This window comes from Sediminicola luteus (assembly GCF_040566555.1).
Lineage (GTDB): Bacteria > Bacteroidota > Bacteroidia > Flavobacteriales > Flavobacteriaceae > Sediminicola.
In genome coordinates, this window is the sequence record NZ_JBEWYP010000001.1 from 57672 (window position 1) to 519044 (window position 461373).

Genomic DNA, 461373 nt, shown 5'->3' on the forward strand with positions numbered 1-461373 from the left:
TATCCAATACATTTTGCAGAGTATCACTTCTTGAAATACCCCGTGCCAAAGGGATGGTGCAATAGGTACATTTATAATCACAGCCGTCTTGCACCTTTAAAAATGCCCTGGTCCTATCGCCAATGGCATAACTCCCTACATAGAAATCCGCATCCTCTATTTCACAAGAATGTATTTCTCCAAAATCATTTTTAGAAAGGTCGTTGATATAATCTGTAATCTTGAATTTTTCGGTAGCCCCTAAGACCAGATCTACACCATCTACAGCAGCAAGCTGTTCTGGTTTCAATTGTGCATAGCAACCAATAGCTGCTACAAAGGCATCAGGATTTACCTTCTGGGCCTGTTTTACAATATTCTTGAACCGTTTGTCAGCATTTTCTGTTACCGAACATGTATTGATCACATACATATCGGCCATTTCAGAAAAGTCTACGCGCTGGAATCCCTCATCTTCAAAACCTCTGGCAATGGTTGATGTCTCTGAAAAGTTAAGTTTACAACCCAACGTATAAAATGCTACTTTCTTTTTCATGGTCCAATTCTTATAATCTCCCCAAAATTCATATTAAATTACCCTAACAAGAGGTTAGAACTTTTAGGCATGCAAATATACCAACAAATGTCTGTTTTGTAAAACAGCAATTCCTTAACTAGATGAGCGTATTAGTTTCTTAATCCTTACGCCATTTCTTTGTTTCCTCAAAAACATGATTTAAAATATTGGCCTCTATTTCATCGAATTCAACTCCCCTTCTTTCCATCATTATTCTGGCGGTCTCAAAAGCTTTTTTGGGCAGATAGGTCGTAAAACCAGAAGCACCGCCCCAACTGTAACTAGGGACAAAATTTCTCGGAAATCCTGATCCAAAAATATTTGCACTTACCCCGATCACAGTTCCGGTATTAAACATGGTATTGATACCGCACTTACTGTGGTCTCCCATCATTAAACCGCAAAATTGAAGTCCAGTTTTTGCAAATCCCTCTGTCTCATAACTCCACAAGCGTACGGGCTCATAATTATTTTTCAAATTGGAATTATTGGAGTCAGCCCCTATATTGCACCATTCTCCCAAAACAGCATTTCCGAGAAACCCGTCATGACCCTTATTGGAATAGGAAAAAAGAACAGAATTGTTCACCTCTCCTCCAATGCGACAATGCGGCCCGGCGGTAGTAGGACCATATATCTTGGCACCCATTTTAACAACTGCATGTTCTCCAAGGGCAAAACCACCCCTTATGATACAGCCTTCCATGACTTCAGCATCCTTCCCGATATAGATTGGTCCATCATTGGCATTAAGTATGCTGCACTCTACCTTGGCACCTTCTTCCAAGAATATGTTCTTTGGATTAAAAACAGTGTTCGTTTTGGAGATGGGAGCACTTTTTCTGCCTTCGGTCAATATTTTGAAATCGGCTTCCATAGCCTTTCCATTTTTGGAAAATATATCCCAGGTATTTTCTATTCTCAAAATGTCACCTTCATATTCAATTGCTTTGTATTTAGAAAAATCAGGATCTTCCTGTGTTTCCAGAGAATAAAAGGCGATTATTTCCTCCTTTTGGAAGATAGCCTCGTTAGGCTTTAGCTTTTTCACCAATTCCACCAAGGCATCATTGGGCAAAAAGGACGCGTTAATTAATATATTTTCTTCAAGTTCCACCATGGGATACTTTTCGGACAGGTACTCTTCGGTAATTGTTGTGGTGGTGAATCCCAAAAATTTTTCCCATTTTTCCCTTACGGTCAAAATCCCGATCCTAATTTCTGCTACTGGCCTTGTAAAGGTAAACGGCAACAAGGCATTTCGTACCGTACCGTCGAAAAGAATATAATTCATGGTTTATTTTTTTGTAAAAATAAAAAAAGTCACGCCTCGATGAACATCGGGGCGTGACTATATAAATTGTAATGCAAAAATTTACTCTTTGCTGAACTTCTTGTATTTGTTTTTAAACTTGTCAATTCGACCAGCAGTATCCACCAATTTTGCCTTTCCGGTATAAAATGGGTGCGATGTTCTTGAAATTTCCATTTTCACAACTGGATATTCAACACCATCAACTTCCAAAGTTTCTTTGGTCTCTGCTGTAGATTTAGTAAGAAACACATCTTCGTTAGACATATCCTTAAAAGCTACTAATCTATAATTCTCTGGGTGTATTCCTTTCTTCATGGTAAAAAAACTTAGATACTCTCAATTTTTAGAGCTGCAAATTTAAGGATTTTTCCGAAAACAACAATTTAAATCGAAAAAAAAATCAAAATAAAAAAACAATTAATATTTGTAACAAAAATAGATGATTTACTACTTATAGCAAACAACCATAAAACTTTATAAAAATGGAAAATAACAAACCGACCACAGGTAAATTTGCTTTGAATTACGGAGCCTTATTAGGAGGTATTAGTGTAGTCTTCATTTTAATGCTTTATTCCATGGATATGCATTACCAAGGTGGTGGCATGGTCATTGGGGTTACCGTTGTTCTCTCCCTGGCCGTGGTAATACTTGGTATGATACAGTTTAAAAAGGCAAACAATGGCTTTATGTCCTTCGGTCAAGGGCTAAAAGTTGGTGTCGGCATTAGCTTGGTCGCAGGAGTTATAGGGATCATTATGAATCAGATAATGCAAGGGGTCATAGATCCAGAAATGATGGATAAGGCCATTGAATTCCAAAAGGGCACCATGATGGAGGCCGGAATGACCAGTGATCAGATCGATGCCCAACTTAAAATGGGCGAATCATTCAGAACCCCCATGATGCAAATCATGTTCGGATTATTGTTCAGTATAGTATTTGGATTTATATATTCATTAATTCCCGCATTAATTCTAAAAAAGACAGAAACTAATCAGTAATTTGTACTTTTGAAATTATTCTCAGCGGTACCAAATGAATATAAGCATAGTAATTCCCTTACTTAACGAAGAAGAATCACTAAAAGAACTACATGATTGGATTGTGCAAGTGATGCAATCCAATCATTTTTTATATGAAATTCTCTTTATAGATGATGGAAGCACCGATACTTCCTGGAATATCATCTCGGAACTTTCCCAAAAAAACCCTAGTGTAAAAGGGATTCGTTTTTTAAAAAACTTTGGTAAATCGCAAGCCTTACACGCTGGTTTTAAAGCTGCAAAAGGTGATGTGATCATTACCATGGATGCCGATTTACAGGATAATCCAGAAGAAATCAGCGAATTATACAAACTCATCAAGGAGGAGAATTACGATCTGGTCTCGGGATGGAAAAAAAAGAGATATGATTCCATTCTCTCCAAAAACATGCCATCCAAGTTGTTTAATTGGGCAGCCAGAAGAACTTCTGGGGTAAAACTCCACGATTTCAATTGTGGCCTGAAGGCCTACAAGAAGGAGGTGGTAAAAAATATTGAGGTTTCCGGTGAAATGCACCGCTACATTCCAGTTTTGGCCAAAAGTGCTGGATTTTCCAAGATTGGGGAAAAAGTAGTGCAGCACCAAGCCAGAAAATACGGAAAAACAAAATTTGGCATGGAACGATTCATCAACGGATTTCTGGATTTAATCACCATATGGTTTGTATCAAAATTTGGAAAGCGCCCTATGCACCTTTTTGGAGCCCTCGGAGTGATGATGTTCATCATTGGCCTTGGTTTTGCAACCTACCTTGGGATTGACAAACTTTTTATTCACCCAACAGGGCGATTGATTACCGAACGCCCACAGTTTTTCATCGCTTTGACCGCTATGATCATAGGTACCCAGTTATTTTTAGCTGGTTTCCTGGGTGAAATAATGGTACGGACCCGAAAGAACGAAACCCGTTATACCATCTTAGAAGAATTGAACCTTACCAAAGATTAAAGCAATATTCTTTGTAATTTTAAATACACCTTAAAACAGTAATAAACACATGGACTCCATACTCAACACCGCAAAAAGTTGGTTAACCGATTTTTTTGATGCCGATACTAAAAAGGAAATAGAAAATCTTATACAGACAAATACTGAAGAACTAAAGGACAGGTTTTATAAGGACCTTGAATTTGGTACGGGGGGTATGCGGGGCGTTATGGGCGTTGGCACCAATAGGATCAATAAATATACCTTGGGGAAAAACACCCAAGGATTGAGCAACTATCTTAAAAAAACGTACCCAAATGAGGCTCTAAAAGTGGTGATCGCCTATGATTGCAGACACAATAGCGACACCTTGGCCAAAACGGTAGCAGATGTATTTGCAGCCAATGGCATCAAGGTATTTTTATTCTCTGAATTAAGGACCACCCCTGCCCTATCCTTCGCAGTAAAATATTTGAACTGCCATGCGGGCATAGTCTTAACAGCATCCCATAATCCACCGGAATACAATGGATATAAGGTGTATTGGACAGATGGAGGACAAATTGTACCCCCTCAGGATGGGGAAATTATCTCAGAGATCAATAATTTATCTTTCGAGGATATCAAATTCAAGGCAGATGAGAGCTTGATCCAATTGATAGACAAAGAGGTGGATGAGGCCTTTATTTCTGCATCTGTAAAAAATGGAAACTTTAATGCCAAGGGTAAGGACGATTTTAAAATTGTTTTCACTTCTTTACACGGTACTTCTATAACTGCCATCCCCGAAGTTTTAAAAAGGGCAGGTTACAAAAATGTGACCATTATTGAAGAGCAGGCGGTACCTGATGGAAACTTTCCAACAGTCAAATCTCCAAACCCTGAAGAACCTGAGGCCTTGAACATGGCGATAGAAAAGGCCGAAGAGATTGGTGCGGATATGGTAGTTGGTACCGATCCAGATAGTGACCGATTGGGAATCGCAGTGAGAAACCTTGAGGGCAAAATGGAATTGTTGAACGGGAACCAGACCATGGTGCTAATGACCAAATTTTTATTGGATCAGCGAAAGGCCCAAGGAATGGAAGGCAATGAATTTATAGCCTCCACCATTGTATCCACCCCAATGATGCCTGCCTTGGCAGACGCCTATGGTGTGGAGTGCAAGACCGCTCTAACGGGATTCAAGTGGATCGCTAAAATGATCAAGGATTTTCCAAATCAGCACTTTGTTGGTGGTGGGGAAGAAAGTTTTGGGTTTATGGTAGGCGATTTTGTTCGTGACAAGGACGCAGTTACCTCTACCCTCTTGGCTTGTGAAATAGGTGCTAATGCCAAAGCCAATGGCAGTTCTTTCTACAAGGATTTGATTGATTGCTACGTGGATTTTGGTTTTTATAAGGAGAAATTGGTTTCCATGACCAAAAAGGGAATCACTGGGGCACAGGAAATAAAACAGATGATGATAGATTACAAGAACAACCCTGTACAATCTATCGACGGATCCAAGGTTATTTTTGTGGATGATTATAATACATCAACCAAAAAAAATATGGTGACAGGTGAAACTACATCTATCGACATACCTAAATCCAATGTATTGATCTATACAACGGAAGACGGAACGATTATGGCCGCCAGACCCAGTGGCACGGAACCTAAAATAAAATTCTATTTCAGCATCAATGCAACCCTTGATAAGGCAAGTGATTTTAAAAAGGTAGATGCCCAATTGGACGAAAAGATCAACAGAATCTTAAAAGAACTGAACCTCAATTAATGGAGTATTTTAAAAAAATCCTTCGGTTTGCCAAACCTTATCAGAAATATGGCTACTTAAATATATTCTTTAATATTCTTTATGCACTTTTTAGTGCCCTGTCTTTTGCCGCCCTTATCCCAATGTTGGATGTGCTCTTTAAACAGGATAAAAAGGTTTTCGAAGAACCCACTTATACCGATTTGGGTCATTTAAAGGATTATTTACAGGAATATATCAATTTCAAGGTAACGGCGTATTCAGGGAATGATGAAATGAAAGGGCTGGTATTGGTCATTGGATTGGTATTGATCCTATTCCTAATGAAGAATTTCTTCAATTACCTGGCCATGTATTATATCACCTTTCTAAGGAATGGGGTCTTAAAGGATATCCGGAACAAAATGTACAAGAAAATTGTAGAGCTGCCTATTTCCTACTATTCCGAGAAGAGAAAAGGGGATGTAATAGCTAGGATTACCTCCGATGTGTTGGAAATTCAGCATTCCTTTCTATCCGTTTTAGAATTGATAGTTAGGGAACCGCTAACCATTATATTCACCATTATAATCATGTTTGGTATCAGTACCAAGCTAACCCTGTTCGTATTTATTTTTATTCCTTTAGCAGGTATGATTATTTCTAGAATAGGAAAATCATTAAAAAAGAAATCGGACCGTGTCCAGAAAGAGTCCGGGGAATTCCTATCCATTGTGGAGGAAACCTTAGGGGGGCTAAGGGTCATTAAGGCCTTTAATGCGGAATCCAAGTTCCAGAAAACCTTTAATGCGTCTACGTATCGCTTTTTTGATTTCTCCAATAAATTGCTCAATAGGCAAAACCTGGCCTCCCCAACAGGGGAATTCCTAGGGATTTTAGTGATAGGGGTTTTATTATGGTTCGGCGGGAAAATGGTATTGATCGACAAAACTTTAGATGCCTCCTCCTTTATAGCTTATATGGGATTGGCCTACAACATCCTTACTCCCGCAAAAGCGATCAGCAAAGCCTCTTACGGTGTTAAAAAGGGTGATGCTGCAGCAGAACGTGTATTGGAAATTTTGGAAACCGAAAACCCTATCGGGGAGATTGAGAATCCTATTCACAAAACCACTTTTGAGAGCGGAGTGTCCATTGAAAATGTATCCTTTAAATACGAGGATGAATATGTTCTTAAAAACTTTAATCTCACGGTCCCAAAGGGACACACTGTTGCTCTGGTAGGACAATCGGGAAGTGGAAAAAGTACTATAGCGAATCTGGTGACGCGCTTTTACGATGTGAACGAAGGCATTATTAAAATAGACGATACCGATATAAAACATCTCACCAAAAACTCCCTTCGCAATTTAATGGGGCTAGTAACCCAAGATTCCATTTTGTTCAATGATACTGTACGAAACAACATTGGCCTAGGAAAAGAAAACGCTACGGATGAGGAAATTATTGAAGCGGCAAAGATTGCAAATGCCCACGAATTTATATCACAGCTTCCTAATGGCTATGACACCAATATTGGTGATAGCGGAAACAAATTAAGCGGAGGTCAAAAGCAAAGATTGTCCATCGCAAGAGCTGTTCTTAAGAACCCTCCCTTAATGATATTGGATGAAGCAACTTCTGCCTTGGATACGGAAAGTGAAAGATTGGTACAGGACGCACTGGAAAAAATGATGAAGAACAGAACCTCCATAGTCATTGCCCATCGCTTGTCCACCATACAAAATGCAAATACGATCATAGTGTTGCAAAAAGGGGAGATAGTTGAACAGGGCTCTCATACACAGCTCCTAGAGTCTAATGGTGTCTATAAAAAATTAGTAACCATGCAGTCATTTGACTCCTAATTATAAGACCGCGATAAAGGGAGAATAGAGAGAATGTTTTAGGTGGCAATTAAACCATTGCAGAAATTTAGAGTCACATAGTTAAATGTAAACAACCACTTTTGATATCAGAAGCATCTTTAGTAGACCAGTTGAAGGACAAGGATACCCAATCCCATGCTTTTGAGGTATTGATCAATACCTACAAAGTGCGTCTCTATTGGCATATACGAAGAATTGTACTGAACCATGACGATACGGATGATGTACTTCAGAATACCTTTATAAAGGTCTTTAAAAATATTGACGGTTTTAAAGGGGACAGCAAACTTTTCTCCTGGATGTATAGAATTGCGACCAATGAGGCATTAAGCTTCTTAAAGGCCAAATCCAAAAAAATGGGGATTTCCAATGTGGAACTTCAGACTCAAATAGTGGATAATTTACAGGCAGATGTTTATTTTGAAGGGGAAGAGATACAGTTAAAACTTCAAAAGGCCATCGCAGAGCTTCCTGACAAACAGAAATTGGTGTTTAATATGAAGTATTTTGAAGAATTGAAATACGAAGAAATTTCAGAGATTTTAGACACTTCTGTAGGTGCCTTAAAAGCATCATATCATTTGGCATCTAAGAAAATAGAAGCTTTTTTAAAAAACGATTAAACCTTTTAATATATTGAAGGTCAAACCAAAAGAATGAAAGAGAAAGATAAACATAGTGGTTTTAAAACTCCTGAAGGATACTTCGAAGGGTTGAACGATTCTCTTTTGGATAAAATAAAGGGAGATAGTACGGTCATACCCAAAAATGAAGGTTTTGAGGTTCCGGAAGGGTATTTTGAAGGACTGAACCAAAACATTCTTTCCAAATTAAAAGAGGAAGAGTCTAAAGTAATTGCCCTTAATCCTTATAGAAAATATTATTTTACGGCGATAGCTGTGGCCGCATCTTTGCTTTTGGTAATTGGTTTACAATGGAAAAAGGAAGAAGCATATTCTTTTGATGATCTTGCTTCTTCGGATATAGAATCCTATTTTGAATTCAATGATTATGGAATGAGTTCTTATGAAATCGCGGAAATAATGTCGATTGATGATATACATATCCAGGATATGATGCAAAATGAAATAAAAGATGAAAACATTGCCGATTACCTGAATGACAATATTGACATTTTTGAAGATTTAAATTTAGAGAACGATGAATATTAATAAATATATTGCGACTTTAGGGTTATTACTTTTTATCACAGTTGTTTCCTTTGCACAGGACAGACCTGATAGGGAGAAAATAAAAGCTCTAAAAGTAGCCTTTATCACAGAACGATTGGACCTTAGCAGTAAGGAAGCACAATTGTTTTGGCCTATTTACAATGAGCACGAATCTAATATGGAGGACCTACGTGTCAAAGAATGGTCACAGGTACGCTATAAGATAAAACAGGCCAGCACCCTATCGGAACAAGAAGCCGACGATCTGTTGGGTTTATATACGGCCTTGGAAAAAGAGAAACAAGATTCTTACAAACGCTTGTTCTCCAAGCTTAAGAATGTACTCTCCAGTAAAAAAACATTATTGCTCATCCAGAGTGAAGACGATTTTAAGCGTAAATTAATGCAGATGTACCGCCAAAAACAACGGAAGAATTAATAAAAAACCTAGGTCTAGCCTAGGTTTTTTATTATCCTGTATTTTACTTAAACGTTAATTTTGCTATTCGTCCACTTCCTGCTGCGTAGGCTATAGAATCATTTAAAAAGCGTAGGGTATAAAATCGCTCATCGGACAGTTTTTCCCAGTTTGCCCCCATATCTCCGGAGTAAAAGATACCTTTAAAACCAACGGCGACCATATCCAAACCTGCACCGTTAGGAACAAATTGAACACAGCTCATATAACCAGGTTCTTTTCCGTCAGCCAACAATTGCCAAGTTTTCCCTCCATCTTTGGTAAGTGCTTTATTGGCGTTTTTATTTTCTGGCTTAGTATAATCCCCACCAATTGCAACCCCTAATTTTGAGTCAAAAAAAGCAATGGAATAGATTCCTTCGGTTTCCTTGTCTTTGAGCATAGGTGTGGTGAAAACTTCCCATTTTTTTCCCTTATCCGGGGAATAATAGATATTTCCTTTGGTTGTTGCCAGCCACGTGTTATCACCTATCATATCTATATTTGTATTACTGGCGGCAAAGGCCCCTTCTCCTTCACTTGCTTTCGGTAACGCACTACAAGGAATTTTTCTCCATGTTTTGCCTCCATCCCTAGTGATGATAATAGACATACATCCGTCCATACTATCACCCACGGCAAGACCTTCCTTATCGTTCCAAAACTTCATAGCATCATAAAATACCTTTTCGTCTTCCTCTTTGTACACCAATTCCATATCCCCCTGATCTCCGGTCTTGTAAAGCAAAGCCGGGTTGGAGACTGATAGCATAAAAAAGTCGGTCGCCGTATGTGCCACGGCCCTAAACTGTGGGAGAATACTATCATAGGTTTGAACCTTGGTCCTTACAATGCCCTTTTTTAAATCTACCGACCCGAACGTACCCTTATCAGCCGCAAAGGCTAAACTTCCATCCATGAGTTCAATGGCACGGATACTCAAGGAATCCTCATAAATAGTGTCTATCGTAACCGATTTAAATTGAAGGGATTTGGGCTTTTCATCACAGGAAACAAGAAACAAAAGTCCAATTATTACTGATAAATATTTCATAGGTATAAATTTCATCAAAAATAAACGGATTCCCTTCTAAAACAATACCTTTGCAACCTTAATTTTTTGGAATGCGATTACATAGAAATCTAGTATTTGGGGTTATTGATGCGTTGAACTTTATCTTTAACGAGAATGAGTATGCAGACAAGGTGGTGGAAAAAGTATTGAAGTACGATAAGAGATGGGGAGCTAGAGATAGGGCATTCATAGCTGAAACTACGTATGACATTGTACGTTGGAAGCGATTATACACGGAAATTGCCGAGGTAAAGGCACCATTCAACAGACCAGATTTATTCCGTATTTGGGCGGTTTGGGCCGTTTTAAGAGGAATAGAACTTCCTGATTGGAAACAGATAGAACCAACTCCGACACGAAGGATAAAAGGTAAGTTTGATGAGCTTTCGAAAATCAGAAAATTTAGGGAGTCTGTGCCGGACTGGTTGGATGAATTGGGTGAGGAAGCCTTGGGTGAAGAGTTGTGGACCAAAGAGTTACATGCCTTAAATCAGCAGGCCGATGTTGTTTTAAGGGCAAATACCCTGAAAACGACGCCTATAAAATTACACGATATTCTACTGGAGCTCAATGTAGATACAGAATTTATTAAAGGCTATCCAAGTGCATTAAAGCTAAAGGAGCGTAGCAATGTATTTACTACCGAAGCCTTTAAAGAAGGTTTATTTGAGGTACAGGATGCCTCTTCCCAATTAGTAGCCGAATTTTTGGATGTAAAACCAGGCCAAAGAGTCATTGATACCTGTGCAGGCGCCGGTGGTAAAACCCTGCATTTGGCAGCACTAATGGAAAACAAAGGTCAGCTTATTGCTCTTGACATTTACTCCCGTAAACTTTCAGAACTAAAAAGACGCGCCAAGCGTGCCGGAGCCCACAATGTGGAGACAAGGGAAATAGATTCTACCAAGGTCATCAAAAAACTGCACAATAGCGCAGATAGGGTGCTCATAGATGCACCATGCACTGGTTTGGGCGTATTGAGAAGGAATCCAGATGCCAAATGGAAAATGCAGCCCGATTTCTTGGAAAAAGTTATCGCAACGCAGAAACAAATCCTCAGTGATTACAGCAAAATGGTAAAACCAGGAGGTAAATTGGTATATGCTACCTGTTCTATCCTACCCCAGGAAAATAAAGAACAAGTAAAGACCTTTTTGGAATCTGAAGAAGGAAAAGATTTTATCTTAATAAGGGATAAGAATGTTTATGCCTCCGTTGAAGGTTATGATGGCTTCTACATGGCCTTATTACAAAGGAAGTAGATCTTATCTATTTTAATAATAAACAAAAAAGGTATAACCGCGGTTATACCTTTTTTGTTTTCATGTCTTCTCAAAACCCTTATCTACTCTTTTAAGGTGGGATAACTTACCCCAAGTTGCTCCAGATACGTATCGTATTTTTCTTCATCAAAATAAAATTGTTCCAATTGAGGTCTAAATTTTTCCATTTTATCCTGATTTAGATAGGTCGGCGGCAAATCGGCTTCCGTGATCATGGGTTGGTATTTGGTTTCTTTGCTCTGTTCATTATTGAAATAATCCCATGCCTTCGTCAATAGAGCGGGCTTAAGCAAAAAATCTAAAATGGTCATCGCCTCTGCTTGGGCCCCTGCCACAACTCCTTTATGTGCTATGGGTGTGGCCATCGCAATGGCATTGCTCCAATGGTGTCCTTGGAGACCTGGTATATTGGAAGGAAAGCGCAATGTAACGGTTGGTACCTTCCAGGAAACATCGCCAATATCATCAGAACCCCCACTTACAGGCTCTTTCACTGGTAGTCCCAAGGGATCCAAGACCGTATTTAAGCCTTCCAATTTATCTGAATTGACCTCCTTTTGCACGGCTTTGGCCAAAGTTTGATCGGCCTCCGACCAGGATGGCATGCCAATTTTTTGAATATTGGAATACATGCTCTCGGCAATCACCTTATTGTAATGTCTCGGCCATGCCGTTCCCAAGACCTTTGATGTCACTTTGGTACCCGTCATCAGGGCTGCTCCCTCCGCAATGTTATTGGCCTCCTTGTACATTTCCATGATACCCTCGTAGGTAATATCCCTAAAGTAATACCATATGGAAGCCTTGGAAGGCACTACATTTGGTTGATCCCCTGCATCTGTAAATATGGAGTGTGATCTTTTTAAGGGATGCAGGTGCTCCCTTTTATAATTCCAACCTATATTCATTAGCTCCGCGGCGTCCAAAGCACTGCGCCCCCTCCATGGAGATCCTGCCGAATGGGCGGCCTCCCCTTCAAAAGAGTATTCCACAGAAATAAGACCGGTTCCTTTTGTAGGACCCCAGGAAACTTCAAGATTATCTCCCACATGTGTAAAAATGCACATATCTATATTATCAAAAAGGCCATCCCTTACATACCAGGCCTTGGCTGCCACCAATTCTTCGGCAATACCAGGCCATATAACCAAAGTGCCTTTTATGTCCTCCCGTTCCATTAGCTGCTTTACCGCTAAAGCAGAGGTGATATTTAAGGGAATTCCTGAATTATGGCCTTCCCCATGCCCTGGGGCACCTTCAACTATAGGCTTATGATAGGCAACGCCTGGATACTGGGATGCTTTGGGAATACAGTCCACATCACTACCCAAGGCAATGACCGGTCCTTCCCCATTGCTCCATCTAGCAAACCAAGCGGTAGGAATCCCAGAAATGGAATTTTCAATCTCAAAACCATTTTCTTTTAGCAAGCCTGTCAAATATTTGGATGATTCTATTTCCTGAAAACCGAGTTCCGAAAAACTAAATACTTTATCGACCATGACCTGTGCCCGTTTATAATTGGCCTGAACAATTTGGGCGGCTTCGGCCTTTAATTTTTCCACCTGTTTTTCAGAATATTTCTTTTGGGAAAAACCGAAATTTACAACACCAATTAATAGGATTAGTAGCAATCCGCTCGTTGACTTTTTAATATTATATTTCATATACAGTGCTTAAGTTGATTCTAAATTTAAATAATTTATGTGCAACATTAGCCTTTTGATTAATCTCAATTTATTTAGTACATCTTCTTTTTCAATTAGAAATATTTCTAACCTTTTAACAGAATACACCCATCTCAGATCACTCTGTTCCATTAATTAACAATTAGTGCTTATAAGTGTTCACTTTTCTGGCCGGCATTTACACATAAAAAATGTAAATTTGTGCCTTGTTAAACAAACAATTTTCGAATTCCATGATTCACTTTTTCGGGGACATAAACACCAAAGTTTTTGCAGTACAAAGCAATACTGCGCTTTCACAAGAAGACATCTTTAAATTGACCTGGTTGTTTGGCAACCAACCTCAAATAAACACGGCGTCTCTTGACGCCTTTTTTGTTGGCCCAAGAGCAGCTATGATAACGCCGTGGAGTACAAATGCAACGGAAATAACCCAGAACATGGGAGTTTCTGGTATCATTAGGATTGAAGAATTTAAGGCCTCCGATAAAGAATCCTTGGATTTTGACCCTATGCTACTACAAAAGTACAACGCATTGACCCAGGATATTTTTTCGGTAAAAATTGAGCCTGAAGCAGTTTTGGAAATCGATGATATCACGGCCTACAATGAAAAGGAAGGCTTGGCATTAAGTAGCGAGGAAGTAGATTATTTGGACCAAATGTCCAATAAAATTGGTCGAAAACTAACCGATTCAGAGGTTTTTGGATTCAGTCAGGTCAACTCAGAACATTGCAGACATAAAATTTTCAACGGGACATTTGTAATAGATGGGGTTGAAAAACCATCCTCCTTGTTCAAGCTCATAAAAAAAACATCTCAAGAACATCCAGGCGATATTATATCTGCATATAAGGACAATGTGGCCTTTGTAAAAGGTCCAACTGTTGTACAATTTGCCCCGAAAAGTGCAGATAAACCTGATTTTTACGGGGAGAGCAATTTTGATTCTGTGATCTCTTTAAAGGCAGAGACCCACAATTTCCCTACCACGGTAGAACCTTTTAACGGCGCCGCTACAGGTGCAGGAGGAGAGATCAGGGACCGTTTGGCAGGTGGAAAAGGATCTTTGCCATTGGCGGGAACTGCAGTATACATGACCTCCTATTCCCGTTTGGAAGAAAATAGACCATGGGAAAAAGCAATCAAAGAGCGGGACTGGTTATACCAAACCCCGATGGATATCCTGATCAAAGCTTCTAATGGAGCTTCTGATTTTGGCAATAAATTTGGACAACCCTTAATTGTAGGTTCTGTTCTTACGTTCGAACATGAAGAAGATGCAAGGACCTTAGGTTTTGATAAGGTTATTATGCAAGCTGGTGGTATTGGTTACGGAAAAATGGATCAAGCCCTAAAAGATACCCCCAAAATTGGGGATAAAATAGTTATTCTTGGTGGTGACAACTACCGAATTGGAATGGGTGGTGCAGCCGTATCCAGTGCCGATACAGGTGAATTTGGATCTACGATAGAGCTCAATGCCATTCAACGTTCCAATCCCGAAATGCAAAAACGTGCTGCCAATGCCATACGTGGTTTGGTTGAAAGTGAACATAATCCTATTGTATCTATTCATGATCATGGTGCGGGCGGACACCTTAATTGTCTTTCCGAATTAGTGGAAGATACAGGCGGGAATATTGATCTTGACAAATTGCCGGTAGGTGACCCTACCCTTTCCGCAAAGGAAATTATTGGTAATGAATCCCAAGAGCGTATGGGATTGGTGATAGGAAAAAAAGATGTGGACATGCTTCATCGCATTGCAGATAGGGAACGTTCTCCAATGTACGAAGTAGGTGACGTTACCGGCGATAAGCGATTTACCTTCCAATCAAAAACTACTGGTGAAAAGCCGATGGATCTAGATCTTTCCGATATGTTCGGAAGCTCTCCCAAGACCATTATGACCGATACCACCATCACACGAAAATATGCAGCCCCCGAGTATTCCCTGGAGCATTTCCATGAGTATTTGGGTCAGGTCCTACAACTGGAGGCCGTAGCCTGCAAAGACTGGCTAACCAATAAGGTTGACCGTTGTGTTGGAGGAAAAGTTGCCAAACAACAGTGCGCAGGTCCTTTACAATTGCCTTTAAACAACTGTGGAGTAATGGCCTTGGATTATAAAGGCAAGGAAGGAATTGCAACCTCAATTGGGCACTCCCCTATTTCTGGCCTGATCGATCCGGCGGCTGGTAGTAGAAATAGTATAGCTGAAGCACTTACCAATATTATTTGGGCACCGATAAAAGACGGATTACAATCTGTTTCATTATCGGCCAACTGGATGTGGCCCTGTAAAAATAAAGGGGAAGATGCAAGATTATATGAGGCGGTGGAAGCGATTTCAGATTTTGCCATTGCACTGGGCATCAATGTGCCCACTGGAAAAGATTCCCTTTCCATGAAGCAACGTTATAAAAATGCAGAGGTGATATCTCCTGGAACCGTAATAATTTCAGCGGCAGCACATTGTACCGATATTACCAAAGTGGTAGAACCCGTTTTACAAAGAAATGGCGGGGATATCTATTATATCAACTTATCACAGGACAACTTTAAATTGGGCGGCTCGTCCTTTGCACAAATACGTAATACTATTGGGGACGAAGCGCCAACCGTTAAAGATGCAGAAAACTTCAAAAATACTTTCAATACCATTCAAGGTTTAATCGGGGAAGGAAAAATTATTGCAGGTCACGATGTGGCATCAGGTGGACTCATCACTACCCTTTTGGAATTGTGTTTTGCGGATACCCAATTGGGAGCCAAGTTGGATTTGGGCAGCCTGAACGAATCAGACACCATCAAATTGTTGTTTGCTGAAAATGCAGGTATCGTTTTTCAAGGAAAAGATGCTTCCCTAGAAAAGGTATTGAACGATGCCGGAGTGGCTTTCCATAATATAGGTTCAGTTCTAGAAGAGTCAATCCTATCTATTAAAAACAATAGCGTTGAAATGGGATTAAATATCAATTCCCTTCGTGACACCTGGTTCAAAACCTCATATTTATTGGATAGGAAACAAACCGCCAATAACCTGGCTCAGGTTCGATATGAAAATTATAAAAACCAACCCTTACGTTATAACTTCCCATCTCATTTTGATGGAAGTCTAAAAAATATGGTTGGAATACAGGTTCCAGGTCAACCGAAACCGAAGGCAGCTATTTTAAGGGAAAAGGGTAGTAATTCTGAACGTGAAATGGCAAATGCAATGTATTTGGCAGGTTTTGACGTAAAGGATGTTCATATGACAGATCTTATTTCAGGACGTGAGACTTTAGAAGACATTCAATTTATTGGTGCCGTTGGAGGCTTCTCCAATTCAGATGTATTGGGAAGTGCCAAAGGATGGGCAGGCGCCTTTAAATACAATGAAAAAGCGAATTTGGCCCTTAAAAAATTCTTTGCAAGACCAGATACCTTATCCATAGGGATATGTAATGGTTGTCAACTGTTCATGGAACTGGATCTTATCAATCCAGATCATAAGGAGCATGGAAAGATGACCTATAACGATTCCAATAAACACGAAAGTGGTTTTACATCGGTTGAGATACAAAAGAACAAATCAGTAATGCTTTCTTCTTTGGAAGGCGCCAATCTTGGGGTTTGGATCTCACACGGGGAAGGAAAATTTAAATTACCCATGTCAAAAGAGAACTATGATATCGTAGCCAACTACGGTCATGAAGGCTATCCTGCCAACCCTAATGGATCAGATTACAATACCGCAATGCTTTGTGATAAAACTGGAAGACACTTGGTGACTATGCCTCACATAGAACGTTCTATCTTCCAATGGAACTGGGCACACTATCCTGCAGGAAGAAAAGACGAAGTATCTCCATGGTTAGAGGCTTTTGTCAATGCAAGAAAGTGGGTAGAGACACATAAGAAAAGTTAATCATATCGCTTTAAAAAAAAGAGGGTGTACTAAAAGGCCGATGTTGAAACATCGGTCTTTTTTAATTTATCGGATTATAGATGTGGTTTATTCTTAAGGAGATTAAAAAAAATACGCCATTGGAATAAAAATAATTCAGTATGTTAGTTTAGATATAAATACCTCTAATTTAAAGGCTTAGAAAGGTTAAAAAATATTATTTTCATATTTGGACTAGTTGGAATCTAAGAATTCATTAATATTATAACATGTTATATATGAATGTCATTTTAGAAAACCGTTCCCTTTTCTTAATTTGGCAATACGTTTAGATAAAAATATGCAAACAATCACTCGCCTTTTTGACTTTCCCTATTATCAATTAGAGAAATATAACCTAGAAAAGTCCTTAGTTACCAAATACGATGGAGAATGGATTGCCACCTCCACCAAGGAATATATCGATAAGGCTAATACTGTTAGTCGTGCACTCTTGAGACTGGGCGTGAAACCAAATGATAAGATCGCAGTTATTTCATTGAGCAATAGGACGGAATGGAATATCATGGATGTTGGTATTTTACAATTGGGTGCCCAAAATGTACCTATTTATCCTACAATTTCAGAAGAAGATTATAAATACGTATTAAACCATTCGGAAGCAAAATATTGTTTCGTGTCCTGTAATGAGGTATATGATAAGGTAAAATCCGTAAAAGCAGATACGCCGCATTTATTGGACGTTTTCTCATTTGACACCTTATCGGATTGTAAAAACTGGAACGAAATCTTGGAATTGGGTGCCGACACTTCCAACCAAGTGGAGGTAGACGCCTTGAAAGATGCGGTACAGCCGCATGACCTTGCCACATTGATCTATACCTCGGGAACAACAGGAAGGCCAAAAGGAGTCATGTTGTCCCATGACAACGTCGTGAGCAATGCAATAGAAAGTTCAAAACGATTTCCGATTCTGGATGGAAAAGCCAAGGCTTTAAGTTTTCTTCCCGTTTGCCATATTTATGAAAGAATGATCATGTACCTCTACCAATATAGGGGAGTAAGTATATATTTCGCAGAGTCAATTGAAAAGATCAGCGACAACCTCAAAGAGACCGAGCCTCATGTTATGACAGCGGTTCCCAGGTTATTGGAAAAGGTTTACGATAAAATAATTGCCAAGGGTACAGAGCTTGGTGGTATCAAAAAGAAACTATTTTTCTGGGCTGTGGATGTAGGATTGAAATATGAACCTTATGGACAAAATGGCTGGTTCTATGAACAAAAATTAGCATTGGCCCGCAAACTTATTTTTAGTAAGTGGAAGGCTGGACTTGGGGGCAATTTAGATCTTATCGCTTCAGGTAGTGCAGCTTTACAACCGAGATTGGCCAGAATTTTCAATGCCGCAGAAATGGGAGTAATGGAAGGGTATGGCCTTACGGAAACGTCTCCGGTGGTTTCTGTGAACGATATGCGCAATGGCGGTTTTAAGATTGGCACCGTAGGGAAATTGATAGAACGTACGGAAGTGAAAATTGCCAAGGATGGGGAAATCTGTGTAAAAGGTCCACAGATAATGCTTGGCTATTATAAAGACACAGAGAAAACAAAGGAAGTACTCATAGATGGTTATTTCCATACGGGAGACATTGGAGAATTGGATTCGGAAGGCTTTCTGAAAATTACGGACCGTAAGAAAGAAATGTTCAAAACTTCCGGCGGAAAATATGTAGCGCCCCAACTTTTGGAAAACAGGTTTAAACAGTCGCGCTTCATTGAACAAATTATGGTGGTGGGCGAAGGAGAAAAAATGCCGGCCGCCCTAATTCAACCCGATTTTGAATTTGTTAGAAATTGGGCAAAGATTCATGACATAACAGTTGGTGACAATAAAGATTTAGTGACCAATGAAAAGGTTATAGAACGTTTCCAAGAAGAGGTAGACCTGGCAAACGAAAATTTTGCCAAATGGGAAAAAGTGAAGCAGTTCCGTCTAACTCCCGAAGCTTGGACCATTGAGGGAGGCCATGTAACCCCGACGTTGAAATTAAAGCGTAAAATAATTAAAGAAAAGTATTTGGATCTTTACCATGAAATCTATGGAAATCCAGATGCCCGATAAATAAAATTATATCTTTAAATACCCCTATAGCTTTAGGGGTATTTTTTTACCCTTCATTTATATATTTTAATAAAATTTATTATGCATGCATAATAAATTTTATTATATTTGGTAATCTATCAAAAATTAAATGAAGGACATTACTGTAGATTATGCACTAAGGGCAACATGGCAGGCAGTCACTAAAATGTATAATGAAGAAGCCAAAAACTATGATACTACCATGGCTATAGGTTTCACGTTGCTTAGCATTGACCCAAAAACAGGTACTCCTTCAACTGCTTTAGGACCAAAAATGGGAATGGAGGCAACTTCACTTTCAAGGATAATTAAAAGCATTGAGTCCAAAGGATTGATAGAGCGAAAGCCCAATCCTGATGATGGTAGGGGCGTTCTAATACATTTAACCCCACTAGGCTTAGAAAAAAGAAAATTATCCAAAGAAGTGGTCATGCGCTTCAATGAGGTGGTCAAGCTCAACATCCCAAACGAAAAACTTCAGCATTTTTTTGAGGTAACGGATACCATCAACAAATTGATTGCAGAAAAAAAAGTCTATATAAAAAATTCAACAACCAAATAATTCTATTTATTGATGAACAAGCATATTAAAAAGGTAGCGGTAATTGGTTCTGGTATTATGGGAAGTGGCATCGCATGCCATTTTGCAAATATCGGCGTAGAAGTATTGTTACTTGATATTGTACCAAGAGAATTAACCGATAGGGAAAAAGCCAAGGGACTGAGCTTAGAGGATAAAGTGGTTCGCAACAGACTAGTGAACGATTCTCTAACCGCCTCGTTAAAGTCCAAGCCCTCCCCTATTTATCACCAAGATTTTGCAAGACGCATCCAAACGGGTAACCTTGAGGACGATATTGCCAAGGTGGGCAAGGTAGATTGGATCATTGAAGTTGTGGTAGAACGATTGGATATCAAAAAGAAGGTATTTGAGAATTTGGAGAAGTATAGAAAACCGGGAACTTTGATAACCTCCAATACCTCTGGGATACCGATCAAGTTTATGAGTGAGGGAAGAAGCGACGACTTCCAGAAACATTTCTGTGGTACCCACTTTTTTAATCCTGCGAGATATTTGAAGTTGTTTGAGATAATTCCCGGACCAAATACTTCTCCCGAGGTATTGGATTTCCTAAATGGTTACGGTGAAAAGTTCTTAGGCAAGACTTCTGTGGTTGCAAAAGATACCCCCGCTTTTATAGGAAATAGAATTGGAATATTCAGTATACAGAGTTTGTTCCATATGGTAAAGGAAATGGACCTTACTGTTGAAGAAGTAGATAAATTGACAGGCCCCGTTATTGGTCGCCCTAAATCGGCAACTTTCCGTACGGTAGATGTTGTAGGCTTGGATACTTTGGTACATGTTGCCAATGGGATTCATGATAACTGTAAGAAAGATGAGCGTTTGGAACTTTTTAAACTACCGGACTTCATTGACACCATGATGAAAAACAATTGGCTGGGAAGTAAGACTGGCCAAGGTTTTTATAATAAAATTAGAAATGCAGATGGATCCAGTGAGATTAAGACACTAGATCTAAATACAATGGAATACAGGGCCAATAAAAGGGCAAGTTTTGCCACTTTGGAATTGACCAAGACCATTGATAGAGTAGCTGACAGATTTAAAGTGTTGGTCAGCGGTAAGGACAAAGCAGGTGAGTTTTACAGAAAAAGTTTTGCCGCCCTCTTTGCCTACGTATCACATAGAATTCCAGAAATCACCGATGAGCTTTATAAAATTGATGATGCCATGAAAGCTGGTTTTGGATGGGAACACGGTCCATTCCAGATTTGGGACGCCGTTGGATTGGAAAAAGGATTGGAGATGATCAAGGCAGAAGGTTTGGAGCCTGCTGCATGGGTCCATGATATGAAAACTGCCGGCATTACTTCTTTTTATGCCGTAAAAGAGGGATCAACCTACTATTATGATATCCCTAAAAAAGCAGTGGAAAAAATTCCTGGTCAGGATGCCTTCATCATATTGGACAACATCCGTAAGACCAAGGAAGTATTTAAAAATAGTGGAGTAGTTATTGAAGATTTGGGAGACGGCATTTTAAATGTAGAATTTCAATCTAAAATGAATACCATTGGTGGCGATGTTTTGGCCGGACTAAATAAAGGAATTGATCTTGCGGAAAAAGATTTTCAAGGATTGGTGGTCGGTAATCAAGCCGCTAATTTTTCAGTGGGCGCTAATATCGGAATGATATTCATGATGGCCGTAGAGCAAGAATATGATGAACTGAACATGGCCATAAAAATGTTTCAGGACACCATGATGCGCATGCGGTATTCATCTATCCCGACCATTGCCGCTCCCCATGGCATGGCCTTGGGAGGAGGTTGTGAACTTTCGTTACATGCCGATAAGGTAGTGGCTGCAGCTGAAACCTATATGGGCTTGGTAGAATTTGGTGTAGGTGTGATCCCTGGAGGAGGTGGATCCAAGGAAATGGCCCTGAGGGCTTCTGATACTTTCAAAAAAAATGACGTGGAATTAAACGTGCTACAAGAATATTTCTTGACGATTGGTATGGCAAAAGTTTCAACTTCCGCTTACGAGGCCTTTGATATGGGTATTCTTCAAAAGGGGAAAGATGTAATTGTAGTAAATAAAGATCGGCAGATAGCCATTGCTAAGTCCCATGCCAAATTAATGGCTGAAACAGGGTATACACAACCTCCGAAACGCACCGATGTAAAAGTACTGGGCAAACAAGCTTTAGGAATGTTTTTGGTAGGAACCGACGCAATGCAAGTTGGAAAATATATTTCCGAACACGACAAGAAAATTGCCAACAAACTGGCCTATGTAATGGCAGGTGGTGATTTATCAGAGGCAACCCTGGTGAGCGAGCAATATCTATTGGATTTGGAACGGGAAGCATTTTTATCACTCTGCACGGAGCGTAAAACCTTGGAACGGATCCAACATATGTTAAAAACTGGAAAACCACTTAGAAACTAGATAAACTAGAATTGAGATATCAGTATTAAGTAGTCAGACAAATGCATAAAATAGAAGATTTAAAAATTTGGAGAAAGTCGATTTTATTGACTAAATCCGTGTATGGTCTTTTAGCTGAATTGTCTTCTGATGAAAAATATGGTTTAATATCCCAAGTAAAACGTAGCTCCATTTCTATACCTTCCAATATAGCAGAAGGGGCTGGTAGAAATTCGAATAAAGAATTTAAACACTTTTTAAGTATTGCTAATGGTTCTAGTTATGAACTTCAAACACAGCTAATATTATTAATAGAACTAAATCTAATTCATAAAGAAAAAATTCAACCAGTAATTGATTCTTGTATTGAAATTCAAAAAATGAATTATTCATTTCAACAAAAATTATAAATCTCAATACAAAATTCTAAATACTCAATACTATACTAAAAATGAAAACAGCTTATATAGTTAAAGCCTACAGAACTGCAGTCGGGAAAGCACCTAAAGGAGTATTCCGATTCAAAAGACCTGATGAATTGGCTGCGGAAACCATCGAACATATGATGAAGGAGGTTCCGCAATTGGATAAAAAACGAATTGATGATGTAATGGTCGGCAATGCCATGCCCGAAGCCGAACAAGGATTGAATGTAGCTCGATTGATTTCCCTAATGGGATTGAACATCGATGATGTACCTGGGGTTACCGTAAATAGGTATTGCGCATCCGGAATAGAAACTATCGGCATCGCCACTGCGAAAATCCAATCTGGAATGGCTGAATGTATTATAGCAGGTGGTGCGGAAAGTATGAGTTACATTCCCATGGGAGGATATAAGCCGACTCCCGATTATGCTGTGGCCAAAGAAGGACACGAGGATTACTACTGGGGAATGGGACTAACAGCTGAAGCTGTTGCGGAACAATTTAAGGTATCCCGTGAGGATCAGGATGAATTCGCGTACAATTCCCACATGAAAGCCTTAAAAGCCCAAGCAGAAGACCGTTTTAAAGAACAAATAGTACCTATTACGGTGGAGCATACATTTGTAAATGAAAGCGGGAAAAAAGAAACCAAGAATTATACTGTGACTAAGGATGAGGGTCCAAGGGCCGATACATCTTTAGCAGTTTTGAACAAGTTAAGACCTGTATTTGCCGCCAACGGATCGGTGACCGCTGGTAACTCTTCACAAATGAGCGATGGTGCGGCCTTCGTACTTGTAATGAGCGAGGATATGGTGAAGGAACTCAATTTGGAACCTATCGCAAGACTTGTTAATTACGCCGCTGCAGGTGTGGAGCCTAGAATTATGGGGATAGGACCTGTTAAGGCTATTCCAAAAGCATTGAAACAAGCAGGTTTGAAACAAGAGGATGTTGAATTGATAGAGTTGAACGAAGCTTTTGCTTCCCAGTCGTTAGCTGTTATCAGGGAGCTGAAACTCAATCCCGATATTGTGAATGTCAACGGTGGGGCTATAGCTCTAGGACATCCATTGGGATGTACAGGTGCCAAATTATCGGTGCAGTTATTTGATGAAATGCGCAAGCGAAACATGAAAGGAAAATACGGCATGGTGACCATGTGTGTTGGAACCGGACAAGGCGCTGCAGGGATTTTTGAATTTTTAAATTAGACACAAGACCACTGAGCCAAGAATCAAGACATTATGAACGGGCATAATTGCAAAAAATTGAAGATTTGGCAAGAAGGCATGTGTATTGTTTCGGAGACTTATAAAGTAGTTAAGTCTTTTCCTGATTTTGAAAAATTCAATTTGGATTCACAACTGATTAGGTGTTCTGTTTCTATTCCTTCCAATATAGCAGAAGGAACAAGCAAATTAACAGACAAACACTTAAACAAATATTTAGAGGACAGTTTGGGTTCCTCCTTTGAATGGGAAACTCAAATAATAGTCGCTTATAATGAAGAATATATTACTGAAGAAAAATTCAGATTTTTAGAAGATAAAATACAACAACTACAAAAAATGATATCAGGATTTCAAGGTGGACTACGTAATAAGTCTTGAATCTTATCTCTTGATTCTTAAATTTTAGAACTTATGAGTACAGAAGCCATTAAAAAAGACATATTGCGAGGTGGACAATTCCTTGTAAAAGAGACCAAATGCGAGGATATTTTTACCCTTGAGGATTTGTCCGAAGAGCAGAAAATGATGCGTGATAGTACCAAAGAATTCGTTGATAGGGAGCTTTGGGCACACTGGGAGCGTTTTGAAAAGAAAGATTACGCCTATACCGAGGAATGCATGCGAAAAGCAGGTGAGCTTGGTCTCTTGAGCGTTGCTGTTCCTGAATCCTATGGCGGAATGGGGATGGGATTTGTTTCCACTATGCTGGTGTGTGATTACATCTCAGGAGCTACAGGTTCATTCAGTACAGCCTTTGGAGCCCATACAGGGATTGGGACCATGCCAATTACACTTTATGGAACAGAGGAACAAAAACAGAAATACGTACCTAAATTGGCGTCTGGAGAATGGTTTGGGGCCTATTGCCTAACAGAGCCGGGAGCAGGTTCTGATGCCAATTCGGGAAAGACCAAAGCAGTCTTATCGGAAGATGGAAAGCACTATAACATCACTGGACAGAAAATGTGGATCTCCAATGCGGGGTTCTGTAACCTGTTCATTGTCTTTGCCCGCATAGAGAATGACAAGAACATTACCGGTTTTATTGTTGAAAATGACCCGAGTAACGGAATTTCCATGGGTGAGGAAGAAAAGAAATTGGGAATACACTCCTCTTCTACCCGCCAGGTATTTTTCAATGATACCAAGGTGCCCGTTGAAAATATGCTTTCGACAAGAGGAAATGGATTTAAAATTGCCATGAACGCTTTAAATGTTGGGCGTATCAAATTGGCCGCTGCCTGTCTAGAAGCTCAAAGAAGAGTAATTGGTGAGGCAACTAAATATGCCAATGAACGTATCCAATTTAAAACCCCAATCATTAATTTTGGGGCCATCAAAGCAAAAATAGCCAATATGGCTACCAATTGCTATGCAGATGAGTCAGCTTGTTACCGTGCAGCAAAAAATATAGAAGATCGTATTGCCATGCGTGAAGCTGATGGCAACTCACACCAAGAAGCTGAGTTAAAAGGGGTTGAAGAATACGCCATTGAATGTTCTATTCTTAAAGTTGCCGTTTCAGAAGACGTTCAGAGCACCTCGGATGAAGGGATCCAAATTTTTGGTGGAATGGGATTCTCTGCAGACACTCCAATGGAATCTGCTTGGAGGGATGCCCGTATTTCCAGGATATATGAAGGCACCAATGAGATCAACCGCATGTTGGTCGTTGGAATGCTTGTTAAAAAAGCCATGAAAGGCCATGTTGACCTTTTAGGACCTGCTACCAAAGTAGGTGAAGAATTAATGGGAATACCATCATTTGAAACCCCTGATTTCTCAGAGCTTTTTGCTGAGGAAAAGGATGTACTTGCAAGATTGAAAAAGGTCTTCTTGATGGTTGCAGGGGCTGCCGTTCAAAAATATGGACCAGATTTGGAGAACCATCAACAACTGATGTTGTCTGCCTCAGATATACTTATTGAAATCTATATGGCAGAATCGACAATTTTAAGAACTGAGAAGAACGCCAAACGTTTTGGGGAAGATGCCCAAGCCACTCAAATAGCAATGTCCAAGTTGTATTTGTATACAGCCGTTGATACTATTATCCAAAAAGGTAAAGAAGCTATTGTTTCTTTTGCAGAAGGTGATGAACAACGCATGATGTTAATGGGCTTAAAACGTTTTACCAAATATACGAACCTACCCAACGTAGTGGCACTTCGCACCCAGATCGCTGATCAGGTTGCAGCTGCCAACGGGTATACTTTTGACTAATTCAAATTGATGCCTTGACCAAATGGTCAAGTAAAAACCGCTCCCTATTAGGAGCGGTTTTTTTTATAAAAAAAGGGTTGTTTTCCTATATGGAACGACCTAATTTTATAAAATGAAGAAGGACCTTTTACGCAAAGCATATGACCCGGAGGAATTCAGGTCAATGGCACACCAATTAGTAGACCAATTGGCCGATCATTTGGGGAACACCATCCATGAAAAATCAGAGAAGACCATATCCTGGAACACGCCAAAGGACGAGCATGAGTTTTGGTCGGACTATCTGAAAAATGGCGATTCAAAGGACTTATTTCCAGAGGTCCTGAATCATACGATACATATTCACCAGCCCAAATATATGGGACACCAAGTTGCTCCACCCCTTCCCATAACCTCTCTATCCGCAATGGTTGCTTCGGTATTGAACAATGGAATGGCCGTATATGAAATGGGAATGGCACCAACCGCAATGGAGCGGATAATTACCGATTTCATCTGTAAAAAAATAGGATACGATTTCAATTCAAACGGATTCTTGACCTCAGGAGGAACCCTAGCCAACCTCACGGCCCTACTATCGGCCCGTAAAGCCAAGCTCTCCCATAATGTTTGGAATGAGGGACATAGTGAACGACTGGGCATAATGGTGAGCGAAGAGGCTCATTACTGCGTGGATAGAGCAGCCAGAATAATGGGCTTGGGAGAAGATGGCATCATAAAGATTCCGGCTAACAAAGATTTTGCTTTAGACACCAAACTTTTGGAAACCTATTACCAAAAAGCACAAAATGCCGGTATCAAAATATTCGCCATTGTAGGTAGTGCCCCTTCCACCTCAACAGGGATTTTTGATGATCTCGAAGCTATAGCCCATTTCAGTAAAAAGAATGACCTTTGGTTTCATGTGGATGGTGCCCATGGGGGAGCAACCATATTCTCCAAAACTTATAGCTATATGGTCAAAGGCATAGAAATGGCAGATTCCGTGGTGATCGATGGGCACAAAATGATGATGATGCCGGCTTTGACCACTGCCCTTCTTTTCAAAGATGGGACCAATTCACATACCACATTTAGCCAAAAAGCCGATTACCTATTGGAACAATCTGTTGAGGAAGATTGGTACAATTTGGCAAAGCGTACTTTTGAATGCACCAAGACCATGATGAGCCTACATTGGTTTACACTATTAAAAACCTATGGAGAGGCCATTTTTGATGATAATGTTACCACTTTGTACAACTTGGGACATCAGTTTGCTGAAATCATCAAAAAGGATAAAAGTTTTGAAATAGCGGTGGAACCCATGAGCAATATTGTTTGTTTTAGATATATAGATAAATCATTGGATGATCAATCTTTGAATCGTATCAATGAGAAAGTACGTCACGCCCTCCTGCAAGAGGGTGAATTTTATATTGTTCAGACCAAATTAAGGGGTATTCATTATTTAAGAACAACGCTGATGAATCCATTCACAACCCCAATACATTTAAAAGAACTTTTAGATAAGATTAGAACATTGGTAGATTCTGTAATATCACATCCAAAAGACGCATAAAAAACCCCCTTGGCAAGGGGGTTTAAATTCAGTTTCTTCAAAAATCATATTCTCTAAAATTCTAGGGAAGTCAAAAGCTTTATTCCTTGTGCACAAAGGATTCTTTAATCTTGGCTTCACTGTCTTTTTTGGAAAAATTAATTGCACATTCTATCAATGCCAAATGGGAATACGCCTGTGGGAAATTCCCCAATAATCGTTTTGTTTTAAAATCGATATCCTCACTAAATAGTCCCAAATGGTTACTATAGGACAACAATTTTTCAAAATGTTTAATTGCTTTTTCTTCCTCCCCTATCTTAAACAAACTATTAATAAACCAAAAAGTACAGATAGTAAATGAAGAAGATGGCAGTCCAAAATCGTCCTCATTCTTATAACGGTACATTAATCCTTCATGGCTCAATTCTTTCTCTATAGCTTTTACGGTACTCACGAATTTTGGATCCTTTGCCTGAATAAAACCGTAGGATTCCATCAGGAGAACTGAAGCATCAAGATCTGGAGAACCATAGGACTGTGTAAATGATTGCTTTTCCTCGTTCCAAGCGTTGTCATAAATATCTTGTCTGATCTCTTGTTCCAAGACCTTCCATTTTTTTATCTTATGCTTCTTACCAAATATTTCGGCGACTTTAATCGCCCTATCCAATGCAACCCAACATAATATTTTTGAAAATGTGAAATGTCGGTCTTCGGTTCGGAATTCCCAAATTCCCTTGTCAGGTTCCTGCCAATGATTGTTAACGATCCAAACGATACCTTTGGTAATGGTCCAGAGCTCTTCCCCATTTTCTATATCGGTATCAAACTTTACCAATTGTTCATAGATCACATCCATCAAAATTCCATAAATATCATTTTGACGTTGCTTGTAAGCAGCATTTCCAACACGTACCGGCTTAGATCCCTTATAACCCGCTAAATGGTCCAACGTCTCCTCGGTCAGTTTTTTCTCCTTATTGATCCCATACATGATCTGTAACTTTTCATCCTTGTCAGGAATGAGATCGATTATGAACTGAAGATATCTTTTGGCCACATTCTTATGTCCTAGCTCGGAAACCACCTTGATGACCATAGAGGCATCCCTTATCCAGCAAAATCGGTAATCCCAGTTGCGGACCTCTCCAATGGTTTCTGGCAAAGACGTGGTAGCAGCAGCCAATACGGCTCCAGTCTTGTCATAACTTAATAATTTTAAGGTAAGGGCACTACGGATAATCTGATCATTGAATCTTTTATACGTAGGCGTGCGTTCCACCCAGTTTAACCAATACACTTTTGTGCGTTGTAAAAGCAGGTATATTTTTTTAGTGTCCGGTAAAAATATCTTCTCATTGTATCCCAACAGGAAATAACCAGATTCCTTAAGTTCTATTTCTTCCCCCTTAACCACCTTTTCTTTGTCAAAGGAGGTGTACAGAAAAACAGTGTCAAACTTTACGGTATGGGTAAGACTTGCAATAAAATTGGGCTTAATATATGTAGATGTTTCCCCTTGGGCATATTCCAACTTGGGATTATATAGCACTTTAAATTTGGGGCTTCCCGATATATACTTGATATACCTTACAATCTCAGGAGGGGTATGACATCCGCCATCTTCACTGTAATAACGAGGCATAAAATCGTGAACTTCAAAAATATTTTTGCCATCGGAAAATGTGGTGACCAGAATACATGTGTTTTCTTCATATTGTTGGTGAATGCTATACGATTCATCGACCAATATCTCAAAACTCCCCCCTATTTTATCATCCAATAATTTGGCAAATACCGATGACGAATCAAATTCCGGCAAACAACACCAATCCAATGAACCATTCTTGGAAATAAGGGCAGCGCTCCTACAATTTCCTATTATTCCGTAGTCTAAATTATCCATATCTTAAATTAGCAGTATTTACAACCCTTAAAGTTGCTTATACTATTCGTTTTCCCGAAATTTAGTAAAAAATAGAGCTATCTAATCTAAAATCACACGTTTTATGGGCAAAACTATCATAATCTCAAATAGACTACCTGTACAATTACAAATTGACAATGATAGCATCACTGCGATACCAAGTGTAGGTGGGTTGGCTACAGGAATGAAGTCCGTACATTCTGGAAGTGATAGCCTTTGGATAGGTTGGAGTGGATTGACCCAGGAGGAGATTTCCGAAGAATTAGAGCCTAAGATAGATAAGGCCCTAAAGGAGAATGGCTGCTCTAAAGTAAGTCTGACCAGTGAAGAAATCGATGGTTTCTACTATGGCTTTAGCAACCGTACCATATGGCCCTTGTTTCATTATTTTTTGGAATATTCAGAATTTGAAACGGATAGCTGGAATACCTATAAAGCTGTAAACCAAAAATTTGCCGACGCTATTTTAGAAAAGGCAGAGGACGATGACGTCATTTGGGTGCATGACTACCAATTAATGTTGGTTCCGGAAATGGTAAAGGAAAAACGCCCCAATACCTCTATAGGCTTCTTTTTACATATTCCCTTTCCCTCTTATGAAATATTCAGGACTTTGCCTTGGAGGAAAGAAGTTTTAAGGGGATTGCTGGGATCGGATCTTATAGGATTCCACACCTATGATTATGAGCGTCATTTTTTAAGTTCCGTTAGAAGACTCTTAGGATTAGAGGTAAGTTTTAATGAAATAAATCTCGAGGATAGGGTCATCAAAGTAGACTCCTTCCCTATGGGAATAGATTATAAAAAATTTAGTGATGCGGCTAGCAAGCACGAGAAAAATACTGCCGATACACAATCAGAGTTACAACGACGCCTCAACGTTCATAAAGAGTCGACCCCAGATGCCAAATTGATACTATCCATAGATAGGTTGGATTATTCCAAGGGTATCGCCAAACGATTAAATGCTTTTGAATATTTTCTGAAAAAGCATCCTGAATACCAAGAGAAGGTAAGGCTTATTATCCTGGCCGTTCCTTCCAGATCCAATGTGCCACAATATCAATTATTAAAGAAAGAAATTGACGAATTGGTAGGCAGGATCAATGGGGAGTTTGCTACTGTTAGCTGGACACCCATTTGGTACTTTTATAGGTCCATGCCCTTTGAAAATTTAATAGACCTGTATACCTCCAGTGACATTGCCCTATTGACTCCCATCCGGGACGGGATGAATTTGGTAGCCAAAGAGTATATTGCCACCAGAACAGATAAGACAGGAGTACTGATTTTAAGTGAGATGGCCGGTTCTGCAAATGAAATGAACGAATCCTTGCTCATTAATCCCAACAATTTTGATCAAATATCAGATGCCCTGATCCAGGCAATTAACATGCCCAAAGAAGAGCAAATAGCGAGAAACAGCATTTTACAAAAGCGTCTGGAACGCTATAATGTAGAAAAATGGGCCAACGATTTTATGAAGTCCCTCTTGGAGCAAAGAGAAACCACCCAAAAGTTCATTTCCAAATTACTTACTAAAAAAACATTGGACTCGGTTATAGATCAATATCATTCATCTAAAAGAAGATTATTGTTCTTCGATTACGATGGCACCCTCTCAGGATTTCATGTAGATCCACAAAAGGCCGGACCAGATGAAGACTTATACGCTTTACTGGACAAAATAAATGCCCAGGATAACACAGATGTGTATTTGATAAGTGGTCGTGATACAGACACCTTCAAACGATGGTTCCTGCACAAAAAATACAATATGATTGCGGAACACGGGGTATGGCTATCCAAAGAAGGAGAAGATTTTACGCTATTGGAACAGATTAAAAACGATTGGATGTCCAAGATACGGCCTGTTCTGGAATCCTTTGTTGATAGGACACCAGGATCCTTTATCGAAGAAAAAACATACTCTTTGGCCTGGCATTACAGAAATACTGATCCTGACTTCGGAAAGAAAAGGGCCACCGAATTGACTACTGTTCTTACCAGTCTCATAGCTAATGACGACTTAACAGTGCTAGCCGGAAACAAGGTGCTGGAAATAAAAAATAGTGGTGTGAACAAAGGACGTGCCGCTATAAAAATGGTAACGGGCAATGAGTACGACTTTATCTTTGCCATTGGCGACGATTGGACGGATGAGTATATGTTTGAGGAATTACCGGATGATGCCGTTACCGTTAAAGTGGGGATGCAAAAGACACAAGCCAAATATTACGTGGAAAACACCAAAAAGGTTAGGGATCTTTTGAGTAGATTTATAAAATAGTTTTCTACAATCCACATATCATGAAAAAATTGCTGGCTATTGCGCTCTGTTATTTGCCCTTGGCGCTAAACTCCCAAACCAATCCAGAGGTATATCTTCTAGATATCGTAAAGGATGGTGATAGTCTTTTGTTCTTAAATCCAAGAAATATTTCCAATAACGAGGGGTATGACAACCAACCTAGCTTTTTTGATGACAAACACCTGCTGTATTCCTCAACCAGAAATGAACAAACGGATATAAAGAAATATATAATTAGTAGTGGCGAAGCTTCATGGCTATCGGACACCCCAAACGGAAGCGAGTACTCTCCCCTTCGAATTCCGGGCACCAATGATATATCGGCCATTCGATTGGATAATGACGGCACCCAATTATTATATCGTTATTCAACTACGCAAGAAACTCCAGAAGTACTTTTAAAAGATATGAAAGTGGGCTATCATCTATGGTTCAATAGGGATATTTTAATTACAACAGTCCTCACAGAGGGCAGAATGGACCTTGTAGTCACCAATTTTAAAGATAATAGCAGTTATACCGTTCAAAAGAACGTAGGCAGATCCCTTCATAAAATTCCAAATTCAAATTTAATAAGCTATATAAGTAAGGATGATGTTTTAGGGACCATTAAATCCCTAGATCCAATTTCTGGAGCAACCAAAGAAATTACCCGACTCTTTTTAATGAAGGACGATGTATGTTGGCTGGCAGATGGCACCTTGCTCACCGGATATGGAAATATGCTTTATAGTTACCATCCAAAGAAGGAAGATGATTGGAAGTTGACGCATACATTTGAAGACAATTCAATCAATCTGATATCTAGATTGGCTGTAAATTCCAATGCGACACGGCTGGCCATGGTAGCCGATATTTCCCCAGAAGTAGTGGTACAAAAACAGATAGTGGCCTTTAACACAAGGGATTTAGATGCCTTTTTGGATACCTTTTCCGATGATGCCAAAGTATATGGCTATGGTGGTCTACTTCTCTATCAAGGGAAGCAAAAGATCAAACAGGAATTTGCCACCTATTTTGATTCGGCCCCAGATATAAATTATAGTATCGAAAAGAAAATAGTAATGGACAATAAAGTGCACCATGAAGCCTTGATCACTGCCAATAATAAGACTCTTGTAACAACTTACTATTATACTGTTGCCAATGGAAAAATTTCGAGTCTGACTTTTTTCGTAGCGCCTTAAAATTGAACATAAAAGCCCATATTCTACCGGTTATAATCTTCTCCCAGTTTGCCTGCACCTCCCTGTGGTTCGCAGGGAATGCCATAGTTGGGGATTTGGCAAAATACCATGGCCTGAAGCCTGGTTTGACAGGGCTGATGCTATCCTCAGTTCAATTAGGTTTTATTTTGGGCACCTTGTTGTTTGCAGCCTTGATGCTCGTAGATCGGTTTTCTCCTTCCAAGCTCTTTTTGGGATGCGCTTTTCTGGCCGCTTTGTGCAATGCCGCACTCCTTTTGGAGCACCTTTCCGAATTGACCATGCTAACAGCGAGATTTTCCACAGGTTTCTTTTTGGCCGGTATATATCCTGTCGGAATGAAAATAGCCTCCGATTATTACGAACAAGGATTGGGAAAGGCCTTGGGATACCTTGTTGGGGCCTTGGTTTTGGGTTCATCCTTTCCCCACGCGATTAGGGGCATGTCCCTTGGCACCGAATATACCCTGGTAATCACCATTACTTCTGCTTTGGCAATTTGTGGTGGACTTAGTATGTATTTACTTGTGCCCAATGGTCCTTTTAGAAAACCCAGCACAGTGTTGCAACTAAAAGCGGGTATTACGCTGTTTAAAATACCTGCCTTTAAAAATGCAGCCTATGGTTATTTTGGACATATGTGGGAACTCTATGCCTTTTGGGCGTTCCTACCATTTGCAATTGGCACCTATAATTCCCTGAGCAATTCAACTATTCCCATTTCAATCTGGACCTTTATAATTATCGCATTGGGATGTGCTTCCTGCATCATAGGGGGATATATGTCTCTCAAAAAAGGCAGTAAAAAGGTAGCGGTTGTTTCACTGGCCATTTCTGGAATACTATGCTGTATTTCTCCCTTGCTCTTTCAATTGCCCCAGCAAATCTTTTTAATACTACTATCCTTTTGGGGCATGGCAGTAGTATCGGACTCCCCACAATTTTCAACCTTGGTTGCCGCATCTGCTCCGGCCCAATTAAAAGGCACTGCACTTACCCTAGTAAATTGTATTGGGTTTACCATTAGTATTGTGAGTATTCAATTACTATCCTTTTTAGTAAATGGTATAGATCCAGTTTATATATTCAGTATTTTGGCCATTGGCCCTGTTTTTGGGCTTATTAGTCTGTATAAAAAATCCTCTTAACAAATTGTTAAGATTTTATAATGTTCTAGAACCGTAAATTACAGGCATAAAAAAATATATGATGAGAAAACTACTCTCCCTCGCTATTATCTTAAGTACAACCTTCACATTTGCACAAACAGACCAACGTGTCTATGACATTATCAATGCCGTTTCTGCTGAGCGTATTCAGAAAGATGTAACGACCCTGGTAAATTTTGGTACCAGACACACCTTAAGCGATACCATTTCTAAAACTAAGGGAATTGGTGCCGCCAGAAGATGGATAAAAAGTGAGTTTGAAAAGATCTCAACTACTTGCGGAGATTGCCTGGAAGTTACCTATCACAGAGATTTGGTAAAAAAAGGTGAAAATGCAAGGATTGTGAAAGACGTGGAAGTGGTCAACGTGGTCGCGATCCAACGAGGAACCAAATATCCAGACCGATATATCATTATGAGCGGGGATATTGATTCTAGAGTAAGTGATCCAACCAATTTCACCTCTGAGTCGCCCGGTGCAAATGATAATGCCAGTGGTATGGCGGGTACTATTGAGGCCGCCCGTGTTTTATCAAAATATAAATTCGAGAGCAGTATTATCTATTTAGGACTTTCAGGAGAAGAACAAGGTCTTTTTGGTGGACAAGGCTTGGTGAAAAGTGCCAAAGAAAAAGGATGGGACATCATAGGCATCTTCAATAATGACATGATCGGAAATATCAAAGGGGTAGATGGCATTATCAGTAATACCGATTTTAGGATCTTTTCTGAGCCCGTTCCTCCTACAGAAACTGAAAGAGAACGAAATATGCGACGGTTTTATGGGGGTGAGGTCGATGGGATTTCAAGGCAATTGGCACGTTACGTCCATAAAAATGTAAAAACATATATGCCGGAAATGAACCCGATGATGATTTACCGATTGGACAGATTTGGACGAGGAGGACATCATAGACCTTTTAACGATGCCGGCTATGCAGGGATACGTATTATGGAAGCCCACGAAAACTATACACAGCAACATCAAGATATACGTGTGGAGGATGGTATTGCATATGGTGATGTCCTAGAACATGTGAACTTTGATTATGCCCGAAAATTAACAGCTGTTAATGCTATTAATATGGCATCATTGGCTTGGGCACCACCAGCTCCGAAAGAAGTAAAAATTGGAGGGATTGTAGAACCATCCTCCAAATTTGAATGGAGCAAGGTAGAGGGAGCCGTGGGATATAAAATTTATTGGAGGGACACTACCTCTCCTACTTGGGACCATAGCAGGTATGTTGGCGATGTTACCGAGTTTACATTAAATGGTATTGTGATAGATAATTATTTCTTTGGCATTTCTGCAGTTGGAAAAGACGGTTTTGAAAGCGTCGTGGTATTTCCAAATGCTATTATGAGGAACTAAATTTCTATAGGGTCTATTGTTGTACTGCCCCTTGGCAGGTTCAATTATAGGCCCATTTAAGTTCAACTTAAGATGCACCCCTTTTTAAAATCCTCTATACTATGAAAAAATTAACCTGTTTAGTTCTAGTTTCTTTTATATTTTTAGGTTACGTCCAAGCCCAGGAACCTTTTACAGAACAGGATACCTTAAGAGGGAGTATTACCCCTGAACGTGCCTGGTGGGATCTCAGCTTTTATCATTTGGATATTAAGGTAGACCCAGACAAAAAATATATCTCAGGTTCCAATACCATACGCTACACAGTTTTGGAAGAAAAACAAGTGCTTCAGGTAGATCTGCAACCACCCTTGAAAATTGAAAAAATCACCCAAGATGGGCAAGAACTGACGTTCACTTCCAATATAAATGCACATTTTGTTGCCTTGCAGAAACCACAAAAAAAAGGAACGGTCAATGAGATCAAGGTGAGTTATTCTGGTCACCCCAAAGAAGCGATAAATGCCCCTTGGGACGGAGGGTTTTCTTGGAAAAAGGACATGAATGGAAATCATTTTGTGGCTACCTCCTGTCAGGGTCTTGGAGCCAGTGTTTGGTGGCCAAATAAAGACCATATGTATGACGAGGTAGATAGTATGGCCATAAGTGTTGAAGTGCCCAAAAATTTAATGGAAGTCTCCAATGGCAGGTTGCTAAAGGTGGAAGAGCATAAAAACACAAAAACCTACCACTGGTATGTAACCAGCCCCATCAATAATTATGGCGTGAATGTAAACATTGGCGATTATGTGCATTTTGGTGAAACCTATGCTGGTGAAAAAGGCCCCTTGACCATGGACTACTATGTGCTTCGTGATAATTTGGAAAAGGCTAAAAAACAATTTACGGATGCCCCAAAAATGATGAAGGCATTTGAACATTGGTTTGGCCCCTACCCTTTTTATGAAGATGGTTTTAAACTAGTGGAGGTACCTTATTTAGGGATGGAACACCAAAGTTCAGTAACATACGGGAATGGTTATGAAAATGGATATTTAGGTCGGGATCTTTCCGGTACAGGGTGGGGTCTAAAATTTGATTTTATCATTATCCACGAATCGGGACACGAATGGTTCGCCAATAATATTACCAACAGGGATACTGCCGATATGTGGATTCATGAAAGTTTTACCGCATACTCAGAAAATCTATTTTTAGACTATTATTATGGCAAAGAAGCCTCTTCTGCATACGTAATAGGTACCCGAAATAATATTGAGAACAAAAAACCCATTATCGGGCCGTATAATGTCAACAAAACTGGAGGGGATATCTATTATAAAGGAGCCAATGTGTTACATACCTTAAGACAGCTTTTGGAAGACGACAATAAATGGAGGGAAATCTTAAGGGGACTCAATAGCCAATTCTATCATCAGACCGTGACCTCACAGCAGGTTGAAGATTATTTGAGCCAACATACGGGAATTGATCTTACGGCATATTTTAACCAATACCTGCGTACCACCAAAATACCGATGTTGGAATACAAACTGGAAGCCAAGGAACTAAGCTTTCGCTATACCAATATCGTTGAGGATTTTGATATGCCCGTGCTCATGCATCTGGATGAAGAAAAATTGTGGATTTTCCCTACCGGAGAATGGAAGACGATCCCACTTCAGAATAGTGTAATAAAAATAAAGCCCGACGACAACCTTTACATTTATTCCTCTAAAATTTAATCAATTTCCAAAAAATTATTTGGCAGTAAAGTAGTTCAGCACAAGATCATTAACTTTGATATTCATTGGGTGATTTTGTTATCGAATATACCCATAACAAAGACCCAAAACCTTTTCCTTAAGGTTCTAGATAATTGAGTAATGTTAAACGTATCGGATATCCAATATCCATTAAGATTCCGATATTCAAAATTGATTTCCCCCATATGAAATTGCATACAAATCTAATGCCCCTGCTTCTATTTGTTGTCCTACTTGGTTCCTGTAAAACAGAAGAAAAGAAACAAGGAAACGAACAAGATTTTGCCCTTACTTCCAAAACAATTAACTCCATAAATTTCAACTGTGCTGATCTGGGTGAAGATGAAATGGGAATTCCACGTTCAATACTTTATCTAACTGTAAATGGAAAAACAATTGATATTGCAAAAATCAATAATTGTCTCCCGATAGATAAAGAGCAGTACGCTAGTAATAATATAGATGAAAATGCTGTGGATGCCTCTTACGGGTATTGGGCGGGAAATGGGGCTTATTTTTACGTGATCCTAAAAGAAAACGAAGGATATATTTATAGGGCCAAAGTAGATGAAATGGACGACCAACCTATGTCCTATTCGCTTTTTGGCATTTATTCCAACGGAAAATTCTTTGAAAAAGATCGGGAAGAAAAAAAGGACAAGGAAGCTGAACTCCTTCTTCCAAATACCTTTCCGAAAATCAAAAAAAATGCTAGTTCAAAAGAAATTGAGGATATCATTCAGCCAAACGTCAACCAAATCAACAAAGCCCTTCCTTTTTTAAAGGTAATCTCCAAGGAAGTGCAATTTAAATTTGATGATTTCAAGTCGCCTATTACCATTTGGTATTCGGATGAAAAATTGCCGGTAAAAATGAAAATGGGCATCAGGGATGATGAAGGACTTTTTTCCAACGATTTTGAATATTATTTTATCAATGGAAAAATATGGTATTCGGACCAAATCCTTTCTAAATATGTTTTTGAGGATGAAGCACTACAACATTATATTAATTCGGTATGGACTAATATTCAAGTAAGCGAGAAACGATTTAAAGCCTGGGAAAAACGAATACTCCAGACGATTGCACAGATAGACAATGCCACCATCAATTCCAGAAAAGATGACGACAAAACCATAACAGGGAATTATGAACTGATACAGGGGCAATGGCAAAGTACCGATGATTCTAAAAGTCAAATTACCTTTATGGGGTCGATTAAAAAAGATTTCTATAATGGTGAGCCAATATCCCAAACTCCTTTTAGTATTTCCAATACCTGCAAAAATGAATCCAATATTAGTGCAGAAGTAGCTCCTGATGCTTTTATGACCTTACCCGAGGAAGATCAGTGTTTTTTCATTTTAACATTGGATGAAAATCTACTGCAATTAAATTACGTGGGTCGTGGTAATACGTTGACCTATAAGAGACTGCACTAAAAAAGATTTTTAACAAAATCCACATCAATAAATATATGGGCTTAAATTGCATTTTATATCCATAAAAATATTTTATTATCCTAGTAAATATATAGATTAACTAGTTATATATTTGGCGCGTTTAAAATTCATTTAGATGAATAGACTAGCTGCACTTCACCTGCTTTTACTTTTGGCAATATTACCATTAACTATAAGAGCCCAAAAAACTGTTGAGTACCAAGATCAACTTTGGACACGGTACTTTTTGAAAATTAAAATTGATCCGAAATGGCAAATATTGCAAGAAGTAGAGGAAAGGGTTTATTTGTCTACATGGAGACAGCATCAATTTGTTTCAAGAACCCAACTTGAGCGAAACTTGGGAAAAGGATATCATTTTGGGATCGGGTTCACCTATTCAGAACAAGCAACGCCCCAAGATCCAACAATCAAGGATTTTACCAATCAAACAGAACTAAGACCACAATTGGCCCTGGAGTATAATCAACATCTTTCCAAAAAATTCACAATAAACCATCGGTACTGGACTGAATTCAGATATTTTGAACGAAACAATGGCTCATTTGAATTTGCCAATAATCGCAGTAGATATAAGCTGGAGCTCAGAAACACCTCATTAAATCATATAACCCTGAAAGCCTATAATGAAATTCTTCTGAACATCGGAGGCAACATTATACATAATGTTTTCGACCAAAATAGGTATGGGACAAGTATCCAATATATGCCCCTTGAAAATTTAGGTATTGAAATTGGCTATCTAAACTCCTTTCAACAACGAAAATCCGGTGTAGATTTTTACAATAGAAATATTGTACGCTTAACAGTGTATCATACCATCAAATATAAACCTGCAAATATTCCTTAATATGTCCGAATTATTCAACTCACTGACTATCCCTTTTTTACTTGCTATGTTTCTTGCCATCACCATGGGAGGTAGTGGTACTGCTCCTTCTTTTTCGGCTGCCTATGGTGCCAATGTTCTAAAAAGGTCATTAATACCCGGATTGTTTGGTATTATGGTACTGGCAGGTGCTTTAATAGCCGGGAAGGAAGTTTCACTAACGTTGGGAAATGGCCTTTTAGAACAATCCTTTTTTACCCCATTAAATACGTCCGTCATCCTTCTTTCTATTGGGTTATCTGTCCTAATAGCAAGCTTACTAGGTGTTCCACAATCTACCAGCCAATCTACCGTCCTTTCCATTGCAGGAGCAGCTTCGGCCTTGGATGGCCTAAACACACAAAAATTATTTGTAGAAATTATCCCAACTTGGATCATTCTTCCGATAATTTCATTTTTTTTAATGTTCCTCCTTTCCAATTATGTCCTTCCTTTAATCAAAAACAAAATAATTACAGATGACTACTCACATCTCAACAAACATAAGGGTATTAAGGCATTATTGATTTTATCCTGTCTCTATGTGGCATTTTCAATTGGGGCAAACAATGTTGCTAATGCCGCAGCCCCAATAGCTTCCTTGACAGCGAATGAGATTGGACAAGAAAGTGTACAAAACTTTTTACCCTTAACCATTTTATCTGTTTTGGTTGTTGCCCCCTGTTTCGCTATCGGAAGTTCTCTTTTTGGACACCAGGTTACTAAAACAACAGGAAAAAAGATTGTGGAAGTCAGTCCGATTTACGCAACAATAATTGCTGTTATCGTGGCCAGTTTACTAGTATTTGCATCCGTAGTAAAAGGTATACCAACTTCATTGGTTCAATTGAACGGAGCTGCCTTTATAGCCTTAAGCGTCAGTAAAAATGGATTTAAAACAACCTTTAGCAATAAAATTGTAAAAAGGTTTTTTCTTGTTTGGGCCATAGCCCCCCTGTTTGCTTATTTACTTACCTGGTCCTTGATCACTTTATTACAGAAATAGGTTATCATTTTTACAAAAAACAATCTTTTTCATGCGTTTATACATTGAAAAATCAAAGCCCCTTTCCTTTCAAAGTTTGGCGCGATATAGAATAATTAAGTATTGAATTAAAAAAGAGTAAATTTATTCAAATCATCAAAAGGCTCCCAACAAGAAAATTAACGTAATCAGCACCTATAATGCCATACTTACAAAACATTTCTGAAAAGCTTTTATCCTCTTTGGAGGAAAATTGGACAATTTTCATAAAGCAAATACCCGGTATACTAATTGCCATTCTCATCGTAGCCTTAGGTATTTTGATCTCCAAAAAAATAGGCAATCTGTCTCGTAAAGTCATTTCCAAAAGGTCAGATGACCCAATCATGGTTAATTTCTTGACCAAAGGAATCAAGTTGTTATTGTATACTATATTTATCATGTATGCATTGGAAGTAGCAGGATTGCAAAGCATTGCCACTGGCATTCTCACCGCTGCAGGAGCCTCTGCAGTAATCATTGGTTTTGCCTTTAGGGATATAGGAGAAAACTTTATATCTGGAATTATTCTGTCATTCAACAGACCGTTTAACGTAAATGAAACCGTCAGCATAGGCGAAATTTTCGGAAAGGTAAAAAGCATTGAATTCCGATATACCAAGTTAAGGACCTTTGATGGCCGTGATGTATACATTCCAAATAGTGATGTAATAAAAAAACCAGTTTATAATTATACCGAAGATGGATTCTATAGGTTCGATTTCTTGGTAGGTATCGCCTATGAAAATAATATTGGGGAAGCAGAAAAATTGATCAAACAGATCGTTAAAAATACGAAGGGCACTTATGAAGATGACGCTCACCCTAATTTTATCGTAGCAAATGAATTGGCCGTTAGTACCGTAAACCTCAAAGTACATTTTTGGATCAACACTTTTGAATATGGCAAGGAAGCCTTGATGATTAAAGGAAAGGTAATTACCAACGTAAAAGAAGCACTACTCCAGGAAGGGTTTAGCTTACCTGCGAATATCCAAGAATTAAAGCTCTATGACACCCAAAGTTCTATTCCCGTTAGCGTATCCGAATCCACGAATGAGGGTAATGATCAGCCTTAAAAATTTATCCACTTCGGCAAAAGACTAAAGTAAATTAAATTATTGTTTACCTTAGTAATAAGATTTCTTGTTCCCCAAACTTTAACCCTATTTAGATCTCCTGGCCATTTATAAACAGTGGTCGAGGTTAGCTGTTATACTCAAGTGTTATTAAATCAATCCAATATGAAAGCGCACTACAACATAATTATTGCTGGTGCCGGTGGTATAGCCGAAGCTGCTGGACTTATTCTTGCAGAATGGAGTGCGGTGTCGCCAACCATTTATATTGGCAACCGTACCCTAGAAAAAGCCCAAAGAGTATCTGAATGGGTAAAGGAAGGCACTACAAAATCATGTAAGGTTGTTCCCTTTCTATTGGATGCGAATACTATTTCTGATGAAATGAAGGGGATATTTGAAAAAGGGGATGCCTTATTGGATTGTCTTCCGGGGAGTTTAGCCCCGAAAATGGCACAATTTGCAAATGATTTTGGCCTCTACTATGCCAATCTTACCGAATATGTGGCAGAAACCGATCAAATTATACATTTGGCTAAAAATGCAAACACAGGTTTTGTCTTACAGACTGGACTTGCTCCAGGGTATATTAATGTATTGGCCAACCATCTATTCCAAAAATTTTGTAGAGATTTTGATGTTGAGGCGGTGGATACCTTGGAATTTAAAGTTGGGGCTTTGACCATTAATGCTGTAGCCCCACACTATTATGGATTTACATGGAGTCCTATTGGAGTTGCCACAGAATATGTTAAAGATGCTATTGCAATCCGTGATTTTAATAAGGCGAACCTCCCATCCCTTTCGGAAAGGGAAGTAATCATTATAAACGGCTTGGCTTTTGAAGAAGACCTCACCTCTGGTGGTGCTGCAGATTTACCTGATGCATTAAAAGGCAAGGTAAGGTCCCTTGATTACAAAACCTTGCGACATCCTGGGCATTATGCTTGGATAGCGGAACAATTGTCCAAAATAGATCCTAAAATAAATCCTATCGAAAAGCTACAACAGAGAATGTTGGACTCCATTCCACATGTTGAAGATGACCAAATAGTGCTTTATGCAGCTGTGCAGGGCAACGATTCAGAGGGTACCTTGCGCAGACGGGAAATATCCAAGATTATTCACCCACAAAGAGTTGGTCACCATCAATTAAGGGCCATACAGACCACAACTGCAGTACCCTTGATACAATCCATCCAATGGGTATTGGAGAACAGGTCCAAAGGGATTACACTTCAAAGTAATATATCTCCCAAAGAATTTTTAAATGGAGCATATATAGTGCCTGTTTATGGCAACGTCTAAACTTATATTAGAGGTGTATAAGGCATAAGAACTGACTATTTTATCCACTTTTAATATCCTTAAAAATTATCATGCAAAAGACAAAATAAAAATTGTTTTCCGCTGAAAATCAAATAGCTATTAAAATTTGAAATTCTTATATTTATCAAATAGACCATACCACAAACCATGCTTTCCAATTTGAACACAAATCTTCGTAAAGACGTAGATTCCATTAATAAAATAACTGTTGTCCCTAATTTATTGGAGGTTATCTGCAAGAGCACCGGTATGGGTTTTGCAGCCATTGCAAGGGTCACAGAAACAAATTGGGTGACCTGTAGGGTTCAGGATGAGATTAATTTTGGCCTCAAACCCGGTGATGAGTTGGCAATTGAAACCACCTTTTGCAATCAGGTACGGCAGCATAAACAACCAGTTATCATTAATGAGGTAGCTACAGATGAACATTACAAAACCCATCCTATCCCCTTGCAATATGGTTTCCAGAGTTATATTTCTGTTCCTATCTACAGAAGGGATGGCAGTTTTTTTGGGACCCTATGCGCTATAGATACAAAGCCACTAATTGTTGATACCCCGGAAATTAGGGGGATGTTCAAGTTATATTCCGAACTAATATCTTTTCATTTAGATGCGGTTGAAGAATTGGATCGGGTTTCCGCCAATCTGATGGAGGAACGAAAGATTGCCGAACTTAGGGAAACATTTATTGCCATTCTAGGCCATGATCTAAGAAATCCAGTAAGTACAACTCGTATGTGTGCCGATATTTTATTGAAAATTTCCACAGATGAAACCGCTTTACGGCAAGCTGAAATAATAAAAGCCACTACGTATCGTATGCAAGGGCTCATTGACAATCTATTGGATTTTGCCATGGGGCATTTGGGAGATGGAATTCAATTAGAGCTTACGACTGACAATATCATGTTACAAACGGTTCTGGAACAGGTGGTTCAAGAAATGAAAACATTAGATTCCCATCATGAAATAAAAGAATCCATCCGTTTAAGCAGGCCTGTGAGCTGTGATGTCAATAGGGTTGCACAACTACTTTCCAATCTTCTGGGGAACGCCATAAAACATGGTGCTGAGGACCAACCAATTGAGTTGGATATTTATACGTCGGAAAAAGAATTTGTTCTTTCAGTAAGCAATGCGGGGGATAAGATTTCAGAAACAGCAATGGGCAATCTCTTTAAGCCCTTTTTCTCCGAAAATGCCAATCGGAACAAAAGAAGTTTAGGATTGGGATTGTACATATCCTCGGAAATTGCAAATGCACATGGGGGACAACTTAGTGCAAAATCCACTCAGAAAAAAACTACGTTTACTCTTAGCATTCCATTGTAGTCAATCTACTACGAACTAAACATTAAACAAAATAGCTGCTTTTTTGCAATTCTATATAAATGATGTGTCGAAAGTAGGAATAAATCGAACTTTTGAGCTTTATTTAAACACCTAATTTACAAATTGTTGTTTAACTTTTGTCAGATTATTCTTTCGTAAATAATTGCTGGACCCGCTAATTTTGATTGTAATTTTGTTTATATTTAATTATGGAAAAAGAACTTGAAAAAAGAAGAATTCTGGCGCTTAAAAGGTATGAAATCCTTGATACACCAATGGATGGCAGCTATGATGAGATCACTTCTTTGGCATCAAAGATTTTTGATGTTCCTATTGCGATTATCAGTTTGGTGGATACCGAAAGGATCTGGTTCAAATCCGCTTATGGTCTAGATGTTGAAGAAATCACCAGAGACCCCGGACTATGTAGTTCTGCTATCATATCCAACGAAGTTTATGTTGTTGAAAACGCGAGGGTTGATCCACGAACTATGGCGAACCCTTTGGTTGCTGGGGTAATGGGACTTCAATTTTATGCCGCAGCTCCCCTAACCACCTCAGACGGTTATAATTTGGGAACTATTTGTATCATTGATCAAAATCCGAGAACCTTAAATGGCAAGGAAGCCTCCATATTACTTCATTTATCCAGAATCGTCATGGATCATTTTGAAATTAGACTTCAAGCGAGAAAAATGTTAAAGGATCTTCAATCCAAAATTTAAAAATATGATAGGAAAGGATTTGGGCACTTATCCTTAACTCTTTCCAATTTCCATCACCTACCAGGTTATTTTCTTACATTACTTTTGCCTTTCAGCAAGGATATGCTATTTTTTTAAAACATAGCCAATCTTAAGATATTAAGCGTAACAAATGAATCAAAATTTTATAATTAGAGAGGCCAAGCCATCAGAATTTAATGAGATTGGAGACTTATTGGTCTTGGTCTATTCACAACTTAAGGGATTTCCATCTCCTGAAGAACAGCCGGCGTATTACGAACGACTGCAACAAATTGGGAAATTTACAGATTATCCGAATACAAAATTAATGGTGGCCATAACGCCGGAAGGTAGCATAGGTGGCGCTGTAGTCTATTTTGGGGACATGTCCTATTACGGGTCGGGAGGTACAGCGACCAAGGAAACCAATGCCTCTGGCTTTCGATTATTAGGGGTAGACCCTGCATTAAGAGGCCTTGGAATTGGCAAACGCCTTACAGAAACATGTATTCAGTTAGCGAGGACAGAAAAGCAACATCAATTGATCATTCATTCGACAAAGGCTATGCAGACTGCTTGGAAAATGTATGAGAACATGGGATTTGTTCGTTCCCTAGATCTAGATTTCAAGCAAGGCGAATTGGATGTTTTTGGTTTTCGTATGGCACTATAATATCTGTTGAATACTATCGGACTAGTCTCATTTTAATTTACAGATCCTTTTATTTTTTCTCAATCTTAAGTCAACCATAAAAAGGCCATGGCGCTCCAATTCCAAATGTCTGGATCATTTTATGTTGAGGGGTATCTTACCAAGCGCACCCCTTTTCAAGCGAACCACTTTTTGAAATTAAAATGGTCCTATTGCTCAGTGCACCTCATAAATAGACTAGGTTGAAACCTTAAATTTTAGGCATAAAAAAAGGGGGTGGAACAAGTCCCACCCCCTTTCAACATTAACTAAAATTAAATTTATTGCTTTAAGAATTTAAGTTCAAATATTTCACCGTTATCAGTAATCACCTTCATCACGAACAATCCACTGTTCAATCCGGCAACATCCATTTGTACGGTATTTGTTGGTATAACACTGTCCATAGACTTCACCACAACACCCATTAAATCAATAACTGTTACTGCCATGATATTGGCATCTGTATCAATATTAATAGTAGTTACAGCTGGGTTCGGGAATACAGTAAAGAATCCTAGGTTCCCTTTGCTACCTTTTACATAGTGATTACTGTTCTTGTGGTCACAAGAGTGTTTACCACCATGCTTAACGTCATCTGGACCACAGCTACAATCTTCCGGATCTTTTGGATCTTTAGGATCAGTCGGTTCTGTTGGATCTGTAGGATCTGTAGGCTCAACAGGAGTATAATTAAATTCCTGTACTATGCTCATGCTACCTGAACCTTTAAAAGTTGCAGTGTAGGCACGGAACCCATCAGCCACATTCACATCGGTAAGTGTGCCGTTGTACTGTATGTTGTTTGGGTCCTCAGTGGCATCATCCATGTTGTAAGAGGAAACCATCATTGGAACAAAATTAATGGAATCATCAAAAGCATTCAGTTCATCATCAGTGAAATACATGGTAACATCATAGGTTGCATTTTCATTGGCAGCAGTTATGCTGAACGCCTTTGAAGGTCTTGCCGTGTTGATGTTGGAGAAGATTCTAAAACTTGTTCCCTCATCGATTACGGACATCGTAACACACCCTAAATCTTCAGAAGCATTTTCGATTTTTGCGATCAACGCATTATCTGAAGCACTCATTAAGAAAATGGTATTACCCTTGTACACCTGTGTAGTTGCAGACTCACCTTTTTGAGTCTCAATACCCGCTGGGGTAGCAGTAACCTTCACGTTATCAATCGCAAAACTAAATGTAGTTCCTGCGTTGGTGTCATTATACCATCTCCAAGCTAGGAAGAAAGGTTTACCATCCAAGGCATTGATTACACCTGTGTAAGTTCCATTTTCGGTAACAGCTCCAAGTGGGCCTGATCCGGAATATTGTTCTACTGAAACATAATTTGCTCCATCCAAAGAGTACATAAATTCTCCGTAATCAAAGATGGCAGGTCCTAATGGTTCTTCCAATTCACCACCGGCTTCCCAATCAAAGGAAACTGTAACATCATTTGCAGCTCCAGCATTGATCATTGGAGACCTAAATATTGTATTGGATGTAGAATTGGTATCATAGATTGGAAGATCTGTAATACCATCACTGATATAAGCTCTACCTGCAGCACTTGCATCTCCATTCACTTTCCAAACATTGTTACCGTCAGATAAGGAAATAATAGACCATCCAGCTGGAACACCATCCACAGAAAAAGTTTCGGTAGCCATTAAATCAAAAGTGTCGTTTCCAGTCCTTGGAGCAAAATCATTATCAGAGATAGAATACTCTTGCTTATGGAATACACCGTTGAAATTGAAAGACAATACTATTGTTTCTACATTTTCCACAATGGCATCATCATACACAGTAATATTCAAGGACTTAATTTCTGAACCAGAGAAAGTCAAAGAATTTGTAGAAAGGCTAAAATCCTGTCCTAAGGTAGCAGTACTACCTGCAGTGCTCAAGTTAATGGTTGCAGAAGGATCAACATCTACACCTGTGAAAAACACTTGGAAAATATTGGCATCATCACAACCATTAATGGCATTGCTCTCGGAAAAAATCTGAACATTGCTTTCGTTAAAGGCAATGGTATTAGGATCTCCAGTGTTATAAGCATCCCCTATGTCCACACCATGCCACGCATTTGTGGTCTGTACTTCTTCATTGGATCCAGGTCCATACAAAATTTGGGCAGCCAAAATGGAAGCGGCACGCATTTCAATAAATTTGGCATTAGGTGAAAGCATTGTCTCCCCCATATAAGCGATTTTGGAAGCGGCATCGAAACCAATTCCCTGTACACTATATTGGTTTCCTGCATCAGTAATTTGATCATCTGCAGAAGGTTTGTTGAAACCAGGTGAAAAAGATTTCCCACTTCCAGTTACCAATAAGTAATACCATTTGTTCAACACACCGCTATTGGTATGAACTCCACACTGGTCATTGGCCAAGGTTGGCGTCCCACATTCAGGGTTTATCCAGTTTTGACCACCATATGAATCCGGGTCACCTGCAGATTTAGGGTTGTCCATCCATCTAAGAGCCCTAGATCCGGCCTCTCCTGGCTGTAAACCTCCATCACGCTCATCGATCTGTTCGCCAATACCCCATGGGTCATAGTTTAGGGTACCATCAATTTGTGCTAGCACATACGCCTCTACAGCTGCTCCCCAAATATCAGAAAAGCCTTCGTTCATGGCTCCAGACTCTCTCTGGTATACCAAATCAGCAGTAAACTCACATACTCCATGTCCAATTTCATGGGCACAAACGTCCATGGAGGTCAATGGAGCAAAAGATCCGTTTGGCTTTTGACCCCCTTGGTAACTTCCATCACCATAAGTCATGGCAGTACCGTTCCAAAAGGCATTGTCATAGGCATCACCGTAGTGTACATAATTTACCACCTTGGTACCTTTATCATCATAACTTGATCTGTTGTGTACATTTTTCCAATAATCCAATACTACCTCTGTTCCCCAGTGGGCGTCAAGGGCAACATCATCGTTATGGGCCTCGTTATGCCCTACGGTAGGAATACCATCCGATGGAACGACAGGGCCATAAGGCATGGAAAAATCATCTTTTCTATGCTCAGCGGACGTCCAGTTGTTATCTGCAGTTTCCGGATTTAATAAGTCTCCATCGCCATCGGCAATCGCTACTGCGAATTGAGAAATTGGTGCGCTAATAGGTAGTCCACCAAGGCCTTCATATGATCTTGTTTCGTTTTCAACACCAGAAGGGGTAGTACCTTTAAGAACCCAATTTCCATTGGAATCCATTGAAGTATCAAAAATCCTTGTCCCAGCATAGCGGGTATCTCCACTTGCGGCAGCATAAGGCATTGGTCCATAAACTGTTTTGGCCGCTGGTTTAATTTCCTTTTTGATATCTTCTTTGGTATGGCTGCCATCGGCATGCTTAATAATTGCATCCAATAACAAAACCTGACCAGAAGCTGCATCCACATAAATATCTGCACGTGACAATGGCTCAGCCGCGTAGATATTAAATTTGTATGCCAACGCAAGATCAACAACATCCGTTAAATAATTATCAACGAATACCAACTCTCCTTTTGGGTACACTTCATTATATGCTGCAGTAATCTCTGGGGAATTTCCTAAGCTCTGGATATAATCCCAAGCATAGGTGGTAGCTCCTACGTGATCCAATGCCTTTTGAAGGGCTGCACTTTCGGATAGAGAAGGTGTGGAAGTTATAGAAGCTGGTAAGCTGTAATACTCGGCGGTAAATCCAAAAACAATACCTTTTTTGGACATTGCCTTGAATACACCATGCTCTACTTTAATACCATTGGTAAACTGTTGGAACTTGTCTACTTGAATACCATTGGAAGATGTAGTTGCCGTAATTGTAAATGTGGTTTCCTGGCCCATGCCCAGCACGGAACGAAGAAAAGCAGGGGTGTCATTTAGAGAAAGTGTCTCTCCTGCACTTTTTAATTTAATTAAAGAAGGTGTCCCGCGGTTTGGCTCCATAGTGAACTGGGTCACTCTGGAATCCTGGGACAGATTGGCCGAAATATCCTGTGCGGATGTTTGGGCATTCAACATAAATAATCCCTGAAAGCAGAATGCTGCCCCTAGGATTATTTTTTTTGGTAATGGTTTAATCATGTGTAAGTGAATTAATTGGTTAATAAAATTTGTGGTTTTTTCGTACTTGTTTTGTAGGTGTCCTAATAATTATTTGTTAATTTTTTGAGTTTGGCAAATATATTTTTTTAATCAACTACAACGTTATAGTTGTTAATTTTTTCGATGAAATGTATTCTTGGATACATTTCATAACGATATTCTATTTAAATTAAAGTAGTATAGGATTTATTGAATGTTCGCTATACTTACGAGAAAGGAAGTTTGAGGGTTTTGAAATTTTTGATTTTTCTTTAAAATTTTCACTTTTAAAATAATTAATCATACTCCTCATAATTGTTATTTGTTGATGCGTGGAAAATCAACTAGGATTTTCAATCGGCCGCAAGTTATTTTTTCAATCCACTATATCGATAGACTTAACGTATTTTTCGATGAACTGCACAATTTTGTAAATTATTGACTACGAAATCGATATCGCTGATTGCTCATGGAGTTTATAATCTATTGCCTTTTTAAGGAAAAATTTTAAACCCGAGTATTAATTTGATGATAATACAACTTTCAATAATCTCAAAAAAAACAATGCAAATTGAGTATTAATTTATCATCTGAATAGGAAACAACTGTTCCACTAAAAACCCTACTATATATTTTTTAAAAAATCAAAAAAACCGTAAAACCTTCAATAAAGTTGTTCCAAATACTAAATATATTAACGCAATTCGTAAGTACTATTCCACAGTTCGGTCAGCTTTATAGTGCCATATAATATTAATTGATCAACTTAACGGTCTGATAAATCAATTCCATATGAAAATCTTAATAATTGGGGGAACAGGAAAAACTGGCCGGCACATCATTGACCAGGCATTGCAAAAGGGACATTTGGTAACAGTCTTAGTACGTAACCCTGCCAAATTAAAATTGGAACATCCCAACCTGAAGATATTGCAAGGAAATATACTTCAAAGCAAAGACGTTGCAGCTGCGGTGAAAGGACAAGAGGCGGTTTTATCTGCCCTGGGCCATAAGCGCTTTTTCATCCCCTCTTCCATCCTATCCAAAGGCACGGCAAATCTTATCAACACCATGGCAGAACAGAATGTAAAGCGTCTGGTCTGTATAACCTCCTTGGGCATCAATGATAGCAGGTTTAAACTTGGGCTCTACTATACCCTCTTTGTAATTCCCGTAATCCTCTTCTTTTATTTTTTGGATAAATCCAAGCAAGAAAAATTGATCATGGACAGTACATTGGATTGGACTATCGTAAGACCAGCACAATTGACCAATGGAAAAATGCGGGCAAAATATAGGCACGGTCCTAATGTGGGCAGTTATATCCTTACCAAAATGATCTCTAGGGCAGATGTTGCCCACTTTATGTTACATCAACTCACCGATAAACAAAATGTCCATAAGGCTGTTGGAATTCATTATTAAATATAACTTGTATGGAGGTCGAACAAAACTCAGACAATATAACAAGTGTAATTAACGAGCAAAAATTGCCTAAGAATGTTCGATTGGGTCAATGCTTCAGTTCATTTTACCTTATATTCGGTGATAGGATCGGGAAAAAGGTTCCTGTACCTAAATAACATCACCAAGGTTTTATGAAACGACTCTACTTTTTATGGGATGAATTGCAGTCCAGTTTTTGGTTTATCCCCATTCTCATAATTGCAATTTCTATTGGGGCGGCTATTGGTTTGCTTTATCTCGACAATATTTTTAATTACCAACCCTCGGGTATTGTCAGGTTCATTTTCCCCGGAAGTGTAGATTCTGCCCGTAGCGTACTTTCCATTATTTCGGGCGCTATGATAGGTGTTGCCGGTACGGTATTTTCTATTACACTGGTGGCGCTTACCTTGGCCTCCTCACAATTTGGCTCACGACTCTTGCGTAATTTTATGCATGAACGAATCAATCAAATTGTTTTGGGCACCTATATTGCTACCTATGTTTATTGTTTGCTCGTTTTAAATGCTGTAAAGGGAACGGACCAATTTTCTTTTATCCCCTCAATCTCTGTTTTAGTGGCCATTTTAGCCGCTATAGCCAATATCATTTTGCTCATCATTTTTATTCACCATATAGCCATAAGTATTCAGGCAAATAAAGTAATATCAGATATTTCAGAGGCCTTGTCCAAAAACCTCAAGCAATTATTTCCAGAGGAAATAGGACAAGAGCCAGCCGAAAATGAAATTAGTAACATTGAATTACTAAAAAAGACATTCCGCAATAAAACAATTATTACCTCCCCTAAGAGCGGGTATATTTTATATGCCGATAATGAGGGTATATTTAATTTGGCCCAAGAAAAGAAACTATTGGTCATTCTAAACTATCGCCCAGGAGATTATGTGGTAGAGCATATGGAAATCGGGGAGGTCTATTCCCAAGAAAAACTGGATGATGACGATTTGCTGGATTTTAAGGATATTTTTATCTTAGGTAAATCACGGACACCCCAACAAGATCCTGAATTTTCTATACATCAGATGGTGGAAATTGCGGGTAGGGCCCTATCCCCAGGCATTAATGACCCATATACGGCCATTACTTGTATAGATAACCTAACATCTACCATGTGTTATCTGACCAAAGTAAAGTTTCCTTCAAAATATCGTTATGACGAGGACATGGAATTAAGGGTTGTTGCCAGTAATCTTACCTTTAGAGGTATGTTAAATGTGGCTTTTAATCAAATCCGACAATTCGCGGGCGGCAGTCCTTCTGTAGTTATTCGCCTTATGGATGCTATGATCACCATAAATAAAATGGCAAAAACCCCAGAGCAAAAAATTGCCTTAAAAGAACATGCTGAAATGATCCTTAGGGTAGCAGAAAAATCCTTTCAGGAGAAGAATGATTTAAAAGACATGAAGGAACGCAGTATTATGATCCTAGGATAGTAAGTGTAGGACCATTATTGCGAACTAATATATCGTTGAACTATTTATTGAGTAATTTTATAGTAACGTACCAAAATTTCACCACTAACCACTTATTCCAAGTATCGATGAAAACAATAAAATTGAAAATAGTATTAATGAGCTATTTTATGCTAGCCCTCATAGGGATTGGTAGCATTAATGCCCAGACCATTGTACCGGAAAACGGAACAATAACCTACGATAAAAATTTAAGGCCTGTCATTTTGGTAAGTCTTGATCCCAAACCGGACGAACTTAAGGAAGCCTGGAGGGATTACCTAAATGATACCTATGATGTTAAATTGAAGGGAATTGGTTTTTTGCAGAACAAAGACTTGCTATCTGCGGAGGAGGTTGTCATCCAAAAGATTTCCCCAAACAAAATCAACTTTTACACCAATATCGAAGAAAACGATCTTGGATCTGAAATGAAGGTATTTGCCTCTTTGGGGAAAAATACGTTTATAAGCCAGGACAAAACGCAAATGGAGTATAACGCCTTACAGAGCATTGTTGAAAATTTCCTAAAAACATATCTTCCTGTTTATTACAAAGAAATGCTGGAGGACACTACTAAAAATTTCGAGAACCTCACAGAAGATGTGGCCGACCTAAATGAAGAAATAGTAGATGACAGTGAAAAAATAGAAAAACTAAAAAAAGAAATCGAGGATCTGAATGACAAAATAGAAAACGATCGGGAAACTCTCGAAATAACCAAAAAGACCCTTTCAACTACCGAAAAAAAGCTTGCACGTATTAGAGCCCAATCCTTGATCTATAATCAATAAACAGTACCTAGGAATTATTAATTATAAGTAGTTTCTTTTAAAAAAAACCTCCTCTTGAACCAGACTGGTCTAAGGAGGTTTTATTTTTCCTGTTTAACTTTCCTATATTTAAAGGATGTAAAACGCTAAAAATCCATCATTTTTAAATTTTTATGGTTAGAGGCAATCCTATTTAGAAAGATGATTTTCTAAAAGAAAAAGCTTCTTAAGTCCTATAAATAGGATAAATGACATATAGGTGACACCTAAATGTCGTAACAAAGACCATATGTTGGTCATAGTTTTGTATCAAACATAAAATCTAAATTATGGAAACTAAGTCCATTGGATCAAACTTGATCTACCAACGTAAATTGAAAGGCTATTCACAAGAAGAATTATCAGAAAAAACCCAAGTCACCATTCGTACCATTCAACGTATTGAAAAAGGCGATGTAAGTCCACACCTGCAAACTGTTAAACTCTTGGCAGATGCTTTGGAAATAGAGATCGATGATTTGTTAATACTCGACAATCCCAAGGAAGAGAACATCCAGAAAAAATGGCTCCTATTATTACATGGAACACCACTATTAGGCCTTTTGTTGCCCCTTGGCAATATTTTGTTTCCGTTGTTCTTGTGGATTCACAAGCGAGAAGACAACGACTTGTACAATTACCACGGTATAAAGGTTGTGAATTTTCAAATAAGTATTACCATATTATATGTCATCTCATTTATTACCCTTCTAACCATAGAAGGATATGGATTTATCTTCTTTATGGCTGTGCTTCCTTTGGGAATTGGGATTTCCCTGTTCAATATTTTCAAAGCTATTAATTCTCAGACATGTTATTACCCAATGGCATTTCCCTTTATAAAAAGGCAAAAAGAACGAAAAAATTCCAATGCCTTATTCTTTCTCTTTGGAATTTTAATGCTTTCTAACCCCGTTCTGGCCCAATCCACTGCAATTGAGCGATTGGATGGCTCCCAGATAACCCAAGATTCCTTGACCTCCAAAATAGAACAATTAGTAAATGACGCTAACGTCCATGGCATTGCGGTAACCGTGTTTGAGGACAAAAAAATTAGTTATAAAAATACCTTTGGCTACAAAAATTATCCTGAAAAACAGAAATTGACAGGGAATACGAATATGTATGGTGCTTCTTTAAGTAAAGCCGTTTTTGGAGTATTGGTTATGAAATTAGTGGAGAATGGTGTTCTGGATCTAGATACCCCATTGGAATCCTATTTACCAAAAAAAATATACGAATATCAACCTTTAACAAGATGGCATGATAACTTTTCTGAATTAAAGGATGACCCTTTGTACCCCAAGATCACCGCAAGAATGTGTCTGAACCACACCTCTGGATTTCCCAATTGGAGATGGTATGAAGCTGATAAGTTGTTAAAAGTGAAATTTGAACCCGGGACAAAATATATGTATTCCGGGGAAGGCATGGTCTATTTACAAGTTGTGATAGAAAAACTCACCGGTAAAAATTTGGAGCAATGGGCACATGAACTAATTTTTGAACCCCTGCACATGAACAACAGTAGCTATAAATGGCAGGACGACTATGCGAAGGATTTTGCTTTGGGACACAACACAAAAGGGAAACTGTACCCAAAGGACACGGATAATGAGCCAAGATCGGCCAGTACCTTAGAAACTACGCCTAATGATTACGGCCTTTTTATGGCAGCCGTATTGCAAGGGAAAATCTTAAGTGAATCCTCCTATAACGAATTGTTCAAACCCCAATTTAGGATTCGAAGCTTAACACAATTCCCTCCAGGTTCTGAGGTAGTATCAACTGCTAATGATAAGATTGAATTGAGTTATGGATTGGGATGGGGAATTTTTCAGACCCCATATGGAAAAGCTGCTTTTAAAGAAGGGCACGGAGACGGATTTCAACATTATACCATCCTGTTTCCTGAAGCAGAAAAGGGAATAATGATCATGAGCAATTCCGATAATGGAGAGAGTATTTTTAAAGAACTATTGGAAGTATCCCTAATGGATATATACAGCCCTTGGGAATGGGAGAATTACATCCCCTATAATCATAGTACTGATTTAAATCGTGATGAACAGTAAATATGAATCAATCTAATTTCCACCTTACTGATAGCCACCTTTTTAACTAACATAATCCTTAAGATTTATTGCTCGCCGGAGCATTAGTTTTGGTGAGATTTGGATTTTAAAAAGTAATTTTGGTCGTATCTTTACGACAGACCCTTTCCAAGGTGTCAACTAAACCAGCGTGTTTTCGTTTTTAGTTTCAATATATCGCCTTGGATCTTGATACGTAATGTCTAAACTACCCAAAGAATATCAATTTTTGGATCTGTCCGATTACGGTAGACCTGCAGCGATCATTATTGCCAAAGCCCTGCAAAATACATCCATTACCCCCATACACGTTACCATAGGTTTTATTATTTCCGGGATACTTGCTATTCTATGCATGTATCACCAGTATTTTATGGCCACTGGATTTTTTCTCATCCTTAAATCTATTTTGGATGCTGCGGATGGAGAACTTGCACGTATTAAAAACAAACCCTCCTATACGGGCCGTTATTTGGATTCTGTTTCCGATATCATCCTCAACTTCTTTATATTATTGACTATCTGGCACATAACCGAAGGAGGATTATTTTACACTTTTTTGGCTTTTGCCGGATTACAGTTACAGGGAACACTATACAATTATTACTATGTGATATTGAGAAACCAAAACAATGGGGATACCACAAGCCGTATTTTTGAGGATAAGGTTCCCAAAGCACTAAAGGGTGAGAAGCAGCACAATGTCAATGTCCTTTTTGCCATCTATAAATTTTGTTATGGGATTTTTGATAAGATCATCTATCGAATGGACAGGACTGCCCCAAAAGGCGATCACCTCCCTAAATGGCTTATGACCGCAGTCTCCACTTTTGGTTTAGGTTTTCAATTATTGATTATCAGTGTGATGTTGGCCTTTGGTCTTATACCATATATCATTCCCTTCTTTATTGGTTATTCCTTATTCATCCTTTTATTTATTGGCATACGCCGATTTATCAATCAATAGTACACTTTCGATCTATTACAGGTCTATATATTCTTTATTAGAGGTATTCAATCAATACTATTGCCTAAAAAGTGATAAAATTGAATGGCCTTCAATTAATTTGAATTATTTTTAGAAGCATGAAACTTCAAAAATATATTCTCCCGATCCTAGTATATGTCCTTCTTACCAGTTGCAAAAATAAGCAGATGGAAACCTATGACCTTGTCATACTAAATGGGCAAACTATTGATCTGGCAACAGGAAAAATAGCACTTCAGGATCTCTTTATCAGAGGGGGGAAATTTGTGAAAATTGAAACCTCGGGAAGTTCAGAGCCATATAAAGCGGACAAAACACTGGATGCTTTGGGTACTTACATATTGCCAGGTTTTTGGGATAACCATACCCACTTTAGGGGTGGCGACAGCCTTATTCATGAAAATAAAGATCTATTGCCATTATTTCTTGCCAATGGTATTACCACTGTGCGCGATGCTGGGGGTGATCTAACATCCAGTGTGATGCAATGGAAAAAGGAAATCGCTGCCGGCACCTTGGACGGTCCCACCATTTACACTTCTGGACCAAAAATAGACGGTCCAGATGGTACATGGGCAGGCTCTTTAGAAGTGGTAACAGATGAAGATATTTCTAAAGCACTGGATTCCTTGGAAACCTTACAGACCGATTTCGTAAAACTATACGATAGTCGTATTTCTGGTGATGCCTATCTCAAAACCCTAAAAGAAACAGATAAAAGAGGGCTAATTACCTCTGGACATATGCCATTTACCGTAACCCTTAAGGAAACAGTAGATGCAGGCATAGATGCGATTGAGCATCTCTATTACATCATGAAGGGCTGTTCGGCAGTGGAGGCCGAGGTCACTCAAATGCTGATAAATCAGGAAATAGGATTTTGGCAAGCCATGCCCCTACTAAAGGAAGGATATAAAACTAGCACCGCACAAGCCACCTTTGCCTTATTAAAAAATAAAAATGTTTTTGTGGTACCCACCCTTCATATCGGAGCAACACTGAGCTATTTGGATGAAGTAGATCACAAAAATGACCCGTATTTAAAATATATGGGGAAGGGTATTATAAAAACATATCAAGGCAGGATCAACGGAGCCTTAAATAGCTCTGAAAAAGCAAGAAAGGATAGAAAGGAGCTGGACCATTTTTTTGGCACTTTGACAAAGTCGTTAAACGATGCCGGTGTAAAACTATTGGCTGGTTCGGACAGCGGTGCCTTTAATTCCTATACCTATCCAGGGATCTCCTTGCACAAGGAATTGGAAGCTATGGTCCAAACTGGCATGACCCCGTTGGAAGCACTGAAGACTTCGGCATATCATGGAGCACAATACCTGAAAAAAGATCAATTGTCCGGTTCAATTGAAATAGGAAAGCAGGCCGATGTAGTGTTATTGGAGGCCAATCCGCTAGAAGACATTAGAAATACCCAAAAAATTAATTCAGTCATCCAAAATTCAAAGGTTTATAATAAAGACCAATTAAAAGCTATGCTGGAAGGATTAGCAAAGTAAAAACCTTTTATCCATAGACTTAACAGCAAATAAATTTCCGCACAAATAAACATCATACTAAAATGAAAATCGCCATTACCCTTATTGCCATTATGACCTCTTCTTTAACCTGTGCACAAACCCTGTTACGACCAGATAGAGTCTTTGATGGGAAAACAGTCCATGATAATTGGGTCGTTTTGGTGAAGGGTACAACCATTGCTTTCGCAGGCAAGGAAGGAGATCTAAAACCTTTGTCTTATACCACCGTAATAAATCTAACAGGAATGACCTTAATGCCAGGATTGATAGAAGGTCATTCCCACCTGTTGCTCCATCCTTATAACGAAACCTCATGGAACGATCAAGTATTGAAGGAATCTCCAGTGGAACGAGCCATTAGAGGAACGGTCCATGCCAAAAATTCACTCATGGCGGGGATCACCACCATGCGCGATTTGGGGGCTGAGGGTGCAGGTTATAGTGATGTTTATCTTAAAAAGACTATTGAGGAAGGGATCATAAATGGCCCTCGGCTCTTGGTAGCAGGTCCGGCCATAGTAGCTACTGGTGCATATGGTCCAAAAGGCTTTCACGATGGGGTGGACGTTCCTCTTGGGGCCGAAGAAGCTAGCGGCAAGGAGGAGGTCATAAGAACCGTTCGCAGGCAAATGGGGAATGGGGCCGATTTTATTAAAGTATATGCCGATTACCGTTGGGGCAAAGGGGAACCGTCCCAACCTACATTCTCATTGGAGGAAATAGAGGCAATGGTGGCCACCGCAACTAGTGCAGGGAGGTATGTCGTGGCACATGCCGGAACCCCAGAAGGGATGCGCAGAGCAATTTTAGGAGGCGTTGAAACCATTGAGCACGGCGATGGCGGTACGCTTGAAATCTTTAAATTGATGAAGGAAAAAGGAGTGGCCCTATGCCCTACCTTGGCAGCTGGTGATGCCATAGAACAATACAACGGCTGGGATAAGGCAACTGGAACGGAGCCGGACCGAATTACAGCAAAAAAAGAGTCCTTCAAGCTGGCCTTACAAGCTGGAGTGGATATCGTCTTTGGTGGTGATGTTGGGGTATTTACCCATGGTGAAAATACAAGGGAGCTGGAACTTATGGTAGCTTATGGAATGACTCCACTAGCATCTTTACAGGCAGCAACATCAGGCAACGCACGTATTTTCCATCAAAACAACCTAGGCGAAATCAAAAAGGGCTTGCTTGCTGATATCATTGCTATAGAGGGTAATCCATTGTTAGATATTTCTAAAATGAAGGATGTTAAATTTGTAATGAAAGATGGGATCATCTATAAAAACATAGAGGGGACTGAATAAAAAAAAGCAGTTATCTAATCAACTAGCCCACAAAGGGATACTAAAAATAGTTCATATTCAATCCTTCGATATCCCAGTTTGAATATGCCATCATCAACGAATTCCTTAACAGACCTTTAAGAATTCTGTAGTTAGATTTGGTTATCTTTAAAACGACTAATTAACCAAATTAAAGATGATTAAAAAATTACTTCCTTTAGTGATGTTATTCGCATCACTGTGCTTATCTGCACAACAATTCACAATGGACTTGGTCCAAGATTTAAGACCTAGAAACATCGGTCCGGCTGGAATGAGCGGGCGTGTTACGGCGATTGATGCGGTACACGAAAATCCTGATGTAATGTTCGTAGGAACTGCTTCTGGAGGCCTATGGAAATCTACCTCCGGTGGCATCAAGTGGGAACCTATTTTTAATAAAGAGGTAACTGCCTCCATTGGGGCGGTAGCCATCCAACAGTCCAACCCATCTGTTATCTGGGTAGGAACAGGGGAAGGAAACCCAAGGAATAGTTTAAATGGTGGCTATGGTGTGTACAAATCTTTGGACGGTGGTAAAAACTGGACCTCCATGGGATTGGAGAAAACAAGGCACATCCATAGAATAGTCATAGATCCAACAGATCCAAATACCGTTTATGTAGGGGCCATTGGGTCTCCTTGGGGAGAACATCCAGAAAGAGGGGTCTTCAAAACAACGGACGGAGGGGCTACCTGGGAGAAAATTCTTTTTGTCAATAATAAAACGGGGGTTGCCGATCTTGTAATGGATCCTACAAATCCCAATAAATTGATCGCTGCCATGTGGGAGCATAAAAGAGACCCATGGTTCTTTAAATCTGGTGGTGAGGGCAGTGGCCTTCATATGACCCATGATGGAGGAAAAACATGGAAAAAACTGACCGAAAAAGAAGGGTTGCCAAAAGGAGAACTGGGTAGAATTGGTGTTGCAATCGCCAGGAACAAACCCAATGTAGTCTACGCCTTGGTCGAAGCCAAAAAAAATGCCCTTTACAAATCCACGGATGGAGGGTTTAAATGGGAAAAAATTAATGACAAGGAAGATATAGGCAATAGGCCATTTTATTACTCCGAAATCTATGTAGATCCACAAAATGAAAACAGGGTGTATTCTGTATTTACTTACATCAATGTTTCAGAGGATGGCGGAAAGAATTTCAAGGAATTAATGCCTGCTTATGGTGTGGACAATGGGGTTCACCCAGATCACCATGCATGGTGGATACACCCAGAGAATGGTAATTTTATGATGGATGGAAATGATGGTGGAATGAATATTACCAAAGATGGAGGCCAATCATGGCGTTTTATTGGAAACCTTCCGGCAGCCCAATTTTATCATATTAGTACAGACAATGAGTTCCCTTACAATGTATATGGCGGGATGCAGGACAACGGGTCTTGGAGAGGACCAGCGTATGTTTGGAAAGACCAGGGGATCCGCAACAGTTATTGGCAGGAGATTGCTTTTGGTGATGGATTTGATGTGGTGCCAGACAAGGATGATTCCCAATTTGGTTATGCCATGAGTCAACAGGGATATGTTTCCCGCTATGATTGGAAGACTGGTAACAATTACATTGTAAGACCTACCCCACCGGATGCGGAAACAAAACTACGCTTCAACTGGAATTCTGGGATCGGGCAAGATCCTTTTGACAACAGTACCGTTTATTTCGGCAGCCAATTTGTACACAAAAGCACTGATAAAGGTCTGACTTGGACCGTTATTTCCCCGGATTTGACCACCAATGACCCTGAAAAACAAAAACAAAGCGAAAGTGGCGGATTGACCATGGATGCTACAGGGGCAGAAAACCATTGTACTATTTTGGTAATTGAACCATCTCCTGTGGAAAAGGACATGATGTGGATCGGTACAGATGACGGACGCGTTCACTACACTCAAAATGGCGGTGCCACTTGGACAGAGGTAACAACAAATATTAAAGGTCTTCCCAGTGGTAGTTGGATTCCGCAAATTAAGGCATCCAGCAGAAATAAGGGAGAAGCACTTTTAATCGCCAACGATTACCGAAGATTCAATTATACTCCTTATGCGTACAGAACCAAGAACTATGGAAAAACATGGGAACGCATTGTAGATCAATCGGATGTAGCAAGCTATACCCTATCCATTATTGAAGATTCTGAAAACCCTAATCTCATGTTCTTGGGAACGGATGACGGGTTATATGTTTCTATGGATGCAGGTGCAAAATGGCAGAAATGGACCGAAGGGTTCCCAACTGTATCTACCAAAGATTTGGTGATTCATCCAAGAGAGCAAGATTTGGTGATTGGTACTTTTGGAAGGGCCGCTTGGGTATTGGATGATATACGCCCATTACGAGCTATAACCTCTGATAAGACAATTTTATCCAAGGATATTTCGATCTTCTCACCTCCAACCGCCTATCAGGCAGCATACCAGCAGCCTACCGGTAGTAGGTTTGGGGCCGATGATACATATAATGGTGAGAATAGAAAAGAAGGAGCTATGATCACCTATTACTTGAAGGAAGGTAAAAAAGCTGATGCAAAAGAGGATAAAAAGGAGGATAATGATGGAGAGGATTCCAAGGAGGAAGAAAAAAAGGATGTAAAAACCAAAGACTCCATAGCCTTTAACTTTTACGATGGTGACCGCTTGATCAGAACCTTAAAATATAAAACCCCAGAAAAGGCCGGATTCCATAGAATCTATTGGAGAATGGATGAAAAAGGTCCGGACAGGGCTTCTAGAAAAGTAAGCAAAAGAAAAAGCGAGCCTAGTGGTGTTAGGGTAAAACCAGGTACCTATAAAATAGTAATCTCTTATGGTGAAGCTACGGACGAAACCATGATTGAAGTAAAATCCGATCCAAGGTTAACAGTATCCACAGCTTCCATTAACGAAGTATATGAAACTGCTAAAAAATTGGAAGATTATGCCCAGACTGCTGCAGATGCCGTGAAACAATTGGTGGAAAGCAAGGCCGTGGCTGAACAAACCCAAAAGGATTTAAAGGAGCTGGACAAAGAGAAGTACAAGGACCAGATCAAGGCGTCTGTGGACATAGTGAAGGAAATTGACACGGTTTTGGCCCTATATCTTGGAAAAGATGACAAGCGCCAAGGAATTACTAGGAATCCTGAAATTACGGTGATGCAACGCATTGGAGCGGCCAGTGGTTATGTAGAAAGCAGACAAACAGGGGTTACCGCCACGGAAATACAATTGGTGAAATATGCCGAAGAGGAGCTAGCAAAGGCCTTGGAAGCAACCAACACCTTTTTTGATGATAAATGGAAGAACTATAAGGTATCCATTGAGCAATTGGATAATTCTCCTTTTAAGGAAACCAAAAAATTCATGATGAACTAAAACAAAGAATATGAAAAAAATCATCACCCTTTTATCCATAGCCCTTATTTGGGGGTGTAAGGAGAAAAAAGAAAGTTCCACACCCAGTATTGCGGACAATCTTAAAACCTACACCATAGAACAGATGATGGATAACGAGTCCATCAATGGGGGTAGTTTTTCCCCTGACCAATCCAAATTATTGGTTTCCAGCAATCGTTCTGGAATATATAATATGTATACCGTTGCGGTTGAAGGGGGTGATTTAATGCCTGTTTCCACTTCGGACAGTTCCTCGGTTTTTGCCATATCCTATTTTCCAAATGATGAGCGCATGCTCTTCAATATGGATAACAATGGAGATGAGATAGACCACATCTATATAAGGAATACCGATGGCACCCATAAAGACCTTACCCCGGATACCGGGGCGAGGGCTTCATTCTATGGGTGGACAAAGGACAAAAAAGGCTTTTTGTATACGTCCAATAAACGAGACAAAAGGTTTACTGATCTATATGAAATGGATTTGGAGACCTTCACTCCTACTCTTTTGTACAAGAATGAAGGAGGCTATTATATTGGTCCAATTTCCGATGACAAGAACTTTGTGACGTTAATAAAACCAATCAACACCAACGATTCGGATTTGTTTCTTTACAATCGAAAAGACAAATCCATGGCCAAAATAAACCAGAACCAAAGTGCCAACAGCGGGGAAGATTTTTCCCCAGATGGTACCTCCCTATTTTATACTACAGATGATGGGGCTGAATTTGCCTATCTGATGAAATATAATATTTCGGACAAGACGCATGAAAAGGTCATGGAGCGTAATTGGGATATTGTAGGCAGTTATTTTACCGAAAATGGCAGGTATCAGGTGACTTATATCAACGAAGATGCAAAGAATGCTATTGAAGTTATGGAGGTGGCAACTGGCAAAAATATTCAATTGCCCACATTTGACGGCATGGATATTAACAATGTTCTTTTTTCAGATGATGAAAAATTGATGCGTTTCTATGCAGGAGGGTCACACACTCCCTCTAACCTATATGTTTATAATTTGGAGACCAAAAAACAGGTTCAACTTACCGATGTTCTGAATAAGGAAATTCAAGGTCAGGATCTGGTTAACGCAGAGGTTATCCGGTATACTTCTTTTGATGGTGTGGAAATCCCCGCCATCTATTACAAGCCACATCAAGCCACGGCAGATAATAAGGTGCCTGCCCTCGTGTGGGTACATGGGGGCCCGGGAGGCCAATCGAGACAAAACTTTAGTTCCTTTATCCAATACCTAGTGAACCATGGCTACGCTGTACTTGCGGTAAACAATAGGGGCAGTAGTGGTTACGGCAAGACCTTTTATCAAATGGACGATCTTAATCATGGAGATAAGGACTTAAAGGATTGTGTGGAAGGGAAAAATTGGCTTGCCAAACAACCTGAAATCGATGCCTCCAAGATTGGGATCATCGGGGGTTCCTACGGTGGCTATATGACGATGGCCGCATTGACCTATACCCCTGAGGAGTTTGCCGTTGGGGTAAACTTATTTGGTGTCACCAACTGGATAAGGACCTTGAGAAGCATTCCTTCTTGGTGGGAGGCCCAAAAAGAGGCCCTTTACAAAGAATTGGGTGACCCTAATAGCGCCGATTCGGTACGTTTACGACAGATATCCCCGCTATTCCATACTGATAAGGTTACCAAGCCTCTAATTGTACTGCAAGGGTCCAAAGATCCTCGTGTACTGCAGGTTGAGTCCGATGAGATTGTTGCTGGCGTAAAAAAGAACGGTGTGCCAGTGGAATATGTGTTATTTGAAGATGAGGGTCATGGGTTTGTGAAAAAAGAAAATCAGATCACCGCTTATGGAAAAGTATTGGAGTTCTTGGATGTTTATTTGAAAAAGGAAAAAACCAACCCTATTCAGGATGGTTCCAAAATAGAAATGAAATCAGACAATTAATAAATTAAATTCAACACAAAAAGCTTCCCCTTTTGAATTTCAGAACGGGAAGCTTAAATTTTAATAGTACTATGAAGAAAATCATTACAATTCTTGCCCTAATACTAACTATTGGTACCAACGCCCAGCAAACAGGAGAAGATAAATTTGGGGCATGGTATATGTATTTTGGAACCAATAAAATTTCCGACAAATTGAGTATCCATACGGAAGCCCAATTTAGATACTATGAGACTACCGGCAATTTTAATCAATTACTCCTGCGAACAGGACTCAACTATCATATAAATGAAAATGCCATAGCAACTTTTGGATATGGTTATATAGATACGGATCCCACTTTTGAAGAAACAGCAGCCCTACAGGATGATTTCACCTTCCTCGGAAATGAAATTTTGGAACATCGAATCTTTGAACAACTGATTCTAAAAAACAAGTTATGGGAGTTTCTTATTGAACATAGGTACCGTTTGGAGCAACGTTTTATAGACAATAAGTCGTTTAGAAACAATGAAAAAGACACCCAACACCGTGCCCGTTATCGCCTTCAGGCCACCTTACCCTTAACAGATACATTTTTTCTGAATTTTTATGATGAGATTTTCATCAATCTTCAAGACAATGCCTTTGGTCAAAACAGACTATATGCAGCACTTGGAATTCACATTACCGAAAACAGCAGTGTGCAATTGGGGTATCTGAAAAATCACTTTAACTCGGGAAATTTTGATAGGATACAGATAGGTGTGTTCTTTAATCCCGACCTAAGAAAAAAGAAAGAATAAATGAATCTTCAAAAAGTCACTTTTAAAAACAACGAAGGAGTTTCCTTGGTGGGTCGTATTGAATTACCTGCCGATCAACAACCCCATAATTTTGCGCTTTTCGCCCACTGCTTTTCCTGCAATAAAAATCTATTGGCAGTAAAGAATATCAGTAGAGCTTTAACAGAAAAGGGTTTTGGTGTACTTCGTTTCGACTTTACCGGATTGGGTGAAAGCGAAGGGGATTTTTCAAATACCAATCTTTCTGGTAATGTGGCTGATTTATTATCTGCGGCGACCTTTTTAAAAGAGAACTATAAGGCACCAACGCTCATCATTGGTCATTCTTTAGGAGGCGTAGCTGCATTACTAGCTTCAGAAAAGATTACGGGGATTAAAGCCATAGCCACCATTGGTACCCCTTCAGATTCAGCACATGTAAAAGGGCTTTTGAAAAATGATCTTGCAGAGATTCAAGAAACTGGAAAGGCAAAAGTCAATCTTGGGGGACGGAATTTTACCATTAAAAAACAATTTTTGGATGATCTAGAGAATCGATCCCTTCTTGATTTGGTACATGAATTAAGGGTACCCATCCTTTTCCTTCATTCACCTCTGGATAAGACTGTTGGGGTTGGACATGCTGAAACACTTTATAAAGCAGCTCACCATCCAAAAAGTTTTGTTTCTTTAGATAATGCAGACCACCTGTTAATGGACAAAAACGATTCGCAATATGCAGGGGAAGTCATTGCTGCATGGAGCAAAAGATATTTGGAAAATCCTGATGCCACCGTCTTACGAACAAAACATCAGGTTGTTGGAAGTTTAGATGCCAATGATGGGTTTACCACCCAGATGAAAGTTGGCTCCCATTATCTAGTGGCCGATGAACCTATAGCTGTTGGCGGAGAAGATTATGGTCCCTCGCCACATGAATTACTTGCAGCAGGATTGACAGCTTGTACAGTAATGACCATCCAGATGTACGCCAAGAGAAAAGGATGGAACGTTGAAAATGTGGAGGTGCATACTTCTTATGGAAAATCAGCAATTATAAGTGAATCCCAAGAAGAAGAATCAAATTCAACCATTGATACTTATAGAAGGGAAATTAAACTCACTGGGGAATTGGATAAAAAACAAAGGGAAAGAATCCTTGAAATAGCCAATAAATGTCCAGTACATAAGACTTTGACAAGTCCTACCCAAATTTTATCGAGTTTGATGGATTAACCCTAATCATCCAATAATTAGCTGATAAAAAAATGAGTGAATACAATTGGATATAAATTGGGAAAACTATAGCCCTTATGATTGAATGGACTTTAAATTATATGTAACTTTAATCGAAATTTTAAATTTAGGATTATGAAAAAAATAAAATTAATGTCTCTAATAGCCATTGTAGCTCTTACTTATAGTTGTAAAGAGGTTAAAAAAGAAGCCAAAGATGCTTCTGACGAGATGGAAGAGACGATGCAAGAAATAAATGAAGAGGTTACCGAAGAGGTAATTAAATTCAACATGGAACCTAAAAGTGATAGCAAGGTAACTGGAGATGTTACATTTACCCAAACTGATGGCATGGTGAAAATGGTAGCTAATCTTACTGGTCTTACAGCTGGAGAGCATGCCATCCACATCCATGAAAAGGCAGATTGTTCCTCGGCCGATGGAAAATCTACTGGAGGACACTGGAACCCAACATTTCAAGATCACGGAAAATGGGGAGCTGCCGAAGGATACCATAGAGGAGACATTGGCAATTTCACAGCAGATGAGGCCGGTAATGCCACTGTAGAATTTGAAACGGATGAGTGGTGCATAGGTTGTGAGGACATGACAAAGAATATTGTAGGTAAGGCAGTCATTGTACACCAAGGGGTGGACGATTTTGTATCTCAACCTTCAGGTGATGCCGGTGCCAGGGTAAGTTGTACAGGTATTATTCAATAAGTTCAAATAAGAAGCAATAAGGAAGAAAAAAGCTACTTAAATAAGTAGCTTTTTTTTTATCTTTCAATCCTAAAAAAACTAAATGGAATTAGAGGTATTAGTATCACATTTTCAGTCTAAGGACATGAAAGCTTTTGAAAAGCTTTATGCCATGTATTCTGAAAATATATGCGGAGTCATTAATACCATAGTAAAAAACACAGATCTTGCCGAAGAAATTTGTCAAGATGTATTTATGAAGGCTTGGAACAATGCAGAAAGCTATAATGCTTCCAAAGGCCGGTTTTTTACATGGATCATGAATATTGCCCGTAATGCTGCAATTGATGAATTAAGATCAAAATCATATAAGAACAGTAAACAAAACCTATCCTCTGATTTTTTCGTAGGTATACTTGAAAGCAAAGATGACCTTAATAGTCAAATGGATACAATTGGAATCCAGAACCTGTTGAAGAATTTAAAGGAAAAGTGTGTTCAAATAATTGAACTTCTATATTTTAAAGGATATACTCAGAAAGAGGCAGCAGAAGAATTGGAAATTCCCGTGGGGACGGTTAAAACAAGAAATAGAAATTGTATTTCACAGATTAGGGGCAATATAGCGATATAAAATGGACGTAAACAAATATATAACATCAGGAATTTTAGAACTCTACGTTGCTGGTACGCTCTCTGAGGAAGAAAACTTAGAAATAGCCCGGAATGCAGAGCAATATCCCGAAATAAAGGAAGAGATTTTGGCCATAGAAGCGGCCATCTTGGCCCTAAGCAAGGCCGCAGCACCTGTGCGCTCTGGCAATAAAGGGTTTAGTGATATTATGAGTAGGATAGCAGCATTAAGCGACACAAAAGTCATAACAATGACCGATAGCAAAACCAAATGGTTTACCTATGTTGGCTGGGCAGCTTCCATTCTTCTTGCAGTAGGGATGTTGTGGATGTACAATCAAAATACGCAATTAAAATCGGAGATCAATGTAGCTTCACAAACCAATGAGGTTTTGGAACAGCAGATTTTTGAGGCGAATACATCCTTAGAAAAATCAAAGGAACTACTCAACACTATACGGGATAAGAACATAGAGGTGATTGCCTTAGGCGGTCAAACAGTATCTCCAACCTCCTATGCCAAGGCCTATTGGAACAAGGCAGAACAAAAAGTTTTCATAGATGCCCAAGGACTACCTGAACCACCAGATGGAATGGTCTATCAGGTTTGGTCATTAAAATTAAGTCCGCTTACCCCAACTAGTATGGGTCTATTGGAAGACTTTAAGAACGATGATAATAAGGTTTTTGCCTTTGCCAACCCTAATGAATCAGAAGCATTTGGTATCACCTTGGAACCAGCTGGAGGTAGTGAATCCCCTAACTTGGAACAACTATATACACTAGGAGCGGTTTAAACAGAAATCACCTTAAATAAAAAAATCTTTTGAAGGTACTAAGGAGTAAATTCCTTAAAGTCTTCAAAAGATTTTTTTTTGCTCAGTATTCGTGGGGGAGCTTTCATTATAACAACTAAATAAGCGTTTACCACTGCAGATAATTTGTAATACTATTGGAGATCAATAGCAGACAAGAACCTTTTTCAGTAAACCTTACTAAGTTGTTTATTTGCCCGTTTTCAATATTCGTTGCAAAGATCTATATGCAAAGAATATTAAACCTCCAAAAAATACCATTAAAGCCAGCCAAATAAAAAATAGGATGTAAGCCATAATAATATAGATTTAGGTTTGCAAAAAAGAGTTGATTATAAAACTTATACTGAATATTCGTTTCTGTTAAATGTCAAAAGGAACGTAGGTCAATACACTTGAACGATAAAAATATGTATTTCAACCAATATTTCCTACAAAAATTGTTAATATCTTCTTAAGATTCTTACAAAAACAAGGTGCTAAGTTGATAAACTCAAATAAAAAAGCTTCCAATATTATTGGAAGCCTGAAGCCAAAGCAAAATTAAAGTAGGTCAATGCAATATTTAAACCTTTGAATTCCAGTTTACTACATATTTAGATTCGCGCTTAAGTATTCTTTGAAGACTTAATTGAGCAAAATATATACGTACTATAGTATGTAACATAAAATAGATCCAGAGCGAAAAAAGATAGTAGTCCATTAGGTAAAATATTTGGGTTATTGTTAATAAATTGGGCTTTAGCCCGATCTTCCAATTTGAAATACTTACGATTTACAATCATTAGGGGTTTTGTTTTTTATCCAATAAATTGACCGTTAATCAAAAAAAAACACCGCGGCATAAATGCCGCGGTGTCCACCTAAAAACCACTAAGCTACCACATCGCTTAGCGCCTTATCATTAAAATGTATAGCTCAAGCTCCCTTTTATAAAGAATGGGGTGCCTGGTGTAAAGTGTATCTCCTCTACGGAGGTGTTTTCGTTTTCCAACCTTGACTCGGTTGCAAATTGTGTTTCGTTCCATTCCGTATTAAATAGGTTTTCTATGGAAAGTCCCAAGGAAAGGTTCTTGCTCAAAAGATAATTGGCGTTGATATCGGTTACGGCATATCCCTTGGCAATGATGGAGTTATCTTCATTGGCAGGCCTATCATCCAAATATCGGAATCGAAGACCTCCGGATAGCCTTCCCAAATTAACAACGCTCAAACCACTAACCAGGGTAAAGTCGGGCGCCAAGGGGATATAGTCCATTCCTCTTGGGGCTTCTATACTTCTGGCGTGTGTATACGTTGCATCCGTATTGAGAAACAACCAATCCGTAAATTGGTATCTAAGCCCCACATCCAGTCCAAATCGTTCTGACTTACCACTGGGTTCAACAATCCCCGCGTCGCCTACATATACAAATTCCTGTTCCAAATAAAGGTACCAAGCCGCGGCGTTGACCAGTAGCTTATTGGTAGGTCTCCAAATAGTCCCCAAATCCGTACCATACGCTGCAGGTAAAATGTCATTACCTTCTTGTGCCACAACAACACGGGTATCGTTAGAATGAAAGCCTATACCCGATTTTAGAAAAAACTGAAGGTCGCTGGAATGAGTGTAGGCAATGTTCAATTTTGGTGAAACTTTGGTTTTGTTTACAGATTGGTTTTGGTATTCTTGTCGCAGTGCATCTACATAATTAAAGCTAAAGTCATCTACCCTTAATCCTGGTGCCACCATCCATTTTTTCCATTTGAATTCCAGATTGGCATATCCAAAAACATTGGTTTCCCTAACATCCCCAAGTTGAATATTTTCCAAGGTTGTTTTTCTGTTCAGAGTTCGTGATAGTTCATTATCCTGAATATCATCTGTCCTAAAACCAGCTCCCACTTTTAACTGCACGGGAATATCCATGAAGTCTAAGTTCTTATTCAGTTCTGTATAAAGTCCAAAAACATCCCTTTCCTCCTGTTGCTTGATCTGGTCTCCATTTATTGAATCTTCCAGGAAAAATGTAAAGTTTGAAAATAACAGAAATTTGTAATTGGAATAGAAGGCATTGGCTTTTATAAAGGTGTCTTCATCCACTACCTTTTTCAGGGAGACATTGAAATTGGTTCGTTCTGTAGAGCCGCCTTCCGTATCGTCTATAGCACCAAAACGGGAAATACTGCCATTATCTACCGCCCGTTGTGGTATTTGTCCCGAAGCATCCCAGGTGCTGGTAAAATGGGAGGCAGAAAGAGAGAATAGCCCATTATCACTTAATCTGGAGGTATATTTTCCAAAAATGTTGAGTCTCGAAAAATTTTGTGGTGATTCAAAAGGACCATCAAACTGGATCAATTCTGTGGCCACATAGGCCGCATTGGTGTCATCGTTCAACAAATTGAACATCCCCAAAGTTCTATTCCACCCATATTCTCCATATTCATATTGGACTGTGTTCTTTTTTAAGCGCTGTTTGGTGCCAAAATCCACATAAGCCGCAGTCCCAAAATTACCATGATCGGCGTAGTAGGGACCTTTTCCAAAATCTATATTGTCCAATGTTTCTGGAATAACAAAATGCAGGTCGGCATAGCCTTGTCCATGGGCATGTGAAACCATATTAACAGGCATTCCGTCAACGGCAATGGCTACATCCGTTCCATGGTCTATATCAAAACCCCTTAAAAATAACTGTTCCGCCTTGCCTCCTCCTGCATGTTGCCCTATTACCAATCCTGGAACTTTTTGCAATAGATCTTGGGAGGATTTTACAGGTGCCGTTTTTAAGTCGATTTCAGCAACAACATTGATGCCGTTTACGTTTGGTCTGATAATCACTTCTTCCAATTGATAGAGATCTTCCTTGAGGACCAACAACAAAGGCTTGTCCATATCTTTGGTCTCAAGTATATATTGTAGTTTTTCAAAACCCAATGCCCCTATTATTAAAGTATCTCCAACATAGGTATCTCTTAATTTAAAAGATCCCAGTTCATTTGTATGAGTATGTTTGTCCCTAATATGGTTAAAAATGTAAGCTCCTTCTATGGCATCTTTATTTTCATCCAGAAGCTTCCCAGAAGCTACTTGACCAAGCATCATTTGCCCAACAAAAAGCATTAAAATAAGAATGAATGGTTTCATTTTAGACTGTTCTTTATTACCCCCATAATTATTATGAGGACCATTTTATTAAAAATTAAAAATGATATTTACCTAGAGTTTGGAAATTTTATTGGCCATATCAGGTCCAAGCTCATATGCTGCACCCGCTAGCTCCTTTTTAAGCTCATTTACTTTAGACATCTTGCCATTGGCCTTATAGATTTCAGCCGTGTGGTATAGTATATTTGGTTCAAATGTTTTGCCATCGATATGTTTTTCAACCACCTCCATAGCTTTGTCCTTTTCGCCAATTTTTAAGTAACTATAAGCAAGAAGGTCGTAAGAATGTGGTGTTGGTCTGTTTTGCACTTCCTTTTCCGCTATCTTAAAAGCCTTTTCGTATTGACCCGTATTTTCAAGATATAAAGATGCATTATAGACATTGTACATATCACCATAGGCAGGATTTTGAACTGCCACGTAATATTTATCCAAATTTGAAAGAGACTTCAACTTATTGTTCTGATAAGCTGCGATCTCTGATTTCAACAAATAATAATCCGGTGCACTGTAATCTTTTGTTACAGAATCCAAGATTCGCAAGGCTTCCTTGGGATTGTTTTCATGGGAATATACGATCCAAGCAATACCTTTTTTAGCATAGGCACTATTAGGATCCAATTGTAAGGACTTTAAATAATAGTCATAGGAGTCCTTTATTTTTCCTGCATGTCCATAATAATCAGCAATATTGGTATAGGACCAGAGCATTAAACCAGTATTCTTGGAATCTTCGGCTTTCTGTTTCGCCATTTCCATAAAACGAATGGTGGTATCCAAATCCCCTTTATGATCGTTCCATTTTGCAGCACGGATCAAATACCCAAATTGAGACATATTCTTGATACTGTCCAAGTATTTTTCTGCTTTGGGATAGTTCCCTAATTCCATATGGATATCGAAAAGTAGACTCTGGGTATCCTCTATCCCACTGCCCCATAAACGGGCGGCTTCTGCCAATTGTAAGGCTTCCCTAAATCTATGCTGTGAAATATAATTTCTGGCAAGGTCCCTTTGGTATCCTGCTTTTCCAATGGCTGCAATCTCTACAGCTTTTACCAAAGCCTGTTCAGCCTTTTTTAAATAAGTAATGTCGCCCGTATTCTGAAAATAACGGTTGTATTCACCAGCTACAATACCAAAGCTGGTAAGTTGCATACTATCTGGTTTAATTTTTGAGTTCCATAGCTCATAATATTTGGATGTGGTCCTTGATGGGCTGGATACTAAAAATTTATCGTAGTCTTTTTGATTCGTTACTTGTGATTGTTCTGTGTTTTGACAAGAGAACAAGAATAACAGCGGTACGAATAGGAATAGATATTTCATGATCAATGTTTTTAGGTGTATTGAAATTGTAATATTTTAAAATAAGGGAGGATACGAATATCCTCCCCTACTCTCCTTTTCATAGATAATAATACTAGTTTGGAGATCCCAAGTATGGGAATGATGTAGAAAGAGTTGCTGTTAAGCTCACCCCATCAGAAGTTAAGCGTGGTAAATCTGCAGTACCATCACCATCTGTATCCTGGCCACTGAAACGATCTCCTGTTTCACCTCCAAAAAGAAGGATCAAAGAAATATCGATAACGTCATCGGTCAATGCACGACCAGTTAAAACTTCGGTACCGTTGAAATAAGATGTTGGTGTATTTGGAGCAATATCCAAAGCATCGCTAGCCAATACGGTAGTCAAGGTAGTAGCGTCCAATCCTAAGATATTAGGTTCGTAGTTTACATCTTCCCTTGGGGCACCCAATAAATCAGCATACACATCATAATATTGTTCCAACCTAGCTTCAAACCCTACCTGGAATTTTCCCATTTCTGAAGGTATTGTTACGTTAAATTCATCTTTAACGCTAGCTTCACCCATCATATCAAAACTAAGAACGGTATTGATACCGGGTCTTCCCATGTGATCTGCTTGGGAATAGGTTCCTGAAAAATCTGTTCCCATTGGGGTTGGATTTGGTTCCATTGTGGTCATGTCATCGTCATTGCTACAAGAAGCCAATGCTGCTAGAGCCAAAAGCGACAAGAAAGTAGTTTTTATATTATATAGTTTCATAATTGTAATTCTTTTTAAGTTAATGTTGTTATTGTTTTACGTTTGTAGTAACCCAGGTCTTATAAACTGAAGTTCCCAATGCGTTTGTTGCTGTTGTGTTACCAATTACACTGTTTGGAATTTCTACTACAATAGACATAGTGTTAGCTCCGGCAAATGTGTTCTCGGCTTCTGCAGATGTTTTAAACCCTCCTGGAGCCATTCCACCTATCACCGCGTTGAATTGGAAAAAGTCAAAGAAGAAAGCATCCTGTCTTGGTCCAGCAAACAATTTTACTCCGTTAGAAGTAGTTTCTGTAATGGCAGTAGCTCCTGAGATTTCAACATCGCCTAAAGGTGAGTCAACCAATACTTGACTGTCCAATCCTGTTTGACCAGGAGTAACAGGTCCAAAGAAATACATTCTACCATCTCTTGGAATGGCTTGGATCACTTTATCCTCTACCAAATCCCCATCGGTATCAATGTTTATCTCCACCAATACATTTTCATCAAATTCCCCATAAGGCAACTCAGGCAATACACTTGATTGAATATCTACGACAAAAACGGTGTTGTCTGAACCAACAGTAGGTTCAAATCCGTAAAAGTCTGCAATATCAGCAGTGGTACCTTTTGTTGAAGGTGCATCAATGTGGTCGGCAGACACCAAAATAATACTAGCTACAGCTAATACTGCCAGGCCTAAATAAATTTTTGTTTTTTTCATTACTCTTTGTTTTTAGATTTTGTTTCTGCCTTACCTACGCAACTAAGTTTGGGAGGGTTTGGTTTTATATGTTAATTATTTGTTAAGTAAATTTTAACCTTCATATATATTAAAGGACCAAAAATTATAAAGTCACATATTTTCCGTTAATTTGATCCTTTAAATAAATAGGTAATGAATCCCTCTTCATCAGGTTGGATAGATAAGTTTGGATCACTAGTAAAGGATAAGCCGGATCTTTACACAAATTTTGATGCACTCTACAGCGATTTAAAAACCTGTGGTTTCATATATGGAATTAACATATCGGTCCCTGAATTCATAGCAGCTGAACACAATCTTACAGAAGATGAGAATGCCAAAGTAAATCTCCTTACGGCTCTTTACTTTACCTATGCTTTTGAAAAAGAAAAGGTAGATTTTAAAGAATTTCTAGAATCCATTTTTAAGTTCTACCAACTCTTGGAAGTAAGTCAGATCTCCTTTCTGAACAAAATATTGACAGGAAAGAAAACCTCCTCCCAATTGGAAAAATTGATTGATTCCCGTGTTTATCTGGAGGATAATGTAATTAGTAAGACCTTTAATAGTATCATTACAAATTCTCTGCTTTTTATAGATACCCTTACATTTAAGAGATATTTACAAGGACATATCGATGTTAAAAAACACGCACAGGATTTAGAACATATTACCATAAATCTTACATATCACACCCTAAATTCCAAGGAGAAAAATAAGAACGATGAACGATTGGCACAATTATTTGCCTCGTCCCTTTCGTTTATTGACGGACAAAAAAATAATTTCGATGGGGCTTATAGGGATCAACTTAACAGTCAATTTTCAGTACAGGAAAATCAGTATTTTTTAGATGTTTCCTGCCTTACAGTTTGGGAAGATTTTTCACTTGAATACAAGGAATCCATCTTCATTTATGGCATCGGAAAAGACCTTGGATTTGACCATGGAAATATTGCAGAATCCTTGGAAGATGTCACCACTTTTTTCCAGTTAAATGCCAACAAAGTTCCTCATTTAAAAGACCACAATTTGGCCGTACAATTTTACGAAAGCATGTCTAAAATTGTAAATAAATTAATCCTTAGAAACAGTAAAAGGTTACTTAAAGAACTGTCAGAAAGCAAAGAATTGGTAGCCCTTTTATCCAAATCTACCATGCGGGATCTAACACCTGAGGAAAAGAAAAAAGTACAAAATCAGCTCATCGATATTTTTAAAAGCATTCCTTCCCTCGCCATTTTCATACTCCCTGGAGGGGCTGTTTTGTTGCCAATTTTTATTAAATTGATCCCCAAACTCCTACCGTCCGCTTTTGATGAAAACAGGATCGATTAGAGGGTCAAAAAGCTTAATTTTCTCTACTATAAGAAAATTCTATAGTGCTTTTTTAATGGATTTAACATGTTCTATTCCAGATTATTAAATACCCTTATTCCAACCAAAACTTAAAATCCTTTACCCTCTCCCTACTTACGATGATTTCTTGTTCAGAAAACCGATTTAACTTGATTTGCAGCCTAGAATTGGTGTAGGAAATTATATCTTTAATGTGTTTGATATTGACATAGAATTTTCTGCTTACCCTGAAAAATTGTTTGGGCTCCAGCTCTTCGTTAAGATTGTCCAAGGTGGTATCCAATAAATAATTTCTACCTTCAATAGTTGCCGCGTAGGTTCCTTTGTTCTCACTGTAAAAACATTCTATATCATCTGCATTTATAATTTTTAAATGCTGTCCGACATTCACTGTAAATCTCTTTTTATATTCCCGTTCCAATGGGTTCACCAACAACTTTTTTATATCCTCAAAATCGATGGCAATAGGCTGCTTATTAACACGTAGCGAACTGTACTTTTTTAGGGCACTTTCCAACTCTTCATCATCGATAGGTTTCAATAAATAATCTATGCTATTTAACTTAAAAGCTTGGAGGGCATATTCATCATAAGCGGTAGTAAAAATAATGGCACTATGCACCTCAACTTCCTCAAAAATTTCGAAGGAAAGTCCGTCTGAAAGTTGAATGTCCAAAAAAATCAAATCGGGGTGGGGATTGTTTTTGAACCATAAAATAGATTCCTCAACAGAATGCAACATCACGGTTACCTCAACATTTAAATCGGACAACAATCTTCCCAATCTTCTTGCCGCAGGTTTTTCATCTTCAATAATTATGGTATTCATTTAAAAAGGTATATGGTTGGTATAAATTGGTTCTAGAGATTAAAGGTACAATTTCAAATTCCTTGATTTTCCTTTTCCATGATTTTGTTAATTTGCCTTTCCTCCCACCTTTTTAAGAAGGGCAATTTCCATTGGAAAACAAAGAAGGCATGTGCTATTAAAAAGACACCCCAGATTAAAGGCGTCAACAAAACATTCCAATCAACCCAGTTTATGAATTCCTTATTTGTTAGTTCTTGAAAGATAGATGGCTTAGAGAAAAAGTATGCGACAACTAGCACGACATTTACGATTAAGAAGATCGATAGATGGGTGTAAAAGCTTTTTAGTTGTTCCAAACGCTTCTTTGCTTTTTGGAAACTTGTTGGGTATGTCTTGTCAGTTTTCATCTACAGGTATTTTTTGGATTCATTTTCTTCTTTCTCCATGTACTTTTTAATTTGACGTTCCTCCCAATCTTTACCGAAAAACGGATTAAAGGAAAATACTTTCATAGCATGAAAGGCAAGGCCAATTCCCCAAAAGATCCAAATAGCAAATGTCCCAAAGTCTAAAAATGCTTCTTCGAAGGTTTCCCCATTGTTCATATTCCTGATCACCTTGTTCACGGAAATAAAGCTATTAATGGCTATATAAACTGTTAAATGAATATAAAATTCCTTAAGTTCCTTAATCCGTTGAAGGGCTCTTTCCTTTTTAATTAAATCTTTATTTTCCATTTTTATGTTTTTTATCTTCTTCGATACTTTATTATTCCCATTTTCTTTGATTCTCCTCCTCCTTCATAAATTCCTCTATTTTACGCTGTTCCCAATTTTTTCCAAAGAGAAGATTGAACTGAAACACTTTCAAAGCTTGGAAAAACAGGCCTATGCCCCATCCAAAGGCTGCCCATAAAAACCAGGGATAACTCCATTCGTTAGTGTAGTAGTTAATGAAAGCCAAAAAGGAAATAAATACCGCATAAGAGATGAGATTAGAATAAAACTTCTTGATTTCCGCAACACGGTCCTTAGCTCTTAAGTACTTATTCTCTCTGTCTGATGATTCCATGATTATCGTTTTTTGTTTAATTAGGTTTCTTTATATAAAATTAATTCTTAAAGGCGATCTAAGTAAAATATCCTTACCCAACTGCATTTTTATTGGACTGAATTGTATTTCTCTCCCTTTGAATAATAACATAGGAATCTAAAAATTATCGTCCTCCATATATTCCCTCATTTTGCGCTCCTCCCAACTTTTTCCAAATATGGGATTATAGCCATAGGCCTCCATGCCATGGGCAATTACTCCAAAACCCCAACCCAAAGCAGGGAAAATAACCCATGGAAAACTGGTGGTCCTATAATTGATATATACCAAAATGGGTATTACGATACAGTAGGAAACCAGGTTTCCGTAGAAGGACTTAATTGCTTCTACGCGTTCTTTTGCTTTTTGATAACGTTTATCGTCTATATAATTTTCTTGTGTTTGCATAATTGAAATTTGTTTAACCAGCATCGGGAGTTGCACGCTAAATTCTGATGCTGTCTTATTGATAATTACTTTTTTATCGGTCAAAATCTGATATCGCTGTTGTATGTTGTGCAACCCTACCCCACTGCTTTTCTTTACAACTTGCTTTTCCTGTAGATTGTTGCTGACACATAACATCCCATTACGCTCAAATACCTTAATGTGTAATGGCCTTTTTGAGGTTACCACATTATGCTTCACCGCATTTTCCAGTAAAAGTTGTAAGGATAAGGGCACTATTTTGGCCTCTGGGTTATTGCTTTGATCGGGAATATGAAAAATAATACTGTCCTCAAATCTCATTTTCAACAATCTCACATACGTCCTGGCAAATTCCAATTCCTCATCTACCGTCACCAAATCCTTATTTTTCTGCTCAAGTACATACCTATATACTTTAGAAAGTGAAGTGGTAAATTTTTGGGCCTGAACCGGGTCTTCTTCAATCAGGCTGGTCAATACATTTAAACTGTTGAACAAAAAATGTGGGTCCAATTGGTTCTTAAGGGCATCGAACTTTGCAGAAGCCGTACCGGCAATAATCTTCTGCTCCTTTACTTTATTTTCTTGTCTGTATCTGTAATAGAAAAATGAATAGAAAATCAAGGTCAACACCAAGGCAATCAAAAAAGCAAGGTAGTAGAAAGTCAAATTTTCTGATGCCAAAAACACGGAGAGGGACATATTCCCAAACCCAACATTTATGACTATCCTCACCACTAATATGGCTAATACGGATATCACAATATTGCTGCAGAAACCAATGACCATATTTTTCAAAGTAAATAGACCTGAGCCATATTTTTTACTGAGATAAATCCATATATATGCATTGGCGAGATAGATGGTCACCGCATAAACAATGGTATCCAAATATCCCTCAAATAGCTTCTCATCAAAAAATACAGAAGTACCTTTTACATAATAGCTTACCAATATTACAATGAAGATGGCATTGCCAATTATGAATCCTTTTCCCAATTCCTTAAAAAATCTAAGCATGGTATTTATTTATAGTTTATTGAGCATATCCCAACCATTTTTAGGAAAATGGCTCTGAATTATTGCCCTGGTTAAAGTTAGCAAAAAGTTGAAAGGCACCATCTTGATCAATTTTCTTCAATTCTTAAGTCTTGGTTTGCTTTTTCCAAATTAAAATCAAGCTTAGAGATTCTCTTTTTATTGATAGAATTAATGCTGTTGATTGGCCCTATAGAATTAGGCCCTCCCAATGTTTGCTTGGATTGAGCCAAACTCCTATCATGTGTGCCGTCTTCTGCCCTTGCCATTATGCTTATTATAAAAGCGGCAAGAATAAATGCTAGTTTTTGCATACCTGTGTTCTTTAAAATTTTTAAATCAAATTTGTGACAAACCAAGCAGGATTAATAAAAAGAAGTGCCGAACTGTAATTATTCGGGGATGGAAAGTTGTTTTGGTAGAAGATTGATGAATAACTAGGGCATATTAAAAAATGAAACCCCATAGCCCTAGTGTATATCCAACATTCCAACATTGAATAGACCTAAATATTTTTTCCGCGATTTAATGCCAGTAAATGGAAAATAGGATATCCCAGTGTAAGTAAAGAGCGGCAGCCTGTATCCTAAACTCTAGGAGACCATGCCCTGACATTTGAAACAACAAGGAATTTAACAGCCATAAAATTGCAAAAAAAACCAACCGAGAATTTTCCGGTTGGTTTTTCACTTTATAAAAATTCTTAAATCTTGGCTTTCGCCTTTTTGTCAGGTCTTGGCAAATCCGCTTCAACGTATACGTCCTGCAGGAACGGTTCTTTTCTCAGTTACCTGTAGGAGGTACAGGGCTAGGAACAACGTTTTCAATGGGATTTATGGTCTCGAGGTATTTGAAAATGGACTTCAGGTCGTCATCGGTCAACATCCTGTATTGCTGCCAAGGCATTGGAGGCAACAATGTTCGGCTGTTCATTATTCCCTTATACTTGCCTTCCTTTATTGAGGTCAGGAATTGTTCTTCTGTCCAATTACCAATCCCAGTATTATCCGGGGTAAGATTTGCAGCAAATGAAGTCCCCCAGGGCCCAACCGCGGCGGTAAGCCCCATGTTAAACGCCAGATATCCCTTTACGTTGGATGGGTCTAGCGGTGGTAATTTTTCTGATGAAGGATGTCCGGACAAAAATAATTCCGGGTTAGGTTCTGGTCCGTTTTCGGTCATCATCTTAGGGGTATGACAATCCGTACAACCAATGGTATTGACAAGGTATTTGCCCCGTTCAACCGAAATGGAGGGTTCCTTCACCATAGCAATGTCCTTCCCTTCATTTAAAGGTTCTTCCTTGGATTTGATTTCATTACAGGCTCCCATTAAGAACAGGATGCCTAAAATTAAGACTACTCTTTTCATATGTCTGGATTTAGATTACAACTGCTTCTTCGCCTAGCATATAATCCCACATAAGCTTTAAGGGACTATAACATTTGCGTACTACAAATCCTTCCGGTTTTTTTAGATTAACCTTGGAATTGCCCAATCTCCTCAAGGAGATTAATATAGGAGAACGTCTTTAGGGGGATGGAATTTATGAGAACCAAGCTGGGTCCTAACGTAACACAGCTTTCGTCAACTGCTTGTGAAACAGCAAAAACCGTTTTGTTTCATTACATTAAATATAGAAAAAAACCGAATATGATTCTCGTAAATTTTCAACATTTAAAAAAACCTTTGATTGTCTATGTACATACATCACTTGGGGCGTAAATGTTAAAATATCAAGAGATGATAATTACTCATCTGAAAAGTCACATTGGAAGAAATACCTGTAGTTCCCTATGTCTCCGCTTTGTGCAGTACACCAAATAATGGGTTCATTTGGCTCATCGAACAAACAAGGCCTCAAAAATTTATAAAAAAACAAAGCGACTAGGAATTTCTTTTGGCAGGAAAAGAATGATTGTAAAGGTATCTGTTTGGGGGATGGTCACAAGAAGTTGGGTTCGGGATACATTTCACAGGTTTATACAACTAAAAAAGAGGATGTACCCCTACATCCTCTTTTTCAAAATAGTTTTCTTTTGAAGAAACTAAATTATAACCTACTTATGATACTGCTAAAGTATACCTTCTTACCTGTGTCCATGTGCTCAATCACATAAATAAGTAATACAATAAATAATCGATACTTTTATCCAAACACCTTATTCTCGATATAAAGCTGCAATAAATCGCAACAAAATATTCCCCCAACAGCTTTGCAGACTATATTTACCTTACTTAATAATTCTTATTGGAATTGTTAAAAACAAAAAAGAGGATGTACCCCTACATCCTCTTTTTTCAAAATAGAATTCTTTACTCGAAGAAACTAAATTTTTAACCTACTTATGATACTGCTAAAGTATATCTTCTTTCCTGTGTCCATGTGCTCATTCGCATAAATAAATGATACAATAAATAATCTATATCTAGTCTGCACATCTTATTCACCAGGTAAATCTGTTTTTAAATCAATTAGTAACCCAAGCTATTTTCATCTTCTTTATTATAAGAATTACCTTAATTTTGCACCATGGTGAAAACAATTCAGCTACGGGTCAGTATCGAAGAAGAAACAATGGAGGGCATTTTGAAAAAAAAAGCCGCCTATCATCTGCATGTCCATGAAAAAGAGATCAATGGTATTCAAATTATCAGAAAGTCCATTGATGCCCGGAAACCTCAGATTTATTTCAATTATAAAGTTGCTGTTTACGTCCAAGAACCTATGCCCACAAATTCTGGGTATACATTCGATTATAAAGATGTATCCAAGGCCAAGGAGATACATATAATCGGTTTTGGTCCTGCAGGGATGTATGCCGCTCTAAGATGCATAGAGCTCGGCTATAAGCCAATTGTTCTCGAACGCGGAAAAAAAGTAAGGGAAAGAAGGCGCGACTTAAGAGCCATTAACCAACAACATACGGTAGATGAGGATTCCAATTATTGTTTTGGGGAAGGCGGGGCCGGCACCTATTCCGATGGTAAGTTATATACCCGAAGCCTTAAGAGAGGCGATGTAAGAAGAATTTTTGAGAATCTGGTGTACCATGGTGCCACCGAGCAAATATTGATAGATGCCCACCCCCATATAGGCACCAATAAGTTGCCCCAAATTGTGGAAAATATAAGGGAGACCATTTTAGAATATGGCGGCGAGATTCATTTTGAAAGTCGGGTTGTGGATTTCATCATCAAAAACAACGTCCTCCAGGCCCTTGTTTTAAAAAACGGCACGGAGATGAAGGTAAATTCCGTGATTTTGGCCACAGGTCATTCTGCAAGGGACATATATTATTTATTGCACAAAAAGGATGTTATGCTTCAAGCGAAGTCCTTTGCCATGGGGGTAAGGGTAGAACATCCACAGCATATAATAGACAGCATCCAATATCATTGTGAGGGGGAACGTAATGAATTACTGCCTGCCGCAGCGTATAGTTTGGTACAGCAGGTGAAGGATAGAGGTGTATATTCGTTTTGTATGTGTCCAGGCGGATTTATTGTTCCGGCCGCCACTGCAGAAGGAGAAGTGGTCGTTAACGGCATGTCGCCGTCCAGAAGAAATAACCTATATGCCAATTCTGGCATAGTAGTAGAAATAAATGTTGAACAGGATATTCCGAAATACGATCACTTTGGGGCACTAAAAGGCTTGGAATATCAAAAAGATCTGGAAAAATTGGCCTATACTGCTGGTGGCAGGAGTCAGACCGCCCCTGCCCAGAGACTTACCGACTTTGTTGAAGGAAAGCTCTCCGTTGATTTAAATGACACCTCCTATCAACCAGGATTAAAATCGGCCCCATTACATTCCCTATTACCCAAACTTATTGGTAGTAGGCTAAGAACCGGATTTAAGGCATTTGGTGATAAGATGCACGGCTATTATACAGCCGAGGCCAATATAGTTGGTGTAGAATCTAGAACCTCTTCGCCTGTAAATATTCCAAGAAATGAAGAATTGGAACATCCACAGATCAAAGGCCTGTTTCCATGTGGTGAAGGTGGAGGTTACGCGGGAGGTATTGTTTCCGCTGCCATGGATGGAGAAAGGTGTGCCGAGGCAGCCGTAAAGGGAATTTAAAATCAGAATTAAAGAAAAGCTATTTATGGAAGAAGCCCAATCAACAAGAATAAATAAATATCTGAGTGAGGTAGGATACTGCTCAAGAAGGGCAGCCGATAAACTTATTGAGCAGGGAAGAGTAACCATAAATGGCGCTGTGCCCGAAATGGGCACCAAAATTGTTCCCGGTGACGAAGTGCGTGTGGATGGGGAACTAATAACTGAGCCTAAAGAAAAACAAGTCTATATAGCATTTAACAAGCCCATAGGCATTGTCTGTACTACCGATACAGGTGTTGAAAAGGATAATATTATCGATTTTATAGGATATCCTAAGCGTATCTTCCCAATAGGTCGTTTAGACAAGCCCAGCGAAGGTCTTATTTTACTGACCAGTGATGGGGATATTGTCAATAAAATCCTCAGGGCGAGGAACAACCACGAAAAAGAATATATTGTCACCGTGAACAAACCCGTTACCCGTGATTTTGTTCAAAAAATGAGCGCAGGGGTTCCAATATTGGATACGGTAACCAGAAAATGCCATGTTGAGGAAGTAGGCAGAAATGTTTTTAAAATTGTACTTACCCAAGGCCTAAACCGACAAATTAGAAGAATGTGCGAGCATTTGGGCTACAGAGTGGTTAAATTAAGGAGGGTTAGGATAATGAACATCAATTTGGATATGCCCGTTGGTAAATGGCGATACCTTACGGAGCAAGAACTGAACGGGATCAACAAATTAGTGGCCGCTTCTTCGAAAACACATCACGATTAATTTATTAAAACAAATACCAACACGGCATGTACATTCCTGCACATTATAAAAATGAAAACTTAGACGAAGTAAAGGAATTTGTCAAGGAAAACAGCTTTGGTATCTTGGTCAATCAGGTGAAAGGCAGACCTTGGGCAAGCCATATTCCATTGGAATTGGATGTGGATAAAGACGGGCAAGATGTCCTGGTAGGCCACATCTCAAAAGCCAATATGCAATTGGAAGATTTTAAGGAAGACCAAGAGGTGCTTTGTATTTTTAATGGCCCACATAGTTATGTATCGTCTTCATGGTACAAAGAGGAAGAAGTACCCACCTGGAACTACATTGCCGTTCATATGTATGGGAAACTAGTCCTAATGGAAGATGCTGATGTACTGGCATCCCTTCATAAATTGGTCGATAAATATGAGCAAGATTCAGCCAATCCCCTTTCTTTAGACAATTTGTCGCCAAGTGTCATGCAGCAAACCAGGGGTATCATAGGTTTTAAAATAGTGATCAGTGAAATCCAGGCCGCTTATAAATTATCCCAAGGCCGAAAAGATGATCACCCCAATATTATCCAAGAACTAAAAATCAAGGGTTGTCCAGGGTCTAGTGCAATTGCCTATCATATGAATAAAAAAAAATAAGGTAAAAGCATTCCTCCTTTTCTTATTCTTCGGAAAACTCCAAAGTAGCCATCCCCGAATAACGAGAATCATCAATATCCATGATCCACATTTCTTTACCGTACTTGCCATTCATTTTGGTAACGTATGCCTCCCTGGCAGCCTGGCTATCGTTAAAATGTGCCAGATACACATAATTCAATCCGTTTTCGGGATTTCTGAAATGGTTTACGTCTAGACCCTCTGCCCTTAATTCCTTAACAAAATTGTCCATATAAGCCTTATTGCCAAATACATTGGCCACAATATAGTGCCCTTGGTCTATCCCAGGAATTTTACCAAACTTACGGGTGATTATGTCTTGGGGGTCATTGTATTCCGGTCTCTCCCTTACCGTTGAATTATATTCCTCAATGGTATTTGATACTACTTTTATATCCTCCGTATTGGGGTCGGTAATCAAATGATCTACTAATTCTGTATAATTCGGTATTGCTTTATCGTTGTTCACGAAATAAACCTTTTTTGCAGTTTCCTCTAAATCTGGTCGGGTTCCCTTGGTTTCCCTTTTAACGATGCGCATCACCATTTCAAATCGACGTTCCAGATCCCTTTCCCTATTGGACTCCAGGGAATCCAATCGAAATTGAAGTTGTTGAAGGAGGGCATAGTTTTCGCCTTTATTCCCTTCAAAATTATCCATATGCTTAATCAAGGATTGTTTTTCATTATTTGCCGGAGTTTCCTCAACAGCAAATGATTGATAGCTGTCAGTATCCAAATTCACCATATCCTCCGTGAGTTTTGGTATAAATGAAAGGGCTACGGAAATTTCATGGGTCACCCCGAAATTTTCATAATTGTTGGACAAGCCTTTTTCAAAATTATAGCCCAAAGATAATCTGCGACTTAGATTAAACCCTGTCCCGGCAGAAACTCCGTAAAAACTATCATATCCTCCCTGCAACCACCCTACTTTGGGAAGATCCAAAATTATCCCACCTCCATATTCAATGCTTTCCTGTCCTCTGAATCTTATCCTTGCCAAGGGCAAAAGTCGCCCATCCTCAAAAACACCACCTTTATTGCTTAGCCCATGAGTATACTGAAGGTGTGTAGAAAAGGTCTTTTCATTGAAATTGGTCAACGATTTTCCAGTTTTTAGATTAAAATCGACCAAATTTTCCGCAAAAACACCGATATCAAATTTTCCCATAGCCAAATTCATCCCTGGCTGGAAAGCCAAAATGGAGCTTTCATTCAACCCATCCAAAAACGGGTCTTCCTCTCCGGTCACAATTTTACTTTGGTCCACATTACTGCGATAGTAGGGAATATTAACGCCAAAGGAGAAAACGCTATTTGCACTCAAACGAACCCCATATGCATAATTGGCCAATATGCCAATATTTGTTACCACCCCCTCTGTTTGATTGTAAAGGCTTAGCCCCAATCCGGTACGGTCATTAATCCGACCACTATAACTTAAAAAGTAATTTTGCGAATTATTTTCATAATAGGCAGACTGACTCCTATGAAAAAAGTTGATATAGGATTTATCCTCCCTAACAGTAGAAAAGGTAGGGTTGATTAAAAACCTATTGAACTTAAGCAGGTTTTGAAAAGGCACATCGTATTTGAGATAAGGATTTTCCTCCTGTGCATTTAAAGAAAATGACAATGGAAGTAATACTAAAAAAAGAAATACAACGGATAGCTGGTTACCCTTTAATGAAAGGGAGGAATTGTTTTTCGGGGTTTTCATGGCACAAGCATTTTATGCACATAAAATCAGTTCCTTTAATGTGGTTCAACATATCTTTTAGGTAAGGATATGAAGGTATAAATTCTATATTTCAGGAAGTAATCTTATGGCATAGGTTAATAGCATTTAGGATTTGGGATAGAGTGAAGATAAACATATTTCGTTAACCTGATGTATTTTTTCGATGAACTGCACGTTATCGAAAAAAATATAACTCTGAATGTTAGATGGTTATTAGGATTACTGGCTAGTCATTTGGCATAGGTAACCATAATTCCAAAACCCAAAAACCGTTACAAGTCTGCATAATAAATAATGGTCAGCCTTTCAGCATACGAAGATACGGGAGGAAAATAATACGTATCATAAAAAAAGGCCTTCGGTGTAAACCGAAGGCCTTTAAACAATTTATTCAAACACGTTAATTAACTGTTTTTTAATGATTTCATATCAATAACGAAGCGATATTTCACATCTGACTTCACCAGACGGTCAAAGGCTTCATTAATATTCTGCATGTCTATCATTTCTATATCTGAAACTACATTGTGCTCCCCACAGAAATCCAACATTTCTTGGGTTTCTTTGATACCCCCTATCAAGGAACCTGCAATACGTTTACGTCCCATGACCAAACTTCCACCATGTAAAGGATCCAGAGGCTCTATAGCTCCAACCAATACCATTGTGGCATCTCTTTTCAAAAGATTCACATAAGGGTTCATATCGTGTCCTACAGGAATGGTATTTAATAGGAAATCAAAAGAACCGGCATGCTTCTTCATCTGTTCTTCTTCTTTGGATATCAAAACTTCGTCCGCTCCCAATTTTTTGGCATCGCCACTTTTAGAGGGAGATGTTGTAATCATCACTACATGGGCTCCCATGGCATGTGCGAATTTGATTCCCATATGTCCAAGTCCTCCAAGTCCTATAACCCCTACTTTATCCCCTTTTTTTACATTCCAATGTTTTAAGGGAGAATAGGTGGTGATACCCGCGCACAATAATGGTGCTGCAGCCCTTGGATCTAAATTTTCAGGAACACTCAATACAAATTCTTTATCAACCACCACTTGCTCTGAATATCCTCCAAAGGTATGTCCGCCCAAGTGCTTGTCAGCTCCATTATAGGTAAAGGTGGCCCCATTTTCACAGAATTGCTCCATGTCATCTTTACAGGCGCTACATTTCTGGCAAGAATCTACCATACACCCTACACCTACCAATTGTCCTACTTTAAATTTTGTGACATTGGCCCCAATTTCTGTAATACGACCTATGATCTCATGCCCTGGCACAACCGGATAAACAGAATTCTTCCAATCGTTTCTCACTTGGTGCAAGTCACTGTGGCAAACCCCACAGAATTCAATATCTATTTTCACGTCATTTGCCGTTACATCCCTTCTGTCCAATTTAAATGGAACCATTTCCGAATCCGATGTCTTGGCTGCGTATGCTTTTACTTCTGTCATATAGCTTTTTTTTATTTAAAATAATTTACAAAAATTGAGTGGGAATATCTATAAAATTGCCCGTTTAACTTGACTTTAACGCCTTTTACGTTATCGCTAACGCATCGATATTTTTAAAAAGGTGATATCCCTTTCCTTGGTCGGAGGAAACAAAAAAGCTTACCAGTTGGTAAGCTTTAATTATTCTAACCGTATTTTCTAAATGGCTTCGTCTAACCATGCTTTCATCATCCATAATATTTTTTCCTGTTCGGTAATGAAATCACTCATCATGGAATTAGTTCCTTCATCATTTGCATCATCTGAAGCAGCTAATATTTTACGTTCTATGACCAATAGCTCCTTTAACGAATCTACCACCAATCTGATGGCTGCCTCATCTTCTGAAATGTTTTTACCAACCGGAACTTTGGAATTGGAGATGTAGTCCTCAAAGGTATGTAGTGGCACTCCACCCAAAGTCAAGATTCGCTCGGCAATCAAATCTACCTTTAAGTTGGCATCCGTGTACAACTCTTCAAACTTAACGTGAAGGTCAAAAAAGCGTTTCCCTTTAATATTCCAGTGGATACCTCTCAAGTTTTGATAATACCTCTGAAAGGTAGCCAACAAAAGGTTCAAATCTTTACTTAATATTATGGATTTATCGGCATCTAATCCTATACTGTTCATTTTCATAGTTATATCATTTAGACTTTAAAATTAAGAAATTAAAGCAGCTATATGGTATAGGTTTTATCGATAGTTTTTATAATTTTATCACTTAATTTTATTGTTATGACCATTACCCAATTGCAGTATGTTTTGGCGGTTGCCGAATATCAAAATTTTACCCTCGCAGCTGAAAAGAGTTTTGTAACCCAACCTACTTTGAGTATGCAGGTACAAAAATTAGAGGACGAATTGGACATATTGATTTTTGATCGAAGTAAAAAACCAATTTCCGTGACCGAGGTCGGTCAAAAGATAGTCTCCCAAGCTAAAAATATTGTCAACGAAGCCAACCGCATCAAGGATATCGTAGACCAAGAAAAAGGTTTTATAGGAGGGGAATTTACCTTGGGCATTATTCCAACCATTATGCCTACCCTTCTCCCCATGTTCCTTAAAACATTTATAAAAAAATACCCCAAGGTCAATTTGATTATAAAGGAACAAAACACAGATGGACTTATCCGGAATATTCAGGACGGTCATTTGGATGCAGCGATTGCGGCCACACCATTAGAGGTGGAGTTTATAAAGGAACGTCCTTTATATTACGAACCTTTTGTTGGTTATGTGCCGCCGAACAATAAATTGCACAAATTAGAGACGCTAAACCCAGAAGATTTGGATATAAACGAAGTGCTCTTGTTAAAGGACGGACATTGTTTCAGGGATGGAATCATTAATCTTTGTAAGTCAACCAAAAGTTTCGAGGATGACCATTTTCAACTTCAGAGCGGAAGTTTTGAAACCTTGGTGAATTTATCCAATGAAGGATTGGGAATGACGCTTTTGCCTTTTCTAAACACCTTGGAGCTGGATGAAAAGAAAAAACTAAATTTAAGATATTTCAACAGTCCCTCTCCTGCCAGGGAGGTGAGTTTGATATATCATAAAAGTGAATTGAAAATTCAGATCACAGAGGCTATTAGAGAAGTTATTGCCAGCGTGGTCAGGGGTGCCATTGCCTTTCAAGATGTAAAGATCATAAGTCCGATCACCAAAAAATAACAACTATTTAAATTTTCCTGAAGGCATCTAACTTATGGGATAAAAAGGAGGGTAGATTTCCCTTGTCCGAAAATTAAATCTTTCCTTTTTAAAGATTTGTTTAGGAAAAATTAGTTTTTGAACCTCCAAAAAATATAAAAGCCACTTGATCAAGTGGCTTTTATATTTATGGTTGTATGTAAATTAAACATTGCTTTAATTCTGGCTTGTCGGTTATGAATTGTCTTAACCAATGTTTTAATTCCTCTACCTCTACGGGTAGCAATCTGGAAATCGCTTTTTCCAACTCCTTACAAAACAGCATTGAGTCGAAACTAACTTTTTGAAGCACAGTTTTGGTATACTCCAGCATAGCTTTAGCCATATTTCAAGGTTTTTTATAATAGGTTATTACCGCTAATTTAACGAATTGAGAGGGAAAAAATTGTATTATCTTCGTTAAAAATAGAATAATTTCCAATTGGGATAGAAAATTATCAATTAACATAGCTCTTGTGGGCACTTGGTTTTTATGAACAAAACAACCGTAATCTTCTTGTTATCAGTTATTTTAATAGGGTGCTCCGCAACTAGAGAAAGGAAGCTAAACAAGAGCATAGACAATATAATCAATAGCGGCAATTTTGAGAATCAATTTACCGGTTGTATCATAATTAATCCGGCAACCCAGGACACACTTTTCCAGTATAATTCGGAAAAATACTTTCTACCGGCGAGTAATACCAAAATCTTTACCCTCTATACTGCCCTTCAATTATTACCGGAGCAGATTCCAAGTCTAAAATATATTTCCAAAAACGATACGCTTTACGTTCAAGGGACGGGTGATCCTTCTTCACTACATCCAATTTTAAAAGATAGTACGGTGGTTCATTTTTTAGCGAAGTCGAAGAATATCGCCCTTCATCTGACTAATTTTGTCGAGGAAGATTTTGGTCCCGGATGGTCGTGGGAGGATTACGACCAATATTATGCCCCGGCTAGAAGCCCTTTACCACTCTATGGCAACATAACTTCCATAAGTAAATTAGATACTCTTAGGGTGACTCCCTCCTCATTTAGAGATAGCATCGTTTTCTCGGTTTCTGGTAAAAAAAGAGAATTACACCAAAACATTTTTTATTTTGATCCAAGCCGTAAGGATACATTAGAGGTGCCTTTTATCATAAATAACAAGGTTACGAAGATGTTTTTGGAAAAGGCCTTAGATAGGGAGATTGGACTAATAGCTGAGATGCCAAGTGGTCCTAAGGATATTTTATATGGCATTCCTTCAGATTCCCTTTATAAAAGAATGATGCACGAAAGTGATAATTTTATAGCGGAACAACTTTTAATACTTTCATCCTCTTCCTTGTCAGATACCTTAAATGGCAAAATTGCGAGGGATCATATTCTCGCCAATCAATTATCTTCCCTTAGACAACCTCCCAGGTGGGTAGACGGATCTGGCCTTTCCCGCTACAATTTATTCACTCCGGAATCTATGGTAGTAGTGCTTCAAAAGATGTTTGCAGATCTTTCAAAGGACAGACTCTTTCGTCTTTTCCCTGCTGGAGGAGAAAATGGAACACTTTCAGACTGGTTTAAGGGAAACCCAGAACCCTATATATATGCCAAATCGGGCTCTATGGGCAATACATATTGTCTAAGCGGTTATTTACTGACCAATTCTGGAAAAACACTGATCTTTAGTTTTATGAACAATCACCATAGGCAGCCTTCAGCCAACCTAAAAAAGGAAATGACTACAATTTTTGAGATGATGAGGGATACGTATTGATCTTTTCTTGATCAATGAGATCCGGAAAATCAAGTTTAATTTTATTCAATTTGGGAGCAATGTAGGTCTCACAAAAAGGTTTTTCCGGATTGGAATAGTAGTAATTACGATACTGTACTTCCGAAGCCTTAAAATCTGTATAAAGCAAAACTTGTGTGATCAAAGGATCAACAAAATCCTTTTGTAAAGATTTCAAGATGTCCTTAACCCCCAAAATTTCCCGTTCGTCAAAAACATAAACGGCCGACCTGTATTTGGTCCTTAAGGAATGATCCGCTGTACTGTTGTGGGTATGAAGATGAACAGAAATAAGTTCTTGCAGTGAAAGCTGGTCCTCATTAAAGGAAACGATGACTGCTTCTGAATATGATGATTCTGGTTCCGTAGCGGCTATAAAGCCTTGCGCTACATGAGTCACTCCTTTGAGCGATTGGAATACTGCCTCTGTACACCAATGGCATCCTCCTCCAAATCCTATTTTATGAATGGACTGCATAAAGGAATAGTCGTAACAAACGGGTTAAAATAACTCGTGGACTTTTGCATATTGAAGTAGCATGATGGTTTTGGCATCCTTGATAGTGCCATTTTGTATCATTTCCAGGGCTTCTTCAAACGCATATTCGAGGATCTCTATATTCTCAGTTTCATGAGCAGCTCCTCCCCCTTCCCCTACCTTCATCTGATCATCGTACTGACCTATAAAGAAATGCAGAATCTCTGATACTGAACCCGGGGACATATAGGATTCAAATACCTTTTTCACTTCCCGAACGCGATATCCCGTTTCTTCCTCTACCTCTTTTTTGATACAATCCTCGGGATGGTCCCCATCCAGAAGTCCGGCACAGACTTCTATCATCATACCTGAAGGGTTCCCGTTCATATAGGTGGGCATTCTAAACTGCTTCGTCAACACTACCGTTCCCTTTTCCCGATTGTACAACAAAATGGCTGCCCCGTTGCCACGGTCATAGACTTCCCTGACCTGTTTTTCCCAAGTTCCATCTTCCTTATGGTATTCAAAAGTGATTTTATGAAGGCTGTACCAGTGGTCCGATAACAATTCCTTCTCTATGTTCTTAACCGTGCCGTTTTTCAATTTTTATGCTGTATTATGAATATTAGATCTAAATGCTCCTCTTTTTCTAGACAGTTACTGTTTTGTTCAAATAACGTCTAAAGGGCAACATTTCTTTATAGACCGCCACAATCTTTTCTTTAAAATTATCCTGTAAAATCTCCTTCTCTTTTATGGGATGCATCACTGCGAAGGTTTTGTTTTTGAGCAGATCCAAATGAGGATGATCCTTACTAAAGCCTTTGGGAGCCGTTTTTAATTTCTGATCCTCTACCAATCCCCCAAAAGTATCCTGAAAAGATTTTTTGTGAAGGATCTTTTTAAAATCTTCCCCGTCATAATCAATACCATCTCTGATACTTTGTAACGTTTTTGAATCTGGTCGCCAAAAACCTCCGGCCAACATAGATTCATGAATGCCTATCTGTATGTAAAAATCGGCAGTATTGGGCGCTTTGTCCAATCCCGCACCAAAATGATCTTTGTACACCGGTTTATTTGGATGGAACATAAGATTATTATTGATGCGGTTTATTCCTTTCTTGCCGGGCGTGGAATAATACTCCTTATCAATGGCCTCCAAGGTACTGTTCAGATCATCCAACCAAGAGATATAGCCATCTCTGACCTTATAGTAACGCTTTCTATTGGCATCCATCCATTCTTTGGAATTGTTCCTTTCTAAATCACGCAGAAAAGCAAACAGCTCTTTAAAATCCATAAAAAGTATTCTTGTTGTATGGAATTATTCTCATTGAATTATTTGTTATATGAAGCAGTGATTGGTCTGATCAAAATCTATTGTCACCATCCAAGATATCCCCTAGGCCTCCAAGGATACTACCTTCACCTCTATCTTTACCTCCACCCTTTGGTGCTGCCGCCCAAACTCTACTGGCCAACCTGCTAAAAGGCAAGGATTGGATAAATACGGTTCCAGGGCCTTTTAAAGAAGCATAGAACAAGCCTTCCCCACCAAAAACAGTGTTTTTGATCCCACCGATGAATTCAATATCGTAATCAATATCTTTTGAAAATCCTATGATGCATCCTGTATCTACTTTCAAAACTTCCCCTACCGCCAATACTTTTTTTGCTGTGGTACCTCCGGCGTGGACAAATGCCAGGCCGTCACCTTCCAATTTCTGCATAATAAAACCTTCGCCACCAAATAGGCCCCTTCCAAGTCGCTTGGAAAATTCAATTCCAATAGTTACTCCCTTCGCGGCGCATAAAAAAGCATCCTTCTGGCAAATAAAGCGACCTCCAAATTCCGTGAGATCAATCGGAATGATCTTGCCGGGATAAGGCGATGCAAAGCTTACCTTTTTCTTGCCATATCCACTATTTAGGAAGGCCGTCATAAACAAACTTTCCCCTGTCAATAATCTCTTTCCAGCAGAAAAAAGCTTCCCTAAGACGCCGTTATCCTGATTGGAACCATCTCCAAAAATGGTATCCATTTTAATATCGGTATCCATCATCATAAAGCTTCCGGCTTCTGCTACCACTGCTTCCTGTGGATCCAATTCTATTTCCACATATTGCATTTCTTCGCCAAAAATCTCGTAGTCTATTTCGTGATTTACGCTACTCATAAGATATACTATATAATTAATTTAACTTTCCCTATTAGTACTTTTACATTTGAAATTGTTACAGAAATTACCGATAATAATAATAATAATAAAGTAGGGTTTTAGACGTTGTAGTTGTTTAAGTAAAATATAAACCTAAATTTTAAATTATGAATTTATTCAATCCTAGCTTTCTACATTTAGGAAGATTTACAAAGCTTTTCACGATTGTTTTTGCAATGGTTGCATTTTCTAGCTGTAGTAAAGAAGATGATGATACTTTTTCACGTGTTACAGTTAATGGAACAGAAGTTCAATCAAGTCCTTCTGATTTTACCGTAGGTGATCGTTCCGATTTCAATGGTGATATTGATGCAAGTTTCACAGGAAATGGTGGTACGGCCAGTAGAATATTTAGCTGGAACAATAATCTCACTACTGCTGATTACAATGCAGATATTACCGCAACTTCCGACGGTAGTTTCCAAATGATTGTTAAAGATTCAGAGGGAACAGAAGTATTGAATCGATCAATTCAGGGTGGATCTGAACCAGATAGTTTTAGCGGGGTAACTTCGGCAGGAGTCTCTGGAATTTGGACAGTTACAATTACGGTAACAAACTTTACAGGTGATGGTAGCTTTTCCTTGAGTGAAGGAGATTAAGATATAATAAGATCTATAGAATCTATAAAGGCTAGTACTATTTAAGTACTAGCCTTTTTTTGTTGTAACATATGACACATGCACCATCATAGTCTATTTCTGTGCATTCATTTTCTAATACATTTCTATTAAAGGCTATAGGTTGTAAAAAAACTATAATGTTACATCCCATATGTAATTAAAGAATGGGGTCTTTTATTTTTTCAACCTAACCGACCATTCAAAATTAAAAGTGGAAACCAACACCCCATCTTCATTAACACCTTCCGATTTCATCCAAAAAGTCTGGCCTTCCCCTGTAGCTATAGTTTGGTCAAGGGCCTTCTTTATTAAGGCTCCGTCCTTGCAGGTAAAGGTGATCTTACCAGTTGCCTTTTTAGAAAAGTTAGCATTGTTATTGGCCACCAACATGGAAATTTTCCTTCCACTTTCCTCTATCTGATCACTGACCATTGCGCCTGTACTCAGTTCTGCAGCCATCCCTTGAACGGCCCAGAACATAGAATTGAACGGGTTCTGATTGAACCATTTATGGGTTACCGATGACACGGCCCTTTCTTTGTCTATATAACGTAATCTAACTCCACTCCACCAAGCGGCAGGGAGTTTAAAAAAAGTAAAAGTGTTGAACTTTTTAGGGGTAATGGCCATATGATTTTATTTTATTTAAAAATATATAAAATTGAAATCCTATGCTACAAAAACGCCCATAATGATTGGGATTGCAACTATAATAATGAAACCAATCCCTAAATCAAATTGTTAACAAAATGTTAAATTTTAGTACTATGTTTTGCATAATACCTTTTAAAAGATATATATTTGTATAAGAAACTAATAGGCCATGACAGACACTCTGACAAAACACGAAAGAAATTTATCTGCATTTATACATGCATCTGTTTTTTCCAGGTATTTTATCCCTTTCGGAAATATCATACTCCCATTGATTCTTTGGACCATCAACAAAAAGGATTACAAATTTGTGGACTTTAATGGAAAACAAGTTTTGAACTTTCAGATTAGCATTCTCCTTTATGCCCTGGTGCTTGGAGTGCTATCCGTCCCCTTCTTGTTTGGAGCATTTCCAAACATATTTGAAATAGACAATATGATTTTTAATTCATTTGATGGCTTTCATTGGAACCTGGACGGATCAAATTTCAATTTTGGAAATAGATTTTTTCCCTTCGGAATAGCTGCACTTGCGCAAGGCGCCCTAGTTGTCATCAATATCGTATATAGCATCTTGGGGACAATCCGAACCAATGAGGGTCAGACATTTAAATATCCAATCAGTATTAATTTTATAAAATAAAAGCATGTGAGTTTATTCATCAATCAAACAAAAAAAGGGCTGTGCTCCTTACAATGGGAACTCATCACTCCCCACAATTCAAAAACAGGTACAGCAAAAAAACGAACAGTCAATTAAATAGAACCATGAAGCTATGAATATAGAAAACACAAAAGCACAAATGCGCAAAGGGGTCTTGGAGTACTGCATATTATCCATCCTGAATGGAGAGGACAAATATGCTTCTGAAATCCTGGAGACCTTAAAAGATGCTAAGATGCTGGTGGTAGAGGGTACCATTTACCCTTTACTTACACGATTAAAGAATGCAGGATTGCTTAACTACCGTTGGGAAGAAAGCACCTCTGGACCCCCACGTAAATACTACACCTTGACAGAAACAGGTAAAATGTTCCTAAAAGAATTGGACACTACCTGGGACGAACTTAGAAAAGCAACAAATCTCGTAACCAACACAAAAAATAGCTAACAATGAACAAGACAGTCAACATAAATCTCGCAAATATTCTTTTTCACATAGATGAGGAAGCATACCAAAAAATGAGTCGTTACCTAGAAGCAATAAAGCGATCTTTTGCAAACACTTCCGGAAATGACGAAATTCTTAGAGATATAGAAGCTAGGATAGCCGAGTTGTTCCAGGAGAAAATGGAAAACGAGAGACAGGTAATTACTTTAAAAGAAGTGGACGAGGTCATCAATATTATGGGTCAGCCTGAAGATTATATGGTAGACGAGGATATTTTTGAAGATGCTCCCTCTGGCAGTGCCAGTAAGACCGCTAAAGTTAAAAAATTATATCGCGATACAGATTCCAAATTTATCGGTGGGGTATGTTCGGGGCTGGAGTATTATACCGGAATCGATGCCCTGTGGATCAGAATAATCTTTATCCTTTTTGCAGTTTTCACGGGATTTGGGTTTATAGCCTACATCTTGTTATGGATTTTAGTACCTGAAGCAACTACCACGTCACAAAAATTGGACATGAGGGGAGAGCCTGTGAATATTAGCAACATTGAGCGCAAGGTGAAAGAGGGTTTTGATGATGTTGCCTCCAAGGTAAAAAATGTGGATTATGAAAAAATGGGCGATAAGGTAAAAAGTAGCAGCAAATCTTTTGCCGATGCCCTAGGAGATATTATCATGTTTTTCTTTAAGATTATAGGTAAGTTCATAGGTGTTTTACTCATCCTTATTGGAGCTACCTCCTTGATCGGAATTTTCATAGGCATGTTTACCGTAGGTATTTTGGATATGTTCCACATTCCTGGATTGGATTTTTACGATATGGTAAATTCTACCGATACTCCGGTATGGCTTGTGTCTATCTTGGGCCTTTTTGCCTTCGGGATTCCGTTTTTCTTCCTTTTATATTTAGGGTTAAAAATATTGGTCACCAACTTAAAGTCCATTGGCAACATAGTTAAATTTTCACTTTTAGGGTTGTGGTTGTTATCGGTAATTGGTTTAACCGTACTTGGTATTCAACAAGCTTCATCCCATGCCTATACTGGAAGTACTACTACAAAGGAACAGTTATATTTTGAAACAGGGCTGGATACGCTGATGATCTCCATGAAGGCCTCAGATTTATATGACCAAGTAGAAAATGGTGGCTTCGGCGGAATGTCTGTCGCTTACAATGAAAAAGGTGATCGTCTTTTATATACTGAAGATATCCGATTCGATATTAAAAAATCGGAAGACTCCTTGGTACATATAAGAGTGAGAAAAGATGCTGACGGCAGCTCTTACGAAAATGCCAGGCAAAGGGCCGATAAGATAAATTATAGCTATACCATAAGCGGAAATAACTTGATGCTCGATAATTTCCTGACAACCTCTGTGGAAAACAAAGTAAGGGATCAAGAAGCTTATATCACCATATTCTTACCTGTGAACACCATTGTTTCCCTAAATAAATCTACGGAATATCATATGGGATGGAGTACGGAAAACGACAGGGATGTAAACCGTAGAGATATGCACAACTACAACTGGAAAATGAACAGTAATGGTGTAATGCAATGTTTGGATTGTCCGGAAAATATGGTGGGTGAAATGAACAGAAACAAAAATGGGCACATTATTATTAATGAGAATGGCGTGGATATAGACATTAAAGATGAAAATGACAATATCAAGGTCAAGATCAATGAACAGGGAGTACAAATAAAATCCGACGATAATTAACCAAAAACGGCTCATCACCCTAATACAACAGTTCAGTGATAATGAATGTTTAAAATCAATCAAAAAATAGACCTTTAATCAACTAAAAAACAACAATCATGACTACACTAGCAAGAATTACAATCGCACTTATTTTAGCACTCTTTGTCTCATCATGTGCCTTCGATATGAATTTTGGGGAAGGTAAAAAAGGCAATGGTATAGTTGCCGAGGACAATAGGAATGTTTCAGAAGAATTTACAGAGGTTTCTGCCTCGGAAGGTTTGGATGTATTTGTAACCCAATCCAATGTATTTAAAATAGTTGTGGAAGCCGATGAAAATATAATCGACCTAATCGGTACAGATATAAAAAATGGAAAGCTTACCATTCATGCCATCGAGAATATTGGGAGGGCAACAAAAAAAATACATGTTTCCTTACCTAGGATTACCGGTTTGTCTAGCTCCAGTGGTGCTGATTTAACAACGATCAATACCATTGAAGCTGAAAAAATATACTTGGATGCCAGTAGTGGAGCCGACTTGGAGGTTTCACTTATGGCCAATGAGGTTAATGCAGATGCCAGTAGTGGTGCCGACATCCAAATAGCTGGTAACGCAAATATGTTTTTTGCAGATGCAAGTAGTGGCGCAGATATCAAGGCCAAGAATCTTATGGCTAAAATCTGTAATGCCGATGCCAGTAGTGGTGCAGATATTTCATTGAATGTATCGGAATCATTAACAGCGGATGCCAGTAGTGGTGCAGATATTACATATACAGGTCAGGCTACCGTACAAAAAAGCAAATCCTCTTCTGGAAGTGTCCATAAATACTAAAAAAGTATCCAAATAGAACATGATCAGCCCACTGAAATTTCAGTGGGTTTTGATTTTTTTGTCCCCTGCTAATACATATCTTAGTGGAAACGATTTGCAGATGAATCTTAGCTTAAAAAAATATGTATTACCCCTAAAACACACCTTCAGTATTTCTAGGGAGTCACACAATTTTCAAGATACCTTGATTGCCTGTTTGTCCCACCAAGGAAAAACTGGTTATGGGGAGGCAACATCCAATCCATATTATAAGATTACCTTGGAGAGTATGGAACAGGAAATTGAGGCCATAAAAAAGGAAATTGAATCTTTTGATTTTACTACTCCTGAAAAATTCCATGCTTTTTTGACCACAAAAAAATTAAGCAATTTCGCCTTATGTGCCTTGGACCTAGCTGCCCATGACCTGTACGGTAAACTACTGGAAAAACCACTCTACAGCATTTGGGGAACCGATATCTCCTCCTACCCCATTACCAATTACACGATCGGGTTGGATACGTTGGAGAAAATGGTTGAAAAAATTAAAGAATTTCCATGGCCCATCTATAAGATAAAACTGGGAACGGATCATGACGTTGCAATTATACGGGAATTAAGAAAACATACCGATGCCATATTTCGGGTAGATGCCAATTGTGCATGGACGGCTGAAGAGACCATTCACAATGCCCCTCTACTTAAAGAATTGGGTGTGGAATTTTTGGAACAACCATTAAAGGCCGATGATTGGAACGGCATGGAATTGGTATCCCACCACAGTGTACTGCCTACCATTGCCGATGAAAGTTGTATTGTAGAATCCGATGTGGAAAAGTGTGGGTTACATTATAATGGTATCAATATAAAACTTACCAAATGTGGTGGCCTCACCCCTGCCCTGAGGATGATAAGTAAGGGCAAGGAGATGGGACTGAAGGTAATGGTGGGATGTATGACCGAATCTACTGTAGGTATCTCCGCAATTGCCCAACTCTTACCTCAATTGGATTATGTGGATATGGATGGGGCATTACTATTGAAAGAGGATATAGCAGATGGCATTAAAATATTGGAGCATGGAAAACTTATTTTCCCCACCTTGGGTGGAAGTGGTATAACCCTAAAAGCATGATCCATTACATCGATGAATTCCCAGGAAGAAAAATTAAGATAGGTGACCAGAACTACCTGTATTTTGGGGGAACCTCCTATTTAGGGCTTCAAACGGATAAAAAATTCCAACGTATTCTTATAGATAACATAAGAAAATACGGTACAAATTATGGGGCCTCCAGAATCTCCAACATCCGATTGTCCGTCTATGAGAAGGCAGAGAAGTATTTGGCTAAACTGGTTGGCAGTGAAGCGTGCAGCACGCTCTCTTCGGGCTATCTTGCCGGACAATTTGTTAGACAATATTTTAATTTAAACGCCTATAAAACGTTTTACGCTCCAAACTCCCACCCAGCTCTCCAACTATCCGAAAATGAAAACAACAGCACCTACGAAGATTTAAAAAGGGAGTTGGATGTTTATTTAAGACAAACAAGTGCCGTCACCCCTGTGGTCTTTTTGGATTCCATTGATTTTACGGGCAATAGCTACCCACATTTTAATGGCCTCAGAAAGCTGCCTTTGGATAAGATCATCGTAGTTGCCGATGATTCCCATGGGATTGGGGTTGTCGGTGATAATGGGGGTGGTGTTTTTAAAAAGCTATTGGCTTTAGAAGCAAAGGAAATAGTTGTTTGTTGTTCCCTGGGTAAAGGTTATGGGTTACAGGCGGGAGCAGTTTTTGGAACAAGAAAAAGAATCCAATCTATGACAGAAACCGCTTTCTATGGTGGAGCTAGTCCGGCAACCCCGGCTAATCTGGCAACAATATTGGATTCAGGGGAAATTTTGGCCAAAAAAAGAAAAATATTGAACAAGCGAATGCTGCAGTTTAGAAAACAACTTCCCGAAAACCATAATTTTAGTATCATGGACGGACACCCTGCCATTACCTTTGAGAATAAGAAATTCACGGACTATTTAGAGAAAAACAAGATTATAGTTACCAACTTTCCTTATCCCAATGAAGATTCTTCTACAATGAGCAGAATTGTGCTCAGTTCTTCCCACAAGAAAAAAGATCTCTCAAAATTAATACACTTGATCAAAAAGTATTACTCTGATCAAATATGATCTTAATCATTGTTATTTAGGCATTAAATATAAACTTTGAATTATTATGTATTTTATAAAATATATTGTAACTTTTTACTGAATATTTACTAACTATCACAAAATCTTACTGCGATGAAGAAAATTTTAGGAATTATATTTATAATGCTCATCATGGTTTCTGCCACAAAATACACCACTGAGGATAAAAGTAGTATGCATACTATAGAAGGTACTTGGGAACTCCAAAATTTTTATCAGTACGATGGGCAGAATGTAATAGATACCACACCCACTACCAAAGGGTATCGACAAGTGAAAATGTATTATAACGGTAAAATAATGTGGTCTAGAACCTCTCCTGCAGAAAAAAAGGGAAGATTTGGATATGGGACCTATAAAATAACCCCAGACAGACTTATTGAACAAATAGAATATGGCGATTGGGAAATGATGCAGGCATTGGATACCATTAGGCAGTTTACTTTTGAATTAATATTGGAGGATGAAACCTATAGTCAAATTCAAATTGATGAAATGGGAAATAGAGTTTTCTCAGAAAATTATAAGCGTATAGATTAACAATCTATACGTACTAAACAAAAAAAACAGCTGTATATACAGCTGTTTTTTTTATGGTTTATAATCAAATATGATTTGATTATACTACTTCCTTTACAGTTTCAATGGTAGCCAAATAACGCTCTGCGTCCAAGGCTGCCATACATCCTGTTCCCGCAGCAGTTACTGCCTGTCTGTATTCTTTATCCTGGACATCTCCACTGGCAAATACTCCTGGTATACTGGTTTTGGTGGATTTCCCTTTGGTAATAATATACCCGGTTTCGTCCATTTCCAATTTGCCCTTAAAGATGTCTGTGTTTGGTTTGTGTCCGATGGCTATAAACAAACCGGTGATGGCTATTTCTTCCTTCTCCCCTGTTTGATTGTTCACTATTCGTAATCCTTCCACAACCTGCTCTCCCAATACTTCGTCAACCTCGGTATTGTACCGTATTTCAATGTTGGATAAACTATTGACCCTATGTTGCATGGCTTTTGAGGCCCTCATTTCATCCCTACGGACCAGCATGGTTACCTTTTTACAGATATTTGCCAAATAAGAAGCTTCTTCCGCTGCCGTATCTCCAGCACCTACAATAGCTACTTCTTGTCCTTTATAAAAGAACCCATCGCAAACCGCACAGGCGGAAACTCCCCCACCTCTAAGTCTCTGTTCACTGGGAATATTTAAATATTTTGCAGTTGCCCCGGTAGAAATAATGATGGTCTCCGCTTCAACAACCTTGTTATCATCAACGGTAGCCCTATGTATTCCACCAACTTCATTACTGAATTCAACAGCTGTTACCATTCCAATTCGTACCTCGGTTCCAAAACGCTCTGCCTGTTGTTGCAACTGTACCATCATGGTTGGCCCATCTATCCCCTCGGGGTAGCCTGGAAAGTTATCTACCTCGGTGGTTGTGGTCAATTGTCCTCCAGGTTCCATTCCTGTATACACTACAGGCTTTAAATCTGCCCTTGCAGCATAGATGGCTGCAGTATATCCTGCTGGTCCTGAGCCTATAATCAATGTTTTTATTCTTTCTATTTTTTCTGACATAATCAAATCTTCAACATATTTTACATTACAAAAGTAGGTTTTTACTCAAAAAACTTACCGCCAAAGTTATCAAAAGTTATTATACCCTAAAAGATAAATGATATAAGCCTTCTAATCCCCACTAAAAAGTAGCAATTGAACTTAAAAAAATATGGATCCCAACCTGTTATGTTAAGGCATATGCTATTATTCTGAACATTTTACCACAATTGTCCATTTATACAGTGTTGTGCTATAGATAAATTTCAAATTAAAACAACTAATCCTTCATTTGTGATTTGAGAGCAATAGCCATTAATTCCTCGAATTGATTGAAAATTATTAGCTTTACAAATGCCAAATTCTAAAATTGGCATTAGATTTGAATATCAAATCATTACATATATCTTACTTCATGAAAAAAATTCTTTTCTGCACTATAATCTCAGTATTCATATGTACTCTAGCGGTTGCCCAAAAAGTTTCTGACAAGCAGATCACAGAGCAGGTAGCACTGTATAAAAATGATATCCGTGGTCCTTATAAGGATATCCGCTGGTTCTGTACCGATGGAAGTATCCGCCAACCAAAGGACCCTTGTCCTAAAGAAATTGGTCCGGGCGTACAACATGCCCGTTATAAGGATGCAGTCGTAAATCTCGGCAAGAGCAACCATATTTTCCTAGGGCAAATTTTGGCCTTCACGGACAAAAAGGAGTTTTGGGATGCAGAGCACAACCACTCCCGTCTAAAGCAATACCAACTGGAAAAATACCTAAGAAGTGTTGATGACGGATGGATTTTAAGAAAGGGACAGTTCTATAGGGGCTCCGTACAGGCCGAAGATGAAGAAGCATGGGGAATAGATTTTTACAAGTGGCTCCTGGCCAAGGATGAAGTAATTTCCCAAAACTTTTATTTGGTAAGGCAATCCTTAAAAGCTATCCCTCATAAGGGGGATGACAACCTGGCCCAGTTAATGAGGAGTCAGTCTAAAGTGATTTCAGATCTATATGAGCCTTTTATGGACCTAAGGGTCAAGATTCATGGGCAGCCTGAATTTGGGGATATCGAGAGGGTAATAGCTTTTCAAAACATAAATGCCTCTAAATTAACTCCAGATCTAAATACCAAAATCAAAGAATTGGTTTCCACAATGACCAAATTCTACCAACCTATAGATATAAAATCGCTTTGGGAAAAAGCCACGCTTTTAAAGAATACCCCTTTGGGTGAAATAATTAGTGATTATGTTTCCAAGAATTACAATTCCACTGACGTTTCTAAATTAGTACCGGCAACTGCAGAGGTAATCCTTCAAATTAGGGAAGGCATATTGGCCGAAAAGCGACCTTTGGCCCGTTTACAATTATTGGATATCTCCTTAAAACTAGAGGAATTGATATTTAAATCCTCTCCTAACTGGCAGCCAGCAGAACTACACGGCCTGTTGGAAAAAATATGCTATCTGGGGATGGCCACGGCCGGATCTGGATATATTGAACTTAATGAATGGGAGCAGATCAACAGTGGCATTCAGGCCTATCACAATCCTACAATGACTTTGGCCGAACTAAACTCCCTCCTGGAAACTGCGAGAAGGGAAGTGGAATGGAGTGCCTCCATGGTAAAGGCCAATTATGAAGACATAGTAAATGAATATACTGCCTTTGAGCCAAAGGCATATGGTTTTATAGACGACAGAATACGTGGGTCCATTGCCCTAAATTTGGGGGAGAGTGTTGGACAACTTGGCGACTTCATTGCGAAGGAATCATCCCTTTCCAACAAGGTCATGGATATTCCTAACCAAAGTGCAATGCGCGGACTAAATCCTGGGTATGCCTATGGCGAACTTGTGGTCATTGATGGTACCTCAGATGACATTGAAGTGTCTTCAGACAAAATCTACATCTTTCAACGCCCCCCTTCAGACTTAAAGCCTGTAGCAGGGATAGCAACTGTATCGGAAGGGAATATGGTTTCCCATGTGCAGCTATTGGCTCGAAACCTCGGAATCCCCAATGCCGCCTTATCAGACCAAAATTTACAGAGTCTTAAAAAATTCGATGGACAAAAAGTATTCTATGCCGTTTCCAATAAGGGAAATGTCATTTTAAAATTGGAACGTGAAATGACCGGAGAAGAGCGTTCCCTTTTTTCCAAAAAAGAACGTAGTGCAGAAAAAATTGCAGTCCCCATTGAACAAATTCGCTTGGATGAAACCAATATATTAAATCTAAGAAGTGTTGATGCATCAGACTCCGGCAAACTTTGTGGTCCCAAAGCGGCCAACTTAGGACAACTAAAGAAGATGTTCCCCGATAAGGTCGTTGAGGGCTTGGTCATTCCTTTTGGAATATTCAGGGTTCATATGGACCAAATAATGGACGGACAAACCGTTTCTTACTGGAAGTTCCTAAATAATATGTTCAAGGAGGCAGATAGGATGAGGTCAGAGAATATCCTGGAAGCAGAGGTTGAAAATTATCAATTGCGCCAACTCGAAACACTAAGGAACGCCATAAAAAAGATGGAACTGCAGCCTCAGTTCGTAGAACAGCTCGATAAAGATTTCCAATTTATTTTGGGCAAAAAAATGGGAGAAATACCTGTCTTTCTTAGAAGTGACACCAACATGGAAGATCTAAAGGATTTTTCCGGGGCTGGCCTCAACCTTACCCTATTCAATGTTGTTGACCGTGAAAAAATACTTCAGGGCATTAAAGATGTTTGGGCTTCCCCCTATACAGAACGCAGTTTTAAATGGAGGCAAAAATATTTATTAAACCCAGAAAACGTATTCCCATCCATATTGGTAATTCCAAGTGTGGATGTAGAATATTCTGGTGTGATGATCACCAAAGGAATAAGCTCTGGCAACGATAAGGATCTGACTATTGCCTTTAGCCGCGGTGCCGGTGGTGCTGTAGATGGACAGTCGGCAGAATCCTATCTGGTTAAAGCCTCTGGTGGGGAGGAGTTGCTTGCCCCGGCAAGGGAACCGTACCACAATACCCTTCCTATTACTGGAGGTACAGGAAAAAAACAGGTGACCTTTGAAAACACCATTCTCAACCGTCAAAATATTAAGGAGATAAGGGAATTGGCAAAAACCATTAGGGAAACCTTGCCCAAAGCCACTAATTCCGATTACAAAGGGGCGTATGATGTAGAAATGGGCTTTCAAAACAATAAATTATGGCTATTTCAAATAAGACCTTTTGTAGAGAACAAAAAAGCTTTGAGTTCTGGATACTTGGAGTCTATCACCCCTAAAATAGATACCACAAAAAAAATTGCACTTTCAAATAAGATTTAAAATGAAAAAATATATTAAATACGTTGTTTTAGTAGTCATCTGTTCCGCCTTTACCACTATGAACTACTACCCCATAGATGGGTATGCCCTTACGGGTATCAAGCGATTGAAAAGATTGGAACTTATTAAAAGTGGAGAGATAAAGGATGCTGCCACCTTACCTCCAGGGGCCTTAAAATCCTACTCTGAAATTGAGCTCAACCTACTATCACGAAGCAAGGACAGTGTTGGCGATTTGTTGGTGACCGATGCCGATTTCCAAAAGGAGATCAGTGGTCTCTTCAGAGGTCTGGACAAGAGTTATTCCCTTACCGTATTGGATATTTCGGATGCAGATAATATCAGGTATGCAGAGCGAAATGAAACCTCTGGTTATCAACCTGGTAGCGTAGGTAAAATAGCTGTCTTGAACGGGCTCTTTACCCAACTGGCCAATATCTATCCAGATTCCTGGGAAAGTAGAACTGCTCTTTTGAGGGATAAATCGGTTAAAGCTGGCGTTTGGGGACTAACAGATGAACATACCATCCCTATATACAATATTGAAACTAAAAAATTAGTAAAAAGACAGGTGATTGCCAGTGATGTATTTACCTTATATGAATGGGCAGACCATATGATGTCGGTCAGTAATAATGGCGCCGCTAGTATTTTATGGAGAGAGGTGTTGTTGATGGCTGCCTTTGGAAAAGATTATCCCGCATTGACCCAAGAAGAGGCAGATGCTTATTTTAAAAATACCCCAAGAAAGGAACTTACAGATCTGGGTAATGATGTGGTAAACCTTCCGCTACGAACTTTGGGCATTACTAGTGATGAATGGCGTTTGGGAAGCTTTTTCACTAAAGGGGCCAATACCTATGTTGGTGACAAGGGGGGAAGTATTGGGACTCCAATCGGGTTAATGAAATTTTTGGTTCAATTGGAACAAGGAAACGTGGTAGACAAAGCATCTAGTTTGGAAATGAAACGGTTGATGTATATGACAGATCGCAGGATACGCTATGCACAATCCCCCGTATTGAAGGAAGCCGCAGTCTACTTTAAATCGGGAAGTTTATATAAATGTGACCGGTCCAAGGGCGAGGCTTGCGGGAAATATATGGGGAACGTGAGTAACTTTATGAATTCCGTTGCCATAATAGAACATCCGGATAATTGTAGGTATATGGTAGTATTGATGACCAATGTGCTTCGTAAAAATTCAGCTACGGACCATATGATGCTAGCATCCAGTATAGATAAAATTGTGCGAAAAAAATAGCACTTAGACTTCAAGGCTGCCCAATATTTCGGCAGCCTTATTTCTTATCTTTTCATTCTTATCATTAAGGGCCATTTCTACTAAAGGGATAAACTTTTTGTCCTTTGTCTTTTCAATAAGATAAAGTACGGCCTGTTTTAATTTTACATCTCTTCTTTCCAAAAGTGCATGGTAGCATTCTGATTCACTATACACCTTAAGGTTCAGTTTTTTAATCTGTTCCTCGGAAATTGTCTCCATAAGTGTGGATTCTGCAACTGGAATCAGATCTTTTTTCAATTGCTTGTCCAAAATATTGTCCAAAAACTCAACGGCATGTACACGTTGCTCCTCTTTTCCATTTAAAATGGTATTTAAGATGGAATCTATATCACTAGGGGGGTATTTAATTCCCAAAAACCTAAAAATACGCTGTAGCTGTCTGTCCAAACGCTGCTCCAATAGATGGATCAGCCCATTTCTGGCCTCATTCTCCTCCAACGTCTCCGGACTTTGGTCTTTCTTCTTGTATTGGATTACTATTTGTGAATGAATAACGGATAAAGTGGTTTGATATAAATGGCATTCGTCCAATATTTTATCCACCACAAAACGGTCTTTGATCTGTAAATTGGGGTATTTCCATTTTAATCTTTTAAGCGCCTCTATGGCCTCAATTTTAATGGCATGCTCTGTATCTTCAGTAATTTTAATTAAGGTATTGATGGCCTTTTGGGAAGCGAATTTTTCAATGACAGGAACTATATAGATGGCATCCTCCAAATCTATATGTTCTTTTCGTATGGTGTTTACCATGATATCCATAATGGGCTCCCCAAAATCATAAAGGGCATCTGTGGCTACTTTTCTGGACTCTTTTTTTGAAAGATGTGGTACGATAAGCTCAATGAAATCTTTATCCAAGGTTTTTGAAGCACTGACAATAGCCGCATTTAGTAGTTCCGTGTCCGTGGCGTAAAGATGTTCCTTAATGATATAGTAATAACGTTCAACTTTGGCATTCCCAATCGCTTCCAGGATGGCAAACAATTTATTCCGCTTTTCCTTTTGGGAAGTTAATGTTTCATACTTTTCCAGGGCCAGTCCAATCCTATTGGCCAAGCTAAATCTATCCTGCAACTTCGGGTTGTTGCGCAACTCCATGGATAGCCCTATCAATGATGCATTTGCAATAGTGGCATCCTGACTGTTCAGGTATTTGTTAAAAAGTTCCAGAGTATCATTATCATAATTTTTCAAAAGATATCTGAAGGCCGCTGTGGTAACCTGTTGGTCTTTATCATGAACCATGGATTCCATCTGGAACGATAAATTTTGGGTTTTAAGGAAGTATAGGTTTTCAATGGCCAATGCTCTGACCGCAGCCGATTCATGTGTTAACAATCCCTGAATTGCAAAAAAGAACCTCTCATTTTTTACCTCCAAAGTTTTCTGTAACATATGAAGGATCTGACCTTCTTCCCCTGAATAAAAAACTCGGATTACAGTATCCACAATGGAAGTTACAGGAATCTCCTTTCTGTCGTGCTTTTCTTTTTTTGTGATGGACGTTTCCAATAATTTTTTAAACGAAACAATATATTCCCTTCTTAGATGGTATATAAAATAGAGCCAAATCGAGATAAGTACAATGATGATCAAACTGATATAGGTGGAGGAAATATTCAAACCGTTGATGAAGAATATTAGTATAAATCCTGCAAGTCCTGTGGCGATACTATCCACCACTACATCAGTAAACGTCTTGGTTTTCTTTTTGGTTTCAATGGGAATAGGGATGGACAATAGTTCTGTAGCAGCCTTGTTCACGGACTGTTTTAAACTACCATCTACCACTTTTATAAAAACGATTACCCATAGTTGTGGAATCAATAAGAGAATAGCAGAACCTATAAGGATTCCTGAAGGCAACCAAAGCAATGATTTTCCTACCCCAAAAGTTCCTACGATCCGTTGTGTCAAGAATAATTGTACCAAAAGAGAAATGACACTGAGGGTGGAAAACCAAAAGCCAAAAAAAGAGGTCAGTTCATCTTTGTCATCAATAAGGCGGGATGCATAATCACTATATTGATAATCTACCAATTTCGCCACAAGAACGCTAATACCGATAACGATGGCTATCAAAGTAAGCAACCTGTCTTGGCGAATCAGTTTAAAGGGAGATTCTCCCTTGGGATCTGATCGCTGGGAAACTTGAAATGCGTTTAGTTTAACCACCTCATTCTTCCAAATATACCTTGTAATAGGTAAACAGCACACCAATAGAACAGCCGCAAAGAACAATAAATTTTGGGAACTGATAAATGTGGTCAATAAGGAAGTAAGGTACCCTCCAAAGATTCCACCGGCGATGGCACCGGCACCAATAAAGCCAAAAACACGTTTTGCCTCTCTTACATTATACACCAGGTTCGCAAGAATCCAAAATTGGGAAGCGGTCAACAATCCGAAGATCGCAACCCATACATATGGGATATACAGTAAAAATCCCTTTCCAAGATTAAAATTAAAAGCGATCCCAAAAATTACCAAGGATATAACAGAACCTATCAGCGTTCTTTCGATGACAAAGTTCAATGCGTATTTCTCTAAGATTCTATCGTAGAAATAAGAACCTATTACTGCCATAATTGCGGTTAAGACATAACCTAAGGGCAATGCATCTGAGGTTAGTTCGGAAAGAAATAAAGAATTGATAGTTGGCTTTACGATGAGTAAAGTACTGATCAATAAAAAAATATTGAGTTGTAGTAAAAGTGTTTTATAAAGCTCTTCCTCCTTTATATCAAATACTTTTAACACATAACCCTTCAAGGTATTTAGAATCAACATGTAGCTTGGACTTCTATTACTTTTAACGGCAACGTTGTGGAATTTACCTCTGTAAAAATTACGGGTTACTCCCTTTACAATAAAACATAAAGGTAGCTAAAGAATGTACATTACCAAAGAGGTTGAAAAAACAAAATATGAATCTTTCGCGAAGCCCAATTACCCCACAAAAAAACCATTCCTATAAAGATTAGGGTAAAATTTAGTCTTAAGAACCAGTGATGGACTACAACAATGTATTTCGCAGTGCCCTTTCAACAGGTTTTACAAGATCTCTTATGATTTGCTCGCCACCGGCATCGTCTATCAGTGCAACAAGGATATATCGTCTATTAGGCTCATTCCCCCAAACCAAAATGGAGTCTGAATGATAGGTTCTCCAGGATCCCGATTTTCTGAATAAGCGAGCTGTTGGAGCTATTTGATCCAAGGTGTTTACAAACTTATGGTGCAATTCTGGATTTTCCATAATGTTCAGCATTTGTTTGGACCTTTTTTCATTGACCAACTGACCATTGGCCAAAAGGTAATAATAGCGACATACTTGGGTAACCGTAGCAGCATGACTCAAATTTTTAAGCGGCTCCCTATTGGTATCACCTCCACCACCGTAACGCTTTCCAACCCAAAGTCCGCCCCCGTGTTGTTTGTCGTAAAATTCATATTTAGGATCCGTCATAACGGCCTCTATCTTTTCATATCCAACCCGATCGATCATCCTAGTTGAAGCCTGATTATCAGATTTACTGATCATCAAACGCATGTCTTTTTTAACCTCAGCAGTTTCCCTTAACTCTCCTTTGTCAATAGCGTCCATGGCCGTTAATAAAATGGCGATTTTGGGAAGACTTGCAGCATACATCATATAGTTGCCATTGACCCTTGCAAATTTTGCGTTATTGGGGTCATTGAGATCTACAATGCCTACAGCCATTTTCTTTTGTTCAATCAATCTTTTCCATTGCGGATTAGCCATAAGTTGCTTTTCCAAATTACTTTGCAACCGTGAACTAAATAGTGATTGAAGGGGTTTAATAGTAGAATTATCCACTTGTAAGGGCAAATCGTTCTGTGCGTATACTCCTGTAACGCATAAGCAAACAATCCAAAGAAGTTTCAAGCTTGTTTTCATCAATAATTCTTTCTTATTAAAACGCTACAAATGTATTTAAATTACAATATGATATACTGTTAATTTTCAAGACCTGAAAAAATATTTAAACCCCAGCAAAATCTAGGGTTTTCAAATATTTTAGGGTTCAAATATGTTAAAAACGAAAACAATTTCCATTAAAAAAAGTCTAATTGAGACAAAAAAAAATCCAAAAAAAGACTCTTTTAGATAAAAAATTGATAGTCATAAGGTACAAAAAACCAGTAAGTTACAACGTTTCTTTTTGTTAATAATTAAATTTTGTACCCGGTATGACTTTGAAGTGAGTGCCCAGGTATGGTTCATCATAAAAAAAGATAGTAAACTGTGTACGTTGGAGATTATTTTTTCCTTCCCTACATGCGAACACAGACTCCCTTTCCTATGGATTTAACACCGTCTTTTACCCCTTTACACATTGGCTGCATCTTAATTGATAATCTCGGGCTGGTTGCCTTTGTATATACCCAATCCAACTACAAATGATTTAAAGCTGGATTGGGCATTTACTATTACAGTTCAGGAAGTGGCTAATAGCTTATTGTCGTCCCAAATCCAATTCCCATATCGCTATCATAATGTGTTGAAATACCTATATTTCTAGTAACAATATATTTCAATCCCGTCATATATTCTTTATCCGTATTTACCATGAAAGCCCATCTAATACGTGGAGAAATTGGAATATCTTCCCGCATTAACTGAAAACGCACATTACCATCCGTGAAAATCTCTCCTTGTAATTTTACAAGTAGTGGCAAGGTATATTCCGCTCCTAAACTCAAAACTGCCCTCTGGTCTTTTGTATTTGTTTGTCCGAACAGGTTTTTTTCCACTTCCCCGTGTTGTTTTCTATAGCGCCAATCGAACCCTACAAAAGGCATTAACCATTGGTTCTTTCCAAGATATCGTCCAATGTGCGTTTCTGCTTCGAAACCGTGTTCATCATGATAGCCCAATCGCCATTCTGTACCAAAACTCCATCTTGTATTTTGTAACATCAGCATACCATCATTTCCATTGGACGCAAAGTCATTTTCTGCCATAAAATGAAGCTTATTACTTTCTGCCTGGAGTTTTTTATAGGCCCATTCTTTGTTTGGCAAATAGGGATTTGGAGCTTGATTTTCATACGAAAACACCCTGTTCATCCCTGCCATCATATGATACAAAATGTGGCAATGAAAAAACCAATCTCCTTCTACATTCGCCAAGAACTCTATGGTATCCGTTTCCATTGGCATAATGTCGAGTACATTTTTTAATGGCGCATTTTCTCCTTGACCGTTCAATACCCTAAAATCATGACCATGAAGGTGCATGGGGTGGCGCATCATAGACCCATTATAAAGGGTTATCCTTACATTTTCACCTTTTTTGATTAAAATCTTATCGCTTTCCGAAAGGACCTTGTTGTCCATACTCCAAACATAGCGGTTCATATTTCCAGTTAGTTCAAATCTCAATTCACGTACCGGTGCATCCTTGGGTAAGGTTGTGGGGAAAGGAGCTTTTAACATGCCATAGTTTAAGGTGACAAGGTCTTGAGCTGTATTGGTTGCATGTTTGGAATGATCCATTTTTTCGTCCATCTGCATTTCATCCATTTTCATATCTGGATTCCCGCTTATTTCTGGATACATAACCGTGTTCATGTCCATTTTTTGCAATGACATATCCATTCCCATATCATCCATACTCCCATCCATATTCATCATATCGTTCATCATCTTCATTCCCTCAAAATATTTGAGTTTTGGCATTCTACTTTTAAGCTGAATAATACCATTACCTAAATAAATTGAAGCTGATTTTGTACGATCTTCAGGAGTGGCCAAAAACTCATAGGCCGTGTTTTCATTCGGAATTGCAACAACAACGTCGTAGGTTTCAGAAACCCCAATGATTAATCGATCTACCTCTACTGGTTCAACGTCGTTCCCATCATTGGCAACGACCGTCATTTTACCACCAGCATAGTTTAGCCAGAAATAAGAGGACGCACCCCCATTGGAAATACGTAAACGGACTTTTTCACCGGCTTTGAATTGGGAAAGCTTACTTTCATTTTGACCATTTATTAAGAATTTGTCATAATACACATCGCTAACATCCATCGCCAGCATTCTTTTCCATTCATTTCCTAATTTGGTTTTAAAATGACCTGCTTTAATTGCCTCCGAATAGCTTTGAACGGTTCCCTTCTTTATGGCCGACCAGTCATTTGCATTGTGAAGCATTCGGTGAACATTTTCGGGTTTAATATCTGTCCATTCACTTAAAATAATGGGTGCCTCCGGCAAATCGTCTATCCCCTTACGAAAAGTTGGATCGTCCTTTTTTTTCAATAATACAAGCGATCCATACATCCCGATCTGCTCTTGTAACCCACTATGGCTATGATACCAATGTGTTCCATTTTGAATAATTGGAAAACGATAGGTAAACGTTTCATTGGGTTCAATTGGCATCTGGGTGAGATAGGGAACACCGTCTTCCTTATTTGGCAAATAAAGCCCATGCCAATGCAAGGAGGTACTTTCATTTAATTTATTGTGCACTACAATTTCTGCAATGTCACCTTCGGTAAAGGTGAGTGTAGGCATAGGAATTAAACCGTTTACTGCAATCGCTCTTTTTTCCTTACCGGAATAATTGACGATGGTATCGGTAACAGTTAAATCATAACGAACAATATTTTGGGCAATTATGATATGTGTTGATAGCATTCCTAGAAATACCATCAGCAATTTGATTTTTTTGTTCATTTTCTTATTCCTCGATTGTTTCCACAGTTTTACCACAGCTCATCATTTGTGAACCGTAATACGGATTTTTGATGGTTTCCTCCTTGCTCAACCAATTGGCTCCCTTTCCATTATTTGCCATAGGACAAAATTGGTAGTATGTTGGAGATTCTTGTTTTGAAACCTTCATTATCTCATATATGTTTTTAGATAAGGAGTCAAAGTGACCTCTTTGTTTGCCAATGACTTTTGTATCCGCGATAGTTGCTGCATCTTCCTTCAAGTTTTTCAACACTTTCATCCAAACCATGTGGACGTCCATAGAAAGTTGATCCATTTTCACTTCATTAATGGTTTTTAAAAGCATCTTAGCGTTTGTAGAGGCCAATACCCCATCTGTTTTAACCAAGGCATCCTTGATAGCAAAATAACTATCGTAGACTCCTGATAGTGGGTTTGTTTCCTGAACTTCAATCATTTTATTGGAATGTTTCGAATGATCCATAAATGCCATATCCGATTTTGACTCATCTATGTTGGCGGATATTTGCTCGGCTCTGTCATATTGACAACAACTTGGCAAATTTAGGTAGGTATCCTCTGGGGCTAAAAAGCTTTCGTTATCATAACCAACCAAGGCTATCCGTTTAAGGATGTCATCCTTGGAAGTTTTTAGGCTATCGTATGTTAGCGTAGCTATTTTGGTGTCCTTGTCCCAATCAACCTTGGCTTCATTATCTATAGTACCGGCCTTTTCTATTGTGCTTTTGCACATGTTACAATTTCCGAGGATTTTTACGTTTTCGGATTTTTGATTTTTACTCTGGGCGTATGACGAGGTTATTGATAGTGCCATTAGCACCAAACTGATTATTTTTATCGATTTCATAGTTGCAAATTTTAAATTATGGAAAAATAAATAGTACAAGCAAATAGCTTGTGTGAAATAATTTCAAACATACCTATGAATCGGTCAACCATAGGGAGAAATAAGTCAATGTAGAGCGGTATCTACCCTCCTTAAAGATACTAAATTAAACAGCTTTTTTCTGACTATTTAATGGAGCAACCATTTATATTACATGCTTCACATTATCGTCATCGCATACAATTTAAGATTTAATGGATATGGTATTTCTGCCTAATTTATTTGGAGATCACTTGCTTCACTTCCCCACAGGTCATCATAGCCTCCCCATAATAAGGGTTACGGATTTCTTTTTCCCTACTCAACCAATCAGCCCCTTTGTTCTTATTGGCCATTGGACAGTTTTGAACAAATAATGTATTCGGAATCTCTTTTAAATTAGTGCTGATGGAAATCATGTTTTCCGATAGGTTGATAAAATGTTCCCTTTGGATTACAATATCACTAGTGTTGGATATTTTAGTGAACATTTCAACAATCTTATTTAAATGACCCTTTGTCATGTTATCTAGGTCCCCCACATTTATCTTTTTAAGGCTATTTATAGCTGCTTTGGATGATGTATTTGCATTCTCTGGATTGGAAGCAACCAGGGCATCCTTTACATCTATATAAAGATCTATAATGGACATAAAATCTTTTTGAACTCCTTTGGGTATCTCCATCTTCATACTTGTAGTTGTAGGTTCCCCTTGCGTACCTACACCTGTATGCCCTTCATGTCCGGTCATTGTCTTTCCTCCATCTTCATTCATCATGGATTTTTTTCCTTTGAGCTGTGCTGCAGCATCAACAGTAAAAGTTCCATTCGTCACTATTTCCATCCCATTTTCCAACCCTTCCAATACTTCATAACTCCCATTAACAATAGTACCCAGTGTTACTTCCCTCATTTCAAAAACCGGTTCTTCGCTATCTATTTTTACATAGACCACAGATCTTTCCCCTGTCCATAAAATAGCGCTCTCCGGAATTGTTATCCGATCTTCCATGCTACTGGCCGACAACATAATTGAACCTTGTACAAACATTCCTGGCTTAAGTATTCCGTCCTTATTCTGCAGGACTGCCCTCACCTCAACAGTGCGCTTATTGGAATTCAATATGGGATCTATAAACGAAATTTTTGATTTAAATTTTGTGTTTGGATAGGAGTTTGCAACTATGGTTATAGCTTGATCCTTTTTAAGACTACCTACTTGGTTCTCGTATGAATCGAAAACGGCCCAAACCGAACTTAAGTTTGCTATGGAGAACAAGGCAGCACCTTGTTTTATGTAATCTCCCTCTTCCACCATTATTTTTGAAACTGTCCCTGAGGCATTGGCATACACGGGAAAGTTCTCGGTAACCTTGCCACTGTTTTCTATTTGAGCTATCTGTTTTTCAGAGAGCTTCCATAGTTTTAATTTATTTCTGACCGCTTTGTACAAATCAGGTTGTGATTCCTTCAACCTAGCTGCTGTGAGCAGTTCTTGTTGTGCGGATACCAGTTCTGGGGAATAGATTGTTGCTAGTAGTTGTCCATTTTTTATTGCCTCCCCTTCATAATTTACATTGAGCTTCTCTATCCTACCTCCAAAGTAAGCAGCTTGAGTCCCGTTGATTTCTTCATTTTCCACTATTTTACCAGACAAGGTAAGAACGCCTTCCTTCATATTCCCATTACCAACAACTAATGTTTTAATATTGGCCAATGCCATGGCATTTTTGGTCATTTTAAATTGGTTCATCGCAAGTCCATCTGCCCCAGATTCAGCAGGAATGAGATCCATGCCGCAAATGGGGCAATCCCCCGGTTCTGATTGCATTATCTGTGGGTGCATAGAACAGGTCCACATTTTGCCACTCGCTATTTCTTCGCTATGGTCATGGTCTTTTGAGGTACCATCATTACCGGTACCCCCAAAAATAAGGTAACCGGCCAATACACCAATTATCACAGCAATACCTAGGTATAAAATATTCTTCTTCATAGCTTTAATTATTTATTCTTAGCTAATTTTATTTGCTTTCAAATTTTTCCATCATTGCCTTCGTCCATGGTTGAGCTTTGGGCCCTTACCAAACCAAGCGCACCAGAAAAAAAGTACTACACTACCTTGAAATAAAGGCTATACTTTTTTGCTATCGTTTATTGTGTTCCTACTTCCGATATATCGGTAGTATAAAAATTAACATTTTATCGCCTTTTTCCACTTACGCATGGTAGGAGAACTAACATACCACAAGGTAAAACCACTTAGTACGGTAATCAATCCCAATAAGGAGAAAGCCCTTAATATGAAATTGTTAAAATTGTCCCTCCCTTGATAATCCATGGTATGGGTCATCCACAAAAAATCGAACCAACGCCAATCCCTATGTCTAATTGTTTTAAATTTCCCGTCTGCCACAGACACATACGCCTTAATATTTTCCGGGGTATCATAGGAGATGACGTAGGCAGGTAAGGGGCTTTCTCTATATTCATGGTGCTTACCTGTCTCCGTGATTTTCTCAATTCCCAAAACTCTCATTCCAGGAATCATATTCTTCTTAGCCACTTTCAATGCCTCCTCCTCGGAAATTTCTTTTTTCACTTCCCCGGTCTGGGCATTTACCAGTTGGGTATGGTTTATTAAATAATAGGGCACATCCGCAATATCCAGTAATTCCAGCGACATAATTAATGAGGCATTGGGAATGGCTGTTGGACTTAATAAATTGGTGAACAATGTATGGTTCATTTCCTGATTATGAAATTGATCCCCATGAATCTCATCAATATCCGTCCAACTGAAATAGAGCCCACTGATGGTCCACATTAAAAATTGAATTCCCAGAAAGAGCCCTAAATAACGGTGGGTCTTTCTAATTTTTGCTGCTGTTTTTCTTTTGATCATTTTTTTGGTTATGGTTTAACTTTAAAAGGAAAACTAATTTTCAATTTTTCCCAAGAAAAGGAAATATTTCCTTCCGAACTGTTGGTTTTGGTTATTTGGTATTCTAAATGTTCTTTTACATTCTCCATTACTTCAGGAGTGACCTTTAAACGTAACACATCATCATTTTCATCATATTCATCCTTCCCATGTTGGTCCCAATTTGAATTGAATATAATGGTCCATTCATTTTTACCTGGAATAGTAAAAAATCCGTACTTACCTGCCTCTAATGATTGCCCTTCAATTTCAAGATCCTTGGTTGTTTCTATCCAAGTTGCCATATGGGCACCAGCTTGCCACACATGTCCGTAACCAACTAGCCCACCAAAAATAATGCGGTCCCTTACACCAGGTGACGAATAATCTATATGAACATGGGCATCTCCAATCATTGCTATAGCGGAGGTATGGGGGCTCAGAGTTTTCTTATTGGTGGTTTGCATAGGTTCACTCATGTTACCATGGTCGGAATGCATCTCGGTCGGATCTTTGGATTCTTTACTCTTGGTTTCTTTACACGAGAACACCGCAAAGGCTAATAAAATGTAATAAAAATACTTCATGGTTATATTTAATTAATATTAGTTGATCGTAAACGCAATGCATTGGCTATGACCGATACGGAACTAAAACTCATTGCCGCAGCGGCTATCATGGGCGACAACAATATTCCAAAAAATGGAAATAGAATTCCAGCCGCTATTGGTACACCAAGGGTGTTATAGATCAGTGCAAAAAATAAATTTTGTTTGATATTCTTCATCACCTTATCACTAAGGTTTCTTGCCTTTACTATTCCATTTAAATCTCCTTTCACCAAGGTAATTCCTGCACTTTCAATGGCCACATCCGTACCTGTGCCCATGGCAATGCCCACATCGCTTTTCGCCAATGCCGGAGCATCATTGATACCATCTCCTGCCATAGCGACCACTTTGCCAGTTTTTTGGAGTTTCTCCACTTCTTTCAATTTATCCTCCGGTAACATGGATGCTTTAAAATCTGCTAAATTCAATTCTGTAGCTACTGCTTGGGCAGTTTCGTGATTATCTCCTGTCAACATGATTACATCAATGCCTTTCTCCTGCAATTCTTTTATTGCCATGGCACTGGTTTGCTTGATTTTATCGCCAATTACAATAAAACCAACACCTTGTTTATCTATGGAAAGGTAGGAAACAGTTTTTCCCTGCCTTTGATAGGATTTAGCCTCCTCTCCCATGTTCTGGGGAATCATCGCGCCGGCATACTCCATCATTTTATCATTGCCCAAGGCCACCTTTTTACCATTGACGATTCCTTCAACACCTTTCCCTGTGATTGCGTTAAAGTCTCCTGATTTAAGGGATTCCACGCCTTGATCTTTACCATAATTAACGGTAGCCTCTGCCAAGGGGTGCTCACTATATTGATTTATGGAAATAATATATTGTAGTACTTCCTTATTGGAATATTTGTCACTTGAAGCACCGACCATTTCTACGGTAGGTTTGCCCTCCGTTAAGGTCCCTGTCTTATCCACGATCAGGACATTTACTTTTGCCAATCTCTCCAAGGCCTCGGCATTTTTTATCAAAACCCCATTCTGGGCTCCTTTCCCTACCCCTACCATTACGGACATGGGGGTAGCCAACCCTAAGGCACAGGGACATGCTATAATTAAGACTGCAATGGCATTTACCAGAGCATATACATAAGCCGGATCGGGTCCCCAAATGGCCCATACCACGAAAGTAATAAGGGAGATCAAAACAACGACTGGGACAAAATAGCCCGAAATTGTATCCGCCAGTTTTTGGATTGGGGCCCTGCTCCTACTGGCATCATTTACCATCTGAATGATCTGTGCCAATAAGGTGTCGGATCCAATTTTTTCTGCCTTCATCAAAAAAGATTGGTTCCCGTTGATCGTTCCACTGCTCAAGTTATCTCCTTCTTCTTTATCCACAGGAATGGGTTCGCCTGTGATCATGGACTCATCCACTGTGGTACGCCCTTCCGTAATAGAACCGTCTACTGGAATTTTATCCCCTGGTTTAACACGTAGAATATCACCCAAAGCAATGGCATCAATACTAATTTCCTCTTCCTTCCCATCCACGACCCGTATGGCCTTATTGGGAGCCAATTTCAACAATTCCTTTACGGCAGAATTAGTTTTACTATGGGCACGGGCCTCCAAAACCTGCCCCATTAAAACCAATGTTAAAATAACCGTTGCCGCTTCAAAATAGATATGAACGGTCCCTGCCTCCGTCTTGAATTGTTCCGGAAAAAAATCAGGAAAAATCAAACCAAACACGCTGAACAACCATGCCACCCCGGCACCTATGCCAATGAGGGTGAACATATTGAGGTTCCAGGTAAGTATGGAGCGGTAAGCTCTTTCAAAAAACATCCAAGTGGCATAAAATACGACTGGGATAGAGAGGGCTAACTGTATCCAATTCCAATATTTAAGCTCCAATACATCGTACAATGGATTATTGTGGACCATTTCGGACATGGCAATCAAAAATATGGGGAGGGTGAATACAACGGACACCCAAAACTTTTTTGACAATTTCTTAAAGTTCTTTTCTTCCGCGGATAAATCAGGTTTCATAGGTACAAGATCCATCCCACAAATAGGACATGAACCTGGGTCGTCTTTGACCACCTCTGGATGCATCGGACATGTATATTGTGTCACTGTTGCCACCATTCGTTGCTCTTCCACCAAATCCATTCCACAAACGGGACAATCACCAGGTTTGTCATAGGTTGTATCCCCCTCACAATGCATTGGACAATAATACGTGCCAGTGCCTTTTCCTTTAGGTGATATTACCTTTTCTTTAGAAATCACTTTCATTTCGCCCAAAGGATGAATCGTATAGTGCCCCCCGGCTTTTTCCAAGGCAGTTTTAAAAGAATCGATAGGAATATGCGAATCCATTTCTATAACGGCCTCCGCTTTCTCCAGATCTACCGAAGCACTGACCACGCCATCTACTTTTTGCAAAGTTAATTCAACATGAGTACGACACCCATTGCAGGTCATTCCATGAATTTGATACGTATGTTTCATTTTATGTTTGTCGTTAAATAAGTGTTCGTTTTACCAATTTGATCCTCTTATTACTAAAGATACTTTGATTTACAAATATTTCCCTGCTATTGGATGGTTTCCTTAACCGCCCCACAGGTCAACATCATATCACCATAATATGGATTTCTAATCTCTGAAACCTCTGAAAACCAACACCCTCCCGTATTATTAAAGGCCATTGGGCAAAACTGCTTATAGATGGTGCCTTGGGCCAATTGATCCTTAAATAGTTGTTCAACTTTGGAGGTTAAGGTGGCAAACAACTCCCTTTGTTTTCCAATATCTTTGGTTTTAACCATTTCTTGAGCAACCCCCTTCAATTCCATTTCATTTTCATCAAGGTTCTCTGTCAGCTTTTTTGCAGCAGTCTGTGTTCCCTCAACATCTGTTTTGGTCAAGGCAGTTTTTATAGCCATGTAGCCATGAAAAATTTTTCCGGTAGCATCATCGTTAAAGGAAACCATGGCTGTAGCATCTTCTTTGATTTCTGTCACTGCCGAGGCATCTGGTGCCATAGGTGCCTTTTTCTTTTCCTCTCCACATGCGGTCATCACCAAAAGGGTTAGTCCTGCCAAAATTGCATAATTACTCTGTTTCCTATTCTTAAACATATTGTACTTCATGATTTTAGTTTTACTATTATAATTGATTTACTTTTTTCTATTCGTTAATGCCCAAATAATTAATTAGGGCCGATTCCATATAATAATTTTTCACGGCCTCAATTTGATTCATTTGAAATTTTAGCTGTAACTCTTGGATATCCAAGACATCATTAAAATTTATGGTACCGGTTTCGTAATTTTTAATCAATATTTCCTCTGCATCTTTTGCCTGTCTATAATTTTTTTCCTGAATATTATATTTGATGCGGGCCGATTCCCTGGATGAAATTGCTTTGCTCAACAGGGTTTTTAATTTGTTTTTTTGATTCATTTTCTGGGCACTGATTTCCTCTTGCCGCAAACCGTTCTGTATGGTCCTTGACTTATACTTTGAGTTGAATACGGGAATGGAAACGGTTACCATGGGCATGATGATGTCTTTTCCATTATCACTGAAACTCATGTCATTTCGTTCCGCAACCGGGATATAATCCAACCCAAACCCAAGGTCAGGATTTGTCTCTTTACGGTTTAGTATTTCAGATTGGGTCACTGATTCATAGAGTCTATCATATTTCAGTATTTCAGGGTGCAGTTGTACATCCAATGTCAGCTCCTCCTGCTCCTGGATCACATATAAATTATCCACCAAAACAATTGGCAGCTCCTCTTCCCTATCCAATAGGTTGTTAAAAAGACTTTCTTCGGAAACATAGTCCAAAACCAGAACTTCCTTTTGGGCCTGCAATTCATTTTGTCTGATTTGCAAACGCAACACGTCCACAGCCGAAGCATTACCTACTTCCAAGGAGGTCAAAGCCAATTTTTCATAGTTTTTTAAAAGCTCTATATTTTCTTCCAGCACCTCTTGCTGTTTTTTGATCGCATATAATCTGTAATAGGATTGGGATACCGATAGCCTTAGTTTGCGTTTGATAATGACCATGTCCAAGTAATCCACTTCGGATAAGGCCGAGATATAATTTTCCCTTGCCGTAATGGAACCGAACCACGGCAACATTTGTCTTACAGAAAATCTAGCCTTCTGTGCCCCGGTCCTAGTCTCTGGTTCACTCACAAATAGTCCTGCACTTACTTCGGTATTCGGAAGGGTATTCACCTCATTTATCTTCTCTTTGGAGATATTATATCTAAGTTCAAATGCTTGCACTTCAGGATTATTGGCTTCCGCCTGATCCAAGAAACTTTCTAAGTTTTGCCCTTGTGAAAAATGGACAAAAAGCACCATAAAAAGAAGCAGTATTTTATGTACACAATTAAATTTCATCTGTCCTATATTATGGTTTTGTTTTGTAGCAATTTTGCTTGTTTTCCATTTGAAATTTCATGACGCCAGCTGTATAATACGGGAACAATGAAATAAGAGGTGATATCGATGATCATTCCCCCGAAAATAGGAATTGCCATGGGAATCATGATATCACTTCCCTTGCCCGTGGAAGTCAATACCGGTAAAAGAGCCAAGATGGTGGTCACAGTAGTCATTAAACACGGGCGAATGCGTTTTTGTGCTGCTTCCATGGTGGCAGATCTTATTTCCTTGATAGTAGAAGGCTTCTCCTTATCGAAGGTTTGGGTTAAATACGTCGCCATCACCACCCCGTCATCTGTAGCTATTCCGAAAAGGGCAATAAATCCTACCCAAACAGCTACACTAAGATTAATGACTTTCATATTGAACAGTTCCCGCAGGTTCTCTCCGAAAAAATTAAAGTTGAAAAACCAATCCTGGCCATATAACCATATCATGATAAATCCGCCAGCAAAAGCAACAGTGATTCCTGTAAAGACCATTAGAGAGGTCATGACCGATCGGAACTGGAAGTATAGAATTAGAAAAATAATCAGTAACGCCAAAGGCACTACTACAGACAACGTCTTTTCTGCCCTAAGCTGGTTTTCATAAGTGCCTGTAAACCTATAGCTGATACCTTTTGGCACTATTAGTTCTCCTGCGGCTATCTTTTGCTCAATAAAGGCTTGGGCATTCTCAACAACATTGACCTCAGCAAAGCCATCCAATTTATCGAAAAGCACATAGCCCACAAGAAAGGTATCCTCACTTTTAATGACTTGAGGTCCTTTTTCATAACGTATGGTTACCAATTCGCTCAAAGGAACCGAGGCCCCGTTCGCAACGGGAACGTAGATATTTTTGATGTCCTCGGGATTTTCACGTAATTCCCTAGGGTAACGCACCCGCACCCCATATCGTTCCCTGCCTTCCACAGTTTGTGTCAGGGTCATCCCTCCAACGGCGACTTCCAATACGCGTTGTACATCCTCGATCAAGATGCCATATCGTGCCAACTGTTCTCGGTTGATATCAATCAGCAAATAGGGTTTTCCCACGATTCTATCGGCAAAAACTGCTTCGTCTTTTACCCCTTCCGTCTCTTTTAGAATGGATTCCAATTGTAATCCAAAAGATTCGATCTGTTTTAAATCCTGTCCCTTTACTTTTATGCCCATAGGGGCACGCATCCCTGTTTGCAGCATCACCAAACGAGTTTCAATAGGCTGTAATTTGGGTGCGGATGTAACTCCAGGAAGTCTGGTTACCCTTACAATTTCATTCCATATATCATCAGGAGATTGAATTTCAGGTCGCCAATTTCTGTAGTATTCTCCGGACGAATCAGGAATTAGGTTTTCTGAAGTCACCTCATAAAATGCTACAGCACCCGAGGTGTTGGTGTTTTCATTTCTTTCCTTTTCCAAATTTGGATTAACCACATACCCTCCATTTTTGGTTAGGAATCGATCATCATTGTCAACTTTAAAGCGTTGCCGTTCCCTATTCTTGTTCAAGAGATATTCCGGTTTATACTGAATGATATTTTCATACATGGATAAGGGAGCTGGATCCAGGGCTGACTCGGTCCTTCCTGCTTTGCCCACAACTGTTTCCACCTCTGGAATACTGGCTACTGCCATATCCAATTGTTGTAATACGCGTTTATTTTCGGCAACTCCGGAATGGGGAAGTGATGTTGGCATTAAAAGGAACGTGCCTTCATTTAGGGCAGGCATAAATTCCTTTCCGGTATTTCTCATGACCCAGATCCCAAAAACCAAAACCGTGGCAGGAATCAATAAAAAGAGCAATCTGTTTTGCAAGGCCCATGCAAGGATTCTTGAATAATACTTTTGGAAAACATAAAATATGCCCAACAGACCAAAACATATTAAGCTTACAAAAAGCAGGTTCATGAATACACCTCTATCAAAACCAAGAGGTCGCCAATAAACGGACAAGAGCATGATAATTGCAATTACAGAGATAGAAATATTGACAAGATTGGCTTTTTTATCATTGAGATAACCCCTTAATTTTAAAATACCAACAATTCCAAAAGCTATCAATAGGGTACCTAACCAATACCCCATAATAATGGCGCTAAGGCCAACCAACATTAGAACTATATTGATGATATATCTAAAATTTATCTTATAGTTTCTCTTTCTAAACAGATACGCTGCAAAGGGAGGTATTAAAAACAAGGCAATGATAATGGAAGCCGTAAGTGCCATGGTTTTGGTAAACGCCAAGGGCCTAAAAAGTTTGCCTTCTGCCCCTATCATGGTGAATACCGGAAGGAAACTGATAATAGTTGTCAACACCGCTGTGAGGATAGCTCCTGAAACCTCAGCAGTTGCATTATATACGATGGCATCCATAGATAGTTTCCCCTCGTCTTCATCAATATGGCGAATAATATTTTCTGCCAGGATTACTCCCACATCTACCATGGTTCCTATCGCAATGGCTATCCCAGATAGCGCTACTATGTTGGCATCCACTCCAAAAAGTTTCATGGATATGAACACCATCAATACGGCAACGGGCAGCAAGCCAGAAATAAGTATGGAAGCCCGAAGATTAAAAACCATAACAATAATTACCAATATGGTGATCAATATTTCCAAGGTCAAGGCTTCGTTCAGGGTTCCCAAGGTCTCTTGGATCAATTCTGAACGGTCATAAAATGGAACAATGGTCAATTGGGAAGTACGCCCATCGCTCAATTGCTTTGAGGGCAGACCTGCACTAAGTTCTTTGATCTTATCCTTAACATTATTGATGACCTCCATGGGATTTGCCCCATATCTGGCCACTACCACCCCACCGGCAACTTCGGCCCCTTCTTTATCCAGTATGCCTCTACGAACGGCCGGACCTAAAGAAACATTGGCAATATCCTTGATTCTTATGGATGCATAATCCGTTGAACTGACCACAGCATTCTTGATGTCGTCCAAGGATTTTATATAGCCCAAGCCCCTTACCAAGTATTCTGCCTGGTTAATCTCCAAAGTTTGGGCCCCAATATCACGGTTGCTCTGTTTAACGGCTTTGACCACTTCCTGAAGACCAATGTTGTATTGCTTCATCAGTTCAGGTTTCACGTCAATTTGATATTCTTGCACATAACCACCAATAGAAGCTACTTCAGAAACCCCACTTGCCGATGAAAGGGCAAATTTTACATAGTAATCCTGAACGCTTCGCAATTCCTGAAGGTCCCATCCTCCGGTGACCGCCCCATTTTCATCCCTTCCCTCGAGGGTGTACCAAAAAATTTGTCCCAGTCCAGTGGCATCAGGTCCTAAAGATGGATTTACTCCTTCCGGAAGCAGGTTATTGGGGAGGGAATTTAATTTTTCAAGGATACGGCTACGGCTCCAATAGAACTCTATATCTTCCTCAAAGATGATATAGATGCTCGAAAATCCGAACATGGAAGAACTTCTTATGGTCTTTACCCCAGGTATCCCCAATAAAGAGGATGTTAAGGGATAGGTAATCTGATTCTCAATGTCCTGGGGGGACCGTCCTTCCCATTTTGTGAAAACAATTTGTTGGTTTTCACCAATATCTGGGATGGCATCCACGGCGATCGGATCATTGGGCCAAAAGCCTAAATTCCAATTAAAAGGAGCGTTCATTGTTCCCCATCCCACAAAAAGGATGAGCAGCATAACGGCTACTAGCTTATTATCGATAAAATATTTGATGCTTTTGTTTAGCATAGGAATTTGATATAAAAATTTAGAGTTCTGAATGCCAGAGGATGACATTGGACGATTGACCCAATAACAGCATCTGCCGTTGGGCTATTCTTCTAAATTATTAATCAAATAAGGAATTGTTGCTCAAGGATAATGACATCCTGGACCAATAAGGGAGGTGGGTATTCTTTAAATGGGACCACGTATTTATCCAGTCCTTCAAATAAATCAATATAGGATGACAGGAAGGAAGCGATAAAATATTGATGTTCAAAAGAAATCTTTTCAAATGATATTTTTAAATCATCCTGACCTAGTTGCACGATATTGACATCACTACAACAATCCATGTCCATGTTCATCTGCTCCCCCATGGCATCGGCCATCATGGCACTCATAACGCAAGTTTCTGCCTTTTTAAATACGCTGAAATCTACCAAATGTTTACCACAGAAATGCATGTCCACCGTAAAAGAAATAGTGGAGAACAGCACCAAAAATGCCATTGCAAATGCTACTATGTGACGAATTATATCTTTCATCAGATGTACAAAACTACGAAATTTTAACATTTATTGTCCTAGTTAACAAAAGATTAAATGCCTATATCCTCATAACTGTAAAAATATTCAGACCAGCTTTCTAATGTAGATAAAATAATCCAACCTCTTTTTCCATGGTATAGGTTTGGTGTCCAAGTACATAATTCTCCATTTATAAATATCACGAACATCTATCATTCCAATCCATTCACTTACCATACTATAGTTACCATTCATCTACACCAAACTTCCATTCACCTACACTTGGCTCCTATTTAAATCGTTATATTGGATATTGAGAAGTTAAAACATCACAAATATGAATATTCTTTTCATTGAAGATGACACTATTGAAACCATGAAACTGCACAGAACAGTTTCCAAGCTTCAATTTAAGCATCAGATCACGGAAGCCAAAAATGGAGAAGAGGCATTGCGAATCTTACGATCGGGAAGTAAATTACCAGATATTATTCTTTTGGACCTTAATATGCCCAGAATGAGCGGCTTGGAATTTTTGAAAATTCTAAAAGATGATGAATCCTTCAAATACTTGCCAACCATTATTCTTACAACATCTGAGAACAGGGCCGATCTGTTGGAGTGTTATCGGATCGGGATTGCCGGTTATGTTATCAAGCCCCTGAAATACGAAGATTATGAGCATCGTTTGAAGCAGGTATTTCAATATTGGGAAATCAATGAACTAGTAAAAGCCTAACAGAAATAGCTGTTTCACAACAATATTTTCTTTTAAGATGTCCAAATTCCTATCTTCCAAATTCAAATTTAATTCATGAAAGGAATAGTTTTTACAGAGTTCTTAGAAATGGTGGAATCCAATTTCGGTTTAGAGGTAGTGGATGACATCATTGAAAGTTCCGATTTACCATCCGAAGGAATATATACTTCTGTTGGAACATATGAATTTAATGAAATGGTTAGTTTGATCACCCAACTGAGCGAGAGAATTTCAGTACCCGCCGGCGATCTTATTTATACGTTTGGACTATTTCTTTTTGACAGCTTAGGTAGAGCACATCCTGAAGTTATCCAAAATTACAATTCTCCTATTGGTCTTTTATATTCCATTGAGGACCATATCCACGTTCATGTAAAAAAATTGTACCCCGACGCAGAACTTCCCACTTTTAAAATTTTAGAGAAGACAGATACCTCAATTTCCATGATCTATTCGTCCTCAAGGGGCCTTTATAGATTGGCACATGGGCTAATGGAAAAATGCTTTATCCATTTTAATAGCACGGCGGTCATTGTTTACGAACTGTTAAATAAAAATGGGACGGAGGTAAAATTTGATATCACCCAAAATGGATAGCAAGGAGGTCACTTTATTAAAAAAGGCATTGGACCGTCAGAAAAAGGCGCGGATCCAAGCCGAAAAAATATTAGAGGCCAAATCCAAAGAGCTTTATGATACCAGCCAACATTTAAAGGAAGCCAATAACACCCTGGAAAATCTTTTGAGTGAAAAATCTTCCGAATTGGATGGTGTCTTCATCAATATCATTGATCCATACGTGATGATGGATCTTGAGTTCAATGTTATCAACATGAACAGTTCTGCCAAGGAGTTCTTGGGTTACGACCCTGCTGCGGAACAAGTAAACCTAGGAGATTTAGTGCATCCAGATTTTGCCCAATATACTTATGAATCCTTCCAATCCCTTTTAAAGGTTGGGCATTTAAAAAATTACCGAGCCAAGATCATTGTAAAGGACGGAACAGAAAAGTTCGTTCAGATCAATAGCAGTCTAATTTATGACAAGCATCGTAAGCCAATTGCAGCCCAAGGAATTTTGAGGGATATTACCCAGGAAACGGAAATTAAGCAATTGCTGGCCCAACAAAAAAAACAACTCGATATTATTGTTGAGAACTCCCCTTTGGGTATTGTCCTTACGGTTCATGATAAAATTATTAAGGCAAATGCCACCTTTTCCAATCTCCTCGGTTATTCCGAAAAGGAGTTAAAGGAACTCACTGTGAAAGATATTTCCGCTCCAGAAGACATGGCATTATCCAATAAGTTGATTTCCAAAATGAGTAATGGCAAATTGGATAAATTTTCAATGGTCAAAAAATACTTCAAAAAGGACGGCTCCTTTATATTGGCAAAAACAACGGTGAGTGCAGTTAAAGATAAGGACGGGAAGATAGGTTACCAAGTTGCCCTAGTAGAGGATATCACAAGGGAAATGGAAGCCGAAGCACAGTTAAAGGCTTCAGAGGAACGATTGTCTACCCTCATCCTTAACCTACAGACTGGGGTTCTATTGGAAGATGAAAATAGAAAGATATCCCTGACCAACCAGATGTTTTGCGACCTGTTTCAAATTCCGGCTTCCCCAGAACAATTGAAAGGGCTGGATTGTTCCAAGGCAGCTGAGGAAAACGCCAAATATTTTAAAAATCAAAAAGACTTTATAACCCGAATCGACCAATTGTTGGAAGAGAAAAAGGTGGTCCTTTCCGATGTTCTGGAAATGAAGGATGGCCGAATTCTTGAACGTGATTATATCCCAATTTTCAGTAATGGAGAATATAAGGGCCACTTATGGACCTACCAGGATGTAACTATCCGAAGGAATTATAAAAAGAATTTAGAAATACAAAAGGAAAAGTACAGTAGCATCATCGCCAATATGAATCTTGGGATGATAGAAGTAGACAATAATGATGTCATCCAAATGGTCAATCAAAGTTTTTGCAATATGTGCGGCTTTGCGGAAAAAGAACTTTTGGGCCAAAAGGCAATTGATATACTCCGCGTTAAAGACTCCTCAATTATTGAGGAAAAGGGTCACAAGAGGCTTAAAGGCCAATCGGACTCCTATGAAATAGAGGTTACCCATAAAGACGGTTCCCCAAGATATTGGTTGATCAGCGGTGCCCCTAGGCATGACGATGTAAAAAACGTGGTGGGGTCCATTGGCATCCATTTGGATATTACCCACCAAAAACAATTACAGTTGCAAAAAGAGAAGCTTTTAAGGGAACTGGAAACCAGTAACCAAGGGCTTCAAGAATACGCCCATATTGTTTCCCATGATCTAAAATCGCCCTTACGCAGTATTAGCGCTTTGGCCACATGGATGAATGAGGATTACAAGGACGTTTTGGATGATAATGGCATCTATAACTTGCAAATGATGCAGGAAAAAATAGAGTCCATGGACAAACTTATCGACGGTATTTTAAAATACTCCAGTATAACGGGGGACCATCTTGAAAGTGAACCCACAGATTTAAATGTTGTGGTCAATGAAATAAGGGAGGTCATATTTATTCCAGAGCATGTACATGTGGTGATCATGAATACCTTGCCCACCATAAATGTTGATCGAACAAAAATACATCAGCTCTTCCAAAATTTAATAGGAAATTCGGTCGTCCATATCGAAGCCGAAGAAGGACTGGTAGAGATCAGTTCTAAAGAAACATCTTCACATTGGCAATTTAGTATTAAGGACAATGGCGTGGGCATCCCTAGGGAATACCATGAAAAAATATTCAAAATTTTCCAGTCCGTAGGTGAAGGTGAGCGTTCTACTGGGATAGGCCTTTCCATTGTTAAGAAGATTGTTGACCTTTATGAAGGAGAAATATGGTTGGAAAGCGAAGTAGGCAAGGGATCTACCTTTCACTTTACAATAAAAAGATAATATGGAGGAGCAACCTAATTTACTGTATATAAAAAAACTAGCAGGGGAAGATAAAGCCTTTGAGGAAAAGTTCATTGCAATAATTAAGGAAGAATTTCCGTTGGAACAAAAGGAGTACCTGAGTTTTGTTGAAAATAAACGATATAAGGAAACCTCGAAAATTGTACATAAACTGAAACATAAACTAAATATCCTAGGTCTGGAAAAATCCTATAGACTAGCGGTGCAGTACGAAGATGACCTGTATAATGCCAACACCAAGCTTGAAAAAGAATTTAAAATCATCTTGAAGAACATAGAAGATTTCATTAAAACTATCTAACCATGAATTGTATTATTGTAGATGATGAGGCAACTGCAAGACTAATAGTAAACCAGCTTTGCGCGTCTATTCCTGATTTGGATGTAATCGATGAATTTTCAAGTGCTATTGATGCCATTAAGTTTTTGAACCAGCAAACCGTGGATGTTATCTTTTTGGATATACATATGCCCGGCTTTACAGGTTTTGATTTTGTGCAAACCTTAAAAAATTCTCCTAAAATAGTGCTGACAACCTCGGATACCAACTTCGCCATAGCGGCCTATGAATATGAGGCCATAGTGGATTACCTTGTAAAACCTATCACCCAGGAACGTTTTGAAAAGTCGATCCAAAAAGTAAAAAATTCCTTAGCGCAGCAGCCCAGAATAGCTTCCAACAAACCAAATTCCCTTGTAGGGGACGAATTGTATATCAACATAGACAGGAGACTGATAAAGCTAAAATTTGATGAAATTTTATTGATCGAAGCAAAAGGCGACTATATTGATGTCAAGACCGAAAAGGAACTTCATCGCGTGCATAATACGTTAAAGAAAATTAAGGAGAAATTACCGGAAGAACTGTTCCTGCAGATCCATAGATCCTACATCATCAACTTCACTAAAATTATTGACATAGAAGACAATAGTGTTTTGATTGATAAAAATGTGGTCCCTATTAGTCGATCCAATAGACCGGAATTAATGCGAAGATTGAATCTATTATAATCTTTTAGGGATTCCTGTGTCAAGTAGCTTATCCACTCTCCTACTCCACAATCTTCTTAAAGAAAAGTGGCTTTTTGGTGATCAACCATTTTAGTTTTAGACCTATTTCCGTAAACTCAAAGCCCGCAGCCGTGGCTGAGGCAATATTGCTATATTTAGCATATACGTTGGTACTCAATCGTTTGGAAAACTGATGGTCCAGACTTGTCTCGGCCCTAAATATGGTGCTTTGGGTATTATCCTCCACTTTTTGAAATCCTGAAGCCGCACTGACCATATAGTTGGTCTTTTCAGCAATTTTGCCACGCAAATCTGCAAATACTTCCACGGCCTGATACTTTTCTGGGCTAAAATAAATGGTAGGCACTTGATCTTTAAAAGTGATATACTGATAGTTTAATCCCATTTTTAGTGCCGGTTTACGCAACACATTATAATACAAAGAGGTAAACAATAGGTTTCTGGTGTTATCATCCGTTTGCTGGGTATGCATCAATTGTGTGTACCAACCCAAATTGATATTGGTCCCAAGGTTATAGGTTAGCCCTAAATGGTTCATCACAATTTCCCTCTCAATTAAATCGGCATTAAAATTTTGCACCTCACGCTGGTAGCCCAGTTCTAAATTTTGAAGTTTAAAAGGTTGTAATAGTAGTTTTAGATCCAAAACAGGTTGCGTATACGCCTGTTCCATAAAACGGGAATTATTGAGGCCTAAAATTGTCTTTACATTAACCTTCGGAAACAGTTTATATTGAAATCCGGTCAAAAGCACATGGGAATTAGCCTTATTAAGTGTCAACGTATTCTCGGTACTGCGATATTGGTAAGAAACGGTGGTATTAAATTTTGTAGAAAATGGAAGTTGAACGTTGGTATTACTTGAAAAGGCAATGTTCTTGCCATTATCAAATGTATAGGCAAAGTGTTCTTCAATAGTAGGAGTATGTTGGATGTTCAGTTTTTCAATAAAACTCAGGGCATCTTTTTGGTCTTCATAAATGTCAAGAGTTTTATGGGCCGCTCTATACGCCGGCAATATTTTGTCACTTGCAAAAAGAGCATTTGCCTTCCCCAGATTCCCATCAAAGGAGGTGCTGTCATTTTCCAATATGGTATTATAATTGGCAAGGCTACTTTTAAAATCACCGGTATACATACCCAATGTTGATTTCAGGGCCAATATCCAATTGGGTTGTCCGTAGTGCTGCTCTAGACTATCTATCTCCTTTTTGGCCTTCTGGAATTTTCTGTTCCAGATCAATGCTTGTATGTTCCTTTCCAATGTGCGTTCGGTCAATATGGAATCTTGTAGGCTTATTACCTGTTCCATAGCCTTATAGCTTACTTGTAGGGCTTTCTTCTCATTTTCTCCGATGTGTTCTGCCAAAGCAATACCGTTTAAGGCAACAACCGAGTCTTTGGGGTTAGTTGCATAACGACCATAAATTGTTTTGGCCTCGTCCACCTCTTTGGAAATCAAATACAGATTGGCAAGATTTAGAAGGGCATCCTTATCTTCGGGAAAATCTAAAAATATATCTTCCAGGAATTCCCTGCCCTGATTATAATCCTGACGGTTAACAAAGACATTGGCATAGCCCAACTTTATATATTTTCTAGAAATTTTGGCACTTGCATTTTCGGGTTCCAAGGCAATGGCCTTATTGATCCATTTTAAGGCTGATTCAAATTCCTTTAAATTACTGAGTGTATTGGCATATCCCAAAATCGCACCAAAATTATTCGGATATTCAGCTACCAATTTTTGATAAAGCGGTTTAGCTGCTTGGTACTGCTTACCCCAAAGTAGGGATTCATTATAATTGATCTGTACTTCAAAATCTTTAGGGTACTCTTTTAAAAGTGACGCAAAAAGCGCCGTAGCCTTTTGGGGTTCACCACTTAGTCCAACGGCACGCCCGAAACAAATATTGGCCGTTTTATCGTGCGGATGATCCACTAAGTAAGATTTGAAAAAAGATTCCGCTTCTTCGAACCGTCCCATCTCTAAATGTTCAAACCCTTCTTTCATGGGCTCTTGGGACATGAGCGGTACACAAATGAAAAGTAGTAAGAATGAAAAAAATAGTTTGGTAAGTTTCATAGGTTAAGTCAAGGTTACTACCATATAAACAAAACGAATTCATTCCGCTTTTATTAGTATGATTTTGGTTTTATAAAGGTAAACCAGTATGTCCCAAACTGGAAGTGCGATACTGTCCATTCACCTACAGCAAAGTGCCATTGACCTATGTCGGTCTATTATAGAGAGTCAAACTGAGGATATTTGAACTATTAAACCGAATAAAAAAGATAACCATGACCGCCATTAGACTTGTACTTAAAAAAGTTTCCCCAGAACAATTATTTATGGGCAGTGTGCTTCTTGTCAACGGGGGCAACTACATTTACAATTTAATATTGGGACGTTTACTTGGGCCCGAATCATTTGCTGAGGCTGCCCTATTGGTAACCTTATTACTGATTCTTTCTTTTTTGGGCATGACATTTCAATTGGCGACCGCCAAATTTGCCGTTATATTCTCAGGTGAAGAGTGGTCGAACTTTCGAAACTTGATGTATAGACTCGCCATAATATTTGGATTGGTGACCGGGGTATTGATGATTTTCTTTTCTAAAGACCTACAGTCGTTCTTTAATACCGATAACGCTGCGATGTTCATCATTTTTGGCATTGGCATCCCCCTTTACTTTTTTATGAGCGTCAATAGGGGAACATTTCAGGGCAATCAGGATTTCCGTAAGTTGTCCCTCACCTACCAAACCGAAATGTGGAGCCGATTGTTGCTTACTCTGGGTCTTCTCCTGTTTGTGCCTTGGCAGCCAGCATTTATCGTGGCCCTAGGAATTGCACTTTCTTTCTTGTTTGGATTGATACCTTCAAATTTTAAAGTAATCTCATTCACCAAAATAACTGCATTACAACCAAAGAATGCAAAGAGGGTATCCAATTTTATTCTATTGACGGCTTGTTATGAGTTTACGCAGATCATTATCAATAATAGTGATGTACTCCTGGTAAAGCATTATTTCAATGAATTGGATGCAGGACTATATGCCTCTCTGGCACTTATTGGCCGAGTAGTATACTTCGTGGCCTGGATGTTCGTGATGTTGTTGTTACCAACCGTGGTTCAAAAACAAAAAGACGGGGAACCAACTGCGCCCATTCTATTTAAATATGTGGGTTATATAAGTCTCTTATCTGTATGTATTGTAATGGCCTGTTACCTATTTCCCGAATTGATCATATCGCTTATGTTCGGAGAGGCATATATCTCCATGGCCGGTTTGTTATGGCAGTATGCCTTTGCCACCTCCCTCTTTGCCATCTCCAATATTTTCGCATATTACTTTTTATCCTTGGATCATTATATCCCGGTAATATTGTCTGGTTTATTGGGACTTTCACAAATTATTTTAGTGGTGTTTTTTCACACCAGTCTGGAAATGGTAGTACAGGTACAGATTATTGCCATGGTGGCTTTATTGGTGGCACAACTACTATATTTTACACAGAATAAACTGATCTAATAATCCTACTTATGCTTAGGTCATGTATTGTTAAGCCTGGAACTATCCCCCGAGTTTCGGGCTTTTTAATGTCGTTATGAACCATACATCTTTTTGTCAATTTCCTTTATCGAAACCCCATTCCCATTCGTCTACAGTAACCTGCCAACCGTCATGAAAGACCCATTAAATCAAGGAGGTTGCCTGATATTTGTAGAAGAATTTAAACCAATAATTTATTTAAAACTTAACCTTATGAAATTAGCAATTGTAACAGCCTATCCCCCAAGTAAAGTCACGTTAACCGAATACGGATATCACCTTGTAAAACATTTTAGGCTTCAGGAAGACGTAACGGAGATTGTTTTGATTACAGACAGAACTGAAGAGGAGAAAGACCTTTATTTTGAAGAAGAAGGGTGTACCATCACCGTAAAGGAATGTTGGAGTTTTAACAGTTATAAAAATGTCTTCCACATCAATTCCGCCATTTCCGAAACAAAGCCAGATGCTGTATTGTTCAACCTGCAGTTTTTAAAATTTGGAGATAAAAAAGTACCAGCAGCATTGGGCCTATTATTACCAATGATCTGTAAACTTAAAGGCATCCCTACCATTTCCTTACTGCATAATATAATGGAGCAGGTAGATTTGGAAAATGCAGGGATAACCAAAAATAAGTGGTTGCAAAAGGCCTACAACTTCATTGGTACCACATTGACAAGATTTGTTCTGGCATCTGATATTGTTGCCGTGACCATAAGTAAATATGTTGGGATATTGGAAAACAAATACAGGTCTAGAAATATTGCGTTGATACCTCATGGCGCCTTTGAAACCCCACCGGAACCGGATTATTCCATCCCAAAAGGACCAAAGCAGGTTATGGCCTTTGGCAAGTTTGGCACCTACAAAAAGGTAGAGATCTTAATAGAAGCCGTGGAATTGATTCGAAAAAGAACGAAAGAAGATATAGAAATAGTGATAGCTGGCACAGATAGCCCTAATACCCCAGGGTATTTGGAAGGAATAAAAGAAAAGTACAAACATGTATCCCAATTGCGTTTTACCGGTTATGTAGCCGAGGAAGATGTCCCTACCATTTTTGGTGAAAGTAGCGTAGTTGTTTTCCCATATACCTCTACTACAGGAAGCTCAGGGGTATTGCACCAAGCTGGCAGTTATGGTAAGGCCGTGGCCCTACCAGACTTGGGGGACCTTAGTATTCTTGTAAAGGAAGAAGGATACAAAGGTGAGTTTTTTGATCCTGAAAGCGAAGCTTCCCTAGCGGATGGGATAGAACGTATTTTGACAGATGACAACCATAGGATCAACTTGTCCCAAACCAATTACCGTGCGGCCTGTTCCCTACCGATGTCGGCCATCACAAAAATGTATGTCGATTATTTTAAGGCGATACAGCAGACCAAATCCACAGGGATGCCATTGGAAATATCCAATGCATTACAACACAAAGCAGAAAGCGTATAAACGATTTTTATTCAGGTTAAGTGCAAAAGGGGGAAGGTCTGGTTAACCGTCCCCCCTTTTATTTTTTTAACTCTTGTGGTCTTAGTATATTTTTTTACTGTAATCAAGAGAAGTGAAAGATGGTTTTGCTTCCCCTTCTGAATCCAAGAAACCAAAATATTTTTGGCGTTCCCTTCGCCATGGCAAAGATCCTACCACAGTTGTGGGCACCTCTTCAAAATCATACATGGTCCAAAATAAAAAAGGTATATGTTCCTTATCTAAAATGGTCTGCATCTGCTTGTAATAATCAGCCTGATCTTTTTGATCCCCTTGATATCCGTTCCAAATGCCGTCATAGGAAGAATAACCGTATTCCTGCAATACCAAAACCTTGTCCGGAATGGAACTCTGCAGCTTATCAAATGTTGCTTTAAATTGGGATAGCTCTTTGTAATAATGAAAGGAAACAAAATCTACCTCTTCTGAGAGCTGAACTGCCACTTCGGGATTGGACCAGCCTATGGTCACCGGATGATTTTTATCCCATTGTTTAACAATAAGCACCAACTGTTCCAACCATGCCAATACTACTTCCTTTCCTCGAGATTCAAAATCCAAATCTGGCTCATTTTTGATATCCCAGGCCAATAAGGCTTCATGATCCTTTAAAGCCATTACAATTTGCTCTGCATGCCTATGGGTGAGTGTCCAATCTCGAATGTCATAATCACCATAAAAATCAAAAAGGGTCACGATCACTTTTAAGTCATGTGCGCTAGCTTTGTCCAATGTTCTTTTTAATTTGGCCAGTTTGTGTTCATCCACCTTGGCCTTACCAAAATCTTCATAGGGTACAAAAATCCGAACTGTATTAAGTCCCATCTTTTGCAGTATATCAAAATCCTTATCGACAATTTCTTCATTAAAATTGTCGCCAAACATGGCCCACGGACTATCCTTGGGATAATAATTGACCCCTTTGCTCTTGGATATTTCTGATATCTTTTCTTTTGTTGTAGCTTCTATCTCTGAAATATCATCTATTGGTTCTTGAATCTCAACCATATGCCTGATCCTCCAAAAACCATCTTCCAAAAGCATCATTACTTTAAAGGAGCTAGTATTCCTTTGCTGGTTTACCAAGGTTTGGTCCTTAAAGACCTGTTTGAAGGAAACCACATTTCTATCCGTAAAAACCACCAATTTACCGTCTGCACTATAAAACTCAAGGGTTGGGTGATGGTCCATGGTGGTGCCTTTTACGCTCGTCCCATTGGCTTTATTAAGGTCTATGATCCTGTAGATCTTCTGGCGGATGCTATCCGTATAATAATCAGCTATGCCTTGCTGTTCATTATTTAGAAAGGCTTGGTTTCGCACATGCCAAGCGCTCAAATAGTCCTTTTGGATTTTCTGTAAGGTCTGTTCCTCCATGGGCCGACCAAGACTATTGGTATGTATCCATTCCATTTTAGGCAAATAAACCTCCGCCATAGGCGATTCCAAATGAAGCATGTCGGCCCTATCCGCCCCTGTATTGAGATAGGAAAATACAGAACTGATCCCAAACAAGATCAAGGCGTTGATGGCCAAGAAGGATAAGATCAATCCTGCACGAACTATATTTTTGTTCCACTCCTTTTTCATTGAATTTCCAAGGTTTGGGATTGATTTATGCCTGCCGTTTCGACTTCTACTCTATACTTCCCTTTTAAAAAATAGTCGGGACTTAAAAAGAATTCCCCAAAACCATGTTTTGAGGTGGTATGTTTGGTTTCCAACAGCATGTTTTGGGCATTATAAATGGATATTTGGATATCTAGGCCGTCGGGGATTTGTTGACCCATAAAACTTTTTATAGGGCCAACTGTTATACTGCGCTTATCATTGTCATAAGACACTTGGTAATCTGTAACCGCCGATTCAAAATTGACAGCTATAGAACTGCTTTTTGCCGCACCGGTAATAAAAGCTGTTATGGTCCAAGTGTCTTTTTGTGAAGGGTGAAGTAGTTGGGCCTTGGCTACACCATCAATAGTGGTCCCCGTAGTTTGCAATAGCGCTCCTGTCCAATTCTTCACCATAAAGGTTACCAAGGTCCCATCGCTTACCTTGTTCCCATATTGGTCTGTAATATTGGACGTTGAAAAAGAAATGGTTTGGTTGCCATCCGCATAGGAATGATCCCTTTGATAATCAATAGAAAAATCTGTTGCATTGGCAGGATATACCATTGTGGTAAGTTCTTTTGAATAGTTATTTGCAACAGAAGCTGTAGCAAGGATTCTGCCAGACTTTTGGGGAGCTCCAATATTGGTCCAAGCCATTAAATTATTGATCTTGATATCCTCCTCCGCTATCCTACCCTCAAACTGCTGTTTAACAGTTACCGGAGTTCCGTCAACCAGTGGATTGTCAAAACGGTCCGTTGGTGCCACCACCAACATCGTAAAATCGGTATCCCCGGCAGTAATACTTCTGGGTCCTAAATAGGTTTCGATATTCCTGCTATCGACAGAACCCGGATGGATATGAAGCTTTCCAAACAGTTCAATTTTTTCGTTTCGTACTAGTTGCCATTTGCACAAGCCCGCCTTTTGGGTAAACTGGTAGGGGATGTGAAATTCTATTCCTCCTTCATTCAAAATAGGTTCAATAATGGACGTGCCCAAAGCATTTGTAATCATCAATAACGGGCCTTTGGTTTTAGCAGCTTCAAATTTTAGAACAATAACCTGCCCGGCAACAAAGCTTTCCTGGGCAGTCGTTAATGAAATTGGGCTATTATCAGAGGTATGCTCCATTTTTGCCTTAGTGCATCCCAAGATCATAAAAACCAAAAGTAATATGTATGTGATGTGCTTCAATTTATTTGGGATTTCCTATATAACTGTTTATTTCAAATTTTAAGAATTGGTACCCTTGCCCAGAGAACTTCTGCATTTGTTCTTTCCCATGGTCGTCTAGGCGATCAGGGAATAATTTTTTGGATATCTGCGAATTCGGCAATCCGTTCACAAAACAATTTTCCAAACTGCTGTTGATTACTTTCAGATTATTAAGATGTTCGGGCACATAATCAAAATATTGCTTTCGCTGTATTCGAACGCCATCCGTTAAAAATTGATGGTCTACCCACAAAAGTTCCTTTTCATTGTCATAATACGAAATCAGCAGTTGTGGAATGGTTACTTCCTGTACCCCGGAATTAAATAATACCCCCTTTATATGATTCTCCCCGAAATTCAATTGTTGCAGGGATACCTGTTTATACAGATCCGTATTGGCTACATTACCGGCGCATTGAAGATTAAATTTTGTTGGCTGCTCCTCTAAATCAATAGGTGTAAATTCATCCGGATTAAACGTTGGGGGGATGGTATCCTTTGTGGAAGACCATGCTATGCCTTCAAAGTTAATTTTAAAAGTAGTGGTCTCCTTGGGCATAAGCTTATGCTTCATATGGTATTTGGCATTATAGGTAGCAAGTTCTTTATCATCATCATTATACAAGGTTCCTTTGATGACGACATCCGCAGGTACATTATCTATGTTCTGTAATTCTCCGACAATACTATACCGCCCATTTAGTTTTACCAATTTAGCGGATAGAACTTCCAAAACGGGCTGTTGCAATACATCTTCATGGTGCGTCTGTTGGGTGGTTATCCTTCTTCTACCATGATTGTAAAAGGTAGTGCCATTAGAGGTAAACAATTGATCTGGCGGAAGGTCATTATCAATAGTCGATGGTTGCAGGTACCATTTGCCGTCTAGTTTATTAATCCGGTGTACATATTTTTTTTCAATCTTTTCCAATGGGGTTATCCATTGCGTGGTAACGCTCACCCTGGCACTAGCATCTGTTTCTTCCAAAACGGTTATGCCAATAGAGTCCAGTTTTGCATACGAGCTCAAAATGCCATCGGTCACGGACACTTCCAACATGTATTGGGAAAGGGAAACCTCGCTGTGGGGATCCAAATAAGAATAAGCACGCTCAAATTCCTTAAAATCCAGCGCATCGTAATAGGCATTTATGACATTGGATGGCGAGATTTGAGTTTTGTTCTTGATATAAAACTCATAGCCTCCATAGGACAAACAAAGGAGTACCAACCCCGCCCAAATATGATTGATCGTAATCAATTTGTCCTTAAATCCATTATAAGAAATAGCGTATTTCACATAGATAGGTTGGGATTGCGACTTGGATTTTAAAATCCTATACCACCCCCATTGGATATTGATAATAAATGCCAGTAATATGGTAAGGATAGGGATGATGCCCCACATGATCTTCAAATAAGTAGCTACATCTTCTTTTGAAATGGTCTTGGCTATGGGTGGGACGTTCAACTTTTCCCATACCATTATCCCGTTTTCCAATTGTTGTAATCGCTGCCAACCACAGAAATAAAGAATAGGATCGTAAAACTTATCATTGGAAAAAATATACTTTAGATTGTATTTCTCTGGTACAGTCAAAAACTGCTGTAAGGAACCAATCCCCTCTACCCCTCTAAATTTAGAATTTTCCAAGCGCTCTATGGCACGGGTCGTCAATTCTGGCAACCTTCTCGCAGAATGGTAATTGCCATCAACAGTCATGGCCTTGGTCTGGGCGGATAGCCATGCTATTTGATCACCAAATCCCAATGGCAAATATCGCCATTGATCGTGTTGGTCCTGATTCAAGAAATTTACAATGGGAAGCATCTTTATCTTATCCGGTTGGGAAGGTCTAAAATAGCCAAGGCTCATTGTAAAAATGACCATAAACAGAATACCACCTGCCAAAAACCCTCCGAGCAATCTGTGATACACTGCACCAAAACGTTCCTGTAATCTAATTTTTAAATCACCTTCTACCATTCTATAGACAAATTCCCCAAAAATGGGCAAGGCCATTATGGTAGCCCATAAGGTAAAACGGTCCAAGGTTAAAATATTAAAGGCGGTTTTGCCAAGTAGTTTTAGCGGAATGGGAGTTGTGCCTCCTGTCCCTAAAAGGGTGAGCAAGGAAATTGAAAGTCCGAAAAACAAATAGCGTTTGCTATAATACCGGTAAAAGATATACGGTAAAAGGAACAATAGAATCCCCCATGGTATCATAAAAAAAACCAATCCTGAAGAGGTGATCTCCAAAAAATTATCCCGGGAGCCATGAGGAATTGGTACTTGTGTGATTGGGTTCTTTTTGGAATTGATCCAATAGGGCAGAATACAAACAACTATCAACACCAAAGAAGAAAAACCGAATCCAACAATACGCCAAAAGAGCTTTTTAAAGGTTTTAAAAAACACCTTAAAAGTGATTGCCTTCATGGTGTGCACTTCGTCCTTTGCCGCATCCATGATCACCATACCTATTAGCGGGAAAACAAAAAACACCATGCCAAAGATGGGTGTAACATGGTGGGAAGTGACCGTTACCGCTATAAGTGAAAGGCTGGTGGCCAAATATTTTAATTTCCCTGTTTTTATCCAGGAATAAATCTCGGGCAACGCATGTAATAAAACGGATAGGCCAATGATGCTGGGCAATTGCCCAAATATATGCAGGGTTTCAACAAAGGTGGAAGAAAAGACGGCCAAAAGGGCTGTGTAACCAGCTACCTTCCTATTTCCTGTGATCAAAAGCCCAAAGCGATAGGCACCAGTAATAAAAAGCACAATCCCCAACAAGGCTACTGTAAACATCCCAAATTTGAGTCCGCCAATATAAGACAATAAGGCTATGGATTGATGGACCAAGGGCGGATAGGCCTGAACGGTAAACCCTGTATACCAGCGATAATCCCAAGGTTCAAACCAACTATTGGCATAATGGTCCGCAAAAAACAAATGGATCAACGCATCATAGGTAGATTCCAATGTAAAAAAGATACTAGAACCGTGAAATGCGATACCAATGAACAAGGCGACAATTAGTAAAATGTTGGTTCTATTCATTTGATTCAATCGTACTGAATTTATAACAGTATAAAGGTATATATATTGTGATATTCCCTGATTATCAGCCATCGTACGGGAGAATCCATTCATCTACACAAAAGCGCCATTGACCTTTTCTGCGTCAAAATGGACGTGAGTTGTCCTTAGATTTGTTTCAGAAATCATTCAAACCAAATGATTCTATTCAACCAAATAATAAAAACTTAATACTTAACCTATGAAAATTTTAGCCATTGATGATCAACAATTGATCTTGTTATCAGTAGAAAAAAGACTTACCGAAGAAGGATTCCAAGTAAAAACCGCTTCCAGTGGTCAACTAGGAATAGACCAATATGATACGTACCAACCAGATTTGGTGATCGTAGATATCAATATGCCCGATATGTCAGGGTTAGAAGTAGTAAAGCATATCCGTATCCACAAAAAATCTAAAACCCCCATTTTGGTCATGTCCGGCAATACCAATGAAACTATTATTGGAGACGGATTTGATATGGGTATAGATGATTATATGAAAAAACCGGTAAGCCTGGACGAAGTAGTGGCGAGGGTAACTAGAATTTTAGGCCCTACGGCAAAACCTGCGGTTGTCAAAAAAGAGAACAATACCCAAATGTTGCAAAAGTATTGCGTAGGGGTAGTTATCCCTTGCTACAATGAGGAAGATCGGTTATCCAGTACCGAATTTCAGGATTTTGCCCATAAAAATCTAGGATATCATTTATGCTTTGTAAATGATGGCAGTACAGATGGAACGTTGGAGGTTTTGGAAGAATTACGTAAAGGCAATGAGGATACCATCAGTATTTATAACTGTGAAAAAAATGGCGGTAAAGCAGAGGCTGTCCGTCAGGGAGTTTTGCACTTATCACAAGATTCCCAGTTTGACTATATTGGTTATTTAGATGCAGATCTTTCAACAGATTTCAGGGATTTTGATGAATTGGTACAAACCATTGAAAATTCCGAATTTAAAATTGTTAGTGGTTCACGCATCAGTAGAATGGGAGCCGATATTACCAAAGAATCTGCCCGTAAGATCATCAGTATGACCATTAACCTAATCATTCAGAAGATCTTGGGAATGCCGTTTAAAGATACCCAATGTGGTGCCAAAATTATGGACAGGGAAATAGTTTCCAATATGTTCAATAAAAAATTTATTACACGTTGGTTGTTTGATGTGGAGATCTTTATGCGCATGAGAAAGTTCTATGGCAAAGAAAAAGTGCAACAATTGATCTGCGAACAACCATTAAAACGATGGATACACGCCGATGGTTCCAAACTTTCCATGAAGGATTCCGTTAAGATTGTAGGACAGTTGGCCCAGATTGCGATGCATTACAACTAATTGAAAACTGAAAACAGAATTAGATCAACTAAAGGGTGATGCATTGCATCACTCTTTTGCTTTGAAGAGAATATGGAAATGGTGAATTTTGATAGTATCAAACAAATTGCAAAAGTAAAGTCACTGCAATACCTGATAATCGGAACAATACCGCTTTCTCTAAAATGGAGATATTGAGCAAATATATACAACATATCCAAAGGCAACCTATTTTGAAAATAATTTAGGCTCCAGCCATAAGTATCCCATTCCTACAACAAAAATTAAAAAGAACCAGAACTGATTTATGGGTTGTAAGAATTTGACTTTCTTTTGATTTTCAGAAGAGCCAGAGAAATGTCTTTGATTTTCTTTTCTAGTATTGAATGCGGTTAATGATTTCCAATTCAGGGTATCCATAACATAATAGTCATACGTGGATAAAGAATCATTTTTTACATGCAATTGGTTCCACCCAATTTTAGTTGGAAAAGTGGTAGCATACCATTTACTTGCAATATGTACATCCTGCTGAATTGGGATTTCAATTCCTTCCAAATCCAGAACAACAGGATTTTTAATAGACGTCCTAATTGCGGCATAAAAAGGTTGATTTTGATAAGCAAATCCCGAGTTATTCATCCATTCTGTTTGTACATATTCTCGTTTTGCTAAATTGCTTATGGTCTTAGTCCAAAGTTGCTCATATACTTCTTTATGACCCTTGAGAATTAACTGGTATGTATTTTGAAGTAAGGTGGTGCCTAGGCGACCACTTTCCATACGACGGTAAGCCGTTACGGTGTTGTTGTTATAATGATGTATTTTCTCTAAACCGTACCCCATTTTAAATTCATATGGATACTTGTCCATTACAACCTTCGGTGAAAATTCTACTTCCAATTTTATAGTTTTCGAAGGAAAAAACGAAAATCCGGATCTTTCTGGGCCTAACTTAAAAAAAATAGCCTCAGGCTGAATAAATAATCCAAGTCCACTATTTCTTATACTCTTGTGGATTGTAGAAAGATTATTTCTGGATAGCCCGACATAAGATTCGGAATCGATAATCAGCAAGTCATACTTCTCTAAATTATCTTCCGTGAAACTATAAAAAGGCAGCCTTTCCGTATTGAAATATTCAAATTTATACTTGTTTGTGGTAATTTGACTTCTAACAGTAACCTCATGGCCAATTTCAGCTAAATAATTTTTAAGGTATTTCGTCTCAAATGTGGGGAATTTGTTCAAAATTAAAATGTTCAATGAGCTGCGATCCTCTATATTTAAGGGCAATGGCTCACTAGAAATTATAGTTCCAAGTGAATCTTTTTCTACCAAAGTATACTTGAATTTTCCAACTACCTTAGGATTCATAGTTAGCTTAAAATTTTCTTGAACCAATCCACTTAATTCTACAGAATCAATACCAACGCCTCTTGGATTTGAAAGCACCAAACGATTACCTTTTTTCCCATTGGAATAACTCCCTTTTACGGCCAGTTCATCACCAACAATAACATCACTATTGTAGTTCAACTTTGTTATGCCCAAAGGTTTATACCCTTCAATAATCTGGGCAGGAACTTTGTCTAATTGCCAAAAATCAAAAGGTTGTAATCCTTCTCCCAAAATATACAAAGTACCTACTGAATCTAAAGTCCTCCCTAAAGGTTGATTTATTTTATAGGGAATTATCTTTATTTTTTTATGGGCTTTTTTGAGGCTATCTACCTGCTTTTGTTCATATCCCCTGGTCAATATCATTCCTAAATTTGAACTGGAATTATTCTCCGTAATAGGTCTTAAGGCAACCATAATTACCGATCCTACCACTAAAAACCCAATAAGAACATTAACATAGAAACGTAATTTAAGAACAGGTGACCATTCCTTCCATATAAATAAGCCCCATAGCAGAAAACCTCCAAATACAAGGGGCCAAAAATATTCTTCATTCAAAAAATTGATATGGTTAATCATGTAGTTCTAATTCTTTGAGAAGCAAGCTATTAATTTCACTTTCGGTTGCTTTTGTGCTTTTTGGTTTTGGTTTTAACTTAGGAACCGCTGCTAATAATCCCTGTTGCACTTCTTTTAATTGAAAACTGGATGTTACAGGTCGCTCTGATATCCATTTCAACTGCTGCAGCGTATTCAGGTGTTTTCCTGGTTCTTGGATAGCTAATGATGCAAGCTCATTACCTGCTTTTACAAGCAATTCCTTGTCATCCAATGTAGGAATAGAACCACTTGCAATTAATCGCTCAAGTCTTTCCACTGATTTTTTAATAAATGGAAACTCTTCAGGCTGCTCAATACGCTCCTCTTTACTATAGTTATTTACTTTGTCGATAGCACCAGATAATCGTTTATCTTCTTTTATTGGAGGGGGGTCAAAACCAATGCGATGAACATAAATTCGTGCACTGTTTTTTATATCCTGGATAAGTTTCAATGCCCTATATTGAAATGGCAATGATTTTTCAGGGGTGTACAATCGTAGAAAGAGCTCCGCATCCCACATCTCGGCCATGGCCTGACGCAGCATACTTTTTAAAGATGCTGTAAATAAGGTTGATTCCTCTGGATCATCATGATTATGAAGATAATTCTCTAAAGGGTCTGTTGATTTATTGTCACCTTCTTCTGAATGATCATGATCTACCAAATTATGCTCATTATTGCCATCGTGGTCATGGGTATACTCTTCCAGTAAATTGGATTCTGACTCTGTGTCTACTTCTCTAACTTCTTCTGTTGTTGGACCAATTGCAACATCCTCATCACCCATAAACTCTCCGTATTTTAATCTCAGGGCCTTTTGATCAAAACCGAGCTCGTTACTTGTGAAGTTGAATTTTTCTTTGGTAATCTTATTTTGATCTGCGATCAGTTTTTCTGTATCTATAATAAGCTGTCGCTGGCTTCTAAAATAATCAGGCATCAAATCAGCTCCCATTGTTCCGGCCACGGCAAACTGGCCCGATAAGGTATCCTTTATAACCGCAAAGAACGTTTCACTTCTACTGGTATTCGCCTTTGGCCTTTTGGTGTCACTAGCTACAATATAGAAGTATAACTCATCACCCGGCTCCATTCTCATCTGGTCCAGATCTATTTTTTTTGATAGTACTAGTTTTCTACTGCCTGATGTCAATTTATCGTCAAAGGTTAATCGCTCTTCCCTAAATTTTACTGATTCTCCCTCCCCTTTGGTTACTGTGGCAATGATATAACTATCTTCAACCCCATAATCATCTGTGAGTTCTGCCTTAAAATAGAGCATTTTACTTTGTGAAAAATCAAAAGAGGTGAACTGTTTCAATCCCTGAATTTTTATGAAAGGACTTTCATCCTTAAAAACCTCCATAGCATATAAATCAGAGATATAGGTTGCATCATCTGTATCTTTAAATTTAAAATTATAAAAGCCAGATTCAGTAAGAAGCATTTGTTTTGAATACCCCTTCTCTTGCTTGGCCATTGGGTATTCATTCTCAGAAATCTCCATATAGGCCCCTTGTATCACTGTATCAAATTGAACCTCCCAAACAAGTTTTGACCTCTCTAAAGCCTTGATGTTCATATTTGAAGTGACAGTTTTAGGAAGATTGGTATAGGATGGGTGAATGATGGTCAGTTTTTGAGTCGTTATCGTTGGTTGTGAAGGATTTGCACGTGTACTATCCAAAGGTTGGAACTTGACAAGCTCTTGGGTTTCATTGTTTATTGATGCGTTACCAAAGTAATCCATTATAGAAAACTGATACGATATAAGGGATAGGAAAGCAAAGAATAACAAGGTAACCATACCCTTCCTTATATCCACGGCTGGTTTAATTGTATGTATGTTCTCTTTTAAGATGTCACTTATTTTATACTGTTGAAGGATTGCCATATTTGAAAGTTCATCCTTGGGCAATAACAATAAACCTGTACTGTATTCTACCCCAACAAATTTTTGATCTATATAACTACTTACCTTTTCCAGCGTCAGGCGCCATGGCTTTCTAATAAGTACAAGGACACCCACAACTCCAAGAAAAACAAATAACCCAAGCATACCGTTTGATTTTAAGATATAAATCAATAATGCAGGGCCCAATGCAATTAGAAAAATTGAAAATAATTCCAACAATTGCCATCGTTTTCTAAAGCGTACCACTATATGTTTTCCCGAATCGATCATTGTCTTCTATATTTAGCAAGGATTCGTTCAACGACCATAAAAATGACTAGCAATAGCCAATTCCAAATAGTGATATCATAATTTTTAGAATATTTTTTATCCTTCTTTACCTCGAAAGACAAGGTTTGTAGCTCACTAGAATCCATTATTCTCAGATCATAGTCACTTGCTTTTTCCGTTACAACTTCATGTAAAGAAAGTAGCTCCAATAATTTTTCAGGTAGATGTTCAGTAATGATATTCTCGCTGTTGAGAGGTGCTGTCAAAAAGAATGTACTCTTTGAATCACCTTGTACAATTAACCGGTTTGCCAAAGAATCCGGTCGATAGAATATTGTATTTATAGAATTTTTTTTAAGCTTTTCCTTACTGAACCAAACCAAAGTGGCATAGGCCTCCAAATCCAAAGTATCAATTTCTTTGACACTGTTAATTTCGATAGGGCTATTCAGAAATTTACCTACTGCCCTGTAGGCCGACTTTAAATATTTTAATTCTGTAGTAAGGCTGTCATCAGCAACAATCAATACTTTCAATGGATTAGCAATTTTTAATGGAATCCAGTTTCCATTAACCAGGATACTATCTTTGGGATTGTTTACTCTAATTTCTTTATTGAGTTTAGAAATTCTTGTGGTATTGTATGTCATGCTTTTGCTATCACTAGCAATGGAAAGTAATTCAACACTATCCTTATGCATTGTAGCTTCAACCAGTGCCGTTGTATCTTCTGCAGTGTCCATGACCATCCAGTTGATACGTTGGTGGATCGTTGGTCTCATTCCGCGTATTCCCGAAACTAGACCTCTTGTAAATACAATAATACTATCTGTTGCTAAATTTTCCATTTCTTGGGCCATTTGCCAATACTTAGGAACATGGGTCTTTGCAGTTTGTATATTATAGTCCTCCACATTTGGAAAACCCTTTGCCATGACGCGTTGAGCATTTATAGGAACGCTATCGAGCAGCTGCTGCATACTTTTTAAATGGAGTAATTCAGGTTCTATAATGTAGGTAAGTGATTCTTTGTTATCCTTACTCTTAAAAATAGGCTCCCCAAGTATAAATACCAATAACGTAATCATCGCTATTCTAAGCAAAAGCAACCACCATTCGTTTGGACGGATACTGCTCGTGCGTTTAGGTTCCGATTCTTTTAGCAATTTAATGCTTCCTACCTTAATTGTCAGTACCTTTTTTCTATTCCATAAATGAATCACTATGGGAATAAAAATCCCCAGTAAAGCCCATAAATATGTAGGATTAAGAAAAGTCATTTTACATTAAAAAACTTCGTTGCTTTAAAAATAGTTGTAATGCTTCTCCCAAGGGTTCATCGAGTGTAAACAGTTGATATCCAATATTATTGGACAACAACATATCTTTAGTGGCACTCATCATCGTATTAAGTTCACTTAAATAAATGCTTTTTGCCTGTTTGGCTTCTACTTTTACTTTAGCGCCTGACTCCAAATCTTCAAAAACCACAAATCCTTTATAGTTGAATTGGAGTTCTTTTTTACCCATAATTTGCAAAACAACAACTTCGTTTCTCTTCGTCTTCAAACTTTTGATCATCCTAGTCAGTTCCGTATCATTTTCATACATATCTGTAATGAAAAACACCAATTCTTTTCGACTCCTATCATGAAATTGATCAAAATTGACTGTGCTTGATGGCCATATTCCATCACCTTTCAAATTGATAAGCTCATGTAAAAACCGCTTATATTGTTGTTTATGAACTTTCGGTTGAAGACTTATTAAGCGGTTTGTATTTAACGCATAAAGCCCAATGGCATCCCCTTGATCGTGAGCGAGGTGTGCCAATGATGCTACCATAACTTTTACATAATCTAATTTTGACAACCCATCCTCAGTATAGATCATTGATTTACTAGCATCAATTACAAACTTTACAGAAATATGCGTGTCGAGTTCAGATTGCTTTATATAATATCTCCCGGAACGCGCAAACATCTTCCAATCCAATAATCGCAAATCATCGCCAGATTCGTATCCTCTATATTGACTAAACTCATGTCCCACTCCTACCCTCCGACTTTTATTAAGACCAGAAAGATATCCATCAACAATAACCCTGGCAATCAAAGAAAGTCCAGAAATACTATTGATAATACTCGGTTTGAATAACTGTCTGTAATCTTTGTCCACTTAGCGTTTTACTTTAGAAGGGATATCTGTATTCATCAGTAAATGATCTGTCACCATGTCTGAGTTAATTCCCTCTGCTTCTGCTCTGAAATTAATAATTATTCGATGTCTTAATACGGGAAGTGCAACATGTTTTAAATCATCCAACGTTACAGACATGCGTCCAAATTGTAAAGCGCGGGCCTTCGCTGTAAGTATCATAGCCTGTCCTGCACGTGGTCCGGCACCCCAACTTACCCACTCCTGCACATATGCATTGGTTGTTGTTTCCGGTCTTGTAGATCGCACTATCGTGCTCACAAAATCAATAAGATCATCACTAATATATACTTCACGTACCAACTCCTGCAAGCGTAGAATTTCGGCCCCAGTAATCACCTTCTTAACGTTCTCCTTTTTTACTCCTGTGGTATTTTTCAATATACCTTTTTCTTCTGCAGCTGTAGGATATCCTATTTTAATGTAAAACAGAAAACGATCTTGCTGAGCTTCCGGTAAAGGAAATGTTCCCGACTGTTCAATAGGATTTTGGGTAGCCAACATAAAAAAAGGTCTGTCTAAAGCATAAGTCTTTCCTGAATAGGTGACTTCAAACTCTTGCATTGCTTCTAATAAGGCTGCTTGTGTCTTAGGTGGCGTTCTGTTAATTTCATCGGCAAGGATGATATTGGCAAAAATTGGCCCTTTATTAAATTGAAAGAATTTTTTTCCCGTTGTATGGTCTTCTTCCAAAATTTCGGTGCCTACAATATCAGAAGGCATTAGATCCGGAGTGAACTGAATGCGTTTAAATTTCAAATCAACAGCCTGGGACAAGGTTTTAATCATCAACGTTTTTGCAAGACCTGGAACCCCTTCCAACAAAGCATGCCCGCCCGCTAGAAAAGCAATAAGTAACTGCTCGATTGTTTCTTCCTGTCCTATAATGATTTTGCCAATTTCCTTTTTTACATCTGTAAGTTTGGCAGTCAATACTTCCAGCTCATTTTTTATTTCAATCAAATGTTTCTCCATCAATTATATCTTTTACGATGTAAGTGCATACATCACTATATTGACCCCAAAACGGGTATTATCTATTTTGTACCAACGTTTATTTCTAAAATCGTAATCCCACTCGCAACCATAGTCTTTATTGCTATAAAGAACCCCAATCCTCCCATTTATTTCTATGGCCTTTAAATATTCGTGAACCAAATCATCTCCCCATCCATTTAATTCCTGTGAAGTGGTTGGTGGTCCGTCTTCAAATTCAAAAAATATGGTATAAATCTCATGATTGTTTGGGATTTTTTTTAGGGCATCCTCCCCAAAAATATCATCCATTTGGCGTTCAAACGATTTTGCAAAAAGTCCATCGATATCATGGTTACAATCATCAACAAAAACAAACCCGCCATTAGTGATGTACTTTTTAAAATTCTCTTTTTCCTTCTTGGTGAATTGCACCAATTTATGACCAGAGAGGTAACAAAACGGACATTTGAAAATATCATCACTTGAAAGCGCAATAATATTTTCTTTGGTATCAACTGCAAGCGTAGTATACTCTACAAGCGAATTGAGCAGATTGGATGGCATACGTTGATCCACATCCCAATCCCCCGATTCATATTGTAACCTTGTAAAAAAAAAAGCATTTCCCACTAATCAATCCAATTTTAATTCCTCATTATATAAGACTATTGTGATAAGCATTGAAAGCAAAACGACATATAATATTTATTAAGTATTCAGGCATCATGACCCATGCAGAACATGGCGGTATTGACCCACAATAATATGCACTGATTTCAAATGGCAATAATATTACGAATGTCCTTATAATGTAGATTAATATAAAAATTGGTTGTTCTGATTTACTCAAAACAACCAATTATATTACTATTCTATGTGCTAAACTGCATCGGACAAGCTGGTAAATGTAAAATCTCTAATTTTCATATAGGGAATCAAATTACCTTCAACTCGAACCTGCTTACCCAGCGTTTCCAAATTATTGAGCATGATGATTGGGCTTTCATTAAATCTAAAGTTCTTTACCGGATATTTAATGGCACCATTCTCAATGTAAAAAGTACCGTCACGGGTTAATCCAGTGTAGAGCAGTGTTTGTGGATCAACTGATCTGATGTACCATAAGCGCGTAACCAAAATTCCCTTTTTAGTGCTTTTTATTAGATCTTCCAGTGAAGCATCACCTCCACCCATAATTAAATTACTAGGGTATGGAACTGGCTCAACTCCCTTTTTTTCTGCCCAAAAGCGGGTATAAGCAAGATTTTTTACAACCCCGTTCTTTATCCATTCCGTTTTCTTTAGAGGTTGTCCTTCTCCATTCCACGTTGCTACGGGAACTTCTGTATTTAATGGGTCAGACCAGAGATTTACCCGTTCGTCAACTATTTTATCCCCCATCTTCGTGCTCCCTTCTTTGGACATAAAACTACGTCCTTCATCGGCTTGCCGGGCATCAATTGCTCTTCCTAAGCCACTTAACAACCCCAAACCTGCAGAAGGTTCCAATATCACGGTATATTTCCCCGGCTCTATTGCTTTGGCTTCGCGTGACATAACCGATTTTGAGATGGCCACCTTAGAAGCCTCTGCGGCATCAAATTTAGTAACATCATTAAAATCTCTTGTGACCCATCCAGAGCCAGTACCATCATTGGTTCTCATGGTTACGGTAAACTCTAAATTGGTTGCCTTGTTGTATGCAAAAAGTCCTTTAGAATTGAGAATTGCCTCAAAACCTGCAGAATCATCTAAAAAGCCCGCAGCGGTAACATCACTTGCTACAGCAGGTTCTATACTGCTATTTGCCACATTTGCCCTATACTCCGGGGTTATGTTTGCAGTAGCTTCAACATAATTGATTGCCTTATCATAAACTTGTGGGCCTAATGGCTCCATAAACTCAGAATTTTCGGGAGATAGTTTGGCTAATTCTTCAGCTCTAGCCACCACTCTTTGTAAAGAGGCATCATCAAATTCATCTATTGTTGCAGTTCCTGATTTTTTACCAAAATTGGACTGAACAACTAAGGTCTGATTGGAGCGATGACCCGATGTGGAAACCGAATTTCTTGCATACCGAATATTACCACTTTCACTGCCTTGTAAGTTTATTACGCAAGCATCTGCCGTGGAAAAGCTCAATGCTTTTTCCATGATTTTTCTTGCTTCTTCTTCTGTATATATTGCCATTGTAATGAATATTAATAGTGAGACTAAGATTAAACGGTTCTACCTGTATTAATTACATTGATATTGTTGAACCTTGAGGTTGAACTACCATGGGAAACAGCGCTTACTTGGGAAGGCTGACCTTTACCGTCAAAAAATGAACCGAACATTCGGTAATCATCCTTATCACAGATTTTAACACAAGAATTCCAAAATTCTTGTGTATTGGATTGATAAGCCACATCATTCAACATTCCTACAATTTTTCCTTCTTTTATCTCATAAAATACCGTGCCTCCAAATTGAAAGTTGTATCGTTGCTGATCAATGGAATATGAACCTCTACCCGCTATATAAATTCCTTTTTCAACATCCTTGATCATCTCACTAACCGAGTAAGGATCTTTTCCTGCTTCCAATGAAATATTTGGCATTCTTTGGAATTGCACATCGTTCCAACTTTGCGCATAACAGCACCCATGGGATTCATTCTGATCGATCATTTTTACCTGATCACGAATTGCCTGATAATTCACTAAAACACCATTTCTAATAATATCCCATTGTTTACATTTAACCCCTTCATCATCATATCCTACAGCACCTAGGGATCCTACCTGTGTCTTATCTGCTACAATATTTACTATATCGCTGCCATATTTAAAATTACCGGATTTCCATTTATCAATGGTAGCAAAACTCGTACCTGCATAGTTAGCCTCATAGCCCAAAACGCGATCAAGTTCCGTAGGGTGTCCAACAGATTCGTGGATCGTAAGACCTAAATGGTTTGGTTCTAAGACTAGATCATATTTACCAGGTTCAACAGATTTTGCTGAAAGCATTTCCTTTGCTTGTTTGGCTGCTATAGTTGCGTCTTCTACCATATCATAACTATTACGGTAGAGGGTTAAACCGGCCGCACCAACTAATTTTTCTGAAGCCAGACCATCCATATATTCATATCCCATACCCATGGGACTACTCATAGCATCTCTGGTCTTGAATTTTCCTGCAGCTTGGTCTACCGCGGTAACTCCAAAAGTTGGCCAAATACGATGCACGTCTTGATCAATATAGGACCCCTCAGTGGAAGCAAAATATTTTTGTTCATTGACCATAAAGAGTCCTGAATTCACAAAGTTGGCACCATTATTCAGCGCAGCAGCATTTGCAGTAAGCAAAAGATCTACTTTTTCAGAAATAGGCACAGCTTTAAAGTCCTTTTTAATCGGTGTTTTCCATGAAACCTCACCATAAGAAGCCTCTGGTGCAAGAATTACCGGTTCCTTTTGAAATTTTGAATTAGCCTTTGCTATTGCAACAGCCTGTTGTGTGGCTTTTTTAATGCCCTCTTCAGAAACATCATTGGTTGATGCAAAACCCCATGTGCCATTCGCAATGACTCTTATGCCTATTCCGAACGACTCTGTGTTTACTACATTCTGCACCTTATCCTCGCGTGTAAAAACATATTGGTTAAGGTACCTTCCAATTCTAGCATCGGCATAAGTGGCTCCTAAAGACTTTGCCGTATTTAAGGCAACATCAGCCATTCTCTTTTTTACAATAATATCCATACCAGGCTCTAATAGCGCCTCAGCGTGAATATTATTACCCATCATTAAGTTAGGTATTAAAAGTGCTCCTGCCCCCAAGCTGGACAACTGCACAAAATTTCTTCTTTTCATGTTCTGTTGTTTTTGGTTATTTCAGGCCATGCCTGCAATATGTATAAACAGGTTTAGGTAAACATTAAATAATATATTTATACACAGACGCCTAGGGTACAAGATAAGTAAAAGGATTAATTTTTTAGAAGTGTGATTTACACCAATCAAAATATTATATAAACTTTAACAGTCTACATTTTGACTAAATAGGTGTTCAATGAATTCATCGAAGTATTTCAAATTAGCATTAAAGCTTATCAGAATTATTTAATGTAATCCAAGAAAAATCATGGTTACCCCTTCTCCTGAAATTTTATAATTCTTCCTTGGGACACTTAAAGTATTGCAGACGAGCAAGGAGGCTCAAAACTCTCAATGAAGGATTCCGTTAAGATTGTGGGCCATTGGGAGGAAATTGCCATGCATTACAACTAATTGAATACGGAATTAGAACAACTAAAGAGTGATGGACTGCATCACTCTTTAGCATTTAAGAAAATATGAAAATGGAGAATACTTAAACTATTAAACAAATAATAGGATCAGGGTCACCACAATACCTGCTAAAGAAAAAAGAACACCCTTTTTAAAAACTGTGGTTTTGGGCATAAACATCCAAAATGCCGAAATAACAAAGAACAATAAGGAGACTCCAAAAAAGATATTCAACCAATACACCGGACTATTGGTGGTGGCTTTGTGCAAGTGTTCCATTTTATCAAGGATCATTGGAAGTTCCTTTTTGGTATAGGTGGCCAAGCCTGTCTCTATATTATAGTTTCCTTTTTCAAAATAAAGGATATTTCCCTCTGTTTTTTGGGGCTTAAACCCTTTAATCTTTAGTTCAGAACCCACCTGCTCTACAGATAAATTTGGATTTAGCTCTTTCTCTACCACTACATCGTGTTTTAGAAAATCTGTATTGCGATAGATCATGATAATCCCACTAATGGCATACATCGCCATAATACCTGCTAGAAAAAATCCTAAATAACGATGGATGATTCGCATCCTTAACCCCGTTGTCATTCTCATTTTAAATCTTATTTAATATATCCCCTCCTTAATTTGGAAGATATTTTTATCATAGACTCCATATATACATAAAGGATTAATGGAGTCTTTATAGTTTTTTTTTGCAAATATAATAGTAAAGGCTCTTGTCCTCCTATATTTTGTTTACGATTGATGGTTTAGAATTTTTAACGCAACTATTTAAGATGAAGAAAAGGCAAATATTGTGGTACCAAACTTATATGAAATGTAAAATCTTTTGTGTCAAAACAAATTTCTTTTGTGCTACTCCCCATTTTTTTTGTGAGGTAATTTCATTAAAAATAAAATCTAAAAATTCTCAATATGAAAAATTTACAAGATCTTTTCGAACATCAGTTAAAAGACCTTTACAGTGCCGAATCCCAATTGATAAAAGCACTGCCCAAAATGGTCAAAAATGCCACTGACAAGAAACTAAAAAGCGCATTCGAAAGTCATCTAAAGGAGACAGAAGAACAAAAAACCACTTTAGAGGAAATTTGCAAGAAATTGGAGATTAAACCTGGAGGAGAAAAGTGCAAAGCCATGGCGGGACTTATTGAAGAGGCCGAAGGCTTTATTAAGGAAGCCGAAGGGGAAGAAGTAATGGATGCCGGACTTATCGCGGAAGCTCAACGGGTAGAACATTATGAAATTTCAGGATATGGTACGGCGGTTCGTTTTGCAAAGGAATTAGGACATAAGGAAATTGCAAAAATGCTTCAAAAAATCTTGGATCAAGAGTATAAAGCAGATGAGACCCTCGACGGTTTAGCCGAATCGAGATTGAATAAAAAAGCGATAGCTTAATTTCCATAAATTAATTGAGCATCATGGAAACATCAAAAAATGAAATCTACTCTGTAATTCGAGAAATTTTAAAAAAGAACAGGGATGCTGAAAAAGGGTTTGCCAAGGCTGCCGAAAATGCCAAGGATGCCCGATTACAGACCTTTTTCAGAAAAAAATCGGGGGAGCGCCAAGAGTTCAACGCTAGATTACTCTCAGAAATTCAAACGGCATATTCCGAATTTGATGCTACCGGGTCGTTTTCAGGAACAATTCACAGAACATGGATGGATGTGAAAACATTATTTTCAGCTGACGATGACGAGTCCATGTTGGAGGAGTCTATTAGAGGTGATAAGGCGGCAGTTGAAGAGTACGATGATGTTTTGGATTACAAGCACCTTCCTGCCGGTCTTCGGTTTCTATTGAACGAACAACGAGAAAAAATCCTAATGGATATTTCTAAAAATCAAAGATTGGAAGACTTGAGCGAAGCCCTATAGTCTTATGTAGAGGTTTTGGGAAAGAGTTGGTGTTCCCACTTTTAGAATGCCGTTCAGAATCTGAACGGCATTTCTTAAATTAAGCAGTCCAATAGGTCCCTCTCTATTATTACATCTTCTATTCCTAAACAGGATTTGGAGAATCCCAATGAACCCTCGGTGCAAATAGAAAAGTGAAGGCTGGCGCCCTGCCACTTTTTTTATATCCCCTCGTTAACCAAAACTTCGTTTTGAAACTCGCTAGCCATAACAGGATTTGGAGAATCCCAATGAACCCTCAGTGCAAATAGAAAAGTGAAGGCTGGCGCCCTACCACTTTTTTATATCCCCTCGTTAACCAAAACTTCGTTTTGAAACTCGTTGAAATAAAAAAAGTGATTTGCAAATGCAAATCACTTTTCTGCTTGGTCGGGATGACAGGATTTGAACCTGCGACCCCACGCCCCCCAGGCGTGTACGCTACCGGGCTGCGCTACATCCCGAAATAATCCTAATTATTAAAAAGGCAAACATCTTTTACCTCAATAAGCGTGCAAATATAAGACTAATTAATATAAAATAAAATGGTAAACAACATCATTGTGAAAACTGTTACTTTTATGATTATTGTTCTGTTTAAAAAACTAGAGTTAGGTTAAATGAGAGTAATACAAGCAAAAAACAACACCTTGTAACCACATAATCGCCTGATGACTGATGGTTTTTTTATAGAATATGATATAAATTGATTAAATTTAAATAGCTGACTGATTACGATACCCCAACGCAATAAAGTAATTATGAGATATTCAATCTATTATAAGATTTTGGTACTTTTTATCATTTTTTGGATTTCTCCAGTAAATGGGCAATTTTTCCAAACATCTTCTGCCCAAATTTCCTTTTTTTCCAAAACCCCTTTAGAAGATATTAAGGCTAAATCCCCCGAAGGTATATCTGTCATAAATAGTAGTACTGGAGAAATTTTATTTAAAATTGACATTAGATCATTTCAATTTAAAAAGTCATTAATGCAAGAACATTTCAACGAAAATTATATGGAAAGTGAAAAATACCCCACTGCTGAATTTAAGGGTATAAGTATGGTTCCTATAGATATAACTTCGATTGATAATCAGGAGGTTGTATTCAAAGGCGACTTCACAGTTCATGGAGTAACAAAAGAACGGGAGTTAAAGACAACCATTAAATTAATTGATGGCAACACTTTGGTATTAGAATCAGATTTTCAAGTCAAATGTGAGGATCATAATATTAAAATACCCAGAATACTATGGCAAAATATTGCTGAAATTATTGATGTCAATGTCAATGCAACTTATCAAATCGTTTCAAAATGAAAAATTTATATTTATTCATATTTATCATTGCTTTCAATTGCTCCAGTGCCCAGGATATTGATAGTGTAATGGACCAAATTTCAACTGAAAAGGACTACAAAATTCAGGCTACATTCAAAAGCCCTAAATTAGTCCTACTTGAAACAAATGAAACCCAGAAAGCCAAAAATCTCGCCTTTTGGGTGGGACATAGATTTGGTGATATCGGTGGAGATTTTGGTGGTTCACATACCTTATTTGGCCTTGATGTAGCTACCGATCTTTATTTGGGTTTCGATTATGGCATAACTGATGACCTTACAATTGGGATAGGCAGAAGTAAGTTCAATGAAACTTATAACACATTGGTTAAATATCGCTTGGTATCGCAGAAAGAAGAGACTTTTCCCATTTCGATTACATTATTTGAACAGAGCAGTTTTATTACTAGAGAACCATTTTTCAACAATGAATTCTCCAATGGGTCTGACCGGATTTCTCATTTTTTTCAGGCTATTTTTGCTAGGAAATTTAGTCCCTCTGTTTCATTTTTGGTAAGTCCAGGCTACTTAATTAGAACTGAAGATCAGATAGAGGATGTAGGAGACACTAAGAATCTATTTTCTATTGGGATTGGAGGAAGGGTAAAAGTATTTAAGCGAATTTCCCTAATAGCCGATTACACAATTGTAAATGGATTGAGTAGACCTGATGATTTGTCCACATCTTACTATAATCCATTAGGGATTGGTATAGAATTAGAAACAGGCGGACATGTTTTTAGCCTTAATTTTCAAAATTCCCAATATATCACTACAAACAACTTTATACCGAACACTACTAAAAGTTGGTCCGATGGGGGTGTTCGATTTGGTTTTGCAATATCAAGAAACTTTAATCTTGGACCTAAAGAAATAGATTAGTATTAATTCATTAAAATCAAATACCATGAGACGAGAAGAGTTTATAAATTCAATGGGAGCAGGAGTCCTACTGGTTTGTTCGGGTTCTTGTATGTTGGCCAGCTGTAGCTCGGGTGATGAGAGTCCAACTGTTGATCCGCCCGGAAATGGTGGTGGACCTACAATGGTAAGTATTGCCATTTCTAGCATAGCTAATATAGGTGACCAGACTAAAAAAAGTTCGATCTTATTTTTTAGAATTGGATCTGGAAATACACCTAGTGATTTTGTGGCCACAGAGGCTGTTTGTCCACATCAAGGTGGTTCCTTGGTCTGGGAACAAAACAATGGAATCATTGAATGCCAGCTACATTTTGCACAATACACCCCAAATGGTGCAATAGTTCAGGGGCCCCAAAATACTACAGGAAATACCAGAGAATTAAAGGTATATCCCATAACTATTAGTGGAGATACTTTAACTGCAACTTTAAGTTAAAGCTGCTTTGCCATCCTAAATCCCTTGTCCTTATGTGTATCATAATCGGACATAAATTCCTATGAATTATTTGGTGGCGCCTTACTAGATGCAGACCTAAATTGTATGCCCTTTAGTTAGGGTTTCCTTTCTCCATAACACTAGTACTGTACATCAACTAACAATATTCTGTTAAAAGAACTGTTATATAAATTATATGCGAATTTTTACAGCAACTGTAATCTTTAGCATTAGGATAACTGAATAAATTTCCTTTCCTATATTTTTTAAATATCTTTTTGGAATTATAGTTTTCCATGCGCTTATTAAAAATCCCCCAACCGAATTATAAATGATTCTTCAATCCAATACTCAAGAACCATTCATCAATTATGTCCAAAAAAACGCAACCTACTTTAAAAATGGAATAGGTAATAGAAGGTCAAAGAGTAATGTAACATCTTTTACTACCAAAAAAGGCATGACGGCTTCACTATTTTTTCTCTTGGTATTTTTAGTTTCTACAGCCCAAGAAAAGAAAGTAAAAGAACCTGTTACAGGTTTTATAGACTTCAACGTTTACTATGACACTAGGGAATACAGTGTTTTGACATATAATATTCTAGCGAATATTTCCAACAGACTCCAGTTCTTTTCCATGACCAATTATCAGAGTGCAAAATATTCCTTTGATTTGGAATCTACCTATTCGGAACATAATTTACGATGGTCACTTGGTAAGAACCTTCCACTTGACCTAACCACACAATATGCTTTACGAGATGGCCCAGATAATGATGATTTAAGATTTGGATTACGATGGAAAGTGAGCAACACATCCAAACTGGCTTCCATCTTTAAAAAAATGAACATGGGTTACGCCCTAAATACCATGATAGTTCAATTTCGAAGAAAAGAGAATACAAAATTTATGACGCAATTGGAACATGCGTATAGAATTGGTATTGCCCCTAAATTCTTCCACAACCGTCTTTATTTGGGAGGATTCGCTGATCAGAACATTCAGTACTTAGAAGGTGGAGGCATTGCATTTGACTGGGTATCCGAACACCAATTGGGATTTAGGGTGGTTGATCAACTGTATGTTGTTTTGGAATATCGCATTAATGACTATCTCTCTAGTGATAATTATGGTTTAGGTTATGGTTTAGAATATAAGGTTGTTTTTTAATTCAAATATGAAGCTCATGACGCTTTAATTAAGGAACTCATGATGGAAATTGGCTTCAAATAAGTAGTGAAAATCAATATTAGATTTAATTACCACTATTTAAATCTAAAATACTTAGAACCCATTATTAGAAGTATACCATTAATCCCATAACCCCATTATAAGAAATCAGCAAAGCAAAAAGTAGTGATGTGGCCAAACCTAAATTTATCAACAGGCTTGTTTTATGACCATTCATTATTTTCTTATTATTGATGAGCAAGAGTATTCCCACAATAACAATGGGAAGTACAAATACATTGAATACCTGTGAAAGTATTTGCATCTCTATAGGATTGGCGCCCATAATTGGTACAATCAAGGCAAACAAACAGGCAAAAGCCGTTATTATCTTGAATTGTTTTGAAGTGGTATCCAATTCTCCTGATTGATAATCCGCCAATAAGATGGGGGCAATCAACAAGCATGGAAATATGGATGATAGCCCTGCACTTAGCGTTCCAAAAAAGAAAAGCGTTAAAGCAAACTTACCTGCTACTGGCTCTAGGGTATTTACCATATCCAAAACTTTTGTGACTGGTTGTCCTTGATGAAACAAGGCCCCGCTAGCCACCGCCATTACCGCTCCGCTTATCACAAATACAAGACAAGCCGCAATAATAGCATCCTTTTTTTGCTGTTTCAGATTTTTAATGGTCCAGCCTTTCCCTTTTACAAAAAGTGGTCTGGACAAGAAGGTGGCTGCAGCCATTGTAGTACCTACAAACGCAGCTACCATCATATTACCTCCTTCGACTTCCGGAACAGAAGGCACCAAGCCTTGCACAACCTCAAGAGGTAAGGGATAGACCATAAAAAGTGATACTATAAAGGAAAGCCCCATTATGGTAACGAATATGACCAATATCTTTTCGAAGAACGTGTACTTACCTACTAAAAGCAGCGCATACATTATAGCGATCACCACGATTGCGACCACTAATACTGTTTCATATCTTAAGCCCTCTAATTGTGGAAAATAGATGAATAAAATTTCATAGATAATATTTGCTGAAATCCCCAATATGCCCATTAGGGAATTCCATTGACCGAATGAAATACCTATAATAATTAAGATGGCGATGATTTTACCGCCTTTTATGTGTCTTTTGAAGCTATACAAAGCGGTTTCGCCAGATATTAAAGCAAAATTTCCATAGGCATACATCAACAATCCTGAAAAAATACAACTGAGTAAAAGCACCCATAACAGTTGCATCCCATAGGTGCTTCCGGCTACAATCATCGAAGTAACGCTTCCTGTTCCAATGGTATATCCTATAGCAAATATTCCAGGGCCGAATCCTATGACTACAGCTAAAAATCTTTTTAAAATCGAAGTACTTGATTTTAATTCTTCCATTTGCTCAGTTTCTCAGTTTTGAGATTTTTGCCAAAGTCTCACGGACTATAGTTTCTAATCCTTTATAATCTTTGTTGGCCAAAATTTCTTTGCTGATAAGTTTTGAGCCCAGACCGACACAAGTTACCCCGGCTCCAAACCAAGCCTTCAGGTTTGCCTCCTCGGTGCTTACCCCACCTGTAGGCATCACACTCGTCCAAGGTTGCGGACCTTTTATACCTTTTACAAATTCGGGACCGTATATGTCCCCAGGAAATAACTTTACAATTTCACATCCCAGTTCTTCTGCCCGGTTGATTTCCGTAAGTGTTGCACATCCTGGAGACCATAAAACTTTTCTTCGGTTACAGACAATGGCAATATCTTCCCTCAATGAAGGGGTCACGATAAAGTTGGCACCCATTTGCATGTAAAGGGATGCTGCCGCGGCATCCGTTATAGAGCCTACTCCCATTATCATTCCTGGAAGTTCTTTTATGGCATATTTGTTTAGCTCGGAAAATACTTCAAAGGCGAAATCCCCTCTCGCCGTAAATTCCATAAGCCTGGCCCCACCATCATAACAAGCCTTCAATACCTTTTTTCCCAAATCAATATCTGGATGGTAGAACAACGGGACCATCCCTGTTGACTTCATTACACTTGCTACTTCTATTCTTGAATATTGTGCCATTTTACTTAATTATGTTTCTGTTAGAATTTTATTGAAATCATATTCCGACGGGTTTTTTACATATCTCAGGGCTTCATCATGATCACTTTCTTCCAAATAATATAGATTTTGAAAACATAGCTGTGCGAATTCTGAGTTAATTTCCACAAGACGAGGCGCTATCTTCCCATCTTTATCTTGAATATCCGATAAAAAAAGAGGCGTTATTTCCCCTCTGGAATTAGCGGTTACCATACATCCGCTTTTTCCCTCCTCAAATAATTTCTTGACCCCAAGCCCCAAGACAGTGCATAGGGTAAGGTCAAAGCCTATTGGTCTGCAACAACGAAGTTCATAACCTAGTTCAACGGGTCTGCTTTTTATATCAATATCCAGTTCTTTCAGTTTTTCCTGAACGAGCATATTAAAGATATGCGCCTTACTCACATTTCCCAATTCAGGATGTCCATGAGCATCATACGTAAAGCTTATCCCGCATTTATCCAATTCGGACTTTGGCATATTATGGAAGACCCCTTCACTGATTAATGCTACCCCGTAATGAATGTCCTTAATTTTTCTCTTGATCATGGAGGAAATGACCAAACGCACTACTTTATCAAAAGTAATATTGGTCCGATCAAACATTTCAGGTATGACCATCATAGGAAAGTGGCAACTTGCAGCTATCCCGAAGGCTAAGTGCCCTGCAGATCTACCCATGGCTGACATTACAAACCAATTTTGACTTGTCCTAGCATCTTCATACGCCGTATTTCCAATGCGAACACCTTCATCTTTGGCCGAATGAAAACCAAATGTAGGGTTTCTGTCAGGGAGTGGCAGATCATTATCAATGGTTTTGGGAACGTGAATATTTGAGATATCGATCCCTTCTTTCCTTAGATACCCCGTTATCCTATTAGCTGTAGAAGCGGTATCATCACCTCCAATACTGACTAGCAGTTTTACATTGTTTTCTTTGAACAGTTTGGTATTCAGCTTTTCATTTTTTGGTTTGAAACGGCTCATAATTAAGGTTGAGCCACCTCTACTGAATATGCGATCTGCATGAAAAAAATCAAATTCCTTGATTTTAGGATTTTCGTCGAATATTCCCTTGAACCCTTCGTGTAGTCCTAAAACCCTATAGTCATCTTTTAAAAATGCTTTGGCAACCGTACTGATAACTGAATTAATACCTGGAGCAGGACCACCGCCACAAAGAATAATTATGGATTTTTTTTTAGACATGTATGATTATTTATAAAGGACCAGCTAGGTGTGTTTAGCCACCTTACATATTAATATCTATCTACCTTGTTACTTTTCCCGAAGAATCACCCGCCACAAGCTTTTCTACTTCTTCCATCGTGGCCAAATTGTAATCCCCTGCAATTGTATGCTTTAAACAACAAGCCGCTACGGCAAAATTAAGTGCCTTCTCCTTATCAAAACCTTTTTGAAGAAGACCATATATGAGTCCGCCCATAAAGGCATCTCCACTCCCTACCCTATCAACCACAGGGGTCACTTCCCTAATGGCTGCGGTCACCAGTTCTTTGCCATCATAGAGCACGCCACCAATTTTTTGATGGGAGGCACTAACCGAATAACGTAATGTTGTGGCAACCGTTTGTAGGTCCGGACATTCTTTAAAAAGTATATCGTATAATTTAGGCAAAGTGTCTTTGTCCTGGTAATCGGGGTTCTGCTGTTGCTTTCCCAACATAAAAAAAGCGGTATCCAAGTCTCCCAATATAACATTGCTATATTTTAAAAGTTCTGGCATTACCTGATCTGGCTCTTTACCATAATTCCACAATTTAGATCGATAGTTGAGATCTGAGGAAATGGTCAGGCCCATTTCGTGGGCAACTTTAATAGCCTCCAAACAAACCTCTGCCGCACTTTCCGATACTGCTGGTGTTACCCCGCTCCAATGGAACCAAGTGGCTCCTTTAAACACCTTATGCCAGTCTATCATTCCAGTTTGGATAGTAGATAGAGAACTGTGGGCCCTATCATAAACTACCTTGCTTCCCCTTGTACCCGCACCGGTCTCTAAAAAATAAATACCCAATCTTTCTCCACCTAAAAGCACATGGTCAGCACTCACATTACATTTGCGCATTTCCATTAGGGCGCATTTACCAATATCGTTATCCGGTAACCTGGTAATGAATTCTGTTTCCACACCATAATTTGCCAAGGAGACAGATACATTGAATTCTCCTCCAGCATAGGTAGACCTATACATTCCCGCTTGTGAGAACCGTAAATGTCTCTCCGTGGACAATCTCAACAACATTTCCCCAAAGGTTACTACTTTATTCATTTGTATTTAATTACATTATTAACTAAAAGCTAAACCCCCGTTAATGTCAACATTATTTCCTGTCATGAAAGAAGATTCATCACCAGCAAGATACGCTACCAAATCAGCAACTTCTTCTGCTGTGCCCTCACGTCTTAAAGGTGTGGCATTTGCAACATTAGTTCTTACTTCATCCTTTGTGAAATCATCATGAAATTTAGTCGCAATCATTCCGGGATTTACTGCATTAACTCGAATGCCTTTAGGTCCAAGTTCTTTTGACATTGATCTAGTAAATGTACTTACAGCCCCTTTGGATGAAGCGTATAGTGAAGATCCGCCTCCTCCACCATCCCTTGCTGCTTGCGAAGAAAGATTGATGATAGATGCCCCTTTACCCATTAAAGGTTCAAATGCCTGCATTACAAAAACGGTGGATTTAAAGTTGACATCCATAACTAAGTTATAAAATGTCTCATCCAATTCTTGTAATGTTTTTCGTGCAAAAAGACCTCCAGCATTATTTACCAAAATATCTATTTTATCTCCAAATGCTTCAACTGCCTTTGCCTTTAAAGACTTAATATCAGCTAAATTTGATATATCCGCTTTTACGGCAATGGCTTCGCCCCCAAAAGATTTTATTTCCGCTACAGTTTCTTTTGCTCCAGCTTCAGAATTATGGTAGTTTACAACTACCCGTGCACCTTCTTTTGCAAGTTTAATGGATATTGCTTTTCCTATATCCCTTGAACCTCCTGTAACTACTGCTACTTTTCCTTTCAATTCATTCATAATAGTCTTTTTGGGTTTTATTATTAAATCCCTAACGCCTGACCACCACCAATTTGGATAGTTTCAGCAGTTATGAAGGATGCATCCTTACTTGCTAAGAAGGAAATAACTCCAGCAACATCTTCTGGTTGCCCTAATCTTCCTAACATAATATTATCTGCCCAAGAAGCAAAAACTTCTGGTTTTGTGGCTTTGATCTGAGCGTGAAATGGCGTATCTATTGTTCCTGGAGATACAGCGTTTACTCTTATCCCGTACTCAGCCAGATCCTTTGCCAATGCTCTTGTTATTGCATGAACACCTGCTTTGGATGTTCCGTAAATTCCTGCTCCAGGTCCCCCTGCTGTCCATCCTGCATTTGATGTATAATTAATTATTGAAGGGTGTTCTCCTTTTTTAAGGAAAGGGATAGCAGCTCTGCTAGCAAAAAATACTGAATCAAGATTTAATGCCATAACAAACCTGTAAAACTCGGTTGTCATTTCTTCAAACCTAGATCTGCCACCTAAGCCACCAGCGTTATTTACCAATACATCAATTTTACCGTACTTATTTCCGATTTCGGTAATATTTGAAGTTACAACCTCATCCTTTGTAACGTCAAATCCATAATATTCTGCGGTTATTCCTTCCGCAGCAAGTTCTTTTACCCTTTCGGCTCCGGCTTCATCGTCAATACCGTTTAATACTACGGTATAACCATCTTTACCCAATCTTTTTGCTACTTCGAAACCAATTCCTCCTGTTGCTCCTGTAACTACTGCGACTTTTCCTTTATTCTTGCTCATTTTATTATAATTTTACTTTTTACTTTTATTTACATTTTACTTTTAAGCGGTTCAATTTTGGGGCATAATATCCAAACACTTGCCATTGTTATTATAGCCAATGCTGCACCGATAACAAATGCAGGTGTATAATTACCTCCAGATGTAAGCCAAGGGACCAATGCGGTCAATCCAAAAGCTCCAAGCTTAGCTGCCATTCCCGAAAACCCTGAAAGTGTACCAACCGTTTTACCGCCAAACAAATCACTAGGCAACGTCTGAACATTTCCAATTGCGGTCTGGAAACCAAATAAAATAACTGCCATTAATATCACAGCTGTTTCAGGTCCTCCAGGATTCGCCATTGCCAGGAGTGAAGGCAACATGATTAAGCATCCCAGTGAGATTACGAACTTTCGTGTTTTGTTCACTGACCAACCCCCTTTAATCCGATTCTGAGCTAAAAGCCCTCCAAACCAAGCTCCAAGCATTGCCCCTACATAAGGTACCCAAGCATAAAATCCGATCGATTTAACATCCATTCCATAAACTTCATTTAGGTAAATTGGAATCCAAAAGACAAACAACCACCAAATAGGATCAAGTGCTGCTGATGCAATAATAACACCCCAACTTTCCTTATGCGATAGCATTTTGCTAGTACCTGGATTGTAACCTTCATCAAATTCACCATCCCCATCCGCATCTTGGTTCTGCTGTCCCGTTAGAATATATGTGCGTTCTTCATCTGTAATCCAGGGGTGTTTTTTAGGTGGGGATTTTACTAAAATCCACCATGGAATAAGCCATAGAAGCCCTATTGCACCCACCAATATGAAGATGTATTCCCAGTTGAAATAGACAGATAATATTCCGATGGCTGGGAAGGCAATTATTCCTCCAATGGCAGCGCCAGAATTAAAAAGGCCTTGTGCAAATGCCCGTTCCTTAGTTGGAAACCATTCTGCATTTCCCTTTGCTGCTCCCGGCCAGTTTCCAGCTTCTGAAATTCCCAACAAAGAGCGGAAAATACTTAGGCTTACCACACCCCTTGCAAAAGCGTGCAATGCTGTTGCAATTGACCAAAAACCAATAGATAATGTAAACCCTATCCTTGTTCCAAGCTTGTCGAATATTTTTCCAAAAATGGCTTGCCCGAAGGCATAGGAAAATATGAATATAGTAGAGATAATGGCATAGATTTCCTTTCGTTCATCAGGTGTCTTATCTGGATACAGATCTTTCGCTATGTCAGGCCATAGAACAGGAAGCGCTTGTCGGTCAATGTAATTGATTATGGTAGCCAGAGCAATCAAACCTATTACCCACCATCTTAGTCCTTTTATTTTCATATTCTTTTTGATTACTTAATAATAATTACTATATACCTGAATATCAATTTATTACATTTTAAAAACTTGTAATTTTTGACAAATAACTCCCTACCTAATAAAAACTGAGTTTTTAAAAGTGATATTAATTTGATAAAATAGGCTTAGCTAATTGTAACTCAATAAAAAAATGTCCGATCCAAAATTTTGTAAATACGAGCCTTATGTATTTGCTATATTCTTTGAATCATCTTGGGTATTATAACAGTATTGGTACAGAATTTTAAAATGCACTTTCATTTTTTCCTTGGCCAATTGCGGATTTTGATCCCGTATTGCCTCATATATTTCCTTGTGCTCCTGAATACCTAAAAATGACTGATTACTATCACACACATGATACTTTTCAAAATTTGTAATAATTCCAGGGGTTATGATCAACATAAAAGTATTCAAGGTACTATTACCACTGGCCCGCGCTATTGCCAGATGAAACAGCAGATCTTCCTCAACGGCATCTTCCCCGTTCATAACCTTTTTTGAATATGCTTCAAGTGCATTTTTAAGTTGCTCTAGATCCTCATCAGTTCTTCTCAATGCAGCCAATCTAACCGTCTTCAATTCCAATAAAATTCTCGTTTCAACCAATGATTTAAAATCAGGATCTTCCAGACTCAATATGTCCTCCAACATTCCATCCATGGCTACGGTGCCGATATTCGCGATGAAAGTCCCGCTTTGAGGCCTAGAAATTAATATCCCATAGAATTCCAATTTCTGAATTGCTTCCCTAAGGTTACTCCTACTAACACCAAATTTTTCGGCAAGCTTTCGCTCAGAAGGCAATTTATCACCTGGTTCAAGATTTTTATAGCTAATTAATTCTTTTATCTTGGCGATAATGTCATTCTGAATATCCTGGTTTTCCGGTTTTGTAAGATTTTCTAACTTCATAATTCAAATTAAGTATTTTAAAATTGGTTAACCAGATTGGTTTGTTAAAATTATAAAATATAACTCGACTAAAAAAGGATTCTATTGACTTAAAACAAAATAATTACAACATTTAAAAAGGATTTACTGACCTGACAACCAAGCCAGTAATCCAAAAAAATCAACTAACTCAAAATCCATTTTTTATATTTTAACTATTTCACCTATTTAATGTGTCACTTCTAATTCGTAATACTTCACTTTTGCATACGAACCTTCATCTATGCTTTGAAAATAATTGCCAGCTTTAAAGTAATTTTCAAAGACATTCCATCTTTCAAGGTCTACACCTTCATAGACCGCCGTCTCAGTATCATTTAAAATTATTGTCATTCTTCCTTTCTCGACCTTTACTTCAAGTGTAAATTTCTCAAAACCTACAGCTGTTGGGAAATTGTACCCTTGATCGTCGCCCCAAGCTTCTTCATGCAAAATATCTGTATCGCTTGCATTTTTATCTTTGAGCACTTTGGTTTTAACTCTTATTTTTCCTTTGTCCCAATAAATCTTTAAGACTGGTGGGGCATTATTATCTGTTGCACCTATCAATTCTTTTTGCTCATTGGTAAGTCGACCATGAATTTGCATTATGATTACCCTGTGATACTTTCCATCGGCATCTTTGGTAACTTCCTGCATGGCCAATTTACCCTTCATTATCCCACCTTGTTCAAAGGTCCAGTTTGTACTATTGCTCCCTGGCACCAGCTGTTCCCTTAACTCGCTTCTGGAATATTTTGTATTCGTTGTGGTAGCGTTTGGAAATGCATAAAATACTACCGAAGCATCTGTTGAGTCGTTATAAAAATATGGCTTCACCGTTTCATTGGTCGCATAATTCAAGATTTCCGGCGGTTCTACCTCCGTTGGTTTCCCTATGGGCAATGTTAATTTCCAGTGACTCAGATCTATTTTTGCCAATTGGTAATCAGTACTTTCTTTTTCTTCTACCTCTTCTTGTGGTTGGGCCACTTCTTCAATTTCCACAGTTTCAACAACTTCATCATTAGTTTGGCATCCGTACGTCATAGTAAAGGCCACAATTGTGATGAGCGATATTTTGAATATGGATGATACTTTGGTTAACATATACATGCTATTTATTAATGACTAACCTCTAATTCGTAAAACTTGACCCTTGCAAACGCGCCTTCATCCCTTGTTTGGAAATAATTTCCTGCCTTGAAATAATTCTCAAAAACACCCCATTTTCTCATATGGACATTTTCATAAACTTTGTATTCACTATTATTCAGGACAACCACCATTTTGCCATCTGACACCTTTACCTCCAATGTGAATTTTCCAAATCCCACTTCTTGTTCGAATTTAAAGCCTTCATCATCATCCCAGGCCTCTTTATAAAGAATCTCTGGTTCATTTAAACTGATGTTCTTTAAGGTTTTTGTTTTAACCCTAATTTTTCCCTTATCCCAATAAATTTTTAAAACAGGTGGTGCATTGTTATCTTTTTGACCAATCATATCTCGTTGTTCATTGGTTAACCTACCGTGAATTTGCATGATAATTACTTTGTGGTAATTGCCATCGGCATCCCTAGACACCTCTTCCATTGCCAGTTTCCCTTTCATGATACCACCTTGTGCAAACGTCCAGTTTGTGTTGTTGTCACCAGGAACCATTTGCTCCCTTAATTCGGACCGTGTATACTTTGTGTTCGCCGTTGTGGCTTCACTTGGAAATGAATAAAACACCAAAGCGCCACTAGTAGAATCATTATACATGTATGGCAGCAACCTTGCATCTTTTGCGTAATTCAAAATTTCAGGTGGTGCTATGGTTGTTGCACCTCCCTTTTCATTTACTTCAGGTGTTGTAACACTCCAATGACTTAAATCTATCTCGGGTAGCTTAAACTTCTTCCTTTTTTTCTTTTTGGATTTCCTCTCAATTTTGGAATTAGTATCTGAGACACTACTTGCCGTTATTTGACAAGTAGCGCTTGCAGATATTAATCCTATCAGTAGTGTTATTAAAAATTCTTTTCGGAACTTTTTCATTACTACTGTGAGTTAAAATTTCGGATATACTTTAACATTATCTATATATGCATCCACAGGTGTAACCCCCCAAAGCCAGATAGATATTAACCCAGAATCATTTGACGTAAAATCAACTTTAACTTGGGTGAACGTAGTTTTTCCTTTAACCTCTGTTCCAACATGAGTTACCAAAGCTCCTCCTGCAATAGATTGGTTATAAGCATCAACCCCATCGGTAAAATGACCATCAAGAATTTCTGCTACTAGTCTCCTACCTCCTACTGGTTCCACATCTGGAGCAGTTATGACATCATCCTTTATGGCATATTCAAACTCTAAAGTATATTCCCAATTAGGAGAAACTACTATGGCCTGGTATGCATGTCTTGTATCACTTGATGTAAACTCCGCTGCAGATCGCCTTTTATTCCATTTTGCTCCTCTTGTTTTAGCCCCGGTATCATTGCCCAAGATATCTAACCAAGAACCATCACTACTAGATTCAAAACCATTATTTGACCAGCCATTGGAAAAATCAATTTTCCAATTATTACTGCTGTCTTCCATATCACCATTTAATACTACAGGGGTAATAGGAACAAACATATCAACAACTACAACCTCTATTGTTTTTGAAGCAGATGCTCCATTTGCATCACTAACCGTAAGTGTTACCGGATAGGTCCCTTCCCCTGGAAAGGTATAGATTGGATCTTGTTCTGTTGATGTAGCTCCTCCGCCAAAATCCCATAAATAAATGGTTGATTCTGTAGAAAGATCATTGAATAGAATGGTAGAGAAATCATTTGCATCAGGTACATACGTAAAATCTGATGTAGGTAAAAAATTATCTACTTTAGAGTTTGAGTCGGGTAAATCGTCTCTAAAAAGACTATCATCACAACTGTGAATAAAACTTACTGCTACTAAGCTTAGGAACAATAGTATTGTTTTACGGAAAATATTTTTATTACTTTTCATATTTTAATTTTTTAAATATTAGTAACCAGGATTCTGTGTTAAAAGTCCATCGCTTATATTTATTTCTCTTGATGGAATGGGCAAGAGTAAAGCCCTAGAGCTATAGATATATCCCATTTCCGCTGCATGGGCACTCAATACGGCATCGGCAACACCGAATCTAAGAAGATCAAACCAGCGCTGATTCTCAAATGCCAATTCTACGCGTCTTTCAAGTAAAAGATCCTCTTTAGTTACACTTGTTATAGCATTAGGCGCAGTAGCCGGAAACGCTCTATCCCTTACCCTTTGAAAAGAAGCCAAAGCACGTGGGTCTACCGTTGCGGAACCTGAACCCAAAATAGCTTCAACGTGCAACAATAGCACATCTGCAAAACGAATTGCGATATAGTCGTTCCCAGCGTTACGGGAATTAGGACCATATGCAGGGCTGGCATTAACGTCAAATCCATCAGGCAAGAATTTAGCTACTTCATTGGAACTACCAATAGTGGTGTATGAAACGGCAGATCTAATTCCTCCGATTGAATTGAAATCAGCTATCAGGTTATCATTTACAATGTTCTGACCATCTTCCCTACCTGCACGTACGGCTGAAGTAAACTCAGATGAAAAACTTTGGCTTTCCTGGGCATTTCCAGATTCATATTGAATGGCGAAAATAATTTCATCATTCAGTTCAGAATAAAATACATCAGCATAATTACTCATTAAATCGTATTCCATACTGTTTATAATGGCCTCACACAATTGCTGTGCCCCAGTATAATTTGGACTTGCTTGAGTTAAATACACCTTTGCCAACAATGCCTGGGCAGCAGCTTTTGAGGCTCTTGATTTAGACGAGTTGTCCAAGGTGCTGACAGCTGCCTGTAAATCGGCAACAATTTGTTCATAAATCAGTGATTCAGATATTCTGGTAAAAAGGGGCGCCTTATCATCTGCTGGTCCTATTACCGTAGTAACCAAGGGCACATCACTGTACAACCTAACCAATTTAAAGTAAGCATAGGCCCTTAAAAATTTTGCCTCAGCAGTATATTTCGCCTGGTTGGCCTCGTCTGCAATATCAATAAAGTTCAAGATATTGTTAGCCCTAAAAATAACCTCGTACATAGACTGATAATAATCCTCAGATTCTACATTATTGGCATTTACTACATACCTATGAAAATCTGACTTAGAACCTTCAAGGGTAGCATTTCTTGTATTATCGGTGCGATGCTCGGTTAAAAGGTGCTCAAACTGCACCCCTCTGTTGGCCCTACCAATATTGGTTTCTGTATTTTCATTGACACCCTGTAGGGCATCATAAATTCCTATAATACCTGCCAAAACATCAGAGTCAGATTGGAAGAAGGAATCTACCGCAACTGCTGTGTCTGGGACTGGATTTAAAAACTCATCACTACAGGAAATAAATATAAATCCTGATATGGCGAAGACTAAATATTTTATATGTTTCATGTTCTATTTTTTTTTAATTAAAAAGCAACGTTTAGGCCTAATGTTATCGTTTTGAATATAGGTGTTCCTGCTCTTTGAGCTCCATAAGCTCTAGGATTGGCATCATCTACATGCTCTGGGTTGAAACCGTGATAATCATCAGCTGTTATATAAACTAGATTCTGTGCAGTAGCGTAAAGTCTTAAATTTGACATCCCTAATTTTTCGGTAACATCATAAGGCATGTTAAAGCCAATATTCACATTACGCAACGAAAAGTAGTCCGCACTTGCAATAACTTCGCTTGTTAACACCTTCTCTTGAATGAAGGATTCATTTGGCACAAGTCCGTCTGCAACAGCCTGGGCTTCCCCTCCACTTCGGGTTCTATTTCCAAACCAGTTATAGAAATACTGGTCACCAATATTATTTACCTGAGCCCCTAGACTTCCTTGTAACATAAAGGAAAGATCAAAATTCCCTATTCTAAATTCATTGGTAAAACTGTATACCAAATCTGGATAAGGATCACCCAAGATTGTTTTATCATCATCGGTAATGAGTCCATCACCATTTAAATCTTTCACTATGGTATCGTCAGACTGGCCGTTAATACGATTCCAAGGATTGTTGACATAGGCTGTTCTAAATTCAGTTTCATTAAAAGCTTCGGTATCGACCACATAACCCCAGAAAGATGATATTGGTTCGCCAATTCGGTTAATCCATTGTGAATTTCTACCATAAGTGTCTTCAATTAAAGCATTGTTGGAATTTCCAAAACTTAGCAATTCATTCTGATTGGCAGATGTTATCAAAGTTGAACTCCAAGAAAATTTCTCAGTGACAATATTTTTTGTCCTTAACTCCAACTCCCAACCCCTATTCTGAACTTCACCTAAATTTACGATCCCACCAGAGAATCCGGTAACATAAGAAACAGGGTTTTCCAATAGTAATTTATCACTGGTTCTTTGGTAATAATCCAAGGATCCTGATATTCTGTTGTTTAAAAATCCAAAATCAATTGCCGGGTTAAATTCTTCCGAAGCTTCCCATTGTAACAATGCATTTGCAATATTTAGTGGAGAAACACCAGGGGCAATTGAACCATCTGTAACAGCATTTGAATTTTGCAACAAAGCCAAGTAAGGCCATGCGTTAACAACATCATTCCCTACATTAAAGTTCTCAGCACCTGTAAGACCGTAACTAACTCTTAACTTAAGATTGTTTATGATTTCGCTTTCGCTTAAAAAGTTTTCTTTAGCTATGTTCCACCCAATAGATGCTGCAGGGAAATTACCCCATTTGGTATCTAATCCAAAAACTGAACTACCATCGCGTCTAAATGAAGCAGATACTAGATATTTGTCATCAAAAGCATAGTTAATACGACCAAAATATCCTAGTTTTTTCAGCTCTGTATTAAATTCTGAATATTCTGAAATAGCCGTAGCCCCTTGTAAATTTTTTAGTAGATCATTAGAATAACCGTTTCCAGTAACATCACTGTTTTCTCTTTTTCTTTGTTGTACGGTCATCCCCGCAAGGAGATCAATTTCATGAGCTCCAAAATCTTTGCTATAGGATAACGTATTATCGGAAACCAATCTGGTGCTAAATCTGTTTTGCAAATTATATTGTGCTCTACTATTACCGGCTGCGTGATGCAAGGTACCGTCCCATCTTGTTCTTTTACGTTGTTCCAAAGTTACCCCAAGCGATGTTTTTGCAGTTAGTCCGTCCAATATTTCATAACTCAAGTACGTAGAACCAAACAAATCCAATTCGTATTCATAATGCTCTCTTTCTATATACTGTGCATATGGGTTTGAATCTCCCGATGTACGAGGTCTTTCAGTATTTCCATCATTGTCCAAATCCAAATTGATTAGATGGTTTTCATAGAAGTAATCGCCAACACCAACATCTGGATAAGACCCTCTATTAATAAACTGTAGTGTTTCCTCCGTGTGATAAATAGGCAACCATGGTGATTGTCTTGTAGGGTTGTGAATAGAGGTAGGTAATTGTCTTTTCTTGGAATAAGAAGGTGTTGCACTTATACCGAATCTTATCTTTTCACCCAATTTTGTGTCAACCTTCAAATTTGCAGAATAAAATTTGTAATCATCCGTAATCACAACTCCTTCATCATGTAAGGATCTCAAGGATGCGCTAAATTTTGTGTTCTCAGAACCACCTCTTGCGGAAAGGGAATGGCTGGTAACATTTCCCCCATCAAAGAAGACATCCTGCCAATCTCTATCAATTCCTGTTGTAGCAACCAATAATTGTGCATACAAGGTTTCACCTCCAAGTGTCCCTGTGGCGGCTAACTCTTTAGCAGCCCAGTCCTTAACACTCTTTCTATAATCATCACTTCCATGTGCGGTTTTATACCCTGTATAAGTTTCATAACTAAAGACTGTTTTCCCTGACTTACCGCTCTTGGTAGTAATCAATATCACCCCATTGGATCCTTCACTACCATAAATAGCTGCAGATGCCGCATCTTTTAATACTTCAAAAGACTCAACATCATTCATGTTGATATTCCCAAGATAATCCGAGCTTACAACTATCCCGTCAACAACTACTGCAGGACCAGAGTCAGCTGTTATAGATCCTACACCTCTAATAGTAATGGTAGGAGCACCCCCAGCTTCTGCATTAGTTGATTGGATATTAACACCTGAGACCTGACCAATTAAAGCGTCGTCAACACGTGAAACCGCGATCTGGTCGAGATTTTCGTTGGTCACCTTCGAAATGGCCCCTGTTAAATGCGACTTCTTTGAAGTACCGTAACCAACTACAACTACTTCGTCCAGTTGACTGGCGTCTTCAGTCAAGGTAACGTTCAATTGCTTTTGATTTACTATGATCACCTGCTTGGAAACATAGCCGATATAAGAAAAATTAAGAACATCACCACTCTTTACAGTGATTTCAAAATTACCATCAAAATCTGTAGCTGTACCTTTTGTAGTATTTGCTATAATAACATTTACCCCAGGTATTGGTACATTGTTCACGTCAGAAACAACTCCAGTTAACTGGTAGCTGTCTTGCGCGTAGATTGTTATATTGAGCAATGTTATTGCTACAAGTAAAAGTTTAGTTTTAAATTTCATTTGTGATTTTGTTACGTTAATACTGATTAGCTAATTCTACTGGAAAAAATTTCGCGTGGTTTTGCTTTACACAATCACAATGATTCTATAAAAGAAGTTGTTTAAAATCCTTACTTTTGCAGTAACATTTCATTGTAAAGCAATAAATGTGATGGTATTACTTCCCTACGACAAGAAGTGATTCGAATAATTAAGGATAGGCCAAAAACCTATCCTTTTTTTGTTTTTGTTCTTTTGCTTCCATAAGTTGATGTTTATTTAATGATTTGATTTTCAACAGGTTTTTTATTGGTTCTCCAAATTGGTCAACCAATGTGGATAACCAAATATATGTTATTAGTTTGTTAAAAAAAAATCTATCCATAAAAATCATAAGACTATATTGAAGATTTGCTAATTTTTAGGCATTTCACTGTAATCTTTGATAATCTTTTAAGGATTACTGCATAAAGTCCTCCCTTATAGGGCTAAACACATCAATTAAGACACCATCTTCAATACAAATTGCACCATGCATTACATGTGGAGGGATGTAAAAAGAGTCCCCTCCTTTTAAGATTCTAGTTTCTTTCCCAATGGTCATTTCAAATTTTCCACTAACTACATAAGTAACTTGTGAGTGGTAATGTTCATGCATGGGGCCAATACCGCCTTTGGCGAATTTTACGTTTACAAGCATAATCTTGTCATCATAGCCCATAATTTGACGTTGTACGCCCTCACCTACGGTTTCCCAGGCTATCTCATCGCCTATTAAAAATTCTTTACTTGCTCCAAATGTTTTCATTTCAAATGATTTAAATTATTATTTATTAGATAGATAATATGGTCCGTTCCACTGGAATGTCTTAGCATTTATGGTTACCATATGTTTTGCCTCTTTTGAACTTTCTGAATTGGCAATGATCAGGGTTTTCACCATGTCATTTGTGAAGACTATTTCAATTGCCGTATACTTTTCATCGTTCTGTAAAACTTTTACACTTTTTATATTGCTATAGGCATTTACAGCAAATTCAGAAACCGGACTATAGGTGCCATGCGGTTCAATTATTGAAACAAAAATGGCATCCTTTACATTTTTTCTCCGGATGATAAACCCAGGATCTCTTCGCAAATTAAACTCAGGATCATTTGCACCTATTCTTGTGAACAACAACTCATCATCCTTATCACTCACAGCTGTCATGGTATAAAAAATATCGTTTGACAACCAATTCAATGATATATTATCCTGATTCACAACCCCTTTTCCTTCCAAATACAAATGTTGATAACCAAATTTAGTACCTAATGCCTCTAAGCTCTTGGGAGAATCATAACTGAAATTTGTTTTCATTAACTGCCCCAGATAATAAAAAGGTAGGTCGTATTGGTGCAAGGAATCTGAAGTTACCCGCATTACATCCAAAACAAAGGGAAAAGAATAATTTTCATCCTTAATTAGGGCCATTGTTCGGTGCAGTTCCGTGCCTTTATATGCATTTGATTCTTTAGCGCTTGCAATTTTAATTTCTGAACTTTCAGCATCAAAAAAAGATTTTACAGATGCATGTTGACTTCCAATTTCATATTTACCATTAAAATGGGAAGTTTCATCTTGTACAATTGTATTATGTGCAACAGTTTGTTTGGCCCAAGTGGTGTTTTCCTTTAAGTAATTGCCACCACCCTTTTGTTCAATATTTACAAAACGTGCCAATCCATAATCCTGCATTATTTCATTGCCATTGTTATAAATAGAATAGGAAAGTTTATCGTAATGTCCATGGCTTAAACCTTGGGCAGCATATTTGAACACAAGCTCCATTCCCTCGTTTCTTAAAATCCCTATCCCTCCTTGATCGCCTTCTGGTCCATCTCTTAATTCCAATGAGGTTTTTGTAAAGGGTATCGCCTCGTTATTTCTTATTCCCAAAGCAACAGCCAAGCCCGCGTCATCTACGGTAACTTTCCCTTGTTGCTCAGCGATACTCAACAATTCAGGATTTTGTCCCCCAAATAAATATGCGATATCCAAAGCGGTAACCAACTCTCTAGAATAATAAGACATGCCTTTTTGACCATCATTTATAGGGAAAAAATCCCCATCACTATCCGAAAGGTTTAACAACGTACTTACACTTTTGAGCAATACAGAATCTTTATATTCAAAAATTTTATATTCCGGCTTTACATTATGCAATGCCTGGGCAAAAATTAAAAATGGATACATGGCATACCTTTGATAATAAGGACCTTCTGTATAATAACCATCAGGGGAAAAAGGTTCATCTACATTGGCAAAGAAACCTACTTTTTGACCTTCTTTTTTAATGAACCCACCATCATTATCACGCATTTCTGCAGTTAGGTTATCTGTTTTTAAGCCATATAATGCTTTTTGAAGCAACTCATCGTTATCCATAACCAAACCAATCATACCAACAGCAACATTACCCCACGTGCTGTGATTGTGAACGCGGTTAAAAAATTGCGGATTTCCCTCTGAAATAAAATTTGCAAAGGGTACAAACAACTCCATTTCCAAGTATTTACGTTCCTTTTTTGACAAGAAATCATAAATACAATCATAAGCCTGACTTGCGTAAACCAACCAATTGGAATCGTTTAGACATTGCCAAAACAATTTACCTCTGGCATATGATCTTTCCTGGGGATGAACAGGTAATGTTGGATATAATTTTGCATAAGCCATGAACATGTCTTTCACATAAACGGCATATTTATCCTCATTTAAAATTTGAAATAATACCCCAGCTTTTTGAAGAATTAAAAAGTTTTTTTTGTGACGTTCATGAGTAAATCCTCCGGAAAAATCTTTTGGAATGGGCACATGAATACCCGAAGCTATTTCCGCATCTACCTCCTCTTTAATATCCGCTAATGATGAATCAAAAAGAGGAACTTTACCTAATTCTGCCCTTATTTTTGCAACTCCTTCTTTAGTAAGGTTAAGTTGGGGATGTTCTTGGCTATAGGCCGTGGATATTTGCAATATGAGTGCCATGCCTAAAACAAAGAACCTTGCCTGTAAATATTTTCTAAATTGTATCATTTTAATTTTTGCAATATTCTAAAATGGTTTACCTGTTTGGATAATTAATGTGGTAACTGGTTCTCAGATTTTGTCGCAGCATACCTGCTTTACATCTCGATCCACGATACTTCACCAATAGGTTTAGAATAACTTATCCTTTTAACCGGTGATTAAAACACCAGGAGCCATATAACGCCTTGTGCTTTCTTTTTTATAACAATCAACTATGTACGGTTCAATAGAGAACTACATATTGTAAACACCTCCATTAATATCCAGTGTTGCACCCGTAATAAAGCCATCGTATTCGGACGCCAGATACAAAACTGCTCGTGCTACATCAGAGGCATTACCAGCTCTTTGGATGGGAATGCCCGCAGTTGTTGCTGCGGCTGATTCTTTAGTTGTATGGGTGTTGTGAAAAGAAGTACCGAGAATAAGCCCTGGCGCGACCGCATTAACGCGAGTGCCTTGAGGTCCTAATTCTGACGATAGCGCACGTGTCAGTGTTAATATAGCACCTTTGCTGGTAGAGTAAGCCAATGACCCAGGGTGACCCCCTTTGCGCCCAGCTAGGGATGCCAAATTAACAATACTACTGTTGTCATTTTTTGCTAGGTAAGGAGCTGCCGCTCGCGTCACAAACATCATGGAAGTAAGGTTAATATCCATTACCTTATGCCAGAACCCAGCCTCCATTTCACTAAGCATTTTACGTGCAACAAGTGAACCGGCATTATTAATCAGTATGTCTAGTCCACCAAATGCCTCTATTGTTTTTTCAACCATTGCATTTGCATCGGCTTCGTTTGTTAAGTCACCAGATATAGCAACCGCCTTTTGTCCTTTTCTGGTTGCGTATTCCACTAATTGATTGGCCGTATCTGCACTGGAGAAATAGTGGATGGCTACATTGGCTCCGCTATCAATAAAGTGCCTGGTTATTGATTCCCCAATTCCCTGGGCACCAGCGGTTATAAGAACATTTTTGCCAACTATTTTATTATTGTTGTTGTCCATTTTTTCCCTTGATTATTTGATTTTATCATTTTTAGTGAAATAGCCTTCATTCGACACAGAGGCATCACTTACAGATATACTTGCTGTTTTAAACCACACTTCGGCGTAGTTTCCATCGGAATATTGTTTTTTAATATCACCTCCATGTGTTTCTGCACCAGAACACCAGTTTCTATTTACTTCGGGCGACTTTCCATTTGTTTGATTATACGCACCAAGCTTAAAAAAACAACCTTCACCTGAGTACGCATTCTTACGCTCTACTCCGTTTTGACCAATTGGCACAAATAATTTTTGAGTTTGCGCGGGAATATCAGCAGCGGTACTGTAATCGGATTCGATTAAGTTCTTTGTAAACGTTTTGGTTTCATGTCCCTTACTAGTAAATGTTAAGTTCATAATACCATCAACAACTTCTATTTCATAACTAAATTCCTCACCCAATGAAATACCATCCTTAGGTTCTTCTGGGTAAGTATTTGCATCAGTACCAACTACAGAAAAGTCATTACCCCAAACTGCTGTTGAATAATCCCATCTTTTTGAATTATCATCTCCTGCTGTATTAATTTCATAATGCCAAAAAACAGAACCTTTAGAATGACCTGGGAATTTCTTGTAGAATATTTTAAGCGGTTCGTTCTCATGTCCGTCAGCACTATGAATCTGACCTACCACTACAGCATGGGAAGCCGCAACTCGAGCATCACCAGTAGCGGATACATTCATTACTTTTAAGGTAGCTGTCAACTTATCATTCGCAGTTTTTGGATACCATTTTTTTACTTGCGCCAATTCAGTTCTTGTATTGTTGGAAGTTCCATGAGTGTTTCCCCCATTGGGTGTCTTAAAAACGACCCAATCGCTAATGCCATCATTTACAGTATAAAAGAAATTTTTGTTCTCAAAATTATTTGCATGCCCCACATTGGAACCATCGCCCAAAATTAATTTCCATTCATCAAAAAAAGGTATAACGTCACTTGGGTAAACGCTTTTTGCTACTTCTTTTTTACTTGTACCGAGTGTAGTAGAAGTATTTGATTCTTTAGATTTATTTTTGCAGCTACCTAGTACTATGAAAAGACAAAGTACTACTAACATTGCTCCTGATGTGATAATTTTTTTGTTCATTTTATATGGTTTGGTTGTAACTTCATTTTTCATTCAAAGCGCAAATTTTATGTGCTTTTTGATGCTTAAAAATATTACTTATTGGGTGCTGTTCCTTCTCCTACAGTTGCTTCTTTAAACCAAACTTCCGTATAGCTTCCATTGGCATATTGTTTGGCAATATCTCCGTTATAGGTTTCCGATCCAGTGCTCCATACTATATTTTCTTCTGGGGATTTGCCGTTTGTTTGATTATAAGCACCTTGTTTGAAATACTGTATTTCACCCGCATAGGCATTTTCTCGTTCAACCCCGTCACGACCTATAGCTGCGTATAATGTCCATATTTGTTGAGGAATATCCGATTTTTTGGAAAAATCCGATTTCAATAAATTCTTTGTGAATGTTTTAGTCTCATGGCCTTCACTTTTAAAAGTGAGATACATAATACCTTCATAAACATTTATTTCATAACTAAATTTTTCCCCTATTTCAATACCATCTTTTGGTTCCTCTGGGTAGGTTTTTGAATCCGATCCTACAACAGACATGTCATGACCCCAAACTGCTGTTGAATAATCCCATCTTTTTGAATTATCGCCTTCGGTATTGATTTCATAGTTCCAAAAAACTGATCCTTTTGTGTGTCCGGGAAATTTCTTATAAAATATCTTTATAGGTTCGTTCTCGTGCCCCTCATCACTGTGAATCTGCCCAACTACTACCGAGTAAGAAGCTGCAACTCTTGCATCACCTGAGGTTGAAACATGCATTACTTTTAATGTCCCAGTTAATTTACCACCAATTTCAGGTGTCCAATGTTTTTTTTGACCTAATTCCGTTCTTGTATTACTTGATGTTCTTGAGGTAATACCAGAATTAGGTGTTTTGTATACCACCCAATCCTGTTTCCCATCATTTGCAACATAGAAAAAATCTTTTTTTGCATAATTCATTAATGTATCTCTATGCGTACCATCTCCCAAAAGAATTTTCCATTCATCCATAAAGGGAATTACATCGCTTGGATAAATTGTAGCTTCTGAATCTTGATCATTAGTTTTCTTAGTAGTATCAAGACAACTATTTAGCACTACTATAAGAGTTAGTGATAAAAGAGATCGTACAAATGATTTAACAATTATGGCATCCATTTTTTTGCGTTATTAGTATTGTTTACTTCTTTTCAATTTAAAACATTGGATATAATGTTTTCTAGGTGGCCTTTTGATTGAGAATTTGGTTTAATACATTAATTTCAATTTCTGAACCAACTCAATTTTCCCGGAATTTTAAATGATATTCTCCCTTGGTTTCTACCCCATTTCACCCCATAAAATGGGGTTGGGAAGTAACAAAATTTTATAAACCATATTGGTTTGATAAATTGGTTTGCTAGATTGGTCAACCAATATATGTTAATTTATGCCCCTACCAAAATTTATAAGGGATTTTAACGTTTATAGGCTCCCTAAAATAATATTTCAATACGCTCAAAAACAACATTGTAAGCATAATGCAAGTCAAAATCAACACGCAAGTATTCCTTTATCACTATCCAAAATTCTTTAGCCAATCTTCCATTATATACCTGTTGTTGAAGTAGCAGAGCAAGAACTTTACAGAATCCTCAACTATTATTCAGTTAGCATGTCCACCAAAATAATAGTAAGGTGATTCTTTCCAGTTAACCGTTGAATTTTCCAATGCTTTTAATTATTGTTCAACGTAAAAATGAGTTCCTTCCCTGGATCAATTGTTGAGCTGCCATTTTCCTTAACCCCCGCAACTACAATCTTAAATGGTCTAGTATGTAGCGATTGAATGCTTAGTCTGTTCTTATCCAGACTAATAAAAACGTCAGTTTCCTCAGAAAACGAAATTTTAGTCTTGTTTACTTCCAATTCTTTTACTGAAAAGAAAACAGAGAGATTCTCCTTGGTTAATGAGATTGGCTGATTCCCATCAACTTTCCATTTAGAATTATTTACCTGCCAACCTTTTAAATTCGGATTTGGTTTTAGTTCATCAATTCTATCATCAAATTTTTCAAAAGGAAAAACAACCGTTATGAAGTTGAAATCAGCTTTATTATCTTTTGTTACTACTGCCCATTCTTTTCCTCTTTGTCCTTCAGTGGTGACCGAATCCACAGGGACAAGTTGGTAAATGTCACAACCCGAACCATCGTCAAAGGTGGAACGCAATAAATTAGGTGCGTTTTCCAAAGTGTAATGTCCTTGCCAAATTTGTTTGTACGCATGTGGCCTATTGGATATTAAACGGTCTTTTACGATCCAAAAATCATCTTTAAGATAGATAACCTGTCTCGTATAATCTACTCCAACATCCTCAAAACCATTATGGCTTCCCACAAAAAAATCCAAAAATTTGTTGCTTTCCCAACCTATGGTCTTGGGTTTCGGCAGAATTTTGAACTTTCCAAAACCACTGCCACCCTCATTGGAGGCATAGCCCTTTCCTTGTAATTCTGAATCCACCAAGGCCACATTTTTTACCAGTGAATTTTTGAAGAATTCATAATCTTTAAGGGAATACCGTACTTGGTAATTAGGTAGGATAACCTGCCCATTTGCCATAGCTTGGATGCCTAACATATCCCCGTGTTGGTGATCTGGTTTTTCTGCATCGAGCCCATTTGAAATAACCATTACTTTATCTTTGCCCGCCCAGCCTTCGCGCATAAAGTAATACCCTGTTGTTGGAAAAGCTATCGATTTAAATTCGGGTGTTTTTGCTTTGATGTTATCGAGTAATTCTAATTGGGTATCGCTCACATACCAATACATTTTTGATTCCACATAGTTATTTGAGAAATAACCCATTTCTGGATCTTCAAATAACAGGTAGCCCAAGGTCAAAGCCCCTGAAATATTATTTTTTTCGGCCCATGGAGAATTGGTATCATCAGAGAGGACCGGGGCGGATTTATCTGGATAGGCAATTTTAGTTAAGGTGGTAAACAAGGATTTCAACTTATTTACCCAAAATGCATTTATTTTTAGGCCGCTATTTTCTGCTAATTGATAGACGTAATAATAGTTATCTATATCACTCATGTGGTAATGGACACTTCGTTCGAACTGAAACCCATCATTATTTATTTCCTTTTCCAAATGGGCGTTCAATTGCATCATCGCACGATCATACCACTTGTCTGTCCCCTCAAAATCCCGAAACAAAATGGATAGCATGGCCAGGGCGGACATACCCCTTGTTTGGTGGTTGCCCGGAACAAAATCTGCATTCGTTTCATATAAATGCGCCCCGTGTTGCAATAAGGTGGCAATTGTTAAAAGCTGGTCTTTGTACGAATATGTTTTTTCTCCCAAAAACATATTGTGAATATGCAACCAGTTCAAAATACGATACCCCGATCTGAAAGCTTCATATACCCCATTTCCATCTTCTATTTGCTCATAATCTCCAGCTAATAGCGCACTGTTCAGGGATCTTAATTGGTTTTTGAAATAATCTATATACTTCCTGTCCTTATTTTCATAGTTGTAATAGAAGGCAATATCCACCATTTTGTGCTGTCTCGCCAAATGGCGCAATGCGTAGGCATTAACAGGTTCGCCATTCAAGTAATTAAACGGCAATTTCCATTTTGTAGAATCTGAAAACTTAGAAATATGGTCAAATGCCTTTTCTGTATGTCCTTTTTCAACCTCTGGGAAAATTGATTTATACCTTTCAAATCTTTCATCAAAATCTTTCCAATCGTAAAAATAGCGTTCAGAGAATTTTTCGCGAAAGTATGTTGCCAGTGTAGCTTTTGAAATAGTATTGACGCCACCAAAAGATTTTTGTACTTCCGGATTTAGATATTCTGCAAGTTCATTGGTTTCAATTATACGATTGGAGGGTATCTCTTGAGCTGATGCCTTTTGAAAAATCACCAAACAAACAATACATATAATGCATATTACATTATTCATTTATTTGATCTTTTTAATACATTAATTTTAATTTCAAATTCTGAACCACCTCAATTTTGCCGGAATTTTCAATGATATTATCTCCTGGTTCCTGCCCCTTCTCTCCCCATAAAATGGCGATGAGTTTTACAGGGTTGTTTTTAAAGGTGTTATTTGAAAACTCTACATTGACAATCCCTCTATTTTTTATTAGAATTTGGTCTTTTTCAGCTTTACCGCTATTTGTGAACACGTTGTTTTTGAGTGTTAGGTTACCCCCAATGGTAGATTCATCGTATCCACCTCGATAATAATCCAAAACAGTTTCCTTAATATTATCGAAAGTTGAATTGGTGATGGTGACAAACTCTGCATTATAATCTCCCCCATCATTGGTTTCTTTGTTAAGCATAAAACCACGGTCACAATTTTTAAAAGTAGAATTAGCTACAGAAACGGTATCCGCAAAAGACCCTTGGGAAACTTCCAATACCGATTGAAAATTTTTAATGCCCACATTCTCTATAAAGAGGTTATAGGCTTTGGACATGTTCTTATCCAAGGTTCTAAATGTATTTTGAGATTGGTTTCCAGTCAAGTCAATATCCTTTAGCCTAAGGTTGCCTTTCGGGTGTAATTCAAATGCTGTTTTTGGGGATGTAAATAAAATCTCTGCTTTCTCGTTCTTTTGAGCAGAAACAATAGTGATATTTTTAGTGATCGCTAAGCTCGACTTCACATTATAAACTCCTTTCGCAAGGGAAATAATATCCCCTGAATTGGCTTTTTCAATGGCATTCTTAAGGGTTTTGGCAGATGAAACATTGAAGGTTCTTGGCGTTGATATTTTCTTTTCGGATGAAAACCACTCGGTGCCATATTTGGTTTTATCCAATAAATTCAAATTTTCCTTAATTGGGTTTACAAAGGCCCCTATACTATTATTATCTGGGGTCCTTTCGTTACCGAATAAATCTTTACTAATAGTTCCAAAATCAAAACCAGCATATACGTCACTTTTATTCTCATCCAACACAAATAACTTATCAGACTTTTTTACTACAGTAAAATCTTCAGTGATAAGTCCTTCGGGCTTAACATCACTTTTGTATTCGTTATTTATAATGTTGTTTTTAAAAGTGACCCCATCTACTTCGTCATAATTAATGATTGGGTATTCGTCGGCAACTTTGTTGTAAATGACATTATTTGCCAGTACAACACGCTCCGGACGTGCCGAGCGTATTTCAGTGGCCGGCAAAACATCACTTTGACTAACATTAGAGCCTACACTAAACTGCCAAGGTGAATTACAATTTACATAAGTATTGTGTGCTACTACAACATCGGTCACTTGGTTGTATCTGTTTAGAGGGGATTTTGGAATACCGTTCATCACCGCCAGAGCACTTCTAAATTCCGTTCCTTTTATCTTATAGAAATAGTTATTGGTTATCCAATGCCCTGTATTTATGACGCGGATACCCCCTATAAATTTGGAATTATCATTACCAATAAAAATATTGCCGTCTATGGTAGCGTAGTTTCCGTGGCGTAACACCAAGGAGCCTTCACTTTCAAAAAACACATTATTTCTGAATTCGTTAAAATTTGATTTGCTGGAAATTATTTCTATTTCGCCATTGCATCGTTCGAATAAATTATTGGCAACCAGGGTATGGGATGGTGTCATTGAAGTTCCGCTACTGCCCAATTGTATGGTTTCCCCATGGGGTCCACCTTTACGAGGTCTAGGTCCAAAATGATTATTGACGATTTTATGGTAGTTGTATATATTCTCATTACCTTCCAAACGTACCATAATGGTTGGCCCAAAGTTAGATTTGCCTGCAAGGTAACTATGGCTCAATTCGTTGTTTCTTCCCCAAAATTCTATCCAATGGTCACTAACATCACGATCAAGCTGGGTAAATTCTTCAATAACACATTGGGTTACCTTACAATTATTAGCAATGGAATCGTTGTTGATCTTGTATTGAATAACATTCTCGGTTGGCGTATACCCATTTTTAAAATGCAAACCATCAACAATTAAATAACTGCCCCCCAATTTTAAATTGGAAACCCCTTCTATGGTTACTTTCCCTTTTTCCTCTGCAGTTAATGTTATCGGTCTTTCCTTGGTTCCATTACCATAAAATATTATTTCAACATCCTTCCAAATACCATTTGCAAGGATAATGTTATCACCAGCCTTACAATCTTTAATGGCCTCGTTTAACTCGCCCATGTCTTGGACTAGAATTCTATTGGTTTGGGCATGTAATGTTGATAATACCACAAGAATAAACGCGGTTGTAATACATAAGGCTCTTTTCATAAGATTTTGTGTTGTTTGTTATTATTACGCTTCCTTCCACAGCTGCTGTACTTTCTTTAAATCTCTTTTCATGGCATCGAATACAACTTTTTTATCTACCGAAATCTCTCGATTCCCTTTTTCCGCACCACCCAGATCATATTCGAGATGCAGGGAAACTGGGGGCTTTAATTGATAGTGTTTAAGCAACTTAAAATATTTAGTAAAGTCTACCATGCCCTCTCCAATGGGCACATTAATAGCCTCCCACTTACCATTTACCTTATCCCATTTAAAATCTTTAAGTACAATAACCTTAATCTTAGAGTGCAAAAGTTCCAATCCGTTTTCCCAAGAATAACCACCTTCAACCATTGCATGCCGAATATCATACTGCGTTCCAAAATATGCTGGATTTACAGTTTCCAAAATTTTCTGTATTTCCCAATAGGATGCGCCCACACTAACACCTGCGTGATTTTGGTAGCAACCAATTAGTCCTAGTTCTTCATTTAAATTGCCCAACTTTTTTACCTCATTCTGATAGATCAATAAGGAATCTGGCATCGATGAATTTTCATGATATTTAAACCAATTGGTTCGGTAATATTCAATTTGTTCTAGGGAAGCAGCTTTTAAAATATCCACATCCAGGACATTGTCTATACTTTCTATACTTGTGGTAATCATTTTACATTTGGTACCACTTGCCTTAATAGCCTCAATGGCTTTAGGAAGATCGGTTTTCACTAATTCGGGCAACACATGCCCATCGGGGCGCACAGTTAAATCTACCCCTGAAAAGCCCATTTCGGCAGCCATTTCTCCTGTTGTTTTATAATCTAAAAACTGGAGATGTTTCGAAAATATATTAATATCAAGGGTGCTATCAGGATAGAAACTTTTAAGATTATGTAGGGGAATTGTGCCAAAAGGTAAAAAACATGCTGCTTTAGCTGTCTTAGTTACAAAATCTCGTCTTGTGGCCATTTCGCTATAGATTGAAAATTATTTATTAAATTTGGTTTACCAAATTGGTTAACCAAAAATATAGATATTTTAGTAGTATTCAAATATTTTAACATAATAAATGCCAAATGAAAAAAATCCAAGTCCCTTTTTTACAGAAATTTGAAAGTATAAGTACAGCAACTATTGCCACATGCTTATTTAAAAGAGGCCTAAAAAACCAATTCATTCAAAACGTAATTCCATTAAGTAGCATCAAAAAAAACATGGTGGGAGAGGCTTATACGTTGAGGTATATTCCGGCCAGGGAAGATTTAAATACAATTGAGGTATTCAAAGATCCGAAACATTTACAAAGGGTCGCCGTTGAAGAATGTCCCAAAGGGTCTGTATTGGTAATTGATAGTAGAAAGGATGCAAGGGCTGCTTCTGCCGGCTCCATATTGGTAACCCGATTAATGATCAGAGGCGCAGCTGGTATAGTGACGGATGGAGGGTTCCGCGATTCAGCAGAAATAGCGGAGTTGGATTTTCCCTCATATCACAATCGGCCTTCAGCACCTACCAATCTTACGCTGCATCAGGCTATTGCCATTAATGAACCTATTGGATGTGGTGATGTTGCGGTCTTTCCTGGAGATATATTGGTAGGTGATAAAGATGGAGTAATGGTAATTCCTGCAAAAATTGCCGATGAGGTGGCCGATGAATGCTTGCAAATGACCTTGTTTGAAGAATTTGTTTTATTAAATGTCCAACAAGGGAAACCTATTATTGGACTATACCCACTAACAGATAAGAAGATCAAGGATGAATTTGAAATATGGAGAAGTAAACTTAGCAATAAATAATGAAGCATAAAACCCAATATTTAATCCTGAAATAACGATACACAACAGCAACTAACATTAATTTCACTATCTTTATTTTAGTGTTGGATTCGTATAAAATGAATGTAGAGATTCCAAAACTCCTCCAGTTACTTGTGCAGGTATTTACTAATTCCTGAAACATAATGACAGAAGGGCTTACCGGATATCATTTGTATTATATTGAAAAGGACAAAACATGTCAGCAATAATGCCGACATAAAAGTTATAAATACCCATAGTCTTCCCGAAAAAGTGGCTGGGCGGTTTTAAATAGATGTTGTATTAATATGAGTTCAACCCCTTCAAAATCCAATAAAAAATCTATTAAAGACCCGACCGCTGCTTCTTCGTTGGCACTGTTAAATGAAGAGATAAAAAATAGTGAAGCGAGGTATAGAGAATTATTGTTCGGTTTACCAATTGCGGTATATACATGCAATGCAGAAGGATATATCCAATTATACAATGATGCGGCAGCGGAACTTTGGGGGACCAAACCCTTGATAGGAAAGGACCTATGGTGCGGGTCTTGGAAAATATACAAGCAAGACGGCACTCCTTTGCCACTTGAAGAATGTCCTATGGCGTTGGCCTTAAAGGAAAAGCGGCCTCTTAGTTTTGAAATCCTCATTGAAAGGCCTGACGGAAGTAGGCGCCATATCATTCCAAATCCACAACCTACCTTCGATGCAAATGGGAATTTGTCGGGTGCTATCAACACCTTGATAGATATTACCCAACAGGTAGAGGCCCGTAAGAAAATTGAAGCAAGCGAGACCCAGTTCAGCACGCTCGCCAACAATATTCAAAATTTAGCCTGGATGGCAAATGCTGACGGCTGGGTCTTCTGGTATAACCAACGCTGGTACGAATATACAGATACTGCAAAAGAAGAAATGGAAGGCTTGGGCTGGCAATCCGTAATTGAACCAACCAAATTACAAAGGGTTCAAAAGGGATGGAAGGATGCACTAGATACTGGAAAACCCTTTGAAATGACCTTTCCTCTTAGAGGGGCCGATGGAAAATTCCGTTCTTTTATCACCCGTGTCCTTCCAATATATGATGGTGAGCAGAAAATAATTCGTTGGGTTGGAACACATACGGATATCCATGAACATTTAGAACATTCCTCCTTCTTGGAATCCAACCTAAAGGAGGTCTACGAAGAAATGCAGGCCGTTCTCCAGTTTGCACCGGATGCGGTAATCACCATTGACGAGAAAGGGGTTATCATTAGTTGGAACCCTGAAGCTGAGGAAATTTTTGGATGGAATAAAAAGGAGGCAGTAGGAAAACTATTGACAGAAACCATAATCCCCGAACGCTATGCCCAAAGGCATACAAAAGGAATGGATCATTTTTTAAAGACTGGTGAAGGGCCGGCCATAAACAAACCAGTAGAGATGTTCGCGGTGACAAAGAACGGGATTGAAATTCCGGTTGAATTGAAGATTTCTGCGGCAAAAATTAACAATAGCCATATTTTTATAGGATTCCTCCGCGATATATCACTTAGAAAGCAAGCCCAGGAAACAATCAACAAAAAAACCTCACAGCTTATTGAAGCTCAAGAACTTGCCCATATAGGTAGTTGGGAATGGGATGTGAAGACCAATACTATAGAATGGTCAGATGAACTATACCGGATTTATGAATTGGACCCGGAAGATTTTGAACCAAATTACGAATCCTTTCTCGGTTACGTTCATGTTGATGACAGAGAATTAATGAATGCCACTGTACAGCAAGCTTATAAAGACCATCAATCCTATACTTTAATTCATAGAATTACATGCCCTGATGGTACCATCAAGTCTCTTAAAGGCACTGGAAAGGTATTGACCAATAAACAAGGTGAAATAGTTCGTATGTCGGGAACGGGACAGGACATTACCGAACAGCAAAAACATGAGGCAGAATTAAGAGCCAGTGAGGAACGGTTCTACAAGATTTTTGACAGTAACCCAGTGCCCATGGCGTTGTCCGAAATCAAAACCAACAAGATAAAATATGTAAATTCCCTTTTCTGTAGCACATTTGGTTATACTAAGGAAGAAGTTATTGGTAAAACCACTGAGGAACTAGGGCTGATAGGACCTCAGGAATACAAAAGGATTATTGCCTACATTTTTGGATTTCTAGAAGAAAAGAGAAGCCTTGAGGAAATTCAGGCCCTGTCCGTTGATGAAACGGAGCAACTCCTGATGAGATTAAAGCAAACGGATGCGATGAAGGATTTTGAAGTGCAGTATACCCGTAAATCTGGTGAAGTCTTTCCTGCGATAATTTCCTTTGAAATAATCAGGCTCAACTCCGAACGCTATACGGTATTCTCTTACCAAGATATTTCGGAAAGGAAAAGGGCCGAAGAATTACTCAAAAACCAGAACAAACAACTGGAAAAAATGAACAAGGAGCTACAATCCTTTACTTACATTTCCAGCCATGACCTTCAGGAGCCCTTGCGTAAAATCCAAACCTTTGCTGGTCAGATCGTAGAGACCGAATTGGAAAACCTCTCAGAAAAAGGTAAAAATTATTTTTTAAGGATGCATAATGCAGCTGACCGAATGCAAACCCTCATCCAGGATTTACTGGCCCTATCGCACGCCAATACACATAAAGGCAAATTTGAACTTACAAACCTAAATGATATTATTGAATCTGTTAAGGCAGAATTCGCGGAAACCGACATCTTGAAAGGGGCAATAATTGATGTACAGGAGCTTGGACAGGTCCATTTAATCCCGTTTCAATTTCAACAATTATTTCTCAATCTCATTAGCAATTCCCTTAAATTTTCTAAATCAGGGCATCCGGCACGGATCAATATAACAAGCGAAAAAATTAAGGGCCACACCTTGAACCATGATGGGGTTAAGCCCAACCAAACCTATTTACATATTTCATTTAAAGATCAAGGCATTGGGTTTAAAGAAGAATTCTCTGAAAAGATTTTTGAAGTGTTTCAACGACTTCATGGCAGGGATCAATATCCGGGAACTGGCATCGGGCTGGCTATCGTTAAAAAAATTATTGAGAACCATAATGGATTCATTTCAGCAACCAGTGAATTGGATAAGGGCACTACCTTTGACATCTATATTCCGGCATCATAAATGCCATAATCAACAAATCACAGGCTAGCGCCTGTTTGTCTTTTTTGTTTATACCGGAGTCAAGAAACAAGCTTACTCCTTGCTATAGGATTACCTCTCCCGAAGTCTCGGGATCGGTGATCCTGTTATTGCATCCGACGACGAGCTGGAGGTGAGGAGAGGAATGCACCGGTGCTCAACAAAAACTTGAAACCTTCGGTTTCTATCTTTTTTGTTTTCCATACTTACAAAAGCAAGCTTTTGACGCCGGAAAACAAAAAAGCCAGACATTGCTGTCTGGCTTTTGTTGGTCGGGGTGGCAGGATTCGAACCTGCGGCCTCCTGCTCCCAAAGCAGGCGCGATAACCGGGCTACGCTACACCCCGAAAATTTTAGGATAGAAACTATCTTATTTTCGGATTGCAAATATAGGATAATACTTAGAATGACAAGTCAAAAAAGTCTTATAAAAATAAAATAGGTGTTAAATATATTTAACACCTATTTTATCAAGCTTTTAGCTTTAAAAATATATCTATCTGAAGAGCGTAAAATGCCCTACATATTGTTGTTTATCAGCATCATTGGCATTTACAACATACCAATAATCCCCTGTAGGTACCTCCTTGCCCTCATATTTACCGTCCCAGCCTTTAACCTGGTCCAATATTGCAACCACCCTACCGTAACGATCATATATCTTGACCTCCACATTTGGGAACAATTCCCGATTACCAGGAGCCCATACCTCATTCATATTATCCCCATCCGGAGTGAAGAAATTCGGCATTTCCAGTACACCTGTAAAATCGAATGGGATGGTAATGGTAACACTACAACCTTGTTCATCAACAACCCTTATGGTCACCGTGGCATCCATATTAAGAGTAAACACATTGTTATCCCCTGAGGAATGACCTTGAAAGAAATATTCATAGTTACCGAAACCTCCTGCTGCAGTTGCCGTAATTTCATTAGGGCCAGTTTTGATAGCTTCAAGTGTCAAAGGATCATAAGCATCTATCGTAAATGAAACCGAAGTAGAGCATCCGTTCTCGTGATACAAATACACTATATGATCTCCCGGAGGTAGATCTCCAAATGTATAATTGGTATCTGCCAAGGTAATATCATCAACATCCAAGGAAAAAAGCAATCTAGAAAGCACACTAGGATCCTGCATTTCTACAGTAACCGTGCTATTGGGGAATATTCCTTCACAACCATACTCGGGTAAAGCTTCAGCAGTAAGATCTACCCCTATTATAATAGGCATTACCACATTGGTTTCACAACCTCTGGCATCCCTTACAAAGGCTACATAAGTATCACCTCCAACAAGATTATCAAAGAATAACGCATCATTCCGTACAAAATCTGCTGGATCCGAAGAGTTTAAACTGGTTTCATAATATGTCTGCAAGGTTACAGGATCCACAAACGGGGTTCCCCCTGTAATGGTAAGCTGTGCCGAACCATCCATCGCATTGATACATGTTTCGGGAGTCTCAATGGACGACACGTTCAATACAGCTGGTTCCAGCACTGTCAAGGTTCTTTTTTCTGAACATCCCTTTTCGTCCAAGATCAATATTTCATATGTACCAGCATCCAAATCGTCAAAAACAAACTGGCCTGGTGTTGTTGGTTCGCTAAAGAATTCGTTGAAATTAGGGGATATTGCAAACTGTAATAGTCCAACTCCACCTGATTGTACATCTATTTCAATGGAACCATCGGACAATCCATTACAAGATACCGCATTGGGAACAGCTGTTAATTGAATAGGTTCTGGTCTCAATATAACCAAAGGTCCTTTTACATCCCCACAGGTTACACCACTGATTACACTCACATAATAATCATTGCCTTCAGGTAAGCTTTCAAATGTCCCATCATTTTGGGTAGGTCTAAATAAAGTTGCAGACGCATTTGGAGCAAACGGATCTCCAGGATCACCCACCCATAGTTGAAATTGATAATTTCCAACCCCACCAGCAGCAAATGATTCAATCCTTCCGTCCAATTCAGAAGCACAGGATATATCATCTGGCAAGTTCAAAACTAGATCTACATTTTCCGCATTTACCAAGGTTATCCCCTGGGAACGTACGCTATTACAAACGTTCAATCCTGAAACATCCTTCTTACGAATATCATATTGATAAAATCCAGGTCCAACTGTGATCAATACAGAAGTTCCGGCCATATCAATATAGGGGTCAGTTGGCAAGGCATTGAATGCCCTGTATTCGTACACATATCCAACTTCAGGATTTTCAACACTTAATCGTATTTGTCCCTGTCCCCCACAACCAGGTGCTTGAACCTGTACCAGTTTAGGATCAATTGGAGGTGGCGGGTTCACAAAATAGGGAACAGTTACCCCTACACATGCAAAACCGGAAGAAATCTCAATCGCGTACCATCCAGCACTTATGTAACCACCTGATAGCCCGCCAAATGTTGGAGCATCCTGCAAACCACCTGTTGATACAATATTTGTATTATCATTACTTCCTAAATACAATAATCTATACTTGTACCCCGCGCCAGGAACACCTCCAGATGCACCGGCCAGAGCAGTGAGAATAGTACCCGTGGTTGTATCGTAAGCTTCCAAAACGGCATTATTTCCTCCAGGACATATCAAAGCCTGAGGCTCCCTAATTCCAGCAACGATAGGAGCAATTGGGAATAATTGAATATCGATACTAGTTTCACAACCTTCAACATCCCTTACAGTTACCCTATAATTGCCACTTGATAAGTTTTCAAATTCATTGTTTGCACCAAAAGGTGCCACTGAAACAAATATTCCGCTACCAGCAGGGCTTTCAATGGCCAAACTAAAGTCATAAGGTGCAGTATCCCATCCGCCTTGAGCACTAGCCTGGATTTTACCTAGGTTATCATCACAACTTACATTACCCAATTCTAGAGCGGAAAGCACTAGGGGTCCATTAGGACTTCTTATCGTTGCCACATTACTATTTCCTGAACAATATGGTAGGTCATCTGATGTAACTACTACATAGAAATTTCCACCCGGGAGTCCAGTAATAGTTTCGGGATTGTTAGCTGTATGAAAGCTACCAGTAGCTAAAGATATTGATGCTGTTAAATCAAGGCTGCTATAGACATTATAGGTATAGTTCCCTATATAATCCGTTACTGTTATCGACATTTCGCCATCATCAACACCAAAACATTGGATAGGTTTGGCCTCACTTATAACAACAGTTGGCGCTTGAGGTTCCTCCACCGTATGCTTCGGTAATGGATAGGTACAACCCCCAATATTGTCGGTTATTTCAAAAAGATAGTCTCCTGCAGCTGGTAAATCTACCAATGCAAAACTATTGCCCACCACAACGACAGGGGCTACAGGAACAACCGAATTTGTTGTCACTGTAAAACTTGTGGTTCCCACTACATCTATTCTTACCTGCTCAGGATCTCTACAATCCAGATCCCTGATAACGCTAAGTGTAGGCACCACATCTGTAGGTGGATTGATCGTAGGCAAAACAAAGGTAGTCTGACAACCATTGCCGTCTATTGCGTAGATAGTAAAGTCCTGTGGAGCTCCATTATCAATGATTTCAAATAGATTACTGCTCTGGTAGTTTCCAAAACCTGTTAAACTGTATTGGTACCCTCCGGCAGCCGTTCCCGGATCAACAATGCTTACCGTAATGGTAGTGGAACTAAATCTATTGGCACCTACCTCACAGGAAAAATCGGGTGCCGATGCCGAAATGGAGAACGGTAATGGTTCCGTAATATCCACCAAGCCAGTTTGATCCATACAATTTCTTTCCGTTATCACTTCAACCTCATAACGTCTTGGGGCAAGGTTAGGGAAGGATCCAGAATTATTGGATGCCAATAATGCCCTTGTATCAAAATCGACCAAATTATAGGTGATGGGTGTATCCACATCCGAACCACTTGTCAATATTACATCAATACTACCATTGTTATCGCCTGCACAGCTCACATTAAGATCTAAAATTGCACTGATAACCGGTAATGTTGGATTATCCAAGAAAATATTGTCCACTAAGAAGAAACAGTTTCCTGTACCATCGCTGACGATGTTATCTACAACCAAAACCTTATAACTTCCTGGTCCTACCCCAGGAAAAACTCCGGCATTTCTGTCTCCAACTATTGGAGCTCCAATATTTGCTCCAGTTCCGTCCTGTAATTGGTAAGTAAAATCATCACTACCTCCATCGGTGACCACACTTATGGTTCCATCCAAATTGTTACATGTTGGCATGGTAGTAAAACCACCGGATGCCGATACAAATTCAAATACCTCAGCAATACCAGTACTGGTACACCCATTGGCATCTATGACATCTATTGTATAAAAACCTGGAGTACTTACGAAAAAAGTTGTGGTATTAGGAGTGCCAAATTGAGTGACACCTCCAAGGGTAAATCTTGGTGTATCAACCCCAGCGGGCATAGTTACATCAATCTGAAAGGAGGTTGCTGTATTATCACACTGGTTGATTACAGCAATGGTTGGTGCGGGTAATGGTGGATCCAATTGTACGATCTGTCCTATTCCAAAAGAGATACAACCACTACTATCCCTCACATAAATCTCATAATTCCCTGCAGGCCTTGAGGCTGTGGTCTGTGTTGTAAAATCATCCGAAAGATCAGCAGGAGTTGCTGTACCATCAAAATCTGGGGTATCTCCTTGTGGTATATAGGCATATTCATAAGGTCCCCCTGCACCGCCATACCCTTGAACAGTAAATTGTCCGTCCGCATTACAGTTCGCAGGATCGTCCTGTAAAATAAAAATGGACGGGAGGTTTTGGTTGATGGTAATTGCAGCAGCATCTGTACAATCATCTCCTAGATCAGTTGCTACAATCTGATAGTTTCCTGGCAGCGTTTCATAGGTATTGGAATATACTGCTCCTATAAATCCTGGGTCGGAGACAATTACCTGACTAGCACCTGTATCCGAATTCACCAATTCTATCCTAATACCGGGTCCGGTCAAACCTGTTACCGTATAGGAGATCTGTCCATTTCTATTGGCATCACAGAAACCAGCGGTGCTGGTGGCTGTTACGTCCAACAAATTGGGCCCTTCTATTGGATCAATAATATCCAAATAAGTACAACCGGTCCCTAAATCCGATACTTCTACCGTAAAAGAAACCCCATATTGCAATCCGTTAAAGGTATGTCTTCTTGGGGGTGAATTTGGACTTACAAAAGCATTAGCTGGTACTTCAACCAATCTAATTTCAAATGGTCCGGTGCCCCCAACAATATCCACAGTATTAGAAAATCCTGTAGCGCTACAGACCAATGGACTTTGAGCAACCGGTACAACATCCACGGTTGTCTGAATAACGGTTACATTGTCTATGTCATTACAGCCGTACCTATCTATGGTAATAACAGTATAATTTCCTGGAATAACATTGGCAAAAGTCTCAACAGTACTTGCCGTAGGTCCAATTCTATCCAATTCCACACCAAATTGATCTTGGAGGATATAAGTGAAATCGGCAACTCCGTCCGTTACCCCTGTAATTTGTATACTTCCTTCAACAACACCTGCACCACAGGTAGCGTCAACCGGTGCTACTGTTGCATCGGGCGGAGGAGTTCCATCTGTAGGAATGGTAACCGTTTTTCCAATGGTCTCACATCCTCTTGAATCTCTTACAATATAATTATAGGTTGCAGCAGCTGTTAAATTGGAATACGTAGTTTGTGAAGTAAAAGGCCCTCCATCAAAACTTATTACATAAGGCGGTACGCCAATAGTTGCATCTGGTGTTATGGTAGCAATTCCATTATTTGCTTGCCCACAACTTGCAGGTGTTGCTGTTGCTGTGGCTTCAATCGCCAAGGGTGGCTCTAAAACCAAAGGGTTGGATTCTGCAATACATCCCTCATTGTCCGTTATTCTGAATATATAGGTTCCACTGGCATTAGTGTTGTAAAAGAAAACATTGGTGACCAAAGGAGTTGAAGGACTCGTAGTTACGGTAACTCCATCATCATAAATAACTTCATAGGATTTAGGTCCAGCCCCCACAAGGTATCCATTTGTGGCTTCTACACGTATACTTCCATCTGCTCCTCCACAAGGAATATCTGTAGCAATGGTAGTGGTCACCCTCAATTGTGGGTTTATGGTTACGTTTAATTGACTGGAACAATTATTGGCATCAAAAACTTCTACCGAATAACTACCTGGTGTGAGTCCGGCAAAAGTGGTACTGGCCTGTAAAGCCCCCCCATTGATTCGATATTGGTATCCAGGGGTTCCTCCCGCGGCATTAACAACTACTGTTGCTCCAGTACTTGGGACATAACAATAATCTGTAGCTGCATCTAGACTTATGGTTGGTGATGACAGCGGGGTCAATGTAAAACTAAAAGTAGCAGAACAACCTTCTGCATCCGTAACGCTTAAATTATATGTTCCCGGGGTAGATAGATTCCCAAAGGTCCTATTGGTCCTTGGACCAACAATAGGCGCTCCTCCAGGATACACTAAAGTATATCTATAGTTGCCCCAACCTCCAGTTGCATTGGCCACTACCCTACCGATATTACTGTTCTGACAGTTCATGGCTGTTACTGTTCCCCCTAAAGCGATAGGGGTAGCAGGCTCTGTGATCGTAAATGAGGTAGAATCGGTACAACCCGTATCCACATCTGCTACATTAATAACGTATACACCAGCCCCTGAGGGTGGTAATACTACCTCACCTGCATTTTGTGGGGCACTTTCTGCTCCACCATTAATATTATAGGTATAATTATTTGAAAATCCATCTATCAGAAAGGTTCCTGTACCATCCGATCCTCCCGAACATACTCTGGTATCCCCTCCTGCCTTGACTCTAGCTCTAATGGAACTAATATTGGCCGGCGTATAACTGCTTGTATAGGTACATCCATTAATATCTGTAACCCTAAATTGGTAAGCCGTAGCAGTATTTAAACCAATAAAAGTATTGCTGCCGCCATTATCCACAATAGGTGCCGGACTTATAATTTCATACTTTGCAATAGCAAAACTGCTGGTTACCGTTAATTGTACATCTGCTGTCCCCGCTCCACAATTTACATTGCTCTGGGCAAAGGCAATCCCTGTTGGAGGGGCAACATCTGTAATTGTTATGGATGGTAATTGCACCCGACATCCACCGGAATCCCTAATTATAGGAATATAGGTGCCAGGGGCAAGATTATTATAAAGGGTTTGGGTTGTAAAGTTTGCTGGGGCATCTCCAGAAATACTAAAGACGTATCCACTACCAGAACCTCCAGAAAAAGGGCCTTGGAATTCTATAGATCCTCCAATGGTACCTCCTGTGCCATCACAGGTCCTATCTGCCAATTTAACGGCTGTACCATTAATAGCGCCCGTTGTGGTTACCGTTACTGTATTGGGTAATGTGAGAATACAATCAAAGCCACCTTGTTGGTAGCGTACTTGCATATTGTTATAGGTTCCTGCGGGCACCGATAATTGGGTATTGGTACTCCATGTACCGGCGGGGGTAGCTCTAAAAGAAAGATTATACCCTTTACCATCTATAACATTGAAATTTATTTTGGCCCCACCATTACTACAGGTGCCATTTACTCCGCTTGCCGTAACATCTGGCGGTGTAAGCACCTCTACATCGGCAGAAGCGGTAATGGTACACCCATTACTATCGGTGATAAAAAAATCATAGGAACCTGGAGAGGTTACCGTATATGTTGTGGATCCGGTATACGCTGGACTCACCGTAGCGCCACCGTTTACTGTAAATGTATAAGGAGCTGTTCCTCCTGAGGTTCTGACTGTGATATCAACACTGGCCACGCTGCACCCAAAACTATTGTTCACCTCCGTAGAGGCGCTCAAGGCAACAATACCACTACCTATAATAATAGGATTTCCATTGATATCAAAACTCTCAGTTGGCGGTGGAATACCATTTGCAGGATCCCCTTTACACTGTTGGGTCTCTACCCTAACACTATAAGTACCAAAACCAACGGCACTAAAAACATAGCTATTGGCAGCAATAAAAGATGTAAACTCTTGAGGCACCCCATTGGAATCCAATAAGGTGTATTTAAATGGCCCTGGAACATTATTGGCTACAACGGTTATACTTCCGGTATCGCCACTACACTGGGCATCAACAAAAGTGACGTCAATATCCATATCCCTTTGTTCAATTACAATGGGCTCATAAGGATACTCACATGTATTGGAGGTATTTTGAAGTCGAGCTTTAACTACATAAGTTCCTGGTAGTAAATTGTCAAATATGGGACCTTGATAAGGTCCAAAACCACTACCGCTATTAATGCTGTACTCATAAGCACTGGATAAGTTGGTAATTTGGATTCTTCCAGGAGCACCACATATAAAGTTACGTTTTACGTAGGTCTGGGTAATGGTACTCTTTTTAACCTTGAAATAATAATAAGGCCCTGATCCATTTACACGGACTCTAAAGCCCGCCCCTGTTGAGGAGTTGATGGTACTGGCATTAATATTAAAGTTGGAGCTGCTGCTTACTACACTCCAACAACTGGCCGTAGTATTGGCACATTCAGTGTTCACATCAAATACACAGCTACCACTAGGATTAAATCGTTCCCATTGGTAACTACTATAGGCAGCCTGTAAGGTCACTACCCGGTTATCAAAATCACCACAAAGGTTGTACCGTACCATGGTGCTACCGTCATTACTACAGGTAACCGTTTCATCACCATTGGTAATAATTGTCGAGAACATGGCAGTACTTGCAAATATTCCTTCGGCCCTATTGGACTCAGTAGATAAATTTGTGGATGTTGTTATTTTATCAGAATTGGCAATTGTTTCATCTTCCAAAGAAGCTGAATGGTCATGATCTAAATTATAGACTGGGAGAATATCGGTAATAAGATGATGGACTTTGTAATTTGCCAATGCTGAGGTACATACAACCGATAACGCGATCAGCAGTATGGCATACATAAGATGCCTTGGATTTCTTGGTAGCATAGGTTAAGTCTTTTTTAAGAATATATTCGATTTGGGATCTTGAATATTCTTTGGTGTAATTGTTTTTGCTTATAAAATCTATTTATCTTTAAACATTAATTCTATTCCTTCTATTATTAATCTTAACGTTAAGATATGAAAATTAGTATTGTATTTCTCTATTTATTCGTTGTAATGACAACCATTTCTTGCGGACAAGAACCTGAAAACAAGGCTAAAACCGCAGAGAATATAGCCTTTACCGTTGAAACGGTAGTTGATGGTATTTCTATTCCATGGGGCATGGTTATGCTCCCAGATGGTGCTTTTTTGATCACCGATAAATCTGGAGAACTCATCCATTTTAAGGATGGGAAGAAAACAAGTGTAGAAAATGTTCCTGAGGTTTATGTGCGGGGACAGGGTGGACTTTTAGATATAGAATTGCATCCAAATTATGAAGAAAATGGATGGATCTATATTTCCTATGCTTCATCGGAAGGTGAAGAAAAAGGTGGACATACTGCCGTAATGAGGGCAAAATTGAAAGATTTTAAATTGGTGGACAACCAGTTATTATACAAAGCCACTCCGAACACCACGGCCGGACAACATTTTGGATCCCGATTGGAATTTGATAATGATGGTTATTTATTCTTTTCCATTGGAGAACGTGGGGATAGGGATGTAAACCCACAGGATATTAAACGGGATGGCGGTAAAATCTATAGGATTAAGGATGATGGAAGCATCCCGGCAGATAATCCTTTTGTGAATGAAGCAGGAGCAAAAAAAGCCATTTACAGTTATGGACATAGAAATCCCCAAGGTTTGATAAAACACCCGCAAACAGGTGAAATGTGGGATCATGAACATGGACCTAGAGGTGGGGATGAAATCAATATCATTCAAAAGGGCAAAAATTATGGATGGCCAGTTATTACGTATGGCATCAATTATAGTGGCACCCCAATTACCGATAAAACCGAAATGGAAGGAATGGAACAACCCATCCATTACTGGGTACCCTCTATTGCCCCCAGTGGTATGGTGATGGTCACCTCAGATAAATACCCCAACTGGAAAGGCAATTTACTGGTGGGCTCCCTTGTATTCCAATACTTGGAAAGATTGGCCATGGAAGGGGAAAAAGTGGTCTATCGTGAAAAGCTTTTGGAAGATATAGGTAGGGTTAGAAGTGTCTACCAAGCCCCGGACGGATTTATTTATATAGGCGTTGAGGGCAAAGGAATACTGAAGCTCGTTCCTTCTGAATAGTTTTGACCTCGTGCTAAAGCCATAATCCATTTGATTACAGGTATTCAAATAGCACACTATTTTTACATCAATTAAAATTCATTAAAAAATGAAAGTTCTATTAGTTGTTTATATATCCATAGTGCTCCTATTGGCCAATACCCTATTTCAGGACAATAAGCTAAAAGAAAGTATGGAACGTGGGAGCGAGATCTATGCCGATTTTTGTGTTACCTGTCATTTGACAAAAGGAGAAGGGGTTCCCTATACATTTCCACTTTTGGCAAAATCGGATTATTTGATGAACAATAGGAAGGAAAGTATCCGAGGGATCAAATATGGACAAAGGGGTGAAATTGTGGTCAATGGAAAAACATATAACAACACCATGATGCCCATGGGGCTCACGGATGATGAGGTGGCCGATGTGATGAATTACATCACCAATTCCTGGGGCAATAAGAATGATAAAATGGTTACCGAAGAAGAGGTTGCCGCAATCGGAAAAAGGTAGTCCTATTTTTGATAAGCGTCTATAGCCTTTTTAACGGAGCCGTGCTGTTGCAATAATCGTTCTGCATCGTCATAAGGGATTTCCAAAGCTTCCACCAGATATCGGGTACCACGATCTACCAATTTCTTGTTGCTGAGTTGCATGTTCACCATTTTGTTGCCCTTTACCCTGCCAATTTTAATCATTAGGGCAGTAGAGAGCATATTGAGCACCAATTTCTGTGATGTGCCGCTTTTCATTCTCGTACTTCCGGTAACAAATTCAGGTCCCACATTAACAGCTATAGGTATTTCCACGGCAGTGGTCAATGGGGATCCGGGATTATTGGTGATGCAACCCGTAAGCAAGCCATTATTCATTGCAGCTGCCACTCCTCCCAATACATAAGGGGTTGTCCCAGAAGCGGCGATACCTATTACGGTGTCGTTCACTATAGGCTTATGAGCCTCCAAATCTTTCCAGGCTTGTTGGGTATCATCTTCTGCACCTTCCACGGCCTTTCTTATAGCACTATCTCCCCCTGCAATAATTCCTATCACCCTATCATGGGGCATCCCAAAAGTTGGTGGAATCTCAGAAGCATCCAATATCCCTAACCGGCCGCTGGTACCAGCACCAATGTAGAATAATCTACCTCCTTTTTCGAAGCGAAGGGCCATTGCATCCACAAGTTTTGTTATCTGGGGAATGGTCATCTCTACTGCAGCTGCCACCTTCTTATCCTCAGCATTCATGCTTTTCAAAATAGACGTTGTCTCCATCTGTTCCAGACTATCATAGTGTGAGGATTCCTCTGTAATTTTGTTGTAATTGGACATGGTTATAGTAAGTGGATATCGTGGTTTCTAAAAGAGTCTAATTGTTTGTTCTCTGGATTTAATTCCGTAATCATAATGTTTACTGAATTTATATCACAGGTTTTGTATCGATGCTGGGAGTTTAATTTCTCCGAGATGCACAAAAGTACCGATTTTTTTGAAGCGTCCATAACCGCTTTTTTCACCTGAACAATATCCCAATCGAACTCGGTCAGCCCAAAGGCAGCATCCACATAACCAGTACCTATAAAACCATAATCCACCTTAATTTGGGATAGATTGTACACCGTGCTCGCCCCTATCGCCATTTGGGCATCTTTGGATAATTGTCCGCCTACAAAAATAACTTCAATATTGGCTTTGTTCAATAACTCCAAAGCAACAGGCAAACTATGCGTAAAACAGGTAAGCTGCATTTTAGAAGGGATAGCCCTAGCCAATTCCAGACATGTGGTACCCCCATCTATAAATATTACACTCCCCTCCTTAATAAGTCGTACTGCCTTTTCGGCAATCACTGTCTTTTCGGTCAAGGCGTAAGTGTTGTCGTTTTTAGGAGTGTAGTTGGTAAAGCCCAAAGCTATGGCACCACCGTGAACCTTTTTGAGTTTCCCTTCCGCGTCCAATTCCTTCACGTCCCTTCGTACAGTATCAATAGAGACATTAAGATTTTCAGCAATGTCGGTCAGCAGCACCCTATTGTGCAAGACCACTTCGGTTAATATGGTTCTTTGGCGTTCTTCTTTTAACAAAATATCCTTTTTTTTATTTGAATTCAGCAAAGATATAGATTTATATTTTATGCTGTTTTATATTGTTATAAAAACAAATATACATCAATAACAGCACAATACTGCATTAATTACAGCATAAAAAAGCATAATTTAATTTATTTGCTTATATTTGCCGTGCTTATCACCATTTAAAAACACGTCCCATGACCAATAGACAGGAAGAAATCGAAGCCAGAAAATTCGAAAAGATAAATACCATTATCCACCAAAACTCGGAAGAGGCTTCTTTGTTTGTAGCCAAAGAAATTGCGCAACTCATCAAACAACGACAAAAAGTGGGTAAAAAGGTTGTTTTAGGCCTGGCCACAGGATCAACCCCCACAAAAATGTACGAGTATTTGGTACGCTTTCACAAGGAAGAGGGTTTGAGCTTCAACAACGTGGTTACCTTCAACCTGGATGAGTACTACCCTATGCAACCCGATAGTATCCATAGCTATGTGCGTTTTATGAATGAACATTTGTTTGACCATTTGGACATCAAAAAAGAAAATATCCATATCCCCGATGGCGCCCTTCCAAAAGAAGAAGTGCGGTCGTATTGTGAGCGCTATGAGCAAAAAATAAAAAGTTTTGGCGGACTGGACATCCAAATATTGGGTATAGGAAGAACGGGGCATATTGGTTTTAACGAACCAGGGTCTACTATTTCAAGTAAAACAAGAATGGTGCGTTTGGACAGGGTTACCAGATTGGATGCCGCCAGTGATTTCTTTGGACATGAAAATGTACCCACCAAAGCCCTTACTATGGGCGTAGGTAGCATCATGGATGCAAAACGCATCATCCTAATGGCCTGGGGCGAAGGGAAGTCGGACATCATCAGGCAAGCAGTGGAAGGTGAGATCAAGGAATCCGTTCCTGCTACCTTTTTACAGCGTCATGACAATTGCGATTTTATATTGGATGAGGCTTCCGCCTCCTCCTTGACAAGGATTAACACGCCGTGGTTGGTGGGGGAATGCGAATGGAACGACCTAAGGATAAAAAAAGCAACCATTTGGTTATCGCACACCTTGGGAAAGGCAATATTAAAATTGACCAACGAAGATTATAACGAACATGGCATGGGGAGTATGGTGGCAGAAAAAGGATCTGCCGAAGATATCAATCTAAAAGTCTTCAATCAATTACAAAGAACCATTACCGGATGGCCCGGGGGAAAACCCAACGCTGATGACCATAATAGGCCAGAACGCAATACCCCCTTTCCAAAAACCTCTTTAATATTCAGTCCACATCCAGATGATGATGTCATATCCATGGGTGGTACATTATTACGTTTGGTAGATCAGGGCCATGAAGTGCATGTGGCCTACCAAACATCAGGTAACATCGCCGTTTTTGATGATGAAGTGATCCGTTTTATGGATTTTGCCAGTGATATACAAAATGAAAATAAATCTTTAAAACAAAAATACAGGGAAGTAAGGGACTTCTTAAACCATAAGGGCGCTGGGGAGACAGATAGCTTGGAAGTACAGCATTTTAAAGGGCTCATCAGAAAAGGGGAAGCGCTTTCCGCTTGCCGATACTGCGGGGTAAAAGAAGAAAATGCCCATTTTCAGAACTTGCCATTTTATGAAACGGGTACGGTAAAGAAAAAGCCGTATTCGGAGGTAGATATCAACCTTACCAAAGACCTTTTAAAAAAGATAAGACCCCACCAAATTTTTGCCGCGGGAGATCTTTCTGACCCCCATGGGACTCACAGGGTATGCCTCCAAATTATTTATAAGGCCTTGGAGCAATTGAAAAACGAGGGAGCCGAATGGCTTAAAGATTGTTATGTCTGGTTGTATAGGGGCGCCTGGCAGGAATGGGATATTGCCGATATGGAAATGACGGTTCCCATTGGACCAAAAGACATGCGCAGGAAAAAGAACGCAATTTTTAAACATCAATCCCAAAAAGACAGTGCCATGTTCCCAGGAAGCGACGAAAGGGAATTTTGGCAGCGTGCAGAGCAACGTAACCAAGAGACCGCCAAGAAATACGATGCCCTGGGATTGGCAGAATATGAAGCTATGGAAAGCTTTGTAAGGTATCATTTTTAATAACACATCATATAAAAGAGAAGCCCGCATTTCAAGTGGGCTTTAGTCATTTAATTTCGGCCGCGCCATTCAAAATACAGCCCTTTAGGCCGTCAACAAAAATCTACATTGCGAGTGTATAACTCCATACTTTTATGTGGTAATTATTACCAAATAGTTCTTCATTTATACTATTTTTAGGGCAATTAGCATACTATGGTTCAAAAAGACAAATGGGCATGGGCATGGGTCCCCATACTTTACTTTACCCAAGGACTTCCCTATATTTTAGTTGTCAGTGTATCGGTGATCATGTACAAAAAACTGGGTATCAGCAATGCTGATATCGGTTTTTATACCAGCTGGCTATATCTTCCCTGGGTACTAAAACCATTATGGAGTCCGTTTGTAGATCTTAAAAGCACAAAACGAAATTGGTTCCTCAGCATGCAACTCCTCATTTCAGTTGCCTTACTTGGCGTAGCCTTGACGCTACCTACCAATATTTTCTTTATGACTTCCCTCGCTTGTTTCTGGATGGCGGCTTTTGCCTCTGCCACCAATGACATTGCCTCGGATGGGTATTATATGATAGGACTTACAGAAAAGAAACAGTCCTTTTTTGTAGGGATGCGGAGTACCTTTTATCGGTTGGCAATGGTCACCGGTCAGGGCCTTATTGTGATCTTGGCCGGATTTCTAGAAAATTATTATGGAGACAATACCAAGGCATGGTCCATTACCATGACCTGTACCGCTTTCTTAATGCTGTTACTTACCCTATCAAACTTTTTTGTTACCCCAAAGTTCGAAACGTCTTTGGCCATCCCACAAGATAAACCTGCCAGTTTTTTGGAGGTCTTTTCCTCATTTTTTAAAAAGCCACATCTGGGCATTGCCCTTGCTTTTATCTTGTGTTATCGCTTAGGGGAATCACAGTTGGTAAAAATGGCTTCCCCCTTTTTATTGGATGATGTAGCTGAGGGTGGTCTTGGTTACTCTACAGAAGCGGTAGGGACCATCTATGGAACAGTTGGTGTAATCATGCTATCTATTGGAGGGATTTTGGGTGGAATATTGATTTCTCGTGATGGGTTAAAAAAATGGATGCTGCCCATGGTGCTATCATTAAATGTACCAAATGCCCTTTATGCTGTTTTGGCACTGACAAATACTACAAATATTGTGGCCGTGGTAGCTACAGTAGTATTGGAGCAATTTGGTTATGGTTTTGGTTTTGCAGCCTTTTTAATTTTCCTGATCTATACCGCCGAAGGTACTTCCAAAACCTCACACTATGCCATTGCCACAGGTTTTATGGCCCTAGGAATGATGATCCCGGGAATGATAAGTGGCTATATCCAAGAATGGTTGGGGTATGGCGGCTTCTTTATCTGGGTGGTCATTGCCGCCCTCCCTTCCCTATTTCTGCTGAAATTCATAAAATATCCTGCCGATTACGGTAAAAAAACAGCCCCGACAAATGACTAGACTAATCCCATATCTGCAAGCCTCAGCCGAGCTTTCGCTAAAAGAGAAAGTCGGACAGTTGTTTATGCCGGCCGCCTTTATCAATGATAGCGAATCAGAAATACAGGCCTTGGAAAAGCTTATAAAAGAACACCACATTGGCAGCCTTTGCTTTTTTCACAGCAGGGCAAGTGCTGCCACCAATTTTGAGGGCATAAAAGAAGTAGTCTACAATGAGGATAGCTTGGAAACCCTAAAAAAATTGATAGCCCGTTACCAAAAAGCAGCTAAAACTCCCTTGCTAATCAGTATAGATGCAGAATGGGGCTTGGCGATGCGGGTGGAACAAGCGCCCCAATACCCCTATGCCATTACCCAAGGAGCCTTGCAAGAGCACACCGATCTTATTTTTAAAATAGGGAAGAACATTGCCCATGATTGCAAATACTGTGGTATCCATTGGAACTTGGCACCTGTGGTGGATATTAACAACAACCCGAACAATCCGGTTATAGGCTACAGATCCTATGGCGAGAACAAAGAACTAGTGTCAGAAAAGGCCATTGCCTTTACCCTTGGCACCAAAAGCGAAGGCGTACTTACTTGTGCGAAGCATTTTCCCGGACATGGGGATACGGCAATCGACTCCCATTTGGGACTACCGATTATAGAGAAGTCCAAAGAGGCCCTTTGTAAAAATGAACTTTTCCCTTTTCGTGAATTGATAGAAAACGGAGTAGATTCGGTCATGATCGGACATTTGTCCGTTCCTAGCTTGTCAAATGGAAAAAACACCCCCGCTACCCTCTCCAAAGAGATCATCAAGGGGGTCTTGCGCAAAAAATTAAAGTTTAATGGGGTTGTTGTTTCCGATGCCCTTAACATGCATAGTGTTTCTAAAATGTATCCCACAAAAGGGGAGCTGGAATGGATGGCTTTTGATGCGGGCAACGATGTCCTATGCTTTGCTGAAAATACAAAGGAGGGTATGGACCTCATCTTAAAAAACGCTTCAAAACAACAGATAGAGGAAAGCTTTGAACGTTTTTGGAATCTAAAACTAAAGGCTTTTACTGCTTTGAAAGAGTCTCCAGATGAAGTACGAAACCCTGTAAGCCTGAACCATAAGTTGGCCTATGAAAGTCTTAGCCTTGTTCATGGTGATCAAAGGTATATAAAGCCATTTAGAACAGGAGGTTTTGTAGGAGTCACTATCGGAAAAGAAGCCAATAATCCGTTCTTTGGCACCATTTCAAAATCGGTTGATTTTGCGGGTTTTTCTACTAAATCTTCCTCAAAAAAGGAAATTTTAGAGCAAATTGAGGGCAAAAACGTGCTTTTGACCCTCTTTCCACCACTAGTGAAGCCAAAAGATAATTTTGGAGTATCTCAACAAGATTTGGCACTTATTTCAGAAATACTTGCCAACCAAAATGTGGTTCTTTATCATTTTGGAAACCCCTACTTTTTAAACCTATTGCCATTTCAGAAAGGCAAGGCTGTGGTAGTTGCCTTCCAGGATTTTGAAACATTCCAGCAAAACGCCGCGAATCATTTTCTGGGCAAGGTAGATGCAAAAGGAAAGCTTCCCATAACCCTAAATTCTAAGGTATGCACATCTACAAAGTAATCGGACTCATGTCGGGCACCTCCTTGGACGGCTTGGATTTGGCATATTGCCATATCTGGAGGCAGCATGACCGTTGGGAGTTTAAGATTCTGGAATATAAGAGTATTTCATATGACAAGGAGACTTTTGATACACTAAAAAATTCTATTTATTTACCTGCCGACGAACTCCTCATTTTCCATAATACCTATGGCACCTGGCTGGGCGAACAAGCCAAGAAATTTATAGAAAAGCATCATTTGGAGGTCGACTTTATTTCCAGTCATGGGCATACCACCCACCACCAACCGGCAAAAGGGCTCACTTTTCAAATAGGCTCCGGACAGCATTTGGCCAATGCCAGTGGCCATAAAGTGGTCTGTGATTTTAGGACCAATGATGTGGCTTTGGGGGGACAAGGGGCACCTTTAGTTCCTATTGGGGACCGATTATTATTTAGTGAATATGATTTTTGTTTGAACTTGGGAGGTATTAGTAACATCTCCTTTGAGCGAAATGATATGCGCTTGGCCTATGATATAGGGCTAGCCAATATGATCCTGAACCATATCACTCAAAAAGTTAGGTTGACCTATGACAAAGACGGACAACTGGCCAGAAAAGGAACCCTGAACAAAGAAATGCTGCAACAATTGAACGCTTTGGAATTTTATAGGTTGCCCTTTCCAAAATCTATAGGTTTTGAATGGTTTGTGGAAAAGGTAGTCCCCATAGTGGATGGTACCGAGGACAGTATGGAAAACCTTTTGCACACCGCCGTCCACCATATTTGTAAGCAGGTAGCTTTACAGGTACAACAGCAGGCCACAAAAAAAGAAAGCACGCTTTTGGTCACCGGTGGTGGGGCATTGAACAGATTCCTCATTGAAATACTTCAAGAAAAATTAGGGTCCACCGCCAAAGTGGAAATCCCTTCCAAAACTTTAATCGAATTTAAGGAGGCCCTTGTTTTTGCCTTCATGGGTGTACTGCGACTGGAACAGGAAATAAATTGTTTGAGCTCTGTAACCGGAGCTAAGTGCGACTCCTCTAGTGGAGTTGTGTTTTTGCCAAATTAAACAAATTGTGAATTTTATTTAATTCAGAAAATTTCTAATCATCAAAAAGGCAAAAGCTTAATTGGGTGACTACTAGCATGAGCGTGACGCTCACGCCAGCGGTGGAAATCCAATAGTTTTGAGATACAAATATTTTTAAAAGCGTCAATATAACACTGTCATCTTTTTATCTTGAAGTTTAAAAAGACAACAAAATGGATAAAGAAGATTTATTAGGAAAGGAACTTAGTAACCTGTACGCCATTTACAAACAGGTAAATCATTTTTTTGATGGAAGTGATATCAGCTTTTTAAACGAAAGAAGGCAGCAAATCGTAATGAATTACGTGAAATTAAGTTGTAAAAATGAGGAAGCGGTTGCTGAAGTTTTACGGAAGGCACATATAAACCCTGGCAATACCATTGATTCGGTTGTCAATGAAATTACCGATAATCTTCATAAGATCACCTTACAAAAAAAAGAAAATAAAAAACTTGAAGGCCTAGGCTACATGATGTCCTTCAATCGATTGGTAAGTTATCATGAAGCTAATGTTAAAAACATTGAATTTATATTAAATGAACTCGGACAATTAAAGACATCCCGCTAGCGCGAGCGTCACGCTCGTGACCGCAACAGTCAGAAATAAAATAATTAAAAAAATAAGACAAGTAGAAAATACAAATTCCCCCCGCTGGCGCGAGCGTCACGCTCGTGCCCTGCAACAGTAAAAAACCAAATGATGAAGAAATAAGATGAGCAGATAATACAAATACCCCTACTTGCACAAATATCATCCTCACGCTAGCGCGAGCGCCACGCTCGTGCCCTCAACAGTAGAAAACCAAATGATGAAGATATGAGATGAGCAGAAAAAACACCTACCCACGCTAGCACACATATCATCCTTTTGCCCCCGCTAGCGCGAGCGTCACGCTCGTGCCCACGGCAGTAGAAAACCAAATGATGAAGAAATAAGATGAGCAGAAAATACAAATACCCCCCGCTGGCGCGAGCGTCACGCTCGTGCCCTCAACAGTCAAAAATAAAATAATTGAAAAAAGAGATGAGTAGAAAATACAAATTCCCCTACTTGCACTAATATAATCCTTTTGCGTAAATCATACATATTTAAAGAATACAGCTCCCTGAAATAGTAGTTATTCCCTACAGAACTATACTCCCAATCCTAGACCTACGAAAACGGTATAGGTCGATCCATCAAAAAGTCCGTAGTTTCATCCCAAATCCTTATTTTTGGACAAAATATGTAAGCATGCTCATTATTGGAATAGCCGGGGGAACTGGCTGTGGAAAAACAACCGTTGTAAATCAGATCGTTAACGAACTGCCCTTTGAAGAAGTGGGGGTGATTTCACAAGATTCATACTACAATGATATCTCCCACCTTACTTACGAGGAACGCACAAATATCAATTTTGACCATCCTAGGGCAATAGATTTTGATCTGCTCATTGAGCATTTACAGATTTTAAAGCAAGGAAATCCCATTGACCAACCCGTATATTCCTTTGTAAAGCACAACCGCACCAAGGATACCATACATACCTTTCCTAGAAAGGTAATGATCGTTGAGGGGATTTTAATTATGACCAATCCCAAAATCCGGGAGATGTTCGACATAAAAATCTATGTTCACGCAGATTCCGATGAGCGATTAATTCGTCGTCTTAAAAGGGACATTACAGAGCGCGGAAGGGATCTGGATGAGGTACTAAGCCGCTACCAGAACACCCTGAAGCCCATGCACAACCAGTTTATAGAACCTACCAAGGAGTTTGCGGATATCATCATCCCCAACAATAAATACAACACCGTGGCCGTGGATATCGTACGGACCATTATTAATGAAAAACTAGCATAGACAGCAATGGGCCTAAAAGAACTGAGAAAGAAAAAGTGGTTTGGCATAGCCACCAATATGTACGTATTGGTGCTGACCGTTTTTTTAATTTGGATGATCTTTTTTGATACCAATTCCCTCTTCATCCATTGGGAGCTGAAAAAAGAAATTAAAAAGCTGGAGAAGCAGAAGGAGTTCCTACAGGAAGAGATTGAAAACGACAAAAGGACGATTGAAAAACTATCCGACAAGAAGGAACTGGAAAAATTTGCCAGGGAAAAGTATTACCTCAAGAAAAAGAATGAGGAGATCTATTTAATAGAATACGAGGACAGCCTAAAAAATAAAGACGATGAGTAAACCCAAACTTTTTAACGAATTTCAAGAAGTTTCCTCCAAAGCCTGGAAGCAACAAATACAATTCGACTTAAAAGGAGCGGATTATAATGAGAATTTGATATGGGAATCTCCAGAAGGGATTAAAGTAAAGCCTTTTTACCATTCTGATGAAAATGGAGACCGCATCTATTTTTCCCAACCTTTGGGAACATCTTGGAAAATCACCCAACATATTTATGCCAAAAATGCAACAATGGCAAATGCCAAAGCGCTAGAGGCTTTGCGCAAGGGTGCAGAGAGTCTGCTTTTTACTGTTGCCTCTGAGGAAATTAAAATAGAACGACTTTTAAAGGATATCCCTCTAGAAGCTACGGTCATCCATTTCGAATTTCAGTTTTTATCGGTACAATATATACAGGGACTCTTTAATTTTATTGGCAATAAAACCCATCGCATCCATCTAAATATTGATCTTATCGGTCACTTGGCCAAAAGTGGTAATTGGTTCCATAACCTTAAAAAGGACCATGAGATCTTGGATGAAGTATTTAGCCTGAACCACGGCAATAATTTCAACAATATCCTTGCTGTAGATGCTAGTCTATACCAAAATGCCGGTGCCAACATGGTGCAGCAATTGGCCTATGCGCTTTCCCACGCCAATGAATATTTAAACCATTTCATCAAGGACGCCGCTTCCAATACTATTCAGGGAATCACTTTTAAAATGGCCGTGGGAACCAATTATTTCTTTGAAATAGCAAAGCTCAGGGCAATGCGCCTTTTGTGGAAAACCTTGGCCAATGAATACAATTTGGATCTGGAATGCCACATCCTGGCATTGCCGACCAAACGCAACAAGACCCTTTACGATTACAATGTAAATATGCTCAGGACCACTACAGAATGTATGTCGGCCATTCTAGGAGGTGCAGATACCCTTTGTAATTTACCTTATGATGCGCTATACCACAAGAGCAATGAATTTGGAGAACGTATAGCGAGAAACCAATTGCTAATCCTAAAGCACGAAAGCTATTTTGACAAGGTCAGTAATCCTGCTGATGGTGCCTATTATATAGAGAGCCTTACCACCCAATTGGCAGAAAAAGCCTTGGATCTTTTCAAATCCCTGGAAGCTGGTGGTGGTTTTTTAAAGCAACTGAAAGAACATACCATCCAGAAAAAAATTAAGGAGAGCGCCAAAAAAGAACAAGAACTGTTCAATGCCCATAAGGAGGTATTAGTAGGAACAAATAAGTATATCAATAAGGAAGATAGGATGAAGGATGATATGGAGATCTTCCCCTTTGTTAAGACCGATGCTAGAAAAACCTTATTGGAGCCCATTATTGAAAAACGATTGTCCGAAGCCTTGGAACAAAAAAGATTGAAAGATGAGTAGAAAAGACCTGCAACACCTAAAATTAAAAGTGGCTGAAGATACAGGTAACCAAACTCCAGCTTCCAAACCAAAGAGGAAAATCAATTCTGATACCCCGTTCTTTATCAAGGAGGATGTATCGGATTTGGAGCATCTCAATTTTGTAGCAGGGATAGCTCCCAACCTTCGTGGGCCCTACTCTACCATGTATGTGAGAAGACCGTGGACTATTAGGCAATATGCCGGATTTTCAACTGCCGAAGAAAGCAATGCCTTTTATAGACGCAATCTAGCCGCAGGACAAAAAGGGCTCTCAGTAGCCTTTGACTTACCCACCCACCGTGGGTACGACAGTGATCATGAGCGCGTAGTGGGAGACGTAGGTAAAGCTGGAGTTGCCATAGATTCAGTGGAAGACATGAAAATTCTCTTCGATTCCATTCCTTTGGATGAAATGTCGGTTTCCATGACCATGAACGGAGCTGTTTTACCAATCATGGCCTTTTATATTGTTGCTGCAGAAGAACAAGGGGTATCCCCAAAACAATTGGCAGGGACCATACAGAACGATATCCTAAAGGAATTTATGGTGCGGAACACCTATATCTATCCTCCGGCACCTTCCATGCAGATCATTTCCGATATTTTTGAATATACGAGCAGGCACATGCCTAAATTCAATAGTATCAGTATTTCTGGTTATCATATGCAGGAAGCTGGCGCTACCCCAGAAATTGAATTGGCATATACCTTGGCAGACGGACTGGAATATATTAGAACCGGACTTAAATCTGGCTTGGATATAGATAAGTTCGCACCCCGCCTATCCTTCTTTTGGGGCATTGGTATGGATCATTTTATGGAAATTGCCAAAATGAGGGCAGGTCGTATGCTCTGGGCAAAATTGGTTCAAAAGTTCGAACCCAAGAATCAAAAATCTCTGGCACTACGGACACATTCACAGACAAGTGGCTGGAGTCTTACTGCCCAAGATCCTTTTAATAATGTGGCCAGAACCACCATTGAAGCGGCAGCTGCAGCCTTTGGCGGCACACAAAGCTTACACACCAACGCCTTGGACGAGGCCATTGCACTACCCACCGATTTTTCGGCAAGGATAGCAAGGAATACACAACTTTTTTTACAGGACGAAACCAAGATCACCAAAACGGTAGATCCATGGGCTGGGAGTTATTATGTTGAATACCTCACTGATGAGATCGCACATAAAGCCTGGAAGCTTATTGAAGAGGTTGAAGAATTAGGAGGAATGACCAAAGCCATTGAGGCAGGTATCCCTAAAATGCGTATTGAACAGGCCGCAGCAAAAAAGCAGGCCCGGATTGATAGTAACCAAGATATTATTGTAGGTATCAATAAATATCAACTGGAGGAAGAAGATCCCCTTATGATTTTGGAGGTGGACAATGAGCAGGTTCGCAAACAGCAGTTGGAACGTTTGGCGCAGACTAAAAGAAACAGGAATTCAGCAGACGTAGAAGCGGCTTTAAAAAAATTGACAGAAGCAGCAAAAGAAAAACAAGCGGCCGAAGGAACCGCAACTACCGAGAATTTACTAGCTTTAGCAGTAGAAGCTGCGAGGGCAAGAGCTACCCTAGGGGAAATAAGCGATGCCATGGAAGTTGCTTTCGGACGGTACAAAGCAAAAATTCAATCATTTACAGGAGTGTATTCCAAAGAGATCAAAAACGACGAGAGCTTTAAAAAAGCCAGGGAGATGGCCGACCAATTTGCAGAGACCGAAGGTCGCAGACCGAGGATTATGATTGCAAAGATGGGTCAGGACGGGCATGACAGGGGAGCCAAAGTTGTGGCTACCGGGTATGCCGATCTGGGCTTCGATGTAGATATCGGCCCTTTGTTCCAAACCCCCCAGGAGGCTGCAAAACAGGCTATAGAAAACGATGTACACGTTGTGGGCGTATCTTCCTTGGCGGCAGGTCACAAAACGTTGGTACCACAGATTATAGAAGAACTCAAGAAATATGGTAGGGAAGATATCATGGTCATTGTGGGAGGCGTAGTGCCCAAACAGGACTATGACTTCCTCTTCAAGGCAGGAGCCGTGGCCATATTTGGCCCTGGCACCAAAATTAGTGAAACAGCCATTCAAATCTTGGACATTTTAATGGATTGATCTGTTGAATTCAACATTCTTAAACCATTAATTTGCCACAGATTACCATCTTTTTGTGGATTAATGGGCTGTTATTCACCATCTGTTAACAAATTACATTTTTTGGCGTTATAAATAATCGTATTTTTAGCCCCTAACTTACTATGATAATGGGCAAGATTATTGCTATAGCAAATCAAAAAGGTGGGGTTGGGAAAACCACCACATCAGTGAACCTAGCTGCCTCCTTAGGTGTACTGGAAAAAAAAGTATTATTAATTGATGCTGATCCACAAGCCAATGCCACATCCGGTTTGGGAATAGACGTGGACAGTGTGGAAATGGGTACGTACCAGTTATTGGAACATTCCAAGACAGCTTTGGAAACAATCATTTCAACATCCTCCCCTAATGTAGATCTTATTCCTTCACATATAGATCTTGTTGCCATTGAAATTGAACTGGTAGACAAGGACAAAAGGGAATACATGATGAAGCAGTCACTTGAAGGGTTGAAGGACAAATACGATTATATTTTGATCGATTGTGCGCCTTCTTTGGGCTTATTGACTCTTAATGCCTTAACTGCGGCAGACTCTGTCATAATTCCTATCCAATGTGAATATTTTGCCTTGGAAGGTTTGGGCAAATTACTGAACACCATTAAAAGTGTACAAAAAATACACAATCCAGATCTAGACATAGAAGGGTTGTTGCTCACCATGTTCGATTCCAGATTGCGACTTTCCAATCAGGTGGTGGAAGAGGTGAACAAGCATTTTTCTGATATGGTTTTTGACACCATCATCCAAAGAAATGTAAGATTAAGTGAAGCTCCAAGTTATGGGGAAAGCATCATTAAATACGATGCAGCAAGTAAGGGAGCGGCCAATTATTTAAATTTGGCCAATGAAGTAATGAAAAAAAACAAGGAGATAGTTTAATATGGCGAAAGCAGTAAAAAAACAAGCTTTAGGAAGAGGATTGTCAGCACTCCTTAAAGATCCAGAAAACGACATCAAATCAGTATCCGACAAAAATGCGGATAAAGTAGTAGGCAATATCGTAGAATTGGAATTATCGGCCATAGAAATGAATCCATTTCAGCCCCGATCCAACTTTAACGATGATGCACTACAGGAATTGGCAACTTCTATTCGGGAGCTGGGGGTTATCCAACCCATTACCGTTAGAAAGCTCGATTTCAATAAATATCAATTAGTTTCCGGAGAAAGAAGATTCAGGGCGTCCAAACTGATAGGTTTGGAAACCGTTCCTGCCTATATCCGTATTGCCAATGACCAAGAATCCTTGGAAATGGCCCTGGTGGAAAATATACAGCGACAGGATCTTGATCCCATCGAAATTGCTTTGTCCTACCAACGTTTGATAGACGAAATCCAGTTGACCCAGGAGAAATTAAGTGATAGGGTAGGAAAAAAACGTTCCACCATTACCAACTATTTAAGGCTTTTACGATTAGACCCCATTATCCAGACCGGCATCCGTGACGGTTTTGTGAGTATGGGACATGGTAGAACCCTTGTAAATGTTGATAAAAGAGAGGACCAGATTGCCCTATATGAGAAAATAGTTGGACAAAATCTTTCAGTTCGAGATACAGAAAAAGCCGTAAAGGCGTATCAAGAAGCATTGGAAAATCCTGATAAGCAAGTGAAAAAGGCGTCAAAAACCCCTGATTTCATTAAAAAGGATGCCCCGAGATTCAGCGACTACCTTTCCGTAAAAGTAGATGTGAAAGCTTCAGAAAAAGGCAATGGAAAAATCACCATCCCTTTTAGTTCCGAAGAAGAATTTCAGCGTATAAAAAAACTGATCACAGGTGAATAAATCACTTTGCTCCTTACTAGTTTTTTTTCTTTTTATTCTTTCTACCCCTGCACAGGAGAAACAAAAGGATACCACCGCTGTAGACTCTGTTAAAACAGATCTTACTAAAAAAGGCGTTGTGATTAAGGATGTTATTGTGGAGAAAAGGGAAGAAATCAACCCATTGGCTCCCAGCAAGGCCGCCTTTTTTTCCGCCATATTACCGGGGTTGGGCCAAATCTACAACAAACGCTATTGGAAGGTTCCCATTGTATATGCTGCAATTGGCACAGGAGTATATGCCTACGTTTATAATGATGATCTCTATGATCGCTTTAGAACTGCTTTTAAAAGAAGAAAGGCAGGGTTTATTGATGACGAATTTTATGACCCCAATAATAGTGGAGTGGTTCCTGGAAGTCCAGATCTTTCAGATACAGCGTTGCAAGATGGGCAAGAGCGCTACCAGAGAGATAGGGATCTGGCCTTGGTAGTCACCATTGGCCTTTACGCACTTAATATCATAGATGCCAATGTGGATGCGCATTTACGGCAATTTAACGTAGATGACAACCTTAGTATGGACTTTAAACCCTACTTGGAATACAATCCAATTAACGCCAATCCAAATTACGGAATGGCATTAACCATAAAATTTTAGCGCATGAAAATTGCATTGTTTGGATACGGTAAAATGGGAAAGATGATAGAACAGACCGCTATCAAAAGAAACCATACCATTGTAGCCAAAATAGACGTGGACACCAAAGAAATTGATTTTTCCAATATCGATGTGGCCATAGATTTCAGTCAGCCTGATGCGGCTTTCGAAAACATTAAAAAATGCATGGAGCACAATGTTCCTGTTATCTCGGGCACCACAGGATGGTTAAAAGATTACGACAAGGCGGTGTCCTTTTGTAATGAACATAAGGGGGCTTTTATCTATGCTTCCAATTATAGCTTGGGGGTCAACATCTTTTTTGAGCTGAACGAATATTTAGCCAAAATGATGAAGACGCTGGACCAATATAAGGTGTCCATGGAAGAAATACACCACACCCAAAAGCTGGACGCCCCAAGTGGTACAGCCATCACCTTGGCGGAAGGGATCATAAAAAACACCGATTATAAAGGATGGAAATTGGAAGAGGCAACAGATGGGCATATTCCTATACTTGCCAAACGAATCAATGATGTTCCTGGAACACATTCTGTCAATTATGAAAGTCCAGTAGATAGTATTGAGATTAAACATACGGCCCACAATAGGGAAGGTTTTGCGCTTGGAGCCGTTGTAGCTGCTGAATGGATAGTGGGCAAAACAGGGGTTTTCACCATGAAAGATGTGTTAAACCTTGGTTAAGAATCGTAACAAAATAACATCTTCGGGTACTTAGTTATAGAAACAATCAATTAGATATCCCAACAAACAACTTATAATACACCAATAACAATATCGTATGAACGGCACACAATGGATTCTTTTTATTTTGATCGTACAGGTCATCCATTTTTTAGGAACTTGGAAATTATATGTAAAAGCTGGGAGAAAAGCATGGGAGGCGGCAGTGCCGGTCTATAATACCATTGTCTTGATGCAAATTATCAACCGCCCAAAATGGTGGACTATCCTACTCTTTATTCCTATTATCAACTTACTTATGTTTCCTGTAGTTTGGGTGGAAACCATTCGAAGCTTTGGAAAAAATAGCCTGTTAGATACTTGGTTGGTCATTATAACCCTAGGATTTTATATCTACTATGTAAGCTATACCCAAGATGTCAAATATGTGGAAAACCGCAGCAGACATCCTAAAACAGCCTTAGGGGAATGGGTCAGTTCCATTGTATTTGCCATAGTTGCAGCTACGTTAGTGCATACCTATTTTATTCAACCGTATGTTATCCCCACAGGGTCTTTGGAAAAAACATTGATGATAGGCGATTTCCTTTTTGTGAGCAAATTTCATTATGGTGCCAGAACCCCTATGACCACTGTTGCGGCACCTATGGTTCATGATACATTGCCGATCCTAAAAACCAAATCCTATTTAAGTAAACCACAGCTTCCCTATTTTAGGCTTCCCGGTTTCCAAAAAGTAAAACGAAATGATATTGTGGTCTTTAGTTGGCCTGCAGATACCGTACGCCAGTTCTTTAAAAAGGAAAAAGGTGTTAAGAAACCTATAGACAAGAAATCGAACTACGTTAAAAGATGTGTGGGCATCCCTGGAGATAGCCTCTCAATTGTAAATGGAGACGTACATATCAATGGTGAAAAGCTGGTCCTATCGGACAGGGCCAAGCCCATGTTCCTTCATGTCGTGACGACCAAAGGACAAATAGGCAGCGCAGCAATTACTTTATTGGGCCGCAATAATTTTGGGGGCAATGTGATCAAAATTCCTAATGAGGTATTGACACAAGACAAGGTTGCAGAGGTAATAGATCAAAAGACTACGTTAGAGGAGTTTGAAAAAGATTCTTTATACACCTACTATACTGGGTATATATCTGATGGTAAAGTAGTATCATTTCTCAAAGCTAGCGCCGTGAACACCAAGGCCCTCTTTAATATGACGGAGGAAGAAGCCAAGAATGATATTGGAAAGGCAGACATCGTCAACATCGAAAAATTCAGCTTTACAAAGCCAGAAACTTCGATTTTTCCGCAAAGCGGACAATATCCAGGAACACAAGATAATTTTGGACCTATTTATCTTCCAGAGGCAGGTAAAACAATTCCTTTGAATGTAAAAGTTCTTCCTTTATACAAGAAAATAATTCAGGAATATGAAGGGAATACCCTATCCGTCTCCGGTAACCAAATTAGCATCAATGGGCAGGTAACTGACTCCTATACCTTCAAACAAGGATATTACTGGATGATGGGGGACAATCGTCATAGATCTGAAGACAGTAGGTTTTGGGGCTATGTGCCAGAAAACCACATTGTGGGCAAACCGGTCTTTATCTGGATGAGTATTGATGGGATCAATGACGGACTGAGCAATTGGAAAGTTAGATGGGATCGTGTTTTCACTACCGTAGGTGGAGACGGAGAACCCAGGTCTTATTTTAAATACTTTTTGATAGCCCTTGCCGGTTGGTTTGTGTTTGATTATTTTAGGAAAAAGAAGAAAAAGAAATAATCAGTTTTATAAACCCAACAAATGAAGCTTCTCCTACACCCAGGATACTTTTTGAATATTGCCAATTTTGTAGCAATAGCCAAAAATGATATCTGTTGGGAGACTTCTGGAAATTATCAGAAACAGACCTATAGGAACCGATGCTATATAGCCACTGATAATGGTAGGCATCTCATGAATATTCCCATTCAACATGCTGGGGGCAAAAAGGGTAGACAAAAGTATAGAGATGTAAAAGTAGACAACTTTTACCATTGGCAAAGACAACACTGGCGTACCTTGGAAACGGCGTATCGGACCTCTCCTTTTTTTGAGTTCTATGAAGATGATCTTGTGGGACTTTATAAAACCGAGCATACTTATCTACTTGATTTTAATTTAAAGTCTATTGAAGCAGTCTGCAATTGCCTTCAGATTCCAATGCCAGAAGAAAGAACTACCGATTTTGAAAAAGAGCCATTTGATTATGTAGATGCACGCCATTTGATCAATGCCAAAACCAATCCGCCCCTTGTTCAAAAACCATATGTTCAAGTATTCGATGACCGTAATCCATTTATTGACAACCTCAGTATTTTGGATCTTTTGTTCAATGAAGGCACTAATGCCCTATCTTATCTGAAAGAACACCAATTAGAATTCAAGGATGCTTAGATTCTTAGTGCATTACGGCATACACTTTTTGGTCCCTATAGCAATTGGACTCTACTTTTATAAAGACAAAAGGTTTTGGGCAGTGTTGATTCTATTGGCAGGGATCCTAATTGATCTGGACCACCTTGTAGCCAGCCCAATTTTTGATAGTACGCGCTGTAGTGTTGGATTCCACCCTCTACACTCGTATTGGGCCATAATGTTCTATATTGGATTTTTATTTTTCAAGAAAACTCGTGTCGTGGGCCTTGCCTTGTGTATTCACATTATTGCAGATACGGCGGACTGCCTTTTGATGTAGCTATAATTTGATGGACGCCATTACAGGGAAATGATCGGATAATTTAACGTCGTAATTCTTATGTGCCTTAACCTCAAGGTCTTTATCCACAAATATAAAATCAATTCTAACAGGATAGTATTCAAAATTATAGGTACGACCGTAACCCGTCCCTAATTTTTCAAAGGTATCCTTCATTTCACCTTTGATTATATGATAAACATTTGAAAATTGGTTGTTGTTAAAATCTCCACAGATAATTTTTTTGTACGCTATGTTCTCACTATGTTCAAATACAATTTCTGCCTGTTTTTGCTGATTCATAAAGGTTTTGCTTAATCGCCTATATAATCTAGAAGAAGGCTCTTTGGAAATGGCCTCAGCCTTTGGTATTACCTTTAAAGATTGTAAATGTAAATTATATACTCGTATTGTATCCTTATTATATTTGATATCCACATAAATAGCATTATTTGATGTATCGGGGAAACCTAAGGACCCTTTTGTAATTATAGGATATTTGGAGTAAATAGCTTGGATAGATTTATTTTTTTCTGAAGGAGAAGTTATGTAGTGATATGGATAGTGCTTCAACTGCCTATTTCTTATTCTACTAAACTCTTGAAAACATAGAATATCAGGATCTTCTTCCTTAACAAAATCTATAATCTGATCACCTAACGAAGTATCTTCAATCCAATTATATTTATTGAATCCTCTGACATTATAAGTCATAACACTTAAATCTTCTTCCAAAATATTTTCTTTAGAAAATTTAAAATTAAAAAAACTCCCCAACAGAAAATACCCTAAAACCAATACGGTCAATGATAATACCAATTGCTTCTTTTGTCCAAAAGTCCAATAAAGTAGAAAAATTATATTGATAAGCACCAGAATAGGAACGGTAAGACTAAGTATCGATAAGGCTGACAGCCTTTCAATAGAGATATGCGGCACTATACAAGAAAACAAAAGCAGCAATGCCGCTATTGAATTCAGAAAATATACGAATTTATTTAGTACAGATAATTTTTCCACGGTGAGCGTTATTCTTTACCTGCTTTGAATAGAAAGTCCTTCTCTGATTTTGACAAGCTTTCATAACCAGATTTACTTATTTTATCGAGTATGGCATCTATCTTTCGTTGCCTGCTTTCTTTATCATGGTCAACTGTGGCATTAACGGTGGACTTAGCTTTACGGTAAACCGTTTTTAATGGAGCTTTTTTCGACTTTTTAAAGAGGTTGGCAAAACTATCCACTAGTTTAGAAAATCCTTCACCTATATCCTTACCTTTCAACAATTGTCTGGCATATACATACCCTAGTAAAGCACCTCCCAAATGCGACAAATGTCCGCCTGCATTACCCCCTGTGGGAATCTGAATCAAATCCACCAAAACAAAGAAAACCCCAATATACCAGAGCTTAACGTTAAAAAAGATAATCCTCACCTCTTGGTTGGGAATATAGGTACACACAAATATCAAAACAGCAGTTACCCCTGCAGAGGCCCCTATCAAAGAAGTATTGATCCCCAAAAATGCAGGAAAAATATTATAGCTCAAAAGAAATAGGAGTCCGCCTAAAATAACCCCCAGGAAATAAACATTAATGAATCTTTTGGGACCGAAAAGGTTTAAAAAAATGCGGGATGCAAAATAAAGCATTATCATGTTCCAAAAGATGTGCCCCAGCCCAGCATGAAAGAAAGAATAGGTAATAATGGACCATGGCTGTACCAGAAAATCAAAAAAATCTTTGGGCAACTCAAACCATTGCATCAGGGTATTTGGAGACAATTGAAGTAAAAACGTCAGCAAGCCATTAAAAATAAATATCACCACATTAATGGCAATTAATTTTTCGGCGATGCTCAGTCTTGCAAATTGATATTTTAAATTACCTGTGTTCATAACTAATCCCAACGGTTTTTGTTAAACTGGTTCTTTTTCCAGTACCACATCATTAGAAAACCAATCAACGCACCACCAACGTGTGCGAAATGTGCTATTCCACTTCCAAAGATAGCATAACCGGTAATCCCTGAAAATAAATCCAGACCTATCAATACAGGGATAAAATATTTCGCCTTAATAGGAACAGGTAAAAATATTAAGAATAGCTCGCTATTGGGGAATGACATCCCAAACGCCACCAACACTCCATATATAGCACCAGAAGCCCCTACAGCAGGGGTATTGAAGGCACTTAAAAAATTATCAATCGTACTTTGGGGAGCTAGGTTATACCAATCTGGACTATATTTTCCACTTGAAATTATCTCAATGACTTGGCTCCTTGTAATACCAGAGTTTACCAGAACATCCATGCCCTCATTAAAGTAGTAATAGTTCACGGCCGTATGCAAAAGTGCCGATCCCAACCCAGCAGAAAAATAGAAAAAGAAGAATTTATTTCTACCCCACATCCGCTCCAGAGGCGTACCAAAAGCCCATAAGGCATACATATTGAATACAATATGCATTAACCCTCCGTGCATGAACATATGGGAGAGGATCTGCCACAGTTCAAAATTTGCATTTTGGGGAAACCAAAGTGAAAACAACCTGTACATTTCTTCGCCGTAAAAGGAGGTGGCCACAAAAAACAATACATTAATTATAAGTAAATGCTTTATAGCATCAGTTAGTCTTCCCATTTAAATAAATTTTTTATCAATATCGTTTTCCGTGATCGTAATATAAATTGTCTTGTTGAAAGGGCTTACCTTCGACTCCTTGCACGCGAACAAATCGTTCACCAAGGCCAGTTGCGAATTTTTATCCAGTACCTCCCCTGTCTTGACCGCCAGGGTTTTACAGAGGGTTTTGGAAAGGATATCTGTCTGTGAAAAATTATCACCGGTAACATCCTGCTGGTAGTCTGCAATCAATTGATCCAAGACCATACCTACCTCACTTTCCGCCACTAACAAAGGAACCCCGGTAATTTCCAGTACTTCCTTGTCTGCTTTTCCAAAACCAAAACCTATGTTAGCCAGACTTTCCTTTATCTCCTCTATTATAGCCATGTCTGAACTAGAGAAGGACAAGGTCAATGGGAATAATAATTGCTGGCTTACTGCCTCTTTTATGGTAATATTTTTTAAAAACTTCTCATAAAGTACACGTTGGTGTGCCCGGCTTTGATCTATTACAACCATTCCAGAAATAATGGTGGTCACAATGTACTTCCGCCTTAACTGAAAAGTGGTAGTGGTGGACTCCATTACTTCCTGACTACCATCAAAAATGGAACCCGTTATACTATCAGATTCAAAACTTACACTAGAGAAACTATCTTCCTTCCCAACTTTGGATTCCAATCCAACATACATACTTTCCCATCCTTTGGTACTCTCCTTTTGATGGGAATTCCTAAAACCTCTCTGCATTTCCTCTTTAAAGGGGTTAAATCCTGAATCCACAACCACTTTAGGGAGTTCTGCGGCCCTATTTTTAAAGGCATAAGGCGTTTCCAAATTAAGATCTTGTTCAAAATCCAGTGCAGGGGCAACATTGAACTGTCCCAGACTATGTTTTACGGCAGACCTCAATAAAGCATATAAAGTATGCTCATCATCAAATTTGATCTCGGTTTTAGTAGGATGGATATTAATATCTATAGAAGCTGGATCCACTTCTAAATACAAGAAATAACCTGGGTGGTTTTCTGATTTAATAAGTCCCTCAAACGCTGCCACCACTGCATGGTGGAGATAGGGACTTTTAATAAAGCGGTTATTGACGAAAAAGTATTGCTCTCCCCTACTCTTCTTGGCAAACTCAGGTTTCCCAATGTAGCCGGAAATTTTCACTACCTGTGTCTCTTCTTCCACAGGGACTAATTTTTCATTGGTCTTACTTCCAAAAATATTGACAATCCGTTGTCTATAATTGCTTTGGGGCAAATTGAACAATTCGCTCCCATTGTTGTAAAAATAGAAATGAATGGAGGGATGTGCCAGAGCTACCCTGTGAAACTCATCGGTGATGTGCCTAAGTTCCACACTATTGGATTTTAGGAAATTTCTTCGGGCGGGAATATTAAAAAAGAGGTTTTTTACCGCAATGGAAGTTCCTTTTGGGGTAACGATCACTTCTTGCGCCGCAATTTTACTCCCCTCTATTTTAATATGGGTGCCTACTTCTGTATTGGAAGGCTTGGTCTGCAGTTCTACATGGGCTATTGCCGCTATTGAAGCCAAAGCCTCCCCCCTGAAACCTTTAGTGCTCAGGTTGAATAAATCTTCTGCACATTGTATTTTGGAGGTAGCATGCCTTTCGAAACTGAGTCTGGCATCGGTATCGCTCATTCCAACACCATCATCTACCACTTGGATCAGGACTTTTCCTCCATCCTTAATAATAAGTTTTATGGATGTGGCCCCTGCGTCTATGGCATTTTCCATCAACTCTTTAACTACTGAAGCTGGTCTTTGTACCACTTCACCAGCAGCTATTTGGTTGGCAACATGATCTGGTAAAAGTTTAATGATATCGCCCATTAAAAGAATATGTCTATTTTACCATATTTTACTGCGGCATAGGCAAATATCAAAAGGAAGATGAGTATAACGAAAAAACGAAGCCTACGGTTCCTATCACTTCGAGCACTTTTGATTGTTTTCCAATCATCCCGGTAACTCTTTTTTCTGTAGCCGGCAAAATACTCCCCGTCTGGTTTTGCTTCTTTTGACTTCCTTAATTTTTCTATACGCTCCTTGCGCTCGTTATAATAACGTGGGGAATAATTATAGGATTTATTCCTACTTAATTTAAAAAGCGAAGGGAGTCTCATATTTATCTTTACTATCTTCAAAAGTACTGAAAATAGGGCAAAATGGCGGAATGTAGATGCTAAAAATTGTTAACAACCCAGAAATCTTGATACATAGCGGATTGCCATTTAAATGCGGTATATTCAGCTAATAAACCACGATGTTTTCCCAAAAGAAAGAAAACTAAATAACTAGAACCCTGATTTAGTTGCCCAGGGCAGCCATCTTAATAGCGGCAATAGCAGCTTCCGAGCCCTTATTTCCGTGAATCCCTCCACTGCGATCAATGGCCTGTTGCAGGTTATTGTCGGTCAACACACAAAAGATAACAGGTGTATCTGTAATTACATTTAGGTCCTTTATTCCTTGGGCCGTGGCACTGCACACAAAATCGAAATGCTTTGTCTCCCCTTGGATAACACTTCCAATAGCAATTACGGCATCCAGATTTTGGGTAGCAATCATTTTTTTGCTTCCAAAAACCAATTCATAACTACCAGGAACGTTCCAGCGAACAATATTTTCCTTTGAGGCACCACAATCCAACAAGGCTTCCATGGCCCCGTTGTATAAGCCTTCCGTAATTTCTGAATTCCATTCAGAAACAACAATCCCAAACCGAAAATTCTTCGCGCTTGGGATTGTAGCTTTATCGTATTCCGATAAATTCTTGTTAGCCGTGGCCATTATTTATTGTTTTTGTGACTTTCCGATAAAAACATCTATCGTTCTGGCTTCATCAGAAGAAGCATAATCATCCTTAATTCTTTGAAAATATTCCAGTGCCTTATCACTTTGGTTTAATTCCAAAGCTGTAATACCTGCCTTGTACAAGAATTTAGGCGCGGTAAAACTATTGTCACTGTGTGCTACAGCTTTCTCATAATAAGAAAGTGCATCTTCAGGTTGGTTCAATTGAACGAAAGCATCTCCAAGTCCTCCTTTTGCAAGAGCCCCCAAAATAGCATCATCAGAAGAGAAATCTTCCAAATGATTGATTGCTTCCTGATAGTTCTGCATGTTCAAATAAGCCATCCCTGCAGAATAATTTGCAACATTGGCGGCTTTTGTACCACTGTATTCCTTTATAATATCCAAAAATCCGTATTTTCCTTCTGCACCATTAAGTGAAAGGGTGAACAATGAATCGCGCTCTGTAGTGCTGTTCAATGCCTGATCAAAATATTGCTGCGGATAGTACATTTCATTATCTGCGCTCGCCTCCATTGGCTTAACCACAAATTGATTGTAGGCCAAATATCCTAAAACGGCAACTGCGATTACACCAATAATACCTAGAATGTAGTTTTGATTTCGTGAAACCCACTCTTCGGTTTTGGAAGCACTTTCGTCCAGAGTACTAAAAACTTCCGCGGTTGTACTGTTCTGTTCATCCAATTCAATCTCTTCAGCTTTGTTCTTTGGTTTGTAACCTCTCTTATTGTATGTTGCCATTTTTAAATTTATTGATCGCGCAAAAATAAAGTTTTTATTGAAATCCGAAAGGTTATTTATTCGTTATTTTTCGATAATTTGCACGATCCTTAGCTATTGAAAAATAAAACTGTTACCTCTCGGAATGTTTCTGAAAAAATTAGCCCTTATTAATTACAAGAATTTCAGCTCCCAAAACTTCGAATTTGATCATAAGATAAATTGTTTTGTAGGGCCTAATGGAATTGGCAAAACCAATATTTTGGATGCTATTTACCACCTATCTTTCAGTAAGAGCTACTTTAATCCGGTGGCTACCCAAAATATAAAACACGGGGAAGATTTTTTTGTCATTGATGGTGAATACGAAAAGGACGGCAGAGAGGAAAAAATCATCTGCAGCCTCAAAAAGGGCATGAAGAAGGTTGTGAAACGCAACGGAAAAGCCTACGAAAAACTTTCGGACCATATCGGATTTTTACCCTTGGTCATTATTTCCCCGGCAGATCGTGATCTTATTATTGAAGGTAGTGACACCCGAAGAAAGTTCATGGATGGGGTCATATCCCAATCGGATAAGTCATACCTATCCTCCCTTATGAATTACAATAAGGTCTTGGCACAGCGTAATTCACTTTTAAAATACTTTGCCGCCAACCATACTTTTGACCGCACTACCCTTGCTGTATACAATGAACAGTTGGACAGGTACGGTACTGAAATCCACAAAAAAAGGGTGTCCTTCCTAGAAGTGTTCATTCCTATTTTCAAGGAACAGTACGAAGTGATCTCTGGAGCCAAGGAAGAGGTTCATATTAATTATGATAGTAAATTATTGGAAGATGGTCTGCTTAATTTATTGGAAGGCAGCCTAGAAAAGGATAGGGCCTTGCAATATACATCTGTTGGCATTCACAAGGATGACCTCAACTTTGAAATTGAAGGATTTCCAATTAAAAAATTTGGTTCCCAGGGACAACAGAAATCTTTTCTGATCGCATTGAAATTGGCCCAGTTCAATTTTATAAAAACCCAGGCAAAAACAACCCCGATCTTACTTTTGGATGATATTTTTGACAAACTGGACGAAAATAGGGTGGCACATATTGTTTCCTTGGTAGATGATGATTATTTTGGCCAGATATTTATCAGTGATACCCACGCCGACCGCACAGAAGAAGTTGTAAAAACCATTCATAAGTCGTATAAAATTTTTAAATTATAGCATGAGAACAATCCTGTACGTCTTCGCGTTTATATGCCTACTCAGCTGCCAGCGGAGCATTTCCGAAAGTGATCTCACCAAACTAAACGGGTATTGGGAAATAAGCGAAGTGGAGTTTGCGGACGGCACCACAAAAGAATACACAGCCAACACTACTATTGATTTTATAGAAATTGCGGGTTTCAAAGGTTTTAGGAAAAAGGTGCAGCCCACCTTGGAGGGCACATACTATGCCAATGATGATACGGAATCGTTTTTGATCCTGCAAAAGGAAGACTCCTTTGAGTTTCATTATAAAAACAACTTAAGCGAATGGAACGAGATGTTGACTGCCCTTACGGATAATACCTTTTCGGTAGTCAACAAGGAAGGTATCACCTATCACTACAAGAGGTACGAACCCATCAATATTAACGAATAATGGCCAAAAGAAAGAATGACAATATACCCTTAAGTGAAGCATTGCAGGAATTCATCAAAGTGAATAAACTGCAGAACGGCATGGATAAGGTGAATGTTCGGGAAGCTTGGGCCAATCTTATGGGAAACGGGGTAAACAACTACACCACATCCATTGAATTAAGAAATGAAACGCTTTTTGTTTCTCTCTCTTCCTCCGTACTCAGGGAAGAATTAAGTCATGGAAAATCAAAAATAATCACCTTGATCAATGAGGAGCTGGGTAAGGAGTTGGTAAAAAAATTGGTCTTGCGATAATAAAAAAAACCTACAGAAAATTCCTGTAGGCCCTTTGTATATCTTTGTATTCTACTAGTAGATTTCTCTTCCTGCAAAATGAAAAGCACCTTCTATAGCTGCATTCTCATCGCTATCCGAACCATGTACTGCATTCTCTCCTATTGAGGTTGCAAACAATTTACGAATAGTACCTTCAGCTGCATCAGCAGGATTTGTAGCCCCGATAAGAGCCCTAAAATCTTCAACTGCATTTTCTTTTTCCAAGATAGCAGCTACAATTGGACCTCTGGTCATAAATTCTACCAATTCTCCAAAAAATGGACGCTCTCTATGAACACCATAAAATTCTTGTGCATCCCTTAAGCTCAATTGTGTGTATTTCATAGCCGCAATTTTAAATCCTGCAGACGTAATTTTCTCCAAAATTGCACCGATATGTCCATTCTCAACCGCATCGGGCTTAATCATGGTAAATGTTCTGTTTGTAATCATCTTCTTTTAAATTTTGCGCAAAAATACGCTTTATTCATTAACCCGCAAGCCTTAATAGCTTTGTTCTAGTTCCCCAAGTAATTCTCCGTCGTCCCCAACCATTTTGAAAATCACCGATTTTTGATTAAAGTCGAAATGTAATAGTCCAAAACTTTTCGTGTTAACCACTTCTCCCACTCTATATGGATTGGGTTCCCCCGAAAAACTTGAATAGACATGGGTAAGGCCACTACTGGTGAAATCTATCAAGGGATAAGCAAGTCCATCAACATTTGTCCTGGAAAATTCCGATATGTGTCTATCTCCACTTAAAATAACCACTCCATTTGCATTTGAGGAGGCGATCAAATTTTTTAAACGGTCTACTTCATGAGGAAAATTACCCCAGCATTCAAAACCATGCTCATTGGATAAAAACTGAATACTACTAACGATGATATTAAAATTTGCTTTGGAATTGTTCAATTCATTTTGTAGCCAGGCCCATTGGGCTGTCCCTAATACCGTTCCTTGTCCATAAACATTTGGTTTATTTCTCTTTTTTGTTTCCCTGTCCGGGGTCAGGGCAGTTCTAAAATATCTGGTATCCAAAACGATGATCTTAATATTCCCTTCAGGCAAAGTATAATCATGACTGGCATATACCCCTTCCTGTGATCTTCTGGGACTATCCATTGGTACATCCATAAAGTCCAGAAATTCCTGTTGACTCCATGTTTTTCCTTTGAACTCCACTCCCCCATCATTTAAACCATAGTCGTGATCATCCCAAGTACCGATAACTGGTATTTGGGTTTTTAATAAGGCATATCCTTCAACCCTATCTTGTTCCAAATACATTTCCCTTAATTTATTCCTATTATCCGTATCCGCATAGATAATATCTCCCCCCCAGATCCACACATCTGGATTAGAGGCAACTATATCATCCCATAAAGGATTGTTCAAACTACTCTTGTTACAGGAACCAAATGCAATGGTGAAGTCGGAAACCGTGGGCTTCGGCATCTTGGTTGTAACTGCTGATTTACAACCATTAAATAGAATAATAAAAATAAAATAATACACTATTTTTCCCATGCAGAATTGTTTTAAACCGATGCTCAAAAATAAGACTTTTAAGAATAAGGTCTATATGATAAAATTGTATCTTTGCGCCCATGAATTTGAAGGATATAGAAGCTACTGAGGCATTACTCTCATCGCCACAAAAAATTGTAATAGTACCACACAAAAACCCTGATGGAGATGCTATCGGCTCAACTATGGGCCTTTATCACTATCTAAAAAACAGAGGTCAGGATGCAACGGTGATTTCACCAAATGATTATCCCAAGTTTTTAAAATGGATTCCCGGTAATGAACACATCGTGAATTTTGAAAAAGATTCCAATCACGCCAAACAACTCATTGCAGAGGCCACTATAATTTTTACACTGGATTTCAACCACCTTGGAAGAATAGACCAAATGCAGCCCTATTTGCAAGAGGCCAAGGCAACATTTATCATGATCGACCATCATCAGGCTCCTGGTGACTATGCAGATATCATGTATTCCGATGTAAGCATGAGCTCTACCTGTGAAATGGTATATAATTTTATAGAATTCCTGGGCCATAGGGATCAGATCAATGCCGATATAGCCAATTGCCTTTACACGGGAATTATGACCGACACAGGTTCCTTTAAGTTTCTCTCCACCACAAGCAGAACCCATAGGGTCGCCGCCGATTTAATAGACAAAGGTGCCAACAACACCTTAATTCACAATAAGGTTTTTGACACCAATACCCCTAGTCGCCTACATCTTTTAGGATGTGCTCTTAAAAATATGGTCATCATGGAGGATTACCATACGGCCTTTATCACTTTGAGTCAAGAAGAGCTGGACAGCAATAATTATAAAAAAGGAGACACAGAAGGTTTTGTCAATTATGGACTAACCTTGGATGGTATTTGTTTTGCAGTGATTTTCATTGAAAACAAAGAGGATGGCATTATTAAGATTTCCTTTAGGTCCGAAGGTGATTTTTCTGTAAATGAATTTGCAAAAAAACACTTTCAAGGTGGTGGGCACACCAATGCCGCTGGCGGAAAAAGTGATATGCCATTAGAGGAGACAACAGCTTATTTTGTGTCCTTATTGGAAAACTATAAAGAACAATTGAACGCATGAAATATTTATTGACCCTTTTAGTCTTGAGCATATCTTTGGTATCCTGTCAGGAGGCAGAACCAAGAAGGCCTATAAAAGTAAGGACAGGTAGTTTTTTTAAAGAAACCATAAAGCGAAACAAAGAACTGCTGGCCCAAGAAGAAAAACAGATCAAGGAAATCATAGCAAGGGACACGGCTCACACCTACCTAAGCAGTTCACAGGGTTCATGGTATTATTATGAAATAAAAAATGATTCTGTGGCCTACACTCCAAAACCTGACGATCTGGTTACATTTACCTACAATTTGGTGAGTTTCTCCAATGATACCATTTACAAAAGTGAGGAAATGGGGACAATACAGTACAAGGTGGACAAGCAGAACCTTTTTCCAGGTTTAAGAAATAGTATAAAATTACTGAGGGAGGGAGAAAAGGCAACCTTTTTATTTCCTTCTTCCTTGGCCTATGGCTACCATGGGGATGATAAAAAAATAGGCACCAATATACCCGTTAAATCAACCATAACACTTTTAAAAATAGAAAAACTAAAAGACAGTATCCAAAATTAAATTTATTGAAAAAAATGAAAAAAGCATATTTATTATTCGTGGCCGCGGCCATAGCCCTTACAAGTTGTAAATCTAGCCAACATGCCGACTTAGGCGATGGCTTGTTCGCCAATATCCAAACCAATAAGGGCGATATCATTATTAAATTGGAAAGTGAAAACACTCCTGTTACCGTTGCAAATTTTGTTTCCTTGGCAGAAGGTACCAGTCCATTTGTCAGTGATAGTCTAAAAGGCAAAAAATACTATGATGGACTTGTTTTCCACAGAGTGATCAAGGACTTCATGATCCAAGGAGGCGATCCCACAGGTACAGGAAGAGGAAACCCAGGATATAAATTCAAGGATGAGTTCAATGACTCCCTAACCCATTCCAAGGCCGGTATTCTTTCTATGGCCAATTCTGGTCCAACCACAAATGGTAGTCAGTTTTTTATCACCCATAAAGAAACACCATTCTTAGATGGCAGACATACCGTTTTCGGCGAAGTTGTAGAAGGCATGGAGGTTGTTGATAGCATTGCCAATGTAAAAACTTCTATAGAACCTATGACAAAAGATAGGCCTATTGAAGATGTTGTCATGAATAAGGTAGAGATCATCCGTAATGGGAAAGATGCCAAAAAGTTTGATGCCGTTAAGATTATGACCGATTATTTTGCTGAAGAAGAGGCAAAAATAAAGGCCATGGAAAAAATGAAAGCTGACTTCTCAGCCGAAATTGAAAAACAAAAGGCAGAAGCTGAAACCTTGGCTTCAGGACTTAAGATCTATAGCATTCAAAAAGGGACGGGAGAGTCTCCAAGAGTAGGTCAGCAAGTAAATGTATTCTACGCAGGTTATTTAGAATCTGGCGAATTGTTCGACAGTAATGTTGAGGCTGTCGCCGTAAAATATGGCAAATTTGACGAGAGAAGAAAAGTAGGTGGCGGTTATGAAGCCATTCCTATGGATTATAGCCCAGAAGCACGGTTGATAGCTGGTTTTAGAGAAGGTCTATTATCTATGAAGGTAGGTGATAAAGTTCGCTTGTTCATTCCATCTCATTTGGGTTACGGTCCTTCTGGAGCAGGAAATGTAATTCCTCCAAATGCCGATCTAGTATTTGATTTGGAAATCACTGGGATAACGGAATAACAATCTTTTGTAAGCATAAAAAAAAGCTCGCAATTTGCGAGCTTTTTTGTTTTATAAGTTAACCTAAATGAATTGGTAACTCCTATGTTTTACCAACTTTGAGACTTTAATTCTATGGTAGCCTTAAGGATATCCATCTGAGATATCTGACCTACCAGGACACCATTCTCCACAATAGGAAAGCGTCGCCTTTTGGCTTGTAAAAATTTATTGGCCGCATCAAATATATCCATATTACCATCGATGGTCTCTACATTGGAAATCATATGCTGTCCAACAGTCCTGGTCTCACCCGGAAGATTGTGATACTTGCTTTCACTGATGTGTTTGATACAATCCCCCTCGGAAATCATTCCGACAAGTTCATAATTATCGTTCACGACCGGTCCACCAGATATCCTATACTTGATCAATTGGACAATTACTTCTTCCACCGACTGCTCCGGCTTGAAGGTAATCAGTTTTTTGGTCATATAATCACTAACCTTTAACGAGACCATATCCTTGGATTCCCGCTGTTTCATTGGCCCTTGAAAACTCTTGATTCCCATAATTAGTTCATTTTAAGACAATCTTTAAATTACTAAAAACAAGCGAGTTATCCAATAAATTTGAGTTAAATTATTAGTGGATCTAAAACCTATTTCTCCTTCCTTGGTATATCTTTAAGTATTTCCAACAAAAATTTCCAAAACTTCTGGACCGATGGAATACTTACTCTTTCATCCGGAGAATGGGCACCTTTGATAGTGGGACCAAAACTGATCATGTCCATATCGGGGTAATTTTTGCCCAGAATGCCACATTCCAATCCAGCATGGCAAGCAACCACATTAGCGCTATCCCCAAATACATTTTCATACTTTTTTTCCAACACCTTTAGAATATCCGAATCAGGATTGGGATTCCACCCTGGATAATCCCCACTGAGTGTCACCTCACAGCCAGCGAGTTCAAATGCACATTTCAAGGAATTTGCCAAATCCAATTTAGCAGAATTTACGGAAGACCTCGTTAGGCACATAATTTCCACAAGTCCATCTTTTACAATTACCCTGGCTATATTATTGGAGGTTTCCACCAAGTCTTCCATTGCAGCACTCATGGCATAAACACCATTTTTGGCAGCATAGATCGCTTTTATTAATTTTTGCTGAGCATCTGAATCCATCATTAATGTAGGAACTTCAACCTTCCCTACCCTGACTTCCAACTGCGGTTCTGTATACTTTAATTCATCTTTAATGGTTTCCACCAAGACCGATATCTCATTTTCAAATTGTGCCATATGCTTTTCCTCAACAACAACCACAGCAAAACTTTCTCTGGGAATGGCATTACGAAGGCTTCCGCCATTAATTTCAGAAACTCCGATATTAAAATCAACACAAGCCATATAAAGCAGCCTGTTCATGAGTTTATTGGCATTCCCAAATCCTCTATGGATATCCATCCCACTATGTCCACCTTGCAAACCTTTCACGGTAATGGAAAAAGCCATATGATTTTTGGGAACAGTTACCTCCTTATATTTTCTCGTTGCAGTAACATCTATACCACCAGCGCAGCCTATATCTATCTCATCATCCTCCTCGGTATCCAGATTCAGTAATATTTCACCTTGTAACACGCCACCTTTGAGTCCCATAGCGCCAGTCATACCAGTTTCTTCATCAATAGTAAACAAAGCCTCTATTGCCGGATGAACCACGGTATCACTTTCCAATAAGGCCATGATTGCAGCAACTCCCATACCATTATCCGCCCCAAGGGTTGTTCCTTTTGCCTTTACCCAATCCCCTTCAATCTTCATCTCTATTCCTTGTACATCAAAATCAAAAACAGTGTCCGAATTTTTTTGGTGCACCATGTCCAAATGCGATTGCAGGGTAACCATTTTTCTGTCCTCCATGCCACTTGTAGCTGGCTTACGGATGATGACATTACCAACCTCATCTTTAAACGTTTCCAATCCCAGGGATGTTCCAAAATCCATCATAAATTGAATAACTCGTTCCTCTTTTTTTGAGGGTCTTGGGACCGCATTCAAATCAGCGAATTTGTTCCAAACATTTGCGGGTTCCAATTGACGTACTTCTTTGCTCATATGATTCTATAAAGTTGAACCCAAAAATACACATTGAAAAACGACTACGCCACAGTTGTGACCATTTAACATTTAATTAGAGCATTGGTCTACAAATACTAATTCTGATTGGTTATTTTTGATTTGATGAACAACCGATTAAAAAATACTATTGCCCTATCCCTTATCCCACAAATTATTCTGGTTAAATGGATAGGACAATACCCCAGATTTATAGAATCTTACTATAGTTTAGGGGTATACCCATTTATATCCAAAATCTCAAGAACAGCTTTTGGGTGGATTCCTTTTTCCATCGGTGATATCATTTATGCGCTGTTGTTCCTGGCCATTATACGCTATTTAATTTTGAACAGGAACAAGATAAAACAACAACCCAAGTCCTTTATCCTAAATATTTTTGTGGTACTCTCAACGGCCTATTTCACGTTTCATCTTCTTTGGGGCCTAAATTATTATAGGACCCCTTTAAGCGAGACTCTGTCATTGGAAGAAACCAATAACAGCCAAGCTTTGGAAACATTTGTAGAAAAGTTGATTGACAAGACCAATGAAACACACATGCTCATTACAGCTGATAGCACACAATTGGTTAAGGTGCCCTATTCCAAAAAGCAAATATTAGAGAAGACGGTAAAAGGATATCAAGAATTAGAATCCCAATTTTCCATTTTTCATTACCAACGGCCGAGTCTCAAAAATTCCTTGTTTAGCAAAGGCCTTTCTTATATGGGTTATGGCGGATACCTCAATCCATTTACAAATGAGGCGCAAGTAAACGCATTACTTCCCAATTTTAGGTATCCTGTGGTCGCAGGACACGAAGTGGGACACCAGTTAGGCTATTCAGCTGAAAATGAAACCAATTTTATAGGATACCTAGTTACTTCTTCTAATAGCGATATCTATTTTAAGTATTCCGCTTATTCCTATGCTCTTGCTTATTGCCTTTCCGATATTAGGAAAAGAGACGAGCCTACATTTGAAAGGTTGTTCAAAACAATAAATGGTGGAGTGAAAAAAAACTACAATGAGATATCCGAATTCTGGTTGACCTATAAAAATCCGACTGAACCAGTTTTTAAATCCATTTTCGACACTTTTTTAAAGGCCAATAACCAGTCTAAAGGCATCGATAGCTACAACGCCGTGGTGACGCTTTTAATAAATTACCATGAAGAGCACCCTTTATAATGTTAAAAAAAAGTGAATACGCGTTAAAAGAGTCTTAAGAATTCTACCTTTAAAGAGACTAATTTAAAATACCCTTATAAAAATGAAAATGCGACTTCTAGTCTTGGCCATATTATGGTCGAGCACAACTTTGTTTGCACAAGATTATTTTCCTAAAAATGATGGCGTAAAAACAACGAACAACAACTACACGGCATTTACCAATGCAAAAATTTATGTAACCCCAACACAGATTATCGATGGTGGAACTTTACTTATCCAAAATGGCAAGGTAGTCCAAGCAGGTAAGACGGTAACCCTACCCAAAAGCACCATTGTTATTGATTTGAACGGGAAATCAATCTACCCATCATTTATCGATATCTATTCAGATTTTGGAGTAGAAAAACCAAAAAAAGCCTCCGGTGGAGGGAGAAGCGGAGAATATGACCCTTCCAGGGAAGGTTATTACTGGAACGACCATGTAATGCCCGAAAATAAGGCCATTTCCGTATTCAAGTACGATGATAAAAAGGCCAAAGAAATACGTGATGCCGGATTCGGCGTGGTTAACTCCCACATTCATGATGGTATTGCCCGTGGAACGGGAATCCTTGTAGCTTTAAACGGCGCTGGAAATGATGCGGAGAGGATCTTGGATGATGCCTCAGCCCAGTATTTCTCGTTTGATAAGAGTATAGCCAAAACCCAAGCCTATCCTTCTTCATTAATGGGATCCATGGCCTTATTGAGACAAATGTACAGTGACGCCGATTGGTATTCCAAAGGGAACTCCAAAACAAAGGATCTTTCTTTGGAAGCCTTGAACAATAACAAAGGATTGATATCCATTTTTGAAGCAAAGGACAAAGGCAATGCCCTAAGGGCCGATAAAATTGGGGATGCCAATAACCTACAGTACGTTATCCTAGGTGGAGGAAACGAATACGAGAGCATCAATGAAATAAAGGGCACCAATGCCAAATTTATTTTGCCCCTAAATTTCCCTGACGCCTATGATGTATCCAACCCATACCAAGCCTCTTATGTGACTTTGGAAGATATGAGATATTGGAACCAAGCCCCATCCAATCCAAAGGTGATGGCGGAAAATGGAGTTGCATTCTCTTTTACACTTTACGATTTAAAATCCCCATCAGCATTTAAAGATAAGTTGATGCAGGCCATTGAAAATGGGCTTTCCAAAACAAAGGCTTTGGAAGCACTGACCACAACGCCAGCAAGTATTTTGGGGAAATCCAACAAAATAGGATCCCTTACCCCTGGTAATTATGCCAATTTCCTAATTACATCTGGAGACGTTTTTGACAAGGGCACTACTCTTTACGAAAACTGGGTTCAGGGAACAAAAAATATTGTAAACAGTAAAGACCAAAAAGATATTCGAGGGGATTATGACCTAGCTATTGGTGGAACAACTTATAATGTTGCCATTTCTGGTGAAGTCAACAAACCAAAATCGGAAATCAAGCAGGACACCGTAAAATTGAAATCGAAGATCAGTTATGACGATAACTGGTTGGATCTTAGTTTCAACACGGATAAAGGTGAAAAGATTTACAGGATGACAGCCCTTGTAATTCCTTCTTCCGATAATATTAGTGGACGTCTTGTATTGCCAGATGGTAGCGAGTCTTCTTTCAACGCCGTAAGAACAAAAGCCTTTACCGAAAAAGAAGATGAGAAAAAAGACAAAGAAGCTCCAGTTGTAGTTCCAGTTACCTTTCCTAATGTAGGGCATGGATATGCTACAAGACCGGTACAAGAAACTATGTTGTTTAAAAATGCAACTGTATGGACCAGCGAGGATGCAGGAATCCTAGAAAATACGGATGTCCTAATAAAAAATGGTAAAATTTCCAAGATCGGAAAAGACCTAAGTTCCGGTGGAGCCAAGGTAATTGATGCCACAGGAAAGCACCTTACAGCTGGAGTTATTGATGAACACAGTCATATTGCAGCACTTGCCGTAAATGAAGGTGGACAAAATTCTTCTGCAGAGGTTAAGATGGAAGATGTTGTAGACCCGGAGGATGTTGGTATCTATAGGGATCTTGCAGGTGGGGTTACTTCCATACAAATACTACATGGTTCGGCCAACCCTATCGGAGGACGTTCTGCCATAATTAAACTTAAATGGGGTGAAACTGCAGATAAGATGATCTACAGCAATTCCCCTAAATTTATAAAGTTTGCTTTGGGAGAAAATGTGAAGCAATCCAACTGGGGTAGCTTCAACCGTTTTCCACAGACCAGAATGGGGGTAGAACAGTTATTTATGGACTATTTCCAAAGAGGCAAAGAATACGATGCCAAAAAGAAAAGCGGACAGCCTTACCGTTACGATGAGGAAATGGAGGTTATTGCTGAAATCCTGAACGGTGAGCGTTTTATTAGCTGTCACTCTTATGTACAAAGTGAAATAAATATGTTGATGAAGGTTGCCGATAAGTTCGGATTTAAGGTAAACACCTTCACCCATATCCTTGAAGGATATAAGGTTGCCGATAAAATGGCCGAACATGGAGTTGGAGCTTCTACCTTTAGCGATTGGTGGGCTTATAAATTTGAGGTCAATGATGCTATTCCTTACAATGCTGCCATAATGCACAGTCAAGGCGTAACAGTTGCCATCAACAGTGATGATGCCGAAATGTCCAGAAGATTGAACCAAGAGGCTGCAAAAACCGTGAAATACGGAGGCATGAGTGAACTGGAAGCCTGGAAAACCGTTACTATCAACCCTGCTAAATTATTGCATATCGATAACCGGGTGGGAAGTATCAAAGAAGGCAAGGATGCTGATGTTGTTTTATGGAACGACCATCCATTATCGATATACGCCAAAGCTGAAAAGACCTTAATTGATGGGGCTGTTTATTTTGATCTGGAAAAAGACAAGCAATTGAGACAATCCATAGACCAAGAGCGAAACACCCTGATCAACATGATGTTAAAGGAAAAAGATAATGGCAATGCTACACAAGCTCCCGTGAAAAAAGAAAACAGACTGCTTCACTGTGATAGCCTATAAGCCTCTTAACAATGTCTAAAACGTAAAGATAAAAGAAATGAAAATAAAAACATATATACCTTTAATTCTGCTGGCGCTTACAAGTTCTCTTGGATTTGCACAGCAGACCCCTGCTTCTGCACAAAAAGAAGCAATGACCATAACAGGTGCTACGGCCCATATAGGGGACGGCACGGTTATGGAGAACACCACTTTGGTTTTTGAAAACGGGAAAATTACTGCACTAGGCGGACCTGATACCCCGACCAAAGGTACCGTAATCAATGCCGAAGGAAAGCACATTTATCCTGGGTTCATCACGCCATGCTCCTCTCTAGGACTTGTAGAGGTAGATGCAGTTAGGGCAAGTGATGACCAAGACGAACTTGGTGATATGATCCCGCATGTACGCAGTCTGATCGCATATAACGCGGAATCAAAGGTCATAGAAAGCATGCGTCCCAATGGGGTTTTATTGGGACAGATATCTCCCAAGGGAGGTAGAATTTCGGGAACCTCTTCCGTAGTTCAGTTCGATGCATGGAACTGGGAGGACGCTGCAGTTAAAACAGACGACGGAATACACTTAAACTGGCCGAGCACATTTAGAAGAGGCCGTTGGTGGGAAGGTGAAGCCAGAGGTTTACAACCGAATAAAGATTACACTAAAGATGTTGGTGAAATTGAGGTTTTTGTTCAGAATTCCGCTGCGTACAACAAAGGGACCACCAATGAGAAAAATCCCGTTTTTGATGCTATGAAAGGTGTTTTCAGCGGATCTCAAAGAATGTTCGTTTACGCCAATGGGGAAAAGGAAATGATCGATGCTGTGACCAACCTTAAAAATTGGGGAATCAAAAATGTTGTTATCGTAGGTGGTTACAACGCCTTAAAGATTACCGACTTTCTAAAGGCACAGAATGTTCCAATTTTGGTGAATCTACCTCATGACCTTCCAAGCTTGGATGATGATGATTATGATCTTCCCTACAAATTGCCAAAACTATTAACAGATGCGGGCCTATTGGTGGGTATCCAAAATATTGATGCAGCCAATTTCCAAGCTCGGAATCTACCCTTCTATGCCGGACAAGTAGCCGGACAAGGATTGGATAAGGAAAAGGCCTTGGCCCTAATCTCCTCCAATACTGCTAAGATATTAGGGATAGATGACCAATATGGTACTTTGGCAATAGGTAAAAGTGCCACCCTCTTTATTTCTGAAGGCGATGCTTTGGACATGCGCACCAATAAATTGAGCCATGCGTTTATAGATGGACGCATGTTGTCATTGGAAACACACCAGACGGAATTATGGAAGCGATATATGGGAAAATACAACGGTAAATAATCCTGTATTTCTCAAACTAAAAATCCCTGTAGACAAGTTTTCTTGTTTACAGGGATTTTGCTTTTTATTGGATAAACACTACTCTTGGACCTTCCCTTCTACAAATTTGGCTTGTGGAGGCTTTTCAAAGAAAGCATCGGGTTTTGCCGTTTCACTCAAGACCACATTTTCAAACGGAACCGTATTTTGACTTTCCTTCATGGTCCTGCCCTCATAGGAATACCAGGACATAGATTTTGGCAAAACTACATCGGACACTTCCATCCAATCATCATATCGAATCCATTTAACATTATCTGACTTCTCTCCGCTTCTATAACTTACTGTATACCCAAGCCAAGCCATTTGGAATGTCTCTGGGTCGTAATGGATATAATATTCATCCTTATAGGACGTCCCGACCCCGGGATTGTAGGATATGCTAATCCCTGGATAGGTTTTACCCTGGAATGAGACATCTTCTGCAGTACCATAAACAATACCGTCATCGGCCAAAACAAATGGCATGGCATAAAAATAGAACATAAGGTTATGGTAGAAAACGGGATCTCCTTGGTAAGAATTAGTACTGTCCATTAACCAAACCTGTTCCCCGTCGAATCCCATTGAAAAATCGGGCGCTTCCACCTTATCCATTCTGGAATATAGGTTTGTGGTATGGGTTTCTGTTTTTCCAGGCTTTGGAATATCGTATACCAAGCTTTTCTTGTTTTTCCAATTTTTCAGTCCACCGTGGGCATCAAAAATTTTCACGAGACCTTGGGGATATTTGCTAAGGTCCATTTCCTCCACGTCAGTTGTCGCTTCAACTTCATTGACGGGTTGTTCTGTTTTTTTCGCTTCCTTACAGGATAATAAACCTATAAAGAGCAATACTAGTAATGAATATTTCATGTAGTCTTAAGTTAGAATTTTACAATTTGTCGTAAGCGGCGGTGATAGTTTACGGGATTAGATTATTTTTGTGCCAATGGCAGAAAACAAGTACATCAGTAGTTTACAAAACCCTTTGGTCAAGAAGGCATTAACACTTAAAGAAAAATCCCGTGAACGCAAAAAAACGGGATGTTTTGTATTGGAAGGAGTTAGGGAACTACAACTTGCAATAAAAGGCAACTATGAACTTGAAACCGTTTTCTTTTATGCGGATATTATCTCCAAAGAAGAGGTACTGGGCCTTTTAGGACAAGAAATAGGTCATGAAGTATTAATAGAAATTTCTAAAGACATCTATCAAAAATTAGCCTATCGGGAAACTACTGAAGGCGTTTTGGCGATTGCCAAATCCAAATCGCACTCCCTGGAAGCAATGGAATTCAGTACTAAGAACCCTTTGGTCTTGATCGCAGAGGCCCCTGAAAAACCAGGAAACATAGGTGCTATTCTGCGCACTGCAGATGCGGCCAATTTGGATGCGGTCATCATTGCCAACCCCAAGGGTGATCTGTACAATCCAAATATCATACGATCCAGTGTTGGCTGTGTCTTTACCAATCAAATAGGCGTAGGCTCTACTACTGAAGTCATTAAGTTTCTAAAGGATAAAGATATTGCCATTTATTGCGCAGCTCTTACCGCTTCAGAAAAATACACTTCTGTGAAATTTAATGAAGCATCGGCCATAGTGGTAGGAACAGAAGCAACTGGGCTATCGCCTGAATGGTTGGAAAATTCCACCAAAAACATCATTATTCCGATGGAAGGTGAAATAGACTCCATGAATGTTTCGGTCTCAGCCGCAATAGTTATATTTGAAGCGAAAAGACAAAGGGAGTCCCAATAGGAACACCCACCCCGCAGTTTCCTCAAAACCCGATTACATGGACAGTAGTGTTTTATTTTATATCATCATAGGCATATTAAGTGCCCAATTCATATTGGAGAGGATACTGGACTATCTGAATTCCAAAAGATACCAAGATCCGGTACCCACAGAATTGAACGATGTTTTTGACCCCTCGGAATACGAGAAATCCCAGCAATACAAAATCACCAATTATAAATTCGGTCTTATAACTTCTACATTTTCATTTTTACTCACTATTGGATTCCTAATATTTGGAGGATTTGAATGGATTGATTCAATGGCCAGGAGCTTTTCTGACAACCCCATTGTTATTGCATTGGTATTCTTTGGAATTATCATGATCGGGAGCGATCTTTTATCTACTCCCCTCTCTTATTACCAAACTTTTGTAATAGAGGAAAAATTCGGATTCAATAAAAGTTCAAGAAAATTGTTCTTTATGGACAAGTTAAAGGGTTGGCTAATGACCATTATCCTTGGTGGAGGAATTTTGGCCTTGGTCCTATGGTTTTTTCAATGGGCAGGTACCAATTTCTGGATCTATACTTGGGGAGTTATTGCCCTGTTTTCAATATTCATGAACATGTTCTATAGCAAATTGATAGTTCCCCTGTTTAACAAACAGACCCCCTTAGAAGATGGTTCCCTAAAGGAAAAATTGGAAACCTATGCCAAGAATGTAGGGTTTGAACTCAAAAATATTTTTGTTATCGACGGATCAAAAAGATCGACAAAAGCGAATGCCTATTTCTCCGGCTTTGGAAAAGAAAAAAGGGTGACCCTTTACGATACCTTGATCAACGATTTGGACGAAGACGAGATCGTAGCCGTATTGGCACATGAAGTAGGACACTATAAGAGAAAGCACATTATTTTTAATCTTGTTGCTTCCCTGTTGTTGACAGGAATTACGTTATTCATACTTTCTGTTTTTATCAACAACCCACAGGTATCCTTGGCTATTGGCGTTTCCCAACCGAGTTTCCATGCGGCATTGATAGGATTTGGGATATTGTACAGTCCTATTTCTGAAATTACGGGATTGATCATGAATTACCTATCTAGAAAGTTTGAGTATGAGGCAGATGATTATGCCAAGAACACCTTCGCTGCCATGCCATTGGTCTCCTCTTTAAAAAAACTATCCAAAAATAGTTTAAGCAACCTAACTCCACATCCGGCATATGTGTTTATGCACTATTCCCATCCTCCGCTGATCGCTAGAATCAGGAATTTAAAGGCATAATTTTTGTTGGTTGATAGTAAAGTTTGTCTTATTTTTAAAATATGATGACGGAAGCTGCTATAGAAAAAGAAAACAAGCAAATTGCCAAGCAATACAAAGAGTTATTGCGAATCAGCTATCAAAATTTATCTCTTGATGATAAAAAATTGATACGCTCGGCATTTGACGTGGCTGTTGACGCCCATAAGGAACAACGCAGAAAATCTGGGGAAGCCTATATATTTCATCCTATTGCCGTAGCAAAAATTGTAGCCTCCGAAATTGGTTTGGATGCCGTTTCCATCGCCTCGGCCCTGCTACATGATGTTGTGGAAGACACTGCATATACCCTGGCCGATATTGAACGCATGTTCGGGGAAACCGTTGCCCGTATTGTGGATGGGCTAACAAAGATCGCACACCTTAAAAAGGACATGAATATCTCCCAGCAAGCGGAGAACTTCAGAAAAATGTTGCTCACCCTGAATGATGATATAAGGGTGATTATCATTAAAATCGCGGACCGATACCACAATATGCTCACCATGGATTCCATGCCAGAGGATAAACAGGTGAAAATTGCTTCGGAGACTCTATATATTTATGCTCCCCTAGCCCACAGAATAGGCCTTTATAATATAAAAACAGAGCTTGAGGATCTAAGTCTTAAATATACGGAACCGGAAGTTTACAGTGATATCCTTGGTAAAATTGAGGAGACCAAAGAAGAGCAGGTTGCCTATATAGATGCATTTTCAGGGGTGATCAGCAACTCATTGGACAAGGAAGGTCTCAACTACCTTATCAAGGGACGAATGAAATCAATCTTTTCCATTCGTAGGAAAATGAAGATGCAGAATGTCCCATTTGACGAGATCTATGACAAATTCGCCATTAGGATCATCTATAAGTCCGATCGTCAAAATGAGAAATTCTTGGCGTGGAAAATCTATTCTATAGTCACAGATCATTTTACTCCTAATCCAGTGCGATTAAGGGACTGGATATCGTCCCCTAAATCTACCGGTTATGAGGCACTCCACATTACCGTAATGGGGCCAAAGGGAAAATGGGTAGAAGTTCAGATCCGTAGTGAAAGGATGCATGAGATCGCAGAAAAAGGGTATGCTGCACATTTTAAATACAAACATGGGGAACAAAAAGAACAGGGACTCGAAATGTGGCTCAATAGATTACAAGAAGCCCTTGAAAATGCAAATACCAACGCTGTTGATTTTGTAGAAGAGTTTAAACTAAACCTCTATTCTAAGGAAATTTTTGTTTTCACCCCAAAAGGAGAGTTAAAGTCGCTACCAAAAGGGGCAACCCCTCTAGATTTCGCTTTCAACATCCATACCGAGGTAGGTATGAAAACCCGTGGGGCCAAAGTGAACGGAAAATTGGTGCCACTAAACACAACCCTGCACAGTGGGGACCAAGTAGAGGTGATCACCTCAGAACAGGCAAAACCCAATCAGAGTTGGTTGGATTATGCCACAACGGCCCGTGCCAGATCTAAAATAAAATCTTCTCTAAAGGAGGAAAAGAAATCAATTGCCCTAGATGGTAAGGAGGTTCTGAGAAGAAAACTTAAATCCCAAAAAATATCCCTGAACGAGGACACCATTAATAAAATGGTCATCTTTTTCAAACTGAAAACGAGTTTGGATCTTTTTTACAGGGTGGGAATTGGTGCCATCGACAACCAAATGCTAAAAGATTTCGCGTCCTCTTATAGTAATGCCTTCATCAGTTTCTTTAAAAATAAGATCAGGAGGCACCATGTCCCTGAGGATATCAATAAAGACGAAATCACCTCCAAATATGATATTCTGGTATTTGGTAAGGAAGAGGAAAAATTGGCCTACAAGCTCTCCCAATGCTGTAACCCTATTCCGGGGGACGATGTTTTTGGCTTTGTCAGTGTCACAGAGGGCATCAAGGTGCACAAAAAAAACTGTCCCAATGCTATAGCCCTGCAGTCCAACTACGCCTACAGGATCATTAGCGCCAAATGGATCGATAGTAGTCAGGAGGAATTTACAGCTGAAATTCAGCTTACTGGGATAGATGACCTTGGATTGGTAAGTGATGTCACAGAAATTATTTCCGACAACATGCACGTAAACATGCGGAATCTAAATTTTAGCACAGATGGAGGCACATTTACGGGAAAAATCACCGTGGTCGTAAAAAATAATAGTATTCTCAAAAAATTAATTGAAAATTTAAAGCAGCTTAAGGGGATCGACAAAGTAAGCAGAATTTAAATTTTAGCTGTACCTTTGCAGTTGAATGCAGCAAACTCTTTATGGGCACGAATAAGAACCAAGAAATTGTAAAAAACGTTTTCACCACCTTTCTTGAAGAAAACAAACATAGAAAAACTCCAGAACGTTATGCTATACTTCAGGAAATCTATGAAAGTGAAGAACATTTTGATATAGAATCGCTCTATATCAATATGAAAAACAAGAATTACAGGGTGAGTAGGGCTACCCTTTACAATACCATAGAGCTTTTATTGGATTGTAAGTTGGTACGAAAGCACCAATTTGGCAAAAACCAGGCACAATACGAAAAATCATATTTTGATAGACAGCATGACCATGTTATCCTTACCGATACCGGCGAGGTTATTGAGTTTTGCGATCCGCGAATCCAATCTATCAAAAAAACAATAGAAGAAGTTTTCAATATTAAGATCAGTAATCATTCCTTGTACTTCTACGGTGTTAAAAACAAGGAAGAAATTTCAAACAACTAATCAATTTACAACTAATGGCAGTAGATTTACTACTAGGACTACAGTGGGGAGACGAGGGCAAAGGAAAAATCGTTGATGTACTTACAAAAGACTATGACATAATTGCACGTTTTCAGGGAGGCCCCAATGCGGGACACACCTTGGAGTTTGACGGCATAAAACACGTTTTACATACCATCCCCTCAGGTATTTTTCATAAGAATGCCATCAATATTGTCGGTAATGGTGTAGTCATAGACCCCGTTATCTTTAAAAAAGAACTTGAGAATCTAAAGAAATTTAATATTGATATCAAATCCAAGCTTTTCATTTCTAGAAAAGCCCATTTGATTCTACCTACCCACCGCCTATTGGACGCAGCTTCCGAAACAGCTAAAGGAAAGGCCAAGATTGGATCTACCCTTAAAGGGATAGGCCCTACCTATATGGACAAGACTGGCCGTAATGGGATGAGAGTTGGTGATCTTGAGTTTAGCGATTGGAAAGAAAAATATAGGGCCCTTGCCAACAAGCATGAGGACATGATTGGTTTTTACAATGTTGACATTCAGTACGACCTAAATGAATTGGAAAATGATTTTTGGAAAGCTGTTGAAGAATTGAAGGAGCTTACCTTTATTGATAGCGAGGAAACCATATTCCAAGCACAAAGGGATAATAAGAAGATATTGGCAGAAGGAGCACAAGGCTCTTTATTGGATATAGATTTTGGAACATATCCGTTTGTAACCTCATCCAATACTACTGCCGCAGGTGCTTGCACCGGGCTCGGTGTTGCCCCAAATAAAATAGGGAAGGTATTTGGTATTTTTAAAGCCTATACTACCAGAGTGGGTAGCGGTCCGTTCCCTACAGAACTATTCGATGAAGATGGAGCCACAATGGGTCGGGTCGGAAACGAATTTGGCGCTACAACTGGTAGGGCAAGAAGATGTGGATGGTTAGATTTGGTGGCCCTTAAGTATGCTGTTGAAATAAACGGGGTAACTGAGCTCATCATGATGAAGGCCGATGTTTTGAGTGGCTTTGAAACTTTAAAGGTTTGTACGGCATATAAATACCAAGGCAAGACCATTACCCATCTACCTTACAATATAGAACCAGAAAATGTGACTCCTATCTATACAGAAATGAAAGGATGGGCCAAAGATTTGACAAAGATGAGCAAGGCGGAAGAACTTCCTGCTACCTTAAATGATTATATTAATTTCTTGGAAAAGGAACTGGAAGTTCCCATTTCTATAGTTTCAGTAGGCCCTGATAGAACTCAGACCATAGTACGATAATAAAAAAAGCCACTTTATAGTGGCTTTTTTAAGTTTAGGGAATTATTAATTCTATCCTAATCTTTAATATTCTCGTGTAAAATATTCTATTTTTGACCAAAATTTAAAGCATTGCACAAACTATTAATAGTCATAGGTCTACTCTTTTTTGTATCCATGGGAAGGTCACAAAACCAAACTCCACAAAAAAAGCAGATCAATATCGTTTATGGGGCAAACTTCACCAAAGATGAAGCCAAATACCCTGGCGCTTCCATTTTCAGTAAGGACGACAGACAGGTGCAATTTGAACACCAAGGTGCAATTCTATTTTGTGACGTGGCCATATTCTATCAGAAGGAAAATAAACTTAAGGCCATAAATAACGTTCGATTACAGCAGGGGGATTCTATTACCATGACTAGCGGCAAAATAGATTATAACGGTAATTTAAAATTGGCCAAAGCCTATGAAAATGTAGTCCTGACCAATACAGATATGACCCTTAAAACCGACACACTTAGGTTTGACAGGGAAAAACAGGAGGCGTATTACCAAGATTTCGGAACAGTAGTGGATTCTGCCAATACCTTGACCAGTGAAGTGGGCAAATATTACATGGTGACCAAAAAATACCAATTTTTGAAAAGCGTGAACATCCAAAATTCGGAGTACACTATTGATTCAAAGCAGTTGGACTACTATACCACATCCAATAATGCCTATATGTACGGGCCTTCAACCATTACTGGCAAGACCTATAAAATATATTGTGAGCGCGGATATTACGACACTAAAATAGAAAGTGGCTATGGCATAAAGAACACCAGAATTGATTACAATAATAGGATTATCGAGGGTGATAGCGTGTTCTTTGACAAGAGAACAGAATTTGCCTCGGCTACCAACAATATTAAAATTACCGACACCATCAACAAAGGAATCTTAAGGGCCCATTATGCCGAAGTATATAAGGCCAAGGATTCCGTTTTTGCAACAAGACGGGCCGTGTCCATCAGTGAGGTAGAAAAGGATTCCCTATATATGCACGGCGACACCCTAATGATCACTGGAAAGCCGGACGAAAGAATCTTACGTGCTTTTAGGAACGCTAAATTTTACAAAACAGACCTTAGTGGCAAATCCGATTCCATTCATTTTTCCCAAAAAACCGGGATCACCCAATTGATCACCAGACCTGTGATATGGAATGGGGAAAACCAAATGACAGGGGATAGTATTCATCTATTATCGGACTTAAAAACCGAAAAACTCGATTCCTTAAAAGTACTCAATAATGCCTTTGTCATATCGCTGGATACAATTAGCAATGATGGCTATAATCAAGCGAAGGGCAAGGACCTCTTTGGGAAATTCGAGGATAATCAATTGAAGATCATCGACCTGGTTAAAAATACGGAGGTCATCTATTATATGTACAATGATGACCAGGAGCTTATCGGCATCAACAAAACTATTTGTAGTGCCATCAATATTGTGCTGGAAAATAATGAAATTTCAGACATCACTTTTATCACAAATCCCGATGGGGATGTACACCCAGAAAAAGATTTGCCTCCCAATAGTCGTAAATTAAAGGGCTTTACGTGGCGGGGAGAAGAACGGATACGGACCAAAGATGATATTTTTGACGAGGACGACAACAACATAAAACTGGTGAAAATCAATGGTATTGACAATCCCATGGATACGGATTCACCGCCAGAAACAGAAGAAATTCAAAAGGGTAAAAAGGCAATTGATATAACTAAAACGCCCGTTGTAACAGGGCATCCAGATAAGGAAGGAAAAATAGTCCAAAAGAAAGAGAAAGTAAAGGCACCGAAGAAGATTGAAGAAAAAGATACTCTCCCAGCTGCGGTGGACCAAAAGACGAAAGGGCTTTATGACGATATCGGTAGTGATGACGGAATATTCCCGGGGTATTATTTGGTAGCTAATGTTTTTGAGTATACAGAAAATTATGAGAGATTCATGCGAATGCTTTCCGAAAGAGGATTGGAACCAAAATGGTTTTTCCGTGAATTGAACCAATACAATTACGTGTATTTGGCGAGATACGACACTAAGAAGGAGGCCGATGAGGCACGTGAAACCAATTTTTTTGGCAAATATTCCGATGAGACTTGGATCTTAAGGGTTGTTGCTGAATAAGAAGGTTATGAGAGAGGATTTTTTCACATATCAGGCACAGACGACGCCCCATCCATTGGCATTGGAGATTTCTCATGCCAAAGGCAGTTATATCTATGATACCAAAGGCAATGCCCATTTAGACTTTGTAGCAGGTGTTTCTGCATGTAGTCTTGGCCATTGCCATCCCAGGGTAACCAATGCAATAAAAGATCAGGTTGAAAAATACATGCACGTGATGGTGTATGGGGAATATATCCAAAAACCAGCTGTGGAATATGCCAAATTATTGGCATCCCACCTCCCCTTTCCTTTGGAAACAACTTATTTGGTAAACTCTGGGACAGAAGCTATAGAAGGAGCTTTAAAATTGGCCAGAAGGGTAACTGGGAGATCACAGATTATTTCGGCACATCATGCCTATCATGGTAATACCATGGGAAGTTTAAGTGTAATGGGATACGAGCCTCGAAAGAGTGTCTTTAGGCCACTTATTCCAGATGTATCCTTTATTACTTTTAATAAAGAGGAGGATCTGTTGAAGATCACCAATAAAACAGCTGCCGTTATTTTGGAAACCATTCAGGGCGCTGCCGGTTTTCTGCAACCAGTGAACGGTTATTTAACCAAGGTAAGAGAGAGGTGCAATGAAACAGGTACCATGCTCATCTTGGACGAAATACAGCCTGGCTTCGGTCGCACTGGCAAACTCTTTGCCTTTGAACATTACGATTGTATTCCAGATATCCTTGTCATAGGGAAAGGAATGGCAGGCGGGCTTCCAGTCGGAGCCTTTGTGGCATCAAAAGAAATGATGGCTACGTTGCAGGACAAACCAAAACTTGGCCACATCACCACCTTTGGAGGGAATCCGGTAATCGCAGCTGCATGTTTGGCTACCTTAAGAGAAATTGCGGAAACCGAGCTGATATCAGATACCCTTCAAAAAGAGGCGATTTTCAGAAAATTATTGAAACACAAACATATAAAAGCTATTAATGGGAAAGGTTTAATGCTTGCCGTTATGCTTGAGAATGAAGAAATTACCAACCACGTGGTACTGACCTGTGCCAAAAAAGGATTGATTTTATTTTGGCTGCTTTTTGAGCCAAAAGCCCTTCGCATTTCCCCTCCTTTGACAATTTCAAAGGAAGAAATAGAGAAGGGGTGTAATCTAATCCTCAATGTTTTAGACGATTACATATAATAAATTGTTAACTAATTTGTTAATAATAAAGGCCCTATTTTCAAAAAACAGGGCATCAAAGCAGTAATTTTAGAAATATAGTTTAACCAAAAAGTTTCTATGGCGTTAGATTCTAACGAAAGACCAGGACAACCGATTGCTAAGTTTGAATCCATGTTGAAAACAGACGATGTCTATTTTTTTGACGCGGAGGATTTCGAGGATATCATTCACCACTACCTAAACAATGGTAAAGTGTCCCTAGGCAAGAAGGCCATAAAAATTGGCTTACAGCAACATCCCGACTCAATAGAACTAAAGCTATTGGATGTGGAGGTGATGGTTTTCGAAAATAATTTGGAAGTTGCCGAAAGAATGCTGGACGAGCTACAATTGCTGGACAGTAGCAATGAGGAAATCTACATTCAGAGAGCAAACATCTATTCGAAAAAAGACAACCATGAGGCTGCGGTAACCTTATTGCACAAAGCTCTGGAACTTGCCGATGATAGTTTTGATATCCATTCCCTTTTAGGAATGGAATACCTCTTTATGGACAACTTCCAATTGGCAAAGGAAAACTTTATGATGTGTGTCTCCTTTGATCAAGAGGACTACTCTTCCCTTTACAATGTTATCTATTGTTTTGAATTTATGGAAGACTACGACGGGGCCATATACTATCTAAATGATTATTTGGAAAGAAATCCCTATTGTGAGGTAGCTTGGCATCAATTGGGCAAACAATACACGGCAAAAAAGATGTTGAACGAAGCTTTGGCATCATTTGATTTTGCCATCATCTCTGACGACACATTTATTGGCGCCTATTTTGAAAAGGGCAGGGTATTGGAAAAATTAGGCCGTTATAACGAAGCCATTGAAAATTACGAAACTACTATATCCATTGAAGATCCTACGTCCCATGCCTATTTGAGGATCGGGAAATGCCATGAAAAACTGCATAATGACGATCTGGCGAAACACTTTTTTTACCATACTGTGCATGAAGATCCATTGTTGGATAAAGGATGGTTGGCCATTACAGATTTTTATTACCGGAAAAAGGATTACAAAAAAGCATTGTACTATATAAACAAGGCCATCAATATAGATGAGGAAAATTCACTTTATTGGAAGAAATGCGCTAAGATAAACAAGGCTCTTGAAAATTACGATGAGGCAGATTTCGCCTACAAACAAGCCGTTGATCTTGGGAATTTTGAATTGGAGACCTGGCTTTCTTGGACAGCAGTAGTCCTGCAATGCGACGATTCAGAATCTGCCTTTCAAATATTGCAACAAGGTCTGGAATTTTATCCAGAAGAAGCGAAACTATGGTATGCTGTTACAGGAGTGCACCTTATGCTCAAACAGACTGTAAAAGCGAAAAAATCCTTTTCAAAAGCCATCAAATTGGACGCGGACAAACTTTCTACTTTTGAAGTAGGTTTTCCACAATTCTATCAATTGGATTGGATACAAGATATTATATCCGAAATGAAAAGGGCTTCTTAATAAAAAAGTTACTTTTGCTTTTTTATTCCCTATGAAAAGTCGCAATTTTTTACAATATTTTATAATTACCCTTAAAGGAATGGCCATGGGCGCCGCAGATGTAGTTCCAGGCGTTTCTGGAGGCACCATAGCGTTCATTTCCGGAATCTATGAGGAATTGATCACCTCGATCAACAACATAAACCTATCCCTTTTCAAAACACTTAGAAAAGAAGGGTTAAAGGCCTTTTGGACCCAGCTTAATGGCAATTTTTTAGTTGCGCTTTTTCTCGGAATAGCAATAAGTGTCTTTTCTCTGGCAAAACTTATAAGCTGGCTGCTTATCAATGAACCCGTATTATTGTGGTCCTTCTTTTTTGGATTGGTGATTGCCAGTGTATTTTTCGTGGGCAAAGCCATAGAAAAATGGCATTTGGGCACCATAACCACCTTTATTATTGGCGCTATAGCTGCGTACTTTATTACTACACTTCCTCCTTCGGAACACACGGACAGCATCCCGTTTTTATTTTTTTCAGGGGCATTGGCCGTATGTGCGATGATATTGCCAGGAATATCAGGTGCATTTATCTTGGTGCTTTTAGGCTCTTATAAAACCATTTTGGACGCGGTTCATGAGCGGGATTTGACCATTGTTGCTACAGTGGGCTTTGGGGCTATTATAGGGCTGTTGAGTTTTGCCAAGATCCTGAAGTGGATGTTCAGCAATTATAAAAATATTACCCTCTCCTTGTTGACGGGTTTTATTTTAGGCTCCTTAAACAAAATATGGCCTTGGAAAGAGGTATTGGAAACCAAAACCTACGGGGACAAAGTGATTACAGTTAAGGAAGCGAACATTTCCCCTTTTTCCTTTGATGGCGATCCTCAACTATTATACGCCCTGGTACTGGGTATCTTTGGTTTTTCGGTTATTTTTATACTCGAAAAGTTAGCCTCTAAAAAAGAAAATTAGGAATTACATGCGCGCTGAAAGGACACTTATGGATAAGATTTTTCTGATCATAAAAGGTCTTTTTATGGGTGCTGCCAATAAAGTGCCCGGAGTTTCAGGAGGTATTGTGGCCTTTGTTGCCGGCTTCTATGAGGAATTCATCTATTCCTTACAGAAAATTAATCTCAAGGCCTTTAAGTTGATCGTCAATGGCCGATTTAAAAGCTTTTACAAATATGTGAACGGGCAATTTTTGTCCCTTCTTATATTTGGCATGTTGGTGAGCTATTTTAGCATTTCCCAAATTCTGGATTACTTTCTGGAAAAAAAGGAACTTTATGTATGGGCTGCCTTTTTTGGAATGATCATAGGTTCCATATACTACATATCCAAAGGCTTTGGCCATTGGAACAAAAAAACGATCATCTCCGGTATTTTAGGTCTTCTCATTGGTATTTCCATAAGCTTCCTAAATCCTGCAACCGAGAATGACAACCTCTTTTTTATTTTCTTTTGTGGTATTATAAGTGTTTCTGGGATGACCCTCCCTGGTTTGTCGGGCTCCTTTATTCTTATTCTTTTGGGGAATTATGTTTTGTTGTTGGTAGATTCTGTAAATGCCCTCTATTATACCTTTGCAGAAATTATGGAAGCAGATTTTAGCTTTATTAGCAACCCCAGAAGGATGAATACCTTAAAAATCTTAGCGGTATTTACACTAGGTTCAGCTACAGGCTTGGTCACCTTGTCGCACATACTCAGTTATGTTCTCAAACATTATAAAAATATCACCACCGCAGTCATTATAGGATTTATTACAGGTTCTCTAGGGGTGGTTTGGCCGTGGAAGAAAACAATATTAAAAACAGATGCTTTGGGCAATGTCCTCATAGATTCCAATGGAAATGAGATCATACTCAATTATGAGCGATTTATTCCAGATATGGGTAATATGGAGTCATGGTGGGCCATTTTTTATATGATCCTTGGCGCAGGCATTTTATTAGGATTGGAACGGTATGGAAGATACAGGAGTTACAAAAAATAGATTTGGGTTGGTAGGCAAAGACATAGCCTACTCCTTTTCAAAAGGGTATTTTACCCAAAAATTTTCAAGGCTGAACCTCGTCGATCATTCCTATGAAAATTTTGATTTACAACATATTGGAGAATTTAAAGATCTTATCAATAACCACAAAGACCTCAAAGGCCTCAATGTAACCATCCCCTATAAAGAAAGTGTTATACCATACCTTGACAAGGTAGACCACAAAGCTGCAAAAATAGGGGCGGTAAATACCATAAAATTCACAGAAGAAGGCCTCATAGGCTATAATACCGATGTTTTTGGTTTTCGAGACTCCATTGAGCCCCATATTAAAAAGCACCATAACAAAGCCCTAATTTTAGGCACAGGAGGAGCGTCTAAAGCAGTAGCCTTTGTACTTGAAGAATTGAATATTGCCCATACTTTTGTTTCAAGAAACCCAGGCCCAAATCAATTAAGCTATGATGATCTCACCCAATCAATTATAGAAGAAAACACAGTTCTGGTAAATTGCACCCCCTTGGGCACTTCTCCCAATATCACAGATAAACCCTCCCTTCCCTATCAATTTATAGATGAAAAGCATTTGCTTTTCGACCTTATTTACAACCCCGAAAAAACCGCCTTCTTAAAGGAAGGGGAAGCTCATGGCGCCACAATCCTCAATGGTCATAAAATGTTGGCGATACAGGCTGAAAAATCTTGGGAAATCTGGAATTCCAAATAGCAGTAGAGTATCATAGCCATCTAAATTTTTGGATATTTCTTTACAAGAAAGTACCTTAGTAAGGTGGTAGTACCTTATTGATTCCCTCCTTCCCTCTTAAATACAGGATTAACATCACCTTAAAAGAAGATTCATTAACTTTGTAACTAACGCGGTTGTCACTAGCTTACTATTGTACAATATCGCATAACAGATAAACATTCTAAAAATGTTGGAAGAAAAAGACGAGCAACTACAGGATAATGTAGGTGGGGATAAAAAGTCAGAAACTACTGAAGTCTCTTCGAGTTCAGAGAAAAGCACTGATGTAACAGAAAAAAAAGAAGAGACCACCCCAAAGGTTATTGCAGAAAAAAAAGAGCCCAAGGCCCCTCTTGCAGAGAAAAAGGATGATGTTCCTTCGGATAGCAAAGAAGAGACCTTGGAAAAGGTTCCTGCGACTGAAAAAGAGCCTGAGGCTCCAATCGCAGTGAAAGAGGAGGAAATTGCCAATACCACAAAAAAGGAGGCCGAAGCTTCTTCTCCAAAAAAAGAAGAGGATGCTCCTACCGATGTGAAAGATGAGGATTTACTGGAAGAGATAGACGAATCCAATGCCGAGGATGCCGAGGATGAAGACAATCGGGTTAGACATCAAATTCCAATTTTGGACTATCATTCCATGTCCATGGAAAATTTGGTCGGGGAGTTACAACGCTTGGTAAAGAACGAAAAAGTTCAGGCCATCAAAAAGCATGTAGATGGCATTAAGTATGAATTCGATTTAAAATTTCAGGATTTCATCGAACATAAAAAAGAAGAATTTGTCAGCAATGGCGGAAATGAAATTGACTTTAGATACAATTCCGTAACCAAGAGACAGTTCAATGAGGTATATACAGAATATCGTGAAAAGAGGGACCAGTATTATAAAAGCTTAGAGCACAACCTTAAGGACAATCTAAATAAAAGGCTGACCATAATAGAAGAGCTCAAGGGGCTGGTGAATGTTGAGGAAGATATAAATACCACTTACAAGAACTTCAAAGAATTACAAGAGAGATGGCGTACCGCCGGTCCAATTCCAAGAACCAACTACAATGATGTTTGGCGCACCTACCACCACCATATTGAAATATTTTACGATTTCCTTCATCTAAATAGGGAACTTCGTGATCTCGATTTTAAACACAATTTAGAAGAGAAGCTCCGATTGATTCAACGCGCCGAGGCTTTGGCCAATGAACCCGATCTAAGCATGGCTTTTCAAGAACTACAAACCTTGCACAAAATCTGGAAAGAGGATGTAGGACCGGTAGATAAGGAACACAGAGAACTAATTTGGGAGGCGTTCAGCAATGCCACCAAAGTACTCCACCAGCGTAGACAAGACCATTACAAAGAGATGGACAAGGTCTATGAGGAGAACCTCGTGAAAAAAAATGAGATTATTGAGTCCATAAAAGCTATTGCTTCCAATATGGCCAATAACCATAAGGCGCTGCAGCAGCAGATGAAAAAGGTGGAAGAATTAAGGGAGTCCTTTTTCAAAGCAGGGAAGGTACCTCAAAAGGTAAATGAGCAAACTTGGGCGGCATTTAAAGAAAGTGTCCGCGATTTCAATAGAAACAAAAATGCCTATTACAAGAACCTTAAAAAAGACCAACAGGAAAACCTCGATAAAAAAAGGGCCTTACTTGAACTTGCTGTATCCTTAAAAGATAGTGAAGATTATGACACTACTACGGCCGAAATGAAGCGGATCCAAAACGAATGGAAAAAAATAGGCCACGTCCCGAGAAAGTACTCTGACAAAATTTGGAACGAATTCAAAAATGCCTGTAACCATTACTTTGACCGTTTGCATTCCTTGAAAAATGTGGCACATAAAGAGGAAGAAGAAAATCTTGAACAAAAAAATGCCTGTTTGGACCGATTAAAAGCTTTTGAGCTTAGTGGGGATAAGCAAAAAGATTTGGCAAGCATCAAGGAATATATTGCGGAGTGGAAAACCTATGGCAGGGTTCCTTTCAACAAGAAAAACATCAATGTAAAATTCAATAAAATCTTGGATGCCCTTTTTAATAAATTGGACATAAACAAGCAGGAAGCCGAATTGATGAAATACGGAAATAAAATTCAGCAATTGGCCAATGCCGATAATGAACGTGCCATTTACAATGAACGTACATTCATTAGGAGAAAAATAGCTGAAAGCAAAAGCGAGATCAATCAATTGGAAAACAATTTACAATTCTTCTCCAATGCCTCAGAGGATAGTCCTGTGGTTAAGGATGTCATCAAGAACATCAACAATCACAAGGACGCGTTAAATACCTGGAAGGCAAAGCTCAAAAAGCTCAATATTCTAGAGAACAATCTTAATAAAGAGGCAGAAGAGGCCGAAATTGAAGAAGACGATACCGCTGAAAAGGAATAGTGACAAAATAAGTTGTATAAAGAAAAACGGGACCAATTGGTCCCGTTTTTTTATGCTTAAGAATTTCTATTTCCGCTAGATCTGCTTTTAAATCTATTGGGCTTCTTATTTCCTGTACCTTGTTTGGCTTTTGACCTTGGATTTCTTTGTCTTGGGCCTCTATCATCTTCTTCGTCCTTCTCTGGCTTGCCACTTGGCTCAAAACCTTCCAATACGGCACTGGGCAATTTCAATCCCAATAATTTCTCTATCCCTCGAACGTATTCCATTTCATCTTGGGATACCAAAGAAAGGGCTTCCCCGCTGGCTCCTGCCCTACCGGTTCTACCTATTCTATGAACATAATCTTCCGGGACATTGGGAAGCTCAAAATTGATCACATGTGGCAATAAAGGAATATCCAAACCACGTGCAGCAATATCAGTTGCTACCAATACCCTAACGCTACCTTTTTTAAACCCGTCAAGCGCCTTTGTTCTGGCACCTTGACTCTTATTTCCATGTATGGCGGCAGCGGTAATATCATTTTTGTTCAGCTTTTCACTCAACCTATTGGCACCGTGCTTGGTCCTTGTAAAGATTAGCACCTGCTGCCATTCACCCTCCCCGATCAACTTAATGACCAATTCTGGTTTTCTGCTTTTATCTACCCGATAAACTTGCTGGTCTACCTTTTCCGCAGTGGTATTCTCTGGAGTGGCCTCCACCAATACTGGATGGTGCAAGAATCCGCCTGCCAATTTTTTGATTTCCTTCGAAAAGGTAGCCGAGAACAATAGATTCTGTCTCTTGGCCGGCATTAGATTTAAAATTCTTTTAATATCCCTAAGGAAACCCATGTCCAGCATTCTATCGGCCTCATCCAAGACCAATATTTCAACACTGTTCAAGGATAGTGCCCCTTGGCCATGAAGATCCAATAATCTACCTGGAGTGGCCACCAATATATCAACACCGTTGCGCAATGTTGCGATTTGTGGTTTTGCATTGACACCTCCAAAAATAACAGCAGACCTAATATCTATAAACTCACTGTATTCCTTAATATTTTCATATACCTGTGCGGCCAATTCCCTTGTTGGCGTAAGCACTAGGGTCCGTACAGGCCTTTTCCGCAAGACTGGAGCCTGGGATAGTATTTGTAAAATAGGCAATGTAAAACCGGCTGTCTTACCCGTACCCGTTTGTGCGGAGGCTAAAACATCTTTTCTTTCTAATATTTGTGGTATTGCTTTTTCCTGAATAGGCGAAGGGGTATTGTATCCTTTTTTGTCGACAGCTTTCAACAGGGCGTCGGATAGGCCCAAAGATTTAAATGACATATAAATTGTTTAAGAAACGACCTTTGATTTATGGTCACCTCTATATGAAGCTGCAAAGGTACACCTAATTTTTTCGATTCAATTTTATTATGGCAAGAACCTTAATCCCAAAAGGAAGCGAAGTCTTGGACAGCAATGCTTTACCCTATTTGTTCCTGACGTAAACCAGTTTAAAGCGCGCATTAGGTTGATCCCTGTGATCTATCTCAAATTGATTTAACGATTTGAACAAAGGTGTCAATTTCTCAAATCCAAAATTCCTGGAATCAAAGTTAGGCTGCTTTTTAAGAATCAAGGATCCTACATCGCCCATAAAGGCCCACCCATCTTCATCTGCCGCATCGGAGACCGAATTGCGCAACAAACGCATAATATTGGGGGTTATCTTATCAACCTCTTGCTTCTTGGAGTCGGTCTGTCCGTCTTGTTTTTCATTGCCGGATTTAAGGATTTCCAGATAAATAAACTTGTCACAGGCCACAATGAATGGATCGGGAGTCTTCTTTTCCCCTATTCCATAAACTTTTAGACCGGCCTCCCTTAACCTTGTTGCCAACTTCGTGAAATCACTGTCTGATGAGACCAAACAGAAACCGTCTACCTTGTTGGAATATAAGATATCCATGGCATCAATAATCATAGCCGAATCCGTCGCATTTTTCCCTACGGTATAACCGTACTGTTGGATAGGATTAATGGCGTTCTCCAATAAAATATTTTTCCATTTGGATAAATGGGGCTTGGTCCAATCCCCGTATATCCTCTTTATAGTGGGAGTTCCATACTTGGTGATCTCCTCCATCATCTCCTTTACATATTTGGAAGGAATGTTATCGCCGTCAATCAAAACGGCCAGTTTTGTGTCTTTTATCATAGGGGTTTAAAGATACAATAATCTTATAGTATTTTTAACCCTATCCAATCAATTTGTATATTGAACTAAATCACAGGTCCCATTTATAATTTGTGAAGTTTTATAACGAAACCTTTTGTCTTTATTCCCTATTAAATGAAGGAACAAATAGAACAATTTTATAGTGCGTTCAACAATTTAGATGCTGAAAAAATGGTTTCACAATATCATGAAGATGTTATTTTTAAAGACCCGGCTTTTGGTGTTTTAAAGGGTGAGCGGGCAAAGAACATGTGGAGAATGCTATGTGCCTCCCAAAAAGGAAAGAAATTTACGGTACATGTAAACCACGTAAAAAGCTCGGCAGAAGTTACTACTGCGACGTGGGAAGCCTTTTATGTTTTTAGTAAAACAGGGAGAAAAATCCATAATATCGTACAGGCCGAATTTAGGTTTAAAGAAGGGAAAATCATTTCCCATAAAGATTCGTTTGACCTTTACAAATGGTCAAAACAGGCAATGGGCATAAAAGGATTTATTTTGGGGTGGACCCCTTTCTTTAAGAATAAGTTACAAATCCAAACCAACAAATTACTGTCAAATTTTGAAAGTAAACTATAATTGGGAATGCGCAGAATCAAAAAAAAAGCGAGCCTAGATGGCTCGCTTTTAAGAAGTTTTAATTGCGATTATTTTGCAACATTCACACTACGTGTTTCCCTAATAACGGTCACTTTAACCTGACCGGGATAGGTCATATCGGTTTGAATTTTTTGTGATATTTCAAAAGATAGCTCCGCTGCCTTCTCATCACTCACTTTTTCACTTTCCACGATCACTCGCAATTCTCTACCGGCTTGAATGGCATAGGCCTTTTGAACACCACCAAAACCAAAGGCGATATCTTCCAAATCCTTAAGACGTTGGATATACGAATCCAATACTTGTCTACGAGCACCTGGTCTTGCACCACTTATGGCATCACACACCTGAACAATTGGTGCGATCAAGGTTTTCATTTCTATTTCATCATGGTGGGCACCAATCGCATTGCAAACGTCTGGTTTCTCTCCGTATTTCTCTGCCCATTGCATTCCTAAGATGGCATGTGGAGTCTCTACCTCTGCTTCTGTGTTTGGAACTTTACCTATATCGTGCAATAGTCCTGCACGTTTGGCCAGTTTAGGATTAAGACCCAATTCAGCGGCCATAACACCACAGAGTTTGGCAACCTCCCTAGAGTGTTGTAATAAGTTTTGTCCATAGGAAGAACGGTATTTCATTCTACCAACAGCTTTGATAAGCTCAGGGTGCAGCCCATGGATTCCCAAATCGATTACGGTACGTTTTCCTATCTCTACGATTTCTTCTTCAATCTGTTTTTCCGTTTTCTTAACGATCTCTTCAATTCGTGCCGGGTGAATACGACCATCGGTCACCAATTTGTGAAGTGATAAACGCGCTACTTCCCTTCTTACAGAATCAAAACAAGAAAGAATTATAGCTTCCGGGGTATCATCAACAATAATTTCAACCCCTGTTGCCGCTTCTAGGGCTCGGATATTTCTTCCTTCGCGACCAATAATACGGCCTTTTACGTCGTCTGATTCCAAGTTGAATACAGAAACACAGTTTTCTACAGCTTCTTCGGTTCCAATACGTTGGATGGTATTGATAACAATTTTCTTAGCTTCTTGTTGAGCGGTTAACTTAGCCTCTTCCACCGTGGATTGTATAAATGCCATGGCATCAGATTTTGCATTTTCCTTCAAGGACTCCATCAATTGACTTTTGGCATCCTCGGCAGATAATCCTGAAATTACCTCTAACTGCTGTACTTGGCTTTTGTGAAGCTTCTCCAATTCGGATTGCTTTTTCTCCAAGAATTCGCTTTTATGGTCTACTTCCTTTAGCTTTACTTCAAGCTGATCGTTTAGTTTCTTACTCTTGGCAAGCTCGTTACTGATCTGTGATTCTTTATCCCTTGTACGTTTCTCAGCTTCATTAATCTTTTTATCCTTGCTTATAATGACCTTTTCGTGCTCTGCTTTAAGTTCCAGGAACTTTTCCTTAGCTTGATAAATCTTATCCTTTTTAGTGCTTTCTCCCTGCAATTCAGCTTCCTTGATAATGGATGCCGCTTCTTTTTTTGCACTGTCTATGGTTTTGGAAGCCTTTCCCTTTTCCATAATCTTGGCAATGGCAAAACCAATCGCAAGACCAACTATACCTACTATTATTATTGTAGTACTGTCCATAATTTAAAAATTATTAAAAAAAAAGCCCACATTGGAGGAAGTTTTGTACAAACCCCGATAAACAGGTTTAGGGCTAACAGACTGATCAAGGATCCTTATACTAGTAAGGCCTGCTTTTACAATCTAAACTCACCCTTTTCAAACAAAATAGTGTTGAGTTTGTCAAAAATAATTACCAATGTGGGCAGTAACATTATTTATTTTAAAGAACTTATTTCTGTTAGAGCTTGGTGGCAATCAGATGATCAAGGGCTTTTAAACGCTCCTCGACTTCTTTTGTATCTTCTGATTGATCTATTCCCTTCTGCTCAATTTTAGAAGCAAACTGCAAAGCACACATGGCCAAAACATCTTGTTTGTCCCTTACTGCATAACTCTGCTCAAATTTCTTAGCCAGTTGCTCAATATTTTTAGCAGCCTTGCGTAAACCTTCTTCTTGGCTAGGGTCTATGGTCAAAGGATATACCCTGTCCGCAATAGAAAGTTTTATTTTTAGCTTTTCTGACATTGTATTGTTGAACGTTACTCAGCAAGTTGGGCTATACAATGGTCCAACTCCCTAATTAACGTGTTTATTTTAAGCTTAGCTTCCGTTTTATTCGTATTACTGCCTAGCATAGAATTTGCAAGCTTAAGTGAATTGTACTTTTCCTCCCATTCCAAAGCGGAATTTTCAGTTAGCTCATGGCCCTTTTTCATAGCGTTCAACTCTTCCTCCAATTTTAAATTAGTCTGATCCAGAAGCTCTAACTTATGGAGCAGCATACTAATTTTATTTTCTAAAGAATCAACAATTTCCACTAGTTCACTCATATGCAAATTTCAATGCATTTTACACAAAGTTAACATACCTCAAACGACTTCGCAATACTTTTTACAATTATTCTTATCGGAATTCTTTATACTGGATACAATTGGTTCAAATTTATTGGTTTAACCATTTTAACAGCAATAGATTTTTACCATTTCAACCGTTTAATTACATTCGCATTTACTTATTACACATTATGAGAATTACTTTTTTGGGTCTGCTTTTATTCTTTTCGCTAACCATTTGTGCACAAGACAATTATCCTAAAGATGTCTTTAGGTCTCCCTTGGATATCCCCTTGATCCTATCAGGCAATTTTGGGGAGCTTAGGTCCAACCATTTTCACTCTGGAATTGACATCAAAACCCAACAACGTGAAGGACTGCCCATTTATGCCATATCAGAAGGAACCATTAGCAGAATAAAGGTATCTCTTTGGGGCTATGGCAAAGTAATTTATCTGGCACATCCTAATGGATACACCTCGGTCTATGGCCATCTTCAAAAATTTTCACCCGAAATTGAGGCCTACATCAAAAAAATACAATATGAAAAACAGTCGTTCGAGGTTGAAGTGTTCCCCGATTTTGGCGAACTAAAGGTAGCAAAAGGGGATCTTATCGCCTATAGTGGCAATACTGGTGGATCTGCCGGACCCCACTTACATTTTGAGATACGAAATAGCGCATCAGAAATGCCTACCAATCCCTTGCTTTATGGATTGGAAGTTAGGGACGCGACCAATCCCACTCTTCTTGAGCTATTTGCCTACCCACTTTCCAGCGATGCCCAGATCAATCAAAGCAATGATATGGCACAAATTAATTTCACCAAGCAAAGTGATGGCTCATTTTTAGCCGATAAGGTGATGGCCAGTGGGACTATTGGATTTGGGTTCAACGCCTATGATCGGCAAGATATGGCCGCCAATAAAAATGGGGTCTTCTCCGTTCAACAATTGGTAAACGGACAGGTTTATACCGATTTTAATTTTGAAAAATTCTCTTTCACCGAAACACGTTATATCAATACCTTGATAGATTACGACTATTTTGGGAAATATAGAAAATGGATCACCAAATGTTTTAAATCCCCTGGCAATAACCTCACCATCTACAACACCCTAAAAAATGATGGAAAAATAGTAGTTGACGAAGGAATGAGCTATCAGGTAGAAATACTTTTAAAAGATCTATCGAATAATATAACTAGGTTGGTAATCCCTGTTGAGGGCAAAAAACTGCCTTTAAAGGTGATAAAAGAAACCAATAAAACAGACACCTATATTATCGCTTCAAAGCCAAATAACTATGATCTAGGCGCAGCCAAAGTATATTTTCCTGCCAATACTTTTTACGAAGATTTTTATATGGATCTTAAAAAAGGAAACGACACTGTCACCATTCACAATGGACGTATGCCAGCCCATAGGAATTTTACAATAACTTTTGATGCGACCAAATATTCCGAGGAGGACCGAAGCAAAATGTTCATTGCCCGACTTGGGAATCGATTGAAACCAAGCTACACCTCCACATACAGAAGGGACAACACCTTTACCACAAGAACCAAAAATCTGGGCACCTATGCCTTGGTCAAAGACACCATTGCACCACAAATAAGAAGCAAAAACTTTAAGGACAAGCAATGGTTGACCAATTACAGATATTTGAGCTTAACGATTTCTGATGATCTTAGCGGCATTGACACCTATACTGCAACCCTCAATGGGGATTGGATATTGATGGAGTACGAAACAAAAAACAATACCCTAACCTATAACTTCGACGATAAAATTCTGGATCAAAAACAGTGTGAGCTCAAAGTAGTGGTTACTGATAATGTTGGAAATACCAGTACCTTTACAAGTACATTTTATAGAAACTAAAAAAATTGAAGTGTCCCAAAACAGTACTCTTAATACTGACGCTTTGCCTAGGGAAGTTATCCTTAGCGCAGACTGCCACCATCACGGGTGTTGTTTTGGACGAAAAAAACATCCCTCTGGCAGATGTGAACGTTAGTTCTGATTCCAAGGGCACTTATACTGACAAAGATGGTTTTTATATCCTTCAAGTCATTTCTGAACAAAAAACAAGCATCACCTTTTCGCATATCGGCCATGAGCCTGTCGTTTTAAGAAATTTAATCCTCTCTTCCAACGAAACCTTTGAATTCAACCCCGTTCTTAAAGAAGGAATGACCCAAGTAGACGGTGTAACCGTTACGGCATCTGGCGAAAAACGAGTAGAGGGCATAACCACTATTCCTCCTGGGGTAATTAGGCGTATTCCTGGAGCAAATGCAGGTGTTGAAAATGTACTTAAATTATTGCCCGGAGTAACTTCCAACAATGAATTGAGCACACAATATTCTGTACGAGGCGGCAATTATGATGAAAATTTAGTCTACGTCAATGGTATTGAGGTTTACCGCCCTTTTCTCATCAGATCGGGACAACAGGAGGGCTTGAGTTTTATCAACCCTGATATGGTACAAAACTTAGAGTTTTCACCAGGAGGCTTTCAAGCGGAATATGGAGATAAATTATCCTCTGTTCTTGATATCACCTATAAAAAGCCCACAGAATTCTCCATTCGAGCCGACGCCAGCTTACTTGGCCTTAGCAGTACAATAGAAACCATATCTGAAGAAAAAGACCTATCTACCATTACTGGGATCCGCTATAGGAACAATAGCTTATTGGTGAACAGTCAACAAACAAAATCCAATTTCAACCCCACTTTTGCAGATATACAGTCGTTCTTAAATTATAGAATCACCAAAAAAGTAACCCTTGGAATCTTAGGTTCCTTCTCCTTGAACGATTATCAAAATGAACCATTGACAAGACAGACAAATTTTGGAACACTGGATGATCCCAAAGCGTTATTGGTTTATTACCAGGGCAGGGAAAACAATAGGTTTCAAACAACACAAGGGGCTATCATGTCGAGCTACAAACTCAACGATCATTTGAATTTGAACCTTACGACCTCCCTCTACCATACCACAGAAGAAGAATACTCCGATGTCTTTGCCTCCTATGAATTAGGCACTGTAGATACCGACCTCAGCAGTGATAATGCTGGTGGCGCAATCGCAACGAGAGGAATTGGCTCTCAATTTAACAGGGCCAGAAATGATTTGGATGCTTTAATTTTTAATATCTCCCACAAGGGAACATATGCCAAGAATTCTAGACTGTTGGAATGGGGAGCCACATATTCCCATGAAGATATAAGAGATCAGTTGAGGGAATCTGAATTTTTAGACTCTTTGGGTTTCTTTGTAAGACCACCACGATCTGAATTTCAGAACAACCAACCTGAGGACCCTTTTGATGGCCCAATTATTCCTTTTGATGGGGTAAGTGCCAAAAATTTAATTAAAACCAACCGTTTTTCAGCCTTTACGCAGTACAGTAACAGACTGGAATGGCGTGGACACCATATTTATTATAACCTGGGAATTAGAGCTCAACACTGGACGGTCAGCGGAAAAAACGTCGATAAGTCGGCCCACACCATCGTCAGCCCCCGAGGACAATTTTCCATAAAGCCCGATTGGGATCTGGATATGCTTTTCACTCTTGCTGGCGGGCTCTATCAACAGCCTCCCATGTATAGAGAATTGCGCGACCAAGAAGGAATGGTCCACACCGATGTAAAGGCCCAAAAATCTGTACATACCGTACTGGGAAATGAATATAGCTTCATACTTTGGGATAGGCCTTTTACCTTAAAAAGCGAAGCCTATTATAAAAAACTGAACAGCGTTAACCCCTACACTCTTGAGGATGTGCGTATACGATACGCGGCAGCCAACAACGCAAAGGCTTATGCTTATGGCGCAGAGATACGGATGAACGGAGCCTTTGTGCCAGGTACGGAGTCATGGGTGAGTATGGGATACCTCAAAACCGAAGAAAACATAAACGATAGAGGTTATATCTCAAGGCCTACCGACCAACGCCTAAACTTTGGGGTTTTATTCCAGGACTATGTTCCCAACATCCCAAATTTAAAGATGTATTTAAATCTTGTGTACAACACAGGATTGCCAGGAGGATCTCCTAGCTATGCCGATCCCTACAACTTTCAGAATAGATTAAGAGATTATAGGAGGGCAGATTTGGGAATTTCCCATATTTTTGTGGACGCCAATACAACGTATCCGAAAAATCATTGGCTTCATGGGTTTAAGGAATTGAATATTGGGTTTGAAATTTTTAATCTTTTCAATAACCAAAACTCAATAACCAATACTTGGGTCAGGGATGTGGATAGCAAAAGGGAATATGCAGTCCCCAATTTTATGACCTCCCGTGTATTAAACCTAAAGATCGGGACTCGTTTTTAGAATAAAAGCAATGAAGAAGAATTTAATTTACCTTTTACTGTTTACCTCTGTGGCATTACATGCCCAAAAGAATATTTACGAAAGTGATAAGTTTGATGCGCTTAGCAGCGAACACGAGGTCTTGGCCATTATTCCCTTTCTGACCAATTTGGAACTCAAAGACCAAATCTCAAAAAATGAGCTTAAGGCTCTTGAAAAAAAGGAGGGCTATGCGGTTCAGGATGCATTGGAGATTTACTTCTCGCGTATAAAAAAGAAAAAGAAATTTTCTGTGGAATTTCAAAATATCAAAAACACCAACGCTATTTTGGCGAAGAATGATATTGATTATGACAATATTGATGTTTACACAATTAAAGAACTTTGCAAAATATTGGAGGTGGATGGTATCATCAGTGGTAACCTCGACATGAATATATTACTCTCAAAAGGGATCCCTGCCGGCTTCAGTTTCATTGATTACCTTATGGGTGATTCCAATTATGGAAGAATCGGCATGAAGATCAGTGATGGGCAAAGCGGAAAATTATTGTGGAAATACGAAAAGGAGATCAACAAGAAATCTGGAAAAAACACCAATGACCTTATCGATGGCATGATGAAATCCGCTACCCGTAAATTTCCTTATGAAAGGGAAAAGGCGAAAAATAGAAAAAGGGATTAATCGTTCGCGTAGGCCTTCAACACACTTATAACATAGTCCAACTCTTCTTTTGTATTGTATTTAGAAAAAGAGAAACGCAATGATGGCCTCTTTAGTTCATCTTTGGAAAGGATCTCTCCCAGCACGTGGGAACCTAGATCACTCCCAGATTGGCATGCACTTCCTTTAGAACAAGCAATACCCTTAAGATCCAAATGAAAGAGCAACATTAAGGCCTTTTCTTCACTATAGGGAAGACACACATTGACCAAAGTATAGGTACTCTTGTCCAAATCTCCAGACAGGCCATTAAATGTAATCTCGGGAAGTTCTTTCCCTAGCTTTTCAATAAAGTACTTTTTCAGATCAGTGACGTAGTTACGTTCCGCATCCATATTTTTATAGGCAACGATAAAAGCCTCTTCCAAACCAACTATATTGTGGAAAGATTCTGTTCCCGCTCTAAACCCCCGTTCTTGGGAGCCCCCGAAAATTAATGGTTTAAGCCCGGTATTTCTTTTTATATATGCAAAACCAATACCCTTGGGACCATGGAATTTATGAGCTGCAGCCGTTAAGAAATCAATTTGTGTATTTTTCACGTCCCATTCATAATGTCCCACGGACTGTACGGTATCTGAATGAAAAAGTGCATGGTTATCCGCACAAAGTTTTCCTATGGCATCAATATCTATTTTATTGCCAATTTCATTATTGACATGCATTAGACTGACCAACTTCTTGGAATCATCCTGTTGCAACAAAGATGTCAAGTGCAACATATCTGGATTTCCGGAGGGATCTAAATTCACAAAGTGAAGGGTTACCCCATATTCTTTGGCCAATTCTTCGGCTGTATGCAATACGGCATGGTGCTCTATTTTGGAGGTGATCAAAGTCTTTACACCCAAATCCCTAACCGCACCCCTCAGGATCATATTATCAGCCTCTGTACCCCCGGAGGTAAATATTATTTCCGAAGGATGTGCATTGAGTTCCTTAGCTATCGTTTTTCTGGCTTTTTCAATGGCTGTCTTTGCAGAACGCCCAAAACTATGGGTAGAAGATGGGTTCCCATAAAAATTGGCAAGTGCATCCTGCATTTTTACAATAACTTCTTCCCTCACCTGCGTGGTCGCAGCACTATCCAGATATACTCTTTGCATGAAACAAAATTTCAGATTATATAATGGCCAAAAATAAATGAAATAAAGTTAATTTCTCCTAAATAGAGGTAAAAGCTATAGGGAATTCCCTTTTTTTTGAATTAAATTTGACGCATGAAACAAGTTATTCTTTTTGCTTTTTTAGGTTTATTACTCTCCTGCGATGACGGGGATCTTCAAATAGAAACGTTGAATTTTGACGATAGCACTATAGCCTTTTGCGGAACCGCTACCACAGCGAGTCAGGTCTTCTTCAAGATTAATGGCGATGAAGCGTTAATATTGACCTTGGAAGCAGGGATTTTAAAAAATGAAGTTTCGGACGGCAGCCTCGAAAGTGCCATTCCCGGTAATTCAAAAATCACTTATAGAATTTTTTCCGGCACTGTGAGCAACACTTACTTTTGTAGTGATATCCCACCCACAAGTCCTACAGTTGTTGATGAAATTGAGGCTATAGATGGGAAGGTCCTCGTAAATACCATTCTCTTGGAGGACGGGATCACATACCAACACACCATTCAATTAAGCGAAATATCGCTAGTGAACGAGAATGGATCTAGGATCACGGATTTAAGCATCAATGATTTTGGAGTGGTAACAACCACCGAGTAATTTTACGCATTCTGATAAATATAAACCTCGGTTGCCCCTAGTCCATACTTCTGGTAATCCGCATCATAATATTTAACATTCTCATATCTTTTAAAGAGGTAGTACAGTTCTTCCTTAAGAATTCCTTCTCCCACTCCATGTATGAATACCACTTTTTGGATACGTTTGCCCATTGCGAATTCCAATTGTCTTTTGGCAGCATCCAATTGGATATTTAATATTTCATAATTGCTCATACCTCTATTGGAGGGTACTAATTGATGGATGTGAAGATCAACTTCCATCTTTGGGGCACTGCGTTCTTTAGGCTTAACGGTCTGTGTATTTCTCCTTTTTGGAGTTTCTTTTTCCTTTTTTATTCGTGCCACCTCAAAATTATGGACCGTGATGTCATCCGTATTGGCAACCAACATTAATTCTCCCGGTGAAAAACTGAGCATAAAACCTTCCTCTGTCTCAACGGAAATTAGATTTCCCTGGATACCCTTTACGATTCCAACAATAACATCATCTACGGTCTCTACCTTGTCCCCTACTTTAAACTTGCTCATGATTGGTCCTTTTCCTCATTTGTCTCTCCATCATTACCATTACTCCAGATCTGTGTGGATTTATAAATCCCGAACATCAACAAAACTATCCCGATGCTTAATGCGTATTCTTTTTGCATATATGATTCACCTGCTCCCATGATCAAGGCACCTGTAATGATGAGCAAAAAATAAATAATTCGTTTTGTTTTCATTCCCCAAAATTAATAGTAATTTTCACCAAAAGAATCTATTTTCATGAAAATACTCCCTTTTTTGATGTTATTTTCTTTGGATGATTTTATGCTTCCATGCTTAAACAAAAAGCTCCTAGGCATTGAATGTCCTGGATGTGGCCTACAAAGAGCCGTATCCTTGATATTCCAAGGACAATTTAGGGAAGCTTTTCTAATGTACCCCGCAATATATCCTCTGATACCACTACTGGGATTCTTATTGTTCAATAATTTTTATCCCGTAAAACACGCCAATAAAATAATTATAGCCTTAACCGCTTCAACTATATTACTTATAATTACCAACTTTATTTTTAAACTTTAAAACTAAACCTTTATTTATGGAACAACAGAAATTACCGAATGCCACAATGATTATTGTACTAAGTATCGCCTCCATTGTCCTATGTTGGTGCTATGGTATTCTTGGCCTCATATTGGCCGTAATAGCATTGATTTTGGCAAATAAATCTGCGAATCTTTATAAGACTAGCCCAGAATTATATACCGATTATAGCACTATAAAAACAGGAAAGATTCTGGCCATTATCGGATTGGTACTGAACATTCTCTTTATTTTGATGATTGTTTGGGTAATATCTATGGTAGGATGGGATGCGCTACAGGATGAAGAATTAATGCGAGAGCGAATGGAAGATATAATGAACCAATAAAAGCAATACTATGAATAGGGAACCGTTACCAGGAGCAAGCAACGCTATGGCCATGGGAATTATTTCCATAATAACACCATTTCTATGTTGTGGCCCTTTTGGTATTATATTTAGTATCATAGGCCTAATAAGTGCAGGTAAGGCTGAAAATTTATATTATGATAATCCAGAATTGTACTCGGGCTTTGAAAATGTAAAAACAGCCAAAATCCTTTCCTATATAGGCTTGGGTATATCCCTTGTCTGTTTATTGGCTCTGATTCTGTTTTTTGGTACTATAGTAGCCATAATTACAACAGGCAGTTTCGACCAGTATTAACCAATTGCACAACCATAAAAAAAATCCCCCTGAAGAGTCAGGGGATTTTTTTTATTCTTTAATTAGGGCCCTAATTGGCCACTTCGCTTATAAATTTTAATCGGTACAGCCGAAGCTCCTCGTCTTCATAATCCCCATCAAATTCTTTGATTGCTTCTTCAATATTGTCCGTTTCCGCATCCAGAAAGTAATCATGTATTTCTTCTTGTTGGTCGTCGTCTAAAATTTCATCTACCCAATAACTCAGATTGAGTTTGGTTCCACTAAAAACAATCTGCTCCATTTCCTTTATCAGTTCAGAAATGTTCAATCCTTTAGCGGCAGCAATGTCGTCTAGAGGTAATTTTTTATCTACGTTTTGGATAATATAGAGCTTAAGGCCCGAGTTAGCTCCCGTACTTTTAACTACAAGATCGTCCGGTCTTAGAATATCATTCTCCTCAACATAATTGGCAATGAATTTCACAAAAGGTTTCCCATATTTCTTGGCTTTGCCTTCGCCTACTCCATGAATATTGACCAGTTCTTCCACCGTAATAGGATACTTTAACGCCATATCCTGCAAAGAGGGGTCCTGGAATACCACAAATGGTGGCACCTCTAATTTTTTAGCTTCCTTTTTCCTAAGGTCCTTCAACAATTGCAATAAGTTTTCATCGGCCACCCCACCTGCGGTCTTTGCCGCACTTACAATGGCATCATCTGCTGCCTGGCTATAGATATGGTCCATCGTCATCATAAACGACGTAGGGTTCTTCAGAAAATTGGCCCCTTTTTCCGTAACATGCAGGATTCCGTATTGCTCAATTTCCTTCTTCATAAGCCCCGCGACCAAGGTCTGCCGTATGAGGGCCATCCAATATCCTTTATCTTTCTCTTCCCCTATACCAAAAAATGGCTTTTCATCAGTTTTATGAGAAGATATCAGGGCATTGACCTTTCCCGTCAAGGTTTTGACAATTTCCTTGGATTTGAACTTTTCATTCGTACCCTGCACTACCTGGATAAGCTTAACAACATCATCTTTGGCCTCCTGCTTTTCCTTGGGGTTTCTGGTATTATCATCCATTTCCGCTCCTTCGCCGTTCACCTCATCAAATTCCTCTCCGAAATAATGAAGGATAAACTTTCTACGCGACATGGAGGTTTCGGCATAACCCACTACTTCCTGTAGGAGGGCGTTCCCTATTTCTTGTTCCGCTACTGGTTTACCGGACATGAACTTTTCTAATTTCTCAATATCCTTGTAGGAATAAAACGCAAGACAATGACCTTCGCCACCATCCCTTCCTGCACGGCCAGTTTCCTGATAGTAACTTTCAATACTTTTAGGCATATCATGGTGGATCACAAACCTCACATCTGGTTTGTCTATTCCCATTCCAAATGCAATGGTAGCTACCACAACATCAACACCTTCCATCAAAAACATATCTTGGTACTTAGATCTTGTTTTTGCATCAAAGCCCGCATGATAAGGAACGGCACTGATGCCATTGACCTGTAATATCTGGGCCAGTTCTTCTACCTTTTTACGGCTCAAACAATATATAATTCCTGATTTACCTGAATTTTGTTTTACAAAACGGATGATATCCCCCTCTACGTTGGCTGTTTTTGGGCGTACCTCATAATATAAATTTGGTCTGTTGAAAGACGCCTTAAAAACCTTAGCCTCTGTAATTCCCAAATTTTTAATGATATCCTCCTGTACTTTTGGGGTGGCGGTAGCCGTTAAACCAATAATTGGTATATCGTCGCCCAACCTAGCAATAATGGCACGTAAATTTCGATATTCAGGTCTAAAGTCGTGTCCCCATTCCGAGATACAATGAGCCTCATCCACGGCCACAAAGGATACTTTTACAGATTGCAAGAAATCTACATATTCCTCCTTGGTGAGGGATTCCGGTGCAACATAAAGCAATTTTGTAATTCCACTGGTTATATCATCCTTAACCTGCCTAATTTCGGTTTTGGTCAAAGATGAATTTAATACGTGGGCAATGCCATTTTCAGAAGATATTCCACGAATGGCATCCACTTGGTTTTTCATCAGGGCTATTAGTGGAGAGACCACGATGGCCGTTCCTTCTTGCATAAGAGCAGGGAGCTGGTAGCAAAGGGATTTACCCCCACCAGTAGGCATAATTACAAAGGTGTTCTTTCCTTGTACTATATTTTTTATGACTTGTTCTTGAAGACCTTTGAACTTTGAAAATCCAAAGTATTTTTTTAATGAGGCATGTATATCCATTCCATTCAAACCCATACGGTTCCTTACATTTTTATTATCATCACCCTTTGATTTCAAAGGGCAAAACTTCATTTTTTAATATACGGATTTTTACCTTTGGCAAAACAATTCAGGCAAATTTATTTATTGATATTTTAAATATACTATAAAATTAAGTTTATGTAATTTTGCGATATTAAATATAATACATTCTTTTAGTAATTCAATCACATAATTCTATTATCACATTGAGCGATACCAAGGCTATATTAAATATAGCAAAAAAAACCATTGAGACAGAAGCGGAGGCCATTCACCATTTAGGCTCACTATTAACGGAGGAGTTTGCACAGACTGTTGACCTTATCTATCAATCGAAAGGTAGGGTGGTCATTTCCGGTATCGGAAAAAGTGCTCTTATAGCTTCCAAAATTGTCGCTACATTAAATTCCACCGGAACCCCTTCAATTTTTATGCATGCCGCAGATGCCATCCATGGTGACCTGGGCACCATACAAGATGATGATGTGGTGATCTGTATTTCTAAAAGTGGGAATACCCCTGAGATAAAAATGTTGGTCCCTTTGATTAAAAGTGGCAATAATAAATTGATCGGAATGACAGGTAACATGGATTCATTCTTGGCCACCCATGCCGATTTTCGATTGAACACCTTTGTGGAAAAAGAGGCCTGCCCAAATAATTTGGCTCCTACCACCAGTACCACTGCCCAATTGGTCATGGGGGATGCCCTCGCCATATGCTTATTGGAATTAAGAGGTTTCAGCAGTAAGGATTTTGCCAAATATCACCCTGGAGGTGCGTTGGGAAAGAGATTGTATCTAAGGGTATCGGACATTGCAAACAACAATATGAAACCAGCAGTAAATGTGGATTCAGATGTAAGGAAGGTCATTGTGGAAATTTCTGAAAAGATGCTAGGGGTAACTGCAGTACTGGAAAACGGCAAGGTAGTAGGTATCGTAACGGACGGGGATATTCGAAGAATGTTAAATAAGTTCGACAATATTACGGGGCTTACAGCCAAGGATATTATGACCGCAACACCAAAAACTATTGAAACCGATGTCCTGGCAATCAATGCCCTTGAGCTTATGCAAGAAAAAGGGATATCACAATTACTTGCAATGAGCGGTGAAAATTATATGGGAGTAGTACATTTGCACAACTTAATCAACGAAGGTATACTGTAATGGCGAATAGCAAAAATCACAATGAGATGTCTTTTCTTGATCATCTCGAGGAATTGCGATGGCATTTAATCCGATCCACTATCGCAGTGGTGCTTATAGGATTGGTTGCCTTTATCATGAAGGATTTCATTTTTGATACGGTAATATTCGGTCCCAAAAGACCAGATTTTCCCACCTATAAACTATTTTGCCATCTTTCAAAAATGCTTGGGTTCAGTGAGGCTTTTTGTGGAACAGAACCCTTGTTCAGAATTCAGAGTAGGGAAATGGCCGGACAGTTTTCTGCCCATATCTGGACCTCCATCTGGGCCGGATTTATTGTAGGGTTTCCATACATACTATATGAAATGTGGAAGTTTATTTCTCCAGGACTTTATACCAAAGAAAAAAACAATGCCAGGGGCTTTATCTTTATTGCCTCTGTGCTATTTTTCACTGGCGTATTGTTCGGGTATTATGTAGTAGCCCCGCTTTCCATAAACTTTTTGGGAGGATACCAAGTGAGTAAAGAGGTCTTTAATGACATAGATTTAGGATCTTATATCTCCACGGTGCGTGCGGCAGTTATTGCCTGCGGACTGGTCTTTGAACTTCCTATCATCATATTTTTTCTAACCAAGATAGGTCTGGTAACTCCAGAGGTATTGAAAAAATACCGCAAAATTTCCTTGGTAGTGGTTTTAATTGTTTCTGCGGTAATCACCCCTCCGGATGTAGCCAGTCAGATCATAGTGGCCATCCCTATTTTAGTATTATACCAAGTAAGTATTTATATATCCGGATACGTAATACGTCAAGAAGCTAAAAAAAATAAAAAGAATGCCAAATCAAGTTGAAGAATTTAATGCCTACCGTTCTAAGATGAACGAGAAGCTGATGGCCGATAACAATAAGATCATCAAAAGAATTTTTAATCTAGACACCAACGCCTATGCTCCAGGAGCATTGGATGTAAAAACAAAAGAGCTATTAGGACTAGTTGCCTCTGCCGTTCTAAGGTGCGATGATTGTGTAAAATACCACTTGGAAAGCTCTCATAAGGAAGGAGCAACCAAAGCAGAGGTAATGGAAACCTTGGGGATAGCCACCTTGGTTGGGGGTACCATAGTAGTTCCCCATTTAAGAAGGGCCTATGAATACTGGGAGGCATTGGAGACCCAGGAAGGTTAAAATAATTACAAATCTGTTCCATAAAGAATATTATGGGTTAGATTTGGAAAATAATACGAGTAAATGAAGTTAAGGGCAGAGAATATCATGAAGTCCTATAGAGGACGAAAAGTAGTAAAAGGAATTTCCCTAGAGGTAAACCAAGGGGAAATTGTTGGACTTCTGGGACCTAATGGGGCAGGAAAAACAACCTCCTTTTATATGATCGTTGGCCTTATCAAACCCAATGGAGGGAACATCTATTTGGACAATATGGAAATCACAAATTTTCCAATGTACAAAAGGGCCCAAAACGGTATTGGTTATCTGGCTCAAGAAGCTTCGGTATTCAGAAAACTCAGTATTGAAAAGAATATTTTAAGTGTATTACAGCTCACCAAATTGAGCAAAAAAGAGCAACTCATGAAAATGGAGTCGCTCATAGAAGAGTTCAGTTTGGGGCATATCCGTAAAAACCGTGGCGACCTTTTATCGGGGGGTGAACGCAGACGGACAGAAATTGCGAGAGCCTTGGCTACCGACCCCAAATTTATTCTCTTGGATGAACCTTTTGCGGGAGTAGACCCTGTAGCCGTAGAGGACATCCAGCGTATTGTTGCCCAATTGAAAAACAAAAACATCGGTATTTTGATCACGGATCACAACGTTCAAGAAACCTTGGCCATAACTGAGCGTTCTTATTTGATGTTCGAAGGTGGGATCTTAAAATCAGGTATCCCGGAAGATTTAGCGGCCGATGAAATGGTGCGCAAGGTGTATCTGGGTCAAAATTTTGAGCTGCGTAAGAAAAAATTGGACTTCTAGATTACCAATTCCCTAATAAGTTCTCGAAAAGCACATATCATCCAGCTAGGATATTAACCTATTTCGTAATCTTGATCCCATTCACAAGGGAACTGGCCACATAAAAAACGATGATAAAAGGAATTGCCAAAAACTTCATAGTGCCTATGGAAACAATGCAAACGGCAATAAATACATAACGCAGGGCATTATCCTTAAAACTCCAATTTTTAAACTTCAAGGCAAAGAGTTCTATATTTGAATTCAATAGATATGCACTGAGCAAAGTCATACCAATCAAAAACCATTGGTTCAATATAATCCCATTTAAGAATTCATTATTGTGGTACAAAAGGATCAAAGGCAATGAAAAGATCAAAAGTGCATTGGCAGGCGTCGGGAGCCCACTAAAAGAAGAAACCTGATTCTCATCTATATTGAATTTTGCCAGCCTGTAGGCCGAGGCCAAAGTAATAACAAAGCCCAAGAAAGGCAATACATTAAGTTCTGTTGAACTATGGGCCATGGAAGAGGAAGCCTCAGCACCAAATTCCAAATTCCATCCTCCCACAGAGGACATTTTCAATAATTGAAACATTACAATCCCTGGCACCAAGCCACTGGTGATCATATCTGCCAATGAGTCGAGCTGTAGTCCCAGTTCACTTTGCACTTTCAGTAACCTTGCAGCAAGTCCATCGAAGTAATCAAAAAATATCCCCAAGAACACAAATAAAGCGGCAATTTCCAAATCGTTCCTAACAGCGAATACAACGGCTATACAGCCACATAAAACGTTTAATAAGGTAATGAGGTTCGGAATATGTCTTTTCATGTCTATGTTTTTTTTTTACAGCAACTGGGATACCAAAAATGCTAGTGCTGCGTAAAATTAGTTTTTAATTAAAATAATCTGTTAAATATAGTTCGCCTTTTTTTTACAATCTACAAAAATGCATATGTGTAATCCTTTTATTTATTCGATATTTGTCGCCTATAAGAATATTTGTATCCTCCAACAGTTTTTGAAATGCAATTGAAAATCCGCTTTTTGTTAGTCCTTTTGGGCTTTTCTTTCATGACCTTTTCACAGGAGGTTGAGCTTTCCCCAAAAGCACAGATCAGTATCATAACCTGCGGCCCAGGGCAGGAATTATACAGCACCTTCGGCCATAGTGCTTTTAGGTTACAAGATCCTGTGCTAGGAATAGACGTAGTGTACAATTATGGTACATTTAATTTTAACACCCCTAATTTCTACATGAAATTTGCCCAGGGAAAGTTATTATACTCTCTGAGCAGACAAAAATTCGAAGACTTTCTTTGGACTTATGAGATGGAAAACCGTTGGGTTCAAGAACAACTCTTAAACCTTGATCCAATAGAAACAAAGGCACTTTTTGCATTTTTAGAGAATAATTTTAAACCTGAAAATAGGGATTATCAATATGATTTCTTTTACAACAATTGCTCTTCCAAGATAAGGGATGTATTGAACGCGGTCTATGGCGATAAAGTTACCTATTATGATGGCCATCTCATACAGAGATACACTTTTAGACAACTGATCCATCAAAGTTTGGTCACCAATTCATGGTCTGCCTTTGGAATTGATCTGGCGCTGGGATCTGTAATCGACAAAAAAGCCACTCCTATTGAGCATATGTTCCTGCCAATATATGTTATGGACCAAATGGCCAACACGAATTTAAACCAGGAGCCTATAGTGAAAAGGGAGAGGTCCATCATGGAATTTGAATCCCTAGACCCCTATACTTACTTTTTACTAACACCTTTTTTCTGGGTATTGGCCCTTATGGTATTTGTACTAGTGATTACCTATATCGATTTTAAAAACAATAGCCGTAGCCGTTGGTTAGATTTTTTCTTATCTTTTAGTACGGGGATCACAGGACTGTTGATCATTTTTTTATGGTTCTTTACAGACCACACGGCAACAGCAGGAAATTTAAATATTCTTTGGGCATTCCCCCTTAATATTGTAACCTGCTTTTACTTGGCTAAAACCAAGCCCCTACCCCACTGGATGCAAAAATATTTTGTATTGATCACGGTATTACTACTGATCACTCCTTTGGTTTGGCTAACAGGAATACAGATATTCTCACCACTGATCGCCCCACTATTGGTGCTATTGGCTGTACGTTACTTCTTTTTGCTCCACTGGTCAAAAAGAAACATTAAGAAATAAAAAGTAAATTCATGAACCTACTTACAGTAGAAAACATATCAAAGTCTTTTGGAGAACTTGTCCTTTTTAAGGATTTGTCATTTGGCATCAACAAGGATCAAAAGATTGCACTGATCGCCAAAAACGGAAGTGGAAAAACTTCCATTTTAAATATTCTCGCAGGATTTGACACCCCTGATACAGGGCAGGTAAATTATAGAAATGGGATTAGGGTTTCTTACCTTTCCCAGGAGCCAGACTTAAATCCAGAGCTTACCGTTGAAGAGACGATATTTGCTTCCGATAATGAAATTTTGAAGGTAATTGCTCAATATGAAAAAGCTTTGGAGAATCCGGAAGATGCTGAATTTTACCAAAAAGCATTTGAGGGCATGGAACGCAATAATGCGTGGGATTTTGAGACCCAATACAAGCAAATCCTTTCCAAACTTAGATTTGAGGATCTTCATATAAAGGTTGGTCTTCTTTCAGGGGGACAAAAAAAGCGTTTGGCTCTGGCCAATGCCCTGATCAATAAGCCAGATCTACTCATTTTGGATGAGCCTACCAACCATTTGGATCTAGAGATGATCGAGTGGCTTGAAGCTTATTTCGCGAAAGAAAACATCACCTTGTTCATGGTAACACATGATCGCTTTTTCTTGGAGAGAGTGTGTAATGAAATTATTGAACTGGACAACGGGCAGCTCTATTCTTATAAAGGCAACTATTCTTACTATTTGGAGAAAAAAGAAGCCAGGCTGGAACAAGAGGCAGTGGAACATCACAAATCCAAAATACTCTACAACCAAGAGTTAACTTGGATGAGGAGACAGCCTAAGGCAAGAACCACAAAATCCAAATCTAGAATTGACGATTTTCAGGCAATAAAAGAAAAGGCAGGACAACGCAGAAAAGAACACCAGGTAGAATTGGAACTCAACATGGAGCGTTTGGGCAGCAAGATTCTGGAACTTCATAAAATATCCAAAGCCTATCCCGGAAAACCAATTCTGGACAAATTTGAATATAATTTCTTGAAAGGCGAGCGCATCGGTATCATTGGTAAAAATGGTACTGGCAAATCTACCTTCCTAAATCTTCTAACCGGGGAGGATCAACCCGATGGCGGTAAGGTGGTTGTAGGTGATACCATAAAATTTGGTTATTACACCCAAAAAGGAATCGTAATAAAGGAAGGACAAAAGGTAATTGATGTCATTCGGGAATTTGGGGATTATATTCCATTAAAAAAAGGACGTCAAATTTCAGCCCAGCAGCTACTGGAACGTTTTCTTTTCGACAGAAAAAAACAATATGATTTTGTAGACAAGCTTAGTGGTGGGGAACGCAAAAGACTCTATCTCTGTACAGTCCTTATTCAGAATCCCAACTTTTTGATCCTGGATGAACCTACCAATGATTTGGATATAGTTACCCTGAACGTATTGGAAAGTTTTCTCCTCGATTTTCCTGGATGTCTAATCGTGGTATCCCACGACCGTTATTTTATGGATAAGATTGTGGACCACCTTTTTGTTTTTAGAGGTAATGCAGAAATAGAGGATTTTCCTGGTAATTACTCCGATTTTAGGGCATACGAAGACAGTGTTGTTGCAGATTATAGGGCTGAAAAAGAAAAAAAGACAGAAACTAAACCGGTAAAAAATTCTTGGAAGAACGAAGGGAAAACCGTCAAGTTGTCCTATAACGACCAAAAAGAATACAACAGTTTGGAAAAAACCATAAAACGTTTAGAAGAAAAGAAGGAACAACTACAAAATAAATTTGCGGACACCTCTTTGGAGGGCAGTGAGATAGACAAATTATCCTTGGAATTAAAAGAGGTTGAAGAAGCAATAGAGTCCAAAACGGAGCGATGGTTTGAACTTTCTGCTCTTATGGAAGGATAACATAAACCTCACATTTCATGTACTATAGGTTCATCTCCTATCTGAAATTTTTATGGCACTCCAAAAATGAACATGGGGTGCATTCCCCTTTCATTTTCAAGTACGTCACCCAGTGCCTGTATGCCAAGAAAAAGTATTCCAAAGACAAGGCACAGAACGTGGTATTAAAAAGCTTGGGGTATTTCCAATGCCAGAGTTTGACTATTGTCCCATCTAGTATAGACTTTGAATCAGAAGTGAAAAAGAATTTTCCAACTATTACTGTGGAACCTATTTCGGTAGATCTTATTTACATCTCTGACTTTACGGAAGATGTATTGCAGGCCTATATTCCAAACAATAAGAAAGTAAGGAACGATACCGTGGTTATATTAGGCAATATCTACAAGAATAGGAAGAGCGCCAATCTTTGGGAAAAACTTAAGGAGTCCGATAAAATTAAAGTTACCGTGGATATGTATCATTGTGCCGCGCTATTTTTTAGAAAGGAACAAGTAAAGGAACATTTTAAGATACGGATTTAATCCTTTAATTTTAGAGTGTTTAAATCAATGTCATGAATTACACCATATATATTATTTTGGCCGTTCTCGGGTTTATTTATGTCATTAATCTAATCTATACCCGTAGAAAGATCAACAAAAGAAAGTCCAAAAAATTCATGGACCGCTCCGATGAGGATCAAACAAAATAAGCAAAAGGCCATAGCACAAAACTTAAACATGAAAATTTACACCAAAACAGGAGATAAAGGCACCACGGCATTGTTCGGAGGAAAGAGAGTGCCCAAACACCATATTCGCATAGACAGTTATGGCACTATAGATGAACTAAACTCATGGTTGGGTTTGATCAGGGACCAAAACATAGATGAGCATTCCAAAAATACCTTGACCCTTATACAGAACAAGCTATTTACCGTTGGGGCTATCTTGGCCACGGATCCAGAAAAAGCTGTTCAGAAGAATGGAAAGGAAATATTGAACATTGCCAAGATCAACGAAAAAGATATAGAGTACTTAGAAAAAGAAATGGATTGCATGAACGAGGCCCTTCCCCCAATGACTAATTTTATTCTCCCGGGCGGTCATACCACGGTATCTTACTGCCACATTGCAAGGACGGTTTGCAGGAGGGCTGAACGTTTGGCCACCCATCTTTATGAACATGAGCCCTTTGACAGCAATGTTCTATCATACATCAATAGGCTTTCGGATTATCTGTTTGTACTTGCCCGTATGTTATCAAAAGATCTAGATGCTGAAGAAATAAAATGGATTCCTGAGAAAAAAGACTAATAAATTTGAATTTTATTCGTTAGTAAAGTATTGAATATAAATTATTGTTAATAAATTTGCAGAAATAAATCGAGAAAAACTTGACTATGTCATTTTAAAAATTATTTTTGCAAAAATTTAAATTATACTATTGCGATGTATTGGACATTAGAATTGGCTTCATATTTAAGTGATGCACCTTGGCCAGCCACCAAAGACGAGTTGATTGATTATGCTATTAGAACAGGTGCTCCTTTGGAAGTGGTTGAAAATCTTCAATCTATGGAAGAGGAAGGCGGAGAAATCTATGAATCTATTGAGGAAATTTGGCCAGACTATCCTACAGAAGAAGATTACCTCTGGAATGAGGACGAATATTAGATAAAAATTAACGGAATTACATCAAAAAAGTCTCATATGAGGCTTTTTTTTTACGTAATTTTGACCCTACTAATCTAGTTTCGGACCTATAGGTAAATTGAATTATTCAACCCCTAGAAGAAATAAAACACAGAAACTAACCGCAGTACCCATACTGAGGCTAACGTTTCGTTTAAAATATATTAAGTTATGAGTTTTTTAAACACTGTTCTAAGAGCATTTGTTGGCGATAAGGCCAAAAAAGATGTAAAGGAACTTCAACCCATGGTAGATCAGATCAGATCCTTTGAAAAAGCACTTGAAGGATTAAGCCATGACGAATTAAGACATAAGACCATTACCTTCAAAAACAAAATCAAAGAAGATTGCAAGGGCCTAAATGATCAAATAGAGGCCCTGTTAAGAGAGGTTAAGGCATCCACGGACATCGACAAAAATGAGGATATCTATGCGGAAATTGACAAGCTGAGAGAAGAGGTGTACAAAATCTCCGAAAACACCTTGAACGAAATTCTCCCAGAGGCCTTTGCCGTGGTGAAGGAAACAGCTAAACGTTTTACAAACAACACGACGATAAAGGTAACGGCGACGGAATTTGATCGCGAACTATCAGGAAAAAAAGATTATGTAACCTTAGAAGGTGACCATGCCATTTGGAAAAACTCATGGGATGCTGCCGGAAAGCAGGTTACATGGGATATGATACACTACGATGTACAATTAATTGGCGGGATAGCACTTCATCAAGGTAAAATTGCAGAAATGCATACAGGGGAAGGTAAAACGCTAGTGGCTACCTTACCCGTATACCTTAATGCCCTTACCGGTAAAGGGGTGCATCTGGTAACGGTGAACGACTATCTTGCAAAAAGGGATAGTGCTTGGATGGCACCAATATTTCAATTCCACGGCCTTACCATTGATTGTATAGATCAGCACCAACCTAATTCAGATGGTAGAAGGGCTGCATACAACTCCGATATAACCTACGGTACCAACAACGAATTTGGTTTTGATTACCTAAGGGACAACATGGCGCACACGCCTAGCGATCTAGTTCAAAGACCTCACAATTTTGCAATTGTGGATGAGGTCGATTCTGTTTTGGTTGATGATGCCCGTACCCCGTTGATCATTTCTGGACCTGTTCCTGAAGGGGATCGTCATGAGTTCAATGAATTAAAGCCAAAAGTTGCCGATATCGTACAGACCCAAAGGCAATATCTTACAGGTGTATTGGCCGAGGCTAAAAAATTGATATCTGAAGGAGACACCAAAGAAGGTGGTTTCTTGTTGTTACGCGTACAGAGAGGTTTACCTAAGAATAAGGCCCTGATTAAGTTTTTGAGTGAAGAAGGTGTTAAGCAACTACTTCAAAAAACAGAAAACTTCTACATGCAGGACAACAATAGGGAAATGCCCAAAGTAGATGAGGAGCTATTGTTTGTTATCGATGAAAAAAACAACCAGATAGAACTCACCGATAAAGGGGTTAGTTATATTTCTGGGGAACAGAACAGGGATTTCTTTGTGATGCCCGATATTGGTAATGAAATTGCCAAGATTGAAAATCAAAATCTTGATATTGAAAAAGAGGCCGAATTAAAGGAAGAACTTTTCAAGGATTTTGCAATAAAAAGTGAACGTATCCATACCCTTAACCAGCTATTAAAGGCATATACCCTATTTGAAAAAGATGTGGAGTATGTGGTTATGGAAAATAAGGTGATGATCGTTGATGAGCAAACTGGTCGTATCATGGATGGCCGTAGGTATTCGGATGGTCTGCACCAAGCCATTGAGGCCAAGGAAAATGTAAAAATCGAAGCGATGACACAGACATTCGCTACGGTGACCTTACAGAACTACTTTAGAATGTACCAGAAACTGGCAGGGATGACAGGTACCGCCATTACCGAAGCTGGAGAATTCTGGGAGATATACAAGTTAGATGTAATGGAGATCCCTACCAATAGACCTATTGCAAGGGATGACCGTCAAGATTTAATCTATAAGACTAAAAGGGAAAAGTACAATGCCATTATTGAGGAGGTTACCAAACTTTCGCAATCTGGAAGACCGGTATTGATAGGAACTACCTCTGTAGAAATTTCCGAATTGCTTTCCCGAATGTTGACCATCAGAAAAGTACCGCACAACGTATTGAACGCCAAACTTCACAAGAAGGAGGCCGATATTGTAGCCGAGGCCGGTAATGCTGGTATCGTTACCATAGCCACCAACATGGCAGGTAGAGGTACGGATATCAAATTGAGCAGCGAGGTAAAAAAGGCAGGTGGATTGGCCATTGTTGGAACAGAAAGGCATGATTCAAGACGTGTAGACCGTCAGTTAAGAGGTAGGTCTGGTCGTCAAGGAGATCCAGGAAGCTCCCAATTCTATGTTTCCCTGGAAGATAACCTAATGCGCCTTTTTGGCTCTGATAGAGTTGCCAAGATGATGGACAGAATGGGATTGGAAGAAGGTGAGGTCATTCAACATTCCATGATGACAAAATCCATTGAGCGTGCACAGAAGAAAGTAGAGGAAAATAACTTTGGAGTACGTAAACGCCTCTTGGAGTATGATGATGTTATGAATGCTCAACGTGAAGTGGTCTATAAAAGGAGAAGGCATGCTTTACAAGGAGAAAGATTACAAGTGGATATTGCCAATATGATCTATGATACCTGTGAGGTAATTGCGGAAACGAATAAAATGGCCAGCGATTATAAGAATTTTGAATTTGAACTGATCAAATATTTTTCCATCACCTCCCCTATTACGGAAGCGGAATTTTCAAAGATGACTGTTCAGGAAATTGCTGGAAAAATATATAAAACAGCATACGAGCATTATAAGTCCAAAATGGAGCGTAGCGCAACTACGGCATTTCAAGTAATCAAAAAGGTTTACGAGGATAATTCCAATAAATTTGAAAGAATTGTAGTTCCTTTCACCGATGGTATAAAATCATTAAATGTAGTGACCAATCTTAAAGAGGCCTACGAGAGTAATGGTAAGCAATTGGTGACAGATTTTGAAAAGAATATCTCCCTGGCTATTATTGATGACTCATGGAAGACTCATTTACGAAAAATGGACGAACTTAAGCAGTCAGTTCAATTGGCCGTACATGAGCAGAAGGATCCTTTGTTGATCTATAAATTTGAAGCCTTTGAATTATTTAAGGGAATGATCGAAAAGGTGAACAAAGAGGTGGTTTCCTTCCTTTTTAAAGGAGAACTTCCTTCTGAGAACACCAATCAGATCCAAGAGGCAAGATCGGTTAGAAAACCAAAAGAAAATTTACAGACCACGAAGGAAGAAATTCCAAATAGCGATGAGTTGGCTGCCCAAAATAGGGCTGCTGGCCAAAACCAGGGCGGAAGACCTCAGGTTACGGAAACCATTGTTAGGGAACAAGCTAAAATTGGTCGCAATGACAGGGTCACCATTAAAAATATTATGTCGGGAGAAAGCAAAGTCTTAAAGTACAAGCAAGCCGAACCCCTAATAGAAAAAGGTGAGTGGGTGATAACTGAGAAGTAATTTTATCAACTATTTTCTATTATGTCTTTTTTAATGTATTAAAAAGGATGTATTAGACCGAATTTAAGGAAACGGCAACCAAAAAAAGGTTGCCGTTTTTGATTTTATCCAAAAACATATTTAGCTTTACGTCATATCAGAGATGCATTCCTTGAAGCTATTACTAATTCTGAAACGTTTCTTTATTTAATCTGTTTAGGAATTAAAAAACCAAGCCATGAAAAAGCCAACCAAAGACTATAATCGATTAATGGATAAAATAAAGCTGACGCATAGGGTAAATTATCTATCCTCTGCATTAATGCTTATCTTTTACCCTATAGCATTGTTTTTATTGGATATAGGTCAGCCTATACCCTATATTTTTCTTGCCTTTGGTCTGTTGAATATTATAAATACTTTGATATTCAAATTGCACAATAACCTTATTTTAACCTACAATATAACGTCTGTACTTGCAACCATTGGTACTGTATTAATTACCCTTTACAGTGGGGGCATAAGCAGTCCGTTTATTTTCGTATTTGGGATTATTGTTTTCGCAGCCTATGCAACTACCAGGCAATACGGAAAGGTATACCTCTATCTCAATTTGCTAATTATAATATTGATATACGTATTGAGTTCCTCCGAGTATGCCATTACGGAAAATGTTGTTCCCTTGGCCAATAGAAGCTTGTTTGCCCTTTTTTGTGTCCTTTTTTCTGTATATATGATAGGGGGTGTATTTGGGAAATTCCTTTTAAAAGCTCATCATAGATTGTACAAGTCCAAGAGAGAAATAGAAGATCGAATTTCCGAAAAAGAAACACTGCTGCGAGAGGTACACCATCGCGTTAAAAACAACCTCCAAACGGTATCAAGTTTATTGAGCCTACAAAGCAGAAGTATTGAGGACAAGAAAATTAAGAGTCTTATTAAAAGTAGCCAGAATAGGGTTATTTCCATGGCAATGGTACATGAAATGCTTTATATGAGGGACGACTATTTATCCAAGATCGAGTATAAGAATTATGTACATGAATTGAGTCAGTACTTAGTGCGTTCGGTCAAAGGAAACAAAAACAATGTAAAGCTCAATATAGACATTGCGGATATCAAGTTAGGCATAGACACCGCAATTCCTTTGGGCCTACTGATCAATGAAGCCATTACCAACGCCCTCAAATATGGTATAAAGGACGACATGGAGGGAATTATCCATATTGAGTTAAAACAAGAGAATGAAAAAGAATTCGTTTTGAACATTGGTGATAACGGAGATGGCTTTTCGGATAGCATTACGCCCCAAACTTCAAAATCCTTAGGTCTTAAATTGATCCATAATTTAGCCCGACAATTGAAAGGTTCAATAACCAAAGATCTTTCCCTCAAAGGCACTAACTACATCATCAGATTCCAAGAAGTCACCCAAGAGTTCAATTCCGTGGCATAGCAACCAGGCTATTGGCATCACAAAAAATATGCTTGAAAAATAGCAATTGTTCTAGATACATCCGTACACATTAACAATAGCTTAATACTCATATCCATTCGTTACCATAGAGGGTTGGTTTAGGAATTTTATCGCTATATTTAAAACGACTAATTCAAAAACCATCTTACAAATGTCAAAAAAACTACTCGTTTTGGCACTGCTTTGTAGCACCACCATTTTTGCACAAGATTATTTCCTTAAAAAATTTGAACCATTCAAGAAAGACATCCCCTCCCCTGAAGAATTTTTGGAGTATGGCATCGGAGAACATCATACAAGACATGATCTCATTGTTGCCTATTTGGAGAAATTGGCAGAAGTATCGGATAGGGCTACCATCTATCAATATGGGAAAACCCATGAGGGAAGAAAATTGGTAATTCTTACCATCAGCACCCCAGAAAACCTATCTAATTTGGATGGGCTAAAACAACAACATCTGGCCTTTACCGATCCCGCTAAAAGTGTAACCAATTATGATGAAGTTCCGGTTTTCATCAATTTGGCATATAATGTTCACGGGAATGAACCTTCCAGTTCCGAAGCAGCCCTTTTATCGGCCTATACCTTCGTGGCCTCGGAAAATCCCGAGATTGTGAATTATATAAATAATGCGGTAATCTTCATAGATCCCACCATAAACCCAGATGGTCGTGACCGTCATACGCAATGGGCAAATTCCTATCAGGGCACCCCTTTGGTTCCCGATCCACAAGATGCAGAGCACAATGAAAATTGGCCCATGGGCAGAACCAACCACTATTGGTTTGATTTGAACAGGGATTGGTTATTGGCCATTAACCCCGAAAGTAGGGGCAAATTAAACTGGTACCACCAATGGTACCCGAATGTGGTCACTGATTTTCATGAAATGGGCTCTCAAAGCACCTATTTTTTTGAACCTATGAAGGCCAATGGTTCGTTGGACCCTATTATGCCCAAAGAAAACTATGAGGACCTCAACACCTTATTTGGTGATTACTTTGCCAAGGCACTGGACAATATTGGATCCCTATATTTTACCAAAGAAGTATTTGATGGCACCTATCCCGGATACGGTTCTTCCTATCCAGATTTACAAGGGGGCTTGGGTCTATTGTTTGAACAGGCAAGCTCTAGGGGTCACAAACAGACTACAGATTTTGGGGAGATTACCTTTCCTTTTACCATTAGGAATCAGTTTACATCTAGTATTACCACGGTTAAGGCGGCCGTAGAGAACAAAGCGATGATGAGGAAGTACCAACAAGACTTTTTCAAAAGTGCCTTGAGCAAGGCTTCAAAAAGCAAAATAAAGGGATATACCTTTGGTGACGACTTTGATCAAAATAGGGTCAAAGCCTTTATTGATAAGCTATTGCTGCACCGTATCGAGGTGTACAAGTCGAGCAATGGCTCCTATGTTGTTCCTACAAAACAACCGCAATATAGAATGGTTCAGACCATGTTCGAAACCTATGATAAATATAGGGATAGTGTTTATTACGATGCTTCCGCTTGGTCCTTGGCCAACTTCTACAACATGAAGTATAAGCCGGTCTCCAATGTATCCCTAGGAGAAAAGATAGATAACACAACTAATATTGTTTCTGTTCCCAATTTTGAAAAATCTGAGTACGCCTATATCTTGGATTGGGACGACTACAATACCCCGGCAGCACTGCATCAATTGCAAACGGCAGGTTTAGTGGTTTCTTCTTCCTCCAAACCGTTCAGTAGTCAGACAGTCACAGGTGAGAAAAGTTTTAATTATGGCGCCCTTGTCCTTCCTGTAAGCCTGCAGAAAAAATCATCCGAAGAAGTTAATCAAGCTTTGAAGAAGGTGCAAGATAAATTTCAGATTCCCATTTATGCCATCAATACCGGGTTGAACCTAAAAGGCAATGATCTTGGAAGTAGGAGCATCAGTGCTATTTCAAAACCGAAAATCGCCATGCTTATCGGGAATGGGGTAAGTTCCTATGAGGCAGGGGAAGTATGGCATCTCTTGGATACCAGAGTGGGAATGCCCATAACCAAAATTCCCATGAGGAATTTTTCTCGCTCCAATCTATCTGGCTACAACACCCTGGTCATGGTTTCTGGAAAATACGATCTGGACGACAAAGAGCAGAACAAAATAAAAGATTGGGTAAACAGTGGAAATACTTTGATCACGATTGGCACGGCTTCCAAATGGGCCATTGACAAAAAGTTGGTTGAAGAAAAATTAATCGAAGCGAAAAAAGATTCCACTAAGACCATTGTTCGTAAGCCTTATGTTAACGCCGAGGAAAACAATGGCAAAGAGAGCCTGGGTGGAGCTATTTTTAGGGTAGAGCTAGATGTGACCCATCCTTTAGGGTTTGGCTATCATGACGCCACCATTCCGGTCTACAAGAACAATACCGTTTGGCTGGCGCCAAGCAAAAACGAATATGCGACTGTAGCCAAGTATACCCAAGACCCCCACATAGACGGCTTTATTACCGATAAAAACTTAAATGAGTTCTTAAAACCTGCGGCCTCCCTTATTGTAAGTAAAGTTGGTAGCGGCAGGGTAGTTCTTTTTGCCGACAACCCCAACTTTAGGGGTTCGTGGTACGGAACCAACAGGTTGTTTATAAACGCCTTGTTTTTAGGGGATAAAATTAATGTACCAGAATAATCCAAATCTATCTATGAAAAATATAACGATCTATCTTACCTGTTTATTTATATGCTGTTCTTCTTTTGGTTTCGGTCAGGAAACAAAAGGACAAGGTCCATATTCACAACTAATAATCCGCGGGGTAACCCTTATCAACGGTAATGGTGCTCCCCCACAAGGGCCCATTGACATCGTTGTTGAAAATAATGTGATCACCCAAGTACAGGTGGTCGGCTACCCAGGTGTGCCTTTGGACAATTCCAAAAGACCACAATTGAAAGCAGGGGGGAAAGAACTCAATTGCGAAGGCATGTACTTGTTACCAGGATTTATAGATATGCATGGGCATATTGGCGGTACGGCACAAGGAGCAGATTACGACTATGTCTTTAAACTATGGATGGCACATGGCATCACAACAGTTAGGGAACCAAGTGGTAGAGGTGTGGATTGGACGATGGACCTGAAACGAAGAAGCGCTAAAAATGAAATAGTTGCCCCAAGGCTCTTTGCCTATACCGGTTTTGGTCAAGGCAGCAAAGAACCAATCAGTACTCCGGAAATGGCCAGGGAATGGGTACGGAACAATGCAAAAAAAGGTGCCGATGGCGTTAAGTTTTTTGGCGCCTCCCCAGAAATAATGGCAGCAGCCTTAGATGAGAACAAAAAATTAGGCCTAAAATCGGCCTGTCACCATGCCCAATTGGATGTAGCGCGTTGGAACGTCCTTAATTCAGCTAGGGCAGGACTAACCAGTATGGAACATTGGTATGGCTTGCCAGAAGCGTTGTTTGAGGACAGAACCGTACAAAATTATCCACTGGACTACAATTACCAAAATGAGCAGGATCGTTTTGAAGAAGCGGGAAAATTATGGCAACAAGCGGCCAAACCCTATTCAGATCACTGGAATAAGGTTATGAACGAGCTGATCAGCCTGGATTTCACATTAGATCCCACCTTCAACATCTACGAGGCCAGTAGAGACTTGCACAAGGCCAGAAGGGCCGAGTGGCATGACGATTACACCTTGCCATCGCTTTGGGAGTTCTACCAGCCTAGTAAAGTATCCCACGGCTCCTATTGGCATGATTGGGGTACCGAACAAGAAGTGGCATGGAAGGAAAATTATAGGCTATGGATGACGTTTGTCAATGAATATAAAAATAGAGGAGGTAGGGTAACAACTGGTTCAGATTCAGGTTTTATCTTCCAATTATATGGTTTTGCCTATATCCGTGAAATGGAATTGTTGAGGGAGGCTGGCTTCCATCCATTGGAAATTATACGTTCTGCCACCTTAAATGGTGCTGAAGCTTTGGGAATGTCAAATAAAATTGGATCTGTAGAAGTTGGCAAGTTGGCCGACTTTGTAGTGGTGGAAGAAAATCCGTTAAAGAATCTAAAGGTATTGTACGGTACAGGAGCTATTAGGCTGACCGAAGACAACAAGGTTGAACGCGTAGGCGGAGTAACCTTTACCATTAAAGATGGAATTGTCTATGACGCCAAACAATTATTGAGAGAGGTAAAGGAAATGGTCAGACTCGAAAAGGAAAAAAATAAATACACCATTCAACAACCAGGGGTAGAAAAGGATTAAGCCAATTTAGCATTGTTCTTTTTTGTAGTGAAAGTCAATGCTTTCAAAACCCTGGCGTTTTTGTTCTTGTACAAACGGGCAACATCATTCTGGGTAGTTGTAGAAACCTCGTTGAACGTTTCGTTGTTCGTGGTAGTTACAATACTTAAGGTAGCAGTTTCAACTTTAACGTTATCATTAGCATCTTGTGCCTGGGCAGCAACTCCGATAAAAAGAACAAAGATTAAAGTTAAGATGGCTTTCATAATGGTAACGTTTTGTTATATAAGTAGAACGCCAATTGTGTATTTGAACTCGATGTAATTCGTCTAAAGCCCCTTATTTTTCGGTATCTGACAAAGGATGGGATTAAGTGCAAAAAAAGGTCGATAAACGGCAAAGGCATAAAATATCGCATACCGATATTATGTGCAGTTTATCGATGTCAAGATCTCCTAGGTTTATACCCTCTAGAGTTCTGACATCGATTTATGGGAGGTTTATTACATGTGAATACTTTCCCTAAAGCATCTTTTCAGCCAGAAACTCCTTTCTAACGGGAAGAGAAGTCAACTTTGACAGGTAGAATTACCTTTTTGGGAAGTTCTCTTATTGAGTTATAAAATAAGATGTGATGGTATGCTGGAGGATATACTCAATTATGTGTAGGATGAATATCGATAGCCGATATAATAGTGTTCCTTTCTAACTTCCTTTTCTACGCTTACAGGATTAAGCCAATTTAGCGTTATTCTTTTTTGTAGTGAAAGTCAAAGCTTTCAATACCCTTGCGTTTTTGTTTTTGTACAAACGGGCAACATCATTTTGGGTAGTTGTAGAAACCTCGTTGAACATTTCGTTGTTCGTGGTAGTTACAATACTTAAGGTAGCCGTTTCAACTTTAATGTTGTCATTAGCATCTTGTGCCTGGGCAGCAACTCCGATAAAAAGAACAAAGATTAAAGTTAAGATGGCTTTCATAATGGTAACGTTTTGTTATATAAGTAGAACGCCAATTGTGTATTTGAACTCGATGTAATTCGTCTAAAGCCCCTTATTTTTCGGTATCTGACAAAGGATGGGATAAAGTGCAAAAAAAGGTCGACAAACGGCAATGGCACAAAATATCGGTTACCGATATTTTGTGCAGTTAATCGATACGGTATAACCGTACACTTTACTTCCTATAGCTTTTTGGGTGTTTTTACGAGGAACAGTTTCGATGAGTAGGACCTATCTAGTCATATCATCCTACTTATATCACCGAAGTCTATCCAAAAAGCAATAGCGGCCTTAATCAACTTTCATTGCCTAAGAGGTCCACCTTTGAATTCAGGAATCGATGTCTTTTACTTGCTTCTAACCTTTATTGTTCTTAAGCGCCTTTTTTGAAGTTTAGGTGCCAATACAGAATATATATAATACAATAAACCAGTACTCAGAATGATTTCAACCATGATTAGGCCAATTTAGCATTGTTTCTTTTGGTAGTAAAGGTCAAAGCCTTCAAAACTCTTGCATTTTTGAACTTGTACAAACGAGCAACCTCGTTGTTGTTCTCTGTAGATACTTCGTTATACTTAGTAGTTGTATTAGAAGTAACGATTGTAGTTTCAACATTCTCAACTTTAATGTCATTTGTTGTTTCTTGTGCTTGGGCAACAACTCCGATAAAAAGGATAAAGACGAATGTTAAAATAGCTTTCATGACTTGGGTTTTGTTTTGTAAAGGTACCCCCGCATGTAGGCTATGATCTTCTAAACTCGCTAAAACCCCTTATTTTTCGGCTATTGACAAAAGTTTGGTTGAAGTGCAAAAAAAATCCGATAAGTGAATTTGAAGTTAAAATCACTTATCGGAATAATAGGCAGTTAATCGGAATGACCCTAATTTACCTTCAATAAAAAATTAGGATTCGGACAATTGTTGGCGAAATATTCCAACTCTTTTGTAGTAGAAACCCCCGGGTAGTCCCCTTTGTAATCACCCATATCCTCAATAATCTGAAAATGGAGGTGTGGGGCATAGTTTACGTTGATATCGGGCGTCCCCAATGATGCTAGTATTTCCCCCTTGCTATATTCTTTACCCACAAACATTCCGCTTAAGGATTCAACGGACAAATGTCCATAGAGGGTATGGAATTTTATCCCCTCTAAAATATGCTCTAAAACAATGGTCGGACCATAATCGCCTGAAGTATCATTATTCCTAAAACTATGAACCCTCCCGGCTATAGGCACCCGTACCCCTGTTCCTGCCTTGGCCCAAAAGTCCATGCCTAAATGGACGTTCCGTTTATCTTCAGATGCTAAAAAATGTCCATTCCCATTGTATAAGTTTCTTTGTTCCAAATAACCACCATAGGCTACCTCTGCCCTATTCTCCCTAAAAATGGAATCTATGTGCCTTTGACAAACTTCTGCATTCGTAATATCAACCCCATCCAGAGAAGTGTTTTCCGTAGATAGGTCCAATGACGTATATTCCTCTAAAGCAAAGGTTTCCAATATGGGTATAAAGGCACTGCTGTAATTTTGAAGTGATCTTTCCAAGGGGGTTAATATGGACATATATAAAGGTGGCTTTGATTGAATTTTATTTCAATTCAGATATCAATACATTGATCTTACCGGTTAAATTATCAATGGCCCTGCTATATCGCATGTCCCATTCCTCTAGTCGGTCTGATGATTTTAGGGATATTTCATATTCTATCCCAGGCAGCATCCATGAAGCATAGCCACTGAAAGGATCAGTAGAAGCGTATAGGGACTTGTACCAATCCCCATAATACATCCCCTTAGAATCTATAAAGCTTTTTTCCAGGGCCAACATTTTTGAATTGATAGATTTGATCTCATTTTTAGACAGGCTACTGTTGTTCAACACAGTGGTCAAACTTGTTTCAAATCGGGCAGCAACCTCCTCCAATTTTACAAGGGAAGAATCCACAAGACCAAAACCCTCAAAGTTTTTGTCAAATGACTTTACACCGGCAGTTGCTTTTTCAAAATGTAACTTAAGGTCCGTTGCATATCTTTTTACATCGTATGGGATAATTTCCGCATTGGCCAGCCTCAAGGTCAATATTCCTACCAGTTGCTCTACCATAGGCCCCATTTTAAATGATGGGTCTACAAATTTTTCATAAAAACCAAAACTGTCATAATTGGTATGATACAATGTTGGTCCGGATGTACCGCCACTTAAGGAAGGTACTCCCACATGCATATAAAAACCTATATGATCCGAACCGCCACCGAGGTTTCCAATTTTAGGGGCGTCATTATCTCCTTTCCAAACTTCGTAAACCGTTTTATCTGTTTCTGGATAATTCACTTCTTTGGAAGCTTCCACCAATACCTTCTTTAAAGTAGGCGAGGCCGATGCCCCAAACTTCTTACCAGATACTCCCCCATCAAAATTGAGATAGGCCACCGCCTTGGCGTTTAGTTCATCTTTCATTTGTTCAACCCATTCCGCCGAACCGATTACCCCATGCTCTTCAGCATCCCAATGGGCAATCAATATGGAGCGCTTAGGCCCTTTTCCTTCTTTGGCTAGTTTTCCCAACGATTCACTAAGCCCCAATAACATTGCCGTTCCACTATTGGGATCGGTAGCACCGTACCCCCAAGCATCATAATGACATCCTAAAATTATCCATTCATCAGGATATTCAGTACCCTTTATGGTGCCCACTACATTATGAACCCTAACAAAATCCCTTTTTTGATCCACCATCAAACGCAATTTCAATTCATCGCCCCCGTCCAATCGATAGGTAAAAGGAAGTCCACCTTGCCACCCTTCCGGAACTACCTTCCCGGACATTAGTCCCAATATTTTTTGGGCAGACCCATAACCAATAGGCGTTACCGGTATGGTATGCATATTGGTATCCTTGGGATCCAGACGTTTAATTTTTTTCTTTCCATCTAAAGGAAGAGCTGGTTCATAGGGGGTCAATGGATCTCCTGTAAATTCCTCTGTGAGTACTGACCCACGTTGAATTGCACTTTCATTGGAATACACTCCTTCTGGGTACACCAATCCTTTTGTAAAACCACTATCTGCCGGATCAGTATAAATGATGAGTCCGGCCGCACCATTTTCCTCTGCAAATTTTGCTTTATAGCCCCTAAAGTTTTGTCCATATCTGGCCAAGACAATTTTACCCTTTACGTCAACGCCGAGTTCCTTCAATTTTTCAAAGTCTTCCTTGGTACCATAATTGGCATACACCACTTCTGCCGTTACATCCCCACTGCCCGAATAGGCATTCCACCCTTTCCATAGGTCGGCACTGGAAGAATAGGCATCACCTTCCAAAATAAACTCTTGTTGATTCAGGGGTTCCCGGATGGGTGTAACCAATTCTATCAAGGAGGTTCCAGGGTTTTTGGACATATAGATGTCATATGGATATAACTCTACTTTCATTCCTGCATTTTTCATGACATTGGCCATGTAATCCCTCACTTCCTCATTGGCCTTACTTCCGGCCACGTGTGGTTTTTGGGTCAATGTCTTTAGGTGGATCTTATACTGGTCAAAGTCTACAGTTTCCAAGAAATAATCTTCAACTTGTTTTTCCTTGGTCTGTGACTGGGCCAAAAAACCATCATTGGATTGTGCAGTTGCTAAATAACTGAATGAAAATAAGACAATGTGTACTAGTAATCTTCTCATATTTGGTGTTGTTTATACTATTAATTGGTCGTTCTATTGTAAAGACCGATAACCAGATTCTTTCCTTTCAAATATAAAGGGAAATCATGAAATCTTTCTAAAGTCTAGCTTGAAATATAGAAGTAAACAAAACTTTAAAACCATTTAACAGCATACTTCGTAAGTATTTGTAAATTCAGACTACTATTTAAAAAAAAAGAAACCATGAAGATGCTTAAAATTATTGTGGTCAGTGCCATTGCCTTGTTCAGCACTAGCTGCCAGTCAAAAAATAAAAATCAAAAACCACAGGTTGATAAGGTGGCCTATGGTGCCCAAGACCTTAAAGAATATGAAACGGCTTATTTTGCCAGTGGCTGTTTTTGGTGTGTGGAGGCCGTTTTTGAAAGTGTCAAGGGTGTTAAAGAGGTGATATCCGGCTATGCAGGTGGCACTGAGTTGAATCCCACTTACGAACAAGTCGCAATGGGACAGACTTCCCATGCTGAGGCCGTTGAAGTATATTACGACCCAAAAGTGGTTTCTTATGAAACCTTAGTAAAAGTATTCTTCGGATCCCAGGACCCAACTACCTTAAATAGACAAGGACCCGACAGAGGGGCACAATACAGATCTGTTGCTTTCTATAAAAATGAAGGGGAGAAAAAAATAATTGTGGACTATATAGCCAAATTAACAAAGGACAACGTCTACAATAACCCAATCGTAACAGAAGTAACCCCGTTTACTAAATTCTATGTTGCGGAAGATTACCATCAGGATTATGAAAGGAAACATCCTAACAATCCATATATACAAGGGGTTTCAGTACCTAGATTAAAAAGGTTCCAGAAAAAATTTCCAGGACTTTTAAAAACTGATGCGCATTGAAATAAGAATTTGACTACTTTACAGCGAAAATAGTATCTTCGATATATGAAAAAGCTGTTAGTAATATTTTTATCTTTCATGGTCTGGAGCTGTTCTTCCGACAAAAAAGTAGACCATCAAATCATAGAGGTTAAGAAAGCGAGCAAAAGCCCAAATATCGATGGGAAAGATATGGATGATTGCTGGAACAAGGCAGAGTGGCTTGCTATGGACCAAAATTGGTTGGGAAACGCTTATACCTACAAGGATTTTAGTGGCCGATACAAATTAAGTTGGGATGAAAGTGCTTTATATATCCTAGCGGAAATAACCGATGACGTCTTATATGACCAGTATGAAGATCCTTTAAAATTATGGTGGGATGATGACTGTGTTGAAGTTTTTATAGATGAAGACAACTCAGGTGGCCCACATCAGTTTAGCCATAATGCTTTCGCTTATCATATTGCTTTGGACGGGAATGTTGTTGATTTGGCCCCTGATGAATTACCAAGGTTGTACAATGACCATATAACTTCCGTAAGAACCACCAATGGGCAGACCAGCACCTGGGAAATTGCCGTTAAAATATACGATGACAGTTTTATCGATGGAGAAAAAAATAGTCCGAAAAATTTAGAGACAAACAAAAAGGTTGGTTTTGCCATTGCTTATTGCGATAATGATGGCAGCAAAGAACGCGAAAATTTTATCGGGTCTGTATTTGTACCAGGGGAGGACAAAAATCAAGGTTATAAAAATGCCAATATCTTTGGAACCTTAGTGTTATTGGAATAATCGGTCTGATGGATTTCTGATAATATCAACATGATCCTTCCAAGTCAAACCATCCCTGTTTTAATCTTGAAACCTAAAAGACATCCAGTTTATTGCTGAAATTAAACCAACTTTTGGGCATTGTCCCTTGAAATTTGGCAAAAACCTCTATTTTTATCGCTATTCTAATTTTCTTCCTTTGAAACAAATTACCATTAAAAACGAATATATATCCTTAACTGTTTTGGAATACGGGGCCATTATCCAAAAAATGATGGTGAAAGATAAACATGGTAAGGAACAGAATGTAGTTGTAGGACATGAAAAACCAGAAGCCTACTTAAATGATCAAAATGCCCTAGGTGCGTGCATCGGCAGATATGCAGGAAGGATTTCGCGAGGTGGGTTTCATTTGGATGGTGAGTTTTATCCTTTACCAAACAAAAATGGGGTGCATTTGCACGGCGGTAAATTAGGGTTTGGAAAGAAATATTGGACACTCAAAGAAGAGCACTCAGGGAACAATCCCTTTATTAAACTCTCTTATAAGAGTGAAGATTTAGAGGAAGGATATCCTGGTAACCTTGAAGCTTATGTCACCTATAAATTAATAGACAATTCCCTACATATTTTACATGAAGCTCAAACCGTCAAAACAACGGTCATCAACCTGACCAACCATTCCTATTTTAAATTGGATAATGAAAATTCTGTAGCCCATTATAATATGGAATTAAAATCCGAAGGCTTTTTGGAATTAGATGAGCAGTTGGTGCCAACAGGAAGAATCAAGAATGTTGTGGATACCCAGAATGATTTTTTGTCAAGTAAAAAAATAGGTCCTACTAGTTTGGACACCCCTTTCATTGTTGAACCCCATTGTGAGAATGCTGTCACTGTCTCTTCCGATGTTTCGGGAATTGTTATGAAGGTAACCACCAACCAACCAGCAGTGGTTATTTATACCCCTGGCGCTTTTCCTGCCATTTGTTTTGAGACCCAAAATTATCCTGATGCTCCAAACCACTCCAATTTTCCTTCTTCTATACTAGAGCCGGGAGAATTATATAGGAATGAATCAACTTTTGATTTTGGCACCTTATAAAACCAAAAAAGACCGTCAATCCTGATTGACGGTCCCTTCTATATTTTAGTTAAATCTATTCGTCCATTAAAAGATTCAAGTGTACTGTGATATTATCCCTTGTAGCCCTGCTATAAGGACAAATTTCATGAGCAGCATTTACCAGTTCCTCCCCTTTTTCTTGGTCCACTGTTGGCAAATAGCAATCTAAGGTAGCCTCCAATAAAAAACCATATTCGTCTTCTTGTAGGGCAATAGTTGCCGTCACATTAAAATCCCCTAAATCTTTTACCTTATGTTCTTTGGCAACAGCTTGTAAGGCACTGGCAAAACAAGTGGAATACGCCGCCGCAAATAACTGTTCCGGATTGCTGTATTTTCCCTCTGTTTTTGTTTTGCCTCCCGGCATTCTAACGTCAAAATCTATCAATCCATCCTCACTGGTCACATGACCGTTTCTACCACCTTCATTGGTTGCACTGCTCTCAAAAATAGTTTTCATATATATCATTTTTAGTACCCCTTAAAGTACCAATTGAAATTGAAACCACATAAAACTATCTCCTAAAATTATCCAAAATCCCTTGATCCTTCCTCCAATCCGCATATTTACAGATAATTTTTAATTCATCTCCATCCATAGAATCGGCGATCTTTTCCATGTGTTTGAATGGTTATTAGTAAATTAGTTCTATCAACCACAAAACCACCTAAAATGAAAGTATTAAAATGGATTCTAATTGTCGCAGTAGTAATAGGCGCATTATTTTACTTTGTTGGTCAGCCTTATTTAAAAGAACAGACCAAAAAGAATAGTCCGGAAAAAACAGCCACCTTCAAGGAAGATGGCATGGAAATGACGGTCAATTATAGCAGCCCTTTTAAAAAGGACCGAATAATTTTTGGAGATTTGGTCCCTTATAATGTAGTATGGAGAACTGGCGCCAATGAACCAACAACCTTTACTACTACCACCGATATTAAGATCATGGATAAAAACCTGCCCGCAGGGACCTATTCCCTTTGGACCAAACCAAGTAAGGATCAGTGGGAAATTATTTTTAATAAAGAGGTACCCGAATGGGGAGTCACTATTTTGAGTGGCGGAAAAGATACCACAAGAAAACCAGAGGAAGACATTGTAAATGTGGTAGTTCCCACAACGAATATGACAGAAGTCCTAGAAAGTTTTACAATTGATTTCGAAGGTAAAGATCCTATATTGCTTACCATGGCATGGGAAAAGACCAAAGTGAGTATTCCAATTAACAACTAGCATTGAGTACAGAAAAAAACACAAGTTCGGAGAGTATTTCTAAAATTAAATCTTTTAGAAAAAATATTCCGTCTGCCAAAGAGCTTACGGAAGGTATCTTAAATGGAAATAAAACCGCTTTGGGAAGGGCTATAACATTAGTTGAAAGCACCAATATCACCCATTTAAATAGGGCAAATGAGATTATTGAAAACTGCCTAACGCACACCAAAAACAGTATAAGAGTTGGAATCACTGGTGTTCCAGGGGTTGGAAAAAGCACCTTTATTGAAACTTTTGGCCTGCATTTGACGGCCTTGGGAAAAAAGGTCGCTGTTCTCGCGGTTGATCCCACCAGCTCTATTAGCAAAGGGAGTATTTTAGGGGACAAGACCCGTATGGAAGAACTGGTGAAAGATCCCAATGCCTTTATAAGACCTTCCCCATCAGGGAGTTCTTTAGGAGGTGTGGCACGCAAGACCAGAGAATCTATAATCCTATGTGAAGCCGCCGGCTATGACGTTATTCTAATAGAAACCGTAGGGGTAGGACAAAGTGAAACTGCTGTTCACGGTATGGTGGATTTCTTTTTGCTCCTAAAATTGGCCGGTGCTGGTGATGAACTCCAAGGAATCAAAAGGGGTATCATGGAAATGGCAGATGCCATCGTCATCAATAAGGCCGATGGAGATAACCTGAAAAGGGCGAAAATAGCGAAGACCGAATTTACAAGAGCCCTCCACCTATACCCTCCAAAGGAGAACGGATGGATTCCCAAGGTACTTACCTGCTCGGCACTGGAAAATAAGGGTATTCAAAAAATATGGGAACTTGTAGACACCTATCTGGAGGAGAATAAGAATAGAGGTGGGTTTCAACTGAAAAGAAGGGAACAAAACAAATATTGGCTGTTACAAACGGTTGAAGACCAGCTAAAGCAAAGTTTTTACCAAAACAAAGAGGTGAAAGTCCTTTTAGATCGTTTATTACTTGAAGTAATGGACAGCAAAATTTCTCCATTTAAGGCCGCTGAAAAGCTCTTGGCCCTGCATCAAAAAGAACTTAAATAAAAAGCCTAAATTTGCCCCTGAAATAACACCTGTCAATGAATATTATCACAGATTCTTTATTGTCCATCGTTGTTCCTTTATATAATGAGGAAGACAATGCTGCGCTACTTACAAAAAAAATCCACGAAAGCCTGGAAGGTTACAATTATCAAATTATCTATATCGATGATTTTTCTACCGACCACACTAGAAAAGTGGTCAAGGACCTGAAAGACGAAAAGGTGCATCTTATTGAATTAAAGAAGAATTACGGACAAAGCTTGGCTTTGGCTGCAGGTATAGATTATGCAAAAGGGGAATATATAATTACCATGGATGGGGATCTTCAGAACGATCCCAGTGATATCCCACAAATGCTGACCTATGCCGTAAGCGGGGAATATGATGTTGTAACAGGGATTCGCCAGAAAAGAAAAGATTCCCTGGTTAAAAAAATACCATCAAAAATTGCAAATTTTTTGGTGCGAAGGGTTACTAAATTGGACATTAAAGATAATGGTTGTGCTTTAAAGGTTTTTACAAAAGATATTGCAAAAGACTTGAACCTATATGGTGAAATGCATAGGTTTATTACCTTATTGGCACACTTGGAAGGTGCACAGATAAAACAAGTACCCGTAAAACACCATGCAAGGCATGCAGGAGTTTCCAAATACGGTTTGGAACGTGTTTTCAAAGTGGTGGCAGATATGATGTTGTTGCTGTTTATCCGAAAGTACTTCCAGAGGCCTATTCACCTCTTTGGTATTTTTGGTGTCCTATTGATCATTCTTGGATTTTTAATCAACATCTACCTCTTGGCCGTAAAATTGATGGGGGAAGATATTGGCACACGCCCTTTATTGATTTTTGGAATGATGTTCATCCTTGCGGGCATACAATTGTTTACTATTGGGATTGTCATGGAATTATTGATACGTACGTATTACGAATCACAAAGCAAGAGACCTTACCGAATTAAAAAAGTATTCGTAGGTGATAAAGCATCGTAAACACCTCATCACCGCATTAAAAATTAGTATTAGTGCGGTTTTGATCTACTTTATATTTTCGAAAATCAATATCGAAGAGGTCGTACAGACTATAAAACGTACCCAGCCTATATATTTAGTAATGGCGATACTGGCTTTTGTGGTTTCCAAGGTCATATCTTCCTTCAGACTAAACCTATATTTTCACGAACTAAAAATTTACCTCACTCATAAGAGCAATCTTAAACTTTATCTGTTGGGAATGTTCTATAACCTATTTCTCCCGGGAGGTATTGGTGGAGATGCCTACAAAGGATACTTGATCAAGAAAAAGTTTGACATAGTGACCAAAAAGGTGGTCTCCGTATTGGTCCTTGATCGATTGAGCGGGATGCTCCTTTTATTTATCTACGCCTGCCTCCTCGCCCTATTTTTAAATCAGGCAGATATACCGTTTCTTAAGGTCGTAGCTGTTGTAGGAATGATTCTTAGTGTTGTGGTCTTCTGGATTTTGAACAAGAAGTTTTTCCCTTATGTCCTACCTGTTTTTTGGTCGTCCTTTGGTTATTCTGCATTGGTACAATTGTTCCAATTGATCAGTGCTTTCTTAATATTGAAAGCACTACATCTAGAAGATAACACAGTGGCGTACCTATTTATATTCCTTATTTCGTCCATTGTTTCGGTATTACCGCTAACCATTGGCGGAATTGGAAGTAGGGAAGTAACTTTCTTCTATGGTGCAGCATGGTTGGCATTGGACCAAAATGCATCAATTGGCATCAGTATGGTTTTCTTTTTGATTACGGCACTGGTATCTCTATTGGGTATAGTGTACCATTTTAAAAAACCGGAACTGGATACCTTTGAAGTTTAATTGATATGCACCAAGTACATTTTGTCCACTATATTTTTGCGCTTGGCCGGATCCATAAATTTGGCCTGTAACCTGGTAATTCTGAATTGGTCCACTACGTACCTTTTATCCCATGTGAAGCCTTCCTCGTCTAGTTTAAGCAGCTCATCGTTGGTAACATAGATCCATACATCACTTTTCTCCCTAAGATCCTGTAAGGAAGCCATGGCCACGGGACGCTTATTATAGAAGTCCAATGCCCAAGTATACATCGGAGACACCTTGTAGATATCTTCCACCGGTATCTCTTGTTCTGCCACAATTTTGGCCATATTGGATCCTCCTTGATACTTTAATAAAGACGGATAAAAATGAAGGTTTAGTATAGCGTTTAGCAACAGTGATGTGTATATCCCTATAGTGAACACTCTAATGGCATAGTCCTCCTTCTTCAGACAAAAATAGACGATCACAGCCAACAGGATCCCCAATAAAACAAAGGAAAGTGTTGTTTGCAGTTTAAAGACAAAGAGGCACAAAAGAAGCACCGCAATAAATACAATAGCCAAAATAAAATACTGCAGTCCTAAAAATATCTTTTTCGTTTTCTGACTGCCGGTCTCATACATCTTGAAGAGATAAGAAGCCGTCAAGATAGAGAACAAAGGCATGGTAATATTTAGGTAATGGGGCAGTTTAAACTGTGCAAAACTTATGATAATGAAAATAAGTGTTATCCCTCCAACCGTTAAAAATTCTGTAGTGGGATCATACTTAAATTTTAATTGATACAATTTTTTCAGTCGTGTCCAATAGGCCGCTATCCCAAGTAATGTCCATGGTAAAAACACCCATAGAAACGTGTGGAAGAAAAAGAAGAAATCACTACTATTCTTCCCCACTCCCTCACCGCTCAAGCGTTCAAAACTTTGTTCCCAGAAAATAAAGAAAATACCACTTCGGTGGTCCTTCCCACGAATAACCTTTTCGGGATGTAGGTCGAACTGGTGATAGTAAGCATACAGCATGGGTGTAATGGTAATCGCAAAAATCACCAAGGCCACCAAGACGCGCCAATTAACCAAGGAAAGCCATTTTCTAGTGTAGGCCAAATGACATAAAATGGGAAAACCAATAACCAAAATAGCGATCTGGCCTTTGGTGGAAAATGCTATCCCTGCCCCAAATGCTCCTAATATTATTGACTGCAATTTGTGATGCTCTATAAAAGCCACCAAATGCCAAATGGCAAAAATGGTAAAACCTGTAAGTACCGCATCGGTACGCACATCCATGGTAGATAACATAATGGTCTGTGCGGTCATGAAGACCAAAGCCGCCAATTTTCCTGTAGCCCTATTGTATAACAATTTACCCAAACCATAGCAGCTATAGGCTCCCAATAAGGTAGATAGAATTCCTGGAATGCGATAGGCCCATTCATTAATACCAAATAGTTTGAAGGAAATTGCCGCAAGCCAATAGTGCATATGAGGCTTATCCAAATATTCTTCGGGACCTTTAAAAAGACTTAGAAAATCGTTCTCTTGGACCATGCGCATGGCCATGACGGCAAATTGGGCGGAGTCGTTTTCAAGAAGGGTAACGAACATTCCGGCCACATAGACCAAAATAACAAAAGTTAATAAAAACCAATACCTTGTTTTAGAAATCATAGAAGAATTTCTGAAGAGCAAATATATACAACTTTGTAAATAACCAGCTTAAAAATAAGCCTATTCCCATCCCTGTCAATATATCCAAAGGAAAATGGACTCCCACATATATTCTACTGTAAGCCACTACCGCAGCCCAAATAAATAAAAAGAGACCAATAAACTTATATTTTAAAGTCAATAACCTGGTGAAGAAAAAAGCCAACGCAAATGAGTTAGCCGCGTGGGCAGAGAAATAGCCATATTTACCTCCACAACTACTTTTTACCAAGCGCACCATCCCATTCAGTTCAGGATCATGGCAGGGCCGTAATCGCCCTACCCCGTATTTAAAAAAATTGGCCAATTGATCGGTTGCCGTAATGAGCAATGCCACCGTTACCACGATCAACAGGGTCTTTTTGAGTCCAAAGCTCTTATATGAAGCAATTAGTAAAAACAGGTAGAGCGGTATGGAACTTAATTTGTTGGTCATGAACAACCAAAAGCCATCCCAGGTTGTGCTCCCCATGGCATTGAGAAACAAGAAAAATTGCTTATCGAGTTGTACCAGTTGCTCCATCCCTATTAGTCCACGTATCTGGAAATTTCCCTGTCATAAAAAGCAGTAGCCTGCTCTATAAGGGTTTCTGCTTCAGCTTCAAGGTCTTTTTCGTCCTCTTTGGTAAAATCTTCCAACCACTCTACTTCATCATCTTCCAAATTGATGATAAATCTAGGGTACTCTGTATGAACAACAAATATTGCAGTAGGGTAATCGGTATTGTCACCCAGTAAAAATTTAGGAAAATCCATAGTCTTATTAATTTTATCTATTTAATTTCTATTAGTGTATTGACAAGTAACTTTTTTGTAAGATAATTGAACCGAATATACAACATTATTGCAGAGGCAGTTAAGCCAGCCAATAGTCCAATCCATATTCCCGTACTGCGCAATGGGGTATACAATCCCAAATAAAAACTAACAGGAAATCCGATCAGCCAATAAGCAATAAATGTCATGATTGTGGGAATCTTCACATCCTGGAGTCCTCGCAATGCTCCTAGAATTACAACCTGTAAACCGTCCGAAATCTGAAAAAATGCGGCAACCAATATTAACTCAGCGGCCATGATGATCACCTCGGTATTGTCTGCACTATTGGCAAGATCGTTGACATCCAAATAAATTGTTGGCAACCAATCTTTGAACAAAAGGAACAAGGTCGCAAAAACAATTTCCAATAAAAATGTCAAAAAGAATATGGAAATGGCTATCCGCCTTAGATCTTGAAAATTCTTCAACCCTTTTTGGTTGCCCACACGTATCATGGCCGCCACTCCAAGTCCCATCCCCACCATAAAGGTCATGCTGGACAAGTTCAACGCAATTTGATTTGCTGCTTGTGAATTTTTACCCAATACCCCGCTCAACCAGATAGCTCCCGTAAAAATGCCCACCTCAAAGAACATTTGTAGGGCCGAAGGAAACCCGAGGTCGATGATTTTTTTCATGACCTTTTTTTCCATGTTCCGGAAGTTGAACCCCGTAACATAATCATGGAATTTCTTTTTATTTTTTAGGAGGACCCATATATAAATGACCATCACAATCCTAGAAATCAATGTTCCCAGTGCCGCACCAACGATTCCCATTTTTGGGAATCCGAAGGAGCCAAAAATCAATAAATAGTTAAGAACAATATTCACGATATTGGCAATTACCGTTGCATACATTGGGTATTTGGTCTGGGAAAGCCCCTCTGAAAATTGTTTGAAGGCTTGAAAGATAATCAAGGGAACCAAAGAAAAGGCTACCAAGTCTAAGTAGGGCATCGCCAATTCAACAACCTCTGGCGGCTGCTTCATCATATACATCAGCGGCTTGGACAACATAATCAAGCCAAAAAGGGACAACCCCAATCCTGTGCAAAGCACCAATCCGTGCTTTAAGGCACTTTTCCCAACTTCTTTATTTCCTGCGCCGTCCGCTTCTGCTACCAGAGGAGTAATAGCTGTAGAGAATCCGATACCAAGAGACATCGCAATAAAAACAAAGCTATTTCCCAGAGAGACTGCGGCCAATTCTGCAGTACCTAACTGGCCTACCATTATATTATCTGCAAATGCCACGAAGGTATGACCCAGCATCCCCAAAATGACAGGGAAAGACAATTGTAAGTTATAACGGAATTCTTTAGTATACTGCTTGAACAAGGTTTCAATTTTGGAAGTGCAAATATAGAAGTTACCACGGTTTTAATGGTGCGTAATCTTGAATAAAATTGGGACAAATGAGTCCCAGATCTGTGATCCATAGTTTCAAAACAGATATGAACCTAGAATACAGTTTATCCCTAATATTTAAGAATCCCTTTTTTGTTGATTTTTCAGTATTTTAGAGATACCTAACGGCAAAAGCGATAACCTCCACTAAATGTCCATCGATAATTTTGAGATCACAGGCCTTACTGATGAACAAGTACTCCAATCAAGGGCTTCTTATGGACAGAACAAACTAGTTTTCGAAAAAGAAAATAGATTCCTCGATGCCTTAAGAAGTCTTGCCAAAGAACCCATGGTAATTTTACTCTTGGTGGCTTCGGTGATTTACTTTGCCAGCGGGGATTATGGGGATGGGATTTTCTTGGCCATTGCCATTGTCATGGTAGCTTCTATTTCCCTATATCAAGATTCCAGGAGTCGTGATGCTCTTCAAAAATTAAAAGATTTTACCCAGCCACATTCCAAGGTGTATAGAAATGGCGAGGTCATTGAAATTAAAAGTGAAGAACTAGTTGTTGGGGACAGTCTCATTGTAGATGAGGGCAGTACTATCCCAGCCGATGGCACCATTATTCATTCCAATGATTTTTCGGTAAATGAATCCATTCTTACTGGGGAATCCCTATCCGTCTATAAAGATGTAACAAATGATGACAGTTGCATTTACCTTGGCACAACAGTGGCCAGTGGCTTGGCAATAGCAACTATTACGGCAATTGGCAACAATACGGCCCTTGGTAAAATAGGAAAGAGTTTAGAGGATATTGAAAGTGAGAAGACCCCGCTTGAGTTACAAATAGGGAATTTTGTAAAAAAAATGGTTTTTTGGGGAGCCATGGTATTTTTAGTGGTTTGGGGTATCAACTACGCCCAATCCCTTGACCTTCTGGATAGTTTACTTAAAGCTCTCACCCTTGCAATGAGTATTTTACCCGAGGAGATTCCCGTGGCCTTTACCACATTTATGGCCTTGGGCGCTTGGCGGTTAATGAAGTTGGGGGTTGTGGTCAAACAAATGAAAACAGTAGAAACGCTCGGTAGTGCTACAGTGATCTGTACAGATAAAACAGGTACCATCACCCAGAATAAAATGAGTTTGGCCCGAGTCTATGTTTTAGGTGCCGAAAAAATTACCAATCCAGAACAAGAATTATCCACTGAGGAAAAAGAATTGCTAAGACTTGCAATGTGGGCTAGTGAACCCATCCCTTTTGATCCTATGGAACTGGCGTTGCATGAATCCTATGCCCAAAACTTTCCTCTTGACGAAAGGCCGGACTATAAGATGGTTCATGAGTACCCCTTGGGCGGTAAGCCCCCCATGATGACCCACCTCTTTGAAAATTCATCGGGAAATCGCATCATCGCGGCCAAAGGCGCGCCAGAAGCTTTTCTGGATATATCGAACCTTACCGAGGTAGAGAAAGATGTTATTTCCAATACTATTATTGATCTGGCAAGAAACGGCTACCGAATTTTAGGGGTAGGCGAGGCTGAATTTGACGGGGACAAGTATCCGAAAAAACAACAGCAATTTACCTTTTCCTTTAAAGGGCTCGTAGCCTTTTATGATCCACCAAAAGAAAATATAGCTTCAGTTTTTGAACATTTCCACGAAGCGGGAATTACCGTAAAAATTGTGACAGGTGATAATGCAGAGACGACTGAGGCCATTGCTAAACAGGTGAACTTTAGGGGATATAAAAAAAGCATCTCCGGAGATGACCTCATGAAATTACAGGACGATGAATTACAGGAGTGTGTAAAAGAAACCCAAATTTTCACACGTATGTTTCCAGACGCTAAAATGAGAATCATCAATGCATTAAAAGCCAACAATGAGGTTGTGGTAATGACGGGTGATGGTGTCAACGATGGCCCTGCCCTAAAGGCAGCACATATTGGAGTGGCCATGGGTAAAAAAGGAACTGAAATTGCTAAACAGGCTGCGTCCCTCATATTGGTCGATGATGACCTGGCCAAAATGGTAGATGCCATTGCCATGGGAAGAAAAATTTATACCAACCTTAAAAAGGCCATTCAATATGTCATATCCATTCATATCCCTATAATACTTACCGTATTTATTCCACTGGCCTTGGGCTGGTTATATCCCAACATCTTCACCCCTGTTCATGTGATTCTCTTAGAATTGATAATGGGTCCTACTTGTTCAATTATCTATGAAAATGAGCCCATGGAAAAAAATACCATGATCCAAAAACCCCGACCTTTTTCAAAAACATTCTTCAGTTGGAGGGAATTAATGACCAGTGTTATTCAGGGACTGGCTATTACGGCAGGGACCTTAACAGTTTACCAATTAGCCGTTTCCAATTATTTTACTGAAAATACAACTAGGGCAATGGTATTCACCACCTTGATAGCTGCAAATATTTTCCTGACCTTGGTAAACAGATCTTTCTACTTTTCCGCTCTTACCACTTTGAAATACAAGAATAATTTAGTGGGACTCATCATTGGCATTACCGTAGCACTTACGGGGGTCTTGCTATATATAGATCCCTTTACCGCATTTTTTCAATTTGAAAGCCTCACCAGCGACCAGTTATGGACCAGCATTGGGATTGGGTTTATATCCGTGATATGGTATGAACTTGTAAAAGCGATCAAAAGGAGCCGCTAGTGTCTTATACCTATATTTTAAATAGTATAGGTCATACGTAATAGCTGGACAGATGACCTCGACGTAAGTTTTGATCAAAGCTGTTTGGCCTCTTCCCAAAAGACATCCATTTCGGAAAGGGTCATATCTTTTAGGGCCTTACCTTGTTCTTTCGCCTTCTCTTCTAAATATTGAAATCTTTTAATGAATTTTTTATTGGTACGTTCCAAAGCGTTTTCGGGATTGATATTCAAGAATCTGGCATAATTCACCATAGAAAACAGCACATCACCAAATTCGGCCTCCATGGCGTCTGCATTCCCTGATTTCACCTCATCCTGGAATTCCCCCAACTCTTCTTGTACCTTTTCCCAAACCTGTTCCGGTTTTTCCCAATCAAAACCTACTCCGGCCACCTTGTCTTGAATTCGGTTAGATTTAACCAATGCCGGAAGACTACTGGGCACCCCCTCTAGAACACTTTTTTTACCTTCCTTTAATTTTATTTTTTCCCAATTCTGCTTTACCTCTTCCTCATTGGCAACTTTGACATCCCCATAAATATGTGGGTGTCTATTGATAAGCTTTTCACAGATGTCATTGGCTACATCAGCTATATCAAATGAGTTGGTCTCACTTCCAATCTTAGCGTAAAAAACGATGTGCAATAGCACATCTCCCAATTCCTTTTTTACTTCTTGCAGGTCATTGTCCAATATAGCATCACCCAATTCATAGGTTTCCTCAATGGTAAGATGCCTAAGGGTTTGCATCGTTTGCTTTTGGTCCCAAGGACATTTGGCCCGGAGTTCATCCATTATGGTCAATAAACGGTCAAAGGCTTGTAATTGGGAGGCTCTCGAATTCATAAAAAAAGTTTTTGTAAAAATACAAATCTACCCTAGAAGCCCATGTACGATTTAATTGTTATTTTAGAGGAAGTTGTTCTAACAATATGTAAAGGCACTCCCAATGAACAAGGCAGACAAGCTTTTGGCCATTAAATTATTCCATACCTTGATCTGGCTATTTTTTGTCTGCATAATATTTTATGTCTTATATACTGGGATTACCAATACCATAAATTCCTTCACTTGGATAGCCATTGGATTGGTGATTGGCGAGGGCATTGTATTGCTGATTTTTAAGATGTTCTGTCCCTTGACAATTATAGCAAGAAAATACTCCGATTCGGAGAAAGACAATTTCGATATTTTTCTTCCAAATTGGTTGGCCAAATACAACAAGATCATCTTTACAACACTATTTGTCATAGGCCTGGCAATTGTCCTCGTTCGAACGTTGTTATAGATAATGGGAATAAAAAAATCCCTCCAAGACTATAGCCTTAAGAGGGATTTTCCAACTAACTCAATCTTTATATACTTATTCGGCCTCAGCTACAGAAGCGGATTTTACTGCTTCTCCTATAAGCGTATCCCCTTCCAATATTTCGAATGTAGTAGCATTTGCAGTGGTATCATGTAAAACCCTTACCAAGGTCTGAGCCACATCTTGTCGGCTGATGTCACCTTCTTTATCCAGGCTTTTAGCCAAAGCTATCCTGCCAACCCCTTCAGCATTCTTTAGTGCTCCAGGACGTACAATAGTATAATTAAGGCCACTATGTCTCAAATGCTCATCGGCATTCTGCTTGGCACGTAAATAATCTTGTAATTTATCGGCCTTCTCTGGTTGGTCTGCCCCTATTGAGCTCAACATTACAAATTTTTTGACGTGTGCCATTTTAGCCACGTCTATAAGTCTTTTTGCCCCTTCCTGGTCTACTTCAACTACTTTTTTTCCTCCTGAACCAGCAGCAAATATAACCTTATCTATATCTTCCATGGTATGTACCAGATCTTCCTCTAAGTCGCCCAAGATGGTTTTTACACCCATATTCTCAAATTGCTCCAACTGCTCTTTCTTGCGGACCATGGCAATAGGCCTAAAATATTGTGATTCCTTTAAAAGGTTTACTATTATTTTTCCTGTGGTACCATTGGCACCAGCTATTAATACGTTTTCCATACTTTAAAGTTAAATGATAAGGTGTTAGAACCCAAATTAATAACCCTGTTTAACGCTCTATTAACCCATTAAGCCAAGCTTTAACAATAATTTATGTTCTTTCAGCTTATATAATACTTTGATGATGTTAATAAAGCGGGTAAAGTCATAAAGCTCCATAAAATTCTTATTTTAGTATAAAAGAAAATAACATGTTAGCACCTTTGGTTACCACTGAATGGTTGAAAAGTCGAATGAATGACCCCAAACTGATAATTTTGGATGCGAGCATGTCCGAAAACAAATCGGGCGATACTTCCGATTTGACAAATGTTCGAATTAAAAATGCCCGATTTTTTGATCTGAAAAATTCATTTTCGGATAAGGATAGTAATTTACCCAATATGTTGCCGGAGGAGGCTTCCTTCACCGTTGCCTGTCAAGCTTTGGGTATTAATGCTGATAGCCTAATTGTCGTTTATGACAATTTGGGTATTTATACCAGCCCTAGGGTTTGGTGGATGTTTAAAGCAATGGGACATGATAATATTACCGTTTTGGATGGCGGACTGCCTAAATGGGTAAAAGAAGGATTTCCAACTGAACCAATACAAGAAGTGACTTATCCAAAGGGAACTTTTAGCGCTAAATTCAGACCAAACAAGGTCAAGAATGCCGAAAATATATTACACAATCTAAAACAAAATGAAGCCATAGTCATCGATGCTCGATCCTCGGGGCGCTTTTGTGGAACAGAACCAGAACCACGAAAGGATCTCAAGGGTGGACATATACCAGGGTCTTTAAACCTTCCGTATACCGATGTCCTGAAAGATGGTCAATTTCTTCCCAAGGAAGATTTAAAACAAGTATTTGAGGACCTACAACTTGGGGACCGTCCATTAGTGTTTAGTTGTGGTTCTGGCCTTACGGCCTGTATTATTCTTTTGGCAAGTGAGTTGGTTCAAAAGAACCCCACGGCGGTCTATGATGGGTCCTGGACCGAATGGGGCCAATTAAATGACGCCCCAATCGCTACCTAAAATAAAACTATCTCCTATTAATTTATCAAACCTATACCCATGAAATACCTTTACCTGCTCTTAATAATGATGATCCCCACCCTTCTACTATCTCAAGAAATTGTGTATTTACCGGCAGAAAATTCATTGGAAATAGAATGGAAAGGGTCAGAAAAAACCTATTATTCCGAAATTTGGAAGACCCAAGTGGTAACCAATGTTTCCAAGCCTTCCATGGAAGTATTTAGACCTGATCCTTCAATAACAAATGGTACAGCTGTAATTATTGCACCTGGAGGAGGCCTTTATGCCCATAGTATCAATAGTGAAGGAAATGATGTTGCCCGATGGTTAAATAGTAAGGGCATAACCGCTTTTGTGCTTAAATATCGATTGGTTCCCACGGGGGAAGATGCAGTGGCCGATTTGAATACGGATGGGGAGCAGGTCACTGTTAAAGCTAGTAAGGTATTGCCGTTGTCGACTGAGGACGGACTCAACGCTATAGCCTACGTAAGACAGCATTCCAAAGAATTGGGCATAGATCCCAAGAAAATTGGATTTATGGGGTTTTCCGCAGGGGGAGCCGTTACCATGTCGGTCATTTACAGTGCTTCAAAAGAAAATAGACCAGATTTTCTAGTTCCGGTTTATCCATGGATGGATATTGTTCCTTCCCATGAAACACCTTCCAATGGTCCGCCAATGCTGATAGTTTGTGCTACTGATGATCCGTTGGGATTGGCACCGGCAAGTATAGCACTTTATACGTCCTGGGCAAAGAAGGGAATTGCTACGGAATTGCACATTTACGCAAAGGGTGGACATGGATTTGGAATGAAGACACAAGAACTACCGTCGGATAATTGGATTGATCGATTCTACGATTGGTCCATTGCCGAAGGTTTGACAGATCCAGTCGTAAAACACTGACAAACAACCAGGTAAATCCTTAGGCTGTTGTTACAATTGAACGAATTATTTGATACTTTTACTCGAAAATTATGCAGTAAACAAAAAATATTATTATTTTAAAAACGTTATAATAAGTACCCAACCAAACCATCTTCTGCTGTGAAATATTTATTTATCTCTATGCTCCTCTTCCTATTTTTTGGCCATGCCCAGAAAAGTGGGCCTTTTCACAAGGAAGTGCAATCCATTCAAAAAAAATATGACAGAATTTGGGATGACTCCAAAACAACAATTGTTTTTACAGGTAGTTCCAGCATACGCATGTGGAATAATATTCAAAATGCCTTTCCCGAATATCAGGTTGTAAATTCTGGCTTCGGGGGATCCATGTCTGCCGATCTATTACGCTACACCAATGAACTGATCCTTGAATACAAACCTAAAAAAGTATTTATATACGAAGGGGACAATGACATCGCGGCCCAGATAAGAACAGAGAAAATCCTTGAAAATACCATTGCAATTATAGACCGGATCAAAGCAAAAGATCCAAAAACAGAAATTGTACTTATTTCTGCCAAGCCCAGCATAGCTAGATGGGGCCACAGAAATAAATATAAAAGATTGAACCGTGGTTTAGAACGCTTGAGTAAAAGAGATGACACGATAAGTTATGCCAACGTTTGGGACCCTATGGTAGACAACAACATAGTAAGGCGAGACATCTTTTTAAGAGACGGACTACACATGAATTCCAAGGGGTATGACTTGTGGCTTTCGGTGATCAAGGAACATGTCAATTAATCAATTACCTTTACAATACCGAAGCCTATTCTATGATCAAATCACGCTTAATCAAATCCTTTCTATTATTTATTTTCATCATAGCCTTAGTTGCTTGTCAAGAAAAAAAAGTTAAAGAAAACATACAATTTCCCAGTACAGATCTTGCTGTGGAGAATATTATTCCCAAGCCCTTTAAAACCATAGCAACCAATAGTGCTTTTGGTCTAGACGAACGTACTGCAATCTTTACTTCTCAAAATTCAAACGGATTTCCGGAAGTTGGTCAATTCCTATCCGAAAAAATTAAGGAGAAAATAAATATTTCCATCCCGGTAAATGCGTCGATCTCCGAAACTGTGGAGCGTATTATATACATCAACCAATCTGATAGTTTGGACTTAACAACCAAAGAATCTTATCAACTGTACATCACCAAGGATTCTGTAATTATAAATTCAAAAACTGCCGAAGGTGCCTTTAGGGGAATACAGACCCTGAGACAGATCATACCTGAAACCAGCAATGATACCCTAACAGACCACAAAATGTGGTTAATCCCCACAGGAAAAATTTGGGACCATCCAAATTATGTTTACAGGGGAGCCATGCTAGATGTGGCCAGACATTTTTTTAGTGTAAAAGATGTGAAAAAATATTTGGACGTTTTAGCCTACTATAAAATAAATATCCTGCATCTACACCTGTCCGATGATCAAGGGTGGCGGATAGAGATTAAATCATTGCCAAAACTAACTGAGGTTGGTGGAAAAACAGAAGTCGGTGGCGGTGAAGGCGGCTTTTACACTCAAGATGATTATAAGGAACTTGTCAATTATGCAGCTCAACGGCATATTACAATAGTACCAGAAATAGATATGCCGGGCCATACCAATGCCGCCTCGGTCTCCTACCCTTTTTTAAACGGTAATGGCAAACAAGTAAAACCATATACGGGTACCCGAGTGGGCTTTAGCACCTTTGATGCTAGGAAAGATACTATTTACGCCTTTTTAGATGATGTCATCCGTGAGATCAGTGACATAACTCCGGGACCTTATTTTCACATTGGAGGGGATGAAAGCCATGTTACCAAGAAAAAAGATTATATCCTGTTTGTGGATAAGGTGGAAAAGATTGTCCAGAAATATGGTAAAAAAATGATCGGATGGGACGAGATCGTACAAGCCGATATAGACACTACCACCATCGCCCAGCATTGGAGCAACCAATCAAATGCACTTACTGCAGTAAGAAAAGGCAGTAAGGTTATATTATCCCCTGCCAAAAAAGCTTATTTGGATATGCAGTACGACACCCTTTCCAAATTTGGCCTGCATTGGGCCGCCTATATCCCTGTGGATACTGCCTATCAATGGAGCCCTGGAAAGTACTTAAAGGGAATACAATCGAAAGATATCCTTGGCATTGAGGCACCTTTATGGTCAGAAACCATCAGCAATATAGAAGAGTTGGAATATTTGGCCTTCCCCAGAATTATTGGGTATGCTGAATTGGGGTGGACCACAGAAGAAAATAGGGATTGGGAAGATTATAAAGTCCGCCTGGGTAATCAAACACCTTATCTAGAAATGATGGACGTAAAGTATTATCCATCCCCAAAAATTGATTGGAAAAAAAAGAGCGTTCCTATTCCAATGGGTAAAGATTGAACATACACTTATGGTCCATAAAAAAAGCCTTCTAAATTGAAGGCTTTTTATTTTTATAGAGAAACGAAGTATTACTCCTTTTCTTCCGTTTTTTCCTCTTCTTGCTTTGCCGCAAAATCGGTAATACCTTGCTCATGCAAAATATTATACCATTGCACAACTTTTTTAATATCGCTCATATACACCCGGTCCTCATCATAATTGGGCAATATTTCAAAGAAATACTCTTCCAATTTCAACTTGTCGTGCTTATGTCCAACAGAGGTCTTTCCTCCATCTTCCTTTTTTTGGATGTTTTGAAATACTTCCCTTAATGGCACTTCTTCCTCTAGGGTATAAATGGCTATTTCAGAAAGCACACTGACGTTATTTTTAAAACCAACCGTAATCTTCTTGCCATCCAATAAAGATTCAGCAACAAAGCCTGTACGGGTCTGTGTCAACAATTTATAAAGTCCTGGTTTTCCTCCTATGGATAAAATTTTATCTAAACTCATTTCCTACTTTTAAATTTGTGGGGGCAAATATTACACTTTTACTCTAATAAATAAATTACTTAACGTGCTTTTTTCAATTCTGGAAAACGCATTCTGTAATCTACATTGATTTTTCCTTTGGAAATATTGGCCAATCGGCCTTTTAACAAACGTTTTTTTAAGGATGATAATTTATCCGTGAATAAAATGCCTTCAATATGGTCATACTCATGTTGAATAACACGGGCCAAGAGTCCATCATACGTTTCCTCATGTGGCTCAAAGTTTTCATCCAGATAACTAATCGTCAAAGTATCCTGTCTGATCACATCTTCCCTAACATCGGGAATGCTGAGACATCCTTCATTGAATGCCCATTCCTTCCCAGTTTCTTCCAAGATTTTGGCATTAATAAAAACACGCTTAAAATCCTTTAATTGATTTTGCTCCTCTTCCGTTAATTCTTCATCATCCGCAAAAGGAGTTGCATCTACCATGAACATTCTTATAGGCAAACCTATTTGAGGCGCAGCCAACCCTACCCCATGGGCATGGTACATGGTTTCCCACATATTATCTATCAAGGAAGATAGATTAGGGTAATCTTTGTCAATTTCGGTCCCTACTTTTCTTAAAACGGGATCGCCATAAGCTACAATCGGTAAAATCATGTATAATTAATCTTTAAATCTTGTTCTGTATATATTTCCACTATTCAACCACGCTACCAAATCCAAATAAAGGAATGTAAGTTTAAAAAGCTTTTTCCCATTAGGCGCATTTGTATGGCTAGAATTCTTATTGTTATATAATTTAATATGTCGGTTTTCCTTCCCTTCCAAAAAATCATTACAACCAAAAGAAAGTTTATTTTTAAAGGGCAACTCGTAAAAATCCTTTAAATCTACCTCTGAAAGACCTCGCCAACTGCATATGGAAAAATAATAATTGTCCATATCCTTGTTTTCAAACATGCGTTCCTTTCTTCTGTTCCATTTATCCCTTGCCTCCGCTTCATCCGCATAGTGCTTAAAATGAATTTCAACATCATCCAAAACACCAATCGGATAGTTGGTGGTATAATCTGTGTATTTGGATTCTTCAATAAATCCAAGTTCAAGACTCATGTAGTGATCAAATCTTTTAAGAATTTTGATGTAACATGGCGTGTAAATGAACAATCCTACAAAGGGAGTGTTATAGGGCAATTTTAACCATTGGTAAATTTGGCCTCCCCAACAATTACGGCTTATGATCACAAAATCCTTATTCTTTAGCCTGGCAATATCCCTGGCACTGTAAAAGTTCTCAAAATACTGTTGAGCTTTTCTTTTGATCCATATTTCAAGGTCCACCAACATTAAAACGCGGTTTTTTCCAAGTAAGCCTGTAAAATAATAGTGGCACTTATTTCGTCTACCAATGCCTTGTTTCTACGTTGTTTTTTATTGAGCCCACTATCGATCATGGTTTGAAAAGCCATTTTTGAAGTGAACCTTTCATCATGGCGAACTATAGGAATTTCAGGAAAAGCTGCTGTCAATTTCAGAAGAAAAGGTTTAATAAGAACTTCAGACTCCGATGGGGTATTGTCCATTTGTTTTGGTTCCCCAACGACAAACTTTTCGACTTTTTCCTGTTGGACATAATTTTTGAGAAAGTCCAGCAGGTTCTTGGTTTCCACAGTTTCCAGACCGGAAGCAATAATCTGTAGCTCGTCTGTAACGGCTATGCCTGTTCTCACTTTTCCAAAATCCAATGCAACTATCCTTGCCACCGCAATATTTTTTGGCAAAAATAAGCATAAAATGTTATAACTATAAATTTGGAAGGTTTATTACCACCTAGCGTTTATATTTGTTGAAAAATTGATTAAAAATGACCGAATTAAGACAAATCATAGAAAAAGCTTGGGATGACCGAGAATTACTGAAAGACGACAAGACTCAAGCAGCCATACGAAAAATCATCGATTTGTTAGATAACGGACAACTCCGATGTGCCGAACCAACAGCTGATGGCTGGCAGATCAATGAATGGGTAAAAAAGGCCGTAGTTCTATATTTTCCAATCCAAAAAATGGAAACTTTGGAGGCCGGTATTTTTGAGTACCACGATAAAATGCCGCTAAAAAGAGGATATGCCGAAAAGGGTATCCGTGTGGTGCCAAATGCAGTGGCCCGCCATGGAGCCTATATATCGGCAGGAACCATTTTAATGCCAAGTTATGTGAATATTGGGGCCTATGTAGATGAAGGCACAATGGTTGATACTTGGGCCACGGTGGGCAGTTGTGCCCAAATTGGCAAGAATGTCCATTTAAGTGGTGGTGTAGGAATTGGAGGCGTTTTAGAGCCATTACAGGCCGCGCCAGTGATCATTGAGGATAACGCCTTTATTGGTTCACGTTGTATTGTAGTGGAAGGAGTACACGTGGGTACGGAAGCCGTACTTGGTGCGAATGTCGTGTTAACGGCCTCTACGAAGATTATAGATGTTACCGGAGACGCTCCTATAGAGCGCAAGGGGTTTGTTCCTGCCAGGTCTGTTGTCATTCCAGGGAGCTATACCAAAAAATTTCCTGCTGGGGAATATCAGGTGCCCTGCGCTTTGATTATCGGCCAAAGAAAAGAGAGCACTAATAAGAAAACTTCTTTGAACGATGCCCTAAGGGAATATAACGTAGCGGTGTAGAAAATTGTAGGAATTTTATATCTCTATATAATTTTTCCTTCTTTTTTTTGTTATACTTTTGTCAGCAATATTGAAGTGTTGTTACGTTATCAACTTTTATGAGAAGTCCCAAGGAAAAAATCACGGCATTAATTATAACTTACAATGAGATTGGATACATTGAAAAATGTGTCCAATCCATTGATTTTGCTGATGAAATTATCGTTGTAGATTCTTTCAGTACGGATGGTACCTACGAATATCTAAATAATCATCCCAAGATAAAGGTGATTCAAAATCCTTTTGAAAACTTTACCGCTCAAAAAGCATTTACCCTTAAACAGGCAACCAATGACTGGGTGTTGTTTTTAGATGCTGATGAAGTAGTGACCAAAAAGCTGCAAAAGGAAATAGTAGAGACGATCAATAGCGAGAGTGAGCATGTTGCATATTGGTTTTACAGGAAATTTATGTTTCAAAACAAGCCGTTGCATTTTAGCGGATGGCAAACAGATAAAAACTACAGGCTGTTCCGGAAAAGTAAAACCCAATTTTCAGACAAGAAAATTGTTCATGAAACTTTGGACGTTGAAGGTTCTTCTGGAATTTTGAAAGAACAACTCATCCATTATTGTTATAAAAATTACGAAGATTACAAAAGTAAAATGCTTAACTATGGTAGATTAAAGGCCAAGGAAGCTTTTTATAAGGAAAAGAAATTCAATTATTTTCTTCTGTTTCTAAAACCCACATGGAAATTCTTTAATCATTATATTTTACGCTTGGGCATCCTTGACGGTAAAAAGGGAGTTATCATCTGCTATCTAAATGCACTGGGAGATTATGAGCGCTATAAGGAATTAAAGCAGTTGGAAAAAAAAAATGAGCTAGCTTACTTCTTGATTATGCCATAAGAAGTCCAGTGACTTCCCTTCTTTTTAACCTCTTTTCGGATCGCAACATTTTTAGCAATGGACTCAGGTGTTTTATAGCCTCTTTTATGGTCTAGATGAACACATACTGCACTATATCTCAATTGCTTGGATCTTATACCTAGATTGAACAAACGCTCCCCAAGCTCACGGTCCTGCCCTCCATATTGCATTCGCTCATCAAAACCATTGACTTCCAGAATATCATTTTTCCAACCAGATGAATTATGACCGTTCCAACTCGCATTGGTGGGAGTAAGCTTGTTGAACAATTTTGAAATGAATCCTTTTGCTGTGAGTTTATTGTTCTTAAAAGTCTTGGCAATACCATTGGATTTCAACCACTGTATATTAAAACAGTTTTGTTTTTCGATGTCCTCTTTACTGATTATTTGAGAGATATTCATTGGCAGCATATAATACCCACCCGATATGAAAAAGCCCTTGGCCTTATTGATATAATGTACTTCCACAAAATCTTCACGTGGAATACAGTCACCATCGGTCATGATAATATATTCTGAATTGCAGGCTACCACCGCTTTATTCAGGATTCTGGATTTCTGAAATCCCTCGTCCTCCTGCCAGACATGGACAATGGGGTAAAAAACTTCCTTTCCCATTTGCTCAAGGAGCTCTTTGGTTTTGGGTCCAGACCCGTCATCCGCAATAACCACTTCAAAATCCTTAAACGTCTGACAATTAAAGCCCCACAACACTTTCCTGAGCCAATCCTCAGAATTATAGGTGCTAACAATTATAGAAATTTTGGGATTTGTCATGGTTTGTTCAAATATGGGGCAAAAATATAAAACTCTTATTGTATATCTTTGGATTTCTATCAATAATCATGATATCGCTATAACAAACCTATAGGATCAATCATATAAATAGGACGTATGAAGGTTAAAGAAATACCGGTTTCCATTTTCCACACCCTAAGGCTTTTATCCAAAAAAGTTGAAGATTTTGAATTATCGGATAGAAAAGAAATCCCAGTAATCGTTTCATTAACTTCCATACCTTCTCGGTTGCACACATTGCATATCGTTATAAGAAGCCTTTTAGATCAAGACGTGTTGCCAAAAAAAATACTGTTATGGCTGAATGATTCCCTAAAAAATGAAATTCCCCCACAACTATCCAAACTGTTGTCCGATCGATTTGAAATAAAATATTCTAGCCTCACTTGTTCCCATCGAAAACTGATTCATAGCATGGATCTTTTTGGTGATGAAATTATTGTGACCTGTGACGACGACCTTATTTATCGCAAAAATTGGCTCAAACTGTTGTATGAAGAGCATTTGAAATATCCAGACGATGTAATTGCCAATCAAACCAGATATATACGAGTAGATTCCGAAGGCGGGGCCCTTCCCTACAAACAATGGACCTACCCTGAAAAAGGAATCCTAAACCCAAAGGCCATCATTCCCATTGGGGCAGGTGGCGTATTGTACCCTCCAAAATCCTTGGCCAAGGAAACCACCAATAAACATTTATTTTTAAAATTAACCCCTAAGGCAGATGACCTATGGTTCAAGGCTATGTCTACAAAACATGGCACTACTTCAAGAGAGGCCAGCATAAAAGCTGACTACCCAATACCCATCATCGGCTCCCAAAAGGAATCTCTCAAAAAAACGAATATCGATAAGGATAAAAATAGAATCCAATGGATAGCCGTTTCAGAATATTTCAACATTACTTTAGATGATGACGTTGTGATCACAAATAGTAAAACATAGTATCTTTGGATTTTTAATTAGTACAATGACTGAAGAAATTAAAACCTGCCTAGATGTTCTCCAAAATGGAGGAATCATACTTTACCCTACTGATACCGTTTGGGGGATTGGTTGCGATGCCACCAATGCTGAAGCGGTCTCAAAAATATATGCCTTAAAAAAAAGAGCCAATACCAAAACGATGATATGCTTGGTAGCCAATGACTTTATGTTAGAACAGCACATCCAAAAAGTACCTGATGTTGCTTTTGACATTATAGATATGGCCACCAAACCCACCACCATTGTGTATGACCACCCCAAGGGAGTGGCAAAAAACTTAATAGCGGAAGATGACACCTTGGCGATACGTGTAGCATCTGACAAGTTTTGCCAATATCTTATCCAAAGGTTGAAAAAGCCGTTGGTCTCGACTTCTGCAAACATTGCAGGCGAACCTACCCCAACTAGTTTCAAAGAAATAAGCCCTGAGATTTTAAAAGGTGTTGACTATGTAGTAAATTTGGACCGCGATAAAGAGAAAAGCACTCCCTCATCCATAATAAAACTCGGTAATGATGGAACTGTTAAAGTGATCCGAGAATAAAATGACGCATCAGAACCACAATAAAGCATTACAAGACCCCATATTTAAAGTTATAGCCGAAGCCGCCAAAGAAATGGACATCAAATGTTATGTCATTGGTGGATATGTAAGGGACTACCTGCTTCAAAGGGGAATCCCCAAGGATATAGATATTGTTGCTGTAGGCAGCGGCATTGAGCTGGCAAAAAAAGTAGCCAGCAAATTATCCGGCAAACCTGAAATTTCCGTTTTCAAAAACTTTGGAACGGCAATGTTAAAAAACAAAGGGGTTGAACTGGAATTTGTGGGCGCCAGAAAGGAAAGCTACCATTTTGACAGCAGAAAACCTGTTGTAGAGGATGGAACCCTGGAAGACGATCAAAAAAGACGCGATTTTACTATCAATGCCCTGGCAATTTCCCTAAACAAGGATGATTATGGCACTTTATTGGATCCCTTTGATGGGATTTCGGATTTGGATAACAAACTGATCCGTACTCCCCTCGATCCCGATATCACCTATTCTGATGATCCTCTTCGGATGATGCGTGCCATACGATTTGCCTCACAGCTCAATTTTACCATCTTTCCCCAATCACTAGATGCGATAACAGAGAATAAGGATCGTATACAGATTATTTCAAAAGAACGTATTGTTGACGAACTCAACAAAATTCTATCAAGTCCCACCCCCTCTTTGGGTCTTGGCCTATTGCACAAAACAGGGCTGTTGGAATATATTTTGCCAGAGCTTACCGCACTACAGGGTATTGAAGAAATTGAGGGCCAGCGCCATAAGGATAACTTTTGGCATACCTTGGAAGTAGTGGACAATATCTCCAAACATACAGATAATGTTTGGTTGCGATGGGCAGCATTATTGCATGATATAGGCAAGGCTCCCACCAAGAAATTTGACAAAAAAATAGGGTGGACATTCCACGGCCATGAGTTTGTAGGGTCTAAAATGACCTACAAATTATTCAAAAGGTTGCGATTGCCTTTGAACGATAAAATGAAATACGTTCAAAAAATGGTCCTTATGAGTTCTAGGCCCATTGTACTGGCAGAAGACTTTGTGACCGATTCGGCTGTGCGTAGACTAATTTTTGATGCCGGTGATCATGTAGAGGATCTTATGACCCTCTGCGAGGCCGATATCACTACCAAAAATCCAAAAAAACAAAAGCAGTACAAGAACAACTTTAAAATTGTACGGCAAAAAATAGTGGAAGTAGAAGAACGGGACCACGTACGTAATTTTCAACCTCCGGTAAGTGGAGAGGAAATAATGGCAACTTTTGGCCTTAAACCCTCCAAGGAAATTGGCATCATTAAAGACGCTATCAAGGAAGCCATTTTAGAAGGAGAAATACCAAATGAATACGAGGCTGCGAAACAATACATGTTTCAAAAGGGCAAGAGCATGGGACTAACAAAAAGTTAGTTTGCCAACCCTGTTGTAATTTATTACAGGCTTCGTAAATAAAAATTATTGTTTAATTATAATAGATAAATATTAAACAATAAGAAAAACTATAGTAATTTTGTATATCCGTAATCGTTACTATGCATCAATCTTTTAGAAAAATAGCAATAACTTCACTGGTTTTGGTTTATTTGGTGATTATAGCCGGCACGGTTGTACGCATGACCGGTAGCGGCATGGGCTGCCCAGATTGGCCAAAGTGCTTTGGATATTATATCCCCCCGACAGATAGTATAGATCTACAATGGCAACCCAATAAAGTTTTCAAAAAAGGGCAGGTCATTATAGTGGATGAGACCTTAAAGGTGGCCAAGGAAGATTTTGAAACTTCCAATAGCTATTCCGAAAATAAATGGGAGACCTACACCAAACACGATTATGCCATTTTTAATCCTTTACATACTTGGATAGAATTTATAAATAGACTTTTTGGTGCCTTGGCCGGATTGGCCACCTTGGTATTGGCAGTAGTGTCCTTCACTTTCTGGAAAAAAAACAAATGGATTCCTATTTTATCATGGCTGGTGGTATTTGGGATGGGTTTTCAGGCATGGCTTGGCGCAACAGTCGTCTATTCCGTATTGTTGCCTGCTAAAATTACCGTACACATGGTAATGGCCTTGGTCATAGTGGCCTTCCTACTATATATCATTCATATTTCAGGAACAAAGATCAAGAACAATAAGGCCGATAGGTCACTGACCCTGCTATTGGCCCTGGCCTTGGGGGTTACCTTGATACAGATCATCATGGGCACCCAGGTAAGACAATTTGTGGACGAGCAAATAGATGCTTATGGGGAATCTGCTAAGGATTTATGGCTTCAGGACCCAACCCTCATATTTTATATCCACCGATCGTTTTCCATCCTCGTTGTCCTTCTCAATGCATTCATCTTTTATCGCATATTTAAGTTCAACCTCGGATATCCAAAAATGATTTGGGCCATGGCTCTTATCCTATTGGAAATTATTTCGGGCATTCTTATGGTGTACATCGATTTTCCTTTTGGAAGTCAGCCAATTCACCTCATGTTGGCTGCCCTTTTGTTCGGGGTACAATTCTATTTAGTTTTGGAAGCTACAAAAGCGGGCAAAACGTTCAAAACTTTGTAACTTTGCACCCTCTTAAAAACTTTTATAATGATTTATAAGATACGAGTAATTCTAGATGCGGAAGATGATGTCTTTAGGGATATTGAAATAGAAGGGAATAGAACACTTGAAGAATTTCACAATACGATTACCCAATCCTTTGGGTTTTTGGGCAATGAAATGGCCTCCTTTTACACCTGCGATGATGAGTGGAACCAAGAAGAAGAAATTGCGCTCTCAGACATGGGTGAGGGTGGAGCTGATTTGCGTTCCATGCAGGAAACACATATAGAAGACCTACTTACAAAAAACACTCCCAAACTTATTTATGTCTATGACTTTTTGAGCATGTGGACCTTTTTTGTGGAACTGGCCGATATTGTAGAAAAAGAAGACGGCAGGGCATATCCTAATATTTTGTTCAGTTTTGGCGAATTACCTGATTCGCCACCAGAAAAGAACTTTGAATCTGATCCGATGTTCGATTTTGATGACACCCTGGACAACTATGAAGATTTGGATTTTGATGAAAACTGGAACTAAGTTTCTGTCCTGTTCCTCAACATTTAATATATTCACTGAGTTAATCCAGACCTTTCCTTGACCAAAGGAATAAACTTCTATATAGACAACATATGATCAATCTATACGCTACCCAAATTGAAAGCATCTCCCTGCACCGTGTTGGAAATAAGAACAAGGGTGAGGGTGTTTTTCTATCCTCAGAACCTTTCGCCTTAAATGATGAAACTACAGGACTTTTAAAGGAATATTTCTTTAAACCTTTTAGGGAAAAAGAAGAAAACTATTTCAAGTTCAGTGATGAAGTTGACTTGGAATTCAATGAGATTTACAACATAGTATCTGAAGTCTTCAATGAACCAGGCAGTGCTCATGCAAATTCCAAAAAGATTGCAAATTATTTGTTCGAACAATCGAACCACCCGCATATAAAGAGCGGAGAAGTTTATATTGCCTACCTCACCGACCTTCTATTGGACAATAAAAAAGTCAATGCCATTGGTGTTTTCAAAAGTGAGCTAAAACACGATTTTCTTCAATTTCAAGAAAACGAGAACAATTTGGATATCTTGGTGCAACAAGGGATCAATATCAACAAGCTGGACAAAGGATGTCTTATTTTCAATACAGAAAAGGAAGACGGCTTTAAAATTCTTTCGGTGGATAGCAATAGGTATGATACCAAATATTGGCTTGAGAACTTTTTGGGGGTAGAGCCCTTGTCCGATGATAACTTTAAGACCAAGAACTATTTGAAGTTCTGTCAGAATTTTGCCAAGGATGTTGTATTACCTGCCGAGGACAAACAACAAGAAGTGCTCTTTATGAACAGGGCAGTGAACCATTTTGCAAAAAACGACGCTTTTGAGGAAACCAACTTTTTGAACGAAGTAATGGGCAATCCTGAACTTATTCCTGAGTTCAAGAACTACAAAGTGGAAAAGGGACCCAAATACAGCATAGAGGATGTTTCAAATTTTGATATTGCCAACAAGGCTGTTTCAGATGCCAGAAAGAAAATAAAGAACGTAATCAATCTAGATACCAACATCCAGATTAAATTGGATTTCATCAATCCGGAGTCGGCCGAAAAATTTGTTGAAAAAGGATGGGATGAGGAACGCCAGATGTATTACTATTTGGTCTATTTCAACAAAGAACAAAAAAGTTAGGAATTTGACCTAAACATATATTAGTAAAAAAGGGTGCATACATAGTATGCACCCTTTTTTTATGGAGTCGAACTCCATGTGATGTAAAATTATTACACTTGTATCTTGTTTTCCAAGATCTGTTTCATACTGACATCCTCATAATTCCTTTTGACAAACTCAAGGGCATTATTGAGTACCTGTCCCATGGTTCTGCACGATTTTAATTTAGGATCATAGGTGATTTCATAAATTTGTTCGCGTAACATCTTTACATTTTCCGGGTTGGAAATTTTATCACTCTTACAGATGGCCACCAACTTTTTAATTCTCTTCCCTGAGCTAAGTATCCTTTTTGCCACAATAGAACGCTCCTCTATTTTATATTGATCTATGGAGTGGTTCTGTAATTTCTTACGCACCATTTCTACCATCTCGAAATTCTCCTTAAAAAATTGTGGACGATAAACTTTCAGTTTTCCTTCAAAACACTGTTGATCAAAGTCAATTGCCCTTATTTTATACACCACATGATCGAAATCGTGGGTAGGCACTATCACATAGTTATAGGAACGCATATCCCCCAGTAACCGGATCATACACCTCTCATTGAATTTCACAAATTCCTTTGCCAATTGGGCCTTTTCGGTCTCTGTGCATTTTGGAAGCATTTCTTTAATAAAAACATCACCTGGAATCCCGGCTATATGCTCTTCTATCAACGTATCCTTATACACCAAAAAATTGAGGTTATAGGGAGAAAGCATATGCTCCAATTCAAGGCCGTAAACCCGGGAAGCATCAGTTTTCTTAATGTAGAAATAGGTGAAATTGTCATTGAGTATATTCCTGATTTTTATCCGAAACGGCTTGGAATTCCCAAACGTACAGTAGTCGACCGCATCAACATTTAGGTATTGCATGATATTATCGCTTCCATCTGAATGCAAAATGGAATACACTTTTTTTAAGCTTATATCTATTTCCTGGCGTTCGTATTCCGAATAATAGACCCTGATCCACATGGTATCTTCCTCGTTTTTATCATACACTACGACCGATCCATTAAAACGCAGAAGGTCATCGTAAAAAATAGGAATTTCAATTTTTCTGCTATAGTGATGTAAATACGCATCTAGCTTTGCATTTACTGGAAATGCTGGCTTCTTCTTTGACATTAATCGTTCCGACATACTAAACTTATAATTTTAGGGGATGTTTAATTGTAACAAAATAAGCATTTCTTCGTCAAGTTACTATAAACAATGCAAAAACAAATCCGATTTTGGAAACCATCCTCTCTGTAAGCCATTTGACTAAAAAATTTGGGCATCTCACCGCCGTAAACGACCTATCATTTACCATTGAAAAAGGAAATGTATACGGAATTCTAGGACCGAATGGAAGCGGTAAATCAACAACCTTGGGTATTGTATTGAATGTTGTCAATAAAACCAGTGGTACTTTTGATTGGTTCAATGGAAGTGTCTCCACACACGAAGCACTTAAAAAAGTTGGCGCCATCATAGAGCGCCCTAACTTCTATCCTTATATGACGGCAGTACAGAACCTAAAACTGGTCTGTAAAATAAAAAATGTAAGTACGGATAAGATAGAGGAAAAATTGGACATGGTAGGCCTCCTGGATAGGAAAAACAGTAAATTCCAGACCTATTCTTTAGGTATGAAACAACGGCTGGCCATCGCCTCTGCCTTGTTGAACGACCCAGAAATACTCATATTGGATGAGCCTACAAACGGATTGGATCCTCAAGGAATTCATCAAATACGACAGATCATCAAAGAAATTGCCTCCCAAGGAACCACTATCCTATTAGCCTCACACTTGTTGGATGAAGTAGAAAAGGTTTGCAGCCATGTTGTGATCCTAAGAAAGGGAGAAAAATTATATTCAGGGCCTGTAGATGGTATGCTGGGAAGTCACGGTTTTTTTGAATTGAAAACCAGTGACTTAAAGGCATTGGGCGATTATTTAAAATTAGACCCACGTTTTAGTGCCATCAAGGAGGAAAATGGGCTCATTACTGCATTTCTATCCGAAGATTTGGCTGCGGAGGAGCTCAATGCTCAACTCTATAATAAAGGCATCGTGCTATCCCACATGGTAAAGCGCAAGGAAAGCCTGGAGGAACAATTTTTGACCTTGACAAAAAACGCACCACAACTGGTCAACGCCAACTAAATAAGCATCCCAACCAACCTCTTGTTAATAGACCACTGACTTGATTATGAAAAGATTGTTAGAAATAGAATTTATAAAACTTTGGAACAATAGGGCGAGTAAGGCCCTGATCATATCTTATTTTATCCTGCTTACCTCAATAGCCTTGATAGCGGCAGTAAAATTTGATATTGGCCCTATTAAGTTTCATTTGGCAGAACAGGGCATTTTTAATTTTCCCTATATCTGGCACTTCAACACTTTCATCACTGCCATTTTTAAACTGTTCCTAGCTATAGTCATAGTATCTATGATGGCCAATGAATACAGCAACAAAACGATAAAACAGAATCTTATTGACGGCCTATCAAAAAAGGAATTTGTGCTGTCTAAATTCCTGACAGTGATTTCATTTTCTTTGGTATCCACCATTTTTGTTTTTGTAGTCTCCTTGATCTTGGGTCTGGTCTATTCTGATTATAATGAAATCTCCATTATCTTTTCAGAACTGGAATATTTATTCGCCTTTTTTATAAAGTTGGTAGGCTTCTTTTCTTTCTGTCTCTTTTTGGGCATCTTGGTGAAGCGCTCCGCATTTGCCTTGGGTTTTTTGATTCTTTGGGCCATTTTTGAAAATTTGGGAATCCGTTTTCTTGTGTGGGGCTTTATGGGCAAAGAGGCTTCTGAAAAAGTCTTGGATTTCCTTCCATTGGAATCCATGTCCAATTTATTAAAAGAGCCGTTTTCCAGATTAGGTGCGGTACAATCAGTGGCCAAGCAAATTGGCGAAGAATTCAACATGGATTATGTGGTACACTGGTATGAAATACTCATAGTACTGTTCTGGACCGGATGTTTTATTTACGGATCCTACGCCTTGTTGAAAAAGCGGGATTTATAATTCTTAATAATCAATCAAGATACAAACGATACGTTAAAATTAGTTCCCTGGAACTGCATTAACCATCCTTCTTTCGTAATTTTACAAGATGAAATTCAAAGTAGTATCGGAATTTAAACCTACCGGAGATCAGCCTAGGGCCATAAAGGAATTGGTTGAAGGCATTCATTCCAATGAACAGTATCAAACCCTTTTGGGTGTCACTGGATCTGGTAAAACCTTTACTGTCGCCAACGTTGTTGAATCTGTTCAAAAGCCCACTTTGGTATTGGCACATAACAAAACATTGGCTGCCCAACTGTATTCGGAATTCAAACAGTTCTTTCCAGAGAATGCCGTTGAGTACTTTGTTTCCTATTACGATTATTACCAACCAGAAGCATATATTCCTACCTCCGGTACTTATATTGAAAAGGATCTTTCCATTAATGAGGATATTGAAAAGCTCCGATTAAGTACAACCTCCTCCCTACTCTCTGGACGAAGAGATGTTTTGGTAGTGGCCTCGGTCTCTTGTTTGTACGGGATAGGAAACCCGGTGGAATTTCAGAAAAATGTGATCTCTATCCATAAGGACCAGGTCATTTCTAGGACAAAATTTTTACATCAACTTGTGCAGAGTTTATATTCCCGAACTACGGCCGATTTCAGAAACGGTAATTTTAGGGTAAAGGGCGATGTTGTGGATGTGTTCCCCAGTTATGCCGACCATGCTTTTAGAATCCATTTTTTTGGTGACGAGATTGAAGAAATAGAAGCGTTCGATCCATTTAAGAACAAAGTGGTGCAGATATATGAAAACCTTAATATATACCCTGCAAACATGTTTGTCACCTCTCCAGATATCCTGCAAAATGCTATTCATCAAATCCAAGATGACCTAGTTAAGCAGATTGAATATTTCCAAGAAATTGGAAAACCTTTAGAGGCCAAACGCTTGGAGGAACGAACCAATTTTGATTTGGAGATGATCAGGGAATTGGGGTATTGCTCCGGTATTGAAAACTACTCCCGATATTTGGATGGAAGACTACCCGGAACGCGACCTTTCTGTTTACTGGATTACTTTCCAGACGACTACCTAATGGTCATTGATGAAAGCCACGTTACCATTCCACAGGTTCACGCCATGTACGGTGGTGATAGATCAAGAAAGGTGAATTTGGTGGATTATGGGTTTAGATTACCTGCCGCCATGGACAACAGACCTTTAAAGTTTGAAGAGTTTGAAGCCTTACAGAACCAGACAATTTACGTTAGTGCCACCCCTGCAGATTACGAATTAAAATTGAGTCAAGGGGTATATGTAGAACAGGTCATTCGCCCTACGGGACTTTTGGATCCAATAATAGAAATACGTCCCAGCCAAAACCAAATCGATGATCTTGTTGAGGAGATACAACTGCGGGTAGAAAGAGATGAAAGGACCCTGGTCACCACCTTGACCAAACGTATGGCGGAAGAGCTTGCGAAATATTTGACACGGATCAGTGTAAGATGTCGCTATATTCATAGTGATGTGGACACCTTGGAACGCGTTGAAATCATGCAGGATCTACGAAAGGGTATATTTGATGTGCTTATTGGGGTCAACCTGCTTAGGGAAGGATTAGATTTGCCTGAGGTCTCTTTAGTGGCAATTTTGGATGCAGATAAGGAGGGGTTCCTTCGTAGTTCAAGGTCTTTGACCCAGACTGTGGGAAGGGCAGCTAGAAATCTTAACGGCCGAGCTATCATGTATGCCGATAAGATCACTGCCAGTATGCAAAAAACCATAGATGAAACCAATTATAGAAGAGAAAAACAAATAGCCTACAATACTGAAAACAATTTAGTGCCCGTGGCACTGAACAAAAGCTTGGACAATGCCCTGACAAAAAACTCAGTCTCTGCCTACCATTTTGAGAAGGAAGAAATGCGCGCCGCAGAACCGGACCTTAAGTATATTACTACGGAGCAGAAGGAACAGATTATCAGGGACAAAAGAAAGGCCATGGAAAAAGCGGCCAAGGAACTTGATTTTATGCAAGCAGCCAAATTAAGGGATGAAATTAAAATGCTTCAAGAACAGGAATAACTAAAAGGTCATGAAAAAAACAAGAAATCAATCAATCATACTCCTATTCTTGTTTTCTTTATTTGCGGACATTGGCCATTCCCAAACCCTTTCAAAAGAAGGAATCCTCAATTTATCACAGAAACATTTTCCAGAGGCCGTCCTGCAATTAAGATCCTTCTTGGAAATACCAAACGACGGCCATTTTCCAGAGCAGATTCAAGCCAATCTAACCAAATGCCAAGAATTGTTTACAGACTTGGAATTTACTTCCCAAGTGATCAATACTGAAGGAGCACCCTTGCTATTTGCGGAAAAAATCTATCATAAAAATGCAAAAACAGTACTTTTTTATTTGCAGATAGACGGACAACCAGTGGACACCACCAAATGGGACCAAAAAAGCCCTTTCCACCCAGTTTTAAAAGAACCTTTTGGGGAAGATCAATGGAAGGATATCAGTTTTGATCGCTTAAAAACCGAATACAATCCGGAATGGAGAATTTTTGCGCGCTCTTCTTCCGATTCCAAAGGTCCGGCCATGTCTTTGATCTCTGCCCTACAAATTTTGAAGAACAAGAAAAAAAAGCCGGCGTACAATATCAAGGTAATTATGGATTTCCAAGAAGAACTGGGATCTCCCCTTTTACCTAAAGCAGTAGAACAAAATCAAGACCTCCTAAAAGCGGATATGGTATTGATCATGGATGGCACAAGACATCTATCCAATTTACCCACCTTAACCTATGGTGCCAGGGGTATTGCAACCGCAACTTTAAAGGTGTTCGGACCAAAAGTAGCATTGCACAGTGGTCAATATGGCAATTTTGCACCAAATCCAGTCTTTAACACCGCTCGTTTACTGGGGAAACTAAAAGATGAGAATGGGCGGGTTACCTTACCTAGATTTTATGATGGGATCAGTTTATCGGAAGCTGAAAAGAAAATATTAAATAGTCTTCCGGAAAATCTAGACAGTATAAAGCGCGAATTGGGTATTGCAGCATATGATAATGTTGGAGCCACTTATCAAGAAGCACTTCAGTACCCTTCGTTAAATATTAGGGGATTGGAGGCGGCCTATGTAGGGCAGGAAGTACGCACGATAATTCCCAACGAGGTTATTGTAGAAATTGATATGCGGTTGGTACCAGAATCCGATGGAGATAAACTGATGAATTCCCTACGACAATTTATCATAGATGAAGGGTATCACCTTGTGGATGGCATTCCCTCCGAAGAGGAAAGAAGTAAACACTCTAAATTGGCTTCCTTTACCTATAAATTGGGATCTAAGGCGTTTAGAACTGATTTCGATACCAATGCTGGGCAAATGCTAAATAAGGCTTTGAATCGCATCTTTGGCGAGGAGATCGTAAATATGAGGACAACGGGAGGGTCACAGCCCATAGGTGCCTTTATTGAAACATTGGGGATTCCTGCAGTCTCCATAAGAATACCTAATCCCGATAATAACATACATGGCCCAAATGAAAATTTGCGTTTGGGAAACTATATGGAAGGCATACAGAGTTGTCTGGCCATTTTGGACGAACCCATACCCAACTAAAAAGGCACCATGAATCAACATGGTGCCTTTAGAAACAAATCAACTAAACCAACCTAAATTTATTTAAGAAATTTCGATCATTCTTTTTGGTTTTGGCAAGGCCTCTTCTTTTTTTGGAAGAACAAATTTTAAGATCCCATCTTCATAAGATGCATTGATATTTTCGGAATCGACGGTGTCTGGCAATGTAAAGGCCCTTTTAAAAGAGGAATACGAAAATTCCCTTCTCGTATACTGTTCTTCAGTGGTTTCCTCTTCATGTTTGATCTCTGAAGAAATAGTCAGGACATCGTGATCCATTTCTATATTAAAATCTTCTTTCTTTCTTCCCGGAACTGCCAATTCCAATTCAAAATTAGTTTCGCTTTCTCTAATGTTTACTGCAGGTACGGCACCGTTATAGGTGTCCAAACCTCCAAACCAATCAGGTTTAAAAATTTCATTCATCAAAGATGGAAATAGTGGGTGATTTCTTTTAATGGTACTCATGGTTCTTATAATTTTAATTAGACTTTTATAAACTTTTATAGTCTAAAAACAAAAGATGTACCAATAGTCAATACATGTCAATATGGCGCTAATAGGCAAATAAAAAGCGACATAATGTCGCTTTTCTTAATTGTAGTGGATCTTAAAAATATTAATGAGAATCTCTGGAGGTATAATTTTGTCAGGATATTTATGCATAATAGTAAGCACCTGTTCTATTGCGGATGGCGGCAAGCCCATTCCCAGGCCAATATTGTGTAGTAAAGCGACCTCCAAGGAGGTATCCGAGCTATCTATATTCATTAATAAAACCAATCTGTGAAACTGAAGTATTCTTTCGGCTTCCGACTTCAAGAACACCGGCATGGCCGTTTTATCAAACAAAGAATCGAAGGTATGCTTATCTACCCCCAACTGATTGGCCACATTCAACAAAAAATTATATTCCTCTGTTTTCACAGTATTGTCTACTCTTGCAAATGCTATCATCTCAGAGAGTATGCTCAGTTTTTCCTCTAAAGTACTCATACATTTCTTTTTTAGAACTAGTTTACTGTATGCCAACACCTTATATAACTTAAAAATTGGGGACTTTCGTATAAAGCAAAGTGAAAATAATAATGGATAAAGACGATAAAACATATTTGTAGTACCTTGCAGAAAAATTATAATTCATGACTAATAACGACATCTTTAAGAAACTAAGAGTAGCCTTAATGCTGCGTGATGATGAAATAGTTGATATCTTGAAGTTGGTAGATTTTCAAATATCCAAAAGTGAAATTGGCGCCCTTTTCAGAAAAGAAGATCACCCAAAATATGTGGAATGCGGAGATCAAATATTACGTAATTTTCTAAACGGCCTAGTAATACATTTGAGGGGTACGAAAGAAAATCCAAAAATCCCAAAAGAAGTACTTTACAGTGCTAAAAAAACGGAATCCCAGCCGGCAAAAACTGCTGCCAAGCCTGCCTATAAAACAAGACCGAAGAAAGAGAATATTCCTGATATCAGTTATGTAAAGTATAAAAACAAAAAAAAGTCCTGAAATACTTCAGGACTTTTTTTTTTGGCTAATTCTACTGACAAACCCTTACTTGCACGGCAAAAATTTCACCTTCCTCGTACCCAATCAGACTTACTTTCTGGTAGTTTAATCTACTCTTTACGAAAGCTTCTAAGCGTTCATCTTCTGTCGCAACGGACAACACTACAATTTCACCTTCCTTATTCAGGGTAAAACGCACCTGGGCCAGTAGATCGTACCCTTGGTGTATGAATGAATTTTCGGTTAACATCTCCCCTATTTGGAGCGTCAATTTTTTTTCGGGATCTACATTTGTACTGTATACCGAACTAGGTTGATTGGCAAAAACATTTCCGAATGACAATAGCATTGCAGCTATCAATAGTAAACTGATTTTTTTCATGACTTTTTGATTTATGATTGATGATGATTTAATAGAAAGACTATTCTAATTCCAAAATGTTACGCCTTTCACGTCATTTTCTTCATAAAAAACCAAAAGAGACTATCGATTTGGATGTGTTTCACCTATAGCCTAATCAAAAAGCAATGAAGCCAATTAGCCAAAATAATATTGCCCATTTTCCATAAAAAATGTCGATTCAAAAGGATGGGGAACAAAAAAAAGGGCCATGTTTTTCAACATGGCCCTTTACTATAATTTTTAAAAAGGAAATTTAAGCTAAAACAGCTTTTACCTTATCTGCAGCCTCTTGGAACTGAACTGCTGAATGAACAGCCAAGCCTGAGTTGTCTATGATTTCTTTGGCCAATTCTGCATTGGTCCCTTGTAATCGAACGATGATAGGCACCTTCATGGCATCTCCCATGTTTTTGTAAGCATCTACAACACCTTGTGCAACCCTGTCACATCTTACGATTCCTCCGAAGATATTGATCAGAATAGCCTTTACATTGTCGTCCTTTAGGATGATACGAAAAGCCTCTTCTACACGTTTGGCATCTGCAGTACCTCCTACGTCCAAGAAGTTGGCAGGTTCACCACCGGCCATTTTAATTAAATCCATGGTAGCCATCGCCAAGCCGGCACCGTTTACCATACATCCAACATTACCATCAAGGTCAACATAATTCAGGCCTACTTCCCTTGCTTCCACCTCAATTGCATTCTCTTCCCTTAGATCGCGCATCTCTGCATATTGCTTTCTTCTGTACAAGGCATTATCATCAATAGACACCTTGGCATCTACAGCCATGATCTTGTCGTCTGAAGTTTTAAGGACTGGGTTTATTTCAAACATATTTGAATCACTTTCCACATAAGCTTTGTACAAGGCAGTGACAAATTTTGTCATCTCTTTGAAAGCAGTTCCGGAAAGTCCCAGATTAAATGCTATTTTCCTAGCTTGAAATGGCATTAAACCAACAGCAGGATCAATTTCTTCCGTGTAAATTAAGTGAGGTGTATTTTCCGCTACCTCTTCAATATCCATTCCACCTTCGGTAGAATACATGATCATATTTCTTCCAGTACCTCTGTTCAAAAGAACGGAAACATAAAATTCAGATGTTTCACTTGCTCCAGGATAATACACATCCTCGGCAACCAATACCTGATGTACCTTTTTACCTTCTGCTGAAGTTTGAGGAGTAACAAGGTTCATCCCTATTATATTTCCTGCAATTTCTTCTACTTCCCTCAAGTTCTTGGCAAGTTTTACACCGCCACCTTTACCACGTCCACCAGCATGAACCTGTGCTTTGATCACATGCCATCCTGTTCCTGTTTCCTCGGTAAGTTGTTTAGCGGCCTCAACGGCTTCCGCTGCATTATGTGCCACGATTCCTCGTTGGATACGTACACCAAAACTTGCTAATATTTCTTTTCCTTGATATTCGTGAAGATTCATATGTAAATGGTATCTTTTTGTTCGGTAGCAAAAATAGGAAACCCTAGGTAATTACCCTAATGAAAAAGAAATATCGATACATTAAATTTTAAAATCCTTAAAATCCAAAGGATCAAAATTTTTAAAATGGCCGTTCATCTCTATGACATCCTTCATATGGTTGACCTGTTTCAGAACTTCGGTAGTGGCAATAAGGTGGGATCTTATATAAATTAATTGCTCACTTTGATGGACCATTTTTAACAAGTGATACTCTTGCCGAAGGGTTAGCCCAATCTTATGGATGAGCTTGTGAATGTGCAGCTCCCCTTTATAAATATGATCAAAGGGAATATCCATTAAGCGATATAAGGTTTTTGTGTATTCTATTACGGCTTCCGTTTGCGACTCCAAACCATCTTCTATATAATCTAAAAACGTAACAACTCCACCTGCATAGAGTTTATCGTCCATTTCATTATCGAATGTTACTACCTTAAAAACCCTTTTGGCATGACAAACAACATCCATTTCTCCATTGGGATAGGTATGTACAATTTCTACCAACTGCATTTCAGTTCCGTATGCCACCGTATTATCTATATAAACAGGAATGCCAAAGGTCAAAGCCTCTGCCATACAATCTTGGATCAATTGCTTGTACCGCTCTTCAAAAATGTGAAGGGCCACTCTTTCACCTGGAAAGAAGACGGACTGAAGTGGAAACATGGGGAGCTTCATGATCTTTTTTTATTAAAAATAAAGGATGTTAGCTTTGAAGACAAAGATTCAAGCATTTTTAAATTGTTGTATTTATAACAATTTGTTGCATTATTCAATAAGTTGTCATATTTCTTGTCAACATCCTTGAAGAAGATTAGCTTTGTACAAAATTTTATTAGGCTATGAAGCACTCCGATTTATTAGATATTGCAAAAACATTTGGAGATCCTGTATATGTGTATGATTCAGAAAAGATCATATCCCAGTTCAATAGATTAACAAACGCCTTTAAAGGTGTTAAGCATTTACAGCTTAACTATGCCGCAAAGGCATTGTCCAACATTTCCATTCTGAGGTTAATGAATAGTTTGGGCAGTGGCCTGGACACCGTTTCCATACAAGAAGTAAAACTTGGATTATTGGCGGGCTTTAAACCGGAGTCGATCATTTACACTCCCAATGGTGTTTCCTTGGAAGAAATAGAGGAAGTAGCAGCCTTGGGTGCGCGGATCAATATTGACAACCTATCTATCTTAGAACAGTTCGGAAGCAAACACCCTAATATTCCAGTCTGTATCAGAATCAATCCCCATGTAATGGCGGGAGGCAATTCCAACATATCTGTGGGACATATTGATTCCAAATTTGGGATCAGTATTCATCAAATCCCTCATTTGCTAAGAATTGTTGATCTCACCAAAATGAACATCAACGGAATACACATGCATACAGGAAGTGATATTTTGGATATTGATGTCTTTCTTTATGCTTCAGAGATACTTTTTGATACTGCCAAGAACTTTAAAAATCTCGATTTTATAGATTTCGGAAGTGGATTTAAAGTACCATACAAAGAAGGAGATATTGAAACCAATATTGAAGAACTGGGTCAAAAATTAACTGAAAAATTCAATGACTTCTGTAAAGAATACGGAAAGGAATTGACCTTGGCTTTTGAACCTGGTAAATTTTTAGTGAGTGAAGCCGGTTACTTCTTAGCTAAGGTAAATGTGGTAAAACAAACTACTTCTACGGTATTCGCTAGTATTGACTCAGGATTCAACCACTTGATTCGTCCCATGTTATATGGTGCAACACATACCATTTTGAACATTTCCAATCCAAATGGGCGGGAACGCTACTATTCTGTAGTGGGATACATCTGTGAAACGGACACCTTTGCCAGTAATCGTAGGATCAATGAAATATCCGAGGGGGATATCCTTTGCTTTAAAAATGCCGGAGCCTATTGTTATACAATGGCAAGCAACTACAATTCTAGATTTAGGCCGGCCGAAGTATTATGGCACAATGGAAAGGCTGTATTAATTAGGGAGCGCGAGAATTTTGAGGACCTGATCAGAAACCAAGTAGATGCCAAAGACATCTTCTCAACTAAGAAGGAAAAGGCAGCAGTAAAATAAACATTCGAAATTTACGTTAGTTTTGGTATAGTTATTGGACTAAAATCTAAAAATAAATCGAATGAACTTACATAAATTCTTTAATGCTAAATTCATGCTAGTCATAGCTATAGCATTGTTTTCCTTTTCTGTGACGGCACAGGAAGTGGAATGGATTTCATGGGAAACAGCGGTAAAGAAGTCTCAAACCGATAAAAAACCTAAGAAAATCTTTATCGATGTCTATACCGATTGGTGCGGATGGTGTAAAAAGATGGATAAGGACACCTTTCAGAATCCCAAGGTTGCGTCCTATATGGCCAAGAATTTTTATATGGTGAAAATGGACGGTGAAGGGAAAGAACCCATCGAATTTAAAGGTAAAACCTATAAGTTTGTACCACAGGGAAGAAATGGATACCATGAATTTGCAGCCGCTTTAATGCAGGGCAAATTAAGTTATCCCACCACCATCTTTTTGGACGAACAATTAAATATGTTATCGCCAGTTCCTGGATACCAAAAGCCAGAGCCATTTTTAAACATCGCCCAATATTTTGGAGATAATATTTATAAGGAAAAAGATTGGAAGACCTATACGGGTCAGAGCAAATAACAAATTGACAATAAAAAAGAAAGCCCAAGACAATGTCTTGGGCTTTCTTTTTTATAAAGGATCTTAAAATTATCTACTATAATTAGGGGATTCTTTGGTAATAGTCACATCATGGGGGTGACTTTCATTAATACCACTGGCGGTAATTTTCACGAACCTGCCATTTTCCTTCAATGCGGCTATATCTTTTGCTCCACAATACCCCATCCCTGCGCGCAAGCCTCCTACGAACTGATGGATACTCTCAAACAAATCACCTTTGTAAGGTACGCGGCCTACAATACCTTCTGGAACCAATTTTTTAATATCGTCCTCAACGTCTTGAAAATACCTATCCTTACTTCCTTGTTTCATGGCCTCTACTGAACCCATACCTCTGTAGGATTTGAATTTTCTTCCTTCGTATATGATTGTTTCACCAGGTGATTCTTTGGTTCCTGCCAATAATGATCCCAACATTACACAGTCAGCACCAGCGGCAATAGCCTTTGGAATATCTCCTGTATACCTAATTCCACCATCAGCAATTACTGGAACTCCACTACCCTTTATAGCAGCAGCAACCTCTAAAACTGCCGAAAACTGAGGGAATCCAACCCCTGCAACAACTCTTGTGGTACAAATGGAACCAGGTCCAATTCCTACCTTAACGGCATCGGCGCCTGCTTCTACCAAATATCTTGCAGCGTCTCCGGTTGCAATGTTACCTACTATAACATCCAAATCAGGAAATCGCTTTTTTACTTCTTGTAAAACACGAACAACACCTTGCGTATGTCCGTGTGCCGTATCAATAACAACAGCATCTACTCCTGCGTTCACCAAAGCTTCAGCCCTTTCTACGGCATCAGCAGTTACTCCAAGTGCAGCAGCAACCCTTAGTCGGCCATATTGATCTTTATTCGCAATGGGTTTTTGTGTGAGTTTGGTTATATCCCTAAAAGTAATCAACCCTACTAGTTTGTAATCGTCATTGACTACCGGTAATTTTTCAATCTTATGCTGTTGTAGGATATCCTCGGCCTGTGCCAAACTTGTTCCCTCAGCCACTGTAACCAAATTTTCAGAGGTCATTACCTCTGAGATGGGCCGGTCATTATTCTTCTCAAATCGAAGGTCCCTATTGGTCACAATTCCCAATAGTTTTCCCTCAGCATCAATAATAGGAATACCCCCAATACTATATTCTTTCATGCTAGCCTTAGCATCACGAACTACTGAATTTAAGGGCAGGGTTACAGGATCGATGATCATTCCACTTTCGGCACGCTTCACCTTTCTCACCTTCATGGCCTGCTTCTCAATACTCATATTCTTATGCAGAACACCTATACCACCTTCTTGAGCCATTGCGATAGCCATTTTGGATTCTGTAACAGTATCCATGGCAGCAGACACAATAGGCACATTTATGGTAATATTTCTAGTAAATTTTGTTTGAATGTTTACTTCCCTTGGAAGAACTTCGGAATATGCTGGGACGAGTAGTACGTCATCATAGGTTAAACCTTCACCAACAATTTTATCAAGATGAGCTTGCATAGCAATTAAATATTAATTGCGTGCAAATATACTACATTTATCAGTAACTATCGAGATGTTACTTTTTTAATTGTGAGGAAGATGAATGGAAGATCAATTGGTACAAGACTAATAATGAGGACACCGTAAAGGTGGCTGTCATCAATGTTCCAGAAAAAATGATGACATATTTCATCCAGAGTACGCCACTCCAAAGAAAATAAATACCTCCAAAGGTCAAAACGACCGATAATAAAGGCTCAACTGTCAGAAATAATTTTAGATTTTTGGAAAGATTGGCAAACCACAATATTCCTCCAAGTAGAAAAAAGATGAAGGACATGGAAAGAATGTGGGTATGCACAATAGTGAGCATTTCCCTATCACTCTTTTTAAATTTCATTATTTCGGCTTCTTCATCTGCCTCATTACCCAAGTAATTTTCCTCAATGCCTTGTGCAGAACTTGTACTGGTCTCGTTGACAAACAGAAGTCCAGTGTAAAAACCAATTGAAAGTACAACTACAAAAGCACCTATAAAGATTTTGAGCTCTCTTGGCAAGGTAGAGAGAAGTCCGTTATAGCGCATTATAGTACCTTGTTTGCTTTCAGCTTCCCAATAGTTTGAAGCAAGTCATCAACGGCATTTGTCATGGAGCGGACAGAAATAGTAGCTCCAGAAATTCCATCAATATTGGACTCATGACTTACCCTATCATTTCCTGATTTACCTAAAAATTGTTCTAACCATCTCCTACTTCCAATTTCACCACCGTATTCTTCGCGGTAAATCAATACTTTGGAATGTATAATTTCCAATTTGGGATTAAAGACGACCAAGTAATCAAATTTTGCAGTTTTACTTGACGCCTGATCTACAAAAGCATACCCCAATAAAGTATTACCCTGTTTTACTTTAAAGAAGTTTTCATTGGTGATCTTAGTAGGCAATTGTTCATTCAATGCCTTGGAAACAGATATAGGTTGCATAGAATACGTCGAAGTTTCAAAGACCTTCTCTATTTCCTTGTCCATTTTCTTTTGAATATATTTTGGAATTCCAAATCCCAAAAATACCAATGAAAATAATGCTAAGATAACCGTTATCTGTTTTCTATAATTCATGCCCCAAATATACTAATTTAGAATCATTTTTAATAATAATTGACATATTTAGGGCCATGAACTAGAAATTTTATTTTTATTGGATTAGAACCAAACTCCTATCCCAAAGTTTAACACGTTTGGTGTATCCCCATTGTCCACCTTGTTGGATTTAAACTGATAATCTCCTTTTAAAACTACTCCTGGAGCTAAGTGATAGGTAAGACCTGTTGTAACATCTGTTTTGTTATAGGCATCATTTCTCGCCAAACCTCCTGCAGTATCGGCATGGGTATCATATCTTTCATATCTTGCAAAGGCGAACAACTTTTGCTCATTTCTAGCTGGCAATAAGTTATAAGCTCCTTCTACATACCAGCCCTGAAGTGCACTACCCAAATCCCTACCGGTTAATGTGTTGTAATCTTCCGTATCAGAAAGGGAAGCGTAAACAAATTGTCCCCTTGCTGTAAATTTCTCATAGGCATATCTCGCATCGAAACCGACCATTGAAATTCCTATATTTGCACCTGTAACTTCCTCAACATCATCTGTAGCTTGTGTCTTTCCAAAATATCCTGAAAGTCCCAAACGAAGGCCTGGTATTCCGTAGTAATCCAATTTTGTGGAAAGGGTTGGACTATCTATGGTAGACTGTATACCTTTTTGTCTTCCGCCCCTAAGACCGTTAGATCCTTTTAATACGCCACTTATACCTCCTGAACCATCTGCTTCGGTAGATTTAAATCCGTTGAAAATATAGGCTTGGTACCCTAAGGAAAGGTCATTCACCCTTCCAAAAACACCTACCCCTAATTCTCTCCAAGTAGTAGGGACAATTACATTGTCCATGGCTGGACGCTCTGTTCCATTAAATGTAGTTGGTTCATGATATTCGTTGATGATTCCCATTGGCACTAACATTAATCCACCTCTAAGGTTAACATTATTTCCCAGGTTGTAATTCACAAAAGCCTGTTCAACGTAAACCTCTTCTACGTGCTCAAATTCAATTTCAGTCACAAACTGGGTTCTATCATTGAATCTATACCCTAAAAGCAATACCAGCCTTTGAACATCTAATTCTCCATTACCCCCCTCAGGCTGATTATAAAGCATTTCACCATAAGCTCCTACAGTAACCGCAGATGCATAATTTCCGGAAAGTAAACGCTGAGCTGCATTTAATTGCTTTTGGGGATCCAAGGTTATAGAATCATTGGCGGTCTGTGCGAAAACTCCTGAAGTCAAGAGTAAACCGAATAGTAAAGAAATTCTTTTCATTATAAATTGTTCTTATTTAGATTGGATAAACATAAAATTCGGATGCAAATATATGACGCACTTTAATATTCACAAACTTTATTTATATTAAATCTAAATAAAAATCACAACAAATTAATTATCAATGATATAGAGAGAAAAGTTCTGTTGCTTTATTGTAAGTAGCTTCAAATGTCATCCAATTTACGCCGGTATCCGACCTTTCTTTAGTGAAGTATGATAGCATCTTTTCGGTGGGCATATTTCCTGTAAGTTCATCTTTGGCCATGGGACACCCTCCAAAACCTTGAATGGCCCCATCAAATCTTCGGCACCCGGCCTTATAGGCAGCATCTACCTTTTCATGCCATCTGGAAGGTGTGGTATGCAAATGAGCACCAAATTCAATTTCAGGATATTTGGGTATTAGATTAGAAAATAGGTAATTGATCACTTCTGGAGTAGAGGATCCTACTGTATCTGAAAGGGACAATATCCTAACTCCCATATCCGCAAGTTTTTCAGTCCACTCCCCCACTATATCCACATCCCATGGGTCCCCATAAGGATTTCCAAAACCCATGGAAATATAGGTGACCACTTCCTTATTGGACGCCTTGGCCAAGCTCAGGATTTCTTTTAAGGTGGTAACGGACTCTGCTATGGTTTTATGGGTATTCCGCATTTGGAAGTTTTCGGAAATGGAAAAAGGATACCCCAAATAATCTATGGCATCGTGCTGACATGCATCCTCAGCCCCCCTCACATTGGCCACAATGGCCAGCAACTTACTTTGGGATCTGCTGAGATCCAGGCCTGCCAATACTTCTGCAGTATCCGCCATTTGGGGAATTGCCTTAGGGGATACGAAACTACCAAAATCGATAGTATCAAAACCACAGCGCAACAGCGCTTGTATATACTTTATTTTGCTCTCTGTAGGGATAAAAGCCTTTATTCCCTGCATGGCATCTCTGGGACATTCTATAATTTTGACCTTTTCGGACATGAATATATTTTATGACGATTTCAAAATTACTATTATTTATCCGAAAATAGGATATAAACCCCAATACCTACAAATACAAAAATCTGCAACCATTTTAAAAAATGGCCAACTCCTGAATGTTTGGTGATATAATCTGATATTGCTCCAGAAAGCAAAGCTATCAGTCCAAAAATGATAAATGAAACAACCATAAACAACAAGCCCAAAACATAAAATTGAATTACAGTACTCAGCTCGTTACTGAATAAAAATCCAGGAAAAAAAGCTAAGAAAAAGATAGTGACCTTAGGATTGAGAACATTCATAATGAATCCCTTTCTAAACAGCTGCCACAGACTCTTTTTTGCAATGTGCGTCTCCCCTAAATGAATATCAGGCGCACTTTTAAAAACCATAAATGCCAAATAAAACAAATAAAGAGCTCCCAATAATTTAATACTAAAAAATATGGTCTCACTTCCTTTTATAATTGCCGATACACCAAAGGCCAATAAGGTGGTATGTATCAAACAGCCTGAGATCAATCCGGCGACTGTAGCTAACCCAAACTTTTTTCCGTAGGTTATGCTTTGCATCAAAACATATATATTATCGGGACCGGGGGCTACTGCCAGAGCAGCTGTTGCCATTACAAAGGCGTATAAAATCTCGTAGTTCAATAGCTTAGTTTATAAATTCCAAAATACGAATTAAGAAATACAGTTAAGGTATTTTTTCTATCTTGAACAAAAAAAATGAAAGTTCTATTTGCTGTTCCCTTTGTAATAATATTACTAATGCTAGGCTTTACCGCCCCAACTAAAATGGCCCAACCTTTAAAAGCAAACAATATACAAACACAAGACAGTGTCTTAAGACATGTAGTGCTTTTTAAATTTAAGAAAGGCACCACCAAATCTGAAATAACAACAGTTGAGGAGGCTTTTAATGCGCTCCCGAGCAAAATAAAAGCAATACATTCCTATGAATGGGGTTTGAACAATAGCCCAGAAGAATTAAATAAAGGTTTTACACATTGCTATTTATTGACCTTTAAAACAGAAGAGGACCGGGGCATTTATCTTCCTCATCCAGACCATAAAGCATTTGGTGCAGTGCTTACTCCGTATCTTGAAGATGTGCTGGTAGTAGATTACTGGACGCATCAATAGGTCTTACGCCCTATAGTTGTGACCTTAAGATAGCCTTATTTATTTTCTTTGCCAGGCCTGGTCCTTCATAGACAAAACCAGTCCAGACTTGGACAAGATCTGCACCTGCAGCCAATTTTTCCAGGGCGTCTTCTCCGGAGTGTATGCCTCCTACCCCTATAATAGGAAAGGCCTTGTTGCTTTTCTCGGAAAGAAATCGGATAACTTCTGTGCTTCTATTAGTCAATGGCTTACCACTTAACCCACCCATTTCCTCAGAAAGCGTAAGGTGTGATTTTAAATTTTCCCTTCCTATGGTGGTATTGGTAGCGATAATGCCATCAATTTTGGTGTCGGCAACAATCTGTATAATATCCAACAATTGGCTATCCGTAAGATCTGGCGCTATTTTTAAAAGGATAGGTCTTTCCTTCACCGCCTTGTTTAATGCCAATTTAGTGTTCTCTTTCTTCAATTCTTTCAACAGGGCAGTCAATGGCTCTTTATCTTGTAATTCCCTTAACCCAGGGGTATTTGGAGAACTCACATTTACAACAAAATAGTCCACGTAATCAAAAAGGGCATCAAAACAAATTAAATAATCTTTTACAGCTTCCTTATTAGGGGTGACTTTGTTTTTTCCAATATTACCACCTATGAGTACCCTATGCTCTTTCTTTAATTGTTCCACAGCATCAAAGACACCGAGGTTATTAAATCCCATTCTATTGATAATCGCCTTGTCATCTGGCAGTCGAAACAGTCTTTTTTTAGGGTTGCCTTCTTGAGGTTTAGGAGTCAATGTCCCTATTTCCACAAAGCCAAAACCAAAATTTGCCAACTCATTATAGAGCACGGCATTTTTATCGAAGCCTGCCGCCAACCCTACCGGGTTTTTAAATTTCAATCCAAAAACTTCCCGTTCCAATCTTGGGTCTTCCAAAACATAAAGAGATCTGAACAATCCAGAAAAACCAATCTTGGAAAATAACTTGATCATAGTGAATGAAAAATGATGGACCATTTCAGGATCAAAAAGAAAAAATAAGGGTCTTAGAATAAGCTTGTACATGAATTCCTTTAAAATTTTAACAAAAATACAAACTCATAACTTGTGGAAAGAGGTATCACCACTAAATTATTAACATCTAGACAAAGTTATTCAGGGATAGGTTCAATTTTCAAAGGCGTCCTTACAGCCTCGTGGCATAACTCAACATATCTTTGGTATTGCTTCTGGTTAAATAAAGCTAGAAGCTTTTGATCATAAGATCTGGAAATATGAACTATTTTACTTTCCAGCACCTTAAATTTAACTGCCAGTTCGGTCAATTCCTCTGGGGTAGCTTGTGGATGTGTCTCCAAAAGATTTTTGATCTCCTGCTCTAATGGGGAGGTCTCCATGTCCAGTGAAGTTCTTAACTCATTCATTTTTGCAACCTGATCATCTTTCAATTGAAAAACTTGGATAATGGTCTCAGCGTCCCTTCCTCCAATTCCCAGGGTACATTCTTGGGCTATTCCAATACTGCACAGGAAAAATAATACTATCAATGCCTTTCCTTCTCTTAACCACATATCCTAAGTACTGCTTAACTGGTTTGAGATGCTAAGATATAAACAGAATTCCATAGTTATGTCTTGTTTCCAGCTAAATGATTCCCAAGTTGGCATAAAAAAGGGCCACTTCTAGCAGTGGCCCTTGGATTATTACTTATTGTTTATATTATTTTAGCGTAAAACTCACCCTGGCAAATAAGAAACGTCCACCAATTCCAAATTGCTGGGCCCTTCTAGACCAATCGAAACGACCAGAACTTCGGTTACCAAAAGATTCTTCTGCCCTATCTGGATAGATATCAAAAAGGTTGTTAGCCCCTAAGGTAAAGGTTAAGGCGTCCGTTGCCTTATAGCCAACAGACAAATCTGTCACTACTTTAGTGCCAAATACCTGTTGGTTAGCAACCGTTGTTGTCGCTTCGGTCACCTCTCCAAAATACACATTTCGTAAAAAGATGATGAATTTATCAGAAGTAAGGCTATTGGACAAGTTAATTTTGGTCCTAGGAACAGCTTCTTCTAAATACACTCTACTATCCTCGGGAAAATACGTACCTACCAAGCCAGCATTACGTAATACTTGTGAGGCATTGATATCCCCTACCTTTTTAGTTTTAGAAAAAGTACCAGCCAGATCAGATTTTAAACGCCAAGAGATACCTAAATCTGTCCGATGGGTAATCACCACATCCAAACCTTTGGATTCCGTATCTATGGCATTGGCAAAGAAAGAAGCTGCGGTAGCATTGGCTTGTCTCAAAAGATTATCCAATTCGCTACCAGTTCCTGGACCACTAAATTGACCAGTATAAACAACCCTATCATTGATTTTTACGAAATAACCATCTACAGTTACCGATAAATTGGCTTCTGGAATATTTGCCGTCATACCCAAACTAACACTACTCGACGTCTCCTCCTTCAACTGAGGGATCCCCAATAAGTCTGCAGCCCTACTATCATTGGCAAATGTTCCCACTTCTTGAGGGTTCCCTTGATTATCGAATATCGTAGAGGTGGAATTGAAATTAATCTGATGCAACGATGGAGCTCTAAAACCTGTATTTACTGCACCCCGAATGTTAAAATTGCCAGTCACTTTATATCTTGAGGCCAATTTAAAATTGATGGTCGATCCAAAATCACTGTAATTTTCAAATCTAGTAGCGAAACTTGCTAGAAAAGCTTCTGAAAAATCGGCCTCTACATCAAAATATCCAGCTACACTACTTCTTCCTCTGGACAATTCATTACTTGGAGAAAATCCAGGAAAGACTTGTGACCCCCCAGGTCTTCCAGCTCCAAAAAAATCTTGTGAGGCTGTTTGCGAAGCTAATTTAATCACTTGTCCATTAGCTGTATATTGGGCATAAGAAGGCTCTTCCCCTGCTACAATCTCATAATTCTCAACCCTATATTCAGCACCAAAAGCAATGTTCAGCCCAGACATCACATCATCAAAAAACTGAGTGATGTCTAAATTTGTCGTGTTCTGCGCAAAAGAAAATCCTCCTGCATCAAAAGTGGTAGGAGAGGCATTTTGCAACGAGGCATTAAAGGTATTACCAATGGTATACAAAAAGGCATTTTTTCCATAAGTATTACTAAAATCCACACTCCAATCCCCAACCAATCCTTTGATTCCTAGAGATAAAGATCTATCCTTAATATTGGAATTGATCTCAGGCAGAAATCCATTAATATAAGCTGGAGTATAGGTTCTACTCTGATTTGGCAATCTATAGAATCCCGCTGAATTTCCTATTCTGGAACTTATCCCCGCAAAAGAGTATACCTCAGTTCCACTATCATCCACGGGTAAGGAAAAGTTGACAAACAACCGCCCACCTCTTAAAGCAGACTGCCCAACTCTCATGTTATAATCACTTCGTTGTTGCCCTCTGGCAGCAAGCTCTGCCTCCGTGTTATCCGCAGACAACAAAGTTCTTAGTTCCTCTTTGGTAGAAGCCCCATTTCTATTGATTCCTGCTTGATCAGTATACTGTATAACATCGTTTACATCATCATCCAACAAATTTGCAATATTATACCCATCATTATTGGCTACTCTTTCCACCGTATTGTACAAATTAAAGATAGAGCCTTCCCATTCCTTCATTCTGCTATAATCTTCCCGCACATCAAAATCCCCAGAAAAAGTCATAAAACCACCATTGTCACCCAAAGGAAGACCATAACTACCGGCAATGTTTGTAGTTTCTCCATCAGAACCACCCGTTTGGTCATTGGCATTTTTGGAAAAATTGGCTCCCGTAGTTACTGTAGTGGTCAATTCATTGACTGATTTGTTCAACACAATATTGATCACCCCTGCTATGGCATCTGACCCGTACTGCGCAGCAGCACCATCACGCAATACTTCTATTCTTTGTATTGCGGCGGCAGGTATGGCATTTAGATCCGTACCCACACTACCTCTACCGAACGTACCATTAACATTAACCAAGGAGGAGGTATGACGCCTTTTTCCATTGATTAAAACCAAAACCTGATCCGGTCCCAAGCCCCTTAATGATGCGGGGTCAATATGATCTGTTCCATCGGAAATGGTCTGCGTATTGGAAGTAAAGGAAGGAGCCACATAATTCAATATCTGGTTCAGGTTAACTTGCGGAGCCACATTATTGAGTTCTTTCATATCTATAACATCCACTGGAACAGTACTCTCCGTCGCTGTCCTATTTGGATTACGAGATCCCACAATGATTACTTCAGAGAGCGCTACCCCTGAAAGTAATGTGACCTGCATTGGTGTGCTGGTAGCCACCATTTCTTTTTTCTCAAAGCCGATATAAGAGAATACTAGCATATCCCCAACCTCAGCATTTATGGAGAATTTTCCATCAAAATCGGTCGTTGTACCTGTTGTGGTACCTTTCTTGACAACTGATGCCCCTGCTAAAGGCGCACCCTCATCATCATAAACAGTCCCTGTAATTTGGGCACTAGCGATGCTAAGAACGCCCAAAAAAAGCACCATGAAAATCGAGTAATTTTTCTTCATAATAGTGTTGTTTGAGTTAATAATCAATGTATAAGGTAACACTTTTATACCAATGTACTGATAATGAGTAATCTAAAATTTTAATTTTGGGATGTTTGGAAGAATTCTTAAGTTCAACAAAATTGTATTTTTGAACAAAAAGAAACGATGCAGCATATCATAGACAGATTTATCAATTATGTTACCATAGACACCCAAAGTGATTCAAGTTCCAACACCACTCCAAGCACTTCCAAGCAATGGAATTTGGCCAATAAACTAGTAGAGGAGTTAAAAGAAATTGGGATGCAGGATGTAACCATTGATGAAAACGCCTATATCATGGCCACCCTACCAAGTAATACCGAAAAACAGGTCCCTACCATAGGATTTATTTCACATTTTGATACCTCCCCCGATTTTAGTGGCACCAACGTAAAACCACAGATCATTAAGAATTATGATGGGAAAGATATTGTCCTTAATGAAGAAAAGGGGATTATTTTATCGCCATCCTATTTCGATGATTTGCTTTTGTACAAGAACCAGACTCTTATTACCACGGATGGCACCACTCTCCTAGGGGCAGATGACAAGGCAGGGGTTACAGAAATTGTAACGGCCATGGAATACCTCATCAATCATCCTGAAATTAAACACGGAAAAATCAGGGTAGGATTTACTCCCGATGAGGAAATTGGTCGTGGAGCCCATAAATTTGATGTTGCTAAATTTGGTGCCGATTGGGCCTATACTATGGATGGTAGCCAAATTGGGGAATTGGAATATGAGAATTTCAATGCGGCAGAGGCCAAAATTACCATCCATGGAAAAAGTGTCCATCCAGGATATGCCAAAGGAAAAATGGTAAATGCCATCTTGATAGCCCATGAATTTCTCAATCACTTACCACAAGCCGAAGTACCACAAAAAACTGCTGGTAGGGAAGGATTTTTTCATGTTCACCATATTCAGGGAGAAATTGAGTTGGCCACCATTGAATTGATCATCAGGGATCACGACCTAACCCTTTTCGAAAAACGCAAGCACGACTTACAAGCTATAGCAAACAAATTAAATGATCTATACGGCAATTACCTATCCTTGGAAATCAAAGATCAGTATTTCAATATGAAGGAAAAGGTAGAGCCCGTTTTTCATATTGTGGAATTAGCAAAAGAGGCAATGCTTTCGGTTGGAATTACGCCTATAATAAAACCTATACGAGGCGGAACGGACGGTTCCCAATTAAGCTATATGGGTCTTCCTTGCCCGAATATCTTTGCGGGAGGACATAATTTCCATGGGAAATATGAATATGTCCCTGTTGAAAGTATGCAAAAAGCAGTAGAGGTCATCGTTAAGATATGCGAATTAAATTGTGCACAAACCAATTAAAAATGGACAAGTCAGAAAAAATAGAAGCCTTTTATAGCAAGGAACATCATTTTAAGGACGCCATAGTCCTTTTGCGCAGTTTGGCCAAACAGACCGAATTGGAGGAGACCCTCAAATGGGGAGCTCCGGTCTATACTATCGACAATAAAAATGTTTTGGGTATTATGGCATTCAAGGAACACTTTGGCCTTTGGTTCTTCAATGGAGTATTTCTGAAAGATCCTAAGGGTGTCTTGGAAAATGCCCAAGAGGGGAAAACCAAAGCCATGAGGCATTGGAAGTTTAGTAGTATAGAAGAGATTGATGAAAAAGCGGTAATTCAATATATGGAGGAAGCCATTGTCAATCAAAAGAAGGGCAAGGTGTTACAAAAAGAAAAAAGTAGCTCCTTAAAAATGCCGGACTTATTAAAGGAAGGCTTGGAAAGCAATCCGGAAGCAAATAAACAGTTTCAACTACTTACCCCATACAAACAGAAAGAATACTACGAATATATTTCCACGGCAAAGCAAGAAAAGACCAAACTTACGAGGTTGGAAAAGAGCATGGCACTCATCCTTCAGGGAATAGGGCTTAATGACGCTTACAGGAAATAGGATATAAAAAAACACCAAAGGAAATCCTTTGGTGTTTCTAATATATACTTTGAGAAATATTACTTCTTTTCCGGTTCAGGAGCGTTCAACTTTTTGCTCATCTCCATAGATATGGCAGAACGATCAAATTTGATCTTACCGGCCATGGTTTCCAAAATACAGGAAAAATCCTTGTCATTCAGTTCCATGATCTTTCCGTGCATACCACTTTTGGTAATAACTTTATCTCCTTTTTTTAATTGTTCCGCAAATTTCTTCTCGTCTTTTTGACGTTTCATTTGTGGGCGTATCATAAAAAAATAGGCCACTACAAAAATCAGTACAAGGGGAAGAAATGGATATTGTTCTAACATTTTTTAAATTATTTCTTTAATGGAATAGCAGCTCCTTGAGCTCCTTTTGGGTTAACAAAAGCCTGTATCCTTAGAATCTCAGTTCCTTTTGCGGTATTTGCTGTTACTGTAACAGTTTTGGTTACTTGATTTTGACCTGAACCATTGAATTTCACCAACATCTGTCCAGTTTCACCTGGTGCAATTGGTGTGTTTTTAGGAAATTCGGGTACTGTACAACCACAAGTACTTTTTGCATCTGTGATGATCAAAGGTGCGTCTCCTGTATTGGTAAAGAAAAAAATAGTCTCTTGGGGAGTATTTGCCTCAATAGAACCAAAATCGTGTTCAGTTTTATCAAAACTCATAACAGGTAGGCTCTTGGCCGCTGTATCTCTTTCTGCCGCAACTTCAACATTTTCGGCATTGATTTTCGTGGACGCTTTTTCTTTACAAGAAAATAAAGCCAGTGCAGAAACTAAGCTTAAGGTAATGACTGTTCTTTTCATTTTTACTTTTCTATAATTGTTATTTAATGTTCTCAAAATTAAGGAATATTCTTTTATAACAAACCTCTCCCTACTTTTTTAAGTTTTCCTTCGGCTTTGTATTCCTTCACAAGGTTATCCAATATGCCATTTATAAAGATACTACTCTTTGGTGTTGAGTATTCCTTGGCAATTTCCAAATACTCATTAATTGTAACTCTTTCTGGAATGGAAGGAAAATTCAACAATTCACAAATAGCCATTTTTAGAAGGATTGCATCTACATCAGCGATACGATCTTTATCCCAATTAGGTGTTTTTCCCTCTATCTCCTTTACTAAAACCTCATTGTTCAACAAGGTCTTCACCAATAATTTTTTAGCGAATTCTAGATCGTCCTCATCCTGCACCAATTGTGGCAAGAAATAGGTGTTGGTCTTATCGGCTGTCACCTTCTTTAATTGTTTAAGAATAAAGGTATTTACAATCGGAATATCATCTACCCATGTAAGTTTATCATCCTCAAAATGATCATAGATTTTCTCGTTGGGCGCAATTACATTCCTAAAAAGATCAATAACCAGTTCTTTGTCCGCTTGATAGGAACTAGATGGGATCGACATATACTTTTGGTAGGATTCGCTGGCAACTATTTCTCGATAGATTATTTTAACGTACTCTTCGTTCAAATACCAGTTGTTGAGTTTTCTACGTTCCAATTCTTCTTTTAAGGGACCGTTGTTCGCCAATTGAAGCATAAGTTCATTGTTTACGAACTTTTCCTTATTGGGATATTCATCCGAAGCATTGGCCATGTATTTTTTAGAGGATAATTTCACTTGCTCCTTTGCCATCTGCTGAACCTCTATTAGAAGGCCCAAAGACAACAGGTATAGTGAATACATGTTTTCAATACTCACTCTTAAAAACTTTTCCTGTTTTTCCAATGAATCACTGTGTGATTGTGTCAAGGCATAGATACCTTGCATCACTTTAACCCTGATATGCCTTCTTGTGAGCATTTTTAAAGAACTTTAGCTAAGATTAATTAAACTTTTACGGCGCAAAAATAGTATTATATTTCCATTCCCACCTAGATGAAACCGCATTATCTTATCAGTTTTATAACATTTGGTTTTGCACCAATCACTTATCTTTGCGAACTGTTACCAAAACATAGCCTATTACAGAGGCCAACTACATGAAAGAACTTAAATATATTAATAAGTATTTTAAAAAATACTGGGGCAAACTGGTTTTAGGAATCATCATTACCATCATTGCCCGAATTTTTTCATTGGTAATGCCCCCATATGTAAATAAGTCGATCAAGGCCATGGAGGACTACCTCACCGGGGACCATAGCAATTTGGAGTTAGTGAAAGGTGAATTGCTGCAATACATTCTTATCATTATAGGCGCTGCACTGCTTTCGGGCTTTTTTACCTTTTTAATGAGGCAGACCATTATCAATATTTCAAGGTATATTGAATACGATTTGAAAAATGAAGTATACGACCACTATCAATATTTAAATCTAAGCTTTTATAAGAAAAATAGAACGGGCGATTTGATGAACCGTATCAGTGAAGATGTTACTCAGGTTAGGATGTATGCCGGACCTGCCATTATGTATGGTATTCAGACCCTGACGCTATTCGCTTGTTTATTGCCCATAATGTTCATAAAAGCACCCACAATTGCCTTTTATACGTTATTACCCTTACCTATCTTATCTATCCTTATCTATAATATCAGTAAGATCATTCACAAAAAAAGCACCATAGTACAGCAATATTTATCCACCTTATCCACCTTTACCCAAGAGTCTTTCTCAGGGATTACGGTAATCAAAGCATATGGCTTGGAGCCTCAGATAAGTAAGGAATTAGTAGGCTTGGCCAATGAAGGAAAAGACAAAAGCATGGATCTGGCGAAAGTCAATGCCTGGTTTTTTCCACTAATGATTCTGCTTATTGGGATCAGTAATATATTCGTGATTTATATTGGGGGAAAACAATACATTAATGGGGAGATAGAATCTATGGGAATTATAGCAGAGTTCATCATATACGTGAACATGCTCACCTGGCCCGTGGCAGTTGTGGGATGGTTGACCTCCATAGTCCAGAGTGCCGCAGCTTCCCAGGAACGGATCAATGAATTCTTAAATGTACAACCGGACATAAGAAACGAAGTAACAGAGGAAACCCCCATCCAAGGAAAAATAACCTTCAATGATGTTACTTTCACCTATGATGATACCAATATCACAGCTTTAAAAAATATTTCCTTCACCATTAATAATGGGGAAACTGTAGCTATCATTGGAAAGACAGGATCTGGAAAATCTACCATTTTAGACCTTATCGCAAGATTAAGCGATGTTAGCTCTGGTGAAATATTGATAGATGATGTTCCCATTAAGAACTTAAACCTAAATAGCCTCCGTAAAGCCATAGGGGCAGTTCCACAGGACGCCTTTCTGTTTTCAGACACCATTAAGAACAATATTAAATTTGGCAAGGAAGACGCCACTGATGAGGAAATAATAGAAGTTGCAAAAAACTCGGTAGTACACAAAAACATTATGGGCTTCTCCAAAGCCTACGATACCATCCTTGGAGAAAGGGGCATCACGTTGAGTGGTGGACAAAAACAAAGGGTATCCATCGCCAGGGCGCTATTAAAAGATCCACAGATCTATTTGTTTGACGACTGCCTGTCCGCGGTGGACACGGAGACCGAAGAAGAAATTTTGAACAATTTAAAAAAAGCATCCCGTAACAGGACCACCCTAATAGTGAGCCATAGAGTATCTTCTGCAAAGAATGCCGATAAAATTATTGTTCTGGAAGATGGGAAGATATTACAGGAGGGCACACATGATATTCTGATAAGTAAAGACGGTTACTACAAAGAGCTATACCACAACCAGCTATCGGAGAAAGAAAACTAGAAAAATGTTGTTAGTGTTGCTTTTTTTTTTCATTTTTGATGGACTAACAAGTTATTGGGTAACTAGACACTACAAGAAATGAGCGAAAAAGATTTAATGGATCAAGAAGAGATATATTCCAAAGTTTTAAGAGCAGGCAGGAGAACTTATTTTTTCGATGTTAGAAGCACGAAGGCAGGTGATTATTATTTGACAATTACTGAGAGTAAGAAATTTACACATGACGATGGATCGTTCCATTATAAAAAGCACAAAATTTACTTGTATAAAGAAGATTTCACCGCTTTTAAGGAAATCTTGGAAGAAATGATGTCATACATAGTGGATGAAAAAGGCCTTGAGGTAATTTCTGAAAGACACCAAAAAGATTTCAAAAAAGAAGAACAGGATACAGATAACGTAGAAACCCCTTTGGATAATTTCACCGATGTGGATTTTGATGATATATAGTATCTTTTTTTCTTAAATAAAACTTAACGGTCCTTATTTCTAAGGACCGTTTTTTATTTTTAACAACTGACTAATTCAAAACCTGAAAATGAAAAAACTATTACTCCTTCTTTTCGTGGGTCTTATTCAATTTACTACGGCCCAAGAATCTCTAGACCTCAACTATTATTTACCCCAGAACATCTCATATGATCCAAGTATTCCAAAACCTGCAGATGTAATAGGCCATGAAGTTGGAGAATGGCATGTAACCCATGACAAGCTTATGTTCTATATGCAGACTTTGGCCAAGGCCAGTGACCGCATCACCATTGAAAATAGAGGGGAAACCTATGAGGGCAGACCAATATTATTACTTACGGTAACCTCCCCAAAAAATCACGCCAATTTAGAACAGATCAGAAAGGATCATATTGCGCTTACCGATAACAATGGCAACACTGCCGCATTGGACAATATGCCCATTGTGGTGTACCAAGGCTTCTCTATCCACGGGAATGAACCTAGTGGCGCCAATGCCGGACTTGCCTATGCCTATTATTTGGCAGCTGCACAAGGGCCAGCTATTGAAGAATTATTAGAACAAGAGATCATATTGATGGATCCTTCTTTTAATCCTGACGGGTTGCAACGTTTTGCCTATTGGGCGAATACCAATAAGAGCAAAAACTTGAATCCCGATGGGAACGAAAGGGAATACCACGAAGTTTGGCCTGGAGGGCGTACCAACCACTACTGGTTTGATATGAACAGGGATTGGTTGCCTGTACAACTGCCAGAGAGTCGCGCACGTATAGAATCATTTCATAAATGGATGCCGAATATCCTTACGGACCATCATGAAATGGGAACGAACTCTTCCTTTTTCTTTCAACCGGGGGAGCCTACACGGGTTCACCCATTGACACCAAAAATCAACCAAGAACTTACCGCAGAGATTGGATCATACCATGCAAAGGCCCTGGATAACATAGGATCATTATACTACTCGGAAGAGAATTACGACGATTACTATTACGGGAAAGGCTCTACCTACCCCGATGTTCAGGGAAGTATAGGCATATTATTTGAACAGGGAAGCTCTAGAGGACATATCCAAGAAAGTGAAAATGGTTTATTGACCTTTCCATTCACCATTCGCAATCAATTTACCACTGCCCTATCAACCATTGAGGCAGCCAAAAATATGCGAACTAAAATTCTTTCCTATCAAAGGGACTTTTATAAGGATACCAGAGCAAATGCTGCAAGAAGCAAAACCAAGGCGATTGTTTTTGGCGATAGTAAGGATGCCAATAAAACTTGGCATTTGGCAGAAATCCTAAACAGACAGAAAATAAAATTCCATGAGTTGTCCAGCGATGCGAGCATCAATGGAATTTCTTACAAAAAAGGAAACAGCTATGTTATTCCAATGGATCAAAAGAATAATAGACTGATACAAGCAATGTTTGAAAAACGTACGAGTTTTACGGACAGTCTGTTCTATGATATATCAGGATGGACCTTTCCCATGGCTTTTAATGTAGATTATTCTGAATTGGGATCTCTAAGCAATGCCGGTCCCGAAATCACCGATTTTAAACCTTTATCGGGTGGTACTGATGCAATGAGCAACTACGCCTATTTGTTCGAGTGGCACGAATACTATACCCCCAAAGCGCTAAATACCATCTTAAACAAAGGCATCAGGGCTAAAGTAGCCAAATCCCCTTTTACCTTGGAAGGGAAGCAATACGATTACGGAACCATTTTGGTGCCAGTTCAAAATCAAGAAATGGACGCGAAGGCTTTATATGCCTTTTTGGACCAAGTAGCCAAAGAAAGTAGAATCAAAATAACCGGAGTGGGCACAGGTCTAACCAAGGGTATTGATTTGGGAAGCAACGACTTTGATCCTATCAAGAAGCAAGAAGTGGCCATTTTGGTCGGTAATGGGACCTCGTCCTACGACGCGGGTGAAATATGGCATTTATTCGATCAGCGTTATGATATGAAAATCACCAAAATTGACACTGATTATTTCAATAGAGCTGATTTGAGTAGATATACTGCCATAATTGTTCCGAGTTCACGTGGGAGTTTGGATAAAAAAATCGCAGAAAAAATAAAAGGGTGGGTTAATAGCGGTGGTACCGTTATTGGCTATAAAAATAGTGTCGAGTGGTTCAACAAGAATGAACTTACCAAATTAACCTTTAAAAAAGATACATTGGTGGCCAAAAATATATCATTTGAACAAAGAGAAAAATTCTTTGGGGCCCAGCAAACTGGTGGCGCTATTTTCGAAACCAGATTGGATCGCTCCCACCCAATTAATTTTGGCTATAAAAATAACACCTTACCCATGTTCAGGGACACCAATATTTATATAGAACCTTCGAAGGACAGTTACAAAAATCCCATACAATACACGAACAACCCTTTGTTGAGTGGCTATGTATCCGAAGAAAACTTAAAGCTACTTAAAAATAGTGTACCCTTTCAGGTAGATAGAATGGGAAGAGGAAGAGTCATTGTGTTTACGGACAATACCAATTTTAGGGCATTTTGGTATGGAACCAATAAGTTACTGATGAATGCCATTTTCTTTGGCCAGAGCATGTAACTAAATACTTTTATAAGCTATAAAGCATCCACCAAAGTTATTTACACTTAGTGGATGCTTTTTTATTAAGATACTTTAAGTCCGTTAGGAACACCGCTTCCCGGCTGCAATAAGATTACATCTTCTCCTTCTACAGCTCCCAACACCAAGCATTCGCTCATAAAATTTGCAATCTGCTTTTTGGGAAAATTGATCACGGCAACAATTTGACGCCCCAAGAGATCACTCTTCTGATATCGTTTGGTTATCTGGGCCGACGTCTTTTTAACCCCTAGTTCCTTTCCAAAATCTATGTGTAATTGATAGGCCGGCTTTCTTGCCTCTGGAAAATCTAGTACTTCCAAAATAGTTCCTACCCTCATATCCACTTTTGTGAATTCGGGCCAGGTAAGCGTTTCGTTCATCCTTTTAATTTTAATTTTTGCATCATCTCATCAGAGATATTGCCAGAATAGGCCCCATAGGCGTCCAAAAGTAATCCTTTTTCGCCATGGGAAGTTTCAATAACGTATAGTATCATATTATCATCGGGGTTACTCTCTCCCTCAAAACGATAATATTTAACCACGTTCAAATCCGAGGCAGGATGAATTTTTTTCTTGTTCTTGTTCTCAATGCCCGCATTACACAGATTAAAATCTTCGGTATAACCTTCTTTTTGCAGGGCACTAATAGCTTCAGATAACGATGTGTATGACCTATCCATGACCTTCTATTTTTGAGATACTATAAATTACTACTTGTTTGGGTAAAAACCAACATTTTTTTAGAAGACTTTCTTCTTGAAAAAGAAATTATTAACGCTCTTGGATTGGATTAAAATTCAATTTCTTGTAACTTTAAACTTACAGTGACTTGAACCTATTTAAAAGATTACCATGTCCAATACACCTAGTAACATGCTGCCTTTGGGTACACTTGCCCCCTCCTTTTCTCTTTTGGATACCACATCCCAGGAAAAAATGGACCTTGCCGAATTAAAAGGTGAAAAAGGCACTTTGATTATGTTTATCTGTAATCATTGTCCTTTTGTGATCCATGTCATAAAAACAGTGAGCAAGTTAGCCGAAGAATACCAGAAAAAGGGTATTAAAACCATAGCCATATCCAGTAATGATATTATAAATTACCCGCAGGATGCACCGGGTCTTATGACAAAATTTGCGAAAAGATTCGATTTTTCCTTTCCCTATCTCTATGACGAAACGCAAGAGGTAGCAAAGGCCTACCAAGCGGCATGCACCCCCGATTTCTATTTGTTCGATGAAAATTTGGAACTGGTTTATAGGGGACAAATGGATGATTCACGTCCGGGCAATGGAATTCCGGTAACCGGAAAAGACCTTCAAAACGCTATGGATCAATTATTGGGAGGCGAGAAAATTTCATCCCTTCAAAAACCAAGTATGGGCTGCAACATCAAATGGAAATCCTAGTCCATAAGCTTAAACACACATTACCTCCAGCCCTCACGTTTAATTAGATTTTCTATATGTGCCAAATGGTGGCTGCCATGCCAAGCGTATTTTCCTATATTCTGGGCCACTGTTACGGGCATATTCCCATCCGGATGAATATATACCCTTTCTAGATCTGCCGGAGATAATCCCTTGAGCATATAAACCAACTTGCCATGTAGGGCCTTCATATAATCCAATGATAGACCAATAGGTCCTGTCTGGGCATCAAAAAGTGCGGACCAATCCTTTTCCTGATAGGCTTTAATTAAAGGTCTTTCTTCAGTCAATGCCCATTTAAAACGCGTATAACTATGGTGGTGGCTGTCCGCAATATGATGGATCAACTGTCGAAGAGTCCATCCTTCAGGACGATATGGTGTTTCCAATTGTTGATCCGATAGATCCTTTACCAAATTCTCTAAACGCATGGGCAAGTGTTCCAAGATGGATATCCATTCCTTAATATGTTCCTCAGTAATAATATCAGGCAATGCCATATGCCCTATTGGGTAACGCAATTGCTCCATGTCCAATTCTTCCATAATTTAAAAATAAAGAAACTTATTGTAAAAAGGAATCATAGAAATAACAAATGTTGGCTGTAAAATTTAATACTATTTTAACCCATATAATGATTGGAATACCGAGTAATCTACTAATTTTATAGGGTAATATTAACTTTAAAAATAAATCATATGGCAACTATACGATTAGGAGATATCGCACCAGATTTTACGGCGGACAGTTCGCAGGGAATGATAAATCTATACGACTATTTAGGTGATGGATGGGGAATTCTTTTCTCCCATCCGGCTGACTTCACCCCTGTTTGTACCACTGAATTAGGCACGGCCTCCAAGTTTAAGGAGGAATTTGATAAACGGAATGTGAAAATGTTGGCCCTAAGTGTTGATGGCACGGAGTCCCATGCCGAATGGATCAAGGACATCAATGAGGTCCAGAAAACCACTGTCAACTTCCCAATTATAGCCGATGAGGACAAAAAGGTTTCCAAGCTATATGATATGATCCATCCAAATGCGGACGACAATTTAACCGTAAGGTCGGTATATATAATTGCCCCGGATAAAACTGTAAAATTAATGATTACCTACCCTGCATCAACTGGAAGAAATTTCCATGAACTTTTACGTGTCATAGATTCCTTGCAGCTTACAGCCTACCATAAAGTAGCCACCCCGGCAAATTGGGAGCATGGTGATGATGTGGTGGTCAGCCCTTCAATAACAACGGCAGATGCTGTAAATATATTCCCAAAAGGCGTAGTGGAGGTCAAACCTTACTTAAGGATGACCCCTCAGCCTAATATTTAAAAGTACCAAGCCTTTTTTGTCTGGATATTTTCCAAGTTTAGATAGGCACAAAGCAAATATGCTACCTCCTAATTAGATTAGATTAGGAGGTTTTTTTATGATCTGCATGATCGTTTCGCAAATTCTTCAAATGCCTATTGTCAAAAAATCATAAATACCTGTTTACTATACAATTAGAATATAATATCATACAATTATCAGGTTTGATATTCAATAATGCACTAATTTTAGGGTAGGTAATTTTACCTTAATTCTGAAATCTATGAAAAGAAATAGCTTTATTTCGACCGTGATGATTTTGGCAGCCACTCCTCTCCTCTCCTACACACCAAATCGATCACATTTCCCAACCGATGGCAAGGGTTTTAAAATTAAAGCCGGTGAAGGTAGGATTCATGGGCACATCAAATTAAAAGGGGTCAACAGAAACATATTAGATCTTAAAGTATCTGGAAGTGATACTGATGGTGGATTTGCTGTTTTTGAGCAGACATCCATTTCCCAAGGAATGGGCACTCCTTTACACGTTCATCACTTCCAGAATGAGATGTTCTATGTACTAGAAGGGTCTTACAAGTTTAAGGTAGGTGAGGATGAATTTGAATTGAAAACATGCGATAGTATCTTCCTTCCAGAAAAAGTCCCCCATGCCTGGACCCAAACATCCAAGAAGGGTAAAATGACGGTCATTTTCCAACCTGCCGGCAAGATTGAAGATTTTTTTGTTACTGTGGCGGCACTTGACCATGAGCCCAGTAAATCAGAAATGGCCAAGATATTTTTAGACAATGAAATGGAAATTGTTGGCCCCACATTAAAAGTTGGCTGATTGAATAGTTATTCTTCAATGACAATAGAAGATGTAGGTGCTTTTTAGGGGAAAAAATAAATATATTTGCAGCAGGTAACAACATATGAGCTGCACTCTTCTTTCTTCCCCTTTACAAGGTTTTACGGACTTCAAATTTCGAAATGCTTTTAAACACTATTTTGGTGGTATTGATACCTTTTACGCCCCTTACATAAGACTAGATGGTAAACTGCTCATAAAATCTTCGTACCAGCGAGACTTGCAACCGGAGAACAATAACACCTTGGAGGTTATACCACAGGTAATGACCAATGATGTGGATGAATTCCTTTTTGTGGTGAAATACGTTGAGGGCTTGGGATACAAGGAATTAAATTGGAATTTAGGGTGTCCATATCCTATGGTTACCAAAAGGGGTATGGGATCTGGTTTGATCAGTGATGCCGAAAAAATAAACTCGATACTGGATAGGGTCCATTCAGAAACAGATATAATTGTATCCATGAAAATGCGGATGGGTTATGAAAACAGTGAGGAAATTCTTGAAGTACTTCCTATGCTGGATACGTATCCATTAAAAAACATTGCGATCCACGCCCGTATTGGAAAACAACTCTATAAAGGCGGGGTTGATCTCAATGCGTTTCAGCGATGTCTGGACCAAAGCAGTCATAAGATATATTACAATGGGGATATAACCTCGGTATCCGTTTTTAGGGAAATGCAGGAAAGGTTTCCAATGATAGACCATTGGATGATTGGAAGAGGACTTATCGCTGATCCTTTTTTGCCACAGATGATAAAGAACAATAGCACCGTCTATCCCAATAACAGACTGGATATTTTCAGCGAATTCCACGATACTATTTTTACCGCCTATGATTTGGCTTTGTCCGGGCCTACTCCAATCCGAATGAAAATGCTTGGCTTTTGGGAATATTTCAGTCAATCTTTTTCCAATCCCCAAAAGGTCTATAAAAAGATCAAAAAGGCAAAAGATGTTGCGGCCTACAAAGCTGCAGTTAAAGAAATCTTACATATGGAGCGCCAATTGAATAGGGGTTAGCTAACTATTATTATATTAGTTCATGGAAGAGAATAAAAAAGAACAAAAGGTTGGAAATGATCAGGTAAATAATCCGCTGCATGGAATAAAATTGGCCGACATTCTGGATCATTTGGTTGCGGAATACGGATGGTTCGATTTAGGTAAAAGAATCAATATCAAGTGCTTCAATAACGATCCCTCTATAAAATCGAGTCTAAAATTCTTAAGGAAGACCCCATGGGCAAGGGAAAAAGTAGAAAATCTATATCTCTATTCGAAAAAAAATAAATAGGTCAAGAATTACGGGATTAGGTGTTCCTCCTTGTAATTACAGAGGTTGGGGACCAAATTTTATATATTTTATTCCAATTTCAGCTCTAATATTCTACAAGATTTTAATATAAACACCTCAAAAACAAATGATTTAAAATATTTAATCATACATTTGTGCCATATTTAATTTTTTAATTTTTAGTAATGAATAAAGGAACAGTAAAATTTTTCAACGACTCTAAAGGATTTGGATTTATCGTTGAAGAAGGATCAAACAAAGAACACTTTGTACACATTTCAGGATTGATCGATGAGATTCGCGAAGGAGATGAAGTAGAATTCGAATTGGAACAAGGTAAAAAAGGATTGAACGCAGTAAATGTAAAAGTAATTTAATACTTACTCTTTAACTTTTTATTGAAAGACTCAGAAGCCTGTTAATGCAAATTAACGGGCTTTTTTATGCCCTCTCTTTTCACTTTCCCATTATAAAGACTAATAAATTAATGTTATTGTCCAATATCTAATGTTCAATAACTATAGACCTTACGGTAATGATTTCTTTCTAAATGATTAAATACCTGAAATAAAACCACTTGTAAGACACAGTATTTGTATAGAACAAAATAATAGTAAAAATTCTATATTTTGACACGCAACCTATTTATCTTTGCGCCATCTAAGAGGATAATAACCTCCCCCAAATAATAAACAACCATATATGAGCACATTCTTCGGTATCCTATTATTATTGCTTGCAATTAATGCCCTGCTATTAGTTATAAGCGTCAACAATGCCAAACCTAAAAAATAAAAAAGGTAGGGTTTTTCCTCTTTTGGGTGTTACTTTAACAACCGGCCTTTCCAAGACCACAAATATTTAAAGTAATGGCTACATTTTTTGGCATATTATGTATACTCTTGGCTATAAACATTTTACTGTTGATTATCAGTGTAAACCGCACTTCCAGTAAAATATAAAAGGGATACCAACGTATTGGCACCCCTTTTATAAACTTTCTATCCTAATAAATCAATTCCCTACAAAATCATCTTGGGAATTGAATAACCAGCCTTTATTTTACTTTCATCAATTCTACATCGAAAACCAAGGTGGCATCTCCAGGAATTACCCCTCCAGCTCCTGCACTACCGTAAGCCAAATTAGATGGTATAACAAAACGTGCTTTATCACCTACTTTTAACATGCTAATACCTTCATCCCAACCTGGGATTACTTGTCCGACACCTAATTTAAAATCAATAGGTTGATTTCTCTTGTAAGAGGAATCAAAAACAGTACCATCTACCAAAGCACCTTCATAATGAACGGACACCGTTTGACCTTTTTCGGCCTTGGTGCCATTTCCTTTTTGGATGATTTTGTATCTAAGTCCAGATGCAGTTTCATCAAAGCCAGCTGCAACCTTATCCAATTCTTCAGCTTGCTTTGCCTTTTCAGCTGCCAACCTCTTCTCTCTTGATCCTTCAAACGTGCGGAAAGCTTCGATAGCATTCCATTTCTCTGCCTCTTCCCCTACACGTACAATTTCCAAGGTTTTAATTTTATCTCCTTGTGAAATAGCGTCAACTATATCTTGTCCTTCTACTACATGACCGAATACAGTATGTTTATTATCTAACCATGGTGTTGCTATATGGGTAATAAAAAATTGTGTCCCATTGGTTGCAGGACCAGCATTAGCCATGGATAATACGCCAGGAGCATCGTGCTTAAGGTCTTTATGGAATTCGTCATCAAACTTATATCCACCATCACCTGTACCTGTGCCCAAAGGACAACCTCCTTGGATCATAAAATCTGGAATAACCCTGTGAAAAGAAATTCCATCATAATAAGGAGTACCCTGTGGTTTTACACTGTTCTCCATATTTCCTTCGGCCAAAGCCACAAAATTACCCACTGTCCCTGGGGTTTTGTCATGTGTCAATTTCACTAAAATCTCCCCTTTAGAAGTGTTGAATTTAGCATATATTCCGTCTTGCATTTTGCTCGTTTTTAATGAGGTGCAAAGGTACGGATTTATTTTTCTTCTTAAAATAAGTCTATATGGGTTTCAAAAGAACTAGAATAAAAAAACGGGGACGATTGTAGCATCATCCCCGTTTTTGGATATTAAATCTGATATTTATTTAGTTTGGGAGAATACCGTACTTATCAAATAGGTAGACAAGGCTTGCCATTGCTGCAGCACCTAGCTCCAGTTCTCTTTTATTCACATGCTCAAAAGTATCATTTTGTGCATGGTGATGATCAAAATAACGTTGAGAGTCAGGAACCAAGCCGGCCATAACAATCTGCTGATCCTTTAAGGGACCTATATCCGCACCACTATATCCCTTTTCGAAAACATGAACTAAATAAGGTTCAAATAAGGACTTCCATTTCAACACCCTTTCAAGATTGGCATCGGAACTATCAAAGGAAAATCCTCGAGGCGTAAAACCTCCAGAATCGCTTTCTAGGGCAAATATGTGCTTCTCATTTTTACTTTTGGCTACTTCGGCATATTTATTACCTCCCCTTAGTCCGTTTTCCTCATTCATAAACAAAACGGCCCTTATCGTACGTTGGGGCTTATAACCATTTACTTTCATCAATCTAAGTACTTCCATACTTTGTACTACCCCGGCCCCATCGTCATGGGATCCATCTCCAAGGTCCCAAGAATCCAGATGCCCCCCCACTACCATAATCTCATTGGGATAGGTGCTCCCTGTTATTTCCCCGATTACATTAAAGGACTCCACATCATTATATTGCTTACAGCTCTGTCTAAAAAAGAATTTGACCTTTGGATTCAATTTTATAGTGGTACTCAACAAATCAGCACCCTTGGTACTAATAGCGGCAGCCGGAATTCTTTTATCCACTGGTAAATCCCCATAACTCATAGATCCTGTATGCGGATAATCGTCTAAACGCAAATTCATTGATCTTACAATAACCCCTACAGCCCCTAATTTTCCTGCTTCCTCAGCTCCAGAATAACGCTGGTCCACACAACCGGAATAAGCCTCAAATGTCTTGATCAAGGTAGGGTCCATAGGACGATTAAAGAATACTATTTTACCGGCAACCTTTGACCTTCCCAATTCTTTGAGTTCCTCTATACCTTTTACTTCTATAATATCTGCCTTAATGCCCACCCCAGGAGTTGCCACAGATCCTCCAAGGGCACATATGGGAACATTATTGGTCATTCCGGGTTGGTTTTCAATATAGGCGAATTCCGGGGTGCCCCGTACCCATTTGGGAACCATAACTGGCTGAAGCCACACTTTATCCAACCCTAGTGAGTCCATTTGCTTTTTTGTGTATTCTACCGCCTGTTGCGCTTGTATGGATCCAGAAAGCCTACCACCAATCTGATTGGATAAATAATTGAGCCAGTCATAAGCCTTGCCTTCTGTTAATGTAGAACTATAAATTGCTCTTATCTGTTTTTCATCACTGGTTTGGGAAAACCCCATCGCCACCGCTAAAAACATTATTAGCCCTAGTATTCTCATGATTTTTCTTTTTCTAATTGCTTTTTATAAGCTTCTAAATTAGCCTTTATTTCATCATTGAGTTCGGGTTCCACTATATCTTTGTATTTTTTTAACTCTTCCAGTAAAATGGAGGCAACAATAACCCGGGCCCCCTCTTTATTATCTGCAGGAATAACATACCAAGGTGCCTTGGGGTTGGAAGTCTTATTAATGGCCTCTTGATAACATTCCTGATATTTGTCCCATAATTTTCGCTCTTTTAGATCCCCAGGAGAAAACTTCCAATTTTTTTGCTGTAGTTCCAATCTTCTTAAAAGACGTTGTCGTTGCTCTTCTTTGGAAAGGTGAAGGAAGAACTTAAATATGATGGTTCCATTTTCGGAGATATGCCTTTCAAAATTATTTATTTGCTCAAAGCGCTTTTCCCAAAACTGTTGATCTATATCGGACACATCGTGAATTCCGGGAATGTGCTCCCCCATTATATATTCGGGGTGTACTCTTGTCACTAGTACATTTTCATAATGTGTACGGTTGAAAACCCCAAATTTACCTTTTGCCGGTAATGCGATGTAGTGCCTCCACAGATAATCATGCTTTAGTTCCAATTCGGTTGGGACCTTAAAACTATGGACCACTACCCCTCTGGCGTTAAAATCCTTGAACACCTCACGGATGAGACTATCCTTCCCCGCAGTATCCGTTCCTTGTAGGCAGATTAGCACACTATATTTGCCATGGGCATAAAGGATATCTTGAAATTTGCCCAAATCCTCTCTAATCCCTTCCAACTCCTTCTTTAATTTTCTATCGGATGCCTTCAGATTTCCAGACGTATCCATATCAGATAAGGTAATAGGAGAAGTTACCTTATAGTGTTCCGTTTTAATTTTCTTCATGCCATGAATATAAATATATTTTATGCCTTCCATACCCTCTAGCTGAACAAATTTTAGCCTTTTTTCGACTAATAAATTCACAATTTGCTCCGAACATATAGTAAAACGGCACTTTATCGATTAAATAATAGGGAGTCCATAGACCTAACTACCTTTAATCTTGTAATGCACCCAAATCATTACTTCTAAAAACCTACATTATGAAAACACAATACTTTTTGCTTTGTGCATTGGCTTTGTGCATTTTATCTTCCTTTAACATCAACAAGGCCTGTGATTATGCCAGTTCCAATATTGGTTATATAAAGAGCCAGACCGAAATGGCCATAAAAGCCGAGAATATCAACAAATCAAGATACTATGCCTATAAAGCATTGAGTGCAATAGATAAATCTAAAAAACAGTTTGAAAATTGTGATTGTGAATATGCAACGAAAAGTATAGATGAGACTTCTGCAAACTTAAAAAATGCCACGCGGGCCTCAACTATGGCCAGCACAAGAATTCTGTTGGGAAAGGCTATTCAGAATGCAATAGGAAGCTTGGATGCCCTAAGTGAACATGAACTTCATAAGAGTAAATATGCTAGTGATGTATTGGCCATGAATACCAAGGAAACTGAGCAAGAAAAGATTACCATGCGTCTACCTGATCAATCAATTCTGCATGAAAAGATAGACAAATCCCTACTGAGCTACGAAAATTCACTTACCAAGGTTGTTAATTCCCTTGACTGTGATGAAGCCTATGACTATGCTATAAATGTTTTTCAAAATTGTGAAAAGCAATTATTGAGAACTGATATGACAGAGGCTAAAATGTACTATAATCTAAAAACAAAATCCATAACGGAGAAAGCCTTAAAGAAATTAGAGGCCTGCAAAAATAATTCAAAGTAATCCATTTAAACATAAAGAGGTCCTTTTCAAAAGGACCTCTTTATATTATTTGCTTCCAAAAAGTTTGACATCTTCTTCAGTTACTTCTTTTCCTCCAAGGATGATCAGGCGTTCAACAACGTTTCTCAATTCCCTAATATTTCCGGTCCAGTCATAGTTCTGTAACATTTCAATGGCCTTGTCTGAAAATGTTTTTGTTGCCGTTCCGTGCTCCTCGGAAATTTTATCAGCAAAATAGGAGATCAGCAGAGGAATATCTTCCCTACGATCGTTCAAATCTGGCACTTGTATCAAGATTACTGCAAGTCTATGGTAAAGGTCCTCCCTAAAGTTACCATCTTTTATTTCCTTTTTTAGGTCCTTATTAGTGGCAGCAATCACGCGCACATCTACCTTAATATCCTTATCGGATCCAACCCTTGAAATCTTATTTTCTTGAAGGGCCCTCAGAACCTTGGCCTGTGCCGACAGGCTCATATCTCCAATTTCATCTAAAAAAATAGTGCCATTATTGGCAGCCTCAAATTTCCCGGCCCTATCTTTTACCGCGGATGTAAAAGCACCTTTAACATGTCCAAAAAGTTCACTTTCAATCAGTTCCGATGGAATGGCTGCACAATTCACTTCTATAAATGGTGCACTATTACGCTGGCTTTTTTCATGGATCCAGTGGGCCACCAATTCTTTCCCAGTTCCATTGGAACCGGTTATTAATACTCTGGCATCTGTAGGAGCAACCTTTTCGATCATATCCTTGATGGTTTCCAAGGCTTGGCTCTCGCCGATCATTTGGTAGTTCTTACTTACCTTTTTCTTTAAAATTTTATTCTCTATGACCAATTCCTTCTTGTCCAATGCGTTTCTCACAGTGGTCAGCAATCTATTTAAATCCGGTGGTTTAGAGATATAATCAAAGGCTCCCATTCTCATGGTATTGACGGCTGTATCCAAATCGCCATGTCCGGAGATCATTATAAAGGGAATTTCTGGTCGTATCTTTCTAGCTGCCTCTAACACCTCAACCCCATCCATTTTGGGCATTTTGATATCACAGAGGACCAAATCAAAATCTTCCTTTTTAATACTTTCAAGTCCTTTTAGACCATCTTCTGCCTCCTCGACAATATAGGAATCGTTTTCCTCGCTCAAAATTTTCACAAGGACCCTTCTAATGGCCGATTCATCTTCAATTACCAATATTTTTGACATCTATTCTAACTTATTAACTACTAACGATTATTGTACTCTTTTGGTATTTTTCAATTTTCAAGTTTACCGACACATCATTTTATTAACCAGTACTGCCATGGCATACACAGTTAAGAAATTACACTTTTGGCCGATAGCCCTTGACAATTATGTATTCCTACTTTTACATTGTAAACCATGTTTCATGCCAATCTGAGTTTTATTCAGATTGAGTCCACCATATTACAAATATCAACTCGCGTGATACCTACTGAAATATATGGACATCCCTTTGTGGGAATGGAATGCTGATATTATGTTCCCTGAATTTATCGTTGATCTTATACCTTATTTCACTTTTTAATCTCGGGTCACTAAAACTATCGTTAATAAAGAAATTGATGGAAAACAGCAGGGCAGAATCTCCAAAATCTTCAAAGAGAACAAATGATTTAGGGCTTTTTAATACCCCTTTTTGAGAAGCAGCTACTTCCTCCAATAGTTTTGTGACCAATCTAACATCACTCCCATAGGCAACTCCAACTTTTACGCTTTCCCTAGTAGTCCTGTGATTTTGGGTATAATTATAAATACTGTCGGTTAAAAAAATGTGGTTGGGAATAACAATAACCTTATCGTCCCGGGTTATGGCCCTAGTTGTTCTTAGCCTAATTTCGAACACCTTACCAATCTTATCTTCAACCTCAATTATATCCCCTACATGCAAGGATTGGTCAAGTATAATTAAAACACCTGATATGATATCCTGAAACAAATATTGGAGGGCAAAACCTAGACCTATAAAAAGGGCAGCTGAGGCGGTCAACATTACTGTCAGGTTAACACCAGAGGCATGCAATACCGTTAAAACAACAAAGATGTACAGGATGTACTTAAAAAATCCGAAGATACTAACGAATTTATTTTTATCCTCCTCGGGCAATTTGGAGGTTACTACCTTATAAACCACCTTCAATAGCAAGGTAACAATGATAATAACGATGATTACTGTTAAGATAGTCCCCACATTAATATCTATGGTATCACTAGGTAGAACCTTAAGTGATAAAAAATCTTTGAATTCCGACCAAACCTCTTTGAACTTAATCATTTTAATATTTTAACCATTTAAAGAGTTCCCTATAACTAGGTTTTTTCCCGTACATTAAAATACCAACACGGTAGATCTTTGCAGCCAACCAAACAATGCCTATAAAGGTAACGATCAATAAGGCGATTGAAGTGATCAATTGCCAAATAGGGACGCCTCCCTCTCCCAGTCCTCCAGGTAACCTCATAAGCATTACAATTGGCGAGGTAAGCGGAAATAATGAAAACGCAACAGCAATGGGGCCATGCGGATTATTGAATACAGAAAAGAAGCCCACATAAATTCCAAGCATAAGTGGCAATATGATCGGAAAGATAAATTGTTGGGTATCGGTCTCATTGTCTACAGCAGCACCAATTGCGGCATAAATGGAACTATAGATCAAATAACCAAGAATAAAATAGACCAAAAAAAAGGAAATTAGCATAGCCCAGGGGATCTGAAATAATTCATTGGCATACAACTGCATCGTTTCATTGGCACTACTTGGAGAAATACCGCCAACAGCCTCAGAGCCCATGCCGCTGCCATTGCTTAGGGCGGCAGGTTCAATACCAAAAATTAGTATGACCACAGAGAGCAGTAGAATAGCTGATACGATCCAAATGGCAAATTGTGTAATACCGGCAAGGGAAGTGCCAATAATTTTTCCCAGCATCAATTGAAAAGGCTTTACTGAAGAAATAATGACTTCGATAATCCTGCTTGTTTTTTCCTCTATGACACTTCGCATGACGAAGCCACCGTAGATGATGATGAACATCATGATAAGATACCCAAATCCACCGCCAATAATAGCCTTAAGCTCATTTATGCCCTTTAAATTTTGTTCCCCACTAAAAGTGGTGGCATTAATTTCGTAACGCTTGTCCATAGCTTCAAAAGCTGCCACCGAAACCCCTAAATCCTGTATTCTTCCAAGTCTCAAGCGATCCTGAAAAGTATCTTCCAATATTTCAAGTACAGATGTGCTTGGGGAATCCTTGCTATAAAATACAGCATCTTGAGCTGCCGTTTCCAGATCACTGTTCTTGGGAATATGCAAGAGGCCGTAAAATCCTAAACTAGCCGTAGAATCCTTGGCGGCCTGAAGGTTTATATCTTTAAAATTAACGTAAGAGAGATTATCCGTGGAAAGAAAATCATTGGAAAAATAATCGCTCTCGTTCAGGATCGTAATAACACGCTCCTCATTGTCGTTCACCTTGGTCAAATATGCAATGAGCACTACCATACCCACCATAAGAATGGGACTTAAAAAGGTCATGATCACAAAGGATTTATTCCTAACCTTTGCCAAATACTCCCGCTTAATAATGAGTAACAGCTTATTCATGGGTATTTTTACTTTGGATGGTTTGAATAAAAATTTCGTTTGCCGATGGAATGGTCTCAACAAAATGATTGATATTTGCTTTGGAGGACAGATGCGCCAGAAGATCGCCCGTATGGTTATTTGGCAATTGAATGGTGAAATCCAATTGATTTTCTTCCCTTAGAAAAATAGGTGCAGATATGGCAAATTTCTGCTGCAGTTCGTTCAGTAGACTTTCCCCATCCAGCACTTCCAGCCCAACCTTAAAAACATTGTTCTTGTAGGCCTTTTTAATTTCGGATAATTTCCCATCCAGAATTTTTTCCGACTTATGGATAAGTGCGATATATTCACAGAGCTCTTCTACAGATTCCATACGATGTGTAGAGAAAATTATAGAAGTCCCGTTTTCCTTCAATTGAAGTATCTCATCCTTTATAAGATTGGCATTTATAGGATCAAAACCACTAAATGGCTCATCAAAGATCAATAGTTTGGGCTGGTGTAGTACAGTTACAATGAACTGAATCTTCTGTGCCATTCCCTTGGAGAGTTCCTGTACCTTTTTTCCCCACCAATCACCTATTTCCAATCTGTCGAACCAATATTTCAATCGTTCCTTTGCCTCCGTTTTTGAAAGGCCTTTCAATTGCGCCAAATACAATGCCTGTTCCCCAACCTTCATACTTTTATAGAGCCCTCTTTCTTCCGGCAAATAACCGATCAGGGAAATGTGGTGGGGCTGTAGCGGTTTCCCGTCAAAATATACCTTCCCGCTATCAGGATAGGTAATTTGGTTAATGATTCTGATCAAAGTTGTTTTTCCAGCACCATTTGGTCCAAGGAGGCCGTAAATACTATTCTTTGGAATTTCAAGGGAAACATTTGTAAGTGCCGCGTGATCCCCAAATTGTTTGGAGACACTGTCAGCTACTAAAATAGAGTTCATGTACGCAATTTTTCCAAAGATAATTAAATGCTTTAAAAGGAGATTTGACTTTAAGATGTTTTATTAAAAACAAAACCCACCCTTATCAGAAATAAGGATGGGAAAAAAATTGCTATGAAAAAGAAAATTAATATTGGTTTCCCAATATTAAATCAAATATACGTTTTTTATTTAAAATCAAAACTATAATACCCTAAGAGAACATATCCTTCACTTTTTCAAAAAATGACTTATCGGATTTCTCTGGATTGGGAACAAAATTCTCATGGTTTTGCATGCGTTCAAAAAACTCCCTTTGTTCCTTATTCGCTTCTTTTGGGGTCCAAACATTTACATGGACCAAAAGATCTCCGGCACCATATCCGTTAAGACTAGTGATTCCTTTACCTCTTAGTCTTAAGATTTTGCCCGATTGAATGCCCGGTTCCAATTTGATCCTCACCTTTCCAGTTACCGAATCTATTTCTTTTGAAGTTCCCAGAACAGCCTCAGAGAAGCTTACATAAAGGTCGTAGTGAAGATTATCCCCTTCTCTTTTCAAGGTATCGTGCTCTTCCGTTTCAATGGCCACCAATAAATCTCCTGGTACTCCATTCCCTGGTGCATCGTTACCCTTGCCTGAAACTTTTAACTGCATGCCTTCCTCAACACCTCCTGGTATCTTAATGGACACGGTTTCTTCTTTTTGGATCAACCCGTGTGCATCAGCTTCATTGGGTTTTTTATCTATGCTCTGCCCGCTACCACCACAAACGTTACACGTTGCTGCAGTTTGCATCCTACCTAAAATGGTGTTGGTAATTTTTGTTACCTGACCCCTACCCCCACATGTGGAGCACGTAGTATAGGTAACGCCCTCTGCTTGGACTTTTCTTCTTACTTTGACCGTTTTTTCAACGCCATTGGCTACTTCTTCCAGGGTTAGCTTAACCCTAATCCTCAGGTTGCTCCCTTTGACCCTGCGTTGTTGGCCACCGCCACCAAAACCGCTAAAGCCACCAAAGCCACCGCCGCCGCCAAATGCACTGCCAAAGATATCTCCGAACTGACTGAATATGTCATCCATATTCATACCACCTCCACCGCCGAAACCGCCGTTTTCAAATGCAGCGTGTCCGTATTGGTCGTATCTAGCTTTTTTATTTGGATCACTGAGGACCTCATAGGCCTCAGCTGCTTTTTTGAACATTTCTTCGGCCTTGGTATCACCAGGATTTTTATCAGGGTGATATTCAATAGCTTTTTTGCGATACCCTTTTTTTATTTCGGCAGCACTCGCATTTTTACCAATTCCTAAAATGTCATAATAATCTTCCTTCATACTTTTTATTTAGTTCCCAACAACAACTTTTGGATGACGAATAATTTTATCCCCTAGGGTAAAACCTTTTTCAATAACATCAATTATTTTACCTTTCAATTTTTTGTCAGGTGCTGGTATCTGTGTTATGGCATCATGCAGTTCAGCATCGAAATTATCACCTTGTTTCGTTTCGATGACTTGCAGTCCCTTTCCCTTTAATACTTCATTAAATTTATTGTTGATAAGCTCAACTCCTTTATACATCTCCTTATCATCGGATTTCGCCAATTCCTTCATCGCACGATCAAAATCATCAATTACCGGCAATAAAGAAACGATAACTTCCTGACCTGCAGTTTTAAACAATTCCATTCGTTCTTTGGAAGTACGTCTCTTGTAATTTTCAAATTCCGCAAATAGACGTAAAAACTTATCTTTTTCTTTGGCCAAATCCTCCTGCAATTGTTCCTCTGCCGTCAATTCTTCCTGGGCTTCCAAATTTTCTTCACCTACCTTCCCATCATTATCCTGCATTGCATCATTAATTGGTGCATCGGAAACCATTTCATCCATTTCTTCTGCTTTATTTTTCTTACTCATATGTATGTCTTTAAAATCGTGGTAAATTCAGATGGCAAAAGTACTGCCAATTCTTTAAAAATGTCAAAATGTCATTAAATTTTATAAAAAAACATCCACTTTAGGCGGATGTTGTTTATGTTTTGACATTGATATAATTTCTTTGTCCGTTTAGCTCAAAAATTCGGTTTGGGAAACAGGAGCATCTTGCTTAACCTTGCTTGCATCAGAATAAACACCTTCCAGTGCCTTACATATATTGGGATAATGAAAATTAAACCCCTCTTCTTCCATTTTCTTACTGCTTACACGTTGGCTGGCAAAAAGGATATAGGACATTTCCCCCAGAATCAGCTTCATTGGAAATTCGGGGATATTTGGCAGAATCAAAGGTTTTTTCAATTGCTTCGCAATTTCCCTGATCAATTTATTGTTGCAAACAGGATTTGGGGCAACCCCATTATAAACACCTTGTAATTTGTTATTGGCAACAAATAGGAACATTCTGGACAAATCATTGATGTGTATCCATGACTGCCATTGGTCGCCTGTCCCAAATGCAGCACCGACATAATTATTAATTGGCTTAGCCATTTCCGGAAGAGCACCGCCCTTGTCTGAAAGCACCATGCCTATTCTAATTTTAGCAACACTAAAATTGAACTTTTTGAACGTATCGGCCTCCTTTTCCCAAGCTTGGACCACACTGCCCAAAAAACTATCGTCCACAGCCTCTTCTTCCTCAGAATAATAATTGGAAAGGGAGTCGGGATATATTCCTATGGCAGAAGCAGATATAAATGACTCAATTTTACTCGAATCAACGTTTTCCACACCACTTCTCAATGTTTTCAGACTATTTATTCTGCTGTTTAGAATCGCCTGTTTATTGCTTTCCGTCCATCTTTTAGAAATTGAGACTCCGGCCAGATTAATGATAGAGGTAACTCCTTCAAAGCATTCAAGGTCAATTTCACCTTTGGAAGGGTTCCAATAGAATCCTTTGTAATTGGGATTGGAAACAATTTTACTTTTACTTGTGGAGAGGTAATTAACGTCAAAATTTTTCTTGTGGCACAACTCAACAATCGCTGATCCTACTAAACCTGTCGCACCTGTTATTAATATTTTCATGTTAATTTTTAAGTAAAGATATGGGTTTTAAGCAGGGAGGTCAAACCCTTTAATTAAGGTTTAACAGTATTGGCCAACAATAACTTAAGGAAATTATAATTTTATGTTATTATTTAACTTTTAACTTCATCCAAATCAATTTTCACAGCTCGGAGCATCTCCCTCTTCCCTGGGGGACCGGGTAAACGTTCCACTTTAAAACCAACTGCCTGCATGGCCCTTCGCACACTTCCTTTTGCGGCATAGGTCACCAGCACTCCATTTTCACTGAGGGCATTGAACATCTTTTGAAAAAGCGTCTCTGTCCATAGTTCGGGCTGTACCCTTGCGCCAAAAGCATCAAAATAAATAAGGTCATACCCCTCCTTATCAGTAATATCCATAAAATCTTTTTGTTGCTTATGGAGGGTAAAATTTTTGGTCAATCCTATGGTTTCCTCCCAGGGAGCATCATGCATTTTTTCGAAACCACTGGCCAACTCTTGGGCGTTGAGTTCACTAATATAATCTAACTGTTTTACCTCTTCCTTGGTCACGGGATAAGCTTCTACCCCTGTATACGCTATTTCCAAATTGTACCTGCCGGCTTCTTTCCATGTAATTAGGGCATTCAGACCTGTGCCAAACCCAATTTCAAGTATTGAAATCTTCCTATTTTCAAAAAGCGATAGACCATGCTTAATAAACACATGGTATGCTTCTTGGACAGCACCATGCTTGGAGTGGTATTGTTCATCCCATTCCTCTATTTGTATGGTCTTTGAACCATCTGAAGTGGTAATAATTTTTCGTTTCATCCTATTGTTTTATCAGAACACCATCTGCCTCGAAACTATACGTTTTTTTCGGTTCGGTGATCAATGCCAATTCATCTTCCGATTTACCAGTATCTTTTGCAAAATGCCTTTGATCCTCAACGGATTGTTGCTCTACAAAAGCCTTCCCATTGACTACGACTTCTTTGCCTACAATATCCTTGGGCATAAAAAAACCATAGCCCTTAAACCGCACCATAGCTTCTTGGCCATCTTCCAGTTTCAACTTCATCCAACATCCTTTGGCCTGACAAACTTCGGTAACGGTAGCCGTAAATTTTGAAGTGAGGGTGTCGGATACCTCTAAATTCTTGTAGCGATTCCACATTTCCGATTCGGCAATAGCTCCAATGGACTGAATTTCATCGCCGTAGGTGTTGTAATTTACAGTTTCTACCGCTTTTTCAGATGCTAACGGGGTAGATTTCTTATCCTTACATGAGACAATCACTAGCATTAAAACAAGCAAAATGTTAAAACTTTTCATATCTGATAATTTTTTGTTCCATAATACAAATCTGGTCTTTTTTAAACGAAAAAAGAAGGGCAACTAGTGATAATTCATTAATTTTATTGCCACAAATTTAAATTGAATGGATACGAGTGTAAAGAATGTTATCGTTGAAAAAGCGAAAACATCAAAAATTGACCAAGTAGATTTCAATAATCTATCATTTGGAAGTATAGTTACAGATCACATGATGGTATGCGACTATAAAGATGGCGCATGGGAAACCCCCAAGGTTGTTCCTTATCAGCCCATTACATTGGATCCTTCTTCCAAAATATTTCACTACGGACAATCTGTATTTGAGGGAATGAAGGCCTACAAGGATACAGACAACAACGTTTGGTTGTTCCGCCCTTTGGAAAACCAGAAACGCCTTAATATTTCATCTAAAAGATTGGCCATTCCGGAAATCCCTGAAGCATATTTTATGGAAGGCTTAAAGGCCTTGTTAAAAGTAGACCAGCAGTGGATCCCACAAACTGAAGGGAGCTCTCTGTATATCAGACCATTTGTATTCGCAACGGGGAAAGGGTTTCATGCCTCTCCTGCCAATGAATATAAATTTATTATTGCTTGCGCACCTTCTGGACCATACTTTTCTGGAAAGGTAAAGGTATTGATAGAAGAAAAATACTCCAGGTCTGCAAACGGCGGGGTAGGTTTTGCCAAAGCTGGAGGTAACTATGCTGGACAATTCTACCCGACACAATTAGCTGTTGCGAAAGGATACAACCAAGTAATCTGGACCGATGACAATAGCCACGAATATATTGAGGAAGCAGGTGCTATGAACATCTTCATCAGGATCAATGACACCTTGATTACTAGCCCTACCAGCGATAGGATATTGGATGGTATAACCAGAAAGAGCTTGATTGAACTCGCAAAAGATGAAGGCATTAATGTTGAAGTTCGAAAAATCACCGTAAAGGAAGTTGTTGAGGCATCTAAAAACGGTACGTTGATGGAAATGTTTGGCGCTGGAACAGCTGCCGTAATTTCACCGATCTCAGCTTTTGGTTTTCAAGAAAAGGATTACGAGCTTCCCGAGCTGGATAAAAGTTATGCTGCATTATTGAAGAAACGCATCACTGACATACAGTACAACAGAGCCGAAGACAAATTTGGCTGGAGGTATAAACTATAGTAAAGCGGATTACATAAAAAAGCACCTTTTCAGGTGCTTTTTTTTATTTCTTATCCAAAATTTCTTTGATGTTTGGCTTAAAATAATTGGGACCTTTCAAAACCTTCCCATCTTCCCGGTAGATAGGTTTACCATTTTCATCCAATTTACTCATATTGCTGCGTTGTATCTCTTCGAACACTTCCTCTATTTTATACTGCATGCCGTGTTCCAATATAGTGCCGCACAAGATATACAACATATCCCCTAGAGCATCCGCTACTTCCACCAAATCATTATTGTTGGCAGCCTCCAGATATTCCTTATTCTCCTCATCCATCAAATTATATCGAAGCAAATTTTTCCTTGCTCCCAAATCTGCCATGGTGGTATTGGACACCCCCAGACCAAATGAACTGTGGAATAGCTCTACTGCGCGAAGTTTACGTTTCATTTTTGTTGTATTTTAAGTTAGCTTTGCGTAAAAATAAAAAATATGTTCAGTAACGGACAATTAATTTTTGCCGGCTTTTTTGTGATTGTTTTTATTGGAGTTATGATATTTTCATATAAAAAAGACAAGCAACTGCACCTTAAAAACTACAAAGGGGTCAAGTGGATTGGCATAACCTTCATAACCTTCATAATTATTCTTTTTATTATTAAGTATTTGCTTAAAAATTAACAGTTTAACTGATTTAACCACAAAAACTCCCACCTTCACAACATAAAATCCAATTGCAACGTATAATATAAGAAAAGGCGTATTTTTGCGTTATACTGCTAAACAATTCGGACAAATGGTAACATTTTTTAACATTCTCATCACCTTGGTTGCAATAAATGCCATTCTTTTGATCTTTAGCGTAAACCGCACCAGCAAGAAGAATACAGTTACTGCAGATAAAAACTTACAAGGTTCGGCCACTAAGGTCTATCCAATTGATTTAAGTTCTTCCAATTACAAAAAAGCCATTTAGTTTTATACTTTTAGAGTATGAAACAAATGATTCTTGTTTTTTTGGGTGGAGGATTAGGCAGCATGTTGCGCTTTCTGATCTCCAAAACCTACAACCAACAATATATCAACTTCTATTTAGGCACTTTTTTAGCCAACAGCATTGGATGTCTCATTATAGGTATCTTACTGGGCCTTTCTGCCAAACATAATTATCTTTCACAAAACCAAACCTTATTATTAGCTACCGGATTTTGTGGTGGCTTCACTACCTTTTCTTCTTTTGCATTTGAAAACTATTCATTTCTCAAGGCTGGTGAACTTTTCAACTTTTCCCTTTACACCCTTTCAAGTATTATTATTGGCGTTATAGCCGTGGCTATAGGCCTCTGGATCTCCAAATTGATCTAACTACAAGACTACATATACCATTATAAGGATAAGCGAAATATATCATTTTGCCTTATTCTTTAAACAATTCGCATTTTCTTATCGAAAAAGGCACACTTATGTCAACTATTTTCGATTAGCACTGATAAAAAGCGATTGAACATCAAAATTATCAACTTTAAAAACAGATACCCATAATTTTATGGGGGTTAATTTATTATATACATAAAAATATTGCATCTATCCCCTATAATTAGGGGGTGTTAATTTTTTTAACATACATTTGATCCATAATTAATAAATCAATTATGAAAAAAGTAGAGGCAATTATTAGAAAGTCAAAATTTGACGAAGTTAAAAAGGCACTTCATCAAATTGAGGTGAACTTCTTCAGCTACTGGGATGTAACTGGAGTTGGAAATGAAAAGCAGGGTCATGTTTATCGCGGAATTTCCTACAGTACATCAGATATCCAAAGAAGATACCTGGTTATTGTGGTTTCCGATGATTTCTTGGACAGAACCGTTAGCACCATTTTAGAGACAGCCAGTACCGGAAATGTAGGCGATGGAAAAATATTTATTTCCGATGTCATCGATGCTTATCGCATTAGGACAAAAGAAAATGGACATTCAGGTATCAACTAACTCAAGTAAAACTTATTAAACATTACAAAAATGGAAGCAGGATTATTTACAGCCAATAATGTTTGGATGATGATTTGTACAGGACTTGTATTCTTCATGCACCTTGGATTCTCCCTTTTGGAGATTGGACTCACCAGACAAAAAAACACGATCAACATATTATTTAAGAATGTATTTATTATATGTGTAGGACTCCTATTATACTATATAGGTGGATTTAACCTTATGTACCCGGGTGATTTTAACGGGTATGTTGGATTTGCAGGATTCGGATTGGATCCAGGAGAAGCGGGAATGACCGTTGAATATGCCAGCGGAGGATATACATATTGGACAGATTTTCTATTTCAGGCCATGTTTGCCGCTACAGCAGCGACCATTGTTTCTGGAGCAGTAGCTGAACGAATCAAAATAGGTCCGTTTATGATTTTCACCCTTATATATGTCGGCCTAGTCTATCCAATTGTTGGGTCATGGCAATGGGGAGGTGGATTCCTATCTACCCTTGGAGGTGATGATGCAGGATTTCATGATTTCGCAGGATCTACTTTGGTACATTCTGTAGGTGGATGGGCAGCTATTATCGCTGTGTACCTTTTAGGGCCACGTATCGGTAAATTTGGAGAAGACGGAAAACCAAACGCTATTCCAGGACATAACATTCCTTTCGCAGCAGCGGGAGTATTGATTCTTTGGTTAGGATGGTTCGGATTTAACGGTGGTTCAGTACTTTCAGCCGATCCAGCAGGTACTTCACTGGTATTGGTTACCACAAGTTTAGCAGCCGCAGCAGGTGGCGTAGGAGCATTTATCTTTTCTACCATTCTTTACAAAAATTATGACCTTACCATGTTCTTAAATGGTATTCTAGGTGGATTGGTCGGAATTACTGCTGGTGCAGACTTAATGTCGCCATTGGAATCTATCATAATAGGTGGAATAGCAGGTGTAATTATTGTATTTGGAGTAGCGCTTATTGATAAAATTAAATTGGACGATCCAGTAGGAGCTATTGCAGTTCACTTGATCTGTGGTATCTGGGGCACCTTGGCCGTAGGTATTTTTGGAGCAAAGGCCGGTGGAGATCAATTCCTTTATCAATTAGCCGGAGTTGGCGCAGCAGCGGTATTTTGTTCAATATCAGCCTTCATCATCCTTTACACACTTAAGAAAACGATAGGGATACGGGTTTCCAAGGAAGAAGAAATCGAAGGATTGGATCTTCACGAACACGGAATGGATGCCTATCCAGATTTTAGATTGAACCAACATTAATCAGTATACAACAAATAAAAACGGAGCGTTTTGCAGAACGCTCCGTTACATAACCTTTTCACAATTAAACATCACGAACAATAATTCAACATTCCTTATAAATAAGGGCAATTAAACCATTGAAATATGAAAACGATTATCCATACAAATTACGTGAAAAAAATAGTTTTTTTAGCTATAGCTTTATTAACAACTGGACTTTTTGCCCAGGAAGAAGAAGCAGAAACAACACCAAAATTTTCATTGAGCGGATCTGTAGATGCCTACTACCGCGCTAACCTTAATGCCCCTAATGATGAGGATGCAATTGCACCGGGATCGTCATTCGCAAACCTACCGGGATTTGCCTTGGGTATGGCAAATGTAATTGCCAGTTATGAAGGGGAAGATGTTGGTTTTGTTGCCGATCTTGTCTTTGGACCTCGTGGTACCGATGCTATTTTTGCATCCCCAATGTATTCTGCCACAGGAAACATAGTTAACCAATTATATGTCTACTGGAATGTTAGTGACAATGTAAAATTGACCTTCGGTAACTTCAATACCTTTTTAGGGTACGAGGTTATTTCACCGGTAGCCAACTTTAACTACAGTACATCTTACCTATTCTCTTATGGTCCTTTCTCCCATACAGGTTTAAAGGCCGATTTTGATCTTGGTAACGAATGGTCTGCCATGGTTGCAGTATTGAACCCAACGGATCTAACTGAATTCAATCCGACCGGAAACTACGCTTTTGGGGCACAATTGGGCTATAGCGGTCAATATTTAAACTTTATTACCGATGACGGAGCGTATGAAATCGACTTCACAGGAGGTTTTGATGTATCCGATGAGTTTTTCTTGGGAATAAATGCAGCATATTTTGACAATGACGGAGTAGGTTTTGCCGGCGCAGCTTTATATCCACAGTACGCCACTTCCGATACATTCACCATTGGATTAAGAGGTGAATATTTCACTGAAACTGGCGACTTTGGAGCCATTGGAACAGGAGTTGAAGATTCCAGTGTATTCGCGGTTACCTTAACTGGAAGTGCTACTATCGGAAATTTAATAATTAAACCAGAATTGAGACTGGACAGTGCATCTGATGATGCTTTTATTGACAACGACCTTGCCCCAACAAAGAGTCTTTCCTCCTTTGTTTTGGCAGCCGTTTATTCTTTCTAAATTATAAGTAGCTAAGTTTATATTTTTCAAAAAAGTCCTAGCAGTAATTGCTAGGGCTTTTTTTTATTTATCACCGGGCGCAAATGCCTTTACCCCTGCCATAACCTTCAAAGACATGGAATTAACTGTAGGGACAATTGGACAGGAATATTTCTTATTGTAGACGCAATAAGGATTATAGGCCCTATTAAAATCTATGATCAAGCTATCTCCCTCAGGAATACTTAAGTCGATATAACGTCCCCCAGTATAGGTTTCTTCTCCGTTGGTCTCATCCAAAAAAGGAAGAAACAAATAGTCCTTATATTTCTCCTCCAACATCAGTTCCTGGTTCTGATAGACTTCCAATTGATACTGTTCGCCCTTTAATGAAAAATATGCCACTCCATAAGTAACTTCCTTAGATTTCCTATCCGTTGTTGTGGGCATCATAAAAGGTACTGCTTCAGGGGTCCGTACAAATTTTGCCACCACCCTGAAGGTTGTATCGGGTTGAAAAAAAGACAGTCCTTCAAAATCCATGCGATACCGGTCGGGCAAAGGGGAAGACTCAGGGTCTTTGAATTCTTGATTCATTTTTTTCTGAAATTCCAGAATTTCCATAAGGGCAGAAGACCCATTGACTGGGATATCAACCTTGGTTTCAGCATGATATTTCTTTTCTTTACATCCTAGGGCAAGCAAAAGCAGTATCAAATATAAATATCTCATTTCTATAGTTTCAAGTCGTTCGAATTGTAAAAATACAACATACCATATTTTTATCGAGGGTTGTTGTCCAATAGAATTAAATGGATTGTAAATCGCAATAATAGTATTCTGTCAAAATATTAAAGCTATTCAACCCTTTAAGTTTTTTAAAGAACAGCTATTTTAAAGAATTAGGGTTGATTGTCATTTAACTTGACTGTTTATTTATGCTGATTATACGATCATTTAGAATTTCACTTGAGCTACATGGATATATTTAAGGTCCGTTACAGCACAATTGTGAGCCGTGATAGCGACATTTTATTAATTTTACTTTTGAAAAAATACACCAACAAATACCAAAAAAATGGGTAGAACCTTTATAATTTTCACGGTTTTTATAAGCATCCTATTTGCTGGATGTGGTCAAAAAGAAGCAACAAAAAATATTCCTGAGGCTAAAAAACATGTGCCCAATATTGCACCCAACAGGTATAATGTGGCCTTTTTAATCATGGATGGCACCTTTAACACAGAGTTCACCGCTCCTTATGATATTTTTCAACACACCCAGTTTAGGGAAGGCATCAAAGCGATGAATGTATTTACGGTTGCCAATACCCTAAAACCAATTACCACTTTTGAAGGCCTGCGCATTTTGCCCGATTACGATTATACCACTGACGTTTTGCCACAAATTGACATATTGGTAGTTCCCAGTGCAGAACACCATTTGGACAGCGATCTACAGGATACTACCATGATCAATTTTATAAAAATGGTTGACCAAAAGGCCCAATTCATGACTTCCCATTGCGATGGTGCTTTTGTTTTGGCCAAAGCAGGGATATTGGACAATGTCACCTCCACCACTTTTCCGAGCGATATTGAAACTTACCGAAATAAATTCCCAAACCTAAAGGTACAGGATAGCGTTCTGTTTGTTCACGACGGAAAATATATCACCTCAGCAGGAGGAGCTAAAAGTTTTGAAGCTGCGCTCTATTTATGTGAACTATTATACGGCAAGGACATTGCACAATCCTTGGCCAAAGGACTTGTTATTGATTGGGATCTCGATAAATTACCACACCTTATTGTTCCTTAATCCCATAACGGGCATCATCGAGATATTTGGTTACCAGTTCATTAAATTCTGGCGTTATTCTTAGCAAGGCAGTATGCTCCAAATTATATAAGGTTTCTTTATCCGTAAATCCATTTTTAAGCAATTCCTCCATATAAAAAAGGGCGGTTCCATAATCCTCTATCTTAGAGCTTAGGGAGATTATTTCCAAATATGAGTCATATCCCTTTGGGTCGGTAATAGTTTTTAACATGAAGACGAAAAGCAAAGCATCCTCATCTACCACCTTTTCTTTTTTCAACATATTTTCGGTATCGTCAACCAAGGCATTCACATAACCATATAGTCGTTTTCCCATTTGGCGTTCTGCTACATTTTGGCTCTTTTCATATTTCTTAAGATCCTCCATCTGAAAGTTCCACCACCCCAAATTATTGAAATTATAGGTAAGTACGTCTTCTTCCAGATAATAGGCATAATCTTCTTTGATCAACGATTCCTTAAAAAATACATTGTTCTCGTTTCGTCTTTGGGTTCTAAATAGCTTGTCCTTTTTCAGGGTCTTCAATTTTTCCTTTAGCTCATCCACTTTTAAGTGAACCCGATAAACCGATTGTGTTTCCTGGATCAATTTTTCGGCTTCCAATAATTTTTTAGAGGCTATCAAACTATCAATTTCAGCGAGGTTAGCCTCATAACTCTGATTCAAAAATGTTTCGTTCAGGGGAATACTACCTTTTGCCATAGATGACAATGTGAATATTTGCATGGCCTTTTGTAACTGATGTTGCTCTTGCATTTTATTTCCATTATTCATCAAAAGCAGCTGATTTGGAAATTTTAAACCATTCAGCACTAACTCATCGGCCAACATAATAGGATAATTGTAATCCTCTTTGCTTACTATCCCGATATAATGAAACATGTTTTTTGTACTTAAAACCTCTACGTTGCCCAGAGATCCGCCAAAAGACACCACCCCATCAATATTTGGAACAAACACAGGTACAATACTGGCAAGTCTCCCGCCATTGGCAATGCCCCCGGTATAGATTCTTTTAGGGTGTATTGAAAACAGCTGGAATGTTTTATTGAACATCCTGTTCGATATCAAAATGTTTTGGGAAATTGGGAGTGAATCATGAATACTATTTGAAGCAGCTAAAATATATCCTTCCTTCTCTGCAGCATCTTGAAAGAACCGCACCAATTGCCTTCCCCTACCCAACTCATCAAAAAGAAAGATCACCGGCCAATTTTTTGATATTTCAAAGTTCTTAGGGAGATATAATGCGAAAGATTCCTGGATAGAATCATTGATGATTACCGAATCTGTGACTACCCCTTTTTTAAATGTCAATTCCTGAGCAGTTAAAAGTATGGTACTACCAAAAAACAAAAGGAAAATTATTTTTTTCATAAAACAGAATGCATCAAAAATCTAGCCAAATTAATCATTACATAAAGTTAATCAATTCCATATTGCCTATAGAATATAATAGGTAATTTTAATGGGGTCTAAACCAATATATAACTATAGTTTAGGCTAACTAATTGATTTTTCTCTTTTTTATAGGGGCATCAGAAACTACATCGGAAAGGATAATATGGGTCCTCGTCTCACCGTACTGGATCAATTTATCTATAAAATGTTCCAAATGAAATTGATCCTTTAACACCACCTCCATAATTATATTTTCATTTCCCGTTATCCTATAGCAGTTCAGAACCTCCTCAAAGGTGCCTACAGTATCCAGAAAAGGTTTCAATTTGCCCATAAAAGCACGGAGGGTGATTATGGCCCGGAGTTGATATCCCGTCTGCGTATGCGATACAACTGCCTTATAACCTTCCAATATGCCCATGTCCTCCATTTTCTTGACACGTTCCGCCACTGCAGGCGGGGTAAGCCCCACTTTACGACCAATATTGGCAAAGGATTCCCTCGCATTATCCTGAAGATATTTTAGGATTCCCCAATTTAAATCATCAATCTTTATATTCAAATCTTTTTGCTTTAAATAATTTATTTTCAATAGCTAAATTACAATATTGCTTTTAAATCCAAAGATATTATTACTGAATACTACGTAATTTTATAATATAATTATTGGTGAAACTAAAAAATGTCCTATAAAAATTTACGTACGGTGCCTGTATATCGAAAGGCTTTGGAACTCTGCACAATGAGCAGGGAGATAGCTGCGTATGTTTCATACAATAAAGATCTCTTGTTATTATATCAATCCAATAGCTTACGAGACATCATTGCCGATTCATTAATTACTGATTCTATACTTATTCCACAGAAAATTGCTCAGGCAGAATGCACGGAATCTTACGATGTACGCTTAAAGAGTGTAGCGCTAATTAATATAATGATACGGAACATCCTTTCCTATTGTAATGGACTGGAAAAAGACGGAGTAAAAGAAAAAGAATATATCAACTTACTGAGAAGGGAAATAAAACTTTTTAGAAGGCTATACAAAAAATGGAAGAAATCCCTTAAAGGGGATAATGGCGACGCCAATTGGGGTTTGAACGAATCCTTTGGATTTTAGATAACTTCCATTATAATTCCATCAAAAATAAAAGCCTCGATTTTCATCGAGGCTTTTTACTTTTACATATTTCTTCTATACTGCCCTCCGACTTCAAAGAGAGCGTTTGTAATTTGACCTAAAGAACATACTTTAGTGACATCCATCAATTTTTCAAAGATATTTTCATTATTCACAGCCCTATCCTGAAGTTCCGATAGCTCCTTTTCCACTATATCGGCGTTACGACTTTGAAGGTTTTGAAGCGTTGCAATCTGCGCTTGTTTTTCTTCCTCAGTAGCCCTGATAACCTCTGCAGGCAGTATGGTTGGAGACCCTTTGGAACTTAAAAAGGTATTTACCCCAATAATTGGAAATTCTCCTGTGTGCTTCAACGTCTCATAATAAAGGCTTTCTTCCTGAATCTTGGAGCGCTGGTACATAGTTTCCATAGCCCCCAATACTCCGCCTCTTTCTGTAATTCTGTCAAATTCCAACAATACAGCTTCCTCTACCAAATCTGTCAATTCTTCTATGATAAATGACCCCTGTAACGGATTCTCATTTTTTGCCAAGCCCAACTCCTTGTTAATGATCAATTGAATAGCCATAGCTCGCCTAACAGATTCCTCCGTAGGAGTTGTAATTGCCTCATCATACGCATTGGTATGCAAGGAATTACAGTTATCATATATAGCGTACAATGCCTGCAAAGTGGTACGTATATCGTTAAAATCTATTTCCTGGGCATGCAAGCTTCTACCTGAAGTCTGAATGTGGTATTTCAACATTTGGGCCCTTGGATCGGCACCGTATTTATGCTTTAACGCCTTGGCCCATATTTTACGGGCTACCCTACCGATTACTGCATATTCTGGATCTATTCCATTGGAAAAGAAGAACGATAGGTTGGGACCAAATTTATTGATATCCATTCCTCTGCTCAAGTAATACTCTACATAGGTAAACCCATTGGAAAGTGTAAATGCCAATTGTGTAATAGGGTTGGCACCGGCCTCGGCAATATGATATCCAGATATGGATACGGAATAAAAATTACGGATCTCGTTCTCAATAAAATATTCTTGAACATCTCCCATGAGTCGCAAGGCAAATTCAGTGGAAAATATACAGGTATTTTGTGCCTGGTCTTCCTTTAAAATATCGGCCTGAACAGTTCCCCTTACCTGGTTCATTGTGGTCTTTTTAATGGAGGCATACACTTCTTTTGGTAGAACTTGGTCACCCGTTACTCCTAAGAGCATCAGTCCTAACCCGTCATTCCCTTTAGGCAGTTCACCGTTGTACCTTGGCCTTTCCAAGCCCTTATCCTCGTAAATGGCATTGATTTTAGCCTCTACTTCCTTCTCTAGACCATTTTCCTTAATATACTTTTCACAATTCTGATCTATGGCGGCATTCATAAAAAACCCTAATAACATTGGTGCTGGACCGTTGATGGTCATACTCACCGATGTCATTATTCCACTAAGATCAAAACCAGAGTATAATTTTTTTGCGTCGTCCAAACAACATATGGACACGCCTGCATTTCCTATTTTACCATAGATATCCGGTCTATGATCCGGGTCATTACCATAAAGTGTCACGGAATCAAATGCCGTGGACAACCTTTTGGCAGGGGTGCCAAAACTCACATAATGAAAACGTCTATTGGTTCGCTCCGGACCCCCTTCGCCGGCAAACATTCTGGTCGGGTCCTCCCCTGTCCTTTTAAAGGGATAGAGTCCGGCTGTATACGGAAATTCCCCTGGTACATTTTCCTGTAAGGTCCACCTCAAAAGATCTCCCCATGCTTGATACTTGGGAAGAACTATTTTAGGGATGTCTACCTGCGATAAGGATTTTGAATGGGTTTCAATTTTAATTTCCTTATCCCTTACCTTAAATTTATAAATAGGATCTTTATACGTTTGCACTTTAGAATCCCAATTGATGATACTATCCCAATGGTAGGGGTCCAAGTCCATCTTTACCCTATCAAACTCCTTTAACAGCAACTCAATAAGCTGGCCGTTTTCAGGATCCTTGGTATCTAGCATTTCATCATCTATACCAATTTTTGTGAGACCAAGCGCTCCGTTAGAAAGGCCTTCCAACGTTTTATAGATCCCGTATAATTGTTGCGCTACCTTAGCTTGGGCATTCACCATTTCATCATAGGCACGATTGTTTTCTGCTATTTCAGAAAGGTACCTGGTTCTCGCGGGAGGGATTACGAAAATCTTTTCTGTGATCTCATGGGTAGCCATAAAAGTAGAATTTAGATCTGCACCTGCTTTTTCCACTAATTTTGCGGCTATGGCTCCATACAGCTTGTTCATGCCCGGATCATTGAACTGGGAAGCAATAGTTCCATATACAGGCAGATCCTCTTGTGGGATGTCCCAAAGATTATTATTGCGCATGTACTGTTTTTTAACATCCCTTAGGGCATCCAGCGATCCTCTTTTGTCAAATTTATTGATGGCAACAAGATCGGCGAAATCGAGCATGTCAATTTTCTCCAACTGTGTAGCCGCTCCAAATTCTGGGGTCATCACGTAAAGTGATACGTCACTGTGTTCTATAATTTCGGTATCGGACTGCCCTATTCCTGAAGTTTCCAAGATAATAAGGTCAAAACCTGCCGCTTTAAGCACCTGTACCGCCTCTTCTACATATTTGGACAAGGCCAAATTTGATTGTCTTGTTGCCAATGACCGCATGTAAACTCGATCGTCATTTATGGCATTCATTCGTATACGGTCTCCCAATAAAGCTCCGCCAGTTTTTCTTTTGGAAGGATCAACAGATATGATCCCTATGGTCTTTTCTGGGAAATCTATCAAAAACCTACGCACCAGTTCATCTACTAAGCTCGACTTTCCAGAACCACCGGTTCCAGTAATTCCCAAAACAGGAACTTCATTTTTTTTGTGATCTATCACTGAAAAATGAGACTTAAATTCCTCATTCCTGTTTTCTGCCAAGCTTATTAAGCGAGCCAAGGTATTCACATCCTTGTCCTCTAGGGCCTCTACCAATGTTTTTCCTTCTGGGATTGCCAAAGAAGGCACAGGAAAATCACTTTGCTCCACCAAATCATTGATCATGCCTTGAAGACCCATGGTCCGCCCATCATCGGGAGCATAGATTCTGGTAATCCCATAATCCATCAATTCCTTGATTTCTTCGGGAAGTATAACTCCTCCTCCGCCACCGAATATTTTAATATGAGTAGCTCCACGCTCTTGCAGCAGATCATACATATATTTAAAATACTCATTGTGACCCCCTTGGTACGAAGTCATGGCAATAGCATTCACATCTTCCTGGATTGCACAATCTACAACTTCGGTAACACTGCGATCATGTCCTAAATGGATAACCTCCACTCCTGTAGATTGAATTATTCTACGCATTATATTGATAGCGGCATCATGCCCATCAAACAGGGAGGCAGCAGTAACTATTCTTACTTTATTTTTTGGAGTGTAGGGTTTAATTTGTTCCATATGTAATTTAGAGACATTTTTAGAGGCGCAATTTACGAAAAGTGCAAAGTATATAAAGTATAAATCGGAATATTATAAAAATACCATTGACATTTAGTCCTCAATTCTGAATACCTTAATTTTACCCCTTAAAATCAGCCATTTTGAAAATCACCATCTTAATCAATTGTCCAGATCAGGCCGGCATTATTAGCTCTGTAACTGGATTTGTCCATGCAAAAGGCGGAAATATCATTTACATTGACCAACATGTGGACAAGCAGGCCGATGTTTTTTTTATGCGTTTGGAGAGTGAATTTGATGAGAGCACCATTTCTTTCGAAAATTTCAAGTCCCAATTTAATAAGGAAATTTCAGCACCTTTCAATATGGACTGCAAAATGCATCTCAGTGGTATTAAACCTAAAATGGCCTTATTTATATCTAAATACAACCATTGTTTGTACGATCTTTTGAGCAGGTTTAATTCTGGGGAATTGGATGTGGAAATTCCCTTTATCTTGAGCAATCACAAAGACCTTCAAAATATCTCCGAGCAGTTCCAAATCCCATTTTTTCATATTCCTGTGACAAAGGAGAACAAACTGGAAGCCGAAAACAAGCAATTGGCGCTCCTTAAGGAATATGAGATCGACTTTATTGTACTTGCCCGATACATGCAGATCATTGCACCAAGGACTATAGATCAATATCCCAATAAGATCATTAACATCCACCATTCTTTCCTCCCTGCCTTTGCAGGAGCGAAACCATATCATGCCGCCTTTGCCAGAGGAGTCAAAATAATTGGCGCTACCAGTCATTATGTAACCGAAGAATTAGATGCTGGCCCAATTATTGAACAGGATGTTGTTACCGTGACCCATGCGCATACTATTAAAGATTTTATTGCCAAGGGCCAGGATCTTGAAAAAATAGTATTGTCCAGGGCCGTTAAGCTGCACATTCAAAGGAAAACCATGGTATACAATAATAAGACCGTTATTTTCTCTTAATTTATTTACACAGTGGACAAAACAGTCCAAATGATTTTGCAGTGGTCTGATACTGCCCTTAATATTATAATTTAGAATAGATATGATGAAGAAGCTATTATTAAGTGTTATTGTTCTACAATTGGTTTCTTGTGCAGAACTACAACAAGTTGTTGACCAATTTCCACAGGGCACATACGGTATAGGCAACGAAGAAATTGCCATGGGTCTTAGGGAAGCCTTGGATAAGGGAATTGACAAACAAGTAACTAAACTCACCAAAGAAGATGGCTTTTATAAAAACGAATTGGTCAAGATACTACTCCCAGAAGAATTGCAAAAAGTGGATAGGACTTTAAGGGATTTCGGACTAGGCAATCTCGCCGATGAAGGCATTAAAGTACTGAACAGAGCTGCCGAAGATGCGGTAAGCGAAGCCACCCCTATATTTATAAATGCCGTCAAGGAAATTACCTTTGCCGATGCAAAAAACATTCTCTTAGGTAGTGATGATGCGGCCACGTTATATTTAAAAGGCACCACCCAAACAGCACTTTACGATAAATTTAATCCCATAATTAAAAATTCATTTCAACGTGTTGGTGCCGACCAAATTTGGAACAATTTAATTACCCGCTACAACAACCTGCCTCTAACCAATAATGTCAATCCTGATCTAACAGATTATGTTACGCAGGAGGCCTTATCCGGTGTCTATACAATGATTGCCCTTGAAGAAAAAGAAATACGCACCAATGTAAGTTCTAGGACAACGGCCATACTTCGAAAGGTTTTCGCCTTACAGGACTGATAATGAGATAATTTAATTCCATTTCCCGCAATAATTTAAAAAAAAATTCGTTACTTTAAAGTATAGCTAACATAACGTAATGGTAATACTTATGTCAGCTATAACATCAAGTAAAATGCAATCTTTGCATTGAATTATTTGAATTAGTAATTTTTGAGTTAGTTAGTTAAAAACCGGTGGGAGCACCGGTTTTTTGTTTTGTTCATATTCAAATATTATAACTCGAGGTGGATATACTAAAATTATAGAATCCCTAAGCTTATCGATTCTATCATTTTGGTGTGATTTTTTATATATAGCCATTTAAGAGGGATCTATAATTATTCAAAATTAATATAAATGTATTTATTACTTTTTAACTGTCTCATTAACACATAATCCTAAGTAATAAACCTATTTTTGCCTCCCTAAACAAAACAAACTGTAGTTGAAGATCCCTTTTTTCATACTAATACTTTTTACACTTCAATTCTCTTGGAGTCAAGACAAAACGATTCATTGTGATATCAATGAATTAAGCAGACTTACTGTTAAGGACATCTCAGTTTTAAGTGCGTTTGAATTATTTCATTTGGGGGTATGTGAGTATCGTTTCAATAATTTTAAAAGAGCCTCTTCTTATTTCCAGAGCGCAGAGGTAAAGGGGTTTGAGGACAACACCTTATTGAACAAATATTCCAAGTTGTGTAATGAAGGCCTTCTCGCTACAAAGCTTTTGGAAAATGCAGCACAAGCAAATACGGACGACCCATTTAATCCTAATCTAGCTTTAGCTGAGAACAGTCTTACGAAGGTGGAAACCTCTTCTTTAGAAAATTATAATAACTCCCTACAACACGACCTTCTCAATCATATATTCATATTTATTTCCATTATTGGATTTCTCTTGGCCTTGAGACTATTTCTTAAATTTCAAAAAGAACAAACCCATAATGTATTTTTAGGGATATTCATTTTTGGTATTTCCTTAATGCTTTTTGAATTGGCCCTCTATTGGTGGAAAGATTCCAATTATAATCCCAGAGTATCATTTTTCAGGATTCAATTTTTTCTTTGGATTCCTTCCATATATCTATATATGAGAAATAAGTTAACAGCTGCAATAGGTATCGACAAAAAAGAATTTGTAATTCACTATAGCGTTTTTATCATAGCACTGGTAGCCCTATTGATACTTGGCAATTACAATCCCACCACAGATTCTGCGTTTTCAGATTTTCTATCTAAATTTTTAAATAGCCTTTATTTCAAGTCAGTGCATAGTACAATTTATGTTATTCTTTTACTCTCCCTATTTACTAAAAACAAGGCAAAGCTTTCTCCGGTAAACAAAAATTGGCTTATTCTGTTACTCTCTTTTATTGGTATTATAATGGTCTTGATTTACACAAGAACACTTTTTGAGCAAATCCATAGTTTTGATTACCTATCAAAATACTTTGCGGCCATCATTCTATCCATTTTTATCTCTGTTGCAGGCCTGATGCTATTTATTCAACCAGAAATTATTACAAAAGCAGAAGATATAAGTCACCCTAAGGAGCCCAAATACAAAAATTCTGGTCTTACAGACGATATGCTATTTATTCTTAAGATTCAATTGGACGAATTACTGCAAAAGAAGAAACCGTATCTGGACAACAACATTACTTTAGAAAAACTATCTCAAGAATTAAATACTGATAGATATAGTCTTTCCCAAGTGATCAATCAAGAATATGGTAAAAACTTTTATGAGTTCATCAATGATTATAGGGTAGAAGAAACCATCAATATCATAAATAAAAGCAAAGAAATAAAATCCGTCAACGATCTAATCTACGAATCGGGATTTAATAACAGGGTATCGTTTTATAAGGCCTTTAAGAAACGAAAAAACATGACCCCTATGGAGTATGTCAAAACCGTACACGCATAAAAGTTAAAATAATCTACAAACACGAGGTTTATCTTAAAATTTTAACATTCGTCTTTAATTTTTACAATCATTTGTTTTACAAATAAATAGACTATTTGTAAACGTTAATCTGCATCGGGTTTAATTCATCTAGGTCGGGAACAATAAGATTAGCAGCACACTTCTGTTAATTTGCGCGAAGGTTAAAAGGCTAGCTATAATCATTGCTTCCATACCAGACGCTTTGCTTTCATTTTTTATTTGAATTAGCTACTTATAAGAAATAGGCTAGCTTTTTTAACCTTACTAAAAACCTTATTAATTAACTCAAATTTAATCTTTATGAAAATTAAGTATTTTCTATTTTTTAAGATTTTTCTACTGTCGCTCTTTGTGACCGCTCAGGAGAAAACTATTACGGGTACGGTTTCTGACCAGAATAATATTCCCTTGCCCGGTGCCAGTGTTTTGGTGAAAGGAACCGCAACTGGTACACAAACCGATTTTGATGGTAACTATGTTATTAAAGCAGAATCTGGAGATGTTTTGGTATTCTCCTATATTGGACAAAAATCTGATGAAAGAACTGTTGGAGCAACCAACGTAATCAACATTTCTCTTGCAGAAGATGCCCAAGCACTTGACGAAGTTGTAGTAACTGCACTTGGTATTAGCAGGGAGAAAAAATCTTTGGGATATGCCACCCAAGAAATTGGTGGAGATCAAGTAAATACTGCTAAAGATCAAAACTTTGTTAACTCTCTTTCTGGTAAGGTAGCCGGTGTGGATATCAAGAAAAGTTCAACTCTAGGTGGATCTACCAACGTAATTATCAGGGGTTACTCTTCTATTACAGGTAACAACCAAGCCTTATTCGTAGTTGATGGAGTGCCAATTAGCAACAGTACCTTTAATACAGGTTCACAAGCTAATGGTGGAGATGGTTACGATTATGGTAATGCTGCCAGTGATATTAACCCAGAAGACATTGAGACCATCAACGTTCTTAAAGGTTCTGCCGCAACAGCCTTATACGGATCAAGAGCTGCTAACGGTGCTATCATTATTACCACTAAAAAAGGAACTACCAAAAAAGGTTTGGGTGTTCCTATAAACTCAGGAGTTACTATTGGTAATTATGATGCTGATACTTTTGCCAAGTACCAAAATGAGTACGGTCAAGGATACGGACCATATTATGGTGCTGGTTATATCGATTCCCAAGATGTTAATGGTGATGGAATTGACGATTTAACTCCTCCAACTGGTGAGGATGGATCTTTTGGTCTACGTTTCGACCCTAACCTTATGGTTTACCAATGGGATTCTTACTTTCCCCAATTGGACACCTATTTACAGCAAAGTCCTTGGATTGCAGCTGAAAATGGTCCAGCTTCAATATTTAAAACAAGTGTAACCAACAGTCAGAATGTTGCAGTTAGCCATGGTGGTGAAGACGGTAGCATGAGATTGAGCTATACAAGATTGGATCAAACAGGTATAATGCCGAATAGTGAGATCAGACGTCATACAGTTGACTTATCCGGAGTAATGAATTTATCTGACAAGGTAACCGTTACAGGGAAAGCTACATATACCAAAAGTGCTGGTCTTGGTAGATACGGTACAGGTTATGATGCAGAAAACTTAATGACCAACTTCAGACAATGGTGGGCTGTAAATGCTGACTTGGAAGATCAAAGAAAAGCGTATTTCGCAACGCGTCAGAACATTTCTTGGAACCCAAGCGGACCAAACAGTACAGGACCAAAATACTGGGACAACCCATACTTTACCAGATATGAAAACTTCAACAGTGATGAGCGTAGCAGATTGTTCGGATTTGGAAGTGTTTCTTACAAAGCAACTGATTGGCTAGAAGTTTTTGGTAGAGCCACTGTTGATACCTATTCTGAACTTAGGGAAGAAAGAAATCAAGTTGGAGGTATTGATACTCCAGAATATTCTAGAAGAAATATTAATTTTTCTGAATACAACTATGACTTCTTATTGAACTTTAACAAAGCCATTACCGAAAACATTGGTGTATCTGGGGTTGTTGGTTCTAACTACAGACAAACTGTAAGTAATTCAGTTACCGCTGCAACGAATGGAGGTCTTAAATTACCTGGTATTTTTGCACTTTCAAATTCTATCAACCCTATTGTTTTTGGAGCTGGCTCCGAATATGATGCTGATGTAAGGGTAGTAGGTGTATTTGCCAATGCTAGTTTTGACTATGATAGCACAGTGTATTTGGAAGGATCTATAAGACAAGACACTTTCTCTACTCTTCCTGATGGTAACAACTCTTTTTACTATCCATCTATATCTACCAGTTTTATCTTTTCCAATTTGTTTGATAGTAATGTCATCTCTTTTGGTAAACTTAGAGCAGGTTATGCAGAGGTAGGTAACGGAGCGGATCCTTACAATTTAAGAAACACCTTTAACCCAATTGCCGGTTTTGGAGGAGCTAATCTATATTCCAATCCAGGTACTTCCAATAACCCTAACCTAAAGGAAGAAAGAACAGAAAGTAAGGAAGTTGGTCTTGAGATGAACTTCTGGAGAAAAAGATTAGGTTTTGAACTTTCGTTGTACGAGCAAGTAACAAGTGACGGTATCATTCCAGTTGAGATCACTCCTTCTTCTGGATACACCAATACTGTTGTTAACTCAGCCCAGGTTTCTAACAAAGGTCTTGAACTTCAATTATATGGTTCTGCTATTAAATCTTCTGATTTTGAATGGAGAACTACCTTGAACTTCTCTACTTACAAGAGTGAGGTATTGGATCTTTTCGAAGATTCTGAAAACATCTTGATCAACAGTTTCTTTGGTGTTTCTTTAAATGCTGCCAAGGGAGAAGCTTATGGTACTTTAAGAGGAACTGACTTCGTATACCTAGATGGTGAAAAAGTGATAGGAACAGACGGTAATTACCTGAAAACAGATTCTAACCAAGAAGTTCTTGGAGATATCAATCCAGATTGGAAAGCTGGTCTAAACAACTCTTTCACTTACAAGAATGTTAACCTTAGCTTCTTGATCGATATTCAAGAAGGTGGAAGTGTATTCACAGGTGACCTTTACTTTGGTATGGCTACAGGTCTATATCCTGAAACTGCAGGTGTAAACGATCTTGGAAACCCATTGAGAGATCCTGTAACGGGAGACAACACTTCTGGTGGTCTTATCCTTTCTGGTGTTCAAGCCGATGGAACTCCTAATACCGTAAGAGGTGATTTCACTACATACCAAAACCCATTGGGAAGATATGGAAATGCTCCAGATGCCCAGTTCGTTTACGATGCCTCTTATGTGAAATTAAGAGAAGTAACTTTAGGGTATTCTTTGCCAGCTAAAATCTTAAACAAGCTACCTTTCAACGCGGTTACCTTTACTGCTGTTGGTAGAAACTTATGGATCATCGACAAAGATTTACCATACGCAGATCCAGAGCAAAGTTTTGGTGCTGGTAACGTACAAGGTTTCCAAATTGGTGCTTACCCTTCTGTTAAGGAGTATGGATTCAATGTTAAATTAGACTTTTAAATTAGAAAAAATATGAGAAAATTAGTATTTATACTGCTTGCCGGTATTAGTATCTCAAGTTGTACTGAGGATATTACAGATTACAACAATGACCCTAAACTTCCAACGGTTGTACCTGCTGCTACTTTAGTTGCAAATGCAGAAAAAAACCTAGCGGATAGAATTACAACCATCAGTGGATCCAATGTATTCAGGTTGTGGGCACAAAGCTGGTCACAGGCCACCTATGTTGATGAATCCAACTACGATATCATCGGAAGGGATCCATCTTCTGCTTATTGGTCTGTTTATTACACCAATGTTATCAATGATTTGAAATCAGCAGTTGAAATTATTGAAGCTGATGAAATCATGGATGCGCAAACCAAAGCCAATCAACTGGCAATTATTGAGGTTATCAATGTGTACACGTATCAGCATTTGGTAGATTTAAATGGAGACGTTCCTTATTCTGAAGCTGTGGATATCACCAATTTATTCCCAGTGTACGATGATGCAGAAACAATTTACATGGATCTTTTGTCCAGAATTTCTGCAGCGCAATCGGCTTTAGCTGGTGGTGGAGAGTCTTTTGGTTCAAATGATATTTTCTACGGTGGAGATGTGGTAGCTTGGAGAAAGCTTGCCAACTCTGTGAAGTTGAGAATTGGGATGAGACTTGCAGATGTTAATCCTTCTGCTGCCGCTACTGCGGTTAGCGAAGCATTTAACGCGGGTGTATTCGAATCAAATGCAGACAACACTGTTATTGCTTACGAATCTGCTCCAACAGACAACAACAACCCACTGTACAATTTGTTCGAAACACGTAACCGTAGAGAGGATTACATTGCGAGCAAAACATCTGTGGATATGTTGACCATGTTGAATGATCCAAGAATTAATGATTACTTCGCAGACAACAAAACTCCTTATGTTGGAGGTCCTATCGGAGCTAACAATGCTTATGCAAACTATACCCATTTAAACTTTGATATTGTTGGAGACCCAACCTATCCTGGAACTGTAATGGAATATACTGAAGTTGCTTTCTTCTTGGCTGAAGCGGTAGAAAGAGGTTTTATTGCAGGAAGCGCACAGGCGTTTTACAATGCTGGTGTTGAAGCATCAATCCTATATTACGGTGGTACAGATGCAGAAGTTACCGCTTACTTGGCACAGCCTAGCGTTAATTACTTAACAGCTACTGGTGACTACAAGCGTAAAATAGGAACTCAAAAATGGATTGCCCTATTCAATAGAGGATTCGAAGCTTGGACTGAATACAGAAGATTGGATTGGCCAGTATTGGCTATTACTGACCAATCTCAATTACCAGTTCCAAAGAGAATGATCTATCCTGTAACCGAGGTTTCAGTAAATGGTGCCAACTACAAGGCCGCTGCTGCAGCTATTGGTGGTGATGATCTATACACTCCATTGTTCTGGGACGTTAACTAAGTATATTAAGTTAACTATCATAAAAAAAGGTCGACCAATTGGTCGACCTTTTTCTTTTTATACATTTTAAGTGAAAATTTTTTACAAGACCTTATTTACTTGATAAATATCCAATAACGGTATCGTTAAAAAATTTAGGTTGTTCAATATTTACTACATGGCCACAATTCTGAACCACAATAAGTTCTGAAGTTTTATGGCTATCCACAATTTTCCGGATGGTGGGCAAGAACAGATAATCTTCCTCCCCCATTACGTATAGCGTTGGAATGCCAATTTCCATACTCCTGAAAAATCGAAGTAACGGATTGATCTCGGCGGTGAGCTTGAACCATCGGATAAACTCCTTTTGATATAGTTTTTTTGCTTCCCTGACAAATAGGGACCTCGACTCCTTATGGTTCTTGTTGGGCATAATCACAAAAGCGAAGAACTTGTACAACCAAATATAGGGTACCACAGATTTTAGGACCACTCCAGTACGCATTAAGACTTGGGATCTGAAATTTAATTTCATGATGGCCCCTCCCATAATCATGCTCTCTACCCTATCTGGATAATTTTCCGCAAGATTCCGTATTAAAATGGTGCCCAATGAAATACCCACGAAATGAGAAGTCTTTATTTCCTCATATTCTATGACTTCTACTATATCCTTGGTTATGGAATCAAAAGTATATTTATCATTAAATGCATCCTTAAGATGAGGCTTAGAATCCCCATGACCCCTTAGGTCCAATAAAAGAACATTGAAATGATCTTTGAACTCCCTCACCTGTTTGTACCAAATAGAAGAACTGCCACCTGCGCCATGGACAAAGGTGACCCATTTATCGGATGTGGCATGTAGGTAAGTGGTATAGTTTAGCAAACGATTTTTTTTATAAAAGTAAATTAAAATCCTTTAACTATTGCTTCATACCTCATTTTAGGGTGATTATCTTAAGGTCATTGGGAATTATCCAAAGGGCTCATTTAAAACATGTAGAACCAATAAAAAAGAAACTATTGGACAACCTGCCTGATTTTTAGATATATAACAATTTCTTAACAGAAGACTTTCTCAATTAGCTCTTATCTTTGAAAGAAAAAATTACCGATGGAAAATCAATATTGCAAAGTAGGGTCCACCACCCCAATCACAAAGAGTAACGATGCTATCAGCTTTCTGGAATACCAGTATGCCCTCTTTATGGAAAAGGCCTCACAAATTAAACATTCAGATGCCAAACTGGGTGATTTTTTTGAGGGGAAAGCAGCAAAAATAAATAAGATGCTCAAAGGATTGTTGTAGGCTGTACTTGGATTACACTTTCTTCAACTCGGCAGCCATTTGCTCTTGTAGCTCTTCGGCCTTGACTCTTGCTACCTCAGCAAAATCAGTGCCCGTAGAAGCGTAGATAATACCCCGGGAAGAATTTACCAAAAGTCCCACATCCTTTGTCATTCCATATTTACAGACTTCACTTAAGCTTCCTCCCTGAGCACCAACCCCAGGAACCAATAAAAAGCTATCGGGAATTATCTTTCTAATATCCGTTAGGTAGGTCGCTTTGGTTGCACCAACAACATACATAAGGTTCTTGGCGTTTTTATACGTTTTGGATGTGGTCAGCACTTTCTTGTACAATTCCATCCCATCCACAATTTGGGTCTGAAAATCATAAGCCCCTTCATTAGAGGTCAATGCCAATAAAATGGTATGTTTATCCTCAAACGCCAAAAATGGCTCTACCGAATCCTTTCCCATATAGGGAGCAATAGTAACTGAATCGAATCCTAAATCTTCAAAAAAGGCCTTGGCGTACATGGAAGAAGTATTTCCTATATCCCCCCTCTTGGCGTCGGCAATGGTAAATTGTTCTGGATAATGCGTATTGAGATATTGTATGGTCTTCTCCAAAGATTTCCATCCCTTTAGCCCATGAGCCTCGTAAAATGCAGTATTGGGCTTGTAAGCCACACATAAATGGTTGGTAGCATCAATAATGGCCTTGTTAAAGGCGAAAATTGGATCTTCCTCTACTAACAAATGTTTGGGGATCTTGTTGATGTCAACATCCAATCCTATACAAAGGAATGATTGCTTTAGGCGTATTTGGTCTATTAACTGCTTATTGGTCATGGTACTGCTTAAACGTAATAAAAAAAGCCAACTGTTCCCAGTTGGCTAATTATGCTTTAAAATATTTCAGATGCTTCCTTTAGTTTCTCTGTGTTCTCCACCAAGCTTAATTCATCAATGATGCGCTGTATATCACCGTTCACAATGTTGGACAAATCATAAAGAGTAAGGCCAATTCTATGGTCGGTTACCCTTCCTTGAGAATAATTATAAGTCCTAATTTTTGCAGAACGGTCACCACTACTCACCTGGGAATTTCTTTTGGCGGCATCGGCCTCCTGTTTCTTGGCCAATTCCATATCATAAAGACGGGAACGTAAAACCCTAAAGGCTTTTTCCTTGTTCTTATGCTGGGATTTCTGATCTTGACACTGAGCCACCAAGCCTGTTGGAAGGTGGGTTAAACGTACGGCAGAATAGGTGGTGTTCACCGACTGCCCTCCTGGTCCAGAAGAACAGAAAAAATCGATTCGCACTTCCTTTGGGTCAATTTGTACATCAAATTCCTCCGCCTCTGGCAATACCATTACGGTTGCCGCACTGGTATGTACCCTACCTTGGGTTTCCGTTTGTGGTACCCGTTGTACACGGTGTACTCCAGCTTCGAATTTTAGGGTACCATATACATCTTCCCCGTTCACTTCGAACTGAATTTCCTTGTAACCTCCACTGGTACCTTCACTTAAATCGATGACATTGGTGCTCCATCCTCTGGATTCACAATATTTGGTATACATCCTAAAAAGGTCCCCCGCAAAAATACTGGCCTCGTCCCCACCTGTACCGGCACGGATTTCCATAACCACATTTTTGGCATCTTCAGGATCTTTTGGAATCAATAGAAATTTAATTTCATCCTCCAACTTCGGCAAGCCACTTTTAGCCTCTTCATATTGCATTTTGGCCATATCTACCATCTCGGGGTCACTGCCATCGGACAATATTTCTTCGGCTTCCTTCATATTATTGGTCAGAGTAATATACTCTTCCCTTTTCTCCATTAAAGCTTTAAGGTCCTTATACTCCTTGTTCAACTGCACATAACGCTTCTGGTCCGTGATAATATCGGGCTGAATGATAAGGTCTGAAACCTCATCGAAGCGCTGTTTAACGTAATTTAATTTATCTAACATATTCAATCTTCCCTTGGACTGCGAATTTACAATTTTTTTGGAGGTAATACCATTCAATTCTGTCTGACATAAAAATATGTTTCAACTTTTAAGTGAATTTTATAACATAATAAATACCAGATAGTTGCATTTATGAAACTTATCCCCAACTTGCTAATCTGCCACGAATGACGCCCTAAAAGTGACAATAAATGAACTCAATCCGTCACTTCTATGATATTGATATAGGCAAAGATCTGGGGTCTTGAGCTCATTAGAGAAAATTTATGCAGTTGTAAAAATGTCCTTATAACGGATCCCCGTCCTGTACTGATGGGCATCAAAAGTTGAAAGATCATAATCTGAGATATCTTAATTTACCGTAGTCACGGTGACCATCTTTTCAAACAAATAATTTGTGCTGGTTTGGGTATAAAAGCGGTATTTAGGATAAATAATTAAGGTACCAAGATTCTAAAACTACTTATTATTCTCGAAAATAATGCCATTGCTTTTGTGAATTTTATTATCACTATCCACGATTATGGTTTCAGTCCCCCTCAGTTGGGAAATCAAGGCCAACCCTGTTTCTACACCCATAATATACACGGCAGTGGCCAAAGCATCACTTAGTTCGGCTGTTTTTGTGAATATGGATACGCTATTGATCCCAGTGGCAGGATATCCTGTACGTGGATCAATGATATGAGTGTATTTTACGCCACCAAAAGTGACGAATTTTTCATAATTGCCTGAGGTTGCCACGGAAGATTCCACAATAGGCAACCATGAAAATATTTTATCCTTGCTCAACGGATTGGCGATACCTATCAACCATTTTTCCCCACTTAGTTTAGTACCCCAGGTGGTAAGATCCCCTGCTGCATTTATAATCCCCGCCCTCACCTGTTTGGATTGCAAGAGTTCCTTGGCCTTATCTGCCGCATACCCCTTTCCTATGGCACCAAAGCCAATTTTCATGCCTCTGTCCTTTAGGAGTACCGTACTCTCATCAGAATTCATAATTATTTTTCGGAAACCCACTTTGGCGACGGAATTCTTTATATCGGTTTCAGATGGGGGATACATCATGGAGCCATCAAATTTCCAAATCTGATCCATGGAGGCATAAGTAATATCAAAAGCACCTTCGGTAATCTCGGACACCTGTTTACAGCGTTCAATGAGCTTAAATAGCTCTTTACTTATTTTTACTGGCTTTATTCCGGCATTTCTGTTGATCTCCGAAGTCTCGGAATTTTCATCCCAGGAAGATATTATTTTTTCAATCCGTTGTATCTCGGCAGCGGCCTCTTCAATATTGATATATCCAATTTCCTCATTGGGTGCAACCACGGTGATCTCAAACCTGCTCCCCATCAACTTCATTACCTTTTGCACGGTAACGTATTGCGGCTCCTGACCATAAGAAATCACAGTAATAAGCAAAAGAAGAAAGGGGAGATTTTTTTTCACTTTCCAAAGGAGTTTAAAAGCGTTATATACGCCTTGGGACTAGTTTCTTGATAACCAGTTTGACCCATAATATTGCCTTGTTTTCCGAGTACTAAAACCAATGGAAAATATCCTTTTGGGTTATAATTATCTGCAAGAAATTTATTTTGGGTTGCTCTATCAATCTCAAGCTTATTTTCTTTCTTACGGGGAAAATCCGCTTTGTATAGTACATAGTTTTCCTTCGCATAGGACTTGAATTCATCGGACTGCCAAATTTCCCTATCTAATTTAATACAGGGGGCGCACCAGTCGGATCCGGAAAAAACCAAAATGATGGGCTTATTTTCCTTTTGTGCTATGGCCATTGCATCTATAAAGTCATCAGTCCATTCTTGAGCGCATACCGTTACAGGTAGATAAAGCAGCCAAATAAATAATAATTTTCTCATCAGGGTGGTATTTTGCGCTTATCTGCTTTTATTCAAATACGCGAAGGATATCTCCATTGAGTTCCGTCTTAAAAATTTTCAAGGGATTACTAGTGATACTGTTCAATGGCGTACCAGCCTGATCAAAACGGGCTCCATGAGTGGAGCAATTGAAAATGCCACCATTGTCATCTATAAAACGTACATTCTCAGTTCCTTGATGACTACAAACTTGACTTGCAGCAACAAAAGCGCCTTCAAGATTTCTTGCCACTACTACCAAATTTTTAAGTATAAAACCTCCATCATTCTTTAAATTGGCCGCTTCAGAGGAGTTTAGGTCAATTGTAAAATCAACACCCGCGGGAACAGGTTTGGAGTCTATAACCTCATCTTCCCCGCCAGATGAACACCCTTGTACACATGGGAATATTAGTGCAAAAGCGGCGCCAGCCCCTAAACTTTTTAAGAATTTTTTTCTTTCCATAGCATGTTACCTTATTATAAGACAACGATGAAAATGGTTGATTCGTATACCTTAATATTGGAAGATTCCGTATTCGCTTTTTATAGTAAGTTTTTTGGTTTCACTTTCCTCTACCCTTCCCACTATTTTGGCATCTACCCCAAAACTTTTGGATACGGCAATTATGTCTTGGGCAATGGCCTCATTGACATAAAATTCCAGACGGTGGCCACAGTTGAATACCTGGTACATTTCCTTCCAATCTGTCTTGGATTGTTCCTGAATTAATTTGAACAAGGGCGGTACCGGAAGAAGATTGTCTTTCACGATATGAAGTTCGTCTATGAAATGTAGGATTTTGGTCTGCGCCCCACCACTGCAGTGAACCATTCCATGAATTTCTTTGGAAGTATATTTTGTCAGTATTTTTTTTACGATGGGCGCATAGGTCCTTGTTGGAGACAAAACCAATTTCCCGGCGTCTAAAGGCGATTCTGGCACCTCATCCGTTAATTTTACGTTCCCTGAGTACACCAAGTCCGATGGTACGGCATGATCATAGCTTTCCGGATATTTATCAGCCAAATATTTAGAGAAAACATCATGTCTGGCCGAGGTAAGTCCGTTACTTCCCATTCCGCCGTTGTATTCATTTTCGTAAGTGGCCTGTCCAAAGGATTCCAAACCAACAATGACATCCCCTGGTTTGATATTAGCATTATCGATCACCTCACTGCGTTTCATTCTTGCGGTTACGGTGGAATCTACAATAATGGTCCTTACCAAATCCCCTACATCAGCAGTTTCCCCGCCCGTAGAATGGATGGTAATCCCATGTTCCCTCAGGTCGGCAATAAGGTCTTCTGTACCATTGATAATGGCGGACAGCACCTCTCCAGGAATTAAGTTTTTATTTCGTCCAATAGTGGACGAGAGCATGATATTGTCTGTGGCTCCAACACAGATTAGGTCATCCACATTCATGATCAGGGCATCCTGTGCAATACCTCTCCACACGGAGATATCTCCGGTTTCTTTCCAATACATATACGCCAAGGAGGATTTGGTCCCTGCCCCATCGGCATGCATTACCAAACAATAGTCCTCATCACTGGTCAGATAATCAGGGACTATTTTACAAAAGGCCTTAGGAAACAAGCCTTTGTCTATGTTTTTAATGGCATTGTGCACATCTTCTTTGGAAGCGGAAACCCCTCTTTGCTTATATCTTTCACTATTGGATGAACCCATGGATCTGTTGTTTGGCACAAAAATAGGGCAATCCATAAAAAAAGCCCACAAAAAAGTGGGCTTTTACATTATGGTTTCATTTAAAATGAAAATTCTATTGCCAGTCTGGCATATACGCATTGGTAAAGAGCTCATCATCATCTTGAGAAGAATCGAACCTTTTCTTAAAAACCGTTGGCACTGCTCCTGTATTATTCGCTGCACGAGTAAAGATCACAGCTCCTTCTGAAGGAGAGAATCTGGCATCATAATCATTTTGACCGTTAACAACATCTGTTTCTAACTGGGTGATTATAGTTGTGACCGTATTATAGATAAACAATCTGCTTGAAAATAGTCTGTAAATTGAATTCTGTGCCCCCGAAGTATCAAGGTTATAGAGAATCTCATTGCCATTGGCCGAAATATCAATACTGCCTGCCGCTCCCATTACATTTTCCAGAACAACTGTTTCTTCTGATGCCGTGGAAATACGGTACGTAAAAATACGCACGTTGTACCCACTCAGGTCATTGGTCTTAATAAGCAATAGATCCTGGTCTAGTTCAGCCACATCTACCTCTGAGATCAAAGATCCATCTGTGGTCTGGTAAATCATGGTATTTGAACCTCCGTTAGGGTTGATGCTGTACAACTTATTAAAGTTTGGATAGAGAAGTGATCCTCCACTATTGGCCCAGGTATAATCCAGATGTTTAAGGTTAAAACCAGCGATTGGAATGGTACTGGTCACCTGCTGAACATTACTTCCGTCCTCATCCATTGTTAAAATGTGGGTCTCTGCCCCTATTGTTCGTAAGAAAGCAATACGGCTCACGTCATTGTTCCTTCTTGGTCTGAAACTATTCTTGGACTCCTCTGTAAGTTGGTACAGATTATTGTCAGGCTCGCCTTCTGGTGTTAGGTCCTCGTTACCGGAGAAAATTACGTTATTGCCATTTATTTCTTTTACCAGTAAGAAAGGATTATTCGGGGATGTCAAAGTAGTGAACTGACGTACCGAGGAGGTCACTGGGTCTGCCTTGCCATCGCTAACCGATATTTCCCAGAAATAATTGGTCGCCAATTTCAAGTTATCAACTACCAAAGTCGTATCTGCTATCACTTCAAATACTTCTATTTCATTGGTCTTCCCATTACGAAGCTCCAAGGTATATGTAAGCTCATCTTTATCCGTTACGGAAGACTCCCAAATAAATTCAACCTCTAATCCCAAGCCGGTTGCCCTATCTTCAGGAAAAACTAATTTTGGCACCTTTGGTGCTTTATTTGAGGTACTCGATTTCTTTAATTCAAAGGCTACTACCGAGGTATTGCCTTCAGTGACCGTTATGGCCTCAAATCCAGTAGAATACGTCTCTTTTTCTGCCTGAACGGAATAATCGTCGATCAGGATATCATTTAATTCAAATTCTCCCTTTGCATTGGTCATGGTGGTTGTGGATCCGGGGTTGGTGGTAATCTTGACACTGTCCAGGGGCGAACCCGTTTCATCGTCGATGACGGTACCCGTTATGGTCCCTTTTCGTTCTACATCAAGCGTATCTTCTGTGCAACTATACAAAGCCACAATAAGAAATAAAAGTGCAGTTATATATTTAGTTTTCATCTGATTGTGCTGCTTTAGGGTTCTTTTTATTTTTTGATAAGTAAAAATTTAGTCCAAGGCCAAAATTGAAATAAAAATCATCTCTTTTGCCATTGACTCTATTGTCCAATTCATCGGAAAAGACCAAATTATGTTCTGCGAAAAGGTTGAGTCCAAAGTTTTTGGAAAGGGTCCATTGTAATCCCGCTCCATACTGTGCCTTATAAAAAATTCCTGATGTATTTAGGTTTTGGGTTGAACTTTCGCCGGCTTCCAGTAACATACCTCCACCTCCATAGAGATAGGGAGACAGATCGTCCTCGGGAAGCAGGTTGAACCGCATATTTAAATTGGCCTCAATAAATTGGTTATAGAATTGTTTGCCATTGTTAAGTTCCAAAAAGGAAACAGATGGGCCAATACTTAAAAATTTAGTCAAGGATTTTTGATATTCCAAACGCCCCATATAACCTGGATTCTTATTGCTATAATCACCAGCCATTAAACTTGTACCCCCAGAAATGCTTAAAATATCTCCTTCGGGCTTGTTCATAATTCGATTGTACAACTCTATGGATTCTACTTCTTCTTTTTCTTTGAAATAGGTGTTAACCAATTGCTGGTCTGCAGTCAAACCCTGCTTGGAAGACCAGTAACCCGCTTGTATGCCTTCAACAACTAGATCATATACCGCTTTTTCCACAGCATCCTTAACTGCCAACTGTACTGGTTCGTTTTGGGTAATTCCCGTCTCTGCCTCTAAAAGGCGTTGAAATTTTACAAACCTAAAATAATTGGCATCCAGCGCTTGCGAAAGAATGGTCTTGGAAACATAAACCGTTTTCAATATCTCCCCATTGCTCGTAGAAACTGCCCTTAAATAAACCGTGATACGGTCTTGACGGTATTTGGAGGAACCTCCCACCCCAAAATAACGGGCACCAATACCTCCTGTAATAATATTGGTATCATAGGAAACAATACCTCCCTCTAATAACAGCCCTGCATATAACAATGGAGGCAAGGGTGGCTCGTTGGGATTTAAATTCTTGATATATTCTTGTTTGGTATTCCTGATAATATTTCGCTCTGTAGAGAGATTGCTCAGGTTTTCCCTTTCGATAGGGGTAAAATAACCAGAGTCTTCCAAGGCTTTTATCAAAATGGTAGTGGCCCCTTGGGTAACAGCCGTACTAAAGGTACTCCCATTCTCAATGGCCTTGTACTGGCCGGTCTGGTCACTGAAATTATAGACCGCCACCTCTACAGGATCTGAGGAAGGAGGGAGACTTTTTAACAAGCTGGTCGACCTGCTCACTTCACCTACTCGTGCTGCTGTTCGGGTAAGAGGCTGGTTAAAAAAAGCGCCGCAACTGCACAAAAGGAGAGTGAGGGCAAAAATGCCCACTTTTTTGGTTGGTATCATAAGGTTGGTTTAGTTTGGAACAATTACCTGGGTTTGTTCCCCAGTTGAGGTATCTAGAATGTTGATCACCAAGCCTTCATCTGATTCAAAGACCTCTATATTTAAGTTTCCATACGTATAGGTGCCGGGCTCAGTAAAATTACCAATAGCATCTACTTGCTGCCTTAAAAGAGATCGGGAGATCTGGCTTAATATCTGGGAATTAATACTGTTTCCAAAACGATCGAGGCTACTTTCCTGTTCCCTAGGATTCACAGGTGCTTTTAGGCCATTCTGCGCTGTGGCCGAACTTAACATCCAACCGTAGTTAAAATTGTTACCCCCAAAGGCCGGGTTTAAAGGTTCATACGATAATTGTTGGGCCGATACCGTATAGGCACCACCACAGAATACTAGGATAATTAAAAATCTGAGACTCATATTTTTTTAATTTAATATCTGGTTAGCTGTTCTTTTTGTTGCTGCATTCTTTGTAACTGCATAATGGTCCTTTGCATGGCAACCCCTGCCATTTTCTTCAAAAAATCTTTTCGGGGCTGCGAAAAGAACTGCCAGACCAATTTATCATCTACCTTAACACTTACAAGGGTGGTCCTTCCCCTGCCAGGGACTTCATCTATTTCTATATTTACTGCTGATTTTATTCCTCGGTTAAAATAATCGGAATAGAAATAGCGGTAAAAATCGCGCCCTGCCTTGGTAATGGTATTTTCTACAACCAACCCTCCTAAAACAAAACCATCATTAGGTTTGGCTTGATCTTCTGAATTCACTGTTGCAGGTGGCGCTTTTAATTTATCAACCGGGGTCTGCCCCCCTAAGGGTAATTCCAACCGGTCTTGCCCTATAGGCTTATCTTTTTCATCATATATCACTAGCACTAGTACAATATTGTCCCGAACACCGTAATTTATTGTTATTGTGGAAAGTATGGTTTTTTGATTGGCATTTAAAAAAAATCGGTCAACCTGACTTGATTTTGCGGTGTTTCCCCCATTGTCCTTTTTAAAGACCATAAAATCATAGCGCAAATTTAGATCTGAAGGGGTACTATTTTCGGCCGTAGCCTTAAACGTATAGAATTCGCTATTTTGAACTACTTCAATCTCTGCCACTACCTCTTTATTGTAAAATTGTCCCATGAGTCCAAAACACAAAAACCCCATAAATAGGGTTAAATAAAATCGGCGATGTTTCCAGTTTGTTATGCTCACGTTGCGTATTTAGGTATTTAACACTTAAAAACTACGCACAATAATTGTAGGCGAAGCATCAGTTTGAATAAATTTCATGGATTTTGTCAAATTATTGGCTCCGAAACGTTCAAAATAGAGATCGTCCCCATTTTGTATTAGTTCTAAGTTTACTTCTAAATTAGGATTAATAACAAAGTCTTTGATCGTATTGAAATCCCCATTCTGCTGCAGGTCTGCATAGGCCGTCTCTGTCCAATATAACAAACCAGTACGGTTGTAATTCCCGTTCTGTTGGAGATTTATCTCGCTGCGGTCCGTTTTAGCAATAACGGCAACTTTATTATAATCCCCGATCTGTCTTAACAATACATTATTACCTTGTACCTCATCAATCCTGGGATTTGGTTGTGATATAATGTTAAGCAAGTTAAAAGATTCTGGGGCCAACCTAATCCACCTGATGCGATCACTTTTCTCAATATCATTTTCACCGTAAGTTTGTGCATTAATAAAATAACAAACCCCAAATAAAGAAAATAACAAAATTAAATTTTTGCGTTTTTTAGACATAAGTTTAAAAATTACAAATTAATCAAAATTAATATGAGAAAAAAGGGCAGGTTATCTGCCCTTTCAAATCCTCTAACATTTATTAAATTATGGGTTTGGAATACAATCTGCACACACATCAGCTAATGTCAAACCAGAAGCTGGAGTTCCTGGCGTTAATGGTGTAAATCCACATTCGATAGTTGAATAATCAGTCATAAAAACACCGTCAGCTGGTAATTGCTCTACAACAACTTGATTCCCGGTGGTCCCCCAGTCATCCATACCTTGACTAATAGTGTATCTCTGCCCACCAGTTTGAAGCAAAACCGCCACATTATAATCACCTCTTTGTTCGGTTAAACCGTAATTGCCTCCTTCTGATTGATTAGAGTATAAAACATTACCAGTTCCTCTTTGAGATGAATAAATGGCATTATCTGCACCAGACTGTAGCTGCTGTGCTTTATGATCATATCCTAACTGAGAAATGCCAGCTTCATTGGTGTCTCCATCTTGAAACTGACGAGCTTTACTACCCGTGCCATCCGCAACACCATATGCATTTTGTGTAATGTAGGCTTTGCTACCTTTTGATGCAGCAGTTTGTGTTTGTTCTGCATAATTACCATCCACAGATGAAGTGCCTGCACCAAATTGCTCAATATATGCATCGTTATCTTCTCCTTCTTGTTTTTGGTAAGCTGTAGCGAAAGTAGATTCTCCATCAAAAGTTCCGCCGGAATCTGTATCACTAAGTTTTGTGAAAATCCCAGTAGGATCAACATCAAAATCACCTCCCCCAGCAACACCAGCTCCTTGATTAGTAAAGGCTCTATTAAATTTTCCACTTTGATCTATTTCTGCAATATTATCACCGCCTAATTGCTTAACATAAGCCATATGTCCCGGATCTGTTTTGTCGGGAGCAGCATTTTGTAAAATATCCGCTTGATTATCGGTACCATCCTGGTCAGTCCAAGCAACATTATTATCATGAAATTGAATTGTCCTCGCGATGTTATCAGTTCCGTCCTGTTCTATAGCAGCTGAATTACCTTCGGCCCAACCAACTCCTTGTTGGATGGAAGCATCATTTCCAGAGCTCGTATCGTCCGTTTGTCCTTGATTGGTGACTGCATTGTTCATATCACCGTTCTGATCAGTTGAAGATAAGTTATTGTCTCCATCTTGTAAAACGTCTGCCATATTAGCGACTCCGCTCTCCGTTGTATTTACTCCGGATTGTCTAATCCATGCTAAATTAGCACCGATAGTCGTTGATTGATTATCCTGATCAGTAAACACTGTATTCTTTTGTCCGGCTTGTTGAACTAGAACTTTGTGATCATTTCCATTTTGAATTGACATACCGTCATTAGCAGTACCAGATGGAGTAGTTGGCAAACCACCCTGATGTGCTACAGGTGCTGTCCCTTGCGCAAAGGCAAAGCCTCCGATCATTAGCGCCGCAGCGCATAGAATTACTTTTTTCATAATTATAATGGTTTTAAAGGTTACTAGTTTGGCATCCTTTTCAAGATGTTTCGTACCCAAAAACCAAAAGGTTTATAGATACTTACCATTAAAACACAAATACAGAATAGCTCAAAAGATAGTTGGGGTATCTTTATTCAAAAACTAATAAAATGATATGCGTACTACGGGGGAAGTATTATAGTATTGGAAAATATATATTTGATTGTCAGGACTTTAAATTTGCACCTGCTCTTTTTATTTAACCTCTGTCGAATTTACACTACATCGTTGTAGTTAAAGTTATATTTCGATGTACCGTTAATTAACTCGACAAACTACCATCAAAAGTTAAATTCCTACAGAAAAAATACTATGAAGTAAATTTTCTGTCAGACAAAATTTATCAATGTGGGATTTTTTTGATATTAAAAATTATTAATTCACAATATATTAACGTTTTTAACAGTGTTTAGATAATTCTTTGCGTGAGAATTTTTACTGTTATCACATAAAAAGCCCGCAAAAAAGTGGGCTTTTAATATATAGAAATTTAAAGATGACCTATTTGATAAATAACAGCTCCCTGTATTTGGTCAAGGGCCAAAGCTGGTCATCTACCAAACGTTCCAATTTATCACAATGAATTCTTATCTCCTCAAAATAAGGGCGCACATTGTCACAGTAAGCAAATGCCTTTTTATTGACATCTGTCAATACATTGGCACTTTTTCTGGCCTCTGTCATGGCATCTGTCTTTTTCTTTAAAGCGCTGATATTCTCTGCTATGTTTTCTATAATGGACAACTGTCCTTCTGTAAACGTTTTGTGTGCCGCACCATAGATATCCTTTAGCCCCATTACATTTTTGATCAGCTTGTTCTGATAGGTAATGGCCGCAGGTATCAAATAGTTATATACAATTTCATTGTACATTCTGCCCTCTATCTGCAAATGCAATATGTAAGCCTCTAATTCCACCTCTTGTCTGGCTCTAACTTCCACCTCGCTCATCACATTCATGGACTTCAGCAATGCCAAACTTTCCTTGGATGTCAAAATTTGTAAAGCTTGGGGCGTGGATTTGTTATTACTCAGTTTTCTTCTTTTGGCCTCCTTTTCCCATTCCTCGCTATAGCCATCCCCCTCGAACCTTATTTTCTTGGAGGTTTTGATATATTCCCGTAGTACATTAAAAACAGCCTCGTCCTTTTTAAGGTTCTTTTTATCTATCAGGGCATCGACTTCTTTTTTAAAGGCAATCAATTGTTTGGCCACTATGGTATTGAGAATGGTCATTGGTTTGGCACAGTTGGACTTCGATCCTACACCACGCATCTCAAATTTGTTCCCCGTAAAGGCAAAAGGGGAGGTACGGTTTCTATCCGTGTTATCCAGTAAGATCTCCGGAATTTTCCCCACTACATTCAGCTTAAGCTCTGTTTTTTCCTCTGGGGATAATTTCCCTTGGGAAACCCCTTCCAACTCATCCAGAACATCACTTAATTGTTTTCCTATAAAGATTGAGAAAATGGCCGGTGGCGCTTCATTGGCCCCTAACCTATGATCATTACTGGCAGAAGCTATGGAAGATCTCAAGAGTTCCTCATACGTATCTACTGCCTTTATGGTATTTATAAAAAAGGTTAAAAACTGTAGGTTTTTCATGGGGGTGGAACCTGGACTTAAAAGATTCACCCCAGTATCCGTAGCCAAAGACCAGTTGTTATGTTTCCCTGATCCGTTGATTCCAGCAAAGGGTTTTTCATGGAAGAGCACCCTAAAGCTATGCTTGTCGGCTATCTTTTCCATGACGTCCATTAACAATAGGTTGTGGTCTACCGCCAAATTTGCCTCCTCAAATACCGGTGCCAATTCAAATTGATTCGGCGCCACCTCATTATGCCGGGTCTTTACTGGGATTCCCAACTTGGTACATTCCTTTTCCAAATCGCTCATAAAACTGAGCACCCTGCTAGGGATCACTCCAAAATAGTGATCATCCAACTGTTGGCCTTTGGCGGCAGAATTGCCCACCAAGGTCCTCCCTGTCAATAATATATCTGGGCGGGAATATGCCAATGCCTTATCTACCAAAAAGTATTCCTGCTCCCAACCTAAGGTCGCATTGACCTTGGAAACATTTTTATCAAAATACTTTGCAACGGCCGTGGCAGCTTCATCAACAGCACTCAATGCTCTTAATAAAGGTGCCTTGTTATCCAGGGCTTCCCCGGTATAGGACACAAATATTGTAGGAATACAAAGAGTAGAACCATAGATAAAAGCGGGCGATGTTGGATCCCACGCGGTATACCCTCTGGCCTCAAATGTATTACGGATACCTCCATGCGGAAAGCTGGAGGCATCAGGCTCTTGTTGTACCAATTGTCCGCCTCCAAATTTTTCAAGAGCCTTACCATCGGGCAAGAGATCGAAGAATGCATCGTGCTTTTCAGCCGTAGCTCCGGTCAAAGGCTGGAACCAATGGGTATAATGGGTAGCCCCCATGGTAATTGCCCAGGCTTTCATCCCTTCCGCCACTTGATCCGCAATCTTACGATCTATTTTGGATCCGGAATAGATGGCCCCTTTAACCCTGTCATAAGCTTCCCTGGTTAAAAACTGGAGCATTTTATCTTCATTGAAAACATTAATCCCGAAAAGTTCTGAACGTCTGCCATTCTCCTCAATGGCAATACGATTCCTATTATTACTTTCCTTTATGGACGAAAATCTAAGCTTGGACATATGATGATTTTATGTTTTGCGCAAAATTAAGGATTTAATAATTTATGGACTAAAAAATAAATTTAAATCAAAATACCCCATAGATCACAAGGGTAAATAAAATAATGTTGCTATTTAACACAATAACCCCCTTAAAATTTAGATAGGTACATGAAAATATATATTTTTGCCTGTCTTTAAGATTAAAATTAACTACCAAGATTATGAGCAAGTCAAAATTAGAGTACATTTGGTTAGACGGTTACGAACCAACAGCCAACCTGAGAAGCAAAACTAAAGTTGAAGATGATTTTAGTGGAAAATTGGAAGATTGTGCTATTTGGTCTTTCGATGGAAGTTCAACAAAACAAGCTGAAGGAGGATCTTCTGATTGTCTTTTAAAGCCTGTTGCCATATATCCAGACCCTGCTAGGAAGAATGGATACATAGTAATGACAGAAGTTTTAAATCCTGATGGAACCCCACACGTATCAAATTCTAGATCTACTATAGACGATGAAGATGGTGATTTCTGGTTTGGTTTTGAGCAGGAATATTTTATAATGGATAAAACAACCCAACTGCCTTTAGGATTCCCTGTTGGTGGTTATCCTGGTCCACAAGGGATGTACTACTGTTCTGTAGGCGGAAGAAACACCCATGGAAGAGCATTTGTTGAAGAGCACGCCGATCTATGTATTGCTGCCGGATTGAACTTCGAAGGGATCAACCAAGAGGTTGCCAGTGGACAGTGGGAATTCCAATTGTTTGCCAAAGGTGCCAAAAAAGCAGGAGATGAAATCTGGGTTGCCAGATACTTATTGGATCGTTTGACTGAAAAATATGGTTACTATATTGAATACCACCCAAAACCAGTCAAAGGGGATTGGAACGGTTCTGGAATGCACGCGAACTTCTCCAATACCACTTTAAGAACTTGTGGTTCAAAAGAAATATACGAGAAGATCTGTGAAGCCTTTAGACCAGTTACTGCTGAACACATTGCCGTTTACGGTGAGTTCAACGACCAACGTTTAACAGGGAAACATGAAACCGCATCTATACATGACTTTAGCTACGGTGTTTCTGACAGGGGAGCTTCTATTAGAATTCCTATCATTACTGTTCAAAAAGGATGGAAAGGATGGTTGGAAGACAGAAGACCAGCGTCTAACGGTGATCCATACAAGATTGCAGGTAGAATTGTAAAAACAGTGAAAACTGCCAAGATTTAAGCACAAAATAAATTAATTGTTGTTAACCAAAAACAGCCCTTGGAATTCCAAGGGCTGTTTTTTTTATGATATGGTATGGTAGATAAAGGCAAGATAAAATGCCAAGAGCACCAAACCATCCCGCCAACCTAAACGCAAACCCTTTGGAAAGAACACCAAGGGAAGAATCAAAAAGGATATGCCCAACATCCAAAAGATGTCACTACTTAAAAGCTCTTGATCCATAACTGTAATTGGAGTTACAATGGCTGTTATACCCAAAACAGCCAATAGGTTAAAAATATTAGAACCGATAAGATTACCTAGAGAAATCGCCTTTTCCTTTTTTATGACCGCAATAACTGAGGCAGCCAATTCCGGAATACTGGTGCCTACCGACACCACGGTAACCGCCACTACCCTATCACTCACCCCATAAAAAGAGGCCAATCCCACAGCACCATCAATCAACAACTCTGAACCACCCCAGAGCCCAACTCCTCCAAGCCCTAAAAACAAAACGGTTTTATAAAGGGGCAAAAGCACATCATCCTCTGGCATTTCATCCACAACAGCGGTTTTTTGGTATCTTAATAGATAAACTAAAAACAAGAACAATAACACCACCATGGCAATACCTTCGCTTTGCTGCAACTGTCCATCAAAATAAATAAAAGCAAAAAATATCAAGGAAGCCAACATCATTACCGGCCAATTTGTGGTGTAAAAGTTTTTACGGACATTTATAGGGCCCAGGATAACCGTTATCGCCAACACAAGTCCGAGATTCGCAATATTGGACCCTACCACATTACCGAGGGCCAGATCAGGAAATCCATCCAAGGCAGCATTGACACTAACAATTAATTCTGGAGCGGAGGTAGCAAAAGAAACCACGGTCATTCCCACTACAATCTTAGGAATACTGAGCCGCAAGGAAATTGCCACTGCTGCCTTTAACAACCAATTACCCCCCAAGATTAAAAATAGGAGTCCAGAGATTACGAATAATATATTCTGCATTCGTATTTTTTTATTTGTAAATATAGAAGAACAATCCCAATCAAAACAAAGCTCAGAAAGAACTTGACACTTTTGTTCTACTATTTTTTTAGTTAAATAACTATTAATTTAGTTGCTTAACTATTAATTTAGTTTTAGGTTTGATGTAAACAAAAGGGATCATGCAAAAGCTTACCAATAAGGAAGAGGAGATCATGAAAATACTTTGGCAGTTAAAAAAGGCCTTTGTAAAGGAAATCATGGCAGAAATAAAAGATGACCAACCCCATTACAATACCCTGTCCACCATAGTTCGAAATTTGGAGGACAAGAAGTATGTAGCACATGAGGCTTTTGGAAACACCCATAGATATTATCCATTGATTACCAAGGAGGACTATCGGAAAAAATATATAAATTCTACGTTGGCAGACTATTATGACAATTCCTATAAAAGTATGGTATCCCTTTTTGCCAAGGAGGACAAGATCTCCGTCGCAGAATTGAAAGAAATTATCAACTTGATCGAAAAGAACAAATAATATGGAACCTTTTATAATGTACCTGTTAAAATCATCGGGCATAGTACTTTTATTTCTCTTATGCTATGCTGTGATGCTTCAAAAAGAAACTTCCTTTAAATCGAATCGTATTTTTTTGCTGTCAGGCATTTTCTTGGCCATAGTACTACCCTTGGTGACTTTCACCAAAACCATATGGCTAAATGCACCCCAATATCTTCAAGAGACCAGGGGTACATTTCAAATAGCGACCCAGGAATACCAAGAACCTTTTAATTGGTCAGGGTTACTTTTACTTTTATATGGGATGGGCTGTGTAATTCTATTGGCCCGATTTATCATTCAGTTATTATCCTTAAAAAAGTTACTTCGGGAAAGTAACATCAAAATATCCGGGGTTTTTAAAATGGTGGAAACACCTAAGAATATAGCTCCTTTTTCATTTTTCAATTATATCGTGCTACACAGACCTGCCTATTCGGAAGAGGAGCTTTCCAGTATTCTTATCCATGAGAAGGCGCATGTGAGGGGTGCACATTCCCTTGATATCCTCTTTATGCATTTGGTATCTATATTTTTATGGTTCAATCCATTTATTTGGCTCTATAAATCCTACATGGAACAAAATTTAGAATTTATAGCAGACCACCAAACAGCTGAAATCAAGCAAAACAGAAAAAGCTATCAATATCTCTTATTAAAAACAAGTATGGGAAGTCATCAATTCTCTATTGTAAATCCATTTTTTAATTCATTAATCAAAAAACGAATCGTCATGTTAAACAAACAAAAATCAAGCAAAAAGCAAGTGTGGAAATACGCTGTGGTCATTCCAATGCTCATTGGATTTATTTTCCTTTTCAACGTAGAGACAGTTGCCCATTACAGAACAGAAAATAAAGAAGAGTTGGTGCAGCAGGAAGTGGTGTTCACCATCACTAAAGAACAATCCAATAAAGAATTGGATGAACTTAAGAAGGAAATTAAATCCAACCATGGAGGCACCCTAAAATACAATGGTCTCAAAAGAAATGATGCCGGAGAAATTTCTGCTATCACAGTCGAATTCCAGGATAAGGAAAAAGGGATGGTAAGGGCCAGATACAATGAAGAGAATGGCATAGAACCAATAATGTTTGGAACGAATACTACCGGCGGCATGTTTATTGTGTCTGGGGATCATGATATACCATTTGGTCCTAGTGGAATGCATGCTGCTTCCAAGAATATAAAAATTAGAAAGGAGATTGGTCGTATTAAAAGGGACATGGAGCATAGTGCCGCATATAATGACAAAGAAAAGCATGTTGTTGTTTTACAAGAAAATGGGGAGGAAACCATTATGGTCAATGGCAAAAAAGTGACCCGGGAAGAGTTTGAAGCGATGGAAAAAGAGGATCATGATAAGGAAATTATTATTAAAAAAATACAGAAAGGCGATGGAGAGGACAATATTTGGATTGAATCCTCTGGCAATGAGTCCCAAAAGATAATCATTAAAGAAGTGGACGGAAAAAAGACCATTGAAATCAATGGCAGAGAAATTACTCCTGAGCATTACGAAAAAATGAAAATAAACAAGGAGAAAGATCAAATGAGGATGCACATGGAGCATGCTAAACAAAAAGATAAAATGAAATCTGTATTCATAATGAAGGATGGCGAGGAGGAAATAAATGAGGAATACGAAGAAGAATTAATCCACTCTACCCTTATGAATTTGGCGGATAGCGAAGATTTTAAAATAATGATAGACGGCAAGGAATCTACAAAGGCCGAAATGCAAAAACTATCACCAGATGAAATTGCCACCTTTGACGTCTTAAAAGAAGAAAAAGATAACGGCAAGCAGGATGCTAAAAATACCACTGCTATTATAAAAATCCGGACCAAGAAGAAACAATAATAGTTGCTTGATTCTTTTTAATTCGCTCTTAACCAGAGCGAATTTTTTTTGCAAAAAAAGATGGAACCATATTTTTTTATAAATTAGTGGATCAAAATGCCCTAGGCACCATAAAAAAGAGCCAAACTCCCCCTTCAGCTCTTACAGATTCTAACATGTGAATTGTATTTAATTATAAACTATAACTTTTTATAAGGCTTAGACCTTAAATCTAAAACTGTATAGATTTATTTAGTTACATAATTATATGCAATTACATTAAATCGTATGTCAAGGCTTGGAAATATGAATTGGATAGTAGTATATTGAGATAATAATCGATTACACTAATCCTATTTACTAACCTTAAAACAATGAATTATGATCACTCTTGCTAAATTTTTAATTTTCGTGTTGATGTCACTGATCATGATATTAACTTAAAATCTATCATATAGGCCTATATATAAAAAAGGGAGCCGCTAGGCACCCTTTTCATTGTAAGATATCTACTATATTTGGAAAAAATAACGATGAAAAAATCCTTCTTTAAATTCCTGGCCAAAATAAACCAAGTGCTCCTTCCCTCCTATTCAAAAAAACAACTGGACCTTTCCAAAGCCACCAAAGCGCAAATGGCAATTATTGGTTGGCGTTATTATGTGACTATCCAAGCCTTGGATTAGTGCCTCAATAAATCCTCTTCTCAATGCTATCTATTCGAACCGTCCGTATTGCCTCTTCCGCATTAGCTTCCAATTGGGAAATTAGTAATTCAGCCGACTGTTCTCCGAGAAACTTACCGCGTTGTGAAATGGCCATCACGCCCTTTATATTTTCAAAAGAAGATTTCTCATTTGAAAACCCATATATAAGTAATTGGCCTGTTTCCAAACATTTACGCACTTCCAAATCATTGATAATGGTTTCCAATAAATACTGATTGGAGGCGATCAATACTTTTATGTTATTGGTTTTAATTTTCTCCACAACATCTTTTACAAAGGTTTCTTCCCCGTTGGATTTCAACAATTGTACATCCTTAAGTTGATGTTCTGTATTCAGGGCATCTAAAATTCCCTTTTTTCTTTTATCCAGATATATAGCATCAGAAAAAGAATCCACCACCAAAACATTATCGGATTTGGACAGTTTTATGTTCTTCATAGAATTATAAGCCTCCTTATAGAAGTCGATGCTTACCCTATGGGCATTCAATTCCTCTGGAACCTTATTGGTAAGTACCACTTCCATACCAGAGTTGATGACTTTTTTTATATGATCATATTTCTCTTGTACGATGGTCTCGTCTGTCAAGGAAATGATGATCCCGTCAATTCCTTTATCACTCAAGAAATTTAAATTCTCATCTTCGCGGATCACGCTATAATTAGAAGTACACAAGATGGCATTGTACCCATGTATATGGGCCACCTTCTCTATCCCAATGAACAACTTAGCAGAAAACCTGTCCAAAACACTGGGGATAATCACTCCAATAGTTTTAGTCCTTCCCTTTTTAAGGCTCAACCCTAACGAATTTGGCCTGTATTTGTATTCTAAAGCCACCTCCTTCACCCTTTTCTTGGTGATGTCACTTATCTCCGTGCTATTGTTCAAAGCTTTGGATACCGTTGAAGGGGACAGATTTAAAATCTTGGAGAGATCCTTTAGTGTTAGATTTTTCACGTGATATTTATTAATTGTAATCCTTAGTTTTAACAATATAACAATTTTGGACCTTACGTCACTTGTCGTTTTTAAGGATTTGTTACAAAAATAGACAGTTCACTGCATTTTCAATACAGAATCCTAAAAAAGTAAATCTTTAGAGCGAGGCAATTCCATGAAATAATCTTATTTTCATTTCTTTTTGCAATAGTTCTTTGCTGTAAATGCAAAAAGAAATATATTTGCACCCCGTTAGCGAGGAAATCGCTTAAAAAGGCCTCGTGGCGCAACTGAATAGCGCATCTGATTACGGCTCAGAAGGTTACAGGTTTGAATCCTGTCGAGGTCACGAATAAATAGCATAATAAGAAAAAACGCCAAGCTTGCTTGAGCGTTTTTTTGTTTGTGCTATTTTCAAAGCGGAGCTTTGCAGGATGTGCGCAAGCAAATCCTGATTCTGATTCCAGTTTGATTTTTAATTTTAATTGAGATTAGCCGTAGTTCGTAAGTTTGTCGCTTTTCAAAGCGGAGCTTTGCATGAAGGGCGCAGCCAATCCTGTCGAGGTCACGAATAAATCAACAAATTTTGAAAATGACGCAAGCTAAAAAACATAGCTTGCTTTTGTTTTTTAGTGCAGCGAGTTTTCATTTGTTGATTTTCAAAGCGGAGCTTTGTCAGGAAAACCGAAGGTAATCCTATTGTAAAAATATCTCTCCAACTCTTTTTTGTTCCTCTATCAACAGGGTGTCCATAGTATGATTTTCAAAGCGGAGCTTTGCAGCTTAGGTGCAAGCAGGTCCTTTAAAGATCATGTTCTTAGAGACCTTGCCAACCAATGCATCTATTTTTGTGGTAAACTGAGCTTAATTAGGAGATTGCATATCGCAGTATGAGCAGAAGTACCCCCAAATAGAAAACCAGGACTCCAACTATACCCAGAAATTTTCCAAAATAATCTTTTAATACAGGTTTTTTTGTGACTCCCAATTCATTTTTAGTGGTGTTCAACTTAATGTTTTCCAATATTTTATAGGCAATAACAGCTATTATTGCACCTAAAACCATTAGAATAATACCTTTGGATATCATATTAAAACCATTTTTGGGGATTGTGAATTTACTTCGGATCAGGTACAAATGTACCCAAGTAAATAACAATGGTCGTAATCATTATCTATATTTTAACATGGAATATCCCGATGAAAAATAGCACTGCTTCCCAAATGGTGGATCTAAAAAAAGGTATCAAAACCAAATAAACCCACTAAGAATATTTTATTAATGGGTTTATTGAAGTTAATGGTTGGTATAGTAAACTTAAAGATTAAATTTATTGAAGCTCATAAGGGGGATAGTTATATGTCCCTCTAATTTTTTCACCATACTGGTATGGAACAGTTTGTTTAAAAATCCCTTTTCCTCACGCTGCAAAAGCACTAATAAATCTGCCCCAAGCTGTTCCACCTGGTTTTTTAATTCGTTCTCAATGGTATCAGAAAAAATTAATTTAAAGTCGAATTTTTCACCTTTCACGTGCTGTTCTAACATCTCTTTAAACCATTCCATTTGATCCTTTCCTGCATATTCCTCTTCCGTGGAAATATGCACAATATATACTTTCGCATCCATGGCCTTTGCCATAGGCGCCAATTTTTTTATCGCTTCAATATCAGCCTCCATGAAATCTGTGGCGTATAGGATCTTCTTTATTGGCTTGCCTCCGGAATTAGGGACAATCATTAAAGGACAAGATAATTTTTCCACCAAACTTTTTCCAATATCTCCAACGAACAATCCCCGCTCCGTATGTTTATCCTTTCTTCCAATAATAACCAACCCTGCAGTTAGATTTTTAGAATTTTCCACAATCCCCTCCGTGATGGAGTCATTTGAGACCACTTCAAATTTTATGTTCTTGCCTTCCAATCCGCCTTTTAAATGTTTGGCACAATAGTTTGCCAAAATTTCTTTTTGCTCCTTCAAAACATGATACTCTATTTGCTCTGGGGGTCTGGAAACCATAACCCGGATCGGCTCCATCTCGTGGGTATTAAACACGATTAATTGTGTACCTAACTTTTCACTTAGCTCATAGGCATACCTCAATACGGGTGCAGAGTTCTCTGTACGGTCTGTAGCATAAAAAATAGCATTCATTCTTGTATGTTTTAGAAGTTTAAATCTATTGGCTTTCTAAGAATATTGAAATGACAATGGTCATACCCATCAAATAAAATTTACATAAACATGGCCAATAGGAATATTATCCTTGTGTAACCATTATTACATAGTGCTTCTGAATTTCCACTTATATTTGCACAAATTATTTTAGCTATGGAATTTATTTTACAACCTTGGCCTTGGTATGTTTCCGGGCCGTTAATAGCCCTGGTCATGTTATTGCTGATCTATTTTGGCAGAACGTTTGGCATGTCGTCCAACCTAAGGACATTATGCACCATTGGAGGGGCAGGAAAATATTCGGAATTCTTCAGGTTCGATTGGAAGGCCCAACGATGGAACCTCACAGTGGTACTTGGAGCCATTATTGGGGGTTTTGTTGCCACCCAATTCCTTTCAGACAATTCGGTCATCGCATTAAGTGCGGAAACCATAACCGATTTAGGGAAATTTGGCTTCACCAACATAGGGGAAAATCTACTGCCAGCTGAAATTTATGGTTGGGACAACGTGTTGAGCATAAAGGGATTGTCCATCTTGATCGTTGGAGGTTTTCTTGTAGGTTTCGGCACACGTTATGCGGGAGGATGCACCTCTGGTCATGCCATTACAGGGCTGAGCAATCTTCAATTGCCTTCCTTAATAGCAGTGATCGGATTTTTTATTGGTGGTCTAATCATGACCCATTTTATCTTACCTCTTATATTTTAAGTATGAAGTTTCTAAAGTTTTTATTAGTCGGTATATTTTTCGGTATTGTCTTGGTTAAATCCGAGGCTGTTTCATGGTATCGAATTTTTGAAATGTTCAAGTTTCAATCCTTTCACATGTATGGCATTATTGGATCTGCAGTGTTCTTAGGAGTAATCGGGGTTTGGCTTATTAAAAAATTCAAGGTCCACAGTACTGAAGGAAAAGAGATATTTCTACCTCCAAAAAACAAAAGTATTGCACGTTATATTTTAGGAGGAACCATATTTGGTTTAGGCTGGGGATTGGCGGGAGCCTGTCCAGGCCCCATGTACATTCTTTTGGGAACAGGTGTGTTTACTATGCTGATAGTTATCGGAGCAGCCCTATTGGGCACCTTTGCTTATGGTGTTTTAAGAGATAAATTACCTCATTAAACCTTTAAGGGTATGCGACAATAAGGTTACTTAATACGCACTCCCCTTTCTAATAAACACATCAATAAGGATCGTAATTATGATCCTTATTGATTACCCTTTGGTAAAGTAAATATTCTTAAGACTTATCGTTTTTCCGTCAAAATTATTCTCTCCTAGGAAATAGAGTAAAGCGGTAACATCGGATAGGTTTCCATTTTTATTCAAGCGTGAAATTGGAATGGAAAAGGTTTTCCAATTTTCACTTAGTGAATATTTACTCTTGGGACCAAAAGTTATTCCATTATTCACTTGATTGCCATCGGAATATATACCTGTTTGAAATCCAATTTGAAAAGTTGATTCGGTATCTCCTTTAATATCAAAGAAAAGTTGTCCCTTGTGATAATTGGATAGATTCTCCCCTTTTGATTGTATTTCCAGGGCACCACCCCACCAAGCTCCGGTTCCCGTTGTTATTGTCAGTTCACCCTCTGGTGACAGAAACATTTCACAGGTACCTTCCCATACATTCAATTTTAAAGGTGCACTGGGATAAGTAAAATTCATGTTTCTTTTTACCATTTTTGGATCTTTTAGAACCAAATAGTTAGTTTCGGTGACCAAGTCCCCAGCGTTCCGATTTTGATTGATATTGGATGTTTGCTGTAATCCTATTTCAGAAAGTGACTTTGGTGGTAATATCTGTGATATTAACAGGTCTTCATTCCCATCGTATGTCTTTGTAATGGATTGCCCATTTCTTGTTAACCCTTTAAAGGTTCCTTCGTCCACCATGTCCCACAACGCATATTTGGCCTGTCCTTGAAGATTGATCAACCCAAAATGATTTTCAGAGCCATTAGGATCCCCAGCATCTTTCCACTGTTCATCAAAAACTTCAAAATAAAAGCAGGTCATCCCCGCACTATCTGTCCATTCTCTCATTGCTTCATAATACAGTTTCCCTTTATACTCATCCGCAGCATGCGAGCCTGTGGGGCCGTATGAAGTACTTGCAATTGTAGACCAACCCGTTTCACCTATGTGGATAGGCTTATTCATTCCTAAACTTGTCATATAGTCAAGAGCTCCTTTGTATTGGGATTTGGCATAGTTTTTAGCGCGGATCATTGCCATTTCTATTTTTTCCAGATCCAAAAGATCTTCCTGCTCTTCGGGAACTGCCCAAAAGGAAGGATTGTAATGGGAATCATGAAACGGATATGTATGTAAGGAAACAAAATCTACCGCACCTATCAAAGCCGCTAAATCATCGGTCCTATAAGTTTCAGCGCCGCCGCCCCATGACTCATAATTGTCGGAGCTGGTAATCCACAAATCACTCGGTAGTTCGCCCTGCTTTTTTAATTCCTGAAGATATGTTACCCAATCCAAGATAACATTAGGGGTTACAAAATAGTTTACGGCCCATTTAACCATCGCCTCGTTTCCTACGGCAATCATCTTAACAATATCCGGATTTTCCTTGGCCATGGTAATGGCTGTCTCAATCTCAGCAGTATTGTTTTCGGAGTTCCCTTTGGTGTGGTCCGCATTAGACGTCCAAGCACCTTCACACTCAATCCACGTGCCCAACATGAGATACATTTCAAAATTTGGGTCATCATCCTTTAAATTGCGAATTGCTTTTATAAGGTTGGCAGTATGAGCATATTGCTGGGTGTTATATGTACGTAATAATTTCACCCCCATAGCGGCCAATATTTTCATATCCTCCTCTAGGTCTTTGACAGTAGGAACCTCATCCCGGGTTTTTCCTCTATACCCACCATAGGAAAATGCTGGGTACATGGGATTGCCTAAAATTTCCTGGGCAGAAATTTCCTTTGATTCAGGCTTGTAACTTTGGGCAAATAAAAGAACAATCATTAATGCGAAAAGAAGCATAAAGGACCGACTTTTATTTATTGACTTTAGTTCAATGTGTTTCATCACTTAAATGCCTTATGAATTATATAATACCCTAAACTTCATTACATTTTTAGTTAATGCAATGCCCCATAGCTACTCCATATCCCTATTACTTTTAAAGACCGTTAATTCCCACTTTGATCAATTTTATAGTATCCTGCCTTTCAAAAATTTGCTTACTTAATGATTCATCCAATTGGGAATCCTCAAACTTGGTCGAGGTTCCCTCTTTAAAAACGACTTCCATTCCTAGTTTCCCATTAAGTTGATAAACGACAGGGATCTGACAATAGGTAAATCCGAAGGAGTTTCCTGTTAGTGGAAGTTGTTTTTCATTTTTATCGATATCAAAATAATGTAAGGTGGCATCTTGCCTAAAAAACTCCTCCTTTTTCAACAGCTTTGGATTGAAGGACAATTTACCTGCTTGTACGCCTATCCCCAATTCCCCAAACCTGCTAAGAATATCCTCTTTCACTTGACCAGTCATACCCGGTTGTTGCGCTCCCTTACCTGCAGGAGTATGTGAATAAGGGTCTGTAGGAAAAGCACCGTATAATTGAGGGGATTTATGGACTCCGATCCCTTCACTTATCTCATAGTAGTGATCTTTCAACCTTTCCACTACATCGCTCTTTTCATTATTTTCTATTGCCTTTAGACAGCATTCCTGGGCTGCCAATAATAATTTGGAGACCATATGCCAGTAAATGGAGCCCAAACCTTCATAGCCAAAAAATGTACCTGATCTACCGGTAAAGGATTTATGATCGAAGATCTCTTCAAAGATGTCCATTAGTAACTTACTATCCTTCGCTACCAGCTCTTGGTATTGTTCTGGTAGTTTTTCCAAGGCCGCTTTTAAGCTATTGGCATTGTTAAAAGAGCCATTAAAATGATAGGATCCATTTATATCCTGCTCCACTATTTTGGCATTCCCATCCTTCATCAATTGAAGTGCCAATTCCGATTTCTTAATCCTATCGGCGGGGATCTTATTTTTAGCTATAAATCTGGAAAGATCCTTATTGGGATATAAAATATAACTGGATTGGTCCTTTCTATACAATTTACTGTTTATTAAGGCATCCAGGACTTGTAATGCTTCCTCGGAGGAAATACAATCAGAAGCCAGGACAGCTACCTGCCCCTCCAACATTTCAGTTAAATAGGATACAGAAATCTCCTTTTCATTTTCAACACTCATCAAATTATAGGAGTGGTACAGCTTGTCTTTTCGCTTATTGGCCTTTATAGTATGGTCCAAATAATTGATCATTACATCAATAAACTCAAGGAGTTCGGATTTACCAAGGGGTTTCTTTGTGCCAGAAAAACCATTTTGATAAATAGTGGTCCTGTATTTACCTCCTGCCTTTCCCAATCCATCTACAATTAACTTTCTATCCGTGTCCGAAATCTTTCCTTCCAACAATTGTTGGGATCCTATTAAGGTAGTGTTGATTTCTTTAAAGAATGTAGTAAGTTCCTCAGAAATGGCAACTTCGGTGAAGTTTGTTTTTTCGGTAAGTCCCTTAAAAAATTTCAGAAATCTTCTCAGATAGAAAAGGGTCACCATAGATACACCATTCCCAACTAATGCATTATTGGCATCATTCCATTCCGGTCTTTGTGTATTTAACCATATCCCTCCTTCTGGGATGAAATTGGAACATTTGGCCAAAGTGGTGGCCAATAGTTTTTCTATGAAATTAACCTTACAGATTGCCTTATTTTGATTGAGCAACAAGAGTCCGTCTGCACCTAACATCTTCTTCCTTTCGTGAAGTACATGATCTAGTTTATCATCAAAAACTATAGTGTCCTTTGGGTTTTTTAGGATGTCGGAATATCCTTTAATTTTATAGGGGACATTGGCATAAACAAAAACATCTTCGTTGAAATAGCCCGCCAATTTATTGGGATAGAAATCCTCTATAAACTCTAGGAATTTTAATAGATATACTATCTGGTGATCCCCCCAATAACCGATGAACGAAAAAGGATCCTCTGGTTCTATAACCTCCCAATCAAATCCGCCTTTTGTAACCCGGTAAGGATTATAGCCATCAAAGGTAGAGGCATTGAGGAATTTGAAGATCATACTTTCCATAAACTCTGGGTACGAATGTGCCAAGGCCTCCCAGTTTTGAAATATATCTCTCCAGTTTCCTTCGTAATCCAACACCTTGGAACCATCTTCATTTCTAGTGTTAATAGAAAACTTGTTCCATGGCCTACTCGGATCTCCATGTCTTCTGCTAAATTTCAAGGGCATGTACTCCATACATAATCGCTTAAAATCAGCATCATTATTTTTATTTGTCAGCGCCTTCAAATGGGACAAAGAGAACACCTCTGGAAGTTGATTCAAGATTTCTTTATGTCCTTTATAAACATCCTTATTGGCATTGGACAGGTAGGTTTTAAAATCTTGGGCTTCGATCTGATAATTATTATCAAAAATTCCACCTCTCATGATGTTGAACATCACATTAGCAAAATGACGTGTTGTTTTAAGCTCATCTGCAGAAGCTTGAAATCCGTCTGCCGCGGCTGTCAATTCTTTTAGATTTCTTGTGCCTAGGTCAATATCGGCTTGGATCTTTTGGAGCAGGTCCTTGTCGGTCAGCAAGAGATTGGAGATGTAGGCAACATCACTAGGGCCTTGATTTACGTTGGCCACAATATGCCAACTTTTATTCTTCTTTGCGTCCAATTTTAAATTGGCATGTATAAAATAAGCTGATTTTTCGGCCTTTACTTCCACTTCTTGTTCTATGGGTAGGCCTTTCCGAAATTTATCGGTCTGCAGTGATGATATCAGATAGGAACAGTCCTCCAACCCTAAGGACCAAGCGATGGTAGCCTTTAAAGCTTCACTGGGCTCTGATTTATCCACGATTATGGCACTAAGGGCATAGATCCCCAGTCCCATTTTTGCCTCAAGTTCATTTTTCTTATAGGCATCCACCAAATTGCTACGGTTATTTTGTAATGCTGTAGATATGCCATAGGGTAGTATATTCTGAATCCCGTCCAATAGGGTCAACTGCACTTCTTCTTCATTGTTATTGATAAGGGTACTTTTTCTTACAAAGCCAAATTCATTACTAGAATTCCAATGATATCTAAAGGTGAGTCCTAGATCCAAATTCACCTCTTCAAATACTATTTTATTCCCAAATTTATTTTTGAAGAGATTCCTACGGGTATTATAAACTCCTTTTTGATTTTCAGAAAATGGTTCCCATAATATGGTCTTATCACTTAAATGTACCTGCAACATGGTCTTACTACCTGTTACCTCCGCGGACTCGGTAATCTTATCATCTGTATAATATGGAAAAAGTGCCATATCGGAGTCCTTTCTTCCTGCAGTTATACCTCCATTACTGGACAAAAACATCCAATGGTTGGAATCACTAACAATGCTCATAAAGAATGGTCTCATGGCATCGTTATTGGAAATCTTATAATATGTCTCGTTTTCAATTTCTACATACTCACCACTAACCTTATGGTCAGCAAAATATGCTGGGTTCTTTCCTATATAAATTTGCTTTCCCTTCATGGAACCTATTTTAATTGATTTAAATTCATAACCTCAATTAAATACCTAAGTACCCAATTGAGGTTTTTAATTGTTATTTTCTTGTGTTATTTATTTGACATTGAATGGTATGTTTGCTGTGCCTTCGTGATTAAAACCATCATCAGCATAAACAAACAACCTATAATTACCAGGGGCTGGGGATTTAAACTTTAAGGTGCCATTTTTTTCCTCCATACCTTCTATAGTAACAGGTTCTGGTCGGGCCTCATGATCGCCTCCTTCTTTTACTTCTTCACTTTCTGGCAAAATCTCCCATCTATACGCAATGGGATCATTTTCAATATCCTTGATAATTACCTGTGCTATATATTCCTTACTCTTTTCTAGCGTTACGCTATTGTAAGCCGTTTTTCCATCCAATACAAAAGACGCTATCTGAGGCGTTCTATTTTCTGGCCATGTTCCATTCCAGATATAATGCATCACACCTACGGATTCCGTTTCCTTTCCATTTTCCAGGAAAACCCCGTACCAGGTAGGGGTACGTTCCTGTTTGTTTCCCCATAAAAATACGTAAGATCCTATACATTGTATTGTATCTGCAGCAATCCCACCTTTATAACGTTTAAGGTAATTTGCAGCTTTCAAAGTACTGTTTTCCTCGATCGGAGCTCCCCAATCTGTGGTTGGCACCTCCCAGTGACCAGTTGCTCCCCATTCTGTTACCATATAAGGCCCATTCCATCCATATTCCCTGATTAATTTGGGTACATCGGGCAAGTCCCCGTACATCTGGACAGATAAAATATCCAGATCCCCACAACGCTCCTTAATATAATTGATCTCCTTTTGGGCTATTCCTGCCAAGGTAGTGGTAGTTGGGTGGTTGGGATCCAATTCGTGAATCATTTTAGAAATGTCATTTACGGCATCCCAAACTTTAGGATTGGAATAATTTAAATTAAGCTCATTGCCTATGACCCAAATAAGCAAGGCCGGATGATCTTTGATCTCCAATACCTCCTTTTTAATACGTTCCTTTTGTTTCTGAACAGCATCTTCATCATCATAATCAAATCCATGTCGCTCGCGCTCCACTTCAATACCCATACTAACCATAAGGCCATATTCATGGGCTTCGTCCAAAACTTCAGTTGCAGATTTTTTGCCATTATCCGTTCGCCAGGTCCTAAAGGAATTGGCGTTGTGTTCAGCTAAGGCCGCCACGTTGCCAAATTCCAAACCTGCCCCTTTTATATAAAAAGGCTCTCCATTTACCAATAATTGGAATTTATCGTCAGATTTAGAGACCTCTACTTTTGCAGGTTCATCCCCTAATGTCGATTCAGATTCCGTTTTTTTCGGATCGTTCTTACAAGATATAAACAAGCAGATACCCAGTATATATAGTAATTGCTTCATTTTTTAGTCTATTTATTAATTAATAATTCTTCTACTTCCTCCAAGGTCCTTCCTTTGGTTTCAATCACATACTTGTACACGAAGAACACTGCACAGAGGGATAACAAGGCATAAATGGCAAATGTAACTGTTGGTCCCAAGTTAGATAGCTCCCACGGAAAAACCTGGGTAACAGAAAAGCTTATCAAAGAGTTGAAAAAGCCAACTACTGAAATCGCAATCCCCTTAATCTTACTAGGGAATATTTCGGAAATCAGGGTCCACATGACAGGTCCCAGGGATATGGCAAAAGAAGCCACATATAGCAAGATAGCAATTAATACAAGGGTGGCATTGATAGAGATGAAATTGGTAATCTCATTGCGCTTAAATTCCAAAAACAGTTCATCATCCAATTTGGCGCTAACTTCTGTAAACAAGGCTGCCTGTCCATCAAAAGATTGGCCTTTTAAATCTGATAAGGCTACCATGATTTCCTTATTCCCTACTTTACTTAACGTATCATCATTAAAATTATAGGTTGCATTATTAAAGGCAAAGGTTGCCATCAGTAAGGCAACAGTCATAAAAGTTGTCCCGATTAGTAATAAAGGTTTCCTACCCAGTTTATCTATCAACCAAATGGCCACAAAAGTGAATACCAGATTGGTTAGTCCAACAACAATCGCTTGCAAGAAGGACGAATCTGTAGAGCCTCCAGCCTGTTCAAATATTGTTGGGGCATAATAGAATACAGCATTGATCCCAGTGATTTGTTGAAAAAATGCAATCCCCAAGGCAATGATCATGATGGTTGCATACTTGTGCTTAAAAATATCGGACAATTTTCCTTTCTCCTCTTTTCTGTCCAATCCGCGTTGTATTTCCGCCAGGGTTGTTTCCGCATATTCCTCCCCACCGATTTTCATCAGGATTTTTCTAGCCAGTTTTATCTCATTTAATTTAAGAATCAGCCACCTTGGACTTTTAGGAACTGTAAAGAGAGCGAAAAAGTAAATTACAGCCGGAATGGCTTCTACCCCTAACATCCATCTCCATGACTCTCCTTCCATATTTACTAAGAAATAATTGGAAAAATAGGCTACGGAAATACCTATAACAATGTTCAGCTGGTTAAAAGACACCAAGCTTCCCCTTAATTTTGGAGGAGCAATTTCTGCAATATAGATAGGTGCTATTAAAATAGCTCCACCTATTCCAATACCGCCAATGATTCTGGCAATGATGAATTCAGTATATCCTGTTGCCAAGGCCGACCATGTTGCTGATATAGAAAACAATGCAGCCACAATGATCAACATATTCTTACGTCCAAACCGGTCACTTAATGGTCCTGCCAATAAGTTTCCTGCCATTGCCCCAAAGACCACACAACCAACAGAAAAGCCCAATTGCCATTCCGTCATTTCAAAATATATGGTAATTCCTTTAACAGCACCGGAGATAACGGCACTATCAAAACCCAATAAAAACCCACCCAATGCAACTATTAAGCTGATTAAGATGGTATAGGATTTATTCATTTTAACGGTAACTTGCTTTTCCATTTTGGTTATTGTTAGGTTGGTTTTAGTATTCTATCGCAAAATACATATAGCGTCTGATTAAAAAAAAGTTTAAAAACGATAAGGCCTTGGATGGAAGACCTTACCGTTAGTAAAAAAACAAAACAACTCAAATTCTTATTGATATACCCTTACATAATCTATTTCCATGGTATCCTCAGTAAAGTTCGGATTGATAGTTCCTCCTAAGGTTCCTCCCATGGCTATGTTTAAAAGTATAAACTGATCTTTGTTAAAAGGCCAAGTATCACTATTTTTTGATGCCGGATTATAGGTGTAAAATAGAGTGTCATCCACATAAAAATCCATTTTATCAGCTGTCCAGTCCACGGCATATACATGAAATTCGGTAGTCGTATCCGGAATTTCTATAATTCCCTTATTTACAGTATTTCCAAAACTTGAAGGAGTATGGATGGCACTTGAAACCTCTCCAACATTATTTCCTACATGTTCCATAATGTCTATTTCGCCACAAGATGGCCAACCAACCGTGGTAATATCGGATCCCAAGGTCCAAATTGCAGGCCAAGTTCCTCCTCCTCCTGGGAGTTTCGCACGTACTTCTATACGCCCATATGTAAACGTGAACTTAGAATTCAGTCGTGCCGATGTATAATTTTTAGTTGAATTATAGGCGGTATAGTTTTCCTTTTTAGCAACAATTTTTAAGGTGCCATTGGATACATAGGCATTATCTGTCCTGGAGGTATAATGCTGTTGTTCCCCATTGTACCAGCTTCCATTTTCAGGAGGCACTTCTTCAGAAAACCAGTTACTGGTCAACACAGCCCCATCTGAATCGAACTCATCTGCCCAAACCAGACCTGTTTCATCCGAAACATAAACAGTAATGGTCTTAAAGGCACTTATCATATTTCCGGTACTAGAATATGCAAAAACACTGACCACATGACTATTCTCACCTGTTGAAGTAAATTTATAGTCAAAAATTCCATTCGTACTTTCCTGTTCTGCTTCGTTTCCAATTTTAAAGCCGTAGCGTACCGCATTGGTAGCTGTTGCCGTGCATTGGATAAGACCTGAACCGTCACCATTGGGATTATTTGTATCGGATCCCACGATGGTAATGTCCAAGTTTAGATTAGTGGGCACTAACGCTTCCACAATTGGCTCAGTAGTTGAATCGCCACCAGTGCATGAAGCTAAAAGCAACAAGAATATGGTTCCCAATATCATAATTCCAATATTATTTCTGCCAAACATATATATCAGTTTCGATTACAAAATAAAATAGTCAGTATTAAAAGGGGCACCAAAGATGCCCCTTCTTCAAATGAAATTTTATATTATTCCGCTATAAGTATAAACCACCAGTCGAACTCATTGTTTCCATCGGTTGTCTTCAACCACATTTCGTTTTCTGATCGGCTGAAAAACTCATATTTATGGTCACCACCTACATAATAACCCATAAATGCTTTCCCTGTAAGACTTAAGGTTTCTAAACCTCCAGGGGCTGACAAGGACCATTGTGCAGTATTATCTGCCAATGGATAATTTTCAATATCTGCTCCATTGGGTGTCTCACTATGTGGTCCCAATTCATCGATCAATCCCACACGTCCGAATACTGTTTCACCTACTCCTGTATCATGGGTGAATGTCCCATTAACATTAAAAGTATAACGATCATCGTACATGCCTGTAGCGGCCTTATCATTTGCAGGCGCAGGGAAAAATTCGTTGGGTATTGAACCCCCAACTGGACCAAGTCCAAAATGACCGTCAACCTCTGCTTTTATCCTCCATGTTCTAGAACTGTTGGAGGTAAGCATTGTTAATAGATCTGCTGGCGGAGAATAGGTAACTAAAACATCTGCCTCTGCAAAAGAGCTTGATAAAATGCCCCCAGCACCAACGGCTACTACTGTAAAATTATAGGTTTTCAACCCGGTTTCTGAGAACTCAAAGGTAATCTTTCCATTAGGCGAGGTAGTAACAACACCATTATAGACAAATTGATAACTAATGGCATTATCGGCCGTTGCCGTAACTTCTACTTTTCCGCTACCATCTCCATTTGGATTATCCTGGTCCGCCCCAACAATATTAATGTTCACTTGTATATTGGTTGGAACCAGAAAGGTATCCAGAGTAGGTTCATCTTCTTGGCATGCCATAAGCGCAAAGAACACTAAAAGCAATGCACTGTATTTACTGATCATATCTTTCATTGTACCGTGTTTTATTGTTGGGTAATATCATCTATATAATAAATAGTCCCATCTCCAGGAGCTTGAGCTACATCATCAAAATCTAGAAATACTACAATCTTATCATAAGCGTTGGCAGCATTTATAGAAGAAAAATCATAAGTTAAAGTTACCCATTCATTTGCTGTGGAAACTGTTTGGTCCACAGAAAAACCACTTCCACCAACACCTTCTTTTTCTAATTGAAATCTAACATTTATGCCCGCTTTTGGAGAATAAACCTTCAAAGAAAAAGTTTTCTTGGTAGCCAACTCAATATCCTGCCCATAAATCTTGAAAGTACCTGAATACCAAGCAGAATTAGCAACCTTATTGAATGCATAGACATTTGCAGAAGTGTTTATACCTCCTGAAACCGGATTTGAAACAGTTGCTCCAGTAGCTCCTGCATCAAATGCACCATCCATGCTCTCAGCTCCCTCAAAATCGAGAGTAGGAATCTCAGCCCTAGAGCTTCCTCCACCACCGCCACCTGTAGAAGCGTTTAAGGTAATATTATCAAAATAGGTAACACTTGTTGATGTTCTGTTTTCAAAATCTGGGAAAACCACAAGTGCATCAATACCATTTGCTTCTGGTGAGCCTATTTTACTTGTAAAATCAAAGGTCAACTCTTCCCATTCACCAATTTTGGTATTATTCACCTTAATTTCATCAACTGTTCCTTCTCCCTTGGCCAATTTTACGCCCACAGGGCCTATTTTGTCCTTGAAAACCATCATCTTAACCACGCTATTAGAGGTGCTTAGAACAAAAGGTGTTTCCAATGAGGTTATAGTACCGGCATAAGGCGCATTGGTCGGAGTAGCTGTAAGCTTAGCAACCGTGTTGGAAGTATTTAAACCGGATGCATTTGGATTGGAAACAATTTCCAAAGGAGCAGTGTCTGCTTCAAATACAATCCATGTGGCAGCAGCCCCTGTTCCAGGTGTTTCAAAATCCACCGGAAAGCTAACTTTACCACTGGAAGAACCTCCACCAGAACCATTGGTTTGAATAATATCGTCAAAATAAAAGTCTTCGCCTTGTCCACCATTGTCAAAGTCGGGGAAAATGATGACCCTATCATAAGAATTGGAAGAACTGAAAGCCCCAAAGGTGGTCAAGTCAAATGTCAACTCTTCCCAAGCCATGGCCACTGTACTACTGGTTATTACTTCCACTACAGTAGTTGGATTCCCGTTCCCATCTGGGGGAGAAGTGGAATCTTCCATTTTAAATAAAATTTTAGTTCCTATACGAGGAGACCATACTTTCATTTTAATGGTAGTACCATTAGCAAAATCAACAGGACCTGCTAAATCCAAACTTGCGCCTGCCCATACTTGAGCACCCGATTGTTTTTGGATTTCAAGTACTTTATTGCTTGTGTTTATTCCTGACTTATCAGGGTTATTGATTACCGCAGCAGGTATTGGACCAAAATCTACAGAACCAAATCCGTTCCACGTATAATCCAATGACGCAGATTCCATATCAATAGGAATTTCTGGTTTTCCAGCAGCTGCTGCCGCTTCCTGTGCAATATCATCCCAATAGAATGTTCCAGCAGTAGTACCAGGACCATCAATAAACATAACCAAAGTGGCATATTGACCAGTAGGAACAAATGGTTCCCCTACACCTTGGGTGCCATCTATATAACTCTTAATTGCATTTGTGGCAAAATCAAAACTAAGATCTTCCCAACCGGTACCACCATGGGTTACCACTACTTCATTTTGACGTTCGCCATTCACACCACCTTCAAATTTCAATAATACCGGCACAGTAACATCGGACCATAATTTCATAGTAATGGTCTTGTTATCACCAGCAAAATCAACTGGAGTTCCTAAGTTAAAGGCTCCTCCTTCCCACTGACTTCCAGAATTAGTTATTGCTCCAACCATAGAAGCAACTGCATTAGCGCCGGACAGATCTGGATTGTCCACAACTTCAAAGCTTGTCCCATTAAATGTTCCGAATGCATAATTTACCGTGGCATCGTCAAAAGTAATCGGTAAAGAAACTGCATTTGAAGCACCAGAAATGGTAACCGTTTTTGTTAATTCAATGGTAGCTGCACCAGCACCTCTTGCAACAACTCGTACATCATAGTCACCTACCTCAGCATATACATGCACTGCAGATTCTGAATCCATAATTGTTGTAGGCTCTTCATTTTCCACATCACCAAAATATACATCATAAACAGTTGCATTGGTTGCCGTTGGGGTTACTGATACCTCAAACGGATCCGTATTGGAAATTTCCGCGGTAAAATCTAAATCTGTTGGAGCTGAAAAGGAAATCGTTACTATACGTACCAGTTCACTTTTTAATCCGGTCATACCTATAGCAACAACTCTAAGACTAAATTCGCCTTCCCCATATACATGGCTCACCATTTCACCTGGACTCGCCGTAGTTGGTGTTTCATTTTCTACATCTCCAAAATAGATTTCAAAGGTTGATGCACCTTCTGCAGTAGGTGTAATGGTCACTGTTCCTGTATCATCTTGTGATACATTAAATATGGCCTTTACATTGGTAGGCGCAGAAATATCTTCCAATGCATAGGAAACTTCCTCCTCCGTACAGGAATTAAATACATTGATGACTAAAAATAATACCAGTAATTTCTTAATATGTTTCATTTGTCCTTAGTTAAGTTTTATTAATATCCTTGGTTTTGTGTCCAACGGTTTCCTGCCAATTCTATCTCTATGGATGGAATTGGAAATAATTCATTTTTACCGGCACTAAAGCCAGGAATTGCTTGAGCTGCATTACCAGTTCTGACCAAATCGAAGAAGCGATGTCCTTCGCCCATCAACTCTACCCTGCGCTCATCATAAATGGCGTTGGTCAATGAAGCTCCAGTAGCCACAATTGGGTCCAGTTCCGCCCTATCCCTTACCCTATTTAAATAGGCTTGGGCTTTAGTATCATCAGCACCAGATTTTCTATTATTGGCTTCTGCAGCCATCAACAATACATCTGCAAAACGGATGGCTCTATAATTATTGGGATTCGTCAAGTTTGAATCCCCCGTATTCAAATCACCTTTTCTGGCGATATATTTTCTATTATAAAAACCTGTATGCTCAAAGCCTTCTACATAAGTGGCTCCAGTTTGATCGGCCCAGGCAACTATATCCAATACAGCCACATCCCGTCTAATATCACCAGCCTCAAAAGCATCATAAGCCTCTTGCGTAGGAACGTTGAAACTAAACCCTGAATCGAAATCTGGACCTGTATAGTTACGGATACCATTAAACCCTACGGCAACGTTACCTTCACTACATTGTAGACAACCAAAACCGGCACCTTCCACATCTGTATACTGAACTTCAAAAACAGATTCAATGTTGTTCTCCCCTTCCTGTTCAAAGATGGAGTTGTAGTCGGTCACCAAATCATAAGGACCGGTGGTGATTACTTCTTCCAGAACAGTTGCGGCTTCTGTAAACTTATCTTGGAATAAATACACCTTCCCCAATAAAGCTTGTGCCGCACCTTTTGTGGCCCTTCCGGTTTCCGCTTGGACTGAAGGTAAATTTGCAGCAGCAAAAATAAGATCCAGTTCTATTTGCGCATAAACCTCAGCTTTTGGTGTTCGTTCCACAATATCTTGGTCCCCAAACAACAAACGTTTGTCGACTGACAAAGGAACATCCCCGAACCATTTGACCAATTCAAAATAATAATAGGCTCTAAGGAATGTAGCCTCTGCTAGAACTTGTTCTTTCCCGGCAAAATCTGTCTTGTCTTTAAACTCTAGAATATAATTGGCACGGTTAACCCCGGCAAACATCCAACTCCAAATATCACGTAATTGGGCATTAACTGGATTATGGGTCATATTATCCACTTCCTGTATTCCAGGCACATCGGTAGCACTTTCTCCACCAGCTAAGGTATTATCCGAAGCTATTTCACCTAACATCACATTAAGATAAGTGGATTGCAAAAGATCGTAAGCCCCAATCAAGGCACTTTGGTAATCTTCCTCCGAGTTGAAAAAACTTTCTGAATCCTCATTAAAAGAGTCCACATCAACAAAAGAATCGCTACAAGAGATAGCTACAGCCCCTATCAGGAATGCGACGATTGAAGATTTCAATACTTTATATTTCATAATCATAGCTATTAAAATTTAAGATTTGCACCTAAAAGGTATGTTCTTGGAACTGGATAAAAACCACCGTCAATACCGGCTCCAATTGGAGCTCCTGAGGAAGCACTTGGATCATAACCCTTATATTCTGTAAGCGTAAAAACGTTATTGGCCGAGATGTAAAAACGAAGCTTGTTCAACCCCAATTTTTCTACTGTTCTAATCGGCAAAGTATAGCCCAATTGGACATTCTGTAACCTTACGAATGAGCCATCTTCAACAAAAAAGTCTGAAAACAATGCATTGGAAGTAGCTCCTGTGGTAACTCTAGGATACGTATTAGTACTGCCCTCACCTGTCCATCTGTTTAAAGTGTAGATAGATTTGTTGACCAAAGGCTGAACACGCTCATAGTTCCTTACTATTTCATTGCCAATAGTAGCAAAAGCGTAAGCACTAAAATCCCAGCTTTTATAATTAAATGAAAGATTAAGTCCCATGGTTGCATCCGGTATTGGATCTCCAATATCCGTACGGTCATCGGAATTTATAACACCATCACCATTAGTATCTACAAATCTAATATCACCGGGAGCAGCATTGTCTTGGGTCGCATGAGCGTCTATTTCTGCCTGGTTCTGAAAAATCCCATCGGTCTCCAATCCAAAGAAGTATCCAATTGGCTTCCCATTTGTCATACGGGAAGGTGGGTCTTGCCCAACACCAAAGCCTCCGCCAGGTATAAATCCTACGCCATTATTTACAGTAAGCACTTCATTTTGCAGAAAGGTTACATTGTAATTGATTCCCCAAGAAAAATCTTCGGAACGATCACTGCTATATCCAATGGCAAATTCGAATCCTTTGTTCTCAACAGAACCTGCATTCACAACTGGAGAAGCCGAACCTGGGGCTGATGCACCTAGAATTCCAGAAACTGGAGGTTGCAACAACAGGGCTTCAGTTCTTTTCCTGAAGTAATCAGCCGTAATATCAATATTGTCATTGAACAGTTTAAGATCTACCCCGATATCCAATGTCTTCTGTTCTTCCCATTGTATGGATGGGTTTGGCAACACCCCAACGGCATTACCAAAAACCAAATTATTCCCTAAGACATAAGCAGCTTCACCACTTAATATCCCTCTAAAAGCATTACCTGGAATACGATCATTACCTACAATACCGTAACTCCCTCTTAATTTCATAAAAGAGATAATCTTGCTATCATTTAAAAATTCCTCATCAGAAACGATCCAACCAACAGACCCGGATGGGAAATAACCAAATTTATTACGTGGTCCAAATCTTGTTGATCCGTCCCTTCTAATAATTCCCGATAGTAGGTATTTACCCTTATAATTATATTGTAATCTAGTAAAATAGGACAGCAACCGTTCTTTAAACCTGCCACTGAGCCCACTCAATATTAAATCGTTTCTGAGATCAACAGCATCCGTAATATCTGCTTGGGCAAAATCCACGGGATTTTCAAAAAACCCTTGTGTACTGCCAGAGAATATTCCTCTTGTATCGAACACAGACATCCCCAAAGTTGCCTTTATGTTGTGATCATCCCCTATATTCTTGTCATAGTTTAAGAAAGCATCAAAGGTATAGTCCTTAAAAATATCCTTGTTTACATTGAGAAAACTTCTGCCGTCATTATTAAATACCTTTCCAGAGCCAAAAAATGCTGTTGGGGAAAAGTTCCTTCCCTGCACTTCGGCATAGTTGAACTGCAAACTGGTTTCTACAGTGAAGTCAGTCAAAAAATTATAATTTAACCCAATTTTACCGCTCAATTTATCTACTACGGTAGAATTAAATGTATTTTCAATTTGAGCCAAGGGATTAATGACTTCGTTCCCTAACCCTTCCGCAAGGGTAAATGATCCACTGGCGTCCCTCACATCAAACGTAGGGGCGTTGTTCAATGAATTGAACAATACAGACCCCAAACCTCCTTCATTTAGTCCCTTTTTATTGGTACCCGTATAGATCATGTTGGTGGTCAACTTTAAGTTTTCCAACAAATCATGGTTAAAATTCACTCTGGTTGTATACCTCTTAAAATTAGCTTTATTTCCTCCTACAATACCATCTTGGGTCAATAGCGAAAAACCAACAGAATAGGTGGATTTCTCGGTACCCCCGCTCATGGTTAAGCTGTGGTTAAGGATTGGTGCCTTCTGAAAAACCTCATCTTGCCAATTAGTCCCCGTACCTAAACCGGCTACACTGGGAAAAGGAACAGCTTGGCCGCCTGCGGCAAACGCCTCATTGGCCAACAAGGCGTATTCCGTAGCATTTAATACTGGGATTTCCCTTGAGGTTTCCTGATACCCTCCGTAAACATCATAATTGAATTTTAAGGCTGTATTTTTTCTGCCTGTTTTGGTAGTTATTAAGATAACCCCATTTGCAGCACGTACACCATAGATACCAGCAGTGGCATCCTTTAATATGTTCATACTTTCAATATCACTTGGATTGATAACACTTAAATCCTCTATGACGTTACCATCAACAAGAATTAAAGGTCTGTTATCTCCGTTAGTGGAGATACCCCTGATTCGAATACTGGATGCACTACCTGGAGACCCAGATTCAGATGTTATCTGAACCCCAGCAACCTGTCCTTGCAGCGCCTGTTCAATTCGTTGGGGGTTTAATTCCTCTATAGTTTCAGAACCTACAACGGCCACCGCACCCGTGATTTCCTTTTTAGTGGAGGTACCGTACCCTACAACAACAACTTCATCTAGGGTATTGACATCCTCTACCATAGAAACTACTATAGGATTGGAGTTTTGAACTGTAATTTCCTTAGTTACAAAGCCAATGTAAGAAAACGACAATACGTCCCCTACCTTGATATTATTAAGGGTAAAATTACCATCAAAATCTGTTGTAGTTCCCCTACTTTGATTCTTTACCAGTACGTTAACACCGGGAAGGACATCATTGATGGTGGCATCCTTGACTGTACCACTAATTGTAAATTCCTGGCCAAAGGCATTGGACATGGAAATAAACATGGTAAGCATTAATAATGTGTATTTCATTTGTAGTGTATTTTGAATTCACAAATTATCACAATGAAATCCTCTATTCTAATAATTTACCACTACAAAAAATATACATAATGAAAAAGTATGGCTAAAAAATTAGCATATCCTCTGTTAAAGCTATGTTTTGTTAATAGTTAAGGAAAACAAAATAATCACAAAAACCTTAACAGAACATTGGCAAATGACGTTTTGTATAGGTGATGTTGTGGTAAAAGGAAAGAATGTTGTAGGTTGTTATAATCCTAGGATATACTCAGTTAAGCTATTTTCGTGAGGGAGGTCCATTTTCTTTCGTAAACGATACCTTTTTACCTCTACACTCCGGACAGAAATATTCAATAATGGAGCTATTTCCTTTGAGGATAGGTTTAACCTGAGATAGGCACAGAGACGCAAATCATTTGAGGTAAGATCTGGGTGCACTGTCTTAACCTTCTTTAGAAAATCCTTGTCGGCATTATTGAAAGCATCCTCAAAGAATTTCCAATCATCTTCGTTATTAATGTTGTGGTCTATAGTTTTTATTACGGCCTTAATTTTGGCATTGTTCTCACTCTCTTTTAATTGATCTTTTATCGCATTTAAGAACTCGTTCTTTTTAATGATGCTCATTGTAGAAACTGCAAGCTCCCTGTTTTTGCTTTCGATCTCCAATTTTAGTTTCTCATTCTTGATCTGAACAATTTTACGTTCGGCCTTTAATTTCTTCTGCTTATTCTTTTTCTCATTTTCCCTTATTAAAGCCTCCCGTTGTTTTCTATAGTAGGATTTGTACCTTTTATGTATAGCAACAGAAAGTAGTATTGCCAATACTATATAAATAAAAATTGCCAAATTTGAGACAAACCAAGGGGTGGCTATGACAAATGAATAGCTGGCTACATTTTTGGATGGTTCATTCCCTATTAAAGCCCTTACTTTAAACGTATACTTGCCATGCGGAAGATTCTTAAATGCAACCGTTGTGCCCTTAGACCATTGGCTCCAGTTATCATAGATTCCTTCCAGCAAATATTGATATTTAACCTCTTTATACTTATCGAACTGAGGCACACTAAACGCAAAATTTATATTGTTTTCTTTAAAGTTAAGTTCATTACCGTCCTTTAATAATAATTGATCTTTTGTAGTGGTCACCGATTCCTTGGAAATATTGTTAATGGCAACCTCATAGGAATTTGAAGTCACCTTATCCAGATTTAAAATAATATAACCATCGGAGGCTCCAATAAGGTATCTGTCATCATTTAAATGTGTCAGAAATTCAAAACCTGATACTCCCAGACTTCTTCTAAGTACAGTTGTAATAGGTATTTTTATTGCCTGAGGTTTGGCATTAAATTTCCCTGATGTTACGTAAATAAAATCACTATTGGAAAATCCCCAAAGCTTGTTTGTCTTTAGATCTGAAATAAGGGTTCCTAAAATCTCTTCCCCCTTAGAATAGAATTGATTGGACATTAAGGTGTCTTTTAGGAAGGTTTCCTTCTTATGGTCGAAAAAATACATTCCCCCATCCTTGTTGGAAGTATACCAAATTTTATCGTTATAAGTTGTAAGGCTTGAACCATAGCCAAGTGGCGGCTGATTTTTTTGATGTACAATCTTTGTGAAATCATCATCAATTGTCAGTGTAGAGATTCCCTTTACTTCATGATTGACCAATAATTGTTGATCATTTATGAATTCAAAGAAACGGGAAGAGATATCAAAACCTTCTATCCTATTTCTAAAAGACCATTGTCCGTTTCTATTTTCCAGAATACTTAGGCCAGAATAATTCCCTTGCAACAGGAGGTTAGGGTTGGACTTAATACTCTTTATGTCCCAAGTTCCGGGGTAGTCTGATATTTTTATGGCGGTATCGCCCTTAATAATAAAGGTGCCTGTATTATGACCACAAAACAAGTTGTCATCAATGATTTTGAGACGCCATACCTGTCCGTTTGTATTTTTGATAAGTTTAAAAGGCTCTTGACTGTTTTCCTGTTTATAAAACAACCCCTGATTGGTGCCTATATATAGTTTGCCTTGATAAACCTCCGCAGCATAAACATCACCGGTCCTCCCTTTGTAATCATTGAACACACTGAAGGGAGAATTTAAATTGATCATGCTGATACCATTATCGAGCCCCAGCCATACATTCTGCTCGGCATCTTCAAATACTGACAATACCGTATTATTGAACAGTCCATATTCCTTATTTATTACCCTTATAATATTTCCATTGCGATCTATGTGTAAAATGCCATTGGAAATTGTTCCCAATAAAATATTCCCATCCCTTAATTGTAAACTACTATAAATATTAAGCGATTTTAATTCTTCACTGGCCACGATATTCCATTTAGAAAGTTCTTGCCCTTCCAATTGATAAAAGTCTCCCTGTTCGGAAAGGAAAATTATTTTTTTATCCAAAGGAAAGGCTCCTACCAGTACATTTTGTTGGAATACTTTTGCATCAGAGACCAAAACAGCTTTCCCATTCTCTATTTTGAAAACACCTTCATTTATTTTTTGAAAATAAACCGTATTGCCGACCTTGAATATTTTGGCCCTTGTTGTTTTTGCCTCAACAATTATAAATGACTTATCCTTCGTATTATAAACATAGATCCTATCCAAGGATTGGAACAAGACCCAATCTCCAAAATCCAAAATATTCCAAAACTGTTCATCCTCTATCATGGATACTTTAAGTTGATCCCTTAAGGAGGTGTACTGAAGATTCCCGAACCCGTCTTTAGACCAATATCCAAAATCCATATAGGTTCCTGTATATATTAAAGAATCTATAACCTTAACAGAGCGTACAATGGTACCATTAGGAGATTCATATAATTTCCAATTTTCTCCGTTATACTCCAATAAACCAGCATTATTGGCAACATAGATGTATTTATTGGAGGCCTGGGAAACCATCCAATTCTGGTTGCCTCCTTGATAATCGGCAGGGGAAAAATTTTGTATAGGTGGTAACTCTTGTGAAAATAATGAAGATGAAAGTAAAAATAGAATTAGAAGAAAACGGGGTACTTTCAAATTTTTTGGTTTTAAATGATGTTGGTGTTAGGGCAAAAGAATCCTTAAAAGCAAATTCTTTTATTACAACGAAAGAATCAATGCTACTTTAAACTATCTCTGCATTAAGCCCAGCCAACAACAATTTGCTACAACGAGGTTTAAGATCACTATACTCTCCTGTCTTAACGGTACATTTTCCATTATAATGGACAATTAGAGAGCATTGTTCGGCCTGTTCAGAAGTATGATCACAAACATGAACCAATGTTTCGATGACATAATCAAAGGTATTGACGTCATCGTTAAAAAGAATAATTTCATTTTGTTTGACCGTGTCTTCCTCGAGAAGCAGTTGTTCCGAGAGTTTTTCTTTTGTACTCATGGAAAGCTATTTTTAACGAATATAATAATTTTTCGTTTTACATACATTGAATAATTGGTCATATGGCATAAAAAAAGTGCCCAAAAGGCACTTTTTAGCTATTGTAAGTAAGTTGTAATGGTTTTTTATATTAATACAGGTAGTTCAAGCCTATGATGTCGTTGGCATTGAATTCTCCATCTTCACTTGCACTAAAGCAGGCTAGCATTAAAGAAGTTGGGTCGTACCCTTCAGGAGTTCCTGGGATTGGGTTGGCTCCAACACCTGCGGTACCTTCATTGGTGTTTTGACCACAGCTCTGTCTTGTTTGCCAATCTGTATGTCTAAAACCAACAGAATGTCCAATTTCGTGCGTGATTACATGCTCATTAACATCTGTAGAATAGTTATCCAACCCGTAGATTTGAATATACTTGTTTGGATTTCCGTTACTAGGAAAACCTGCAGATCCTCCAGAACCTGATCCGCTTGGATTGTAATAAACAACCATATCCTTACTTTGGTAATTTGTACCAAAAGTAAGGGAAAGGGTAATAGTCAGACCCAAGTTATTATAATTGTCCACAGCATACTGTAATGCTGTACGCTCCTTGGAAGACAACGCTTGGCTACCGCCAGTATACCCAATAATGGATAAAGTCCTAGGGGTTACAAGATTATCTGTGTGATAATTTTTATCGGAGCTTCTATCAATTTTCTTCAAGCTTTCCAATTGGGCCTTGGAAAAAGTAATATCACCTTCTACCTGGATTCGTTTTTCTGTACTACCGTCAGGCAGCATAAAATCAATTGCTTTGACATCACCTACATTATAATGGTTTGTTTTTAATAAGCTTATGATGTCCTCTGTAACTTCCAAAGATAATTCTTGTGGTAATGTTTCCAGCGAATTCTCATTAATGTCCTGATTGTAATCATTGTCTTTTTGACAGGCAACGAAGGCCATCAAAAAAAGCGATAGAACGGTGATTGATTTGAAATGTTTCATAATAAATTTCGTAATTAAATTAATCTAAAGTTTGAGTTGTTAAGAATTTACTTACAATACTTAAAGAAATATATTACAAAATTTTATTAAAACAACATTTTTTTAACAGATTTATGGTAGTATTCGATATTTTACCGCCACCCAATTATTATTTTCTATATTGGATTCATATTCCAAATTGAATCGACTACACCTTTCGCTTATAGTCGACATGTCCTCGGTGTAAAAACCGCTTAAAAATAATACTCCATTTTTATTTAAACATTTCGCATAGGTCGGGATATCGTCCAAAAGAATATTCCTATTTATGTTGGCAATGATTATATCGTATTTTTTTCCTTCCAACAAAGTTGCGTCCCCCTCATACACCTTTATTTCTGGATGATGGTTACGTTCCACATTTTCCATGGCATTTAGATAGCACCAATTATCAATATCTATGGCCTCAACAGGAGCAGCTCCTTTCATAGCAGCTAGAATGGCCAGTACGCCAGTTCCACTTCCCATATCCAAAACCGACTTCCCAGTAAAATCATGATTGAGGATATGCTGCATCATCATATAGGTGGTCTCATGATGGCCTGTCCCAAAACTCATCTTGGGCTCTATAACTATGTCATAGGTAACTTCCGGTTTTTCGTGGAAAGGGGCCCTTACAACGCAAGCATCCCCCACTTGTATGGGATTAAAATTTTGCTCCCAAGTAGCATTCCAATTTTCTTGTTCAATTTCAACAACCTCGTAATCAATATCAAACTTTGGGTTGGAAAGGATTTGGATAGATGATAACATATCTTCGGACCAATCTTCCTTTTTAATATATGCCAAGGCCCCCACTTCGGTTTCCACAAAGCTTTCGAATCCCACTTCTCCCAATTGGGCTATTAATATGTCCGTTGCTGGCTGTAATGGATTTACAGTAAAGGTGTATTCGATATAATTGTTATTCTGCATTTTAAGTCTATGATTAAAGAGAGGGAATTCCTTTACAGAAATCCCCTCCTTTGTATTAAATTTATGTTTAGATCCTAAAGGCGATTAAATTGCTTTGATGATGGCAATAAAATCGTCTGCTACCAATGCAGCTCCACCTATAAGTCCACCATCTACGTCTGGTTTGGAAAATATCTCTACTGCATTCCCTGGCTTCACACTACCTCCATAAAGAATAGATACATTATTGGCTATTTTTGCATCGTAAGCCTCTGTTAGGGTTTTGCGTATAAAGGCATGCATTTCCTGCGCCTGCTCAGGAGAAGCAGTTTCTCCGGTTCCTATAGCCCACACTGGCTCATATGCCAATATTATCTTGGCCCATTCACCTGCGGGCAATCCAAATAATGCATTTTTTAATTGACTGGCCACCACCTTGAAATGATCTCCAGATTTACGGTCCTGTAACTCTTCCCCAAAGCAAAACATAATACGCATGCCCTTTGCCAAGCCTGCAACTACTTTTTTGCGTAAGATTTCATCGTTTTCCCCAAAATAGGCCCTTCTTTCAGAATGTCCTATAATTACAGTATCCACGCCTATATCTAATAGCATATCCGCAGATATTTCACCGGTAAATGCGCCACTCTCTTCAAAATGCATGTTTTGGGCGATAACCTCAATGGCAGATGATTCCAAATGTTCTACTGCGGAAGCTAAATTCACAAAAGTTGGAGCCACCATGACCTCGGCATTGGTATCGGGCAATTTTGCCGATAGTTCTGCAAGCAAAGCCTCCGTTTCTTTATGGTTTTTGTTCATCTTCCAATTTCCTGCAACTATTTTACTTCTCATCTTATCCTATTTTAACTATTCTTAATTGAAATTTAATTCCTCTATATCCTTATAATGCACTTTCTGTATTATGGTGCCTTTTTCTAAGACCAATACCGCTGGATTGGAACGTACAATGGTCTTCAGAGCCGTCTCATCCGTAAAATAAAAATCGAAACCTAATTGATATTCATCAATAATCATTTTGGTATATTGTTCGTTCGATGCGGACATCCCGATAACCTTATATCCTTTGTCTCTTGCTAGATCAGTCACTTTTTTTATGCCCAAAAAGGCATTTAAGTTACTCTTTGCCAAATCATATGCTATGACCATTACCAGCTTATCCTCGGACAGTAAGGATGATGCCCTATCTTCTCCATCTTTTTCTATGGTAAAATCATGAATAGGTGGCTCATACCCTTTTTGTATCTCGGTGGTTTCAACATCTATAAACTCCCCGTCTACTGTTGGATACCCTCCATTGGTCACTATTATTTTTTCTTCCCCGTTCACCTTAAATCTCCATGCATAATCATACACTGCTTTAGGAGCATCCTCTGGAACTGACATACCTTCCTCAATATTCACTCCTATCTTATATGGCCTAAAATCAATTGCAGGTAAATGGTTCAACACATAATTCGCGAACAATCCGCAAACCACTACGGTCATCAATGTCACGATTGCTTGCACTTTTTCCCCAAAAATGGACTTTATGTGCTTGGTGCCAAAAAATAGGATGACGATAAGCACTAATAAAATCACATCCTTGGTAAAGGATTCCCAAGGGGTAAGCTTTACTGCATCTCCAAAGCAACCACAATCTGTTACCTTATTAAAATAAGCAGAATAAAAGGTAAGGAACGTAAAAAATACAATCATGAGCAAAAGGCTCCAAACCGTAAATTTTACTTTAAATCCCACCAAGAGCATAACGCCCAATACAACTTCCAATATAACCACAAAGAGGGATATAGCCAATGCATAAGGCATCAAAAAAGGTAGATCTAGCACTCCTGGGCTGAAATATTCCTCCAACTTAAATGAAAAACCTACGGGGTCGTTCAATTTTATAAGTCCACTTATAATAAATAATATGCCAACGAAAATTCGACTAAACCCTACTAAGTATTTCATATAATTAAAAGAAGCTGATTTTATTCATTATTGGATTCCAATAGTATCATGGCAAAGATGGAGTAATTGATCATATCCTGATAATTAGCCCCTATACCCTCGCTCACCAATGTTTTACCTTTATTATCCTCTATTTGTTTTACCCGCAATAGTTTTTGGAGAATTAGATCCGTAAGGGAGCTAACCCTCATTTCGCGCCATGCTTCACCGTAGTCATGGTTTTTGTCTTCCATGAGGGATTTGGTGGCATCTATGTGTTTATTATATAAGGCAAGTGCCTCTTCGGCAGAGAGATCGGGTTGTTCCGCTATCCCCTTTTCAATTTGAATAAGGGCCATAATCGAATAATTGATGATCCCTATGAATTCAGATTTTTCATCTTCCTCGACCTTTCGTACCTCATTTTCCTGTAATCCTCGGATTCTTTGGGCTTTGATATAAATTTGATCGGTCAATGAAGGTAGTCGCAAAATACGCCAGGCACAGCCATAATCCTTCATCTTCTTTAAAAACAGATCTCGACAAATTTTTACGATCGCATCGTATTGTTCTGAGGTTTGCTGCATGTAGTATTTCTAATTTGTGTAAATTTCGCTTAAAATTTTTAATTGTTCAAAGTTCACGGATCAAACTTACCTTTTATACTTTAAGTACTTTTTATACTAACCCTATGACCATTAACTGCAAAGGAAACTTAATCGACCTAAATATCCCAAAAGTAATGGGAATATTAAACATTACCCCCGATTCTTTTTTTGATGGCGGCAAGTATAGGGATGATAAGGTAATACTGGAAAAGACCGGACATATGTTACAGGACGGGGCCACATTCATAGATGTAGGTGCCTATAGTTCCAGACCTGGGGCATCCCATGTGTCCGAAGAGGAAGAGCTAAAAAGGATTGTTCCAATAATAGAACTACTCCTGAAAGAATTTCCCCAGATACTATTATCCGTTGATACTTTCAGGGCAAAGGTAGCGCATAATTGTTTGGATAGGGGCGCAGCCATGATCAATGATATTTCTGCAGGCAAAATGGATGCCGATATGTTGACGCAAGTGGCAAATCACCAAGTCCCTTACATTATGATGCACATGAAGGGAACCCCTCAAACGATGCAACAGGAAACTTCCTATGATGATCTAATGAAAGATATTCTTTTCTATTTTTCTGAAAGGGTTGCCGCTGCCAAGACGCTCAAAATAAATGACATCATTATAGATCCAGGTTTTGGATTTTCAAAAACCGTGGAGCAAAATTATGAAGTCTTACAAAAAATGGACCTGTTTCAATTATTGGAACTCCCTATTTTGGCGGGATTGAGCAGAAAATCCATGATCTATAAAGTTTTAGGCACCAACGCAAAAGGAGCCTTGAACGGTACAACGGCATTGAACATGGTGGCATTGAACCGAGGAGCCAATATTCTAAGGGTCCACGATGTAAAAGAAGCCCTGGAATGCATCAATCTTGGGCAAGCCTTCCTTTAAATTTAATCGATTTTAAGTTCACCTATTTTTCCTATTTTTACAAAAAACAGCTGCATTGGATTTTTTGAATTTTCTAGATTTTAAGATTACGGATTTTTTGGACATCATACTTGTAGCAATACTTCTCTTCTACATTTATAAATTGGTCCGTGGTACTGTAGCAATCAATATTTTTATAGGCATAGTCATCGTTTGGGCCCTGTGGAAATTGACAGAATTGGTAGAAATGAGAATGATCAGCAGTATGGTTGGTGGTTTCATGAACATAGGCCTTATTGCTCTTATTATTGTTTTCCAACAGGAGGTACGAAAGTTCTTATTAATGGTAGGATCCACCAATTTTGCTTCAAAACGAAGTTTTCTACGGCAGTTTAAATTTCTGAAGCAAGAAGCTCTTACTACGGAAATTGATGTGGAGGCCATTGTGGGGGCCTGTGAAAAAATGAGTGCCACCAAAACAGGCGCACTTATCGTCATTGAACGGAACAACTCTTTGGATTTTATAAAGTCATCCGGTGATAAAATGAATATTGAGGTCACCCAGCCCATTATAGAAAGTATCTTTTACAAGAACAGTCCCTTACATGATGGGGCTGCCGTTATAGAAAACAACTTCATTGTCGCCACCAGGGTCATCTTACCTGTTTCTAATGAGCGTACCATCCCATTACGGTTTGGATTACGACACAGAGCTGCAGTTGGCATCACAGAAAAGACCGATGCCTTGGCCATTGTTGTAAGTGAGGAGACCGGAACCATATCCTACATAAAACATGGAGAATTCATCCTGTTCAAGGATCTTAATGAGTTGACCAACCTGATCAAGAACGATCTGATCTACTAAATTATGCCACTTCTTCGGCCAGGAATTGAGCTTCGTATAAACTTTTGTAATATCCGCCTTTTTCCAAGAGTTCCTTATGGGTGCCCGTCTCAATAATTTCACCTGCATCCATTACCAATATTTTATCGGCTTTTTTGATGGTGGCCAAACGGTGGGCTATTATAATTGAAGTCCTGCCTTCCGTAATTTTCTCTGTTGCCTTTTGAATCAGTTGTTCTGAATATGTATCTACGGAGGATGTGGCCTCATCCAGAACCAAAATACTTGGATTGCTCACGTATGCCCTAAGAAATGCAATCAACTGTCGTTGCCCACTGGATAACATGGATCCCCTTTCTTTTACATTATATTGATATCCTCCAGGTAAACTTGAAATAAATTCATGCACGCCAATTTCTTTTGCGGCCTGCTCAATGGTTTCTAAGGAAATTGATTTCTCCTTTAAGGAAATGTTATTGGCAATCGTATCCGCAAAAAGAAATACATCCTGTAGTACGACAGCAATTTTGGTCCTTAAAGAAGACAACCTGAACGTTTTAATATCTATACCATCAATGGCTATAATACCAGAATTTATCTCATAAAATCTATTCAGCAAATTGATGATGGTCGATTTACCAGCCCCTGTTGCTCCAACAATGGCAATGGTTTCCCCAGCTTTTACCTCAAAAGAAATACCGTGAAGCACTTCTTCGTCCTCCAAATAGCCAAAACGAACATCTTTGAAGGATATATTCCCCTGTATTTCTTTCATCTCCAGCTCTCCATTATCCTCGATGGAACTGTTGGTATCCAAAATTTTAAAGACCCTATTGGCTGCCACCATTCCCATTTGGAGGGTATTGAATTTATCCGCTATTTGACGTAATGGCCTGAACAACATCTGTGACAACAGTATAAAGGAGAAGATAGTACCATATTCCTCTTGACTTATCCCAGTAACATTTTGCACCCCTCCGTACCAAACGATCAGACCTATGGTTATAGAGGATACTATTTCTGCAATTGGAAAAAAGATAGAGTTGTACCAAACCGTTTTTAACCAAGCATTCTTGTGCTTCGCATTTATTGCACGAAATTTTTCCCGTTCCAATTTTTCCCTATTGAACAGTTGAACGATTTTCATTCCTGTAAGTCGCTCCTGCACAAAGGAATTAAGATTAGAAACTTGGGTCCGTACTTCTATAAATGCCACTTTCATGGCCTTTTGAAATAATCGGGTGGCATACAACAACAGGGGCAAGATGGCAAAAACTATCAGGGACAACCTCCAGTTCATGGCTAACATAACACCCGCAACCACAAACATTTTAAGTAGATCTGATACAATGACAAAAAAGCCTTGACTGAATATTTCTCCAATACGCTGCATATCTGCCACGGCCCTTGTTACCAAGACACCTATGGAGGATCCGTCAAAATATTTCATCCTAAAACCGATCATGTGTTTAAAAAGGGCTATTCTAATATCCCGAATAACCGATTCTCCAAGCCAGTTTGCATAGTAGTTAAATGACAGCTGACTTAATACCTCGCCCAACAACACTGCGGACATGATCAGTATTAAATTCAATAATTTTTCAGCGTCCTTATTTTTAATGGCCACATCTACAATATCGCCCACCAAAATGGGGGTCAATACAGCGAATACAGATAATAGGATCGCGGCAAAGGCTACTCCGTAAAAAGTGAGGCTATACGGTTTTGTATGCCTCATCAATCTCTTGAACAACCTCATATCAAAGGCTTTTCCTGATTCTTTATCCATATTATGACTTCAATTTTATATGTGAAGGATAGCTCACTTTTGTCAAGTACAACCCTTTTGCCGGCACAGAAACCCCAGCCTTGCTCCTATCCTTACTATTTATTATTTCTTCAACACCTGCCAAAGTGCATTTGCCAAGTCCAACTTCCAGTAATGTCCCTACGATTGCCCGGACCATATTTCTTAAGAATCGGTCCGCTGTAATCGTGAAAACCAAAACATCTCCCTGAATAGTCCATTCTGCCTTCTTAAGCTTACACAAAAAAGTCTTTACATCGGTATTTGATTTTGAAAAGCATTCAAAATCGGTATACTTCAACAATAGGGAAGCCGCTTCGTTCATCTTATCCAAATCCAACCCATATTTTATATAATGGGCCGTATCCATGTAAAATGGATTTTTCTCTTGAACAATCCAATATTCATACGTCCTCTCCTCCGCATCAAAGCGGGCATGGGCATCATCTTGAACCTCATAAATACCGCTGATGGCAATATCATCTGGCAAAAAGGAATTCATTCGGTAACAAAGATCTTCCTTATCAGCAATACCATCAACTTCAAAATGGGCATACATTTGCCTTGCATGTACCCCCGCATCCGTTCTTCCCGCACCCATTAATTCTACCGGCTGTCTTAAGAGCGTTGAAAAAGTTTCTTCCAAGACCTGTTGTACCGTCAATGCATTGGGCTGTTTTTGCCATCCATGGTAAGACTTCCCGAAGTATGAAAAGGCGACAAAATATCTCAAACGAATACTGTATTTTTGTGATGGCAAAGATACCTTAATCCTCCCAAACAGAAATCCAACACTACCATAATTTAGTATATTTTTAGTTTTATGACCCGAATTTTACTCCTTTCCGATACCCATAGCCATATGGACGAAGCCATTTTAAAATACGCCAAACAAGCGGATGAGATATGGCATGCCGGTGATATAGGACAGTTGGAAGTTACGGACACCTTAAAGAAAATAAAACCCCTCAGAGCCGTTTATGGGAATATTGATGATCACAAAGCAAAACTCGAATTCCCTTTGGACAATAGGTTTACATGCGAAGGGGTTGATGTATGGATCACCCACATTGGTGGTTATCCCAACAAATACAATCCAAGGATCAGGGAAGAGATCAAAGCAAATCCACCAAAATTATTTATCACTGGCCACTCCCATATTTTGAAAGTGATGTGGGACAAAAAATTAGGATTGCTACATATGAATCCGGGTGCCTGTGGCAAACATGGCTTTCATGCAGTACGCACTATGTTGCGATTTAACATTGACGGAAAGGACATTAAGGATCTGGAAATTGTGGAATTGGGAAAACGCGGCGTCTAATTAGAGACCTTTGATCATTAAAAAACCCGGGAACAACCCCGGGTTTAACGCACTAATAAAACTAAAATGTTAGGCTTAACGCAAACGATCAACAGATTTTATAAGATCCTCATCCTTTTTTATAGCCCTATTGGCCAATACTAAAAAAACGATAGAAAAGATAGGAATCAGCATCCCAATACCCTTCTCAGAAATGTTACTTTCTCCGGATAAGTTTAGCGATCGGTAAACGAATAATCCTAGTAAAAAAAGATTTAATATCATGTTCAACCTGTTTACCACAAATTGATTTTTTCTGTTCTTATAAAGCAAAATGCACACTAATGCCAATACTGCTGACACATAGAATACCAAAGATACTATAATTTCATTGGCAGCATAAATTTCATTGCCACTGCTGTCCGACCAAAGATTTATCCAAAAAGGAAGCACTCCTGTTAAAAGGATAACAACTATTAGATAAACGGTCTGTATTCTTTGAATCATTGTTTTTATTCCTGATCAGTGGCAAAAATAAGTGTCTTTTTGAGAATTATCCATGAA

391 protein-coding genes, 3 tRNA genes, 1 other RNA gene and 1 pseudogene (1 of these 396 cut by a window edge) are annotated in these 461373 nt (G+C 38.9%); 202 read left to right on the forward strand and 194 right to left on the reverse strand.

The features are described 5' to 3' along the window. From mtaB to ABXZ32_RS00295, 3 genes are all read right to left on the reverse strand, one after another. Positions 1–535, reverse strand: the beginning of a protein-coding gene (gene mtaB, locus ABXZ32_RS00285; RefSeq protein WP_354616694.1) for a tRNA (N(6)-L-threonylcarbamoyladenosine(37)-C(2))-methylthiotransferase MtaB. 794 nt of this gene lie to the left of the window's left edge; only the first 535 of its 1329 coding nucleotides appear in the window; the start codon lies at positions 533–535; its stop codon lies beyond the left edge, outside the window. A 139-nt stretch (positions 536–674) separates the two neighbouring features. Continuing rightward, positions 675–1850: a GlmU family protein gene (locus tag ABXZ32_RS00290; RefSeq protein WP_354616695.1), complete on the reverse strand. Its 1176-nt coding sequence runs from the start codon at positions 1848–1850 to the stop codon at positions 675–677. 81 nt (positions 1851–1931) lie between these two features. Beyond that, positions 1932–2186: a type B 50S ribosomal protein L31 gene (locus ABXZ32_RS00295; RefSeq protein WP_062054732.1), complete on the reverse strand. Its 255-nt coding sequence runs from the start codon at positions 2184–2186 to the stop codon at positions 1932–1934. Positions 2187–2353: 167 nt separating this feature from the next. On the opposite strand from ABXZ32_RS00295, the gene ABXZ32_RS00300 reads away from it, so the two are divergent. The 7 genes from ABXZ32_RS00300 (at position 2354) to ABXZ32_RS00330 (ending at position 9083) form a co-directional block, all read left to right on the forward strand. Next, entirely contained in the window at positions 2354–2875 is a 522-nt protein-coding gene (locus ABXZ32_RS00300) for a DUF4199 domain-containing protein (protein ID WP_354616696.1), read from the forward strand. A gap of 34 nt (positions 2876–2909) precedes the next feature. Continuing rightward, positions 2910–3866: a glycosyltransferase family 2 protein gene (locus ABXZ32_RS00305; protein ID WP_354616697.1), complete on the forward strand. Its 957-nt coding sequence runs from the start codon at positions 2910–2912 to the stop codon at positions 3864–3866. 49 nt (positions 3867–3915) lie between these two features. Beyond that, complete coding sequence (locus tag ABXZ32_RS00310; RefSeq protein ID WP_354616698.1) at positions 3916–5625, forward strand: phospho-sugar mutase; 1710 nt, start codon at positions 3916–3918, stop codon at positions 5623–5625. Further along, a complete protein-coding gene (locus ABXZ32_RS00315) occupies positions 5625–7451 on the forward strand; it encodes an ABC transporter ATP-binding protein (RefSeq protein ID WP_354616699.1) in 1827 nt (608 codons plus the stop codon). Before ABXZ32_RS00310 ends, ABXZ32_RS00315 begins: the two co-directional genes overlap by 1 nt. Positions 7452–7552: 101 nt before the next feature. After that, the gene (locus tag ABXZ32_RS00320) at positions 7553–8095 is read left to right on the forward strand and encodes an RNA polymerase sigma factor (RefSeq protein WP_354616700.1); all 543 of its coding nucleotides are present in this window, start codon (positions 7553–7555) and stop codon (positions 8093–8095) included. 33 nt (positions 8096–8128) lie between these two features. Continuing rightward, entirely contained in the window at positions 8129–8644 is a 516-nt protein-coding gene (locus tag ABXZ32_RS00325) for a hypothetical protein (RefSeq protein WP_354616701.1), read from the forward strand. Next, on the forward strand, positions 8634–9083 hold the full coding sequence (locus ABXZ32_RS00330; protein WP_354616702.1) for a hypothetical protein: 450 nt from the start codon (positions 8634–8636) through the stop codon (positions 9081–9083). Before ABXZ32_RS00325 ends, ABXZ32_RS00330 begins: the two co-directional genes overlap by 11 nt. Positions 9084–9126: 43 nt before the next feature. Here ABXZ32_RS00330 and ABXZ32_RS00335 read toward each other — a convergent pair whose 3' ends face one another. Further along, positions 9127–10155, reverse strand: a complete 1029-nt coding sequence (locus ABXZ32_RS00335) for a WD40/YVTN/BNR-like repeat-containing protein (RefSeq protein ID WP_354616703.1) — start codon at positions 10153–10155, stop codon at positions 9127–9129. A gap of 71 nt (positions 10156–10226) precedes the next feature. Between ABXZ32_RS00335 and ABXZ32_RS00340 the strand changes: the two genes are divergently transcribed. Continuing rightward, positions 10227–11438, forward strand: coding sequence for an RsmB/NOP family class I SAM-dependent RNA methyltransferase (locus ABXZ32_RS00340; protein ID WP_354616704.1), 1212 nt, complete (start codon positions 10227–10229; stop codon positions 11436–11438). Between the two features lie 83 nt (positions 11439–11521). Here the strand turns inward: ABXZ32_RS00340 and ABXZ32_RS00345 are convergent, their stop codons facing one another. Continuing rightward, positions 11522–13126 (reverse strand): amidohydrolase, encoded by a 1605-nt coding sequence (locus tag ABXZ32_RS00345; protein ID WP_354616705.1) that lies wholly within the window; start codon positions 13124–13126, stop codon positions 11522–11524. 254 nt (positions 13127–13380) lie between these two features. On the opposite strand from ABXZ32_RS00345, the gene purL reads away from it, so the two are divergent. The 9 genes from purL to ABXZ32_RS00390 all read left to right on the forward strand — a co-directional run bounded on the left by purL (position 13381) and on the right by ABXZ32_RS00390 (position 27595). After that, positions 13381–17064, forward strand: a complete 3684-nt coding sequence (purL, locus tag ABXZ32_RS00350; RefSeq protein WP_354616706.1) for a phosphoribosylformylglycinamidine synthase — start codon at positions 13381–13383, stop codon at positions 17062–17064. A 319-nt stretch (positions 17065–17383) separates the two neighbouring features. Continuing rightward, on the forward strand, positions 17384–19168 hold the full coding sequence (locus ABXZ32_RS00355) for an AMP-dependent synthetase/ligase (protein WP_354616707.1): 1785 nt from the start codon (positions 17384–17386) through the stop codon (positions 19166–19168). 130 nt (positions 19169–19298) lie between these two features. Continuing rightward, complete coding sequence (locus ABXZ32_RS00360; RefSeq protein WP_354616708.1) at positions 19299–19751, forward strand: MarR family winged helix-turn-helix transcriptional regulator; 453 nt, start codon at positions 19299–19301, stop codon at positions 19749–19751. Between the two features lie 12 nt (positions 19752–19763). Continuing rightward, positions 19764–22169 (forward strand): 3-hydroxyacyl-CoA dehydrogenase/enoyl-CoA hydratase family protein, encoded by a 2406-nt coding sequence (locus ABXZ32_RS00365; RefSeq protein WP_354616709.1) that lies wholly within the window; start codon positions 19764–19766, stop codon positions 22167–22169. Between the two features lie 41 nt (positions 22170–22210). Next, positions 22211–22558, forward strand: a complete 348-nt coding sequence (locus tag ABXZ32_RS00370) for a four helix bundle protein (RefSeq protein WP_354616710.1) — start codon at positions 22211–22213, stop codon at positions 22556–22558. 41 nt (positions 22559–22599) lie between these two features. Beyond that, on the forward strand, positions 22600–23790 hold the full coding sequence (locus tag ABXZ32_RS00375; RefSeq protein ID WP_354616711.1) for an acetyl-CoA C-acyltransferase: 1191 nt from the start codon (positions 22600–22602) through the stop codon (positions 23788–23790). Positions 23791–23823: 33 nt separating this feature from the next. Continuing rightward, the gene (locus tag ABXZ32_RS00380) at positions 23824–24189 is read left to right on the forward strand and encodes a four helix bundle protein (RefSeq protein ID WP_354616712.1); all 366 of its coding nucleotides are present in this window, start codon (positions 23824–23826) and stop codon (positions 24187–24189) included. Positions 24190–24222: 33 nt separating this feature from the next. Then, complete coding sequence (locus ABXZ32_RS00385; protein ID WP_354616713.1) at positions 24223–26034, forward strand: acyl-CoA dehydrogenase family protein; 1812 nt, start codon at positions 24223–24225, stop codon at positions 26032–26034. A gap of 112 nt (positions 26035–26146) precedes the next feature. After that, positions 26147–27595 (forward strand): pyridoxal phosphate-dependent decarboxylase family protein, encoded by a 1449-nt coding sequence (locus ABXZ32_RS00390; RefSeq protein WP_354616714.1) that lies wholly within the window; start codon positions 26147–26149, stop codon positions 27593–27595. A 79-nt stretch (positions 27596–27674) separates the two neighbouring features. On the opposite strand, the gene ABXZ32_RS00395 is transcribed toward ABXZ32_RS00390, so the two are convergent. Then, on the reverse strand, positions 27675–29483 hold the full coding sequence (locus ABXZ32_RS00395) for a glycoside hydrolase family 15 protein (RefSeq protein WP_354616715.1): 1809 nt from the start codon (positions 29481–29483) through the stop codon (positions 27675–27677). A gap of 103 nt (positions 29484–29586) precedes the next feature. Here ABXZ32_RS00395 and ABXZ32_RS00400 point away from each other — a divergent pair, with 103 nt between their 5' ends. From ABXZ32_RS00400 to ABXZ32_RS00460, 13 genes are all read left to right on the forward strand, one after another. Continuing rightward, positions 29587–31794, forward strand: a complete 2208-nt coding sequence (locus tag ABXZ32_RS00400) for a bifunctional alpha,alpha-trehalose-phosphate synthase (UDP-forming)/trehalose-phosphatase (RefSeq protein WP_354616716.1) — start codon at positions 29587–29589, stop codon at positions 31792–31794. A gap of 20 nt (positions 31795–31814) precedes the next feature. Beyond that, on the forward strand, positions 31815–33002 hold the full coding sequence (locus ABXZ32_RS00405; RefSeq protein ID WP_354616717.1) for a nuclear transport factor 2 family protein: 1188 nt from the start codon (positions 31815–31817) through the stop codon (positions 33000–33002). 2 nt (positions 33003–33004) lie between these two features. Beyond that, positions 33005–34168 carry an MFS transporter gene (locus ABXZ32_RS00410; RefSeq protein WP_354616718.1) on the forward strand — a complete coding sequence of 388 codons (1164 nt, stop codon included), beginning with the start codon at positions 33005–33007 and terminating at the stop codon, positions 34166–34168. A 61-nt stretch (positions 34169–34229) separates the two neighbouring features. Further along, positions 34230–35564 carry a M28 family metallopeptidase gene (locus tag ABXZ32_RS00415; protein WP_354617297.1) on the forward strand — a complete coding sequence of 445 codons (1335 nt, stop codon included), beginning with the start codon at positions 34230–34232 and terminating at the stop codon, positions 35562–35564. Positions 35565–35665: 101 nt separating this feature from the next. Beyond that, the gene (locus ABXZ32_RS00420; protein WP_354616719.1) at positions 35666–37288 is read left to right on the forward strand and encodes a M1 family metallopeptidase; all 1623 of its coding nucleotides are present in this window, start codon (positions 35666–35668) and stop codon (positions 37286–37288) included. Positions 37289–37494: 206 nt separating this feature from the next. Further along, entirely contained in the window at positions 37495–38751 is a 1257-nt protein-coding gene (locus ABXZ32_RS00425) for a hypothetical protein (protein ID WP_354616720.1), read from the forward strand. 136 nt (positions 38752–38887) lie between these two features. Then, positions 38888–39622, forward strand: a complete 735-nt coding sequence (locus ABXZ32_RS00430) for a DUF2490 domain-containing protein (protein WP_354616721.1) — start codon at positions 38888–38890, stop codon at positions 39620–39622. Between the two features lies 1 nt (position 39623). Beyond that, positions 39624–40646 carry an inorganic phosphate transporter gene (locus ABXZ32_RS00435; protein WP_354616722.1) on the forward strand — a complete coding sequence of 341 codons (1023 nt, stop codon included), beginning with the start codon at positions 39624–39626 and terminating at the stop codon, positions 40644–40646. Between the two features lie 179 nt (positions 40647–40825). Next, positions 40826–41743, forward strand: coding sequence for a mechanosensitive ion channel family protein (locus ABXZ32_RS00440; RefSeq protein WP_354616723.1), 918 nt, complete (start codon positions 40826–40828; stop codon positions 41741–41743). Between the two features lie 165 nt (positions 41744–41908). Beyond that, on the forward strand, positions 41909–43051 hold the full coding sequence (locus ABXZ32_RS00445; RefSeq protein WP_354616724.1) for a saccharopine dehydrogenase family protein: 1143 nt from the start codon (positions 41909–41911) through the stop codon (positions 43049–43051). A gap of 168 nt (positions 43052–43219) precedes the next feature. Continuing rightward, positions 43220–44407: a GAF domain-containing sensor histidine kinase gene (locus ABXZ32_RS00450; RefSeq protein ID WP_354616725.1), complete on the forward strand. Its 1188-nt coding sequence runs from the start codon at positions 43220–43222 to the stop codon at positions 44405–44407. Between the two features lie 209 nt (positions 44408–44616). Then, a complete protein-coding gene (locus ABXZ32_RS00455) occupies positions 44617–45132 on the forward strand; it encodes a GAF domain-containing protein (RefSeq protein ID WP_354616726.1) in 516 nt (171 codons plus the stop codon). 151 nt (positions 45133–45283) lie between these two features. Then, positions 45284–45805: a GNAT family N-acetyltransferase gene (locus ABXZ32_RS00460; protein WP_354616727.1), complete on the forward strand. Its 522-nt coding sequence runs from the start codon at positions 45284–45286 to the stop codon at positions 45803–45805. 299 nt (positions 45806–46104) lie between these two features. On the opposite strand, the gene ABXZ32_RS00465 is transcribed toward ABXZ32_RS00460, so the two are convergent. Beyond that, positions 46105–49923 (reverse strand): M4 family metallopeptidase, encoded by a 3819-nt coding sequence (locus ABXZ32_RS00465; protein ID WP_354616728.1) that lies wholly within the window; start codon positions 49921–49923, stop codon positions 46105–46107. A gap of 792 nt (positions 49924–50715) precedes the next feature. On the opposite strand from ABXZ32_RS00465, the gene ABXZ32_RS00470 reads away from it, so the two are divergent. From ABXZ32_RS00470 to ABXZ32_RS00535, 14 genes are all read left to right on the forward strand, one after another. Further along, complete coding sequence (locus ABXZ32_RS00470) at positions 50716–51348, forward strand: NAD(P)-dependent oxidoreductase (protein WP_354616729.1); 633 nt, start codon at positions 50716–50718, stop codon at positions 51346–51348. Positions 51349–51521: 173 nt separating this feature from the next. Beyond that, positions 51522–52829: a DUF2254 domain-containing protein gene (locus tag ABXZ32_RS00475; RefSeq protein WP_354616730.1), complete on the forward strand. Its 1308-nt coding sequence runs from the start codon at positions 51522–51524 to the stop codon at positions 52827–52829. A gap of 122 nt (positions 52830–52951) precedes the next feature. Further along, the gene (locus ABXZ32_RS00480) at positions 52952–53641 is read left to right on the forward strand and encodes a coiled-coil domain-containing protein (RefSeq protein ID WP_354616731.1); all 690 of its coding nucleotides are present in this window, start codon (positions 52952–52954) and stop codon (positions 53639–53641) included. 308 nt (positions 53642–53949) lie between these two features. Next, complete coding sequence (locus tag ABXZ32_RS00485; protein ID WP_354616732.1) at positions 53950–55734, forward strand: serine hydrolase; 1785 nt, start codon at positions 53950–53952, stop codon at positions 55732–55734. Between the two features lie 217 nt (positions 55735–55951). Then, positions 55952–56719 (forward strand): CDP-alcohol phosphatidyltransferase family protein, encoded by a 768-nt coding sequence (locus tag ABXZ32_RS00490; RefSeq protein WP_354616733.1) that lies wholly within the window; start codon positions 55952–55954, stop codon positions 56717–56719. A 188-nt stretch (positions 56720–56907) separates the two neighbouring features. Further along, entirely contained in the window at positions 56908–58254 is a 1347-nt protein-coding gene (locus ABXZ32_RS00495) for an amidohydrolase family protein (protein ID WP_354616734.1), read from the forward strand. A gap of 62 nt (positions 58255–58316) precedes the next feature. Then, complete coding sequence (locus ABXZ32_RS00500; RefSeq protein ID WP_354616735.1) at positions 58317–59579, forward strand: metal-dependent hydrolase family protein; 1263 nt, start codon at positions 58317–58319, stop codon at positions 59577–59579. Between the two features lie 178 nt (positions 59580–59757). After that, complete coding sequence (locus ABXZ32_RS00505; protein WP_354617298.1) at positions 59758–62967, forward strand: WD40/YVTN/BNR-like repeat-containing protein; 3210 nt, start codon at positions 59758–59760, stop codon at positions 62965–62967. 10 nt (positions 62968–62977) lie between these two features. Beyond that, positions 62978–64924, forward strand: a complete 1947-nt coding sequence (locus ABXZ32_RS00510) for a S9 family peptidase (RefSeq protein WP_354616736.1) — start codon at positions 62978–62980, stop codon at positions 64922–64924. A gap of 71 nt (positions 64925–64995) precedes the next feature. Continuing rightward, a complete protein-coding gene (locus ABXZ32_RS00515) occupies positions 64996–65709 on the forward strand; it encodes a DUF2490 domain-containing protein (protein WP_354616737.1) in 714 nt (237 codons plus the stop codon). After that, entirely contained in the window at positions 65710–66924 is a 1215-nt protein-coding gene (locus ABXZ32_RS00520; protein WP_354616738.1) for a bifunctional alpha/beta hydrolase/OsmC family protein, read from the forward strand. Positions 66925–67059: 135 nt separating this feature from the next. After that, the gene (locus ABXZ32_RS00525; protein WP_354616739.1) at positions 67060–67647 is read left to right on the forward strand and encodes a superoxide dismutase family protein; all 588 of its coding nucleotides are present in this window, start codon (positions 67060–67062) and stop codon (positions 67645–67647) included. Positions 67648–67729: 82 nt separating this feature from the next. After that, positions 67730–68260: an RNA polymerase sigma factor gene (locus tag ABXZ32_RS00530; RefSeq protein WP_354616740.1), complete on the forward strand. Its 531-nt coding sequence runs from the start codon at positions 67730–67732 to the stop codon at positions 68258–68260. A gap of 1 nt (position 68261) precedes the next feature. Continuing rightward, the gene (locus tag ABXZ32_RS00535; RefSeq protein ID WP_354616741.1) at positions 68262–69056 is read left to right on the forward strand and encodes an anti-sigma factor; all 795 of its coding nucleotides are present in this window, start codon (positions 68262–68264) and stop codon (positions 69054–69056) included. 922 nt (positions 69057–69978) lie between these two features. Here the strand turns inward: ABXZ32_RS00535 and ABXZ32_RS00540 are convergent. The 4 genes from ABXZ32_RS00540 to ABXZ32_RS00555 form a co-directional block, all read right to left on the reverse strand. Continuing rightward, entirely contained in the window at positions 69979–72204 is a 2226-nt protein-coding gene (locus ABXZ32_RS00540) for a TonB-dependent receptor (protein ID WP_354616742.1), read from the reverse strand. 72 nt (positions 72205–72276) lie between these two features. Continuing rightward, positions 72277–73554, reverse strand: coding sequence for a tetratricopeptide repeat protein (locus ABXZ32_RS00545; RefSeq protein ID WP_354616743.1), 1278 nt, complete (start codon positions 73552–73554; stop codon positions 72277–72279). A gap of 94 nt (positions 73555–73648) precedes the next feature. Then, complete coding sequence (locus ABXZ32_RS00550; RefSeq protein ID WP_354616744.1) at positions 73649–74299, reverse strand: DUF4331 family protein; 651 nt, start codon at positions 74297–74299, stop codon at positions 73649–73651. A gap of 28 nt (positions 74300–74327) precedes the next feature. Then, positions 74328–75008, reverse strand: a complete 681-nt coding sequence (locus ABXZ32_RS00555; protein ID WP_354616745.1) for a DUF4331 family protein — start codon at positions 75006–75008, stop codon at positions 74328–74330. Between the two features lie 174 nt (positions 75009–75182). Here ABXZ32_RS00555 and ABXZ32_RS00560 point away from each other — a divergent pair, with 174 nt between their 5' ends. After that, a complete protein-coding gene (locus ABXZ32_RS00560) occupies positions 75183–76367 on the forward strand; it encodes an LETM1-related biofilm-associated protein (RefSeq protein ID WP_354616746.1) in 1185 nt (394 codons plus the stop codon). A 94-nt stretch (positions 76368–76461) separates the two neighbouring features. Here the strand turns inward: ABXZ32_RS00560 and ABXZ32_RS00565 are convergent, their stop codons facing one another. From ABXZ32_RS00565 to ABXZ32_RS00595, 7 genes are all read right to left on the reverse strand, one after another. After that, positions 76462–77217 carry a LytR/AlgR family response regulator transcription factor gene (locus ABXZ32_RS00565; protein WP_354616747.1) on the reverse strand — a complete coding sequence of 252 codons (756 nt, stop codon included), beginning with the start codon at positions 77215–77217 and terminating at the stop codon, positions 76462–76464. Between the two features lie 53 nt (positions 77218–77270). After that, a complete protein-coding gene (locus tag ABXZ32_RS00570; RefSeq protein ID WP_354616748.1) occupies positions 77271–77606 on the reverse strand; it encodes a 2TM domain-containing protein in 336 nt (111 codons plus the stop codon). Further along, the gene (locus tag ABXZ32_RS00575; RefSeq protein WP_354616749.1) at positions 77607–77936 is read right to left on the reverse strand and encodes a 2TM domain-containing protein; all 330 of its coding nucleotides are present in this window, start codon (positions 77934–77936) and stop codon (positions 77607–77609) included. A gap of 31 nt (positions 77937–77967) precedes the next feature. Beyond that, positions 77968–78270 carry a 2TM domain-containing protein gene (locus tag ABXZ32_RS00580; protein ID WP_354616750.1) on the reverse strand — a complete coding sequence of 101 codons (303 nt, stop codon included), beginning with the start codon at positions 78268–78270 and terminating at the stop codon, positions 77968–77970. Positions 78271–78408: 138 nt separating this feature from the next. Next, on the reverse strand, positions 78409–79740 hold the full coding sequence (locus ABXZ32_RS00585) for a 2TM domain-containing protein (protein ID WP_354616751.1): 1332 nt from the start codon (positions 79738–79740) through the stop codon (positions 78409–78411). 107 nt (positions 79741–79847) lie between these two features. Then, complete coding sequence (locus ABXZ32_RS00590; RefSeq protein ID WP_354616752.1) at positions 79848–80072, reverse strand: hypothetical protein; 225 nt, start codon at positions 80070–80072, stop codon at positions 79848–79850. A 469-nt stretch (positions 80073–80541) separates the two neighbouring features. Beyond that, on the reverse strand, positions 80542–81129 hold the full coding sequence (locus ABXZ32_RS00595; protein ID WP_354616753.1) for a c-type cytochrome: 588 nt from the start codon (positions 81127–81129) through the stop codon (positions 80542–80544). A 1162-nt stretch (positions 81130–82291) separates the two neighbouring features. Between ABXZ32_RS00595 and ABXZ32_RS00600 the strand changes: the two genes are divergently transcribed. The 3 genes from ABXZ32_RS00600 to ABXZ32_RS00610 are packed head-to-tail and all read left to right on the forward strand — an operon-like array spanning position 82292 to position 85243. Further along, the gene (locus ABXZ32_RS00600) at positions 82292–83848 is read left to right on the forward strand and encodes an NAD(P)/FAD-dependent oxidoreductase (protein WP_354616754.1); all 1557 of its coding nucleotides are present in this window, start codon (positions 82292–82294) and stop codon (positions 83846–83848) included. A gap of 25 nt (positions 83849–83873) precedes the next feature. Further along, entirely contained in the window at positions 83874–84608 is a 735-nt protein-coding gene (gene rluF, locus ABXZ32_RS00605; RefSeq protein ID WP_062054840.1) for a 23S rRNA pseudouridine(2604) synthase RluF, read from the forward strand. 26 nt (positions 84609–84634) lie between these two features. Beyond that, positions 84635–85243 carry an FMN-binding negative transcriptional regulator gene (locus ABXZ32_RS00610; protein WP_354616755.1) on the forward strand — a complete coding sequence of 203 codons (609 nt, stop codon included), beginning with the start codon at positions 84635–84637 and terminating at the stop codon, positions 85241–85243. A gap of 22 nt (positions 85244–85265) precedes the next feature. Here ABXZ32_RS00610 and ABXZ32_RS00615 read toward each other — a convergent pair whose 3' ends face one another. From ABXZ32_RS00615 to ABXZ32_RS00625, 3 genes are all read right to left on the reverse strand, one after another. Beyond that, positions 85266–86987, reverse strand: a complete 1722-nt coding sequence (locus tag ABXZ32_RS00615; protein ID WP_354616756.1) for a PorP/SprF family type IX secretion system membrane protein — start codon at positions 86985–86987, stop codon at positions 85266–85268. Positions 86988–87412: 425 nt separating this feature from the next. Beyond that, on the reverse strand, positions 87413–88465 hold the full coding sequence (locus ABXZ32_RS00620) for an NAD(P)-dependent alcohol dehydrogenase (protein ID WP_354616757.1): 1053 nt from the start codon (positions 88463–88465) through the stop codon (positions 87413–87415). Positions 88466–88663: 198 nt separating this feature from the next. After that, a complete protein-coding gene (locus ABXZ32_RS00625; protein ID WP_354616758.1) occupies positions 88664–89143 on the reverse strand; it encodes a Dps family protein in 480 nt (159 codons plus the stop codon). Between the two features lie 99 nt (positions 89144–89242). Here ABXZ32_RS00625 and ABXZ32_RS00630 point away from each other — a divergent pair, with 99 nt between their 5' ends. Further along, complete coding sequence (locus ABXZ32_RS00630) at positions 89243–90184, forward strand: LysR substrate-binding domain-containing protein (RefSeq protein WP_354616759.1); 942 nt, start codon at positions 89243–89245, stop codon at positions 90182–90184. 166 nt (positions 90185–90350) lie between these two features. On the opposite strand, the gene ABXZ32_RS00635 is transcribed toward ABXZ32_RS00630, so the two are convergent. After that, on the reverse strand, positions 90351–90548 hold the full coding sequence (locus ABXZ32_RS00635; protein ID WP_354616760.1) for a hypothetical protein: 198 nt from the start codon (positions 90546–90548) through the stop codon (positions 90351–90353). 147 nt (positions 90549–90695) lie between these two features. Here ABXZ32_RS00635 and ABXZ32_RS00640 point away from each other — a divergent pair, with 147 nt between their 5' ends. After that, a complete protein-coding gene (locus ABXZ32_RS00640) occupies positions 90696–91967 on the forward strand; it encodes a D-alanyl-D-alanine carboxypeptidase (RefSeq protein WP_354616761.1) in 1272 nt (423 codons plus the stop codon). Here ABXZ32_RS00640 and ABXZ32_RS00645 read toward each other — a convergent pair. From ABXZ32_RS00645 to ABXZ32_RS00660, 4 genes are all read right to left on the reverse strand, one after another. Then, complete coding sequence (locus ABXZ32_RS00645) at positions 91933–92463, reverse strand: peptide-methionine (S)-S-oxide reductase (protein ID WP_354616762.1); 531 nt, start codon at positions 92461–92463, stop codon at positions 91933–91935. The two genes, ABXZ32_RS00640 and ABXZ32_RS00645, sit on opposite strands and share 35 nt — an antisense overlap. Positions 92464–92487: 24 nt before the next feature. After that, complete coding sequence (gene nudK / locus ABXZ32_RS00650) at positions 92488–93069, reverse strand: GDP-mannose pyrophosphatase NudK (protein ID WP_354616763.1); 582 nt, start codon at positions 93067–93069, stop codon at positions 92488–92490. A gap of 46 nt (positions 93070–93115) precedes the next feature. After that, a complete protein-coding gene (locus ABXZ32_RS00655; protein ID WP_354616764.1) occupies positions 93116–93769 on the reverse strand; it encodes a DUF2461 domain-containing protein in 654 nt (217 codons plus the stop codon). A gap of 70 nt (positions 93770–93839) precedes the next feature. Next, positions 93840–94646 (reverse strand): TIGR00266 family protein, encoded by an 807-nt coding sequence (locus tag ABXZ32_RS00660; protein ID WP_354616765.1) that lies wholly within the window; start codon positions 94644–94646, stop codon positions 93840–93842. A gap of 218 nt (positions 94647–94864) precedes the next feature. Here ABXZ32_RS00660 and ABXZ32_RS00665 point away from each other — a divergent pair, with 218 nt between their 5' ends. Continuing rightward, on the forward strand, positions 94865–95290 hold the full coding sequence (locus tag ABXZ32_RS00665) for a hypothetical protein (RefSeq protein ID WP_354616766.1): 426 nt from the start codon (positions 94865–94867) through the stop codon (positions 95288–95290). 195 nt (positions 95291–95485) lie between these two features. On the opposite strand, the gene ABXZ32_RS00670 is transcribed toward ABXZ32_RS00665, so the two are convergent. Next, positions 95486–95941, reverse strand: coding sequence for a DUF4442 domain-containing protein (locus tag ABXZ32_RS00670; RefSeq protein ID WP_354616767.1), 456 nt, complete (start codon positions 95939–95941; stop codon positions 95486–95488). 193 nt (positions 95942–96134) lie between these two features. Here ABXZ32_RS00670 and ABXZ32_RS00675 point away from each other — a divergent pair, with 193 nt between their 5' ends. The 7 genes from ABXZ32_RS00675 (at position 96135) to ABXZ32_RS00705 (ending at position 102355) form a co-directional block, all read left to right on the forward strand. After that, positions 96135–96608, forward strand: a complete 474-nt coding sequence (locus ABXZ32_RS00675) for a DUF4870 domain-containing protein (RefSeq protein ID WP_354616768.1) — start codon at positions 96135–96137, stop codon at positions 96606–96608. Positions 96609–96741: 133 nt separating this feature from the next. Then, positions 96742–97077: a PadR family transcriptional regulator gene (locus tag ABXZ32_RS00680; RefSeq protein ID WP_062054863.1), complete on the forward strand. Its 336-nt coding sequence runs from the start codon at positions 96742–96744 to the stop codon at positions 97075–97077. Positions 97078–97079: 2 nt separating this feature from the next. Beyond that, a complete protein-coding gene (locus ABXZ32_RS00685) occupies positions 97080–98804 on the forward strand; it encodes a PspC domain-containing protein (RefSeq protein WP_354616769.1) in 1725 nt (574 codons plus the stop codon). 98 nt (positions 98805–98902) lie between these two features. Beyond that, positions 98903–99625 (forward strand): head GIN domain-containing protein, encoded by a 723-nt coding sequence (locus tag ABXZ32_RS00690; RefSeq protein WP_354616770.1) that lies wholly within the window; start codon positions 98903–98905, stop codon positions 99623–99625. Between the two features lie 100 nt (positions 99626–99725). After that, a complete protein-coding gene (locus ABXZ32_RS00695; protein ID WP_354616771.1) occupies positions 99726–100739 on the forward strand; it encodes a dipeptide epimerase in 1014 nt (337 codons plus the stop codon). After that, on the forward strand, positions 100736–101794 hold the full coding sequence (locus ABXZ32_RS00700) for an aminotransferase class I/II-fold pyridoxal phosphate-dependent enzyme (RefSeq protein ID WP_354616772.1): 1059 nt from the start codon (positions 100736–100738) through the stop codon (positions 101792–101794). The genes ABXZ32_RS00695 and ABXZ32_RS00700 overlap by 4 nt, the downstream gene beginning before the upstream one ends. A 114-nt stretch (positions 101795–101908) precedes the next feature. Then, positions 101909–102355, forward strand: a complete 447-nt coding sequence (locus ABXZ32_RS00705) for a hypothetical protein (RefSeq protein WP_354616773.1) — start codon at positions 101909–101911, stop codon at positions 102353–102355. 79 nt (positions 102356–102434) lie between these two features. Here the strand turns inward: ABXZ32_RS00705 and trxB are convergent, their stop codons facing one another. After that, complete coding sequence (gene trxB / locus ABXZ32_RS00710; RefSeq protein ID WP_354616774.1) at positions 102435–103400, reverse strand: thioredoxin-disulfide reductase; 966 nt, start codon at positions 103398–103400, stop codon at positions 102435–102437. Between the two features lie 394 nt (positions 103401–103794). On the opposite strand from trxB, the gene ABXZ32_RS00715 reads away from it, so the two are divergent. Together ABXZ32_RS00715 and ABXZ32_RS00720 are read left to right on the forward strand one after the other, a co-directional pair. Continuing rightward, a complete protein-coding gene (locus ABXZ32_RS00715; protein ID WP_354616775.1) occupies positions 103795–106701 on the forward strand; it encodes a PEP/pyruvate-binding domain-containing protein in 2907 nt (968 codons plus the stop codon). A gap of 1 nt (position 106702) precedes the next feature. Further along, entirely contained in the window at positions 106703–107965 is a 1263-nt protein-coding gene (locus tag ABXZ32_RS00720; protein WP_354616776.1) for a serine hydrolase, read from the forward strand. Between the two features lie 3 nt (positions 107966–107968). On the opposite strand, the gene ABXZ32_RS00725 is transcribed toward ABXZ32_RS00720, so the two are convergent. From ABXZ32_RS00725 to ABXZ32_RS00780, 12 genes are all read right to left on the reverse strand, one after another. After that, a complete protein-coding gene (locus tag ABXZ32_RS00725) occupies positions 107969–110800 on the reverse strand; it encodes an Npt1/Npt2 family nucleotide transporter (protein WP_354616777.1) in 2832 nt (943 codons plus the stop codon). A gap of 226 nt (positions 110801–111026) precedes the next feature. Then, a complete protein-coding gene (locus tag ABXZ32_RS00730; protein ID WP_408016430.1) occupies positions 111027–111932 on the reverse strand; it encodes a serine hydrolase in 906 nt (301 codons plus the stop codon). A gap of 551 nt (positions 111933–112483) precedes the next feature. Next, the gene (locus ABXZ32_RS00735; protein WP_354617299.1) at positions 112484–114697 is read right to left on the reverse strand and encodes a multicopper oxidase domain-containing protein; all 2214 of its coding nucleotides are present in this window, start codon (positions 114695–114697) and stop codon (positions 112484–112486) included. A 28-nt stretch (positions 114698–114725) separates the two neighbouring features. Then, on the reverse strand, positions 114726–115589 hold the full coding sequence (locus ABXZ32_RS00740) for a DUF3347 domain-containing protein (protein WP_354616779.1): 864 nt from the start codon (positions 115587–115589) through the stop codon (positions 114726–114728). 257 nt (positions 115590–115846) lie between these two features. Then, positions 115847–117604: an efflux RND transporter periplasmic adaptor subunit gene (locus ABXZ32_RS00745; RefSeq protein ID WP_354616780.1), complete on the reverse strand. Its 1758-nt coding sequence runs from the start codon at positions 117602–117604 to the stop codon at positions 115847–115849. A 198-nt stretch (positions 117605–117802) separates the two neighbouring features. Beyond that, positions 117803–118513, reverse strand: coding sequence for a PepSY domain-containing protein (locus ABXZ32_RS00750; protein WP_354616781.1), 711 nt, complete (start codon positions 118511–118513; stop codon positions 117803–117805). An 8-nt stretch (positions 118514–118521) separates the two neighbouring features. Further along, the gene (locus ABXZ32_RS00755; protein WP_354616782.1) at positions 118522–119118 is read right to left on the reverse strand and encodes a DUF2911 domain-containing protein; all 597 of its coding nucleotides are present in this window, start codon (positions 119116–119118) and stop codon (positions 118522–118524) included. An 8-nt stretch (positions 119119–119126) separates the two neighbouring features. After that, on the reverse strand, positions 119127–121625 hold the full coding sequence (locus ABXZ32_RS00760; RefSeq protein WP_354616783.1) for a heavy metal translocating P-type ATPase: 2499 nt from the start codon (positions 121623–121625) through the stop codon (positions 119127–119129). Positions 121626–121711: 86 nt separating this feature from the next. Then, positions 121712–122269 (reverse strand): DUF3347 domain-containing protein, encoded by a 558-nt coding sequence (locus ABXZ32_RS00765; RefSeq protein ID WP_354616784.1) that lies wholly within the window; start codon positions 122267–122269, stop codon positions 121712–121714. A gap of 37 nt (positions 122270–122306) precedes the next feature. Next, positions 122307–123539, reverse strand: a complete 1233-nt coding sequence (locus ABXZ32_RS00770) for a TolC family protein (protein WP_354616785.1) — start codon at positions 123537–123539, stop codon at positions 122307–122309. A 5-nt stretch (positions 123540–123544) separates the two neighbouring features. After that, positions 123545–127306, reverse strand: coding sequence for an efflux RND transporter permease subunit (locus tag ABXZ32_RS00775; RefSeq protein ID WP_354616786.1), 3762 nt, complete (start codon positions 127304–127306; stop codon positions 123545–123547). A gap of 104 nt (positions 127307–127410) precedes the next feature. Beyond that, a complete protein-coding gene (locus tag ABXZ32_RS00780) occupies positions 127411–127827 on the reverse strand; it encodes an HYC_CC_PP family protein (protein ID WP_354616787.1) in 417 nt (138 codons plus the stop codon). Between the two features lie 319 nt (positions 127828–128146). Here ABXZ32_RS00780 and ABXZ32_RS00785 point away from each other — a divergent pair, with 319 nt between their 5' ends. The 5 genes from ABXZ32_RS00785 (at position 128147) to ABXZ32_RS00805 (ending at position 132545) form a co-directional block, all read left to right on the forward strand. Then, positions 128147–128548, forward strand: a complete 402-nt coding sequence (locus tag ABXZ32_RS00785) for a response regulator (RefSeq protein ID WP_354616788.1) — start codon at positions 128147–128149, stop codon at positions 128546–128548. Between the two features lie 75 nt (positions 128549–128623). Beyond that, positions 128624–129166: a heme NO-binding domain-containing protein gene (locus tag ABXZ32_RS00790; protein WP_354616789.1), complete on the forward strand. Its 543-nt coding sequence runs from the start codon at positions 128624–128626 to the stop codon at positions 129164–129166. Then, complete coding sequence (locus ABXZ32_RS00795) at positions 129159–131513, forward strand: PAS domain S-box protein (protein ID WP_354616790.1); 2355 nt, start codon at positions 129159–129161, stop codon at positions 131511–131513. Before ABXZ32_RS00790 ends, ABXZ32_RS00795 begins: the two co-directional genes overlap by 8 nt. A 1-nt stretch (position 131514) precedes the next feature. Continuing rightward, on the forward strand, positions 131515–131835 hold the full coding sequence (locus ABXZ32_RS00800; protein ID WP_354616791.1) for an Hpt domain-containing protein: 321 nt from the start codon (positions 131515–131517) through the stop codon (positions 131833–131835). 2 nt (positions 131836–131837) lie between these two features. Next, positions 131838–132545, forward strand: a complete 708-nt coding sequence (locus ABXZ32_RS00805; protein ID WP_354616792.1) for a LytR/AlgR family response regulator transcription factor — start codon at positions 131838–131840, stop codon at positions 132543–132545. Positions 132546–132585: 40 nt separating this feature from the next. On the opposite strand, the gene ABXZ32_RS00810 is transcribed toward ABXZ32_RS00805, so the two are convergent. After that, on the reverse strand, positions 132586–134652 hold the full coding sequence (locus tag ABXZ32_RS00810) for a tetratricopeptide repeat protein (RefSeq protein WP_354616793.1): 2067 nt from the start codon (positions 134650–134652) through the stop codon (positions 132586–132588). A gap of 215 nt (positions 134653–134867) precedes the next feature. Here ABXZ32_RS00810 and ABXZ32_RS00815 point away from each other — a divergent pair, with 215 nt between their 5' ends. Further along, entirely contained in the window at positions 134868–136103 is a 1236-nt protein-coding gene (locus tag ABXZ32_RS00815; protein WP_354616794.1) for an oligosaccharide flippase family protein, read from the forward strand. Positions 136104–136337: 234 nt separating this feature from the next. After that, a complete protein-coding gene (locus ABXZ32_RS00820; protein ID WP_354616795.1) occupies positions 136338–137573 on the forward strand; it encodes a glycosyltransferase in 1236 nt (411 codons plus the stop codon). A gap of 81 nt (positions 137574–137654) precedes the next feature. Here ABXZ32_RS00820 and ABXZ32_RS00825 read toward each other — a convergent pair whose 3' ends face one another. Genes ABXZ32_RS00825 through ABXZ32_RS00835 form a run of 3 tightly spaced genes read right to left on the reverse strand, consistent with a single transcriptional unit; the run spans position 137655 to position 143510 of the window. Further along, positions 137655–139202: a cellulase family glycosylhydrolase gene (locus tag ABXZ32_RS00825; RefSeq protein ID WP_354616796.1), complete on the reverse strand. Its 1548-nt coding sequence runs from the start codon at positions 139200–139202 to the stop codon at positions 137655–137657. Next, a complete protein-coding gene (locus ABXZ32_RS00830; RefSeq protein ID WP_354616797.1) occupies positions 139199–140422 on the reverse strand; it encodes a hypothetical protein in 1224 nt (407 codons plus the stop codon). Before ABXZ32_RS00830 ends, ABXZ32_RS00825 begins: the two co-directional genes overlap by 4 nt. Before the next feature lies 1 nt (position 140423). Further along, a complete protein-coding gene (locus ABXZ32_RS00835) occupies positions 140424–143510 on the reverse strand; it encodes a hypothetical protein (protein WP_354616798.1) in 3087 nt (1028 codons plus the stop codon). Between the two features lie 220 nt (positions 143511–143730). Between ABXZ32_RS00835 and ABXZ32_RS00840 the strand changes: the two genes are divergently transcribed. Then, positions 143731–144870: a response regulator gene (locus tag ABXZ32_RS00840; protein ID WP_354616799.1), complete on the forward strand. Its 1140-nt coding sequence runs from the start codon at positions 143731–143733 to the stop codon at positions 144868–144870. 207 nt (positions 144871–145077) lie between these two features. On the opposite strand, the gene ABXZ32_RS00845 is transcribed toward ABXZ32_RS00840, so the two are convergent. From ABXZ32_RS00845 to ABXZ32_RS00885, 9 genes are all read right to left on the reverse strand, one after another. Then, positions 145078–146832, reverse strand: coding sequence for a hypothetical protein (locus tag ABXZ32_RS00845; RefSeq protein ID WP_354616800.1), 1755 nt, complete (start codon positions 146830–146832; stop codon positions 145078–145080). Next, positions 146825–148915, reverse strand: a complete 2091-nt coding sequence (locus ABXZ32_RS00850) for a tryptophan-rich sensory protein (RefSeq protein ID WP_354616801.1) — start codon at positions 148913–148915, stop codon at positions 146825–146827. The genes ABXZ32_RS00845 and ABXZ32_RS00850 overlap by 8 nt, the downstream gene beginning before the upstream one ends. A 122-nt stretch (positions 148916–149037) precedes the next feature. After that, positions 149038–150321 (reverse strand): BatA domain-containing protein, encoded by a 1284-nt coding sequence (locus ABXZ32_RS00855; RefSeq protein WP_354616802.1) that lies wholly within the window; start codon positions 150319–150321, stop codon positions 149038–149040. 1 nt (position 150322) lies between these two features. Then, on the reverse strand, positions 150323–151219 hold the full coding sequence (locus tag ABXZ32_RS00860; RefSeq protein WP_354616803.1) for a DUF58 domain-containing protein: 897 nt from the start codon (positions 151217–151219) through the stop codon (positions 150323–150325). Further along, positions 151220–152233 (reverse strand): AAA family ATPase, encoded by a 1014-nt coding sequence (locus ABXZ32_RS00865; RefSeq protein ID WP_354616804.1) that lies wholly within the window; start codon positions 152231–152233, stop codon positions 151220–151222. A gap of 12 nt (positions 152234–152245) precedes the next feature. Further along, positions 152246–152866 carry a DUF4159 domain-containing protein gene (locus ABXZ32_RS00870; protein ID WP_354616805.1) on the reverse strand — a complete coding sequence of 207 codons (621 nt, stop codon included), beginning with the start codon at positions 152864–152866 and terminating at the stop codon, positions 152246–152248. A 249-nt stretch (positions 152867–153115) separates the two neighbouring features. Continuing rightward, on the reverse strand, positions 153116–154429 hold the full coding sequence (locus ABXZ32_RS00875) for a TldD/PmbA family protein (protein ID WP_354616806.1): 1314 nt from the start codon (positions 154427–154429) through the stop codon (positions 153116–153118). A 29-nt stretch (positions 154430–154458) separates the two neighbouring features. Continuing rightward, positions 154459–156099, reverse strand: coding sequence for a TldD/PmbA family protein (locus ABXZ32_RS00880; RefSeq protein WP_354616807.1), 1641 nt, complete (start codon positions 156097–156099; stop codon positions 154459–154461). A 507-nt stretch (positions 156100–156606) separates the two neighbouring features. Next, positions 156607–157116, reverse strand: coding sequence for a hypothetical protein (locus tag ABXZ32_RS00885; RefSeq protein WP_354616808.1), 510 nt, complete (start codon positions 157114–157116; stop codon positions 156607–156609). 324 nt (positions 157117–157440) lie between these two features. Here ABXZ32_RS00885 and ABXZ32_RS00890 point away from each other — a divergent pair, with 324 nt between their 5' ends. Together ABXZ32_RS00890 and ABXZ32_RS00895 are read left to right on the forward strand one after the other, a co-directional pair. Continuing rightward, on the forward strand, positions 157441–157926 hold the full coding sequence (locus ABXZ32_RS00890; protein WP_354616809.1) for a YciE/YciF ferroxidase family protein: 486 nt from the start codon (positions 157441–157443) through the stop codon (positions 157924–157926). Positions 157927–157949: 23 nt separating this feature from the next. Next, complete coding sequence (locus ABXZ32_RS00895) at positions 157950–158408, forward strand: ferritin-like domain-containing protein (RefSeq protein WP_354616810.1); 459 nt, start codon at positions 157950–157952, stop codon at positions 158406–158408. Between the two features lie 405 nt (positions 158409–158813). On the opposite strand, the gene ABXZ32_RS00900 is transcribed toward ABXZ32_RS00895, so the two are convergent. Continuing rightward, positions 158814–158890: transfer RNA gene (locus ABXZ32_RS00900), tRNA-Pro, on the reverse strand. 297 nt (positions 158891–159187) lie between these two features. Here ABXZ32_RS00900 and ABXZ32_RS00905 point away from each other — a divergent pair. The 4 genes from ABXZ32_RS00905 to ABXZ32_RS00920 all read left to right on the forward strand — a co-directional run bounded on the left by ABXZ32_RS00905 (position 159188) and on the right by ABXZ32_RS00920 (position 162299). Further along, positions 159188–159748 carry a YceI family protein gene (locus ABXZ32_RS00905; RefSeq protein WP_354616811.1) on the forward strand — a complete coding sequence of 187 codons (561 nt, stop codon included), beginning with the start codon at positions 159188–159190 and terminating at the stop codon, positions 159746–159748. Further along, positions 159745–160650, forward strand: a complete 906-nt coding sequence (locus ABXZ32_RS00910; protein WP_354616812.1) for a DUF5777 family beta-barrel protein — start codon at positions 159745–159747, stop codon at positions 160648–160650. Before ABXZ32_RS00905 ends, ABXZ32_RS00910 begins: the two co-directional genes overlap by 4 nt. A gap of 25 nt (positions 160651–160675) precedes the next feature. Then, positions 160676–161128, forward strand: coding sequence for a QcrA and Rieske domain-containing protein (locus ABXZ32_RS00915; protein ID WP_354616813.1), 453 nt, complete (start codon positions 160676–160678; stop codon positions 161126–161128). Between the two features lie 331 nt (positions 161129–161459). After that, positions 161460–162299, forward strand: coding sequence for a hypothetical protein (locus ABXZ32_RS00920; RefSeq protein WP_354616814.1), 840 nt, complete (start codon positions 161460–161462; stop codon positions 162297–162299). Positions 162300–162426: 127 nt separating this feature from the next. On the opposite strand, the gene ABXZ32_RS00925 is transcribed toward ABXZ32_RS00920, so the two are convergent. From ABXZ32_RS00925 to ABXZ32_RS01025, 21 genes are all read right to left on the reverse strand, one after another. Further along, positions 162427–163701: an NRAMP family divalent metal transporter gene (locus tag ABXZ32_RS00925; RefSeq protein ID WP_354616815.1), complete on the reverse strand. Its 1275-nt coding sequence runs from the start codon at positions 163699–163701 to the stop codon at positions 162427–162429. A 4-nt stretch (positions 163702–163705) separates the two neighbouring features. Then, entirely contained in the window at positions 163706–164374 is a 669-nt protein-coding gene (locus tag ABXZ32_RS00930) for a bifunctional 4-hydroxy-2-oxoglutarate aldolase/2-dehydro-3-deoxy-phosphogluconate aldolase (protein ID WP_354616816.1), read from the reverse strand. Positions 164375–164383: 9 nt separating this feature from the next. Further along, a complete protein-coding gene (locus ABXZ32_RS00935) occupies positions 164384–165607 on the reverse strand; it encodes a 6-phosphofructokinase (protein ID WP_354616817.1) in 1224 nt (407 codons plus the stop codon). 61 nt (positions 165608–165668) lie between these two features. Then, positions 165669–166691 carry a sugar kinase gene (locus ABXZ32_RS00940; protein ID WP_354616818.1) on the reverse strand — a complete coding sequence of 341 codons (1023 nt, stop codon included), beginning with the start codon at positions 166689–166691 and terminating at the stop codon, positions 165669–165671. Positions 166692–166709: 18 nt separating this feature from the next. After that, the gene (locus tag ABXZ32_RS00945) at positions 166710–167465 is read right to left on the reverse strand and encodes an SDR family NAD(P)-dependent oxidoreductase (RefSeq protein WP_354616819.1); all 756 of its coding nucleotides are present in this window, start codon (positions 167463–167465) and stop codon (positions 166710–166712) included. Between the two features lie 23 nt (positions 167466–167488). Further along, the gene (locus ABXZ32_RS00950; RefSeq protein ID WP_354616820.1) at positions 167489–168253 is read right to left on the reverse strand and encodes an SDR family NAD(P)-dependent oxidoreductase; all 765 of its coding nucleotides are present in this window, start codon (positions 168251–168253) and stop codon (positions 167489–167491) included. Between the two features lie 29 nt (positions 168254–168282). Continuing rightward, positions 168283–169584, reverse strand: a complete 1302-nt coding sequence (locus ABXZ32_RS00955; protein ID WP_354616821.1) for an MFS transporter — start codon at positions 169582–169584, stop codon at positions 168283–168285. A 201-nt stretch (positions 169585–169785) separates the two neighbouring features. Further along, on the reverse strand, positions 169786–170517 hold the full coding sequence (locus ABXZ32_RS00960) for a FadR/GntR family transcriptional regulator (RefSeq protein WP_354616822.1): 732 nt from the start codon (positions 170515–170517) through the stop codon (positions 169786–169788). Between the two features lie 207 nt (positions 170518–170724). After that, positions 170725–171645: a polysaccharide lyase family 7 protein gene (locus tag ABXZ32_RS00965; protein ID WP_354616823.1), complete on the reverse strand. Its 921-nt coding sequence runs from the start codon at positions 171643–171645 to the stop codon at positions 170725–170727. A gap of 14 nt (positions 171646–171659) precedes the next feature. Beyond that, positions 171660–172577, reverse strand: a complete 918-nt coding sequence (locus ABXZ32_RS00970) for a polysaccharide lyase family 7 protein (protein ID WP_354616824.1) — start codon at positions 172575–172577, stop codon at positions 171660–171662. Positions 172578–172589: 12 nt separating this feature from the next. Next, a complete protein-coding gene (locus ABXZ32_RS00975) occupies positions 172590–173540 on the reverse strand; it encodes a PKD domain-containing protein (protein ID WP_354616825.1) in 951 nt (316 codons plus the stop codon). 18 nt (positions 173541–173558) lie between these two features. Next, complete coding sequence (locus ABXZ32_RS00980; RefSeq protein ID WP_354616826.1) at positions 173559–175007, reverse strand: RagB/SusD family nutrient uptake outer membrane protein; 1449 nt, start codon at positions 175005–175007, stop codon at positions 173559–173561. Positions 175008–175024: 17 nt separating this feature from the next. After that, a complete protein-coding gene (locus ABXZ32_RS00985) occupies positions 175025–178126 on the reverse strand; it encodes a SusC/RagA family TonB-linked outer membrane protein (protein ID WP_354616827.1) in 3102 nt (1033 codons plus the stop codon). A gap of 439 nt (positions 178127–178565) precedes the next feature. Next, complete coding sequence (locus tag ABXZ32_RS00990; protein ID WP_354616828.1) at positions 178566–178913, reverse strand: cupin domain-containing protein; 348 nt, start codon at positions 178911–178913, stop codon at positions 178566–178568. A gap of 18 nt (positions 178914–178931) precedes the next feature. Further along, on the reverse strand, positions 178932–181184 hold the full coding sequence (locus tag ABXZ32_RS00995) for an alginate lyase family protein (protein ID WP_354616829.1): 2253 nt from the start codon (positions 181182–181184) through the stop codon (positions 178932–178934). A 228-nt stretch (positions 181185–181412) separates the two neighbouring features. Next, complete coding sequence (locus ABXZ32_RS01000; protein WP_354616830.1) at positions 181413–182186, reverse strand: SDR family NAD(P)-dependent oxidoreductase; 774 nt, start codon at positions 182184–182186, stop codon at positions 181413–181415. A 12-nt stretch (positions 182187–182198) separates the two neighbouring features. After that, positions 182199–183320 carry a polysaccharide lyase family 7 protein gene (locus ABXZ32_RS01005; RefSeq protein WP_354617300.1) on the reverse strand — a complete coding sequence of 374 codons (1122 nt, stop codon included), beginning with the start codon at positions 183318–183320 and terminating at the stop codon, positions 182199–182201. A gap of 74 nt (positions 183321–183394) precedes the next feature. After that, entirely contained in the window at positions 183395–184453 is a 1059-nt protein-coding gene (locus ABXZ32_RS01010) for a polysaccharide lyase family 7 protein (protein WP_354616831.1), read from the reverse strand. 558 nt (positions 184454–185011) lie between these two features. Next, complete coding sequence (locus ABXZ32_RS01015; RefSeq protein WP_354616832.1) at positions 185012–187261, reverse strand: heparinase II/III family protein; 2250 nt, start codon at positions 187259–187261, stop codon at positions 185012–185014. Positions 187262–187274: 13 nt separating this feature from the next. Further along, positions 187275–189581, reverse strand: coding sequence for a chondroitinase-B domain-containing protein (locus ABXZ32_RS01020; RefSeq protein ID WP_354616833.1), 2307 nt, complete (start codon positions 189579–189581; stop codon positions 187275–187277). A 24-nt stretch (positions 189582–189605) separates the two neighbouring features. Further along, positions 189606–190550, reverse strand: coding sequence for a sugar phosphate isomerase/epimerase family protein (locus ABXZ32_RS01025; protein ID WP_354616834.1), 945 nt, complete (start codon positions 190548–190550; stop codon positions 189606–189608). Positions 190551–190657: 107 nt separating this feature from the next. On the opposite strand from ABXZ32_RS01025, the gene ABXZ32_RS01030 reads away from it, so the two are divergent. Beyond that, positions 190658–191380 (forward strand): ribonuclease activity regulator RraA, encoded by a 723-nt coding sequence (locus ABXZ32_RS01030; RefSeq protein WP_354616835.1) that lies wholly within the window; start codon positions 190658–190660, stop codon positions 191378–191380. 308 nt (positions 191381–191688) lie between these two features. After that, positions 191689–194523, forward strand: a complete 2835-nt coding sequence (locus ABXZ32_RS01035; RefSeq protein WP_354616836.1) for a PAS domain S-box protein — start codon at positions 191689–191691, stop codon at positions 194521–194523. A gap of 287 nt (positions 194524–194810) precedes the next feature. On the opposite strand, the gene ABXZ32_RS01040 is transcribed toward ABXZ32_RS01035, so the two are convergent. Together ABXZ32_RS01040 and ABXZ32_RS01045 are read right to left on the reverse strand one after the other, a co-directional pair. Next, positions 194811–194888, reverse strand: a tRNA-Pro gene (locus ABXZ32_RS01040). 149 nt (positions 194889–195037) lie between these two features. Beyond that, complete coding sequence (locus ABXZ32_RS01045) at positions 195038–203557, reverse strand: T9SS type B sorting domain-containing protein (protein WP_354616837.1); 8520 nt, start codon at positions 203555–203557, stop codon at positions 195038–195040. 135 nt (positions 203558–203692) lie between these two features. Between ABXZ32_RS01045 and ABXZ32_RS01050 the strand changes: the two genes are divergently transcribed. Together ABXZ32_RS01050 and ABXZ32_RS01055 are read left to right on the forward strand one after the other, a co-directional pair. Beyond that, positions 203693–204814: a PQQ-dependent sugar dehydrogenase gene (locus tag ABXZ32_RS01050; protein WP_354616838.1), complete on the forward strand. Its 1122-nt coding sequence runs from the start codon at positions 203693–203695 to the stop codon at positions 204812–204814. Between the two features lie 88 nt (positions 204815–204902). Further along, positions 204903–205307, forward strand: a complete 405-nt coding sequence (locus ABXZ32_RS01055) for a c-type cytochrome (protein WP_354616839.1) — start codon at positions 204903–204905, stop codon at positions 205305–205307. 2 nt (positions 205308–205309) lie between these two features. On the opposite strand, the gene ABXZ32_RS01060 is transcribed toward ABXZ32_RS01055, so the two are convergent. Then, on the reverse strand, positions 205310–206125 hold the full coding sequence (locus ABXZ32_RS01060; protein ID WP_354616840.1) for an N-acetylmuramic acid 6-phosphate etherase: 816 nt from the start codon (positions 206123–206125) through the stop codon (positions 205310–205312). Positions 206126–206127: 2 nt separating this feature from the next. Beyond that, positions 206128–206877, reverse strand: coding sequence for a DeoR/GlpR family DNA-binding transcription regulator (locus tag ABXZ32_RS01065; protein WP_354616841.1), 750 nt, complete (start codon positions 206875–206877; stop codon positions 206128–206130). A 185-nt stretch (positions 206878–207062) separates the two neighbouring features. On the opposite strand from ABXZ32_RS01065, the gene nagB reads away from it, so the two are divergent. The 16 genes from nagB to ABXZ32_RS01145 all read left to right on the forward strand — a co-directional run bounded on the left by nagB (position 207063) and on the right by ABXZ32_RS01145 (position 224757). Continuing rightward, on the forward strand, positions 207063–208976 hold the full coding sequence (gene nagB, locus ABXZ32_RS01070) for a glucosamine-6-phosphate deaminase (RefSeq protein WP_354616842.1): 1914 nt from the start codon (positions 207063–207065) through the stop codon (positions 208974–208976). A gap of 195 nt (positions 208977–209171) precedes the next feature. After that, positions 209172–210446 carry an MFS transporter gene (locus tag ABXZ32_RS01075; protein ID WP_354616843.1) on the forward strand — a complete coding sequence of 425 codons (1275 nt, stop codon included), beginning with the start codon at positions 209172–209174 and terminating at the stop codon, positions 210444–210446. Continuing rightward, complete coding sequence (locus ABXZ32_RS01080) at positions 210439–212055, forward strand: glycoside hydrolase family 3 protein (RefSeq protein ID WP_354616844.1); 1617 nt, start codon at positions 210439–210441, stop codon at positions 212053–212055. Before ABXZ32_RS01075 ends, ABXZ32_RS01080 begins: the two co-directional genes overlap by 8 nt. Beyond that, positions 212037–213113 (forward strand): anhydro-N-acetylmuramic acid kinase, encoded by a 1077-nt coding sequence (locus ABXZ32_RS01085; protein WP_354616845.1) that lies wholly within the window; start codon positions 212037–212039, stop codon positions 213111–213113. The genes ABXZ32_RS01080 and ABXZ32_RS01085 overlap by 19 nt, the downstream gene beginning before the upstream one ends. 194 nt (positions 213114–213307) lie before the next feature. Further along, positions 213308–213703, forward strand: coding sequence for a hypothetical protein (locus tag ABXZ32_RS01090; RefSeq protein WP_354616846.1), 396 nt, complete (start codon positions 213308–213310; stop codon positions 213701–213703). Between the two features lie 666 nt (positions 213704–214369). Next, positions 214370–214978: a uridine kinase gene (udk, locus tag ABXZ32_RS01095; protein WP_062054968.1), complete on the forward strand. Its 609-nt coding sequence runs from the start codon at positions 214370–214372 to the stop codon at positions 214976–214978. A 6-nt stretch (positions 214979–214984) separates the two neighbouring features. Then, the gene (locus ABXZ32_RS01100) at positions 214985–215317 is read left to right on the forward strand and encodes an FtsB family cell division protein (protein ID WP_354616847.1); all 333 of its coding nucleotides are present in this window, start codon (positions 214985–214987) and stop codon (positions 215315–215317) included. Next, complete coding sequence (locus tag ABXZ32_RS01105; RefSeq protein ID WP_354616848.1) at positions 215310–216701, forward strand: methylmalonyl-CoA mutase subunit beta; 1392 nt, start codon at positions 215310–215312, stop codon at positions 216699–216701. Before ABXZ32_RS01100 ends, ABXZ32_RS01105 begins: the two co-directional genes overlap by 8 nt. Next, the gene (gene scpA / locus ABXZ32_RS01110) at positions 216694–218838 is read left to right on the forward strand and encodes a methylmalonyl-CoA mutase (protein ID WP_354616849.1); all 2145 of its coding nucleotides are present in this window, start codon (positions 216694–216696) and stop codon (positions 218836–218838) included. The genes ABXZ32_RS01105 and scpA overlap by 8 nt, the downstream gene beginning before the upstream one ends. A 149-nt stretch (positions 218839–218987) precedes the next feature. Next, on the forward strand, positions 218988–219761 hold the full coding sequence (locus ABXZ32_RS01115; protein WP_062054976.1) for a ParA family protein: 774 nt from the start codon (positions 218988–218990) through the stop codon (positions 219759–219761). A 1-nt stretch (position 219762) separates the two neighbouring features. Then, the gene (locus ABXZ32_RS01120; protein WP_354616850.1) at positions 219763–220668 is read left to right on the forward strand and encodes a ParB/RepB/Spo0J family partition protein; all 906 of its coding nucleotides are present in this window, start codon (positions 219763–219765) and stop codon (positions 220666–220668) included. Next, complete coding sequence (locus ABXZ32_RS01125; RefSeq protein WP_354616851.1) at positions 220661–221308, forward strand: DUF5683 domain-containing protein; 648 nt, start codon at positions 220661–220663, stop codon at positions 221306–221308. Before ABXZ32_RS01120 ends, ABXZ32_RS01125 begins: the two co-directional genes overlap by 8 nt. A 3-nt stretch (positions 221309–221311) precedes the next feature. Continuing rightward, a complete protein-coding gene (dapB, locus tag ABXZ32_RS01130; RefSeq protein ID WP_354616852.1) occupies positions 221312–222013 on the forward strand; it encodes a 4-hydroxy-tetrahydrodipicolinate reductase in 702 nt (233 codons plus the stop codon). 97 nt (positions 222014–222110) lie between these two features. Further along, entirely contained in the window at positions 222111–223802 is a 1692-nt protein-coding gene (gene lepB / locus ABXZ32_RS01135; protein ID WP_354616853.1) for a signal peptidase I, read from the forward strand. A 21-nt stretch (positions 223803–223823) separates the two neighbouring features. Then, entirely contained in the window at positions 223824–224456 is a 633-nt protein-coding gene (locus ABXZ32_RS01140; RefSeq protein ID WP_354616854.1) for a WbqC family protein, read from the forward strand. Beyond that, on the forward strand, positions 224449–224757 hold the full coding sequence (locus ABXZ32_RS01145; RefSeq protein ID WP_354616855.1) for a DUF6122 family protein: 309 nt from the start codon (positions 224449–224451) through the stop codon (positions 224755–224757). Before ABXZ32_RS01140 ends, ABXZ32_RS01145 begins: the two co-directional genes overlap by 8 nt. On the opposite strand, the gene ABXZ32_RS01150 is transcribed toward ABXZ32_RS01145, so the two are convergent. The 7 genes from ABXZ32_RS01150 to ABXZ32_RS01180 form a co-directional block, all read right to left on the reverse strand. Further along, positions 224758–225777, reverse strand: coding sequence for an endonuclease/exonuclease/phosphatase family protein (locus ABXZ32_RS01150; protein WP_354616856.1), 1020 nt, complete (start codon positions 225775–225777; stop codon positions 224758–224760). An 8-nt stretch (positions 225778–225785) separates the two neighbouring features. After that, complete coding sequence (locus ABXZ32_RS01155) at positions 225786–226655, reverse strand: rhomboid family intramembrane serine protease (protein WP_354616857.1); 870 nt, start codon at positions 226653–226655, stop codon at positions 225786–225788. A 2-nt stretch (positions 226656–226657) separates the two neighbouring features. Continuing rightward, a complete protein-coding gene (locus ABXZ32_RS01160) occupies positions 226658–227401 on the reverse strand; it encodes a rhomboid family intramembrane serine protease (protein WP_354616858.1) in 744 nt (247 codons plus the stop codon). Continuing rightward, entirely contained in the window at positions 227402–229249 is a 1848-nt protein-coding gene (mutL, locus tag ABXZ32_RS01165) for a DNA mismatch repair endonuclease MutL (protein WP_354616859.1), read from the reverse strand. It abuts the gene before it with no gap. Further along, the gene (locus tag ABXZ32_RS01170) at positions 229249–229542 is read right to left on the reverse strand and encodes a hypothetical protein (RefSeq protein WP_062054998.1); all 294 of its coding nucleotides are present in this window, start codon (positions 229540–229542) and stop codon (positions 229249–229251) included. Before ABXZ32_RS01170 ends, mutL begins: the two co-directional genes overlap by 1 nt. A gap of 184 nt (positions 229543–229726) precedes the next feature. Beyond that, positions 229727–230209, reverse strand: coding sequence for a 6,7-dimethyl-8-ribityllumazine synthase (ribH, locus tag ABXZ32_RS01175; protein ID WP_354616860.1), 483 nt, complete (start codon positions 230207–230209; stop codon positions 229727–229729). Positions 230210–230212: 3 nt separating this feature from the next. After that, complete coding sequence (locus ABXZ32_RS01180) at positions 230213–230977, reverse strand: tetratricopeptide repeat protein (RefSeq protein ID WP_354616861.1); 765 nt, start codon at positions 230975–230977, stop codon at positions 230213–230215. A gap of 124 nt (positions 230978–231101) precedes the next feature. Between ABXZ32_RS01180 and recF the strand changes: the two genes are divergently transcribed. The 3 genes from recF to ABXZ32_RS01195 are packed head-to-tail and all read left to right on the forward strand — an operon-like array spanning position 231102 to position 232898. After that, positions 231102–232181, forward strand: coding sequence for a DNA replication/repair protein RecF (gene recF, locus ABXZ32_RS01185; RefSeq protein WP_354616862.1), 1080 nt, complete (start codon positions 231102–231104; stop codon positions 232179–232181). Position 232182: 1 nt separating this feature from the next. Continuing rightward, positions 232183–232602: a hypothetical protein gene (locus ABXZ32_RS01190; protein ID WP_354616863.1), complete on the forward strand. Its 420-nt coding sequence runs from the start codon at positions 232183–232185 to the stop codon at positions 232600–232602. After that, positions 232602–232898, forward strand: coding sequence for a DUF721 domain-containing protein (locus tag ABXZ32_RS01195; protein WP_062055008.1), 297 nt, complete (start codon positions 232602–232604; stop codon positions 232896–232898). The genes ABXZ32_RS01190 and ABXZ32_RS01195 overlap by 1 nt, the downstream gene beginning before the upstream one ends. A gap of 54 nt (positions 232899–232952) precedes the next feature. Here the strand turns inward: ABXZ32_RS01195 and ABXZ32_RS01200 are convergent, their stop codons facing one another. Both ABXZ32_RS01200 and ABXZ32_RS01205 read right to left on the reverse strand, forming a co-directional pair. Beyond that, positions 232953–233372 carry a nucleoside-diphosphate kinase gene (locus ABXZ32_RS01200; protein ID WP_354616864.1) on the reverse strand — a complete coding sequence of 140 codons (420 nt, stop codon included), beginning with the start codon at positions 233370–233372 and terminating at the stop codon, positions 232953–232955. Positions 233373–233423: 51 nt separating this feature from the next. Further along, positions 233424–234452 (reverse strand): alkaline phosphatase D family protein, encoded by a 1029-nt coding sequence (locus ABXZ32_RS01205; RefSeq protein ID WP_354616865.1) that lies wholly within the window; start codon positions 234450–234452, stop codon positions 233424–233426. An 80-nt stretch (positions 234453–234532) separates the two neighbouring features. On the opposite strand from ABXZ32_RS01205, the gene ABXZ32_RS01210 reads away from it, so the two are divergent. Genes ABXZ32_RS01210 through ABXZ32_RS01220 form a run of 3 tightly spaced genes read left to right on the forward strand, consistent with a single transcriptional unit; the run spans position 234533 to position 237236 of the window. Beyond that, positions 234533–235549: a DHH family phosphoesterase gene (locus tag ABXZ32_RS01210; RefSeq protein WP_354616866.1), complete on the forward strand. Its 1017-nt coding sequence runs from the start codon at positions 234533–234535 to the stop codon at positions 235547–235549. Then, positions 235546–236100 (forward strand): gliding motility-associated peptidyl-prolyl isomerase GldI, encoded by a 555-nt coding sequence (gene gldI, locus ABXZ32_RS01215; RefSeq protein WP_354616867.1) that lies wholly within the window; start codon positions 235546–235548, stop codon positions 236098–236100. Before ABXZ32_RS01210 ends, gldI begins: the two co-directional genes overlap by 4 nt. Positions 236101–236114: 14 nt before the next feature. Next, complete coding sequence (locus tag ABXZ32_RS01220) at positions 236115–237236, forward strand: peptidylprolyl isomerase (protein ID WP_354616868.1); 1122 nt, start codon at positions 236115–236117, stop codon at positions 237234–237236. Positions 237237–237325: 89 nt separating this feature from the next. Here the strand turns inward: ABXZ32_RS01220 and ABXZ32_RS01225 are convergent, their stop codons facing one another. Together ABXZ32_RS01225 and ABXZ32_RS01230 are read right to left on the reverse strand one after the other, a co-directional pair. Then, on the reverse strand, positions 237326–237787 hold the full coding sequence (locus ABXZ32_RS01225) for a CBS domain-containing protein (protein ID WP_354616869.1): 462 nt from the start codon (positions 237785–237787) through the stop codon (positions 237326–237328). An 89-nt stretch (positions 237788–237876) separates the two neighbouring features. Then, complete coding sequence (locus tag ABXZ32_RS01230) at positions 237877–239343, reverse strand: aminoacyl-histidine dipeptidase (RefSeq protein ID WP_354616870.1); 1467 nt, start codon at positions 239341–239343, stop codon at positions 237877–237879. Positions 239344–239469: 126 nt separating this feature from the next. On the opposite strand from ABXZ32_RS01230, the gene ABXZ32_RS01235 reads away from it, so the two are divergent. From ABXZ32_RS01235 to ABXZ32_RS01245, 3 genes are all read left to right on the forward strand, one after another. Next, a complete protein-coding gene (locus tag ABXZ32_RS01235; protein WP_354616871.1) occupies positions 239470–240537 on the forward strand; it encodes a DUF3810 domain-containing protein in 1068 nt (355 codons plus the stop codon). Between the two features lie 82 nt (positions 240538–240619). Further along, positions 240620–243571, forward strand: coding sequence for an amidohydrolase family protein (locus tag ABXZ32_RS01240; protein WP_354616872.1), 2952 nt, complete (start codon positions 240620–240622; stop codon positions 243569–243571). 37 nt (positions 243572–243608) lie between these two features. Then, positions 243609–244901, forward strand: a complete 1293-nt coding sequence (locus ABXZ32_RS01245) for an amidohydrolase family protein (protein ID WP_354616873.1) — start codon at positions 243609–243611, stop codon at positions 244899–244901. Positions 244902–244979: 78 nt separating this feature from the next. Here ABXZ32_RS01245 and ABXZ32_RS01250 read toward each other — a convergent pair whose 3' ends face one another. After that, positions 244980–245795, reverse strand: a complete 816-nt coding sequence (locus ABXZ32_RS01250) for a DUF6503 family protein (protein WP_354616874.1) — start codon at positions 245793–245795, stop codon at positions 244980–244982. Between the two features lie 76 nt (positions 245796–245871). Between ABXZ32_RS01250 and ABXZ32_RS01255 the strand changes: the two genes are divergently transcribed. The 12 genes and pseudogenes from ABXZ32_RS01255 to ABXZ32_RS01310 all read left to right on the forward strand — a co-directional run bounded on the left by ABXZ32_RS01255 (position 245872) and on the right by ABXZ32_RS01310 (position 261951). Next, a complete protein-coding gene (locus tag ABXZ32_RS01255; protein ID WP_354616875.1) occupies positions 245872–246684 on the forward strand; it encodes a TrmH family RNA methyltransferase in 813 nt (270 codons plus the stop codon). Between the two features lie 37 nt (positions 246685–246721). Then, positions 246722–247954 (forward strand): M48 family metallopeptidase, encoded by a 1233-nt coding sequence (locus tag ABXZ32_RS01260; RefSeq protein ID WP_354617301.1) that lies wholly within the window; start codon positions 246722–246724, stop codon positions 247952–247954. A gap of 44 nt (positions 247955–247998) precedes the next feature. Then, a complete protein-coding gene (locus tag ABXZ32_RS01265; protein WP_354617302.1) occupies positions 247999–250203 on the forward strand; it encodes a RelA/SpoT family protein in 2205 nt (734 codons plus the stop codon). Between the two features lie 41 nt (positions 250204–250244). Further along, complete coding sequence (locus ABXZ32_RS01270) at positions 250245–250700, forward strand: Fur family transcriptional regulator (protein WP_062055033.1); 456 nt, start codon at positions 250245–250247, stop codon at positions 250698–250700. Between the two features lie 14 nt (positions 250701–250714). Further along, positions 250715–251986: an adenylosuccinate synthase gene (locus ABXZ32_RS01275; RefSeq protein ID WP_354616876.1), complete on the forward strand. Its 1272-nt coding sequence runs from the start codon at positions 250715–250717 to the stop codon at positions 251984–251986. Between the two features lie 156 nt (positions 251987–252142). Then, a pseudogene (locus ABXZ32_RS01280) lies at positions 252143–253690 on the forward strand (OstA-like protein); the annotation flags it as partial. 457 nt (positions 253691–254147) lie between these two features. Beyond that, positions 254148–255326 (forward strand): aspartate aminotransferase family protein, encoded by a 1179-nt coding sequence (locus ABXZ32_RS01285; protein ID WP_354616877.1) that lies wholly within the window; start codon positions 254148–254150, stop codon positions 255324–255326. A 99-nt stretch (positions 255327–255425) separates the two neighbouring features. Next, positions 255426–256823, forward strand: coding sequence for a hypothetical protein (locus tag ABXZ32_RS01290; RefSeq protein ID WP_354616878.1), 1398 nt, complete (start codon positions 255426–255428; stop codon positions 256821–256823). A gap of 31 nt (positions 256824–256854) precedes the next feature. Further along, the gene (locus ABXZ32_RS01295; protein ID WP_354616879.1) at positions 256855–257778 is read left to right on the forward strand and encodes a DUF368 domain-containing protein; all 924 of its coding nucleotides are present in this window, start codon (positions 256855–256857) and stop codon (positions 257776–257778) included. 7 nt (positions 257779–257785) lie between these two features. After that, entirely contained in the window at positions 257786–258805 is a 1020-nt protein-coding gene (locus ABXZ32_RS01300) for a DUF368 domain-containing protein (protein WP_354616880.1), read from the forward strand. Next, positions 258777–259532: a shikimate dehydrogenase family protein gene (locus ABXZ32_RS01305; protein WP_354616881.1), complete on the forward strand. Its 756-nt coding sequence runs from the start codon at positions 258777–258779 to the stop codon at positions 259530–259532. Before ABXZ32_RS01300 ends, ABXZ32_RS01305 begins: the two co-directional genes overlap by 29 nt. 208 nt (positions 259533–259740) lie before the next feature. Further along, a complete protein-coding gene (locus ABXZ32_RS01310; protein WP_354616882.1) occupies positions 259741–261951 on the forward strand; it encodes a DUF349 domain-containing protein in 2211 nt (736 codons plus the stop codon). A gap of 56 nt (positions 261952–262007) precedes the next feature. Here ABXZ32_RS01310 and ABXZ32_RS01315 read toward each other — a convergent pair whose 3' ends face one another. Both ABXZ32_RS01315 and ABXZ32_RS01320 read right to left on the reverse strand, forming a co-directional pair. Further along, complete coding sequence (locus ABXZ32_RS01315) at positions 262008–263273, reverse strand: DEAD/DEAH box helicase (RefSeq protein ID WP_354616883.1); 1266 nt, start codon at positions 263271–263273, stop codon at positions 262008–262010. 145 nt (positions 263274–263418) lie between these two features. Next, on the reverse strand, positions 263419–264147 hold the full coding sequence (locus ABXZ32_RS01320; RefSeq protein ID WP_354616884.1) for an NYN domain-containing protein: 729 nt from the start codon (positions 264145–264147) through the stop codon (positions 263419–263421). Positions 264148–264282: 135 nt separating this feature from the next. On the opposite strand from ABXZ32_RS01320, the gene ABXZ32_RS01325 reads away from it, so the two are divergent. Then, entirely contained in the window at positions 264283–264747 is a 465-nt protein-coding gene (locus ABXZ32_RS01325) for a nuclear transport factor 2 family protein (protein ID WP_354616885.1), read from the forward strand. A gap of 68 nt (positions 264748–264815) precedes the next feature. Here the strand turns inward: ABXZ32_RS01325 and rny are convergent, their stop codons facing one another. The 4 genes from rny to ABXZ32_RS01345 form a co-directional block, all read right to left on the reverse strand. After that, on the reverse strand, positions 264816–266384 hold the full coding sequence (rny, locus tag ABXZ32_RS01330; RefSeq protein WP_354616886.1) for a ribonuclease Y: 1569 nt from the start codon (positions 266382–266384) through the stop codon (positions 264816–264818). A gap of 49 nt (positions 266385–266433) precedes the next feature. Then, positions 266434–266543: non-coding RNA, 6S RNA (gene ssrS, locus ABXZ32_RS01335), on the reverse strand. A 61-nt stretch (positions 266544–266604) separates the two neighbouring features. Beyond that, complete coding sequence (locus ABXZ32_RS01340; protein ID WP_062055056.1) at positions 266605–266892, reverse strand: cell division protein ZapA; 288 nt, start codon at positions 266890–266892, stop codon at positions 266605–266607. A 14-nt stretch (positions 266893–266906) separates the two neighbouring features. After that, positions 266907–267197 (reverse strand): hypothetical protein, encoded by a 291-nt coding sequence (locus tag ABXZ32_RS01345; protein WP_354616887.1) that lies wholly within the window; start codon positions 267195–267197, stop codon positions 266907–266909. A gap of 194 nt (positions 267198–267391) precedes the next feature. On the opposite strand from ABXZ32_RS01345, the gene ABXZ32_RS01350 reads away from it, so the two are divergent. From ABXZ32_RS01350 to ABXZ32_RS01360, 3 genes are read left to right on the forward strand one after another with little or no spacing between them, the layout of a single operon-like run. Continuing rightward, complete coding sequence (locus tag ABXZ32_RS01350; protein WP_354616888.1) at positions 267392–269083, forward strand: M23 family metallopeptidase; 1692 nt, start codon at positions 267392–267394, stop codon at positions 269081–269083. A 5-nt stretch (positions 269084–269088) separates the two neighbouring features. Continuing rightward, entirely contained in the window at positions 269089–271557 is a 2469-nt protein-coding gene (locus ABXZ32_RS01355) for a TonB-dependent receptor (protein ID WP_354616889.1), read from the forward strand. Positions 271558–271567: 10 nt separating this feature from the next. Then, positions 271568–272221, forward strand: coding sequence for a hypothetical protein (locus ABXZ32_RS01360; protein ID WP_354616890.1), 654 nt, complete (start codon positions 271568–271570; stop codon positions 272219–272221). On the opposite strand, the gene ABXZ32_RS01365 is transcribed toward ABXZ32_RS01360, so the two are convergent. Continuing rightward, positions 272218–273366: a cysteine desulfurase family protein gene (locus ABXZ32_RS01365; RefSeq protein ID WP_354616891.1), complete on the reverse strand. Its 1149-nt coding sequence runs from the start codon at positions 273364–273366 to the stop codon at positions 272218–272220. The two genes, ABXZ32_RS01360 and ABXZ32_RS01365, sit on opposite strands and share 4 nt — an antisense overlap. A 114-nt stretch (positions 273367–273480) precedes the next feature. Between ABXZ32_RS01365 and ABXZ32_RS01370 the strand changes: the two genes are divergently transcribed. Further along, a complete protein-coding gene (locus ABXZ32_RS01370; protein WP_354616892.1) occupies positions 273481–273981 on the forward strand; it encodes a hypothetical protein in 501 nt (166 codons plus the stop codon). 2 nt (positions 273982–273983) lie between these two features. On the opposite strand, the gene ABXZ32_RS01375 is transcribed toward ABXZ32_RS01370, so the two are convergent. Beyond that, positions 273984–274532, reverse strand: a complete 549-nt coding sequence (locus ABXZ32_RS01375; RefSeq protein ID WP_354616893.1) for a Smr/MutS family protein — start codon at positions 274530–274532, stop codon at positions 273984–273986. Further along, positions 274529–274726, reverse strand: a complete 198-nt coding sequence (locus tag ABXZ32_RS01380) for a hypothetical protein (RefSeq protein ID WP_354616894.1) — start codon at positions 274724–274726, stop codon at positions 274529–274531. The genes ABXZ32_RS01375 and ABXZ32_RS01380 overlap by 4 nt, the downstream gene beginning before the upstream one ends. 88 nt (positions 274727–274814) lie before the next feature. Here ABXZ32_RS01380 and ABXZ32_RS01385 point away from each other — a divergent pair, with 88 nt between their 5' ends. The 3 genes from ABXZ32_RS01385 to ABXZ32_RS01395 are packed head-to-tail and all read left to right on the forward strand — an operon-like array spanning position 274815 to position 275740. Further along, a complete protein-coding gene (locus tag ABXZ32_RS01385) occupies positions 274815–275072 on the forward strand; it encodes a DUF2752 domain-containing protein (RefSeq protein ID WP_354617303.1) in 258 nt (85 codons plus the stop codon). A 16-nt stretch (positions 275073–275088) separates the two neighbouring features. Further along, positions 275089–275421 (forward strand): CCC motif membrane protein, encoded by a 333-nt coding sequence (locus ABXZ32_RS01390; protein ID WP_354616895.1) that lies wholly within the window; start codon positions 275089–275091, stop codon positions 275419–275421. Between the two features lie 10 nt (positions 275422–275431). Beyond that, positions 275432–275740: a CCC motif membrane protein gene (locus ABXZ32_RS01395; protein ID WP_354616896.1), complete on the forward strand. Its 309-nt coding sequence runs from the start codon at positions 275432–275434 to the stop codon at positions 275738–275740. Between the two features lie 70 nt (positions 275741–275810). Here ABXZ32_RS01395 and recQ read toward each other — a convergent pair whose 3' ends face one another. Then, positions 275811–278012: a DNA helicase RecQ gene (gene recQ, locus ABXZ32_RS01400; protein WP_354617304.1), complete on the reverse strand. Its 2202-nt coding sequence runs from the start codon at positions 278010–278012 to the stop codon at positions 275811–275813. A gap of 212 nt (positions 278013–278224) precedes the next feature. Between recQ and ABXZ32_RS01405 the strand changes: the two genes are divergently transcribed. From ABXZ32_RS01405 to lptB, 4 genes are all read left to right on the forward strand, one after another. Further along, on the forward strand, positions 278225–279190 hold the full coding sequence (locus ABXZ32_RS01405; RefSeq protein ID WP_354616897.1) for a KpsF/GutQ family sugar-phosphate isomerase: 966 nt from the start codon (positions 278225–278227) through the stop codon (positions 279188–279190). A 26-nt stretch (positions 279191–279216) separates the two neighbouring features. Then, positions 279217–280026, forward strand: a complete 810-nt coding sequence (tatC, locus tag ABXZ32_RS01410; RefSeq protein WP_408016473.1) for a twin-arginine translocase subunit TatC — start codon at positions 279217–279219, stop codon at positions 280024–280026. Then, a complete protein-coding gene (locus ABXZ32_RS01415; protein WP_354616899.1) occupies positions 280010–280360 on the forward strand; it encodes a carboxymuconolactone decarboxylase family protein in 351 nt (116 codons plus the stop codon). Before tatC ends, ABXZ32_RS01415 begins: the two co-directional genes overlap by 17 nt. A gap of 63 nt (positions 280361–280423) precedes the next feature. After that, positions 280424–281164 carry an LPS export ABC transporter ATP-binding protein gene (gene lptB / locus ABXZ32_RS01420; protein ID WP_062055084.1) on the forward strand — a complete coding sequence of 247 codons (741 nt, stop codon included), beginning with the start codon at positions 280424–280426 and terminating at the stop codon, positions 281162–281164. A 58-nt stretch (positions 281165–281222) separates the two neighbouring features. Here lptB and ABXZ32_RS01425 read toward each other — a convergent pair whose 3' ends face one another. Continuing rightward, the gene (locus ABXZ32_RS01425) at positions 281223–281978 is read right to left on the reverse strand and encodes a CDP-alcohol phosphatidyltransferase family protein (RefSeq protein ID WP_354616900.1); all 756 of its coding nucleotides are present in this window, start codon (positions 281976–281978) and stop codon (positions 281223–281225) included. 195 nt (positions 281979–282173) lie between these two features. On the opposite strand from ABXZ32_RS01425, the gene ABXZ32_RS01430 reads away from it, so the two are divergent. The 10 genes from ABXZ32_RS01430 (at position 282174) to ABXZ32_RS01475 (ending at position 296166) form a co-directional block, all read left to right on the forward strand. Then, positions 282174–283355: an Lnb N-terminal periplasmic domain-containing protein gene (locus ABXZ32_RS01430; RefSeq protein ID WP_354616901.1), complete on the forward strand. Its 1182-nt coding sequence runs from the start codon at positions 282174–282176 to the stop codon at positions 283353–283355. A gap of 11 nt (positions 283356–283366) precedes the next feature. Then, positions 283367–285247 carry an ABC-F family ATP-binding cassette domain-containing protein gene (locus tag ABXZ32_RS01435; protein ID WP_354616902.1) on the forward strand — a complete coding sequence of 627 codons (1881 nt, stop codon included), beginning with the start codon at positions 283367–283369 and terminating at the stop codon, positions 285245–285247. A gap of 17 nt (positions 285248–285264) precedes the next feature. Next, positions 285265–285771 (forward strand): hypothetical protein, encoded by a 507-nt coding sequence (locus ABXZ32_RS01440; protein WP_354616903.1) that lies wholly within the window; start codon positions 285265–285267, stop codon positions 285769–285771. A gap of 32 nt (positions 285772–285803) precedes the next feature. After that, the gene (locus ABXZ32_RS01445; RefSeq protein ID WP_354616904.1) at positions 285804–285941 is read left to right on the forward strand and encodes a hypothetical protein; all 138 of its coding nucleotides are present in this window, start codon (positions 285804–285806) and stop codon (positions 285939–285941) included. Positions 285942–285969: 28 nt separating this feature from the next. Next, a complete protein-coding gene (locus ABXZ32_RS01450) occupies positions 285970–286545 on the forward strand; it encodes a cob(I)yrinic acid a,c-diamide adenosyltransferase (RefSeq protein ID WP_354616905.1) in 576 nt (191 codons plus the stop codon). Between the two features lie 135 nt (positions 286546–286680). Further along, a complete protein-coding gene (locus tag ABXZ32_RS01455) occupies positions 286681–286905 on the forward strand; it encodes a DUF2795 domain-containing protein (protein WP_013551418.1) in 225 nt (74 codons plus the stop codon). Positions 286906–287094: 189 nt separating this feature from the next. Beyond that, the gene (gene secA, locus ABXZ32_RS01460; RefSeq protein ID WP_354616906.1) at positions 287095–290457 is read left to right on the forward strand and encodes a preprotein translocase subunit SecA; all 3363 of its coding nucleotides are present in this window, start codon (positions 287095–287097) and stop codon (positions 290455–290457) included. A 217-nt stretch (positions 290458–290674) separates the two neighbouring features. After that, positions 290675–291892, forward strand: a complete 1218-nt coding sequence (locus ABXZ32_RS01465; RefSeq protein WP_354616907.1) for a sensor histidine kinase — start codon at positions 290675–290677, stop codon at positions 291890–291892. Between the two features lie 172 nt (positions 291893–292064). Then, positions 292065–294581: a M14 metallopeptidase family protein gene (locus tag ABXZ32_RS01470; RefSeq protein WP_354616908.1), complete on the forward strand. Its 2517-nt coding sequence runs from the start codon at positions 292065–292067 to the stop codon at positions 294579–294581. Between the two features lie 13 nt (positions 294582–294594). Then, positions 294595–296166 carry an amidohydrolase family protein gene (locus ABXZ32_RS01475; protein ID WP_354616909.1) on the forward strand — a complete coding sequence of 524 codons (1572 nt, stop codon included), beginning with the start codon at positions 294595–294597 and terminating at the stop codon, positions 296164–296166. On the opposite strand, the gene ABXZ32_RS01480 is transcribed toward ABXZ32_RS01475, so the two are convergent. The 5 genes from ABXZ32_RS01480 to ABXZ32_RS01500 all read right to left on the reverse strand — a co-directional run bounded on the left by ABXZ32_RS01480 (position 296163) and on the right by ABXZ32_RS01500 (position 300841). Continuing rightward, positions 296163–296411, reverse strand: a complete 249-nt coding sequence (locus ABXZ32_RS01480; RefSeq protein ID WP_354616910.1) for a hypothetical protein — start codon at positions 296409–296411, stop codon at positions 296163–296165. The genes ABXZ32_RS01475 and ABXZ32_RS01480 overlap by 4 nt on opposite strands. 466 nt (positions 296412–296877) lie before the next feature. Next, positions 296878–297126: a hypothetical protein gene (locus ABXZ32_RS01485; RefSeq protein WP_354616911.1), complete on the reverse strand. Its 249-nt coding sequence runs from the start codon at positions 297124–297126 to the stop codon at positions 296878–296880. A gap of 478 nt (positions 297127–297604) precedes the next feature. Continuing rightward, complete coding sequence (locus ABXZ32_RS01490) at positions 297605–297853, reverse strand: hypothetical protein (protein WP_354616912.1); 249 nt, start codon at positions 297851–297853, stop codon at positions 297605–297607. Between the two features lie 179 nt (positions 297854–298032). Continuing rightward, positions 298033–298719: a peptidoglycan DD-metalloendopeptidase family protein gene (locus ABXZ32_RS01495; protein ID WP_354616913.1), complete on the reverse strand. Its 687-nt coding sequence runs from the start codon at positions 298717–298719 to the stop codon at positions 298033–298035. Between the two features lie 25 nt (positions 298720–298744). Then, complete coding sequence (locus ABXZ32_RS01500; RefSeq protein WP_354616914.1) at positions 298745–300841, reverse strand: M28 family peptidase; 2097 nt, start codon at positions 300839–300841, stop codon at positions 298745–298747. Positions 300842–301045: 204 nt separating this feature from the next. On the opposite strand from ABXZ32_RS01500, the gene msrA reads away from it, so the two are divergent. The 3 genes from msrA (at position 301046) to ABXZ32_RS01515 (ending at position 303572) form a co-directional block, all read left to right on the forward strand. Continuing rightward, positions 301046–301711: a peptide-methionine (S)-S-oxide reductase MsrA gene (gene msrA / locus ABXZ32_RS01505; RefSeq protein WP_354616915.1), complete on the forward strand. Its 666-nt coding sequence runs from the start codon at positions 301046–301048 to the stop codon at positions 301709–301711. 45 nt (positions 301712–301756) lie between these two features. Next, positions 301757–302488: a CBM9 family sugar-binding protein gene (locus ABXZ32_RS01510; protein WP_354616916.1), complete on the forward strand. Its 732-nt coding sequence runs from the start codon at positions 301757–301759 to the stop codon at positions 302486–302488. 178 nt (positions 302489–302666) lie between these two features. Then, entirely contained in the window at positions 302667–303572 is a 906-nt protein-coding gene (locus ABXZ32_RS01515) for an aldose epimerase family protein (protein ID WP_354616917.1), read from the forward strand. 55 nt (positions 303573–303627) lie between these two features. On the opposite strand, the gene ABXZ32_RS01520 is transcribed toward ABXZ32_RS01515, so the two are convergent. After that, entirely contained in the window at positions 303628–304053 is a 426-nt protein-coding gene (locus ABXZ32_RS01520; RefSeq protein WP_354616918.1) for an Ohr family peroxiredoxin, read from the reverse strand. Between the two features lie 213 nt (positions 304054–304266). Between ABXZ32_RS01520 and ABXZ32_RS01525 the strand changes: the two genes are divergently transcribed. The 4 genes from ABXZ32_RS01525 to ABXZ32_RS01540 are packed head-to-tail and all read left to right on the forward strand — an operon-like array spanning position 304267 to position 307724. Then, positions 304267–304827 (forward strand): DUF2911 domain-containing protein, encoded by a 561-nt coding sequence (locus tag ABXZ32_RS01525; RefSeq protein ID WP_354616919.1) that lies wholly within the window; start codon positions 304267–304269, stop codon positions 304825–304827. A 2-nt stretch (positions 304828–304829) separates the two neighbouring features. Continuing rightward, complete coding sequence (gene meaB, locus ABXZ32_RS01530) at positions 304830–305876, forward strand: methylmalonyl Co-A mutase-associated GTPase MeaB (protein ID WP_354616920.1); 1047 nt, start codon at positions 304830–304832, stop codon at positions 305874–305876. A 35-nt stretch (positions 305877–305911) separates the two neighbouring features. Continuing rightward, positions 305912–306868, forward strand: a complete 957-nt coding sequence (locus tag ABXZ32_RS01535) for a glycosyltransferase family 2 protein (RefSeq protein WP_354616921.1) — start codon at positions 305912–305914, stop codon at positions 306866–306868. Continuing rightward, complete coding sequence (locus ABXZ32_RS01540) at positions 306852–307724, forward strand: lysylphosphatidylglycerol synthase transmembrane domain-containing protein (RefSeq protein ID WP_354616922.1); 873 nt, start codon at positions 306852–306854, stop codon at positions 307722–307724. Before ABXZ32_RS01535 ends, ABXZ32_RS01540 begins: the two co-directional genes overlap by 17 nt. On the opposite strand, the gene ABXZ32_RS01545 is transcribed toward ABXZ32_RS01540, so the two are convergent. Genes ABXZ32_RS01545 through ABXZ32_RS01560 form a run of 4 tightly spaced genes read right to left on the reverse strand, consistent with a single transcriptional unit; the run spans position 307721 to position 311577 of the window. Then, positions 307721–309379 carry an ArnT family glycosyltransferase gene (locus tag ABXZ32_RS01545; protein ID WP_354616923.1) on the reverse strand — a complete coding sequence of 553 codons (1659 nt, stop codon included), beginning with the start codon at positions 309377–309379 and terminating at the stop codon, positions 307721–307723. The two genes, ABXZ32_RS01540 and ABXZ32_RS01545, sit on opposite strands and share 4 nt — an antisense overlap. Next, entirely contained in the window at positions 309369–309941 is a 573-nt protein-coding gene (locus tag ABXZ32_RS01550) for a phosphatase PAP2 family protein (protein WP_354616924.1), read from the reverse strand. Before ABXZ32_RS01550 ends, ABXZ32_RS01545 begins: the two co-directional genes overlap by 11 nt. Positions 309942–309946: 5 nt before the next feature. Next, a complete protein-coding gene (locus tag ABXZ32_RS01555) occupies positions 309947–310174 on the reverse strand; it encodes a hypothetical protein (protein WP_062055136.1) in 228 nt (75 codons plus the stop codon). Positions 310175–310191: 17 nt separating this feature from the next. Continuing rightward, positions 310192–311577, reverse strand: coding sequence for an MATE family efflux transporter (locus ABXZ32_RS01560; protein WP_354616925.1), 1386 nt, complete (start codon positions 311575–311577; stop codon positions 310192–310194). Positions 311578–311797: 220 nt separating this feature from the next. Between ABXZ32_RS01560 and ABXZ32_RS01565 the strand changes: the two genes are divergently transcribed. After that, positions 311798–314293: a cation-translocating P-type ATPase gene (locus ABXZ32_RS01565; RefSeq protein WP_354616926.1), complete on the forward strand. Its 2496-nt coding sequence runs from the start codon at positions 311798–311800 to the stop codon at positions 314291–314293. 74 nt (positions 314294–314367) lie between these two features. Here ABXZ32_RS01565 and mazG read toward each other — a convergent pair whose 3' ends face one another. Continuing rightward, positions 314368–315141 (reverse strand): nucleoside triphosphate pyrophosphohydrolase, encoded by a 774-nt coding sequence (gene mazG / locus ABXZ32_RS01570; RefSeq protein ID WP_354616927.1) that lies wholly within the window; start codon positions 315139–315141, stop codon positions 314368–314370. A 103-nt stretch (positions 315142–315244) separates the two neighbouring features. Between mazG and ABXZ32_RS01575 the strand changes: the two genes are divergently transcribed. Next, on the forward strand, positions 315245–315583 hold the full coding sequence (locus ABXZ32_RS01575) for a hypothetical protein (RefSeq protein WP_354616928.1): 339 nt from the start codon (positions 315245–315247) through the stop codon (positions 315581–315583). Positions 315584–315658: 75 nt separating this feature from the next. Here ABXZ32_RS01575 and ABXZ32_RS01580 read toward each other — a convergent pair whose 3' ends face one another. After that, a complete protein-coding gene (locus ABXZ32_RS01580; protein ID WP_354616929.1) occupies positions 315659–316303 on the reverse strand; it encodes an SDR family oxidoreductase in 645 nt (214 codons plus the stop codon). Positions 316304–316494: 191 nt separating this feature from the next. Here ABXZ32_RS01580 and ABXZ32_RS01585 point away from each other — a divergent pair, with 191 nt between their 5' ends. From ABXZ32_RS01585 to ABXZ32_RS01600, 4 genes are all read left to right on the forward strand, one after another. Then, positions 316495–317325, forward strand: a complete 831-nt coding sequence (locus ABXZ32_RS01585) for a sulfurtransferase (protein ID WP_354616930.1) — start codon at positions 316495–316497, stop codon at positions 317323–317325. 39 nt (positions 317326–317364) lie between these two features. Beyond that, positions 317365–318237, forward strand: a complete 873-nt coding sequence (locus tag ABXZ32_RS01590) for an alpha/beta hydrolase (protein WP_354616931.1) — start codon at positions 317365–317367, stop codon at positions 318235–318237. 141 nt (positions 318238–318378) lie between these two features. Beyond that, the gene (locus tag ABXZ32_RS01595; protein WP_354616932.1) at positions 318379–319023 is read left to right on the forward strand and encodes a GDSL-type esterase/lipase family protein; all 645 of its coding nucleotides are present in this window, start codon (positions 318379–318381) and stop codon (positions 319021–319023) included. 32 nt (positions 319024–319055) lie between these two features. Then, positions 319056–320675 carry a family 20 glycosylhydrolase gene (locus ABXZ32_RS01600; RefSeq protein WP_354616933.1) on the forward strand — a complete coding sequence of 540 codons (1620 nt, stop codon included), beginning with the start codon at positions 319056–319058 and terminating at the stop codon, positions 320673–320675. A 71-nt stretch (positions 320676–320746) separates the two neighbouring features. Here the strand turns inward: ABXZ32_RS01600 and ABXZ32_RS01605 are convergent, their stop codons facing one another. From ABXZ32_RS01605 to ruvX, 4 genes are read right to left on the reverse strand one after another with little or no spacing between them, the layout of a single operon-like run. After that, on the reverse strand, positions 320747–321172 hold the full coding sequence (locus ABXZ32_RS01605; protein ID WP_354616934.1) for a DUF5606 family protein: 426 nt from the start codon (positions 321170–321172) through the stop codon (positions 320747–320749). 59 nt (positions 321173–321231) lie between these two features. Then, positions 321232–321822, reverse strand: coding sequence for a peptide deformylase (gene def, locus ABXZ32_RS01610; protein ID WP_354616935.1), 591 nt, complete (start codon positions 321820–321822; stop codon positions 321232–321234). Between the two features lie 6 nt (positions 321823–321828). Then, positions 321829–322512 (reverse strand): DUF1919 domain-containing protein, encoded by a 684-nt coding sequence (locus ABXZ32_RS01615; protein WP_354616936.1) that lies wholly within the window; start codon positions 322510–322512, stop codon positions 321829–321831. Beyond that, complete coding sequence (ruvX, locus tag ABXZ32_RS01620) at positions 322512–322928, reverse strand: Holliday junction resolvase RuvX (RefSeq protein ID WP_354616937.1); 417 nt, start codon at positions 322926–322928, stop codon at positions 322512–322514. Before ruvX ends, ABXZ32_RS01615 begins: the two co-directional genes overlap by 1 nt. Before the next feature lie 101 nt (positions 322929–323029). On the opposite strand from ruvX, the gene ABXZ32_RS01625 reads away from it, so the two are divergent. After that, positions 323030–323845, forward strand: a complete 816-nt coding sequence (locus ABXZ32_RS01625; RefSeq protein ID WP_354616938.1) for a 2,3,4,5-tetrahydropyridine-2,6-dicarboxylate N-succinyltransferase — start codon at positions 323030–323032, stop codon at positions 323843–323845. Positions 323846–323943: 98 nt separating this feature from the next. Further along, positions 323944–324738: a glycosyltransferase family 2 protein gene (locus ABXZ32_RS01630; protein ID WP_354616939.1), complete on the forward strand. Its 795-nt coding sequence runs from the start codon at positions 323944–323946 to the stop codon at positions 324736–324738. Here the strand turns inward: ABXZ32_RS01630 and ABXZ32_RS01635 are convergent. After that, positions 324717–325538 carry a glycosyltransferase family 2 protein gene (locus tag ABXZ32_RS01635; RefSeq protein ID WP_354616940.1) on the reverse strand — a complete coding sequence of 274 codons (822 nt, stop codon included), beginning with the start codon at positions 325536–325538 and terminating at the stop codon, positions 324717–324719. The two genes, ABXZ32_RS01630 and ABXZ32_RS01635, sit on opposite strands and share 22 nt — an antisense overlap. Positions 325539–325655: 117 nt before the next feature. Here ABXZ32_RS01635 and ABXZ32_RS01640 point away from each other — a divergent pair, with 117 nt between their 5' ends. From ABXZ32_RS01640 to ABXZ32_RS01665, 6 genes are all read left to right on the forward strand, one after another. Continuing rightward, on the forward strand, positions 325656–326507 hold the full coding sequence (locus ABXZ32_RS01640) for a glycosyltransferase (RefSeq protein WP_354616941.1): 852 nt from the start codon (positions 325656–325658) through the stop codon (positions 326505–326507). 25 nt (positions 326508–326532) lie between these two features. After that, a complete protein-coding gene (locus ABXZ32_RS01645) occupies positions 326533–327093 on the forward strand; it encodes an L-threonylcarbamoyladenylate synthase (protein ID WP_354616942.1) in 561 nt (186 codons plus the stop codon). A gap of 1 nt (position 327094) precedes the next feature. Then, on the forward strand, positions 327095–328519 hold the full coding sequence (locus ABXZ32_RS01650) for a CCA tRNA nucleotidyltransferase (RefSeq protein WP_354616943.1): 1425 nt from the start codon (positions 327095–327097) through the stop codon (positions 328517–328519). A 122-nt stretch (positions 328520–328641) separates the two neighbouring features. After that, complete coding sequence (locus ABXZ32_RS01655; protein WP_354616944.1) at positions 328642–329676, forward strand: COX15/CtaA family protein; 1035 nt, start codon at positions 328642–328644, stop codon at positions 329674–329676. A 27-nt stretch (positions 329677–329703) separates the two neighbouring features. Next, positions 329704–330198, forward strand: coding sequence for an IS1096 element passenger TnpR family protein (locus ABXZ32_RS01660; RefSeq protein WP_354616945.1), 495 nt, complete (start codon positions 329704–329706; stop codon positions 330196–330198). 92 nt (positions 330199–330290) lie between these two features. Further along, on the forward strand, positions 330291–331349 hold the full coding sequence (locus ABXZ32_RS01665; protein WP_354616946.1) for a nucleoid-associated protein: 1059 nt from the start codon (positions 330291–330293) through the stop codon (positions 331347–331349). A gap of 92 nt (positions 331350–331441) precedes the next feature. Here the strand turns inward: ABXZ32_RS01665 and ABXZ32_RS01670 are convergent, their stop codons facing one another. Then, a complete protein-coding gene (locus ABXZ32_RS01670) occupies positions 331442–332521 on the reverse strand; it encodes a hypothetical protein (RefSeq protein WP_354616947.1) in 1080 nt (359 codons plus the stop codon). A gap of 92 nt (positions 332522–332613) precedes the next feature. Between ABXZ32_RS01670 and ABXZ32_RS01675 the strand changes: the two genes are divergently transcribed. The 4 genes from ABXZ32_RS01675 (at position 332614) to ABXZ32_RS01690 (ending at position 338037) form a co-directional block, all read left to right on the forward strand. Continuing rightward, the gene (locus ABXZ32_RS01675) at positions 332614–333531 is read left to right on the forward strand and encodes an ABC transporter ATP-binding protein (protein WP_354616948.1); all 918 of its coding nucleotides are present in this window, start codon (positions 332614–332616) and stop codon (positions 333529–333531) included. A gap of 46 nt (positions 333532–333577) precedes the next feature. Then, positions 333578–334411, forward strand: a complete 834-nt coding sequence (locus tag ABXZ32_RS01680; RefSeq protein WP_354616949.1) for an ABC transporter permease — start codon at positions 333578–333580, stop codon at positions 334409–334411. A gap of 88 nt (positions 334412–334499) precedes the next feature. Beyond that, positions 334500–336488 carry an excinuclease ABC subunit UvrB gene (gene uvrB / locus ABXZ32_RS01685; RefSeq protein WP_354616950.1) on the forward strand — a complete coding sequence of 663 codons (1989 nt, stop codon included), beginning with the start codon at positions 334500–334502 and terminating at the stop codon, positions 336486–336488. 10 nt (positions 336489–336498) lie between these two features. Next, positions 336499–338037, forward strand: a complete 1539-nt coding sequence (locus ABXZ32_RS01690; protein ID WP_354616951.1) for a M20/M25/M40 family metallo-hydrolase — start codon at positions 336499–336501, stop codon at positions 338035–338037. A gap of 63 nt (positions 338038–338100) precedes the next feature. On the opposite strand, the gene ABXZ32_RS01695 is transcribed toward ABXZ32_RS01690, so the two are convergent. Together ABXZ32_RS01695 and ABXZ32_RS01700 are read right to left on the reverse strand one after the other, a co-directional pair. Next, on the reverse strand, positions 338101–338526 hold the full coding sequence (locus tag ABXZ32_RS01695) for an Hsp20/alpha crystallin family protein (RefSeq protein ID WP_354616952.1): 426 nt from the start codon (positions 338524–338526) through the stop codon (positions 338101–338103). A 126-nt stretch (positions 338527–338652) separates the two neighbouring features. Beyond that, positions 338653–339054 (reverse strand): TerB family tellurite resistance protein, encoded by a 402-nt coding sequence (locus ABXZ32_RS01700; RefSeq protein ID WP_354616953.1) that lies wholly within the window; start codon positions 339052–339054, stop codon positions 338653–338655. Positions 339055–339200: 146 nt separating this feature from the next. Here ABXZ32_RS01700 and ABXZ32_RS01705 point away from each other — a divergent pair, with 146 nt between their 5' ends. Beyond that, entirely contained in the window at positions 339201–339575 is a 375-nt protein-coding gene (locus ABXZ32_RS01705; RefSeq protein ID WP_354616954.1) for a DUF1456 family protein, read from the forward strand. Positions 339576–339606: 31 nt separating this feature from the next. On the opposite strand, the gene ABXZ32_RS01710 is transcribed toward ABXZ32_RS01705, so the two are convergent. The 3 genes from ABXZ32_RS01710 to ABXZ32_RS01720 all read right to left on the reverse strand — a co-directional run bounded on the left by ABXZ32_RS01710 (position 339607) and on the right by ABXZ32_RS01720 (position 342145). Beyond that, the gene (locus ABXZ32_RS01710; RefSeq protein ID WP_354616955.1) at positions 339607–339957 is read right to left on the reverse strand and encodes a hypothetical protein; all 351 of its coding nucleotides are present in this window, start codon (positions 339955–339957) and stop codon (positions 339607–339609) included. A 274-nt stretch (positions 339958–340231) separates the two neighbouring features. Further along, positions 340232–341425, reverse strand: a complete 1194-nt coding sequence (gene sucC, locus ABXZ32_RS01715; RefSeq protein WP_354616956.1) for an ADP-forming succinate--CoA ligase subunit beta — start codon at positions 341423–341425, stop codon at positions 340232–340234. An 81-nt stretch (positions 341426–341506) separates the two neighbouring features. Then, positions 341507–342145, reverse strand: a complete 639-nt coding sequence (locus tag ABXZ32_RS01720; RefSeq protein WP_354616957.1) for an LON peptidase substrate-binding domain-containing protein — start codon at positions 342143–342145, stop codon at positions 341507–341509. A gap of 164 nt (positions 342146–342309) precedes the next feature. Here ABXZ32_RS01720 and lysA point away from each other — a divergent pair, with 164 nt between their 5' ends. Together lysA and ABXZ32_RS01730 are read left to right on the forward strand one after the other, a co-directional pair. After that, positions 342310–343551 carry a diaminopimelate decarboxylase gene (gene lysA / locus ABXZ32_RS01725; RefSeq protein ID WP_354616958.1) on the forward strand — a complete coding sequence of 414 codons (1242 nt, stop codon included), beginning with the start codon at positions 342310–342312 and terminating at the stop codon, positions 343549–343551. A 94-nt stretch (positions 343552–343645) separates the two neighbouring features. Continuing rightward, a complete protein-coding gene (locus tag ABXZ32_RS01730) occupies positions 343646–344146 on the forward strand; it encodes a thioredoxin family protein (protein WP_408016611.1) in 501 nt (166 codons plus the stop codon). A 69-nt stretch (positions 344147–344215) separates the two neighbouring features. Here ABXZ32_RS01730 and guaB read toward each other — a convergent pair whose 3' ends face one another. The 6 genes from guaB to ABXZ32_RS01760 all read right to left on the reverse strand — a co-directional run bounded on the left by guaB (position 344216) and on the right by ABXZ32_RS01760 (position 349702). Continuing rightward, positions 344216–345688: an IMP dehydrogenase gene (gene guaB, locus ABXZ32_RS01735; RefSeq protein ID WP_354616960.1), complete on the reverse strand. Its 1473-nt coding sequence runs from the start codon at positions 345686–345688 to the stop codon at positions 344216–344218. Between the two features lie 58 nt (positions 345689–345746). Next, positions 345747–346256 carry a hypothetical protein gene (locus ABXZ32_RS01740; protein WP_354616961.1) on the reverse strand — a complete coding sequence of 170 codons (510 nt, stop codon included), beginning with the start codon at positions 346254–346256 and terminating at the stop codon, positions 345747–345749. Continuing rightward, positions 346256–346792: an FMN-binding protein gene (locus ABXZ32_RS01745; RefSeq protein ID WP_354616962.1), complete on the reverse strand. Its 537-nt coding sequence runs from the start codon at positions 346790–346792 to the stop codon at positions 346256–346258. Before ABXZ32_RS01745 ends, ABXZ32_RS01740 begins: the two co-directional genes overlap by 1 nt. Before the next feature lie 84 nt (positions 346793–346876). After that, positions 346877–348055, reverse strand: coding sequence for a hypothetical protein (locus ABXZ32_RS01750; RefSeq protein WP_354616963.1), 1179 nt, complete (start codon positions 348053–348055; stop codon positions 346877–346879). Positions 348056–348176: 121 nt separating this feature from the next. Beyond that, positions 348177–349043: a hydroxymethylglutaryl-CoA lyase gene (locus tag ABXZ32_RS01755; protein ID WP_354616964.1), complete on the reverse strand. Its 867-nt coding sequence runs from the start codon at positions 349041–349043 to the stop codon at positions 348177–348179. Between the two features lie 32 nt (positions 349044–349075). Further along, complete coding sequence (locus ABXZ32_RS01760) at positions 349076–349702, reverse strand: LysE family translocator (RefSeq protein ID WP_354616965.1); 627 nt, start codon at positions 349700–349702, stop codon at positions 349076–349078. A gap of 75 nt (positions 349703–349777) precedes the next feature. Here ABXZ32_RS01760 and ABXZ32_RS01765 point away from each other — a divergent pair, with 75 nt between their 5' ends. After that, the gene (locus tag ABXZ32_RS01765; protein ID WP_354616966.1) at positions 349778–350194 is read left to right on the forward strand and encodes a Dabb family protein; all 417 of its coding nucleotides are present in this window, start codon (positions 349778–349780) and stop codon (positions 350192–350194) included. Positions 350195–350204: 10 nt separating this feature from the next. Here ABXZ32_RS01765 and ABXZ32_RS01770 read toward each other — a convergent pair whose 3' ends face one another. The 3 genes from ABXZ32_RS01770 to ABXZ32_RS01780 form a co-directional block, all read right to left on the reverse strand. Beyond that, complete coding sequence (locus ABXZ32_RS01770) at positions 350205–351245, reverse strand: quinone-dependent dihydroorotate dehydrogenase (protein WP_354616967.1); 1041 nt, start codon at positions 351243–351245, stop codon at positions 350205–350207. Between the two features lie 86 nt (positions 351246–351331). Further along, the gene (locus ABXZ32_RS01775; protein WP_354616968.1) at positions 351332–351751 is read right to left on the reverse strand and encodes a hypothetical protein; all 420 of its coding nucleotides are present in this window, start codon (positions 351749–351751) and stop codon (positions 351332–351334) included. Positions 351752–351899: 148 nt separating this feature from the next. Further along, complete coding sequence (locus ABXZ32_RS01780) at positions 351900–354758, reverse strand: TonB-dependent receptor (protein ID WP_354616969.1); 2859 nt, start codon at positions 354756–354758, stop codon at positions 351900–351902. A 147-nt stretch (positions 354759–354905) separates the two neighbouring features. Between ABXZ32_RS01780 and pepT the strand changes: the two genes are divergently transcribed. Together pepT and ABXZ32_RS01790 are read left to right on the forward strand one after the other, a co-directional pair. After that, positions 354906–356135, forward strand: coding sequence for a peptidase T (gene pepT / locus ABXZ32_RS01785; RefSeq protein ID WP_354616970.1), 1230 nt, complete (start codon positions 354906–354908; stop codon positions 356133–356135). Positions 356136–356137: 2 nt separating this feature from the next. Next, complete coding sequence (locus ABXZ32_RS01790) at positions 356138–356731, forward strand: YdeI/OmpD-associated family protein (RefSeq protein ID WP_354616971.1); 594 nt, start codon at positions 356138–356140, stop codon at positions 356729–356731. Positions 356732–356790: 59 nt separating this feature from the next. Here the strand turns inward: ABXZ32_RS01790 and yajC are convergent, their stop codons facing one another. The 3 genes from yajC to nusB are packed head-to-tail and all read right to left on the reverse strand — an operon-like array spanning position 356791 to position 358573. Next, on the reverse strand, positions 356791–357084 hold the full coding sequence (gene yajC, locus ABXZ32_RS01795; protein WP_354616972.1) for a preprotein translocase subunit YajC: 294 nt from the start codon (positions 357082–357084) through the stop codon (positions 356791–356793). Between the two features lie 8 nt (positions 357085–357092). Then, positions 357093–357572 carry a DUF1573 domain-containing protein gene (locus ABXZ32_RS01800; protein ID WP_354616973.1) on the reverse strand — a complete coding sequence of 160 codons (480 nt, stop codon included), beginning with the start codon at positions 357570–357572 and terminating at the stop codon, positions 357093–357095. A gap of 53 nt (positions 357573–357625) precedes the next feature. Then, positions 357626–358573 (reverse strand): transcription antitermination factor NusB, encoded by a 948-nt coding sequence (gene nusB, locus ABXZ32_RS01805; RefSeq protein ID WP_354616974.1) that lies wholly within the window; start codon positions 358571–358573, stop codon positions 357626–357628. A 179-nt stretch (positions 358574–358752) separates the two neighbouring features. Between nusB and ABXZ32_RS01810 the strand changes: the two genes are divergently transcribed. The 3 genes from ABXZ32_RS01810 to ABXZ32_RS01820 all read left to right on the forward strand — a co-directional run bounded on the left by ABXZ32_RS01810 (position 358753) and on the right by ABXZ32_RS01820 (position 363568). After that, entirely contained in the window at positions 358753–360510 is a 1758-nt protein-coding gene (locus tag ABXZ32_RS01810; protein ID WP_354616975.1) for an ABC transporter ATP-binding protein, read from the forward strand. Positions 360511–360588: 78 nt separating this feature from the next. Next, positions 360589–360960 carry a PUR family DNA/RNA-binding protein gene (locus tag ABXZ32_RS01815; RefSeq protein ID WP_354616976.1) on the forward strand — a complete coding sequence of 124 codons (372 nt, stop codon included), beginning with the start codon at positions 360589–360591 and terminating at the stop codon, positions 360958–360960. Between the two features lie 88 nt (positions 360961–361048). Continuing rightward, positions 361049–363568, forward strand: a complete 2520-nt coding sequence (locus ABXZ32_RS01820) for a M14 family metallopeptidase (protein ID WP_354616977.1) — start codon at positions 361049–361051, stop codon at positions 363566–363568. Between the two features lie 65 nt (positions 363569–363633). Here the strand turns inward: ABXZ32_RS01820 and ABXZ32_RS01825 are convergent, their stop codons facing one another. Continuing rightward, positions 363634–363972, reverse strand: a complete 339-nt coding sequence (locus ABXZ32_RS01825) for a tRNA-binding protein (RefSeq protein ID WP_354616978.1) — start codon at positions 363970–363972, stop codon at positions 363634–363636. Then, a complete protein-coding gene (locus tag ABXZ32_RS01830; RefSeq protein WP_354616979.1) occupies positions 363969–364274 on the reverse strand; it encodes a phosphoribosylpyrophosphate synthetase in 306 nt (101 codons plus the stop codon). Before ABXZ32_RS01830 ends, ABXZ32_RS01825 begins: the two co-directional genes overlap by 4 nt. A gap of 172 nt (positions 364275–364446) precedes the next feature. Between ABXZ32_RS01830 and ABXZ32_RS01835 the strand changes: the two genes are divergently transcribed. After that, positions 364447–365004 carry a thioredoxin family protein gene (locus tag ABXZ32_RS01835; RefSeq protein WP_354616980.1) on the forward strand — a complete coding sequence of 186 codons (558 nt, stop codon included), beginning with the start codon at positions 364447–364449 and terminating at the stop codon, positions 365002–365004. A 20-nt stretch (positions 365005–365024) separates the two neighbouring features. On the opposite strand, the gene ABXZ32_RS01840 is transcribed toward ABXZ32_RS01835, so the two are convergent. Further along, positions 365025–365570, reverse strand: a complete 546-nt coding sequence (locus ABXZ32_RS01840; protein WP_354616981.1) for a YfiT family bacillithiol transferase — start codon at positions 365568–365570, stop codon at positions 365025–365027. Positions 365571–365723: 153 nt separating this feature from the next. On the opposite strand from ABXZ32_RS01840, the gene ABXZ32_RS01845 reads away from it, so the two are divergent. The 5 genes from ABXZ32_RS01845 (at position 365724) to ABXZ32_RS01865 (ending at position 368890) form a co-directional block, all read left to right on the forward strand. After that, entirely contained in the window at positions 365724–366362 is a 639-nt protein-coding gene (locus ABXZ32_RS01845) for a peroxiredoxin (protein ID WP_354616982.1), read from the forward strand. Between the two features lie 262 nt (positions 366363–366624). Beyond that, complete coding sequence (locus tag ABXZ32_RS01850; RefSeq protein ID WP_354616983.1) at positions 366625–367191, forward strand: cupin domain-containing protein; 567 nt, start codon at positions 366625–366627, stop codon at positions 367189–367191. An 85-nt stretch (positions 367192–367276) separates the two neighbouring features. Beyond that, positions 367277–368239 carry a tRNA-dihydrouridine synthase family protein gene (locus ABXZ32_RS01855; protein WP_354616984.1) on the forward strand — a complete coding sequence of 321 codons (963 nt, stop codon included), beginning with the start codon at positions 367277–367279 and terminating at the stop codon, positions 368237–368239. A 22-nt stretch (positions 368240–368261) separates the two neighbouring features. Further along, complete coding sequence (locus tag ABXZ32_RS01860; protein WP_354616985.1) at positions 368262–368513, forward strand: VF530 family protein; 252 nt, start codon at positions 368262–368264, stop codon at positions 368511–368513. A 185-nt stretch (positions 368514–368698) separates the two neighbouring features. After that, complete coding sequence (locus ABXZ32_RS01865; protein ID WP_062055258.1) at positions 368699–368890, forward strand: cold-shock protein; 192 nt, start codon at positions 368699–368701, stop codon at positions 368888–368890. 680 nt (positions 368891–369570) lie between these two features. Here ABXZ32_RS01865 and ABXZ32_RS01870 read toward each other — a convergent pair. The 3 genes from ABXZ32_RS01870 to ABXZ32_RS01880 form a co-directional block, all read right to left on the reverse strand. Beyond that, the gene (locus tag ABXZ32_RS01870; RefSeq protein WP_354616986.1) at positions 369571–370503 is read right to left on the reverse strand and encodes a peptidylprolyl isomerase; all 933 of its coding nucleotides are present in this window, start codon (positions 370501–370503) and stop codon (positions 369571–369573) included. A 145-nt stretch (positions 370504–370648) separates the two neighbouring features. Continuing rightward, entirely contained in the window at positions 370649–372028 is a 1380-nt protein-coding gene (locus tag ABXZ32_RS01875) for a M20/M25/M40 family metallo-hydrolase (RefSeq protein ID WP_354616987.1), read from the reverse strand. Beyond that, entirely contained in the window at positions 372025–372909 is an 885-nt protein-coding gene (locus ABXZ32_RS01880; protein WP_354616988.1) for a PPK2 family polyphosphate kinase, read from the reverse strand. The genes ABXZ32_RS01875 and ABXZ32_RS01880 overlap by 4 nt, the downstream gene beginning before the upstream one ends. A 200-nt stretch (positions 372910–373109) precedes the next feature. Here ABXZ32_RS01880 and ABXZ32_RS01885 point away from each other — a divergent pair, with 200 nt between their 5' ends. Next, positions 373110–373808 carry a hypothetical protein gene (locus tag ABXZ32_RS01885; protein ID WP_354616989.1) on the forward strand — a complete coding sequence of 233 codons (699 nt, stop codon included), beginning with the start codon at positions 373110–373112 and terminating at the stop codon, positions 373806–373808. A 45-nt stretch (positions 373809–373853) separates the two neighbouring features. Here the strand turns inward: ABXZ32_RS01885 and ABXZ32_RS01890 are convergent, their stop codons facing one another. The 9 genes from ABXZ32_RS01890 to ABXZ32_RS01930 all read right to left on the reverse strand — a co-directional run bounded on the left by ABXZ32_RS01890 (position 373854) and on the right by ABXZ32_RS01930 (position 382689). Next, on the reverse strand, positions 373854–375017 hold the full coding sequence (locus tag ABXZ32_RS01890) for a sigma-54-dependent transcriptional regulator (RefSeq protein ID WP_354616990.1): 1164 nt from the start codon (positions 375015–375017) through the stop codon (positions 373854–373856). 247 nt (positions 375018–375264) lie between these two features. Beyond that, the gene (locus ABXZ32_RS01895; RefSeq protein ID WP_354616991.1) at positions 375265–376107 is read right to left on the reverse strand and encodes a mechanosensitive ion channel family protein; all 843 of its coding nucleotides are present in this window, start codon (positions 376105–376107) and stop codon (positions 375265–375267) included. Position 376108: 1 nt separating this feature from the next. Continuing rightward, positions 376109–377443, reverse strand: coding sequence for an ABC transporter permease (locus tag ABXZ32_RS01900; RefSeq protein ID WP_354616992.1), 1335 nt, complete (start codon positions 377441–377443; stop codon positions 376109–376111). Then, a complete protein-coding gene (locus ABXZ32_RS01905) occupies positions 377436–378371 on the reverse strand; it encodes an ABC transporter ATP-binding protein (RefSeq protein WP_354616993.1) in 936 nt (311 codons plus the stop codon). The genes ABXZ32_RS01900 and ABXZ32_RS01905 overlap by 8 nt, the downstream gene beginning before the upstream one ends. 193 nt (positions 378372–378564) lie before the next feature. Continuing rightward, positions 378565–379692 (reverse strand): molecular chaperone DnaJ, encoded by a 1128-nt coding sequence (dnaJ, locus tag ABXZ32_RS01910; protein ID WP_354616994.1) that lies wholly within the window; start codon positions 379690–379692, stop codon positions 378565–378567. Between the two features lie 9 nt (positions 379693–379701). Beyond that, positions 379702–380208, reverse strand: a complete 507-nt coding sequence (locus ABXZ32_RS01915) for a nucleotide exchange factor GrpE (protein ID WP_408016613.1) — start codon at positions 380206–380208, stop codon at positions 379702–379704. A gap of 216 nt (positions 380209–380424) precedes the next feature. Continuing rightward, the gene (locus tag ABXZ32_RS01920) at positions 380425–381387 is read right to left on the reverse strand and encodes a TIGR01777 family oxidoreductase (protein WP_354616996.1); all 963 of its coding nucleotides are present in this window, start codon (positions 381385–381387) and stop codon (positions 380425–380427) included. 113 nt (positions 381388–381500) lie between these two features. Continuing rightward, positions 381501–382184, reverse strand: a complete 684-nt coding sequence (gene mnmD / locus ABXZ32_RS01925; protein WP_354616997.1) for a tRNA (5-methylaminomethyl-2-thiouridine)(34)-methyltransferase MnmD — start codon at positions 382182–382184, stop codon at positions 381501–381503. A gap of 1 nt (position 382185) precedes the next feature. Continuing rightward, positions 382186–382689, reverse strand: coding sequence for a DUF4920 domain-containing protein (locus ABXZ32_RS01930; protein ID WP_354616998.1), 504 nt, complete (start codon positions 382687–382689; stop codon positions 382186–382188). Positions 382690–382795: 106 nt separating this feature from the next. Here ABXZ32_RS01930 and ABXZ32_RS01935 point away from each other — a divergent pair, with 106 nt between their 5' ends. Further along, complete coding sequence (locus ABXZ32_RS01935; protein WP_354616999.1) at positions 382796–383860, forward strand: branched-chain amino acid aminotransferase; 1065 nt, start codon at positions 382796–382798, stop codon at positions 383858–383860. 43 nt (positions 383861–383903) lie between these two features. Here the strand turns inward: ABXZ32_RS01935 and ABXZ32_RS01940 are convergent, their stop codons facing one another. Further along, complete coding sequence (locus ABXZ32_RS01940; RefSeq protein WP_354617000.1) at positions 383904–384293, reverse strand: nucleoside triphosphate pyrophosphohydrolase family protein; 390 nt, start codon at positions 384291–384293, stop codon at positions 383904–383906. A gap of 346 nt (positions 384294–384639) precedes the next feature. On the opposite strand from ABXZ32_RS01940, the gene ABXZ32_RS01945 reads away from it, so the two are divergent. From ABXZ32_RS01945 to ABXZ32_RS01965, 5 genes are all read left to right on the forward strand, one after another. After that, positions 384640–384819 (forward strand): hypothetical protein, encoded by a 180-nt coding sequence (locus tag ABXZ32_RS01945; RefSeq protein ID WP_354617001.1) that lies wholly within the window; start codon positions 384640–384642, stop codon positions 384817–384819. A 17-nt stretch (positions 384820–384836) separates the two neighbouring features. Then, positions 384837–385208 (forward strand): fluoride efflux transporter CrcB, encoded by a 372-nt coding sequence (gene crcB / locus ABXZ32_RS01950; RefSeq protein ID WP_354617002.1) that lies wholly within the window; start codon positions 384837–384839, stop codon positions 385206–385208. 287 nt (positions 385209–385495) lie between these two features. Then, positions 385496–385834 carry a P-II family nitrogen regulator gene (locus tag ABXZ32_RS01955; protein ID WP_062055294.1) on the forward strand — a complete coding sequence of 113 codons (339 nt, stop codon included), beginning with the start codon at positions 385496–385498 and terminating at the stop codon, positions 385832–385834. A 30-nt stretch (positions 385835–385864) separates the two neighbouring features. Continuing rightward, positions 385865–387109, forward strand: a complete 1245-nt coding sequence (locus tag ABXZ32_RS01960; RefSeq protein ID WP_354617003.1) for an ammonium transporter — start codon at positions 385865–385867, stop codon at positions 387107–387109. 126 nt (positions 387110–387235) lie between these two features. Further along, positions 387236–388282, forward strand: a complete 1047-nt coding sequence (locus tag ABXZ32_RS01965) for a porin (RefSeq protein WP_354617004.1) — start codon at positions 387236–387238, stop codon at positions 388280–388282. A gap of 63 nt (positions 388283–388345) precedes the next feature. Here the strand turns inward: ABXZ32_RS01965 and ABXZ32_RS01970 are convergent, their stop codons facing one another. Beyond that, positions 388346–388993 (reverse strand): DUF1684 domain-containing protein, encoded by a 648-nt coding sequence (locus ABXZ32_RS01970; RefSeq protein ID WP_354617005.1) that lies wholly within the window; start codon positions 388991–388993, stop codon positions 388346–388348. A 346-nt stretch (positions 388994–389339) separates the two neighbouring features. Here ABXZ32_RS01970 and ABXZ32_RS01975 point away from each other — a divergent pair, with 346 nt between their 5' ends. Further along, entirely contained in the window at positions 389340–390080 is a 741-nt protein-coding gene (locus ABXZ32_RS01975) for a DJ-1/PfpI family protein (protein WP_354617006.1), read from the forward strand. Here ABXZ32_RS01975 and ABXZ32_RS01980 read toward each other — a convergent pair. Continuing rightward, complete coding sequence (locus ABXZ32_RS01980; RefSeq protein WP_354617007.1) at positions 390067–391479, reverse strand: alpha/beta hydrolase; 1413 nt, start codon at positions 391477–391479, stop codon at positions 390067–390069. The two genes, ABXZ32_RS01975 and ABXZ32_RS01980, sit on opposite strands and share 14 nt — an antisense overlap. Positions 391480–391609: 130 nt before the next feature. Beyond that, positions 391610–392065 (reverse strand): Lrp/AsnC family transcriptional regulator, encoded by a 456-nt coding sequence (locus tag ABXZ32_RS01985; protein WP_354617008.1) that lies wholly within the window; start codon positions 392063–392065, stop codon positions 391610–391612. Positions 392066–392185: 120 nt separating this feature from the next. Here ABXZ32_RS01985 and ABXZ32_RS01990 point away from each other — a divergent pair, with 120 nt between their 5' ends. Continuing rightward, positions 392186–392623, forward strand: coding sequence for a hypothetical protein (locus ABXZ32_RS01990; protein ID WP_062055303.1), 438 nt, complete (start codon positions 392186–392188; stop codon positions 392621–392623). 62 nt (positions 392624–392685) lie between these two features. On the opposite strand, the gene ABXZ32_RS01995 is transcribed toward ABXZ32_RS01990, so the two are convergent. Beyond that, on the reverse strand, positions 392686–396120 hold the full coding sequence (locus ABXZ32_RS01995; protein WP_354617009.1) for a methylmalonyl-CoA mutase family protein: 3435 nt from the start codon (positions 396118–396120) through the stop codon (positions 392686–392688). A 143-nt stretch (positions 396121–396263) separates the two neighbouring features. Between ABXZ32_RS01995 and purU the strand changes: the two genes are divergently transcribed. The 5 genes from purU to ABXZ32_RS02020 all read left to right on the forward strand — a co-directional run bounded on the left by purU (position 396264) and on the right by ABXZ32_RS02020 (position 404800). After that, positions 396264–397115, forward strand: coding sequence for a formyltetrahydrofolate deformylase (gene purU, locus ABXZ32_RS02000; RefSeq protein WP_354617010.1), 852 nt, complete (start codon positions 396264–396266; stop codon positions 397113–397115). Positions 397116–397200: 85 nt separating this feature from the next. Continuing rightward, positions 397201–397905, forward strand: a complete 705-nt coding sequence (locus ABXZ32_RS02005; protein ID WP_354617305.1) for a DUF4197 domain-containing protein — start codon at positions 397201–397203, stop codon at positions 397903–397905. Between the two features lie 427 nt (positions 397906–398332). Continuing rightward, the gene (locus ABXZ32_RS02010; RefSeq protein ID WP_354617011.1) at positions 398333–399823 is read left to right on the forward strand and encodes a helix-turn-helix domain-containing protein; all 1491 of its coding nucleotides are present in this window, start codon (positions 398333–398335) and stop codon (positions 399821–399823) included. Between the two features lie 321 nt (positions 399824–400144). Beyond that, positions 400145–403360, forward strand: a complete 3216-nt coding sequence (locus ABXZ32_RS02015; RefSeq protein WP_354617012.1) for a SusC/RagA family TonB-linked outer membrane protein — start codon at positions 400145–400147, stop codon at positions 403358–403360. Between the two features lie 12 nt (positions 403361–403372). Continuing rightward, the gene (locus ABXZ32_RS02020; protein WP_354617013.1) at positions 403373–404800 is read left to right on the forward strand and encodes a SusD/RagB family nutrient-binding outer membrane lipoprotein; all 1428 of its coding nucleotides are present in this window, start codon (positions 403373–403375) and stop codon (positions 404798–404800) included. A gap of 91 nt (positions 404801–404891) precedes the next feature. Here the strand turns inward: ABXZ32_RS02020 and ABXZ32_RS02025 are convergent, their stop codons facing one another. Further along, a complete protein-coding gene (locus ABXZ32_RS02025) occupies positions 404892–405671 on the reverse strand; it encodes an alpha/beta fold hydrolase (RefSeq protein ID WP_354617014.1) in 780 nt (259 codons plus the stop codon). A gap of 228 nt (positions 405672–405899) precedes the next feature. Here ABXZ32_RS02025 and ABXZ32_RS02030 point away from each other — a divergent pair, with 228 nt between their 5' ends. Beyond that, a complete protein-coding gene (locus ABXZ32_RS02030; protein ID WP_354617015.1) occupies positions 405900–406094 on the forward strand; it encodes a hypothetical protein in 195 nt (64 codons plus the stop codon). Positions 406095–406106: 12 nt separating this feature from the next. On the opposite strand, the gene pyrF is transcribed toward ABXZ32_RS02030, so the two are convergent. From pyrF to ABXZ32_RS02095, 13 genes are all read right to left on the reverse strand, one after another. After that, complete coding sequence (gene pyrF, locus ABXZ32_RS02035) at positions 406107–406925, reverse strand: orotidine-5'-phosphate decarboxylase (protein WP_354617016.1); 819 nt, start codon at positions 406923–406925, stop codon at positions 406107–406109. A gap of 56 nt (positions 406926–406981) precedes the next feature. Then, positions 406982–408058, reverse strand: coding sequence for a peptide chain release factor 1 (gene prfA, locus ABXZ32_RS02040; RefSeq protein WP_354617017.1), 1077 nt, complete (start codon positions 408056–408058; stop codon positions 406982–406984). A 459-nt stretch (positions 408059–408517) separates the two neighbouring features. After that, the gene (locus tag ABXZ32_RS02045) at positions 408518–409513 is read right to left on the reverse strand and encodes an FAD:protein FMN transferase (protein WP_354617018.1); all 996 of its coding nucleotides are present in this window, start codon (positions 409511–409513) and stop codon (positions 408518–408520) included. After that, positions 409510–409944, reverse strand: coding sequence for a thioredoxin family protein (locus ABXZ32_RS02050; protein ID WP_354617019.1), 435 nt, complete (start codon positions 409942–409944; stop codon positions 409510–409512). The genes ABXZ32_RS02045 and ABXZ32_RS02050 overlap by 4 nt, the downstream gene beginning before the upstream one ends. 28 nt (positions 409945–409972) lie before the next feature. After that, a complete protein-coding gene (locus ABXZ32_RS02055) occupies positions 409973–410410 on the reverse strand; it encodes a QcrA and Rieske domain-containing protein (protein WP_354617020.1) in 438 nt (145 codons plus the stop codon). Positions 410411–410461: 51 nt separating this feature from the next. Beyond that, positions 410462–411640, reverse strand: a complete 1179-nt coding sequence (locus ABXZ32_RS02060) for an AIR synthase related protein (protein ID WP_354617021.1) — start codon at positions 411638–411640, stop codon at positions 410462–410464. A gap of 94 nt (positions 411641–411734) precedes the next feature. After that, a complete protein-coding gene (locus ABXZ32_RS02065; RefSeq protein WP_354617022.1) occupies positions 411735–413249 on the reverse strand; it encodes a carboxypeptidase-like regulatory domain-containing protein in 1515 nt (504 codons plus the stop codon). Next, a complete protein-coding gene (locus ABXZ32_RS02070) occupies positions 413239–414654 on the reverse strand; it encodes a CsgG/HfaB family protein (protein ID WP_354617023.1) in 1416 nt (471 codons plus the stop codon). The genes ABXZ32_RS02065 and ABXZ32_RS02070 overlap by 11 nt, the downstream gene beginning before the upstream one ends. A 9-nt stretch (positions 414655–414663) precedes the next feature. Further along, entirely contained in the window at positions 414664–415074 is a 411-nt protein-coding gene (locus ABXZ32_RS02075) for a curli production assembly/transport component CsgF (RefSeq protein ID WP_354617024.1), read from the reverse strand. 11 nt (positions 415075–415085) lie between these two features. Next, on the reverse strand, positions 415086–415820 hold the full coding sequence (locus ABXZ32_RS02080) for a CsgE family curli-type amyloid fiber assembly protein (RefSeq protein WP_354617025.1): 735 nt from the start codon (positions 415818–415820) through the stop codon (positions 415086–415088). Positions 415821–415892: 72 nt separating this feature from the next. Then, the gene (locus ABXZ32_RS02085; RefSeq protein ID WP_354617026.1) at positions 415893–416393 is read right to left on the reverse strand and encodes a hypothetical protein; all 501 of its coding nucleotides are present in this window, start codon (positions 416391–416393) and stop codon (positions 415893–415895) included. Between the two features lie 114 nt (positions 416394–416507). Next, a complete protein-coding gene (locus ABXZ32_RS02090) occupies positions 416508–417956 on the reverse strand; it encodes a hypothetical protein (RefSeq protein ID WP_354617027.1) in 1449 nt (482 codons plus the stop codon). A gap of 483 nt (positions 417957–418439) precedes the next feature. After that, positions 418440–420626 carry a glutamine synthetase III family protein gene (locus ABXZ32_RS02095; protein ID WP_354617028.1) on the reverse strand — a complete coding sequence of 729 codons (2187 nt, stop codon included), beginning with the start codon at positions 420624–420626 and terminating at the stop codon, positions 418440–418442. A 203-nt stretch (positions 420627–420829) separates the two neighbouring features. Here ABXZ32_RS02095 and ABXZ32_RS02100 point away from each other — a divergent pair, with 203 nt between their 5' ends. After that, positions 420830–421840 carry a glutamine synthetase beta-grasp domain-containing protein gene (locus tag ABXZ32_RS02100; protein WP_354617029.1) on the forward strand — a complete coding sequence of 337 codons (1011 nt, stop codon included), beginning with the start codon at positions 420830–420832 and terminating at the stop codon, positions 421838–421840. Positions 421841–421903: 63 nt separating this feature from the next. Here ABXZ32_RS02100 and ABXZ32_RS02105 read toward each other — a convergent pair whose 3' ends face one another. After that, positions 421904–422842, reverse strand: a complete 939-nt coding sequence (locus tag ABXZ32_RS02105; protein ID WP_354617030.1) for a calcium/sodium antiporter — start codon at positions 422840–422842, stop codon at positions 421904–421906. 161 nt (positions 422843–423003) lie between these two features. Here ABXZ32_RS02105 and ABXZ32_RS02110 point away from each other — a divergent pair, with 161 nt between their 5' ends. The 3 genes from ABXZ32_RS02110 (at position 423004) to ABXZ32_RS02120 (ending at position 425913) form a co-directional block, all read left to right on the forward strand. Then, positions 423004–423363 (forward strand): BlaI/MecI/CopY family transcriptional regulator, encoded by a 360-nt coding sequence (locus tag ABXZ32_RS02110; RefSeq protein WP_354617031.1) that lies wholly within the window; start codon positions 423004–423006, stop codon positions 423361–423363. Between the two features lies 1 nt (position 423364). Then, positions 423365–425248, forward strand: a complete 1884-nt coding sequence (locus tag ABXZ32_RS02115) for a M56 family metallopeptidase (protein WP_354617032.1) — start codon at positions 423365–423367, stop codon at positions 425246–425248. A 512-nt stretch (positions 425249–425760) separates the two neighbouring features. Beyond that, positions 425761–425913 carry an SsrA-binding protein gene (locus ABXZ32_RS02120; protein ID WP_354617033.1) on the forward strand — a complete coding sequence of 51 codons (153 nt, stop codon included), beginning with the start codon at positions 425761–425763 and terminating at the stop codon, positions 425911–425913. Positions 425914–425917: 4 nt separating this feature from the next. Here the strand turns inward: ABXZ32_RS02120 and ABXZ32_RS02125 are convergent, their stop codons facing one another. Next, complete coding sequence (locus ABXZ32_RS02125) at positions 425918–426916, reverse strand: LacI family DNA-binding transcriptional regulator (protein ID WP_354617034.1); 999 nt, start codon at positions 426914–426916, stop codon at positions 425918–425920. A 257-nt stretch (positions 426917–427173) separates the two neighbouring features. On the opposite strand from ABXZ32_RS02125, the gene ABXZ32_RS02130 reads away from it, so the two are divergent. Continuing rightward, positions 427174–427247 (forward strand) — tRNA-Arg (locus tag ABXZ32_RS02130). 519 nt (positions 427248–427766) lie between these two features. On the opposite strand, the gene ABXZ32_RS02135 is transcribed toward ABXZ32_RS02130, so the two are convergent. Beyond that, entirely contained in the window at positions 427767–427988 is a 222-nt protein-coding gene (locus ABXZ32_RS02135) for a hypothetical protein (RefSeq protein ID WP_354617035.1), read from the reverse strand. A 228-nt stretch (positions 427989–428216) separates the two neighbouring features. Continuing rightward, positions 428217–429056, reverse strand: a complete 840-nt coding sequence (locus tag ABXZ32_RS02140; RefSeq protein WP_354617036.1) for a universal stress protein — start codon at positions 429054–429056, stop codon at positions 428217–428219. Between the two features lie 177 nt (positions 429057–429233). Here ABXZ32_RS02140 and ABXZ32_RS02145 point away from each other — a divergent pair, with 177 nt between their 5' ends. Together ABXZ32_RS02145 and ABXZ32_RS02150 are read left to right on the forward strand one after the other, a co-directional pair. After that, complete coding sequence (locus ABXZ32_RS02145; protein WP_354617037.1) at positions 429234–429791, forward strand: YeeE/YedE family protein; 558 nt, start codon at positions 429234–429236, stop codon at positions 429789–429791. A 2-nt stretch (positions 429792–429793) separates the two neighbouring features. Beyond that, positions 429794–430207 carry a DUF6691 family protein gene (locus tag ABXZ32_RS02150; RefSeq protein ID WP_354617038.1) on the forward strand — a complete coding sequence of 138 codons (414 nt, stop codon included), beginning with the start codon at positions 429794–429796 and terminating at the stop codon, positions 430205–430207. A gap of 93 nt (positions 430208–430300) precedes the next feature. Here the strand turns inward: ABXZ32_RS02150 and ABXZ32_RS02155 are convergent, their stop codons facing one another. From ABXZ32_RS02155 to ABXZ32_RS02230, 16 genes are all read right to left on the reverse strand, one after another. Next, complete coding sequence (locus ABXZ32_RS02155) at positions 430301–432097, reverse strand: glycoside hydrolase family 17 protein (protein WP_354617039.1); 1797 nt, start codon at positions 432095–432097, stop codon at positions 430301–430303. A 139-nt stretch (positions 432098–432236) separates the two neighbouring features. After that, a complete protein-coding gene (locus ABXZ32_RS02160; protein WP_354617040.1) occupies positions 432237–435695 on the reverse strand; it encodes a hypothetical protein in 3459 nt (1152 codons plus the stop codon). Positions 435696–435785: 90 nt separating this feature from the next. Next, complete coding sequence (locus ABXZ32_RS02165) at positions 435786–437099, reverse strand: glycoside hydrolase family 2 TIM barrel-domain containing protein (protein WP_354617041.1); 1314 nt, start codon at positions 437097–437099, stop codon at positions 435786–435788. Between the two features lie 8 nt (positions 437100–437107). After that, the gene (locus ABXZ32_RS02170) at positions 437108–438646 is read right to left on the reverse strand and encodes a sugar porter family MFS transporter (protein WP_354617042.1); all 1539 of its coding nucleotides are present in this window, start codon (positions 438644–438646) and stop codon (positions 437108–437110) included. 135 nt (positions 438647–438781) lie between these two features. Continuing rightward, positions 438782–439891: a glycoside hydrolase family 16 protein gene (locus tag ABXZ32_RS02175; protein ID WP_354617043.1), complete on the reverse strand. Its 1110-nt coding sequence runs from the start codon at positions 439889–439891 to the stop codon at positions 438782–438784. An 83-nt stretch (positions 439892–439974) separates the two neighbouring features. Then, a complete protein-coding gene (locus ABXZ32_RS02180) occupies positions 439975–440862 on the reverse strand; it encodes a glucan endo-1,3-beta-D-glucosidase (protein WP_354617044.1) in 888 nt (295 codons plus the stop codon). Between the two features lie 11 nt (positions 440863–440873). Beyond that, a complete protein-coding gene (locus tag ABXZ32_RS02185) occupies positions 440874–443540 on the reverse strand; it encodes a hypothetical protein (protein WP_354617045.1) in 2667 nt (888 codons plus the stop codon). 20 nt (positions 443541–443560) lie between these two features. Further along, on the reverse strand, positions 443561–445027 hold the full coding sequence (locus ABXZ32_RS02190; protein ID WP_354617046.1) for a RagB/SusD family nutrient uptake outer membrane protein: 1467 nt from the start codon (positions 445025–445027) through the stop codon (positions 443561–443563). A gap of 11 nt (positions 445028–445038) precedes the next feature. After that, positions 445039–448074, reverse strand: a complete 3036-nt coding sequence (locus ABXZ32_RS02195) for a SusC/RagA family TonB-linked outer membrane protein (protein WP_354617047.1) — start codon at positions 448072–448074, stop codon at positions 445039–445041. A gap of 240 nt (positions 448075–448314) precedes the next feature. Continuing rightward, positions 448315–451125 (reverse strand): helix-turn-helix and ligand-binding sensor domain-containing protein, encoded by a 2811-nt coding sequence (locus ABXZ32_RS02200; protein WP_354617048.1) that lies wholly within the window; start codon positions 451123–451125, stop codon positions 448315–448317. A gap of 88 nt (positions 451126–451213) precedes the next feature. Beyond that, positions 451214–451489, reverse strand: coding sequence for an ATP-dependent Clp protease adaptor ClpS (locus ABXZ32_RS02205; RefSeq protein WP_354617049.1), 276 nt, complete (start codon positions 451487–451489; stop codon positions 451214–451216). 130 nt (positions 451490–451619) lie between these two features. Next, positions 451620–452477 carry a M57 family metalloprotease gene (locus ABXZ32_RS02210; RefSeq protein ID WP_354617050.1) on the reverse strand — a complete coding sequence of 286 codons (858 nt, stop codon included), beginning with the start codon at positions 452475–452477 and terminating at the stop codon, positions 451620–451622. A 111-nt stretch (positions 452478–452588) separates the two neighbouring features. Further along, entirely contained in the window at positions 452589–453431 is an 843-nt protein-coding gene (prmA, locus tag ABXZ32_RS02215; RefSeq protein WP_354617051.1) for a 50S ribosomal protein L11 methyltransferase, read from the reverse strand. An 84-nt stretch (positions 453432–453515) separates the two neighbouring features. Then, positions 453516–454265: a triose-phosphate isomerase gene (gene tpiA, locus ABXZ32_RS02220; protein ID WP_354617052.1), complete on the reverse strand. Its 750-nt coding sequence runs from the start codon at positions 454263–454265 to the stop codon at positions 453516–453518. A gap of 21 nt (positions 454266–454286) precedes the next feature. After that, positions 454287–455384 carry a BT_3928 family protein gene (locus tag ABXZ32_RS02225; protein WP_354617053.1) on the reverse strand — a complete coding sequence of 366 codons (1098 nt, stop codon included), beginning with the start codon at positions 455382–455384 and terminating at the stop codon, positions 454287–454289. Positions 455385–455404: 20 nt separating this feature from the next. Further along, positions 455405–455950 (reverse strand): DUF1599 domain-containing protein, encoded by a 546-nt coding sequence (locus ABXZ32_RS02230; protein ID WP_354617054.1) that lies wholly within the window; start codon positions 455948–455950, stop codon positions 455405–455407. Positions 455951–456054: 104 nt separating this feature from the next. On the opposite strand from ABXZ32_RS02230, the gene folP reads away from it, so the two are divergent. Next, the gene (gene folP, locus ABXZ32_RS02235) at positions 456055–456876 is read left to right on the forward strand and encodes a dihydropteroate synthase (RefSeq protein WP_354617055.1); all 822 of its coding nucleotides are present in this window, start codon (positions 456055–456057) and stop codon (positions 456874–456876) included. Between the two features lie 55 nt (positions 456877–456931). Further along, a complete protein-coding gene (locus tag ABXZ32_RS02240; RefSeq protein ID WP_354617056.1) occupies positions 456932–457720 on the forward strand; it encodes a diadenylate cyclase in 789 nt (262 codons plus the stop codon). Between the two features lies 1 nt (position 457721). Here ABXZ32_RS02240 and ABXZ32_RS02245 read toward each other — a convergent pair whose 3' ends face one another. Together ABXZ32_RS02245 and truA are read right to left on the reverse strand one after the other, a co-directional pair. Further along, positions 457722–459488, reverse strand: a complete 1767-nt coding sequence (locus ABXZ32_RS02245) for an ABC transporter ATP-binding protein (protein WP_354617057.1) — start codon at positions 459486–459488, stop codon at positions 457722–457724. A 1-nt stretch (position 459489) separates the two neighbouring features. Next, entirely contained in the window at positions 459490–460239 is a 750-nt protein-coding gene (gene truA / locus ABXZ32_RS02250; RefSeq protein ID WP_354617058.1) for a tRNA pseudouridine(38-40) synthase TruA, read from the reverse strand. Positions 460240–460329: 90 nt separating this feature from the next. Between truA and ABXZ32_RS02255 the strand changes: the two genes are divergently transcribed. Further along, positions 460330–460830, forward strand: coding sequence for a metallophosphoesterase family protein (locus tag ABXZ32_RS02255; RefSeq protein WP_354617059.1), 501 nt, complete (start codon positions 460330–460332; stop codon positions 460828–460830). 75 nt (positions 460831–460905) lie between these two features. On the opposite strand, the gene ABXZ32_RS02260 is transcribed toward ABXZ32_RS02255, so the two are convergent. Continuing rightward, positions 460906–461316, reverse strand: coding sequence for a DUF4293 domain-containing protein (locus tag ABXZ32_RS02260; RefSeq protein ID WP_354617060.1), 411 nt, complete (start codon positions 461314–461316; stop codon positions 460906–460908). Positions 461317–461373 lie beyond the last annotated feature (57 nt).

Coding starts and splice junctions, on each gene's coding strand:
- ABXZ32_RS00290 (WP_354616695.1), bottom strand. CDS start 1,850: ATGAATTATATTCTTTTCGACGGTACGGTACGAAATGCCTTGTTGCCG.
- ABXZ32_RS00295 (WP_062054732.1), bottom strand. CDS start 2,186: ATGAAGAAAGGAATACACCCAGAGAATTATAGATTAGTAGCTTTTAAG.
- ABXZ32_RS00300 (WP_354616696.1), top strand. CDS start 2,354: ATGGAAAATAACAAACCGACCACAGGTAAATTTGCTTTGAATTACGGA.
- ABXZ32_RS00305 (WP_354616697.1), top strand. CDS start 2,910: ATGAATATAAGCATAGTAATTCCCTTACTTAACGAAGAAGAATCACTA.
- ABXZ32_RS00310 (WP_354616698.1), top strand. CDS start 3,916: ATGGACTCCATACTCAACACCGCAAAAAGTTGGTTAACCGATTTTTTT.
- ABXZ32_RS00315 (WP_354616699.1), top strand. CDS start 5,625: ATGGAGTATTTTAAAAAAATCCTTCGGTTTGCCAAACCTTATCAGAAA.
- ABXZ32_RS00325 (WP_354616701.1), top strand. CDS start 8,129: ATGAAAGAGAAAGATAAACATAGTGGTTTTAAAACTCCTGAAGGATAC.
- ABXZ32_RS00330 (WP_354616702.1), top strand. CDS start 8,634: ATGAATATTAATAAATATATTGCGACTTTAGGGTTATTACTTTTTATC.
- ABXZ32_RS00335 (WP_354616703.1), bottom strand. CDS start 10,155: ATGAAATATTTATCAGTAATAATTGGACTTTTGTTTCTTGTTTCCTGT.
- ABXZ32_RS00340 (WP_354616704.1), top strand. CDS start 10,227: ATGCGATTACATAGAAATCTAGTATTTGGGGTTATTGATGCGTTGAAC.
- ABXZ32_RS00345 (WP_354616705.1), bottom strand. CDS start 13,126: ATGAAATATAATATTAAAAAGTCAACGAGCGGATTGCTACTAATCCTA.
- purL (WP_354616706.1), top strand. CDS start 13,381: ATGATTCACTTTTTCGGGGACATAAACACCAAAGTTTTTGCAGTACAA.
- ABXZ32_RS00355 (WP_354616707.1), top strand. CDS start 17,384: ATGCAAACAATCACTCGCCTTTTTGACTTTCCCTATTATCAATTAGAG.
- ABXZ32_RS00360 (WP_354616708.1), top strand. CDS start 19,299: ATGAAGGACATTACTGTAGATTATGCACTAAGGGCAACATGGCAGGCA.
- ABXZ32_RS00365 (WP_354616709.1), top strand. CDS start 19,764: ATGAACAAGCATATTAAAAAGGTAGCGGTAATTGGTTCTGGTATTATG.
- ABXZ32_RS00370 (WP_354616710.1), top strand. CDS start 22,211: ATGCATAAAATAGAAGATTTAAAAATTTGGAGAAAGTCGATTTTATTG.
- ABXZ32_RS00375 (WP_354616711.1), top strand. CDS start 22,600: ATGAAAACAGCTTATATAGTTAAAGCCTACAGAACTGCAGTCGGGAAA.
- ABXZ32_RS00380 (WP_354616712.1), top strand. CDS start 23,824: ATGAACGGGCATAATTGCAAAAAATTGAAGATTTGGCAAGAAGGCATG.
- ABXZ32_RS00385 (WP_354616713.1), top strand. CDS start 24,223: ATGAGTACAGAAGCCATTAAAAAAGACATATTGCGAGGTGGACAATTC.
- ABXZ32_RS00390 (WP_354616714.1), top strand. CDS start 26,147: ATGAAGAAGGACCTTTTACGCAAAGCATATGACCCGGAGGAATTCAGG.
- ABXZ32_RS00395 (WP_354616715.1), bottom strand. CDS start 29,483: ATGGATAATTTAGACTACGGAATAATAGGAAATTGTAGGAGCGCTGCC.
- ABXZ32_RS00400 (WP_354616716.1), top strand. CDS start 29,587: ATGGGCAAAACTATCATAATCTCAAATAGACTACCTGTACAATTACAA.
- ABXZ32_RS00405 (WP_354616717.1), top strand. CDS start 31,815: ATGAAAAAATTGCTGGCTATTGCGCTCTGTTATTTGCCCTTGGCGCTA.
- ABXZ32_RS00415 (WP_354617297.1), top strand. CDS start 34,230: ATGAGAAAACTACTCTCCCTCGCTATTATCTTAAGTACAACCTTCACA.
- ABXZ32_RS00420 (WP_354616719.1), top strand. CDS start 35,666: ATGAAAAAATTAACCTGTTTAGTTCTAGTTTCTTTTATATTTTTAGGT.
- ABXZ32_RS00425 (WP_354616720.1), top strand. CDS start 37,495: ATGAAATTGCATACAAATCTAATGCCCCTGCTTCTATTTGTTGTCCTA.
- ABXZ32_RS00430 (WP_354616721.1), top strand. CDS start 38,888: ATGAATAGACTAGCTGCACTTCACCTGCTTTTACTTTTGGCAATATTA.
- ABXZ32_RS00435 (WP_354616722.1), top strand. CDS start 39,624: ATGTCCGAATTATTCAACTCACTGACTATCCCTTTTTTACTTGCTATG.
- ABXZ32_RS00440 (WP_354616723.1), top strand. CDS start 40,826: ATGCCATACTTACAAAACATTTCTGAAAAGCTTTTATCCTCTTTGGAG.
- ABXZ32_RS00445 (WP_354616724.1), top strand. CDS start 41,909: ATGAAAGCGCACTACAACATAATTATTGCTGGTGCCGGTGGTATAGCC.
- ABXZ32_RS00450 (WP_354616725.1), top strand. CDS start 43,220: ATGCTTTCCAATTTGAACACAAATCTTCGTAAAGACGTAGATTCCATT.
- ABXZ32_RS00455 (WP_354616726.1), top strand. CDS start 44,617: ATGGAAAAAGAACTTGAAAAAAGAAGAATTCTGGCGCTTAAAAGGTAT.
- ABXZ32_RS00460 (WP_354616727.1), top strand. CDS start 45,284: ATGAATCAAAATTTTATAATTAGAGAGGCCAAGCCATCAGAATTTAAT.
- ABXZ32_RS00465 (WP_354616728.1), bottom strand. CDS start 49,923: ATGATTAAACCATTACCAAAAAAAATAATCCTAGGGGCAGCATTCTGC.
- ABXZ32_RS00470 (WP_354616729.1), top strand. CDS start 50,716: ATGAAAATCTTAATAATTGGGGGAACAGGAAAAACTGGCCGGCACATC.
- ABXZ32_RS00475 (WP_354616730.1), top strand. CDS start 51,522: ATGAAACGACTCTACTTTTTATGGGATGAATTGCAGTCCAGTTTTTGG.
- ABXZ32_RS00485 (WP_354616732.1), top strand. CDS start 53,950: ATGGAAACTAAGTCCATTGGATCAAACTTGATCTACCAACGTAAATTG.
- ABXZ32_RS00490 (WP_354616733.1), top strand. CDS start 55,952: ATGTCTAAACTACCCAAAGAATATCAATTTTTGGATCTGTCCGATTAC.
- ABXZ32_RS00495 (WP_354616734.1), top strand. CDS start 56,908: ATGGAAACCTATGACCTTGTCATACTAAATGGGCAAACTATTGATCTG.
- ABXZ32_RS00500 (WP_354616735.1), top strand. CDS start 58,317: ATGAAAATCGCCATTACCCTTATTGCCATTATGACCTCTTCTTTAACC.
- ABXZ32_RS00510 (WP_354616736.1), top strand. CDS start 62,978: ATGAAAAAAATCATCACCCTTTTATCCATAGCCCTTATTTGGGGGTGT.
- ABXZ32_RS00515 (WP_354616737.1), top strand. CDS start 64,996: ATGAAGAAAATCATTACAATTCTTGCCCTAATACTAACTATTGGTACC.
- ABXZ32_RS00520 (WP_354616738.1), top strand. CDS start 65,710: ATGAATCTTCAAAAAGTCACTTTTAAAAACAACGAAGGAGTTTCCTTG.
- ABXZ32_RS00525 (WP_354616739.1), top strand. CDS start 67,060: ATGAAAAAAATAAAATTAATGTCTCTAATAGCCATTGTAGCTCTTACT.
- ABXZ32_RS00530 (WP_354616740.1), top strand. CDS start 67,730: ATGGAATTAGAGGTATTAGTATCACATTTTCAGTCTAAGGACATGAAA.
- ABXZ32_RS00535 (WP_354616741.1), top strand. CDS start 68,262: ATGGACGTAAACAAATATATAACATCAGGAATTTTAGAACTCTACGTT.
- ABXZ32_RS00540 (WP_354616742.1), bottom strand. CDS start 72,204: ATGAAACCATTCATTCTTATTTTAATGCTTTTTGTTGGGCAAATGATG.
- ABXZ32_RS00545 (WP_354616743.1), bottom strand. CDS start 73,554: ATGAAATATCTATTCCTATTCGTACCGCTGTTATTCTTGTTCTCTTGT.
- ABXZ32_RS00550 (WP_354616744.1), bottom strand. CDS start 74,299: ATGAAACTATATAATATAAAAACTACTTTCTTGTCGCTTTTGGCTCTA.
- ABXZ32_RS00555 (WP_354616745.1), bottom strand. CDS start 75,008: ATGAAAAAAACAAAAATTTATTTAGGCCTGGCAGTATTAGCTGTAGCT.
- ABXZ32_RS00560 (WP_354616746.1), top strand. CDS start 75,183: ATGAATCCCTCTTCATCAGGTTGGATAGATAAGTTTGGATCACTAGTA.
- ABXZ32_RS00565 (WP_354616747.1), bottom strand. CDS start 77,217: ATGAATACCATAATTATTGAAGATGAAAAACCTGCGGCAAGAAGATTG.
- ABXZ32_RS00570 (WP_354616748.1), bottom strand. CDS start 77,606: ATGAAAACTGACAAGACATACCCAACAAGTTTCCAAAAAGCAAAGAAG.
- ABXZ32_RS00575 (WP_354616749.1), bottom strand. CDS start 77,936: ATGGAAAATAAAGATTTAATTAAAAAGGAAAGAGCCCTTCAACGGATT.
- ABXZ32_RS00580 (WP_354616750.1), bottom strand. CDS start 78,270: ATGGAATCATCAGACAGAGAGAATAAGTACTTAAGAGCTAAGGACCGT.
- ABXZ32_RS00585 (WP_354616751.1), bottom strand. CDS start 79,740: ATGCTTAGATTTTTTAAGGAATTGGGAAAAGGATTCATAATTGGCAAT.
- ABXZ32_RS00590 (WP_354616752.1), bottom strand. CDS start 80,072: ATGCAAAAACTAGCATTTATTCTTGCCGCTTTTATAATAAGCATAATG.
- ABXZ32_RS00595 (WP_354616753.1), bottom strand. CDS start 81,129: ATGAAAAGAGTAGTCTTAATTTTAGGCATCCTGTTCTTAATGGGAGCC.
- ABXZ32_RS00600 (WP_354616754.1), top strand. CDS start 82,292: ATGGTGAAAACAATTCAGCTACGGGTCAGTATCGAAGAAGAAACAATG.
- rluF (WP_062054840.1), top strand. CDS start 83,874: ATGGAAGAAGCCCAATCAACAAGAATAAATAAATATCTGAGTGAGGTA.
- ABXZ32_RS00610 (WP_354616755.1), top strand. CDS start 84,635: ATGTACATTCCTGCACATTATAAAAATGAAAACTTAGACGAAGTAAAG.
- ABXZ32_RS00615 (WP_354616756.1), bottom strand. CDS start 86,987: ATGAAAACCCCGAAAAACAATTCCTCCCTTTCATTAAAGGGTAACCAG.
- ABXZ32_RS00620 (WP_354616757.1), bottom strand. CDS start 88,465: ATGACAGAAGTAAAAGCATACGCAGCCAAGACATCGGATTCGGAAATG.
- ABXZ32_RS00625 (WP_354616758.1), bottom strand. CDS start 89,143: ATGAAAATGAACAGTATAGGATTAGATGCCGATAAATCCATAATATTA.
- ABXZ32_RS00630 (WP_354616759.1), top strand. CDS start 89,243: ATGACCATTACCCAATTGCAGTATGTTTTGGCGGTTGCCGAATATCAA.
- ABXZ32_RS00635 (WP_354616760.1), bottom strand. CDS start 90,548: ATGGCTAAAGCTATGCTGGAGTATACCAAAACTGTGCTTCAAAAAGTT.
- ABXZ32_RS00640 (WP_354616761.1), top strand. CDS start 90,696: ATGAACAAAACAACCGTAATCTTCTTGTTATCAGTTATTTTAATAGGG.
- ABXZ32_RS00645 (WP_354616762.1), bottom strand. CDS start 92,463: ATGCAGTCCATTCATAAAATAGGATTTGGAGGAGGATGCCATTGGTGT.
- ABXZ32_RS00655 (WP_354616764.1), bottom strand. CDS start 93,769: ATGGATTTTAAAGAGCTGTTTGCTTTTCTGCGTGATTTAGAAAGGAAC.
- ABXZ32_RS00660 (WP_354616765.1), bottom strand. CDS start 94,646: ATGAGTAGCGTAAATCACGAAATAGACTACGAGATTTTTGGCGAAGAA.
- ABXZ32_RS00665 (WP_354616766.1), top strand. CDS start 94,865: ATGGTTGCATTTTCTAGCTGTAGTAAAGAAGATGATGATACTTTTTCA.
- ABXZ32_RS00670 (WP_354616767.1), bottom strand. CDS start 95,941: ATGGCCATTACCCCTAAAAAGTTCAACACTTTTACTTTTTTTAAACTC.
- ABXZ32_RS00675 (WP_354616768.1), top strand. CDS start 96,135: ATGACAGACACTCTGACAAAACACGAAAGAAATTTATCTGCATTTATA.
- ABXZ32_RS00680 (WP_062054863.1), top strand. CDS start 96,742: ATGAATATAGAAAACACAAAAGCACAAATGCGCAAAGGGGTCTTGGAG.
- ABXZ32_RS00685 (WP_354616769.1), top strand. CDS start 97,080: ATGAACAAGACAGTCAACATAAATCTCGCAAATATTCTTTTTCACATA.
- ABXZ32_RS00690 (WP_354616770.1), top strand. CDS start 98,903: ATGACTACACTAGCAAGAATTACAATCGCACTTATTTTAGCACTCTTT.
- ABXZ32_RS00695 (WP_354616771.1), top strand. CDS start 99,726: ATGAATCTTAGCTTAAAAAAATATGTATTACCCCTAAAACACACCTTC.
- ABXZ32_RS00700 (WP_354616772.1), top strand. CDS start 100,736: ATGATCCATTACATCGATGAATTCCCAGGAAGAAAAATTAAGATAGGT.
- ABXZ32_RS00705 (WP_354616773.1), top strand. CDS start 101,909: ATGAAGAAAATTTTAGGAATTATATTTATAATGCTCATCATGGTTTCT.
- trxB (WP_354616774.1), bottom strand. CDS start 103,400: ATGTCAGAAAAAATAGAAAGAATAAAAACATTGATTATAGGCTCAGGA.
- ABXZ32_RS00715 (WP_354616775.1), top strand. CDS start 103,795: ATGAAAAAAATTCTTTTCTGCACTATAATCTCAGTATTCATATGTACT.
- ABXZ32_RS00720 (WP_354616776.1), top strand. CDS start 106,703: ATGAAAAAATATATTAAATACGTTGTTTTAGTAGTCATCTGTTCCGCC.
- ABXZ32_RS00725 (WP_354616777.1), bottom strand. CDS start 110,800: ATGTTGATTCTAAATACCTTGAAGGGTTATGTGTTAAAAGTATTTGAT.
- ABXZ32_RS00730 (WP_408016430.1), bottom strand. CDS start 111,932: ATGAAAACAAGCTTGAAACTTCTTTGGATTGTTTGCTTATGCGTTACA.
- ABXZ32_RS00735 (WP_354617299.1), bottom strand. CDS start 114,697: ATGGTATTTCTAGGAATGCTATCAACACATATCATAATTGCCCAAAAT.
- ABXZ32_RS00740 (WP_354616779.1), bottom strand. CDS start 115,589: ATGAAATCGATAAAAATAATCAGTTTGGTGCTAATGGCACTATCAATA.
- ABXZ32_RS00745 (WP_354616780.1), bottom strand. CDS start 117,604: ATGAAGAAGAATATTTTATACCTAGGTATTGCTGTGATAATTGGTGTA.
- ABXZ32_RS00750 (WP_354616781.1), bottom strand. CDS start 118,513: ATGATCAAAAGAAAAACAGCAGCAAAAATTAGAAAGACCCACCGTTAT.
- ABXZ32_RS00755 (WP_354616782.1), bottom strand. CDS start 119,118: ATGAAGTATTTTTATTACATTTTATTAGCCTTTGCGGTGTTCTCGTGT.
- ABXZ32_RS00760 (WP_354616783.1), bottom strand. CDS start 121,625: ATGAAACATACGTATCAAATTCATGGAATGACCTGCAATGGGTGTCGT.
- ABXZ32_RS00765 (WP_354616784.1), bottom strand. CDS start 122,269: ATGAAGTACAATATGTTTAAGAATAGGAAACAGAGTAATTATGCAATT.
- ABXZ32_RS00770 (WP_354616785.1), bottom strand. CDS start 123,539: ATGAAATTTAATTGTGTACATAAAATACTGCTTCTTTTTATGGTGCTT.
- ABXZ32_RS00775 (WP_354616786.1), bottom strand. CDS start 127,306: ATGCTAAACAAAAGCATCAAATATTTTATCGATAATAAGCTAGTAGCC.
- ABXZ32_RS00780 (WP_354616787.1), bottom strand. CDS start 127,827: ATGAAAGATATAATTCGTCACATAGTAGCATTTGCAATGGCATTTTTG.
- ABXZ32_RS00785 (WP_354616788.1), top strand. CDS start 128,147: ATGAATATTCTTTTCATTGAAGATGACACTATTGAAACCATGAAACTG.
- ABXZ32_RS00790 (WP_354616789.1), top strand. CDS start 128,624: ATGAAAGGAATAGTTTTTACAGAGTTCTTAGAAATGGTGGAATCCAAT.
- ABXZ32_RS00795 (WP_354616790.1), top strand. CDS start 129,159: ATGGATAGCAAGGAGGTCACTTTATTAAAAAAGGCATTGGACCGTCAG.
- ABXZ32_RS00800 (WP_354616791.1), top strand. CDS start 131,515: ATGGAGGAGCAACCTAATTTACTGTATATAAAAAAACTAGCAGGGGAA.
- ABXZ32_RS00805 (WP_354616792.1), top strand. CDS start 131,838: ATGAATTGTATTATTGTAGATGATGAGGCAACTGCAAGACTAATAGTA.
- ABXZ32_RS00810 (WP_354616793.1), bottom strand. CDS start 134,652: ATGAAACTTACCAAACTATTTTTTTCATTCTTACTACTTTTCATTTGT.
- ABXZ32_RS00815 (WP_354616794.1), top strand. CDS start 134,868: ATGACCGCCATTAGACTTGTACTTAAAAAAGTTTCCCCAGAACAATTA.
- ABXZ32_RS00820 (WP_354616795.1), top strand. CDS start 136,338: ATGAAATTAGCAATTGTAACAGCCTATCCCCCAAGTAAAGTCACGTTA.
- ABXZ32_RS00825 (WP_354616796.1), bottom strand. CDS start 139,202: ATGAAAAAGGAGTGGAACAAAAATATAGTTCGTGCAGGATTGATCTTA.
- ABXZ32_RS00835 (WP_354616798.1), bottom strand. CDS start 143,510: ATGAATAGAACCAACATTTTACTAATTGTCGCCTTGTTCATTGGTATC.
- ABXZ32_RS00840 (WP_354616799.1), top strand. CDS start 143,731: ATGAAAATTTTAGCCATTGATGATCAACAATTGATCTTGTTATCAGTA.
- ABXZ32_RS00845 (WP_354616800.1), bottom strand. CDS start 146,832: ATGATTAACCATATCAATTTTTTGAATGAAGAATATTTTTGGCCCCTT.
- ABXZ32_RS00850 (WP_354616801.1), bottom strand. CDS start 148,915: ATGCTTGGGTTATTTGTTTTTCTTGGAGTTGTGGGTGTCCTTGTACTT.
- ABXZ32_RS00855 (WP_354616802.1), bottom strand. CDS start 150,321: ATGACTTTTCTTAATCCTACATATTTATGGGCTTTACTGGGGATTTTT.
- ABXZ32_RS00865 (WP_354616804.1), bottom strand. CDS start 152,233: ATGGAGAAACATTTGATTGAAATAAAAAATGAGCTGGAAGTATTGACT.
- ABXZ32_RS00875 (WP_354616806.1), bottom strand. CDS start 154,429: ATGGCAATATATACAGAAGAAGAAGCAAGAAAAATCATGGAAAAAGCA.
- ABXZ32_RS00880 (WP_354616807.1), bottom strand. CDS start 156,099: ATGAAAAGAAGAAATTTTGTGCAGTTGTCCAGCTTGGGGGCAGGAGCA.
- ABXZ32_RS00885 (WP_354616808.1), bottom strand. CDS start 157,116: ATGAGAATGACAACGGGGTTAAGGATGCGAATCATCCATCGTTATTTA.
- ABXZ32_RS00890 (WP_354616809.1), top strand. CDS start 157,441: ATGAAAAATTTACAAGATCTTTTCGAACATCAGTTAAAAGACCTTTAC.
- ABXZ32_RS00895 (WP_354616810.1), top strand. CDS start 157,950: ATGGAAACATCAAAAAATGAAATCTACTCTGTAATTCGAGAAATTTTA.
- ABXZ32_RS00905 (WP_354616811.1), top strand. CDS start 159,188: ATGAGATATTCAATCTATTATAAGATTTTGGTACTTTTTATCATTTTT.
- ABXZ32_RS00910 (WP_354616812.1), top strand. CDS start 159,745: ATGAAAAATTTATATTTATTCATATTTATCATTGCTTTCAATTGCTCC.
- ABXZ32_RS00915 (WP_354616813.1), top strand. CDS start 160,676: ATGAGACGAGAAGAGTTTATAAATTCAATGGGAGCAGGAGTCCTACTG.
- ABXZ32_RS00920 (WP_354616814.1), top strand. CDS start 161,460: ATGATTCTTCAATCCAATACTCAAGAACCATTCATCAATTATGTCCAA.
- ABXZ32_RS00925 (WP_354616815.1), bottom strand. CDS start 163,701: ATGGAAGAATTAAAATCAAGTACTTCGATTTTAAAAAGATTTTTAGCT.
- ABXZ32_RS00930 (WP_354616816.1), bottom strand. CDS start 164,374: ATGGCACAATATTCAAGAATAGAAGTAGCAAGTGTAATGAAGTCAACA.
- ABXZ32_RS00935 (WP_354616817.1), bottom strand. CDS start 165,607: ATGTCTAAAAAAAAATCCATAATTATTCTTTGTGGCGGTGGTCCTGCT.
- ABXZ32_RS00940 (WP_354616818.1), bottom strand. CDS start 166,691: ATGAATAAAGTAGTAACCTTTGGGGAAATGTTGTTGAGATTGTCCACG.
- ABXZ32_RS00945 (WP_354616819.1), bottom strand. CDS start 167,465: ATGAATGAATTGAAAGGAAAAGTAGCAGTAGTTACAGGAGGTTCAAGG.
- ABXZ32_RS00950 (WP_354616820.1), bottom strand. CDS start 168,253: ATGAGCAAGAATAAAGGAAAAGTCGCAGTAGTTACAGGAGCAACAGGA.
- ABXZ32_RS00955 (WP_354616821.1), bottom strand. CDS start 169,584: ATGAAAATAAAAGGACTAAGATGGTGGGTAATAGGTTTGATTGCTCTG.
- ABXZ32_RS00960 (WP_354616822.1), bottom strand. CDS start 170,517: ATGAAGTTAGAAAATCTTACAAAACCGGAAAACCAGGATATTCAGAAT.
- ABXZ32_RS00965 (WP_354616823.1), bottom strand. CDS start 171,645: ATGTTAACCAAAGTATCATCCATATTCAAAATATCGCTCATCACAATT.
- ABXZ32_RS00970 (WP_354616824.1), bottom strand. CDS start 172,577: ATGAAAAAGTTCCGAAAAGAATTTTTAATAACACTACTGATAGGATTA.
- ABXZ32_RS00975 (WP_354616825.1), bottom strand. CDS start 173,540: ATGAAAAGTAATAAAAATATTTTCCGTAAAACAATACTATTGTTCCTA.
- ABXZ32_RS00980 (WP_354616826.1), bottom strand. CDS start 175,007: ATGAAACATATAAAATATTTAGTCTTCGCCATATCAGGATTTATATTT.
- ABXZ32_RS00985 (WP_354616827.1), bottom strand. CDS start 178,126: ATGAAATTTAAAACTAAACTTTTACTTGTAGCAATAACATTGCTCAAT.
- ABXZ32_RS00990 (WP_354616828.1), bottom strand. CDS start 178,913: ATGAAAACATTTGGAGCAAGTAAAGAATTTTTAATAGGCGATGAGATA.
- ABXZ32_RS00995 (WP_354616829.1), bottom strand. CDS start 181,184: ATGATACAATTTAGAAAATATTTACAGGCAAGGTTCTTTGTTTTAGGC.
- ABXZ32_RS01000 (WP_354616830.1), bottom strand. CDS start 182,186: ATGGACAACAACAATAATAAAATAGTTGGCAAAAATGTTCTTATAACC.
- ABXZ32_RS01005 (WP_354617300.1), bottom strand. CDS start 183,320: ATGAACAAAAAAATTATCACATCAGGAGCAATGTTAGTAGTACTTTGT.
- ABXZ32_RS01010 (WP_354616831.1), bottom strand. CDS start 184,453: ATGGATGCCATAATTGTTAAATCATTTGTACGATCTCTTTTATCACTA.
- ABXZ32_RS01015 (WP_354616832.1), bottom strand. CDS start 187,261: ATGAATAATGTAATATGCATTATATGTATTGTTTGTTTGGTGATTTTT.
- ABXZ32_RS01020 (WP_354616833.1), bottom strand. CDS start 189,581: ATGAAAAGAGCCTTATGTATTACAACCGCGTTTATTCTTGTGGTATTA.
- ABXZ32_RS01025 (WP_354616834.1), bottom strand. CDS start 190,550: ATGGCCACAAGACGAGATTTTGTAACTAAGACAGCTAAAGCAGCATGT.
- ABXZ32_RS01030 (WP_354616835.1), top strand. CDS start 190,658: ATGAAAAAAATCCAAGTCCCTTTTTTACAGAAATTTGAAAGTATAAGT.
- ABXZ32_RS01035 (WP_354616836.1), top strand. CDS start 191,689: ATGAGTTCAACCCCTTCAAAATCCAATAAAAAATCTATTAAAGACCCG.
- ABXZ32_RS01045 (WP_354616837.1), bottom strand. CDS start 203,557: ATGCTACCAAGAAATCCAAGGCATCTTATGTATGCCATACTGCTGATC.
- ABXZ32_RS01050 (WP_354616838.1), top strand. CDS start 203,693: ATGAAAATTAGTATTGTATTTCTCTATTTATTCGTTGTAATGACAACC.
- ABXZ32_RS01055 (WP_354616839.1), top strand. CDS start 204,903: ATGAAAGTTCTATTAGTTGTTTATATATCCATAGTGCTCCTATTGGCC.
- ABXZ32_RS01060 (WP_354616840.1), bottom strand. CDS start 206,125: ATGTCCAATTACAACAAAATTACAGAGGAATCCTCACACTATGATAGT.
- nagB (WP_354616842.1), top strand. CDS start 207,063: ATGACCAATAGACAGGAAGAAATCGAAGCCAGAAAATTCGAAAAGATA.
- ABXZ32_RS01075 (WP_354616843.1), top strand. CDS start 209,172: ATGGTTCAAAAAGACAAATGGGCATGGGCATGGGTCCCCATACTTTAC.
- ABXZ32_RS01080 (WP_354616844.1), top strand. CDS start 210,439: ATGACTAGACTAATCCCATATCTGCAAGCCTCAGCCGAGCTTTCGCTA.
- ABXZ32_RS01085 (WP_354616845.1), top strand. CDS start 212,037: ATGCACATCTACAAAGTAATCGGACTCATGTCGGGCACCTCCTTGGAC.
- ABXZ32_RS01090 (WP_354616846.1), top strand. CDS start 213,308: ATGGATAAAGAAGATTTATTAGGAAAGGAACTTAGTAACCTGTACGCC.
- udk (WP_062054968.1), top strand. CDS start 214,370: ATGCTCATTATTGGAATAGCCGGGGGAACTGGCTGTGGAAAAACAACC.
- ABXZ32_RS01100 (WP_354616847.1), top strand. CDS start 214,985: ATGGGCCTAAAAGAACTGAGAAAGAAAAAGTGGTTTGGCATAGCCACC.
- ABXZ32_RS01105 (WP_354616848.1), top strand. CDS start 215,310: ATGAGTAAACCCAAACTTTTTAACGAATTTCAAGAAGTTTCCTCCAAA.
- scpA (WP_354616849.1), top strand. CDS start 216,694: ATGAGTAGAAAAGACCTGCAACACCTAAAATTAAAAGTGGCTGAAGAT.
- ABXZ32_RS01115 (WP_062054976.1), top strand. CDS start 218,988: ATGGGCAAGATTATTGCTATAGCAAATCAAAAAGGTGGGGTTGGGAAA.
- ABXZ32_RS01120 (WP_354616850.1), top strand. CDS start 219,763: ATGGCGAAAGCAGTAAAAAAACAAGCTTTAGGAAGAGGATTGTCAGCA.
- dapB (WP_354616852.1), top strand. CDS start 221,312: ATGAAAATTGCATTGTTTGGATACGGTAAAATGGGAAAGATGATAGAA.
- lepB (WP_354616853.1), top strand. CDS start 222,111: ATGAACGGCACACAATGGATTCTTTTTATTTTGATCGTACAGGTCATC.
- ABXZ32_RS01140 (WP_354616854.1), top strand. CDS start 223,824: ATGAAGCTTCTCCTACACCCAGGATACTTTTTGAATATTGCCAATTTT.
- ABXZ32_RS01145 (WP_354616855.1), top strand. CDS start 224,449: ATGCTTAGATTCTTAGTGCATTACGGCATACACTTTTTGGTCCCTATA.
- ABXZ32_RS01155 (WP_354616857.1), bottom strand. CDS start 226,655: ATGAACACAGGTAATTTAAAATATCAATTTGCAAGACTGAGCATCGCC.
- ABXZ32_RS01160 (WP_354616858.1), bottom strand. CDS start 227,401: ATGGGAAGACTAACTGATGCTATAAAGCATTTACTTATAATTAATGTA.
- mutL (WP_354616859.1), bottom strand. CDS start 229,249: ATGGGCGATATCATTAAACTTTTACCAGATCATGTTGCCAACCAAATA.
- ABXZ32_RS01170 (WP_062054998.1), bottom strand. CDS start 229,542: ATGAGACTCCCTTCGCTTTTTAAATTAAGTAGGAATAAATCCTATAAT.
- ribH (WP_354616860.1), bottom strand. CDS start 230,209: ATGGCCACGGCTAACAAGAATTTATCGGAATACGATAAAGCTACAATC.
- ABXZ32_RS01180 (WP_354616861.1), bottom strand. CDS start 230,977: ATGGCAACATACAATAAGAGAGGTTACAAACCAAAGAACAAAGCTGAA.
- recF (WP_354616862.1), top strand. CDS start 231,102: ATGTTTCTGAAAAAATTAGCCCTTATTAATTACAAGAATTTCAGCTCC.
- ABXZ32_RS01190 (WP_354616863.1), top strand. CDS start 232,183: ATGAGAACAATCCTGTACGTCTTCGCGTTTATATGCCTACTCAGCTGC.
- ABXZ32_RS01195 (WP_062055008.1), top strand. CDS start 232,602: ATGGCCAAAAGAAAGAATGACAATATACCCTTAAGTGAAGCATTGCAG.
- ABXZ32_RS01200 (WP_354616864.1), bottom strand. CDS start 233,372: ATGATTACAAACAGAACATTTACCATGATTAAGCCCGATGCGGTTGAG.
- ABXZ32_RS01205 (WP_354616865.1), bottom strand. CDS start 234,452: ATGGGAAAAATAGTGTATTATTTTATTTTTATTATTCTATTTAATGGT.
- ABXZ32_RS01210 (WP_354616866.1), top strand. CDS start 234,533: ATGAATTTGAAGGATATAGAAGCTACTGAGGCATTACTCTCATCGCCA.
- gldI (WP_354616867.1), top strand. CDS start 235,546: ATGAAATATTTATTGACCCTTTTAGTCTTGAGCATATCTTTGGTATCC.
- ABXZ32_RS01220 (WP_354616868.1), top strand. CDS start 236,115: ATGAAAAAAGCATATTTATTATTCGTGGCCGCGGCCATAGCCCTTACA.
- ABXZ32_RS01225 (WP_354616869.1), bottom strand. CDS start 237,787: ATGGGAATCAAGAGTTTTCAAGGGCCAATGAAACAGCGGGAATCCAAG.
- ABXZ32_RS01230 (WP_354616870.1), bottom strand. CDS start 239,343: ATGAGCAAAGAAGTACGTCAATTGGAACCCGCAAATGTTTGGAACAAA.
- ABXZ32_RS01235 (WP_354616871.1), top strand. CDS start 239,470: ATGAACAACCGATTAAAAAATACTATTGCCCTATCCCTTATCCCACAA.
- ABXZ32_RS01240 (WP_354616872.1), top strand. CDS start 240,620: ATGAAAATGCGACTTCTAGTCTTGGCCATATTATGGTCGAGCACAACT.
- ABXZ32_RS01245 (WP_354616873.1), top strand. CDS start 243,609: ATGAAAATAAAAACATATATACCTTTAATTCTGCTGGCGCTTACAAGT.
- ABXZ32_RS01250 (WP_354616874.1), bottom strand. CDS start 245,795: ATGAAATATTCATTACTAGTATTGCTCTTTATAGGTTTATTATCCTGT.
- ABXZ32_RS01255 (WP_354616875.1), top strand. CDS start 245,872: ATGGCAGAAAACAAGTACATCAGTAGTTTACAAAACCCTTTGGTCAAG.
- ABXZ32_RS01260 (WP_354617301.1), top strand. CDS start 246,722: ATGGACAGTAGTGTTTTATTTTATATCATCATAGGCATATTAAGTGCC.
- ABXZ32_RS01265 (WP_354617302.1), top strand. CDS start 247,999: ATGACGGAAGCTGCTATAGAAAAAGAAAACAAGCAAATTGCCAAGCAA.
- ABXZ32_RS01270 (WP_062055033.1), top strand. CDS start 250,245: ATGGGCACGAATAAGAACCAAGAAATTGTAAAAAACGTTTTCACCACC.
- ABXZ32_RS01275 (WP_354616876.1), top strand. CDS start 250,715: ATGGCAGTAGATTTACTACTAGGACTACAGTGGGGAGACGAGGGCAAA.
- ABXZ32_RS01285 (WP_354616877.1), top strand. CDS start 254,148: ATGAGAGAGGATTTTTTCACATATCAGGCACAGACGACGCCCCATCCA.
- ABXZ32_RS01290 (WP_354616878.1), top strand. CDS start 255,426: ATGGCGTTAGATTCTAACGAAAGACCAGGACAACCGATTGCTAAGTTT.
- ABXZ32_RS01295 (WP_354616879.1), top strand. CDS start 256,855: ATGAAAAGTCGCAATTTTTTACAATATTTTATAATTACCCTTAAAGGA.
- ABXZ32_RS01300 (WP_354616880.1), top strand. CDS start 257,786: ATGCGCGCTGAAAGGACACTTATGGATAAGATTTTTCTGATCATAAAA.
- ABXZ32_RS01305 (WP_354616881.1), top strand. CDS start 258,777: ATGGAAGATACAGGAGTTACAAAAAATAGATTTGGGTTGGTAGGCAAA.
- ABXZ32_RS01310 (WP_354616882.1), top strand. CDS start 259,741: ATGTTGGAAGAAAAAGACGAGCAACTACAGGATAATGTAGGTGGGGAT.
- ABXZ32_RS01315 (WP_354616883.1), bottom strand. CDS start 263,273: ATGTCATTTAAATCTTTGGGCCTATCCGACGCCCTGTTGAAAGCTGTC.
- ABXZ32_RS01320 (WP_354616884.1), bottom strand. CDS start 264,147: ATGATAAAAGACACAAAACTGGCCGTTTTGATTGACGGCGATAACATT.
- ABXZ32_RS01325 (WP_354616885.1), top strand. CDS start 264,283: ATGAAGGAACAAATAGAACAATTTTATAGTGCGTTCAACAATTTAGAT.
- rny (WP_354616886.1), bottom strand. CDS start 266,384: ATGGACAGTACTACAATAATAATAGTAGGTATAGTTGGTCTTGCGATT.
- ABXZ32_RS01340 (WP_062055056.1), bottom strand. CDS start 266,892: ATGTCAGAAAAGCTAAAAATAAAACTTTCTATTGCGGACAGGGTATAT.
- ABXZ32_RS01345 (WP_354616887.1), bottom strand. CDS start 267,197: ATGAGTGAACTAGTGGAAATTGTTGATTCTTTAGAAAATAAAATTAGT.
- ABXZ32_RS01350 (WP_354616888.1), top strand. CDS start 267,392: ATGAGAATTACTTTTTTGGGTCTGCTTTTATTCTTTTCGCTAACCATT.
- ABXZ32_RS01360 (WP_354616890.1), top strand. CDS start 271,568: ATGAAGAAGAATTTAATTTACCTTTTACTGTTTACCTCTGTGGCATTA.
- ABXZ32_RS01365 (WP_354616891.1), bottom strand. CDS start 273,366: ATGCAAAGAGTATATCTGGATAGTGCTGCGACCACGCAGGTGAGGGAA.
- ABXZ32_RS01370 (WP_354616892.1), top strand. CDS start 273,481: ATGAAACAAGTTATTCTTTTTGCTTTTTTAGGTTTATTACTCTCCTGC.
- ABXZ32_RS01375 (WP_354616893.1), bottom strand. CDS start 274,532: ATGAGCAAGTTTAAAGTAGGGGACAAGGTAGAGACCGTAGATGATGTT.
- ABXZ32_RS01380 (WP_354616894.1), bottom strand. CDS start 274,726: ATGAAAACAAAACGAATTATTTATTTTTTGCTCATCATTACAGGTGCC.
- ABXZ32_RS01385 (WP_354617303.1), top strand. CDS start 274,815: ATGCTTCCATGCTTAAACAAAAAGCTCCTAGGCATTGAATGTCCTGGA.
- ABXZ32_RS01390 (WP_354616895.1), top strand. CDS start 275,089: ATGGAACAACAGAAATTACCGAATGCCACAATGATTATTGTACTAAGT.
- ABXZ32_RS01395 (WP_354616896.1), top strand. CDS start 275,432: ATGAATAGGGAACCGTTACCAGGAGCAAGCAACGCTATGGCCATGGGA.
- recQ (WP_354617304.1), bottom strand. CDS start 278,012: ATGGGTTTGAATGGAATGGATATACATGCCTCATTAAAAAAATACTTT.
- tatC (WP_408016473.1), top strand. CDS start 279,217: ATGTCTTTTCTTGATCATCTCGAGGAATTGCGATGGCATTTAATCCGA.
- ABXZ32_RS01415 (WP_354616899.1), top strand. CDS start 280,010: ATGCCAAATCAAGTTGAAGAATTTAATGCCTACCGTTCTAAGATGAAC.
- lptB (WP_062055084.1), top strand. CDS start 280,424: ATGAAGTTAAGGGCAGAGAATATCATGAAGTCCTATAGAGGACGAAAA.
- ABXZ32_RS01425 (WP_354616900.1), bottom strand. CDS start 281,978: ATGAAAAGACATATTCCGAACCTCATTACCTTATTAAACGTTTTATGT.
- ABXZ32_RS01430 (WP_354616901.1), top strand. CDS start 282,174: ATGCAATTGAAAATCCGCTTTTTGTTAGTCCTTTTGGGCTTTTCTTTC.
- ABXZ32_RS01435 (WP_354616902.1), top strand. CDS start 283,367: ATGAACCTACTTACAGTAGAAAACATATCAAAGTCTTTTGGAGAACTT.
- ABXZ32_RS01440 (WP_354616903.1), top strand. CDS start 285,265: ATGTACTATAGGTTCATCTCCTATCTGAAATTTTTATGGCACTCCAAA.
- ABXZ32_RS01445 (WP_354616904.1), top strand. CDS start 285,804: ATGAATTACACCATATATATTATTTTGGCCGTTCTCGGGTTTATTTAT.
- ABXZ32_RS01450 (WP_354616905.1), top strand. CDS start 285,970: ATGAAAATTTACACCAAAACAGGAGATAAAGGCACCACGGCATTGTTC.
- ABXZ32_RS01455 (WP_013551418.1), top strand. CDS start 286,681: ATGTATTGGACATTAGAATTGGCTTCATATTTAAGTGATGCACCTTGG.
- secA (WP_354616906.1), top strand. CDS start 287,095: ATGAGTTTTTTAAACACTGTTCTAAGAGCATTTGTTGGCGATAAGGCC.
- ABXZ32_RS01465 (WP_354616907.1), top strand. CDS start 290,675: ATGAAAAAGCCAACCAAAGACTATAATCGATTAATGGATAAAATAAAG.
- ABXZ32_RS01470 (WP_354616908.1), top strand. CDS start 292,065: ATGTCAAAAAAACTACTCGTTTTGGCACTGCTTTGTAGCACCACCATT.
- ABXZ32_RS01475 (WP_354616909.1), top strand. CDS start 294,595: ATGAAAAATATAACGATCTATCTTACCTGTTTATTTATATGCTGTTCT.
- ABXZ32_RS01480 (WP_354616910.1), bottom strand. CDS start 296,411: ATGAAAGCCATCTTAACTTTAATCTTTGTTCTTTTTATCGGAGTTGCT.
- ABXZ32_RS01485 (WP_354616911.1), bottom strand. CDS start 297,126: ATGAAAGCCATCTTAACTTTAATCTTTGTTCTTTTTATCGGAGTTGCT.
- ABXZ32_RS01490 (WP_354616912.1), bottom strand. CDS start 297,853: ATGAAAGCTATTTTAACATTCGTCTTTATCCTTTTTATCGGAGTTGTT.
- ABXZ32_RS01495 (WP_354616913.1), bottom strand. CDS start 298,719: ATGTCCATATTAACCCCCTTGGAAAGATCACTTCAAAATTACAGCAGT.
- ABXZ32_RS01500 (WP_354616914.1), bottom strand. CDS start 300,841: ATGAGAAGATTACTAGTACACATTGTCTTATTTTCATTCAGTTATTTA.
- msrA (WP_354616915.1), top strand. CDS start 301,046: ATGAAGATGCTTAAAATTATTGTGGTCAGTGCCATTGCCTTGTTCAGC.
- ABXZ32_RS01510 (WP_354616916.1), top strand. CDS start 301,757: ATGAAAAAGCTGTTAGTAATATTTTTATCTTTCATGGTCTGGAGCTGT.
- ABXZ32_RS01520 (WP_354616918.1), bottom strand. CDS start 304,053: ATGAAAACTATTTTTGAGAGCAGTGCAACCAATGAAGGTGGTAGAAAC.
- ABXZ32_RS01525 (WP_354616919.1), top strand. CDS start 304,267: ATGAAAGTATTAAAATGGATTCTAATTGTCGCAGTAGTAATAGGCGCA.
- ABXZ32_RS01535 (WP_354616921.1), top strand. CDS start 305,912: ATGAATATTATCACAGATTCTTTATTGTCCATCGTTGTTCCTTTATAT.
- ABXZ32_RS01545 (WP_354616923.1), bottom strand. CDS start 309,379: ATGATTTCTAAAACAAGGTATTGGTTTTTATTAACTTTTGTTATTTTG.
- ABXZ32_RS01550 (WP_354616924.1), bottom strand. CDS start 309,941: ATGGAGCAACTGGTACAACTCGATAAGCAATTTTTCTTGTTTCTCAAT.
- ABXZ32_RS01555 (WP_062055136.1), bottom strand. CDS start 310,174: ATGGATTTTCCTAAATTTTTACTGGGTGACAATACCGATTACCCTACT.
- ABXZ32_RS01565 (WP_354616926.1), top strand. CDS start 311,798: ATGTCCATCGATAATTTTGAGATCACAGGCCTTACTGATGAACAAGTA.
- mazG (WP_354616927.1), bottom strand. CDS start 315,141: ATGAATTCGAGAGCCTCCCAATTACAAGCCTTTGACCGTTTATTGACC.
- ABXZ32_RS01575 (WP_354616928.1), top strand. CDS start 315,245: ATGAACAAGGCAGACAAGCTTTTGGCCATTAAATTATTCCATACCTTG.
- ABXZ32_RS01580 (WP_354616929.1), bottom strand. CDS start 316,303: ATGGAAAACGTATTAATAGCTGGTGCCAATGGTACCACAGGAAAAATA.
- ABXZ32_RS01585 (WP_354616930.1), top strand. CDS start 316,495: ATGTTAGCACCTTTGGTTACCACTGAATGGTTGAAAAGTCGAATGAAT.
- ABXZ32_RS01590 (WP_354616931.1), top strand. CDS start 317,365: ATGAAATACCTTTACCTGCTCTTAATAATGATGATCCCCACCCTTCTA.
- ABXZ32_RS01600 (WP_354616933.1), top strand. CDS start 319,056: ATGATCAAATCACGCTTAATCAAATCCTTTCTATTATTTATTTTCATC.
- ABXZ32_RS01605 (WP_354616934.1), bottom strand. CDS start 321,172: ATGAGTTTAGATAAAATTTTATCCATAGGAGGAAAACCAGGACTTTAT.
- def (WP_354616935.1), bottom strand. CDS start 321,822: ATGATTTTACCGATTGTAGCTTATGGCGATCCCGTTTTAAGAAAAGTA.
- ABXZ32_RS01615 (WP_354616936.1), bottom strand. CDS start 322,512: ATGTTGGTGGACCTTGAAATATGGATCAAAAGAAAAGCTCAACAGTAT.
- ABXZ32_RS01625 (WP_354616938.1), top strand. CDS start 323,030: ATGACCGAATTAAGACAAATCATAGAAAAAGCTTGGGATGACCGAGAA.
- ABXZ32_RS01630 (WP_354616939.1), top strand. CDS start 323,944: ATGAGAAGTCCCAAGGAAAAAATCACGGCATTAATTATAACTTACAAT.
- ABXZ32_RS01635 (WP_354616940.1), bottom strand. CDS start 325,538: ATGACAAATCCCAAAATTTCTATAATTGTTAGCACCTATAATTCTGAG.
- ABXZ32_RS01640 (WP_354616941.1), top strand. CDS start 325,656: ATGAAGGTTAAAGAAATACCGGTTTCCATTTTCCACACCCTAAGGCTT.
- ABXZ32_RS01645 (WP_354616942.1), top strand. CDS start 326,533: ATGACTGAAGAAATTAAAACCTGCCTAGATGTTCTCCAAAATGGAGGA.
- ABXZ32_RS01650 (WP_354616943.1), top strand. CDS start 327,095: ATGACGCATCAGAACCACAATAAAGCATTACAAGACCCCATATTTAAA.
- ABXZ32_RS01655 (WP_354616944.1), top strand. CDS start 328,642: ATGCATCAATCTTTTAGAAAAATAGCAATAACTTCACTGGTTTTGGTT.
- ABXZ32_RS01660 (WP_354616945.1), top strand. CDS start 329,704: ATGATTTATAAGATACGAGTAATTCTAGATGCGGAAGATGATGTCTTT.
- ABXZ32_RS01665 (WP_354616946.1), top strand. CDS start 330,291: ATGATCAATCTATACGCTACCCAAATTGAAAGCATCTCCCTGCACCGT.
- ABXZ32_RS01670 (WP_354616947.1), bottom strand. CDS start 332,521: ATGTCGGAACGATTAATGTCAAAGAAGAAGCCAGCATTTCCAGTAAAT.
- ABXZ32_RS01680 (WP_354616949.1), top strand. CDS start 333,578: ATGAAAAGATTGTTAGAAATAGAATTTATAAAACTTTGGAACAATAGG.
- uvrB (WP_354616950.1), top strand. CDS start 334,500: ATGAAATTCAAAGTAGTATCGGAATTTAAACCTACCGGAGATCAGCCT.
- ABXZ32_RS01690 (WP_354616951.1), top strand. CDS start 336,499: ATGAAAAAAACAAGAAATCAATCAATCATACTCCTATTCTTGTTTTCT.
- ABXZ32_RS01695 (WP_354616952.1), bottom strand. CDS start 338,526: ATGAGTACCATTAAAAGAAATCACCCACTATTTCCATCTTTGATGAAT.
- ABXZ32_RS01700 (WP_354616953.1), bottom strand. CDS start 339,054: ATGAGTACTTTAGAGGAAAAACTGAGCATACTCTCTGAGATGATAGCA.
- ABXZ32_RS01705 (WP_354616954.1), top strand. CDS start 339,201: ATGACTAATAACGACATCTTTAAGAAACTAAGAGTAGCCTTAATGCTG.
- ABXZ32_RS01710 (WP_354616955.1), bottom strand. CDS start 339,957: ATGAAAAAAATCAGTTTACTATTGATAGCTGCAATGCTATTGTCATTC.
- sucC (WP_354616956.1), bottom strand. CDS start 341,425: ATGAATCTTCACGAATATCAAGGAAAAGAAATATTAGCAAGTTTTGGT.
- ABXZ32_RS01720 (WP_354616957.1), bottom strand. CDS start 342,145: ATGAAGCTCCCCATGTTTCCACTTCAGTCCGTCTTCTTTCCAGGTGAA.
- lysA (WP_354616958.1), top strand. CDS start 342,310: ATGAAGCACTCCGATTTATTAGATATTGCAAAAACATTTGGAGATCCT.
- ABXZ32_RS01730 (WP_408016611.1), top strand. CDS start 343,646: ATGCTAGTCATAGCTATAGCATTGTTTTCCTTTTCTGTGACGGCACAG.
- guaB (WP_354616960.1), bottom strand. CDS start 345,688: ATGCAAGCTCATCTTGATAAAATTGTTGGTGAAGGTTTAACCTATGAT.
- ABXZ32_RS01740 (WP_354616961.1), bottom strand. CDS start 346,256: ATGCGCTATAACGGACTTCTCTCTACCTTGCCAAGAGAGCTCAAAATC.
- ABXZ32_RS01745 (WP_354616962.1), bottom strand. CDS start 346,792: ATGAATTATAGAAAACAGATAACGGTTATCTTAGCATTATTTTCATTG.
- ABXZ32_RS01750 (WP_354616963.1), bottom strand. CDS start 348,055: ATGAAAAGAATTTCTTTACTATTCGGTTTACTCTTGACTTCAGGAGTT.
- ABXZ32_RS01755 (WP_354616964.1), bottom strand. CDS start 349,043: ATGTCCGAAAAGGTCAAAATTATAGAATGTCCCAGAGATGCCATGCAG.
- ABXZ32_RS01765 (WP_354616966.1), top strand. CDS start 349,778: ATGAAAGTTCTATTTGCTGTTCCCTTTGTAATAATATTACTAATGCTA.
- ABXZ32_RS01770 (WP_354616967.1), bottom strand. CDS start 351,245: ATGTACAAGCTTATTCTAAGACCCTTATTTTTTCTTTTTGATCCTGAA.
- ABXZ32_RS01775 (WP_354616968.1), bottom strand. CDS start 351,751: ATGTGGTTAAGAGAAGGAAAGGCATTGATAGTATTATTTTTCCTGTGC.
- ABXZ32_RS01780 (WP_354616969.1), bottom strand. CDS start 354,758: ATGAAGAAAAATTACTCGATTTTCATGGTGCTTTTTTTGGGCGTTCTT.
- pepT (WP_354616970.1), top strand. CDS start 354,906: ATGCAGCATATCATAGACAGATTTATCAATTATGTTACCATAGACACC.
- ABXZ32_RS01790 (WP_354616971.1), top strand. CDS start 356,138: ATGGACAAGTCAGAAAAAATAGAAGCCTTTTATAGCAAGGAACATCAT.
- yajC (WP_354616972.1), bottom strand. CDS start 357,084: ATGTTAGAACAATATCCATTTCTTCCCCTTGTACTGATTTTTGTAGTG.
- ABXZ32_RS01800 (WP_354616973.1), bottom strand. CDS start 357,572: ATGAAAAGAACAGTCATTACCTTAAGCTTAGTTTCTGCACTGGCTTTA.
- nusB (WP_354616974.1), bottom strand. CDS start 358,573: ATGCTCACAAGAAGGCATATCAGGGTTAAAGTGATGCAAGGTATCTAT.
- ABXZ32_RS01810 (WP_354616975.1), top strand. CDS start 358,753: ATGAAAGAACTTAAATATATTAATAAGTATTTTAAAAAATACTGGGGC.
- ABXZ32_RS01815 (WP_354616976.1), top strand. CDS start 360,589: ATGAGCGAAAAAGATTTAATGGATCAAGAAGAGATATATTCCAAAGTT.
- ABXZ32_RS01820 (WP_354616977.1), top strand. CDS start 361,049: ATGAAAAAACTATTACTCCTTCTTTTCGTGGGTCTTATTCAATTTACT.
- ABXZ32_RS01825 (WP_354616978.1), bottom strand. CDS start 363,972: ATGAACGAAACGCTTACCTGGCCCGAATTCACAAAAGTGGATATGAGG.
- ABXZ32_RS01830 (WP_354616979.1), bottom strand. CDS start 364,274: ATGGATAGGTCATACACATCGTTATCTGAAGCTATTAGTGCCCTGCAA.
- ABXZ32_RS01835 (WP_354616980.1), top strand. CDS start 364,447: ATGTCCAATACACCTAGTAACATGCTGCCTTTGGGTACACTTGCCCCC.
- ABXZ32_RS01840 (WP_354616981.1), bottom strand. CDS start 365,570: ATGGAAGAATTGGACATGGAGCAATTGCGTTACCCAATAGGGCATATG.
- ABXZ32_RS01845 (WP_354616982.1), top strand. CDS start 365,724: ATGGCAACTATACGATTAGGAGATATCGCACCAGATTTTACGGCGGAC.
- ABXZ32_RS01850 (WP_354616983.1), top strand. CDS start 366,625: ATGAAAAGAAATAGCTTTATTTCGACCGTGATGATTTTGGCAGCCACT.
- ABXZ32_RS01855 (WP_354616984.1), top strand. CDS start 367,277: ATGAGCTGCACTCTTCTTTCTTCCCCTTTACAAGGTTTTACGGACTTC.
- ABXZ32_RS01860 (WP_354616985.1), top strand. CDS start 368,262: ATGGAAGAGAATAAAAAAGAACAAAAGGTTGGAAATGATCAGGTAAAT.
- ABXZ32_RS01865 (WP_062055258.1), top strand. CDS start 368,699: ATGAATAAAGGAACAGTAAAATTTTTCAACGACTCTAAAGGATTTGGA.
- ABXZ32_RS01870 (WP_354616986.1), bottom strand. CDS start 370,503: ATGCAAGACGGAATATATGCTAAATTCAACACTTCTAAAGGGGAGATT.
- ABXZ32_RS01875 (WP_354616987.1), bottom strand. CDS start 372,028: ATGAGAATACTAGGGCTAATAATGTTTTTAGCGGTGGCGATGGGGTTT.
- ABXZ32_RS01880 (WP_354616988.1), bottom strand. CDS start 372,909: ATGAAGAAAATTAAAACGGAACACTATAAGGTAACTTCTCCTATTACC.
- ABXZ32_RS01885 (WP_354616989.1), top strand. CDS start 373,110: ATGAAAACACAATACTTTTTGCTTTGTGCATTGGCTTTGTGCATTTTA.
- ABXZ32_RS01890 (WP_354616990.1), bottom strand. CDS start 375,017: ATGTCAAAAATATTGGTAATTGAAGATGAATCGGCCATTAGAAGGGTC.
- ABXZ32_RS01895 (WP_354616991.1), bottom strand. CDS start 376,107: ATGATTAAGTTCAAAGAGGTTTGGTCGGAATTCAAAGATTTTTTATCA.
- ABXZ32_RS01900 (WP_354616992.1), bottom strand. CDS start 377,443: ATGAATAAGCTGTTACTCATTATTAAGCGGGAGTATTTGGCAAAGGTT.
- ABXZ32_RS01905 (WP_354616993.1), bottom strand. CDS start 378,371: ATGAACTCTATTTTAGTAGCTGACAGTGTCTCCAAACAATTTGGGGAT.
- dnaJ (WP_354616994.1), bottom strand. CDS start 379,692: ATGAAGGAAGATTATTATGACATTTTAGGAATTGGTAAAAATGCGAGT.
- ABXZ32_RS01915 (WP_408016613.1), bottom strand. CDS start 380,208: ATGCAGGATAATGATGGGAAGGTAGGTGAAGAAAATTTGGAAGCCCAG.
- ABXZ32_RS01920 (WP_354616996.1), bottom strand. CDS start 381,387: ATGAAAATATTAATAACAGGTGCGACAGGTTTAGTAGGATCAGCGATT.
- mnmD (WP_354616997.1), bottom strand. CDS start 382,184: ATGAAACGAAAAATTATTACCACTTCAGATGGTTCAAAGACCATACAA.
- ABXZ32_RS01930 (WP_354616998.1), bottom strand. CDS start 382,689: ATGAAAAGTTTTAACATTTTGCTTGTTTTAATGCTAGTGATTGTCTCA.
- ABXZ32_RS01935 (WP_354616999.1), top strand. CDS start 382,796: ATGGATACGAGTGTAAAGAATGTTATCGTTGAAAAAGCGAAAACATCA.
- ABXZ32_RS01940 (WP_354617000.1), bottom strand. CDS start 384,293: ATGAAACGTAAACTTCGCGCAGTAGAGCTATTCCACAGTTCATTTGGT.
- ABXZ32_RS01945 (WP_354617001.1), top strand. CDS start 384,640: ATGGTAACATTTTTTAACATTCTCATCACCTTGGTTGCAATAAATGCC.
- crcB (WP_354617002.1), top strand. CDS start 384,837: ATGAAACAAATGATTCTTGTTTTTTTGGGTGGAGGATTAGGCAGCATG.
- ABXZ32_RS01955 (WP_062055294.1), top strand. CDS start 385,496: ATGAAAAAAGTAGAGGCAATTATTAGAAAGTCAAAATTTGACGAAGTT.
- ABXZ32_RS01960 (WP_354617003.1), top strand. CDS start 385,865: ATGGAAGCAGGATTATTTACAGCCAATAATGTTTGGATGATGATTTGT.
- ABXZ32_RS01965 (WP_354617004.1), top strand. CDS start 387,236: ATGAAAACGATTATCCATACAAATTACGTGAAAAAAATAGTTTTTTTA.
- ABXZ32_RS01970 (WP_354617005.1), bottom strand. CDS start 388,993: ATGAGATATTTATATTTGATACTGCTTTTGCTTGCCCTAGGATGTAAA.
- ABXZ32_RS01975 (WP_354617006.1), top strand. CDS start 389,340: ATGGGTAGAACCTTTATAATTTTCACGGTTTTTATAAGCATCCTATTT.
- ABXZ32_RS01980 (WP_354617007.1), bottom strand. CDS start 391,479: ATGAAAAAAATAATTTTCCTTTTGTTTTTTGGTAGTACCATACTTTTA.
- ABXZ32_RS01990 (WP_062055303.1), top strand. CDS start 392,186: ATGTCCTATAAAAATTTACGTACGGTGCCTGTATATCGAAAGGCTTTG.
- ABXZ32_RS01995 (WP_354617009.1), bottom strand. CDS start 396,120: ATGGAACAAATTAAACCCTACACTCCAAAAAATAAAGTAAGAATAGTT.
- ABXZ32_RS02005 (WP_354617305.1), top strand. CDS start 397,201: ATGAAGAAGCTATTATTAAGTGTTATTGTTCTACAATTGGTTTCTTGT.
- ABXZ32_RS02015 (WP_354617012.1), top strand. CDS start 400,145: ATGAAAATTAAGTATTTTCTATTTTTTAAGATTTTTCTACTGTCGCTC.
- ABXZ32_RS02020 (WP_354617013.1), top strand. CDS start 403,373: ATGAGAAAATTAGTATTTATACTGCTTGCCGGTATTAGTATCTCAAGT.
- ABXZ32_RS02030 (WP_354617015.1), top strand. CDS start 405,900: ATGGAAAATCAATATTGCAAAGTAGGGTCCACCACCCCAATCACAAAG.
- pyrF (WP_354617016.1), bottom strand. CDS start 406,925: ATGACCAATAAGCAGTTAATAGACCAAATACGCCTAAAGCAATCATTC.
- prfA (WP_354617017.1), bottom strand. CDS start 408,058: ATGTTAGATAAATTAAATTACGTTAAACAGCGCTTCGATGAGGTTTCA.
- ABXZ32_RS02050 (WP_354617019.1), bottom strand. CDS start 409,944: ATGAGAAAATTATTATTTATTTGGCTGCTTTATCTACCTGTAACGGTA.
- ABXZ32_RS02055 (WP_354617020.1), bottom strand. CDS start 410,410: ATGGAAAGAAAAAAATTCTTAAAAAGTTTAGGGGCTGGCGCCGCTTTT.
- ABXZ32_RS02060 (WP_354617021.1), bottom strand. CDS start 411,640: ATGGGTTCATCCAATAGTGAAAGATATAAGCAAAGAGGGGTTTCCGCT.
- ABXZ32_RS02065 (WP_354617022.1), bottom strand. CDS start 413,249: ATGAAAACTAAATATATAACTGCACTTTTATTTCTTATTGTGGCTTTG.
- ABXZ32_RS02070 (WP_354617023.1), bottom strand. CDS start 414,654: ATGATACCAACCAAAAAAGTGGGCATTTTTGCCCTCACTCTCCTTTTG.
- ABXZ32_RS02075 (WP_354617024.1), bottom strand. CDS start 415,074: ATGAGTCTCAGATTTTTAATTATCCTAGTATTCTGTGGTGGTGCCTAT.
- ABXZ32_RS02080 (WP_354617025.1), bottom strand. CDS start 415,820: ATGGGGTTTTTGTGTTTTGGACTCATGGGACAATTTTACAATAAAGAG.
- ABXZ32_RS02095 (WP_354617028.1), bottom strand. CDS start 420,626: ATGTCCAAGCTTAGATTTTCGTCCATAAAGGAAAGTAATAATAGGAAT.
- ABXZ32_RS02100 (WP_354617029.1), top strand. CDS start 420,830: ATGAGCAAGTCAAAATTAGAGTACATTTGGTTAGACGGTTACGAACCA.
- ABXZ32_RS02105 (WP_354617030.1), bottom strand. CDS start 422,842: ATGCAGAATATATTATTCGTAATCTCTGGACTCCTATTTTTAATCTTG.
- ABXZ32_RS02110 (WP_354617031.1), top strand. CDS start 423,004: ATGCAAAAGCTTACCAATAAGGAAGAGGAGATCATGAAAATACTTTGG.
- ABXZ32_RS02115 (WP_354617032.1), top strand. CDS start 423,365: ATGGAACCTTTTATAATGTACCTGTTAAAATCATCGGGCATAGTACTT.
- ABXZ32_RS02120 (WP_354617033.1), top strand. CDS start 425,761: ATGAAAAAATCCTTCTTTAAATTCCTGGCCAAAATAAACCAAGTGCTC.
- ABXZ32_RS02135 (WP_354617035.1), bottom strand. CDS start 427,988: ATGATATCCAAAGGTATTATTCTAATGGTTTTAGGTGCAATAATAGCT.
- ABXZ32_RS02140 (WP_354617036.1), bottom strand. CDS start 429,056: ATGAATGCTATTTTTTATGCTACAGACCGTACAGAGAACTCTGCACCC.
- ABXZ32_RS02145 (WP_354617037.1), top strand. CDS start 429,234: ATGGAATTTATTTTACAACCTTGGCCTTGGTATGTTTCCGGGCCGTTA.
- ABXZ32_RS02150 (WP_354617038.1), top strand. CDS start 429,794: ATGAAGTTTCTAAAGTTTTTATTAGTCGGTATATTTTTCGGTATTGTC.
- ABXZ32_RS02155 (WP_354617039.1), bottom strand. CDS start 432,097: ATGCTTCTTTTCGCATTAATGATTGTTCTTTTATTTGCCCAAAGTTAC.
- ABXZ32_RS02160 (WP_354617040.1), bottom strand. CDS start 435,695: ATGAAGGGAAAGCAAATTTATATAGGAAAGAACCCAGCATATTTTGCT.
- ABXZ32_RS02165 (WP_354617041.1), bottom strand. CDS start 437,099: ATGAAGCAATTACTATATATACTGGGTATCTGCTTGTTTATATCTTGT.
- ABXZ32_RS02170 (WP_354617042.1), bottom strand. CDS start 438,646: ATGGAAAAGCAAGTTACCGTTAAAATGAATAAATCCTATACCATCTTA.
- ABXZ32_RS02175 (WP_354617043.1), bottom strand. CDS start 439,891: ATGTTTGGCAGAAATAATATTGGAATTATGATATTGGGAACCATATTC.
- ABXZ32_RS02180 (WP_354617044.1), bottom strand. CDS start 440,862: ATGAAAGATATGATCAGTAAATACAGTGCATTGCTTTTAGTGTTCTTT.
- ABXZ32_RS02185 (WP_354617045.1), bottom strand. CDS start 443,540: ATGAAACATATTAAGAAATTACTGGTATTATTTTTAGTCATCAATGTA.
- ABXZ32_RS02190 (WP_354617046.1), bottom strand. CDS start 445,027: ATGAAATATAAAGTATTGAAATCTTCAATCGTCGCATTCCTGATAGGG.
- ABXZ32_RS02195 (WP_354617047.1), bottom strand. CDS start 448,074: ATGAAATACACATTATTAATGCTTACCATGTTTATTTCCATGTCCAAT.
- ABXZ32_RS02205 (WP_354617049.1), bottom strand. CDS start 451,489: ATGAGTACAAAAGAAAAACTCTCGGAACAACTGCTTCTCGAGGAAGAC.
- ABXZ32_RS02210 (WP_354617050.1), bottom strand. CDS start 452,477: ATGAAACATTTCAAATCAATCACCGTTCTATCGCTTTTTTTGATGGCC.
- prmA (WP_354617051.1), bottom strand. CDS start 453,431: ATGCAGAATAACAATTATATCGAATACACCTTTACTGTAAATCCATTA.
- tpiA (WP_354617052.1), bottom strand. CDS start 454,265: ATGAGAAGTAAAATAGTTGCAGGAAATTGGAAGATGAACAAAAACCAT.
- ABXZ32_RS02225 (WP_354617053.1), bottom strand. CDS start 455,384: ATGAAATACTTAGTAGGGTTTAGTCGAATTTTCGTTGGCATATTATTT.
- ABXZ32_RS02230 (WP_354617054.1), bottom strand. CDS start 455,950: ATGCAGCAAACCTCAGAACAATACGATGCGATCGTAAAAATTTGTCGA.
- folP (WP_354617055.1), top strand. CDS start 456,055: ATGACCATTAACTGCAAAGGAAACTTAATCGACCTAAATATCCCAAAA.
- ABXZ32_RS02245 (WP_354617057.1), bottom strand. CDS start 459,488: ATGGATAAAGAATCAGGAAAAGCCTTTGATATGAGGTTGTTCAAGAGA.
- ABXZ32_RS02255 (WP_354617059.1), top strand. CDS start 460,330: ATGACCCGAATTTTACTCCTTTCCGATACCCATAGCCATATGGACGAA.
- ABXZ32_RS02260 (WP_354617060.1), bottom strand. CDS start 461,316: ATGATTCAAAGAATACAGACCGTTTATCTAATAGTTGTTATCCTTTTA.